The sequence below is a fragment of the Acinetobacter sp. AOR14_HL genome (assembly GCF_027855175.1).
Taxonomy (GTDB): domain Bacteria; phylum Pseudomonadota; class Gammaproteobacteria; order Pseudomonadales; family Moraxellaceae; genus Acinetobacter; species Acinetobacter calcoaceticus.
On sequence record NZ_JAKTII010000011.1, the window covers coordinates 57672 to 493938 of the forward strand.

415 protein-coding genes, 12 tRNA genes, 13 pseudogenes and 1 riboswitch (1 of these 441 running past the window's edge) are annotated in these 436267 nt (G+C 39.1%); of the genes and pseudogenes, 265 read left to right on the forward strand and 175 right to left on the reverse strand.

The features are described from left to right. The 3 genes from MKL38_RS10435 to zigA form a co-directional block, all read left to right on the forward strand. Window positions 1-1269 carry the 3' portion of an amino acid permease gene (locus MKL38_RS10435; RefSeq protein WP_004640132.1) on the forward strand. 120 nt of this gene lie to the left of the window's left edge, so the window shows 1269 of its 1389 coding nt (coding positions 121-1389); its start codon lies off the left edge, out of view; it ends in the stop codon at window positions 1267-1269. A 158-nt stretch (window positions 1270-1427) separates the two neighbouring features. Then, a complete protein-coding gene (gene zrlA / locus MKL38_RS10440; protein WP_270903219.1) occupies window positions 1428-2114 on the forward strand; it encodes a D-Ala-D-Ala carboxypeptidase ZrlA in 687 nt (228 codons plus the stop codon). Window positions 2115-2291: 177 nt separating this feature from the next. Next, entirely contained in the window at window positions 2292-3521 is a 1230-nt protein-coding gene (gene zigA / locus MKL38_RS10445; protein ID WP_270903220.1) for a zinc metallochaperone GTPase ZigA, read from the forward strand. A gap of 33 nt (window positions 3522-3554) precedes the next feature. Here the strand turns inward: zigA and MKL38_RS10450 are convergent, their stop codons facing one another. Further along, window positions 3555-4667, reverse strand: a complete 1113-nt coding sequence (locus MKL38_RS10450) for an acyltransferase family protein (RefSeq protein ID WP_270903221.1) — start codon at window positions 4665-4667, stop codon at window positions 3555-3557. Window positions 4668-5018: 351 nt separating this feature from the next. Between MKL38_RS10450 and hutC the strand changes: the two genes are divergently transcribed. From hutC to murI, 9 genes are all read left to right on the forward strand, one after another. Continuing rightward, on the forward strand, window positions 5019-5771 hold the full coding sequence (gene hutC, locus MKL38_RS10455) for a histidine utilization repressor (protein ID WP_003654221.1): 753 nt from the start codon (window positions 5019-5021) through the stop codon (window positions 5769-5771). After that, window positions 5768-6343 (forward strand): HutD/Ves family protein, encoded by a 576-nt coding sequence (locus tag MKL38_RS10460; protein WP_270903222.1) that lies wholly within the window; start codon window positions 5768-5770, stop codon window positions 6341-6343. Before hutC ends, MKL38_RS10460 begins: the two co-directional genes overlap by 4 nt. 249 nt (window positions 6344-6592) lie before the next feature. Further along, a complete protein-coding gene (gene hutU / locus MKL38_RS10465; RefSeq protein WP_004640122.1) occupies window positions 6593-8272 on the forward strand; it encodes a urocanate hydratase in 1680 nt (559 codons plus the stop codon). A gap of 87 nt (window positions 8273-8359) precedes the next feature. Next, the gene (gene hutH, locus MKL38_RS10470; RefSeq protein ID WP_199989207.1) at window positions 8360-9898 is read left to right on the forward strand and encodes a histidine ammonia-lyase; all 1539 of its coding nucleotides are present in this window, start codon (window positions 8360-8362) and stop codon (window positions 9896-9898) included. A 64-nt stretch (window positions 9899-9962) separates the two neighbouring features. Next, complete coding sequence (locus MKL38_RS10475; RefSeq protein ID WP_116762888.1) at window positions 9963-11375, forward strand: amino acid permease; 1413 nt, start codon at window positions 9963-9965, stop codon at window positions 11373-11375. 51 nt (window positions 11376-11426) lie between these two features. Then, entirely contained in the window at window positions 11427-12632 is a 1206-nt protein-coding gene (hutI, locus tag MKL38_RS10480) for an imidazolonepropionase (protein WP_270903223.1), read from the forward strand. A gap of 11 nt (window positions 12633-12643) precedes the next feature. Continuing rightward, the gene (gene hutG / locus MKL38_RS10485) at window positions 12644-13564 is read left to right on the forward strand and encodes a formimidoylglutamase (RefSeq protein ID WP_270903224.1); all 921 of its coding nucleotides are present in this window, start codon (window positions 12644-12646) and stop codon (window positions 13562-13564) included. A gap of 252 nt (window positions 13565-13816) precedes the next feature. Beyond that, entirely contained in the window at window positions 13817-15643 is a 1827-nt protein-coding gene (locus MKL38_RS10490) for a DUF885 domain-containing protein (protein WP_270903225.1), read from the forward strand. A 115-nt stretch (window positions 15644-15758) separates the two neighbouring features. After that, the gene (gene murI, locus MKL38_RS10495) at window positions 15759-16559 is read left to right on the forward strand and encodes a glutamate racemase (protein WP_270903226.1); all 801 of its coding nucleotides are present in this window, start codon (window positions 15759-15761) and stop codon (window positions 16557-16559) included. Here the strand turns inward: murI and MKL38_RS10500 are convergent. Beyond that, window positions 16546-16692, reverse strand: a pseudogene (locus MKL38_RS10500) (LysE family translocator); the annotation flags it as partial. The gene murI and the pseudogene MKL38_RS10500 sit on opposite strands and share 14 nt — an antisense overlap. 191 nt (window positions 16693-16883) lie before the next feature. On the opposite strand from MKL38_RS10500, the gene MKL38_RS10505 reads away from it, so the two are divergent. Both MKL38_RS10505 and MKL38_RS10510 read left to right on the forward strand, forming a co-directional pair. After that, on the forward strand, window positions 16884-17381 hold the full coding sequence (locus MKL38_RS10505) for a GNAT family N-acetyltransferase (protein WP_270903227.1): 498 nt from the start codon (window positions 16884-16886) through the stop codon (window positions 17379-17381). 973 nt (window positions 17382-18354) lie between these two features. Beyond that, a pseudogene (locus MKL38_RS10510) lies at window positions 18355-18649 on the forward strand (hypothetical protein). Window positions 18650-18888: 239 nt separating this feature from the next. On the opposite strand, the gene glmS reads toward MKL38_RS10510, so the two are convergent. The 8 genes from glmS to MKL38_RS10550 form a co-directional block, all read right to left on the reverse strand. Further along, the gene (glmS, locus tag MKL38_RS10515) at window positions 18889-20727 is read right to left on the reverse strand and encodes a glutamine--fructose-6-phosphate transaminase (isomerizing) (RefSeq protein ID WP_270903228.1); all 1839 of its coding nucleotides are present in this window, start codon (window positions 20725-20727) and stop codon (window positions 18889-18891) included. Between the two features lie 12 nt (window positions 20728-20739). Continuing rightward, window positions 20740-22104: a bifunctional UDP-N-acetylglucosamine diphosphorylase/glucosamine-1-phosphate N-acetyltransferase GlmU gene (gene glmU / locus MKL38_RS10520; RefSeq protein ID WP_270903229.1), complete on the reverse strand. Its 1365-nt coding sequence runs from the start codon at window positions 22102-22104 to the stop codon at window positions 20740-20742. A 15-nt stretch (window positions 22105-22119) separates the two neighbouring features. Next, window positions 22120-22635, reverse strand: coding sequence for a phosphatidylglycerophosphatase A family protein (locus tag MKL38_RS10525; protein WP_005044357.1), 516 nt, complete (start codon window positions 22633-22635; stop codon window positions 22120-22122). After that, window positions 22613-23530 (reverse strand): thiamine-phosphate kinase, encoded by a 918-nt coding sequence (gene thiL, locus MKL38_RS10530; RefSeq protein ID WP_270903230.1) that lies wholly within the window; start codon window positions 23528-23530, stop codon window positions 22613-22615. The genes MKL38_RS10525 and thiL overlap by 23 nt, the downstream gene beginning before the upstream one ends. Window positions 23531-23546: 16 nt before the next feature. Then, complete coding sequence (gene nusB, locus MKL38_RS10535; RefSeq protein WP_005037915.1) at window positions 23547-23996, reverse strand: transcription antitermination factor NusB; 450 nt, start codon at window positions 23994-23996, stop codon at window positions 23547-23549. 3 nt (window positions 23997-23999) lie between these two features. Next, the gene (gene ribH, locus MKL38_RS10540; protein ID WP_002119264.1) at window positions 24000-24470 is read right to left on the reverse strand and encodes a 6,7-dimethyl-8-ribityllumazine synthase; all 471 of its coding nucleotides are present in this window, start codon (window positions 24468-24470) and stop codon (window positions 24000-24002) included. Between the two features lie 11 nt (window positions 24471-24481). After that, on the reverse strand, window positions 24482-25603 hold the full coding sequence (gene ribBA / locus MKL38_RS10545; RefSeq protein WP_003654193.1) for a bifunctional 3,4-dihydroxy-2-butanone-4-phosphate synthase/GTP cyclohydrolase II: 1122 nt from the start codon (window positions 25601-25603) through the stop codon (window positions 24482-24484). A gap of 240 nt (window positions 25604-25843) precedes the next feature. Then, on the reverse strand, window positions 25844-27151 hold the full coding sequence (locus tag MKL38_RS10550; RefSeq protein ID WP_151827397.1) for a hypothetical protein: 1308 nt from the start codon (window positions 27149-27151) through the stop codon (window positions 25844-25846). A 59-nt stretch (window positions 27152-27210) separates the two neighbouring features. Between MKL38_RS10550 and serB the strand changes: the two genes are divergently transcribed. The 3 genes from serB (at window position 27211) to MKL38_RS10565 (ending at window position 29909) form a co-directional block, all read left to right on the forward strand. Next, a complete protein-coding gene (serB, locus tag MKL38_RS10555; RefSeq protein WP_017391083.1) occupies window positions 27211-28434 on the forward strand; it encodes a phosphoserine phosphatase SerB in 1224 nt (407 codons plus the stop codon). A 408-nt stretch (window positions 28435-28842) separates the two neighbouring features. Next, complete coding sequence (gene aciT / locus MKL38_RS10560; protein ID WP_002119105.1) at window positions 28843-29178, forward strand: ciprofloxacin tolerance protein AciT; 336 nt, start codon at window positions 28843-28845, stop codon at window positions 29176-29178. A gap of 251 nt (window positions 29179-29429) precedes the next feature. Then, window positions 29430-29909, forward strand: a complete 480-nt coding sequence (locus tag MKL38_RS10565) for a hypothetical protein (RefSeq protein WP_003654185.1) — start codon at window positions 29430-29432, stop codon at window positions 29907-29909. A 43-nt stretch (window positions 29910-29952) separates the two neighbouring features. Here the strand turns inward: MKL38_RS10565 and dtd are convergent, their stop codons facing one another. After that, on the reverse strand, window positions 29953-30396 hold the full coding sequence (gene dtd / locus MKL38_RS10570; protein ID WP_003654183.1) for a D-aminoacyl-tRNA deacylase: 444 nt from the start codon (window positions 30394-30396) through the stop codon (window positions 29953-29955). 168 nt (window positions 30397-30564) lie between these two features. Between dtd and pncB the strand changes: the two genes are divergently transcribed. From pncB to MKL38_RS10595, 5 genes are all read left to right on the forward strand, one after another. Then, entirely contained in the window at window positions 30565-31779 is a 1215-nt protein-coding gene (gene pncB / locus MKL38_RS10575; RefSeq protein WP_270903231.1) for a nicotinate phosphoribosyltransferase, read from the forward strand. Window positions 31780-31926: 147 nt separating this feature from the next. Further along, window positions 31927-32775, forward strand: a complete 849-nt coding sequence (locus MKL38_RS10580) for a sulfurtransferase (protein WP_270903417.1) — start codon at window positions 31927-31929, stop codon at window positions 32773-32775. Next, window positions 32772-33623: an archaetidylserine decarboxylase gene (gene asd / locus MKL38_RS10585; RefSeq protein ID WP_004790127.1), complete on the forward strand. Its 852-nt coding sequence runs from the start codon at window positions 32772-32774 to the stop codon at window positions 33621-33623. Before MKL38_RS10580 ends, asd begins: the two co-directional genes overlap by 4 nt. Before the next feature lie 431 nt (window positions 33624-34054). Then, complete coding sequence (locus MKL38_RS10590; protein WP_270903232.1) at window positions 34055-35275, forward strand: acetamidase/formamidase family protein; 1221 nt, start codon at window positions 34055-34057, stop codon at window positions 35273-35275. Between the two features lie 129 nt (window positions 35276-35404). Next, window positions 35405-35824, forward strand: coding sequence for a hypothetical protein (locus MKL38_RS10595; RefSeq protein WP_270903233.1), 420 nt, complete (start codon window positions 35405-35407; stop codon window positions 35822-35824). A gap of 72 nt (window positions 35825-35896) precedes the next feature. On the opposite strand, the gene MKL38_RS10600 is transcribed toward MKL38_RS10595, so the two are convergent. Further along, window positions 35897-36658, reverse strand: coding sequence for an AcfC family putative adhesin (locus tag MKL38_RS10600; RefSeq protein ID WP_270903234.1), 762 nt, complete (start codon window positions 36656-36658; stop codon window positions 35897-35899). 241 nt (window positions 36659-36899) lie between these two features. Here MKL38_RS10600 and MKL38_RS10605 point away from each other — a divergent pair, with 241 nt between their 5' ends. After that, the gene (locus MKL38_RS10605; protein WP_270903235.1) at window positions 36900-38096 is read left to right on the forward strand and encodes an alpha/beta fold hydrolase; all 1197 of its coding nucleotides are present in this window, start codon (window positions 36900-36902) and stop codon (window positions 38094-38096) included. 65 nt (window positions 38097-38161) lie between these two features. Here the strand turns inward: MKL38_RS10605 and MKL38_RS19285 are convergent. The 4 genes and pseudogenes from MKL38_RS19285 to MKL38_RS10625 all read right to left on the reverse strand — a co-directional run. Next, window positions 38162-38254 (reverse strand): annotated as a pseudogene (locus MKL38_RS19285) (hypothetical protein); the annotation flags it as partial. Window positions 38255-39166: 912 nt separating this feature from the next. Beyond that, window positions 39167-40525, reverse strand: coding sequence for a phosphate regulon sensor histidine kinase PhoR (phoR, locus tag MKL38_RS10615; RefSeq protein WP_199989226.1), 1359 nt, complete (start codon window positions 40523-40525; stop codon window positions 39167-39169). Between the two features lie 9 nt (window positions 40526-40534). Beyond that, the gene (gene phoB, locus MKL38_RS10620; protein ID WP_003654166.1) at window positions 40535-41245 is read right to left on the reverse strand and encodes a phosphate regulon transcriptional regulator PhoB; all 711 of its coding nucleotides are present in this window, start codon (window positions 41243-41245) and stop codon (window positions 40535-40537) included. A gap of 254 nt (window positions 41246-41499) precedes the next feature. Continuing rightward, window positions 41500-42171 (reverse strand): TetR/AcrR family transcriptional regulator, encoded by a 672-nt coding sequence (locus MKL38_RS10625; protein ID WP_003654165.1) that lies wholly within the window; start codon window positions 42169-42171, stop codon window positions 41500-41502. Window positions 42172-42382: 211 nt separating this feature from the next. On the opposite strand from MKL38_RS10625, the gene MKL38_RS10630 reads away from it, so the two are divergent. Further along, on the forward strand, window positions 42383-43216 hold the full coding sequence (locus MKL38_RS10630) for an SDR family NAD(P)-dependent oxidoreductase (protein ID WP_005044336.1): 834 nt from the start codon (window positions 42383-42385) through the stop codon (window positions 43214-43216). A 57-nt stretch (window positions 43217-43273) separates the two neighbouring features. Here MKL38_RS10630 and MKL38_RS10635 read toward each other — a convergent pair whose 3' ends face one another. The 5 genes from MKL38_RS10635 to MKL38_RS10655 form a co-directional block, all read right to left on the reverse strand. Continuing rightward, window positions 43274-44641: an MATE family efflux transporter gene (locus MKL38_RS10635; RefSeq protein WP_270903237.1), complete on the reverse strand. Its 1368-nt coding sequence runs from the start codon at window positions 44639-44641 to the stop codon at window positions 43274-43276. A gap of 106 nt (window positions 44642-44747) precedes the next feature. Continuing rightward, window positions 44748-45902 carry a pyridoxal phosphate-dependent aminotransferase gene (locus tag MKL38_RS10640; RefSeq protein ID WP_270903238.1) on the reverse strand — a complete coding sequence of 385 codons (1155 nt, stop codon included), beginning with the start codon at window positions 45900-45902 and terminating at the stop codon, window positions 44748-44750. 27 nt (window positions 45903-45929) lie between these two features. Further along, a complete protein-coding gene (locus MKL38_RS10645) occupies window positions 45930-47240 on the reverse strand; it encodes a DUF445 domain-containing protein (protein ID WP_270903239.1) in 1311 nt (436 codons plus the stop codon). Between the two features lie 13 nt (window positions 47241-47253). Then, window positions 47254-47817, reverse strand: coding sequence for a CC0125/CC1285 family lipoprotein (locus MKL38_RS10650; protein WP_017391071.1), 564 nt, complete (start codon window positions 47815-47817; stop codon window positions 47254-47256). A gap of 59 nt (window positions 47818-47876) precedes the next feature. After that, a complete protein-coding gene (locus MKL38_RS10655) occupies window positions 47877-48416 on the reverse strand; it encodes a DUF924 family protein (RefSeq protein WP_270903240.1) in 540 nt (179 codons plus the stop codon). Window positions 48417-48584: 168 nt separating this feature from the next. On the opposite strand from MKL38_RS10655, the gene gshA reads away from it, so the two are divergent. From gshA to MKL38_RS10705, 10 genes are all read left to right on the forward strand, one after another. Further along, entirely contained in the window at window positions 48585-50162 is a 1578-nt protein-coding gene (gshA, locus tag MKL38_RS10660) for a glutamate--cysteine ligase (protein WP_005037947.1), read from the forward strand. Window positions 50163-50178: 16 nt separating this feature from the next. After that, a complete protein-coding gene (locus MKL38_RS10665) occupies window positions 50179-50694 on the forward strand; it encodes a disulfide bond formation protein B (protein ID WP_198496681.1) in 516 nt (171 codons plus the stop codon). 166 nt (window positions 50695-50860) lie between these two features. Further along, complete coding sequence (locus MKL38_RS10670; RefSeq protein ID WP_270903241.1) at window positions 50861-54181, forward strand: type VI secretion system Vgr family protein; 3321 nt, start codon at window positions 50861-50863, stop codon at window positions 54179-54181. Next, window positions 54168-54782 (forward strand): hypothetical protein, encoded by a 615-nt coding sequence (locus MKL38_RS10675; protein ID WP_270903242.1) that lies wholly within the window; start codon window positions 54168-54170, stop codon window positions 54780-54782. The genes MKL38_RS10670 and MKL38_RS10675 overlap by 14 nt, the downstream gene beginning before the upstream one ends. A gap of 2 nt (window positions 54783-54784) precedes the next feature. Next, window positions 54785-57142, forward strand: a complete 2358-nt coding sequence (locus tag MKL38_RS10680; protein ID WP_270903243.1) for a hypothetical protein — start codon at window positions 54785-54787, stop codon at window positions 57140-57142. After that, the gene (locus tag MKL38_RS10685; protein WP_270903244.1) at window positions 57139-57819 is read left to right on the forward strand and encodes a hypothetical protein; all 681 of its coding nucleotides are present in this window, start codon (window positions 57139-57141) and stop codon (window positions 57817-57819) included. Before MKL38_RS10680 ends, MKL38_RS10685 begins: the two co-directional genes overlap by 4 nt. A 133-nt stretch (window positions 57820-57952) precedes the next feature. Then, the gene (locus tag MKL38_RS10690) at window positions 57953-58435 is read left to right on the forward strand and encodes a hypothetical protein (RefSeq protein ID WP_270903245.1); all 483 of its coding nucleotides are present in this window, start codon (window positions 57953-57955) and stop codon (window positions 58433-58435) included. 202 nt (window positions 58436-58637) lie between these two features. Then, window positions 58638-59255, forward strand: coding sequence for a hypothetical protein (locus MKL38_RS10695; protein WP_270903246.1), 618 nt, complete (start codon window positions 58638-58640; stop codon window positions 59253-59255). Window positions 59256-59390: 135 nt separating this feature from the next. Further along, the gene (locus MKL38_RS10700) at window positions 59391-60131 is read left to right on the forward strand and encodes a lysozyme inhibitor LprI family protein (protein ID WP_270903247.1); all 741 of its coding nucleotides are present in this window, start codon (window positions 59391-59393) and stop codon (window positions 60129-60131) included. A 105-nt stretch (window positions 60132-60236) separates the two neighbouring features. Beyond that, window positions 60237-60962, forward strand: a complete 726-nt coding sequence (locus MKL38_RS10705; protein ID WP_270903248.1) for an SH3 domain-containing protein — start codon at window positions 60237-60239, stop codon at window positions 60960-60962. Between the two features lie 64 nt (window positions 60963-61026). Here the strand turns inward: MKL38_RS10705 and MKL38_RS10710 are convergent, their stop codons facing one another. After that, complete coding sequence (locus MKL38_RS10710; RefSeq protein WP_003654142.1) at window positions 61027-62370, reverse strand: PGAP1-like alpha/beta domain-containing protein; 1344 nt, start codon at window positions 62368-62370, stop codon at window positions 61027-61029. Between the two features lie 211 nt (window positions 62371-62581). Here MKL38_RS10710 and MKL38_RS10715 point away from each other — a divergent pair, with 211 nt between their 5' ends. Beyond that, the gene (locus MKL38_RS10715) at window positions 62582-63163 is read left to right on the forward strand and encodes a YqiA/YcfP family alpha/beta fold hydrolase (RefSeq protein ID WP_270903249.1); all 582 of its coding nucleotides are present in this window, start codon (window positions 62582-62584) and stop codon (window positions 63161-63163) included. Between the two features lie 14 nt (window positions 63164-63177). After that, entirely contained in the window at window positions 63178-65061 is a 1884-nt protein-coding gene (gene parE, locus MKL38_RS10720; protein ID WP_270903250.1) for a DNA topoisomerase IV subunit B, read from the forward strand. Window positions 65062-65180: 119 nt separating this feature from the next. Here the strand turns inward: parE and MKL38_RS10725 are convergent, their stop codons facing one another. Together MKL38_RS10725 and alc are read right to left on the reverse strand one after the other, a co-directional pair. Continuing rightward, on the reverse strand, window positions 65181-65684 hold the full coding sequence (locus MKL38_RS10725) for an ureidoglycolate lyase (RefSeq protein ID WP_045433810.1): 504 nt from the start codon (window positions 65682-65684) through the stop codon (window positions 65181-65183). Continuing rightward, window positions 65681-66691 carry an allantoicase gene (gene alc / locus MKL38_RS10730; protein WP_270903251.1) on the reverse strand — a complete coding sequence of 337 codons (1011 nt, stop codon included), beginning with the start codon at window positions 66689-66691 and terminating at the stop codon, window positions 65681-65683. Before alc ends, MKL38_RS10725 begins: the two co-directional genes overlap by 4 nt. Window positions 66692-66890: 199 nt before the next feature. Here alc and hpxO point away from each other — a divergent pair, with 199 nt between their 5' ends. Then, window positions 66891-68048: an FAD-dependent urate hydroxylase HpxO gene (gene hpxO, locus MKL38_RS10735; RefSeq protein ID WP_270903252.1), complete on the forward strand. Its 1158-nt coding sequence runs from the start codon at window positions 66891-66893 to the stop codon at window positions 68046-68048. 53 nt (window positions 68049-68101) lie between these two features. On the opposite strand, the gene MKL38_RS10740 is transcribed toward hpxO, so the two are convergent. From MKL38_RS10740 to puuE, 5 genes are all read right to left on the reverse strand, one after another. After that, window positions 68102-68827, reverse strand: coding sequence for an outer membrane protein OmpK (locus MKL38_RS10740; RefSeq protein ID WP_004640025.1), 726 nt, complete (start codon window positions 68825-68827; stop codon window positions 68102-68104). Between the two features lie 121 nt (window positions 68828-68948). Further along, complete coding sequence (locus MKL38_RS10745) at window positions 68949-70316, reverse strand: nucleobase:cation symporter-2 family protein (RefSeq protein ID WP_270903253.1); 1368 nt, start codon at window positions 70314-70316, stop codon at window positions 68949-68951. A gap of 24 nt (window positions 70317-70340) precedes the next feature. After that, window positions 70341-70664 carry a hydroxyisourate hydrolase gene (uraH, locus tag MKL38_RS10750; protein WP_270903254.1) on the reverse strand — a complete coding sequence of 108 codons (324 nt, stop codon included), beginning with the start codon at window positions 70662-70664 and terminating at the stop codon, window positions 70341-70343. Then, window positions 70661-71164, reverse strand: coding sequence for a 2-oxo-4-hydroxy-4-carboxy-5-ureidoimidazoline decarboxylase (gene uraD / locus MKL38_RS10755; RefSeq protein ID WP_199989524.1), 504 nt, complete (start codon window positions 71162-71164; stop codon window positions 70661-70663). The genes uraH and uraD overlap by 4 nt, the downstream gene beginning before the upstream one ends. Before the next feature lie 91 nt (window positions 71165-71255). Next, entirely contained in the window at window positions 71256-72221 is a 966-nt protein-coding gene (gene puuE / locus MKL38_RS10760; RefSeq protein WP_270903255.1) for an allantoinase PuuE, read from the reverse strand. Window positions 72222-72473: 252 nt separating this feature from the next. Here puuE and MKL38_RS10765 point away from each other — a divergent pair, with 252 nt between their 5' ends. From MKL38_RS10765 to dsbD, 4 genes are all read left to right on the forward strand, one after another. Continuing rightward, window positions 72474-72824 carry an HPF/RaiA family ribosome-associated protein gene (locus MKL38_RS10765; RefSeq protein WP_004640014.1) on the forward strand — a complete coding sequence of 117 codons (351 nt, stop codon included), beginning with the start codon at window positions 72474-72476 and terminating at the stop codon, window positions 72822-72824. A 153-nt stretch (window positions 72825-72977) separates the two neighbouring features. Beyond that, the gene (locus MKL38_RS10770; RefSeq protein WP_017388947.1) at window positions 72978-73523 is read left to right on the forward strand and encodes an ankyrin repeat domain-containing protein; all 546 of its coding nucleotides are present in this window, start codon (window positions 72978-72980) and stop codon (window positions 73521-73523) included. Window positions 73524-73535: 12 nt separating this feature from the next. Next, the gene (locus MKL38_RS10775) at window positions 73536-74303 is read left to right on the forward strand and encodes a transporter (RefSeq protein ID WP_005037991.1); all 768 of its coding nucleotides are present in this window, start codon (window positions 73536-73538) and stop codon (window positions 74301-74303) included. Between the two features lie 18 nt (window positions 74304-74321). After that, window positions 74322-76142, forward strand: a complete 1821-nt coding sequence (gene dsbD / locus MKL38_RS10780; RefSeq protein WP_017391053.1) for a protein-disulfide reductase DsbD — start codon at window positions 74322-74324, stop codon at window positions 76140-76142. On the opposite strand, the gene MKL38_RS10785 is transcribed toward dsbD, so the two are convergent. Next, entirely contained in the window at window positions 76137-77330 is a 1194-nt protein-coding gene (locus tag MKL38_RS10785) for a GGDEF domain-containing protein (protein WP_231764417.1), read from the reverse strand. The genes dsbD and MKL38_RS10785 overlap by 6 nt on opposite strands. A 174-nt stretch (window positions 77331-77504) precedes the next feature. Then, a complete protein-coding gene (locus tag MKL38_RS10790; RefSeq protein ID WP_017391051.1) occupies window positions 77505-78416 on the reverse strand; it encodes an alpha/beta hydrolase in 912 nt (303 codons plus the stop codon). A 151-nt stretch (window positions 78417-78567) separates the two neighbouring features. On the opposite strand from MKL38_RS10790, the gene MKL38_RS10795 reads away from it, so the two are divergent. Continuing rightward, window positions 78568-79005, forward strand: a complete 438-nt coding sequence (locus tag MKL38_RS10795; protein ID WP_003654111.1) for a DUF2147 domain-containing protein — start codon at window positions 78568-78570, stop codon at window positions 79003-79005. 38 nt (window positions 79006-79043) lie between these two features. On the opposite strand, the gene MKL38_RS10800 is transcribed toward MKL38_RS10795, so the two are convergent. Further along, window positions 79044-79394, reverse strand: a complete 351-nt coding sequence (locus tag MKL38_RS10800) for an arsenate reductase (protein WP_132070619.1) — start codon at window positions 79392-79394, stop codon at window positions 79044-79046. 454 nt (window positions 79395-79848) lie between these two features. After that, complete coding sequence (locus MKL38_RS10805; protein ID WP_270903256.1) at window positions 79849-80673, reverse strand: exodeoxyribonuclease III; 825 nt, start codon at window positions 80671-80673, stop codon at window positions 79849-79851. 38 nt (window positions 80674-80711) lie between these two features. On the opposite strand from MKL38_RS10805, the gene pyrE reads away from it, so the two are divergent. Both pyrE and MKL38_RS10815 read left to right on the forward strand, forming a co-directional pair. After that, window positions 80712-81362 (forward strand): orotate phosphoribosyltransferase, encoded by a 651-nt coding sequence (gene pyrE, locus MKL38_RS10810; RefSeq protein ID WP_004639998.1) that lies wholly within the window; start codon window positions 80712-80714, stop codon window positions 81360-81362. Between the two features lie 338 nt (window positions 81363-81700). Next, on the forward strand, window positions 81701-82075 hold the full coding sequence (locus MKL38_RS10815) for a hypothetical protein (RefSeq protein ID WP_270903257.1): 375 nt from the start codon (window positions 81701-81703) through the stop codon (window positions 82073-82075). 168 nt (window positions 82076-82243) lie between these two features. On the opposite strand, the gene MKL38_RS10820 is transcribed toward MKL38_RS10815, so the two are convergent. The 3 genes from MKL38_RS10820 to MKL38_RS10830 all read right to left on the reverse strand — a co-directional run bounded on the left by MKL38_RS10820 (window position 82244) and on the right by MKL38_RS10830 (window position 85664). After that, window positions 82244-82744 carry a hypothetical protein gene (locus MKL38_RS10820; RefSeq protein ID WP_270903258.1) on the reverse strand — a complete coding sequence of 167 codons (501 nt, stop codon included), beginning with the start codon at window positions 82742-82744 and terminating at the stop codon, window positions 82244-82246. A 291-nt stretch (window positions 82745-83035) separates the two neighbouring features. Further along, window positions 83036-85225 (reverse strand): TonB-dependent receptor, encoded by a 2190-nt coding sequence (locus MKL38_RS10825; RefSeq protein ID WP_270903259.1) that lies wholly within the window; start codon window positions 85223-85225, stop codon window positions 83036-83038. A 226-nt stretch (window positions 85226-85451) separates the two neighbouring features. Beyond that, a complete protein-coding gene (locus MKL38_RS10830; protein WP_004639994.1) occupies window positions 85452-85664 on the reverse strand; it encodes a DUF1737 domain-containing protein in 213 nt (70 codons plus the stop codon). A gap of 160 nt (window positions 85665-85824) precedes the next feature. Here MKL38_RS10830 and gshB point away from each other — a divergent pair, with 160 nt between their 5' ends. The 8 genes from gshB to lpxC all read left to right on the forward strand — a co-directional run bounded on the left by gshB (window position 85825) and on the right by lpxC (window position 95060). Next, a complete protein-coding gene (gshB, locus tag MKL38_RS10835) occupies window positions 85825-86769 on the forward strand; it encodes a glutathione synthase (RefSeq protein ID WP_270903260.1) in 945 nt (314 codons plus the stop codon). A gap of 237 nt (window positions 86770-87006) precedes the next feature. Next, window positions 87007-88104, forward strand: coding sequence for an undecaprenyldiphospho-muramoylpentapeptide beta-N-acetylglucosaminyltransferase (gene murG / locus MKL38_RS10840; protein WP_132070613.1), 1098 nt, complete (start codon window positions 87007-87009; stop codon window positions 88102-88104). Window positions 88105-88115: 11 nt separating this feature from the next. Beyond that, window positions 88116-89564 carry a UDP-N-acetylmuramate--L-alanine ligase gene (gene murC / locus MKL38_RS10845; protein ID WP_017388956.1) on the forward strand — a complete coding sequence of 483 codons (1449 nt, stop codon included), beginning with the start codon at window positions 88116-88118 and terminating at the stop codon, window positions 89562-89564. Between the two features lie 36 nt (window positions 89565-89600). Then, window positions 89601-90527: a D-alanine--D-alanine ligase gene (locus tag MKL38_RS10850; protein ID WP_003654094.1), complete on the forward strand. Its 927-nt coding sequence runs from the start codon at window positions 89601-89603 to the stop codon at window positions 90525-90527. Between the two features lie 2 nt (window positions 90528-90529). Further along, a complete protein-coding gene (locus tag MKL38_RS10855) occupies window positions 90530-91384 on the forward strand; it encodes a cell division protein FtsQ/DivIB (RefSeq protein ID WP_005038012.1) in 855 nt (284 codons plus the stop codon). A gap of 60 nt (window positions 91385-91444) precedes the next feature. Then, window positions 91445-92707 carry a cell division protein FtsA gene (ftsA, locus tag MKL38_RS10860; protein ID WP_003654091.1) on the forward strand — a complete coding sequence of 421 codons (1263 nt, stop codon included), beginning with the start codon at window positions 91445-91447 and terminating at the stop codon, window positions 92705-92707. A 164-nt stretch (window positions 92708-92871) separates the two neighbouring features. Further along, the gene (gene ftsZ / locus MKL38_RS10865; protein ID WP_270903261.1) at window positions 92872-94047 is read left to right on the forward strand and encodes a cell division protein FtsZ; all 1176 of its coding nucleotides are present in this window, start codon (window positions 92872-92874) and stop codon (window positions 94045-94047) included. A gap of 110 nt (window positions 94048-94157) precedes the next feature. Further along, window positions 94158-95060, forward strand: coding sequence for a UDP-3-O-acyl-N-acetylglucosamine deacetylase (gene lpxC, locus MKL38_RS10870; protein ID WP_080027985.1), 903 nt, complete (start codon window positions 94158-94160; stop codon window positions 95058-95060). Window positions 95061-95157: 97 nt separating this feature from the next. Here lpxC and MKL38_RS10875 read toward each other — a convergent pair whose 3' ends face one another. After that, complete coding sequence (locus tag MKL38_RS10875) at window positions 95158-95598, reverse strand: DciA family protein (protein ID WP_003654086.1); 441 nt, start codon at window positions 95596-95598, stop codon at window positions 95158-95160. A 107-nt stretch (window positions 95599-95705) separates the two neighbouring features. Between MKL38_RS10875 and MKL38_RS10880 the strand changes: the two genes are divergently transcribed. The 5 genes from MKL38_RS10880 (at window position 95706) to MKL38_RS10900 (ending at window position 102575) form a co-directional block, all read left to right on the forward strand. Next, entirely contained in the window at window positions 95706-96398 is a 693-nt protein-coding gene (locus tag MKL38_RS10880) for a M23 family metallopeptidase (RefSeq protein ID WP_005038016.1), read from the forward strand. A gap of 250 nt (window positions 96399-96648) precedes the next feature. Beyond that, entirely contained in the window at window positions 96649-99366 is a 2718-nt protein-coding gene (gene aceE / locus MKL38_RS10885) for a pyruvate dehydrogenase (acetyl-transferring), homodimeric type (RefSeq protein WP_151744169.1), read from the forward strand. A 2-nt stretch (window positions 99367-99368) separates the two neighbouring features. Continuing rightward, complete coding sequence (locus MKL38_RS10890; protein WP_270903262.1) at window positions 99369-101342, forward strand: 2-oxo acid dehydrogenase subunit E2; 1974 nt, start codon at window positions 99369-99371, stop codon at window positions 101340-101342. Between the two features lie 149 nt (window positions 101343-101491). Beyond that, a complete protein-coding gene (locus tag MKL38_RS10895; protein ID WP_270903263.1) occupies window positions 101492-101770 on the forward strand; it encodes a hypothetical protein in 279 nt (92 codons plus the stop codon). Between the two features lie 28 nt (window positions 101771-101798). Then, window positions 101799-101984: riboswitch (yybP-ykoY riboswitch) on the forward strand. A 15-nt stretch (window positions 101985-101999) separates the two neighbouring features. Then, entirely contained in the window at window positions 102000-102575 is a 576-nt protein-coding gene (locus MKL38_RS10900; RefSeq protein WP_003654075.1) for a TMEM165/GDT1 family protein, read from the forward strand. A gap of 59 nt (window positions 102576-102634) precedes the next feature. Here the strand turns inward: MKL38_RS10900 and MKL38_RS10905 are convergent, their stop codons facing one another. Further along, window positions 102635-104800: a TonB-dependent siderophore receptor gene (locus MKL38_RS10905; RefSeq protein ID WP_270903264.1), complete on the reverse strand. Its 2166-nt coding sequence runs from the start codon at window positions 104798-104800 to the stop codon at window positions 102635-102637. A gap of 227 nt (window positions 104801-105027) precedes the next feature. Here MKL38_RS10905 and MKL38_RS10910 point away from each other — a divergent pair, with 227 nt between their 5' ends. The 5 genes from MKL38_RS10910 to recJ all read left to right on the forward strand — a co-directional run bounded on the left by MKL38_RS10910 (window position 105028) and on the right by recJ (window position 111350). Then, window positions 105028-105825, forward strand: a complete 798-nt coding sequence (locus MKL38_RS10910; RefSeq protein WP_133747331.1) for an MBL fold metallo-hydrolase — start codon at window positions 105028-105030, stop codon at window positions 105823-105825. 203 nt (window positions 105826-106028) lie between these two features. Then, complete coding sequence (guaB, locus tag MKL38_RS10915) at window positions 106029-107495, forward strand: IMP dehydrogenase (RefSeq protein WP_003654069.1); 1467 nt, start codon at window positions 106029-106031, stop codon at window positions 107493-107495. Window positions 107496-107644: 149 nt separating this feature from the next. Further along, window positions 107645-108982, forward strand: coding sequence for a phosphoglucosamine mutase (gene glmM, locus MKL38_RS10920; protein WP_003654068.1), 1338 nt, complete (start codon window positions 107645-107647; stop codon window positions 108980-108982). A 10-nt stretch (window positions 108983-108992) separates the two neighbouring features. Next, the gene (gene pdxH, locus MKL38_RS10925) at window positions 108993-109649 is read left to right on the forward strand and encodes a pyridoxamine 5'-phosphate oxidase (RefSeq protein WP_017391039.1); all 657 of its coding nucleotides are present in this window, start codon (window positions 108993-108995) and stop codon (window positions 109647-109649) included. After that, window positions 109650-111350, forward strand: a complete 1701-nt coding sequence (recJ, locus tag MKL38_RS10930) for a single-stranded-DNA-specific exonuclease RecJ (protein ID WP_132070601.1) — start codon at window positions 109650-109652, stop codon at window positions 111348-111350. A 49-nt stretch (window positions 111351-111399) separates the two neighbouring features. Here the strand turns inward: recJ and MKL38_RS10935 are convergent, their stop codons facing one another. Both MKL38_RS10935 and MKL38_RS10940 read right to left on the reverse strand, forming a co-directional pair. Then, window positions 111400-112167 (reverse strand): putative porin, encoded by a 768-nt coding sequence (locus tag MKL38_RS10935; protein ID WP_005038035.1) that lies wholly within the window; start codon window positions 112165-112167, stop codon window positions 111400-111402. 335 nt (window positions 112168-112502) lie between these two features. Continuing rightward, complete coding sequence (locus MKL38_RS10940) at window positions 112503-113360, reverse strand: putative porin (RefSeq protein WP_209831725.1); 858 nt, start codon at window positions 113358-113360, stop codon at window positions 112503-112505. Between the two features lie 207 nt (window positions 113361-113567). On the opposite strand from MKL38_RS10940, the gene prfB reads away from it, so the two are divergent. The 5 genes from prfB to MKL38_RS10965 all read left to right on the forward strand — a co-directional run bounded on the left by prfB (window position 113568) and on the right by MKL38_RS10965 (window position 118434). Beyond that, a protein-coding gene (gene prfB, locus MKL38_RS10945) for a peptide chain release factor 2 (protein WP_100222431.1) occupies window positions 113568-114663 on the forward strand; the annotation gives its coding sequence in 2 pieces (ribosomal slippage) (window positions 113568-113639 and window positions 113641-114663; 1095 coding nt in all). A gap of 221 nt (window positions 114664-114884) precedes the next feature. Beyond that, the gene (locus tag MKL38_RS10950) at window positions 114885-115187 is read left to right on the forward strand and encodes an ArsR/SmtB family transcription factor (RefSeq protein ID WP_002121891.1); all 303 of its coding nucleotides are present in this window, start codon (window positions 114885-114887) and stop codon (window positions 115185-115187) included. Between the two features lie 30 nt (window positions 115188-115217). After that, a complete protein-coding gene (locus MKL38_RS10955) occupies window positions 115218-116276 on the forward strand; it encodes an alkene reductase (RefSeq protein ID WP_080027976.1) in 1059 nt (352 codons plus the stop codon). Between the two features lie 158 nt (window positions 116277-116434). Continuing rightward, window positions 116435-117727 (forward strand): 3-deoxy-D-manno-octulosonic acid transferase, encoded by a 1293-nt coding sequence (locus MKL38_RS10960; RefSeq protein WP_270903265.1) that lies wholly within the window; start codon window positions 116435-116437, stop codon window positions 117725-117727. After that, window positions 117724-118434 (forward strand): 16S rRNA (uracil(1498)-N(3))-methyltransferase, encoded by a 711-nt coding sequence (locus MKL38_RS10965; protein WP_270903266.1) that lies wholly within the window; start codon window positions 117724-117726, stop codon window positions 118432-118434. The genes MKL38_RS10960 and MKL38_RS10965 overlap by 4 nt, the downstream gene beginning before the upstream one ends. On the opposite strand, the gene MKL38_RS10970 is transcribed toward MKL38_RS10965, so the two are convergent. Next, window positions 118431-119405, reverse strand: coding sequence for a mechanosensitive ion channel family protein (locus tag MKL38_RS10970; RefSeq protein WP_270903267.1), 975 nt, complete (start codon window positions 119403-119405; stop codon window positions 118431-118433). The genes MKL38_RS10965 and MKL38_RS10970 overlap by 4 nt on opposite strands. A 113-nt stretch (window positions 119406-119518) precedes the next feature. Next, window positions 119519-120094 (reverse strand): DUF805 domain-containing protein, encoded by a 576-nt coding sequence (locus tag MKL38_RS10975; RefSeq protein WP_017391034.1) that lies wholly within the window; start codon window positions 120092-120094, stop codon window positions 119519-119521. A gap of 294 nt (window positions 120095-120388) precedes the next feature. On the opposite strand from MKL38_RS10975, the gene acs reads away from it, so the two are divergent. Continuing rightward, window positions 120389-122338, forward strand: a complete 1950-nt coding sequence (gene acs / locus MKL38_RS10980) for an acetate--CoA ligase (protein WP_270903268.1) — start codon at window positions 120389-120391, stop codon at window positions 122336-122338. A 41-nt stretch (window positions 122339-122379) separates the two neighbouring features. On the opposite strand, the gene MKL38_RS10985 is transcribed toward acs, so the two are convergent. Next, on the reverse strand, window positions 122380-122922 hold the full coding sequence (locus MKL38_RS10985) for a cysteine hydrolase family protein (RefSeq protein ID WP_270903269.1): 543 nt from the start codon (window positions 122920-122922) through the stop codon (window positions 122380-122382). 105 nt (window positions 122923-123027) lie between these two features. On the opposite strand from MKL38_RS10985, the gene MKL38_RS10990 reads away from it, so the two are divergent. Then, window positions 123028-123441, forward strand: a complete 414-nt coding sequence (locus MKL38_RS10990) for an Lrp/AsnC family transcriptional regulator (RefSeq protein ID WP_132070587.1) — start codon at window positions 123028-123030, stop codon at window positions 123439-123441. 94 nt (window positions 123442-123535) lie between these two features. Here the strand turns inward: MKL38_RS10990 and sfnG are convergent, their stop codons facing one another. Beyond that, entirely contained in the window at window positions 123536-124648 is a 1113-nt protein-coding gene (sfnG, locus tag MKL38_RS10995; protein WP_035358286.1) for a dimethylsulfone monooxygenase SfnG, read from the reverse strand. Between the two features lie 45 nt (window positions 124649-124693). Continuing rightward, on the reverse strand, window positions 124694-125431 hold the full coding sequence (gene msuE / locus MKL38_RS11000; RefSeq protein ID WP_004639934.1) for an FMN reductase: 738 nt from the start codon (window positions 125429-125431) through the stop codon (window positions 124694-124696). A 376-nt stretch (window positions 125432-125807) separates the two neighbouring features. Here msuE and MKL38_RS11005 point away from each other — a divergent pair, with 376 nt between their 5' ends. Next, window positions 125808-126458, forward strand: a complete 651-nt coding sequence (locus MKL38_RS11005; RefSeq protein WP_003654038.1) for a response regulator — start codon at window positions 125808-125810, stop codon at window positions 126456-126458. Between the two features lie 47 nt (window positions 126459-126505). Here the strand turns inward: MKL38_RS11005 and MKL38_RS11010 are convergent, their stop codons facing one another. After that, window positions 126506-127273: a hypothetical protein gene (locus MKL38_RS11010; protein ID WP_005038058.1), complete on the reverse strand. Its 768-nt coding sequence runs from the start codon at window positions 127271-127273 to the stop codon at window positions 126506-126508. Between the two features lie 387 nt (window positions 127274-127660). After that, entirely contained in the window at window positions 127661-131158 is a 3498-nt protein-coding gene (locus MKL38_RS11015; RefSeq protein ID WP_270903418.1) for a hybrid sensor histidine kinase/response regulator, read from the reverse strand. 182 nt (window positions 131159-131340) lie between these two features. Between MKL38_RS11015 and MKL38_RS11020 the strand changes: the two genes are divergently transcribed. The 4 genes from MKL38_RS11020 to MKL38_RS11035 all read left to right on the forward strand — a co-directional run bounded on the left by MKL38_RS11020 (window position 131341) and on the right by MKL38_RS11035 (window position 136379). Then, window positions 131341-131673, forward strand: a complete 333-nt coding sequence (locus MKL38_RS11020; protein ID WP_003654032.1) for a DUF485 domain-containing protein — start codon at window positions 131341-131343, stop codon at window positions 131671-131673. Between the two features lies 1 nt (window position 131674). After that, entirely contained in the window at window positions 131675-133390 is a 1716-nt protein-coding gene (locus MKL38_RS11025) for a cation acetate symporter (RefSeq protein WP_056482207.1), read from the forward strand. A gap of 161 nt (window positions 133391-133551) precedes the next feature. Next, window positions 133552-134244, forward strand: a complete 693-nt coding sequence (locus MKL38_RS11030) for an ion channel (protein ID WP_003654029.1) — start codon at window positions 133552-133554, stop codon at window positions 134242-134244. 167 nt (window positions 134245-134411) lie between these two features. After that, entirely contained in the window at window positions 134412-136379 is a 1968-nt protein-coding gene (locus MKL38_RS11035) for a BCCT family transporter (protein WP_270903270.1), read from the forward strand. A 60-nt stretch (window positions 136380-136439) separates the two neighbouring features. Here MKL38_RS11035 and omp33-36 read toward each other — a convergent pair whose 3' ends face one another. Further along, window positions 136440-137321, reverse strand: coding sequence for a porin Omp33-36 (gene omp33-36, locus MKL38_RS11040; protein WP_045433686.1), 882 nt, complete (start codon window positions 137319-137321; stop codon window positions 136440-136442). A gap of 1008 nt (window positions 137322-138329) precedes the next feature. Here omp33-36 and MKL38_RS11045 point away from each other — a divergent pair. Then, window positions 138330-140039 carry a GGDEF domain-containing protein gene (locus tag MKL38_RS11045; protein WP_209831736.1) on the forward strand — a complete coding sequence of 570 codons (1710 nt, stop codon included), beginning with the start codon at window positions 138330-138332 and terminating at the stop codon, window positions 140037-140039. A gap of 40 nt (window positions 140040-140079) precedes the next feature. Here the strand turns inward: MKL38_RS11045 and uvrA are convergent, their stop codons facing one another. Continuing rightward, the gene (uvrA, locus tag MKL38_RS11050; RefSeq protein ID WP_270903271.1) at window positions 140080-142911 is read right to left on the reverse strand and encodes an excinuclease ABC subunit UvrA; all 2832 of its coding nucleotides are present in this window, start codon (window positions 142909-142911) and stop codon (window positions 140080-140082) included. A 295-nt stretch (window positions 142912-143206) separates the two neighbouring features. Between uvrA and MKL38_RS11055 the strand changes: the two genes are divergently transcribed. The 4 genes from MKL38_RS11055 (at window position 143207) to MKL38_RS11070 (ending at window position 145603) form a co-directional block, all read left to right on the forward strand. Next, a complete protein-coding gene (locus MKL38_RS11055; protein WP_003654020.1) occupies window positions 143207-143809 on the forward strand; it encodes a TetR/AcrR family transcriptional regulator in 603 nt (200 codons plus the stop codon). Between the two features lie 3 nt (window positions 143810-143812). Then, a complete protein-coding gene (locus tag MKL38_RS11060; protein WP_056482219.1) occupies window positions 143813-144790 on the forward strand; it encodes a zinc-binding dehydrogenase in 978 nt (325 codons plus the stop codon). Window positions 144791-144855: 65 nt separating this feature from the next. After that, on the forward strand, window positions 144856-145209 hold the full coding sequence (locus tag MKL38_RS11065) for a DUF1304 domain-containing protein (RefSeq protein WP_004639914.1): 354 nt from the start codon (window positions 144856-144858) through the stop codon (window positions 145207-145209). A 52-nt stretch (window positions 145210-145261) separates the two neighbouring features. Beyond that, window positions 145262-145603, forward strand: a complete 342-nt coding sequence (locus MKL38_RS11070) for a GlpM family protein (RefSeq protein WP_003654014.1) — start codon at window positions 145262-145264, stop codon at window positions 145601-145603. Window positions 145604-145645: 42 nt separating this feature from the next. On the opposite strand, the gene MKL38_RS11075 is transcribed toward MKL38_RS11070, so the two are convergent. The 3 genes from MKL38_RS11075 to tenA form a co-directional block, all read right to left on the reverse strand. Next, the gene (locus MKL38_RS11075; protein WP_270903272.1) at window positions 145646-146452 is read right to left on the reverse strand and encodes an SDR family NAD(P)-dependent oxidoreductase; all 807 of its coding nucleotides are present in this window, start codon (window positions 146450-146452) and stop codon (window positions 145646-145648) included. Between the two features lie 102 nt (window positions 146453-146554). Beyond that, window positions 146555-146926, reverse strand: coding sequence for a MerR family transcriptional regulator (locus tag MKL38_RS11080; protein ID WP_270903273.1), 372 nt, complete (start codon window positions 146924-146926; stop codon window positions 146555-146557). A gap of 66 nt (window positions 146927-146992) precedes the next feature. Continuing rightward, the gene (gene tenA / locus MKL38_RS11085) at window positions 146993-147667 is read right to left on the reverse strand and encodes a thiaminase II (RefSeq protein ID WP_141314707.1); all 675 of its coding nucleotides are present in this window, start codon (window positions 147665-147667) and stop codon (window positions 146993-146995) included. A gap of 263 nt (window positions 147668-147930) precedes the next feature. Here tenA and MKL38_RS11090 point away from each other — a divergent pair, with 263 nt between their 5' ends. The 3 genes from MKL38_RS11090 (at window position 147931) to ssb (ending at window position 151170) form a co-directional block, all read left to right on the forward strand. Further along, the gene (locus MKL38_RS11090; protein ID WP_003654009.1) at window positions 147931-149013 is read left to right on the forward strand and encodes a DUF475 domain-containing protein; all 1083 of its coding nucleotides are present in this window, start codon (window positions 147931-147933) and stop codon (window positions 149011-149013) included. A gap of 147 nt (window positions 149014-149160) precedes the next feature. Further along, window positions 149161-150525 carry an MFS transporter gene (locus MKL38_RS11095; protein ID WP_209831741.1) on the forward strand — a complete coding sequence of 455 codons (1365 nt, stop codon included), beginning with the start codon at window positions 149161-149163 and terminating at the stop codon, window positions 150523-150525. Between the two features lie 51 nt (window positions 150526-150576). Further along, window positions 150577-151170, forward strand: coding sequence for a single-stranded DNA-binding protein (gene ssb, locus MKL38_RS11100; protein WP_004639902.1), 594 nt, complete (start codon window positions 150577-150579; stop codon window positions 151168-151170). A 40-nt stretch (window positions 151171-151210) separates the two neighbouring features. Here the strand turns inward: ssb and MKL38_RS11105 are convergent, their stop codons facing one another. Both MKL38_RS11105 and MKL38_RS11110 read right to left on the reverse strand, forming a co-directional pair. Further along, the gene (locus MKL38_RS11105) at window positions 151211-151534 is read right to left on the reverse strand and encodes an AzlD domain-containing protein (protein ID WP_080027958.1); all 324 of its coding nucleotides are present in this window, start codon (window positions 151532-151534) and stop codon (window positions 151211-151213) included. Further along, window positions 151531-152226, reverse strand: coding sequence for an AzlC family ABC transporter permease (locus MKL38_RS11110; RefSeq protein WP_270903274.1), 696 nt, complete (start codon window positions 152224-152226; stop codon window positions 151531-151533). Before MKL38_RS11110 ends, MKL38_RS11105 begins: the two co-directional genes overlap by 4 nt. 68 nt (window positions 152227-152294) lie before the next feature. Here MKL38_RS11110 and MKL38_RS11115 point away from each other — a divergent pair, with 68 nt between their 5' ends. Together MKL38_RS11115 and MKL38_RS11120 are read left to right on the forward strand one after the other, a co-directional pair. Then, a complete protein-coding gene (locus MKL38_RS11115) occupies window positions 152295-152843 on the forward strand; it encodes a helix-turn-helix domain-containing protein (protein ID WP_005044199.1) in 549 nt (182 codons plus the stop codon). Between the two features lie 326 nt (window positions 152844-153169). Then, window positions 153170-154612, forward strand: coding sequence for an amino acid permease (locus MKL38_RS11120; RefSeq protein ID WP_045433636.1), 1443 nt, complete (start codon window positions 153170-153172; stop codon window positions 154610-154612). A 66-nt stretch (window positions 154613-154678) separates the two neighbouring features. Here the strand turns inward: MKL38_RS11120 and pdxR are convergent, their stop codons facing one another. Next, entirely contained in the window at window positions 154679-156178 is a 1500-nt protein-coding gene (pdxR, locus tag MKL38_RS11125; protein WP_270903275.1) for a MocR-like pyridoxine biosynthesis transcription factor PdxR, read from the reverse strand. 155 nt (window positions 156179-156333) lie between these two features. Here pdxR and gabT point away from each other — a divergent pair, with 155 nt between their 5' ends. Then, on the forward strand, window positions 156334-157626 hold the full coding sequence (gabT, locus tag MKL38_RS11130) for a 4-aminobutyrate--2-oxoglutarate transaminase (protein ID WP_270903276.1): 1293 nt from the start codon (window positions 156334-156336) through the stop codon (window positions 157624-157626). Beyond that, on the forward strand, window positions 157623-159071 hold the full coding sequence (locus tag MKL38_RS11135; RefSeq protein ID WP_270903277.1) for an NAD-dependent succinate-semialdehyde dehydrogenase: 1449 nt from the start codon (window positions 157623-157625) through the stop codon (window positions 159069-159071). The genes gabT and MKL38_RS11135 overlap by 4 nt, the downstream gene beginning before the upstream one ends. A 104-nt stretch (window positions 159072-159175) precedes the next feature. Here MKL38_RS11135 and MKL38_RS11140 read toward each other — a convergent pair whose 3' ends face one another. Together MKL38_RS11140 and ycaC are read right to left on the reverse strand one after the other, a co-directional pair. Then, on the reverse strand, window positions 159176-160150 hold the full coding sequence (locus MKL38_RS11140; protein WP_270903278.1) for a LysR substrate-binding domain-containing protein: 975 nt from the start codon (window positions 160148-160150) through the stop codon (window positions 159176-159178). A gap of 19 nt (window positions 160151-160169) precedes the next feature. Beyond that, complete coding sequence (ycaC, locus tag MKL38_RS11145) at window positions 160170-160796, reverse strand: isochorismate family cysteine hydrolase YcaC (protein ID WP_003653981.1); 627 nt, start codon at window positions 160794-160796, stop codon at window positions 160170-160172. 277 nt (window positions 160797-161073) lie between these two features. Between ycaC and MKL38_RS11150 the strand changes: the two genes are divergently transcribed. The 4 genes from MKL38_RS11150 to MKL38_RS11165 all read left to right on the forward strand — a co-directional run bounded on the left by MKL38_RS11150 (window position 161074) and on the right by MKL38_RS11165 (window position 164937). Beyond that, complete coding sequence (locus MKL38_RS11150) at window positions 161074-161946, forward strand: pirin family protein (RefSeq protein ID WP_270903279.1); 873 nt, start codon at window positions 161074-161076, stop codon at window positions 161944-161946. A 429-nt stretch (window positions 161947-162375) separates the two neighbouring features. Continuing rightward, entirely contained in the window at window positions 162376-163674 is a 1299-nt protein-coding gene (locus MKL38_RS11155) for an FAD-dependent oxidoreductase (protein ID WP_044425777.1), read from the forward strand. A gap of 4 nt (window positions 163675-163678) precedes the next feature. Further along, on the forward strand, window positions 163679-164506 hold the full coding sequence (locus tag MKL38_RS11160) for an SAM-dependent methyltransferase (protein ID WP_270903280.1): 828 nt from the start codon (window positions 163679-163681) through the stop codon (window positions 164504-164506). A gap of 8 nt (window positions 164507-164514) precedes the next feature. Then, entirely contained in the window at window positions 164515-164937 is a 423-nt protein-coding gene (locus MKL38_RS11165) for a GFA family protein (RefSeq protein ID WP_270903281.1), read from the forward strand. Window positions 164938-165473: 536 nt separating this feature from the next. Here MKL38_RS11165 and MKL38_RS11170 read toward each other — a convergent pair. After that, window positions 165474-165851, reverse strand: coding sequence for a hypothetical protein (locus MKL38_RS11170; RefSeq protein ID WP_270903282.1), 378 nt, complete (start codon window positions 165849-165851; stop codon window positions 165474-165476). A gap of 1358 nt (window positions 165852-167209) precedes the next feature. On the opposite strand from MKL38_RS11170, the gene MKL38_RS11175 reads away from it, so the two are divergent. The 3 genes from MKL38_RS11175 to MKL38_RS11185 are packed head-to-tail and all read left to right on the forward strand — an operon-like array spanning window position 167210 to window position 170963. Next, window positions 167210-168373, forward strand: coding sequence for a DNA methyltransferase (locus MKL38_RS11175; RefSeq protein WP_270903283.1), 1164 nt, complete (start codon window positions 167210-167212; stop codon window positions 168371-168373). Window positions 168374-168375: 2 nt separating this feature from the next. Then, window positions 168376-169860, forward strand: coding sequence for a DNA methyltransferase (locus MKL38_RS11180; protein ID WP_270903284.1), 1485 nt, complete (start codon window positions 168376-168378; stop codon window positions 169858-169860). Next, window positions 169857-170963, forward strand: coding sequence for a restriction endonuclease (locus MKL38_RS11185; protein WP_270903285.1), 1107 nt, complete (start codon window positions 169857-169859; stop codon window positions 170961-170963). Before MKL38_RS11180 ends, MKL38_RS11185 begins: the two co-directional genes overlap by 4 nt. Before the next feature lie 20 nt (window positions 170964-170983). Here the strand turns inward: MKL38_RS11185 and MKL38_RS11190 are convergent, their stop codons facing one another. The 3 genes and pseudogenes from MKL38_RS11190 to MKL38_RS11200 all read right to left on the reverse strand — a co-directional run bounded on the left by MKL38_RS11190 (window position 170984) and on the right by MKL38_RS11200 (window position 172459). Further along, window positions 170984-171328 (reverse strand): hypothetical protein, encoded by a 345-nt coding sequence (locus tag MKL38_RS11190; protein ID WP_270903286.1) that lies wholly within the window; start codon window positions 171326-171328, stop codon window positions 170984-170986. Next, window positions 171312-171842 carry a hypothetical protein gene (locus tag MKL38_RS11195; protein ID WP_270903287.1) on the reverse strand — a complete coding sequence of 177 codons (531 nt, stop codon included), beginning with the start codon at window positions 171840-171842 and terminating at the stop codon, window positions 171312-171314. Before MKL38_RS11195 ends, MKL38_RS11190 begins: the two co-directional genes overlap by 17 nt. 77 nt (window positions 171843-171919) lie before the next feature. Further along, a pseudogene (locus tag MKL38_RS11200) lies at window positions 171920-172459 on the reverse strand (hypothetical protein). Window positions 172460-172577: 118 nt separating this feature from the next. Between MKL38_RS11200 and MKL38_RS11205 the strand changes: the two are divergent. Further along, complete coding sequence (locus MKL38_RS11205) at window positions 172578-172832, forward strand: helix-turn-helix domain-containing protein (RefSeq protein WP_098729484.1); 255 nt, start codon at window positions 172578-172580, stop codon at window positions 172830-172832. Window positions 172833-172862: 30 nt separating this feature from the next. Here the strand turns inward: MKL38_RS11205 and MKL38_RS11210 are convergent, their stop codons facing one another. From MKL38_RS11210 to MKL38_RS11230, 5 genes are all read right to left on the reverse strand, one after another. After that, window positions 172863-173090 (reverse strand): helix-turn-helix transcriptional regulator, encoded by a 228-nt coding sequence (locus MKL38_RS11210; protein WP_270903288.1) that lies wholly within the window; start codon window positions 173088-173090, stop codon window positions 172863-172865. A gap of 16 nt (window positions 173091-173106) precedes the next feature. Beyond that, on the reverse strand, window positions 173107-173265 hold the full coding sequence (locus MKL38_RS11215; protein ID WP_270903289.1) for a hypothetical protein: 159 nt from the start codon (window positions 173263-173265) through the stop codon (window positions 173107-173109). A 292-nt stretch (window positions 173266-173557) separates the two neighbouring features. Further along, window positions 173558-173893, reverse strand: a complete 336-nt coding sequence (locus tag MKL38_RS11220) for a DUF6388 family protein (RefSeq protein ID WP_270903290.1) — start codon at window positions 173891-173893, stop codon at window positions 173558-173560. Window positions 173894-174416: 523 nt separating this feature from the next. Further along, a tRNA-Thr gene (locus MKL38_RS11225) sits at window positions 174417-174492 on the reverse strand. A gap of 92 nt (window positions 174493-174584) precedes the next feature. After that, window positions 174585-175499 (reverse strand): LysR family transcriptional regulator, encoded by a 915-nt coding sequence (locus MKL38_RS11230; RefSeq protein ID WP_270903291.1) that lies wholly within the window; start codon window positions 175497-175499, stop codon window positions 174585-174587. A gap of 101 nt (window positions 175500-175600) precedes the next feature. Between MKL38_RS11230 and MKL38_RS11235 the strand changes: the two genes are divergently transcribed. Both MKL38_RS11235 and MKL38_RS11240 read left to right on the forward strand, forming a co-directional pair. Next, a complete protein-coding gene (locus tag MKL38_RS11235) occupies window positions 175601-175933 on the forward strand; it encodes a nuclear transport factor 2 family protein (RefSeq protein ID WP_270903292.1) in 333 nt (110 codons plus the stop codon). Continuing rightward, entirely contained in the window at window positions 175930-176712 is a 783-nt protein-coding gene (locus tag MKL38_RS11240; RefSeq protein WP_270903293.1) for an SDR family oxidoreductase, read from the forward strand. The genes MKL38_RS11235 and MKL38_RS11240 overlap by 4 nt, the downstream gene beginning before the upstream one ends. A gap of 51 nt (window positions 176713-176763) precedes the next feature. Here MKL38_RS11240 and MKL38_RS11245 read toward each other — a convergent pair. After that, window positions 176764-177093, reverse strand: a pseudogene (locus MKL38_RS11245) (gamma-glutamylcyclotransferase family protein). A gap of 23 nt (window positions 177094-177116) precedes the next feature. Then, the gene (gene sxtP / locus MKL38_RS11250; protein ID WP_017391009.1) at window positions 177117-178361 is read right to left on the reverse strand and encodes a multidrug efflux MFS transporter SxtP; all 1245 of its coding nucleotides are present in this window, start codon (window positions 178359-178361) and stop codon (window positions 177117-177119) included. A 139-nt stretch (window positions 178362-178500) separates the two neighbouring features. On the opposite strand from sxtP, the gene sxtR reads away from it, so the two are divergent. Further along, window positions 178501-179412, forward strand: coding sequence for a multidrug efflux pump transcriptional activator SxtR (gene sxtR, locus MKL38_RS11255; protein WP_017391008.1), 912 nt, complete (start codon window positions 178501-178503; stop codon window positions 179410-179412). 11 nt (window positions 179413-179423) lie between these two features. On the opposite strand, the gene MKL38_RS11260 is transcribed toward sxtR, so the two are convergent. Continuing rightward, window positions 179424-180308 carry a DMT family transporter gene (locus tag MKL38_RS11260; RefSeq protein WP_270903294.1) on the reverse strand — a complete coding sequence of 295 codons (885 nt, stop codon included), beginning with the start codon at window positions 180306-180308 and terminating at the stop codon, window positions 179424-179426. A gap of 375 nt (window positions 180309-180683) precedes the next feature. Between MKL38_RS11260 and MKL38_RS11265 the strand changes: the two genes are divergently transcribed. The 6 genes from MKL38_RS11265 (at window position 180684) to MKL38_RS11290 (ending at window position 186030) form a co-directional block, all read left to right on the forward strand. After that, window positions 180684-181364: a hypothetical protein gene (locus MKL38_RS11265; RefSeq protein ID WP_005038137.1), complete on the forward strand. Its 681-nt coding sequence runs from the start codon at window positions 180684-180686 to the stop codon at window positions 181362-181364. Between the two features lie 15 nt (window positions 181365-181379). Then, on the forward strand, window positions 181380-182270 hold the full coding sequence (locus tag MKL38_RS11270; RefSeq protein WP_270903295.1) for a 2Fe-2S iron-sulfur cluster binding domain-containing protein: 891 nt from the start codon (window positions 181380-181382) through the stop codon (window positions 182268-182270). A gap of 14 nt (window positions 182271-182284) precedes the next feature. Beyond that, the gene (locus MKL38_RS11275) at window positions 182285-183496 is read left to right on the forward strand and encodes an ATP-grasp domain-containing protein (protein WP_270903296.1); all 1212 of its coding nucleotides are present in this window, start codon (window positions 182285-182287) and stop codon (window positions 183494-183496) included. Then, window positions 183493-184689, forward strand: a complete 1197-nt coding sequence (locus MKL38_RS11280) for an ATP-grasp domain-containing protein (RefSeq protein ID WP_270903297.1) — start codon at window positions 183493-183495, stop codon at window positions 184687-184689. Before MKL38_RS11275 ends, MKL38_RS11280 begins: the two co-directional genes overlap by 4 nt. A 182-nt stretch (window positions 184690-184871) precedes the next feature. After that, window positions 184872-185615: a hypothetical protein gene (locus MKL38_RS11285; RefSeq protein WP_270903298.1), complete on the forward strand. Its 744-nt coding sequence runs from the start codon at window positions 184872-184874 to the stop codon at window positions 185613-185615. A 22-nt stretch (window positions 185616-185637) separates the two neighbouring features. Beyond that, window positions 185638-186030, forward strand: a complete 393-nt coding sequence (locus MKL38_RS11290) for a hypothetical protein (protein ID WP_270903419.1) — start codon at window positions 185638-185640, stop codon at window positions 186028-186030. Window positions 186031-186076: 46 nt separating this feature from the next. On the opposite strand, the gene MKL38_RS11295 is transcribed toward MKL38_RS11290, so the two are convergent. From MKL38_RS11295 to MKL38_RS11305, 3 genes are all read right to left on the reverse strand, one after another. Next, window positions 186077-187078, reverse strand: coding sequence for an aldo/keto reductase (locus tag MKL38_RS11295; RefSeq protein ID WP_127493581.1), 1002 nt, complete (start codon window positions 187076-187078; stop codon window positions 186077-186079). Between the two features lie 112 nt (window positions 187079-187190). Next, window positions 187191-188093, reverse strand: a complete 903-nt coding sequence (locus MKL38_RS11300; protein ID WP_004639845.1) for a helix-turn-helix domain-containing protein — start codon at window positions 188091-188093, stop codon at window positions 187191-187193. 123 nt (window positions 188094-188216) lie between these two features. Further along, entirely contained in the window at window positions 188217-189017 is an 801-nt protein-coding gene (locus MKL38_RS11305; protein ID WP_270903299.1) for a GNAT family N-acetyltransferase, read from the reverse strand. Between the two features lie 693 nt (window positions 189018-189710). Here MKL38_RS11305 and MKL38_RS11310 point away from each other — a divergent pair. Further along, window positions 189711-190259 (forward strand): TetR/AcrR family transcriptional regulator, encoded by a 549-nt coding sequence (locus tag MKL38_RS11310; RefSeq protein WP_270903300.1) that lies wholly within the window; start codon window positions 189711-189713, stop codon window positions 190257-190259. A gap of 70 nt (window positions 190260-190329) precedes the next feature. On the opposite strand, the gene MKL38_RS11315 is transcribed toward MKL38_RS11310, so the two are convergent. From MKL38_RS11315 to MKL38_RS11325, 3 genes are all read right to left on the reverse strand, one after another. Then, a complete protein-coding gene (locus MKL38_RS11315) occupies window positions 190330-190857 on the reverse strand; it encodes a hypothetical protein (RefSeq protein WP_198078442.1) in 528 nt (175 codons plus the stop codon). A gap of 164 nt (window positions 190858-191021) precedes the next feature. Beyond that, the gene (locus MKL38_RS11320; RefSeq protein ID WP_191028810.1) at window positions 191022-191240 is read right to left on the reverse strand and encodes a DUF6500 family protein; all 219 of its coding nucleotides are present in this window, start codon (window positions 191238-191240) and stop codon (window positions 191022-191024) included. Between the two features lie 27 nt (window positions 191241-191267). Continuing rightward, window positions 191268-191603 carry a winged helix-turn-helix transcriptional regulator gene (locus MKL38_RS11325; protein ID WP_270903301.1) on the reverse strand — a complete coding sequence of 112 codons (336 nt, stop codon included), beginning with the start codon at window positions 191601-191603 and terminating at the stop codon, window positions 191268-191270. Window positions 191604-191719: 116 nt separating this feature from the next. Here MKL38_RS11325 and MKL38_RS11330 point away from each other — a divergent pair, with 116 nt between their 5' ends. The 5 genes from MKL38_RS11330 to MKL38_RS11350 all read left to right on the forward strand — a co-directional run bounded on the left by MKL38_RS11330 (window position 191720) and on the right by MKL38_RS11350 (window position 194677). After that, window positions 191720-192277 carry an NAD(P)H-dependent oxidoreductase gene (locus MKL38_RS11330; protein WP_270903302.1) on the forward strand — a complete coding sequence of 186 codons (558 nt, stop codon included), beginning with the start codon at window positions 191720-191722 and terminating at the stop codon, window positions 192275-192277. A 177-nt stretch (window positions 192278-192454) separates the two neighbouring features. Next, window positions 192455-193057: a hypothetical protein gene (locus MKL38_RS11335; RefSeq protein WP_270903303.1), complete on the forward strand. Its 603-nt coding sequence runs from the start codon at window positions 192455-192457 to the stop codon at window positions 193055-193057. 43 nt (window positions 193058-193100) lie between these two features. Further along, on the forward strand, window positions 193101-193673 hold the full coding sequence (locus MKL38_RS11340; protein WP_333724265.1) for a hypothetical protein: 573 nt from the start codon (window positions 193101-193103) through the stop codon (window positions 193671-193673). A 123-nt stretch (window positions 193674-193796) separates the two neighbouring features. Then, window positions 193797-194255 (forward strand): hypothetical protein, encoded by a 459-nt coding sequence (locus MKL38_RS11345; protein ID WP_151744122.1) that lies wholly within the window; start codon window positions 193797-193799, stop codon window positions 194253-194255. Between the two features lie 80 nt (window positions 194256-194335). After that, a complete protein-coding gene (locus tag MKL38_RS11350) occupies window positions 194336-194677 on the forward strand; it encodes a DHCW motif cupin fold protein (RefSeq protein WP_001017478.1) in 342 nt (113 codons plus the stop codon). A 63-nt stretch (window positions 194678-194740) separates the two neighbouring features. Here MKL38_RS11350 and elbB read toward each other — a convergent pair whose 3' ends face one another. From elbB to MKL38_RS11365, 3 genes are all read right to left on the reverse strand, one after another. Further along, a complete protein-coding gene (gene elbB / locus MKL38_RS11355; protein WP_270903305.1) occupies window positions 194741-195403 on the reverse strand; it encodes an isoprenoid biosynthesis glyoxalase ElbB in 663 nt (220 codons plus the stop codon). An 89-nt stretch (window positions 195404-195492) separates the two neighbouring features. Next, window positions 195493-196305 carry a helix-turn-helix transcriptional regulator gene (locus MKL38_RS11360; RefSeq protein ID WP_270903306.1) on the reverse strand — a complete coding sequence of 271 codons (813 nt, stop codon included), beginning with the start codon at window positions 196303-196305 and terminating at the stop codon, window positions 195493-195495. Between the two features lie 136 nt (window positions 196306-196441). Beyond that, a tRNA-Ser gene (locus tag MKL38_RS11365) sits at window positions 196442-196531 on the reverse strand. Window positions 196532-196649: 118 nt separating this feature from the next. Between MKL38_RS11365 and MKL38_RS11370 the strand changes: the two genes are divergently transcribed. Beyond that, the gene (locus MKL38_RS11370) at window positions 196650-198527 is read left to right on the forward strand and encodes a potassium transporter Kup (protein WP_270903307.1); all 1878 of its coding nucleotides are present in this window, start codon (window positions 196650-196652) and stop codon (window positions 198525-198527) included. A 57-nt stretch (window positions 198528-198584) separates the two neighbouring features. On the opposite strand, the gene MKL38_RS11375 is transcribed toward MKL38_RS11370, so the two are convergent. Further along, window positions 198585-199022: a hypothetical protein gene (locus tag MKL38_RS11375; RefSeq protein ID WP_209831771.1), complete on the reverse strand. Its 438-nt coding sequence runs from the start codon at window positions 199020-199022 to the stop codon at window positions 198585-198587. A 255-nt stretch (window positions 199023-199277) separates the two neighbouring features. On the opposite strand from MKL38_RS11375, the gene MKL38_RS11380 reads away from it, so the two are divergent. From MKL38_RS11380 to MKL38_RS11390, 3 genes are all read left to right on the forward strand, one after another. Then, window positions 199278-200357 carry a DNA/RNA non-specific endonuclease gene (locus tag MKL38_RS11380; protein WP_270903308.1) on the forward strand — a complete coding sequence of 360 codons (1080 nt, stop codon included), beginning with the start codon at window positions 199278-199280 and terminating at the stop codon, window positions 200355-200357. Window positions 200358-200454: 97 nt separating this feature from the next. Further along, window positions 200455-201054, forward strand: coding sequence for a LysE family translocator (locus MKL38_RS11385; protein WP_215903542.1), 600 nt, complete (start codon window positions 200455-200457; stop codon window positions 201052-201054). A gap of 45 nt (window positions 201055-201099) precedes the next feature. Then, on the forward strand, window positions 201100-201342 hold the full coding sequence (locus MKL38_RS11390; RefSeq protein ID WP_270903309.1) for a hypothetical protein: 243 nt from the start codon (window positions 201100-201102) through the stop codon (window positions 201340-201342). 10 nt (window positions 201343-201352) lie between these two features. Here MKL38_RS11390 and MKL38_RS11395 read toward each other — a convergent pair whose 3' ends face one another. From MKL38_RS11395 to MKL38_RS11405, 3 genes are all read right to left on the reverse strand, one after another. Continuing rightward, window positions 201353-201517: a hypothetical protein gene (locus MKL38_RS11395; protein ID WP_270903420.1), complete on the reverse strand. Its 165-nt coding sequence runs from the start codon at window positions 201515-201517 to the stop codon at window positions 201353-201355. A gap of 47 nt (window positions 201518-201564) precedes the next feature. Continuing rightward, window positions 201565-202254, reverse strand: coding sequence for an aquaporin Z (gene aqpZ, locus MKL38_RS11400; protein WP_270903310.1), 690 nt, complete (start codon window positions 202252-202254; stop codon window positions 201565-201567). A gap of 132 nt (window positions 202255-202386) precedes the next feature. Beyond that, window positions 202387-203391: an AraC family transcriptional regulator gene (locus MKL38_RS11405; RefSeq protein ID WP_270903311.1), complete on the reverse strand. Its 1005-nt coding sequence runs from the start codon at window positions 203389-203391 to the stop codon at window positions 202387-202389. 109 nt (window positions 203392-203500) lie between these two features. Between MKL38_RS11405 and MKL38_RS11410 the strand changes: the two genes are divergently transcribed. Beyond that, entirely contained in the window at window positions 203501-204139 is a 639-nt protein-coding gene (locus tag MKL38_RS11410) for a hypothetical protein (protein ID WP_270903312.1), read from the forward strand. 41 nt (window positions 204140-204180) lie between these two features. On the opposite strand, the gene hisF is transcribed toward MKL38_RS11410, so the two are convergent. Further along, on the reverse strand, window positions 204181-204939 hold the full coding sequence (gene hisF, locus MKL38_RS11415; protein ID WP_270903313.1) for an imidazole glycerol phosphate synthase subunit HisF: 759 nt from the start codon (window positions 204937-204939) through the stop codon (window positions 204181-204183). Window positions 204940-205051: 112 nt separating this feature from the next. Between hisF and MKL38_RS11420 the strand changes: the two genes are divergently transcribed. From MKL38_RS11420 to MKL38_RS11435, 4 genes are read left to right on the forward strand one after another with little or no spacing between them, the layout of a single operon-like run. Beyond that, window positions 205052-206002, forward strand: coding sequence for a homoserine kinase (locus tag MKL38_RS11420; RefSeq protein ID WP_270903314.1), 951 nt, complete (start codon window positions 205052-205054; stop codon window positions 206000-206002). 11 nt (window positions 206003-206013) lie between these two features. Further along, on the forward strand, window positions 206014-206643 hold the full coding sequence (locus MKL38_RS11425; protein ID WP_209831777.1) for a DUF1294 domain-containing protein: 630 nt from the start codon (window positions 206014-206016) through the stop codon (window positions 206641-206643). Between the two features lie 36 nt (window positions 206644-206679). Next, window positions 206680-207072, forward strand: a complete 393-nt coding sequence (locus MKL38_RS11430; protein WP_270903315.1) for a DUF4870 family protein — start codon at window positions 206680-206682, stop codon at window positions 207070-207072. Between the two features lie 3 nt (window positions 207073-207075). Further along, window positions 207076-207381, forward strand: coding sequence for an antibiotic biosynthesis monooxygenase family protein (locus MKL38_RS11435; protein WP_045433515.1), 306 nt, complete (start codon window positions 207076-207078; stop codon window positions 207379-207381). Between the two features lie 33 nt (window positions 207382-207414). Here MKL38_RS11435 and MKL38_RS11440 read toward each other — a convergent pair whose 3' ends face one another. Further along, window positions 207415-208317, reverse strand: a complete 903-nt coding sequence (locus tag MKL38_RS11440) for a DMT family transporter (protein ID WP_270903316.1) — start codon at window positions 208315-208317, stop codon at window positions 207415-207417. Window positions 208318-208413: 96 nt separating this feature from the next. On the opposite strand from MKL38_RS11440, the gene MKL38_RS11445 reads away from it, so the two are divergent. Next, window positions 208414-208965, forward strand: a complete 552-nt coding sequence (locus tag MKL38_RS11445; protein ID WP_270903421.1) for an XRE family transcriptional regulator — start codon at window positions 208414-208416, stop codon at window positions 208963-208965. 68 nt (window positions 208966-209033) lie between these two features. On the opposite strand, the gene hisA is transcribed toward MKL38_RS11445, so the two are convergent. The 5 genes from hisA to hisB form a co-directional block, all read right to left on the reverse strand. Then, window positions 209034-209765: a 1-(5-phosphoribosyl)-5-[(5-phosphoribosylamino)methylideneamino]imidazole-4-carboxamide isomerase gene (gene hisA, locus MKL38_RS11450; RefSeq protein ID WP_270903317.1), complete on the reverse strand. Its 732-nt coding sequence runs from the start codon at window positions 209763-209765 to the stop codon at window positions 209034-209036. A gap of 94 nt (window positions 209766-209859) precedes the next feature. Continuing rightward, window positions 209860-210501: a 3'-5' exonuclease gene (locus MKL38_RS11455; protein WP_270903318.1), complete on the reverse strand. Its 642-nt coding sequence runs from the start codon at window positions 210499-210501 to the stop codon at window positions 209860-209862. Window positions 210502-210588: 87 nt separating this feature from the next. Continuing rightward, window positions 210589-211131 (reverse strand): DUF805 domain-containing protein, encoded by a 543-nt coding sequence (locus MKL38_RS11460; RefSeq protein ID WP_231764467.1) that lies wholly within the window; start codon window positions 211129-211131, stop codon window positions 210589-210591. A gap of 151 nt (window positions 211132-211282) precedes the next feature. Beyond that, window positions 211283-211900 (reverse strand): imidazole glycerol phosphate synthase subunit HisH, encoded by a 618-nt coding sequence (hisH, locus tag MKL38_RS11465; RefSeq protein ID WP_270903319.1) that lies wholly within the window; start codon window positions 211898-211900, stop codon window positions 211283-211285. Further along, the gene (hisB, locus tag MKL38_RS11470; RefSeq protein ID WP_004639787.1) at window positions 211900-212493 is read right to left on the reverse strand and encodes an imidazoleglycerol-phosphate dehydratase HisB; all 594 of its coding nucleotides are present in this window, start codon (window positions 212491-212493) and stop codon (window positions 211900-211902) included. The genes hisH and hisB overlap by 1 nt, the downstream gene beginning before the upstream one ends. A 101-nt stretch (window positions 212494-212594) precedes the next feature. Between hisB and MKL38_RS11475 the strand changes: the two genes are divergently transcribed. The 3 genes from MKL38_RS11475 to MKL38_RS11485 all read left to right on the forward strand — a co-directional run bounded on the left by MKL38_RS11475 (window position 212595) and on the right by MKL38_RS11485 (window position 213361). Next, window positions 212595-212978, forward strand: a complete 384-nt coding sequence (locus MKL38_RS11475; RefSeq protein ID WP_003653877.1) for a GNAT family N-acetyltransferase — start codon at window positions 212595-212597, stop codon at window positions 212976-212978. Window positions 212979-213083: 105 nt separating this feature from the next. Next, window positions 213084-213159 (forward strand) — tRNA-Phe (locus MKL38_RS11480). A 126-nt stretch (window positions 213160-213285) separates the two neighbouring features. Continuing rightward, window positions 213286-213361 (forward strand) — tRNA-Phe (locus MKL38_RS11485). Between the two features lie 161 nt (window positions 213362-213522). Here MKL38_RS11485 and MKL38_RS11490 read toward each other — a convergent pair. The 5 genes and pseudogenes from MKL38_RS11490 to ompR all read right to left on the reverse strand — a co-directional run bounded on the left by MKL38_RS11490 (window position 213523) and on the right by ompR (window position 218030). Beyond that, on the reverse strand, window positions 213523-213954 hold the full coding sequence (locus MKL38_RS11490; RefSeq protein WP_004789884.1) for a GNAT family acetyltransferase: 432 nt from the start codon (window positions 213952-213954) through the stop codon (window positions 213523-213525). Window positions 213955-214084: 130 nt separating this feature from the next. Beyond that, window positions 214085-215599 carry an acetyl-CoA hydrolase/transferase family protein gene (locus tag MKL38_RS11495; RefSeq protein WP_270903320.1) on the reverse strand — a complete coding sequence of 505 codons (1515 nt, stop codon included), beginning with the start codon at window positions 215597-215599 and terminating at the stop codon, window positions 214085-214087. 35 nt (window positions 215600-215634) lie between these two features. Continuing rightward, window positions 215635-215763: pseudogene (locus MKL38_RS11500) on the reverse strand (hypothetical protein). A 27-nt stretch (window positions 215764-215790) separates the two neighbouring features. After that, on the reverse strand, window positions 215791-217248 hold the full coding sequence (locus MKL38_RS11505; RefSeq protein WP_005038215.1) for an ATP-binding protein: 1458 nt from the start codon (window positions 217246-217248) through the stop codon (window positions 215791-215793). Window positions 217249-217265: 17 nt separating this feature from the next. Further along, window positions 217266-218030 carry an osmolarity response regulator transcription factor OmpR gene (gene ompR / locus MKL38_RS11510; protein ID WP_000060753.1) on the reverse strand — a complete coding sequence of 255 codons (765 nt, stop codon included), beginning with the start codon at window positions 218028-218030 and terminating at the stop codon, window positions 217266-217268. A 668-nt stretch (window positions 218031-218698) separates the two neighbouring features. Between ompR and MKL38_RS11515 the strand changes: the two genes are divergently transcribed. Together MKL38_RS11515 and MKL38_RS11520 are read left to right on the forward strand one after the other, a co-directional pair. After that, window positions 218699-221047 carry a Tex family protein gene (locus MKL38_RS11515; RefSeq protein ID WP_270903321.1) on the forward strand — a complete coding sequence of 783 codons (2349 nt, stop codon included), beginning with the start codon at window positions 218699-218701 and terminating at the stop codon, window positions 221045-221047. 298 nt (window positions 221048-221345) lie between these two features. Then, window positions 221346-223532 (forward strand): solute carrier family 23 protein, encoded by a 2187-nt coding sequence (locus MKL38_RS11520; protein WP_270903322.1) that lies wholly within the window; start codon window positions 221346-221348, stop codon window positions 223530-223532. 67 nt (window positions 223533-223599) lie between these two features. On the opposite strand, the gene MKL38_RS11525 is transcribed toward MKL38_RS11520, so the two are convergent. Both MKL38_RS11525 and MKL38_RS11530 read right to left on the reverse strand, forming a co-directional pair. Beyond that, window positions 223600-224490, reverse strand: a complete 891-nt coding sequence (locus tag MKL38_RS11525) for an SDR family NAD(P)-dependent oxidoreductase (protein WP_198078468.1) — start codon at window positions 224488-224490, stop codon at window positions 223600-223602. Window positions 224491-224763: 273 nt separating this feature from the next. Then, a complete protein-coding gene (locus tag MKL38_RS11530) occupies window positions 224764-226041 on the reverse strand; it encodes an O-acetylhomoserine aminocarboxypropyltransferase/cysteine synthase family protein (RefSeq protein WP_270903323.1) in 1278 nt (425 codons plus the stop codon). A gap of 296 nt (window positions 226042-226337) precedes the next feature. Between MKL38_RS11530 and ettA the strand changes: the two genes are divergently transcribed. Then, window positions 226338-227999, forward strand: a complete 1662-nt coding sequence (ettA, locus tag MKL38_RS11535; protein WP_003653862.1) for an energy-dependent translational throttle protein EttA — start codon at window positions 226338-226340, stop codon at window positions 227997-227999. 179 nt (window positions 228000-228178) lie between these two features. Continuing rightward, window positions 228179-228772, forward strand: a complete 594-nt coding sequence (locus tag MKL38_RS11540; RefSeq protein WP_198078470.1) for a hypothetical protein — start codon at window positions 228179-228181, stop codon at window positions 228770-228772. A 101-nt stretch (window positions 228773-228873) separates the two neighbouring features. On the opposite strand, the gene MKL38_RS11545 is transcribed toward MKL38_RS11540, so the two are convergent. Then, on the reverse strand, window positions 228874-229566 hold the full coding sequence (locus tag MKL38_RS11545; protein ID WP_270903324.1) for a hypothetical protein: 693 nt from the start codon (window positions 229564-229566) through the stop codon (window positions 228874-228876). Between the two features lie 156 nt (window positions 229567-229722). On the opposite strand from MKL38_RS11545, the gene MKL38_RS11550 reads away from it, so the two are divergent. The 5 genes from MKL38_RS11550 (at window position 229723) to MKL38_RS11570 (ending at window position 237036) form a co-directional block, all read left to right on the forward strand. Next, window positions 229723-230121 carry a cation efflux protein, CzcI-like gene (locus MKL38_RS11550; protein WP_209831790.1) on the forward strand — a complete coding sequence of 133 codons (399 nt, stop codon included), beginning with the start codon at window positions 229723-229725 and terminating at the stop codon, window positions 230119-230121. A gap of 54 nt (window positions 230122-230175) precedes the next feature. Continuing rightward, complete coding sequence (locus MKL38_RS11555) at window positions 230176-231591, forward strand: TolC family protein (protein ID WP_270903325.1); 1416 nt, start codon at window positions 230176-230178, stop codon at window positions 231589-231591. 2 nt (window positions 231592-231593) lie between these two features. After that, the gene (locus tag MKL38_RS11560) at window positions 231594-232811 is read left to right on the forward strand and encodes an efflux RND transporter periplasmic adaptor subunit (protein ID WP_270903326.1); all 1218 of its coding nucleotides are present in this window, start codon (window positions 231594-231596) and stop codon (window positions 232809-232811) included. Continuing rightward, a complete protein-coding gene (locus tag MKL38_RS11565; protein WP_270903327.1) occupies window positions 232801-235959 on the forward strand; it encodes an efflux RND transporter permease subunit in 3159 nt (1052 codons plus the stop codon). Before MKL38_RS11560 ends, MKL38_RS11565 begins: the two co-directional genes overlap by 11 nt. Before the next feature lie 132 nt (window positions 235960-236091). Beyond that, window positions 236092-237036 carry a cation diffusion facilitator family transporter gene (locus MKL38_RS11570; protein WP_017390939.1) on the forward strand — a complete coding sequence of 315 codons (945 nt, stop codon included), beginning with the start codon at window positions 236092-236094 and terminating at the stop codon, window positions 237034-237036. A gap of 18 nt (window positions 237037-237054) precedes the next feature. On the opposite strand, the gene MKL38_RS11575 is transcribed toward MKL38_RS11570, so the two are convergent. After that, entirely contained in the window at window positions 237055-237393 is a 339-nt protein-coding gene (locus tag MKL38_RS11575; RefSeq protein WP_231762410.1) for a hypothetical protein, read from the reverse strand. Between the two features lie 274 nt (window positions 237394-237667). On the opposite strand from MKL38_RS11575, the gene MKL38_RS11580 reads away from it, so the two are divergent. Beyond that, window positions 237668-238615, forward strand: coding sequence for a hypothetical protein (locus MKL38_RS11580; RefSeq protein ID WP_045433461.1), 948 nt, complete (start codon window positions 237668-237670; stop codon window positions 238613-238615). A gap of 91 nt (window positions 238616-238706) precedes the next feature. On the opposite strand, the gene MKL38_RS11585 is transcribed toward MKL38_RS11580, so the two are convergent. The 8 genes from MKL38_RS11585 to MKL38_RS11620 form a co-directional block, all read right to left on the reverse strand. Beyond that, window positions 238707-238782, reverse strand: a tRNA-Glu gene (locus MKL38_RS11585). 30 nt (window positions 238783-238812) lie between these two features. Further along, window positions 238813-238888: transfer RNA gene (locus tag MKL38_RS11590), tRNA-Glu, on the reverse strand. A 121-nt stretch (window positions 238889-239009) separates the two neighbouring features. Next, window positions 239010-239909, reverse strand: a complete 900-nt coding sequence (locus MKL38_RS11595; protein ID WP_270903328.1) for a hypothetical protein — start codon at window positions 239907-239909, stop codon at window positions 239010-239012. 119 nt (window positions 239910-240028) lie between these two features. After that, a complete protein-coding gene (locus MKL38_RS11600; RefSeq protein ID WP_270903329.1) occupies window positions 240029-241450 on the reverse strand; it encodes an amino acid permease in 1422 nt (473 codons plus the stop codon). A gap of 129 nt (window positions 241451-241579) precedes the next feature. Beyond that, window positions 241580-241655 (reverse strand) — tRNA-Glu (locus MKL38_RS11605). Between the two features lie 25 nt (window positions 241656-241680). Further along, window positions 241681-241756, reverse strand: a tRNA-Ala gene (locus tag MKL38_RS11610). A gap of 57 nt (window positions 241757-241813) precedes the next feature. Next, window positions 241814-243322, reverse strand: coding sequence for a glutamate--tRNA ligase (gltX, locus tag MKL38_RS11615; protein WP_270903330.1), 1509 nt, complete (start codon window positions 243320-243322; stop codon window positions 241814-241816). Window positions 243323-243437: 115 nt separating this feature from the next. Continuing rightward, complete coding sequence (locus MKL38_RS11620) at window positions 243438-243737, reverse strand: hypothetical protein (RefSeq protein ID WP_004639749.1); 300 nt, start codon at window positions 243735-243737, stop codon at window positions 243438-243440. Window positions 243738-244136: 399 nt separating this feature from the next. Here MKL38_RS11620 and MKL38_RS11625 point away from each other — a divergent pair, with 399 nt between their 5' ends. Next, a complete protein-coding gene (locus MKL38_RS11625; RefSeq protein WP_270903331.1) occupies window positions 244137-245135 on the forward strand; it encodes a sulfate ABC transporter substrate-binding protein in 999 nt (332 codons plus the stop codon). A gap of 88 nt (window positions 245136-245223) precedes the next feature. On the opposite strand, the gene MKL38_RS11630 is transcribed toward MKL38_RS11625, so the two are convergent. Beyond that, the gene (locus MKL38_RS11630; protein WP_270903332.1) at window positions 245224-245823 is read right to left on the reverse strand and encodes a TetR/AcrR family transcriptional regulator; all 600 of its coding nucleotides are present in this window, start codon (window positions 245821-245823) and stop codon (window positions 245224-245226) included. Between the two features lie 122 nt (window positions 245824-245945). On the opposite strand from MKL38_RS11630, the gene MKL38_RS11635 reads away from it, so the two are divergent. The 9 genes from MKL38_RS11635 (at window position 245946) to MKL38_RS11675 (ending at window position 255159) form a co-directional block, all read left to right on the forward strand. Next, window positions 245946-246551 (forward strand): NAD(P)H-dependent oxidoreductase, encoded by a 606-nt coding sequence (locus tag MKL38_RS11635; RefSeq protein ID WP_270903333.1) that lies wholly within the window; start codon window positions 245946-245948, stop codon window positions 246549-246551. A 258-nt stretch (window positions 246552-246809) separates the two neighbouring features. Further along, complete coding sequence (rsmH, locus tag MKL38_RS11640) at window positions 246810-247733, forward strand: 16S rRNA (cytosine(1402)-N(4))-methyltransferase RsmH (RefSeq protein ID WP_005044059.1); 924 nt, start codon at window positions 246810-246812, stop codon at window positions 247731-247733. Continuing rightward, entirely contained in the window at window positions 247733-248065 is a 333-nt protein-coding gene (gene ftsL / locus MKL38_RS11645; protein ID WP_003653828.1) for a cell division protein FtsL, read from the forward strand. The genes rsmH and ftsL overlap by 1 nt, the downstream gene beginning before the upstream one ends. A gap of 11 nt (window positions 248066-248076) precedes the next feature. Beyond that, window positions 248077-249909, forward strand: a complete 1833-nt coding sequence (gene ftsI / locus MKL38_RS11650) for a penicillin-binding protein PBP3 (protein ID WP_270903334.1) — start codon at window positions 248077-248079, stop codon at window positions 249907-249909. Between the two features lie 3 nt (window positions 249910-249912). Continuing rightward, window positions 249913-251412: a UDP-N-acetylmuramoyl-L-alanyl-D-glutamate--2,6-diaminopimelate ligase gene (locus MKL38_RS11655; protein ID WP_270903335.1), complete on the forward strand. Its 1500-nt coding sequence runs from the start codon at window positions 249913-249915 to the stop codon at window positions 251410-251412. Window positions 251413-251420: 8 nt separating this feature from the next. After that, a complete protein-coding gene (locus MKL38_RS11660; protein ID WP_270903336.1) occupies window positions 251421-252821 on the forward strand; it encodes a UDP-N-acetylmuramoyl-tripeptide--D-alanyl-D-alanine ligase in 1401 nt (466 codons plus the stop codon). After that, on the forward strand, window positions 252822-253940 hold the full coding sequence (gene mraY / locus MKL38_RS11665; RefSeq protein WP_003653822.1) for a phospho-N-acetylmuramoyl-pentapeptide-transferase: 1119 nt from the start codon (window positions 252822-252824) through the stop codon (window positions 253938-253940). A gap of 59 nt (window positions 253941-253999) precedes the next feature. Beyond that, window positions 254000-254332, forward strand: a complete 333-nt coding sequence (locus MKL38_RS11670) for a DUF7709 family protein (protein WP_270903337.1) — start codon at window positions 254000-254002, stop codon at window positions 254330-254332. Window positions 254333-254334: 2 nt separating this feature from the next. After that, a complete protein-coding gene (locus MKL38_RS11675; protein WP_270903338.1) occupies window positions 254335-255159 on the forward strand; it encodes a putative RNA methyltransferase in 825 nt (274 codons plus the stop codon). A 55-nt stretch (window positions 255160-255214) separates the two neighbouring features. On the opposite strand, the gene ponA is transcribed toward MKL38_RS11675, so the two are convergent. Next, window positions 255215-257776 (reverse strand): penicillin-binding protein PBP1a, encoded by a 2562-nt coding sequence (ponA, locus tag MKL38_RS11680; protein WP_270903339.1) that lies wholly within the window; start codon window positions 257774-257776, stop codon window positions 255215-255217. A 161-nt stretch (window positions 257777-257937) separates the two neighbouring features. On the opposite strand from ponA, the gene MKL38_RS11685 reads away from it, so the two are divergent. The 17 genes from MKL38_RS11685 (at window position 257938) to MKL38_RS11765 (ending at window position 278905) form a co-directional block, all read left to right on the forward strand. Then, window positions 257938-258996, forward strand: a complete 1059-nt coding sequence (locus tag MKL38_RS11685; protein WP_005044043.1) for a pilus assembly protein PilM — start codon at window positions 257938-257940, stop codon at window positions 258994-258996. After that, window positions 258996-259637, forward strand: coding sequence for a PilN domain-containing protein (locus MKL38_RS11690; protein WP_270903340.1), 642 nt, complete (start codon window positions 258996-258998; stop codon window positions 259635-259637). The genes MKL38_RS11685 and MKL38_RS11690 overlap by 1 nt, the downstream gene beginning before the upstream one ends. Beyond that, window positions 259634-260386 (forward strand): type 4a pilus biogenesis protein PilO, encoded by a 753-nt coding sequence (locus MKL38_RS11695; protein WP_270903341.1) that lies wholly within the window; start codon window positions 259634-259636, stop codon window positions 260384-260386. The genes MKL38_RS11690 and MKL38_RS11695 overlap by 4 nt, the downstream gene beginning before the upstream one ends. Window positions 260387-260396: 10 nt before the next feature. Beyond that, the gene (locus MKL38_RS11700) at window positions 260397-260924 is read left to right on the forward strand and encodes a pilus assembly protein PilP (RefSeq protein WP_270903342.1); all 528 of its coding nucleotides are present in this window, start codon (window positions 260397-260399) and stop codon (window positions 260922-260924) included. A gap of 62 nt (window positions 260925-260986) precedes the next feature. Beyond that, on the forward strand, window positions 260987-263113 hold the full coding sequence (gene pilQ / locus MKL38_RS11705; protein ID WP_270903343.1) for a type IV pilus secretin PilQ family protein: 2127 nt from the start codon (window positions 260987-260989) through the stop codon (window positions 263111-263113). A gap of 11 nt (window positions 263114-263124) precedes the next feature. Then, complete coding sequence (gene aroK / locus MKL38_RS11710; protein WP_003653807.1) at window positions 263125-263694, forward strand: shikimate kinase AroK; 570 nt, start codon at window positions 263125-263127, stop codon at window positions 263692-263694. Between the two features lie 28 nt (window positions 263695-263722). Further along, entirely contained in the window at window positions 263723-264805 is a 1083-nt protein-coding gene (gene aroB / locus MKL38_RS11715; protein WP_270903344.1) for a 3-dehydroquinate synthase, read from the forward strand. 16 nt (window positions 264806-264821) lie between these two features. Then, window positions 264822-265703 (forward strand): hypothetical protein, encoded by an 882-nt coding sequence (locus tag MKL38_RS11720; RefSeq protein WP_270903345.1) that lies wholly within the window; start codon window positions 264822-264824, stop codon window positions 265701-265703. Window positions 265704-266164: 461 nt separating this feature from the next. Beyond that, complete coding sequence (gltB, locus tag MKL38_RS11725; protein ID WP_171058514.1) at window positions 266165-270640, forward strand: glutamate synthase large subunit; 4476 nt, start codon at window positions 266165-266167, stop codon at window positions 270638-270640. Window positions 270641-270709: 69 nt separating this feature from the next. Continuing rightward, window positions 270710-272131 (forward strand): FAD-dependent oxidoreductase, encoded by a 1422-nt coding sequence (locus MKL38_RS11730; protein WP_056482450.1) that lies wholly within the window; start codon window positions 270710-270712, stop codon window positions 272129-272131. 172 nt (window positions 272132-272303) lie between these two features. Further along, on the forward strand, window positions 272304-273191 hold the full coding sequence (locus MKL38_RS11735; protein WP_005044026.1) for a metal-dependent hydrolase: 888 nt from the start codon (window positions 272304-272306) through the stop codon (window positions 273189-273191). 128 nt (window positions 273192-273319) lie between these two features. Beyond that, window positions 273320-273910, forward strand: a complete 591-nt coding sequence (locus MKL38_RS11740; protein WP_270903346.1) for a LemA family protein — start codon at window positions 273320-273322, stop codon at window positions 273908-273910. A 24-nt stretch (window positions 273911-273934) separates the two neighbouring features. Further along, on the forward strand, window positions 273935-275014 hold the full coding sequence (locus tag MKL38_RS11745) for a TPM domain-containing protein (protein WP_270903347.1): 1080 nt from the start codon (window positions 273935-273937) through the stop codon (window positions 275012-275014). Further along, window positions 275008-275568 carry a TPM domain-containing protein gene (locus MKL38_RS11750; RefSeq protein ID WP_270903348.1) on the forward strand — a complete coding sequence of 187 codons (561 nt, stop codon included), beginning with the start codon at window positions 275008-275010 and terminating at the stop codon, window positions 275566-275568. Before MKL38_RS11745 ends, MKL38_RS11750 begins: the two co-directional genes overlap by 7 nt. A 341-nt stretch (window positions 275569-275909) precedes the next feature. Beyond that, window positions 275910-276419, forward strand: coding sequence for a pilin (locus tag MKL38_RS11755; RefSeq protein ID WP_270903349.1), 510 nt, complete (start codon window positions 275910-275912; stop codon window positions 276417-276419). A gap of 55 nt (window positions 276420-276474) precedes the next feature. Continuing rightward, window positions 276475-277185 (forward strand): TfpX/TfpZ family type IV pilin accessory protein, encoded by a 711-nt coding sequence (gene tfpZ / locus MKL38_RS11760; RefSeq protein WP_270903350.1) that lies wholly within the window; start codon window positions 276475-276477, stop codon window positions 277183-277185. A gap of 91 nt (window positions 277186-277276) precedes the next feature. Next, on the forward strand, window positions 277277-278905 hold the full coding sequence (locus MKL38_RS11765) for a PglL family O-oligosaccharyltransferase (protein ID WP_270903351.1): 1629 nt from the start codon (window positions 277277-277279) through the stop codon (window positions 278903-278905). Window positions 278906-278948: 43 nt separating this feature from the next. Here the strand turns inward: MKL38_RS11765 and bfr are convergent, their stop codons facing one another. The 7 genes and pseudogenes from bfr to gmk form a co-directional block, all read right to left on the reverse strand. After that, window positions 278949-279413 carry a heteropolymeric bacterioferritin subunit Bfr gene (gene bfr / locus MKL38_RS11770; protein ID WP_003653790.1) on the reverse strand — a complete coding sequence of 155 codons (465 nt, stop codon included), beginning with the start codon at window positions 279411-279413 and terminating at the stop codon, window positions 278949-278951. A gap of 245 nt (window positions 279414-279658) precedes the next feature. Continuing rightward, window positions 279659-279853: a bacterioferritin-associated ferredoxin gene (locus MKL38_RS11775; RefSeq protein ID WP_004639703.1), complete on the reverse strand. Its 195-nt coding sequence runs from the start codon at window positions 279851-279853 to the stop codon at window positions 279659-279661. Between the two features lie 220 nt (window positions 279854-280073). Continuing rightward, entirely contained in the window at window positions 280074-280457 is a 384-nt protein-coding gene (locus MKL38_RS11780; protein ID WP_002116996.1) for a RidA family protein, read from the reverse strand. 143 nt (window positions 280458-280600) lie between these two features. Further along, window positions 280601-282706, reverse strand: a complete 2106-nt coding sequence (locus MKL38_RS11785) for a RelA/SpoT family protein (RefSeq protein ID WP_005038306.1) — start codon at window positions 282704-282706, stop codon at window positions 280601-280603. 39 nt (window positions 282707-282745) lie between these two features. Then, window positions 282746-282835, reverse strand: a pseudogene (locus MKL38_RS11790) (hypothetical protein); the annotation flags it as partial. Between the two features lie 80 nt (window positions 282836-282915). Further along, window positions 282916-283194, reverse strand: coding sequence for a DNA-directed RNA polymerase subunit omega (gene rpoZ / locus MKL38_RS11795; protein WP_002116990.1), 279 nt, complete (start codon window positions 283192-283194; stop codon window positions 282916-282918). 72 nt (window positions 283195-283266) lie between these two features. Beyond that, on the reverse strand, window positions 283267-283896 hold the full coding sequence (gmk, locus tag MKL38_RS11800; RefSeq protein ID WP_003653783.1) for a guanylate kinase: 630 nt from the start codon (window positions 283894-283896) through the stop codon (window positions 283267-283269). A 122-nt stretch (window positions 283897-284018) separates the two neighbouring features. Between gmk and ispH the strand changes: the two genes are divergently transcribed. Next, a complete protein-coding gene (gene ispH, locus MKL38_RS11805) occupies window positions 284019-284969 on the forward strand; it encodes a 4-hydroxy-3-methylbut-2-enyl diphosphate reductase (RefSeq protein WP_151745006.1) in 951 nt (316 codons plus the stop codon). Here the strand turns inward: ispH and MKL38_RS11810 are convergent. Further along, a pseudogene (locus MKL38_RS11810) lies at window positions 284935-285235 on the reverse strand (hypothetical protein); the annotation flags it as partial. The gene ispH and the pseudogene MKL38_RS11810 sit on opposite strands and share 35 nt — an antisense overlap. Between MKL38_RS11810 and MKL38_RS11815 the strand changes: the two are divergent. The 11 genes from MKL38_RS11815 (at window position 285141) to rplS (ending at window position 294896) form a co-directional block, all read left to right on the forward strand. After that, window positions 285141-285590 (forward strand): pilus assembly FimT family protein, encoded by a 450-nt coding sequence (locus tag MKL38_RS11815; protein WP_151745007.1) that lies wholly within the window; start codon window positions 285141-285143, stop codon window positions 285588-285590. The pseudogene MKL38_RS11810 and the gene MKL38_RS11815 sit on opposite strands and share 95 nt — an antisense overlap. After that, complete coding sequence (gene pilV, locus MKL38_RS11820; protein ID WP_270903352.1) at window positions 285587-286087, forward strand: type IV pilus modification protein PilV; 501 nt, start codon at window positions 285587-285589, stop codon at window positions 286085-286087. Before MKL38_RS11815 ends, pilV begins: the two co-directional genes overlap by 4 nt. Window position 286088: 1 nt before the next feature. Next, window positions 286089-287126, forward strand: a complete 1038-nt coding sequence (locus tag MKL38_RS11825; protein WP_151745009.1) for a PilW family protein — start codon at window positions 286089-286091, stop codon at window positions 287124-287126. After that, window positions 287123-287905, forward strand: a complete 783-nt coding sequence (locus MKL38_RS11830) for a pilus assembly PilX family protein (RefSeq protein WP_270903353.1) — start codon at window positions 287123-287125, stop codon at window positions 287903-287905. Before MKL38_RS11825 ends, MKL38_RS11830 begins: the two co-directional genes overlap by 4 nt. A 16-nt stretch (window positions 287906-287921) precedes the next feature. Next, window positions 287922-291593, forward strand: coding sequence for a PilC/PilY family type IV pilus protein (locus MKL38_RS11835; protein ID WP_270903354.1), 3672 nt, complete (start codon window positions 287922-287924; stop codon window positions 291591-291593). A 13-nt stretch (window positions 291594-291606) separates the two neighbouring features. Further along, window positions 291607-292083 (forward strand): type IV pilin protein, encoded by a 477-nt coding sequence (locus MKL38_RS11840; protein ID WP_270903355.1) that lies wholly within the window; start codon window positions 291607-291609, stop codon window positions 292081-292083. After that, a complete protein-coding gene (locus MKL38_RS11845) occupies window positions 292077-292541 on the forward strand; it encodes a type IV pilin protein (RefSeq protein WP_270903356.1) in 465 nt (154 codons plus the stop codon). The genes MKL38_RS11840 and MKL38_RS11845 overlap by 7 nt, the downstream gene beginning before the upstream one ends. Before the next feature lie 147 nt (window positions 292542-292688). Continuing rightward, the gene (gene rpsP, locus MKL38_RS11850) at window positions 292689-292940 is read left to right on the forward strand and encodes a 30S ribosomal protein S16 (RefSeq protein WP_000260334.1); all 252 of its coding nucleotides are present in this window, start codon (window positions 292689-292691) and stop codon (window positions 292938-292940) included. A 21-nt stretch (window positions 292941-292961) separates the two neighbouring features. Beyond that, the gene (gene rimM, locus MKL38_RS11855; RefSeq protein ID WP_009392005.1) at window positions 292962-293510 is read left to right on the forward strand and encodes a ribosome maturation factor RimM; all 549 of its coding nucleotides are present in this window, start codon (window positions 292962-292964) and stop codon (window positions 293508-293510) included. A gap of 42 nt (window positions 293511-293552) precedes the next feature. Then, a complete protein-coding gene (gene trmD, locus MKL38_RS11860) occupies window positions 293553-294308 on the forward strand; it encodes a tRNA (guanosine(37)-N1)-methyltransferase TrmD (protein ID WP_005038328.1) in 756 nt (251 codons plus the stop codon). Window positions 294309-294527: 219 nt separating this feature from the next. Beyond that, window positions 294528-294896 carry a 50S ribosomal protein L19 gene (gene rplS, locus MKL38_RS11865; RefSeq protein WP_209831819.1) on the forward strand — a complete coding sequence of 123 codons (369 nt, stop codon included), beginning with the start codon at window positions 294528-294530 and terminating at the stop codon, window positions 294894-294896. Window positions 294897-294949: 53 nt separating this feature from the next. On the opposite strand, the gene MKL38_RS11870 is transcribed toward rplS, so the two are convergent. Next, on the reverse strand, window positions 294950-295891 hold the full coding sequence (locus tag MKL38_RS11870) for a lipase family alpha/beta hydrolase (protein WP_209831886.1): 942 nt from the start codon (window positions 295889-295891) through the stop codon (window positions 294950-294952). 115 nt (window positions 295892-296006) lie between these two features. Continuing rightward, on the reverse strand, window positions 296007-297038 hold the full coding sequence (locus tag MKL38_RS11875; RefSeq protein ID WP_270903357.1) for a lipase secretion chaperone: 1032 nt from the start codon (window positions 297036-297038) through the stop codon (window positions 296007-296009). Window positions 297039-297191: 153 nt separating this feature from the next. Between MKL38_RS11875 and truB the strand changes: the two genes are divergently transcribed. From truB to MKL38_RS11890, 3 genes are all read left to right on the forward strand, one after another. Beyond that, window positions 297192-298097, forward strand: a complete 906-nt coding sequence (gene truB / locus MKL38_RS11880) for a tRNA pseudouridine(55) synthase TruB (RefSeq protein ID WP_004639671.1) — start codon at window positions 297192-297194, stop codon at window positions 298095-298097. Window positions 298098-298116: 19 nt separating this feature from the next. Then, window positions 298117-298893, forward strand: a complete 777-nt coding sequence (locus tag MKL38_RS11885) for a sulfite exporter TauE/SafE family protein (RefSeq protein WP_270903358.1) — start codon at window positions 298117-298119, stop codon at window positions 298891-298893. A 213-nt stretch (window positions 298894-299106) separates the two neighbouring features. Further along, complete coding sequence (locus MKL38_RS11890; protein WP_003653765.1) at window positions 299107-299550, forward strand: hemerythrin domain-containing protein; 444 nt, start codon at window positions 299107-299109, stop codon at window positions 299548-299550. Window positions 299551-299557: 7 nt separating this feature from the next. Here the strand turns inward: MKL38_RS11890 and MKL38_RS11895 are convergent, their stop codons facing one another. The 3 genes from MKL38_RS11895 to serA all read right to left on the reverse strand — a co-directional run bounded on the left by MKL38_RS11895 (window position 299558) and on the right by serA (window position 302729). Next, window positions 299558-300421, reverse strand: a complete 864-nt coding sequence (locus tag MKL38_RS11895) for an EamA family transporter (protein ID WP_017390970.1) — start codon at window positions 300419-300421, stop codon at window positions 299558-299560. A gap of 92 nt (window positions 300422-300513) precedes the next feature. Next, window positions 300514-301398, reverse strand: a complete 885-nt coding sequence (locus MKL38_RS11900) for an EamA family transporter (protein ID WP_198078151.1) — start codon at window positions 301396-301398, stop codon at window positions 300514-300516. Between the two features lie 98 nt (window positions 301399-301496). Then, complete coding sequence (gene serA / locus MKL38_RS11905; protein ID WP_003653762.1) at window positions 301497-302729, reverse strand: phosphoglycerate dehydrogenase; 1233 nt, start codon at window positions 302727-302729, stop codon at window positions 301497-301499. 368 nt (window positions 302730-303097) lie between these two features. Between serA and MKL38_RS11910 the strand changes: the two genes are divergently transcribed. Beyond that, window positions 303098-304507 carry an FAD-binding oxidoreductase gene (locus MKL38_RS11910; RefSeq protein WP_270903359.1) on the forward strand — a complete coding sequence of 470 codons (1410 nt, stop codon included), beginning with the start codon at window positions 303098-303100 and terminating at the stop codon, window positions 304505-304507. 64 nt (window positions 304508-304571) lie between these two features. On the opposite strand, the gene MKL38_RS11915 is transcribed toward MKL38_RS11910, so the two are convergent. After that, window positions 304572-305360 (reverse strand): xanthine permease, encoded by a 789-nt coding sequence (locus MKL38_RS11915; protein ID WP_270903360.1) that lies wholly within the window; start codon window positions 305358-305360, stop codon window positions 304572-304574. A gap of 188 nt (window positions 305361-305548) precedes the next feature. Here MKL38_RS11915 and MKL38_RS11920 point away from each other — a divergent pair, with 188 nt between their 5' ends. Beyond that, on the forward strand, window positions 305549-305917 hold the full coding sequence (locus tag MKL38_RS11920) for a hypothetical protein (RefSeq protein ID WP_231762443.1): 369 nt from the start codon (window positions 305549-305551) through the stop codon (window positions 305915-305917). A 44-nt stretch (window positions 305918-305961) separates the two neighbouring features. Here MKL38_RS11920 and MKL38_RS11925 read toward each other — a convergent pair whose 3' ends face one another. Continuing rightward, a complete protein-coding gene (locus MKL38_RS11925; protein WP_045433311.1) occupies window positions 305962-306276 on the reverse strand; it encodes a putative quinol monooxygenase in 315 nt (104 codons plus the stop codon). Window positions 306277-306289: 13 nt separating this feature from the next. Next, on the reverse strand, window positions 306290-306877 hold the full coding sequence (locus tag MKL38_RS11930; protein WP_270903361.1) for an NAD(P)H-dependent oxidoreductase: 588 nt from the start codon (window positions 306875-306877) through the stop codon (window positions 306290-306292). A gap of 241 nt (window positions 306878-307118) precedes the next feature. Between MKL38_RS11930 and MKL38_RS11935 the strand changes: the two genes are divergently transcribed. Both MKL38_RS11935 and craA read left to right on the forward strand, forming a co-directional pair. Then, window positions 307119-307484 carry a hypothetical protein gene (locus MKL38_RS11935; protein WP_270903362.1) on the forward strand — a complete coding sequence of 122 codons (366 nt, stop codon included), beginning with the start codon at window positions 307119-307121 and terminating at the stop codon, window positions 307482-307484. 362 nt (window positions 307485-307846) lie between these two features. Beyond that, on the forward strand, window positions 307847-309076 hold the full coding sequence (gene craA, locus MKL38_RS11940; protein WP_270903363.1) for a chloramphenicol efflux MFS transporter CraA: 1230 nt from the start codon (window positions 307847-307849) through the stop codon (window positions 309074-309076). Between the two features lie 39 nt (window positions 309077-309115). Here craA and MKL38_RS11945 read toward each other — a convergent pair whose 3' ends face one another. From MKL38_RS11945 to MKL38_RS11965, 5 genes are all read right to left on the reverse strand, one after another. Then, window positions 309116-309652, reverse strand: coding sequence for a hypothetical protein (locus tag MKL38_RS11945; protein ID WP_270903364.1), 537 nt, complete (start codon window positions 309650-309652; stop codon window positions 309116-309118). Between the two features lie 25 nt (window positions 309653-309677). Beyond that, a complete protein-coding gene (gene yccS, locus MKL38_RS11950) occupies window positions 309678-311828 on the reverse strand; it encodes a YccS family putative transporter (RefSeq protein WP_198497010.1) in 2151 nt (716 codons plus the stop codon). 203 nt (window positions 311829-312031) lie between these two features. Further along, complete coding sequence (sodC, locus tag MKL38_RS11955) at window positions 312032-312607, reverse strand: superoxide dismutase [Cu-Zn] SodC (protein WP_270903365.1); 576 nt, start codon at window positions 312605-312607, stop codon at window positions 312032-312034. Between the two features lie 123 nt (window positions 312608-312730). After that, the gene (locus MKL38_RS11960; protein WP_270903366.1) at window positions 312731-313849 is read right to left on the reverse strand and encodes an AI-2E family transporter; all 1119 of its coding nucleotides are present in this window, start codon (window positions 313847-313849) and stop codon (window positions 312731-312733) included. Window positions 313850-313972: 123 nt separating this feature from the next. After that, window positions 313973-314617, reverse strand: a complete 645-nt coding sequence (locus MKL38_RS11965; RefSeq protein ID WP_270903367.1) for a ParA family protein — start codon at window positions 314615-314617, stop codon at window positions 313973-313975. 159 nt (window positions 314618-314776) lie between these two features. Between MKL38_RS11965 and MKL38_RS11970 the strand changes: the two genes are divergently transcribed. Further along, entirely contained in the window at window positions 314777-315244 is a 468-nt protein-coding gene (locus MKL38_RS11970; RefSeq protein ID WP_004639641.1) for a Holliday junction resolvase-like protein, read from the forward strand. Window positions 315245-315382: 138 nt separating this feature from the next. Continuing rightward, window positions 315383-315946: a hypothetical protein gene (locus MKL38_RS11975; protein WP_004639639.1), complete on the forward strand. Its 564-nt coding sequence runs from the start codon at window positions 315383-315385 to the stop codon at window positions 315944-315946. Between the two features lie 51 nt (window positions 315947-315997). Here MKL38_RS11975 and MKL38_RS11980 read toward each other — a convergent pair whose 3' ends face one another. Together MKL38_RS11980 and MKL38_RS11985 are read right to left on the reverse strand one after the other, a co-directional pair. Beyond that, complete coding sequence (locus MKL38_RS11980; RefSeq protein WP_270903368.1) at window positions 315998-316531, reverse strand: hypothetical protein; 534 nt, start codon at window positions 316529-316531, stop codon at window positions 315998-316000. A 26-nt stretch (window positions 316532-316557) separates the two neighbouring features. Then, window positions 316558-317346: a class I SAM-dependent methyltransferase gene (locus MKL38_RS11985; protein WP_270903369.1), complete on the reverse strand. Its 789-nt coding sequence runs from the start codon at window positions 317344-317346 to the stop codon at window positions 316558-316560. A 127-nt stretch (window positions 317347-317473) separates the two neighbouring features. Here MKL38_RS11985 and MKL38_RS11990 point away from each other — a divergent pair, with 127 nt between their 5' ends. The 8 genes from MKL38_RS11990 (at window position 317474) to astE (ending at window position 329121) form a co-directional block, all read left to right on the forward strand. Continuing rightward, the gene (locus tag MKL38_RS11990) at window positions 317474-318751 is read left to right on the forward strand and encodes a hypothetical protein (RefSeq protein WP_270903370.1); all 1278 of its coding nucleotides are present in this window, start codon (window positions 317474-317476) and stop codon (window positions 318749-318751) included. A 413-nt stretch (window positions 318752-319164) separates the two neighbouring features. Then, window positions 319165-320598, forward strand: a complete 1434-nt coding sequence (locus tag MKL38_RS11995) for an amino acid permease (RefSeq protein WP_270903371.1) — start codon at window positions 319165-319167, stop codon at window positions 320596-320598. A gap of 1031 nt (window positions 320599-321629) precedes the next feature. After that, entirely contained in the window at window positions 321630-322904 is a 1275-nt protein-coding gene (locus MKL38_RS12000; protein ID WP_005038387.1) for a Glu/Leu/Phe/Val family dehydrogenase, read from the forward strand. Between the two features lie 136 nt (window positions 322905-323040). After that, window positions 323041-324255, forward strand: coding sequence for an aspartate aminotransferase family protein (locus MKL38_RS12005; RefSeq protein WP_132070410.1), 1215 nt, complete (start codon window positions 323041-323043; stop codon window positions 324253-324255). 17 nt (window positions 324256-324272) lie between these two features. Then, window positions 324273-325304 carry an arginine N-succinyltransferase gene (gene astA, locus MKL38_RS12010; RefSeq protein ID WP_003653733.1) on the forward strand — a complete coding sequence of 344 codons (1032 nt, stop codon included), beginning with the start codon at window positions 324273-324275 and terminating at the stop codon, window positions 325302-325304. Beyond that, window positions 325304-326773, forward strand: coding sequence for a succinylglutamate-semialdehyde dehydrogenase (gene astD, locus MKL38_RS12015; protein WP_270903372.1), 1470 nt, complete (start codon window positions 325304-325306; stop codon window positions 326771-326773). The genes astA and astD overlap by 1 nt, the downstream gene beginning before the upstream one ends. Window positions 326774-326790: 17 nt before the next feature. Continuing rightward, complete coding sequence (gene astB, locus MKL38_RS12020) at window positions 326791-328134, forward strand: N-succinylarginine dihydrolase (protein WP_003653731.1); 1344 nt, start codon at window positions 326791-326793, stop codon at window positions 328132-328134. Window positions 328135-328146: 12 nt separating this feature from the next. After that, window positions 328147-329121, forward strand: a complete 975-nt coding sequence (gene astE / locus MKL38_RS12025; RefSeq protein ID WP_270903373.1) for a succinylglutamate desuccinylase — start codon at window positions 328147-328149, stop codon at window positions 329119-329121. A 62-nt stretch (window positions 329122-329183) separates the two neighbouring features. On the opposite strand, the gene MKL38_RS12030 is transcribed toward astE, so the two are convergent. Further along, a complete protein-coding gene (locus MKL38_RS12030; RefSeq protein ID WP_270903374.1) occupies window positions 329184-329981 on the reverse strand; it encodes a hypothetical protein in 798 nt (265 codons plus the stop codon). Between the two features lie 594 nt (window positions 329982-330575). Here MKL38_RS12030 and MKL38_RS12035 point away from each other — a divergent pair. Together MKL38_RS12035 and MKL38_RS12040 are read left to right on the forward strand one after the other, a co-directional pair. After that, entirely contained in the window at window positions 330576-330884 is a 309-nt protein-coding gene (locus MKL38_RS12035) for a hypothetical protein (RefSeq protein WP_081407699.1), read from the forward strand. Between the two features lie 34 nt (window positions 330885-330918). Further along, a complete protein-coding gene (locus MKL38_RS12040; RefSeq protein ID WP_270903375.1) occupies window positions 330919-332274 on the forward strand; it encodes a S8 family peptidase in 1356 nt (451 codons plus the stop codon). Between the two features lie 100 nt (window positions 332275-332374). Here the strand turns inward: MKL38_RS12040 and MKL38_RS12045 are convergent, their stop codons facing one another. Together MKL38_RS12045 and MKL38_RS12050 are read right to left on the reverse strand one after the other, a co-directional pair. Further along, the gene (locus tag MKL38_RS12045; protein ID WP_017388531.1) at window positions 332375-332806 is read right to left on the reverse strand and encodes a hypothetical protein; all 432 of its coding nucleotides are present in this window, start codon (window positions 332804-332806) and stop codon (window positions 332375-332377) included. A 99-nt stretch (window positions 332807-332905) separates the two neighbouring features. Further along, the gene (locus MKL38_RS12050) at window positions 332906-333325 is read right to left on the reverse strand and encodes a hypothetical protein (protein ID WP_003653724.1); all 420 of its coding nucleotides are present in this window, start codon (window positions 333323-333325) and stop codon (window positions 332906-332908) included. A gap of 171 nt (window positions 333326-333496) precedes the next feature. Here MKL38_RS12050 and MKL38_RS12055 point away from each other — a divergent pair, with 171 nt between their 5' ends. Beyond that, on the forward strand, window positions 333497-334393 hold the full coding sequence (locus tag MKL38_RS12055) for a LysR substrate-binding domain-containing protein (RefSeq protein WP_270903376.1): 897 nt from the start codon (window positions 333497-333499) through the stop codon (window positions 334391-334393). Between the two features lie 36 nt (window positions 334394-334429). Here MKL38_RS12055 and MKL38_RS12060 read toward each other — a convergent pair whose 3' ends face one another. Then, window positions 334430-335140 (reverse strand): aspartate/glutamate racemase family protein, encoded by a 711-nt coding sequence (locus MKL38_RS12060; protein ID WP_270903377.1) that lies wholly within the window; start codon window positions 335138-335140, stop codon window positions 334430-334432. Between the two features lie 237 nt (window positions 335141-335377). Then, on the reverse strand, window positions 335378-336244 hold the full coding sequence (locus MKL38_RS12065; RefSeq protein WP_270903378.1) for a LysR family transcriptional regulator: 867 nt from the start codon (window positions 336242-336244) through the stop codon (window positions 335378-335380). Between the two features lie 108 nt (window positions 336245-336352). On the opposite strand from MKL38_RS12065, the gene MKL38_RS12070 reads away from it, so the two are divergent. Then, window positions 336353-337264, forward strand: coding sequence for a DMT family transporter (locus MKL38_RS12070; protein WP_270903379.1), 912 nt, complete (start codon window positions 336353-336355; stop codon window positions 337262-337264). 161 nt (window positions 337265-337425) lie between these two features. On the opposite strand, the gene MKL38_RS12075 is transcribed toward MKL38_RS12070, so the two are convergent. After that, the gene (locus MKL38_RS12075; protein WP_151744443.1) at window positions 337426-337875 is read right to left on the reverse strand and encodes a hypothetical protein; all 450 of its coding nucleotides are present in this window, start codon (window positions 337873-337875) and stop codon (window positions 337426-337428) included. 281 nt (window positions 337876-338156) lie between these two features. Between MKL38_RS12075 and MKL38_RS12080 the strand changes: the two genes are divergently transcribed. Continuing rightward, on the forward strand, window positions 338157-338441 hold the full coding sequence (locus MKL38_RS12080; RefSeq protein WP_270903380.1) for a YciI family protein: 285 nt from the start codon (window positions 338157-338159) through the stop codon (window positions 338439-338441). A gap of 61 nt (window positions 338442-338502) precedes the next feature. On the opposite strand, the pseudogene MKL38_RS19290 reads toward MKL38_RS12080, so the two are convergent. From MKL38_RS19290 to MKL38_RS12105, 6 genes and pseudogenes are all read right to left on the reverse strand, one after another. Next, a pseudogene (locus MKL38_RS19290) lies at window positions 338503-338703 on the reverse strand (hypothetical protein); the annotation flags it as partial. Further along, window positions 338682-339153, reverse strand: a pseudogene (locus MKL38_RS12085) (hypothetical protein). The pseudogenes MKL38_RS12085 and MKL38_RS19290, both read right to left, overlap by 22 nt. Window positions 339154-339238: 85 nt before the next feature. Continuing rightward, window positions 339239-341308, reverse strand: a complete 2070-nt coding sequence (glyS, locus tag MKL38_RS12090) for a glycine--tRNA ligase subunit beta (protein ID WP_270903382.1) — start codon at window positions 341306-341308, stop codon at window positions 339239-339241. Then, window positions 341308-342285, reverse strand: coding sequence for a glycine--tRNA ligase subunit alpha (gene glyQ, locus MKL38_RS12095; protein ID WP_002044989.1), 978 nt, complete (start codon window positions 342283-342285; stop codon window positions 341308-341310). The genes glyS and glyQ overlap by 1 nt, the downstream gene beginning before the upstream one ends. Window positions 342286-342377: 92 nt before the next feature. Continuing rightward, window positions 342378-342836: a hypothetical protein gene (locus tag MKL38_RS12100; RefSeq protein WP_127494708.1), complete on the reverse strand. Its 459-nt coding sequence runs from the start codon at window positions 342834-342836 to the stop codon at window positions 342378-342380. 45 nt (window positions 342837-342881) lie between these two features. Next, entirely contained in the window at window positions 342882-343349 is a 468-nt protein-coding gene (locus MKL38_RS12105) for a hypothetical protein (RefSeq protein ID WP_442866688.1), read from the reverse strand. A 245-nt stretch (window positions 343350-343594) separates the two neighbouring features. Between MKL38_RS12105 and MKL38_RS12110 the strand changes: the two genes are divergently transcribed. The 4 genes from MKL38_RS12110 to MKL38_RS12125 all read left to right on the forward strand — a co-directional run bounded on the left by MKL38_RS12110 (window position 343595) and on the right by MKL38_RS12125 (window position 347416). After that, window positions 343595-344011, forward strand: coding sequence for a lysozyme inhibitor LprI family protein (locus tag MKL38_RS12110; protein ID WP_270903384.1), 417 nt, complete (start codon window positions 343595-343597; stop codon window positions 344009-344011). A gap of 109 nt (window positions 344012-344120) precedes the next feature. Next, window positions 344121-345383, forward strand: a complete 1263-nt coding sequence (locus tag MKL38_RS12115; RefSeq protein WP_270903385.1) for a putative DNA modification/repair radical SAM protein — start codon at window positions 344121-344123, stop codon at window positions 345381-345383. Window positions 345384-345385: 2 nt separating this feature from the next. After that, window positions 345386-346183, forward strand: a complete 798-nt coding sequence (locus tag MKL38_RS12120; protein ID WP_270903386.1) for a TIGR03915 family putative DNA repair protein — start codon at window positions 345386-345388, stop codon at window positions 346181-346183. 132 nt (window positions 346184-346315) lie between these two features. Further along, window positions 346316-347416, forward strand: a complete 1101-nt coding sequence (locus MKL38_RS12125; RefSeq protein ID WP_270903387.1) for an HPP family protein — start codon at window positions 346316-346318, stop codon at window positions 347414-347416. A gap of 67 nt (window positions 347417-347483) precedes the next feature. Here MKL38_RS12125 and MKL38_RS12130 read toward each other — a convergent pair whose 3' ends face one another. Continuing rightward, the gene (locus MKL38_RS12130) at window positions 347484-347738 is read right to left on the reverse strand and encodes a PspC domain-containing protein (RefSeq protein WP_004639576.1); all 255 of its coding nucleotides are present in this window, start codon (window positions 347736-347738) and stop codon (window positions 347484-347486) included. A gap of 251 nt (window positions 347739-347989) precedes the next feature. On the opposite strand from MKL38_RS12130, the gene MKL38_RS12135 reads away from it, so the two are divergent. Beyond that, window positions 347990-348637: a hypothetical protein gene (locus MKL38_RS12135; RefSeq protein ID WP_270903388.1), complete on the forward strand. Its 648-nt coding sequence runs from the start codon at window positions 347990-347992 to the stop codon at window positions 348635-348637. 74 nt (window positions 348638-348711) lie between these two features. On the opposite strand, the gene MKL38_RS12140 is transcribed toward MKL38_RS12135, so the two are convergent. Next, window positions 348712-350535 (reverse strand): acyl-CoA dehydrogenase C-terminal domain-containing protein, encoded by a 1824-nt coding sequence (locus MKL38_RS12140; protein ID WP_270903389.1) that lies wholly within the window; start codon window positions 350533-350535, stop codon window positions 348712-348714. 256 nt (window positions 350536-350791) lie between these two features. On the opposite strand from MKL38_RS12140, the gene MKL38_RS12145 reads away from it, so the two are divergent. Continuing rightward, window positions 350792-353146: a hypothetical protein gene (locus MKL38_RS12145; RefSeq protein ID WP_270903390.1), complete on the forward strand. Its 2355-nt coding sequence runs from the start codon at window positions 350792-350794 to the stop codon at window positions 353144-353146. Between the two features lie 48 nt (window positions 353147-353194). Here MKL38_RS12145 and aroE read toward each other — a convergent pair whose 3' ends face one another. The 3 genes from aroE to ribA form a co-directional block, all read right to left on the reverse strand. After that, a complete protein-coding gene (aroE, locus tag MKL38_RS12150) occupies window positions 353195-353983 on the reverse strand; it encodes a shikimate dehydrogenase (RefSeq protein ID WP_270903391.1) in 789 nt (262 codons plus the stop codon). A gap of 180 nt (window positions 353984-354163) precedes the next feature. After that, window positions 354164-355114 (reverse strand): oxygen-dependent coproporphyrinogen oxidase, encoded by a 951-nt coding sequence (gene hemF, locus MKL38_RS12155; RefSeq protein ID WP_005301171.1) that lies wholly within the window; start codon window positions 355112-355114, stop codon window positions 354164-354166. Window positions 355115-355232: 118 nt separating this feature from the next. Beyond that, the gene (ribA, locus tag MKL38_RS12160; protein ID WP_017391003.1) at window positions 355233-355844 is read right to left on the reverse strand and encodes a GTP cyclohydrolase II; all 612 of its coding nucleotides are present in this window, start codon (window positions 355842-355844) and stop codon (window positions 355233-355235) included. A 303-nt stretch (window positions 355845-356147) separates the two neighbouring features. On the opposite strand from ribA, the gene dxs reads away from it, so the two are divergent. The 9 genes from dxs (at window position 356148) to MKL38_RS12205 (ending at window position 365045) form a co-directional block, all read left to right on the forward strand. Further along, window positions 356148-358052 carry a 1-deoxy-D-xylulose-5-phosphate synthase gene (gene dxs, locus MKL38_RS12165; RefSeq protein WP_270903392.1) on the forward strand — a complete coding sequence of 635 codons (1905 nt, stop codon included), beginning with the start codon at window positions 356148-356150 and terminating at the stop codon, window positions 358050-358052. A gap of 118 nt (window positions 358053-358170) precedes the next feature. Beyond that, window positions 358171-359001 carry an inositol monophosphatase family protein gene (locus MKL38_RS12170; protein WP_005038449.1) on the forward strand — a complete coding sequence of 277 codons (831 nt, stop codon included), beginning with the start codon at window positions 358171-358173 and terminating at the stop codon, window positions 358999-359001. Between the two features lie 405 nt (window positions 359002-359406). Next, entirely contained in the window at window positions 359407-361392 is a 1986-nt protein-coding gene (locus tag MKL38_RS12175; RefSeq protein ID WP_132070377.1) for a DEAD/DEAH box helicase, read from the forward strand. A gap of 108 nt (window positions 361393-361500) precedes the next feature. Further along, on the forward strand, window positions 361501-361710 hold the full coding sequence (locus MKL38_RS12180; protein ID WP_026057109.1) for a hypothetical protein: 210 nt from the start codon (window positions 361501-361503) through the stop codon (window positions 361708-361710). 90 nt (window positions 361711-361800) lie between these two features. Further along, window positions 361801-362619 (forward strand): ABC transporter ATP-binding protein, encoded by an 819-nt coding sequence (locus MKL38_RS12185; protein ID WP_270903393.1) that lies wholly within the window; start codon window positions 361801-361803, stop codon window positions 362617-362619. Beyond that, a complete protein-coding gene (gene mlaE, locus MKL38_RS12190; protein ID WP_005038455.1) occupies window positions 362616-363395 on the forward strand; it encodes a lipid asymmetry maintenance ABC transporter permease subunit MlaE in 780 nt (259 codons plus the stop codon). Before MKL38_RS12185 ends, mlaE begins: the two co-directional genes overlap by 4 nt. Next, complete coding sequence (gene mlaD, locus MKL38_RS12195) at window positions 363395-364078, forward strand: outer membrane lipid asymmetry maintenance protein MlaD (protein WP_198078130.1); 684 nt, start codon at window positions 363395-363397, stop codon at window positions 364076-364078. Before mlaE ends, mlaD begins: the two co-directional genes overlap by 1 nt. Before the next feature lie 26 nt (window positions 364079-364104). Further along, window positions 364105-364746, forward strand: a complete 642-nt coding sequence (locus MKL38_RS12200; RefSeq protein WP_005038459.1) for an MlaC/ttg2D family ABC transporter substrate-binding protein — start codon at window positions 364105-364107, stop codon at window positions 364744-364746. A gap of 11 nt (window positions 364747-364757) precedes the next feature. Further along, window positions 364758-365045, forward strand: coding sequence for an STAS domain-containing protein (locus MKL38_RS12205; protein ID WP_017390219.1), 288 nt, complete (start codon window positions 364758-364760; stop codon window positions 365043-365045). A gap of 72 nt (window positions 365046-365117) precedes the next feature. Here MKL38_RS12205 and MKL38_RS12210 read toward each other — a convergent pair whose 3' ends face one another. Beyond that, on the reverse strand, window positions 365118-366131 hold the full coding sequence (locus MKL38_RS12210; protein ID WP_004639553.1) for a magnesium and cobalt transport protein CorA: 1014 nt from the start codon (window positions 366129-366131) through the stop codon (window positions 365118-365120). A 158-nt stretch (window positions 366132-366289) separates the two neighbouring features. On the opposite strand from MKL38_RS12210, the gene MKL38_RS12215 reads away from it, so the two are divergent. Next, window positions 366290-366871 (forward strand): TIGR00730 family Rossman fold protein, encoded by a 582-nt coding sequence (locus tag MKL38_RS12215; protein WP_005038465.1) that lies wholly within the window; start codon window positions 366290-366292, stop codon window positions 366869-366871. Between the two features lie 13 nt (window positions 366872-366884). Further along, a complete protein-coding gene (locus tag MKL38_RS12220; RefSeq protein ID WP_151744428.1) occupies window positions 366885-367283 on the forward strand; it encodes an NUDIX hydrolase in 399 nt (132 codons plus the stop codon). Between the two features lie 5 nt (window positions 367284-367288). On the opposite strand, the gene MKL38_RS12225 is transcribed toward MKL38_RS12220, so the two are convergent. Together MKL38_RS12225 and recG are read right to left on the reverse strand one after the other, a co-directional pair. Then, a complete protein-coding gene (locus MKL38_RS12225) occupies window positions 367289-367918 on the reverse strand; it encodes a ComF family protein (protein ID WP_270903394.1) in 630 nt (209 codons plus the stop codon). Continuing rightward, entirely contained in the window at window positions 367911-369956 is a 2046-nt protein-coding gene (gene recG / locus MKL38_RS12230) for an ATP-dependent DNA helicase RecG (RefSeq protein WP_270903395.1), read from the reverse strand. Before recG ends, MKL38_RS12225 begins: the two co-directional genes overlap by 8 nt. Before the next feature lie 20 nt (window positions 369957-369976). On the opposite strand from recG, the gene MKL38_RS12235 reads away from it, so the two are divergent. Further along, window positions 369977-370792 (forward strand): NAD-dependent epimerase/dehydratase family protein, encoded by an 816-nt coding sequence (locus MKL38_RS12235; RefSeq protein ID WP_270903396.1) that lies wholly within the window; start codon window positions 369977-369979, stop codon window positions 370790-370792. 79 nt (window positions 370793-370871) lie between these two features. Continuing rightward, the gene (locus tag MKL38_RS12240; RefSeq protein ID WP_270903397.1) at window positions 370872-371855 is read left to right on the forward strand and encodes a putative solute-binding protein; all 984 of its coding nucleotides are present in this window, start codon (window positions 370872-370874) and stop codon (window positions 371853-371855) included. A 46-nt stretch (window positions 371856-371901) separates the two neighbouring features. Here the strand turns inward: MKL38_RS12240 and plsB are convergent, their stop codons facing one another. Further along, window positions 371902-374466 (reverse strand): glycerol-3-phosphate 1-O-acyltransferase PlsB, encoded by a 2565-nt coding sequence (gene plsB, locus MKL38_RS12245; protein ID WP_005043879.1) that lies wholly within the window; start codon window positions 374464-374466, stop codon window positions 371902-371904. A 276-nt stretch (window positions 374467-374742) separates the two neighbouring features. Here plsB and MKL38_RS12250 point away from each other — a divergent pair, with 276 nt between their 5' ends. Beyond that, a complete protein-coding gene (locus MKL38_RS12250; protein ID WP_003653674.1) occupies window positions 374743-375615 on the forward strand; it encodes an acyl-CoA thioesterase in 873 nt (290 codons plus the stop codon). 109 nt (window positions 375616-375724) lie between these two features. Further along, complete coding sequence (locus tag MKL38_RS12255; protein ID WP_035359955.1) at window positions 375725-376990, forward strand: dicarboxylate/amino acid:cation symporter; 1266 nt, start codon at window positions 375725-375727, stop codon at window positions 376988-376990. 49 nt (window positions 376991-377039) lie between these two features. Here the strand turns inward: MKL38_RS12255 and MKL38_RS12260 are convergent, their stop codons facing one another. The 7 genes and pseudogenes from MKL38_RS12260 to MKL38_RS12285 form a co-directional block, all read right to left on the reverse strand. Next, window positions 377040-377990 (reverse strand): metal-dependent hydrolase, encoded by a 951-nt coding sequence (locus MKL38_RS12260; RefSeq protein WP_080758463.1) that lies wholly within the window; start codon window positions 377988-377990, stop codon window positions 377040-377042. Window positions 377991-378113: 123 nt separating this feature from the next. Continuing rightward, window positions 378114-378890 (reverse strand): ribosome biogenesis GTP-binding protein YihA/YsxC, encoded by a 777-nt coding sequence (yihA, locus tag MKL38_RS12265; protein ID WP_003653671.1) that lies wholly within the window; start codon window positions 378888-378890, stop codon window positions 378114-378116. 100 nt (window positions 378891-378990) lie between these two features. Next, window positions 378991-379428 (reverse strand): RrF2 family transcriptional regulator, encoded by a 438-nt coding sequence (locus MKL38_RS12270; protein ID WP_005038483.1) that lies wholly within the window; start codon window positions 379426-379428, stop codon window positions 378991-378993. Window positions 379429-379515: 87 nt separating this feature from the next. Next, the gene (locus MKL38_RS12275; protein WP_005043867.1) at window positions 379516-380280 is read right to left on the reverse strand and encodes a globin domain-containing protein; all 765 of its coding nucleotides are present in this window, start codon (window positions 380278-380280) and stop codon (window positions 379516-379518) included. A gap of 2 nt (window positions 380281-380282) precedes the next feature. Next, a pseudogene (locus MKL38_RS19295) lies at window positions 380283-380434 on the reverse strand (hypothetical protein). Continuing rightward, window positions 380424-381971 (reverse strand): helicase HerA-like domain-containing protein, encoded by a 1548-nt coding sequence (locus MKL38_RS12280; protein ID WP_056482623.1) that lies wholly within the window; start codon window positions 381969-381971, stop codon window positions 380424-380426. The pseudogene MKL38_RS19295 and the gene MKL38_RS12280 overlap by 11 nt, the downstream one beginning before the upstream one ends. Before the next feature lie 43 nt (window positions 381972-382014). Next, a complete protein-coding gene (locus tag MKL38_RS12285) occupies window positions 382015-383205 on the reverse strand; it encodes a PLP-dependent transferase (protein ID WP_270903398.1) in 1191 nt (396 codons plus the stop codon). A 168-nt stretch (window positions 383206-383373) separates the two neighbouring features. On the opposite strand from MKL38_RS12285, the gene MKL38_RS12290 reads away from it, so the two are divergent. From MKL38_RS12290 to MKL38_RS12435, 30 genes and pseudogenes are all read left to right on the forward strand, one after another. Further along, the gene (locus MKL38_RS12290; RefSeq protein ID WP_005038489.1) at window positions 383374-384102 is read left to right on the forward strand and encodes a type 1 glutamine amidotransferase; all 729 of its coding nucleotides are present in this window, start codon (window positions 383374-383376) and stop codon (window positions 384100-384102) included. Between the two features lie 252 nt (window positions 384103-384354). Beyond that, the gene (rpsJ, locus tag MKL38_RS12295) at window positions 384355-384666 is read left to right on the forward strand and encodes a 30S ribosomal protein S10 (RefSeq protein ID WP_000070912.1); all 312 of its coding nucleotides are present in this window, start codon (window positions 384355-384357) and stop codon (window positions 384664-384666) included. Window positions 384667-384724: 58 nt separating this feature from the next. After that, window positions 384725-385363, forward strand: a complete 639-nt coding sequence (rplC, locus tag MKL38_RS12300; RefSeq protein ID WP_004639526.1) for a 50S ribosomal protein L3 — start codon at window positions 384725-384727, stop codon at window positions 385361-385363. Between the two features lie 11 nt (window positions 385364-385374). Then, window positions 385375-385977 carry a 50S ribosomal protein L4 gene (gene rplD, locus MKL38_RS12305; protein WP_003653663.1) on the forward strand — a complete coding sequence of 201 codons (603 nt, stop codon included), beginning with the start codon at window positions 385375-385377 and terminating at the stop codon, window positions 385975-385977. Continuing rightward, the gene (rplW, locus tag MKL38_RS12310) at window positions 385974-386294 is read left to right on the forward strand and encodes a 50S ribosomal protein L23 (protein ID WP_003653662.1); all 321 of its coding nucleotides are present in this window, start codon (window positions 385974-385976) and stop codon (window positions 386292-386294) included. The genes rplD and rplW overlap by 4 nt, the downstream gene beginning before the upstream one ends. Window positions 386295-386305: 11 nt before the next feature. Next, complete coding sequence (rplB, locus tag MKL38_RS12315) at window positions 386306-387130, forward strand: 50S ribosomal protein L2 (RefSeq protein WP_004789629.1); 825 nt, start codon at window positions 386306-386308, stop codon at window positions 387128-387130. A gap of 13 nt (window positions 387131-387143) precedes the next feature. Continuing rightward, window positions 387144-387419, forward strand: a complete 276-nt coding sequence (gene rpsS / locus MKL38_RS12320; protein ID WP_001138119.1) for a 30S ribosomal protein S19 — start codon at window positions 387144-387146, stop codon at window positions 387417-387419. A gap of 11 nt (window positions 387420-387430) precedes the next feature. Continuing rightward, window positions 387431-387760: a 50S ribosomal protein L22 gene (gene rplV / locus MKL38_RS12325; protein ID WP_004639524.1), complete on the forward strand. Its 330-nt coding sequence runs from the start codon at window positions 387431-387433 to the stop codon at window positions 387758-387760. Between the two features lies 1 nt (window position 387761). Continuing rightward, window positions 387762-388578 (forward strand): annotated as a pseudogene (rpsC, locus tag MKL38_RS12330) (30S ribosomal protein S3). Continuing rightward, window positions 388518-388931: a 50S ribosomal protein L16 gene (gene rplP / locus MKL38_RS12335; protein WP_002049688.1), complete on the forward strand. Its 414-nt coding sequence runs from the start codon at window positions 388518-388520 to the stop codon at window positions 388929-388931. The pseudogene rpsC and the gene rplP overlap by 61 nt, the downstream one beginning before the upstream one ends. Continuing rightward, window positions 388931-389128, forward strand: coding sequence for a 50S ribosomal protein L29 (gene rpmC, locus MKL38_RS12340; RefSeq protein WP_000849928.1), 198 nt, complete (start codon window positions 388931-388933; stop codon window positions 389126-389128). Before rplP ends, rpmC begins: the two co-directional genes overlap by 1 nt. Continuing rightward, window positions 389125-389382 carry a 30S ribosomal protein S17 gene (gene rpsQ / locus MKL38_RS12345; RefSeq protein WP_001291845.1) on the forward strand — a complete coding sequence of 86 codons (258 nt, stop codon included), beginning with the start codon at window positions 389125-389127 and terminating at the stop codon, window positions 389380-389382. The genes rpmC and rpsQ overlap by 4 nt, the downstream gene beginning before the upstream one ends. 92 nt (window positions 389383-389474) lie before the next feature. Next, on the forward strand, window positions 389475-389843 hold the full coding sequence (gene rplN, locus MKL38_RS12350; protein WP_001982634.1) for a 50S ribosomal protein L14: 369 nt from the start codon (window positions 389475-389477) through the stop codon (window positions 389841-389843). Between the two features lie 9 nt (window positions 389844-389852). Then, entirely contained in the window at window positions 389853-390170 is a 318-nt protein-coding gene (gene rplX / locus MKL38_RS12355; protein ID WP_002116820.1) for a 50S ribosomal protein L24, read from the forward strand. 15 nt (window positions 390171-390185) lie between these two features. Further along, window positions 390186-390722: a 50S ribosomal protein L5 gene (gene rplE / locus MKL38_RS12360; RefSeq protein ID WP_003653658.1), complete on the forward strand. Its 537-nt coding sequence runs from the start codon at window positions 390186-390188 to the stop codon at window positions 390720-390722. A 9-nt stretch (window positions 390723-390731) separates the two neighbouring features. Beyond that, entirely contained in the window at window positions 390732-391037 is a 306-nt protein-coding gene (gene rpsN, locus MKL38_RS12365; RefSeq protein ID WP_003653657.1) for a 30S ribosomal protein S14, read from the forward strand. Window positions 391038-391048: 11 nt separating this feature from the next. Continuing rightward, entirely contained in the window at window positions 391049-391444 is a 396-nt protein-coding gene (gene rpsH / locus MKL38_RS12370) for a 30S ribosomal protein S8 (protein ID WP_003653656.1), read from the forward strand. A gap of 13 nt (window positions 391445-391457) precedes the next feature. Further along, window positions 391458-391991: a 50S ribosomal protein L6 gene (rplF, locus tag MKL38_RS12375; RefSeq protein WP_003653655.1), complete on the forward strand. Its 534-nt coding sequence runs from the start codon at window positions 391458-391460 to the stop codon at window positions 391989-391991. A gap of 14 nt (window positions 391992-392005) precedes the next feature. After that, window positions 392006-392356, forward strand: coding sequence for a 50S ribosomal protein L18 (gene rplR / locus MKL38_RS12380; protein ID WP_003653654.1), 351 nt, complete (start codon window positions 392006-392008; stop codon window positions 392354-392356). A 2-nt stretch (window positions 392357-392358) separates the two neighbouring features. After that, a complete protein-coding gene (gene rpsE / locus MKL38_RS12385) occupies window positions 392359-392856 on the forward strand; it encodes a 30S ribosomal protein S5 (protein WP_003653653.1) in 498 nt (165 codons plus the stop codon). A 6-nt stretch (window positions 392857-392862) separates the two neighbouring features. Beyond that, complete coding sequence (gene rpmD, locus MKL38_RS12390; protein WP_003653652.1) at window positions 392863-393039, forward strand: 50S ribosomal protein L30; 177 nt, start codon at window positions 392863-392865, stop codon at window positions 393037-393039. A gap of 3 nt (window positions 393040-393042) precedes the next feature. Further along, the gene (gene rplO, locus MKL38_RS12395; RefSeq protein WP_003653650.1) at window positions 393043-393483 is read left to right on the forward strand and encodes a 50S ribosomal protein L15; all 441 of its coding nucleotides are present in this window, start codon (window positions 393043-393045) and stop codon (window positions 393481-393483) included. 45 nt (window positions 393484-393528) lie between these two features. Beyond that, the gene (secY, locus tag MKL38_RS12400) at window positions 393529-394848 is read left to right on the forward strand and encodes a preprotein translocase subunit SecY (RefSeq protein ID WP_171056784.1); all 1320 of its coding nucleotides are present in this window, start codon (window positions 393529-393531) and stop codon (window positions 394846-394848) included. 20 nt (window positions 394849-394868) lie between these two features. Then, a complete protein-coding gene (gene rpmJ / locus MKL38_RS12405) occupies window positions 394869-394985 on the forward strand; it encodes a 50S ribosomal protein L36 (protein ID WP_000867907.1) in 117 nt (38 codons plus the stop codon). A gap of 105 nt (window positions 394986-395090) precedes the next feature. After that, window positions 395091-395447 carry a 30S ribosomal protein S13 gene (rpsM, locus tag MKL38_RS12410; RefSeq protein ID WP_004789609.1) on the forward strand — a complete coding sequence of 119 codons (357 nt, stop codon included), beginning with the start codon at window positions 395091-395093 and terminating at the stop codon, window positions 395445-395447. A 19-nt stretch (window positions 395448-395466) separates the two neighbouring features. After that, window positions 395467-395853: a 30S ribosomal protein S11 gene (gene rpsK / locus MKL38_RS12415; RefSeq protein WP_001040166.1), complete on the forward strand. Its 387-nt coding sequence runs from the start codon at window positions 395467-395469 to the stop codon at window positions 395851-395853. A gap of 12 nt (window positions 395854-395865) precedes the next feature. Next, window positions 395866-396492 carry a 30S ribosomal protein S4 gene (gene rpsD / locus MKL38_RS12420; protein ID WP_003653643.1) on the forward strand — a complete coding sequence of 209 codons (627 nt, stop codon included), beginning with the start codon at window positions 395866-395868 and terminating at the stop codon, window positions 396490-396492. Window positions 396493-396509: 17 nt separating this feature from the next. Continuing rightward, window positions 396510-397517, forward strand: coding sequence for a DNA-directed RNA polymerase subunit alpha (locus tag MKL38_RS12425; protein WP_003653641.1), 1008 nt, complete (start codon window positions 396510-396512; stop codon window positions 397515-397517). Between the two features lie 18 nt (window positions 397518-397535). Further along, the gene (gene rplQ, locus MKL38_RS12430) at window positions 397536-397913 is read left to right on the forward strand and encodes a 50S ribosomal protein L17 (RefSeq protein WP_002049717.1); all 378 of its coding nucleotides are present in this window, start codon (window positions 397536-397538) and stop codon (window positions 397911-397913) included. 181 nt (window positions 397914-398094) lie between these two features. Continuing rightward, a complete protein-coding gene (locus MKL38_RS12435; protein ID WP_132070366.1) occupies window positions 398095-399585 on the forward strand; it encodes a flavin-containing monooxygenase in 1491 nt (496 codons plus the stop codon). A gap of 51 nt (window positions 399586-399636) precedes the next feature. Here MKL38_RS12435 and MKL38_RS12440 read toward each other — a convergent pair whose 3' ends face one another. Next, the gene (locus tag MKL38_RS12440) at window positions 399637-400809 is read right to left on the reverse strand and encodes an acyl-CoA dehydrogenase family protein (protein ID WP_270903399.1); all 1173 of its coding nucleotides are present in this window, start codon (window positions 400807-400809) and stop codon (window positions 399637-399639) included. Window positions 400810-400998: 189 nt separating this feature from the next. Here MKL38_RS12440 and MKL38_RS12445 point away from each other — a divergent pair, with 189 nt between their 5' ends. The 5 genes from MKL38_RS12445 (at window position 400999) to MKL38_RS12465 (ending at window position 406543) form a co-directional block, all read left to right on the forward strand. After that, the gene (locus tag MKL38_RS12445; RefSeq protein WP_017388310.1) at window positions 400999-401256 is read left to right on the forward strand and encodes an FAD assembly factor SdhE; all 258 of its coding nucleotides are present in this window, start codon (window positions 400999-401001) and stop codon (window positions 401254-401256) included. 6 nt (window positions 401257-401262) lie between these two features. Further along, window positions 401263-401652: a hypothetical protein gene (locus MKL38_RS12450; RefSeq protein ID WP_270903400.1), complete on the forward strand. Its 390-nt coding sequence runs from the start codon at window positions 401263-401265 to the stop codon at window positions 401650-401652. Between the two features lie 769 nt (window positions 401653-402421). Then, window positions 402422-403510: a hypothetical protein gene (locus tag MKL38_RS12455; protein ID WP_270903401.1), complete on the forward strand. Its 1089-nt coding sequence runs from the start codon at window positions 402422-402424 to the stop codon at window positions 403508-403510. Window positions 403511-403593: 83 nt separating this feature from the next. Continuing rightward, a complete protein-coding gene (rrtA, locus tag MKL38_RS12460; protein WP_004639503.1) occupies window positions 403594-404169 on the forward strand; it encodes a rhombosortase in 576 nt (191 codons plus the stop codon). Between the two features lie 178 nt (window positions 404170-404347). Further along, window positions 404348-406543, forward strand: coding sequence for a TRAP transporter large permease subunit (locus MKL38_RS12465; RefSeq protein WP_270903402.1), 2196 nt, complete (start codon window positions 404348-404350; stop codon window positions 406541-406543). 162 nt (window positions 406544-406705) lie between these two features. On the opposite strand, the gene MKL38_RS12470 is transcribed toward MKL38_RS12465, so the two are convergent. From MKL38_RS12470 to rnr, 4 genes are all read right to left on the reverse strand, one after another. After that, window positions 406706-407113, reverse strand: a complete 408-nt coding sequence (locus MKL38_RS12470) for a hypothetical protein (protein WP_270903403.1) — start codon at window positions 407111-407113, stop codon at window positions 406706-406708. A gap of 11 nt (window positions 407114-407124) precedes the next feature. Continuing rightward, on the reverse strand, window positions 407125-407334 hold the full coding sequence (locus tag MKL38_RS12475) for a YheV family putative zinc ribbon protein (protein ID WP_004639498.1): 210 nt from the start codon (window positions 407332-407334) through the stop codon (window positions 407125-407127). A 40-nt stretch (window positions 407335-407374) separates the two neighbouring features. Continuing rightward, window positions 407375-409429 (reverse strand): M3 family metallopeptidase, encoded by a 2055-nt coding sequence (locus MKL38_RS12480; protein WP_270903404.1) that lies wholly within the window; start codon window positions 409427-409429, stop codon window positions 407375-407377. A 134-nt stretch (window positions 409430-409563) separates the two neighbouring features. Then, entirely contained in the window at window positions 409564-411981 is a 2418-nt protein-coding gene (gene rnr, locus MKL38_RS12485; protein ID WP_270903405.1) for a ribonuclease R, read from the reverse strand. Between the two features lie 261 nt (window positions 411982-412242). Here rnr and MKL38_RS12490 point away from each other — a divergent pair. The 4 genes from MKL38_RS12490 (at window position 412243) to MKL38_RS12505 (ending at window position 413236) form a co-directional block, all read left to right on the forward strand. Further along, window positions 412243-412333 (forward strand) — tRNA-Ser (locus tag MKL38_RS12490). 9 nt (window positions 412334-412342) lie between these two features. Next, window positions 412343-412419: transfer RNA gene (locus MKL38_RS12495), tRNA-Arg, on the forward strand. A 39-nt stretch (window positions 412420-412458) separates the two neighbouring features. Next, a tRNA-Arg gene (locus MKL38_RS12500) sits at window positions 412459-412535 on the forward strand. Between the two features lie 107 nt (window positions 412536-412642). Further along, complete coding sequence (locus tag MKL38_RS12505) at window positions 412643-413236, forward strand: HAD-IB family hydrolase (RefSeq protein WP_198496974.1); 594 nt, start codon at window positions 412643-412645, stop codon at window positions 413234-413236. A 69-nt stretch (window positions 413237-413305) separates the two neighbouring features. Here MKL38_RS12505 and MKL38_RS12510 read toward each other — a convergent pair whose 3' ends face one another. After that, window positions 413306-415615, reverse strand: a complete 2310-nt coding sequence (locus MKL38_RS12510; protein ID WP_270903406.1) for a beta strand repeat-containing protein — start codon at window positions 415613-415615, stop codon at window positions 413306-413308. 580 nt (window positions 415616-416195) lie between these two features. Here MKL38_RS12510 and MKL38_RS12515 point away from each other — a divergent pair. Then, window positions 416196-416272 (forward strand) — tRNA-Arg (locus MKL38_RS12515). Window positions 416273-416387: 115 nt separating this feature from the next. Here MKL38_RS12515 and MKL38_RS12520 read toward each other — a convergent pair. Then, the gene (locus tag MKL38_RS12520) at window positions 416388-417080 is read right to left on the reverse strand and encodes a nitroreductase family protein (RefSeq protein ID WP_270903407.1); all 693 of its coding nucleotides are present in this window, start codon (window positions 417078-417080) and stop codon (window positions 416388-416390) included. A 222-nt stretch (window positions 417081-417302) separates the two neighbouring features. Here MKL38_RS12520 and MKL38_RS12525 point away from each other — a divergent pair, with 222 nt between their 5' ends. Together MKL38_RS12525 and MKL38_RS12530 are read left to right on the forward strand one after the other, a co-directional pair. Further along, entirely contained in the window at window positions 417303-417800 is a 498-nt protein-coding gene (locus MKL38_RS12525) for a YcxB family protein (RefSeq protein ID WP_151744411.1), read from the forward strand. A gap of 39 nt (window positions 417801-417839) precedes the next feature. After that, window positions 417840-418481: a fumarylacetoacetate hydrolase family protein gene (locus MKL38_RS12530; RefSeq protein WP_270903408.1), complete on the forward strand. Its 642-nt coding sequence runs from the start codon at window positions 417840-417842 to the stop codon at window positions 418479-418481. A gap of 108 nt (window positions 418482-418589) precedes the next feature. Here MKL38_RS12530 and MKL38_RS12535 read toward each other — a convergent pair whose 3' ends face one another. Then, entirely contained in the window at window positions 418590-419837 is a 1248-nt protein-coding gene (locus MKL38_RS12535; RefSeq protein ID WP_045125985.1) for a YihY family inner membrane protein, read from the reverse strand. Between the two features lie 360 nt (window positions 419838-420197). On the opposite strand from MKL38_RS12535, the gene wrbA reads away from it, so the two are divergent. After that, window positions 420198-420806, forward strand: a complete 609-nt coding sequence (gene wrbA / locus MKL38_RS12540; RefSeq protein ID WP_201774416.1) for an NAD(P)H:quinone oxidoreductase — start codon at window positions 420198-420200, stop codon at window positions 420804-420806. Between the two features lie 49 nt (window positions 420807-420855). Here the strand turns inward: wrbA and MKL38_RS12545 are convergent, their stop codons facing one another. From MKL38_RS12545 to MKL38_RS12555, 3 genes are all read right to left on the reverse strand, one after another. Beyond that, on the reverse strand, window positions 420856-421431 hold the full coding sequence (locus tag MKL38_RS12545) for a xanthine phosphoribosyltransferase (RefSeq protein WP_004639480.1): 576 nt from the start codon (window positions 421429-421431) through the stop codon (window positions 420856-420858). Window positions 421432-421502: 71 nt separating this feature from the next. Beyond that, a complete protein-coding gene (locus MKL38_RS12550; protein WP_270903409.1) occupies window positions 421503-422216 on the reverse strand; it encodes a DUF3108 domain-containing protein in 714 nt (237 codons plus the stop codon). Window positions 422217-422374: 158 nt separating this feature from the next. Next, window positions 422375-423046: a hypothetical protein gene (locus MKL38_RS12555; protein ID WP_005038515.1), complete on the reverse strand. Its 672-nt coding sequence runs from the start codon at window positions 423044-423046 to the stop codon at window positions 422375-422377. A gap of 232 nt (window positions 423047-423278) precedes the next feature. Here MKL38_RS12555 and MKL38_RS12560 point away from each other — a divergent pair, with 232 nt between their 5' ends. Next, the gene (locus MKL38_RS12560; protein ID WP_270903410.1) at window positions 423279-424163 is read left to right on the forward strand and encodes an energy transducer TonB; all 885 of its coding nucleotides are present in this window, start codon (window positions 423279-423281) and stop codon (window positions 424161-424163) included. Between the two features lie 101 nt (window positions 424164-424264). Here the strand turns inward: MKL38_RS12560 and ybeY are convergent, their stop codons facing one another. From ybeY to miaB, 3 genes are read right to left on the reverse strand one after another with little or no spacing between them, the layout of a single operon-like run. After that, entirely contained in the window at window positions 424265-424747 is a 483-nt protein-coding gene (gene ybeY / locus MKL38_RS12565; protein ID WP_270903411.1) for an rRNA maturation RNase YbeY, read from the reverse strand. A 9-nt stretch (window positions 424748-424756) separates the two neighbouring features. Continuing rightward, window positions 424757-425845, reverse strand: a complete 1089-nt coding sequence (locus tag MKL38_RS12570) for a PhoH family protein (RefSeq protein WP_017388325.1) — start codon at window positions 425843-425845, stop codon at window positions 424757-424759. Between the two features lie 37 nt (window positions 425846-425882). Further along, window positions 425883-427334, reverse strand: coding sequence for a tRNA (N6-isopentenyl adenosine(37)-C2)-methylthiotransferase MiaB (gene miaB / locus MKL38_RS12575; protein WP_270903412.1), 1452 nt, complete (start codon window positions 427332-427334; stop codon window positions 425883-425885). Window positions 427335-427621: 287 nt separating this feature from the next. On the opposite strand from miaB, the gene MKL38_RS12580 reads away from it, so the two are divergent. The 4 genes from MKL38_RS12580 to MKL38_RS12595 all read left to right on the forward strand — a co-directional run bounded on the left by MKL38_RS12580 (window position 427622) and on the right by MKL38_RS12595 (window position 431904). Beyond that, a complete protein-coding gene (locus tag MKL38_RS12580) occupies window positions 427622-429565 on the forward strand; it encodes a lytic transglycosylase domain-containing protein (protein ID WP_270903413.1) in 1944 nt (647 codons plus the stop codon). A gap of 57 nt (window positions 429566-429622) precedes the next feature. Next, window positions 429623-430285, forward strand: a complete 663-nt coding sequence (locus tag MKL38_RS12585; RefSeq protein WP_209734293.1) for a ribonuclease T2 family protein — start codon at window positions 429623-429625, stop codon at window positions 430283-430285. Between the two features lie 211 nt (window positions 430286-430496). Next, complete coding sequence (locus MKL38_RS12590) at window positions 430497-431483, forward strand: malate dehydrogenase (RefSeq protein WP_003653591.1); 987 nt, start codon at window positions 430497-430499, stop codon at window positions 431481-431483. Window positions 431484-431658: 175 nt separating this feature from the next. Beyond that, window positions 431659-431904, forward strand: coding sequence for a DUF2789 family protein (locus MKL38_RS12595; protein WP_003653589.1), 246 nt, complete (start codon window positions 431659-431661; stop codon window positions 431902-431904). 58 nt (window positions 431905-431962) lie between these two features. Here the strand turns inward: MKL38_RS12595 and MKL38_RS12600 are convergent, their stop codons facing one another. Together MKL38_RS12600 and MKL38_RS12605 are read right to left on the reverse strand one after the other, a co-directional pair. Then, window positions 431963-432490 (reverse strand): hypothetical protein, encoded by a 528-nt coding sequence (locus tag MKL38_RS12600; protein ID WP_270903414.1) that lies wholly within the window; start codon window positions 432488-432490, stop codon window positions 431963-431965. A 67-nt stretch (window positions 432491-432557) separates the two neighbouring features. Beyond that, the gene (locus MKL38_RS12605; protein ID WP_270903415.1) at window positions 432558-433163 is read right to left on the reverse strand and encodes a 2OG-Fe(II) oxygenase; all 606 of its coding nucleotides are present in this window, start codon (window positions 433161-433163) and stop codon (window positions 432558-432560) included. Between the two features lie 117 nt (window positions 433164-433280). Here MKL38_RS12605 and MKL38_RS12610 point away from each other — a divergent pair, with 117 nt between their 5' ends. From MKL38_RS12610 to MKL38_RS12620, 3 genes and pseudogenes are all read left to right on the forward strand, one after another. Further along, window positions 433281-434138 (forward strand): 23S rRNA (adenine(2030)-N(6))-methyltransferase RlmJ, encoded by an 858-nt coding sequence (locus MKL38_RS12610; protein ID WP_003653584.1) that lies wholly within the window; start codon window positions 433281-433283, stop codon window positions 434136-434138. Between the two features lie 41 nt (window positions 434139-434179). Further along, on the forward strand, window positions 434180-435013 hold the full coding sequence (gene pssA, locus MKL38_RS12615; RefSeq protein WP_004639460.1) for a CDP-diacylglycerol--serine O-phosphatidyltransferase: 834 nt from the start codon (window positions 434180-434182) through the stop codon (window positions 435011-435013). A gap of 17 nt (window positions 435014-435030) precedes the next feature. Then, window positions 435031-436108 (forward strand): annotated as a pseudogene (locus MKL38_RS12620) (DUF6670 family protein). Window positions 436109-436267 lie beyond the last annotated feature (159 nt).

Genomic DNA, 436267 nt, shown 5'->3' on the forward strand with positions numbered 1-436267 from the left:
TTAGCAGGTCCATCAGTCATCCTTGGCTATGCAATTGCAGGATTTATTGCTTTTTTAATGATGCGTCAGCTTGGTGAGATGGTGGTTGAAGAGCCAGTAAGTGGGTCTTTTAGTCATTTTGCCTACAAATACTGGGGACCATTTGCTGGGTTCATGTCTGGATGGAATTACTGGGTACTGAATGTCCTCGTTTGTATGGCAGAACTAAGCGCAATTGGTCTTTATATCCAATATTGGTGGCCGCAAATTCCAACGTGGGCATCTGCTTTAACCTTCTTTGTCTTAATCAACGGCATTAATTTGCTGCATGTTAAGTTTTTTGGTGAAATGGAATTCTGGTTTTCTATTGTCAAAATCTTGGCAATTCTGGCAATGATTGGTTTTGGTTCATATTTACTAGCAACTGGTACAGCTGGTCCGCAAGCCAGTATCAGCAACCTTTGGGCACTCGGTGGCTTTTTCCCATTTGGTGTTGAAGGCTTAGTGATGGCAATGGCGGTCATTATTTTTGCTTTTGGTGGTATCGAACTTTTTGGTATTACTGCGGCTGAAGCACGTGATCCGGACAAAACCTTACCTAAAGCTGTGAATCAAATTATCTATCGTATTTTGATTTTCTATATTGCGACACTTTTGGTTTTATTCTCGCTATTCCCGTGGAATCAGATGGCTGAAGGCGGTAGCCCATTTGTGATGGTCTTTGCTTCTTTAGATAGTCAAGGCATTGCAACATTGCTGAACTTTGTGATTTTGACTGCTGCGGTTTCAGTTTATAACGGTACGAGTTATTGCAGTAGCCGTATGCTATTGGGTCTTGCACAACAAGGTAATGCACCAAAAGCATTTGCACATATTAATAAACGCGGTATTCCAACCAATGCAGTGATTCTTTCTGCTGCGGTGACTATTTTATGTGTGCTGTTAAATTACATTTTCCCTGAAAAAGCATTTGGTTTGCTTATGATGCTAGTGGTTGCAGCCATTGTGATTAACTGGGTTGTAATCTCATGGACACATTTAAAATTCCGTAAATACACGCAAAGCCAAGGTCAAACTACAAAGTTCCCAAGCTTTATGTATCCATTTAGCAACTATCTTTGCATCGTGTTTATGTTGGGCATTTTAGTTGTAATGTCTTTAACACCAGACATGCGTATTGCAGTCATGATGATTCCTGGGTGGATTCTATGTTTAATGGTAGCTTATCAATTTAAACGTCGTAAGCTGAAAGCAGAGCAACCTGTGCCTGCACTTGAAGCTGATTTGTAAGATTGATTCAACCATAAAAGGACGTATCTCATACGTCCTTTTTTTATTTTTAAAATTTAGCAACAGAAAGTAAAAGATTTTATTATTGTTATAATATAACATTTCTTGAATTTAATGATGAGCATCTTTCCCATTATTGGTGAAGATAGAGCATATTTATGAAGCGTTATTTAGGTTTACTTTTATTATCTCTCACAGCGTGTAGTACTCAAACACCCAAGCCAACGATTCCTTTTCAACCGCAGTCCAAGTTGCCTCAACCTTCAAAGATAGTCGGCAAAATAAAGCCACAACCTCAGGATTATATTGCATGGTTAGCAACAGGGGAGCATCGACAATCTGTACAGGCTTACAAGCAATTCCTGCAAAAAAATGGCCTTGCTACTTTAATTCCAGACCATGAATTATTACGCTCTGCTCGAGATTGGCAAAAATGTGGAGTTGAACCCTATGCAGTGCCTCCACGCGAGATTTGGTCCAATATCGTTCCGACACTCAGCATCTTAAAAGCATTGGTTGACGATGGGGTAATAAACGATTTTGAAGTGACATCGGTTTATCGAGCTTTATCTCTAAACCGCTGTGCTGGTGGTGCGGATGCTTCTCGACATGTCTTTAATGCAGCGCTGGATTTTCGAATTGGGCCAGAACAGCCGAGTGACTTAGACCAGTTCAATATTCAACAAAGCAAAACCAAAATTTGTCAGTTCTGGGCAACCAAAGGACAAGCACTCAAGATGGGATTGGGGGTGTATGCCTCGGGACAAATTCATATTGATAGCCAAGGTTTTCGAGCGTGGGGGCCTGATCACCACTATAAAACGTCAATGTGTCAGGGCTTTTAAAAGTAATTTTTTCAAAGACTAATTTTCTGGTGTAAAGGAAGGAGAGATAAAAAACTTGCTTAATAGTTATATTATAACATAACATTAATGTGGTTTAGAGTAGAAACACCTGCCATCTGGCCATCTTTTAATGGTTAGTCATGATTAGTTTTAAATATTATTCAAAGAGAACAAGCCATGCGAACTGCAATCGCCAACTCATTTGCCAAACTTCCTGTCACTGTTTTATCTGGTTTTTTGGGGGCAGGAAAGACCACGTTACTTAACCATATTTTAAATAATCGCGAAGGTCGCCGTATTGCCGTGATTGTGAATGATATGTCTGAGGTGAATATTGATGCGGCTTTAGTACGTGAAGGTGGGGCAGAACTCTCAAGAACAGATGAAAAGCTGGTTGAAATGAGTAATGGCTGTATTTGTTGTACGTTACGAGAAGATTTACTGGTTGAGGTGAGACGTTTAGCCGATGAAGGACGCTTTGACCAATTAGTGATTGAGTCAACAGGCATTTCAGAACCGTTGCCTGTTGCAGAAACCTTTACTTTTGAAGACGAAAATGGAAATTCTTTAAATGAGTTTGCTCGACTCGACACCATGGTTACGGTAGTTGATGCTTTTAACTTCCTTAAAGATTACAGCTCTCTGGACTCACTACAGCAACGCGGAGAGTCACTAGGCGAACAAGATGAACGAACTGTGGTGGATCTTCTTATCGATCAGATCGAGTTTTGTGATGTGATTGTGCTGAATAAAATTGACCTGATTGATCAGGCTCAGCAAGAGCAGCTCACCGCAATTTTAAAAACCTTAAACCCGCGTGCTCGAATTGAAATTGCTCAATTTGGAAAGATTGGTTTAGATAAAATTTTAAATACACAGTTATTCGATTTTGATGAAGCTGCACAAGCACCGGGATGGTTAAAAGAATTGCGTGGTGAGCATACGCCAGAGACTGAAGAGTATGGAATCAGTAGCTTTGTTTACCGTGCGCGTCGACCATTCCATCCAGAGCGTTTTTATGATTTGGTACAGGCTGAATGGCCGGGAGTCGTCCGTTCCAAAGGCTTTTTCTGGTTGGCTGCCCAACCGACATTGGCTTATTCATGGTCACAAGCAGGTGCGATGGCTCGGCACGGCTTAGCGGGTTATTGGTGGGCCGCCGTTGCAGAAGAAGACTGGCCAAGTGACTTAGACAGCATCGAACAAATTAAAAAGGTTTGGGATGCTCAAACAGGCGATGCACGTCAGGAGTTGGTTTTAATTGGTATGCAAATGGATGAGCAAGCCTTAATAGAACGCTTAGACCGTTGTTTATTAAGTGATGAAGAAATGGCTTTAGGGCCACAAGCTTGGCAGAGCTGGTCTAACCCTTTTAAGCAAGATGATGAAACTATGTTGATCGCTTAATTAAATAAGCCCCTATTTTAAAGGGGCTTATTTTTATGATTGGTCTTTAATGAAAATCTTTCGAATGTAGCTGTTAAGTGGGGTGGAATAATATTTTTCAATTACTGCGCTAATGATGAAAGTTAGAACGAGATAGGCAATTAAAAGCATAATTTTGATGCTAGAGTCAGTTTGAGCTGGAATAAAAGCAACTTTCATGAGACCCAGCACAACCAGATGAAACAAATAAGTTTCATAACTTCTTTGCCCCAACCACACCATAACTTTTGTAAACAGACTATGTGCTTGCGTTGCGGAAGGGTGTTGGAAACACAAAATCAGTAAGCCTGTGGCAAAAGCAAATAAGCTAATACCCCAAGTACTAACTTCTTTAATTGGTGCATATAAATATAGAGCGGTCATGCTCAAAATAATCAACCAAGAAAGAGGTTTTTTATAAGTCCAATTGGGTTGATATGTATGAGAAAAAATCGCTGTTAAACAACCACTGGCTATGCCATCAAAACTCGAAAAATAATGATATAAATAAGCTCCGCTTTCTTCTCCAAAATGTAGAGATCTAAAATAAGGTCCGTATAAAATCACCCCAACAAGTACAGCAATAAATACCTTATTACTACGCGTGAGTAGGCACAATAATGGAAACACAAAGTAGAAAACTTCTTCTACAGAGAGTGACCACAACACGCCCAAAGCGTAGTTTACCCAACCGAATTTGATGATCAGGATATTCATCCAGAAAGTTAAAGCTGCAAATATGGTTAAGGGATAGGAAACATCAATGCCATTGGGAGCTTGGTTTACAAAGGGTTTTAAGTCAAATGACCCAAGTAAACTTACGCCTAAAATGAGTAAAACCAGACACGGTAAAATGCGGGCTGCTCGTCGGATATAAAAATGTTTGAGGTTAATTGCGGAGAATTGTTTGTCTCTTTTTAAAGTGTGATGGGTAATTAAAAAACCCGAAATCACAAAAAACATGGTCACGCCATAATTTCCGTTTCTTGCGATTAAGGTACTAAATGCTTCACCTAAAAAATTAAAACCTAACCATGTATCTTTAAGTTTATAGGGAATATTAAAATGGTGTAAAAGAACCAAAAGGATAGAAATTCCTCGAAGAATATCTATTTTATAATTACGCATTCGATGTGCTTCCAGTTTATTAATATACTGTGTGGCAGAAGAATACTATCGATCAGTTATTTTAAATAAAATTTTTAGCATCATTTCGTAAACCTAAAAGGATCATACTTTTTTCATCTTTGAATGGGGCAAAGGCATAGCAGAAATAATTATTAAATAAATATTGATAAAACCTTTATATATTTGAATTTATCTACATAAAACTTTAAATTAGCTCTTGTTGACCTATGTTTATTTTTTAAACTTTTTAAAATCTATTTAATTCATTAATTAACATATTGTATGTGGTTGTATATACATAGCATGTCAACTAAAATATGATTTTGCCTGCTGCCTTTTTGAGTATTTGTTATGCCCAGAACATCAAAACAAGAACATGCTGAGCTTTCGATTGAAGCTGATAGTCCAGTTCCTTTATATCAACGCGTAAAACAGCTGATTTCACAAAAGATTTATGAAGGATCTTGGGCTGTAAATAAAAAAATTCCTTCTGAAAGCGAGTTGGTCAATCAACTTGGTTGTAGTCGCATGACGGTAAACCGTGCGCTACGCGAATTAACTACAGAAGGTCTATTGGTACGTATACAGGGTGTTGGTTCTTTTGTTGCTGAAGGGCAAGGCCGAACTGCGCTTTTTCAAATTAATAATATTGCTGAAGAGATTATCGCCCGTAACCATAAGCACCATGCTGAAGTTTTAATTTTAGAACAAATTTATGCAAATGCAGAGCAAAGTGTATTAATGCAGACTCGTGAAGGGCAAAAGCTGTTTCATTCAATTATTGTGCATTATGAAAATGATGTGCCCGTTCAAGTCGAAGATCGTTTGGTTGATGCAGCACTCATTCCAGATTATTTAGAACAAGACTTTAAAACCATTACTCCAAATGCATACTTAATGGCGAAAGCACCTGTGACAGAAGGCGAGCATATTGTTGAAGCCGTTTTAGCATCTCCGCAAGAGTGTAAGTGGTTAAAAATCACTAAAACTGAACCATGTTTACTCATTCGCCGTCGTACATGGTCCAATAAGCAACTCATTTCTAGTGCCCGTCTGACTTATCCTGGCAGTCGTTATTATCTCGAAGGCAAATTTACGCAATGATTGAAGTACTCAAGGCAGACCAATATACAAAAATGCTTTGGAAAAATGGTGCGGGTTACACTTTGGAAATTGCGCGAAGCCAAGGTGAAATCGAGTTTGATTGGCGAATTTCGATGGCAGATGTGACAACTTCTGGACCATTTTCCTTGTTCACAAATAAGCAGCGAATTATTACTGTACTTGATGGGCAAGGCATCGTATTACATGTCGATGATCTGCCTGCTAGGTCGTTAAAGCTGGGCGATATTTTTGCTTTCCATGGTGAAGGTCAGGTGCATAGTGAACTGGTTGACGGTGCAATTCGAGATCTAAATTTAATTTATGATCCTGCAAAATTTCATGCCCGCTTTCAGAGAGTAGATGGTACAGAAGCACAGACTTTTTTAAGCTCGGCAGACCTAATTTTTATTTTTAATAGTGGTTCTGTCGCTGAAGTAGCGATTGAAGAAAAAGCCTTTTTACTTGCTGCCCACGAGACTCTAAAAATTGAGAAAACCACTGCGATTACCTCAGTTCATTTCCCTCAAAATTGGGCAAAAAATTGTTATGTTATTGAGTTAATTCAACGTTAAAACTAAATAAGTTATTTTTTTAAAGCACATATCTAGTGAAAAGATATGTGCTTTTTTTATGCAAAATATAAAAATAAATTATTTTAATTCATTGGCTTATTAAGTTTTTTAAAAAAATATGAGCAAGCCTCTTCACGTTTTAAAATATTTGTGTAGTATATGGATGTATATACAAGTTAATACATTACTATACAAATGCAGAAACAAGAGATGTTCTGCTGATGTAAGCTCAAAGGAAGGAGTCCGCCTGTGACAACAACAACGACAACAAAATTTCGTGATGTAGAAATTCGTGCGCCACGCGGCACTGAATTGACGGCTAAAAGTTGGTTAACTGAAGCGCCATTACGTATGTTGATGAATAACCTTGATCCGGACGTTGCAGAAAACCCGAAAGAGTTGGTTGTATACGGTGGTATTGGCCGTGCAGCACGAAACTGGGAATGTTTCGACAAAATTGTAGATACTTTAAAAAATCTTGAAACTGATGAAACTTTATTAGTTCAATCAGGCAAACCAGTAGGTGTGTTTAAAACTCATAAAGATGCACCACGTGTTTTAATTGCAAACTCAAACCTTGTACCGCACTGGGCAAACTGGGAACACTTTAACGAGTTAGATGCAAAAGCTTTAGCAATGTACGGTCAAATGACAGCAGGTTCATGGATCTATATTGGTAGCCAAGGCATTGTGCAGGGTACTTACGAAACTTTCGTTGAAGCAGGCCGCCAACACTACAATGGTGATTTAAATGGTCGTTGGGTGCTTACTGCTGGTTTAGGCGGTATGGGTGGTGCTCAGCCTTTAGCTGCAACACTTGCAGGGGCTTGTTCTTTAAACATCGAATGCCAACAAGCAAGTATCGATTTCCGTTTACGTACGCGTTATGTAGACGAACAAGCAACTGATTTAGATGATGCTTTAGCACGTATTGATCGTTACACGAAAGAAGGCAAGGTCATTTCAATTGCACTTCATGGTAACGCTGCAGAGATTTTACCTGAGCTTGTGCGCCGTGGTGTACGTCCAGACATGGTGACAGACCAAACAAGTGCACACGATCCACTCAATGGTTACTTACCAGTAGGTTGGACTTGGGATGAATACCGTGAACGTGCAAAAACAGAACCAGAAGCTGTTGTAAAAGCTGCAAAACAGTCGATGGCGAAACATGTTCAAGCAATGCTCGATTTCCAAAAAATGGGTGTTCCAACATTTGACTATGGTAATAACATCCGTCAAATGGCGAAAGAAGAAGGCGTAGAAAACGCTTTTGATTTCCCTGGCTTCGTACCTGCATATATCCGTCCATTGTTCTGCCGTGGTATTGGTCCATTCCGTTGGGCAGCACTTTCTGGTGACCCAGAAGACATTTATAAAACAGATGCCAAAGTTAAAGAGTTAATTCCTGATGATGAACATTTACATCACTGGTTAGACATGGCACGTGAACGCATTAGCTTTCAAGGTTTACCAGCGCGTATTTGCTGGGTGGGTTTAGGCTTACGTGCAAAACTTGGTTTGGCATTTAACGAAATGGTTCGTAGTGGTGAATTATCTGCACCAGTTGTGATTGGACGTGACCACTTAGACTCAGGCTCAGTTGCGAGTCCAAACCGTGAAACTGAAGCAATGCAAGACGGATCAGACGCAGTATCAGACTGGCCTTTATTAAATGCATTGTTAAATACAGCAGGCGGGGCAACTTGGGTATCTCTACACCATGGTGGTGGTGTAGGTATGGGCTTCTCTCAACACTCAGGCGTTGTGATTGTGTGTGATGGTACAGATGACGCTGCTGCACGTATTGCTCGCGTACTGACCAATGACCCTGCAACAGGTGTTATGCGTCATGCCGATGCAGGTTATGAAATTGCGATTAACTGTGCGAAAGAGCAAGGCTTAAACTTGCCAATGATCACTCAATAAAAACACATGGAAAAACTAGCGGTGCTTTTTGCAATTGTGAAAAGCACCGTCTCAGCAGAATATAGTGCCAAAAATTAGGAAGCCAACATGGAATTATTGATCCAACCGGGAAAATTAACCTTAGCTGATTTACGTCAAGCTTACCTCAACCCGATTAAAGTTAAATTAGATGAAAGTGCTTCAGCTGCAATTAACGCAAGCGTGGCTTGTGTAGAACAGATTGTAAATGAAGGGCGTACAGCTTACGGCATTAACACAGGTTTTGGTTTACTTGCTTCAACCAAGATTGCTCCTGAAGATTTAGAACAATTACAGCGTTCATTGGTTCTTTCACATGCAGCAGGTGTAGGTGAGCCACTTGATGATGCAATGGTTCGTTTAATTATTCTATTGAAAGCAAATAGCTTGGCACGTGGTTTCTCAGGTATTCGCCGTAAAGTCATTGATGCGTTGTTGGCTTTAATTAATGCAGAAGTTTATCCGCATATTCCTCTTAAAGGCTCAGTAGGTGCTTCGGGTGACTTGGCACCACTTGCACATATGTCATTGATTTTGTTGGGTGAAAGTAAGGCGCGTTATAAAGGTGAATGGATACCAGCAGTTGAAGCTTTAAAAATTGCAGGCTTAGAGCCAATTTCTTTAGCAGCTAAAGAAGGCTTGGCACTTCTAAACGGTACACAAGTTTCGACCGCTTATGCTTTACGTGGTTTGTTTGAAGCTGAAGATTTATTTGCTGCTGCAACTGTATGCGGTGGTTTAAGTGTTGAAGCAATGCTGGGTTCACGTTCACCGTTTGATGCACGTATTCATGAAGTACGTGGTCAACGTGGTCAAATTGATGTGGCTGCGGCTTATCGTGACCTTTTAACAGAATCAAGTGAAATTGCACATTCACACGAAGACTGTAGCAAAGTTCAAGATCCGTATTCATTGCGTTGTCAGCCACAGGTGATGGGTGCATGTCTAACTCAAATCCGTCAGGCTGCTGAAGTTTTAGCAATTGAAGCAAACGCAGTGTCTGATAACCCTCTTGTTTTTGCAGCAGAAGGTGATGTGATTTCAGGCGGTAACTTCCATGCAGAACCTGTAGCAATGGCAGCAGATAATCTGGCATTGGCAATTGCAGAAATTGGTTCACTTTCAGAACGTCGTATTTCGATGATGATGGACCGCCACATGTCACAGCTTCCACCGTTCTTGGTTGCAAATGGCGGTGTTAACTCAGGTTTCATGATTGCTCAAGTTACAGCAGCAGCGCTTGCGAGTGATAACAAAGCGCTTGCACATCCGGCGAGTGTTGATAGTTTACCGACTTCAGCGAATCAGGAAGACCATGTTTCGATGGCACCTAACGCGGGTAAACGACTTTGGCCAATGGCCGATAACGTTCGCGGCATTCTAGCTGTTGAATGGTTAGGCGCTTGTCAGGGTTTAGATTTCCGTGAAGGCCTAAAAAGCTCGCCTAAACTTGAACAAGCCCGTAAAATCTTGCGCGCTCAAGTGCCGTACTACAGCGAAGACCGTTTCTTTGCTCCTGATATTGAACAGGCAAGTGAATTACTTTCGAGTGGTTGTCTAAACGAGTTAATTATTCCAAACCTACTCCCTAGTCTATCTGAAGTGTGATTAATAAAACGGTCACATGGAGTGGCCGAATCTAACTAAATATCCTCAAGGATTGGAGATTATAATGTCACAAAACTCCACACTACAGCGGGGATTGAACACCCGTCACATTCGTTTCTTGGCATTGGGCTCAGCAATTGGAACTGGGCTTTTCTATGGTTCGGCAACTGCCATTAAAATGGCTGGGCCTTCAGTATTACTAGCGTATATCGTTGCAGGGATTGCAATTTATATTGTTATGCGCGCACTGGGTGAAATGGCTGTCCATAATCCAGTATCCGGTTCATTTAGTCACTACGCATCACAGTACATTAGTCCACTAGCTGGTTTTACCACAGGTTGGACTTATGTGTTTGAAATGGTGATTGTTGCACTTGCCGATGTCACTGCTTTTGGTATTTATATGGGATTCTGGTATCCCGATGTGCCACGGTGGATCTGGATTTTATCGTTAATTATGTTTTTAGGCGCTATTAACTTAATTCACGTTAAAGTCTTTGGCGAGCTCGAATTCTGGTTATCCATTATCAAAGTTACTGCCATTGTTGCCATGATTCTAGGTGGTTTAGGGCTTATGTTCTATGGCTTCCAGGCTGATCATAGCAATTTCGTACCGGGCATTTCAAACCTATGGATTTATGACGGTTTTATGCCGCATGGTATTGCAGGTTTGGTGGCATGTTTATCTGTAGTGGTATTTGCCTTTGGTGGTATTGAGATTATTGGCATTACAGCGGGTGAGTCTCAAGATCCGAAAACGACTTTGCCAAAAGCAATTAATGCTGTTCCGGTTCGTATTTTACTTTTTTATGTACTCACGATTTTTGTTTTGATGTCGATTTTCCCATGGAACCAAATTGGTAGCCAAGGTAGTCCATTTGTCCAGATTTTTGAAAATTTAGGCATTAAATCAGCAGCAAATATTTTAAATATTGTCGTGATTACAGCAGCTGTTTCAGCAATTAACAGTGATGTATTCGGCGCAGGCCGTATGCTTTATGGCATGGCAAACCGTGGTCAAGCACCTCGAGTTTTCCAAAAATTATCACGTAATGGTGTGCCATGGATGACTGTTGTGGTGATGGCTGGTGTGCTATTGACGGGTGTGGTACTGAACTACCTTATTCCTGAAAATGTATTCATGATCATTGCGTCAATTGCGACTTTTGCAACCGTCTGGGTTTGGCTCATGATTTTGCTTTCGCAAGTGGCAATGCGCCGTAAATTATCTATGGCTGAAATTAAAGCACTTGATTTCCCTGTATGGGGTTGGCCATATGCACCTGCGTTCGCAATTGGTTTTATGGTGTTCATTTTAGTCATGATGGGTTATTTCCCTGATTCGCGTCCTGCAATTTATGTAGGTATAACATGGCTTGTACTCTTAACTATTGCTTATCGCATATGGGTAAAACCAGACCAGAACTTGGGCAAGAAAAGTAATCCTATCCATCAAAATGTTGAGATAGAAAGCTAACAAATGAACTGCCCAATGGTTTAACTATTGGGCAGTTTTGAGGAAAGGCTAATGAAAAAACTCTGGCAAAATTGCCATATTGCGACCATGCAAAATGGGCAATATTCCTACATTGAAGATGCTGCAATTGTTACAGAAGGGCATCTCATTCAGTGGATTGGAAAACAACAACAACTTCCTACCGACACATATTCAGAAACAGTTGATTTAAAAGGCGCTTGGGTCACCCCAGGGTTTATTGACTGTCATACGCATAGTGTATTTGGTGGCAACCGTAGTGTTGAGTTTGAAAAACGCTTGCAAGGTGTGAGCTATGCTGAAATTGCAGCAAGCGGTGGCGGTATTGCCAGTACAGTGCGTGCAACGCGTGAAGCAAGCGAAGAACAACTATTAAATTCGGCACTTAAGCGCATTCGCTGTATGCAACAAGACGGTGTAACCACCATCGAGATTAAGTCTGGTTACGGACTCAATTACGAAAATGAGCGCAAAATGCTGCGTGTCATTCGTCAAATTGGTGAAGCTTTACCGATGACGGTAAAAAGTACCTGTTTAGCCGCGCATGCTTTACCGCCAGAGTACAAAGATCAAAGCGATGCTTATATCGAGCATATCTGTACAGACATGTTGCCTAAACTGCATGCTGAAGGTTTAGTCGATGCAGTTGATGCATTCTGTGAGCATTTAGCATTTTCACCTGCTCAGGTTGAACGTGTTTTTAAAACAGCACAGTCTTTAAATTTACCCGTTAAGCTTCATGCCGAGCAGCTCTCATCACTAGGTGGTTCAAGTTTGGCAGCACGTTATCATGCTTTGTCGGCTGACCATTTAGAGTACATGACCGAAGATGATGTTAAAGCCATGGCAGAGTCGGGTACGGTTGCTGTGTTATTGCCGGGTGCTTTTTATTTGCTGCGTGAAACACAATATCCACCAGTTGAAAGTCTAATTAAACATGGTGTGCGTATTGCGCTATCGAGTGATTTAAACCCGGGCACATCTCCAGCACTTTCTTTACGTTTAATGCTCAACATGGGAAGTACGTTATTCCGTTTAACGCCTGAGCAAGCATTAGCTGGTGTCACCATTCATGCTGCACAAGCACTCGGTTTAGAGCAAACGCACGGCAGTTTAGAGCAGGGTAAAGTCGCTGACTTTGTGGCTTGGGATATTGAGCATCCATCTGAAATTGTTTACTGGCTTGGTGGAGATTTACCTAAGCGAGTAATTCAGCATGGACAAGAAGTTATTTTTTAAACGGTATCACCATGAATCACACATTTAAATGGCAAGGCCGCCATGATGGCGAAGGTGAAGCACACCAACGTATTCACCATATTATCAACAAGACCCAACACGCAGACTTTGCGCTGATTGGTTTTAGCTCTGATGAAGGCGTGAAACGTAACAAAGGTCGAGTCGGTGCTGCTGATGCGCCAGATGCAATCCGTAATCAGCTTGCCAATTTACCTATCCATCGTCCAGTCAGTATTGTCGATTTGGGTACAGTGACCTGCGAATATGACAATTTAGAGCAAGCACAAAGTGAGTTAGCTGAACAAGTCGCAAATAGCCTACAAAATGGTTTAAAACCGATTGTACTAGGTGGTGGACATGAGGTTGCATTTGGCAGTTTTAGCGGTCTGTTCCAATATATACAAGCCCACGCGCCAGATAAAAAAATAGGCATTATTAATTTCGATGCCCATTTTGATTTGCGTGAAGCAGAGCATGCCACTTCTGGAACACCTTTTTTACAAGCAGCGCGACTTTCAGAACAACATCAAAAACAATTTAATTATTTATGTATTGGGGTCGCTAACCATGCCAATACTAAAGTTTTGTTTGATACAGCCGATGCGTTGAATTGTTCATATTTACGCGACCATGAAGTTAATATTTTTAACCTGAATAACGTGCTTGCTGCGGTTGATGCTTTTATTGAAAAAGTAGACTGTTTGTACGTTACGATTGATTTAGATGTCTTCGCGGCTGCGGTTGCACCCGGAGTAAGCGCACCAGCTGTAAAAGGAATTGATTTAGCCACTTTTGAAGCAATTTTTAAGCATATTCAAGAGACTGGAAAAATCAAACTTTTAGATATTGCTGAGTGCAATCCAAAATTTGATTTAGACAATAGAACAGCAAAACTGGCTGCCTATATTGTTTATCAATATTTGTTTTCTTGAGAAAAAATTTTTAATGTAGAAATTCAAAAGTGCACTGAGATCGCTCATGTGCACTTTTTTAAGTGTCTGAACCATTAAAGTCAGCTACAGAATATAGATAGCAACTATAAATAATTTAATTAAAAAGAAAATTAATTTATAAAATCATTGAGTTAAAAAAATACTCGATTTTTACACCATTTTATATGCTGCTTGGCACGTAATTTGTTTTGTCTTTATTTTAACCTTTGTTAAATATTTCTGGATAATTAAATGAAAAACAGAACCTTACATTTTGCTTGTATCAGTGTTTTATTTTGGATGACTCATTCTTCTGATGCTGCAACCCCCGAAACTAGTACAAATACCATCGAAAAATCACAATCTAAACCAAATAGTAATGTCTCTGTTCGGGTGAAAGCTTTAAACCAGCTTTTACAAGAACAGTGGGAATATACTTTGAAAAATAGTCCTGAAACTGCAACCGTTTTAGGAGATTTACGCTACAACAATCGATGGACTGAGCTTTCAAAAAATCAGATCGAGAAAGATAAAAAAAGTACTCAAAATTTTTTAAAACGTTTTGAAGCAATTGATAGCACAGGGTTTTCAGCAACTGATCAATTAAATAAAGATCTAATGATTTATCAGTTGAAAGAAACACTTAAAAATTATGATTTGAAATTGTATGAGATGCCTTTCAATCAAATGTGGGGGTTACATTTACAATTTCCGGGATTTATTAGTTCGATTCCCTTTGATAATGCGAAGCAATATCAAGACTATATTGCTCGTTTAAAACAAATTCCTCTTATTCTTGATCAAGGTACTCAGTTAGCAAAACAAGGACAAAAAGATGGCTTGATGCCACCCAAATATTTAATTGAAAAGGTAGCAAAGCAGATTAATAGCATTGCAGCTCCCGCAGGGAAGGACAGTGTTTTTGCCTCTCCATTAAAGCAATTTCCAAAAAATATTTCGAAAGCAGAACAAGAACGTTTAAGCCGTGAAATGCTACAGGCCATAGATCAGCATGTTCGGCCTGCCTATCAAAAACTTGGCACGTTTATTCAGAAAGATTACTTACCTTATGGACGACAACACGAGGGTATATGGAGCTTGCCAAAAGGTGACGAGCTCTATCGCTTTTATGTAGAAAATAATACGACAACCTTGGAAAGCCCTGAAACTATTCATCAGCTCGGATTAAAAGAAGTTGCTCGTATTGAAGCGGAAATGCTTAAAATTGCCAAAGCACAAGGTTTCAATGACTTAAAAAGTTTCCAACAATCCTTAAAAACAAATCCAGCCGTTTTCCCAAAATCTCGTGAAGAAATTTTAGAGATTTATCGGGGGTATATTGCCCAAATGCAACCAGAGTTGCCAAAGCTCTTTGGTTTATTACCCAAAAATAAAGTCGAAGTTTTACCTGTAGAGCAATATCGAGAAAAAGAAGCGGCAGGTGCGGAGTATCACCAAGGAACACCTGATGGTTCACGACCTGGGCAAGTGTATGTGAATACAGGGGACTTCTCTGAACGTTCCAAAATATCAATGGAAGCGACCGCTTACCATGAGGCAATTCCTGGGCACCATATGCAGATTGATATTGCCCAAAACCTGCCAAATTTACCGATGTTCCGAAAGCAACCCAACCACACCGCCTATATTGAAGGATGGGCACTTTATGCAGAGCAGTTGGGTAAAGATGTTGGTTTCTATAAAGACCCGCTTTCAGACTATGGAAGACTATCGAGTGAGTTGTTCCGTGCTTGTCGTCTAGTGGTTGACACAGGGGTGCATTATAAAAAGTGGACCCGTCAGCAAATGATTGATTTTATGCGAGAACATTCTGCTTTAGATGAACCAGATATTCAGGCAGAGACAGATCGATATATTGCTATTCCTGCACAAGCATTAGCTTACAAGATGGGCCAACTAAAAATTTTAGAGCTACGAGAGCTAGCCAAACAGGAGCTTGGAGACCGTTTTGATATAAAAGCGTTCCATGACATGATCTTAAATGCAGGAACACTGCCTTTAAATATATTGGATGCCCGTATTAAAAATTGGATTAAGGAACAAAAAGCGGCAGCTTAAAATAAAATTCGGAATTTAGGTCAGGTCCTCGTTGGGCCTGATTTAAAAACAGATAGAAAACATAATATAATAATGAAAAATATAGTTTCTTTTAGAATTTAAAATTGGAAAAATAATGAACCAGAAGAATAACCCGATTGGAATGATTGATTCTGGTTTAGGTGGGCTGTCTCTATTTAAGTACATTCGGCAGGCCCTTCCGAATGAAGACATTATCTATTTTGCAGACTCAAAATATGTTCCTTATGGCGACAAAGAAAGCGACTGGATTGTTTCACGAACCACGCATTTAATTTCAAACCTAGTTGCTCAGGGTAAATGCAAAGCGATCGTGATTGCTTGTAACACCATGACGGCTGTAGCGATTGAAACAATCAGAGCGCAAATTAATGTGCCACTTATTGCAATAGAACCAGCCGTAAAACCTGCTGTGGCAATGACCATGAGCAAGCATATTGCTGTCTTGGCAACTGCAACCACGGTTAAGGGCAAAAACTTAAAAAGTTTAATTGAAACGTATGCGCAAGATATTAAAGTGTCTTTAGTACCTTGTATTGGTTTAGCCGAGAAAATTGAAACGGGTAAAGCACATACAGCGGAAGTTAAAGATTATTTAAAAAATATTTTGGCGCCGTTGGTCGAACAAAAAGTCGATACGATTATTTTAGGATGCACACACTATCCATTTGTCTCGGATACGATTCAGGAAATTGTAGGTCGTGATATTCAAATTATTGAGCCTTCGGAAGCTGTAACAGCGCAATTAATTCGGCAGCTCAATCAATATAAGTTAAGTTCTGAAAGTCCAAATGAGGGAAATCATATTATTTGGACCAGTTCAGACCCGTTGGAAGTTGCAGACGTGACTTTTTCTTTGTTAGGTACGCATTTACCTGTAGAAACTACTGGTTTTTAAAGCCAAGAAAAACGCCTAGCCCCATAAAAATGAGTCCACCCATCACGGACATAGATTTTTGGGGTTTCTCCGATTTAGTTAATTTTTAGCTAATATAATTAGCTAAAAACACACAAACAACATCAGCAGAAACAAGCGGTTTAGATGTAGTAATTGTTAGTTTCTAAATCTTGATGTGAGTTGAAGATTAGTTTTGAATGGGGTTTGCTTTATGGTCATTCTGATAGTTAAATATGAAGAAAAAATTCATTTCAATTCACTATCTATTCATGCATTAGTCTGTTCCTTAATTAAATTTAAACACATAAAAGTTTGAGATATGACATGTGTCAAAACTTAGGTGAAGTTGTAGTCCGTCATACTACAGAGAATGACTGGGAAATTTTGAAAATGATTCGCCTAGAGTCACTGCTCGATAGTCCTCATGCTTTTTCAGTGACATATGCGGATGCTTTGAAATATAGTGAGGCAGAGTGGTGTGCTCGTGCTTCTGGCCGTTCTCAATATCAATATATTCTAGCGATGCAAAGAACTCGAGCGATTGGTATTGTTGGTGGTGTAGCAGATGCAGCACTTGAATTTAATGTCATCGCTATGTGGGTCAATCCAGAGTTTCGTGGCAGTGATATTGCCAATATGCTTATTTCTGCGATCAAGGAGTTTGCCAGTTCCCAAGGGCATAATAGAGTTGTGTTAAGTGTATCTTCACATAATTTGCGAGCAGTAAATTTTTATTCTCGACATGGTTTTATAAGAGCTGATTGCGAGTCTTTGTCGTTGAATGTTGGCGATAGAAATCCAAAAATGGAATGTTTACTTTAAGTGATACCGTATGAGAGTACACAGAACTCTCATACGGTATCTGTGAACTTATTCTACAGTAACAGACTTTGCCAAGTTACGTGGCTGGTCAACATCTGTACCACGCAATACAGCAACGTGATAAGACAATAACTGAACTGGTATGCTATAAACGATTGGTGCAAGCCATTCATTGACCGATGGAACAAATACGACGTGCTGACGGTCTTTTTCTTTATTAGGAAAACATTTACCCGTAACAGCTATAGAAAAGTAAACTCTAGAAAAGATGATAAGAGGTGTATGCTTATCATCTTATGTATTTATATAAACTATTAAATTAGAATTAACGATCAATCTATTTTATTAACTAAATATATATAACTCAATTTTATATTTTAAATTTAATTAAAAGCCATAAGTATAATAAAGAGGATAATATTATTTAAATATTAATAAAATTATTATATTTAAAATTTTTTATTAAAATAAATTGACGTAATTAAAATCACCGATTATTATCTCGTTGCTGGCCTACATTGCCAGACGGTTTTGACAGACCGTACTTAGCAAATGGGTTATACTTCCTTAGTATTCCCATGTGGAACCTTTGTGCCCCCTTTTTCTCTATGGTAGGGCGGAAGGGGGACGCGTTCGCGCGTGCTGGTCGCTAAGTCTAGTCTGTCAACCCTCTTTCGTTCTACCACCATAAATTAATTCGCGGTGATCTGGTGGTAGGACTCCATTTTTAAGGAGTTGGCTATGCCACTATTCAAACTCATTTTCTCTCTTATTTAATTATTTTATTTATTTAAAATTTAGGTTTTTTGCGACCTGATTTTTTAAATTTATAAATTATTTTTATTTTAAAATTTTAATTATTTTATTTTTCTGTATTTATGGGAGGGTTAATTATTATTTAAAAAAATATTTTAATATTTGGATGAATCATATTTTTATTTTATTTAAAGATATAAATAATCATGAGAATAATATGAAACTTCATAAATTTATATTAGTTTTAAACCTTGTGATCGGTGCTTACAGTATTACAAATGATGACGCCAATGCTCAGCAGGAATTTAAAAGAATTTGCTTGTCAGGTGAACACATGCAGGCCAGTTGCAATTGTATTTGCCAACAGCTTGCACAGATGTATTCACCTCAAACCGTACAACGTTTAAAACACACCAGTTTGCAAAGTCCTGTTCTCCCACAGGACTTTGCCCCTAACTTGTTCAGCAGCATTCAACGCTGCGACAAAACTGAAATGGGTTAAGTTCGCTTAGCTCCTTTATCTCTGTGTCGCAATGATCTCTCAAACTTTAAATCAGCGCAAAAGTAAAAAGTCCGTTGTGACACAGGGTCCTAGGGGACTTCTCTATTATTAAACTCGATTTTCTTTCACGGGAAAGGGGCTGTGTGGCCGTATGAATGCAATAAAAAAGCCCGATATGCACTTACACATATCGGGCTTAATCAATCAGTTATTAAAGCAGGGGATGCCTTAATAATGATCTTTTTTAAATTACTCTACAGTTACTGACTTCGCCAAGTTACGTGGCTGGTCAACATCTGTACCACGTAATACAGCAACGTGATAAGACAACAACTGAACTGGTACGCTATAAACGATTGGAGCTAGCCATTCGTTTACTGCTGGAATATGCACAACGTGTTGACGGTCTTTTTCATTGATTCCGCTATTTTCATCAGCGAAAACAAATAACTCACCACCACGTGCTTGAACTTCTTCCATATTTGATTTTAGCTTATCAAGCATTTCATCATTTGGAGCAAGAATCACGATTGGCATTTCATTATCAACGAGTGCTAATGGACCGTGTTTTAACTCACCAGCTGCATAGCCTTCTGCATGAATATATGAAATTTCTTTGAGCTTTAATGCGCCTTCCAATGCGATTGGATAATTCGTACCACGACCTAAGAATAAGCAGTGATTTTTTTCTACGAATAATTCAGACAAACGCAAAATTTCTGGATCATGTTTAAGCGTATCAAGAATAACTTTCGGGCTGTGCCATAGCTCACGCGTAATTTCTTCAAGAATAGCAGGGCTAATACGTTGTTTCACTTGACCAATTTTCAAGATTAACAACATAAGCGCAGCGAGCTGAGTCGTGAACGCTTTAGTTGAAGCAACACCAATCTCAGGACCAGCAAGAGTCAATAAGTGATGATCAGTTTCACGAACCATTGAAGACGTAGCAACGTTACAGATAGTCAAAGTCTGAATATCGATATTGTTTGCTTTCGCACGCTTTTGAGTTTCACGTAGTGCAGCTAAAGTATCGGCTGTTTCACCTGACTGTGAAATACAAATATAAAGTGTATTTTCAACAATTACAGGGGTGCGATAGCGGAATTCACTCGCGATTTCAACTTGGCAAGGCACGCCAATCAGTTGTTCAAACCAATATTTCGCAATCATTCCTGAGTGGTAACTTGTACCACAAGCAATGATTTGTACGCTTTGAATTTTATTGAAATCTGCTTCAGAATTTTTCAAGAAATCATCACGTAAGCTATTGCCATCAAGCGCTTGAGAAATTGTTTGCTTGATTGCTTCTGGTTGCTCATAAATTTCTTTGAGCATGTAGTGCTTGTATTCACCTTTTGATGCACTGCTTACGGTTGCATCAAGCTCTCTTACTGGACGCTCAACGCGCTCGCCATTTGCGAATACTTCAATTGAAGTGCGAGTAAGACGTGCAATATCGCCTTCTTCTAGGTACATAAAGCGGTTAGTCACCGGTAAAAGTGCAAGTTGGTCTGAACTAATAAAGTTTTCACCAATACCTACACCAATGACTAAAGGTGAACCTTCACGTACAGTAATGAGTTCATCTGGGTAATCGCTGTGAATAATACCTAGCGCGTAAGCACCTTTAAGCTGTGGTACAACAGTTTCAACAGCATCTAAAAGGCTATCTGTGCTTTTTAGAGCTTCAGCAACTAAGTGTGCAACAACTTCAGTATCTGTTTGAGAAGTAAAAACATAACCTAAAGCTTGAAGGTCGTCTTTTAATTCTTGGTAGTTTTCAATGATACCGTTATGTACAACAGCGACCTTACCAGACATATGCGGGTGAGCATTGTTTTCAGTTGGTTTACCGTGTGTTGCCCAACGAGTATGCGCAATGCCGATAGCCCCTGTAAGTTGGTGTTCAGCAACTGCATCTGCAAGATTGATGACTTTACCTACACGGCGCTCACGTAAAATTTGTTGATTATTTAGTAAAGCAACACCCGCAGAATCATAACCACGGTATTCAAGACGTTTTAAACCTTCAATTAAAATCTCGGTTACACAACGCTCTGCAACGCCTCCGACGATACCACACATACTTCAATCCTCTTATTTTTTAACCTTTTGGGGACGTTGATAATTTGCTTTTGAAATTTGTTGCGCACGTTCAAAGGAGAGACTTTGTTCGGCTACATCTTTCGTAATCACAGAACCCGCACCAACTGTTGCGCCATTCCCAATGGTCACCGGAGCAACCAGCGAGCTATTAGAACCGATAAAAACGGCATCGCCAATAGTGGTTTTGTGTTTATTTGCACCGTCGTAATTACAAGTAATAGTACCTGCCCCAATATTTGATTCAACACCGATTTCTGCATCACCTAAGTATGTGAAATGGTTAGCTTTACTACCTAGTCCAATCGATGTGTTTTTAACTTCAACAAAGTTGCCGATATGCACTTCATTTGCCAATTTAGCCCCTGGGCGTAAGCGTGCAAATGGTCCAATCTGAGCATTTTCGCCTACAACTGCGCCATCAAAAACGCTATAGGCTTGAACTTTAGTACCTGCTGCAATTTTGGTGTTCTTTAAAATACAGCCAGCGCCGATTTCTACAAAATCACCAAGCTCACATTCACCTTCAATAATAACATTGATGTCAATACGAACGTCTTGTCCAACTTTTACAGAGCCACGTAAATCAAAACGTGCAGGATCAAAGAACATTACGCCTTGCTGCATGAGCTTTTTGACTTGTTCTTGCTGGAACTGGCGTTCTAAAGCTGCAAGTTGTAAGCGGTCATTAACACCTTCAACTTCAAAAGCAAGCTCTGGTTCAACAGAGGCAACTTCTAAGCCATCTGCAATTGCCATTGCAACGATGTCAGTTAGGTAATATTCACCCTGTGCATTTTCATTTGAAAGTTTAGGCAACCACTCATGAAGTTTTGCGTTGCTAACACAGTAAATGCCTGTATTAAATTCTTTAATTTGGCGTTGTGCTTCGTTTGCATCTTTATGTTCAACAATGGCTTGAATTTCGCCATCTTGGCGCACAATACGGCCATAACCTGTTGCATCATCTACAGTAAGCGTAACTAAGCCAATACCTGTCTGGGTCGATGCATCTAATAATTTTTGTAGCGTATTTGCATTAATACATGGTACATCGCCTGATAAAATCAGTGAAACACCCTCTTTAGGGAGTACAGGTAAGGTCATTTGTACGGCATGACCTGTACCAAGTTGTTCAGCTTGCTCAACCCATTGAACATTTTCTTGGGCAAATGTTTGTTGTACGCGGTCACCACCATGACCATAAATAGTAATAATATTTTTAGCTTGTAATTGTTTTGCCGTTTGAATGACATGCCCTAATAGTGGGCGACCCGCTAAAGGTTGTAATACTTTAGGAAGCTGAGAACGCATACGCGTTCCTTTACCAGCAGCAAGAATAATGACGGTAGTTGACATGTATAACTCTAATGATTAAGTCAAATGGATAATAATTAGTGTACAAAGAGCAGCCCATACACCGGCAATAATATCGTCAAGCATAATACCAAAACCACCATGCACTTGACGATCAATAACACGGATAGGCCAAGGTTTCCAAACATCGAAAATTCGAAATAATATGAAGCCGACGATCACCCACATCCAGTTCATTTGTTGTAAGTAAATGAGAGGAAGAAAGGTAATAGATTGCCCTGCAAATTCATCCCACACAATTCGACCATCATCGTGTACGTTTATAACTTTTGCAGTTTGACCACAGATATAAATCCCGACCAAGGACATGATAATCATCGCGATTAAGCTTAAGTTAAATCCAAGCGATAACCAGATCGGAACGAAGAGTAGGGCAAAGGCAGAGCCAAAAGTACCAGGGGCTTTAGGTGCGAGACCAGATCCGAAACCAACTCCACAGAAAACGATGCAGCGGTTGAACCAAGACATGTCTTTAAAATGAATCGGCGGCTTATGCAAAGTGTTGGTATCCATGAATTTGCAATGGGTAATCTGAACCCAAATGCTCAAAAGTTAGTTGTGTTTGCTCAACGATCTGTCCGATCATTGTAATCTTAATGTCTAGTTGTTTTTGCAAAAGTTTTTCATAATTTTGCGGTGTTATTGTAAAACATAATTCGTAGTCATCACCACCAGCTAGCGCATATTGCCAGCGCTGCTGTTCTGGTAGTTTTTCTAGCGTTGAATCAATCGGTAACTTTTCTAAAAGTAATCGAGCACCGACCTTTGAAGCTTTTAAAATATGGCCTAAATCTTGGGCTAATCCATCAGAAATATCAATCATGCTAGAAGCAAGACCCTTCAACTGTTGTCCTAGCTGACAACGTGGTGTTGGGTAGTCTAGTCGTTGTTGTAAGGGATGACCTAGGTGTTGTAAACCATAAGCTGCATCTCCAACTTGACCACTTACACAAATATAGTCACCGACTTTTGCGCCTGAACGTAACACAGCTTGTCCAGCTTCAATCCAACCCATTGCCGTGACAGTAATGGTGAGATGTGGACCTTGGGTCGTATCTCCACCAATGAGAGCAACACCAAATTGATTACAGCAGTCATAGATTCCCTGACTGAATCCTTCAAGCCATTCATGGTCAATGGTAGGTAAGCTTAACGCAAGTAAAATACTATGAGGTTTAGCACCCATGGCAGCAATATCTGAAAGATTGACAGCCACACTTTTCCAGCCAATTGCATGGGGAGAGGTATCAAGAGGGAAGTGACGACCAGCAACTAGCGTATCTGCACAGATCACCAATTGTTGATTTTGGGGAGGGGTGATTAAGGCTGAGTCATCTCCAATACCTAAGGTGACATCTGTGTAAGATTGTCTGTTAAAGTATTGGTCAATAATAGAAAACTCAGCCATATCAACTTCAAACCTATTAGTTTGCTTGTTGTTTTTCAGCACTACGTAGTGTTGAACTTAAACGATCTAAAACGCCATTAATGTATTTATGGCTATCTGCTCCACCAAAGTGTTTGGCGAGTTCAATGGCTTCATCAAGAACTACACGATAAGGTACTTCTAAATGATCACGTAACTCGTACGCACCTAAACGTAAGGTTGCAAGCTCTACACCATCAAGTGCACTAAGTTCACGGTCAAGTACCGGAATTAACAATGCATCAAGATCTTCGCGCTGTGCAATCACTTGCGTTAATAGTTCGTGATAGTAATTTAAGTCTACCTTGTGCATCGCATTTTCAGCACGTGTACGTGCTTCGATTTCATGTACAGGATTGTGACTCATTTGCCACTCATAAATACCTTGTACAGCAAAACGACGTGCTTTGCGTTTTGCTGCATAAGCGGCTTGCAGTGTTTGAGACATGCTTTAAATTGCCTTTAATAAATTAACCATTTCAATTGCAGTTAAAGCAGCTTCGCTACCTTTATTACCTGCTTTTGTACCTGAACGTTCGATGGCTTGCTCGATGCTATCAGTAGTTAATACACCATTGATGACAGGCAAGCTGCTTTCTAACGCGACTACACCTAAACCTTTTGCACATTCACCCGCAACGAAGTCAAAGTGTGGTGTGCTACCACGAATAACTGCGCCAAGTGCGATGATTGCATCAAACTGATTTGATGTAGCTAATTTTTTAGCAACAATCGGGAGTTCCCATGCGCCAGGAGCATGAATAACAGTAATGTTATCTTCATTTACACCATGACGTTTTAATGTGTCGATTGCACCATCCAATAAGTGTTCAACAACAAAACTGTTGAAACGACCCACTAAAATCGCATAACGACCTTCGCTTGCGAGATGTAATAAACCTTCAATACGGCGAATTGCCATAGCAACCTCGATTATTTCGTTGTGATTTGATCAGCAGTGACATATTCCACTACTTCTAAATTAAAGCCAGATAAAGCATTGAAACGTAATGGTGAGCTAAGAAGCTTCATTTTTTCAACACCTAAGTCACGCAAAATTTGAGCACCTACACCAATGGTTTGATATTGATGTGAAAGTGCTGCATTGGATTTCACCGGTTTTGGCTTATTTAAATCATCCAACGCTGGTCCCAAGTCTTGCAAATGATCTTGCCCGATCCAGACTAAAACACCGCGATCACTCGCTGCAATTGTCTGTAGTGCACGGTCTAGATTCCACGCAGGTTCACCATCAGCCTTATTTAGCTTAAGCAAATCACGAATTGGACTGAAACCGTGTACACGTACTGTTGTAACACCTTCTTTTGGCTCGCCTTTGACTAAAGCCAAATGGATGTCCGGGTTACCAATCTCACGATAACGATAGAGTTCAAATGAACCATATTCTGTTTGAATGGTTTTTTGATCCAGACGTTCAACCGTTTGCTCATTGGTCATACGGTAATGAATCAAGTCCGCAATTGTACCAATTTTTAAGCCATGCTTCTCGGCAAAAATTTCTAAATCTGCACGGCGTGCCATTGTGCCATCTTCATTGATGATTTCACAAATGACAGAAGCTGGTTCAAGACCTGCTAAGCGTGTTAAATCACAGCCCGCTTCAGTATGACCTGCACGATGTAGAACACCGCCTGGTTGTGCCATTAATGGGAAAATATGGCCTGGTTGTACAATATCACTTGGCTTTGCATGCGCTGCGACAGCAGCTTGAATTGTATGTGCACGCTCTGCTGCTGAAATACCAGTCGTAATACCTTCAGCGGCTTCGATTGATAAGGTAAAGTTTGTACTATGCTGAGCACCGTTTTGGTCAACCATCAACGGAAGGTTTAACTGCTTACAGCGCTCACGGCTTAACGTTAGGCAAACTAGACCACGTGCATGGGTAATCATGAAGTTAATATCTTCAGGACGAACATGCGTTGCTGCAATGACAAGATCACCTTCATTTTCGCGATCTTCGTCATCCATCAAGATAACCATTTTGCCTGCACGAATATCGGCGACAAGATCTTCAACACGACTCAGCGGCATTCGCTTTCACCTTTTTTTTGTCGTTAGACAATTTCTATTTAATAAATTTTGCATAGTTTACGCTGTTTAGAGAATTTTGCCTATGATTCTGATTTATCCAAATTTGCAACGAGATAGAATAGATCTAGATTTATTTATACAAATAAATCATAAGAAAATGGAATAATTTAAAATAAAAACGATGAGTTTAAATAAAAAAACCTAGCCAAAAGGCTAGGTTCTGATATGCGCCCTTACTTTTTATGAAGCTGCACTGCTTGGACTATCATTTTGTGGGATTGATTTTTTCCCCATCAAAATCTCAGTTCGGATATTTTGAGCAAGTTCAGCACATTCTGCATTCATGCCATTGATCATAAAGGCATGACGAGTCATGACATTGCTTGGATTTGGCATTGCAACAAGTTGATAGCTGTCTTGAATTGCCTTGAGTTGATCATTCTCAAGATATAAAGCAGATTCTTTCGCATGAAGATGCTGTGCTAAACGTTGAGCAGCCTCTTTCGCATCAATTTGCATCGCTTCTACAGCATTACAAGTTGCACTACGTGTTTGCAAAGCAAAGCGTTTATCTTCGCGGTAACGTTTATATAAAACGTCAGAGAGTAATTGGAATACGGTTCCAACCATAAGCAGACACTCTACAGCGTGAGTATGCGAAGTTGAAATCGCAAGTGTAGCGCCATCAGCATTAAATTCATTTACGACTTCAATGTCCGCTAACTTTAACTGGTAATGCTTAACGCACAACTCAATACTCTTGTTTAAAAAGAGCTGACAGAGTTTAAAGTACGGAACAGATACCGATTGGTTGACACTGCTTAATAACTGTTTAGGGTCATAAAACTGAATATTGAGTGCCAACATATGTTGGTCAGCTGAATCTGTAGTTTTCTCTGGTTGTGGACGAGCCGCTGGTTTACCTTTCGCTTGTTGTTGGGCTTGAGCAACCAACGTTACTGTATTTTGTTTTTCTAAAGCCAATGCTTGAGTTAACTGCTGAATTTCATGTTTCAAGCGGTTCTCTTCATTAATGCGTGCCAAATATTCGCTACGGGTAGGACGAGCAATGGCGCGATAGGCAAGCCATAATAAAACATGCAAAAACAGAGACGCTAAGATTGCCAGCCATTGAGTGCGGAGAATTTCCCCAATACTTGGCTGAATAAGCGTAATCTCGATAGAACCCACTTTCTTTTCATTTTGCAGCGCATCGCGAGCAAAAATCTCACCTTGGCGAGTTTTCGAAATTCCGCTCGTTGCTAACACTTGTTTATTGGCATCAAGAATGCGAATAGACGCAACGCTTGGATTGGTCGCATAGCGATTGGCAATCAGAGCTAAAGACACCGTATTGGCCGGTTCAAGCTCAGATAAGCTGTCTGCAACGAGCTGACTGGTCATGAGCTGACCTTGACTCGCACGGTTTTCATTGAGCTGGTGTGTCGTTGCAATCACCAATAAAAAGGTATGCAATGCAAAACTAACGATCAGTAGGCTAGCAAATAGCCCTTGTCTAGGCGCAATCAAGTTAAACTTCCAAGGCAATTATATTGAAATTCGATTATGATTCTTACAATAGTTGTCACTCAGACTAGAGTCAATTCATGCGAGAAATCATTCTTATATCCTTTTTAGGACCAGACCAACCAAACCAGTTTACCCGATTAATGCAAGTACTATCCGTACATTCATTGCAAATACTGGATGTAGGTCAGGCTGTTATTCATAATCAACTCACATTGGGCATTGTAGTCGCGTCAGATAATGAAACTGCGACCGCATTGGCAATGAAAGAAATTCTGATTTTAGCACATGATATTGGCTTAACAGTGCGCTTTAAACCAATCACAGGCGCAGAATACGATCAATGGGTAAGTGAAGGTGGTCGTACTCGTTATATCGTCACGGCTTTGGCACCTGAACTCACTGCTGCCCACTTACAAGCAGTTACACAAATTGTGTCTAGCCAAGGCTTTAACATTGAAACTGTTACCCGTTTATCAGGCCGTGTCGACTTTGAAAAGGATAGCGCATTTCCACGTCGTGCATGTGTACAGTTTGGTTTAAGTAGTGGTCCAACTTTAGACGCACAAGCCATGCGTGCAGCATGTTTACGTCTTTCGAGCGAATTAAACATTGATGTTGCTGTTCAAGAAGACAACGCTTATCGACGTAACCGTCGTTTAGTTTGCTTTGATATGGACTCAACATTAATTGAACAAGAAGTTATTGATGAGTTGGCGATTGAAGCAGGGGTAGGCGCACAAGTTGCTGAAATCACTGAAAGAGCTATGCAAGGCGAACTTGATTTCCAGCAAAGCTTCCGTGCTCGTGTTGCATTATTAAAAGGGCTGGATGCTGCTGTTTTACCTAAAATTGCAGAGCGTTTAACCATTACTGAAGGTGCAGAACGCCTCATTTCAACATTGAAGGCGCTTGGCTACAAAACAGCAATTTTATCTGGCGGATTCCAATATTTTGCTGAATATCTACAAGGTAAACTTGGTATTGATGAAGTTCATGCCAATATTTTGGATGTGCAAGACGGTTTCGTAACAGGTGAAGTGAAAGGCGCAATTGTTGATGGCGCACGTAAAGCTGAGCTATTACGCGAACTTGCGAATAAAATGGGCATTTCTTTAGAGCAAGCCATGGCGGTAGGCGATGGTGCAAACGATCTACCTATGCTTGCGATTGCGGGCCTAGGTGTTGCTTACCGTGCTAAACCTTTAGTTCGTCAAAATGCAAATCAGGCTATTTCAAGTGTTGGCTTGGATGGTGTGCTGTATTTGCTGGGCATGCATGACAAAGATTTAAACCGTGCTTAACCTATAAGGCTAAGCTTTAAGCGCTACTTCAGAGTAGCGCTTTTTTTATGCAGAATCGTCATAAAAACAAGCATGTTATGCTCAAATCGTGCACAGAAAAAAGGCAATAAAAAAATCTGAAAAAAACTTATTTTGGTCCTTAAAAACAGCATATTTTTTTGTAATGACACGCCAGAATTGATGCCATATAGGGAATCGAACTTTTTGAATTTTACAAAAATGTAATGACAAAAGAATGTTGCGACAAAGTGTGTCGCATTAAGAAATAACGGGTCTTTTTTTCTAAAAAAAAACATCCATAATGCATCCTAAGCTTCAACACAAATTATGAATTAAAGTTGTTTTTGGAATGAGGTCGGGTTTTAAGACCGAATCTTTTTAGACGTTTTCATTAAGACGGAGGTTTCTATGGTAACAGCGAATTTTGCCGCTATCGCCGGATTCAGCTTGATCGCTGTCGCGCTTGTTGCTGTTTTCTTTTCTCCTTACCGTCGTTGGCTTGGTTTTATGCTTGCAGGGATGTTCTTTTGGGGGCTATTGGAAGTGGTCCGTTTTGGAGTTCAAGTCACTTTTGAAATGCCAGTCACATATAGTTATTTAACTGCACTAAGTCTAGCGATGGTAATGGTTACATTTATTTTGTTACGTGAGGATAAACAGGCACAAAAGGCTTTGGCAAATCGCCAATATATAGAACACACGCCAGTATATGAAGATGATCAGCAGCAATGTTCTAGCCGATAATTAAATTGTTATCTAACGGTAAAGAGGTATGCACAGCATGCCTTTTTTATTTACGAAACATGATTTTTATTATACAAAGCATTTATTAAAAAATAGCCAGTTATGCTACGATACATGGGTCTGTTGACGTTTCATCTAGATTGCGTTGCCAGCTAAAAATTATCAGTTAATGCACAAAACACAGGCAATGGTATGTCCTTACTGAGTTTTGCTCTAAAGTTTTCATAAAAATACAATAGGCGTGAATGTTCATGAAACTTTCTTCTATACCTGTAGTCAAATTACCTCTCGTTGATGTCAGTACAGACCCGTTAGATTTATTGGTAGCAGGTTTAGTGCTGCGTATGAAGCAATTGGCACGTACTAGCCCTAAGTTTATTGAATTGATTCATGACCGCGCATTCCGTATTCAGATCGGTACGGATTTAGGTGTTGCACGTCAGATCATTATTAATAATGGACAGATTGACACTGTTGCAGGCGCACCTGAAAAAGCTGATTTTATCTTGCAGTTTGCAGATAGCGAACAGGGTGTAAAAACTTTGATTAAAGGTGACCCAACAGCATTCATGACAGGTATGCAAAACGGCAGCATTAAAATGGAAGGCGACTTCAGTCTATTGGTTTGGTTTAACCAAGTGGCTAGACTCATTCCACCTAAATTGCCAAAACCAGTTAAAGATAAAGTACGTCAGGCACGTGCTTTTATTAAAGAGAAAACTGGTCGTTAATCGCCAGATATAAAAAAACTCCCAAATGGGAGTTTTTTTATATCTATGCTTCGACTTCCAAGTTAAACGTAACTGGACCATCATTAATTAAATGAACCTTCATATCGGCTGCAAAAATGCCAGTTTGAACTTTTTCAAATTGTGAATGTGTATATTCAACCAGCTGTTCATATAACGCTTTGGCATCTGCTGGTGGCATGGCTGGACCAAAATCTGGACGTAAACCTTTTTGGGTTTGAGCCATCAGGGTAAATTGTGAAACAAGCAGGATTCCACCATTTGCTTGAGAGACATTCCAGCCCATTTTGCCCTGTTCGTCATCAAAGATACGATATTTCAAAATCTTATCAATAAGCTTTTGGCCAATCGCTAAAGTGTCATCTCGGCCGATGCCTAAAAAAACCAATAAACCTTGTTGGATTTCACCGGTAGTCTCACCGTCAACCACCACTTTAGCTTCAAGAACTCGTTGTATTAAAGCACGCATAGTTAAAGCAAATTTCTGCAATTGATTGAATTGGCGTAGTTTAGCAGAAATTAAATTAAATGATTTTTAAAAGGAAATTTCACGGAGCTGCAACAATGGTCTAAAAGCTCGCAATTCATTTATAAAAATATGCTTTAATGCTAAGAAGCAAGCGAATAATCACTGACTATGTCTCCAATTATCCATTCTTTACTAGATACAGACTTGTACAAATTTACGATGTTACAGGTGGTTTTGCATAAGTTTCCGCAAACTCATAGCGTCTATCATTTCCGCTGTAGAAATTTAGAAGATACTGTCTATCCACTAGTAGATATTTTGGATGATTTAAATCAGCAACTCGACTATTTATGTAGCCTTAAATATAAAGAAGACGAGCTTCAATATTTGCGTAAATTACGCTTTATCAAAAGTGACTTTGTTGATTATTTGGAACTATTTCAACTGAAAAGGCGCTTTATTCAGGCCAGCATTGATGCGGAAGGTCGTTTGGATATTCGTATTGAAGGTCCGATGGTTCAAGCCATGATGTTTGAAATTTTTGTATTGGCAATTGTAAATGAACTCTATTTTAGCCGTATTAAAAACGATGAAGTATGGGCTGAGGGTGAACGCCGTTTACAAGCCAAGCTTGAATTGGTTCAGCAATATGAAAAAACTCAAAAACCGAATGACCCGCCATTCTTAGTTTCTGATTTTGGTACACGTCGCCGTTATAGCTTCGTATGGCAAAAGCATGTTGTGGCAGCTTTTCATAAAACCGTGCCAAATGTGTTCCGTGGTACAAGTAATGTGTTACTTGCTAAAGAGTTAAACATTACGCCAATTGGGACCATGGCCCATGAATTCTTACAAGCTTTTCAGGCACTTGATGTACGACTGCGTGACTTTCAAAAAGCGGCTTTAGAGACGTGGGTTCAAGAATATCGCGGAGACTTAGGTATTGCTTTGACTGACGTTGTTGGTATGGATGCGTTCCTTCGTGATTTTGACTTGTATTTCGCGAAACTATTTGATGGCTTACGCCATGACAGTGGTGACCCATATGAGTGGGGCGATAAGGCCTATGCGCACTACCGTAAATTAAAAATTGATACCAAAACCAAAATGCTGACTTTTAGCGATGGTCTTAATTTGCCAAAAGCATGGGAATTACATCAATACTTTAAAGATCGTTTTCAGGTGAGTTTTGGTATTGGAACTAATTTGACCAATGATATGGGCCAAAAGCCGCTCAATATTGTGTTGAAATTGGTTGAATGTAATGGTCAGTCGGTTGCGAAAATTTCAGATAGCCCCGGTAAAACCATGACTGATAATGATACTTTCTTGGCTTATTTACGTCAGGTTTTTGAAATCGAAGAACTTGAAGAAGCGGTTTAAGTAAAAAGTAGTCTCACTATTTTGTATTTTTTAAAGTAAGAATGCTGATATCTGATTTTCTGCTAAAGAGTAGCAGAAAATCAGAGTTTGATAGATATATGCTTATGCTAATATGAAATTAAGCTGGTATAAAAAGAAACCATGACGATGACACTCCTGGATTTTAAACTCGATTTATTAATAGAAGCAGAAGAATTAGTGCCTTATTTAGGCAATGAATATATTCGCATTGTAGATTTGAGCCGTGCTTCTGTTTATGAGCAACTCCATATCCCGCACGCTATTCACTTACAACCTAAATGGTTAGTGTCTCAACATGAAGAAGCCACAGGTATTTTGCCAGATGAAGCGGGCTTACAAGCACTGATTGAAAAATTGAATATTTCACCTAATCATCATGTTGTGGTCTATGACGATGAAGGTGGGGCATGGGCTGGGCGTTTAATCTGGAATTTGCATTGCTTAGGGTTTACGCGCACCAGTTTAATTAATGGCGGTATCCATGCATGGTTAGGAGCAGGGTTACCAACTACAGCAGAAGTCGAAAAAGTTTCTCCTGTTGCAGATTTAATTCAGATTGATTTATCGCATGCCGCTCAGTTTCGTGTGAACTATGAAGATCTACGCAAACAAGTAGAACAAGAAAATGTTCAATTGTGGGATTGCCGGACGAGTGATGAATATAGTGGGGTCCGTTTAGCAGCGCGACGCGGTGGTCACATTCCAAATGCCCTCCATTTTGAATGGAGTACTGCACTTAATCGACAAAATCATCTAAAATTGCACCCGCTTGAACGCACGCGGCAGCGCCTTGAACAACTTGGGTTCGATTTACAGCAACCTGTAGTTGTGTACTGCCAGTCACATCACCGTTCCGGCTTGGCCTATATTTTGGCTAGGCTCTTGGGCTGGGAAGCAAAAGCCTATGATGGTGCGTGGAGTGAATGGGGCAATCGCCTCGATAGTCCTATTATTACTGGAGAATCACCGTCGTGAGTTTCACATCTCGATTAAAAAAAGAATTATTTATTAAGGCACAAAACCTTGTACCACAGCACCAATTGAGCCGTGTGGTAGGTAAAGTTGCTGCGAGTGAAAATCCAGTTGTGAAAACTGCTGTTATTCATGCATTTAAAACCAAATATGGGATTGATTTATCGATTGCTGAACAAGGCAATGCACTGAAATATAAATCTTTTAATGACTTTTTTACCCGTGCTTTAAAAGATGGCGTGCGTCTCGTTGACGAAAATGCAGATAGCATTGTGTCACCTGCTGATGGTGCTATTTCTCAGATTGGTAAAATTACTGCGGGTGAAGTATTTCAAGCAAAAGGCCAAAGCTTTTCTGTAGAGAAACTCATTGGCGACCCGCAACTTGCTCAGCCATTCCAAGAAGGTGAGTTTGCGACAGTCTATCTATCTCCACGCGATTACCACCGTGTACATATGCCGTTTGCAGGTACATTAACTGAAACTTTGTATGTACCGGGTGAGCTATTTTCGGTAAATCAGGTGACTGCTGAAAATGTACCGGGACTATTTGCCCGTAATGAACGCATGGTGTGTTTGTTTGATACTGAACTTGGCCGTATGGCTGTTGTGTTAGTGGGTGCAATGATTGTTGCTGGTATTGAAACTGTGGCGACAGGTAAAGTGAAACCTTCAGGTCGTATTGAATTACAGCATCATCAGTTAAAGCTAGAGAAAGGTGCTGAGCTTGGACGTTTTTATTTAGGTTCTACAGCGGTTATTTTATTTGAAAAAGATAAGATCGAATGGGAACAACGTTTTAAAGCTGAGTCTGTGGTTGTAATGGGCGAGCGCATGGGACATACAGTTTAGTAAACGATATCACCCCTATATGACATATAAACCCTGACTTTAATTATTCAGGGTTTATTTTTTTTGATTTAAATTATATAAATGTAAAATATATAATTATGTTGGTATTTATATTATATAGAAATATAATTGTTATTAAGTGATCTGAAATAGGACATTATAGAAGCTAGTCCAAAAATATGTGTCTGGAGAGAGCAAAGATATTAATATGATTGAAAATTAATAAATAAAAAAAGAAAGAAATATTTAAGTTAGACTTAAGTCGTAATTTTAATTTTACTTGCAGATAAGTTATTAAATCTAAAAAAATTATTTAATTTTATAAATATGAAGCGCTTTTTAGATATTGCACAGCCTTTAGCCTTGGCACAATGCTTGCTAACTATTCAGGACCTTACTGTAATTTTCATATTTTTTTAGGTTCTGAAATCATGTTAAAAGTTAAACGCCTGACAGCTTCGGTTTTATCTGTACTTTGTATTTCACTCAGCCATGCCAATGATTTTAAAGTTTTAAATCAAATTTCAAAACAGCCTACTCAACTTCAAACTGGCGAATATAAAGGCAATTATTACGTTCCATCTACTTTAAAAACCATTACATGGGGTTATTTACCGAATCGGGATGCCAAACCCGTCCTTACCGTTCCGTCGGGTAGTGTTGTGACATTTGATACGGTTTCTCATGAGGGTTTGCTTGAAGACCAAGGGCGTAATGCTGAAAAGTTCTTTCAATCGAAAGGTGTCAAATCTAATGAAATTTTGGAAGATGCAAAAATAATTACACAGTCAAATTTAAAGCATGATTTTCATAAAGATGGGCCACATATTGTGACAGGCCCTGTTGCAATTGAAGGCGCACAGCCCGGTGATATTTTGAAAGTTGAGGTACTTAAAGTTGAGCCGCGTGTACCTTACGGTGTTATTTCAAATCGACATGGTAAAGGTGCTTTAGTTGGGGAATTTCCTAAAAAAGCAAAGCAAGAAAATGCATCAGCTGAGCATCCTGAACGCTATGGAAATGTCTCAATTTTCACACCAATTGAAAAAAATGCTAAAGGTGAGTACGAAGGTGTATTAAAAACGGAATCGGGTAAATCAATACGTTTCCCGCTTTATCCTTTTATGGGAATTATGGGGGTAGCAGCCAATACTTCTGAGCCTGTTCACTCTGTACCCCCTGCAATGTATGGTGGAAATATTGATATTAATGAACTAGGTGCAGGTTCAACAGCCTATTATCCTGTTCAGGTCAAAGGCGCATTATTCTATACAGGTGATAGCCATTTCGCGCAAGGGGATGGTGAAGTAGCATTAACTGCACTCGAAGCTTCAGCACGTGCGACACTAAAATTTACCTTACTCAAAGCAGGTAAAGATAAAATACCGGGCAAAGAGTTAAAACAACCTTTAGCTGAAAATGCTGAGTTTTGGATTACACCGGGACTTGATGAAGATCTAGATGAAGCGATGAAAAAGTCTACACGTGAAGCTATTCGTTTCTTAAACCAAGAATACGGCATTGATGAAGCAACAGCATATGCGTATTTAAGTGCTGCAACTGATTTTGAAGTTTCACAAGTTGTAGATAAAACAAAGGGCATTCATGCAAAAATCAGAAAAGCTGATTTTAAAGAGTTTGAGAGTAAATAATTAAATGAACTAAGCTTGGTATTTAAAATATTAAATACCAAGTTAAATCCTATTTAAAAAACAATAAGTTTTATATATTTTATAATTGAGTATAATAAATATCATATATATTTATTAGTATAAAATCTAATGCACTCACTTTCGAATGCTCTACTTTATATTGCTGCATTATTAACATTCTGTGCAGCATTACTTCATTTTGTTTGTGTGTTCTGGGGGGCAAATGGTTTTCGGTTTTTAGGGGCGGGGAAAAGTATTGTTCAGATGGTAGAAAGAGGACATTGGTATCCCAATTTTACAGCTATAGCTGTCGGTTTAATCCTGACCATATGTTCTATTTATGCTTTTCTTGCAGCAAAGGGAATACAGGTATTACCTTTTACAAAACTTATTCTCTCGCTTGTCGCAGTGGTTTTTCTTATCCGTGGTTTTGCTTTTCCATGGTTAAAGTCAAAATTTGTGGGAAATAGTGATTTATTTTGGTATGTCAGCTCAGCTTTTTGTTTAATTCTGGGGGCTTTATATGCCGCAGGAGTATATTTAATTTGAAATGAATATATTTTAGGTTAAGTAGAATTAATAATTTTAAAAAATAAAAAGGGAGTTTAGCTCCCTTTTAAATTATTTAGTCCAACCATATTTTTTGAAAATAGTATTGCCTTGCTGAGACGATAAGAACTCTACAAAACGTTTAGCTTCAGCATCTTTTAAACTATGTTTGGTTAAGGCAACACCTGTATCACGATAGACAACTAGTTCTTTCTCTATAGGTATAATTTGTCCTATATCAGGGTTACTGATTCCCCAAATATTAAAGACTAACCAAGCATCGTAGCTACTATTTTCTTCCCAGTTTTTCTTGGCAATACCTGTGTTGGCTGCATAGGTGGCAATATTTTTTCGAAAGGATTTGGTTAATTCAATATTTCCAGTTCTACCCGCAATATCCTCCCACATACCGACTTGACCTGCGCCATGTGTAACTAAAACCTTAATGTTGGATTTAGCTAGGTCTTTAAAACCTTTAATATTTTTAGGATTTCCTTTACGTACTAAAATGGCTGCGGGGCGTAAATATAAAGGTTCCACCGAGTCTTTTATAATTTGTTCAGAAAAAGCATTTTCAAAATCAGACATCATGGCTTCTGAACCACTATATATAACATCGGCATCTAGTTTCGCTTTGTCAGACCATTGAGAAGTAGGGCCAGATGTTACATGGACTGCTATGCCCGTTTTATTGGTGAATTGTTTGGCTGCTTCTTTCATGGCAGGTGCTGGCCCACCAGGACCATACACTTGTACGTCTGCAAAGCTATGGATGGGTAGAGAACCGAGAATAAGACAAATCAGGTACGGTATAAATTTATATTGTTTTGACATTTTAATCGCTATAGTAATTAAGAAAATATCAGCATATATTTTTTATTATTTAAACGGGATTAATTTTTGCAACCATATTTATAATACATTTTTTTAAAATATATTTTAATTAGATTTTAAGTGACTGTATAAATGTAAATTATTTTGAAGTAAATATAACTATAGAAGTTTTTATGGTAATTTATATTTTATAAATTGATTATTTGAATAGATATATTGTAAATAATAGAGGAGTAATCCCTTGATTAGAAAAAGTAATTCTTTTTTAAAAATTTTATTCAGTAGCGCTTGTTTGGTGTCTGGTTCTGCTATGGCTGCTCCAATTACAGATTTGAATAAGCAAATTGTGAGCGACAAACCGGGTTCAATATTGTCGCTAGAACAGCAAGCCGTGACGAATTTATTTCCTCATGCAGAGCAGCGCTTGTTGGTAAATTATCGTAGTCGAGGTATTCAGGGCGAACCTATTGTTGCATCAGCTTTTATTTTATTACCCAGAGGAACGCCTCCAAAAAATGGCTGGCCGATACTGGCTTGGGCACATGGCACGACCGGAGTTGCCGATACTTGTGCACCTTCGGGTGATTATGTGGGTGGGCCAGTTCATTCATATCAAGAAGTTGCTTCTAAAGCTTTAGATGGCTGGCTTGCACGTGGCTATGCAGTTGTCGCACCTGATTATCAGGGTTTAGGTACATTAGGCGCGCATCCCTATATGAATGCAAAGAGCCAACTGCATTCGGTCGTCGATGCAGTACGTGCATTACACGTGCTTAAACCCAAGAGCTTTAATAAACAGTGGTTGGTGATGGGGCATAGCCAAGGTGGAGCTGCGGCAATTGCAGTGTCTGCCTATGGTCAAAAAGATGCACCTGAACTAGATTTAAAAGGGGCAATGGCTCTTGCTCCGGGTGGCTACCAATATGAAGGTATTGCAGAATATGTGCAGAGTCATCCAAACCCAGAACCTAGCGTAGCTGCTTTCTTCCCGATTGTGCTATTAGGAACACAAGCAGCAGAGCCGAGCATAGTTCCTGAGAATTTAGTCAGTCCAGAAATGAACGCGGTGCTGACCCAAGCGCGCAGCCGCTGTTTATCTGAACTTCAATCTGATTTAAAGAAATCTCCTTCTAGCATATTTCGTTCTGATGCTGATTTAAAACCTCTCTTGGCTTATCTAAAACAACAGTCGATTGAAAATATGGTACCTACCGTACCGTTAATGATTGTTCAGGGTTCTAAAGATCATTTAGTCGACCCGAGAGGGACATTTGCTTATTATCAGCAGCTATGTAAATTAAAAAAACCAGCGGTATATCAAACGATTGATGGTGGAGATCATCGTGACGCATTACGCCAGAGCAATACTTTTGCTACTCACTTTTTAAATGTAATAGAGAAAAACCAAAGTAAGTCCTATTGTTCGACTTCTAAGTAAATTGGTTTAAATGCTAAAAAAGCCGACTTTTTATGAGCCGGCTTTTTATATTTGAAGGGGTGACTTTAGGTCAGGTTATACAGTCTTTCTTTAGGGAAAACTGCATTAAAATCAGCCTTCATATTCACGTCCATTTTTGCGCCATTTTCCATCAGCACCTTTGTACCAGTCTGGGGCTACAGCTGGGCCTCGTGCTCCTGAGCCTTCTCGTGACTCATCTATATAATCAATTTTATCAATGTACACTGTATCTTCTCGGCCTTCATAAACTCTGCTGCGCAACAGTATTGTACGGTGCTTCCAATCAATACTTTTAAGTTCTCCTTGTTCGCAACGTGCATTTATTGAACCACCAAAATGTCCCCAAACCATTAAATACTTGCCCATAGGGATACGTTTTAATTGATCATCAATAGTTTCTATATAAGGTTCTTCTTCAAGCGGTTCAAGCATCTCAATTTGATCAAAAGAGATTAACCGAGTTGATTCGTCTTCTATGGATACGTGAATGATTTTTTGAGTTTGATCAACCTGAAGAATTTCCACTTTTAATGCTTCTCCATTTTTTAAACCGAGAATAAAGCAATCAGTTATTTCTGCATTATTCGATATTATTTCTACAGGGTTAATAGTCATTTAAGCCTCGCTTAATTATTATGTTGGCTGTTCTTATGGATTAAGTTTTTTGTAGCGAGTTAATAATACTAATTTTATTTAAAAATGAAAGTGATTTTTAAAACTGTTAAATAATTAGTTTAAATGGTGCTTTTTATTTTCATCATTTTTTAAATTATCAATGACATTGATTATATATATTGTATAAATTGAGTGGTTTTATTTTTTTAAAGTACAGTTAGTATATCTATTTCATAAATTCTAATCTATGAAATAGATATGAGAGAAAAAGAAGATTTATTAAATAACTTATATAGGCTGACTATAGGTTATATTTGATATTATCAATGACAAAAAATTAAAATCATGTCCATAATAATTTATATATACAAAATGGCTAAGTATCTTTCACTGCGTCTATTTAATATCCATCCTTTATGTGAAATGAATACTTTTTAAGCCATGTTATATAGTCTTTCTTTAGGAAAAACCACTGTAAAAGTTGAACCTTCATTTTCTTTAGACTGGACATCTAAATAAGCGCCATGTTGCATTAATACATGCTTCACAATGGCCAAACCTAAACCTGTACCGCCTGTTTGACGACTACGGTCGCTGTCAACACGATAGAAGCGTTCAGTCAGACGTGGTAAATGTTTCGGATTAATTCCAATGCCTGTATCTTGTACACTAAAGTAGGCATGTTCACCGTCGTCATGCCAGCCAATCGTAATCGTTCCACCTTTTGGCGTGTATTTGATGGCATTGGTAATTAAGTTACTAAACGCACTGGCGATTTCCATGTCAGAACCAATCAGGTCACAGTGACTATCAATATGTAAATTGAGTGTATGGCCATAATCGGCATTGTAGGCCTGAGCATCATCAAACAGTTGATTCATTAAACTCGGCATTTCAATAATCTGATTTTTTGCAATTTTCTTATTATTTTCTAAATTCGATAACAGTAGTAAATCATTCACCAAAGCATTCATACGTTTGGTTTGTGACTGCATTTGATCAAACGCACGTTTCCAGCGTGGACTAATATCTTCTTGATCGGTAAATGTCTCGATATAACCACTCAGTACAGTTAATGGTGTACGAAGTTCATGAGAAATATTATCTACAAAGTCTTTACGCATTTGCTCAAGGTTGTGCATACGAGTAACGTCGTAAGCCACCAATAAACGACTTTCTCCGCCAAATCGTGTGAGCTTGACCTGCACATATCGGTCATCGTCAAAACTCGACTGTAGTTTAATACCGTCGGGTGCTTGATCAATATTGTTAAAATATTCAATAAAGGTCGGCTGGCGTAAAATCGTTAATAAATTTCGACCACGGTCGAGAGGGCTGATACCCAACAAACGTTCAGCAGCAGGGTTCCACCATTCAATTTTATGTTGATCATCAATGAGAACGACAGCTTCGGCAAGTGCCACTAAAGAAGACTGAGCGCGATCAATTAAACCGACCATTTCTGCTTGAACGATTCGTTCCTGACGCTGGGCACGATAAACATTAAACAATAACGCTCCCCAAATCCCATTTAGGTTTGGAGGAACGTCATAAGGTTTATTTGCAATCCAGTCATTGACCAGATAAAGCGAACGCAACTGGAGTGTAAAAAACACCACAAAGGCGATAAAAATACAGCTCCAGAAATACCCAATACCGAAACCGACTAAACCGGCAATAATTATAAAAAATAATAAAAGCCGTAAATCTTGTTTGGCAAACGTCCATAAACTACTGTAGCGGGAAAGCTTTTGTTCACGTACCTGTTCGGGGACGGGGTAGGGTTCATACATAAATCTTGGTTAACCTGCGGCTAAATCTGCACGTGTTGAGAAGCGGTAGCCAGTTCCACGCACGGTCTGAACAAATCGGTCAACACCAAAAGGTTCTAAAACTTTACGCAAACGACGGATGTGCACATCGATAGTTCGATCTTCGATATATACATTACCGCCCCAGACCTGATCGAGCAACTGGGCACGTGTATATGCACGCTCTGGATGGGTCATAAAAAACGCAAGTAAGCGATATTCAGTTGGGCCCATATCTAAAATGCTGTCGCCAAAGCTGACACGTTGGCTCACAGGATCAAGAATTAAACCATTGGCGTCAATCATTTTTTCGCCACTTAATGCATTTGCACGACGCAGAACCGCTTTAATACGTGAAACCAGTTCACGTGTTGAGAAAGGCTTCGTCATGTAATCATCTGCGCCAGCATCAAGACCTTGTACTTTGTGGTCTTCTTCTCCGCGAGCGGTAAGCATAATTACTGGAATTTCTGCTAAGTTCTCATCGCGTTTTAAGCGGCGACATAAATCGACACCACTTACGCCTCCAGGTAACATCCAATCGAGCAAGATAAGCGCCGGACGTTGGTCGACGATAATTTGATGAGCCTGTTTGGCATCTTCTGCCTGCAAACATTGAAAGCCTGCCATGTCCAAAGAAGTATGGATCATTTCACGAATAGGAAGCTCATCATCGACAATTAAAATATAGTCATCTTTCACAGCGCAATATCCTATAGATTTAACGGTGAACCGTTTTGTAGTTATGACAGGCTTATTACAAAGATTAATTATGACAATTTCATTGCAGAAAAGTCTATAAAATTGAATTTAGCAATAATTTGTGACAAAAGTAAGGCAAAGGTGTGACCGAATGATGACATGAGAGCTTAAAGATTTTTAAAATCATTCAATAAGTTATCGCCTTCAACGCTTAACGGGTTTTGCACATTTTAGAGTGTCAAAAAACTTTAATATTATTTTGAAACCTTGGCCAATAAAGATAAGAAAACAATGCGGCACGCGGTTAAAACCTGTTCAAGAGACTGCTCAAAGCCTCCCATGACCCATCGAATTGCAATTTGAGTGACATATCCATTTAAGCCTGTTGCGATTAAAGAGAGCTCATTTTCGTTGTGTTGGATTTGCGGCATGGTCAACATAACAAAGGCCTGAATCATTCGATCAAACTGTGCAAGAGTTTCTTGAATGGTGGCCTGATTATGTAATTCTTGTACCAAAACTGCGTCAACATAGACAATGCGAGCTAATCTTGGGTCGTCTTTTAATGTCGTCAGCAGTGCCCTTAAACCAGCATCGACCATTTTTTCTGGATCTGGCGTCGCTTTAATGACAGCTTGCATCAAGTTTTGCTGTAATTCTTCAATCATTTTTAAAAAGATGGTTTGAAATAAATCTTCACTCTTCTTAAATGATTCATAAAAATAGCGTTCTGTGAGTTTTGCTTCTTGGCAGACATCTTTGACCGTCACGGAAAAAAAGCCGAGTGTTCCATAAGTCGCAATGCCAGCTTCAATCAGTTTTTCTCGGCGTGCCTCTTTACGTTCAGATAGAGATAACCCTTTGAACTGACGTTCTTTACTCACAGTTTTTGTTTTCTTTTTACTGGTTGAGTCGTTTGTCGCCATAAATAAGTCGTGTCCTAAAGAATGGTTCCTAATTTATAGGTTTTAGCCAAATATGCTCACTATGATAAAGCTCTCAGCAGAATTGTGCCATTATATCTGAAATTACAGTGTACTATATTGACAATGGATATTGTCAAAATTATATTAAAGATGTCTAAGCTGCACATGCAATGAACCGATTGTGCAAATATCGAAAAACAAAGGATGGACAATGAAAAATTTTAAAAACAAAGTCGCTGCAATTACGGGCGCAGGTTCTGGCATTGGGCAACAACTCGCAATTCTTTTGGCAAAACAAGGTTGCCATCTTTCGTTAAGTGATATTAATGAGAAGGGATTACAGCAAACCGTTGAGCTTTTAAAACCCTATAGCACGATTACTGTGACGACCAAAAAGCTTGATGTTTCTGACCGTGAAGCGGTAAAGCAGTGGGCCCAAGAAACTGTTCAAGATCATGGGTCAGTTAACCTGATTTTCAACAACGCTGGCGTCGCTCTAGGTTCAACTGTCGAAGGTGCGACCTACGAAGATTTAGAGTGGATCGTTGGGATTAACTTCTGGGGTGTGGTGTACGGAACGAAAGAGTTCTTACCGTTCATTAAGCAAACTCAAGATGGCCATATTATTAATATTTCAAGCCTATTTGGTTTAACCGCTCAACCGACTCAATCTGCTTATAACGCGACTAAATTTGCTGTTCGTGGTTTTACCGAGTCATTGCGTCAAGAGTTAGATATTGAAAAAAGTGGCGTAAGCTCTTTGTGTGTACATCCGGGTGGAATCCGCACCAATATTGCTAAATCTGCAAAAATGAGTGATAGCTTGAATAGTTTGGGCATGGACCCGACTAAATCGATTCAAAATTTTGACAAGTTATTACGTACTCCACCTGAAGAGGCGGCTCGTCAAATTTTACAAGCAGTATTAAAAAATAAACGTCGTTTATTGATTGGTAGTGATGCAAAAATTCTTGATGCATTCCAGCGTGTATTCCCAACTGGGTATCAACGTGCTTCTACCATTGTGACTAAGTTAATGAAATAATTTTAAAGTCAAAAAAAGCCATCAAATGATGGCTTTTTTTATAAGAATTGATTGGTTCTAAATAAGAACTTTAATCTTCTTTTTCTTCCAAATGAATTGATAATAGAGCCCTTGAATAATACATAAACTAACAAATGCCAAGGCATAGGCAACCCAGATTCCTTTAAGCCCCCACATTGAGCTAAACCAGTAAGCACATGGAATTTCAATAAACAAAATAGCAAAAATATTAATGAGCATTGGGACAGTCACAGTTCCACTGGCACGCATGATCGATGCAAAAATGGCACCCGCACCAAAGAATAAAATTGCCCAAAGCACAATAAATAAAAGTTGCTGGCCTAACACGACGACAGTTGGGTCGGTAATGAATAAAGCCATTAAATATTTTGAAAATAGATAGCCAAGTGCAATTAAGGTACCCGTAAATAAAAAGTTCATGCCTAAGGCAGTACGTGTCACACGAGATAACAAGTCAGATTTACCTGCACCAATTGCTTGGGCTGCAAAAATTGAAGCCGCAATTGAAATAGAGATTGCAGGGAACTGAATGTAATTGAGTACCTGATTTACCGCGCCATACGCTGCTGTGGCATGTGAGCCATAGCGGTTCACCAACCCGACAATAACCAAGCCGGCCATTGAGGTCGTAATCATTTGAATACCAGTCGGAACACCTAAACGTAAAATGATTTTGCTCAGTTCTGGATTGTGACGGATATGTTGCAGAAGCTGACGATTCGGTCTAAGCGGATGCTTTTTCTTGTTCAGATAAATCGCAAGAAAAATTAATATTGCGATATAACTAATAATTGATGCTATGGCAGGTGCAATAATCCCTAGAGCAGGGAAGCCAAAATAACCTTTAAGTAGGATTGGTGTAATAATTACGCCGATGACACTGGTTAAGGCAAGAGCCAGCAAAGGCGTGGTACTGTCACCTACACCACGTAAAATTGAAGTATAGATAATATAAACAAACAGAAGCGGGCTGCCTGCCAGCATCCACTGCACATAAGGCAAAGCGAGATGCATCACCTTGGGGTCAGTGCCTAATAGTTCTAAAATATCATGGGCAAAAAACACACCGATAATCGCGGTAATTACCCCACCAATCAGTGTCATAAACAGGGTAGAACCCACCACACTTTGGACTTTCTCTATATTTTGCGCGCCCCATGCTTGCCCTATTAAAACAGTCGTACCCGTTGAAATTCCGATAATAAAAGCGAGGAGCAAGAATAAAATAGGGAAATATACAGAAACTGCTGCAATTGCATCTACCCCCATCATTTGACCAACAAAGATGGTGTTAATAGTTCCGGACAAGTTCTGCAAAATATTGGTTGCAATCAGTGGTAGCAAGAAAACAAAAAATGTTTTCCATAGATTTTGCTGATGAATTAAAGACTGTCTTGGTGGCATGCATTCTCCATCGCCCATCTCTTTGATGAGCGGGGCAGATATCCAACTTAGCATAGTTAGAGCAAATGGCTTGTAGTGTTTTTACTATGCTAAGTGGCTAAATTTATTAACATTGATTCAGAATTTCTCCTGCTTTTTGCAATGTCTCATCATTTTTAGCAAAGCAGAAACGAATCAAACGCAAAGACTCCGGCGCTTGCTTGTAGAAAACCGAAACCGGAATAGCCACAATCTTATGTTGTTCTGCTAGAAACTGGCACATTTCAACATCGTTTAAGTCGGGTCTAATTTGACTGTAATCGAGATTTTGGAAATAAGTACCTTGAGACGGTTTTAGCAAGAAACGGCTATGGTGAATCGCCTGATTAAAATGATCTCGCTTAGTTTGGTAGAACTGTGGAAGCTCTTGAATATGTTCTGGATGTTGCTCCATATATTGCGCTAGAGCAATCTGACAAGGTGTTGTGCCACAGAAATTCGCATATTGGTAAATTTGGCGAAATAAACGCATTAACTCAGGTGAAGCGACACAGTAGCCTGTTTTCCAGCCTGTTACATGAAAGGTTTTTCCAAAAGAACCGATCACAAAGCTACGCTCTCTGAGCTCTGGAAAATGCAATGCGCTGAAGTGTTGTTGACCATCAAAGACCAAGTGTTCATAGACTTCATCAGATAAAATCACAATATTTTTATCTTGAATTAGTTCAATGAGTTCTAACCAATCCTGTTTATCCCAGATTGTACCTGTTGGATTATGGGGAGTATTCACCACAATCATTCGAGTTTTATCATTAATCAAATCTTTAACTTGTTGCCAGTTCACCTTAAAGTCGGGTGCTTCAAGAGCGATATGAATGGCTTTACCACCTGCCAATTGTACTGAAGGCCCATAACTGTCGTAACTTGGATCAAAAATAATAACTTCATCGCCCGCATTAATGCATGCCTGTATGGCACAAAAAATTGCAATGGTTGCGCCGGGAGTAATGGTAATTTGCGTGACAGGATCAAGTTGAAGTTGGTCGCGTTGCTTAAATTGTAAAGCAAGCTGTTCACGTAAAGCGAGAATACCATCGCCAGGTGGGTATTGATTATGTCCAGCCAAAGTCGCCTGAGATAAGGCTTCCAGTAAGGCTGGTGGGGCCGGAAAATCTGGAAAACCTTGTGACAGGTTAAGTGCACCTAGTCGATGTGCCATTGCCGTCATGGTGCTAAAAATCGTCACGCCTTGAGTGGCCAATTTTGACTGAAGCTGTAGCATATTGTTCTCTTATAAAAATATTTAAAGTTATAAAATTGATTCAATCACCGCCCGAATTACACCGAGTGTTAAACCAATAAATGCCCCGACTACAACGCCGTTCACACGGATCATATGTAAGTCGCCACCGACTTCGTTTTCAATTTTTCCAATCATTTCGCGCGAATCCCATTCATGAATGCGTTCGCTGACATAGCGGATGATTTTATGGCTATATTGATCTGTAAAATTCAGCGCCAGGCCTGTCATTTCTTTGTTCAACACTTCACGTACTTTGGCATTTTGAACAAGATTTTCACCCAGTTGCTGAATAGCAGCCCGAAGGTTCATTGCAATACCTGAGTCTTTTTTCATTAAATCTTCTTTAATGGCATCACATAAAATGGTGACGGCACCACTAATGAAATTTAGGACTTGAGGGCTGTCTAAAAGAGCATCTTTACCGCTGTTTAGGCGTTGGCTGGCAGGACTGTCTGGTTTTGCTAGCTCTAGCATGAGCGAGTGGGCAATGGTTTCAATTTCTTGTCGCCATGGGTGTTCAGGGTCTGCCAGCATCGATTCTACTTTTTCAACGAGTGAGTCGATGGTGCGTTGTTGAACATCAATGCCAATCCAGCTTGCACCTTTTGCAAGGGACCAGACACCCAGTGCTTTAAACATCTTTCGGGTCAATTCACGGGTTTTATCTGGGTTTTGTACCACCCACTCATGGGCGATATCGAGACCACGCTGTAAAACGTCTTGGTGGAAGTCATTTTCCAATACCGCGCGGAGCATTTCACTTGCGAGTTTATTTACTTCGGTATTACGCACCCATTGCACACTATTGTTTTGGACAAAGTTGGCAATTTGATCTTGGCTAACAAACTCAAAAATTTTCGGAACAGTTTGTTGAATAAGCTGTACCACTTGCGTATTGTTTTGTGGACTTGCTAACCATTGACCAATTGCAAGGCTTAAGTCAGTTTTTTCTAAGCTGCGTTCGACCACTTGAGGCGAAAGAAAATTTTCTTGTACAAAACGTCCCATTGATTCTGCAATGCGAGCTTTGTTGCGTGGAATAATTTCGGTGTGGTCGCGTAAAAACTTAGGAATCGGTAACTTACCAAATGGGTTCCGAAATAGAACTGTAATCGCGTACCAGTCGGCTAAACCACCGACTACACCAGCTTCTGCCCCTAACATTAAAATATGAATAAAACCTGTGTACTCTGGCAGAAAACGATCAGCCACCATCAGTGCAACCCACAGCACAACGACAATAATAAGCGCCAGAGTAGCAAAATATTTGCTACGTTTTAGACTGGGCACGTGGTGAACTTCTTCTGCCATGTTCATAAATTTATCCTATTCATTTTTGTTTTACTGGAGGCTCAGGCGGTGGCAACAGCTCTCCTGTCGGACTCAATCCATATTTTTGTCCGATTGATTTCAAGATCAAGGTTGCATCAAAAGCATCCTGAGGAGCCTGCTTCTGATCCCGATAACATTCAATAGTATACGACACTTGAACAGGATCGATATTGACCACTTGTGGGTAATCATAGAACGGATCATGCCAGAAACCTGGGTAGCGACGACCATAACCATATGGGTAAAAGCTTGGAGCTGATGGATAAACCACAGCCTGACGTGGTGGTTTCTGGCTCTGATTACTTGGATCATTTTGCACTTTAAAAAAGCGAAAACCTTTTTGTATCGTCGTTTGTGCTGATTTTACCAAAGTGATTTCTTCAGCTGCACCATAGCTCATATTCGGGTCGGCTTGAAAACTAATCCGAAAAGTTTGGGCATTTAAGGGATATGCTGAAAACTGACCAAGTTGATCAAAGGTTCTTGGTTTACTTGGCGTCGTTGCACAAGCAGTTAGAGTTAAGGCAGTGCCTAAGGCTAAACAAAGAGAGAGATATTTCATGATGAACTCCCAGCTGAGTATTAGAAAATAGATGACTCAGCATTAAAAATTAAGAAGTTTTAAAAACTACTGTTTGGTTCTAATAAAAATTCGGTTTCCTCTGGAGTGGAGGCACGTCCAAGAATCACATTGCGATGAGGATAGCGCCCAAAGCGATCGATAATCACTTTATGCTTTTTCTCAAAGCTTAAATTAATTTCATTACCGAGGCGTTGAAATAGTTTCAAGGCAAACTCATGGATCAATTTTGATTCACTATGCATAAACGGCATATATAAAAAAGAGCGTTGCTCTGGATTAAGCTGTGCATCTAATTGCAAGCTAATCGCTTCTTGTGCCAAAGCTAAAGCAAGGCTGTCGTAAGCAAAAGATTGTGGTTGATCACGATAAATGTTGCGAGAAAACTGGTCTAGTACAATAATCTCTGCCAGACGGCCTTCAGCCGTTTTTCGCCAAGACCAGAGTTCTGCTTGAGTTGCTTGTCGATGAACGTCAGAAAAATTTTCACAAATCTTTTTGTCAAAATCATCACTTTTTGCAAACCAAAGTGAACGGTGTTCAGGTGAAAACCAGAAGTTTAAAATGTCTTGATCGTTCATGATATTGACAACTCTTTAGCAATTATTCTTCAATAAAATCACAATTCTTTCGTGTCTTAAATAACAAGATTGTGATAAAAATTGCCAAACTGGAATGATGTGATTATATAAGTAACCGTATCATCTCACGATTTTGTATATAGTGATCTTTAATAAGCGAGCAAATGCATGAGTCAACCCACTACACCATCTCAATCAGTTATTCCTGCTTGGGTGGATTCGTCGCTACTACAAGGCATGTTACGTGGAATAGAGCGTGAAAGCCTACGTATGCAAAGTAATGGGTTCTTATCGCAAGAGTTACATCCAAAAGCATTAGGTTCGGCTTTAACACATCCGCAAATTACGACTGATTATTCAGAAGCATTGATGGAGTTTATTACTTCTCCAAAGCCAACCATTGGTGAAGCTTTACATGAGCTCACAGATATCCATGCAGTTGTGCATCGTCATTTAGAAAATGGTGAAAAACTTTGGCCGCTATCTATGCCATGTATGTTAGATGACAATGAAGAACGAATTCGTCTAGCGCAATATGGCACTTCTAATATTGGTCGCTTTAAAACACTATACCGTCGTGGGTTAGGAATACGTTATGGTCGTCGTATGCAGACGATTTCAGGTGTGCATTACAATTTATCTTTTCCAGATACGCTTTTTGCTGAGTTGCAAGCTCACGAAACTGACGAACAATTAAAATCATTAAGTTTGCAGGATTATCGTAGCCATCGTTATTTTGGTCTTATTCGTAACTTTATCCGTTTAACACCACTGGTTATGTTCTTGGTAGGTGCCAGTCCAACGGTATGTCGTTGTTTCTTGACCGGACATAAACATCAGTTGTTGCCTTTAATCAAAGGTTCATACTATTTACCGTATGCTACAGCTTTACGTATGGGGCGATTGGGCTATCAAAACTCAGCCCAAAAAAGCTTAGGTATTCATTACAACAATTTATGTGGCTATTTGGATGGTTTACAAAAAGCTGTTCATTCTCCTTACCCACCATTTAGCCGTTTAGGGTTAAATGATGCTGCTGGTGAGCCGTTGCAAATTAATGATCATGTTTTGCAGATCGAGAATGAATATTACAGTCTCGTACGTCCAAAACAGGTGCCTCAAGCAGGTGAGACACCGTCTCAAGCCTTGAAAAATCGAGGAGTGGGTTATGTTGAACTACGTGCTGTTGATGTAAACCCATATTCGTCAATTGGCGTTGATGAAACGACGGCTGGCTTCCTTGAAGTGTTAGCACTTTATTGCTTGTTAAGTGATAGCCCAGAGCTGTTAGGCCCTGAGCAAGATTTAATTGAAAAGAACCAGACTGAAGTGGTGAATCGTGGCCGAGCGCCGAATGCAACCATTACAGATTTAAACGGTTCTTATCACATCGAAGATTGGGCACGTTTGTATATTGCTCAAATGCAAGGTTGTGCGCAGTTACTCGATCAGACCTATGCAACAGAGCTGTATGGTTCTGCATTAGCGATCATGCAAGCAAGAATTGATGAAGTTGATGAAACTTTGTCAGCCCATGTTATTGACGATACGTTAAAGCATGGGGGAACTTGGAGTTTTGGTAGCCACATGGCCCAGTTACATGCTGAAAGTTATGAACAGCATGAGCTTAGTGTGGAAACCTTGAAACATTTTGAGCAATTGGCTGCACAATCTTTACAGCAGCAAGAACAACTTGAGCAAGATACTCAGGTCAGTTTTGACCAATATCTTGAACAATATCGATAATAAAATGAGGTTTTACATGCGATTAAGTTACCGTTTGGTGAGTGGACTACTTGTTTTAGCAAGTATTGTCGGCATGTCTTTTGCGTTGTATCTGGAACATGTAAAAGGTTTAGAGCCATGTCCGCTCTGTATTTTTCAACGTGTTGGCTTAATGGCAATGGGCCTTGTGGCACTGATTGCATTTTTGCATAACCCTGTTTCCAATGCGGTTAAACGCTTTTACGCATTTTTGGCTGGCATCGCAATTTTATGGTCAGTGGGTGTAGCAGGGCGTCATGTCTGGCTACAACATTTACCACCTGATCAAGTGCCAAGCTGTGGTCCAGGTTTAAACTATTTAGTTGATGCCTTACCAATGAAAACAGTTTTGCAAGAAGTATTGTCAGGTTCAGGTGAATGTGCAGCAATTGACTGGACCTTTTTAGGCCAGTCTTTACCAGTCTGGTCATTGGTTTATTTCATTTTGCTATTACTCGTATGTTTATGGCAATTGTTCCGTTTTTATCCAGTGTTTAAGACTGCTAAAAAGTAAGTTTAAACAGATTAAAAAAAGCTCAATATTATGTTGGGCTTTTTTTATTGTTTTAGAATTAATCAAAATATAAAAAAACGAATTGAAAAAAAGCATAATATTGTAGACAGATAGTTCTGTTTTTTATAAAGTGCAGCCGTTTATATATCCTTATGATTATAAAAAAATGTTTTTTAATATTTTTAGTGTATTGGAAAAAATAGGGTTAAGTGCACAGAAACGCGCGATTCACGTGCAATTTTCTAATGAACTACTCAATAACCAAGTTTTTTTACAGCGTATTGAAGGCCAACATCAGCTAAATGGGGGAATTGAAGCTGAGTTAATTTGCCTTTCGACGAGTGCCCAAATTGCATTAAAGCAGTTTATAGGCGTTCAGGTTGCTGTTGATCAGGTTACAGATTCTGGACAATTATTTCGAACTACAGGAATTGTGACTGAAGCCAGTTATGGCCAAAGTGATGGTGCTTTAACGCTTTATAAATTGACCTTAAAAGACGCGACAAATTTATGGCATAAACGCCGTAACAGTCGTGTTTTTATGAATAAAAGTATAGTAGAAATTACCGAAGTTCTATTCAAAGAGTGGCAAGAAAAAAGTCCACTTTTTGCGACAAGTTTAAGCCTAGACCTGAGTGGGTTAAGCCAGAGTTATGATACTCGTCCATTTATCATGCAGCATAATGAATCCGACTATGACTTTCTTACGCGTTTATGGCGAAGTGAAGGCGTGAGTTGGTTAGTTGATGAATCAGAACTTTTCGTTCCCCATTTTACTGCTCCGGTACAGGCCCAAAAGCTTAGATTAATTGATGATAATAACCAGTACCAAGCTTTAGCACGCCGTAGCATTCGCTATCACCGAAGTAGCGCGACAGAATATCAAGATAGTATTACGGGTTTTGTTGCGGTGCGGAGTCTGCAACCGACTGCTGTGCATGTGCAACGCTGGCAGCCCGATGCCTTAGCACAAGAAGAAGGCGCTGGTTCCGTCATTACTACCCATACACATTCAGACAATTTTGATTCAGCGAGTTTAAGCCTTGAGCAAGCATGGCACATGAGTCCAGCTTGGATGCAAGATTTGAAAGGTGAGGATCAGGCTACTGCTTCAACTAGTAATCAGCTAGAGAAACTGAATCAGCAGTTTAATGACATGTATGCCAGTCAGGCCAAATACTTTAAGGCTTATAGCAGTGTTCGAGATAGCCAAGTCGGCTATTGGTTTAATCTCCGAGAGCATCCTGAAGTTGATCAACATGAAGGGGTTGATCAAGAGTTCCTGATTATCGCTAAAAATTTCTACAACCAAAATAATTTACCAAAAGATCTACATCAGCAAGTTAGTCAGTTACTAACCCAAAGTCGTTGGGATAAACATGGTTATGACGATATTGAGCGTCAAGGTAATGAGCTGACCTTAATACGCCGTCAAATCAAAACGACACCTGAATATAATCCAGAACAACATCGACCAATTGCCTACCCACAAAGAGCGAAAGTCGTAGGGCCAGAGGGAGAGACCATCTATGTCGATGAATGGGGGCGCATCAAGGTACGTTTTCTGTTTACCCGTAGTGATGATCATGGACATGATGGTGGGGCAGGGAGCAATGACAACGATACCGACTCGGCTTGGGTCGATGTATTGACTCCGTGGGCGGGTGAAGGCTATGGCGCACGCTTCTTACCGCGTATTGGTGAAGTAGTGGTCATTGACTTCTTTGATGGCAATATCGATCGCCCATTTGTGACGGGACGAATCCATGAAGCGCAGCGTTCACCAACCAAGTTTGATGTGAAAGGACAGCTTCCCGATACTAAAAAACTGAGTGGTATTCGTAGTCAGGAAGTTAGTGGCAGTGGGTTTAACCAATTACGATTTGATGACACAACAGGGCAAATTAGTACCCAACTACAAAGTAGTCATGCAGCGACGCAACTGAATTTAGGTAACTTAAGCCATCCGAAAGAACAAGCGACTAGTCAAGGTCGTGGTGAAGGCTTTGAGCTTAGAACAGATGCTTGGGGAGCTGTGCGTGCGGGCAAAGGCATGCTCATTAGTACCTATGCACAAGAGCAGGCGATTGCAGATCATTTAGAGGCTGCACAAGCACAATCCTTACTTTCACAAGGTTATGAAAGCATGAAAATGCTCAGTGAAGTTGCAGCCAAGCAACAAACTGATGCTTTGAACGTGATTAACCGGTTACCCAAATTCATCCAGTCCCTTGAGCTAAAAACCACAGGGCAGGCTTTAAATAGCACGGTAAATCTATTTAAAGAAGGGATTAATAACGATCCTATTCATGCGTTAAAAGATTGTGGTGGTTTTATTGAAGATATTGGTGCACTAGGTGGCGATGCAAAAGGAGTTGTAGATGAATTTAATACTTTCTTTAGCGATGCTAAAGATTCGGTGGAAAATTTAAAAGCGTTCATCGAAAACGTTGAAGAGCATGGTGCTGACATTGTTAAAGGCAAACTCGCAAGCATTAAAGATCGAATTCATCAAAATCCATTTGAAAGTCTTAAAGAGGTCAGCAAAGTCTTAGCCAATGTCGAGACTAAAGACTTTGATTTGATGAGTGTATGCGGAACTTTTAGTAAAGGTAGCAAATTGGAAGTGACACCTTCTAAAGCGTTGAGTTCTTTGCAAGGCTTTATGGAGGGTTATACCCAAGGCTTAGAAAGCAGTTCCGATAATAAACAGCAAGAACAAGGCAAAATTTTTAGACAAGCCCTTATGTTATTAGCATCGCCAAATGGCATTGCTCTAACAACACCCGAAAATATTATTTTACAAGCCTCACAAGATATTGCTGAAAGTGCTAGCGGTTCAATTAATTTAAGCGCACAGAAAAATATTATTGGGCATGCACAAGACAAAATCAGTTTGTTCGCTGCGCAAAAAGGTTTCCGTGCTTATGCAGCAAAAGGAAAGCTCGAACTACAAGCGCAAGATGATGCTATTGAAGCGATTGCCAAGAAAGTTATCAAGCTCATTTCTACTGAAGATAAAATCGAACTTACTAGTCCAAAAGAAATTGTATTAACAGCAGGTGGGTCGCAGCTCAAAATTAATGCGGATGGCGTATTTTCAACAACAGGCGGTAAGTTTGAAAGTAAAGCTGGACAGCATTTGTTTATGGGTGGGGCAACAGTAAATGCTGAGTTGCCGAAAATGCCAGCAACAGGGATGTACAGTATGAGATTTGATTTAAGTCAAATATTTGATACTAAAATATTAAAAAATATGGAATATAAATTAATTAATCACTCTAAGAAAATCGAAGCTATATATGAGTTTGAGCAAGAAAGTAGCGCGAGAGTTTACAGCGATTCTGTTGATAATGTAGAACTCGCTTTAATACCGGGAGCTTATTTAACAGAAATTAAAGAGTTAATTCCTGAACAGGAAGCTGAATCACTAGACGGTGAAGAGATTGATGGCTGTGGGTGTGGAGAAGAGCATGAACATGATTGAAATATTTAAACGAACAACAACGCAAGTTTCTCGAATTAATATGAAAAAGACTTTTATATCAATTTCTTTATTGAGCACAATTATTTTTAGTTTTAATCTTTACGCAAATGACGATACTTTTGTAGTTTCGGCGAAATGTAAGGATGAATATAATTCTAGTTGTGACATTGTGAGAACTGTAAATGCTCAGAATGAAATAGTTATCAAAGGTGTCAAACTTTTAAATATTTCAAAAATAAATCAAAACTTATATAAAGTAAAAACATCTTGTGGGTCTCCATGTTCAGTTACGCTTTTCTATAGTCAAAATAAAGAGGATTCCACAGACGAATTTATTGCCATTGATAATAAAAATAATTGTTTGATTGAAAGTGATAGTGAAAAGAAAGTCATTTATGCAAGAAAATTGTTTACAAATAAGCCTAGAAAGATTGTTAATTTAAAAACTAAAGAATTTAATGGATTGATACAAAGATTTGATTATTATAGTTATTTTAAAAAGATGAGTTCTTTTTCACCTGATGGTAGTTTAAATTTAATAGCAAATAATGAATCAACCATATTAGCTAATAAAAAAATAGCTAATCCATGTGGAGAATAACGATGAGTTATTCTGAAGAATTTATTGATTTCATCGCAACTATAAAAGGCGAAGCAGGTATTTGTGGAGACATTTCAAAGAGAGCCGTTGCACATTGTATAATGAACAGAATAGGTTTTGGTGAATGGGCTCAACACACAAGTATAATGGGATATTTAAAAAATGATTTTGATGCTTTAACAGATGAAACTGATGCTGTTCGACAAGTTAGATTGGAAATGAAATCTAATAAAATTTCTAAATCTACTCAGCATATTATTGATTTGGTGTCACCAATTTATAATAGACAAGAAGAGGATTTTACAAATGGCATCGTGCTGTATTGGAGCCCAAAAGCACAAGCACAACTACATAAAGATAAGCCAAAAATTTATAAGTATCCACCAGCATTTGTAAACTCTGAAACGGAAAAAGTTGAAATAAAAGGTACTGAAAATGATGATATGAGTTGGCATAGATACAAAGGTACTTCACGGTTTTACTTGCAATTTGTAGATAAAAGTACTCGCCCATTAGCTAACTCTAGAGTAGATATCGGTTACAAAAAAACAAAAGTAGTGCCAACTCTTAGTAATTTATTGACAAATAGTCAAGGAAAAATTAGATCTATTTTAGTGAAAGGAGGATGGGGAGCAAGGATTACCGTTGATGGAGAACCTGTTGTTGATAATAATAAAAAGCCAGTACTATTAATTGCTAATGGTAAAAATCATTCTGCGGTTTTGGTGGTTGCAAATGGTATAAGTGGAATCAAATCCCAAACAGATATCCATACCCAACAACCGACTTCTTCGCAGAAATCGGAGCCTGTGAAAGTAGACAATAAAGCAAGTGTTGAGCAAAACTCGAAAGTAAGTAAAAGTAATGATCAGCAAAAAAATGTTAATTTTAGTATTAAGGTCATAGACAGTGAAAATAAAGCGATTCCAAATTTTTCTTATTTTCTGAAATATAAAAATGCAGAAAAGAAGCATAGTGTAGGTGCAAATGGTATTGAAAATAGCTTAACAGCATTAAGTGGCGAGGAGATTACATTTTTAATTAGTGGGCTAGACTCAAAACAAGAAATTATTCGTTTTACAGCACAAGAAGGTATGGGCGAAAAGACGATAAAGCTTAATTTACATACTTTTAATATTCTTTTCAGACATAAAGATACGAAAAAACCTATAACAAATTTGAATTTAATTCAAAAATATAGAAATCAGATAAAGCAAAAAAAGACTGATGGTAATGGAAAGATAACTGTTAGTGCAATGCCAGGATTCGAGCTGAATTATAAATTAAGAGATGAAAGGAATTTATTAACTATCAAAGTTGATAAAAATAAATCGCTTCGTATTATTGATGTTGATTCTTCAGCAATAGAACAAGCATCAAAAAATATAAAGACAGGTGCTAGAGTTGTAGAAATACCTCAATCTAAACAACCAGTTCCTTCATCAAAACATAAGCAACCAGTTGATAAGCCAATTGAAACTCATGACTCTACTTCTAAGAGAGATGAAAATACTGCGGTAAGTAAAGATGGTCATCCCAAAATGGTGGTTAATGATAGTAGAGAAGTTGAATTTACAGTTTTAACTTATGACATTAAAACTAATCAATTATTTAATGGTGGTAGTTATATTGTTGAGTATAAAGGAACAAAACGTAGTCATGTCAGTGGTGCAAATGGACTAGGTAAAAAAATTCATAAGGGAGTAATAAATGAATCTATTAGAATTATAGTTTTGGAATCCAATAAAGAGAAAATTATTTTTGATGGAAAAATTGAAAATAGTATGGCAACGATTAATTTGAAAATTCAAAAAGCAGAAGTAGCTAAGGTTGAAGGAGTAAGTGTTCTATTTAGCGGCGTGAATGAAGAGTGGAGACGAAATATTGTTTCTGAAAAAACCAAAAAAATATTAGCATTTTTAGCTAAAGAAGCGGGAATGACTAAAATACATATAACAAGCACAATTCGTACAGCTGAATCTCAAGCTAATGCAATGTATAGTCAGAATATTAGGTATACTGCGCCCGGAGAAGAAGTAAAAAGAGTCAGAGATGAATGTAAAGCCAAGAATATGACGAAGGAACAAACTATTAGTAAAATGGTAGAGAAAATTATTGAATTACAAAAACAAAATAAAAAAGTTTCCAAACATTGTGTCAGTACTGAACAATATAACAAGGTTAATGTAGTAGATATAGGATTAAATAGTAATGATTTTGGTACTAATAGTCATTTGAATGCACAAGGGAAAAAATTTAAGCAAGCCTGTAAGGATGCTAAGCTTAATGGTATCATTAGTGGCTTTATTTCTGGGGATGAACCAGGAGAAGGTGCAATGCATATAGAGATAACTCAATGAAAAATACTTTATTATTAATACTAGCCTTATTAATTTCTGGATGTTTCAATACAGCTAATACAGCTAATACAGCTAATACAGCTAATACAGCTAATACAGCTAATACAGCTAATACAGCTAATACAGCTAATACAGCTAATACAATTTATTATTCATATAAAAAATGCACTTTAAAAAATATTTGTAATGAATTTAATTATACAAAAAATCAAAACAGCTATGCATTGTTTGCTTATAAGCCTCCTGTAGATGAATTTTATATAAAAATAAAAGATAATAAATATTATGTTATATATAAAAATATCTTTTCAGAAGGTGTTGAAATGGGGTGGGCACAAATGAAAATAGTTACAAATAATGAAAATAATCTAGTTATGGAAACTAATAAAATATTTCAAACTTTAGGAAACTATAACTCAATAGGCAGTGGTGATAACTCTGATTATGTTCCCTCGAAAAACTATAGAAAAGATATGTATATAATTAATGACTTCTATGATGGCTACTCTTTCAAACAATATCAAAAATTAACTTTCATAAAGAAAAATAAGCAGCTTTTACTTGATTGTAAAAGTTATATGAAGGATTTAGATCCGAAGAATAATTATTCAGGCATGTTCTATAGCGTTTGTTCTGATAAGGAAAAAATTTATTTTAAAGAAATTCCAGAGTTATAACCTAGGTTGTTTTTTTACTATATTAATTCTTTAACTTTATACCAAAAGCGGTAAGTTTTTTACTTTTATAAATTAGAGAGACTAAGTAATTAATATGAGAATAATATTTAGTATTATATTTGGCTGTATGAGTATGTATAGTCATTGTGCTGAAAGTTTAGTTAAGCAAAACTATTTAGACTTTAACTCAGTAAACTTAAAAGACAAATCATATATCATTGGTAATAAATACTCTGATATTAATTTTTCGTCAAAAGGTATAGCAAAAGATCAAATAGGAAACTGTACAACTTTTTCAGATTTTAATAATAATATTTCATATACTCTTAATAATCAGAAGTTAGTTGAAGTATTAGTAGGAAGTGAAAATAAAAGTATATACACGTCAAAAAATATACGGAATGGTATGGTTGTTGAAAATATATACAAGAATTATAAAGATTATAAAATTAAAAAAATAAAAAGTGAGGGGGCTGGAGATTCACAAGATGATTATACTTTCATAGTGACTGATAATTTACAGAAAAATAATAGTTTAATTTTTGATGTTGTGCATGGGGAAATACAAGGAATACACTTAGGAAAAAAAGGATTTGATTTATCCGATTGTGAATAATATTGCTTACACCTAATCTTATTTAAGTAATAAGATTAGGTGTAAGATGATATAGATTATTATTAATTATATTTAACTAAAATCTTTGATATTAAATTACCTAAAAAATTGTTGAGCTCCAAGATTAAAGACCAAAGGTTTTAATGTATTTTATTTCAGCAGATGTACCTAGTGAAGGTGCTATGCACATAGAGATTATGCAATGATGAGCAGATTATTTCTTTTATTTGTAATTAGTTTTATGTATGCCTGTACAACTGAAGCGGACCAGCCTAAGTCAAGTAATACAAAACTTTATTTTTCATATCGAATCTGTGAAAAGTCAGGAAAGTGTAAGAATTTTACACCTACAAAAAAGATGGATAATTATCTCTTTAAAAGACTTGATCCTGCATATGATGAATTTTATATAAAAGATAATAATGGTAATTTTACCTTATATTATAAAAATGTTTATAGTGAAGATGTTCAAGTTGGATGGGCAGAAGCTAAAGCGGATAAAAATAATAGTAGCGAGTTGAGTTTAAATATTGATAAAGTTAACCTAGCCTTGGGTGGGATTGATTTTATAAAGAATGGATATGCAACTAAACAGGCTGAATCAAAGAATTTTAAATCGGGAATCTATTATTTAGCTGATAATTATACGGGTGCTCCATATTATCAAAAGCAAAAAATAGTTTTTAAGAAAAATGCTAAAGATTTAGTATTGGACTGTAATAGTTATTTGAATAATCCCTCTGTAAAAAATGAATCTTATGGAGTGTTTTATGGAGTATGTTCCGAGGGTGAGAAAGTATATTTTAAGCAGGTAAAATAATTTAATTTTTATTTTTAAACCTTAAATATTTTATTAAAAATAAATAACTTAGATGTGATAGTTGCTTTTAGGATTAGATACAAAAGTATAAAAATAGAAATTTGTCTTAATATTTTTTTATTGAAGGTGTGTATAGTGAGAACTAGTTTTATTAAATTTTATAATTTTTTATTGGTTTTCAATGTATGCATTTCCTCAAATGCTGCAGATTATAAACCACAAGAGTTAGACGATAAAACAATATATAGTAATAGTGAGCATGATCTGAATAGTATATATTCTGATATAAAAGGCTATATCATTGATAATAAAAATGAAGTTAAGTATCTTGTAGACACTCAACGTTCTTGGTTGAAAAATAGAAATTTAAAATGTAATTTTAATGGAAAAGAAGCAAATAATGAAAATTATAAATGTCTGAGTGATTTTAATAATTCTAAAATTAAAGATTTAAGAATATCATACCTAGACTTTGATAGTTTAGAAGGGAACTTAATAAAGCCATTCAAGTATAAAGATGGTGTTATAAAAGAGTTAGAAGTAGGTGGGTGTTATTGTAATGAAAGTGCAATTAAGATTTTAAAGAAAAAGATTTATATATATCAAGCTTGTGATAAAAAATTAAATGAAACACGTATATATAATATTGTTGGTAAGAAAAAAGATGAATTTTCTGTAGAGTATCAAATTGATGCTAACAACAATAAAGTCCCAGAGTTTAATTTGGTCTTTATCACTAATGGAAAAAATGTTTGGAATATTGTCCCTAAGATTTTTAGAAAAGAAGACTTATTAAATTTAAATTTTAAAATTGGCTATACAACTGATGCGAATTTAAAAAATAAGAAAACTGATTGTAATGATTATGAGGAGTAATTGTGAATTATTGGAACTTTGATTATATTTAATAATAGTAATATTAGCTAAAAGATAATATTACTATTTTATTGAAATATAAATTCAAAATGGAACTTATCCTAAATGATGAAACAATTTAAATTTATAATTTTTACTATTCTTATGAATGGGCCTATAGAGACTTCATGGGCTGACTTTGGATTTATTCAAGATAAGGATGGGTACGTGAATGTAAGGGAAAATTCAAGTTTAAGTTCAAAAGTTACGTCCAAATTAAATAACAATGAAATTGTTTCTTGTGTTATGGATGAAGGGATGAATAATTTTTGTTTAGTTAATGCACGTAATGGTGTAACTGGATTTGTTTATAAAAATAGAATAAATAATTTTAGTGGCTTTACTTCTATTAATCTATCTCAATATTCTAGAGAAAAGGCTGTTTATACTGATAAAAATTTAATAATAGAAGTATATGCAAGAAAAGCTATTTCAGATCCTAAACTTTATAAAATTTTTAAAAGTGAATATAAGTATTTTAATGATAAACCGTTCTTTGGTACGGATGGTCGTCTACCTGACAATAATTTTTTACAACTTGATAAAATTATTATTAAAGAAAAAGATAACAGAATAGAAATCAGTAGAACTGAGCTTGAGCAATATTTTTTCCCTAAAGATGGTATCGATGGGGGCAAGAATGAGCTTGCTGATTTTAAACTATATTACTTAAATAATAATATTTTCATTCTAAATACTTTTAATAATGGTGGTGCAGCAGCATATAATATCGTTTTAAATATAAAAAATGGAAAACTAGTTGCCAATAAAGCTTGGAAGGTTGAAATTTAAAAATATTTTCTTTCTTCTACAAAAGCTAATTAATTAGAAAAGCCCAACATAAGTTGGGCTTTTTTTACGTCTCTACAATTCCTTCTAAATCTTCGAGGGTATAGTTCGGCATATCAATAATATGAGTTTGAATACCTTCTTGTACATAATCATTCGCATGAGGATATAACCAACGAGTGATCTGTTCAGCAACGCTCGAATGATACTGAATTTCAAAATGATTTAAGCCATAAAACACGGCTTTATGCGAATCTGGAACTTTGAGCTGAAAACGTGGATTTGGATGCTCGCCTAGTGCACTTTTCACACTCACCAAGTAATCACCAATCACAGTAAGCGCTTTATTGCGTACTTTTTCAAACTCGAGTGTTCCTGCCACTAAAAAAGTATTGATATGAGAAGGCAAAGGAGCAGGGGCACGGTTATCATCCATCATGCCAATTCGGGCATCCATATATTCCCAATCGTCATCACGAACACTACCGTGGCGTAAGTCTAAAATACCGTTACTCCGAATATTAACCAGTTGACCAAGTAAACCTACAAAAGGGAACGCGCCAAGTTTATCTTGTATGGTAAAACCAAAGCGCTCCAAGACGGCGCCATGATGTGGGGAACCAATACACACCAGATTTTCAACCATATGAATCCATTGGTACATATTTTGTTTACCGTAGAACAATGCACTACGAGAAACCAGCCCACCCATACTGTGGCCAATCACATCAATGCTGGTAATTCTTGGATTATTTTTTACGAGATCTTCTAATAAGTTTGAGAAACTGCGTCCATTGGCCGAAATACGTCGACCTGTATTGTAATTTAAATACAGCATGGTGTTATGGTCACGCTGGGCTAACAGACGCTCTCCAATTCCACCATAATGGGCGTTTGACCAAGTCAGATGATTCATACACAAACCATGAACCATAATTACAATACGGCCTGCAAGCTCACCTTGCTGTATAGCTCCGTAGTGATCGTATAACACTATTGGTAGAGCGAGAGGACTATGCTGTTTAAGTAGGTAATCCCCAAAAACACCATTCAAAATTCCTACCAAAAAATGTAGGCTTGGGGTGAGTGGTTTTTCGTGAAGTGTTGGATATTTTTCAATAATGCGACGCAAACCAGGTGCTAAAAAATAACGACCATATTTTTGTAAAGCGCCATAAGAAAATTGATATGCCTTTTGTACAAATGGTCGTTTTTGAAAGTTTTTAGCGTTTTGTGTGCTAATACCAAAAGCATTTTTTAAGACTTCAATATTAATAACTTGTATTAATTCATGTACACCATTTAAGCTGGTGCTGAACAGTTGAGCTAAACCTTCTAGTACGTCTGCCTGACTCGGTGGCGTACGATCCCATTTACAATAAGTTTCATGTAGTGGTGTTAAGCTCGGCATATCTTTTCCCCATATACGTTATAACCGACGTTTTAAGCTGTACTTTTTATCAACGGCAGTAAACGTTTCCATCTTAGTAGTTTAAATAACACATTTTTTTAAAATACTGATGAATGGTTAGTTGAGTGGTTTTTCTTGTCTAACAATTGTGCTTTTCTATACAAACTGAGAACAAAATTGTGAAATTAGTCTCAATTTAGAGGGAAAATATATGAATATTATCTACCTCCATGGCTTTAATAGTAGCTCTCTTTCAATTAAAGGGCTAAGTCTTAAGCATTATTGTAGCGAATTGGGCATAAATGTGCATTTGCCAGACTTAAACAGATCTCCTGATCTAGTGGTTGAGCAAGTTTCAGAGCTGATAGAGTCTTTACAAGATGTAGCCTTAGTCGGTAGCAGCCTTGGCGGGTTTTTTGCGACATATTTTGTCGCGAAATATAATGTTCCAGCTGTACTGATTAACCCTGCTATGCAACCATGGAAACTGTTTGATGAGTTATTTCAAGTTGAAAGTATGCCCTATGTGGTGAATGATCAATGGTCAATTGACCATGTTCAGTTACGGCAGTTAGAACAACTGGAACTGAATCAACCTGAAAATGCTGACAAAATACTCGTCTTATTACAACAAGGCGACGAAATTTTGGATTATCGTCAAGCACAACGCTATTATAGTGCTGCAACGCCATCCTCATTGATTTTGACGGATGCTCATGGCAATCATGCTATGGAAGATTTTGAAGAAAAATTACCGTTAGTGATCGAATTCTTTGCGCACACCATCAAATAAGGAAAACGTACAACGTGACACAATATACGGCTCAATCGCTTGAAGTTCTTTCTGGTTTAGACCCTGTTCGTCGTCGTCCAGGGATGTATACCGATACGACTCGACCTAACCATTTAGCCCAAGAAGTTATTGATAATGCTGTTGATGAAGCATTAGCTGGTCATGCCGACAAAATATGTGTCACGGTTTATAAAGATGGTTCGTTGTCGGTTGAAGATAATGGCCGTGGTATGCCAGTCGATATTCATCCTGAATATGGCCAAAGTGGTATCGAAATCATTTTAACCAAGCTCCATGCGGGTGGTAAGTTCAGCACCGATAACTACCAGTTTTCAGGTGGTTTGCATGGTGTGGGGATTTCAGTTGTAAACGCTTTATCAACACGTGTTGAGGTCGAAGTTCAACGTCAGGGTAACCTATACCAAATGGCCTTTGAGCAAGGGGAACCAGTAGCACCTCTAGCTATCTTAGAAGGTAAAGCACCGAAACGTGCGACAGGTACAACTGTACATTTTTGGCCAGAAGCGAAATATTTTGATAGTCCGAAATTTGCTTTAAAAGCCCTTAAACATAATTTAAAAGCCAAAGCTGTTTTAGCAGCAGGCTTAAAAATTATCTATATCGATCAAATTAACGATGAAAAAATTGAATGGCAATTTGAAAATGGCCTCGTCGATTATTTGATGGATGAATTGCAAGACCGTGAAATCTTGCCAAATCCAGCTTTTGTGAGCAGTGGACAAGCCGATCGTGCGGCATGTGAATTTGCAATTTGCTGGAATGTAGAAGGTGGTGAGCAGGTTCAAGAAAGTTACGTAAACCTAATTCCAACCGCACAAGGCGGTACTCATGTGAACGGTTTACGTTCGGGGGTTACCGAAGCGTTACGTGAGTTTTGTGAACTACGTAATTTGCTACCACGTAACCTCAAACTATCCGCAGAAGATGTTTGGGATGGTGTGAACTATATTTTGTCACTCAAGTTCCAAGAACCACAGTTTTCAGGTCAAACCAAAGAGCGTCTTTCTAGTCGAGAAGCATCTAATGTTGTTTTAAATATTGCCAAAGATGCTTTTTCACTTTGGCTAAACCAACATGCTGAAATTGCCATGCAATTGGCAGAAATGGCGATTTCTAAAGCGGGTCGTCGTTTAAAAGCCGCGAAAAAGGTTGAGCGTAAAAAGATTGTTTCTGGTCCTGCTTTACCGGGTAAATTGGCTGACTGTGTGGGGCAAACTCGCGAAGACAGTGAACTCTTTATTGTGGAGGGTGACTCGGCAGGTGGTAGTGCCAAGCAAGCACGCGATAAAAACTTTCAGGCCATCATGCCAATTCGTGGAAAAATCTTAAACACATGGGAAGTTTCTTCAGATGAGGTTTTGGCTTCTCAAGAAGTTCACGATATTGCGATCGCAATTGGGGTAGACCCAGGTAGCGATGATTTATCCGAGCTACGTTATGGCAAAGTTTGTATTTTGGCCGATGCGGACTCAGATGGTTTACATATTGCCACTTTGTTATGTGCGCTATTCGTTAAACACTTTCCGACACTGGTGGAAGAAGGCCATTTGTATGTGGCGATGCCACCATTGTTCCGTATCGACATTGGTAAAGATGTCTTCTACGCCTTAGATGATGATGAACTCGAAGTCATCTTGAAAAATGTGAAAGGCAATCGTAATCCGCAAATTACCCGATTCAAAGGATTGGGTGAGATGAATGCGATTCAGCTACGTGAAACCACGATGGATCCAAACACACGCCGCTTGGTGCAGCTCGATCTTGACGATGCTCATTTTACGGCAGGTTTACTCGATAAATTACTTGCCAAAAAACGTTCAGCAGATCGTAAGCAGTGGCTTGAGCAGAAAGGTAATCTCGCCGATATCACCGTTTAAAATAGAATTAAAAAAATCCCCGCTTAATAGGCGGGGATTTTATGTAAACCTAGATTATTAGAAATCACCACAACGATTGTTGCCATTAAACTAAAATATACAGATCTGTATATTTTAGTTTAGACCGTAATTTTTATAGCGTGTGGAAATTGAAAAACATCACAATTCGCTCCGCCTCCAATTCGATCCACTACTGCAAAATCACTCGGTGCTTCAAAGGTAAGCAAAGGATGATGCCATGTACCTGCCCGATAATTTATGCTTTGTTTTCCATTTGAAACAAATGCACATAATTTTGAAATATCGGGAGTATTCTCATCCAAAGCAGGTGCCACAATAATTAAAAACTTTTGCTGTTGTAATGGAATAAATGCCTGAGAGCCTTTCGGATGACGCTCTAGCATTGAAATTTCTAAAGGTAAAACGCTGGCCTTAATATTACGAAAAATACTAATTCCTGCTTTTGCTTCACCTTCAATTTCTGTTTCAACGAGCGCGTGGTAGCGCTCGGTGTGTGCATCATTAATATGAAAAAAGTCATGCCCGTCACAACAAATGACTTCTCCGAATGGCTGAAAGCTCTCAATGGTTAAGGGCTGAATTTGGACATTATTCATGATCATGGCTGGGCAATTTTCCCCCATAAACGGACACGGCTAATACCACCATCTGGAATCATGTTGATGCGAATATGAGAGATTTTTTGATGCTGTAAAATCTCATTCACATATTCATGAATATGGTCCATTTGCATAGGTTGAGCTTCAAGTAAATAAGCCCAGAACATACTCTGTGGAATCAATTGTGCATCGGTTGCATTTTCAAGGTAAACCGCCTGAATGGATACTTGGGCAGGGAAATTACCTTTAAAGTGAGCTGTATCAATTTCAAGCTTATCAATTTTCCCGCCTTTACCTAGAGCAAGAATACACCAGTCATAACCTGGTGCTCGGCGGCGTTTGGTTTCCCATCCATCGCCCATGTTGATGCCACGGCCGGGATTAATCAAATTGCGCGGATGTCCAAAATGGGCATCGCTATAGGCAACTACACGACCACCATTTTCGAGGGCTAATAAATCGAGTGTTTGCTCGCTATCAGTCACCTGAATATGAACGTCTCCATAGACACGTAAACGGGCAATACCGCCATCTGGGAAAATATTGAGGCGTATATGAGTGAAAAGTGCATCATTATTGACCATAAAAATATGATGCTGGCTTGGGCCGAGTTCAGTATTTTCTAAAACACTCTCCCATTTTGCCCCTGTAAGGTCATCATTTGGTGCATAACAAGCTTCTAATGATGCAGATGCTGGATAATTTCCTGTGAAAAAGCTGGTATCGATATCAAGCGCACTGATTTTCCCACTTACACCAAGCTTCACAATACACCAGTCATAACCTGCGTGACGTTTACGGCGCGTTTCCCATCCATCCATCCATTTGCCGTTGTCATCGAATTTATCTTCAACAAAAACAGGTGCTTCAAATTGCAGCATACGCTTTGCTTCTGCGAAGAAATCATCTGAACACTCAATGACTTGTGCACCAATTCGGGTATCTGCCAAATTGGTTTTCATATTCAAAATTTCAGGAAGTTCAAAAGCTGGAGCGTGCAGTGTTGCCATAATGGAGTATCCGTATTTCTTGTTAAAAACATGATTTTTCATTTAAAACTGCCCTAACACTGAGCATGTTAAGATGAGTTTTACACGTAAATATATAAGCATGGTGCATGCCAGTTTTTTGGAAAAGCTAAATAATTTTTGAACGATGGCATGTTTTTAGCATAAGCACCCTATAGGTGAATATCTATAGGAGAGTGTTATGAATGTGGTGATTATTGGTGCGGGAATGGGAGGTCTAACCACTGGCATTGCATTAAAGAAATTTGGTCATCAAGTTCGTATTTATGAGCAAACAGAGAGGATTCTTCCTGTGGGTGCTGCCATTTCGCTGTGGTCGAATGGTGTGAAATGTTTAAACTATCTGGGATTAACCGAGAAAATCGCCCAACTTGGCGGACAAATGGACGACTTGGCCTATGTAGATGGTTTAACTGGAGACGTGATGACACAATTCAGTTTACTGCCATTAATTGAAGAAGTAGGGCAAAGACCTTATCCGGTTGCACGTGCAGATTTACAAAATATGCTCATGGATGAATTTGGCCGAGATCAGATTTATTTAGGAAAGAAAATGGTCAGCCTTGATGACAAGGCTGATTATGTCGAGGTTCATTTTGCTGATGGTAGCTCAACGCAGGCCGATTTAGTGATTGGAGCAGACGGTACTCACTCTCTTACACGGGCCTATGTGTTGGGCCAGCAAGTACAGCGCCGTTATGCGGGTTATGTGAATTGGAATGGTCTGGTTGAAATATCTGAAGATTTAGCTCCAGCGCAGCAATGGACAACTTATGTGGGCGAAGGTAAGCGTGCTTCTCTGATGCCGGTTGCAGATGGGAAATTCTATTTCTTTTTAGATGTGCCTTTACCAGCAGGTTTAGAAAATAATCGAGATGAATATAAAAAACTTTTAAAACAATATTTTGCTGATTGGTGTTTACCAGTACAGCAGCTCATTGAACGTTTAGACCCGCAAAAGACCAATCGGGTAGAAATACATGATATTGAGCCGTTCACCCAGTTTTATAAAGGTCGAGTGGTGATTTTAGGTGATGCTGCACACAGCACGACACCTGATATTGGACAAGGTGGCTGCCAAGCGATGGAAGATGCTATTTATTTAGCGCGTTCTTTGCAAATTAATACTTTAGGTGTCGAAGACGCTTTACGTCGCTATCAAAACAAACGTAATGAACGTGCCAATGAGTTAGTGCTTCGTGCGCGTAAACGTTGCGATGTGACCCACATGAAAGATGAAAGCGTTACTCAAGCGTGGTATGCAGAATTACGCCGTGAACAAGGTGGACATATTATGCAGGGGATTATTAGCAATATTGTGGGTAATCCACTCGATTAAAACAAAAACAGCAAGGACTTCTCCTTGCTGTTTCAAGCTTCTAAATCATAATTTTAGAAGTGGTATTTAACCAATGCACTGACGTTATTTTCGTCTCTTCCTTGAAGGCCAAATTTGTTATTCCACACTGAGTGCTCGATACCTAGGTATAGGCGTGTATCAGGAGAAATGTGTTTACCCACATTCCATTTCCATTGTGTTGTCCAGTTCAACTCGCTGGCATGGTCGCCTTCAGCAGTTGACCAGTCAAGGAAACCATCTACCAAGAAATCTTCAGATGCGATTTTAAATGGAATACCATAAACAAACGTCATTTGATAATCGTCGTCAGTGTTCTCATTATTTGCACGGTAGAAGTTTAAATTCGCATATTGGAAATATGGGATATTTAAGTCGACAGCAAAACCATAAAGGAAATTATCGAAGTTGTTGCCGTCTTCACTATTGCCTTCCCAAGTGGTACTAATTAACACATCTTTGATTGGGCCATACGCCAGTTTTTTACCTGATATTTCACCTAAGCTTAAACGTGGTGATAACTCGAAGTAAGTACTCTTGTGGTCATTTTCACCACGCATACGGTCCATAAAGAAAAATACATCAGCGTATTTAACTTTCGCTGCATATTCCAAAGTAAGGGTGGTTTCTTTGTCATCTACAACTTCATAGTTTTCACCATAAAGTCCAGTCACGCTAAAATCTTGCCAGATTGGTTTTGCCTGAACCATGGCAGTTGCAGATAACAAGGCACAAGTCGCCGCAAGTTGCTTTAATTGCATTTAAATGATCTCCCCCCAAATAAAGCACGCTAAGGATACAGTGTCTTAAGCAAAAATGAAGCCAAATTTGATCAACGGTTAAAAAAAGGCCCACCGAAGTGGGGCGCTAAAAACTAAATCTTTAATGTGTATTTCTGGTATTTATTGTTTGGCTTAAATGAGGGGTACGCGAGCTGCGAAATGTAGGTAAATGATTAAATAATAAATTCAACAAGATAGCAAAGATACAAGTTGAACTAATGCCCGAATGGAACAAAGTTTGTACCCAAATTGGGAAATGAGCATAAAATTCATGGTTAATAATTGGAATCATACCTGCCGATAAAGCGGTCGCGACAATAATTAAATTTTTCTGATCGTTATAATCTATTTTTGCCAAAGTGCGAATTCCACTTGCTGCAACCGATCCAAATAAGACCAAACCTGCACCACCAAGTACGGGCATTGGAATCGCTGCAATCAAACGACCCATAATAGGGAGTAGACCCAAAATAATCAGAATGACACCGCCTGCTGCTACTACGAAGCGGCTTTTTATACCTGTAATCGCAACCAGTCCAACATTTTGGGCAAAAGCACTTTGCATAAACGAACCAAAGATAGGCGCAAAAGCACTTGAAAACATATCCGCACGTACACCATTGGCGATACGTTTAGCATCTACTTCAGTTCCTACAATGTCTCCGACAGCAATAATATCGGCTGTGGTTTCCGTCATAATGACTAAAGTCACAATCAACATCGACAAGATTGCGCTTAACTCGAAAGTAGGTAAGCCAAATGCAAATAAGTGTGGAAATTGCAGCCATGCGCCTGGGCTCACCTGACTAAAATCACCAAAACCCATGAAGTAGGCGAGGGCAGTACCAGCAACAATAGCCAATAAAATCGATAAGCGACGAATGCTGGCTTGCGGCAACATATTTAAAACAATCACAATGCCTAAGGTCAGTAAGGCCAAAGAGATATTTTCTACGCTACCCCAGTCGGGTGCTTTATTGTTACCACCCATCATCCAGCGAACTGCGACGGGTAACAGAGATAAACCAATAATTGTGATGACGCATCCCGTTACAACAGGCGGGAAAAAACGAATAATTTTTGAAAAATAAGGCGCAAGACATAGGCCAATCAGAGATGCGGCAATGACCGCACCGTATACAGCAGGTAAGCCACCGCCCGTGGTGATAATTGCGACCATGGTTGCAACACCTGCAAAAGACACGCCCTGAACTAAAGGTAATTTTGCACCTAGATATTTGGTCCCAATTGTTTGAATCAGCGTTGCCAATCCACCGACAAATAGAGCAGCAGCGATTAACATTCCGACTTGTGCTGAGCTTAATCCAGCCGCTGTTCCAATAATAAGGGGCGGTGCAACAATGCCACCGTACATGGTAAGCACGTGCTGTAACCCGTAAGCAAAACTTTTGGATATTCCTAAATATTCATGCTCTGGAGAAATCGCATTCTTTTGCCGCCGATTCATATTTTTCTCCTCGTTATATTTGAGTTAGCTACCGCGATAAGTGGAGTAAGCAAACGGGCTAATCAGTAAGGGAATGTGGTAATGCTGATTAATGTCTTCTATAAAAAATTGAATGCAAACACGCGGGAAAAAAGTTTTGACTTTTAGTGATGAAAAATAAGGGGCGATTTCGAACTCAAGTTGATACGCCCCTTCAACTAAGGTTTTTATTCCAAAATCACTCACACGCCCATCTTGGTTCGTGGTTGCGGTCGCAATCAGCTCATGGGTTTCTGCATGAAACAACTTCACTTCTACGTGTGCAGCTGGTTTGCCTAAATTCGTATCTAAAATATGAGTGCTGATCATGCTTGTATTTCCTGAGATAGACGTAATAGAGCAATCGCTGCGAGTTGCTCATGTACAATTATTTTTTCGATAGCTAAGTCATGTTGTAAGCGTTCATGTAGCTTTTTTAAAATCTCTTCGCTACTGAGTCCTGCTGCTTTAATTAAAAAAATAAAGCCAAACTTTTGTTCATAATCGAGATTGCCTTGTAGCAGAGCTTGCTGCGTTTTTTCATCTAAAGAAATGCCAGCTTGTTCTTGATTTGAAAAATGTTGCTCTTTTGCATTGAGTTGCTTTTTTGCCTGCCGTTCACCAATTTTTGGGTGAGTTGCTAATGCTGCTTCTATCTCTTGCCATGACCACATTTGACTTAAATTTTCTGCATATTCCAAAAGAGATGCTTTTGTTGAATAGGGACGTTCTGAGATGATTTTTTCGGCCCATGTTGGAATGTGGACACAGTTTTTTAACAAAGTCTTGAGTTGTTCGGGTGGGGCTTGATTAAACTCGGCTAAAAACACTGTTATTCCTAAACTCATTGTCGTGATATAGGGTTTTAGCAATAACAGTGCCAATAGCTGTTAATCAACAGTTTAAAAATTTAAAAATCAATTATTCAGTTATGTGATTTTTATTCCAATGTTCAGCGATATCCTGACGACGGCATACCCAGACACGATCGTGCATTTGAATGTAGTCGAGAAATTTTTGTAAGGCTTTAAAACGACCCGGATGACCTAAAATACGGCAATGCATTCCAATTGACATCATTTTTGGTGCAGTTTCACCTTCTGCGTACAGCACATCAAAACTATCTTTTAAATATTGAAAAAACTGTTCTGAATTATTAAATCCACCCGGTGAACAGAACTTCATGTCGTTACATTCTAAAGTATAAGGAATAATTAAATGGGGGCGGGATGCACCCGCAGCATCGGTAAGTGTGGTCCAAAAAGGCAGGTCATCACCATAATAATCAGAGTCATATTGTATTTGTGGGAACTCTGCAAGTAACTGACGAGTATTGGGGCTGTCACGTCCGGTGTACCAACCTATCACTTTATTTTCAAACAAGTTTTCTAAAACAGATAGGGCCTGTTCCATGTGCTGTTTTTCTACTTCAATATCGGTATCTTGATAGTGAAGCCAGCGATAGCCATGAGACACTACATCATAATCAGCTTGCTTAATGGCTTCTACAATATAAGGGTTGCGGGCAAGCGCCATTGCAACTCCAAAAATGGTCATTGGAAGCTTGCGCCGTTCAAACTCACTATGAATGCGCCAAAATCCAGCACGTGAACCATATTCGTACATAGAGTCCATCGACATGTGTTTAGCAGGGTAGCTTGCAGCACCAATAATCTCTGATAAAAACTGTTCCGAACCCTCATCGCCGTGCTCAATATGTTTTTCGCCACCTTCTTCATAATTAAGCACAAATTGCACAGCAACCTTGGCATTATTAGGCCATTTAACCTGTGGAGGCTGTCCGTGATAACCGATTAAATCACGTGAATAAGGAGACTTTTGAATTTGCTCAATGAGCGCGGCACCAGATAGATAAAATTCGGTCACGATTGCTCTCCTTTTGTTCAATTTTTCATAAATATTTAAAAAATCAGCTTGCATATTTTTATAGATGGACTGATATTGAAGATATGAAGATCTTCAAAATAAATTAAAAGCAGTACGTTTAAGTCAGGAGATAACAAACCATTACACCATCAAAATGTACAATTGAAGTCAGTTCATGCATGCTTAAAACATGCCAACATAAAAAAGTTTTGCATAGAAAAGATCCACAGTAAGAAAGAGAGGATGGTATTTATGAATATAGAAATCCGCACAGATAAAAACATCCATAATAGCGAACGTTTAATTACTTATGTACGTGCAGAACTTACTCAAGAATTCCAACGTCATAGCGAACGTATTACGCATTTCTCGGTTCATTTTAGTGATGAAAATGGGGACAAAAGTGGTGATAAAGATATCCACTGTATGATTGAAGCACGTCCTTCAGGTTTGAAACCAGTTGCAGTGCACCATAAAGCAGGAAATATTGATGCTTCAATTCATGGTGCAATTGAAAAATTAAAACGTAGCCTCGAACATACTTTTGAGAAAAAAGAACACCCGAGAGGTGGGCAACCAGAATTCATTGATGATGAAGTTTAATTGAAAACGGTAAAAAGCCCTTCGGGGCTTTTTTTATATCTGATGAAAATAAAACTATTCACAACATTAGGTTTGCAATGCAATGCAATCAACCTCTAAAATCTGGAGAAGAGATTAGGCATAATAGCCCTAATATATTTTTGAGAGATGGTCATGTTAACCACCCAGCAGCAAGCTTTAATTAAAGCCATAGAAGAATTAGAACTCGCGCAAGTGCAAAAATTACTTGCTGAAGGACTTGATCCGAACTTTATTGATCCGGAACAGGGGCCACCTGTATCAATTATCTGTGACGGAATTTTTAAATGGTGGGAAAATGTATCGGAAGCTTATGAAGCAGGTACACCATTATCAAAAGAAGAAAAGCAACAAGCATTGCAAGTTTACCTCGATATTCTTGAAGCTTTGATTCAGGCCAAAGCCAATGTACATCTTTGGGATGCAGAAGAGTTTTACGGTCCATTATGGGATGCTGCAAGCTCGGCATGTGCTCCAGCTGTTCAACGTTTACTCGATGAAAAAGTTGATCCAAACTCGCGTGATGAAGAAGGACTCACCATTTTATCTTCAATCAGTCAGTTGTTCTTTGATTGTGATTTTGATGAAATAGATTGGTCAGAATCGCTTGAAGAAGAGCGCGAAACATTAGAATTATTGCGCCGTCACGGGGCAAAGATGTCAAAAGAATTAACTACTTAATTGGATATTAGAATGAAAATAGTACAAGTCTTAACTTTTGCTTTATCTACTGTTGCTGCTGGAAGTACTTTTGCAGCTGAGTTCTCGTTTGACCGCCCAGGGGCAGGAATGGGGACGGGTATTACCCCTGTAGGCAATTTGGCTTGGGAGCAAGGTTTACCAAGCGTAACTTATACTGAAGCAACTGTTGATGGTGTTAAAGAAAAGACCGTAACCTTAAATCAAGATATGTTGTTCCGTACAGGTTTAGGTCGTGACTTAGAATTACAGTTAGGATGGCAGGGTCCAGCGTGGACTCAGACTAAACGTGCTGGCAAAAAAAATGATACTTCGGGCTTTGGTGACGTAAGCATCGGTTTAAAAAAAGCGATTGATTTAAAAGATGACAGATTGTCTATGGCAGTGTTGGCTGAGGCGATCATTGCAACCGGAAATGATGAATTTACGGCACATGACGACATTTATAGTCTTACCTCTGCGGTAGCTTACCAATATAGTGATTTAGTAGGTACTTCAATTACCATGCGCTATGAAGTGCAAAATAGTGATTGGGCAGTGACAGCAGTACCAACCATTGACTATAAAATTGCAGGTAAGCTCTCAGGTTATTCAGAGTTCATTTACCGTAAAGCTGAAAGCCAAGACTATGAATATGGTCTAGGTACAGGTTTAGTTTATGCGGTAAATAATCGTACCCAGCTCGATGCAAGCATAGGCGTCGATTTAAATGGTCAAGATAAGAGCTACAACGGTGGCTTAGGCGTGTCATTCTTGTTCTAATCGAAGCAATTTAAATTTATGTTAATGAAAAAGCTTATTCATCAGGGAATTCTTTATTTTCTAGCAGTTGCTGTTTGTGTGTTTAGCCAGTTGGTTTCTGCGCAAGACAAGTTGCTGTCACCCGAACAAGCTTTTTCATTTTCGGTTGAATCTTCTGAACCGCATACTGCAAGTTTATCTTGGCAGATTCAGCCAAATTACTATCTATATCAGCATAAATTTACCGTACAACAAGGTACTCAACCTTTAGCTTTAAGGTTACCAAAAGCTATTGCTCAATATGATGAAAATTATGGGCAAAGTCAGGTTTACTACAATCAAGTTAATTTTAAAATTAAGACAAAGCCCTCAGAACACTACAGTGTGACTTGGCAGGGTTGTGCCAAAGACCGTATTTGCTACCCACCTCAAACAATTGAGTTTCAAACTGATGCCGATGGTTTGGTCGGTGTGCAAAACCAAGCAGGAACCGCACCAAAACGATTACTAGATTTAGCAAATACACAAACAGATGCTTCTTCAGAAACTCTAGAAAAAGAGCAGGGCACAGCACAGGCAGCTGATACAACTACTCCGCAAGTTGCGCAAGATCAGATTTGGTCAGCTAAACTGATCGAACACTCTCTTTGGTATGGGATTTTATTATTTTTAGGTTTAGGCATGCTGCTCGCATTTACGCCATGTTCTTTACCGATGCTTCCTATTTTAACTTCGTTGATTATTCGAGAGCATAAAGGTTTAAAAGCTTGGGTTATTGCGCTTACCTTTGTGTGTAGTATGGCATTGGTTTATGCAGGTTTAGGTTTAATCGCTTCTTCAGCAGGCTTAAATTTCCAACGCTGGTTACAACAGCCTGCTACATTAATTGCTTTTAGTTTGCTGTTTATTGTATTTGCTCTGAATCTATTTGGCTTGTTTGAGCTTCGTTTGCCGCAAACATGGTTAAATCGACTTGACCGCATTCAGTCGATGCAACAAGGCGGCACTTTGGTCGGTGCTGGAGTCATGGGTGTGGTTTCTGCGCTCTTGGTGGGTCCTTGTATGACTGCACCACTTGCTGGAACTTTATTATTTATTTCTCAAACACAAAATCAATGGCAAGGGGCTTTGCTTCTGTTTTGTCTGGGATTTGGAATGGGAATTCCCTTATTGCTCGCGAGCATATTAGGTGCAAAATTTTTACCTAAAGCTGGCGACTGGATGCATCAGATTAAAGTGATTTTTGCTTTCCTGATGTTGGGTTTAAGCCTTTATTTTATTCGTCCTTTATTAGCTGATTGGGGCATGCAAGTACTTAGTCTAGGATTAGGACTCGCTTTTATAGCCTATGCTGTTTATCAGTTTTTCTGGAAAAAAGGGCAGCTACAATGGCTCTATGCGATTTTATTGTTAATCGTTACACCTTTTGTAGCCTATAACCAATATCAACATATTCATAATCGAAATTTGCAAAGTTCTGACCATATGGCTGAGTGGCATGTTGCGGCTAGCGCGGCAGACTTCCAAAAGATTTTAGCGGCTGCTCCAGCTGATCGGGCTATTGTGATTGATGTCTATGCAGACTGGTGTGTTGCTTGCCAACCTATTGAGCACCGTATTTTAAAAGCACCCGAGGTTCAATCTGCTCTTGCGCCATATTATTTAATTAAGCTTGATTTGAGCCATTATGATCAGTCGCATGAAGCTCTACTCAAACAATGGAATATTTTAGGGCCACCGACCTATTTATTCTTAAGCCCAGAGCAAAAAGAAATTCGTGCGTTGCGTTTAACGGGTGCCTTTAGCCAGCAAGAACTTTTACAGCAACTCGCGAGTTTGGCAAAACTAAAAGAATCATAGCGTATTAATAGCCTCGGTCTGATGAAATGTACGTACCTGATTACGTCCTGAGGCTTTTACGGCATAAAGCGCTTGGTCTGCTTGTCTAATCACAAGATAAGGATCTTGTGCAAAAGCTGAACTGCTTATTCCAAAACTCGCGCTAATATGAATAGGATTATTTTGAGTGCTAAAAACTGGCAGTTCTTCTAAAGCATGGCGGCAGCGCTCAGCAATTTTTTCTGCTTGAATAATATCGGTATGGGGGAGCAATAAAATAAACTCCTCGCCACCAAATCGACCAATAATATCTTCACTACGCACGTTGTTTGACAGGCATTGGGCAATTTCAATTAAAACCTGATCGCCTTGATGATGCCCGTAAATATCATTAATTTTTTTAAAGTGATCAATATCAAGAAGTACGACCGCATAATCAAATTGTTGTTGGTGTAGTGACTCTAAATGCGTGTTTAAACTACGTCTATTTAATACGTTGGTTAATGGGTCGAGTTGGCTTAGGCGTTGAATATAAGTTTCCCGTTGGCGCCATTGGGTGAGTAATATCTCAAATAAAATAAAACATGCTAATAAAATGGGCATAATAAAAAATGCCATACTTCCTAACCAAAAGGGATTGGTTTGAGCACGTTGCATAGCAATAAGATTAAATAACGGCGCATAAGGCAAAGTACCTTTCATACTCAAATAAGTACATACGGTTAAAATAACGGTCGCAGGCACGAGGGCGCTATAAACAATTTTTCTATCAAATAATACCAAACCCACACCAATGGTGCCGACATAACCCACCATGGTTGCAGGGCTAATACTGCCAATTAAATATCCATCGTGACATAGCATGAGTGCAAAGAATTGCACGCTAATAAACGGAATAATTTTTTGTGCCCACTCATGATTTTTGTAGCGATAGCAGGGAATAATCAATGAAGCTAATAAAAACAAGGTAAATAGATTTAACCAGATTTGCGATTCAACTAAAGGTAAATGTGCCCATTGCCAGACACTTGGTGTAATTAAAATATAGCCTTTCCATAAAATCCAGCTGAAATTCATTGCACAGGCAAGTATGAGCATGAGGGCGCTTTTTTGTAATGGCGTCCAGTTAATGATGTGATTATTGTGGATGAAATCGATTATCACCTGTTTTGTTCTATGTATTGGATGAGTGATTAAACGACTTTTCATAATAAGTAAGGGCTCCTAAATATAGATGCCTCTTTGTTGGACCATCCTAAAATTGAATTATCTAAATAATTTATTTTTTAAACATAACATGATTTTCAATTTATACATGATGACTTTTTATAAAGAAAATAATGTGAAAAGTTTTATTCACTGTTCACATCATTCATAGATAAATTAAGTTTTATCGAGTTCATGGGCAAATTCAGCAATATCTGCCAAAGCTTGTTTTGCTTCATCAAACCATGCATTAAACATCTGGAAGTTATGCCACATACCTGTATAAAGTTTGAATTGAACTTTAACACCAGCATCTTCGGCTTTTTCTCTAAAACGCTTGGCATCGTCTAATAATATTTCTTTAGAACCTACTTGAACCAAAGTCGGCGGTAGGCCATGCAAGTCATCGAAAATAGGCGAAACACGTGGGTCATCTGCTGCAATCTGATTGCCAATATAATGTTGGATCCCTGTTTGCAGGGCTTCAAGCGAAAGCAGGGCATCATGTTTCTGGTTAAATCTTAATGATTCGCTTGTCAGCGTTAAATCTAAAAAAGGCGACAATAAAATCAGGCCACTCGGCATGAGCTCAGGTTGTTCTTTTAAGCGTAAACAAAGTGCTAATGCTAAATTGGCTCCGCACGAATCACCCGATAAAATAATATCTTTTGGCTGAACACCTTGTACTACTAAAGATTGATAGATGTCATATAGAGCTTCGGTTGCCTCAGGGTAGGGATGCTCTGGTGCAAGCGGATAATCCACATGAATAACTTGCATTTGGGTGCGAGCAGCCAAATCTGTCATAAAAGCATGGTGTGTTTTGACACTGCCAAGAAAAAAAGCACCGCCATGAATATGAAAAATCAGTTGAGTAGAATGATCTTGCGGTTTGATTTCCTCACCTTTAATGCCTGCCAGCCGAATTGGGCGAACAGAGACATTTTTTTGTCGTGGAAAAGCACGACACATTTGGTCTAAAACAGGACGTAAGGCAGTAGGCGGTAAATTTAGCTGACTTGGCTTGCGAATTGTTGTTTTAAGAAAAGTTTCTGTAAAGTAATATTTCCAAACATTTGATATATTCATAGAGCATCCATTTTTATGCTAGTTTCTTGTTTTCTTGTAAATTTTATTTTGCAAGATTACAAGGTTACACGAAACAGTCACATTCAAAAATTGCAATATCTTTGCGACTTCTGAATACTAAAATCTTGAAAGACCCAAGGATATTACAAAAATGAAAAAGATTGCTTTAGCTTTAGGACTCATTGGTATGGCTGCATTTGCCAATGCGGCTGATACACTCAATGGAACGGTATGGAAAACAATTGATGATCAGACCAATAAGCCAAAAGCCGTAGTTAAATTTACGGAACAGAAGGATGGAACCTTAACTGCAACCATTCAAAACATTTTGACACCGGGCGAAGAAAACGCTTGTACAAAATGTGAAGGTCCGTACAAAAACAAACCACTTAAAGGTGTCACCATTGTACATAATTTAAAAAATGTAGGTGGCAACAGTTATGAAAACGGTACGATTTTAGATCCTAAATCTGGCAAAACTTACAAATTGAAAGGTGAGTTAACAGATGGCGGTAAGAAGCTTAAATTGCGTGGCTATATCGGTGTTTCTGCACTTGGTCGTAACCAAACATGGATTCGCGCTAACTAAAAGTTTTAATAAAAAAACGAGCCAAATGGCTCGTTTTTTTATGCTTGGATATTTTGATAGGTTGCTTCATCAAAACCGACGATAAAACCTTGGGAGGTTTGTAAAACTGGTCTTTTAATTAAACTTGGTTGAGCAATAAGTGCTTCAATAAGGTTGTCTTCACTGCTTAATGCACGTGTTTGTTCTTCTTCTGATAGCTTACGCCAAGTGGTTCCTTTTTTGTTTAGAACCGTGTCTTGCCCAATTTCTTTTAACCAGATTTTTAGGGTATCTGCATCAATCCCTTGTTTTTTATAATCATGAAAATCATAGTTAAGCCCTTTAGCTTGCAAGGCATCAAATGCTTTTTTCATTGAATTACAGTTTTTGATTCCATAAATTTTTAACATTTTATCGGACCATGTCAAAAAGAGAGAGCACACAGCCTACCCCAAAAAGCATTTGAGAACTACTTTATACCGATACTTTTAAAACAAATGAAAAATTATGATTAATCGAAAGACAAATGTCATGTTATTGTCATAAGACAAGGCGATAATGAGCTTAATAAGAAGAAGTTAAAACTAAAAGAACTTAGCGCAAAAAATAAGAGATTGAAAAGAGAAAACCCGCATTTAATCATCCTGATCATGCGGGTCTCATTTCAACGTCCAATGTCACATCCTTGCAAATAAACTTATCATAAGTTTATTTTATCTTCCTACGGCGTCCTATCCTTTTGCGTCATCCTGACTGCTTCCCTGTGCCGTGGGGCTATAATGCCGTTAAAGCTGTGTAAGAAAAATACTCAAAAACGACATATGCTGTAAGCGAAAACGACAAGGTAAGTGAACAACTGTTCACTTATTCTTGAATTTTATAGTCGATGATAACGGGTGCATGGTCACTAAACCATTGATCTTTAAAGACCCATGCATTGGCTGTGCGTGCTTTCCAGTCTGGTGAGCAGGCTTGATAGTCAATACGCCACCCTACATTTTTTGCACGAGCTTGGCCTCGATTTGACCACCATGAATAAAGTTCTGCTTCTGCTCGAACAATGCGGAACGTATCAACATAGCCAAGTTCATCATAAATATGGTCGAGCCAAGCACGTTCATGCGGTAAACAGCCAGATGATTTTTGATTACCTGACCAGTTTTTAATATCAATTCGTTTATGAACAATGTTGTAGTCACCACAAATGATGACTGACTTATTTTCATCACGCCATTGCTTCAAGATTTTCGCGTATTCACCTAAAAATAAATCTTTACGTGCTTGCGCTTCTTCACCACTTGACCCTGAAGGTAAGTATAATGACGCAATATGTACCGGATGTGACAAACCTAAATCGAATTCAGCAGAAATAAAGCGACCTTGACTGTCAGCCAGTTCAAACCCTAAACCATCTTTAACAGAGACAAAGGGTAGGCGGCTATATATGGCAGTTCCTGCGTAACCTGCACGCTCTGCTGGAAAGAGATGGGTATGCCATCCTTCGGGTCTAAATTTTTCAGTCCATTGTTCATGGGTAATACGGCTTTCCTGCATGCATACGACATCGGCATCTGATTGTTCTAACCATTCAAGTAAGCCTTTCGTCACCGAAGAACGCAAGCCATTTACGTTAATGGAAACGACTCGAAGAATTTTTACATCACTTGGATACTGATCCTTTGGTATCATGCGAAAATTTAACCTCAATTGTGAATTTGGAGCACCTCATGACAACGCCTGTGTCATTTAACCCGCAAGCATTTATCGAACTCGCATTATCACGCGGTGTGCTTAAATTTGGTGAGTTTACTTTAAAATCTGGACGTGTGAGTCCTTATTTTTTTAATGCAGGCCTACTCAACGATGGTGAAGCTTTATCTCTTTTAGCACAAGGCTATGCCGATAAATTAACACAATGCCAAAATGTTGATGTTATTTTTGGACCAGCTTACAAAGGCATTCCGTTTGTAGCAGCGACTGCTGTTGCCTTGTCGCAAGTACATAACAAAAGTGTGCCATGGGGCTTTAACCGTAAAGAAGCGAAAGATCATGGTGAAGGCGGTGTTTTAGTCGGTGCTGCGGTTGAAGGTAAAAAAGTCTGGATTATTGATGACGTAATTACCGCAGGTACAGCAATTCGTGAAGTCGTAACGATTTTGAAAAATGCTGGTGCAACTATCGCTGGTGTATTAGTTGCGCTAGATCGTCAAGAACGTGGTCAAGGTGAACTTTCTGCAATTCAAGAAGTTCAAAAAGAATTAGAAATTCCTGTTCACGCACTCATTACCATGAAAGATTTAATGGATTATTTAGATGCGAAAGGCGAAAAAGAAGCGCTAGCAAATATGCAAGCTTATCGTGAAAAATACGGTATCTAAGAGTTAGGTATGGAAAAGGAGGCTGTGGCTTCCTTTTTTATAATTTAATCAAATTATTGAGTTGGTTAAATTATAGTCGTAGAGTGTGGGAAATTATAAAAAAGCTGCTCAAGTGTGCTGAATCCTAGAACGGTTTTGACTAAAATTTTAATAATTTCGTATAAGGCGTATTATGTTAATTTGACTTTGTTGCACAAACTTACCGATAAGGTCTATGACATGGAAGTGAAGTTCAAAACCGAAATGAATGAGTACCACTATAAGCCTAAAATCTCATTCAACGGCTCAACAACAGAATGCTATACTAATTTATCCGAAGCTTTACAAAAACTTATAAAATGAAAAAGATCCTAATTAGTCTACTTGCTATTTCAGCAATCAGTACAATTCAGGCGAAAGAATATCCAAACTATGCAGATGAAAAGAAATATTTACAGATGCTAGAAAAAGTTTATCCACAATTAGAAATCATTGTTCGTGGCAAATTGATATTGAATAACGCTGAAAATGATGTAAAGGCTCTGGCTGATAAAGATAAAAAAGAAGTGTGTTCTATGGCAAATGCAGTTATAAAAGCTGACAACATTATCGTAAATAACACAGTCCATGAGTCTTATGTTGAATCAACAAACTATCTCCAAAATTTTATGACTTCAGAAGGTGCTGATAATCTAAAACAAGAATTACAGTTATCAGGATTTAAGTGTGATTAAAATGAAAATTAGGTACCTACACAAAATTTAGAACAGTCCCAAGGCCCATAAATAGGGCCTTTCGATGATCTGATTAACATAAAATCTCAACTACGAAATCATTTCAAATAAGCACCACTATGTAAAATAAGGGAGTTAACTTAGACAAAATCAATATGGTTTAATCACTTAATTTTGTTCTAGTGAATGCTCATGTAACTCGAAGTAAATGATTTTTCCTGTTGCGTTATCAATCGCAACACTGACTTTCTCAGTTTCGAATTCTTTTACGTTTCGATGAGGATTTGTATTGGTATCTTTATTAGTCTTCAGTTTTTGTTTCACTTCTTTTTCGGTATCATCACTGAAAAGACCAAGGGGCAATTTATGTCCTTTATAATTTGCAAATGAAACATCTTGATCGGGGAGATATAATTTTATAGATACAATTTTCTTATTTTTTAACAGCATTTCGATGCCATTTTGAGGAAGCATTAAGCTTTGATCATAGAAATCAAGTTTAGGAAATTCTTCATTCCAAAACTGATCGGTGATCTCAGGTATTTCCTTTACTTCGAGCTGGTTCACAAACGCTTCGAAACTTTTGCTTTGTGTTGATGTCCCTAATAATTCTAAATATTTATTAGGATTTTCACTATACTTTGAAGAACTGCAACCTGTTAATATCATTAAAAAGAACCAAATGAAAAATATACGCATATTAAATTTCTTAAATCTATTTGGTTTATTTTAACTTTAAAAATATATTTTTAATAATTTCTAAAATTAATATAATACAGCATATGCGAATCACTTCTTACACTCGAAGGTCATGCCCAACTTGTCTTATTAACCTTGTTCAGTCATCACCAAAGGTGGAAAAGAAGCGCTAGCAAATATGCAAGCTTATCGCGAAAAATACGGAATCTAAAAATAAAAGGGCATACCTCTAAATAGGGGTATGCCAGTTTAATATTTTATTTAAAACTGATAATTCAAACGCAATAACACATTACGTGGTGTGCCCGGCATGCTGTCTGAGCGCCAGTATTCTTTATTGGTTAGGTTATTTACTGCAAGTGTGACATTCCAAGGTTCTGCACTATAGCCAATTGCTGCATCGACGCGATTAAAGCCTTCCATTTTTACTGCATTATTAATATTTGGATAATAAGACCCGACATAGGTTACACCCACCTCGGTATACCACTGTTCAGTTGGTAAATAACGAACAAATAAATTACCCGTATTTTTTGATGTGTTGGCTAAATAGTTGCCTTCTTGTTCAGGCTTTTGTTTGTCTTCTTTAACTTTAGCATCTGTGTAACCATAACCACCGCGAACAAAGACATTATCAAGTACACGGCCAATAAAACTAAATTCAACACCACGTGATTGATGCTGACCGGCCGTTGCCCATACTTCTGGTTCTTCATTAGGCTTTGGTTTATAGCGGATATTATTTTTACGAATATCAAAGACCGAAAATTGAGTATTTAAACGACTATCTAACCATTCGCTTTTTACCCCAACTTCGTATTGCTCGTTATATTGAGGCTCTTTATCCATTTTTGTGACATCGGTGCTTCCAGTGACTTGGTTAACACCCATTTGCCCACCGAATGGCGCAAAGCTTTTAGAGTATGAGGTGTAAAAACTATGTTCAGGAAGCGGTTGCCATACCAAACCAACATTTGGGCTAACAGTACTGTCTTTTACATTGCGACGTGCATTAGTGAGTTTGTTAGTGGTTGAAAAATCGAAGTAATCGTAGCGTAGGCCCATCATGAGTTTAAGTTGGTCATTTAGACCAATTAAATCTTGAATAAATACGCCGTAAGTTGTGCCTTCATTATAGTTGTGCTGTCTCATCACTAATGGACCATTGCCACGACTATATTCACGTTCGCCTGTGAATGGATTAACGTAGCCGTAAATAGAACCATTTTTAGCTTCATTTGCTAAGCGTGGCTCTCGTTGCTCATAGGTCCAGTCTGTACCCATCATGATTTGATGTTCAAGTTGGCCTGTTTTGAACTTACCTTTAATATCAAATGTATTCGTCGTTGTTTTATTGCTGGTTTGCTGCCAGTAGTAAATTTGGTTGATGTAGCCTTTTTTGGTCGTACATGCTTCACCTTTCAAATTTTTTCCATCTAGCCCACAATAAGTTCCAAAATAAAAGTGGTCAAAGTTCTGTTCTGCTTGTCTGTAACTCGCTGCCCAGTGAAAGTTCCAATCAGGCGCATATTGGTAATTTACGTCAGTACGCACAACTTGCAAAATATCATCAACATAATCTCCGTCTTGGGCAAATCCTGTTTTGATCGAAGTTCCCGCAGGTAAGTTATCTTGAGTTGGCCCGCGATCAGGTACACGACCTAATTTGTCATACGTATATTGTGTAGTCCAAGTAAGCGTTCCATCATCATTTTTATAAGTGAAACTTGGTGAAAACATTTCAATTTTATTTTCAATGCCAGAGCGGAAGCTCCCTGACTCACCATATTCTCCAGTCAAACGTGTTGCTAAATTGTCATTAATAACTTGGTTAATGTCAGCCGTTGTTCCGTAGTTGTCATATGAACCTGCATAAGCACCAACTGAACTTTTGGAGTCAAAATTGGCGAACTTACTCACCATATTCACAACCCCACCACCAGCGCTACGACCATATAAAACAGAAGCGGGGCCTTTTAAAATTTCAATACGCTCGATATTGGCAGTACTACGACGTACTTGACCACTTTCACGTATACCATCACGGTAAATATCGCCTGTATCAGCACCAAAACCACGAATGTTAATGCCATCACCACGCATATCGTAATTGGTAGATACCCCAGGTGTGCCTTGCAGCATAACGCTTAAATCATTTGATCCATAAATTTTATATTTCTGAACATCAATGGTATCAACGGTTTGAGGGATATCTTTTTTGTCTAAACCGTTACGTGTGACATTGGCTTTGTCATAGTCGATATAGCTTTTAATTGGGTCTAACTCACTCATCGCCTCAATTTTTATGGTGGGCATGGTCGCTGCAACTTTCGAGGATGAGTTACTAGAGTCTTCAGCGTATACACCTTGAATATTCAAGATCATTAAACTGAGTAAGCTGAGCGGGAACAAACGCTTAATTTGGGGAGATGATGTAGAAATTCTTAACATAAAATAAAATCAATTAACAAAAATAAAAGTATAAATGATAATTATAATCATTTCTTTGTTTAGAATAAAAGAACTATTGTCTTTAAAATTTATGAGATCGCTTTTCTAAGTATTTATTTTGAAAGGATGTAGTGATTGCTCAAGCTAACAAGGAGGAGTATTGATTAGCTTGAGTTATTAATTTGGATTAAGAAGATGTTTTTAGAGATGAAAGTAAATATTTAATTTAAGCATTATTTTTGAGAACATCTAAAATATCCATTTCTGGATCATAATTCTCGTCAATCGTTTTACAAATTGCTTGTCCCACAATGACATGCGTGCCATTAAAGGTCATGCTGGGTGCCTCATATAATTCCCAGCCGTGATTCAGTGCTTTAGTTACTCGTGCACAAAAAGCAGAGTCATCAGGGCCAGTTAAATAGCGATAAAGTTTCATCTTTAGCCTTTAAAAATAATATTTTATGGTCATAGTTTAACTGAATTTACTTGAGTTCTAGTTAAAGGAATAACAGATAACGATTTACTGAAATTAAGAAAAACGAGTGAAAAATCTCAGCTATACTCATGCTAATTTAAATTTTATGAAGAGCTTGAGCATGCGTGTACTTGTCGTCATGGATCCGATTGAAACCGTAAATCTTAAAAAGGATTCAACCATGGCAATGTTGTGGGCGGCGAGCCGTCGTGGACATGAATTGGGTTATGCGTTACAACAAGATTTATATATCGATCAAGGTAAGGCTTACGGTCTAATCTCGCCATTAAAAGTATTTGAAGATTACAATCATTATTACGAGTTGGGTGAAAAGAAAAAAGAATCTGTCGCGGCTTATGATGTGGTGTTGATGCGTAAAGATCCACCGTTTGATATGAACTTTGTCTATACAACTTACGTGCTTGAACAAGCTGAACGCGAAGGTTCATGGATTATCAATAAGCCTCAGTCATTGCGTGATTGCAATGAAAAGCTATTTGCAACGCAATTCCCAGAGCTGCAAGTACCTACACTTGTAACATCGCAACAAAGTTTAATTCGTGAATTTCTTAAAGAACATGGCGATGTCATTGTGAAACCACTTGATGGTATGGGCGGTACGGGAATTTTTCGTTTATACCAAGACGGTGTAAATATTGGTTCTACTTTAGAAATGCTTACAGAGCTAGGTACTCGTCCAATTATGGCTCAACGTTATATTCCTGAGATTGTAGAAGGGGATAAGCGTATTTTGATGGTAAATGGCGAGCCTATTCCTTACTGTCTAGCTCGTATTCCACAAAATGGTGAAGTGCGCGGTAACTTAGCGGCAGGTGGCTTAGGTCAAGCGCGTCCGCTCACTGAAAACGATAAACTGATTGCAGCTAAAATAGGTCCTTTCTTGCGCGAAAAAGGTTTGGTTTTTGTTGGTTTAGATGTGATTGGTAATTATGTCACTGAAATTAATGTCACCAGCCCAACATGTATTCGTGAAATTGATGCTCAATTTGGTACATCAATTGCCGATGATCTATTTGATGTATTAGAAGCTGGTCGTACGGCTTAATTATTTATTTCAGGTGATTTTCAGCGGTATTTATGGGAAATCACCTGAAAATATATGAATTAATAAAATCACAATATGAAATACGCTAGTGCTTTGTAGGCATATTTTCAAAAAAGCACATCTTTCTGTTATAAACGAGTGAAATTAGCTTTTCGTTAATGAAGCTTTAGGATTAAAATAAACGGCTACAAAAATAGATGACAATTTCCATTGTTTTTTGAGTTGAAGAATTAGACCGTGACCGATTCACAGCAAAGCAAACCCAAACATGTCATGATGATGGCTGCCGGTACAGGTGGACATGTTTTTCCAGCCCTCGCCGTAGCCAAACAACTTCAACAACAAGGTTGTCAGGTTTCATGGTTAGCCACGCCAACAGGTATGGAAAATCGTTTATTAAAAGATCAAAATATTCCAATTTATCAAATTGATATTCAAGGTGTTCGTGGGAACGGTGTGATCCGTAAACTCGCTGCGCCTTTTAAAATTTTAAAAGCGACTTTAAGCGCAATGCGCTATATGAAACAGCTTAAAGTTGATGCTGTGGCTGGATTTGGCGGTTATGTTGCGGGGCCTGGTGGTTTAGCAGCACGATTGTTAGGTATTCCAGTACTTATTCACGAGCAAAATGCGGTTGCTGGTTTTACAAATGCACAGCTAGCGCGTGTTGCTAAAGTCGTGTGTGAAGCATTTCCAAATACTTTTCCTGTTAGCGAAAAAGTTGTCACAACTGGAAATCCGGTACGTCGTGAAATCACCGATATTTTAAGCTCTAAGTGGCGTTACGATGCACGTGAGCAAGCGGGACAACCTTTAAATATTTTAATTGTTGGCGGTTCTTTAGGTGCAAAAGCGCTTAATGAACATTTACCGCCAGCGTTAAAAAAAATACAAGTTCCACTCAATATTTTTCATCAAAGTGGTCAACAACAAGTTGAAGCAACTCAGGCACTTTATGCAGATGCACCATCCAATTTAAAGGTGCAGGTTTTGCCGTTTATTGAAGATATGGCAAAGGCTTATAGTGAAGCTGATTTAATTATTTGCCGGGCTGGAGCATTAACGGTGACAGAAGTTGCAACAGCAGGTGTTGCTGCGGTTTTTGTACCACTTCCGATAGCTGTTGATGATCACCAAACTGCAAATGCCAAATTTCTGGCTGATATCGGCGCTGCAAAAATTTGCCAGCAATCGACTATGACACCAGATGTTTTAAATGAATTGTTCACTTCGCTGATGAACCGCCAATTACTTACAGAAATGGCAGTGAAAGCGCGTCAACATGCCCAACCAAATGCGACTCAGCATGTGGTTGATCTTATCCAAAAAATGTAATCGGATTTACTATGTCTCCATCAACAGCTGCGAACCAAGCAAAAAAACTGATTAAAGTGCCTGAAATGCGCCGTATCAAACACATTCATTTTGTGGGGATCGGTGGTGCTGGGATGTGTGGCATTGCAGAGGTATTGGGTAACCAAGGTTATAAAATTTCTGGTTCAGACATTAAAGCATCTAAAACTACAGAACAATTAGAGCAAAATGGCATCAAGGTTTATATCGGCCATCAAGCGGAAAATATTAAAAATGCCAATGTGCTTGTAGTTTCTACAGCGATTGATCCAGAAAATCCGGAAATTAAAGCAGCGATTGAACAACGTACTCCAATCGTACGCCGTGCAGAGATGCTAGGTGAGCTTATGCGTTACCGTCATGGTATTGCTGTAGCTGGTACGCATGGTAAAACCACAACGACTAGTCTTTTAACTACCATGTTGGCTGAAGAAAATCTTGACCCAACTTATGTTATTGGTGGTTTGCTTAATAGCACAGGTGTAAATGCTGCACTTGGTGAAAGTCGTTTCATCGTGGCTGAAGCCGATGAGTCAGATGCGTCTTTCCTTTATTTGCAACCTATGGCAGCGATTGTAACGAACATTGATGCTGACCATATGGATACCTATGAAGGTAGCTTTGATAAATTAAAAGATACGTTCGTACAGTTCCTTCATAACTTACCATTTTATGGTTTGGCTGTAGTTTGTGGTGATGACGCCAACATTCGTGAAATTATGCCGCGTGTAGGCCGTCCAGTTATTACTTATGGTTTTAATGAAGATAACGACATTCGCGCAATTGATGTTGAACAAGATGGTATGCGTTCACACTTCACGGTGTTACGTAAAGGTCGTGAGCCGTTACGTTTAACCATTAACCAACCGGGTATGCATAATATTTTGAATGCTTTGGCTGCTATTGGCGTTGCGACTGACGAAGGCGTTTCTGATGGAGCGATTAGTCGTGCTTTAGACGGATTTAGTGGTGTTGGTCGTCGTTTCCAAGTACAAGGCGAATTCGAACTTGCTGATGGTAACGTTAAGCTAGTTGATGACTATGGTCACCATCCGAAAGAAGTAGAAGCGACTATTAAAGCTGCTCGCCAGAGCCATCCGGATCGTCGTTTGGTTATGTTATTCCAGCCACACCGTTACTCTCGTACCCGCGATTGTTTTGATGACTTTATTGAAGTTCTTTCTCAAGTCGATCAATTATTATTACTGGAAGTTTATCCTGCCGGTGAGAAGCCTATTGTAGGTGCAGACAGCCGTACTTTGGCGCGTAGTATTCGTTTACGTGGACAGGTGGAGCCGATTTTGGTCGATCCGGTTGAAGGTAATTTGCAAAACATCATGCAAAATGTGTTACAACCAAATGACTTGTTATTAACGCAGGGTGCGGGTAACGTTGGAGCAATTTCAGTAGAACTTGCACAACACCATTTGTATGTGAAATAAACAAAAATATTGAATTATCGGGTTAAGGATTTAAACGTGTCAAATGCTACAAAATTCGGCAAAGTTGCCGTGCTATTTGGTGGGAAATCGGCTGAGCGTGCTGTGTCTTTAGATAGTGGTCAGGCAGTTCTGGATGCTTTATTGCGTTCAGGTGTTCAGGCTGAAGCATTTGATCCGCAAGACCGCAGTGTGACTGAACTTGTAAATTATGATCGTGCATTTATTGTATTGCATGGTCGTGGCGGTGAAGATGGCCAGATTCAAGGTGTACTTGAATGGTTAAATCTGCCTTATACAGGAACTGGCGTGCAAGGTTCTGCGATTGGCATGGATAAAGTCAAAACCAAGCAAATCTGGCAAGGTAGCGATTTACCTACAGCGCCATATCGCATTATTACTAAAGAGACAGATTTAGATGCGGTTATTGCTGAGCTAGGCTTGCCTGTCATTATCAAACCTGTACATGAAGGCTCAAGCGTGGGCATGAGTAAGGTTGAGAAAGCAGAAGACTTTGCTGCTGCAATTGAAAAAGCGACTCAGCACGATGCTGTTGTGATGGCAGAAAAATGGATCACAGGTCGTGAATTCACAATCTCGTTCTTAAATGGACAGCCTTTGCCGGTTATTCGTTTACAACCACCAGCAGACGTTGCTTTTTATGACTATGAAGCAAAATATGAACGTAATGATGTTGAGTACGGCATTCCTTGTGGTCTAAGTGAGACAGAAGAGAAAAACCTGCAAGCATTGTGCTTACGTGCTTTTCAAGCTGTTGGTGCTGAAGGCTGGGGCCGTATTGATGCGATGCAGGATGAGCAGGGTAATTTCTGGCTTTTAGAAGTAAACACTGTGCCAGGTATGACCAGCCACTCTTTAGTTCCAAAAGCTGCTCAAGCTGTTGGCTATAGTTTTGATGAATTGTGTGTTGCCATTCTTGAGCAAACATTGGAAGGTACGGCTTAAATATGGCACAACTTCCGGCTTCCATGCGCCGTAAACGTGCGGCCATCACCTCTATTCATGATAAACCGCCTACACGTAAGCAGAAGCTTGCGAATGCTGGTGGATGGGTGCTGTTGGTTATTGCTTTTGTAGTGCTGGCAGTCGGAATTTATGGGCTATATAAAGTTATTACAGATGCAAAAGTTGCAAAGCTAGAGGTTGTGGGATCGGCGTCTTCAGTTGAAACACAACAAGTGATGCAGCATGTTGCTCCAATTATAAAAGCGAATTATTTCACATCTGATTTAGAGCAGATTCGTGATAAAACATTAGAAATTTCGTGGGTAGACCGAGTTGTGGTATCTCGTGCCTGGCCCAATGGTATTCGTGTTCGTGTCATGCCTCGCCATGCCATCGCCCGTTGGGGAACAGGTCGCTTGTTAAGCGATGGAGGCGATGTATTCAGTGAGGCAGAGCCGACAATTCATCCTGAGCTTCCGTTACTACATGGTCCGGTAAGCCAGTCGAAAATGATGATGCGACGCTATAATGAGATCAATCAATTATTCCATCCCGCCAATTTGCGCCTAAAAGAGTTATATCTGACGGAGCGAATGACTTGGTTTATGCAGTTTGACACAGGTTTACGAATTATTGTTGACCAAGATCAAACAATGAATAAGTTGCAACGTTTAAGTCATCTGGCACAATCTGACTTAAAACCGGTGTGGTCGAAAATCTCAGCCATTGATTTGCGATATCGTAATGGATTATCTATTCAATGGAAGAACGCAACACCACCTAAAATTGTGAATGGTCAGTTTGTTGTAACGATTGATGACACAAGCATTGCAGGTGGAACAAAAGCAAAGCCATAATACGTGGCTTTAAAATAGGCAATTTGCCTGGTATTAAACAACAAAGAAATGGTATGAGTGATGAATGAAGCTGTTCCCTCAGTTGTTGCGATTGACATTGGGACGCATAAAGTTTCAGTTTTGATTGGAAAAATTCATGCGCCGGATAACATTCAAGTTATCGGTATGGCAACTGCTCGCAATCGTGGCATGAATAAAGGAAAAATCGTAAGCCTCGATAAAGTCATCGCTGCGATTAAAAATGCTGTTGCTGAAGCGGAAAATATGGCCGAATGTCGCATTCATAGCGCATGGGTATCGATTCCGAGTACCGAGTTGCAAAGTTTTTATGCCTCTGGCCGCACACCAGTTGCTAATCCAGCACATGTTATTACAACAAATGAAGTCGTGCGCGCGTTAGAATTGGCAAAAGCAAGTCATGTGACTTCTGATTACTATTTAGCAAGTGCAGTGCCGTTAGGCTTTGAATTGGGTGATTCTGCTGAATGGGTGCAGAATCCGATTAACATGACTGCCCATAGTATGACAGGACATTATCAGTTAATGATGATGCCTATAGCGACTATGCAAAACCTTGATCGCGCCATGAAAGGTGCAAATATCGGGGTTGAAAAAATGGTGGTATCTTGCTTGGCAACCGCCGAGGCAAGTTTGCTTAAAGATGAAAAAGAATATGGTGTTTGTCTGGTCGATGTTGGCGCAGGCATTACCAATCTTGCAGTTTATCTAGATGGACGTTTGGCTCTGGCACGTACATTGCAGCGCGGTGGTGAACACGTTACGCGTGATATTGCTGCTGTATTGCAAACCACGACAGAAGAAGCTGAACGCATTAAAATTCTGTATGGTTGTGTCGATTTAAGTGCTGTTAAGCCAGATCACATGATTCAGGTAGAAGGAATTGATGGCCCTCAAACCATTAGTCGGATTGAGTTGTCAGAAATTATTATTGCCCGTTATGAAGAGATCTTTAGCCAGATTCGTGACGAACTCGAAAACAGCGGTGCAATTCATGGTTTATACCATGGTGTAGTACTGACAGGTGATGCTTGTCAAATCGAAGGTATGGTGAGTTTGGCTCGCCGTATGTTGGGGGTATCTGCACATTTGGGTAATCCACCGTTACAGGTTTATGCTGATGATCAGCATCAAGCCGCGTTACGTCGTTCGATGTATGCAACAGCAGCTGGTTTGCTTATGTTTAGCCAAAGTGAGTTGCAAGAAGCTGTTGAAGAGCCTGAAGAGGCAAATGACCGTTCGGTATGGGAACGAATGGTAAATGGCTGGAATGCGTTTAATAGCAAGCTAAAAGCCATTTTTTAGGATGTATGGATTTATTGGTAGAATTGTTAGGAAGTTGTAAGAGAAAACCACTGTACTTGACAAGGTTTGTATTGCACAGCATTCTTAAAATTAGTTGTTTTTGAAAATCAAGGCAGTATACGGGCTGAAGTGACTGCCATAATGTATTAGGAACCCTAAAGGTCATGGCCTCATTTGAATTTATAGAAGATGAACTAAACGATGGCAACGGTCAAGCCCGTTTCACTGTATTTGGTGTAGGTGGTGGTGGCGGTAATGCCGTTCAACATATGGTGCAGTCTGATATTCAAGGTGTTAAATTCGTTTGTGCCAATACAGACAAACAAGCACTGGACTGTATGAATGCACCTTTCAAAATTCAGTTAGGCGAGCAAAGTACACGTGGTCTAGGTGCTGGCGCTAACCCTGAAGTAGGGCAAGTTGCAGCAGAAGAAAGCCGTGAAATTATTCGTCACCATCTTGAAGGTACGGATATGGTATTCGTTACCGCTGGTATGGGTGGTGGTACGGGTACAGGCGCGGCACCTGTCGTGGCTGAAGTTGCCAAAGAAATGGGTATTTTGACTGTTGGTGTTGTGACAACCCCATTTAACTTTGAAGGCCGTCGCCGTTTAAAGTCTGCTGAACGTGGTATTGAAGCGCTTGAAGCACATGTTGATTCATTGATTATTATCCCTAACCAGCGCTTACTCAGCGTATATGGCGATATTTCAATGAAAGATGCTTATAAAAAAGCTGATGATGTATTGTTAAACGCTGTACGTAGTATCTTTGACCTTGTTGTAAACCGTGGTCATATTAACCTTGACTTTGCCGATTTGAAAACTGCAATGAGTACACGTGGTTATGCCATGATGGGTGCTGGTTTAGGTCGTGGTGAAGATCGTGCACGTCAAGCTGCTGAACAGGCGATCCGTAGTCCATTGCTTGATAACGTAAATATTATTAATGCTAAAGGTGTGTTGATTAACATTACTGGCGGTGATGATATTACTTTACGCGAAACTGAAATCATTACTGATGTCGTGAACCAGATTGTTGACCTTGATGAAGGTGAAATCTTCTACGGTACTGTATTTGATCCAGATGCGCGTGATGAATTACGTGTAACAGTAATTGCAACTGGTCTAACACGTAATGCAGCAGATGCGGAACCGAGAAAACGTAATACGGTAAGTCATGCATCGGTTCAATCAGCTCAATCTGTTGATGAAGATGACGTTCCTGCAATTAATAAGCGTCAAAATGCAGACAATGAAGTGAGTAGTACTGCAAGTTCTTCTCCGCGTTCTTCTCCGATGAGCATTCAAGATTACTTGAAAAATCAGCAACGTAAGTAAAATATTATTAAATTTAAAAAAAGGCAGTGTTTAATCACTGCCTTTTTTTGTTTTTGATCAATGACTAAATATGCTAACGTATAGCGGTTTTAAAAAAGAAGTTACAAAGCATGGTGAAACAACGTACTCTCAATCGTGTGGTAAAAGCGAGTGGAATAGGTCTTCATAGCGGTCAAAAAGTGATGATCAATTTCATTCCACATACCGTGGATGGAGGTATTGTATTTCGTCGTATCGATTTAGATCCACCTGTGGAAATCCATGCGAATGCTTTGCTGATTCAAGAAGCTTTCATGTGCTCCAATTTAGTAATTGGAGATATAAAAGTTGGAACGATTGAGCATGTGATGAGCGCAATTGCAGGTTTGGGAATTGATAACCTTATTGTTGAGGTATCTGCGTCCGAAGTTCCGATTATGGATGGAAGTGCTGGCCCATTTATTTACCTGTTAATGCAAGGTGGATTGCGTGAGTTGGACGCACCGAAAAAATTTATAAGAATATTAAAACCAGTTGAAGCATTAATCGATGATAAAAAAGCAATTTTTAGCCCGCATAATGGCTTTCAGTTAAATTTTACGATTGATTTTGACCATCCAGCATTTGCTAAAGAATATCAATCTGCGACTATCGACTTTTCTACTGAAACATTTGTATATGAAGTCAGTGAAGCTCGTACTTTTGGTTTTATGAAAGATCTGGATTATCTCAAAGCAAATAACTTAGCTTTAGGTGCAAGTTTAGATAATGCGATTGGTGTAGATGACACGGGTGTTGTTAACGAAGAAGGCTTACGTTTCGCCGATGAATTTGTGAGACATAAGATTTTAGATGCAGTAGGTGATTTGTATTTGCTTGGTCATCAAATTATTGCCAAGTTTGATGGTTATAAATCGGGACATGCTTTAAATAATCAGTTGTTACGCAATGTCCAAAGTGATCCGAGTAATTATGAAATTGTAACATTTAATGACGAGAATGAATGTCCAATTCCATATGTCAGCGTGACATAAGTCATTGTCTTTACTTGGCTACGTTATAGTGTAACGTTATAAAGTGTGATTATTATCACATAATAAGAACGATTCTAATTAAGAAATAGAAAGCTCATTATTTTTTATTGCTTGCCAAACGTAGTAAAGCTTGGCTAAGCTTAGGGTCGCTCACAAAGTCGGCTGCACTACGTAACATTTCTTGTGTTTCCGGGGGAATGGGTTTAGATGGCTCGGATGAGGGTGGATTTGGAATGTTTTTATTTCTCAAGCGAACCTGAATTCTTTGTAGGTCTTTTAACCCTTCAAGTTGAGATAATTTAGATACATATTGGTTCTGTAAATAACTGAGTTGACTAATCATCGCCTGATTTTCACCAGTAATGATCAAAGAACCATTTTGATAACACACGACCTGCCATTGTTCCGGTTGGGGCAATAAGGGTTGGATAATTTTCGTAAGTCTTTGCCATTGCGCGACTTGCGTTGTTAGAAACGTAAGGTTTCCTGTTTTTATGTGTTTTCCGGATTGTTGAAAAACGTTATCGGGTTTAGACATGGGTCATTCTCGGATAGATTCTTGTCTTCATCTTAAGCGTTCATTTCAATCGATATCAAGGAAGAGATCATAAGGAACTTAAGTAAGAACAGTTTCAAGAGGTTTTTATGCACACGCGTCGTATTTTATTAGCGTTTTCACTTGCCGCTTCGGCAGCATCAGTTGCTTTTGCAGATTATCAAACAATTAACCAATCTACTGATTCAGATCGATTGGAACAACTATCAAAAACATTATCTCAAGGTTCATACACTCATCCTGATGATTTAGATCTTCCAGCGAGTGCGAAAGTTTCAGTGACCTTACGCCAAAAAACGGTTGAACTCAACAATGAGTCACTCGCTAAAAAATATGGCAATACGACAGCTAAGAACTCTTTCAATACCTCTTCTTCAAATGCTTATTCGTGGTTAGTTTCTCATCCTCTTCCTGATACTGTGCGAGTTTCTTCGAACTTTGGTGGTCGTACGATGGGTGGCCGTGCCGAACATCATGGTGGATTGGATATGGCTGCCCCAAGTGGTACGCCAATTTATGCTACAGGCCCGGGTATTGTAACCAAATCTGGTTGGGGTACTGGCTATGGTCAATATGTTGAAATTAACCATGGTAATGGCTATTTAACACGCTATGCGCATGCTTCGCGTTTAATGGTACGTGTAGGTGAGCAAGTGTCGGCAGGTGAACATATTGCCAATGTAGGTTGTACTGGTCGCTGTACTGGTCCACATTTGCACTATGAAGTAGTAAAAGATGGTCAACGTAAGAACCCAACAACTTACTTAGCGATGCTTCCTTAAAAGCATAGTGAAAAAGGTTAAGGTTATTGAATTTATGAATCTGAAATTAACTTAAACCTTTTTTAACGTAAAGATTGTATAAAAAAACGCCATTATTGGCGTTTTTTTGTTATTTTGTTTAATGCTCGGTCAATGACTATTCATTCAGAAAATAATAGGCCCCCCTCACATTCACCCATGGCAATAACTAGAGAGGGGTAAAACGTGGTAAAAATACAAAGTAGATTAAAGAACAAGGAACAGGTGAATTATGGCGTTTTACGGTGACTCCGATGCACAAGAAACCCAAGAGTGGCAAGATGCATTCGATTCAGTTTTACAACATATGGGAACTGAGCGCGCGGCATTCTTATTGGAAAAACTTTACCAACAAGCAATTGCCAAGCATGTTCCCATTCAACGTCTCAATACACCTTACTTAAATACAATTTCTGTTGAAGAACAACCTGCAATGCCAGGCGACCAAGATATGGAACGCCGTATTCGTGCATTGATTCGTTGGAATGCCTTAGCAATGGTACTTCGTGCGAATAAAACAGGTGATGATTTAGGTGGACACTTGGCGAGCTTCGCATCAAGTGCAACATTATATGACGTAGGTTTTAACCATTTCTTCCGCGCAAACAGCAATAACTTTGGCGGAGATATGATTTATTACCAAGGACACTGTGCTCCTGGTATTTATGCACGTTCATTCCTAGAAGGACGTTTAACTGAAGAACAGTTAAGTAATTTCCGTCGTGAAGTTGGCGGTAACGGTTTACCAAGCTATCCACATCCATATTTAATGCCAGACTATTGGCAATTCCCAACTGTATCAATGGGTCTTGGTCCAATCATGTCGATTTATCAAGCGCACATTCAAAAATATTTGATGAACCGTGGTTTGATCAAAGAAGAAGATCGTAAAGTCTGGGCATATCTTGGCGATGGTGAAATGGATGAGCCAGAAAGTACTGGTGCAATTTCACTTGCTGGTCGTGAAAAGCTTGATAACCTAATTTGGGTGGTTAACTGTAACTTACAGCGTCTAGATGGTCCTGTACGTGGTAACGGTAAAATCATTCAAGAATTAGAATCTTTATTCCGTGGCGCAGGCTGGCGTGTCATTAAAGTGGTATGGGGTCGTCATTGGGATCCGCTACTTGCAAAAGACAGCACAGGCGCTTTAAAAGCGGTAATGGGCGAAACAGTTGATGGTGAGTATCAGCGCTATCAAGTGAAAGGTGGTGCATATACACGTGAGAAATTCTTTGGCAAGTACCCAGAAGCTGCGGAACTTGTAAAAGATTTAAGCGATGAAGACATCGATAATCTTAACCGTGGTGGTCATGACCCGTACAAAGTTTTTGCTGCCTATGCAGAAGCAATGAAAGCTAAAGGTCAACCAACAGTTATTCTTGCGAAAACTGTTAAAGGTTACGGTTTGTCTGAAGAAATTGAAGCGGTGAACAAAACTCACCAAATCAAAAAAATGCAGATCGACTCTTTGAAATATGTACGTGACCGTTTCAACCTGCCATTTACAGATGATAAGTTAGAAGAGCTTCCATTCTACCGCCCAAGTGAAAACTCTCCAGAAATGAAGTATATGAAGGCGCGTCGTGAAGCTTTAGGTGGCTATTTACCTGCACGTCGTAAAGAGAGTGAAATTTTAGCGATTCCTGAATTATCTGTATTTGATGCAGTATTAAAAGGTTCTGCTGGCAAAGAACAATCAACTACCATGGTCATGGTTCGTTTAATTGCTTCTTTACTTAAAGAAAAAGCAATTAAAGACCGCGTAGTGCCAATCGTTCCAGATGAAGCGCGTACTTTTGGTCTAGAAGGTATGTTCCGTCAGCTTGGTATTTATGCCGCTCACGGTCAAAAATATACTCCAGAAGACCAAGAACAGTTAATGCATTACCGCGAAGCAAGTGACGGTCACATGCTTCAAGAAGGGATTAACGAAGCTGGTGCGATGAGCGCATGGGCTGCGTTGGCAACGAGTTATTCGACGAATAACTTGCCAATGATTCCAATGTACATGTACTACTCAATGTTTGGTTTCCAACGTATTGGTGACATTGCATGGGCTGCGGGTGATGCACAAGCTCAAGGTTTCTTGTTGGGTGCTACTGCTGGTCGTACCACATTGAACGGTGAAGGTTTACAGCACCAAGATGGTCATTCACATATCTTGGCGAACACGATTCCAAACTGTGTATCTTACGATCCATGTTTTGGTTATGAGTTGGCTGTAATCGTACATGATGGTTTACAACGTATGTATGTGAACCAAGAGCGTGTGTTCTATTACCTAACTGTAATGAACGAAAACTACGAGCATCCTGCAATGCCTGAAGGCGCTGAGGAAGGCATTAAACGTGGTATGTACTTGTTCGAAAAAGATGAAAAAGCAACTGTCCAATTGATGGGTTCAGGTGTAATTCTTCGTGAAGTGATCAAAGCTGCGAAAATCTTACGTGATGAATACCAAATCCATTCAAACGTTTGGAGTGTAACAAGCTTCAATGAGTTGTCGCGTGATGGTATGGCATGTGAAGAATACAACCGTTTACACCCACTTACTGAAGAAGTGAAAGAGTCTTGGGTGTCTAAACAATTACGTGGTACAGAAGGTATTGTTGTTTCAGCAACAGACCATATGCGTGCGTATAGCGAACAAATCCGTGCTTATCTTCCAGATGGTCGCCCATTTGTTGCATTAGGTACAGATGGTTATGGTCGCTCAGATACACGTGCTAACTTGCGTAGTTTCTTTGGTGTTGATGCTGCACATATTGTTGTTGCTACTTTGAAAAAATTAGCTGACGAAGGTGAAGTAGATGCACGTTTAGTTAAAGATGCAATTTCTAACTTTGAGTTAGATACTGATCGTCCAGTGGCATGGGCTCCACAAGCACATCCAGAAGTTCAAGCAGTAGCTGAATACCATGAAGCGCAAACAGGTGAGGGGAACTAAGCATGCAAATTAAGACCCCTGATATTGGCGTAGATAAAGCAGTTGTTGCTGAAATTTTGGTAAAAGTTGGTGACAGCATTGCTGAAAATGACAGCCTTGTTTTGCTTGAGTCAGATAAAGCCTCTGTTGAAGTGCCTAGCACTTCAGCAGGCGTAGTGAAAAGCATCTTGATCAAAGAAGGCGATAGCGTAACTGAAGGTACGGTATTGTTTGAACTTGAAGCTGAGGGTGCTGCACCTGTAGCTCAAGCAGAAGAAGTTGCAAAACCTGCACCAGCAGCTGAAAAAGAAGCACCTGCTACAGCTCCACAAGTTGCTGTACAACCAGCAGCTGCAACCACTAGCCAAGTGGTTGAAGTTCAAGTTCCAGATATTGGTGTTGAAAAAGCACTAGTTGGTGAAATTTTAGTAAAAGTTGGCGAGCAAATCGATGTTGAGCAAAGCATCGTTGTTGTTGAATCTGACAAAGCAACTGTAGAAGTGCCAAGCAGTGTTGCTGGTACTGTAGAAAGCATTCAAGTTAAAGAAGGCGATACAGTTAAAGAAGGTGTTGTGCTCATTAAAGTGAAAACAACATCTGCATCAAGTGCGCCAGTTGAAGCTCCTGCTTCTATAGCAGCCCCAGCGTCAGCGCCTGCACCAGTTCAACAAGAAACTGTAGCTGCGGCTGCTACTCAATCTGGTCCAGTTGATATTAACGTTCCTGATTTGGGCGTAGATAAAGCAGTTGTTGCTGAAATCTTAGTACAAGTTGGCGATAAAGTTGATGTAGACCAAAGCCTTGTTGTGGTTGAGTCTGATAAAGCAACTGTAGAAGTTCCAAGTACTGTTGCTGGTGTTGTGAAAGCGATTCACTTGCAAGCAGGCCAACAGGTTTCACAAGGTATATTACTTGCAACAATTGAAGCTGAAGGCCAAGCACCTGCTGCGGCACCAGCGGCAAAAGCAGAAGTAGCTCCAGCTCCACAGGCAGCAGCACCTAAAGCGGCAGCTCCTACTCCGACTCAGGCTGTATCTGCTCCAGTTTCTGGTAGTGATAAGTTAACGAAAGAGCAAGAAGCTGAAAACGCTAAAGTTTATGCTGGCCCTGCTGTTCGTAAGCTTGCTCGTGAACTTGGTGTGGTTTTATCACAAGTTAAAACTTCTGGTGAACATGGTCGTGTGATTAAAGAAGATATCTTTGCTTATGTGAAGACTCGTTTAACTGCACCACAAGCGGCTCCAGTAGCTGCGGCTGCACCAGCAGTTTCAGGTTTGCCAAAGCTTCCTGACTTCACTGCGTTTGGTGGAGTGGAAGAAAAAGTACTGACGCGTTTGCAGCAAGTATCAATTCCGCAATTGTCATTGAACAACTTTATTCCGCAAGTCACCCAGTTTGATTTGGCTGACATTACTGAGTTAGAAGATTGGCGTAATGAGCTAAAAGGCAACTTCAAAAAAGAAGGTATCAGCCTGACGATTATGGCATTCATTATCAAAGCGGTTGCGTATTTGCTGAAAGAAGAGCGTGAGTTCGCAGGTCATCTATCTGATGATGGTAAATCAGTGCTCTTGCGCAATGAAATCCATATGGGAATTGCGGTAGCAACACCTGATGGTTTAACTGTGCCAGTACTTCGTAACCCAGACCAAAAATCAATTAAGCAAATTGCAGTTGAATTGGGTGTGTTAGGTCAAAAAGCACGTGATAAGAAATTAACACCGAAAGACTTGCAAGGTGCGAATTTCACCATTTCAAGTTTAGGCGCAATTGGTGGTACAGCATTTACACCACTTGTAAACTGGCCGCAAGTTGCGATTTTGGGTATTTCACCTGCAACGATGCAACCGGTTTGGAATGGTAAAGACTTTGATCCACGCTTAATGTTGCCGTTGTCGTTGTCTTATGACCACCGTGTAATTAATGGTGCAGATGCTGCTCGCTTTACCAATAAACTTACGAAACTTCTTAAAGATATTCGTACTTTATTAATCTAATATTTTGAAATGAATCATTAAAACCTCGCTTCGGCGGGGTTTTTATTTTGATATTTAATTTAATTGGTTTTAGGTTAATCTAAAGATTAGATATGAATTATCGAGAGAGAGGAGAAATTTCTCGTTATTAGGTAAAGGAGAAATAATAAATGGCGGTTTTTTTAAAAATCATGGTACCAATCCTATTGATTGTATTTTTATTAATGGGGGTATGGATCAGTGTTTTACACTTTCCTTGGGAATGGATGACCTATGTTGCAATGGGGTTGGAAGTATTTGTAGCAATGCTTATTTTGCCATTTGAATTTCAGTCACAGCACATAGCAGGCATTAACAATTTGGGGTTTATTAACTTAAGTATTTGTTTAGCCTTACTATTGGGCTTAGGTCGGTTGTTAGTGTGGGCATGGATAAAATTTTTTGTTTGAAAAATAGAACTGCTCGAATATAATAAGCACATACTTCATTGGGGAGTAGCCGCTATTCATTTCTGAATGAATAGGTGATGATCAACATAATTGTTCAACAGAACATGGTCATCATAGCTTAAACGTCTCATCGTTTCCGAGTTGGCAAGACCTTTGATTTACCACTCTGCAGATATTTGGCTAGCAGGAGGGGTAGGTCATGGGCATTTATGCTAGCCAGAGAAACGACATGCAAGAATTTCTGATTTCTACCTCAATTGTTGCCCTAGCTGAAATGGGCGATAAAACTCAATTACTCGCCCTTTTACTGTCTGCACGTTTCCGTAAGCCAATCCCTATTCTCATTGCGATTCTGTTAGCAACTTTAATTAACCATGGTATCTCTGCTGTGCTTGGACAGTGGATTACGACCGTCTTGAGCCCCGAAATATTAGTTTGGGTTCTTGCGGGTGGTTTTATTGGTATGGCGTTCTGGATGCTTATTCCAGATAAGTTAGATGATGAAACAGATAGCATTAATAGATGGCAAAAATTTGGTGTTTTTGGCGCAACCTTTATCTTGTTTTTCTTAGCTGAAATTGGTGATAAAACGCAGATTGCAACAGTGGCCTTAGCTGCTCGTTACGACAGTATTTTCTGGGTTATGCTGGGTACAACTTTAGGTATGATGATTGCCAATGCACCAGCTGTATTTATTGGTAATAAATTAGCTGAACGTTTATCTATCTCGCTCATTCATAAAATTGGTGCGGCTATTTTCTTAATTGTAGGTGTCTCTACTTTAGTACAGCATTATTTCTTCTAAAACATTTAAAGCTGCCATAAAAAACGCACTCAATTCGAGTGCGTTTTTTGTCGATCGTTTTAGTAGTTAAATTTCACTGTAAAGTTAATTTGGCGTGGGTTGCCGAGCGTCACTAAATTCTCATTCAGCGCACCTGCATAGTAATCTTTATCAAATAGATTGCGGATAGCAAGTTGAGCGCCCCAATGCCCAGTGTCATAGCCAGCTTCAGTGTCAAAGACTGTATAGCCTGGAACATGAACATCTAAGCCATCGACAGTTTTATACGTTTCACCGCGGAACCCGCCGCCAACATACCAACCAAGTTTTGATGCAGGGTCAAATTTATAGCGTGCTGACAAGCTATATGCATGCTCAGGAATATTGTCGAGTCCTTTTCCTACATTACTCGTGTTTGCATCTTTACTAATTTCCGCATCAATTGTGTAGGTATATGCAGCCGTTAATTTTAAGCCTTCTAAAATTTCTGCGCTGAGTTCAGTTTCAATACCACGTGTTAACTGTTCGCCGCGTTGTACTTTATAGCCACTATTCACAGTATCAGTAACTAAAACATTTTGGCGTTTTAAATCATACCAAGCGATAGCGCCTTGAATTCGTTGATTAGGGCTTTGTAATTTCATTCCCACTTCAACCTGTTTCCCTTCTTCAGGTTTGAACGGATTGTTATTTACATCAGTACCACTGTTAGGTGTAAATGAAGTGGCATAGCTAACATAAGGAGCCACAATGTCATTAAGGGTATACATGACAGAGGCGCTACCCGTAAATGCATTGTCTGATTGTTTACTTGCATTACTTGTAACTAAACTGGTGCTTTGGGTTTGTGCCCAGTCTTGGCGTCCAGACAAGCTTAAAAGCAATTGGTCATTAAGTTGAATACGGTCACGTAAATAGAGCCCTAAATATTTGAGGCGATTAATATCACGAACATTTTGCGTCAATGTCACGTTTTGACCATAAACGGGGTTATAAATATTTAAATCGCCAATGTCATATTTATCATTGGTGTAATCACTTTTTTCCTGAAAAGCATCTACGCCAATATTAACGTCGTGTTGCATGCCATATAAATCAAACTGTTTATTTAAACGGTTATCGATGGCAAAACTTAAGTTATCAATAATTTGATGGCGGCTGTTATTTTTACGGCTAATGGTCGTGTAGTCGATTTCACCTTGTTTGTTTTTTGCCCAGAAATTTGTGCCTGTTCGAGCAAAAACAGCTGTACCATCCATTTCAGTTTTTTGTACGGCAAAATTCTGATTGAAGTTCCAGCCATTATCAAAAGCATGTTTAAACGTATAACCAGTACGGTAAACATCGGCCTCATATTTACCGAAATTAGGATCGCCAATATACAAGCTTCGGTCTATAGCGCCGTTAGGATTATCTTTTAAAGTACCAATGACAGGTAGACCTTGCTGACGAATATATTCGCGATGTTGATAGCTAGCGATGACAGAAAGGTCGGTGTTATCCCCTAAGTCAAAGTTGTAAGAAGGGGAAATATAGTAATTTTTAAAATACACATAATCTGTCGGGTCATCTTGGTCAGAGATACGACCATTTAAGCGGAAAGCACCTTTTTCACTATTATTAGGACTATAGTTTAAATCGAATGTGCCTTCTTTAAGGCTGTAACTGCCATAAGTCGTGCTAGCACGTGCAAAACTTTCTGCTTGAGGGCGTTTAGTGACTAAATTCACCATACCGCCTGGGGCAACTAAACCAAAATTAATAGATGCGGGACCTTTTAAAACTTGTACTTGATCCATACCTGATATTTCAGCTGCTACAGATGGAGTTGGTGAGCTTTGACCGACTCTTAAGCCATCTACATAAACCGAATCAGAAGATGTCTGCCCGCGAATAACGAAATCATCCCAACCACGACGACCTAGTTTTCCAGCTTCTACTCCTGCAACACCTTCAAGTGCATCTGCTAAGGTTCTTGCTTGTTTCTGATCGAGCTGTTCACGTGTTACCACCGAAACCGATTGAGCAGTTTTAAACAAGGGCGCATCTGATTTTAAGGCAGAGGTTGCTTTCGTTGCGACATACGGGGAGGTGGTTTCTTTTTGCGCCTGAATAGAAATTGTGGGTAGCACACTGGTCGAACTTTTTTGTTCTGCTGTTTCATCAGCATGACTTGCTGTCATCAAACTAAAAATAGCAACTGCTAACAATGTTTTGGAGCTTGAAAAATAAGGTGCTTGGTTCATGGGAGGCCTAGACAGCGCAAAAGACAAAAACTGATAATGAGAATTATTTTAATTTATTGTGAGTTAATTTTAAATAACATTATGATTCATTTATAAAATAAGAAAAGCAAAAGCTATTTTAAAATATTATGAGAAAAATAAAGCAATTCATTGCAAGAATTATCGAATCCCTTTATTTTAGTATGGATATAAAAATATCTAATATTTAAAGTTTTTTGGGGAATTGTATGGGGTTTGAAAAAACAACATCGCAGATATTATTTGATAATGGCGTACATAAATGTATTAGTTTTACCAGTTTGGTCAAAGGGGAAGGCATACAAGCCAATCAATTTTTAATTATTGATCATGAACGAGCTGCGGTGATCGACCCAGGTGGCGATTTGACCTATGTTCCGTTGACTATGGAACTTAATAAATATACGCGATTGAAAAATCTGGATTATGTGATGGCTTCTCATCAAGATCCAGACATTATTACTTCAATGCCGCGCTGGTTAGTCTATACCGATGCCAAAGTGGTCGCTTCTAAATTATGGGCACGATTTTTACCGCACCTAAATTCTGCATTCATGAGTGAACGCATGAAAGGGAATTGGGAAGATCGCCTTATTGAACTACCAGATCGTGGTCAAGTGATTCAATTAGGAGAATCAAAGCTTGTGGTGGTTCCAGCCCATTTTCTACATTCGGTGGGTAATTTTCAGTTCTATGATCCAGTCGCTAAAATTTTGTTTTCTGGTGATATGGGTGCCTCGATTGTTGAGGACGCTAGTCAACCTTTAACAGATTTCGATACGCATGTTATGAAAATGAAAGCTTTTCACCAACGTTATATGTGTTCAAATAAGGTCATCCGTTTATGGGTCAACATGGTCCGTCAGATGGATATTGAAATGATTGTTCCCCAGCATGGAAGCCCATTTATTGGTAAAGAAATGATTAATCAATTTTTAGATTGGATTGAAACTTTACCTTGTGGTGTCGATTTAATGTCAGAGCAAATTTTTAGTTGCCCTGCATAAATCTAAATATTATTTCTAATAATTAACCCAGATGAAGTTCTGGGTTATAAAAAGATAAGAGCTAGAAAATAGAGCTAAAAGTATAATTAAGTGGGAATTATTTAGAGTAGGCCGATATCTATTGCTGAAAAAGGCAAAGATAATATGAAAATTGCATTGAAATTTGTTTATAATAGCTCACGGAATTTACCAGTGAGATTGTTATGCTGACCATCGTTCAAGAAGCGCTAACCTTCGATGATGTCTTATTACTTCCTGCCTACTCTACTGTTCTCCCAAAAGATGTCTCTCTAAAGACACGTTTAACTCGCGGCATTCATTTAAATATCCCATTAGTTTCTGCTGCAATGGATACAGTGACTGAGTCACGTATGGCGATTGCGATGTCACAAAATGGCGGTATCGGGATTTTGCACAAAAACATGGATATTGCTGCTCAAGCTGCAGAAGTACGCCGTGTAAAGAAATTCGAAGCGGGTATGGTGAAAGACCCTATCACTGTAACGCCTGAAACTACAGTACGTGAACTGATTGCAATTACCACTGCTAATAACATTAGCGGTGTACCTGTTGTTAAAGACGGCAAGGTTGTTGGTATTGTGACAGGCCGTGATACACGTTTTGAAACCAATTTAGAACAACCAGTTAGCAACATCATGACAGGCCAAGATCGTTTGGTGACTGTACGTGAAGGTGAGTCTAAAGAAAATATTCAAGCATTATTGCAAAAACACCGTATTGAAAAAGTCTTGGTCGTTGGCGAGAGCAACGAACTTAAAGGCTTAATTACAGTGACTGACTTCCGTAAAGCTGAGAGTTATCCAAACAGTTGTAAAGATGATCTTGGTCGTTTACGTGTTGGTGCTGCGGTTGGTACAGGTGCTGATACACCAAGTCGTGTAGAAGCATTGGTTGAAGCTGGTGTTGACGTAATTGTTGTTGATACAGCACATGGTCATTCAGCTGGTGTAATTGAACGTGTACGTTGGGTGAAACAAAACTTCCCTCAAGTACAAGTAATTGGCGGAAACATCGCAACTGGTGATGCTGCATTAGCATTGTTAGATGCAGGTGCAGATGCAGTAAAAGTGGGTATTGGTCCTGGTTCTATCTGTACGACACGTATTGTGGCAGGTATTGGTATGCCACAAATTTCTGCGATTGACAGCGTTGCTAATGCATTGAAAGATCAAATTCCTTTAATTGCAGATGGCGGTATCCGCTTCTCTGGCGATATGGCAAAAGCGATCGGTGCAGGCGCAAGTACAATCATGGTTGGTTCACTTTTAGCTGGTACTGAAGAAGCGCCTGGCGAAGTTGAGTTTTTCCAAGGTCGTTACTACAAAGCATATCGTGGTATGGGTTCATTAGGTGCAATGGCGGGAGCAACAGGTTCTGCTGACCGTTATTTCCAAGACTCAAAAGCGGGTGCTGAGAAGTTAGTACCAGAAGGCATTGAAGGTCGTGTTCCATATAAAGGCCCAATGGGTAACATCGTTCATCAAATGATGGGTGGTTTACGTTCATCGATGGGTTATACAGGTTCATCTGTGATTGAAGATCTTCGCCAAAATGCGAAATTTGTGAAAATTACTTCAGCAGGTATGTCTGAGTCACATGTTCATGATGTAACGATTACTAAAGAAGCTCCAAACTATCGTGTTGGTTAGATTTTGGTAACCAAAACAATGAAGAAAGCCGTCATTACACTGACGGCTTTTTGTTTTTGGTGTAAAGTAAATCTAACGAAAAGAAATATGGCGGAATTGCCATATATGAAGTGTGCCACCGCTGAAGTGGCGTAAGAATGAGATAAGCTATGAGTTATTTTGGAACGGATGGTATTCGTGGAAAATTTGGGCAAATGCCTATTACTCCAGAGTTTGCTTTAAAACTCGGTTTTGCTGCAGGGAAGGTATTAAAACGAACGAGTCCAAAAAATAAACCGCTCGTTGTATTAGGAAAAGACACACGTTTATCTGGTTATATTTTAGAATCTGCTTTGCAGGCAGGCTTAAACGCTGCTGGCGTATATGTTCATCTACTTGGTCCATTACCAACACCAGCAATTGCACATCTTACTCGTGCTTTGCATGCACATGCAGGTATTGTTATTTCTGCATCACATAATCCATATTATGATAATGGGATTAAATTCTTCTCAAGTGAAGGCAAAAAATTACCTGATTCATTACAAGAAGAAATTAACCTTGAATTAGAAAAAGACTTATTCATTGAGGACACTGCAAACTTAGGTAAAAGTGTTCGTGTAAATGATGCAAACGGTCGTTATATCGAATTTTGTAAATCTACTTTCCCTTACCACTTTGATTTAAATAATTTAAAGATTGTGTTGGACTGTGCTCATGGTGCTGCATATAGCGTTGGCCCTTCAGTTTTCCGTGAGCTAGGTGCAAAAGTCATTGCTTTATATAATGAACCAGATGGCTTAAATATTAATGAAAGCTGTGGTTCAACACATCCTGAACACTTGCAAAAAGCAGTGGTTGAGCACCAAGCAGATTTAGGTATTGCCTTTGATGGTGATGCTGACCGGGTTGTGATGGTTGATAAGTTTGGTAACTTAATTGATGGCGACCATATCCTATATATCTTGGCGACTCAGGCGCAAAATAAGCCAGCTGGTATTGTTGGTACTGTCATGAGTAATATGGCACTTGAAGTTGCACTTGAAAAAGCAAATGTTAATTTTGTTCGTGCAAAAGTCGGTGACCGCTATGTATTACAGGCTTTAGAAGAAAATGGTTGGGTGACAGGGGGCGAACCTTCTGGTCATATTCTAACTCTAGACAAGAGTACGACTGGTGATGCCATTATCGCTGCACTTCAAGTTTTAACTGTGATGGTCGAGCAAAATAAGGCTCTTCATGAATTGGTGCAAGACTTTAAACTATTCCCACAAGTTCTTTTAAATGTACGTTTAGAACAAATGCTTGATCCATATTCTATTCCAGCATTGGTTACTGAATTTGATAAAGCAGAGGCACAGCTTAAAGGTCGTGGACGTATCTTGATTCGTAAGTCTGGAACAGAGCCTGTGATTCGTGTCATGGTTGAAGGTGATGATGAGCAAGAAGTGAATGCTTTAGCTCAGCATTTAGCAGATTCAGTTCGTTCACAAGCACAAGTCGCATAAGGTGCATGACATGAGTGATGTCATCAAAGATTTAAGTGAATTACGCTTGAGCTATGAGCAAGGCGAGTTGTATGAGGGGCAGGTTGAGTCAAACCCTCATCAGCAGTTTCTTGGTTGGTTTAACCATGCTCTAGCCGCCAATTTGCATGAACCTTATGCCATGTCGTTAGCAACAGTGGGTGCTAATGGCAGACCACATGTTCGAACAGTTTTGTTGCGCGGTGCTACAGAAGCTGGGTATGATTTTTATACTAACTATGACAGTCAGAAAGGTATAGATTTGGCAGAAAACCCATATGCTGAATTATTATTTTACTGGCCGAGTCTAGAGCGTCAGGTAAGAGTTGGTGGTCATGTAGTAAAAATTTCTGAACAGGAATCTACAGATTACTATCGGAAACGACCACGTGATAGCCAGATTGCAGCGCATATCAGTACTCCACAAAGTGGCAAAATTGAAAGCCGAGAGCTGTTACAGCAGCGCTTTCAAGACTTACAACAGCAAGTCGAAAGCCGTGAAGTGCTTGATAAGCCAGAGTTCTGGGGAGGCTATCGTCTGCAACCAGATTATTATGAATTCTGGCAAGGGCGACCAAATCGTTTACATGACCGCTTGAGTTATGAAAAAATCGACGGTCAATGGATGCTGCACCGGCTGATGCCTTAAATGACAAAAATACAAATCAAACAAAGACCTTTATTGACACGCCCTGAACAGTTTCAGGGCGTGCCGCCGTTTATTGCCGAGATTTTGGCAAGACGTGGAGTTCAATCTGAACAGGAATTAGAGCTCAAGCTTAAGAATTTACTTGCTCCAGAGCTCAAAGGTCTAGAAACCGCTGTCGCATTAATGGATCAAGCCATTGATGAGCAGAAAAAAATTGTTATTGTCGGGGACTATGATGCCGATGGAGCAACCAGCACCGCGTTAATGGTATTGGTGCTTCGCGATATGGGGGCACAAGTCGATTATTTGGTTCCCGATCGGTTTAAGTACGGTTATGGGCTTACGCCTGCAATTGCAGAGCTTGCTCATCAAACTTATCAACCAGATCTATTAATTACTGTCGATAATGGAATTTCCAGCCATGCAGGTGTAGAAACTGCTCAGGCCTTGGATATGCAGGTCATTATTACCGACCACCATTTAACAACTAAAGAAACACCTCCGGCGCAAGCAGTTGTTAACCCAAATCAGTTAGGTTGTGATTTTCCAAGTAAGGCGCTTGCCGGTGTTGGCGTTGCATTTTATGTGCTGGCAAATTTGGCAAGTTTACGTAACAAGCAAGGCAAAAGCACAAGTAAAGTCACTCAATATCTAGATCTAGTAGCTTTGGGAACTTATGCCGATGTTGCTGTATTAGATTATAACAACCGTATATTGGTGGATGCAGGTGTAAAGCGAATCCAACAACACCAATGCCGAGTTGGAATTTTAGCGCTATTGGATATTGCTGGTAGAGAGGCGAGTTCATTACGTGCACAAGATCTAGGATTTGTTATAGGCCCCCGTATTAATGCTGCTGGACGTATGGAAAGCATGCGTATTGGGATTGAATGTTTACTTGCAGAGAATATGGAAACTGCCTATCCAATTGCTCAGCAATTAAATCAACTCAATATAGAGCGGCGCCAGATAGAAGGGGAGATGAAGCAACAAGCTTTATCTGCTTTAGATAGTTTGCAACTCTCAAAAGAAGATATTCCACAAGCCCTTGTACTCTTTGAAGAGAGTTGGCATCAAGGTGTGATTGGGATTGTAGCAGGTCGTTTAAAAGAACAGTTCCATCGACCAACCATTGTTTTTGCACCAGATGAAGATGGTATCCATATTAAAGGCTCTGCGCGTTCAATTGATGGCGTGCATATTCGAGATACAATTGAACAAGTTGCTGAACAACATCCAGAATTGGTGAGCCATTTTGGTGGACATGCGGCAGCGGCTGGCTTAACGATTCGAAAAGAAAACTTTGATGCTTTTAAAACTGTTTTTACTGGCTGTGTTGCAGCCATGGAAGAATCTCTATTCCAAGCAACACTATGGACGGATGGAGAGTTACCAGCTTCTGCTTTGCAACTAGACACATTGGACTGGATAGAGCAGCTTGGACCATGGGGGCAAAAATTCCCTTTTCCTCAGTTTGAAGGGAAATTTAAGGTCGTCGATTATCGCTGGCTTAAAGAAACACATTTAAAACTTAGGTTAGCCCTAGATCAATATACTTTTGATGCGATTGCATTTAATGCAGCTGGTCGTTTTGAATTTAATCCTATGCGAGATGAAGTTCATTTAGTATATGAAATGGATCGTAATGCATTTAATGGCAATGTAAATTTACAATTGCGTATTGTGCATTTAAACCAATAAAAAAATCCGCTCATTAGAGCGGATTTTTTTATGTGCTTTTTAAGCGATATTAGAAACGGTATCCTGCACGAACACCATAAGTGTTATCGTTGTCACCGAAACCAATACGACCTTCAAGACTTACTTGTTGATTTAAGAATTTTTTAGCATTAATACCAAATTCATCTTTATCAGTTAAGTCGTTATTGTAGTAATCCACACCAAGACTTAAAGTTTTATCGATGTAGTAGTCACCACGAACTTTATATTCGTCAAGGTCACCAAACGCACCAAACGCTTCAAGGTTTACGTCATGTTGACCTACTTGAGTTACGTATTTAGCACGAACTGTTGGATCAGCGCCGTCTTTACCGTCTTTTTCGTCGTAACCTTTAACACCTAGAGCAAGTAATAAACCTGGAGCTGGTAAATAACCTACTTCAGCAGCATAAGTCGTAACTTTACTATCAATATTAGTGTTATCGATTTCACGCTCATTACGGCCTACATCACCGCTAAGGTAGAAATCTGAGTTAGGAACGTAGTATTCAACACCTACGCCATACTGAGTGTCTTTAGTACCGCTGTTATCGCCATAGTTGATAAGAGCGTTAACATTACTTGCACGGCTTAAGAAAGCTGCTTCAGCAAGTGGAGCGTTACGAGTTTGAACAGGATTAAAGTAATAAGTCCCGTCAACACCGAATTTGCTTACACTGCTGCCGTCATCTGGATCAAGATAATTGTAAGAACCACCAACTTCAGCTTGGTAAGCGTTTGCTGCGCCACTTACTGCCAGTGCAGATAAAAGAGCTGATGCAATTGCTAGTTTTTTCATGGAATCTCTCCCCTCTAAAAAGCGATTTTATAAATGTTTTGTTACAACTTTTAGTCTAGACCAAAATGCTTATGCGTCAATCTTGCTCAAGTAACCATACTGTAACTATGTGTTTTTTCTGTAAACTTGATCTATTTAAATTATTGATTATTAAATAAAAGTTAATAATGTTTTATTTTATTAAAATTGAGGAGATTTTGTGTAGATCATAAAAATTGCTGTAAAAGTACCCAATTTTGTATGAGGATGTTACTGGTTAAAATTAAAATGAACTGAAGAACGCTCAGATAAATCTATCCAAGCGTTTATATCTTTAATTAATAAATTCTTATGAATTAGAAACGGAATGTTCCATTAATACCAAAAGAATCAGCATCCTCAACAGTCGTATAAGTTAAGCCTACTGCTACTTGTGGTGTAAAGAATTTTTGTGCGCGAAGACTAAAAATTGTATCTGAATCTTCTGCTGTTGAGTCTGCAAAAGATGCTCCAATACTTAAAGTTGGATCAAGATAAAGATCTGCACCTAAACGATAAGTAGTTTCATCTCCAATATAAGTTTGGCCTTCAAAATTAGTATAAAAACCAGAAATTTGAGTTACATACTTCGCACGTAGAGTTACGGCTGTATCATCATCTTCACCAGTTACGGCTGCGGAATTTGAGAGCGAAGTAATAAAGCCATATTTAGCTGCTTGCATTGGATCAAAACTTTCAGACAAATCTGTTACACCAGCAGCCAATAATAAGCCATCGGTTGGTAGGAAACCGACCTCTACAGCATAGCCGTTACCACTATCATCAACCGAACCAAAATCATTTGCAGTGACTTCGGTTTTTGTACGGTTAAATGCTCCTGATAAATACAGTTGGGTATTTGGAATAAAGTATTCACCTGTAATGCCTACAGAACTAAATTCGAGTTTTCCAGAATCTTCATCATCTTCTAGTTTGCTATATGCATATCCTAGTCCAATATTTGAAGATTTATTTAAAAAAGCAGCTTCAGCTAAAGGGAAAGTTTTTGCTTCTACTGGATTAAAATAATATTTGCCGTTAATACCGAAGCTATTATTTTCTCCCCCATCCATATCTGTAAATTCGTACATTGTACCAACTTCAGTTTGATAGGCATTTGCATTGAAAGCACATGTAGCAGTAAGGATTGCGAATAAAATATTTGATTTTTTCATGAGAAAAACTCTAGTAATGAATATTGTAAAGTTATTAAGATTTTAAGTTGTTAATTTTAATATGTTTTTATAATATTAATCAATATTATTATATTTGTTTATCACGATTAAAATAATAAAAAACAATAAGTTTTAGTCCTTTTGTTTGAGAATGGCAAGCTATGCTAAAATAATCGACTGTTTATCTGCTTTTATGGGAACACTCGCGTGGAAATTAATCCTTATCTAAACCAATTGAAAGACTTAACTGATCGTAGCCAAACACTACGGGGGTATCTTTGACTACGATCTGAAAAAAGAACGTTTAGAAGAAGTTTTACGTGAGTTAGAAGACCCTGCGATTTGGAATGACCAAAGCCGTGCTCAGGCAATGGCGAAAGAAAAGGGCGAACTAGAAAACGTTATTAATGTGTTGGATGGCTTGTCAACACAACTTGAAGATGCAAAAGCAATGCTAGATTTGGCCGTAGAAGCCGATGATGAAAGCCTACTTGAAGATGTTCAGTCTGAGCTTGGCGCTGCAGAAGATGAACTGGCTAAACTTGAATTCCGTCGTATGTTTAGCAACCCGATGGACCCGAATCCTTGCTATGTCGAGATTCAATCAGGTTCGGGTGGTACTGAAGCGCAAGACTGGGCATCTATGCTATTACGTATGTATATGCGCTGGATCGAACGTCATGGCTTCAAAGCTGAACTCATGGAAGTATCTGATGGCGATGTGGCGGGCATTAAGTCTGCAACGATTCGTGTTGAAGGTGAATATGCCTACGGTTGGTTGCGCACTGAATCAGGTGTACACCGTCTAGTTCGTAAATCACCATTTGACAGTGGTAACCGTCGTCATACCTCATTCTCTGCGGTGTTTATTTCCCCAGAAGTTGATGACAATATTGAGATTGATATTAATCCTTCTGATGTTCGTACAGATACTTACCGTGCATCTGGTGCTGGTGGTCAGCATATTAACAAAACCGATTCGGCAGTTCGTTTGACTCACACTCCAACAGGTATTGTGGTGGCGTGTCAGAACCAACGTTCACAACATGCTAACCGTGACCATGCATGGAAACAGTTACGTGCGAAACTGTATGAGTTGGAAATGCAAAAACGTAATGAAGCGGCTCAAGCCTTAGAAGACTCGAAGTCTGATATTGGTTGGGGAAGCCAGATTCGTTCGTATGTATTAGATGATTCGCGTATTAAAGACTTACGTACTGGCGTTGAAAACTCTAATACGGGTGCTGTTCTTGATGGTGACCTTGATCGCTTTATTGAGGCGAGCTTAAAACAAGGTTTATAAGAGTCTGCTGAACTTTTAGTTTAAATACAGTTCATCTATGAATATGTAGAACTCTTGGATTTTTAGCGATTAAAACGGCAAAGCAGTTCAGCCTTCAAATGTTAATCGAAAAAATGCGATATGAATATCGGAAAAAATAGATATGAATATCGCAAAAATGCGATATTATGTTTTCGAAATGCTGAATAAAGCTTTGTTCGTTTAAAAGACGTGTTGAGCCTATGGATATTGATGCAATTAGCAAAGCCCTTTCCAATCCGCTACGTCGGCAAATTTTGCAATGGTTGAAAGAACCTGCACATTATTTACCGGTGGAAGAGTGTGGTGGTAGTTTTGAGAAGGGTGTTTGTGCAGGTCATATTGAACGATTGGGTAAAGTAGCACAGTCTACAATGTCTAATCATTTGTCTGTTTTACAACAGGCGGGGCTAATTCAGGTCCAAAAATATGGTCAATGGTCTTATTTTTCACGTAACGAAGCTTTGATTCAGCAATATATCGAACATTTAAAACAAACACTTTAATTACTATTTAAAGTGTAAGTCGAGGCGACTATGGCTGAACTCAATACTCCTTTAACGGTTGGTGATTTTGAAATTAAAAATCGATTGGTAATGGCTCCCTTAACGCGTGCGCGTAGTGGTGAAAGCCGAGTACCGAATGATTTAATGGTTGAATATTATCAACAGCGTGCAAATGCTGGTCTTATTTTGACTGAAGCAACAGTGATTGGTTCAAAAACTGTAGGTTATGCAGAAACTCCAGGATTATGGTCACAAGAGCAGGCACAGGCTTGGAATAAAATTATTGAGGCAGTTCATGCTCAAGGTTCAAAAATTGTAGCTCAACTATGGCATGTAGGCCGTATTTCGCATCCTGAACTTTTAGATGGCGATATTCCTGTTGCACCAAGTGCAATTCAACCTGCGGGTGAAGTGAGTTTATTACGTCCTAAACGTCCATATGTAACGCCACGCGCGCTTTCAATTGAAGAAATTAAGGAGGTTGTAGCTCAATATAAACATTCAGCAGAATTGGCTAAAGCAGCTGGTTTTGATGGTGTTGAGTTACACGCGGCAAATGGTTATTTAATTGACCAGTTCCTTCAAAGTAACACCAACCAACGTAATGATGAGTATGGTGGTCCAGTTGAAAACCGCGCACGTTTATTATTAGAAGTGATTGATGCGTTTATTGAAGTGTGGGGTGCTGGCCGAGTTGGTGTTCATATTGCACCGCGTGGTGATTCGCATGATATGGGTGATGAAAATCCGTTAGCGACATTTGGTTATGTGGTTGAGCAGTTGAACCAACGTAATGTTGCTTTCATTTTCTCTCGTGAATATGAAGCTGCCGACAGCATTAGTCCAAAACTTCGTGAAAAATTTAACGGTGTATGGATTGCGAATGAAAATCTAACACCAGAGTCGGCAAAACGTATTTTGCGTGATGGTGAAGCTGACGCAGTATCTTTTGGTAAAGCATATATTGCCAACCCAGATCTTTTACAGCGTTTAGAGCAAGACTTGCCTTTAAATGAACTTCAACCAACGACTTTATATGCTAAAGGCGCTGAAGGTTATACAGACTATCCAACGCTAGAAGCTTCGTAAATTTTTTGAAATGACTGTTTGCTGACCTAGTTTATTTATGAACTCAGTAAATCGCTTTTCTTGTAATGGTAGAGTTTAGGTATCGAAACTCTGCCATTTTTTCTATCTATGTTATATTTTCCCCAGTTTTTAAATTTTGACTATTTGAGGCAAACCGCTTGGCGACCCCTTTTTGGTACAACACCGCACTTCATTTATTAAAACCCTTTTACCGCTGGCGGATAAAAAAACGTGCAGAAAGCCAGGAATTATATAATCAGGAATGTCTTGAAAGATTTGGGCCGTTTGAATCTCCGAAGAATGTGAGAGCAATCTGGTTCCATGCTGTCTCGGTTGGAGAAACTAACGCTGCTCAGCCTTTAATCGAGCATTATCTTAAACTTGGACAACCTGTTTTAGTAACCAATACGACTAAAACGGGGCAGGCACGTGCCAAATCGTTATTTTTAAAAGCCCCTTATTTAGACTTGTTTCAAGCAGTTTATTTGCCTGTTGACCAGAAGCATCTTTTAAAACAATTTTTTGAGTTGTATCAGCCAAAACTTTTAGCATTGGTTGAAACAGAACTTTGGCCAAATTTAATTGATCAGGCCAAACAGCAGCATGTTCCATGTTTATTATTAAATGCACGGTTATCAGAAAAATCAGCGAAGGGTTATGGGCGAGTTACAGGTCTAACAGCAGGAATGCTGAAAAAAATTGACTGGGTGTTGGCACAAGATAATGCGACTCGACAACGTTATGTAGAACTTGGCTTAGATCAACAAAAAAGTCAGGTGGTTGGAAATATTAAGTTTGATATTCACGCCCCTGAAACATTTGTAAATCAGGCTGCAAAGCTACACCAGCTATGGTATTTGGGGCAACGGAAAGTCCTGACAATTGCCAGTACACATGCACCAGAAGAACAACAAATTTTGCAGGCACTTCAGCCTTATTTAAAGTCAGATCCAGATTTAGTTTGTATTGTTGTACCTCGACATCCTGAACGTTTCGATGAAGTATTTGAAATTTGCCAAAACTTAGATTTAATTACTCATCGTAGAAGTTTGAACCAAAGTATTCATACCAGTACACAGGTTTATCTAGCCGATAGCATGGGTGAACTTTGGTTATGGTATGCCTTAAGTCAGGTGTGTTTTGTGGGCGGTTCTTTAAATGAGCCAGGCGGTGGACATAATATTTTAGAGCCTATGGTTTTAAATGTTCCAACAGTAATTGGACCACGTTATTTTAACTTCCAAACGATTGTTGATGAATTCATTGATGAAAATGGTGTACTGATTGCCCAAGACGCCGAGCAAGTTGTAGCAATCTGGATGGCATGTTTAGCCGAGCCGGAAGCAGCAAAGCAAGTAGTTGAGCAGGCGCATAAGGTCTTACAACGTAATCAAGGCTCATTGCAAAAACATATTGGCGTAATTAACCGGTATTTGGCCGATAAACCATGAATATCGTTTTACTAGAGCCTGAAGATATTCAGTCAGACACGTGGTCAATTCACTCAAAGCGCCAATTACAGCATTTACGTGAACATCTTGATATTACGGTTGGCCAAAATCTAAAAGTTGGTATCCGTAACGGCGCACGTTATATCACGGAAATTGTTTCGATTAACGAGCAAGAAGTCTGTCTTCAGCCTATCAGTGAAGAAGCTGTACCTGCAAAAATTCCGGTTCATTTAATTGTGGCATTACCCAGACCTAAAGTTTTACGCCGTTTAATTATGGACAGTGTGACTTTAGGTGTTGAAAAAATTAGTCTGATTCATAGTTATCGGGTCGATAAAAGTTACTGGCAGACTCCCTTTTTACAGCAAATCGACAACTACGTTACTTTGGGACTTGAGCAAGCAGGGGACACGATTGTTCCTGAAATTCAAATGTATAAACGCTTTAAGCCTTTTGTTGAAGATGTCTTGCCTATCTTAATTTCAGAAGTATGCCCTGCCTATGTAGCCCATCCATATGCAGAGCAAAATATGCCAATTAATATTGATCACGCCTGTAGTGTTGTGGTCGGACCCGAAGGTGGTTTTATCCCTTATGAGGTTGATTTGCTCACAAAAAACGGCTGCCAAGCAGTGAGCTTAGGCAACCGTATTTTAAGAACTGAGACGTCTATTTCTTATATTTTAGGACGCTTATTCGCAGCTTAAGCATTTGGCTTAACAGTTTCTTCAGTTGGTTGATCACCACGATACACTTTTACTTCTTGTACCGGATATGGAATTGAGATGTTGTTTTCATCAAACGCATCTACAACCAATTCCTGAATTTCACTAATCGAAGCAGAGGTGGTTGTTTCCGTTGTGTCTACCCACCAACGAACGGTTAGATTGACAGAGAAATCTGCAAGAGCCGTTACGTTGACCGAAAATGCAGGTTGGCTAAGCACATTACGGCTGTTGTCGAGTAGTTTAAGAATGACAGCTTTTGCCTTTTGGACATCGTCTTCATAGCCAATTCCGACTACAAATTCACAGCGGCGACGTTGATAGGCAGTATTTACAGTTACTGCACTGGTGTAAACAGTCGCGTTAGGAATAACAATACGACGGCCATCGGGTGAACGTAAAAAGGTCGCACGGATTTGAATATCTTCTACAGTTCCTTCCATGTTGTTGACAATAATGTCATCGCCAATACGGAAAGGTTCGCTGAGTAAAATTAAGATGCCTGATAGTAAGTTCTGAAAGATATCTTTAAATGCGAAACCAATTGCGACGGAACCAATTCCTAGTGCACTCATTAATTGCCCTGGCGTAAACCCCGGAATCGAGATAACTAAAGCAATTAAGAAACCAAAGAATAAAATCGCTGTACTGCCTACACGGTTTAAGACCAAAACGAGGTTTTGACGCGTGTAAGAGCGGTTTTCTAATGTTTTACGAACAAAGAATTTAAATAATTTGGTCAGTAGCCAAAAAATAATAAAAACGATAATCGCAATACAAATATAAGGCACACGTTCCCAGAAGCTATCCACAATTTTATCGATTGTGGTATAGGCATCATGATACTTTTCAGTATGGGCTAAAACTGTTTGAGTGGTTTTAGTACCCGCTTCTTGCAAAAGTTCACCTGTATTTTTTGCGACATCTGTTAAGGATTTTTGTTCATCAGCCACGACAAGTCTCAATTAAAAAAAATTATGAAAGCGATTTTCGGCTTTCATCATAGTAGGAGATAAAATGTGCGCCTACTATAATGAGTTCATCTGAATAATAAAGTGTTTTTTAATTAAAAGTATTCCGTTCCTTTTTGTAAGATTTGTGTCGGTGTCTCTAGGGTATCGGTTCCTGAGAAATAATAAAAAATTCCTGCTGTTGAAATGAGGCTAATTAAAATAGCCACTAAAATAAGCCAAGCCATGAGCTTTTCTATAAATGTTGATGGTCGAACAGGGCCATATTGATTAGTGCCTGCCGTACCTGAGGCAAGCAGTAAATAAATCATAAAAAAGAATTGAACAACCGGAATAAGCAACAGCAAACCCATCCAGCCGCTCTTATTTAAATCGTGCAGACGTCGAACAACGAGAACAATATTTAAATAAATTAAAAACAGCCAAAAAGCCCAGATGACTAAAGCGCTAATGCCTGAAAGAGAGCTATAAAATTCAAAATTAAATAGATCGCTGGATAGCTGAAAACTTCCAAGAAACGAGGCCAAAATAAAGTAGCCTACTATGGTAAGCAAATAGATGAGACCATACCCACCTAAATAGCTCATACGATTAAAGCGCCCATGAATTGAAAAAGGGCTATCTTTAAAAGGAAGCTGGGGTGGGCGTGAAGAGGTTGTTTGGGCAAACATATTATTTTATTCCTGTGTTGCGTATGAGAGACAAAATAATCTTTGTTGATGATCAAAACCATCAAATCTTGAAAAAATTATAAAAGTAAAAGCTATAGACAAATGTTTTAAATCAACTTAATTTTATAAAAATGTTCACAATTTCGTATGCTTGAGTAAGCGGTTAATATATGACCAAAGTCGCATTGTTTGGACTTTGAAAGAGTCATCATACTGCAAAGGCATGCAAATAAGATCCAGTAAAATAATAGCCACAGTCTCGAGATGGGATGCACAAGATCAAGGAAGTTGCGTATGAATGAGATCTATCCAGTACCAGAGGAATTTAAAAAAACAGCTCGTACTGTTGAAGCAGACTACTTTAAACGTTATCAACACTCTATCGAGAACCCAGATGAATTCTGGGCAGAGCAAGCTAAAATTGTCGATTGGATAAAGCCATTTACCCAAGTTAAAAATACGAGTTTTGACAAAGACAATTTCAAAATTGAATGGTTTGCTGATGGTGAGTTGAATGTGTCGGCAAACTGCCTAGACAGGCATCTTAAAGAACATCCTCATAAACCTGCAATTATTTGGGAAGGTGATCATCCTTCTCGCCATAAAATCGTTTCTTATAAAGAATTACATGATGAAGTCTGCCGCTTTGCCAACGTTTTAAAGAAATATGGCATTGGTAAAGGTGATCGCGTTGTGCTCTATATGCCAATGGTCACTGAAGCTGCAATTGCCATGTTAGCGTGTGCTCGTATTGGCGCGGTTCACTGTGTGGTATTTGGTGGGTTCTCGCCAGATTCTTTGGCAAGTCGTATTGAAGACAGCCAAGCGAAACTGGTGATTACCGCAGACTCAAGTCTACGTGCCGGAAAACTATTACCACTCAAAGAAAACGTTGATTTGGCTTTAGCGTTGCCGGGTACTGAGTGTGTTGAAAACGTGATTGTGGTTTACCGTAATGCAAACCCAATTGAAATGAAGCCGGGCCGTGATTTGTGGTATCACCTTATTATTATGGAGGTTGATGCAAACTGCCCTCCAGAGCCTATGAAGGCAGAAGACCCATTATTTATTCTTTATACTTCAGGTTCGACAGGTAAACCTAAAGGGGTCTTGCATACCACAGGCGGTTATTTGGTCTATGTTACAAGTACCTTTAAAGAAGTTTTTGATTTAAAACAAGATGATGTGTACTGGTGTACAGCCGATGTAGGCTGGATTACAGGACATAGTTATCTGATCTATGGACCACTCGCAAATGGCACCACAACCTTAATGTTTGAAGGTGTGCCTCAATATCCAACATGGGCACGTCTTGGTCATGTGGTCGATAAGCATAAAGTCTCTATTTTATATACGGCTCCAACCGCGATTCGCGCCATGATGCGTGAGGGTGACACTTATGTGCGAGAAAGTAATCGTAGCAGTTTACGTTTACTCGGCTCGGTCGGTGAACCTATTAACCCTGAAGCTTGGAACTGGTACTACAATGTAGTTGGTGAAGGCCGTTGCCCAATTGTTGATACATGGTGGCAAACCGAAACTGGCGGTATTTTGATTGCGCCATTGCCAGGAGCAACAGCTTTAAAACCGGGTTCCGCAACACGTCCGTTATTTGGTATTCAACCTGCCATTGTAGATGGTGAAGGTAATGAGCTAGAAGGTATAGCAGAAGGCAATCTAGTCATTAAAGATTCATGGCCAGGCCAGATGCGTACCATTTGGGGTGACCCTGACCGCTTTATTGAGGCTTATTTCTCGACTTTTAAAAATAACTACTTTACAGGTGATGGTGCTCGCCGTGATGGAGATGGCTATTACTGGATTACAGGCCGCGTAGATGATGTCTTAAACGTTTCAGGCCACCGCCTAGGTACGGCTGAAATTGAAAGTGCTTTGGTGTCGCATGAATCAGTAGCAGAAGCTGCCGTTGTGGGAATGCCACATGATATTAAAGGGCAGGGTATTTGTACTTTTGTGACCTTGCAAGCGGGTGTGCCAGAGTCGGAAGAGCTGCGTAAAGAGTTAATTAACTGGGTACGTAAAGTACTTGGACCAGTGGCTTCGCCAGATGCACTACACTGGGCACCAGCATTACCTAAAACGCGTTCGGGTAAAATCATGCGCCGTATTTTAAGAAAGATTGCGGCAAATGAGCTGGATAGTTTAGGTGACACTTCAACTTTGGCTGAGCCTGCTGTCGTAGATCAGTTAATCGCAACGGTCTATCCTGATAAGCAAAACTAATTTTAAAAAAGCCCCATTTGGGGCTTTTTTATTAAGCTTTATTAAGAGTTTGCTAAAAAGTCAGCAGTATTTTGTACATTCGCAAATGTACTAAGCGCAGTTAAAAAAGCAGTTTGCACGTCTTCAGCTTTTACAGTTTTTCCGTCATGGCTTAAATCACGTGTTGCGGTGGCATCTGCAATTAAGATTGGTTGATAACCTAACTCCTTAGCGGCACGTGTCCCTGAGTCAATACACATATGCGTCATCATGCCTGTAATCACGAGTTGCTCAATTTGATGTGCTTTTAAAAGTTCATCTAAATTGGTTTCTAAAAAACTGTTTGGATAATGCTTTATCACAATTAATGCGTCGTTTTGAGCGTTGAGTTCAGGGTGAAGTAAAACACCGTCGGTATTTTCTTGAAAGAAGCTCGCCTGTGGTGGGTTAATATGTTGTACATAAATAATTGGAAGATTTTTCTCACTAAAATATTGTTCAAGCTGTTTTATTTTTTCTAGTGCTTGATCTGGCCCAACCAATTCCATTTTGCCATTTTTAAAATAATCATTTTGTACATCGATAATTAATAGTGCTTGTTTCATGAGATCACTCTTGTTGATATGAGATAAAACAAGATTATTCTCTGCTCGCAAAATCGGCTATAGTCAGATGAAAGCATTACCGCCAGTTTTCTTTCGCCATGAAAAATGAATATTGAATTAGACCCGATTGATCTAAAAATTATTGCATTACTCAAGCAAGATTCCCGTTTAACAAATAAAGAGATTGGGCAGCGAGTTCACCGGACAGGGCAGGCTGTAGGAGCGCGCATAGCCCAGTTGATGGATGCAGGGGTTATCAAAAATTACACCATTGCCGTGCAGTATTCACATAAACAATTTATTCATTTGCATTTAAATGAACAACGCGCATTTGAAGAAATTGAAAATTTGGTTAAGCAATATGAACAAATCGATGAATGCTTTAAAGTCATGGGCAATGCTTGCTATATGATTGTCAGCCATTTCGAGCCCTCCGCATTAAATGAATTTATCGAGAAACTTTCAATATGGTGTCGCTATTCGGTTGAAACAGTGATTCGAGAAGTTGAAAAATCTTAAAAAAATAAAGGCTCCAAGCCGAGTCTTGGAGCCAATAAGTCTTTATTTTTAATTTATTGTTTTTATTGTCTTGCGCTGCTTTTACTGAAGTTTTTTAGGCTGATTTGGCTTGAAGTTCTATCTCCTTTTCTTGTTGAAGTTCTAATTGACGCACGAGCGGTAGAACTTTTTCCCCAAAATATTCTACCTCTTCAATGAAATGTAAGAATCCAGAAAGAATCAAATCAACACCAACCTCTTTAAGCGCCACAATACGCTCTGCAATTTGTTGGGGTGTACCAATTAAATTGGTTTTAAAACCATCGTTATATTGCACTAGATCTTCAAAACTTGATTTCGCCCAGTTACCTTGTTGCTCTGGTGAGGCTGCACCTGCTTCACGTGTTGCATCGCCAAATGCATTCACCGCTTCCGTATTGGCTTTATCAATAATTTCTTGAAGTACCGCTTTTGCTTCTTCTTCGGTATCTCTGGCAATAATGAAGGCATTCACCCCAATTTTGACATGATGGTTATTGGCTTTTGCTTTAGTACGAATGTCTTCGACTTGTTTTTGAATCTCTTCTACCGTATTACCATTGGTGAAATACCAGTCAGATACACGAGAAGCCATGTCACGTGCAGCGCGGGAGCTACCACCCTGAAACACTTCAATATAAGGTTTTTGTAAAGGCTTCGGTTTAAGTGTGTAGTTTTGGAATTGGTAGTATTTACCATCGAAACTATAGTTATCAGTGGTCCAGATTCCTTTTAGAGTGCGAATGAATTCTTCAGAGCGGACGTAGCGTTGGTCATGCTCTGGCCATTCTTCACCAATCGCATCAAACTCTCCTCTAAACCAGCCACTGACCACATTAATGGCAATACGGCCTTCGGTTAGATAGTCGATTGTTGCAAGTTGCTTAGCTGCGAGTGCCGGTTTCCAAGGGCCGGGCAGAATAGCAGCAATGACCTTAAGTTTTTCAGTTTTTGCTAATAATGCATGACTGAAACTGACTGATTCATGCTGATTTTCTGCCCCATAGCCCGCCGTAAAACGAATTTGAGTGAGCGCATATTCAAAACCATTTTTTTCGGCAGCCTGTGCAAGTCGAACATTGTAGTCGTAACTCCAGTCTGTACGCTGCTCGATGTTACTTACTACAAGGCCACCGCTTACATTTGGTACCCAATAAGCAAATTTAATCGGTTGTTGTAATTGCGTCATGGTGCGCTCTCCCAAATTCGTTATTTTTATTTAGACATATTGCGGTTAGGCAACATGCGTTAATGATTTGCCAGACTTGTGATGTAAGCGAGATTCCGCTGCATCAAGATCTGGAACGGCTGCTGAAGGTAAGACTTCTTCTTGCTCAATCTGTTTATTAATCCCAAGCTCTTGGTTCGCTTGCTGAGATTTAGATTTGATGACTTCAGCACGCTTACCTTTGGCTGGTGCCCATTCTAAAATTGGTAATGCGCGAGCTACTGCTAGCGTAATACGATCTGCTAATTGCTCACTTTTAACCGTGTATTCAGGGGTAAAGTCGCGATCTGTTGCATATACGCCAATTGGTAAAGTTTGTGCTTGGAAGAAACTAAACAATGGACGAAGCTGATGCTCTAGTACAAGCGCATGTCGATCACTACCGCCAGATGCTGCTAAAAGTACAGGCACATCGACCAATGCAGTTTGCTCAACAAAATCGAAGAAATGTTTGAATAGACCCGTAAAAGAAGCACGGTAAACAGGTGTACCTACAATTAAAGCATCTGCTGCTTCAACCGCTGCAAGATCGTCTTGTACACGCTGTGGAAGTTGGTTGCGATAAAATGCACCGCCTAATAAAGGCCCAATTTCGCTTAATTTAATGAAATGAACTTTAATATCGATTGCTTCAGATAATTCATCAAGAATGGCTTGAACCAGACTTTCCGTTTTAGATGGGGTATTTAAGCCACCAGAAACAGCAACAATATTCAAAGGTTTTGGTGATGTGATACCAGTCATAATTTGGTTCCTAAGCCTAAAAAAGGTGATTGAACCTATTAATCAACAACGACGGTAAACTGTAAAATAACGAAATTGGTCAACCTTATCTGTTTTAAATATAAAAGATAAATAGTGGATTTTTATACTTTGTTTTTTTATTAAGTGGTTGTTTTTATTTTATATAATTATTGGTGATATATTTTTTATAATAAAAAGGAAGCTTATATAAAAAACAGATTAATTTTGATTAAAAGTTAAAAAACATCTGAAAATTTTTGCTGAGTTCTGCATTTATCAACATTTTGCATAAAAATGGATAAGATGAACGTATCTTTCATCTAAATAGTAGGGTTACAATAGGCCACAATTATGCTCAAGATTACTTTAATCGCTTATGAATATTTTAATCGTTGATGATCATCCTTTGTTTCGTCATGCTTTAATTCAAGCAGTACGTTATAGCCTGCCACAGGCACAAATTCATGAAACAGCTTCGGTTGATGAGTTTTATGAGCGTTTGGAAAATGGGGCAGAACCTGATCTGGTATTGCTCGATTTAAATTTACCGGGTGCTTCAGGCTTTTCTGCTTTGGTTTATGTGCGAGCACAGTATCCAGCTATTCCAATTATTGTGGTTTCTGCACATGAAGAAACTTCAATCATTCAGCGTGCGATTGCACATGGCGCGATGGGTTATATCCCTAAATCTGCGCATCCAAGTCATATTGGTGAAGCGATTCGTCAAGTCTTAGAAGGTGATATCTGGTTACCACCTAACTTGCCATCTAACCTTAATCTTGACCCTCGAGCGGCAGATGAAACTGCATTGGCAGAACGTATTCAGTCATTAACACCACAGCAGTTCCGTGTTTTGATGATGGTTGCAGAAGGCTTATTAAATAAACAGATTGCCTACGAGCTCGATGTTTCAGAAGCAACGATTAAAGCCCATGTGACAGCCATCTTTAGAAAATTGGGTGTACAAAATCGGACACAAGCTGTACTGGCAATTAGTGCATTAAATATTGAAGATAGAAAAATCTAAAAATTAAAAAAAAGACCTCAATTGAGGTCTTTTTTTTTATGTGTGAATTAAGCAAGGCAATCTTGTTTTGGGGTTAGGCTGTCGCAGTACAACGGGTTGAGTGCACATTGCAAATCATCAATTTGTTCTTGAGTTACATAGCCCTTCATTTTTAAATATTCAGCCACGCGGTCATCACGCAAGCTTAAGAACGCCGCATCATAAACACCCAAATCAACAAACAGGGCAGCTGTTTCTAGGCTGTTGAATCGATCTAGAAAAATATCATTGCCATACATTAAGAAGATATGGTCGAGTTTTGCTTTTGCATCAACATGTAGACGTTCAGCAAGTTGATCTGGATGAGTCTTAATAAAGAGTAAGTCAGAGAGTTCATCAAACTGAGTCATGTCTAACTGATTTTCTCCGAGTTTGACATGACCAAGCCAAGCTTTGAAAACGAGTACAGCACCACCGCGAAGCAGCATGCTCCAGATTTGATGACGGGTATCGTGATCTAGATTTTCACTTTCCGTAGTGAGGACTTGTAAGAAGTTTTCTTCTTGTTGACCTAATTTATCAAATAGACCCAAACCTTGTGGATGGTAAGCAGCTGGGGCAAATACATCAAAATTCAAATCATGAAAAATATTGAGCGCGAGCGGAACAGCACACTGATAAATGGTATTTAATGCTTTGATATGTGCTTCATTGAGTTTGCTGTTGGGAAAAATACTTTGCCAATCTAATTCAGGAAGTAAAGCATTGGCACTGTATTGACGATAAAACTGTTGAGATGAGAGTTGCCCTTGTGGGGATGTATCAAAAGTATTCATGGCAATTGTCCTTTGCATTAATAAGTTGGTATGGATGTTTTATAAATTGGAAATGGGCTATGAAATCTTGAAGCATATAAAATGCACATCGATTATTTATGGAACATGAAGAATGCAAGTGGAATACGACTAAAGTTGTATATGAGAGTTTTTGGTTTATTTTCTTATAAAAAATATAAGCTTATTAAATTGTAACTAGGTGTACACGTGTTCACTTACAAAAAAGGTGGGCTTTGCCATAGGAAAAGGGGCATTGGAAAGTTTGGTCAATTATTTCATGGGTAAAAGTAGGCTTTTTGAGCAGTTCTGCCTATTGGCTTAAATTAAGCCAATAATTTTTGCCAAGGATCTCTCCCAAACCAATAAAAAGTCTGGAAGAGAAAATATTTAATCTGCTGTGCTGGCAATTTTAAGCCCAGATAACCAAGCTCTTAATGAAGCAGGTTTAAGTGGTTTCTTGAGTAAAACAATATTCAGCTCTTTAAGCTGCTGAGGTAACTCGGGGTGAGAGTCAGCGGTAATTAAAGCAACTGGAATATCCTGCTGTCGATTTTGCATAATAAAATCGACGCCGAGTTGGTTGTTATTCAGGTGTTGGTCGATGAGCCAGACCTGAATATTTTCCTTTTGAATAATCTCAAGCGCTTGTTCGGGTTCAGTGGCTTTAAAGACCTGATAGCCCCATTTACCTAATAAACTACTCATACCTTCTAAAATAGTTTCATCGTTGTCCAGACATAAAATACGGTAGGCTTTGGTTTTTAAAGGTACTGTCTGCACGGTTGGGGTAATGACTTTTGGCGCTTCTACGACTGGAACTTCAATCATAAAGCATGAGCCTTTATCGAGTTGCGAGTAAACATGAACTGGATAATTCAACAAACCTGTCATACGCTGCACAATAGCCAGCCCTAAGCCTAGACCTTGCTCCCCCCAAGGTGATAGATGTCCACAGCGTTCGAATTCTTGAAACAGTTTAATTCGCTGTTCTTCCGCAATTCCTGGTCCTGTATCCCACACCCCAATACGAATATGACCCGACTGTTGCGCCGAGCGTAGAACACCCACAACCACTCGGCCTTTTGCTGTATAGCGTAAAGCATTGCTGACAAAGTTCTGAATAATACGTCGAATCCATTGTGGATCTGTGTCAATCCAGAAAGATACATCATGAACTTTCAGTGAAATATTTCGCTGAGCAGCAATCGATTTAAACTGTAGTTCAAGATCGCTGAGTAAATCATGTAGTGGATAAGGCTGTCTTTTTGGCTGTATGCTGCCGCCTTCTAAGCGGGCAATATCGAGTAGGGCAGAGAGCATACTTTCTGCACCATACAACGCACGGTCAAGTTGTTGCAAAGTTTGACGGTCTTCTTCAGTTGCAATGCTTTGTTCGAGAACGGTACTAAAGAGACGAGCCGCATGCATAGGCTGTAATAAGTCATGACTTGCCGCAGCAATAAATCGGCTTTTAGACATATTGGCCATATCAGCTTGTTCACGGGCCAGCTGTTGTTCGGTTAAAGCACCGGCAAGTTGTTGAGTTCGGTCTTTTACGCGAGCTTCGAGTATTGCTTCATTCGCACGGAAGGCGGTAATGTCGGCAAACGTAGTAACAAAGCCCCCACCTGAAATTGGGTTACCTCGCATTTGAATAACCCGACCATCTTTACGAATACGCTCAAATTCATGAGCACTTCCAACTTTCATCCAGTGCAACCGTTTGCGTACATGTTCTTCGACTGAACCAGGGCCACATTCACCACGTTCAGCGTTATAACGAATTAAATCGGCAATTGGACAGCCAACGTACACCAAGTCTTTAGGGTAACCAAACAGTTTTAAATATTGATTATTCCATGCCACCAGACACATGTTTTTATCAACTACGCTGACACCTTGGGTCATGTGGTCAATCATGGTCATGAGTAAGTTTTGGTTAAAACGTTGCCATTGCGAGGCTTGGTCCAAAATATTAGCAACTTGGCCTAAAGCCAGACCATTATTAATCATTGCTGTAGTGAGCAAAGTACGTGCAGAGGCTGCCCCAATAATGCCGGCTAGATATTGCTCGGTAAACCGCCACCACATACCATTCGCAATGCTATTTTCATTAAGTATTAAATGATTTTGTTCACAGAAATTTTCAAAGGCTTGTGTTGTTGGTTGCTCACCAGTAATTCTTTTGGCAAGTGCAAAGAGATCACCTACTTTTAAACGTGCTGCATCATGCGGTAAATAGGTTAAATCGGTAGAGGTGTGCGGTGATGGCAATGGTTTTGTTTCATAATAGAAGAAACTTTCCGCCTGAATTTGCTCTGCCACACTTGGGCGGTAGAGTTTAGAAATCCAGATATATAAAAGAATATTTAAACCAAGCGACCAAATTACGCCATGTGTGAGTGGTGCAAATGATTCAAAACCAAATAATGATTCAGGGCGTAACGCATTGATTCCCAAAGGGCCAAAAAGTAAAATACTCTGAGACGCTTCCTGATAGGCTTCTGGCAAACTACGTAAGATCGTTGGAAATAGTAAAGTATAACTCCACATTAAAAATCCAATGATGAGGCCTGCATATACGCCTTGACGACTTCCACCACGCCAGTACAAACCACCAATAAGAGCAGGGGCAAATTGAGCCACAGCACTAAAAGCCAATAAACCAAATACTGAAAGCTGGTTAATATCATTAAAGAAATGGAAGAATAAAAAGCCAAGTAGCATCACTGCAACGATACTAATGCGGCGACTAAACTTAAGAACTTTAGGGAGATGCTTATCATGGCGCGAGAGCACTTTAAAACGCCAGAGTGCAGGCATAATTAAGTCATTACTCAGCATGATAGACAAGGCAACTGACGAAACCAGTAACATACCGGTCGATGCAGAGAACCCACCTAAAAAAGCCAGTAAAGCCAGTCCTTCTTGGTTATAGCTAAGGGGTAATGACAACACGGCAACATCAGGTACAGTCAAGAACTTCGGTGCTGCATGCAACGCCCAGCTTGCGATCGGAATAATGGCTAAAATTGTTAAAATGAGATAAACCGCAAACCATTTACGCGCACCACGGATATGCTTTTCGTCACGCAGCTCGACCACTGCCACATGAAACTGACGTGGTAGGCAGATAATTGCTAAACCTGCCAATAAGGTCTGAATCCAGAATGTTTCAGGTACTCCAAATAACTGAACTTCCTGAAAGGTTTGGTTTACATCGGCTGTAACTTGGACTAGGTTCGCTGGTGTTTCAAAAATAAAAAATAAAGCGACGCAAATGAGTGCGAATAATTTTACAAAAGATTCAAATGCGACGGCGAGCATGAGACCGCCATGTTGCTCGGTATTGGCAATTTGCCTTGTACCAAAAATCATGGCCAAAATAGCCAGTACACTGGTTAAAAGCAAAACACTATTGGTGGTTGTATGGATATGAGCATTCTGTTCCATAATGACAGATGTACTTAAAGCAATCGCACGTAGCTGTAGGGCCAAATAGGGGATAATTGCGATTACGGCCAAAATGGTAACCAGTGATGCCAATACCCCACTTTTCCCGTAACGTGCAGCAATAAAGTCAGCAATTGATGAAATAGCATGGTGTTGGCGTACTCGACCTAAACGTCGCCAAATGTCATAGCCGAACCAGACAAATAAGAGTGGACCTAAGTAAATCGGTAAGAAAATCACGCCTTCGCGAACAGCGGCTCCTGTTGCGCCATAAAATGTCCATGATGAGCAGTAAACACCTAAGGTTAAGCTGAACAAGAACATGCGGCCACGTGTACTCAGACGGCTGGCATGCTTTTCACCAAAAAAAGCACAAATAAATAAGAGTGCTATATAAAGGGTGAGTACCCCAATAATCAGCCAGCTGTTCATATGACTCACATGATTAAAACCTTGTGCCTATCATACCCCAAGCAGAAACAAAGCTATAAATTGATTAAATTTTAACGACCAAAGTCTAAGTTACGAATTACACGGAATTTTGCTAACTTAAATCCTGAGAAACTACTATTAAAAAAGTGGCCAAGGCTGGGCACTGGGCAAGGAGTTTGGTTATGGATCAGAACCAAGTAGAACAGATTCTACGCAATCCAAAGTTTCAAAAGATGGTCAAGAAAAAAAGTGCATTAAGTTGGACGCTTACAGTCATCATGTTAGTGCTTTATGTGGGCTTTATGCTACTTGTGGGCTACAACAAAGAATTTTTGATGAGTTCATTTAGTGGTGGTGTTACGACATGGGGAATCCCGCTAGGTTTAGGAATTATTGTTTTATCTTTCCTACTGTGTGGTGTGTATTCCTTCATTGCAAATCACACCCTTGATCAGTTGAGTGAAGAAGCGTTGAAGGAAGTTGAAGCCATCACGCACGATAAAGGACTACACTAATATGAAATGGAATTCATTAAAGGCGAAAGTCTTGCTGACAGCAACATCGCTATATTCAACGGTAGCTATGGCAGGTCCTGACTTAGGTGAAGCTGAGCAACAGGCGACAAACTGGCATGCCATCATCATGTTCTTAATTTTTGTTGGTTTCACTTTGTTCATTACTAAGTGGGCTGCAAAACAAACTCAATCAACACAAGACTTCTATACGGCAGGTGGCGGTATCAGCGGTTTCCAGAATGGTCTGGCAATTGCGGGTGACTATATGTCTGCTGCATCTTTCCTTGGTATTTCTGCACTTGTGTTTAGTTCGGGCTTTGATGGCTTACTTTACTCGCTTGGGTTCATGGTAGGTTGGCCAATCGTTTTATTCTTAATTGCAGAACGTTTGCGTAACCTTGGTAAATATAACCTTTCAGATGTGGTTTCATTTCGTCTTGAAGAAAAACCAGTACGTACTTTAGCTGCGGTCAGTTCACTTGTTGTTGTAGCATTCTATTTGATTGCTCAAATGGTAGGTGCGGGTCAGCTCATCAAATTACTATTTGGTTTGAACTACAACATTGCTGTAGTCATCGTTGGTCTATTAATGATGGCCTATGTAATCTTTGGTGGTATGTTGGCAACGACATGGGTACAAATTATCAAAGCGGTAATGTTACTCAGTGGCGCAACCTTCATGGCATTCATGGTCATGAAAGGAGTTGGCTTTAGTTTCAGCAACATGTTTACCCAATCAATTGAAGTATTCAGTAAAGTGCATGATGTAAGCTTGACCGATGCTGCAAAAATTATGGGGCCAGGTAAACTTGCTGCAAACCCGATTGATGCCTTGTCTCTTGGTTTGGCATTAATGTTTGGTACAGCTGGTTTACCGCACATTCTTATGCGTTTCTTTACAGTAAAAGATGCAAAAGAAGCTCGTAAATCGGTTGTGGTTGCGACAGGTTTTATTGGTTACTTCTACCTTCTAACTTTCATTATTGGTTTCGGTGCGATTCTTTTCGTATCAAACAATCCGCAATTCCTTGACGTTGCAAAAATGGCAGTAACAGGCAAACTTGAGCTTGTTGGTGGTAACAATATGGCAGCCGTGCATTTAAGTGACGCTTTAGGCGGTGACTTATTCATGGGCTTCATTTCAGCAGTAGCGTTCGCAACCATTCTTGCTGTTGTTGCTGGTTTAACACTTTCAGGTGCATCTGCGATCTCTCATGACTTATACGCTAACGTATTCAAAAAAGGTCAAACGACGCCTGCTTCTGAACTTCGCATGTCAAAAATTGCGACACTTGGTTTAGCTATTTTTGCCATGATTTTAGGTATTTTGTTTGAAAAGCAAAATGTGGCGTTCATGGTAGGCTTGGCATTCTCTGTAGCTTGCTGTGCAAACTTCCCAATACTTGTTCTTTCAATGTTCTGGAAAGGTTTAACGACTCGTGGCGCAGTTATTGGTGGTGTGGTTGGTCTTGTAACAGCAGTGGTATTGATTGTGCTATCTAAAGCAGTTTGGGTAGATACTTTAAAAATCTCTGATACACCAATCAATCCATTCAATGGTCCTGCATTATTCGCAATGCCGTTGTCTTTCCTTTGCTGTTGGTTGTTCTCGGTTACCGATAACTCTGCACGTGCTAAAAAAGAGCGTGCTGCTTTCGATGCTCAATATGTTCGTTCAATGACAGGTATTGGGGCATCTGGTGCATCGGATCACTAAGTGCAATATTGCTATCTAATTCTTAAAAAAAGCCCTACGGGGCTTTTTTTATACTTATTTTTAAGGCTTAGATATTAATAAAGAACAACTTGTTTGCCTTGTTTTGTGTACAGTATGATTTGCTAGACCTCAAAAAGCATAATGAAACAAGGAAAATAATAATGCGATCTATCATCGAGTTTTGGGCAAGTTTTCGCTTACTGCCTTCCGCTTGGTTGCTGCTTGTGCAATTTATCTTACTCATTTTGGCTATGCTGACTTTTCATGATGTATTTTACCGCACCCTAACATGGGCTTTAGGAGTGCTGGCCTTACTCATTATTGCCAAGGTTATCCGTCAAACCCCAATGTTTACTTTTCTCGGGTTAACATTTGTCAGTGGGGCGATTATATCCTCGGTATTTATTTTATTGGGTTATGGCAATTTATACGTTCAGGTTTTTGCACATGGCTGTGAAGCGTTAGCCTACTTTTCAGCAGCTTATGGCTTATTTCGTTATATGTTTGCCGATCAGTATTTAACAAGAGATGAGTTGTTTGCGGCAGCAGCAGTTTTTACGCTTATTGCTTGGGGTTTTGCATTTTTATATAACATTTGTCAGCTTATTCTTCCGTCTAGCTTTCAAAATCCAAATAACGTTCACCATTTACAGACGTGGTTAGATCTATTATTTCTCAGCTTTAGCTTGCAATCGGCTACAGGTTTATCTGACTTAATGCCTCTGAGCCCACCAGCGCGCGTTTTAGCCATGCTCCAAATGTTCTGTGGAGTCATGTATTTGGCTTTAATCGTAACTCGATTAATTGCTTTACAATATATTACCCACCTCCCTAAAAAAAATTCAGATAAATAATGGAGGAGGTGTTTTAATTTATTTACACCTTTGTAACTGCAATATTCTTTAAGTTTATTTAGAGTGTTATCGGCTTTCTCTATTGAAAGCCCTAGCTTTGTTCATTCTATGAATATCTTATCGGCATTTAAGCCTGTCACTCGTCATTAAAATAACATGGAGGATTTATGCCTTCCAAACAGTCCGGTTGGTTCGCAAACGTTAATCCTAACGTATTTTTTGGTACGGTCATTATTATTGCTTTGTTTTTAGCAGTAGTGGTGATTGCTCCGAGTTCTTTTGAGCTTCTAACGCAACAATTAAAACAATGGATCACTGATTCATTTAGCTGGTTTTATGTTTTATCTGTTGCTTTCTTTCTCATCTTATTGATTTATATCGCCTGTTCATCGATTGGACGTATTAAATTAGGGCCTGACCATAGTCAGCCTGATTATAATAATGGGTCTTGGTTCGCCATGCTGTTTACAGCAGGGATGGGGATTGGTTTGATGTTCTTCGGTGTTGCTGAACCCGTCATGCATTACGTTACCCCGCCAAGCGGTGAGGCACAAACCATTGATGCAGCACAGCAAGCACTAAGAGTAACCTTTTTCCACTGGGGGTTACATGCGTGGGCGATTTACGCTGTAGTCGGACTGGCTTTAGCTTATTTTGCCTATAGACATAATTTACCTTTGAAGACCCGTTCCGCACTTTATCCTCTGATTGGAAAAAAGATTTATGGCCCATTGGGCGATAGCATTGATATTTTTGCAACGATTGGAACTGTATTTGGTGTCGCGACATCTCTTGGCTTTGGGGTAACGCAGATCAATTCTGGTTTGCATTATTTATTTGGTGTAGAGCAAAGTACTCATGTTCAAGTTCTACTCATTATTTTTGTGAGTATTCTGGCCTCTTTATCTGTATTTTTAGGTCTAGATAAAGGTGTAAAACGTTTATCAGAAATAAACTTAGTTTTAGCTGTAATTCTCTTAGTATTTATTTTTATTGCTGGCCCAAGCATTTATTTACTCCAAACCACTATTCAAAATACTGGGCAATATCTCTCTAACCTTTTTACCATGACGTTCAATTTATATGCCTATCAGCCAAATGGATGGATTGGGGGCTGGACGATCTTGTATTGGGCTTGGTGGATTTCTTGGTCGCCATTTGTTGGAATGTTCATTGCCCGCGTGTCACGTGGTCGTACCATTCGAGAATTTATTGTTGGGGTTCTGCTTATTCCAACTGGCTTTACGATTATCTGGATGGGCTTTTTAGGAAATGCTGCGTTATTTAGCATTATCCATGAGCATCAAACCACCTTAATTCAGGCGGTTCAACAAGATTCATCAGTCGCATTATTTGAATTTCTAAATCATTTACCTTTCTCTGGGGTAATGAATGTCTTGGCAACTGTTTTAGTGGTTTTATTTTTTGTGACCTCGGCAGACTCAGGTGCATTAGTCACCGACTATTTAACTGCAAAAACAGAAAACTCACCGACTTGGCAGCGTCTGTTCTGGACAGTACTTATGGCTGTACTTGCCATTATTCTGTTGTTGGTCGGTGGGTTGGCTGCGCTTCAGTCCTCAATCATTATGAGTGCATTACCATTTACTGTCGTCATGCTGTTAATGAGTTGGGGATTAATCAAAGCATTGCATCTTGATGTCACTAAAATGACTGCTATTCAGGAAGCACGAATTACACCGCGTGCTATTCATAATCCACGAAGCTGGCAACAGCGTCTAGGATTAATCATGCACTATCCTCATAGTGAAGACGAAGTAAAGCAATATATTGAAAATCAGGTAAGCCGTGCTTTTGAAAATATTAAGCATGAGTTGAAACGCCGTCATTTAGAAGTCTCAATTAGTCAGCTTGAAGATGGTATGCAGCTTAGGGTAGACCATCACAATGAAATTAATTTTATTTATAAAGTTGTTTCACGTGAAACATTGCCACCAAGTTTTCTTATGGGGCGTATAGAAGCAGAAGATGGGCAATATTTTCAGGCTGAAGTGTTTTTACGAGAAGGTGGCCAGAACTATGATGTAATGGATTGGACGCAAGAAGATTTAATTCAAGACATTATTGATCAATACGAACGTCATCTGTATTTCTTAAATATTGTACGAAGCTAATATTTAGGTATAAAAAAAGGACTCAATAGAGTCCTTTTTTTATTCGATTTCTAAATTAAATTAGAAACGGAATTTAGCATTTAAGCCATAAGTCTGAGTATCACGTGGGTTGCCATCTGTCGCATTTGCTTTAACGAAGTTAGCACCAACTGCTACTGCAGGAGTGATGAAGTATTCAGTGTGAGCACCCCAAACATGATCATAACCAGAATTAAATGCAGACACATCAGCAAAAGATGCACCAACACTTAACTTAGGAGTTACGTAAAGGTCAGTTTTCATACCATAAGCATTGTCTTCAGCAAATAAACCGAATGCTTCAAAACCAATAGCCATATTAGTACCATCGATGTTGCCAACGTATTTAGTACGAGCAGTTACAGCATCTTGTTTTTCATCAATAGCAACTGATTCACCAACTGCTTTAGCGATTCCGTATTTATTTACACCGAAAGCATCTAAAGAAATTTGATCTGCAACACTTGTATAACCAACAGCAACTAAGAAGTTAGGTAACAACATTGCACCAGCTTCTAATGCATAACGGTCACCGTTGTCATCACTTACGCCATCTTTAAAGTCATTGATAGTGTGGTTGTAAGATGCACTAGCATAAACTGGTAGGTAAGGAGTTGGAAGGTATGCTTCACCTTTAACACCGTAAGTGTGAGATTCAACGTTTACAGTGTCTTTCTCATCATATTTAATATAGTTATAAGCAACAGAAACGTTAGATGCTTGGTTTAAGAAAGCTGCTTCAGCTAAAGGACCTTTAGAAGCATCAACATTTTTTAAGTAATAAGTACCTTGAGCAGTACCAGTGAAGTTTTTATCGTTTGCAGTTGTGTCAACATATTCAGATTGACCTTGAACTTCAAATTGATAAGCATGAGCACCGGTCATGGCTAATAATACAGCAGTGGCTAAACCAAGTTTTTTCATAATCATTTCCAGCAATAACAAGAGATAAAGCTCGGGTCATTGTATTGTAACAATTTATGAAGTCAATAATGAAAAAAAGGAATGTTAAAGATATTTGACACTTATGTTAAAATTGGTGAAAAACTAATCAAATGAAAAGTAAATTGTCAACCTGATAAAAAAATGAACATTTACAAGAGGCTAATAATTATATTTCATAGGGAATTTAGAAGTAAATGTTTAAAAGTTATTACAATTGTGATTGGAAAAATAGATTATGTTAATCGGTTTTAACATTAATAAAAGTATAATATTGTTTACAATGCGAATAAAAAATCATCGTTTTCTTATCGAATTTGTAATATTTTGAGGAATAGTTAACAATATTTAGATTAGTTTAACTAAAAAATTTAACTATTTTTAATTATTATATAAGTGAATAAGATAAAATAAATCTCTATTTTAAGTTGAAAAATCGATTAAATTTTAAATTCTGATTAATTTAATCGACTTTACAAAAGTAGAGATAAGTCACATAATTCAATTGCAAAGTTCACTACCTAACGTTTTTAGGATTTAAAGTGCTTTCCCAGATACGATGTGCGTAGCACATCAGATTTTACGAGCTCAGCTTTCCCCAAGGTTGAGCTTTTTTTTATCTATAAGAAAATCTTAAAATTATAAGAAAAGTTATATGAAATTTATTGGAAAATAATAGATTAAAAAGAACCCAGCTTAAAGCTGGGCAGTGGATGCTGGGAGAAGTGCATCCAAGAGGATAACTAAATATGTTTTACTATCATTGCTAAAAATTTTTAATCTGTAAAATAGAGTTTTTTTATAAATATCATTTAATTTTTCGATCCCGTTTATTGTTTAAGCTTACTAAAATGTAGGAAACGTATAATTATTAAAAGAGAAATGAAAGGTTTATTGATGAAATTCTAGTTATTAAAATGCTAGGATGGATTTAAGCCTAATTTATATCGTAGTAAAAATGGTAGGACATTTACGGAGTACCAGCTAGAAATGTCAGGATTACGTTCAGAGCATATTAGTAATCGACTGTTCTTTTTTATGCTGGTTATTATTTTGTCCTTATTATTCATGGCGATTCCCCTCATTGTGGGAAGCTATCAGGATTATATAAAAACTAGACAAGCCTTAGCCGAAATAAAAACTTTAAGAGCTGTAGCCGATATTGCCTATAAAATTTCTAAGGAGCGTGCTCCAGCCAACAAAATGATGTCGAGCAGTCCTCATGATTTATTAAAGAATCAGCAAGAATTAAAAAAATTTCGTTTAATTGTCGATGAGCAAATTGATACAAGTATTCTTATCTTAAAACAAGCAGGTTATGTTTCATTAGCAAATGAGCTGCAAACCAACTTCAAAGAAAATCTTAGACAAGCTCGGCATGTGGTCGACTATTATGGTGAAATTCCATATGGAGCGCGAACTTCCGTCCAAATGGATAATGCCATTTTGGGGATGTTTGGAGCATGGGATAATTGTAGGGAAATACTGCAAAAACTGATGTTGCAGCTAAAAAGTAAAGATAGCCGTATTTCTAATTACTTTACGCTGATTATAGTTCTCACCGATATGCGAGATCAGGCGGGACGTATGGCATCTAATATTATTGCTCCTGTGAGCTTTAATGAAGAAATTCCAAGTAATAATCGTGCGCGTTCTCTACAAACTCAGCATCAATCTAGATATCTATGGATTTTGGTTGATACATTGCAGCCTGAACAGGCAAAGACCCCAGAGTACCGTCGGTTATATTCCCGAGTGAAATCAGAATTTATAGACAAAGGTATTCCGATTGTAGAAAAGTTATTAGAAGAAAGCCAAAAGGGGGAGCCATATTATTTAAATGGCACTCAATTGACAGAAGCAATCGTGGGTAAATTTACTACTGTGGTTGATTTACAAAGTTATATTCTTGATGAAAGTGTTGTAATTGCCACTCAAGAAAATGTAATTGCTCGAAATGGTTTTCTTTTAACTTTATTAATTTCTTTAATTTCTCTAGCCACCGCGTTACTTACGCTTAATTATGCGCAAAGAAGGGTTTTTTCTCCTTTAATAAAAGCGAGGACTTTAATTTTAGATTTGTCGCATAGTTCTGATCATTGGACAGATGAGATGAATGTAACAACAAAAGGTGAATTTTTTTCCCTATTTGAGGCGATTGATCGATTACAGCGTATGTTGCAACAACGCGATGCTTTTGAATTTCAATTAAAGAATATAGCCAATACTGATCCATTAACTGGTGTGTCCAACCGTCTCGCTTTATCTGAATATTTAAAAATTGTTGAAAGTTACCCTCAAAAATTTACGCAGACTTGTTTAATGATTATAGATATTGATCGTTTTAAACAGGTGAATGACCAATATGGGCATATTGTAGGTGATCATGTCATTGTTAATATTGCCGAGCAATTAAAGCAAAATATACGAAGTTCAGATTTAATTGTTCGTTATGGCGGAGATGAGTTTTTAATATTATTAGAGCAGATGCAATTTATAGATGCGCGACTTTTAGCAGAAAAAATTCGGATTGCGATTTCTTTACAAGAAATTGATTTGTCCGGTTCAGATGAAAAATTGCATGTCTCTGTCAGTATTGGTTTTGCGATAGGGGCGGCGAGTTGGATAGAGCTCTTAGAGAGGGCTGACCGTTCGCTATTAAGAGCCAAAGCCCGAGGGCGAAATGCAGTTGAGGGATAAAAAAAGCCGGAAATGATTTCCGGCTTTTTCATTCAATAAATTACTTCAACATCGGTTTTAAGAAACGTCCAGTATGAGAAATCTCGACCTCAGCCACTTGTTCAGGTGTGCCTTCGGCAATGATCATCCCACCGCCTGAACCACCTTCAGGGCCTAAGTCGACAACCCAGTCCGCTGTTTTAATCACATCAAGGTTATGTTCAATCACCACAATGGTATTACCCTTGTTGCGTAGCTCGTACAAAATGTCGAGTAGCTTGGCAATATCATGGAAATGTAAGCCTGTCGTCGGCTCATCCAAGATATATAAGGTTTTACCTGTATCACGTTTTGCTAACTCGCGAGCTAATTTAACGCGTTGCGCTTCACCACCTGAAAGTGTCGTTGCAGCTTGACCTAAACGAATATATCCCAGACCTACTTGCATTAAAGTATCTAAACGACGATGAATCACAGGAATTGCATTAAAGAACTCAGCCGCATCTTCAACGGTCATTTCTAATACGTCTGAAATGTTCTTGCCTTTATAACCAACTTCTAAAGTTTCACGGTTATAACGCTTGCCATGACAAGCATCACAAGGCACATACATATCAGGTAAGAAATGCATCGCGACCTTGATCATGCCATCGCCTTCACAAGCTTCACAACGTCCACCTTTCACGTTAAACGAGAAACGACCTGCGCTATAACCACGCGCTTTGGCTTCAGGTGTTTGCGCAAATAACTCACGAATAGGCGTAAATAAACCTGTATACGTAGCAGGATTGGAACGTGGGGTACGACCAATTGGACTTTGGTCAATATCAACCACTTTATCTAAATGCTGTAAGCCATCAATCGAATCAAACTTTTCTGCGGTCAGCGTGGTTGCACCATTGAGCTGTGTTGCTGCCAATGGAAGCAAAGTACGGTTAATTAGCGTCGATTTACCGGAACCTGAAACACCAGTCACACAAGTCATAATGCCGAGCGGAATTTTTAAATCGACATTTTTAAGGTTATGACCACTTGCACCAGAGAGTTTGATGAATTCATCTGGGCGTGGCGATTGGGTACGTTGCGTAGGTATCGCAATTTTTAGGCTGCCTGAAAGATATTGACCTGTAAGAGAGTCTTTATTGCTCGCAATCTCGTCATAGCTACCTTCACCGATAATGACACCGCCATGAATCCCTGCACCAGGTCCGATATCAATAATATGATCCGCAGCACGAATTGCATCTTCATCGTGTTCAACCACAAGCACGGTATTACCCAAATCACGTAAGCGAATTAAGGTTTGTAGTAGGCGGTCATTATCACGTTGATGCAGACCGATCGATGGTTCATCGAGTACATACATGACGCCCATCAAACCTGCACCAATTTGCGAAGCAAGACGAATACGCTGAGCTTCACCACCTGACAAGGTTTCTGCCGAACGAGCGAGACTGAGATAATTTAGACCGACGCTGACCAGGAAGTGTAAACGCTCGCGAATCTCTTTAAAGATTTTATCGGCGATTTCACCTTTAGCGCCTTCAAGATTGAGATCTTGATAATAGTTTTCAGCATCACCAATCGACATCTTGGTGATTTGTGCAATCGTCTTATCTTTGACCCGAACGTTGCGTGAAATTTCATTTAGACGCGAACCGTCGCAGGCATCGCAAGCGGCATTAGATAAATATTGAGCTAAATCATCTCGTACATAGTTACTTTCAGTTTCACGGTAACGACGTTCAAGGTGCGGCAAAATTCCTTCAAAAGGTTGTACGCGCGTGTGTTTGCGGCCACGTTCATCGATATAACTTAAATCGACTTTTTCTTTGCCCGTACCTTGTAAAAATTTCTTTTGAGTATCTTTATCTAACTGGTTCCAAGGCGTATCAAGTTGGAAACCAAAATGGTCGGCAACTTTTTGCAGCATCGAATAATAATATGGACGTTGACGATCCCAACCACGAATTGCACCTTCACTAATCGCAAGCTCAGGATTTGGAATGAGCTTTTCAGAGCTAAAATGACTGCGTGTACCTAAACCATCACAAACAGGGCAGGCACCAAACGGGTTATTAAATGAAAATAAACGAGGCTCAAGTTCTGCTACAGCTCGATCACATTTAGGACATGAGTGTTTTGCAGAAAAAACGCGGTCTGGGTGTTCGCCATTCATCCATGACAAAACCGCAATATCACCGCCCAAACGTAATGCTGTTTCAAATGATTCGGCAATACGGTTACCTAAATCTTCGCGTACTTTAAAACGGTCAACAACAACTTCAATGGTGTGCTTTTTCTTTTTATCGAGTTCAGGTGGCGTATCAATATCAATGATTTCGCCATCGACACGCGCACGAACAAAACCTTGTCCTTGTAGCTGTTCGAACAAGTTGCTGTATTCACCTTTACGTTCACGAACTACAGGGGCAAGCAATATCAGTGCTGTGCCTTCTTCAAGTGTTTTTACTGCATCGACCATTTCAGAAACAGTTTGTGCGACCATCGGCAAATCATGCTCAGGGCAGTAAGGTGTACCGACACGCGCATAAAGCAGGCGCAAATAGTCATAAATTTCGGTAATGGTACCCACGGTTGAACGTGGGTTATGACTGGTAGATTTTTGCTCAATCGCAATCGCTGGAGATAAACCTTCAATCGAGTCTACTTCAGGCTTTTCCATTTGCGATAAAAACTGGCGGGCATAGGCTGAAAGTGATTCGACGTAGCGGCGTTGTCCTTCGGCATAGAGGGTATCGAAGGCAAGAGAAGATTTTCCTGAACCTGATAACCCCGTAATTACCACAAATTTATCGCGTGGAATATCGAGAGACACATTTTTTAAATTATGGGTACGTGCGCCTCGAATACGGATATGACTTTGGCTCATAAAACATCTCAATTATGTATTAATGAAAATTTAGGTGTTGATTAATCAGTCTTGTGCAGTGTGACTGGTTATAAACAACAGACCCTATATATGATAACGATTTAAAATTGTTCAAGTGGTACAAAATGATTTAAAGCGACAAATTGTGACGGTTAAACGACAATCGACAAAATTTGTTTAATTAAGCAGGTTGTATTTTTAACATTCCTCTCTTTTGATTTCTACTCTTAGCAAATTTTAATGAGCAACATAATTTTACTAGACGACTGGTCTAATAGTGGAGTATTGTGTATGCATGAAACGACTAAATAAAAGTGAAACCACGCGACAACACATTTTGGATACCAGTTTTGAGCTGGTATTACACAAAGGATTTGTCGGCGTTGGTTTACAAGAAATTTTAAAAGCTTGTGACGTACCTAAAGGTTCGTTCTATCATTACTTTGCTTCGAAAGAGGCGTTTGGCTGTGCGTTGCTAGAGCAATACATGGCTGACTATAAAGTTCGTATGGAACAGCTTTGGCAGCACAGTGAACAAAGTGCCCACGCCCGTTTAATGGCGTTATGGCAGGCATGGATTGATGATCCGGTAAATGGTAGCTGGGCTGAAAACTGCCTGATTGTGAAGTTGGCGGCAGAGGTTTCTGACTTGTCAGAAGATATGCGTCAAATTCTCAATGACGGTGTGCACAAATTAACGCAACGTTTGGCTTTGCTACTCAAAGAAGGCCAACAAGAAGGATCAATTCCAAAACACATTGACCCTTTAAAAACTGCGCAAGTCATGTATCAGTTATGGTTAGGTGCCGCTTTACTCACAAAATTGTCGCAAGACAAAGCGCATCTACATCTAGCTTTAGAAACTACCCAACAACTCTTAAAACCGATAGAGGAATAAAGCATGCGAAGTATTATCCATGGTAATTTTGGCGAACCTGTAGACGTTTTAGAGCAGGCGGATATGCCAAAGCCAGAACCAAAAGCTGGTGAAGTTCGTATTAAAACAATCATGTCTCCAATCCATAACCATGATGTATGGACGGTACGTGGAAGTTATGGCTACAAGCCTACTTTACCCGCTATTGGTGGTAGTGAAGCTGTTGGTATTGTAGATGCGCTGGGTGAAGGCGTTACTCATGTACAGGTAGGGCAACGTATTGCAGTTGCAGCTGTGCATGGTAGTTGGGCTGAATACTTTATTGCACCAGCTCAAGGGCTTATTCCACTCAATAATGAAATTGATGACGAAACAGCAGCACAGCTGATTGGTATGCCAATTAGTGCCCTCATGCTGTTGGACTTTGTAAATGTTCAACCAGGTCAATGGTTAATTCAAAACACAGCGAATGGTGCAGTAGGTAAAACTGTTGCCATGATTGCGCAGGCACGTGGTTTACCCGTAATTAATTTAGTTCGTCGTACTGACGCAATTGCAGAGATGCAAGCATTAGGCATTCAACATGTTGTAGCAACCGATCAGCCTAACTGGAAAGAGCAAGTTAAACAGCTTCATGGTGACCAACCTTTAATTGCTGGTGTGGACTCGATTGGCGGAAGTGCAAGTGGTGAAATGCTTAATCTGCTCAGTGAAAATAGCTTATTGGTTTCGTTTGGAAGTATGACAGGTGAAACCATGCAAATTTCATCTGGTGATCTCATCTTTAAACAAGCAACTGTAAAAGGTTTCTGGGCGAGTGTGGTTAACAAAGAAATGCCAGCAGAACGTAAAAAAGAGCTTATTGTCGAGTTATTAACGTTAGCGACTCAGAAAAAATTAATCCTTCCTGTAGAAGGCGTTTTTAGTTTCGATGAGATTAAAACAGCTGCCCAAAGAGCAACACAAGGTGCTCGTCAAGGCAAAGTATTGTTAAAGCCGTAAAACATTAAAAGATCAGTCGAGAGACTGATCTTTTTTCATATCTTTAAAATAAAAAGGAAAATTGTATGATCGGACAAGTTTTAGTGGGTTTAATTGCAATATTACATGTCTATATTTTAGTGTTAGAGATGTTTTTGTGGGACAAGCCCTATGGCATGAAAGCCTTTGGAAATAATGCAGAAAAAGCAAAACTCACCAAAGTCATGGCACAAAACCAAGGTCTTTATAATGGCTTTTTAGCTGCTGGTTTATTCTGGGCTTTATTTGCAGATGCACCGTTTGCGACATCGATTGCTAATTTCTTTTTAGGTTGCGTGCTCATTGCGGGTATTTATGGTGGACTGACAGCCAGTAAAAAGATTATTTATATTCAGGCAGTTCCAGCACTGATTGCTTTGGTCGCTGTTAATTTTCTCTGAAAAGCGCACAATACAGCGTTTTGATATGGAAATGACCAGATAGGATAAGTGCATGTGGGCGTTATTTTTAAAATGTATGTTGGGGGCTGGGGTTGTTCTCATCATTTCGGTTTTATCGAAAAGTAAGGCATTTTATATTGCAGGTTTAGTCCCACTTTTTCCTACATTCGCTTTGATTGCTCATGTGATTGTTTATCAGCAAAAAGGAGCTGAGGCTTTACAGAAAACAGCTCTGTTTGGCCTATGGTCACTTATTCCATATGCCATTTATTTAGTGGCGGTCTATGTACTTGCAACGCGTCTGTCGATGTGGTCGTGTCTAGGTTTGGCAACACTGTGTTGGGTGGTTGCCGCGGCAGGTTTAATTTATGGCTGGCAACTATTTCAGCATTAAAAGATTAAGAGATAGCCCTTAATCTTTTAAATTGAACTAGCTTTATGACGGATCGATAACGCGGGTTCTGAGCATCCCTTCAACTAAATTGATCATCTTTTTGCGAGAAAGAATTCGAGGCAGTTGAGACGTTAAATAGTTGCTACAACCTACAACAAGAGTTGGTTTATTCTTATCTAATGCTTTAACCGTTGCAGATACAACATCCTCAACTGTAGAGCTTTTCATGCCACTCGTATCGGCATTTGCCACCTGAGTAAAATTGGTTTCCGTATTGCCCGGACAAACTGCCAGAAATTTAACGCCTGAAGATGAATATTCTCCTGCAAGTGCCTCAGTAAATTGTAATACGTAAGATTTACTTGCCCCATAAACAGCAATGTATGGGAGAGGTTGGAATGCTCCTGTAGATGAAATATTAATCATGATGCCTTTTTTGTTAGCAAGCATGTGAGGCAAGAATAAATAACATAAAGACGTTACGCTGCTGATATTCAGCGTGATCATTTCTTGATAGGTAGATACAGATTGATCTAGAAATTTAGTCCATTTTCCAAATCCTGCGTTGTTAATTAAAATTTCTACCGATAATTTTCTAGCCTGCACTTCATCAAATAATATTTGAGCTGAATTGGATTGAGCTAAATCTAAAACGATAACTTCAACATTTACGTTATATTTTTTTCTAAGTTCATCAGCTAAATCATTCAGCTTTTGTTCGGAGCGTGCAGTCAAAATTAAATGAATGCCTAAAGATGCAAGTTTTTGAGCATAGGCTTTGCCTATTCCTGAAGATGCTCCTGTAATTAATGCTGTTGAATTTTTAAATGTAGAAAGATGAGCGCTCATTTTATTTATCCGTAATAAACGAAGTCATTACGATAAACCTTTACCCTAAGGTCAGAGTCAAGCACTAATTTTGAAAGCTATTTCAAATTTTAATGGACTGTTTTAAGCCAAAATCTTATTGGTCATATAAGTTTGAATAATCTCATTCTCCAGTTGCTTTAAATCTTCTTGTAAACGCGTTAACGCTGCTTTTTGCTCAATAATTTGTTGATTCTTTTTCTGAATGAGCTGTTGTGCAACTTCTACAGGAAATCGATTATTTTTATATTTTAAAGCTGACAAATCATACAGTTCTGAAAGGCTAAATCCGACAGCTTGCGCGAGGCGAATCATCTTAACTGATTGAACATCAATCGCTTCATAAATACGATAATTTCCCTTTCTTTTTGCCACAGGTAGCAAGCCTAATTTCTCATAATGCCGAATGGCTTTAGGAGTGGCTCCAGTTAAAGATGCTAATTCGCCGATATACATATCTGTCTCGCATTTTATTGAAAATCGATCAGAGTATTGAACCATCTGACCGATTCTTTTGAAGTTTTAAATATGATCTAAACCTAACCATTGTCTTTTGTGGTAGGCGCTATCCCAAAATAACCACTCAAGTTTTGCACCCATGGTGTATGCGGCATGCATTTTCTCTAAAGTATCAGCATCACAACGTGCTGCAACTTTATCAACTGTCGCAATGACATTACGAACGGCGGTATGGAACTCTTCGCCTGCATAGGTATCAATCCATGCCTGGTAAGGATTATTTGGAATTGATTTGTTTACAATATCTTTACCGACTTCGGCATAAATCCAGAAGCAAGGTAACAGTGCCGCCAGCACAACAGGATAACTTTCAGACCAAGCAGTTGCTGTTAAAAATGAAGTGTAATGATGGCCGGCCAAAGTTAATGGCGTATTTTTAAATTCTTCTTTGGTTACACCAAAATTTTTCATGAAGTCATCATGCAAACTGCGTTCAACCACAATTGCAATTTTTGCTGCATCTGAAAATTGCATGATATCGTCAGCTTCAAAAGCCTTTGCTGCTGCTACAGCAAGCACGCGGCCATAAGCAACAAGATATTGAGCATCTTGAATCACATAATGACAAAAAGCTTCTTTATCTAAAGTACCGTTAGCAAGTTCCTGATTAAAAGGCAGGTCGAGAATTTTTTGATATAAATTTAAATTACGTTGCCAGAGTTCTTGAGAAAAAAGCATAAAATCATTCCATTTAAAATAAGACGTGCAAGGCTGGATTCTAAATCAATTTTAAAATACAAGAATAATAATGATAGATATATCGGAAGAAAATATTTAATACGATTAATAAGTTAATTAAATATTATAAATTTCTTTATTAAACAGAGAGATAAAGTAAAGGGAAGAACGGCACAAAACAACATCGTTTTGTGGTTAATTATCGATATAATAGCGACGGTTTTAAGAAAGATTAAATTTAGTTCTTGGTATAGGTCTGATCCATGAAGCATTTCCGATTTTCGATATTTTTTACGGTAGTGTGTTTAGCACTATCCGCGTATTGGGGTTTTACCCATGGACCTGAAGCTGGCGTGTCTACCATGCTTAAAGCTTTAACGATTACAGCCATTTTAGCTGTGATGGAGGTTTCTTTATCTTTTGACAATGCTGTTGTCAATGCATCGGTTCTGCGTAATTGGGATCCGTTCTGGAAAATGCTGTTTTTGACGGTGGGTATTTTAATCGCCGTTTTTGGTATGCGTTTAATTTTCCCAGTGGCGATTGTTGCCGTGACTGCGGATATGGGAATGATTGAGGTGGCTAAATTAGCACTCAACGATCCAAAAACTTATTCTGAACGTTTAATGGCCCACCACGCCGAGATTTCAGCTTTTGGTGGAACTTTCCTATTATTGGTTTTCTTAAACTTCTTCTTTGATGAGGAAAAAGAAACGCATTGGTTCAGATGGCTTGAAGCTAAACTTTCTAGCTTAGCTAGCGTACCGGCGATGTCTGTTTTTATTGCCCTAATCGCGATGTTAATTATGGCAGCCAATGTTGATGAATCGCAGCGCCTTGTTGTGACTATGGCTGGTATTTGGGGCATTGTGGTTTATATCGGTGTAGAAGTATTAAGCCATATGTTAGGCGGTGAACCTGAAATTGATGAAGATGGCAACGCCATTATGAAAGATGGATCAGGCGCTGCTTCTGGTGTAGTTAAAGCGGGTATCGGTGGCTTCTTATATCTAGAAGTATTAGATGCATCTTTTAGTTTTGACGGTGTGATAGGTGCATTTGCAATTACCAGCGATGTTGTCGTGATTATGCTTGGTCTTGCAATTGGTGCTATTTTTGTCCGTTCAATGACAGTTTATCTTGTTGAAAAAGGCACGCTAGATGCTTATGTGTTCTTAGAACATGGTGCACATTATGCAATTGGTGCTTTAGCATTCATTATGATTGCAAGTGGTACAGGCGTACATGTACCAGAAGTGGTAACAGGTTTAATTGGTGTAGCATTTATTGTTTGGGCTGTATTTGCTTCAATTCAATATAGTAAACGCCATCCACATTCGTCTTAAGCTAATTTTCAGTAAAGATGTTTAAAATAAAGAGGCTAAATGCCTCTTTATTTTTTTAAGCTGAAATCGTTAATTTAAATAAGGTGTCCCGTATTTTTAGAAACGAATCGGCTTATAATTTGCCTAGTTTGATAAACGTGTATTGATATGATGAATGCTTTGGAACGTCGCTCAACTTTTGCCTTAAGTAGTATTTTTGCACTACGCATGTTGGGTTTGTTCATGATTATTCCTGTCTTTTCTGTAGTCGGGCAGTCATATCAATATGCGACTCCAGCACTCATTGGTTTGGCTGTGGGCGTCTATGGTTTAAGTCAGGCGATTTTACAGATTCCATTTAGCTTACTTGCTGACCGTTTTAGCCGGAAACCTCTTGTGGTGCTTGGCTTGTTACTCTTTGCTATTGGCGGTGCGATTGCCGGTTTATCTGACACGATTTATGGCGTGATTATTGGCCGTGCTATAGCTGGTGCAGGGGCTGTTTCAGCAGTCGTGATGGCGCTTTTAGCAGATGTCACACGTGAAGAGCAACGTACTAAAGCCATGGCTGCCATGGGTATGAGTATTGGTTTGTCTTTTGTGGTGGCTTTTAGTCTTGGACCTTGGCTCACAAGCATTGTGGGTATTTCTGGTTTGTTCTTTGTCACGACCATTATGGGCTTAATCGCGATTTTGATGCTATTGCTTGTACCTAAAGTGACTCGTCATCATCGTAATTATCAGCAAGGTTACATGGCGCAGCTTAAGCAAGTCATTCAAATGGGTGATTTAAACCGTTTACACGTTTCGGTTTTTGCACTGCACTTACTGCTTACCGCCATGTTTATTTATGTGCCTTCACAGCTCATCGAGTTTGCACATATTCCTTTGGCCAGCCATGGTTTGGTGTATTTACCATTATTAGTCATTAGTCTGTTCTTTGCATTTCCAAGCATTATCGTGGCTGAAAAATATCGCAAAATGCGAGGAATTTTCTTAACGGCAATTACAGGAATTATTGCAGGTTTGCTGTTACTCATATTTGGTTATCAATCAAAATATGTATTACTCGCAGGCCTAGGTATTTTCTTCATTGCATTTAATGTGATGGAAGCATTATTGCCATCGTGGTTATCAAAATGTGCTCCAATCCAGTCAAAAGCAACTGCTATGGGTGTAAATGCCAGTAGTCAGTTTTTAGGTGCTTTTTTTGGTGGCACACTAGGTGGTCAATTATTGATGTTACATAATACTGCGATTGGATGGAGTGTCTTAACAGGGATTGCTATAATATGGTTGCTAATTAGTTTTGGTTTAGCTCAGCCGCGGTATTTGTCATCGATTGTGTTGCCATTGCCGCAAGTGCAACAGGTGAATGAGTGGACCACACAGCTATTGGCAATTCGTGGTATAGAAGAAGTTGTGGTGATGCCTGACCAGCAAGTTGCTTATATTAAAGTCGATAAACAGACTCTTGATGAGGCTGCGCGACGTGATTTAACGCAGTTGTTCGGTAAAGAGGTAGCCATTTAAGCATAACTCTTATAAAGTAAAACATAGAAATGTATAGGATGAAGACAGCTAATGCGTGGTGTAAATAAGGTTATTTTGGTTGGTACTTTGGGTCGTGATCCTGAAACAAAAACTTTTCCAAATGGGGGCTCGCTGACTCAATTTTCAATCGCGACAAGTGAAGCTTGGACCGATAAAACTTCAGGTGAACGTAAAGAACAAACAGAATGGCACCGTATTGTTTTGCATAACCGTTTAGGGGAAATTGCTCAGCAGTTCTTACGTAAAGGTTCTAAGGTTTATATTGAAGGTTCATTACGCACGCGTCAGTGGACTGATCAAAATGGTCAAGAGCGCTATACAACAGAAATTCGTGGCGAACAGATGCAAATGTTAGATGGTCGTCAACAAGGTGAACAAGGGTTCGCTGGCGGTAATGATTTTAATCAACCACGTTTTAACGCACCTCAACAAGGTGGTAATGGTTATCAAAATAATAATAACCAAGGTGGTGGTTATAACCAAAATAGTGGTGGCGGCTATGGCAGCAACCCAGCTGGTTTTGGTAATGGTGGCAACAGCCCGCAAGGTGGTGGTTTTGCTCCAAAAGCTCCACAGCAACCAGCTTCTGCACCAGCTGATTTAGACGACGATTTACCGTTCTAAGCAAAATTTTAAAAAAGGCGAGTTTATCTCGCCTTTTTTATTACTCAATTCCAAGCAAACGTAACAGTGCTGTACCAGCGGCTGCCAAGCAAATTACCAATAACAGCGGTACTTTTTTCCAAACCAAGAGAAGTGCTAGCCCAACGCCGAATATACGTGCGAATCCTGCAAAATCTTGGCCTTCAAAAAATGTAGTCGTCACCGCAATAGCACAAAGTAAAACAGTTGCACCATTTGAGAGTAAAACTTGGTATTTTTCGGAAAAAGTAAACTTTGCACCTAAGTGAAAACCAGCAAAACGAATACTGTAAGTACCGAGTGCAAGCAAGCCTATGCCCAAAATAATCAGTAATTGTTGATTCATTTTTTTCTACCAAATATTAAGCCAAAAAGTGAAAGCAGAATTGGAAGTCCTGAGGCCAAAAAAGGTGTGGTAATCAGTGCCAAAGTTGATCCAGCAAATGCAGCTTTTCGAGTAGATTTATTCTTTAAAGCATTAAAAGTAAGTGCAATTAAAATGGCAGGGAAAATGGCATCTAGACCAAATGTTTTTGGGTCTGGAATAGCGGTTCCAATAAAATAACCCGCAGTGACACCGAGTGGCCAACTCAGCATAATGCTGATACCACACAACCAATAAGCAGCTTTTTTAGTCTCAAAATCAGGCTGTGCCATACCAAACAAAACACTTTCATCGTTCATGATATGGGCCCCGAAATATCGAGAGAATTTACCTCTGATTAATTCATTGACCGCAATACCAAAAGGTAAATGCCGTAAATTGACGAGTAGTCCTGCAATTGCAGCAGCAATCGGGCTACCACCTACTGCTAAAAAACCAATAAAGATAAATTCAGCAGTTCCTGCGAGCACAAATATTGATAGGCAAAGCGGGATCCAGAGTGCTAAGCCATAACTTGCAGCCAGTGAACCTAAAGACATACCAACGACACTGGTCGCTAGACACACAAAGAAAATCGAGCGGGTGGTGTCTTTACTAAGTTTCTTAATGAGAGTGTATGTGGTCATGGGATGATATAACGAACGATTTTCCATTATAATGAATAAGTCTGATTGTTTTGTCAAAACGAACGATCGTTTTTTTTATAGAACGGATGTGGTGAATGTCTCAGCCAATTGAAATTATTGCCAAAGGTTTAAATCGTGAACGCCAAAGAGCGGGGCTTTCTTTGGCAGAGGTTGCTCGTCGTGCAGGCGTTGCAAAATCTACACTTTCACAATTAGAGGCAGGGCAAGGTAACCCAAGCATTGAAACCTTATGGGCACTTTGTGTTGCACTAAATATTCCTTTTGCGCGTTTGATGGAAGAGCCAAGCAATCAGGTGCAAGTGATTCGTTGTGGAGATGGCCCAACAGTGAGTTCAGAGATTGCTAATTACAAAGCGATTTTGTTGGCGACTTGCCCGCCGCATGCGCGTCGAGATGTTTATTTACTGATTGTTGAACCGGGTGAAGACCGTCTTTCAGAGCCACACCCCGTTGGTTCTGTGGAGCATATTATTGTGGTGGAAGGTAAGGCTCTGGTTGGTCTAATTGATGAGGCCGTTGAACTCAGTGTTGGAGATTACATTTGTTACCCCGCCGATCAAAAACATATATTTAGAGCTTTAGAAAAAGGTACGAAAGCTTTATTAATTTCTGAGCAAAACTAAATAATTCCAATCTAATTAAAGTAAAACTTATTCATTTTTAAAATAAAAACTAAAAACCATTTACCTACATGCAATCTAAAAAGAGCCAATTTTGCGTATAAATTTTGCAATTGGCTCTCTCTTTTATTCCAAAAATGGCTCTCGTTTCTTCAGGGCCGAAACGACAAATTAAAGCCATTGGAAGTATGCATACGGAAGCGCCGGATAAGCTCAGTGAATTTTCTGTTTTAGGAATTGGGCAAAACGGCTAAATTTTTAGGGGATATAGTTGGCTTCGGAGGATTTCCGAGATTGGCCAATATCCTCCATATATTAAGGAAAATGATATGGCAGCTCATCAAAATGGTTCTGAAGCCAATCACTCCCAAAGTTTAAAACATGGACTTAAATCACGCCACCTAACGATGATCTCAATTGCAGGGGTTATTGGTGGTTCTCTATTCGTGGGCTCAGGTAGCATTATTTACAATACGGGCCCTGTTGTTTTTCTAACCTACGCTTTGGGTGGTCTACTCGTTTGGTTCATCATGCGGATGTTAGGCGAGATGGCAGTTTTAAACCCAGACAGTGGCTCTTTCTCAACTTATGCAGACCGTGCGATTGGCCGTTGGGCAGGCTTTTCAATTGGCTGGTTGTACTGGTGTACTCTCGCAATGCTCATGGGATGGGAAGCCTATGTGGCAGGTAAAATTCTAAACAATTGGTTCCCGTTTATACCAATTTGGGCCTATATGGTCGTGGTCATTGTCGCATTGGTCGTAGTCAATTTACAAAACGTGAAAAACTATGGCGAATTTGAGTTCTGGTTTGCCCTTATCAAAGTTATCGCGATTGTTATTTTCCTTGTGATTGGTAGTTTGGCCATCATGCATTTATGGCCTTGGGGTAATCCGGCTGCTTCTGGTATTAGTAACTTAACCTCTCAAGGCTTTATGCCAAATGGAGGATCATCCGTCATTACCGCCTTGCTTGGGGTCATGTTTGCCTATATTGGTGCTGAAATTGTGACTGTAGCGGCGGCAGAATCGGCAAATCCCTCTAAAGAAATTCGTAAAGCTTCTAACTCAGTGGTTTGGCGAATTATTTTATTCTATGTGGGTTCAATGTTTGTCGCGGTATGTTTAATTCCACACAATAATGAACTTTTGAAAGATTCGACTTGGGGAACCTATAGCGTAACGTTAAGTGCACTTGGTATTCCGGGGGCTCGTCATATTGTGAATTTTGTGGTGTTGACGTCGGTGTGTAGCTGTTTTAACTCAGCACTTTACACGTGTTCGCGTATGTTGTTCTCTTTAGCTAAACGTGGTGATGCACCGAAAAGTTTTGGTTCTGTGAACAGTAAAAGCAGCCCATGGGTTGGTGTGATTGTGTCATGCTTTTTCTCTGTAATTGCCGTGATTTTAACTGCCACCAAGAGTATGGATGTGTATGACTTTTTCATGCTAACGACTGGTGCGGCAACATTGTATGTGTACCTGACCATTGCTTACTCTCAGCTTCGCATGCGTAAAAAACTAGAAGCTGAAGGTGTGAAAATTGACTTTAAAATGTGGATGTTCCCTTATCTGACTTATGTGGTGATCTTTGCAATTATTGGGGCAATTCTCACCATGCTGATTGAAGGCACATATTTCAAAGAAGTGATTTACACCACAGCATTGTTCGGCATTATTGTATTCTTTGGAATATTGTCGGAAAAACTGGGTTGGGGCAAAGACCGTAGAACAACTCATCTCACTCATACTCAAGAAGAAAAGTTAGTTTAATATTTTAGAAACCAAAAGAGCCTCTTTATGAGGCTCTTTTTTATTCAGTATGATGAGATTAAAGAATTAATTCAGGGTTGATACGCCTGCTTCACGTAAGCACTGGAGTAGCACACCAAAAGCCATCACCATGTCTTTTTCATTGACGCAGGCAAAGCCCATGAGCAAACCACGTTGCGCGTGGGCATGTGATTGCATGTAATACTGTGAAAGTGGGCGAACTTTGACACCACGTTCAAGTGCAGTGGCTGCAATCGCGACATCATCGCAAGAGTTTGGTAGTTTTAAAACCAGATGTAACCCTGCTGCTTCATCGTATTCGTGGATAAATTCAGGACCTAGATAGCGTTTAATCAGGCTCACCAAGTAATCACGCCGTTTGCCATAGAGCAGACGCATACGACGAATATGTGCTTCATAATGGCCTTCACGAATAAATTCAGCTAAAGCTTTTTGTTCGAGCAAATGCCCACCACGATAGAGTTCAGCTGCCACAATCCGTAAGGGTGAAAAGAGTAGCTTAGGCACTACCAAATAGCCAATTCTTAAAGATGGATAAATGGTTTTGCTGAACGTGCCCATGTACAGCACTGGCGCATCATTTTCTAAACCTTGTAAAGATGGATAAGGCTGACCTGAGAAACGGAATTCACTGTCGTAATCATCTTCTACAATCCAGCTATTGTGCTGGCGGGCAATCTCAATCAATTTGCGTCGGCGATCTAGACTTAAATGTGAGCCCAGTGGATATTGGTGTGAGGGCGTGACAAAAATGAGTTTAGGTGGTTTAACCGGATTTTCTTCGGGGATAATACCTTCGGCATCGACTGGCATTGGTTGAATATCAACGCCATTGATACGTAAAGTATTACGCATTCCCCAATAGCCTGGATCTTCAATCCAGATCCGGTCACCAATGTCACTGAGCGCACGTGAGACTAAATCAATCGCTTGGTGAATACCTTCGGTAATAATAATCTGGTCGGCATCGCACTGGACTGAACGGGCAACCCGTAAGTAGTCTGCCAATGCACTTCGAAGTTCAATACATCCGCCCGCATTGCTATAGATAAGGCGGTTAATGTCTGGCTCACGGCTTAATTTTGCTTGAATACGACTAAAAATATGATGTGGAAACTCGGTAACGTCCGGAGCTCCTGGTACAAATGCACCCCATTGATGTGGAGAGGCTGCTGCATAGCCTAATAAATTTGAACCGCGTTGCGATAGCGCATAAGAGTTTTGAACCTTATGAATATTAGTTTTCTTTTTTTCATTCTTTGTATTTAAAAAGCTTTCGGGTAGTTTCTCTGCAACCCATGTGCCATGGCCTGTACGTGCTTCTAAATAGCCTTCAGCTTGTAGTTGTTCGTAGGCAGTAAGAACTGTATTTCTCGAAACATGAATTTCACTGGCCAAATCCCGTGAAGCGGGCAAGCGCGTTTTTGGTTGAACCACTCCATCAATAATGGCAGCGCGTAGACAACGAAAAAGTCGCTGATGGAGTTTACCCTCGATGTCCTGTTGGAGCCGTTGTAACAAATGATCTCCAAGTAAACTACGCAATTGGCTCTCTCCTACAGTTAAAAAATGGCTCTCGTCAGTTGCCGCCAGACGAGCGAAATTACATGCATAGGCAGTTGTTGTAAAGCACCCTGAAAATTAAGCACAGGATGTAAAAACCAAAGCTGCAACTGATGATGAAAATATGAGGGAATCAAATGGATAATCAACATTCTGCACTTAACGCACGTAAACAGCAAGCAACTCCACGTGGTGTAGGCGTGATGTGTCAGTGGTATGCGGAAAAAGCTGAAAATGCCACGCTTTGGGACAAGGAAGGCAACCAATTTATCGACTTTGCTGGTGGTATCGCGGTTTTAAATACAGGCCATCGCCACCCTAAAGTGATTGCAGCGGTAACTGAACAACTCACTAAATTTACTCATACTGCCTATCAAGTTACACCTTATGAGAGCTATGTCGCTTTAGCTGAGCGTATTAATGAACGTGCGCCAATTGCGGGTCCTGCGAAGTCTGCTTTTTTCACAACAGGTGCAGAAGCTGTTGAAAATGCAGTGAAGATTGCCCGTTGTTACACTGGTCGTCACGGCATTATCACTTTTGGTAACGGTTTCCACGGTCGTTCATTCATGACGATGGCAATGACAGGTAAAACTGCGCCTTACAAACGTGATTTCGGTGTTATGCCAGCTGGTGTGTTCCACGCACGTTACCCTGTGCCTGCAAAAGGTATTTCAGTAGACGCGGCAATTGAAAGCGTTGAAGATATTTTCAGTGAAGATATTGCACCACATGATGTTGCAGCGATTGTGCTTGAGCCAGTACAAGGTGAAGGCGGCTTTCATGTTGTGCCAGCTGAGTTCTTAAAACGTTTACGCGCAATTTGTGATAAGCACGGTATTTTATTGGTAGCAGATGAAGTTCAGTCTGGTTTTGCACGTACTGGTAAATTGTTTGCAATGAACCATTACGAGACTAAAGCTGACTTGATCACGATGGCGAAAAGCTTAGGTGGTGGTTTCCCAATTTCGGGTGTAGTTGGTCGTGCAGAAGTGATGGATGCGCCAAACCCAGGTGGATTAGGCGGTACTTATGCAGGTAGTCCGATTGCGGTTGCTGCCGCGCATGCAGTGATTGATGCGATTGAAGAAGAAAACTTATGCGACCGTGCAAATGAGCTAGGCGCCGAGTTAGTTGTTGCGCTTAAAGACATTCAGCAAGCAACAGGCAATGTAGTGACTGATATTCGTGCATTAGGTTCAATGGTTGCAGTAGAACTAGAAACTGCTGAGCAAGCAAAAGTTGTACAAAACTATGCAATGGAAAACGGGTTGTTACTTCTTACTTGTGGTAAATACGGTAATGTAATTCGTTTCTTATATCCATTAACCATTCCTGCTGAGCAATTCCGTCAAGGCCTTGATATCCTGAAACAAGGTTTTGTGACACTCAAAGCAGGTAGTGCAAAAGCAATGGAGCAATCTGCATGATTCAAAACAATTTGCAGTATTTATTAAAACATCCTGATATTTCATTAGAAGCGCCTGCATCAAATGATTATATCGAGGTAAATGATGCTGCTACGGGTGAAACTTTGGCATGGGTGAAAACCTATGACCGTGCAGGGGTTGAAGCCGCAATTAACCGTTCAGCAAAAGCGCAAGCTGCTTGGAAAAAGCAAACTGCCTTGGTTCGTGCTGATGTGTTATTGGCATGGTACAACCTCATGCTTGAGCACAAAGAAAATCTGGCACAGATTTTAACTGCTGAGCAAGGTAAACCATTGGCAGAAGCTCGTGGTGAAATTGGTTATGCAGCATCATTCATCCGCTGGTTTGCCGAGCAAGCTCGCCGTGTTGATGGTGAAGTCTTAACACCGACACTACCAAACCAACGCTTGCTCGTGATTAAACAAGCGATTGGTGTCACTGCTGCAATTACGCCGTGGAATTTTCCGGCTGCCATGATTACGCGTAAAGCAGGTCCAGCTATTGCTGCGGGTTGTTCAATGTTGGTTAAGCCAGCAGAGCAAACGCCGTTAACAGCTTATGCACTTGAAGTTTTGGCATTACAAGCAGGCTTACCAACTGATGTTTTAATTAACATTAGTGGTGATGCGGCTGAAGTGGGCAAAACTTTATGCGAAAGCGATATTGTTCGTAAGCTAAGCTTTACCGGTTCAACACAAGTTGGTCGTATCTTGATGCAACAATGTGCGCCAACTATTAAAAAGCTTTCACTTGAGCTGGGTGGCAACGCGCCAGTTGTAGTATTTGACGATGCCAATCTTGAACAAGCGGTTCAGGGCATTATGGCAAGTAAATATCGTAACAGCGGTCAAACATGCGTTTGTGCAAACCGTATCTATGTTCAAGACGGTATTTACGATGCTTTAGCAGAGCGTCTGGTTGAAGCGGTGTCTATGCTTAAAGTTGGTGATGGACGCCAAGAAGGTTCAACTCAAGGGCCTTTAATTGATGAAGATGCGATTGCAAAAGTTCAGTCTCATATTGCAGATGCAACCGAGAAAGGCGCAACAATTCGTATTGGTGGTCAACGCTCGGCACTTGGTGGCACATTCTTTGAACCAACAGTTTTAACTGGCGTAACGCAAGACATGAAAGTGTCGAAAGAAGAAACATTTGGTCCACTTGCACCGCTATTCCGCTTTAAAACAGAAGATGAAGCAGTAGCAATGGCGAACGATACCGAGTTTGGTTTAGCTGCTTATTTGTTTACACAAAGCACAGCTCGTCAATGGCGAGTGGGTGAAGCACTTGAGTACGGTATGGTCGGTATTAACACGGGTGCGATTTCAAATGAAGTCGCTCCGTTTGGTGGCGTAAAACAGTCAGGTCTAGGCCGTGAGGGTTCAAAATTCGGCATTGAAGAATATGTCGAAATGAAATACCTCTGCGTAGACTTATCTGAGTAAGGAATAAAACAAGTTCGTTTTGTTCTGAACGAAAACATGCAGTTATGCTGTATGTGATGTTTCACAAAAACCGGTCATGCCCATTCATGACCGGTTTTTTCAGTTTAAGTCGACAGATATCCTTCATGGCTTTCAGGCAAACGTCGCAGTTCTTCAATCAGCGTTTCAATGAGTTTTTCAACCACAAGACGTTGGCCTTTTCTAGACACATAAACCAATTGTAGCATGCCAATATTTGACTTCCAGTCAGGCAGAATATGAATAAGTTTGCCTTTACGAATTTCAGATTCAACGGTTAAAAAGGGAAGGTCCGCGATTCCTAGGCCGTCCATAACGGCATAGTAGACACCTGCCAAGTCATTACTTTTTATTCGTGGTTGATAAGGCACATCAACCGATTCGCCATTACGGATATTGCATAAATGCCAGATATAATTTTGCTTTTGGGTTCCCAAGCTAATACTTGGAAAGTCTTCTAATTCGGAATAATGCTCAATAGTACGGCCTTGAAGTAATTCAGGCGAAGCCACTAGACAGTGGTCAGTTTTAATCACATCACGAACAATTAAATTTGAATCTTCATTCGGTTCAAAATTGGTCCGAATCGCGAGATCGATATCATCATGCAAAATATCTACTCGACGGCTTGTAAGCTCGAGTGATATTTCAACTTTAGGATAGGTTTTTAAAAACTGATTTAAAATTTTTCTAATTTGAAAATGCATCATCAAAGGTGGGCAACTCACTTTTACCAACCCTTGAGGTTCACTTTTTTGCTTTAACAAAACGTTTTCTGCACATTCAACTTGAGCAATAACTTTGCAGCATTCCTCATAAAACTCTTGACCCAAGTCGGTCACTTTAAAATGGCGGGTTGTTCTTTGAATCAGGCTGACATTAAATTTATTTTCAAGATCAATAATACGTCGGCTGAGCTTTGACTTGCTAATGTTTTCGGCTTCACTGGCCGCACTAAAGCCGCCGTGCTTTACGACCAAATAGAAATAATAAAAATCATCAAAAGAGCTTATCAATTTCAGATCAATCCATTTAAATGCAAGATTAGAATGCTTAAGCATTCTAATCTTGGTTATGTCATTATTTTTGCGATGTATTAAAGCTATAGCTGGTCATAAGGTTACGATAATCAGGAATATGATTTGAGAATAATGCACCTAAACCTTCTACATCATTACGCCAGTCACGGTGTAATTCACATGCCATACCAAACCAAGTCATAAGCTGAGCACCTGCTTTTGACATACGGTCCCAAGCAGCATCACGGGTTAATTCATTGAAAGTACCAGAAGCATCGGTAATCACAAATACTTCAAAGCCTTCTGCTAATGCAGCTAAAGCAGGGAATGCCACACAAACCTCAGTCACAACACCTGCAATAATCAGTTGTTTTTTACCTGTCGCTTTTACAGCTTTTACGAAGTCTTCATTGTCCCATGCATTGATTTGGCCAGGACGTGGAATAAAAGGCGCATCTGGAAAAAGTTCTTTTAATTCTGGAACTAAAGGACCATTTGGACCGTTTTCAAAACTTGTGGTAAGAATAGTAGGTAAATTGAAATATTTCGCAGCATCTGCAAGTGCTAATACATTGTTTTTAAATTTATCTGGATCGATATCTCGAACTAAAGAAAGTAAACCTGCTTGGTGGTCAACTAAAAGAACTGCAGCATTATCCTTGTCTAAACGCACGTAATCTTGAGCCATTTTTTATTTCCTCATGTTATCAAAATGAATGATGAAAAATTATTGAGTAGGTCATCATTGCCTAAAATTATGCTAGTTGAGTTTTATGTTGTGATTAAGTCTAAAAAATAGGATTAAGAATTTTAAAAATAGGACGATAGCCGAGACATATTCTGAAAAGGCACGATTGTCTCATAGATGAAATAATGTGTTGCTAATCCTGATCTATAAACTGCAATTATTGAGGCGTAAAATCAATCCCAGTTCAAGAAAATCCTACATATATAGGAGAGATCAGATGAAGAAATTTCTTGGTGCATATCAAAATAACCAGATGCATTGGGTGGGGGATGGTTTCCCTGTATATAACCTGTTCTCTTATGACCGTTTAGGCCAAACCCTAAGCCCATTTTTGCTACTGGATTATGCAGCGCCTTATACGTTTTCACCAACGACCGAACAGCAAGGTGTAGGCTCACATCCTCACCGCGGTTTTGAAACGGTAACGATTGCCTACCAAGGTGAAGTGACGCATAAAGACTCAAGCGGCGGTGGCGGAACCATTAAAACTGGTGATGTGCAATGGATGACTGCTGGTGCAGGCGTGTTACACGAAGAGTTCCATTCTCCTGAGTTCGCAGAGCATGGTGGTCTTTTTGAGATGGTGCAATTGTGGGTAAATTTACCTGCCAATTCAAAAATGACCCCTGGAAAATACCAGGCGATTGAAGCCAAAGATATTCCAGACATTGCACTAGACGAGCATGGTAGTCACTTGCGTGTGATTGCAGGTGAATATGCAGATGCAGAAGGTGCAGCAACTACATTTAGTCCACTAAATGTATGGGATGGCAAACTGGTTGAAGGCCAAAAACATACCCTTTATGTGCCTGAAGGTCATACGACGCTTGTTGTGGTGTTAGATGGGGCAGTTGTGGTTAATGACTCAAACCGTCTTGAAGGTAAAACCGTTGCGATTTTATCTCGTGAAGGCGTTGAGTTCACCCTAAATGCAGAAGAAGACACTAAATTTTTGGTGTTAACAGGTCAACCGCTTAATGAGCCAATTGAAGGTTATGGTCCATTTGTCATGAATACCAAAGCTGAGATTATGGAAGCGATTAATGATTTTAATCGTGGAAAATTCGGTTCACTCATGCAAGAAGGATAAATCCTCTTGATTAACCTTTAAAGCAAAGTAATAAAAAGCCCGCTATCAAGTGTGAATAGCGGGCTTTTTCGCTGTAAAGGTTCTGTTTTTATGATGGATTTCATTGTTGTTGCGGCATTGTTTTGTGTGATTGGGTTCTCATTATTGTGATCTCATGATATCCCAAAAAAAGATAGTTGTAAAACAAATGATATAAATATAGTTAAATTATCTTATTTATTTAAAAGATTTTTTTTAAATTTTCAAAGAATATAAGGTTTTATGTGCTTATTTGGTTTTGTAAGAAAATATAAAAAAAGAGATGAGTAAGAAACTAAATATTTTGTATATAAATTCATGTAAAAAATAAAAATCTGGTAGTTTTTAATACGGTGTTTTTTTAGGGTATGAGTGATAATCAAAAAAATTCTCGAAAAATGGGACATCATTTTGAATATCGCAATTATTGGCAGTGGAATGGCAGGTCTTGCGGCAGCAAGAATTCTGAAAGATGCAGGGCATACGATCACGATATTTGAAGCACTTCCTGGCCGGGGAATGGATAGCCATAGTATTGAGTTCGATGGTGGAATTATTGATGCACCACTGCGTGTTATGAATCCACATTTGTGGAAAAACACACTCAGCCTTGCTGCTCATTTAGGTATTAAAACCTTTCCGGTTCGTACTTATATGTCATGTAGCTGGTTATTTGAAGACCGTACTGAAACATGGTTAACCACATCTCGTAGCCGTATTGGTAATTTCCCGATTATCAATAACCGCAAAGGGATCCAGCAGTATGGCTGGCGTCTTGTGAAAGGGATGTTGCAATTAAAAACTGCAATCCACCAGTTTTTTAAATCTAAAAATCAAGATATTACGCTCGCTGAATTTATTAATCAGAACGATATAGAAGAAGTATTCTGGCATGGTGTGGTAATGCCAGTGCTATATACCATTTGTACTTGTAACCCAAAAACAATTGGCGACTGGCCTGCAAAAAATCTACTTGAGTTTTTACGTCACTTAACTGATGGCGACATGCTGTTACGTATGAAAGGTGGTACACCTGCATTTGTAGATAGCTTAATTAAAGATATCGACATCCATAGCGGATCAGCGATTAAGAAAGTTGAATTACAAGGCGAAAAAGTACTGGTTGAAAACAGCCAAGGTGAACAGAATTTATTTGATCGCGTGATTGTTGCAACTCCGACATCTAAGATCGATGAGTTTTTAAACCCTGAACAATTTGCTGAAGATATGAAGCTGCTGAAGCAATTCCGTTTTGAGCAAGGCGATCTTGTGATTCATACAGATGCCACAGTCATGCCACCACGCCGTAAAGACTGGTCGGTGCTTAGCTATATGATGGATCGTAAGTTTACGCGTCAGCAATTCACAGTTTGGATGAATGCAGTTGAGCCAACACTGGTTGGTAAAAATCCGGTATTCCAGACTTGGCGTCCAGTCACTGATATTGACCCTAAAAAAGTTATTTCAAAAGTGACCTTAACGCGTGCAGTAGTTGACTCGCAAACAATTGCTTTAAATAAAGAATTGCAACAACGTCATTTAGACTTAAACCGTAAAGTATTCTACTGTGGTTCATGGTCATGTGATGGCTTGCCAATTTTAGAGTCAGCAGTGACTTCTGCAATGCACATTGCTGAAATTTTAGGTGCACCTTTACCATTTGTAGGTTTAAAACCTCAGGTTGAAGTTGCTCCTGAGCTCGGTTACTAAAATTGTGAAAACAAAAGTTCGAGCAGCTCTTTCTAAACTCATTCCTCATAAATATGCAATTGATGCATCAAGCTTGGGAGATGACGAAGAGCTTGCTTGGACAAATTTGGGTTTTTGGAAAAATACCCAAAACTACCGTGAAGCTTGTTGCCAATTGGCTGACCATTTGGCACAAGCTGTCAATTTAAATTCAAAAGATCATCTATTAGATTTAGGCTGCGGACAGGGTGCAAGTTTAATGCACTGGGTACAACACTATCAGCCCAAAAGCCTTAGTGCAGTTGAACTACAATCTAAATGTGTTAATAAAATTCAAAAACTTATTCCCGAAGTAAACCAGATTTTCTGTGGTTCATTTTTAAATTTAAAACAATTTGAATTTAAACAACGCTTCGATGTGGTGTTGTGTATCGACGCGGCTTATCACAGCAATTTAAATTCATTTCTAGATTCAGTCACTCCAGTTTTAAATTCAAAAGGCCGATTAGGTTTTCATTACTTAATGAAAGCTGATTCATGTCAAAACATGACAGTCTTACAAGAACAAAAGTATCGCTATCTGCTTAAAGCAGCAGACGTGGTTTGGGACAATGTACCAAACGAGAAAATGCTAAGAAATGCCTTGGAACAACAAGGTTTTGTCGATATTCAAATTGAAGATTTATCAGAACCTGTATTACTCGGTTTTTCACAATATATTCAAAATCAACAAGACCAAAACCAAAGCCGTGGGTTGGCAAATTTTAAAATTCAAATGACTGCAAAGTTATGCCAACAACTCTACCAAAATGGATATGTACGTTATATTCAAATCACAGCAATAAAAAAATAGGATGAGCCATGTCAGCTAAATATCAAGGATCGTGTTTATGTGGAGCTGTGAGCTATCAAAGCGAAGCGGAGCCACGTTATAGCTTTAATTGCCATTGTCGAGATTGCCAGAAGGCGACGGGTTCGGCATATGCGCCAATTGCTTTTTTTCATCAATCTGAATTAACAGTGAGTGGCGAGCTTAAATATTTTGAGACTTTAGGTTCTTCTGGTCGTTCCATTAAAAGAGCGTTTTGCCCGACTTGTGGTTCTCAGCTTTTTGGCTTGCCTGAAATTGCCCCTGAAATGATTTCAATACGTGCAGGCACTTTAGATGACCCAAGTCTCTATCAGCCTAGGGCGGAAGTCTTTGTGAGCCAAGCCTATAATTGGGATACGCTCAACCCAAACCTTAAACACTTTGAAAAAATGATAGAGAAGAGCAAGAAATAAAACTTAATTAAAGAAGCCAAATATTCCTAAAACAATGATTAAAGTAAGGCTGCCAATGGCTAAAAATAATATGGTTTTTCTAAATTTTAGCTGAGGCATTTTACTTACAATAAAAATAAGGCATGCGAGTATGAGCGCTAAGGGCTGAAAAATATTTGATGGCAAAGTAAACATCTCGTTCCTTGTTGTTTTTAAATTTATTTTAGAAATAAAGTAATAAACTCATTATATCGTTTTCTTATTTAATTGACGAACAGAACTTATTTATAAATTCATATTTTTATTTCAATGATAGATAAATCAAGTTTTAAATTTAAAAGAACCATGTACGCTTTTTCTTACATTCATTCGGGAAATTTGCGTCTTTTTATGGCCTCATAAATTACCTATGATGCACTTAACGGGAACAGGAAGTTCCAAAACGTAAAACAACAACAATAAGTTTATGCATCAGGACGTGAGGTATTACAGGAAGTGTACCTAGTAACGAAATACGAAAAAAGCCCAACAGGATGTTGGGCTTTTTTCATTTTGTATTAACGAATTTCTTTTCCACCTAAGGCCGCACAATCAACAGGCGTATTCCATTTCACGGCAGTTCCTGTAAGTACAGGACGAACAATACGCCACGGCCAGAAACCAAATCTTTGGCTTTGATGATAATTAATCACCACATCTGCACCATATTTACGGGCAACAGTGGCTAATTTAGGTTTTATTTCTTCAAAACCACCATATGTTCCTTTCGCGACTTTGACTCGTTTAATAGATTTATAGTGTTCTGCTGAAGGAGTACCCTCAATTAAGCAAATTGGTGGGTTTGCAACGTTTTGAATTTGAGATGTGGTGTCTTGGGCATATGTTGTTAAAGGCAACATTAGAAATAAAGCAGATAAAATAAAACGGAGTTTCATATTTTTCCTTGTTGGTATCTTAATGAATTAAAGTTTATAAAATAGGTCTTATTAACATGACCTTATTTGGGGGCGCATTATAATCTTATCTTTTTAATATTTCTTATTTTAATCCTATATTTTTTAATAAAGTAGCAGCATCATATTTCGCTTTTAAAAGAATAAATTGGTTTTAGAAAGTTATTTTGAAGTTTAGATTTATAATAAGTGTTTATTGAATTTAAAAAACAAAGTTTTTGACAAGAGCTTTTTCTCGAAAAGATATTCTTTAAAACTATTATTAATATGTTTTGCCTAAAATTATAGCAGCGGCAAAAGAGATGGTTACTGAATTGCAGAAATACGAAAAATAATTTGAAGGGTGTAGATCAATAGATCTGTACCAGATTTTGGAAATAGCTATAATTTTTGCGTATTGCAAACCTATAGATAACAAAAAACCCCATAAATCAAATATTCATGAGGTTTAATGATGGTGCCGGCACACGGATTCGAACTGTGGACCTACTGATTACAAGTAAGAGTAACTTATTATTTTTATTGAATAAATTCAATATTGTACGGGCGTAAATTTGTAAAATATTGAATAAAATCAATGAGACCGGATTTATTTTATTATAAGTTGTTGAAAAATAAGAGTATGATCAAAAATTTATAGACTCATAGGAAAATATTCATTTTTGTAAGCCTAAGATATATAAGACCTCCATTCTGGAAAATTTGGTACAAAACCGTTGATGGACCGTAAAATTGCTACCGACTGTAAGAATAGACCGTAGAAAGATAAGAGATTTTGATAGACCGTAAATGACCGTGTTAAATCATTGAACAGCGGATATGACCGTAATCTTTTGATCATTTGTGACTGTAAGCATGTTCTAGTAGATGATGCGATGAGTGATAGAGGGGAGTGTCGGGATTTTTTTTCTTTTATATCAATTTCTCCCCCTAATTCTTGCTATTTTTCCATAATATTCAAAGGAATTTTCATATTTTCAATGCGGAAAATATTTTCCGCATTTGTATTCTCTGCTCTCCGAGAGGTCGATAGATGAGTCTCTTTGACCAGAGAATACAAATGAAAAAAGAGAAATGTTTATGAAAAACATGATATTAGTGGTAATTCATTTAAACCCTTTTGTATTTGTTAAGAAGCGAACCATATATCTGAGAACTGTTGAGCTCGTAAATTGAACTTTTTCGTCTGATAGACGTTTTTATCGTTAAGGGGATTAATAATTTTTTTAGATGAGCTTTCATGTTAGGTAATATTCTTTTTATAAATAATTAGCAGTTAATATCTGGTAGATGTTATAGAATTACTAAATTATTTCCCCCCAAATTTTTTAGTGGTCTGAGTGAGTAATTTGAAGTTGTTTGAAGATATAAATGGCAATTTAATCAATCAATTAAGTGTTGATGAACAATTGTTAAACATAGATTGGAGCTTTGCTAACCGAGAGAAAGCCCATCCTATTGAGTCTTTACATCCTTATCCAGCCAAATTTATAGGTGAACTTCCACGATCTTTAATTAGAACATTTAATAACGGGTTGCCTGTACTTGATCCTTTTGCTGGTAGCGGAACAACTTTAATGGAGGCACAACGCTTAGGATTAGAAGCAGTTGGAATTGACCTTAACCCTATTGCATGCTTAATTACGAAAGTAAAAACTTCTGCTACCCCTGAAAATTTATTAAAGCATGCAGAGGATATAGTCACTTCGGCTCAAGGACGATCTTCTGATTTGGAGTTAGATATTCCAAATATTGATCATTGGTTTAAAAAGGATATTCAAGAATCCATTGTTGTTTTATTAGACGAAATTCAAAAGTTTAAAGACAATGAAATCTTATTTGATGTTCTTCGATTATCTCTTTCTTCAATTTTAGTTAAGGTATCAAATCAAGATAGTGATACTAGATATGCTGCGGTTGAAAAAAATATAACTTCAAAAGATGTGTTTTCAAGTTTCATCAATGCTGTTAAAAAAATTCACACTGCTCTTCTTGCTAGAACTTGGAATTTAAAAGATGTACAGCTTATTCAATCGAATACTCTAGAAGTTAAGCCTGAAGATTTTAAGAAAGATGTAGGTATGGTTGTGACATCACCACCGTATCCTAATGCGTATGAATATTGGCTTTATCATAAATATAGAATGTGGTGGCTAGGATTTGATCCTTTAAAAGTTAAAGAAAAAGAGATTGGTGCTCGTGCTCATTTCTTCAAAAAAAATGCTCACACTGAAGAAAATTTTTGGCATCAGATGAATGGGACATTCGATCTTATAGATAACGTTTTAATAGACAAAGGGTACACCGCATTTGTTATAGGCAGATCTAAGATTAAAGGAAAGATTATTGATAATGCAGATATCATTCAAGATGTCGCTTCTCAACATGGCTATACAAAGACTGCTCAGATAGAGCGAGTAATTGCTTCTAAGAGTAAATCTTTCAACCCTTCATATGGCAATATCAAAACTGAAACTGTTTTGGTTTTACAGAAACAGAAATAATCATGACTGAATTAATTAAGCACTATTATAAATATTTTTCGTATGAGTTGGAATTTGCAAAGAGAGAAGCTGAAATTTTACTTTCGGATTTTGAGCTTGTAGAAACTGATAATGGATTTTTCACTAATAAAGAGGTTTCTTCAGATGTATTGAAAAGATTGGTTTATTTTTCTTCAGTAGTAAATTCTGATAAATCTGTAAGCCCCACCACTCAAGCTTTATTAGAAAACACTGCAACAAATACTAACAGGCAAGCTACAAGGTATTCTGTTCATGGCTTACATGAATATAAAGGTAAGTTTAATCCCCAAGTAGTAAAAGCCCTATTAAATATGTTTGAGGTTAGAACCGGTGATCACATTTTAGATCCATTTTGTGGTTCTGGGACATCCTTGATTGAAAGTGCTCATTTGGGGATTCATGCAAATGGTACGGATATTAATCCTCTAGCTGTATATATAGCCAATGCTAAGTTAGAAGCTCTAAAAATTGATTCACTATGCCTACGCGAAGAGTTAGAAGCAGTACTTAAGCATGTTAATGAGTGTAATTTAGTCGAAGATCCTGAAGACAAAAGAACTGAATATTTATTGTCATGGTTTGACCAAGATATTTATAAACTCTTGGAAAAATTGAAAAAGACAATTGAGGTATATGCTCTTAACTCTAAGAATATCTTACTAGTTCTTGCTAGTAATTTATTACGAGAATATTCACAGCAAGATCCAAACGATTTACGTATTAGACGTAGAAAAAGCCCATTACCAGAAACTCCTTTTTTAGAAGTATTTAAGAGATCTGTATTAACCTTTATTGAAAGAAAATCTTCTGTAATTCAATATATTGAAAAATGTCCAGAAACAAGCAAGGCAATCAATATAGATATTAGAAATGTGAAGTCGGATGATTTTTCAATTAAATTTGATGCGGCACTTACAAGTCCTCCTTATGCTACTGCTTTACCTTATATTGATACTCAACGTTTAAGTCTGGTCTGGTTAGGATTAATTCCTCCAACAGAAATTCTTCCTTTAGAATCTAGATTAATAGGTAGCCGAGAAGTACGAGGCAAAGTTGCTAAAGACCATTTATTTAATAGTTTATTATCAAATTCAGATAACCTTCCTCAATCACAAGCTGACTACTGTATAATGTTACAGAATGCACTAACAGAAGAAGATGGATTTAGACGGCAAGCAGTTCCAACTTTGTTGTACCGATATTTCGTAGGAATGAAGAAAATGTTTAGCTCAGTTCATTCTGTGATGAAACCAAATGCACCATTTGGTTTAATTATCGGTGGTAATCATACGGTCTTAAGTGGTCATAGATTTGATATTGATACTCCACAACATTTAGCAGAAATTGCTGAACATTGTGGGTGGAAGCATATAGAGTCAATTCCATTACAGACCTATCAGAGATATGGTTATCATCAAAATAATGCTATTAATACAGAGACTTTAATAATTTTAAGAAGTATATGAACGAGTTAACATTACATCCTAATGTGTATGCGACAGGGCGAAGTAAAGGACTAATACATCTTTTGGAGCGTGTTTGGGTAAAGGAACATACTCCTGGGGATGGAACTATATTTATTATCTCTGGATTTGCAAATTATAATGGAGGAGTTCGTTTTTATGAAATCTTTAAAGAACATAAAGCGAATGGTGGAAAAATCGTTGCAGTTTTTTCAGGAAGCACTTCTTCGCGTTTAACAAGTAAACAAGTAGTTGAAGAGATGCTGAACTGTGGAGCAGAAGTCCATATTGTTAATCGGAAAAGATTACTGCATGCAAAATCTTATGGAACTATGTCAAGTGCTGGTGATTCTCTTATTGTAACATCTGGAAATTTCACTGCTCCTGGTATGTCTCAAAATGTAGAGATGGCAGTGCTTTTAGATCAGGATTCTACGAAAAGTATGAATTTCTCGTGGAATGATATGTTTGATGGTATTACCAATCAAAGTTGGCAGTTTTTTAAACCTAATTTATCCAGTTTAACTGATCCAGCATGGAAGTTACTTTATGATGAAAAAGCTGGTGATATTCAATTAGATGATACAGAAGAAGTAACCATGTTACTGACCTTAAGCCATGCTGATACAGCTCGAATTAATGCTGCTCAAGGTTCTAATGCAGCTAAGGGAACACAATATTTTTGGCTGAGTAAAGATTGCTATGATTTTTTCCCACCATTAACTATTAGAAATGCTAGAGGTCATAAGGCTACTTATTCTTGTTTGATTAATATGAACTATGTAGATCTTAGTTTGATTGATACTGAGTGTAGAGTTACTTTTGAAGCCGAAAATAACTTAGATTTTCGGTTAGGTACTTCTAAACTACGTTATACTAAAATAGCCACAACTGGGGATATGGTAGCTATTTCTAGAATCGGTGAAAAAGATTATGAACTACGTGTGTTTAGAAAAGATACGACGGCTTATAGCTTATTATTTCCATATGCAGTAAATATGATTGGTCATCAGGGTAAACAGTACGGTTATATTTCTAATGCAGACTTTGCTAGAGTTATTGGTGTTTCTAAAATTGGTAAGGTTAGAGCTAGTCTTGTTTTATAGATAATTTTATTAATATAGCTTTAGATCTCTGTCAAAGAATGATTGTCGAATACGTCATTCGGAACGTAGATTAATATGCCTTCATTATCATTGAGCAATACATAAACCTCATACCAGTTCTCTTTCTTTTCGATATATTCCACTTCACCTAAGTGAAGCTTATCGCTAAAGCTAAAGGTCAGATTGGCGAGTGGTTCAGATAAATCAGATTCATCTTCACAAATAATAAACCACCCATGAAGGGTGGCTTGGTAAGGTGCATCATACTGCTGTTCTAAAGTTTGGATGTGATTGGAAATACTTTCCTTAATCGCTTCATTGTGTAGATGTGATAAATCATCTTTGGTCTTAATGCATTTCATCATCTGCTTGTTCCTCAACTTCGGATTCGATAGTTTGATTCTTAGGTTTTGGACCACGTTTGGCAGGAATCTTAGTCACTATATTCTCTTGAATATCAGTTTTACCCACTATTTCTTCAAGGCGAAGAGCCCATAATTCATATTCCTCGATCACTTCCAGTAAACGGGCTGTTTGCGGATGTAAGCGAATAACCTGTTGATCAACTAAAACTGCACCCAAGAAACTATAGTTGTTGACGGATTTTCCAATGAATAAGCCTTTCAAGGCAGTTGCATGGAATGGCTTCCCTGAGAGTAATAATTCTTTGACCGTTTTGAGGATGTCATCCACCTTGATGAGTTCAGAACTAAATCCACCCGATGATTCATTATGGCTCAAAGCAATACCAAGAGATAAATCCTCATTGTCTTGCCAAAGTTGATAATGCAATTGACCTTTAGAGCGTTCAGAAAGCTTGTTGCAAATAAAGGTTTTGATCAGGGTTTGATTCGCTTTGTCGAATACACGTTGTTGCATGTTGAAATTCCTTAGAAATAAAAAATCCCGATGACCTGTAAAGATCATCGGGACTAATAAATTGATAATGGGTTTAGTTATCTACGCTGTTCAATCTTTTGTACTTCACGTTGTACGCAAGCATTCCAAGGGGGGGAGCTTTCAACATATTGAGAGCAGTTTTTCAAAGCACCCATAGAAGCCTGTTGCATGGTGCCAAGCATTTGTCAATATGCATCAAGATCAGCAATTGAGACATCACCTGCACGTTTGGTTTGAGTCGTAGACTGACGTTGGGTAGCTTGTTCAGCTTTCCTTTGCTGTTCTAATGCTTGTTGAGCGCGAAGTTCCTGCTGCTTCAACACTAAATATTCTTCCTTAGTATCAAAGTCAGCAAAGCCAGTAATTTCTCCGTCAGCGTTGTATTTCAAAGCTCGCCAGACAGTTTTACCTTTTTCAGTTACAGGGATAATGCCATCAGGCGAACTTATGATTCGTTGAGCCATTTCCTGTTGTTGCTGAGCTTGATAAGAAACTACCAATTCATTAGCAGAATTAGCAACTTGTTGAACATCTGGATTACCAGAGAATGTAGCTACTGCAGTCAGTGCAGAGCTAATTAAATTTGAAAACCCCATCTTTATACACCTTATATTTTCTCGTTAGGAAGTGAAGACTTAGTTCTGATTTCAGGATTAGTTACATATTAAATGTATCTATATTGGGTACAAGATATATTGTATCGATAATAGGTACATGACAGCAAGTATTAATACCCCAGAAATGCAGGCTTTAACTAAGTGGTTGAAGCAAATGCGGGAAGAACAACATCTCACTATGCGTGCATTAGCTGAACGCATGGGTAAACCGCACTCGTACATTCAAAAGGTTGAACAAGGTGAGCGTCGGTTAGATGTTGTCGAGTATGTGTGGTATTGCCGTATACTTGGAGTTACCCCAGAGGAGGGGTTAGAGCAGATTAGGCAAGCGATTCCAGCATCAAGAAATTGATATGGATCATAATAACTATTAAGAAGAGACCTATTTGTTTTGCTCTTGAGGATCAAGATCAATTAAGCGAATACCCTGATGAGGGTCAATATTCAAGGCTTGGCAATAATAAATAAATTCAATGACCTCCAAGCGATAATCACCATGTTCCACATCTTCAATGTGTTGCAAAGGTTTTCCAAGCTTATGAGCTAATTGCTGTTGAGTCAGATCATTGAGTTCACGTTGCTGTTTGAGCCACTCTTTCAAAGCTTTCATTTTTATCTCCATGTACTTAGATCATAACCCCAACTACAGCATGTAGTTTGGTGAGGACATGCGTATCTTGGTCATTGCAGATACGAATAGCATGTGCAATAGATTGAATTTGTGGATGAGGAATTGATGCAAGGATGTCGGAAACATTATCAAGCTCAGGAAAGTATTTCTTCATGGTCACTCCTTGGTTAATAGACCATGTAGATAATATCTATGCAAACTCAAGGCAAATACAGAAACAGTTCTCTCTATCCATAAGAGCCAAGCGATTTTTACCCCATAAAAAGAGTGGTTATTTTAAAGAAACTCCCCACAACCATCAGGCATTCCCCCTAGATGTCCAGTCCGAAACAGAAAATGCAAGGAACCTTAAAAAATCCTCCCTAAATGCCACAATAAAAAACTTTCATTAATGAAAGCAAAAGAAAACCCCCATTAACCTACTCAAGAACAGGGGAGTAATTTGATTATAGATGGGATAAATGAGGGTTTATTGCTATGTAGTTCTGCCAATCAACACCAATAGAACTAGCAAGCTTCTGATGATGGTTTTTTAGGATTTGGTTCTTTTCATCTTCAGGTGCATCAATGAGTTGCAGGACTAAATGAATTGGCTCTATACCTAATAGGGCTGCATGTTCAACGAATTTTTGATTCATGACTTGTGAGCGAAGTGTTTCCACTGTAGTTCCTATACTCTCTGCTCTATCAACAGTAATGCTTGCAAACTCTCTTTGTAGAGTAGGATTATGTGCAAGAAAAGAAGCAACAGCTTCATTGAAATATTCCGAATAGTCTTTCATGTTAGATGCTCAATAACTAATGTTTTTTTTTGGTAATAAATGCATCATAGATGGAATGTTGCGGGAAAAAAAGATAAAGGGATTATTCGTTAATTGGTTGTAGAGGATTAGGGGGATTGTTCAGAAGGGACTAATTCATAGCATAGTTCTACAGATAGGATCATATAAAGCAAAACTCCCCAGAACTTTTAGGGGGTTAGCCTAGATGTCCTGTTTGAAACAGGAAATACAAGTAACCTTGAAAATTCCCCTAACGCTTTAAGTTTTCAATGCGTCCTGCTCTGTGCAGCGATAGCAACTATGAAAAGTTGATGTATCGACATCGCAATTCGCATGGAAAGCCAAAGAGCTGGAAACGATATGAGGAACATGTTGGATAGGGAAGTAGAGCAGGTCCAATGATCTATTTGGACCAACAGATTATCGATCAAATGGACCACAAAATAGTCCGTTGGGCCAGAATTGAGCTAAACCTACAGATAACAAAAAACCCCATAAATTAAATATTCATGAGGTTTAATGATGGTGCCGGCACACGGATTCGAACTGTGGACCTACTGATTACAAGTCAGTTGCTCTACCAACTGAGCTATGCCGGCGATGTGGAATGAATTTTACAGTTTCTTAAAAAAAATACAAGCTAAAAAATGAGCAGTTAGATGGTTTTTCACATCTGATAATGAAAGATAGTTTAAAGAATTGGATGGGAAGGAATGAGTCGTTGTTCACGTGCTAAGTCAATGAAAGCACGTAATGCGGCACTCGGGTGTTTTCCTTGTGGGTAATATAAGCATAAACCAGCATAGAGAGGCGTCCAGTCCTCCAAAACCCGTACCAGTTTACCTTGTTCGATGAGCGGAGCTACAAACCAATGCCCTGTATAGGCCAAGCCAATACCAGATAAAGCACTGTCAATGGCTAACATATAGGTGTCAATTGTGAGAGGTCCTGAAACATCAATAGTTAAAGATTCATTGTGTTGGGAAAACTCCCATTTATAAATTTTACCGCTAGGCAATCGTAGACGGATGCATTGATGTTTTAACAAATCAGAAGGTATGTGGGGGATGCCATGTGTATTTAAATAAGTTGGGGTTGCAACTACGGCCATGGATTGCTTTGGGCCTATTTCAATGGCAACCATATCTTGTGGGACGGCACTTGAGAAACGTATGCCAGCATCAAAACCTTCTTTTACAATGTCAATAAACTCTCCATCAGAAACAAGATCAACTCGTACATCTGGATAGCGACGTATATATTCAATGATTACAGAATGCAGAATTTGCCGAGACATGCCTTCTTCCGCATTGATTCTTAATGTTCCTGAGGGAGTGGCACGACGGTCTAATGTCTCTTGCACAGCAAGATCAATTTGTTCTAAAGCTGGTGTAATACGCGTTAAAAACTGTAGACCTGCTTCGGTCAGTGAAACACTACGGGTTGTCCGGTTAAATAATCGTATCCCTAAATTATGTTCTAGCTGAGCAATATTTCGGCTGAGTGCTGAAGATGACATATCTAATTCAACGGCGGCTGACCGAAAATTACGGTGGTTGGCAAGAGCGATCACAGCTTTTAGGTCAGTTAGACTTGTGTTATTCATTGTCCCGATTTATGCATTAATTCATCCCATATTATCCCTCTTATAACAAGAATATTGTGAAGCTACAATCAAAAGCATCAACTCACATAAGGCTTAGAGATATGGTTCATCAAATTTTATTGCCATCAATAATTCAATACTATTTTGAATCAGATCGGCAGACGGCAGAAGCTGTAGTTGCTTGTTTTTCAGAGCATGGTGTTGTACGCGATGAAGGTCGTGAATATGTTGGTCACAAGGCCATCTTAGGCTGGAAGCAGCAGGCTTCAACTCAATATGAATATCATGTGGAACCACTGAGCATTGATGTGCAAGATGGGCAGCATCTGGTTGTAGCACGTGTGGAGGGTAACTTCCCTGGCAGCCCGATCAATTTACATTATGCCTTCCAGCTAAACGATGAAAAAATTGAAGTATTGGAGATTACAGTATGAATTTTCCTTTACAACTCTTGGGAAAAAGGGCGTTGGTTACAGGTGGCAGCAAAGGAACTGGAGCCGCTGTTGTAAGAGCATTACATCAAGTTGGTGTGGATGTCATGACTGTTGCTCGCCATCCTGTACGGGATTTACCACAAAATGTGCATTTTATTGAAGCTGATTTAACTACAGCTAAAGGATGCAGTGATGTAGCGCAGGCTGTGCAGAAACACTGGGGGAAAATTGATATTGTTGTACATGTCTTAGGTGGTTCATCTGCCCCAGCAGGCGGATTTGCTGTATTGGGTGATGAAGAGTGGGAGCGAGAAATCAATTTAAATTTGATGCCTGCCATTCGTCTAGATCGGGCATTAATACCTCTGATGCTAGAGCAAGGTTCCGGCGTTATTATTCACGTAACATCTATTCAAAGAGAATTACCTTTACCAGAATCAACAACTGCATACGCAGCAGCAAAAGCGGCGTTATCTACATATAGTAAAAGTTTATCTAAAGAGATTTCTCCAAAGGGAATTCGTGTTGTGCGTGTGGCGCCGGGATGGATTGAAACCGAAGCTGCTGTGGCTTTGGCAGAACGTCTTGCACTTGAAGCGGAAACAAACTATGACGGTGGCAAGCAAATCATTATGAACGCTTTGGGTGGGATTCCGTTAGGACGCCCAAATAGACCGGAGGAGGTTGCAGATTTGATTACTTATTTAGTGTCTGATCGCGCTTCGGCAATTACTGGAACTGAATTTGTGATTGATGGTGGAACTGTGCCTACCGTGTAAAATATGCAAATGCGTGCGGTCTGCTTTTGTGAAGACAGCACGCTATCATATTTAGTTGGTTTTCAACACATAGATAAACGAATCAACACGTTCGCCACTATTTAAAGTAACCTGAACAGGTACTCTTTCGTATTCTTCGCCTTCAAAGTCATCAAGTAATTTCCAGTTTGCATTTAAATGTTCTGAGCTAAAACAAAACCTTGAACTTGATTAGCGGCATCATCGAGCACAATTCCCGGATAGCCTAAATCAGCACCCCAACCTTCGTTACGTAAGGTCCCATTTACCCAGCCTTCTTGCCCATTGTCCGCCAATATTTTCAAGGATATGAGCATTAGGTCGGCCTGGGCCTAATGTGCCATAAACAAATAAACTCGACATGTGAGGTTCCTTTAAATTAAAAATTAATGAGCTTTTGCGTGTGAGGTATAAACCGCTAAAAATATTCCAAGTAATGAAAGTACAACGGTTAAGCCGACTATGGCGTTCCATCCGCCATGTAACCAGAACCAGCCACCTGCCGAGCCAACAATGCTCGAACCCATATAGTAAAACAGTAAGTACAGTGAACTGGCGTGGGCTTTGGCTTGTTTGCTTTCAGCACCCACTGAGCTGCTTGTGAGTGAGTGGGTAATAAAGAAACCCGTCGTAATAAATGCAATACCGATAATAATGCCAAAAAGAGAGGTGAGTAGCGTCATGAGACTGCCCACAATCATTAAGGCAAAGCCACTCATCATCATGGTTTTTTTACCGAAGCGGTCAGCTAGGCCACCTGCTAATGAGGAAGACACCATACCGAAGCTATATGACAAGAAAATAAGGCTAATTTGCGTTTGACTCAGTGAATAAGGCGCACCGCTTAAACGGAAGGTAGCGTAGTTAAATAAGGTAACAAACACACTGGTCAGCAAGAATCCAATTGCAAACAGACGTAGCAATTTGAAATTACTTAAATGGGTACGCCACATTTGTATGTGAAAATCTAAATTCAAACCTTTTTTTTGTACGAAATTACGCGAAGCAGGAAGTAAGTTCAAAAAAGCAATTGAGCAAATAAAGCAGATTGCCCCAAGTAAGCCTAAAGCAGTGCGCCAAGAAAAATATTCAATCAAAACGCCCATGCCAACACGGCCCATCATTCCACCAAAGGCTGTACCTGCAATATATAAACCCATGGTTTTACCAAGGTGTTCAGGTGCGATTTCTTCAGCAATCCAAGCCATAGTTACAGCGGGTACTCCACCGAGTAACAGACCCTCTAGTGCTCGAGCTATCAGTAAACTGTGCCAGTTAGGCGTAAACATCGCCACAATATTAAGAATAGCTGCACACAGCATTGAGCTGAAGATCACACCACGACGGCCAATCGCTTGTGAAAAAGCGCTCGATAGTACAATTGAAATCGCTAAAAAGGCGGTCGTTAAAGACAAGGCTAAAGAGCTACTCGCAGGGCTAATCTGGAAGCTTTGGCTAAACGCTGGCAGAAGCGGCTGTACGCAATAAATCAGAGAGAAACTAGCAAAGCCTACCAAGAATAAAGCGAAACCAGCGTGCTTATAGGCTTTAGTACCTTTGTGAATCCACTCGCGAGAAAGAACAGAAGTTGCTTCAGTGCTTAAAGTGCTGGGTGTAGATGAAGAGCTCATATCATGACCATGACAGAAAAGAGGTGCAGCGCCTTTCGGCGTGCTTCATCGAGAAAATTCGATAAATTAAAATTAGCAATTTAGATGGTATTTTTCTAATATATTTAACAATAGGTCATGATATGTTTTATATATAGCGATGGAACTAAGGCATATACGCTACTTTTTAGCAGTAGCAGAAGAAAAAAACTTTACCAGAGCGGCGCATCGCTTAAACATGAGCCAGCCACCTTTAAGCATGCAAATAAGAGACTTAGAAGAAGAGTTAGGTGCAGATTTATTTATTCGTTCTCCGCATGGGGTGGAACTGACCGAAGCTGGGCTTGCCTTTTTAAATGCCATTCAGCCTGTACAGCAACGTGTAGAAGATGCAGCGAACTTAGTCAAACAAGTGGCAAATGGTGAAGTTGGCCAATTGCGATTAGGTTTTACAGGCACTTCAATGTTGAATCCTTTAATTCCTAAATGCGTTCGCTATTTTCAGCAGCAATATCCTAAAGTGAATTTAAAGCTTGAAGAAGCTAACACCTTGCTGCTCATAGACTTACTGCTTGAAGATCGTTTAGATGTCGCGATTATTCGGCCTCCAAGTCATATTCCAGAGAGCTTAATCGTTCAAGAGTTATTGGCTGAACCCTTAATTGCAGCCTTACCTTCAGAGTCTTTTAAACTAGACGAGTCATCAAAAGAAATTGATTTAGCTTCCCTGCGAGAGCTTGATTTTATTGTCTCTCCACCTTCAATTAGTGCAGGGCTTTTTGATGCGATCAGACAAGCATGCCAAAGCTGTGGCTTTGAACCTAGAATTGGGCAAAATGCACCGCAAATTGTGTCAATTTTATCGTTAGTGTCTGCAAACTTGGGGGTGTCTTTGGTTCCAGAGTCGACCAAACAATTGCAAATACAGGGTGTGGCTTATCGGTCGTTGCAAGCGCCAGTACCTACGGTGGGTTTAGCGCTTGCATATAAAAAACATGCCCCTTCACAAATGGCAATTAATTTTGCCAGTGTGGTGCAAGTGGCTTGCCATCATGCAGAGCAATATAAATGAAATTAGCCAAATTATGCTTTAGGCGCTCTATTCATTAAAAAGATGCCTGAAATAATGAAAATTGCGCCATATAAAAAAGATAAAGTCGGTTGCTCATGAATGAAGACCCAAGCCATGAGAGCCGCAAAAATTGGCTCAGAAAGCTCAGTCACTTGTACTTTTGCCGCACTCATATAAGACAAAGCTTTGGTGGTACAGAAAAAGCCTAGAATGGTTGGCAAGACTGCTAAGCCAACCAAACCTAAAATGATATCAGTATTAAAGTTTATGCTATGAAAGTTGATTAAAAAGGGAACAGCAAGATAAACACTACCAAAAAGTAATAAGTACTTGGTTAGAAATAAGCCACCATTTAATCTGAATTTTTTAATTAATACTGAAAATAAACCATATCCAATACCTGCAATAGAAGCATTGATAAGCATTAATAAACTATTTTCACCTTTCCATGAAATTACACTAATACCCGTTACAGCTAATAATGTTCCAATAATTGAATGAATATAAATACTTTCTTTTAAAACTAATCTGCCAAAAAATAAAGCTGAAATAGCTGCTGAAGCCATTAATACCACGACCACATTGGCCGCAGCACCGTGGTTGTAGGCAATGGTCTCGAAAAAGAATAGAGAGAAAATGCCTAAAAAGGCACATATCGCAATTTGAGCAAAAACACTGAGCTTGCTCGGAGTGCTACTAATGTATGCAATCTTCTGGCTAACAGGGACTTTAAATAAAAAAACACTTAAAAAGAAAAAGGCAATAATGGTTTTTAAAAAGGCAATATCTTGTGGGTTTAAACCACTATGCATGAGTAATTTACTAATCACACCAATAGAGGCATTGAGTGCAGCTGCACAGAGCGCAAATAGGGTTCCGATAATTAAATTATTCACTTTTATAATACTTCCATATATTTAGCCACAAGGATTCTACATTATTTTTTGTAATAATATAGCCCTGTTAAATTCCTTCTTTTCCATGAAGTGTAAGTTATTTAAATTTTGTTGGTGGTGAATATTAATTGGAATTAATTTTTTTTGTTTAAACAATATTGTTGCTTAATTGTTAATTAAATTTATTACTTTTATTTTTGATTAATAATACTTCCTTTAGTTAGAAAATCTAAAAAATAATATTTTGTTGACATTTTATAAAATATATTTAAACATAATATTTGCTTGTTTTAAGTTTAATTAATAATAATCTTAATTCTAGCTAAATAAGTATTTAATACTTGGATAATAATTTAAATATAACGGAGATAAAACGTGTTTTTTTCACAGGAAAGTCTGAAAAAATTAGAAAGTGCGGTTGATCAAGCTATGCATAGCGAGTTTAAAAAAGATGAAATTATGCATAAATTTCATAATGAAGACTGGTTCGATGAAAAATATTATAAACGACATATTTTAGAGTGCGTTATTCGCATTCATATGAATAATGAGTTAGATGCAAATGCTGTACGCGTTGCTGCAATCAATAATATCTCTGCTGCAAAACAGCTTTCATATTATTTATATGATGAATTTGGACACGATGAAATGTTTGGTCAAGACTTGACTAAATATGGATATTCTTCAGATCAGATTATTTCAAAAAATGCATTTCCTGAAACATGGAAACTGATGGGGTATTTAAACTTTTGTGTAGAGAAATTTGGTGCATTGCCAGCAGTCGTTTGGGACTGGTTCCTCGAATATTATGGCGACAAATTTAATAATTTTATTACGCAAAAAGCGGGTGTTCATATGGGGAATCAGGCTGTATCGGGTGCAGCTTCGCATGTTGCATTTGATGAAGCTGAAGACCATAGCGGCATGATGACAGATATGCTTTCTTCTGTAATTAAAACACAAGAAGACTTTGATCTTGCAATTAAGCATATCAATAGTTTTGTTCCGATGGTAGGAGAGTATTTTCAGGCTGTGCGTGCTGAAACCCTTTCATAGCAATGGAATTAGAATATGCCAATGGTGAATGTTCGCATTAAAGAGCATATTTTCATTGCTGATTCTGAGCAGCCTCTTATCAATGCAGTGCCTGATAGCACGGTGATGAAAGGCTGTTTAAAAGGTGTGTGCCGAGTTTGTCGATGTAAACTAAAAGGTGGAGTCGTATATGAATCGGGAAACCACGTTGCCATAGATAAAGAGTTCTTGCCTTGTATTAGCTATGCTCAGAGCGATGTTGAAATCGCACCATTGGTTAATAATTTTAGTGTGGCTCAATTAATAACTCGAAATTTTCTTTCTGAAAATATTGTTGAGCTCACATTTAAAATTAAAAGGACCTTCTTTAGTTCTAAAGCAATTGTAAATATCAAACACCCATCAGAATCTTTAATTCGAAGTTACTCTGTGGTTTCACTGGGTGTGAAAAATTATGATTTTTTTGTTTTGCACATAAAATTAAGACCAAATGGAATATTTTCTAACTTATTTCAAAAGCTAGCGATTGGTGACCAATTAGAATATAACCTGAATAATCATATAGAACCTGAATACGAGAAGGCCATATCTACGCTTAATATTGTAAGCGGTGGAAGTGGCATGGGTGCTGCACTTACTCGGGGATTGGATCTCATCCGAAAAAATCCTATTTCTAAAGTGAATATCTATGCGATTAATCGGTCAGTTTTAAGTCATTATCATCAACATTGCGTCAATGTTTTTCGAGAGCAAGTTGAAGCTGAGGTCAATATTATAAATATCCCGTTTTGTACGTGGACGAATAATGGATTTGATTTTTCAAATTATTTGGACTCTCACGAGTTAACAGTGGGTGTCGGTTCTACCCCAATAATTAATAAAATTTTAAATCAGCCTCTGTGTGAGTTGGAAAGTTTTGGTCCCTAACGGAGACTGTAACAATGACTGTAGTAGTTATAGAACCTATTTCTTCAGGCGTCACTTATTTAAATGCCGCTCAAGAATTAGGTATAGATTTATATGTTTTTTCTACTGACGAAGGAGAGTGCAGCATTGATGGAACAATGCGACAAAAAGCAAAAGAGATAATAAAAATAGATACCAGTGATTTTCATAGCCAACTCTCTAAAATTAATGAGTTAAAGACCGTAAGAGCGATATTACCGGGGGTTGAATATGCTGTACCTATGGCCGCACAACTAGGCAATTCATTTGCCAAAAACTCTCTTGAATATACAACAGCTCAAACGGTTCGAAATAAATTCAAATTTCGTGACAAGCTAACCAAGTCAGGTTTAAGCGATATTAAATATGCCTTAATTTCACAAGGTAAAGAGATCCGCTTACCTCAAGGGTTTAAGTTTCCTGCTGTAGTGAAGCCGGTTGATATGGCGGGCAGTATGTCTGTTAAAAAAGTTGCAGATTTTGAGGAGCTTTTACAAACAGTTGAAGCGATCTGGAAATCTAAACCGAATGATATTGGCTTCTATGCAAGTGGTGATTTAATTGTTGAAGAATATATCGTTGGGAAGGAATACAGTGTTGAAGGAATTGTCCATACAGATGGAAATATAACCTTCGCTTCACTGACAGAGAAGCTATTAGGTCCTGAACCTTACTTTGTCGAAATTGGGCATATTGTGGGTAATCAATATGACGGTCAATTTTCTGAACACGTTTTTGATTATGCCGCAAAAGTCATTCAAACCTTAGAATTAAACATCGGACCTTTTCACCTAGAGCTGAGAGTAACACCTCAGGGGAAAGCGATCGCAATTGAGTTAGCTGCACGTTTACCGGGTGACAATATTGTTGAGTTAATTAAACTGGCGACTAATTTTGACCTCGCACAAGCGGTATTGAGTGAATATCTCGACCTGCCATATTCACCTTCAATAGAGAAAAATATGGTCTCTGCAATTGCCTTTATTCCGCAAGGAAACCACCGTCTTTTTAAAGGTTTTAGTGGGCTAGAGCAACTGTTAGAAGCGCCTGAATGTGTACACCATCATTTCTACTACGAAGCAGACGATGAACTGGCGTGTAACCATGATTGGACCTCACGATTAGGCTACATCATCCTTCGTTCTGAAAGTGAAGATAAGATCCGTAGTTTAGTCACACATATACATGAGCAGGTGAAAGTCATATGAAACATGTATTAATCATCAATAGATATGACGATGAATTGTCTGACTTTAATAAATATATAGATCACGATGCCGTGCATGTCTCTTATATTTCATTAGTAGACACAATGCGCTATATCACCTCTTCAAACTGTTACTACATAGCGGGTTTAGAACAATTAAATGAAGAGGATGTATTAAAAGAAGCCGTAAAAATCTATGAAAAAAAGCCAATAGATTATGTTATTGCCATCTCGGAATATGATCTGGACGCTGCCGCTCGCATTCGAACTGAATTGAATATTGTGGGTGCAACGGTTGAAGACAATTTGTTGTGCCGTAACAAGAAAAAAATGAAGGATGCTTTAGCTCATTCTACTGTCCGTTACCCTAAATATGCAGAAGTGTCTTCACACCAAGACATTGAAAAGTTTCTGCAAGAAAGTGGCTCAGCGATTATTTTAAAACCTCAGGTAGGTGCGGCTTCTGAAGGTGTGATCAAAATTAGTGAGTTGCAAGATATTCCGCATTTGTCATCTTATGCTGGCTACGAAGTAGAGGAGTTTATTGAGGGAGATATCTATCACGTAGATGCGATTATTTCTGACAATAAAATGCCTTACTTTAAAGTCTCAAAATATATTAATACCTGTTTAGACTTTAGAAACGGTGCGCCATTAGGCTCAGTCACGATTGATAATTCTGAGTTTATTCAAAAAGTAGAGCGATTTACTTTAGACGTATGTAAATTCTTAAAATTAAAAGATCAGGCGATTCATCTCGAATTTATTGAGTCTAAAGGTGAGCTGGTCTTTTTAGAGGTTGGCGGGCGAGTCGGTGGAGGGGAAATTCCGTTCATTACATTACGTAATGAGTCAGTCGATTTATATGAAATGTGGATTAAGGCGGCAATGAATATTCCGCTAGAGCCAGTAAATACGAAAATCACTGGTTTTCTGATGATGCCGAATCCGTATAGTTCTGGCTTTTTATTTAATGGCATTAAAGAATTAGAGAATGAAACGATTACCTATCAGTTAATTCAAGAAAGTGGTGACCATAACAATTTTAGTTATGAAAATATTCCTGCAAAAATTCATTTCATGGGAGAGAGTCAAATACAGGTCGAAGATGCGATTAAAAATAGTATGAAAATTTTGCAAAGCGCAATTTGTCAAAATCATCATTCTAGTTTGAGTCTAAGTGAGTCTTCTTAGTTGAATTTTGGCTAAAATCTAAAAATCAAAAAGGCTTGAGCTTAAATGTTCAGGCCTTTTTATATGGCATGATAAAAGAGCCTAAGCTAACCAGCATTGTAATGGACTTTTGTTGCAGAGAATTGTGATTTGTCGAACTAGCTCATATTATATAATTAGTTAATTATTAAAGAATTTTAAAAATGATTAAATCTATTATTTCAGGGTGCGCGGTTCTGACACTTTCGGCTTTGTCGGTTACTCATGCAGAATTTTCTTTTGCACAAGAGCTACAGCAAAGCTGTAATAAAGTGAAGCAATACGCGAGCTTAGGTAAGAAAAACTACGACCAAAAACAATATAAAAAAGCCCTAGAAAATTTCCAGAATCAAGCCTCTTGGACTGCGTTTTGTAAAGCCAATGCAGATGAAACCACCGTTAAATTTACTGACCGAGATGTTGAAGTTGCCAATAACAACGTGGGTTTAGCCTATGCCAAATTGGGTCAGCCACTTTGGGCAAGATCGTGGTTTATGCTCGATGACAAATCAAAATCGAGCCAATTTAACCTTAAGCAATTACCTGCACCTAAAGCATCAAATGACTTGTCTGGTGAATATGTGCGTTACTCAGGTTTTGGTGAGTGGGACCACATCACGGTAAGCCGTGAGAAGGGGCAATATGCAATCAGCTATGCTGGTTTATATATGGGCCTTAGAAGCTTAATTTACGGCCCGAACATGGGTGAGTTTGGCACCACAATGCCGAGCAATAAAAAGCAAATCGTCTATAAAGATCAAGACTGCCGCATTCAGCTCGATTTTAAAACCAATGCGAAATTAGGAAACTTCATTCAGGTCAAACAAAGCGAAGGTAACTCGGGTTGTGGCTTTGGACACAACGTGTATGCAGATGGAACTTATTTAAAAGTTGAGTCTGGAAAATAACACTAAAAATATAGGGAATTAAATAATGAATATATTTGCACGGTTGCTATTACTTTCTACGATTGCGATTTCTTCTCAAATTTATGCAGAGCCAACGAGCGTATGCAAAGAGGTAAAATTTCAGCAAGCCGATCAAGCTTGGAGTGGACACTATTATTTAAATGGTGTGATGGAAGTCGGTTCGGAACTTTTACTTCAGCCAGACGGTAAGTTTAAATGGATGTTAGCTTATGGCGCTTTAGACCAATATGCAGAAGGCACATGGTGGAAAAATGGTAACTGTATTGGTTTAAAACCAGACTCTAAATTCAAAAAGAATTTAAGTATATTTCCTGAAAGTCTGAATATCTCTGAAAAATCGTTAGACGTAACTTGGAACGATGGACGCCAGCAAGGCAGTTATAGCAAAGACTAAATTAAAAAGTCCGACACTAAGTCGGACTTTTTTTACAGCCCATATTTTAATGATTTACCGCAGCAAGTTGCTCAGCGTTATAGCGTGCGCCCATGTTTGGATATCTCGCAATAATTGCGTCGATTTCTGCCAAATCTGCCGCTGTTAAATCAAGGTCTACAGCGCCAGCATTTTCTACAAGTCGCTCGATTTTACGCGTACCTGGAATTGGAATAATGTCTTCACCTTGCGCCAAAATCCAAGCCAAAGCCAGTTGAGCCGCTGTTGCGTTTTTGCTTTGAGCAAACTCGCTAAATGCTTGCGCTAAGCTTTGGTTATTTTTCCAGTTATCGCCCTGATAACGCGGTAACTGGCGACGGAAATCGTTTTCTTCTAGGTTGCCCACATCGAGCGTATTGGTAATTAAACCACGTGATAGCGGTGAATACGGCACAAGGCTAATGCCTAACTCGCGAATGGTTTGCAAATGGGTTTGCTCAAACTCACGGGTAAGTAGCGAATATTCATGTTGAACCGCTGCAATCGGGTGAATCGCATGTGCTTTGCGAATGGTTTCAGCCGAAGCTTCACTGAGTCCTAAGTAGCGAACTTTACCCTGTTGGACCAAGTCAGCCATGGCGCCAATCGTGTCTTCAACTGGAATATTCGGGTCAATGCGGTGTGCATAATACAGATCAATCACGTCTGTATTTAAGCGTTTTAAACTGTTTTCGACCGCAACTTTAATCCACTCTGGAGAGCCGTCGATATAAGACTCTAATGAGTTTTGTGGGTTGAGGTTATCTTCTTTATAACGAAAGCCAAATTTGGTCGCCAAGAATACTTTGTCGCGGTGTTTTTCTAAAACTTTTGAGAGCAAAACTTCATTTGCGCCGTTGCCGTACATGTCGGCGGTGTCCCAAAAGTTAATGCCGAGGTCTAAGGCTTTTTCTAGGGTTGCAATGCTTTGTGTGTCGTCTGAGGCACCATAGGCAAAGCTCATTCCCATGCAACCTAAACCAAGTGCTGATACTTTTTCGCCTGTTTGTCCTAAAGTTCTATATTTCATTTTTCATACTCTTTTTTGCAAAATCACTTGAGTAGGAAAACTATAAAATGCTTTGGCTTAAACTGACGTATAACATTCAAACCAATAATTATAAAATTCAAACAATCTGTTTTTAGGCCACACAGTCTTCACGGAACTTTTTAGGTGAAAATCCGGTATTTTTCTTAAAGAAGTTGGTGAAATACGCTGAATATTCAAAGCCTAAGCTATAGGCAATTTCGGAAATATTCCAACTGGTGTGTTGTAGCAGCGCTTTGGCTTCTTGCGTAATACGCGAGCTAATATGCTCAGACGTGGTTTTGCCTGTGGCTTCTTTTACAGCTCGGTTTAAATGGTTTACATGCACCGACAGGCCATAGGCATAGTCATTTGCCGTTTTGAGTTTAAGCTGAAAATGGGGTGAGTCTATTGGGAACTGGCGCTCTAATAATTCAAAGAACAAATGGCAAATCCGAACCGCAGCATTGCTATGTTTTTCAAACTGTTGGGTCGGTTGCATTTTCATGGCTTCATGCACAATCAGGTGCAAATAGTTTCTTAAAACGTTGTATTTATGAATGTAGTCTGAATTTATTTCAGTCATCATCTTTTTGAAAATAAATGAAATTTCATCAACTTGTTGATCATTTAAAAAATATAGCGGGTCGCCGTCGACTTTAAACAGCGGTGAGTCTTTTAAAAAGCTTTGTCTTGATTCTTGGTTTACAAACTCTTCGGTAAATAGGCAAAACCAGCCTGCCTGTTCGGGGGAATTAATTTCCCAAGCGTAGGGAACCATCGGGTTTGAAAACAGTAAAGCAGGGCGGTCTACCCGTATCCAGCGGTTGGCATAGTGAAGGTCGCCTGTGCCTAAAACCAGTGAAATTTTATAATAATCGCGGCGGCTATAAGGCGTCAGAAACGAGCAGGCATCACGTTGGAACACATTAAAATGTCCAAACGAAGTCGATGGAACCGAGTAATCGCTATCTCTGGTTAAAGAAAAGCGGCGATAAAAATCATGTATGGTTTCCATGTCTTTGCCTGCATGCGTTATTAATTTATTTAAAGTTATAAAATTCAAACTTTATTTACTGTAGCTTTTATTTATGGCGCGATCAATCGGTTCATTTAAGCAGTTTTGAAAATGAATGATTTTTTATAAATACTCTGGGTAAGCAATGTAAGAAGACTCTACACATTCGAAGCCCATTTGCCGATAAAGGGTAACCGCTGGGGTGTTATCGATGTCGACAATTAAGTGAGCAATCCGTCCAGTTGCAACGATTCGATTGACCGCGAATTGTAAGACGCGCTCGGCAAAACCTTTTCGACGATAAGCAGGGAAGGTGTATGTGCCACCAATAGAAATAAGCCGATCGGTTTCTATTCCCAAACGTACAACGGAAACGATTTGGTCGTCTGCTTCAAGCACAATAATTTTTTCTTGTTGAATCAGAGATTCCCAATCAGGTGTTTCATTCACTGAGCGCTCATCATTGTATTGATGTTGATATTCGTTAAGACGGGCAATGTCCGAGAGTTCAGCCAAGCGGCCTTGAGCTTGAGAAAATTGGCGTGAGCAAACCATGATCGATTGATCATATTCTCTTAAAATATGCCCTTTTTGTTTGATCTGGGCATTTAATAAGTCTCGCCCGATTGCGGTGGTTACAATCCGATGCGGTTGAAGCTCTAAAATTGATGTACAGAGTAATGCCCCAGATGATGCCTCTGATGGAACCCAAAAGCAGGTGCCGCCAGCAACGATGACCGCGACTCCTAAAAGTTGCTTGGAGTTCTGTGGGTGATATAACCGTAAGAGTTGCCACTCGGTATTGGTAGCTTGTGTTTGATTAAGAAAAGCCATTGCCCCAATAGAATAATTGGACCGCTCTTCAAGCCACTGAAAGATAAGTTGGTATTCTTCTGAACTGGTGGGAGGTCCCTTTATTATCATTATTGATTACTCATTTAAATGATGAACTCAATCATAATTCACTATCCTACATTTTTATTATTACCATGATATCGTTAAATTTAAATTGAATGACTGTTTAGCTTAAATATCTAATTGAATGAAAACAAAAATTATTTAACCAATTTCTGTTCAACCCTACATTGACACTCCAAAACACGCGGATTATCCTTTGCCTGCTGGCCTACATTGCCAGTCGGTTTTAGCAGACCGTCTACAAAAGGCGCACAACAATGCTGTTTTGGTTTTTGTGCGTTCTCTTAAGTCACGCCTTTATGGTGAGGCTAGGAGGGACACCTTCGGGTGTGCTGGTTTCCTTTTGTACCAGTCTGCTAACCCTTCTAGTCTTGCCACCATTATTTAGCAGTAATTGGTAAGACTCTTCTAAATCAAAAGGAGTCCGCCATATGCGTACTATTTCATCTCTCTCATTGGCAACATTTGCCAAAATCTTTAGGTCTATACCTAACTGGTCTTTAAAAAGGTTTAACCGACTCTAGGTTTTAAGCCATAGGTCATTACGACTAAAAAATCATAGCAACAATAAAACCCGAGATAGGCGAGCACACCATTTTTGTGTCGTTTTCGCATGCCTGTTTTTAGCGCTCAATTTAAGAGTGACGGCATTTCTATCTCTTTTATTTACAACAAAAAATTATTTTAAACGGTATAAAAATGCCAAATTTAGAAGCATCATTTAGAGCATTAAGCGTGCTCCACGCAGCGAAAGATTTATTTAATCAAAATGGGTTTTACATTGGGATAGATCGAATTATTGAGGAAGCCAAAATCCCCAAAGCCACTTTTTATAACTATTTTCACTCTAAAGAAAGGCTCATTCAGATGAGCTTAACTTTTCAAATAGATGCCTTAAAACATGAGGTGTTTTCAATTATTCATTCGTACCGTGAACTCATGGCATTCGATAAACTCAAGAAAATTTATCTCTTACATGCAAACTTAGATGGCTTTTATCGTTTGCCATTTAAAGCTATTTTTGAAATTGAAAAGCTTTATCCAGCGGCCTATAAACTCGTGATTGACTACCGAAATTGGTTCATTAAAGAAATTCATAAACTGCTTTTAACTGTAAAAGCGATTGCTACAGTTGAAGATGCACACATGTTTTTATTTGTGATTGATGGCGCGATGGTTCAGCTTTTGGGGACCAATAACACCGATGAAAGGGATGCATTACTCGACTATTTTTTAAGTCGGGTTTGATGGGGGAAAAGGCCTGACGGGAGTTGGGCTTTTTTAGTAAAAGATTCATCTGAAAATTGAAACTAAATGATTATTGAATGGAAAGCTTATCCATTGTTCTACATGGACGTATTAAGAAATCAGTCATCCCTTTATTCTTTAAGATTTCTTGGCGAGTATATGGATATATTTTTACGTTAAAGCCTATATCCTTACCTTTTAGAGGACATAGTACATAAATTTTATTTGGCTCAGTATTAAACTGAGGTAATTTAAAGGTTATCTCTTCTACTCTAAGGAGATTCATATTTGGTACATAACCTTTAATAATTAATATAGAAGTAGTGATATTTTGTTCTTCTGGTAATACTTGAAGCATATATTTGCTACCGAAGGTTGGTACTCTTTCAGCTACTTTTATATTGTTTATTTCAGTAATCTCAGTTTGTCCTACTTTTTTATATGTTTGTGCTGTTTCCATCCAATCTATATAAATTAGTGAAAAATCAGATTCATTTTTATTTTCATTTCCTGAATACATCTTAGTTGGTCTAAATTGAGGTTTAAAACCACACCCGCAAAGTAAAACTATTAAAAATATATAGGTTGAAAATTTCATATTTATTAATATCATAAAGTTAATATTTTATAGTTTATCAGAGATAATTAAATTATTTTATATTTAAGTTTTTCAATTTTAATATTCTATTTTTTATCGAAACTAAGATGATCTATAAGAAATTAAAGACTATCCTCTTTCTGAATAGTCTTTTCCTCTAACTTTTATTGTTCACTCAAAACCAATTGTTTAATCTTCACAGCTTTCTCGAAGTGATCTAGCTTATGCTCCATAATCCACCAATGGGCTGCTTCCATCAGTAACTCAGGGTTATCATTCTTATTTTTAAAAAAAGCATAAAAAGACAGGCCGACATTGTCTCCTTTCTTTTCAATTTTCTCGTCGCATCCCTTAATAAAAATTTCTCTTAATTCATTTCTCATATTTAGTATCACTTCAAGTCTATAAAACTAAGACGGCTTATTCTGCTCGCCCCATTGGCACATCATATCTAACAAAGGAATCAAAGACTGTCCTCTTTCTGAAAGACGGTACTCAACTTTTGGCGGAATTTGAGGATATTCTTTACGATGAATCAGTCCATCTCTTTCCAATTCTTTAAGTGTATTGCTGAGCGTTCTAAACGAAATATTGCCAATGCAGCGTTGCATCTCATTAAAACGCATAACATTTTTTTCATACAGCCAATACATAATAATCATTTTATATTTGCCATTAATCAAAGAAAGGGTGTAGCCGAAACCTGTCTCTTCTAATGGCGTATGTGATGGAATGCAATCAGTCATTTTTAAAATCTACACTATCTTTTAGTATAGTATATAACACAAATTACCGTACTTATATTTAGGAAAGCACACTTCTATAATCGATTTATAAACTTTTCGATAAGAGTGTTTTCATAATGAAAAAGACATTAGTCATTGTTACCCATCCTCACATAGACCAGTCTGTTGTAAATAAAAGATGGGTAGAGGAACTAGAAAAGCATCCCGCTCAATTTACGGTTCACCAAATTTATCAAGCCTACCCAGACGGGGTGATTGATGTTGCCAAAGAGCAAGCACTTGTCGAAGAACATGAAAATTTAGTCTTTCAATTTCCTGTGTATTGGTTTAACTGCCCACCGCTATTAAAACAATGGTTAGATGAAGTTTTGGCGTATGGTTGGGCCTATGGTTCAGAAGGCGACAAGCTCAAAAATAAAAAGTTTATGTTGGCTTTGTCTGCTGGTGGGCAAGAACAAGTTTATTCAGAAAGCGGAGAGTATCAAATTTCTTTAGAGAAGATTTTTACCCCATTTGAGCTAACAGCTTTATATGTTGGGGCAGTCTATCAACCGCTTCATGCATTTTATGGTTTAGACACAAATCCGTCAGAAGATGACGTTATTCCGACTCACCAAGACATAGACAATAATGCGATTCAGTATGTTCAGAAATTATTAGCGCTGTCTGAGTAAGTTATAGATGGGAAAGGCCTAAGCTGATTAGTTTAGGTCTTTATAAGATGAAAATATAAGAAAATTTTTCGTTAAGTAAATGAATAATATTATATAAATCTAAAAATATATTTAAAAAAATCTATAAAATTTAGGAAACTTTATTTATATTTATCATTATTTAAAATGTTTATCTTAATGAAAGTTTATTATTACATAGTACTTATATTTTTTTGTTGTTTTTTAACAGCATGTGCTGGTCCCTTAAAACTATACTCTGGGCCTCACTTACCTAAAAAAGAAGTAAGTCGGATTTATTTAGCTTCAAATCCTTCTATAACATCAGGTTTAAATATACGAATTACTCAACTTGATGAAAGAGATTTTGTTCAATATCCACCTAGTTACTTTCAAGCATATGTCACTCCTGGACCACATAAAATTAGAGCTTCTTTTATGGATAGTAAGTTAAGTAGTGCTATTGTCGTGGGAATAGTCAACGTAAAAGAAAGCCATTTTCAAGGCTATTATGATTTTAATTTTATTTCTCAAGCCAATAAATCTTATATAGCTATGTTTGACTTAGATGTGGATAAAAAAAATTGGCTAAAAAAAATGTGTATTTATGAAAGAGATTTTAATGTATCAAATACTGGCAATAAAGGGAAAATTATCACTTGTTCTGAACCGAGCATTCCTATCAACGAAGAAAGTATAAAGTTATGCAAAACTTATAGAAATTTACCTGAAAATCTTATTCGTTTTGAAAAAATTCCAGAAAATTGCACATTAATAAAATAGTGCTAAGCTATTAATCTTAAAATATTATTCGTGAATGAAAATTATGAAAAAACTACTCAGTTTAAGTGCATTAATATTAGTAACTACATTAACAGGGTGTGCAATTAATTTACCTTTTAACAACCGTCTAAACTATACGTCTGTTTCAGAATTATCAGCTCTTCCGAAAATGCAAGATACTGTTTTCATCAAATGGAATCCAGATACCTTTCCTCAACGTATTGATATTCAAGGTTCAGATGGTTTTGTAGGGGGAGGCTCTAGAACACGTATTCCTACAGGAGTAGCTCTATCAAGTCGTATTGAGGAAGCGATCGCTCAGATAGCAAAATTATCACCAAATGGAAGTCCATTAACGATTACTGTTGAAAAAGCTAGATCTGGCTTTGAATACTCAGCTGGTATGTTCAATATTACCCCAGCAATTGATGTAGCAAATGTAACTTTAGTTGCTACATTTGAATATAAGGGTCAGAAATGGACAAATACATTTAACTCTAAGTTAAACGATCCAAAAATTGGTGGTTCATCTCAAACAGGTTTGTTAGATAAAGCATGGGATGATATTGCTATACAAGTTGCTAAGGATGTTTCAAAGCATCTAGGTAATAACTAACATTTTAATTTTTATTTAAAATAAAAAAGGCCTAAATCAAAATGATTTAGGCCTTTCTGTAAATTAATTTTGATCAGACAATGTTTTTAATATGACATTTTAAAAAATTAGAAAGGAAGCCAAATGCTAAAGTCTAGAATCTTTATAGCTATAGGGCTACTTCTTGCTGGATTATGTTTGTTTGCAGCCTTTAACTCATATGAGAAAAAGGTTAATTCTGAAAAAGAAATGGCAAGTCGAACAGCTATTTCCTTTTTTAATTCACTTTCTAATGGAGACGCAGCTACAGCATATAAATATGTTTGGTCAGGCGAGGAATTAAACATTCGAAGTGCTGAAACAGCTCAGTACTATAAAGACTCAAAAGTTCTAGAAGTGCTAAAAGTTCGTTACGATTCAGCAAAAAATAGACCTGATTACTATCAACAATTTTATAAAATTATTTCAGTCCAAATAAGTATAAAAACAGTACATGCAGATATCGCTGGGAACCCCGCGGGTACCTATATTTTGTTTATAAATCTTGTGCAAATAGATCCTAAATCTAATTGGCTCGTTACTGAGTTAGGCAGTGGACCTTAAGAGGAAATATTTTTAAATCGTTTGCAAAAATCAAATTTGTCTATAAGTTGAAAATACAAGAATACGTCTTTGGAAAAATTATGAATATCGCGCCTTTTCCATTTCAAATTACAAACTGGGAAGAAATTGAAGTCACTGAATATAGCGGTGAAACTGGAAAAGCCTATTGGAAAACTCAATTTTTTGGTGAAGAAGGAAATAAAATAAGGGTAAGACTTGTTGAGTACTCGGCGAATTATTTAGCAGACCATTGGTGTGAAAAAGGGCACATATTATTTTGCTTAGAAGGCGAACTAGAAAGTAGGTTGAAGGATGGGCGAACATTCACTTTAACTTCAGGAATGAGTTATCAAGTAGGAGATAATTCAGAGCCACATCAGTCTTTTAGCCTGAATGGTGCGAAGTTACTCATAGTTGATTAGATTGATTTTATTTAGATTTAATAAAAATAGAGGGATAGAAATCTCTATCCCTCATCAAACAGCTTAATTTGCTAAAGTTGTCATCGCCTCAACCAGGCTTGTAATCCCTGTATAGATATCCTTTAAGCAAACTTGATCATCCATATAGGCAGGCGTAGTAACAAATAAATTTTGGTTATCTACTACGCTCTCTGAAGTCTGACAGACATGATGAATCGCACCAGTTTTTTCAATTTCCTTAGCAATGTTTGTGTCAGATCCTAAAGAGATATTTGGGTGTAATTTTCCAAAAGTAAGTGCCAATAGTGCAGGGGATATGCAAATTGCCCCGATCGGTTTCTTACTTTGATGAAACGCTTTTAGAATTGAGGCAACTGTAGAATGTACTCTTGCTTCTGCTCCTTTAAAGGCAAAAGTTGATAAATTTTTTGCGACGCCAAATCCACCGGGAATAATAAGTCCATCAAATTCATTTCCATCAAGTTTATCGAGTGTGGAAATTTCACCTCGGGCAATTCGTCCCGCTTCTTGTAAAATATTTCTGCTCTCACCTTCGCTTATTTCTCCACTCACATGGTCGATGACATGAAACAAAGGCTCATCGGGTGCAAAAATTTGATATTCAATATTTGCTGTGTCTAAAGCCAAGAGAGTTAAAACAGATTCTCTAATTTCAGAACCATCTAAATAACCACAACCCGATAAAATCACCGCTACTTTTTTCATCTGCTTTCTTAAGACCCTTTTTAAGTGTGCAAAAGATCTTAAGTTTTCTTCTTAAATTTTTTTATACGCAGATTTGCCATAAATTCGCCTTAAGTGAGCATTTTGGTTTTACGTAGTTCACGAGGGGTAATACCAAATAAATTTTTAAATTGTTCTGTAAATCTAGATTGAGACTGATAGCCACACTCAAATGCAATATTTCCAATGCTGGTATTGGTGGTTTGAATTAAGTGCAATCCATGCCCCAGCCTTACTCTATTACGAATGTCTTGAATGCTATTTCCTTCACTTTTAAGCTTTCTTCTTAACGTCGATGAACTCATGAAAAGTTGGGATGCTATAAATTCAGCTGTGAGTTCTGTAGATAAATGATCAGAAATTAATGCCTGAACTTTTTCACTCAAGCTTGTAGTCATATTCAGGCTAGAGATATCGGTATAACCAGAATGATAAATAAGCTCTAAAAGCTCTCTTCTTCTAAATTTAAAAACAGAAGACGGGGCAATGAGAGAAAAATCTATAAATTGAGAAAGGGCATTTTCGAGTAAGGCGTTGAGTTGGCCTTGTACAAACTTTTTAGGAGTTCCTGAAGAGGTAGGAAGGTCTTTAAAGTCATCAAAGTCGAATTCGATGAGGAGCGCGAAATATTCTTCTTGATTTGGAATATTGCGCATATCAATGCTGGCACTATTTGATAAAAATATAAAAGAACCAGTTCCACATACAATATTTTCAGTTCTGCCTAACTCTTTAACGCCACTTAAAATAGCGATGAGTAAAGGTTTCGTAATCGGAACATTTCTAATTTTTTGTTCTTTATAAGCTGAATAAATTGAAAAGGGTAAATTTAAATTGTTATGGGAGTGAATTGCTTTCTTAGCTAAAGAAGTGAGATTTTTCATTGAGTTGAAATATTTAATTTAATCTGGGGCTTAAATAAGGTGAGAAAATTATCGGCTTTTTCTGACTGTTTTTTAATATTTTGGCTAATAAAAAAGCTTAAACCCATTAGATTTAAGCCTCTTTAAATTTCAATTCTGGCGGTGAGAGAGGGATTCGAACCCTCGATACGCGCAAACGTATACACACTTTCCAGGCGTGCTCCTTAAGCCACTCGGACACCTCACCAAGGCGTGGGATAGTAACTAAAAAAACGAGTTCTGCCAAGATTTAAGATGAGCTTTACAGAAAAAAAATAATAGAGGTGATAAGATTGCGATAAAAATCATGTTGGTTTAATTACACAATGCAAAATACGGCCAAAAAAGCAACCTTGCCTGCCACGGCTTTGGCAGCTCTTGGGGTGGTCTTTGGAGATATTGGAACAAGTCCACTCTACGCCTTAAAAGAGTCCTTCCATGCAGCGCATGGGTTGGGAATTAAGCCTGAAAACGTATTAGGAATTTTATCTATTATTTTTTGGTGCTTAATGCTGATCATCAGTATTAAGTATGTCGCCATCGTCATGCGTGCAGACAATAATGGCGAAGGCGGAATCATGGCCTTACTCGCACTGAACTTACGTAAAGCCAAAATTGCCGATAACAAAAAAATCTACATGATTGCCATTGGTTTTATTGGTGCATCGCTGTTTTTTGGTGACGGTATTATTACCCCAGCCATTTCGGTACTCTCGGCAGTCGAAGGCTTGTCGATTGCAACCGATGTGTTTGACCCGTTCATCATGCCAATTGCGATTACCATTATCATCGCGTTGTTTTTGGTACAAAAACACGGTACGGCCTTTGTCGGTAAGTTTTTTGGCCCGATTACGATGGTGTGGTTTTTATCTTTAGGATTATTAGGTCTTCACAGTGTCATTCAAACACCTGTGGTTTTAGGCATGTTTAGTCCACATTGGGCGATTCAGTTTATCTATCACAATCCAGTCATGACCTTTTTCGTGATGGGTGCTGTCGTATTAACAGTCACTGGTGGTGAAGCACTTTATGCCGATATGGGACATTTCGGACCAATTCCGATTCGTCTTGCATGGTTCATTGTGGTGTTGCCATGTCTGGTTTTAAACTACGCAGGACAGGGTGCATTGTTGCTCAGAGACCCTGCGGCAATTGAAAACCCGTTCTATTTATTGGTGCCGCAGTGGGCACTTTACCCAATGATTATTATGGCGACTATGGCAACCGTAATTGCCTCTCAAGCTGTAATTTCTGGGGTGTTTTCTCTTGCACGTCAAGCGATTCAATTGGGCTATTTACCGCGTTTAAGCATTAAACATACCTCTGAGTCTGAAGAAGGCCAGATTTATGTTCCTTTCTTAAACTGGTTACTTTTAATCGCAATTATTATCTTAATTTTGATTTTCAAAAGCAGCTCAAACTTGGCAAGTGCTTATGGTCTCGCTGTAACCTTGACGATGCTATGCGATACGATTTTGGTTGCTGTGTTTATCTATTCGGCTTGGAAGTGGAGTCTGCCAAAAGTGCTACTCCTCATTATTCCATTCTTTGTTTTAGAGTCGGTATTGGTAGGTGCAACTTCACTTAAAATCTTGTCGGGCGGTTGGGTGCCATTACTGATTGGTGCGATTGCAGTGACCATTTTAATGACATGGAAACGTGGTCGTGAGCTCACTTTTGCCAAACTCGAACACGATACGTTATCACTCGATTTGTTTGTGAAAAGTATTGGCAATAGCGTGCATTGGGTTCCGGGCGATGCAGTGTTTATGACAGGTACGCCAAACGTGGTGCCACATGCCATGCTGCATAACATTAAGCACAACAAAGTGCTTCATCAGCGCAATATCTTGGTCACTGTGGTGATTGAAGATGTACCTTATGTTGAACCTGAAGAGCGTATTTCAACAGAAACCTTAGCTGAACATTTCTTCCGTATTAAGATTTTCTATGGCTTTAAAGATGAAATGAATGTACCAAAAGCTCTCATGCAAGCTTACGAGCAGTTAGGTCTTGAATATGACTTAATGCATATTAGCTTCTTTATTTCCCGTGATCGTATTGTTCATTCGGTGGGTGATGGTATGTCTCCATGGAGAGAGAAACTGTTTATCTCTATGCAGCGTAATACCAGTCCGGTGAGTGACTTCTACCAAATTCCAACCAACCGTGTGGTTGAGTTAGGTAGTCAAATCGAAATATAAAAATTTGATGTAATAAAAAAACCAAGACAAATGTCTTGGTTTTTTTTATGGCTCTGATTATTGAGCTTGAATAGGTGCATCTGCTGGTAATGCACCGTCTTTTGCCATTGGGTCTGCCGACTGAGTTGAATCTGCCGCAGGTGGTGCAGCATTCGGATCTTGTGGCGCTGGAGACGCCTGATCTTGTGCAGGTGGCACTGCATCAATTGGTGCTGGAGGTGCCATTTCACCGCCTGCTGGAGGTGCTGGTGGAACATCTGCCGGAATAGGAGCACCGGTAGGCGCTGCATTTGTTGGTGCAGCAGAAACTTGCTGTACTTGTCCGCTATTAACTAAATCGCTAATAGAACCAGGTTGACCATTTACAGTGGTCGTAACTTTTACTTTAGATAAACTTTCTAAAGTTTCTCCTGGCTGGACTGCTGGTTCAGCCAAAGCTGCCATACTACATAATCCTGTGATTACGCTAATACCAATAATCTTTGAATGGATCATTAAGTGGACTCCGATTATATTTTTATCCAAATTTGTGGAGCTAACCATGTCATAAGCAATCAGTGCTTTTCAACGAAAGATACGCAATTGGCGTAATTCAATAGCCAAAGCCTCTCATAATTCCAACAGATTGTTACGTAATGGGGAATGGAGTTACAAAAAATATGACCATGTTTTAACCATTTGAAAGATAAGAGATATACTTAAAAAAGCAGGGTTGTTAAGCTGCGTGTGGACAGTGGTATTGATAGAAACATGGCAACTAAAAAACGTAGTAAGGGTACAAACCAATTTTCGATAAGTGGACATTTTGGCAAGATTATTCTTGCTTGTATTGCGGCTGGAAGCTTTGCAATTGCTTTTGGTAGTGAAAAGATTTCGCAGTGGTTTTCACCTTTAAGTACTAACTCGACTTGTTTAAATCAGTTCTATCGTGAAGTTCCTCCTGCTTTAAATAAAGAAAGCTTAAAAAAAGACAGTTATCCGCTGTGCTTTAACGGCTTTAACGTTTTGTATTCAGGAATCTCTAAAACGCCGTTATGGTCGGCTGAGCATTTAAATGCAGAGCGTTTGAGTGTCAAAATTAAGCGTGAAGATAACTTTCATGAAGAAACTCGTGTTGATCAAAGGCATCGGGCACTGTTAAGTGACTATCGTGGTTCAGGCTATGACCGTGGGCATATGGCACCGAATGGCGATATGCCAAATAAGAGCTCACAGTCCGATAGCTTTTCGTTAAGTAATATGGTGCCGCAAGCGCCTAAAAATAACCAAGAAGTCTGGCGTAAACTTGAAGAAGCCACACGTGCTATTGCGACCAAGCAAAAACAAGATGTATATGTTGTTACTGGCCCTATTTTTGAGGGTAAACGCCTTAAAACGATTGGGCAGGGTGTAATCGTTCCAACCGCAGTTTATAAAGCGGTCTATATGCCAAAAACTGGCGCTATTGGGGCTTACTACGCACCCAACAATAACTCTCTACAAGTGAAAGTGGTGAGTGTTTGTTACCTTGAAGAGCGCTTAGGCGTTAATCTATTCCCGCAGTTAACTGAGCAGCAAAAACGTAATGTCTATCGTCTACCTTTAACAGCAACGTCGGTTAAGCCAAATCAGAAGTTAGACTATTTACATTGGGATGGTGAGAGCCAATGTGAGCAGGACTTAAACGCTGATCAAATTAAAGCGTTACAAGACCAGTTTAAAAAGCAAAAAAGTGGCTCCTCAGAAGCGATGGAAGCAAAAGTTCCAAGCATTGATGAAGAAACACGCCAAGCCATTGTGAAGCAACTGGTTGAAGCATTGGTGAACTATTTCTTGCAAATAATGAAATAAGCAGTTTTTTTGATTGTTATTGCAACACCGTAATTATTTAAAATAGAATCCATAGACAGATCTGTCTATGGATTCTATTTTAATAAGGACAATAACAATGTTTGCCTCGATGTTTCTTTTTTCATTTGCAATGTCTATTACCCCCGGTCCAGTAAATACCGTAATTTTATCGACCAGTTTAAATCATGGTTTAAAAAGATCGCTTCCCTATATTTCAGGCGCGACCATTGGTTTTACCTTACTTTTGATTTTTATGGCATTTGGGCTTCAGAGTTTATTAACTCAGTTTCCTGTTGTATTAAAAATTCTTGCGATTTGTGGAACGCTATTTGTTTGTTATATCGGTATAAAAATTATTCTCTCGGCCACCAATATTTCCATTTCAAGTGTTCCAGTAGAACAGATGATTATTCCCAATTTTAAAGATGGTTTCTTGTTACAGTGGCTCAATCCGAAAGCATGGTTGGCTTGCGTGTCTGGTATTACCATGTTCTCAAGTATTGAAAATCCGCAGTCTTTACCCATCTTTATCATTATTTATTTTTTCACTTGCTATGCATGTTTGTTCTTTTGGGGGCTATGTGGTGATAAATTTTCAGTGGTGCTTAACCATGGCAACCGTTTGAAATATTTTAATATCTTGATGGGAGCGTTTCTAATTTTATCGGCACTTTTAATTTTGATTGATTTTTTTTAAATTGGTCGTATTACACTGTGAACATATAACAACGAGACAACACTTATGTTTAAGCCATTTGAAAAGGGTACAGAGTCTTCTTCAATTGAAGATTTAACATTAGAAAATGATTTCGATTGCGTCAGCATTTATGGCAACTTGCAAATTACCAAAGACAAAGTCGGGTTAGAACAAGCAAAGGCATTACAGAGCTTTTTAAATGATGTTGTTGCGGCTTTGGAAAAAGAAGAATTGCCTGAGAAAATTGAACGTCCAGCTGAACAAGAAATTAATAATCCGTTTTTATAATTTATGCATTCTATGTGTGATGTTTAGCATAGTCATGCTGCCATACAGTCTTTAATACCAAGTTAGGTCTTATTGAGTTTGTATAGACATTTCTTACTTTTGAAAGCCCAAAAGTAAACAAAAGGCTTTGTTGATCAGAGGGTATATCCATGTACCCCTGCTCAACAGGTGACATCCATGTCACCCACCGCGATAGCATATTGAAGCTATAGATATAAAGAATTAATCCTTATCCCCAGCAACCATCTTATAAATAAGTGCACCAATCACAGCACCCAAAATCGGCGCCACCCAGAACAACCATAACTGACTTAAAGCAGCAGTTTCAGCAAAGAACGCGACACCTGTACTACGTGCAGGGTTCACAGAAGTGTTCGTGACTGGAATACTGATTAAGTGAATAAGCGTTAAGCCTAAACCAATAGCAATAGGGGCGAAGCCAGCAGGTGCACGACCATGTGTTGATCCTAAAATAATGATTAAGAAGAAAGCTGTAAGTACCACTTCAATAATGAAAGCAGAACCTAAGCCAAACTTGTTTGGTGATAAATCACCGAAACCATTTGAAGCAAAACCACCAACACCGCTAAAGCCAGCTTGACCTTGAGCAATAATGTAAAGAACAAATGCAGCAGCAGTCGCACCAACCACTTGAGCAACAATATAGGGAATCAAATCTTTAACATCGAAGCGGCCGCCGACCCAAAGGCCAACACTTACCGCGGGATTAAAATGTCCACCTGAGATATGCCCTAGAGCATAGGCACCTGTGAGTACGGTTAAACCAAAGGCAAGGGCTACACCTGCAAAGCCAATACCAAGTTCAGGGAAAGCTGCGGCTAATACTGCGCTACCACAACCACCAAAGACTAGCCAAAACGTACCTAGAAATTCAGCAAAATATTTATTCATTTTGATTACTCATTTATTTAATCTATTTTAATTAATGTGAATTACGTCACATAAATTTGAAGCATGTGACTATATGAAATTTTTGTTTTCAGTGTTGTTTTAATCAAGAAAAGATTTGTAAGTTTTGGTTGGTTATTCTTTGTCTAAAAAATGATCTCGCCATTGTTGTGGTGTTTGACTAGTCCAATGCTTAAAAGCTCTTTGAAAAGCACTTTGTTCTGAATAACAAAGCAAAAGAGCAATCTCTTGTAAGCTTAAATGCGGATCTTTTAAATACTCGGTTGCGAGCATAAAACGTACTTGCTGAACACGTTCCTGAAATGTAGTGTTCTGTTGTTGTAAGTGACGTTGAAGTTGTCGGACCGAAAGGCCTAGCTGAGCTGCAATATATTCAATTTGATATTGATCCTTTTGTAGCCCAGTCAAAATTGAGTGCTGTAAGCGTTGATCAAGTTGTGTCGAATTTGGTAATTGTTCTAAAAGCGCTTGGGCTTGTTGAACCAGTAATTGTTGTAGCGTGTGATCAGCGCTGCTCAGAGGCTTACTAATTTCAGAACTTGGAATGAGTAATTGGGTACGGGGCTGGCTAAAACGAACAGGACATTGAAAGTATTGTTCATAAACCCTAATGTTTTTAGGTGGGGCATTTAAAAAATGTACTTCATGCAAATGCACATCTTGGTGAGACATAAAAAGGCGTAAAAATTGGATCACCAGAGCAATAGCGATTTCATCAGTAAGCTGGGTGGGATGCAGTTCTGTAGCTTCCCAGCGAATAGATGCATATTGCCCATAGAGCTCAACCACTAAAGGACTTCCGTCATAAATCAGGCGGTGAAAATCATGATAGCGAATTAACGCTTCACCTAAGTTATCGCAAGAGAGCGCAAGGTAGGCAATAATTCCTAAGTGTTTGGGTTGTACATATTTTGCAATTTCTAGGCCTAATCCTGGCTTGGGGTTTAATTTATAGATGACTTCTAATAAATCACGCCAAACCACATAGTCAAAGCGTTCCAGATTTTGAATTTGTTCTAATTGTTCTGGTACTGCTAACTGATTGGCTTCGCAGTAAGCTTTTAATAGGTGTCCAAGTCCTCCATAGACCGAACCCGTATAATTTTTTAATTGTGGCATCCCTGACCACCTCTTTCTTGTCGTGATTTGTCAATGAAACCATAAATTCTGGTCAATACATAGCATATCGAATTTTATATTCTGAATAAAAAGAAAAAGGAGTAAAGCGATGTTAAAAGGGTTTATTGCTGGAATTGCGGTTGCCAACGCATTTGAATGGGTAGCTCATAAATATATTTTGCATGGGGTACATCGTGCTGGACAACCGCGCTATAGCCCTGTGCCAAAAAGCATGGAGTCACATTGGGCACATCATCGTGAAGTACGCAAACAGCAATTTCATGATGATTGTTATGTGGAAGGTGTTGGAAATTGGCGGACTAAAAATGAGTTAATTTCACTTGCTGTGGTGGCAACCGTTTCAAGCGCAATTTTCTATCCATTTTCAAAAGGGATGGCACTTGCAGCTTGGTACAGTGCTGGAAATTATTATTATATTCATCGTCGTGCACATCTGGAGCCTGAATGGGCGAAGCGTAAAATTCCGTGGCATTACGACCACCATATGAACTCTAACCAAGACGCCAACTGGTGTGTGACCAAACCTTGGTTTGACTATGTGATGGGAACACGTGTGGTGTCTTCGGCAGATTTAAAAGAACAAAATCCTTTGGGCATACGGTTACCGACAGTGATTGCTAGACCATTGTCTCAAGCTGTAGAAAAAATCTTTCCAGCAAAATGGGTCGAAAAAAAAGAAAAACCTCAACTGGTTAGTGACATAAATGCGGTAGATGGTGCTGCATAAAAAAATAAAGGGGCATATTGCCCCTTTAAATATAAATAAGCTTACAAACGCATTTCGATGCCTTGTTCAGCTAAATATTGTTTAGCTTCTGGAATGGTGAACTGACCAAAGTGGAAAATACTTGCTGCCAATACTGCATCGGCACCACCTTGTAAAATACCGTCTGCAAGATGTTGTAAGTTACCTACACCGCCTGAAGCAATCGTTGGAACTGTAACGCGGTCATTAATAGCGCGCATTAAAGCAATATCGTAACCTGCTTTAGTACCGTCAGCATCCATACTGGTAATGAGTAACTCACCCGCACCGAAGTCAGCCATTTTTACGGCCCATTCAATCGCATCGATACCGGTTGGTTTACGGCCACCGTGGGTAAAGATTTCCCATTTGTTGTCGCCAGTCTTTTTGGCATCAATCGCAACCACAATACATTGCGCGCCAAAGTGCTGTGAAGCTTCTTGAACAAATTCAGGATTAAATACGGCTGCTGAGTTAATACTCACTTTATCCGCACCTGCATTTAATAACGAACGGATATCTTCAACTTTACGTACACCACCACCCACAGTTAATGGCACAAATACAGTCTCGGCCATACGCTCAACAGTACGGTAAGTAGTATCGCGTCCATGATGTGTAGCGGTAATGTCTAAGAAAGTAATTTCATCTGCACCTTGTTCGTTATAGCGACGTGCCACTTCAACAGGGTCGCCAGCATCACGAATATCGAGGAATTGAACGCCTTTAACTACGCGTCCGTTATCAACGTCTAGGCAAGGAATAATACGTTTAGCAAGCATAGCTTTTTCCAAAAATAATCGCCGTTGGTGAAAGTTCCTACACAGGCGCTACACCTTCATGGAGGGAAGAGGTATTCTATCAAACTTCACAGATGTTTTTTGCAGGTTTTCCATGTCGGTTTATACCCCGTTGAGTTTAGATGAAGTTCGCGCCTTTGCTGCACCTTATGGATTAGAGGTGTTGGAGCTGAACCCAATTCAGGGAGGTATTCAAAACACCAATTATTTTCTGGTTGATGTAAACCGCAAACAATATGTATTGACCGTATTTGAAGAGCTAGATGCTCAAGGGGCAGGCGAGCTGATTCCTGTTCTTGAACAATTGGGGACTCATGGTGTACCCGTTGCTGTGCCGTTAAAACATAGCGGACAAGCGGTTCATGTTATTGCAGAAAAACCTGCACAAATTGCTCCACGTTTAATGGGGCACCATCCCATGCAAACTACAGTTGCACAAGTTGCCGCAATTGCAGACGCACAGGCAAAACTGCATGTCGCTTTGCAAGATTTTCCGCTTGAGCGTGAATATCGACGTGATCACCAATATTGGACAGGCGTTGCAGAACAGCTTAAACCAAGCATGACGCAAGATGACCAAAATTTACTTGAACAGGTCTATCAAGCTTTTAATACTAAAACAGCGCAGTATTCAAATCGACCAACAGGTTTTATTCATTCAGATTTGTTCCGCGACAATACCTTGTTTGAAGGCGAGCAATTACAAGGAATTTTAGATTTTTACGAGCTCAATCAAGATGAATTGCTATTTGATATTGCGATTACCATCAATGATTTTTGTACCGAATATCCAGCAGCGCATTTAAACTCAGACAAAGTGGCGGCTTACTTAGAGGCATACCAAAAAGTTCGCGCGCTTACTTCAGATGAACTTGAATGTTTAGATGTATTCTTGGCAATGGCGGCGTGCCGTTTTTGGTCGATGCGTTTGCAAGTTGCTCAAAAAAATAAAGAAGAAGGACGTACAGGCGACGACATTTTGCAAAAAGATCCGCAAGAAATGCGAGCAATGATGCAAGACCGTTTAAGTTATGTAAAAGCATAAAAGGAATAGAGATGCGAGATCAGGGGCGATTAGTCGAATGGTTCGACGAAAAAGGTTATGGCTTTATTCAGCCAGATGATGCTGAAAAAGAGCGAGTCTTTTTGCATATCAAAGATTTTGCACGCCCCGGTCCTCGGCCCATTATTGGCTGTGCACTGGAATATCTGGTTATCCTCGATGAACGTGGTCGCTTTCGTGCCCAGCAGGTAACCTATCTAAAAGCATCTCAAACTCGTAAAGCTTCAAAGCCAGCAAAAACAGAATCTGCTTTTCAAGCTAAACCATGGTCTGCCATGCAAATGGGGATCGTATTTTATTTTGTTTTAATGGGCATTATGAGCTTTATACATACTTTGCCAGCTTACACCTTGTTGTTTGTTTTAATGATGAATGTGCTGAGTTATTGGCTCTATTCACAAGACAAAGAAGCTGCACAATTGGGGAATCGCCGTGTGCCTGAACAAACATTGCATATTGTCAGCTTTCTAGGGGGCTGGCCTGCTGCATGGTGGGCACAACAAAAACTGAGACATAAAACACAAAAACAACCCTTTCGTAAGATTTATTTTTGTACCATATTCCTTCATTTACTTTTGATTTTGTGGCTAATTTCTCCCTTAAACGTATTGCGGGGCTCATAAAAGTAAATCGTTTTATTAAACTCGAGAGGTATAAAAATGAATAGTTCTATCGACCAAGATTCAAATCGTACTTTAACGCTTATTTTATATGTACTTTATATTGTTGCCATTTTTACAGGCGGCTTACTTGCGGTTATTGCTCTAATTATTAACTACGTGAAACGTTCTGATGTGCAAGGTTCAATTTTTGAGAGCCACTTTACATGGCAAATCAGAACATTCTGGTGGTATCTTGCTTGGAATATTATTGCCTTTTTGCCGTTTATTTTCTTGTTCTTTACGGGTGAAAATCCTGATCTGTTTGCAGGGGTTGCAATCTCATCGACCGTATTCTGTGTAGGCGTAATTACTGCTGCGTGGATTTGGATTGTATATCGTGCAATTCGTGGCTTGATTGCGTTAAATGATAATAGACCGATGTATCAATAAACCATGATTATCGAACATGTGCATTTGAGCATAAAGGCTGGGCAAAGTGAGGCGTTTCTTGCGGCATTCGAGCAGGCCAAACATATTGTCTATCCAATGGAAGGCTTTAATGCTGTCCAGCTGATTAGACATGCAACTGATCCTCATCATTATATTTTAATGATTTTTTGGGATGAGATTGAAAATCATACCGAAGGTTTTAGAAAGTCTGAGGCTTATCAGGAATGGAAGGCATTGCTCCATCCATTTTATGATCCAATGCCGACAGTTGAGTACTATCAACCCTGCATATTATTGAAGAAAAAATAATAGATAAAAAAAGAGAGCATTATGCTCTCTTTTTTATTCTTGAATTCTTTTGATTTTTTTGGTTGGAAGCTTAATTTTTAACTCACTCACTAAAACACCTAATACCACTAAAGCACCACCCAAAAGAGCAATGACTGGTAAACGCTCACCAGCAATTCGACCAATAATGCCCGCCCAAACGGGTTCTCCTGCATAAATAATTGCAGCACGTGAAGGGTCAACCACACGTTGAGCCCAGTTCATCACAAATTGAATGAGTGCGCTGGCTAAGCCTAATGCAACAGCAATCAGCACCAGAGGCCATGAAAATGCTGGAATCGTATGTTCACCAACCACAGGCATAATGGCAAAAGAAATTAGAGAGGCAACACCGAGTTGAATGATGGTGACACGGCGTAAATTTACTTTTCCAGCAAAATAGCTAATAAAAATAATTTCTAAAGCAATCGCAAATGCGCCCAGTACTGTTAAAAGCTGCCCAAAGCTTAATGAAATTTGCTTAAAACCATTTCCTGTCAACAAAACAAGACCAGCAAAAGCAAGGGCTGCTCCAACCCAAGTCATGATGTGTGGAGTTTTTCTAAAGATGAGCCACATTAAAAGAGGGACAAGCGGCACATAAAGTGACGTTAAAAAAGCGGATTCACTACTTGGAATGGTTTGAAGACCAATCGTCTGTGTGCCATAGCCCGCCGCAATTACAAGGCCAATCGCACTCCCTGCACCTAAATCTTTTAACGTTATGCCTTTCATACTTTTTAATGAAATAACTAATAACGTTAAGGCAGCTACAGCAAAGCGACAGCCCACAAAAAACATAGGTGACGAAAAATTCAGTGCATACTGCACAGTAAGGAATGTTCCACCCCAAATAATGGTAATTAGGATGAGAGCTAGCTGTGGGGCTTTGCTTGAGCTCAGAGAAATTGGTGACATATCTGATCAGGAGAAATTGTGCAATATACTGCACATATTGCAGTATTCCTATGTTTTGTGCAATATATTGCTCATATTTTCTTTGTTACTTATTTTATGACCCAGTCCAGCACCGTTTTACAGCACGTCGGCACAAATATTCGTTCATTAAGAGATGAGCGAGGTTTAAGCCAGCAGGATTTAGCCGATCAGGCTGGTGTGAGTAGACGGACAATCGCTGCTTTAGAAACGGGGCAAGTCAATATTAGCTTGGCTAAACTTGATGCGATTGCGGTAGTGTTGGGCGTAGATTTTAGAACGATTGTGAGTGCGCCAGAGCTCAAAGAACAAGCCTTAGTGAATGTACTAGCTTGGCAGGGAGACAAAGAAGAAAGCAGCGCAACTTTACTGGCTTCAGTTCCATCTCGGTCTCAAGTTGAGCTTTGGACATGGTCGTTGGCAGTGGGGGAATCTTATATTGCCGAAGCAGATGCGGAAGGATGGCAAGAACTAATTTATGTATTAGAAGGTGAGTTGACCATACAATTTACCGATAGCATAAAAATAATTCCTGCTGGTTCATCTTTTAGTTTTGCTAGTTCAGTGACTTATACCTATATCAATAGTGGTAAACAAGTGCTTAAATTTATTCGAAATGTAGTTTATTGATTGAAAATATATCTTTCATATCAGCAATAAAAAAGAGCCTAAACAGGCTCTTTTTTACATCTTAAAAATTAAAGACGATTTTCATCTAACAAAAGCTGAGCTTCACGAAGGCTCAGTGTGCCTTCATAAATTGCACGGCCTGTAATCGCACCTAAAATGCCTGGTTGGCCTATTAAGTTGCGAACGTCATTAAGGTTAGTTACGCCACCAGAAGCAATTACTGGTAAGCCTGAGTATTGAGCCAAGTTTACAGTTTGCTCAACGTTTACCCCTTGCATCATGCCATCACGAGCAATGTCTGTGTAAACAATGCTAGACACGCCTGCATCTGCAAAACGTTTTGCTAAATCAGTTGCTTTAACGTCAGTTACATTAGCCCAACCGTCAGTTGCAACCATGCCATTCATGGCATCAATACCAACAATGATGTGGCCTGCAAAGCGTTTACAAGCTTCTTCAACAAATTCAGGCTCTTGAACAGCTTTAGTGCCAATAATGACAAAAGTCACGCCAGCTTCTAAATAATGCTCAATTGTTTCTAAAGAGCGAATACCACCACCAATTTGAATTGGTAATTCTGGCTGAGCTTTAGCAATTGCTTCAACAATAGGTTTATGAATTGGAGTGCCTGCGAAAGCGCCATTCAAATCGACCAAATGCAAACGACGTGCGCCTTCATTTACCCAATGCTGGGCAGTTGCAACTGGATCGTCAGAGAAAACTGTATCGTCTTCCATACGCCCTTGTTTTAAACGCACACATTTACCATCTTTCAGGTCAATTGCAGGAATGATTAGCATGCTTCCGCTCCTTGCTTCATCATGATTATGAAATTTTGCACATCTTAGCAAAGTATTGATCAATCGCTAAGCCTTAGAAAAGACTTTTATAACTTTACGCTCGAAGTGCGGTTTGAATAGTTTGAGAAATGTGAGCGGGTAATAGTTTTTGTTTTCTGAGCTCTTGAAATACCAATAAAGCAGCATATGCATCGGCAGCAGCGTAACTGATTTGCTGAGAGCTAAGTGGCTTTCGTGCCCAGTTTGACGTTCCGATTTTTTTCGACTTTGCAAGATATTGCTCAAATAACAGCGCCACTGCTTTTTGTACACCCAGTTGTTGTTTAAAACCAAAATAGCTAAAGCCTTTTGCGAGGTCGACACAACCTTCGAGTTCAATCCCTTTTTTATGAAAAATATGCTTATCGTTTTTGAGGCCAAAACCGACTTTGATTTGTTTTGGGTTAGATAAAATAGGCTGTAAAAATTTTAAAGTCGATGAATTTACATGAAACAGATATGCTTTTTGTTCAGTCGCTAACTGAATAAGATGTGGACCAGTTGAGACTTCGCCCACCCGAAACGTGGGTTTTGATTCGGAATCAAATCCTAAAAAATGGGCTGCTTTTAATTCATTTTCAATATTTTTACATTGCTCGATATTTTCAATCACCACAATATTTTGGTGGGTAAGATTTTCAAAAGGAGGAAGCTGCTGAATAGAGGCTTTATCAAGAAGGGGGGAAGCTTCAGACATATTTATAGTGTAGAAAAGAATTGAGCTATTAGCTTTATATATGAATAAAGCCTAGAGAACTAGGCTTTATCAATGATTTAACAATGTTTATGGTTGGGTTGTTGAGCTAATTTTAATTTGTTGACTTTTTTCAATGTAAGTTTGATAGCTTGGGACTGCTATTGCAATAATGCCAACAATAAAGAGGATTGGAATAATGACAATATAAATCCAACCCAATATACGCTCCCAACTTGGCGTTGCCCGCGCTGGACCGTAGTCGTTAGTACCTTCATCACCTTTAGCTGCAAAAAGATAAATCATAAGGCCAATATTTACCAAGGGTACGAGTAGAAGTAGTGACAGCCAACCACTATGATTTCGATCATGTAAACGACGAATCATAAGTATAAAAGTAGAATAGAAATATGCGATATAAAAAACAAATAATAAAATGAACCCAACCGTGACAGGTACATTACTGCTGGGTTCAGCTACCAGACCAGCAGACATACCAATCACTGCAAAAGCACTAGTGAAAATAATAGCATAAAGCAGTAACCATGCTGCATAAGAGAGTCGTCCAAAACGACCACTTGCTTTAAAGGGGGAATCTTGTTGAATCGGTTGATTTTCAAAAGGTGAATTCATTTTGTTTTCCTGATCATTTGGTTTTATTTAAAAGTATAAATATTCAATATTTTATTGAATAAAATATCATTTTATAAGTGATTGGTTATTATTATAAATAAAAAAAAAGATCAGGCCATCTAGACCTGATCTTTTTCAGTTTTAAATGAGATTAAATATTCCATTCCACAAAGTTTTTAAGTAACTGCAAACCAGCAGTATGACTTTTCTCTGGGTGGAATTGAGTCGCGAATAAATTATCTTTGTGAATTGCTGTGCAGAAGTTCACGCCATAGTCACAGGTCGCAGCCACAACGCTTTCATCTTTTGGCTCGACATAATAACTATGTACAAAGTAGAAACGTGCATCTTGTTCGATGTTGTTCCACATAGGGTGGCTTGGGTCCAATTGGTGAACCTGATTCCAACCCATATGAGGCACTTTTAACCCTTCCATTTGAGGGAAGTGTTTTACTACGCCGTCAAAAATACCTAGAGCATCTACACCGCCATTTTCTTCAGAACTTTGTAGTAATGCTTGCATGCCCACACAAATCGCAAGAACTGGCTTATTAAAAGCAGCTTTACGTACGACTTCATCAATGCCTGCTTCACGCATACCTTGCATACAGTCGCGCATTGCGCCAACACCCGGGAAAACAATTTTGTCGGCTTGTGCAATTAATTTTGGTTCATTGGTCACATCGACTGTAGCGCCCACATACTCAAGTGCTTTAGCTGCTGAGTGTAGATTGCCCATGCCATAATCAAGTAACGCGATACGTGTCATTAGAGGCTACCTTTTGTCGATGCAATCGTGTTTTCTGCACGTGGATCAACTTCACATGCCATACGTAAAGCACGAGCTAGCGCTTTGAACACACTTTCAATTTGATGGTGGCTATTTTTACCTTTCAAATTATCGATGTGTAAGGTCATAAGCGCATGGTTTACGAAACCTTGGAAAAACTCAGAAAATAAATCGACATCAAACGTACCGATTCGTGCACGGGTAAATGGAATATCCATAAATAAACCCGGACGACCAGATAAATCTACAACAACACGAGACAAGGCTTCGTCTAATGGTGCATAAAAATGACCATAGCGTTTTAAACCTTTTTTATCGCCTAAAGCTTGTGCAAAAGCTTGTCCAAGCGTGATTCCACAGTCTTCTACGGTGTGGTGATCGTCAATATCGAGGTCTCCGTCACAATGAATATCGATATCAAATAAGCCATGTCGCTTGATTTGGTCAATCATATGGTCTAAAAATGGAACTCCAGTGTTTAGTGTGCCTTGACCAGTACCGTCGAGATTTAATCGAACTCGAATTTTGGTTTCATTGGTATTTCTAACCACTTCACTGATACGTTGCGTCATGGACACGTTCCTCAAAAAACGTCAAAAATGATTGGATGTAACGATAATTTCGCTGTGACGAATTCGTGACAGCATCATAGTTTGCTCAGGAGGGTTAATCAATGCCTATTACCGTACATGCTTATAGTTCTCTAGATAATTCAGAGATTCGCGATCAGCTTGAGCGACTGTATGATACAAGTCCGGAGTTTGGTGACGGGCACGATGCGATTGAACAACTTGAACAAGATTTACAACAGTATACCACGCTATACACTGCCGAATTTAACACCAAAATTATAGGGGCAATGTGGTCTTCAGGACAAGGCGAAAGCAAGGTTCTTGAATATATTGTTGTGCATCCTGCCAACCGTGGTCGTGGGGTAGCAGAGCGTTTAGTTGAAGAAGCTTGTCGTATAGAAGAGTCAAAAGGCGTGAAAATTTTTGAGCCGGGTTGTGGTGCTATTCATCGCTGTTTGGCTCATATTGGTAAATTACACCATTAAAAGTCCAGTTCGTATGTGATGGTGATTTAAAAATAATCACTTGTTACAAAAAACACGGAAGTTGCTTGACGTGATCATATAAACATTGTTTAATACGCCCACTTCGGCGTGATAGCTCAGTAGGTAGAGCAACGGATTGAAAATCCGTGTGTCCCCAGTTCGATCCTGGGTCTCGCCACCATTATATGTGTTTTCAATCCCTGATCCCATCAGGGATTTTTTTTGAGTATAAAAAATACTCATTTAAATCAAAAACTCAGGATAATAGTTGACTATTGTTCTGAGATACGGCTTAATACAGGCCATCGGCGTGATAGCTCAGTAGGTAGAGCAACGGATTGAAAATCCGTGTGTCCCCAGTTCGATCCTGGGTCTCGCCACCATATTCGAAAAAGCCTCATACATAACGTATGAGGCTTTTTTCATGCCTATTGTTTTATGTGAACAAATCATTTTCTTACTTGTGGGTAAAATGAGATTTATCCACAAGCACTGTCACTTATCCCCAAGTTCTTATTATGTCAAAGCTATAACAAGTAAGGGCCTAATCATGTGAACTATCGTTAATTAGACGTTTTCCTAAACATACCGCTTCTACTTCGTCATAGCCGAGCTGTTCATAAAAATTCAGTACATTTAGGTTATCTTTACGCACCAATAATTGTAGTTTTGGGCAGCCCCGAGCAATCAGTCGCTTTTCAAGCTGCTGAACGAGCGCTGTAGCTATTCCTAAGCGTTGTTGGTGGGGGTGAACAGCCAAATAATTAATCCAGCCTCTATGGCCGTCATAGCCGCCCATAAGCGTGCCAATGAGTTGCTCATCTTTAATGGCAACCAAAAATAAATCATCTTGTTGTGAGACTTTTCTGAAAATATCGGTTTCAGGATTATTCCAAGGACGAGTCAGGCCGCAGCTTTCCCATAAAATAACGACATCTTCCAGATCCGCATTTGTAAATTGACGAATAATAAACATATGGATTTCTACTTTTTGTTTTGATGTGCTGAAAAGATAAAATAAAAATTCGGGCTTGAGCAGTATTTTATGAATAATTTAAACAAATAAAAAAGCACCCCCATAGGAGTGCTTGAATTAAACCAGTTATTTAAGCTGATTTTGCAACTGGTGCTGCTTGAAGCATTTGACCTGTTTCTTCGAAGTTTGCATGCCAAGACAATGCTTCACGAAGTAAATGAGGCGTATGTCCCCCTTTAGCGCATGCACGATCAAAGTAATCATTTAATGCATCACGGTAAAGTGGATGTACACAATTGTCGATAATAGCGCGAGCACGTTCACGAGGTGCTAAACCGCGTAAGTCTGCTAAACCTTGCTCTGTCACTAAAATATCAACATCGTGTTCACTGTGGTCAACGTGACTCACCATTGGCACGATAGAAGAGATATCGCCGCCTTTAGCAATTGATTTAGTCACAAAGATCGCCAAGTGAGCGTTACGAGCGAAGTCACCTGAACCACCAATACCGTTCATCATTTTAGTACCGCACACGTGAGTCGAGTTCACGTTACCGTAAATATCAAACTCAAGTGCAGTATTAATGCCGATAATACCTAAACGGCGAACCAGTTCAGGGTGGTTAGAAATTTCTTGTGGACGAAGTACTAATTTGTCTTTGTAAGCTTCAATATTGCCAAAAACTTTTTCGCCACATTTTGCAGAAAGTGTAATTGAGCTGCCAGAAGCAAATTTCATTTTGCCTGCATCAATTAATTCAAAAGTACAGTCTTGTAATACTTCTGAGTACATGATGAGGTCTTCAAAGTCAGAATCTTTTAAGCCTGTTAATACAGCATTGGCAATAGAACCGATACCTGCTTGTAATGGGCCAAGGCTTTTTGGTAAGCGACCTTCAGCAACTTCTTTGTTAAAGAAAGCGATCAGGTGGTTTGCAATGCCTTGAGTTTCATCATCTGGCGGAGTTACCGTTGATGGTGAGTCATGCGTATCGTTAAATACAATACCGACAATCTTTGCAGGATCGATTTGGATTGCTGATGTACCAATGCGCTCATCCACTTTTGTTAATGGAATTGGAGTACGTGTTGGACGATAGGTGGGAATGTAGATGTCGTGCAAACCTTCAAAGCTTTCGCTTAAAGATGTGTTGATTTCAACAATTACTTTCTCGGCAAAAATAGCAAAACTTGCAGAGTTACCCACAGAAGTCGTTGGAATAATGCCGCCATCTTCAGTAATTGCAATTGCTTCAATCACTGCAACATCAGGACGTTTAAGCTGTTGGTTACGCATTTGCTCAACAGTTTCAGACAAATGTTGGTCAATAAACATAACTTCGCCATTGTTAATGGCGCGACGTAAGGTATTGTCCACTTGGAATGGCATACGACGAGATAAAACACCTGCTTCCGTGAGTTGTTTGTCTAAGTCGTTACCTAAGCTGGCACCCGTAATTAACGTGATTTTTAACGGATTTTTCTTTGCAAGTTCTACAAGTGCTTGTGGAACAGCTTTAGCTTCACCAGCACGAGTAAAACCACTCATACCTACGGTCATTCCATCTTCGATGAATTGTGCAGCTTGTTCAGCACTGATGACCTTGTCATGAAGAGAAGCTAGGCGAATACGACTTAAAGACATTGGACATCCTCAGAATTGTCAAAACATAGGGGATTTTAGCTATGAAAAATTGAAAAGTGCATAGGTGTTAGGCTAAGGTCTAATTTTGTAAATAAATGGTGGTATAAAATATATTTATAGTTTTTATTTTATTGATTTTTAATTATTTTATTTGTCTTTAAAATGAGGCTTTTAATAACTAACTGGTTAAATTAAAAGCGCTCACTCAAAGTTTGTTTTATTTTTTCTAATGGATTGATCGAGCTATTTTCTTCAGTGCTTGGTTTCGGGATAGGTAAAGAAATAATAACTTCTAAACCGCCTTGTTCACGGTTATGAATTTGAATTTCACCATGATGAATATCAACAATACGTTTGACAATCGCAAGACCAAGACCGCTTCCTTGAACTGTTCTTGCCGAGTTTCCTCTAACAAAAGGTTGCATTAACTCTTCTATTTGATCTGCTGGAATACCTTCACCATGATCGGCAACAGTAATTAAAATATGTTCATTTTCAACTTTTGCACTGAGCTCTATCGGTTCAGCACCATAGCGTTTTGCATTGTTAATCAGGTTGGCAATAAGTCGCTTTAAAGAAAGGCTACGTGCCGGAATAATTGGCACATCCTGCATTTCGAAGTGAATATCAAGTGGCTTAAACTGGATAACAAGTTCTTGCAAAAGCATATTGATATTGGTGTCTTTCAATTCTTCATCTGAGCCATCACGCATATAGGAAATGAACTGATTAAGAATCGCATCCATATCATCTACGTCATAGACCAGACCTTCACGTAAAAACTCATCAGGTAACATTTCCGCCGTTAAGCGAATACGTGTAAGAGGAGTCCTTAGATCATGTGAAATGCCGGCCAGCATAATACGTCGTTCACGCTCAGTTTGGTCAAGCGTATAAACCATGCGGTTAAAGGCTTGGTTCACCTGACGAATTTCCAGTGGACCATGATTAGTATCTAAATAGGGAGCTGTTCCAGCCTTACTATATTCATTGGCAGCATTTTGCAAACGACGTAAAGGGCGGTTCATCTGCCTAACTAAAATCAGAATAATAATAGCTGAAAGTAATGGAACACCAACGATCCAACCAACTAATAGCTCAGGGCTATAATTGGCATAGGTTTTTAAAGGTTCACGGACCCAGTTCCCGTGCATTTCAGGTGTTTGAATCCAGATGCGTGGGCTAGGCTTAAACTGGAAGTAAACCGTAACATCCTTCGTCCCAATCTCATTTGCCAGTTTTTGTTCGATCTGATTGGTAAAAAACTCAGCAATAACTTTATCGCGGACGCTTGGATATTCTTTGGGGTTGGTAACGTATTCAATACCAACGCGATTACGTAACCACGTATCAACATCAACTTCGTTGTCACGATGAAAAATTCGTATATCTGGATTGTTGACGAGTTCAAGTTCAACTGCTAAATAACGGGCGTGTTGTTGAATTTCAGGTAAATAGAGGGTGCGCCAAAAGAACCATAACGACATAAACAAGCTAAAAAATACCACCAGCAGTACCAGAATGGTGGTACGCATGGCAGCAGAGCGTGGCTTAATTTTGTCGAGAAAACGTTCCCACCGAGTTCGTTTCCGTTCAGAGTAGGTAGCGTAGTCAGTAAAGTTTTGTGGCGCGATTGGTTCTAAACTCACTCTATTTTATCTCAAGCTTATTCCGCACCATCTGGAACAAATACATAACCCACGCCCCATACAGTTTGGATATAACGTGCACGTGCAGGATTATCTTCAATTAAACGACGTAGACGAGATACTTGGACGTCAATTGAACGTTCCATTGCACCCCATTCACGACCACGAGCCAAATTCATGAGTTTGTCGCGCGTTAATGGTTCACGTGGGTGTTGTACCAATGCTTTTAATACTGCAAATTCGCCAGTCGTTAAGGTAACGATTTGTCCTTCGCGTGTCAGCGTGCGGGTAGATAAGTCTAAAGACCATGGTCCAAAGCTTACAACTTCAACTTGTTGGCTTGGAGCACCGGGAACTTCACGAACTTGGCGACGCAATACAGCACGGATACGGGCTAAAAGTTCATTTGGGTTAAATGGTTTTGGTAAATAATCGTCTGCACCAGCTTCCAGACCTGCAATACGGTCTGAATCGCTACCACGCGCTGTTAACATGATAATAGGTGTATCAATATTTGATTGGCGTAAACGACGGCAAATACTCAAACCATCTTCAACTGGCAACATAAAGTCGAGTACGATAAGTGAAAATAACTCACGTTGTAATAAACGGTCCATTTGCGAAGCATCGTGGGCAGTTTTTACAACAAAGCCTTTATCTTCCAAAAAACGTTGCAAGAGGGTACGTAAACGCACATCGTCATCGACCACTAAAATACGTTCGACACGATCCGTTTCGTTGTGTACGGTTTCAGGATGTTCAGCAGGTACAACTAAACTCATGATGTACTCCCTTTTAAAGTCATAATTTATATATTATTGGGTCGGTCAGGCTTATTGCCAGCAAGCCCTCAGTATAATGCTGATGTTCTCGTTAAGACTATGTATCAATTTGCTCAAAATTACAATTTTCAAGGTGGTTTGAAACCAAAAAACAACATCTTAAGCCCATAATTTAGCAAAGACTGATCTAAAAAAACAAATACTTAAATATTTGATAAATTTTTAATAATTAAATAGTAATAACTAATTGTTTCAAATAGGTTATTTTAGGTAAATCAACTTGGTTGTTATAAAGTTTTTAATTGTTGAAGTAAGTAGATAGTTGGGTTTGTTAAAAGATTGGACGAATAAAACGTTGTTGAATCGCTATATTTTTAGCTTTTGAGGAATGTATCAATATGATCATTTTCTCATAATTTATAATAAAATTTTGTCACTTTCATGACACAAGGCCTACGTTTATATTTTATAAAGATTAAAAAACAGAGCTCAGCCTCAACTTTTTCATACTTGAACTCCTGTTTTTATGTGCTCTAGTAGTCGTAAAAACTATAAATATTCAGAGTCAATACAAAAAAACGTTTTGAATACGCAAACAAGTGTGGATTTTATGGGCTTGGTCTTTATAATCAGTGCTTTTAAACTTTATCCTTGTGGGATCAAACACGATGACTGACTTAGTTCAGCAGTTGGCAAGTGAGCTTGCCGTACGTCCAAACCAAGTAGAAGCTGCCATCCGCTTAATTGATGAAGGTGCCAGTGTTCCATTTATTGCCCGTTACCGTAAAGAAGTAACACAAGGTTTAGATGATACGCAGTTACGCCAATTAGATACTCGTTTAGCGTATTTACGTGATTTATATGAGCGCCGTGAAAAGGTTATTCAGTCATTGCAAGAACAGAATAAATTGAGTGATGACTTGTTGGCGCGGGTGAATGCAGCCGAAACAAAAAATGCTTTAGAAGAAATTTATGCACCGTATCGCCCTAAGCGTACAAGTAAGTCTTTTAAAGCAAAAGAAGCAGGTTTAGGACCAATTGCTGAAAAAATTATTGCAGAACAAGTTGACCCAACAGAAGCATTGGCTGGATTCAGTCACGAAGACTACCCAGATGTTGAAAGTCAGTTAGATGCGATTCAGCATATTCTGATTGATGACTGGGCACAAAATATTTCACTTACTACAGAATTAAAAACAACTTTTGCAAAAACTGCGGTTTTAAAAAGTGCAGTTGCATCTGAAGAAAAGAAAGAAGTTGGTAAAAAATTCCGTGATTACTTTGAATTCTCTGAAGGTCTAAACAAATTACCTTCTCATCGTTTATTGGCGATGTTACGTGGTCGTCAAGAAAACGTATTGGGTTTGAAAGTAGATGGTGAAGATGATGCACCATTGGCGCGTATTGAAACTGAATACAACCTTGAGCAAATTCAACCTCAAGCACGTCAGGATTTCTTAAAGCAAACTGCAAAATTATTCTGGTTAGGTAAGATTCGTCCTCAAATCGAACATTCATTGCTGACAGAAAAACGTCTTACTGCCGAAGCAGAAGCAATGCAGGTATTTGCTGAAAATCTTCGTCATTTATTATTGTCAGCACCAGCTGGTAGCCGTACGACTTTGGGTGTTGACCCTGGTATTCGTACAGGTGTGAAACTTGCAGTGATCAGCGATGCAGGTGATGTACTTGCTCACAGCACGATTTATCCATTTGCTCCAAAAGAAGATAAAGAAGGCTCAATCGCTGAACTTGCACGCCTATGCCGTGAATATAATGTAGAGCTCATTGCAATTGGTAATGGTACAGCTAGCCGTGAAACAGAAGCTGTTGTTGCTGAAATGATGGCTGCGAATACTGATCTGAATTTAACACGAATCACTGTAAGTGAAGCGGGTGCATCTGTTTACTCTGCAAGTGAACTTGCGTCGGCAGAACTTCCAGAACTTGACGTTTCAATTCGTGGTGCAGTTTCTATTGCTCGCCGTTTACAAGATCCACTTGCTGAACTTGTTAAGATTGATCCGAAATCAATCGGTGTGGGCCAATATCAACACGATGTGAACCAAACTGGTTTGGCAAAAACACTTGATGCAGTGGTAGAAGACTGTGTGAATGCTGTCGGTGTTGATGTAAATACCGCTTCACCAGCAATCTTGGCTTATATCGCAGGTTTAAACAAGGCAATTGCTCAACAAATTGTTGAATACCGCAAAGAGCATGGCCGTTTTGATAACCGCCAAGCGTTGAAAAGCGTACCACGTTTAGGCGAGCGTACTTTTGAACAGGCAGCTGGTTTCTTGCGTATTCAAAATGGTTCTGAACCTTTAGATGCCTCTTCTGTTCACCCTGAAAGTTATGGTCTTGTTGAGAAAATTGTTGCAGCAAAAGCAACAACTGTTAAAGACATCATTGGTAATACCGAAATCATTCGCCAAGTAAAAGCTGATGAATTTGTTGATGACAAATTTGGTTTACCAACAATTCAAGACGTTTTAGCTGAACTTGAAAAACCGGGTCGTGACCCACGTCCAGAGTTCCGTACTGCTAAATTCCGTGAAGATATTACTGAAGTTGGTCAATTGACAGAAGGTATGCAGCTTGAAGGTGTGATCACTAATGTCACAAACTTTGGTGCCTTTGTTGATATTGGTGTACATCAGGATGGCTTAGTTCATATTTCTGAATTAGCAAATGAATTCGTATCTGATCCGCATAAAGTTGTAAAACCGGGCCAGATTGTACAAGTGCGTGTTATGCAGGTTGATGTTGAACGTAACCGCGTGAACTTAAGTATGCGTGCTGAAGGTTCTGCGCCTGTTAAAGCGCCGCGTCCACCACGTCGTGAGCAAAATACAGAACAGCGTTTTGAGCGTAAACCTCAAGCTAAGCGTCCTCAACCGCGTAAAGATCAAGCTGAACGTCCTCAGCGTAGCAAGCAAGATAAACCACAAGAACAAAAGATTGGCGGTTTAGGTGCATTGTTACTACAAGCAGGGATTAAAGGCTCTAAATAAGAGTTTTTAATTGATAAAAAGGCCTCCAATCGGAGGCTTTTTTTATGGGTTAAGAATTATTTTTTAACAGTTCTATAAAAGCAAATAAGAAAAAAATCGCAGTCGTAAAGATGAGGTGAATCTTAAGATCAACAAAACGTTGTGAAACCTACAATCAAATATACAACGTTATAGCATAACTCAACTTTAACGATATCCAGTTGTCCGACACCATCAACCAAGCCTTGAAGCAATTAATCACTTTCAGGCTGTAATAGTACAACTTTGCTTATTTCTTTATATTATAAATGGTTGTTTTATGTCGGTTTTAAACCTGAAAAATAGATTTCATTTAAAAGATCTCCTGTCCGGAGTGGTCGTATTCCTTGTGGCATTACCGCTGTGTTTGGGTATCGCTTTAGCCTCAGGAGCTCCCATTATCTCTGGCATTATTGCTGGTATTGTTGGTGGTATTATTGTTGGCTTACTGAGTGGTTCCCACATCAGTGTAGCCGGACCAGCAGCAGGACTAACTGCTGTCATCCTTGTACAGTTAGAACAATTAGGCGGCAATTATGCCGCTTTTTTATTGTGTATTATTTTCGCAGGTGTTCTACAAATTCTCTTTGGATTATTTAAGTTAGGTTTTTTTGCAAACTTTATTCCAAATAATGTCATTTTGGGTTTACTGGCGGCCATTGGTGTCATCCTGATTGCGACACAATTGCCTTATCTGTTTGGTCTTTCTGATTTTTCATGGAAACAGGTTTGGACTTCAACGCCAGATGCATTTCTTCAGCGTTTTGATGGAGGAGCTGCACTCATTGGTTTGCTCAGTTTATTCTTAATTTTAGCGTGGGATAGCAGTCCACTCAAAAAACTAGCTTTACCTTCTGCTCTGATTGCAGTTGTGTTGGCAGCGGTTTTAAATTTTATTTTGGTGAGTATTGGCTCACCCTGGGCAGTGCAAGTTGATAACCTCATTCAATTGCCGAATATATTGCAAGCACCCGAAGAAGTATTAATTTTCCCTGATTTTAGCTATTTAGCTGAGCCTATGATTTACACAGGAGCAGTTACGCTTGCTGTCGTGGCATCTTTAGAAACATTATTGAATTTGGAAGCGGCAGATAAAATCGATCCTCAAAAACGCTCTTCTCCTCCTAACCGTGAACTCTGGGCACAAGGTACAGGTAACATTATTTCGGGCTTAATTGGTGGCATGCCCGTGACCTCGGTTATTGTGCGTAGTTCGGTGAATGCAAATACAGGCGCGCGTAGTAAATGCTCTACCATTATTCATGGCGTATTATTGCTACTGGCAGTTTTGTTCTTCGTGCCATTAATGAACATGATTCCTCTGTCTGCATTGGCTGCGATCTTAATCGTGACAGGCTTTAAGCTTACTCATCCAAAACTATTTAAACAGCTTTATCAAAAAGGTTGGAAACAGTTTTTACCTTTTATTATTACCTTGGTTGCAATTTTACTGACCGATCTTTTAATGGGAATTTTAATTGGTCTGTTCACCAGTAGTGCTTTTATTCTCTATGGTAATTTTAATAAAGGTATTCGTGTTTATAGAGAGAAGCGCTTGCATGGTGTAGTGACTCGTATTGAACTTCCATCACAAGTGACCTTTCTTAATCGTTCTGCGCTTATTTCAGCATTGGAACATGTACATAAACATCAGCAACTTATTATTGATGCGACTCAATGTGATTCGATCGATCCTGATATATATCAAGTTATTCAAGATTATCAAAGTGAAACTGCCATTAAACGCCAAGTAAATCTTAAACTGGTCGGGTTCAAACAGCACTATCAAGACGTTGATGATGCGGTGCTTGATATTGATATTAGTACACATGATTTGCAACAAAAGCTGAGTCCTCAACAGGTTGTAAACTTACTTAAAGAAGGGAACGAACGTTTTGTAAAAAATGAACGTCTACAGCGAGATATTTACCGACAAATCCGAGTTACTGCAGATGAAGGGCAGCATCCGATCGCAGCAGTCCTTGGTTGTATGGACTCACGTGCTCCTACCGAAATGATTTTTGATGTGGGTATTGGTGATCTGTTCAGCTTGCGAATCGCAGGTAATATTGCTGGACAAAAAGTATTGGGTTCACTTGAATTTGCGTGTCAGGCTAAAGGCTCTAAAGTGATTGTAGTCTTAGGGCATACCGATTGCGGTGCGGTTACGAGCGCATGTCAGTTACGCTTAGAGCATAAGCAAGTGTCTGATGTGAAGGAAATGCCACATATTCAATATGTGCTTGGACCGTTAATGCATTCGGTTAATAGCGTATATGACATTATGCAGCCACGTGAATTAGGTAATGCTTTTATTAGCCAAGTGACAGCAATGAATGTTCATTACAACATCCAGTACATTATTAATAATAGCAGTGTGCTTAAAGATATGGTTGATCGAGGTGAGATCGTAGTTGTGGGTGCAATTTACGATGTAAAAACAGGGCACGTTCAGTTTCTTGACTGATAAATTCTTTAATAAAAAAGCGCCTTATTTAAGGCGCTTTTTTATTCGTTATGCGATTAACTCAAAATTACCAGTGTTCGCCTGGGAAAATTCGTGCATATGCTTTTTGTGCCCAATTCAGTTTTTCAGCTTTTTCACCTTTTGCTGCATCCGAACTTGGGAATAAGCGGAAGCCAATCGACATAAACATATTGTTGATACCCGGTGCAACCGAATAAGTCATTGAAGCTAAACGCCCTAAGTTGGTTGCCATACGTTTTGGACGTTTCACAATTGCATAAGCAATTAAGTCAGCAGCCTGCTCAGGTGAAAGTGTTGGTACATATTTATAAATTTTGGTTGGTGCAATCATTGGAGTACGAACCAACGGCATATAGATTGAAGTAATCGCGATTTTATGTGCATGAACCTCAGCTGATAGGCAGCGGCTAAATGCATCGAGAGCAGCTTTAGATGCGACATAGGCAGAGAAGCGAGTCGCATTTGCTAACACACCAATCGAGCTAATATTAATAATTTGCCCATCTTTACGTTGAATCATATGAGGCAAAATATTGAGAACTAAGCGCACTGCGCCAAAATAATTTAACTGCATCGTGCGTTCAAAGTCATGGAAACGATCATAAGACTCATGTACGGCACGGCGAATAGAGCGACCGGCGTTATTAATTAAAATATCAATGTGATCAACCGTAGCTAAAATTTCTTTAGATACTTGATCAATCGTATCCATATCGTTGAGATCACATGGGAAAATTGATGCCTTACCGCCACGACTTTCAATACCTGCTTTTACTTCTTCCAAAGTTTCTTGAGTACGGGCAACAAGTAAAACATGAGCACCAGCATCAGCAAGTTTGTTTGAAATCGTTAATCCGATTCCACTCGAGGCGCCTGTCACTAAAATGACTTTATCTTGTACCTTTTCCTGGAACAGAGCTTCTAATTTTTTATTCACAGCATTTTACCTAAGTAGGGGCAGGGACTATTTATTCCGGTATGTAATTTTTATTTTTTACAACCGTAGGTTCATCCAAATGAACTCATAAATATAGTTCTTATCTTAATAGATGTTTAAAAATTGTCTAGTCTGTAAATATATGAAATTTAACAATTTATTTAGAGTAAAAACTCTAAAATAGTATCTTAATCCATTAATTGTTTTTAGTCCTGTCATGAGCAGAAAATAAAAAAGCCTCTGTTTCCAGAGGCTTGTTAGGTAGTTTAAAAGTTATACAGCTGAAAGGGCTTGATCTAAATCGGAGATTAAGTCATCGATATGCTCAATACCAATCGAAAGACGGACCATATCTTCACTTACGCCCGCAGCTTTAAGTTCTTGTTCGTTGAGCTGGCGATGAGTTGTCGTTGCAGGGTGGCAAGCTAAACTTTTTGCATCGCCAATATTTACGAGACGAGTAAACAGTTGTAGTGCATCGATGAAGCGAGTACCGCCTTCGAGACCATCTTGCACACCAAAAGACAAAATTGCAGAAGGCTTGCCTTTTACATATTTTTGAGCCAGTTGGTGCTGTGGGTGATCTTTGAGGCCTGCATAATTCACCCATTTTACTTTTGGATGATTCTGCAAATATTCCGCAATTTTTTGAGCATTTTCAGTATGGCGTTCCATCCTTAAATTTAGAGTCTCTAGACCCTGTAAAATCAAGAACACACTTAAAGGGCTAATTGCCGCGCCTGTATTACGTAATGGAACTACGCGAGCTCGTGCAATATAAGCTGCTTCACCTAATGCTTCGACATAATTAACCCCGTGATAACTTGGGTCAGGCGTGTTCAAAACTTTAAAGCGTTCCGGATATTTACCCCAAGGGAATTTTCCGCTATCGACAATCGCACCGCCAATGCTATTGCCATGACCACCGATATATTTTGTAAGAGAATGAATGATGATATCGGCACCATATTCAAATGGTTTTAATAAAGCAGGGGTGGCAACGGTATTGTCTACAACGACTGGAACACCATATTCATGAGCAATTTTAGCAATGGCCTCTAGATCAATAATATTTCCGAGTGGGTTGCCAATCGACTCAACAAAAACAAGCTTGGTTTTATCATCAATTAAGTTACGTAAGCTTTCAGGCTTTTGGTAATCAAAAAAACGAACTTCAATTCCTTGTTTCGGTAAGGTATGGGCAAATAAGTTATAGGTTCCACCATACAATGTTGAGACCGAGGCGATATTGTCTCCCGCTTCGGTAATCGTTTGAATAGCATAGGTAATTGCGGCCATACCAGATGCTAATGCTAAAGCACCAATTCCACCTTCAAGCGCGGCAAGACGCTGTTCAAGCACAGAGGTGGTTGGGTTCATAATACGGGTATAAATATTACCTTGAACCTTTAAATCAAAGAGGTCAGCGCCGTGCTGGGTATTATCAAATGCATAAGATGTGGTTTGATAAATAGGGACTGCAACAGCTTTTGTGGTCGCCTCTGGTGAATAGCCTGCATGAATGGCTAAGGTTTCATCTTTATAAGTCATGATTACTTCATCTTCGTGAGTTAAATATTGAGCGAGTCTAGCCTAAAATTCATCTTGAAAATTGCAGAAATTCTGGTTTGTTTTCTAATTTTAGGAATAAAGATAGAAAAATATACGCTGAAACCTTGTATAAATCTTATACATAAACATTTTGCAACTTATTGAAAAAGAAAATTGTTTGATAAATCCGTACGATGGAAATCATAACTTCAAGTCAAAGAGGTTTTCAGCGTATAATACGCGCGATTATTTATCGCTTATTGCGATGTACTGGTTTTTCAATTGAGGAGTCCTGCGTGGCCCAATATATTTATACGATGAACCGAGTGTCTAAGATGGTTCCGCCAAAGCGCGAAATCTTAAAAGACATCTCTTTATCATTTTTCCCGGGTGCCAAAATTGGTGTGCTCGGTTTGAACGGTGCAGGTAAATCTACCTTGCTTCGTATTATGGCTGGCGTAGATAAAGATTTCTCTGGTGAGGCTCGTGCACAACCTGGAATTAAAATCGGCTATTTAGAGCAAGAACCACCGCTAGATCCGACTAAAGACGTTCGTGGTAACGTTGAAGATGGCGTGCGTGAAGCTTTAGATGCATTAGAACGTCTTGATCAAGTTTTTGCAGAATATGCAGATCCAGATGCAGATTTTGATGCACTTGCAAAAGAGCAGGAAAAATTAGAATCAATTATCCATGCTTGGGATGCACATAACCTAAACAACCAGCTTGAAATTGCTGCGGATGCTTTGAATCTTCCAGCTTGGGATGCAGACGTATCATTACTTTCAGGTGGTGAACGCCGTCGTGTTGCACTTTGCCGTTTATTGCTTTCTAAGCCAGATATGTTACTTCTGGACGAACCGACGAACCATTTGGATGCAGAATCTGTAACTTGGTTAGAACGTTTCTTGAAAGATTTCCCTGGCACTATCGTTGCGATTACGCATGACCGTTATTTCTTGGATAACGTGGCTGAGTGGATTCTTGAACTTGACCGTGGTATGGGTATTCCTTATCAAGGTAACTATTCTTCTTGGTTAGAACAAAAGAATGCTCGTTTAGAGCAGGAAAATAAACAAGAAGAATCTTTTGCTAAAGCATTGAAAAAAGAACTTGAATGGGTTCGTTCAAATGCGAAAGGTCAGCAAAAGAAAAACAAAGCGCGTATGGAACGTTTTGAAGAGCTTAACTCTAAAGAATTCCAACAACGTAATGAAACATCTGAAATCTATATTCCACCTGGCCCACGTTTGGGTAACAAAGTTGTGGAAGTGGAAGGCATCAGTAAATCATTTGATGGTCGCTTGTTGTACGAAAACTTAACGTTTACCGTACCTCCAACAGCGATTGTTGGTATCGTTGGTCCAAACGGTGCAGGTAAAACGACTTTATTCCGTATGATGACTGGCGAACAGCAACCTGATACAGGTACTGTGACCTTAGGTGAGTCGGTTAAAGTTGCTTATGTTGGTCAGATCCGTGACACTCTAGATAATAATAAAACTGTTTGGGAAGAAGTTTCTGGCGGTTTAGATATCTTAAAAATCGGTGATTACGAAATCGCGTCACGTGCTTATATCGGCCGTTTTAACTTTAAAGGTCAAGATCAGCAAAAACGTGTGGGTGAATTGTCTGGTGGTGAGCGTAACCGTTTACAACTTGCGAAGATCTTACAGTTAGGTGCAAACGTAATCTTACTGGATGAGCCATCAAACGACTTGGATATTGAAACTTTACGTGCACTTGAGGATGCAATTCTTGTATTCCCAGGTACGGTAATGGTGGTATCGCATGACCGTTGGTTCCTTGACCGTATCGCGACACATATCTTGTCATTTGAAAATGAACAGCCGGAATTCTACGCTGGTAACTATGCTGAATATGAAGCATATCGCCAGTCACGTTTAGGTGATGATGCTGCTCAAAAACGTACCAAATACAAAAAAATTAGCGGTTAATCTCTGTTAATTTAAAAAACCAGCCTAAGGGCTGGTTTTTTTATTTTCTATCAAAAATATTAAGGAATAAGAAATTAAAATTTCTTAAAGTGATTGAATTTATACTTATATTTTTGATTTATTAAGATTAATATTAAGTCTTAATTTATTAAAAGGTAAATATACCTTTCTGGAAAATCATGAAAAAATTTAAACTTTATACTATTGCTTTAGGGGTAGCTGTTGCTACACAACTTACTGGATGTCTTTCAGTAAAATCTTATGTTGATCCTGCTTATAAGTCTGTTACCTATTCGGATATTAAAAAACCGGCTCAACCTATTCCAGTGTTTTTAACTACTGAATTTCAAAGAAATGGAGCGGTTGTTCCAAAAGCAGGTAAAGAGCTACAATCAGCAGTTGAGCGTAGTTTAAGAGCAACAGGCGTATTTTCTCCAACAGCTCAGTCAAATGGCGAGAAGCAGGCAAAATTACATTTAACCGCGAATAATGTGGCTGATTTAGGTGAGGCTGCGGGTAAAGGGGTTTTAACTGGTCTGACTTTTGGTGCTGTTGGTAATGCGATTGCTGATAAATATGAGTTTAAATTTAACTATGTTGATGCTCAAGGTAAAGAAACATCTGAGCGTTACCCGCATATGATTTTAACAACCGTTGGAAATAAAAAAGCGCCTATTGAAAATGTGCAACCAATGTCGATCAACGAAGCATTTAATAAAGTTGTTGATGATGTTGTGATTCGTTTTTCTTCTGACTTACAAAAACAGCAATAAGCATCTAGTTTAAGTAAATAAGCTATTGGCGGATGAAATATTGTCCGTTATTTAAAAACCAGCCTAAGGGCTGGTTTTTTTGTTTTAGGAATTTCAGTGCTTTATTTATTAAAGTCACCATGTAAATCTGCCCATATTAAAGAGGGTGCAAAAACAATTACATCAAAGGTCATTGCTAAAGGGTACAAAACCTTGCGGGTTGCACGCTTGAATGGATGTTTCTTAGTTGTTTCAATTTTTTCCTGTAATTCAACCACGTATGGGGTTACTAGTTTTTGTTGAATATCTTTTAGGTCCTTAGTGTCATAAAGTTGCCCTTTGAAAAGAATATTAATATAGGGATATGGGGTATTCTCTTGAGCTTGGAGCATGGCAAAATTCTGTTTAAAACCCAAACCCTTTAACATATCTTTTTGTTTTTCATTTAGATTTCCCATACGTGTATTATAGCGAACTTGTATTACTCCGTGAAAATGATTTGGATCATCCATGGTGAGTACAAGTGGAGAGGGGATATTAAGCGTTCTTTCGGTGGCTGGAATGGTTTTAATAATTTTTAGAAACTCTGCGCTACCATCAGTCATTAAATAATTATAGTCTTGACCTATAAATACTAATCCTTGTTCCTGCTGATTTTTAACTGCCTGGCCTAGGGCAATAATTTGATCTGTTTTTAGAGTATTTGTCTGAACTTGAGTTGTTTCATCGGGCAAGGCTGATGATAGCATTGACGTTGCACAGCCAGTTAAGCCAAGGCAAATTGTTAATATAGATGCAGAAAAAAGCTTGTACATAATGATTGCTCAATAATAAGTTATTTTTGTCTCGTCTAACGTGAGATAAGTTTTAAATTAAAAGGTGGGGGTATGAATCGAGGTTTTGTAATTTTATTACATGCCTACTGCCTGTTATAGTGGCTTTGTTCAACTTTTTAGTTTAATGGTGCGCTTTTGCCACGTTCCGCAATTTTTATGTCCGTCTTGTTTAGTTTGCTTATATTCCAGAGTTTATGGAATGTGGCAGCAGCATTTTGCGCGCATGAAAATCAGGAAAAAGCATTGCATCATTTCGGGCATCATGCAGCTTTGAATGTTTATCAAACTTCACATCAAACGCATGCTGAACAGAACGATGCCGGAAACACCTCTCATAAAGCTCCCTTAAATTTGCAAGATCACCATGATCATTTGCCTTCATGTTTTCATGTTGTAATGACTGAAGTTGCAAAACAAGCTGAAGCACCTGTAGTACATGTGCAGGAACTCTCACAAATTTATCACTGGTCTAATTCTTACCAGTCACCCCATCTTACTGCTTTAAAACCTCCTCCTGTTTTAACCCCGCTATAGGTGGGGTAGCCAAAATAAGCCCACCGCATCTCTTATTTATTGCGGGGCAAAAACATGTCTTCTATTTTTTCAAATCGAGTGAGTTCTACTTATCACTTAGAGAGTAACGTTAAGATAACGTTAAAAAAAGTTTTAACCATCTCAAGTCTATCTGTTGCCATGCTATTGGCTGCACAAGTAACGATGGCTCAGTCTGAGATTCAACAAGAACGTTATATTCAAAAAGCAGCATTTACTTTTGACCAAGCCTTAGAGCAGGTACAAAAATATCAAAGTCAGCAAGGTGTTTGGCAAGCACAGCAGCAAATGGCTGAGGCTAATTTAAAGCAAAGTCGTTTATGGGCCAACCCAAGTCTTTCCATTGAGCAAACAGGTTTCCAGAGTGATCAAGAAAAAGAACTTGCGATAGGTATTTCTCAGCCTTTAGATCTTTTTGGACAACGTAAGGCTGCGCAAAACTTAGCAAAAGTGGAAATATCAAAAATTGATTTGGCTGAGCAGCGTTATCAAGCTGAACTTGGATTAATCGTTAAATATTTTTGGTCGCAAGTGGCTTTGCTTGAGCTTGAAAAGTCTCTCATTGGCGAGCAGCTATTCGTCAGCCAAGAAAATTTACAAGCATCAGAAAAGCGTTATCAGGCAGGCAGTATTGCGCAAGTTGATGTAGACCGAGTGCGTATGTCTCACTTGGAAAATCAGCGTTTATACCAACAAGTCGATTTAAAACTCCAAGTTGCGAAACAACAATTGGTGAACTTATGGGGTGGTGGTTCAAGTCAGTTTCAGCTATTCCAAAGTCCAAACCAATTATGGGCGCTGGCAGCAAATGTAGAACCAAGCCAAGATTCACAAAATAATTTATTGGAGCGCTCTTTCCAGTTAGATTCTCTTGCACAGCAAGCCAATATTCAACAGCTTAAAGCAAAAGCAAGACCACAACCTACCGTAACTTTGGGTGTTAATAACACTCGCTCTCCAGAGCAGAGTACAGATAACCAAATTCGTTTAGGTGTGGAAATTCCTTTAAATCTTTTTAATCGCCAGCAATACGGAATCAAGATTGCTCAGGCCAAACAAGAGCTGTCTCAACGTCAGGAAACCTTTTATCGACAGCAGAATCAAGCAGATATTGAGACTTTGATGTCTGAATTGAAAGGTTTACGCATCCAGTTTAAACAACTGAATGATCAGCAAGTTCCTCTTGCGGCTCAAGTCCAACAAAAAACATTACAAGGTTTCCGTTTGGGTAAGTTCGCCGTTACCGATGTTCAGCAAGCCACCATGCAATTGCAAGATGTCCGTTTACGTAAAGTCGAGCTATTAAAACAGGCTTGGCAAAATTCAATTGAAATTCAAAGTTTGCGTCTTGGGTTAGAACCAGAACAGATCATGGCGAAAGATGCCTTAATGCAACTCAATCAACGTGCTTGGCAACAAAGTCAAACATTCCCAACTCAGGCAGGAGAATAATAATGTCGACAAATTTAAAGAAAAATTCTCAATGGCTTTGGGTGGGAGTGATTGCTGCAATCACTGCAATATTAATCGGTCTGCTCGTTTTAAATTCAAAAAATAAACCTGCCTCTTCTGAAGCCTCAGAAGAGCATGAGCATGCTGAAGAAGAGGGTGAAGGACATAATAAAGAGGGTGAAAAACCATTGATGCTCACTGCTCAACAAATGCAGGAACAAAATTTAAAAATTGAACAGGCTGAATTAGGTGAAGTTGCTCAGCTTCAAACCTATCCAGCCAAGCTGGTTGTAAATACTGACCGTCAAGCCCATGTCTCACCAAGTTTTAGTGGTCGTGTCGAAGCGGTCTATGTTGAATTGGGACAACAAGTTAAAAAGGGTCAGGCTCTCGCAAACTTATTGGTTCCAGATCTAGTCGATCAACAAGCTAATTTGCAAATTGCACAGTCTAATCTTGATTTAACGCGTCAGGACTATGAACGTGAACGTAGCTTATGGTCTCAGGGAATTTCTGCTAAACAAGACTATCAAAGAGCTTATAACGCTTACCAGCAAGCACAGATACAAGTTAAAGCAGCTCGCTCACGTTTAAGTGCATTCGGCGCAGGTTCCGGTTCAGGAGGACGCTACACCTTAACAGCGCCAATTGCTGGCATGGTGAGTAATAAAGATATTGTGGTAGGTGAAAACGTACAGCTAGCAGACCAGCTTTTTATTATTAATCAACTTGATCAGTTGTGGCTGGAGTTTATTTTACCAAGCACCGCAAATATGAATGTGCAGCCAAATCAGCAAATTGAATTTAAATCGTTGCAAACTGGGAATGTATTTACTGCACAGGTTCAAAGCTTAACAACAGAGGCTGATGCTCAGACAGGGCGCTTACAAGTTCGTGCTAAGGTTTTAGCAAATAATAGTGAATTACGTCCAAACCTAATGGTTAACGTTGAGCTAAATTCAGGTTCAACGCAAAAAGTAACACGTGTAAAAGCACAAGCGATCCAGCAAGTTGAAGGTAAAGACGTTATCTTTACTCCAAAAATGGTTAAAACAGGCTTTGAGTTTGAACCTGTCACGGTACAGTTGGGGCAACGTTCTAAAGATGGTCAGTGGGTTGAAGTTGTAAAAGGTATTAATCCAAGCCAGCGCTATGTTGCAGAAGGCAGCTTCTTGCTGAAATCCGAACTGGAAAAAGGAGAGGCGGAGCATGGACATTAATAAACCCGAACTGCCCAAACCCGAAGGACTATTTGACAGAGTTATTCAGTTTGCTATTCAAAATGCTATTTGGGTCATGCTATTTGTGCTGACATGGATTGGAGTCGGAATCTGGAGTTATCAAAAGCTTCCTATTGATGCGGTTCCAGACATTACCAATGCTCAAGTCCAGATTAATACTCAAGCAAATGGATATACCGCTTTAGAGGTCGAACAGCGGATTACCTATCCTATTGAAAATGCGATGGCCGGAATTCCTAATCTGGAACAGACTCGCTCTATTTCCCGTTATGGACTTTCTCAAGTCACCATCATTTTTAAAGATGGAACAGATATTTATTGGGCAAGACAACTGATTAACCAGCGTTTACAAGAGGCGGACGGACAACTACCTGAATCAGTTGATCCAGTTATGTCTCCTGTTTCAACGGGATTAGGTGAAATTTACCAATGGGTCGTAAAAGCAAAAGCTGGTGCTAAAAAAGCTGATGGTACAGCCTATACAGCTATGGATTTACGCGAAATTCAGGATTGGATTGTACGTCCTCAATTACAGCGGGTGAAAGGCGTAGCCGAAATTAACAGTATTGGTGGCTACAATAAAACCTATATTGTTTCTCCTGATTTAAAACGTTTGCAGCAGCTGCAAATTTCAATTAATGAATTTCAAACTGCTTTGCAAGAAAATAATGAAAATCGCGGTGCAGGTTTTATTGAAGAGAATGGCGAGCAGCTCACTGTTCGTGTTCCGGGCATGCTAAGTAGTGTTGAAGATATTCAAAACATTACTGTAAGCACTAAAAATGGTTTACCAATTCGTGTGGCAGATGTGGCGAATGTCTCTATTGGGCATGATTTAAGAACAGGCGCTGCAACTTACAATGGTGAAGAAACTGTTCTTGGCATAGCCATGATGATGATGGGGGAGAACAGCCGTACCGTTGCTCAGGCGGTTGATGCCAAAATTAAGGAAATCCAATCTACCCTACCTAAAGGTGTAGAAATCGAAACGGTTTATGACCGGACGAGTTTGGTAAACAAAGCAATTGCAACAGTACAGAAGAACCTCGTAGAAGGGGCGATTCTGGTTATTGTGATTCTGTTTATTTTCTTGGGAAATTTCCGAGCAGCTTTAATTACTGCCTGTGTTATCCCACTTTCGATGTTATTTACCCTTACGGGAATGGCTGAGCAAAACATTAGTGCCAACCTGATGAGCCTAGGAGCGCTTGATTTCGGGATTATTGTAGATGGTGCGGTTGTTATTGTAGAGAACTGTATTCGACGTCTAGCAGAAGCACAGCATGCTTTACATCGACCACTTACACGTACTGAGCGATTCAAAGAAGTTTTCCTTGCAGCAAAACAGGCCCGCCGACCGCTTATTTTTGGGCAAATGATTATTTTAGTGGTCTATTTACCTATTTTTGCTTTATCTGGCGTTGAAGCCAAAATGTTCCATCCGATGGCAATGACCGTGGTTATGGCGTTATTGGGTGCCATGATTCTTTCTGTGACATTTGTACCTGCGGCAGTTGCTCTTTTTGTTACGGGTGAAGTGAAAGAAAAAGAAACACGTTGGATGCTGCTTTTAAAGCAGAAATATCGAGATATTCTCGATCAGGCTTATCAACTTAAGATTGTGGTTCTTAGTTTTGCATTAAGTATTTTAGTGCTCACAGGTGTGTTAGCGACCCAAATGGGCAGTGAATTTGCTCCCCAGTTAAGTGAAGGTGACTTCGCCTTACAGCAAATGCGTTCACCTAGCACTGGACTCGAGCAGTCTTTGCGAATGCAAGAAAATACCGAAAAGCTCATTTTGAAAAACTTTCCAGAGGTAAAGGCTGTTTTTGCGCGAACAGGGACAGCTGAGGTTGCAACTGACGTGATGCCACCTAATATCTCTGATGCAGTCATTTTACTTAAACCTCATGATCAATGGCCAAACTCTAAAGAAACGCTAGATGAACTACGTTCGCGTATGCAGGCTTTCTTGGCGACATTACCAGGCAATAACAGCGAGTTCTCTCAACCGATTGAGCTGCGTTTTAATGAGCTGATTTCAGGCATTCGTAGCGATATTGGCGTCAAGATTTTTGGCGATGATATGCAAGTGCTTAATGAGCAGGCTCAGACATTGGCCCAAAAGATACAGACTATTTCTGGTGCTACAGCGGTTAAGGTAGAACAAACGAGCGGTTTGCCTGTGTTAAGTATCGAAATTAATCGTCCTTTGGCCGCGCAATATGGATTATCTGCCAAAGCCATTCAAGATATTGTGGCGGCAAGTGTCGGTGGACAAAATGTAGGGCAGATTTTACAAGGTGATAGACGGTTCGATTTTGAAATTCGCTTAGAGGATCAGCAACGTACCATTCAAAATTTAGCCCAACTTCCGATTCAATTACCAAATGGTGGTCTAATCCAGCTTCAAGATGTGGCTAAAGTTGAACGTACCTCAGGCTTAAATCAGGTAGGACGTGAAAATGGTAAGCGCCGTGTCATTATTACCGCTAACGTAGAAGGCCGTGATTTAGGATCATTTGTTCAAGAGCTAAGAACAACGCTCGCAAAAGAACAACTACCAGCAGGGTATTGGTTGGAATATGGAGGTCAGTTTGAAAATCTAGCTTCAGCTGCAGCACGAATGAAAATTGTTGTTCCATTAGCGCTTGCTATGATTTTCATTTTACTCATGGCTGTATTCCATAACATTAAAGAAAGTCTGTTGGTGTTTAGCGGCGTTCCGTTTGCTTTGTCGGGTGGCATTATCGCGCTTTGGCTGAGGGATATTCCACTTTCAATGTCGGCGGGTGTCGGTTTTATTGCTTTATCGGGTGTTGCTGTTTTGAATGGCCTGGTGATGCTGAGTTTTATTAAAGAGCTTAGAGAAAACTTTGATATTCAAACTGCAACTTGGAATGGGGCGATCTTACGCTTAAGACCCGTTCTAATGACGGCTTGTGTTGCTTCGCTTGGTTTTATTCCAATGGCTTTGGCAACAGGAACCGGTGCAGAAGTGCAACGACCTTTGGCAACGGTTGTTATTGGTGGCATTATTTCATCTACGATATTAACTCTGGTTTTATTACCAGTCATTTATCGATGGATGAATGAAAGCAAGGCGAAAAGCGCTGAGCATTCATAATGTCATCGATTTAAGATATCTTTTTTGATTACAGAACTTGAGTCAAAAAAGTGTTTGAAAGAGGTAAAAATAATAATGCATTCATTGTTACTTTTACCTCACCATAAAGATAAATAATAAGGAGTCCGCAACATGGGTGGACAACATGATCATAGTCATGCAGTAGTGACTGAAGGTAATGCTAAAAAATTAACAATTGCCTTAGCTCTTACTACAACGTTTTTAATTGTTGAAGTCATTGCAGGTTTAATCACACAAAGTTTGGCATTGCTCTCTGACGCTGCACATATGTTTACAGATGCAGCTGCTTTGGCAATTGCTTTGGTTGCCATTCAAATTTCAAAACGTCCCGCTGATAATAAGCGTACTTTTGGCTATCAGCGCTTTGAAATTTTGGCAGCTTTATTTAATGCGCTCATGCTCTTTGTGGTGGCAGTTTATATTTTATATGAGGCCTATATCCGGTTCTCTAAGCCACCTGAAATCCAAAGTGTGGGTATGCTTATTGTGGCAACGGTTGGCTTAGTAATTAACCTCATTTCAATGAAAATTTTAATGTCGGGTGCTAACTCTAGTCTAAATGTTAAAGGTGCTTATCTAGAGGTCTTAAGCGATGCATTGGGTTCGGTAGGAGTTATCATCGCGGCAATAACGATTTATTTCACCAACTGGTACTGGATTGACACGCTTATTGCCGTACTCATCGGCTTTTGGGTATTACCAAGAACATGGATTTTGCTTAAACAGAGCATTAATATTTTGCTCGAAGGTGTGCCAGAAGAAGTGGATATTGAGAAATTACGTACAGATCTGCTTTCTTTAAATGGCGTTGAAAGTATTCATCAACTTAAAGTATGGGCTATTACGTCTAAAAATATTCATTTAACGGTGCACTTGTTTGCGCCAGAAGCAGAGCGTACAAGGCTTTATAATGAAGCAGTTGAAATGCTATCTCATGAACATGGGATTGCAGAGGTTACTTTGCAAATTGAAGATGACGAGGAGATTAACTGTCAGCACACTGCCCAGCATGCTCCCCATGAACATGCTGACGAAGCACATTCACATCAGCATTAAACTGATGTGAATAATTGATTAGATTTCCCACTCGTTATTGCAGTCACGGCATTTCCAATGTTTTTGTGACTGCATAAATGCTTGCATAGACAGTTTAAAGTCTGGTAAATCACGCCAGAACATAAAACCTGCCCCTACAGTCACAACAAAAACAACTACTGTTGCAATTTGAAGAGAGCTGCTTGCACCATTGCCAAAAATCCACATAAAAATGCTAATAATAACCAAGAGTAAAAGCATAAAAATTGCAGGAATTAAGATAGCAAGGCTTTTAGGAACAGTTGGTTTTACGCTGTTAATGCCTTGGCTTACAGGCATAATTTTAACACTTTGACATTGAGGGCAACGGTATTGCATAGGAACTCCACATTCAGTTTGAATCTATTCTAACGGAAATGTCGAAAAAGAAAAAAATTTGTAAGATATCGATGAAGTGCTTTGAGCTAGCAAAAAATTAATTTTGAATAAACAAGGAAATACAAAAAGCAGATGATTTATGCGTACACATAAAAAATAAAATAATATTGTAGAGCATGCTAATCTACAGAAAAATGAAGTGTGATTAGCACTATAAATGAGCTTAAATACTCATAAATAGGATGTGAAATAAATATAAAAAGGAGAGAGGGACTTGGGTCAACAAGATGACAATGAGTCGAAGCCTACAACAACAGCATCGGCTGTAGATAACCCAGATACCGCAAAACCGTCATTATCTCGTCGATTACTGCATAAGACATTGCAACATGCCCAAGATGCGGTCGGGTTCGCTAGTGATACGACACGTAATATTGCAGGGGTCGCGGATGCTGCATTAGATGCGCTCGACCAAGTGACCACTCACACCAGACGTGGAGTTGTCGGAATGACAAATCTGGCGGCAGGCACTGTGAGAGATATGGTGTCTGAAACCAGTGAAACTGCACGTCAAGTCGCGTTGATCATGGCACGTACATTTTTGGGGAAGAGCACCTTAACGCTGTATTTACCGGAAATGCTATTAAACAATCAAATTCGTAAGCGCATAGATCGTTCTGAAATTGATGATATTAAAATCAAGTGTGGCAATGATAGTTTCCAAGTCGAGATCGATGGGCATTACCATCGTTTCATGTATCGTTTAAGTTTAGATTTTAAAGTATTGGAATGCCGTATTGGGCAGGAAAAATTTTTGCGCCTACGTCAAATGGATGAGAGCCTCGATGTTCAGATCCGCCATGGGGGAACGCTATCAAACTGGGCTGTGCGCCGTATTGGTCGAGTTGGTTTTGAAGTCGTGAATATGTTACCGATTCCATCACTCATTAATCACTTGATTGGCGATATTCCTGGCATCCAGCGCGACGGTCACCGTATGTGGTTTATTGACCTAGAGCAAGCAGGATTTATTGATTTTATTAATAACCGTTCATGGATGGTTGAAAAGCTTCTGAGTTTGACTGATTTTAGTATTTTACCTGGCTTAAATATTTTGAGAGAAAGCCGAGAGTTGGTCCAGCAATTGGTAGATCAATTTGAAATTAGAGGACTACGGGTACAATCGGGTCGCCTTGAAGTACAAGTGGGAATTGCGAGCTAATGGAGCATATGAAAAGCTAATCATTGATTGGCTTTTTATTTTTTTAGGCAAGAAAAAAGCCACTGACGTTATGCAGTGGCTTTTTAGAATTTGGCGTCCCTACGGGGATTCGAACCCCGGTTACCGCCGTGAAAGGGCGATGTCCTAGGCCTCTAGACGATAGGGACTTATATGAGGCATACATCTGAAAAAATTACTGGCGTCCCTACGGGGATTCGAACCCCGGTTACCGCCGTGAAAGGGCGATGTCCTAGGCCTCTAGACGATAGGGACGTTTCAGAGGTGGGCGTATATTAGGTCGATTTAATAAAAGTGTCAAATAGTTTTCTGAATAAATATTAAAAAAAGCTATCAAGCGCTTAAAAATAACTCAAATTGTAGAAAATATATACATTTAGCCCTCTTTTTTCTGAAAAGGTTCAATAATTGCCTTTATCACGGAGGGGTGTTGTAAATATCCTAAAATCTCATGTGGTTGGTTAGCGAAGGTAAAAATTTTCTGATTAATAATAGGTGGATCAAAGTTATAAGGAGCCTCAGATAATGGAAATGCAGTCAGAAAATCATCTTGAGAATAAAAATTAAACCATTCACCGTCAATACATGCTGGTCTGACAATTGGACTCGGAAGCTTACTTTGAATGACGCGAAAAGATAAAGGGGAGGCTAAAGTTATAAATCGTTTAACTGAAAATTGATAAGAAGGATCGGAAAATAACCGATAAGCAATAACTGAGCCGAGAGAGTGCGCAACGACAATATAATCATCATCTTCTCGCATTTTCTTTAAAATCCGCTCATTCACTTCTTGCATAAATTCAGGATTAGATAAGTACATATAAGTTTCAATCAGAAACTGCTGTATCAAACTCTCATGCAATTTTGGAAAGTTGTTTAAAAGAACAACCAATTCTTTGAGTACTCGATCCTTTACGAGCTGAGAGGTCAGATAGAGTCGTTCTGAAAAGCTTTTTTCAGCTTGATCCGTTGATGGCGACAATAAGGGAATAAATGGGGTGTGCTCTTTCGTTGGGGGATTATTCTCATGTAAATGAATAGGTAAATAATTATTTAGAAATGTTTTAGGTAATAAAGTTGTAAGATCTAATTGATTACTTAATTCATATTTATTCATCAAATCGCCATAAAATGGCATATGAATATGAAGATCGCGTACGTTAACTTTGCAAGGCATTTGCTTTAGACCGAGCTTAAATACTTTTAACCAATGCTCTTTTAAGCGGTGTGATGTGTAATTCTGTTGATTCATCCCATGGATAAATATAATTTTCATTCTATACAAGGAATTGTTTTTAATATAAATTTTAATCTACAACGGTATGTTATATAAAACTAGTGTGTAGACAAAAAAAAGTGTAGCTTTTTGCTACACTTTCATTGAATAAGAGTGGTTTAGACTTTATTGCGGTAAAAAATAAAATAGCTGACATAACATAAAGCTGTAAAAATAAGGCAGCCTACGAAACCAGCACGCATTTCAGGGTCTGCTGCCATACTTAAACAGGTAATAAAGCAGAAAATAAAACCTAAAATCGGGACGATAGGAAATAATGGAGCAGCATATTGTAAGTCTTTAACTGTATGGCCAGATTTGTACCATTGGCGACGGAAATTAAATTGACTTAAACAAATGCTCATCCAGACAATAACCATAGTAAATGCTGCAACGCCAAGCAGATTTTTAAAAATAGTCTCTGGGGCAAATTGCTCTGATAACAAGCCTGGAATTGCTCCAAACATTGTAACAACTAGGGCAACAATAGGTGTTCCACTTTTTGAGAGTGTAGCAAATACGCTAGGTAATAATTTTTGTTCCGACAGTGACCACATCATACGTGAAGCGGCATAAAGGCCTGAGTTTGCTGCCGAAAGTAGGGCGGTAATAATTACAAACCGAATAATGTCATCCGCATATGGAATGCCAATATAATTAAATACAGTAACGAAAGGACTACTACTTACGCCCTCACCGCCTAAACCTGCAAGCTGGAAGGGAAGTAAAGCGCTAATAACAATAATTGTCCCCACAAAGAAAATAAGAAGACGCCAAATCGCCGCATTAATTGCTTTGGGTACATTTTGGGCCGGATCTTTGGTTTCACCTGCGGCTACGCCAATTAATTCGGTTCCTGAGAAAGCAAAGTTAACAATTAACATGGTAGTAAAAATAGGAATTAAACCATGTGGGAACCAGCCTTGGGCTGTAAGGTTGCTAAATAGCGGTGCAGTTTGGCTGCCATGAAAAGGAATTAAACCAAAAATTGCTAATAGGCCGAGCACAATAAAAGCAATCACGGTAATGACTTTAACAAGAGCTAGCCAAAACTCAGACTCAGCAAAAATGCGAGTTGAACTAATATTTAAGCCAAAAATAGTGATTGCAAAAACAATTGTCCAGATCCACATTGAAATATGTGGGAACCATTCCTGCATGAGTAATGCTGCGGCTGTGAATTCAGTTCCAAGCGTTGCAGTCCAGGTCAGCCAGTACATCCAAGAAATCATATAGCCTGTACTAGGACTAATATATTTTTTGGCATAGGCACCAAAAGAGCCTGAAACAGGCATGTGTACAGCAAGCTCTCCTAGGCAAAGCATGACCATATAAGCGATCGCGCCACCAAGAATATAGGCAATAATTGCGCCAATAGCTCCAGTTTGTGAAATGACTTCCCCTGAACCTAAAAATAAACCAGTTCCGATTGCCCCGCCTAGTGATAGCATAACAAGATGGCGAGTACTCATGGCTCTTTTTAAAGGTGCAGTACTGTTCTGATGCTGATGAGCATCTAGTTGATTGTCAGATGGCTGCATATTACACATTGAGAGAATTAAGAAAGACGCTATTTTAGATAAAATAGACAAATGTGCAATCTAGAAAGAGATAAAGAATAAACAGTAAGGTGACGATAGAGTCTTTTTATAATTTTATAAAGCAGAATATGGCGTCCCTACGGGGATTCGAACCCCGGTTACCGCCGTGAAAGGGCGATGTCCTAGGCCTCTAGACGATAGGGACTTGATGAGGCAAACACAAAGGAGCGTGGTGGAGTCAAGCGGGATCGAACCGCTGACCTCTACAATGCCATTGTAGCGCTCTACCAACTGAGCTATGACCCCAGTTTGTGTGAGCGCAATATTAGGTTGAATGCGCTCACACGTCAACTAAAAAATGAATTAAACTTCGCTAGTTGCTTCATTTTTCGGCAATTTTAAGCTCTCATTGAGTTTTTCCCAATTTTTAACTTCTTTCTTGCTTGGTCCACCCACAATTTCTAAAGCGCGACGTAAACGAGCGAAAGTTAAATCAGGTCCAAGGGTGACCATTGACTGCATTACAGGTGTTGAACTGGTTGAACCCGCAATTGCGATAAAGAACGCTGGCATGAAATCGCGTAATTTAATCTCCATCTGGTTCGCAAGATCCATTAGGGTTTGGCTAACAGTGTCATTATTCCAAGTGAACTGGCCTTCAAGACGCCAAATTGCAAATTGTAGACTTTGACGAACCTGTTCAGGTGTCAACTTTTTACTTTCAAACATTTCTGCTGTGATTTGTGGCATATGGTTAAAATAGAAACCAGCCCAATTCACTGCTTCTGAAAGCAAATTAATACGCGGTTGAATGGCTGCAGCAATATCTTCTAAAGTGCTTCGATCACTCTTCCAAGTTAATAAACGGTCTAACAGTTGACCAGGGGTTAAACCTTTGATCCATTGACCGTTAAGCCAATTTAATTTTTCAACATCAAAAATTGGTCCACCTAGTGATACACGTTGAATATCAAAGTTATCCATCATGTCTTGTAAGGTGAACACTTCTTTTTCGTCCGGCATTGACCAGCCCATACGGCCTAAATAGTTTAACAAGGCTTCTGGTAATACACCGATATCGCGGTAGTAGTTAATTGATGTCGGGTTCTTACGTTTAGATAATTTTGATTTATCTGGGTTACGCAACAATGGCATGTGGCAGAGCGTTGGCATTTCCCAACCAAAATATTGGTAAAGCAACTGATGCTTCGGTGCTGATGGAAGCCATTCTTCACCACGCAATACATGAGTGATTTCCATTAAATGGTCATCGACCACATTCGCTAAATGATAAGTCGGTAACCCATCATTTTTAAGAAGAACTTGCATGTCGACTTGCGCCCAAGGAATTTCAACTTCCCCGCGTAATAAGTCATTAAATTTACAAATACCTTCTTCAGGTACTTTCATACGGATGACATGTGGTTCGCCCGCTTCCAAGCGACGAGTCACTTCTTCTTGAGAAAGTTTTAACCCACGACCGTCATATTTTGGTGTTTCACCACGTGCTTGTTGTTCTGCACGCATCTGATCTAGTTCTTCAGCTGTAGCAAAACAATAAAAAGCATGACCTTTTTCAACAAGTTCTAATGCATATTGCTTATAAATTCCCATACGTTCAGATTGACGATACGGTGCATGAGGACCTCCCACATCTGGACCTTCCGACCAATTTAGACCTAACCAACGCAATGAATCCAAAATCATTTTTTCAGACTCTGGTGTAGAGCGAAGTTGGTCTGTATCTTCAATCCTTAAAATAAATTCTCCGCCATGTTGTTTCGCAAAACACATGTTAAATAAGGCGATGTAGGCGGTGCCGACATGAGGAAAACCAGTAGGGGATGGTGCAATACGAGTACGAACTTTCATAGGTAATGGGTCAAAATAAAAATTGAAACTATTATAACGAAAAAGCCCAGTATTCTGACGTTTTATTTAACATCAGACTGGGCTAAAGCTGAAACGGTGAGGGGTGTTTCAGAATTTAAGATGCATGCGGCTGGAAGATCGCCTGAACAAAACGTGAAAAACGTTCGTGTTGAGCAGCAAGAAAGTTTTGAGTGGGGGTAACGCGAATTGAATTGAGTACTTTAAGTTCATCATTTGTGGAAGGTAATACAATAGGATTACGTTTCTGTTGATCTAAAGCTTTTTCAATAAGCGAAGTCTGCTTATCTGAGCCAGTTTTGTTTGGAGTATCTTTAAGTACTGCTGCTGCAGAAAACTGTGATGCCAAACCCAGCACCAAACTTAAGCTTAACGCTTTTCCATAATGAATTTTCATTATTAATCATCCCCTCTGTTCATTACATTTCATCTATTTTTTGAGTTTAACGAAATGTAAAATTACGGTAATGCTACGATTTAAACATAAATCTTAATAAAAAAGTGGAACTGCGTCACACTTTTTACAAAAATTATCTATATTTTAATCTGGTCGACCCAAATGTAGGCCATATGTATCCTTTGCGCTTCATTATTTAACAAATTAATGTGTAGATAAAGTGAAGGCCCTCATTAAGTTGTAAGGATAATTACAAAACTTTTCAAAAATGAAATAACTTAGACATCTTAATCTATATATTTTAAAGAGATTAATAAAAAATATATTAATATAAGTAATTGATTGTAAATTATAAAATTAAAAATATAGTAAAACTAAAACCAATGATGGATTTTGTAAATGAAAAAAATATCAATAATGGCTGTAGCTGTATATTTGGGAATGGCAACAGCAGCTCAGGCTGCTACTTCTTTTTTAAACGTTTCTTATGATCCGACCCGAGAATTTTATCAAGAATATAATCAGGCTTTTGGGAAGTTATGGAAACAGCGTACGGGGCAAGATGTTGAATTTAAACAGTCGCACGGTGGATCTGGTAAACAAGCTCGGGCGGTGGCTACTGGATTAGAAGCTGATGTTGTAACGTTAGCGTTAGCGAATGATATTGATGAGATTGTGAAAGCAGGTTTTATCCAGCCGAATTGGCAAAAAGAATTTCCGAATAATTCTGCACCTTATACTTCGACTGTTGTATTCCTAGTACGAAAAGGTAATCCGAAAAATATACGTGACTGGAGTGACTTAACAAAACCGGGTGTTGAAATTATCACCCCTAATCCTAAAACAGGTGGCGCACCTCGTTGGATTTATTTGTCTGCGTGGGGTTATGCCTTAAAACAACCGGGTGGTAATGATGCCAAGGCTCGTGAGTTAGTTAAAAAACTTTATCACAATGTAAAAGTACTTGATTCGGGAGCACGAGGTTCGCTAACAACATTTGCCGAACGTGGCATTGGTGATGTTTTATTATCATGGGAAAACGAAGCTTTATTGGCAACGAAAGGACCTGATAAAGACAAATATGAAATTGTTTACCCATCAATTTCAATTTTGGCAGAGCCTTCCGTCGCAATTGTCGATAAAACCGTTGATAAAGATGGGAACCGCACTTTAGCAAAAGGCTATTTGAATTTTTTATATTCACCTTTAGGGCAAGAGCTGGCTGCTAAACATTATTTCCGACCACGTAATGCTCAAGTGGCAGCAAAATATGCAGCCCAATTCCCAAAAATTAAATTATTTACTATTAACGATGTGTTCGGTGGTTGGGCGAAAGCTCAGAAAACTCACTTTGCTAATGGAGCTGTCTTTGATCAAATTTATGATGGGAAGCAGTAATTAACTAAGTTTTTCCATGTGGCCGCTTATTTAATAATTAAGCGGCTTTTTTGAATTTTAAGATTTTCACATCTAATTTTTGATTAATTTAGAAATTACCCAATCTTTTTAATAAGGTGCTGATAAAGATATTAATGTAGTGGTCTACATCGTCTTTAAAAATCATATATTGTAAAGCTAGCCCATAACTTAATGATACAAGCTCTATAACAATAGAATCATAGTCATCAGGCTCAGCCATCTGCATTAAAGAAAAGAATTGTTTCATGATCTTGGTTACTTCTTGCTGATGAGTTTTCCAAACCTTTTGATACTCCTCGGCGAAGGTAATATCACGTGCAGCAAATAGTTGTAGTTCTATTGATATCTTCAGCCATTCATCGTTTGTAAAAAAAACCTTCAGCCACTGACGCAATGAATCAATTAGTTGCTCTGTATTTGAAGGAGCATTTGTAAATATTTCTTGTAATTGTAAATTTTCTTTAGCGAATTGAAGCTCCATCAGCTCAAGTAAAAACGCTTCTTTATTGTTGAAATTAGAGTAGAAGGCACCTTGAGTATAACCTGCTTGTTTAGAAAGATTCCTGATTGATACCGCGTTATAACCAAATTCAGAAATGAGAGCAAACCCAGCTTCAATGAGATGCTGTCGAGTTTGTATCTGTTTTTCATTGCGAGAAAGAGTCATAAGAGCCAGATCAAATAATAGTTGAGATATCACTTGTTATCTTAATTTTTATAAGATATTTTCGCTACTTATTTATTTCAGATATCACTTGATATTTGAATGTGCGACAATAAAGGCGATATATGTCTCAACTCTCTAAAAGTATTGTAGTTATTAATGGTCATCCATCCGATATCAGTTTTAATCATGCATTAGCTCACAACTATGTAGCACACGTAAAAACATTAGGTGTTCACGTAGATCTTATAGAAATTGCTAAGTTGGATTTCGAGCCTAATTTAAAATATGGTTATGAGAAACGTATGGATCTGGAACCTGATTTAATGAATGCGTTGGAAAAAATTCAAGCCGCTGATCATTTGGTGTGGTTCTTTCCTGTCTGGTGGGGAGGACTTCCAGCCATAGCTAAAGGTTTTATTGACCGACTCTTTTTACCAAATCTTGTATTTAGTTACCGAGAAAACAGCAATCGTGTTATTGGTCATTTACACTCCAAATCAGCACGACTCATTACTACTTTAGACCAGCCAGGCTGGTTTTATCGTTGGTACTATGGTGAACCAAGTACTCGTCAACTTAAAAAAGCGACTTTGCAATTTTGTGGGGTCAGCAGAGTCAAAGTTAATTATATTGGAACAGTGCGGGGAGCAAGTTCAGACCAACGGCAAAAATGGTTAAATCAAATCGGTAAATATGCCGAAAAAGATTGCCAGCTCATCTCGTCCTAAGGTAAATCCGTGAGAGTCTCTAACGGAATAAGCGTAAAGGAAAAAGAGAATTTTTTAGGTAAAGCGGTTAATAATAATTTTTATAAATTTGTATTTAGCTATAAAAAATTATTCTTGGTTTCTTATTTTGCTTAAAAAGTGCTAACAAAACGGTTTTATCTATGAAAAATTAATATTTTCCTACAAAAAGCCGTTTGGCGTTGGTCATAAACAAGGTGATAATGTGCAGTTACATTTTCACGCTATGATTTAACACCTATGTCGCATATTTCTGTCTTACTTTCCGAGACCATTGAGAGCTTATTGGCAGATCGCACAACTGGGGTGTATATCGATGCAACCTTCGGAAGAGGTGGGCATACACGTTTATTGCTTTCTAAACTTGATGAAAATGCACGAGTGTACGCATTTGATAAAGACCCTCAAGCATTGGAAGTTGCTGCTGCTTTGGCCCAAGAAGATTCAAGATTTACGATCATTCATGCCAGTTTTGCTGATATCAAAGAGAAGATGCAGGAAATTGGCGTGATGAGTGTTGATGGAATTATGGCTGATCTAGGGGTTTCATCTCCTCAACTTGATCAGGCTGAGCGTGGTTTTAGCTTTATGCAAGATGGTCCGTTGGACATGCGAATGGATAATTCTAAGGGTTTAACTGCGGCTGAGTGGTTACTTAAAATTGAAGAAGAACAATTAGCAAATATTATTTATCAATATGGTGAAGAGCGTTATAGTCGACGTATTGCTAAAGCCATTAAACTCGCTGGAAAACTAGAAACGACCGCCCAATTGGCGGAAGTTGTTAAAACTGCTCATCCAAAATGGGAAAAACATAAACATCCAGCGACACGTGCATTTCAGGCTATTCGAATTGCTATTAATAAAGAGCTAGAAGATATTGAACTGTTTTTGCCGCAAGCTGTAGACTTATTAAAACCGGAAGGACGTTTATCTGTTATTAGTTTTCATTCTCTTGAAGATCGACTGATTAAGCAGTTTATTCAAAAAGAATCTACGTTAGCAGAAGATTTCGGTTGGGGAATGCCTGAGCAGCGGGTAGATACAAGAAGATTAAAGAAAATTTCACGGGTTCGTGCGAGTGAAGAAGAAGTAAAAGCGAACCCTCGTTCACGTAGTGCATGGCTTCGGGTTGCTGAACGCTTGGAAGAAAAAGGCGCGTAATGAAAAGCAGTGATGAAATCGCAACCACAGAAAATAACGTGGTGAAAAAAGTTGTTGTGTATACAGTATTGGTGGCGCTTGTTTTTATAAGTGCCATGATGGTGGTATTTCAAGTATTTGAATATCGTCATGATTATAGAGAGCTTAGCTCTTATATGCGCGAACGTGATGATCTCAATGCTGAATGGGGGCGTTTGCTCATTGAGCAACAAACCTTTGGTGCAACAGCACAGATTGGTACGCGTGCTGTAACTCAGCTACGGATGTTTTCTCCACCGGCTGCAGAAACGGTGGTAATTTCTTTACCAATGACCTCAGAGCAAAATAAGTAAGGCCTTGCTGTATGGTAGATAAGCGAACAAAACAAACACGGAAAAAACAGCAGTCTATTTCGGAAAAACCAACTCTTGCCTTTGATATGTGGCGGTTTTATCTGCTCTGGGCAGTAGTGTTGCTCTGTTTTGTTGTTTTAATTGCACGTGCATTTTATGTACAAGTAATTAATAAGGATTTTTTACAAAACAAGGCCAATGCCAATATTTTGCGTACTGAGCGTGTAGAAGCGATGCGTGGCGTGATTAGTGACCGCCATGGGGTACCTTTGGCAATTAGTACACCGATCATGAAAATCGTAATGGATCCACGTGATTATTTCGATACGAAGCACTTATATGACCAAATTACAGAAGAATTAAAGAAAGATCCGAATAATCGTAAATTAAAAAGACAATTACCCGATAAAAATTTGAATCTTGATGAATTGGCGGATGTTGTTGGTTTAGACCGTGCTGATCTTAAAAAACAGATGAATGCACGACCACGTTCTCGTTATCTGGTTTTGAAGAAAGAAATACCACCGCAACAGGCAGACCTCATTACGAAGGGTAACTTTCAAGGGGTATATGCCGAGAAAACGTATAAGCGTTATTATCCTCAACCACAGCCAAATGCCCAGATTATTGGTTTAACCAATAGTGAAGGCCAAGGGATTGAAGGCTTGGAAATGCAGCTCAATAAACAGCTGTCAGGTGTGGATGGTGAGCAAAAAATTATTCGTGATAAGCGCGGAAACCGTTTAAAAGTTTCAGAGGTTATTCGTGAGGGTGAGCCGGGCGAAAACATCACTTTAAGTATTGACTCCCGTTTGCAGTACATTATGTACCGTGAATTAACAGCTGCTGGTGTTGCAAATAACGCTCGTTCGGCAACAGCTATTGCTGTAGATGTTAAAACTGGCGAAATTTTGGCAATGACCAGTTGGCCGTCATATAACCCAAATGACAAAAACGGTTTATCTAATAAAGATGCCATGCGTAACCGCGGTGCGATTGATATGTTCGAACCGGGTTCAACCATGAAGCCATTTACTGTCTCTGCGGCACTGGAAACTGGACAATATACGCCAAATACGATTGTAAACACTTCTCCGGGTTCAATGCGTTTAGGTTGGCATACGATTCGTGATACTCATAATTATGGTGCATTAACTGTAAGTGGCGTAATTATAAAGTCTTCAAACGTGGGTTCTGCAAAAATTGCATTGTCGCTTCCAAAAGAAAAATTGCCGAGCTTCTTTAATCGTGCTGGTTTTGGTAAACGCTCGGCTGTGAAATTTCCAGGTGAAAGCTCAGGTTTGGTGCTACCGGCAAGTAAATTAAATTCTTCCCAAATTGGTACCATGGCTTATGGTTATGGTCTAAATGCGACTATTCTCCAGTTGGCGCAAGGCTATGCAATGCTTGCAAATCATGGCGAGAAAATGCCTTTAAGCCTACATAAGTTAGATCAGGCACCTAAAGGTGAGCAAGTTCTTGCTCCAAAAATTGCCGATCAGGTTTTGCTTATGCTAGAGCAGGTGACTATGCCTGGTGGTACTGCAAAACAAGCTAATATTCCGGGTTATCGCGTGGGTGGTAAAACTGGTACGGCGCATAAACTTCGTGCAGACCGTAAAGGTTATTCAAATAATGAATACCGTGCTTTATTTGCTGGTGTAGCCCCAATTAGTGACCCGCGTTTAGCAGTTATTGTTGTGGTTGAAAACCCGCAAGGCCGTTATTACGGTGGTTTGGTTGCTGCCCCTGTTTTTGCACGCATTATGCAAGAATCATTGCGCTTAATGAACGTACCGCTTGATAAGCCCCTTGATACTCCAGAAAACCCTATTCGCAGGTAAGCTATGTCTGTTTCTTTTCAAGAAATTAATCCAGTCGAGATTGATGCACAGTGGTCTAAGCAGCCTTTTCATGGCTTTAGTTTAGACAGCCGTAAGGTTGAGTCAGGCCAAATCTTTATTGCCTTGACCAGTTATAGCCAACCTGAAAAAACGCGTATATTTGCGGAGTCAGCTTTAGCCAATGGTGCACTTGCTATCATTAGCGAGACTAAGTTGGGTTTGGAAAATGAGTGGGTATGTCCTGATGTGCGTCAACGTATGGGTGAATGGCAACAGCGTTATTTGCAGCAGATAGATCCAGTTGCACCAGCACGTATTGTTGCAGTGACAGGCACAAACGGTAAAACGACAATTTCACGTCTAATTGCTGAGTTAATTAGTTCGCAACAACAGCAATGTGCAGTGATGGGAACTACGGGTAATGGTATTTTGCCAGACTTAACACCATCAACGCATACCACACTTGATGCTTTACAATTACAAAATGCGTTACATGGCTATGCTAAACAAGGTGCAACTTTTGCATCTTTGGAAGCAAGCTCACATGGTTTGGAGCAGGGCCGTTTAAATGGTTGTGCTATTGAAATTGCCGTTTATAGCAATTTGAGCCGTGATCATCTGGATTATCATGGAACTTTAGAGGCTTATGCTGAAGCTAAGGCTCTTTTATTCCGCTTCAGCTCTTTAAAAGTGGCTGTTATTAATCTGGATGATGAATATGCTGCTCTAATGATAAATGCAGCAAAACAAAATCCTGCTCAGCCAAAGATTCTGACGTATTCGCTTACTCAAAATACAGCAGATTATTATATTAGTGACCTAAGTTACAGTTTGGCAGGGGCGACTTTTAATTTAGTCAGCCAGCAAGGTTCTTTTGCTGTTCAAAGTCCATTATTGGGACATTTCAATGTCGAAAACTTGATTGCAGCACTTATTGCTGCTGAGCAAGCAGGTTTTGATTTAGAAGCATTAGTCGCTTTTGTCCCTCAATTGATTGGTGCGCCGGGACGAATGCAGGTCATTCGTGATGGTGAGCGTTTATTTGTTGTGGATTATGCGCACACACCTGATGCTTTGATTCAGGTACTTAAAACTCTAAAACGTCATGTTTCTAATCAACTTTGGGCTGTATTCGGATGTGGTGGAGATCGGGATCGAGGCAAACGTCCACTAATGACTCAAGCCGCTTTAGACGGCGCAAATCCGATTATTTTGACTTCAGATAATCCAAGAACCGAAGACCCTGAACAAATTTTTGCTGACATGAAGCAAGGAATCGATTTTTCAGGTCATCGTATGCAGGAAATTCATGACCGCCGTGAAGCAATTAAGTTTGTTGCACAGCAGGCTCAGGCTGGTGATATTGTTGTTATTGCTGGTAAAGGCCATGAAAATTATCAAGAAATTAATGGTGTGCGTCACTGGTTTGATGATGTTGTTGAAGTTCAATCAGCGATTGCTGCGCAACACCATACTGTAGACGCTGCTTACCCTGCACAATAGGACAAATTATGCATACTTCAACCACCAGTACCGTGCCTTTGGAACCGTGGACAGCTCAGCAATTACAACAGGCAACACAGGGCTACTGGCATAAAGACCAGATCCCTCAAACTGAAATTAAACGTATTTTGACGGACTCACGTCATGCGGAAACTGGGGATGTTTTTTTAGCACTTAAGGGTGAACGTTTTGATGCGCACGACTTTGTAGCTCAGGTTGCAGCGAATGGTTGTCAAATCGCAATTGTTGAACGCCCTTTAGATGTAGATATTGCCCAACTAGTTGTTGTCGACACTCGCTTGGCTCTCGGGCAACTTGGCGCTTATCGTCGTGAGCAAAATACACAACTAAAAGTGATTGCTTTAACAGGTAGTAGCGGTAAAACCACAACCAAAGAAATGCTGGGTAGTATTTTATCGCGTTTAGCTCCGACATTAATCACCCGTGGTAATTTAAATAATGACCTCGGTGTACCCATGATGTTGCTTGAACTGAGAAAAGAACATCAGTTTGCTGTAATGGAACTAGGTGCAAGTCATCAGGGTGAAATTGATTATACTTCTAAGTTGGTGCAGCCGCATGTTGCAGGCATTTTAAATATTGGGACAGCTCATTTAGGCGAATTTGGCGGACGTGAAGGTATTTGCCGCGCAAAATCAGAAATTTATCGTCATATTTTACCAAATGGCGTTGCAATCGTTCCACAACAAGATGACTTTACGGCTGAAATTCATAAAGCTGCGCAAGCACATCGCATTTCTACATTTGGCGTAGGGGGCGATATTTATGCAACAGATATTGAGTTACTGCCTCAATCAACAAATTTTACCCTACATACGCCGCAAGGGACGAGTTCCGTTAAACTCCCTTTTGCAGGTGAGCATAATGTGCAAAATGCTACTGCGGCTGTAGCCTTTGCTTTGGCGCTTGGTATTGGACTTGAAGATATTGTCCAAGGCTTAGAGCAAGCTCAGGGTGCTAAAGGTCGTCTAAACTTTATTCAAAAATCTCCTTACTTATTTATTGATGATACTTACAACGCCAATCCAAATTCTATGCGTGCTGCTGCGCAAGTATTGTTGCAGCAACAAGGCATAAAAGTGATGGTAATGGGTGATATTGGTGAATTGGGAGATAGCAGTTGGCAAGAGCATCACGATTTAGGCCATGATCTCGCCGAACTTCCTTTAGATCATATTATTGCAGTTGGGCAGTTTGCTTCAGCCGCTCTCGAGGGTGCAGACTCTCATTCCAATAAAGTGAAAGCATTTCAGACACAAGCTGAGGCGCTTCCATTTCTAATCAATCTAATCCAAACACATCAACCCCAGTCCATGAGTTTCCTGTTTAAAGGTTCTCGCTTTACTCATATGGAAACGTTGATGGCTGATTTGATGGAGAAACTTTAAATGCTGTTATGGTTGTTTGAACAACTTGCGGGCTATCACAGTTCGTTTCAGGTCGTTCGTTATTTAACATTACGTTCTTTACTCAGTGTATTAACGTCCCTGACCATTGGTTTGGTCCTCGGACCGATCATGATTCGTAAATTACAAGCGTTAAAATACGGTCAGGCAGTAAGTTCATTTGCTCCTGAAAATCATGCTAAAAAGATGGGTACACCAACGATGGGCGGGATTTTAATTCTGCTTTCAATTGGGATTAGTACTTTACTCTGGGCTGATTTATCTAACCCTTATGTCTGGATTGTGCTTGGTGTAATGGTTGTGTTCGGTGCTGTAGGTTGGGCAGATGACTGGATTAAAATTCGCTATAAAGACAATGCAGGTTTACCTGCACGTAAGAAGTTTTTCTGGACTTCTGTTGCATCCCTTGGTGCTGGTATTGCGTTATATTTAATCGCAACTCAACAGTCCAATGCAGAACATACTGCAAATATGCTGGATTTATTGATTCCTTTCTTTAAGAATCTTTCAATTCCACTCTCAATTGTTCCTTTAGGCTTGGCATTTATTGTATTTACCTATCTGGTGATTAATGGTGCTTCTAACGCGGTTAACTTAACCGATGGTTTAGATGGCTTGGCGATCATGCCTGTTGTAATGGTAGCTACAGGCTTAGGTGTATTTGCTTACTTGTCTGGAGACATCCGTTTTGCTAACTATTTGCATATTCCATATGTGAAATATACCTCTGAGCTTGTTGTGATCTGCTCTGCGATGATTGGCGCAGGTTTAGCATTTCTTTGGTATAACGCGCACCCTGCCCAAATCTTTATGGGTGATGTTGGCGCTTTAGCTTTAGGCGCGATGCTTGGAACAATTGCTGTCATGGTACGCCAAGAAATCGTATTTGCGATTATGGGTGGTGTGTTTGTTATGGAAGCAGTATCTGTCTTCTTGCAAATTGGATCGCTGCGAATGCGTAATAAACGCGTATTCTTAATGGCGCCGTTGCATCATCACTATGAAAAGCAGGGCTGGAAAGAAACCCAAGTTGTGATTCGTTTTTGGATTATTACAATTATATTAGTAGTTTTAGGTCTAATGACTTTAAAATTGCGATAGATCTTATTTTAGTGTCAATATAAAGCCAGTTCTACTGGCTTTTTTTATTGGAGAGATGAATGACAAAAGTTGCTGGTCTAGACCAATTATCTGTAATTAATCAAAAAGTGGTTGGTGAGGGTGAGGTATTACCTCAGGTCGTACTTAAAGATGGAAGTCAGGTACAAACAGGAACTGTCGCTACAATGTTGCATAATATTGAATTATATAATGCAGGGCAAAGAGGACAGATTGAAGAGGAATTAAAGATCGCAATTCCAACTTTAGTCAAGGTTGGTCTATTTGATTTATTTCAGGTGGACGAATGGATTAACGGAACAAATGCTGGGCGTACATTTGTGGGAATGCACGCAAAGTCTTATTTACAGCAAAAAGAACAAGAGAATAATTAAAAGTGACTAAGCAAATTTTAATGTGTCCTGTGTGTCGTCAGTCTCTCAATTTAAATGAAAAAACTTGGCGATGTGGACAAGGGCATAGTTATGATGTCGCTAAACAAGGTTATGTGAACTTACATGTTGTACAACATAAACATAGTAAAAACCCTGGAGATACACCAGAGTCAGTCGATGCGAGACGAGCTTTTTTACAAGGCGGTTATTACCAGCCCTTACAACATGCTGTAGTCGATTTATTGAAACAACTCGATGTAAAAACTGTACTTGATATTGGGTGTGGTGAAGGTTACTACACTAGTGCTATGCAGCAAGTTGTTGAGCAATGTGTTGGTGTTGATATTGCAAAAAATGCGGTACAGCGCGCAGCAAAGCTTAATACTGAGGTGACTTGGGTTGTGGGAACTGGTGCGACTTTGCCTGTGCTTGATCAAAGTATGGATGCATGTACTAGTTTGTTTAGTCCAATTCCACAAGCAGAAATTGCACGTGTTTTAAAAGATGATGGGTATTTAATTGTTGTTACTCCAGCATCTGAACATTTATATGCAATGCGTGAAGCTTTATTTGAGCAGGTTAACCCTCATACACCAGAAAAGTTTGTGGAGCAGTTGCAAGATTTGTTCGAGCTCAAGCAAGAGCAAATTATTGATGCCCCTTTTGTGCTTGATCAGCAGTCCTTAAAAAATCTAATTGCTATGACGCCTTATGCTTATAAAGCTTCTCCCGAACGTCGTTTGCAGTTAGAGCAGCAGTCGCAATTAGAAGTAACGGCCTCTTTTCAAATTTATGTCTTTCAGAAGCGTAATAAAGAAGCTAGCTAATAGACTATTTTTAAAGCGCAATAAAAAAGCCATCTAACGATGGCTTTTTTATTATTTATTCAATCTGATTAATTAGATTTTCTAGTTCATCTTTTTCTCGCTTAGGCGCGGGTTCCTGCGAAGGTTTCATAGCAGGAGGTGCAGCTTTTGATGGAATAACAATTTCTTCGCCAGGTAAATCGGCAAAGTCATTGTTATTGTTGAGCTTCGGTTGCGGTGGTGCTGGACGATATAGCGGACGAGCCAATGGTGGAGCTGCACGATAGGTTTTCTTGTCGCTAACTTCTACTACCGCTTGAGTTTTGTCACGTGAAATAGGTGCTTGAGCATCTTTGTCGAGGCGAACCCAAGCTGATGGTGTACCTTCCAATGCTTGACCCATGAAGTTGATCCAGATCGGTAATGCAGCAATACCGCCGTACTCACGACGACCTAGTGTCGTCGGTTGGTCAAATCCAACCCACGTCACAGTAACTAACTTGCCGTTGAAGCCAGCAAACCATGCGTCTTTTGCATCGTTGGTTGTACCTGTTTTACCGCCTAAGTCATTACGACCAATTTTAAGCGCAGCACGGCCTGTACCATGTTCAATAACGTCTCGTAAAATATTAGCCATGTCATAGGCAGAACTTGATTTTAAAATACGCTGTGCCTGACGATATTCACTGTTCGCTTTATCAGTCTGTTTAAGATTAAGTTGCTTAGCTGCCTTTTCTTTCTGCTCTACATCTTTATTAGTAACTTCAATCACTTCATCATCTGTTGTCGTCGTTTTTTGCTCGTCATCAGTTGTGTCAGGCGCGTTAATACATGGAATACATGCATATTCTGGCTTAGCTTCATAAATCACTTTACCGTACGCATCTTCAATACGTTGAATAAAGTGCGGCTGAATGCGGTAGCCGCCATTGGCAAAAGTCGAATATCCAGTTGCCATTTGAATTGGCAAGACTTGAGGAGTACCTAAGGCAATGGTGTAGTTACGTGGAATTTGATCTTCTTGTAAACCAAAATCCATAAATAACTGGCGAGTACGTTCAATTCCGACTGTCTGTAAAAGACGTACAGATACGGTGTTACGAGATAAATACAACGCACGGCGTAATGGAATCATTCCTAAATAACGACCGTCTGAGTTTCTCGGTGTCCACTTACCAATCGTGATAGGACTATCATTCACCATACTGTACGGCGTCATACCGCGCTCTAGTGCCAATGCATAGACAAAAGGTTTAATCGTCGAACCCGGTTGGCGCCAGCCTTGCAAAGCACGGTTAAATTTCGATTGATAGAAGTTATAACCACCTACAATTGCTTCAATTGAACCATCATTCGGGTTAATCGCAATAAGTTGACCTTGAACTTTTGGAACCTGAACTAAAGACCATGCTGTTTTTGCATCATTTGGACGTAAGCGAACGATATCTTTAACTTGAACAATCTGAGATGCACGGGAAGGAGCACCACCTACACTATTCGCATTGCGATAGGGGCGGGCCCATGACATACCTGACCACTGTACAGTAACCGTTGTACCATCTTGCATTAATGCTTCAAAAGAACTGCTATTTACCTTAGTAACTTGTGCAGGGTAGGTGTTGGCATATGCTCTAAATTCACTTAATGGTTTGTCATGTGCTTCAGCACCGCGCCAGCCATGACGACGGTCATAAGCTTCAAGACCATCTTGCACAGATTTTTCAGCAATCGCTTGGCGTTTAGCATTGATGGTTGTATAGACTTTATAGCCAGAATCAATTGCTTGTTCGCCAAAATGTTTTACGAGTTCTGAACGAACCATTTCACCTGCATAAGGGTGAATATTATTTAGATCCCGATTGGGCATGTTGAGGTTGATCGGTTCAGCTACAGCTTTTTGATATTCTGCTTGAGAGATATAACCCAGCTGTAACATGCGACCTAAAATCCAGTTACGTCTTTCAAGTGCACGCTCTGGATTAACCACAGGGTTGTATTTAGAAGGCGCTTTTGGTAAACCTGCGATCATTGCCATTTGAGCAATGCTGAGTTCATTAATACTTTTGTTGTAATAAATTTTGGCTGCTGCTGCGATCCCGTAAGCATTTTTTCCTAAGAAGATTTTATTCACATAGAGACTGAGAATTTCTTCTTTGGATAAATTTTGCTCAATTTTTCGAGCCAAAAAGATCTCGGTTATTTTGCGTTTTAATGTTCTTTCTGGACTCAAATAATAGTTCTTTGCAACCTGCATAGTGATGGTTGAACCACCAGTTTGCACATCAGAACCAGTCACACTTTCACTTAAAGCACGCCCTAAACCCTTAAAACTGATCCCGCTATGTTCAAAGAAAGAAGAGTCTTCTGCTGCTAAAAATGCATGAATAAAAGCAGGAGGAATTTGTTTGTATTCAACCGGAATAGACAACTTACCACCATACTCGGCAATCAGTTGATTATCTGATGTGTAGACCTGTAGTGGTTTTAAAAGCGGAGCTTTTTTTAGTGAACTCATTTCTGGGAGCGATGGGGCGATATAGAGATACATGCCATAAAAGCCCATCGGAAGTGAGACTAAGATAATAATAATGATCAAAAAAATTGGACGCACGAAGCCCAAACTGGATAGCTTTTTCATGATAAGTAAGCTTTAATAAGATCGAATACAAACTAATTGTGGTCAGTATAGCCTTTAGACATGCGGATTGTTAGATGAGATATTGTATCCGTGTAAAAATAAAGACCTAGATTATTGGTTTGTAATTTTTTTTGGGGATAAAAAAATAATAGGACAATAGTGTGCTCAGGTTATATCGTAAACCGAATAAGGGGTTAATGGGTGTCGATATTAGTTCGACTTCTGTTAAGTTGTTAGAGCTCTCTGTTAAGAACGGTAAATATTGGGTAGAAAGCTATGCTTTGATGCCTTTACCCGAGAACAGTGTAGTTGAAAAAAATATCTTGAATCCAGAGGCAGTTGCGGAAGCTTTGGAACGGGCGATGAATTTAGCAAATCCCCAAACCAGTAACGCTGCAATTGCTGTTCCAACATCGACGGTTATTCATAAAACCATCGAAATGGATGCAGATATGAATGATGATGAACGAGAAGTTCAGATTCGATTAGATGCGGAGCAGTATATACCGTTCCCTTTGGATGAAGTGAGCCTTGATTTTGAGGTTTTACCAGATCGACTGCCTAATCCAAACCGGGTGAATGTACTTTTAGTTGCAACAAGAACAGAAAATGTTGAAACACGAGTAGAAGTGCTGGAACTGGTGGACTTAACTCCTAAGCTTGCTGATGTAGAAAGTTATGCTGTCGAGCGTGCTTTTAGTGTATTTGCTGATAGCTTGCCAATGGGTGCAAATACCATTGGTATTTTAGATATCGGCCATACCATGACCACATTATCGGTTATGCAAAATGGCAAAATCATTTATACCCGTGAACAAGTCTTTGGTGGTAAACAGCTTACTTTGGAAATTCAAAGCCGTTATGGTTTGTCTTTAGAAGAAGCGGGACGGGCTAAAAAAGAGCGCTCTTTACCAGATGATTATGATATTGAAGTCTTAGAGCCATTTCTTGATGCTGTCGTGCAGCAAGCAGCTAGATCTCTACAATTTTTCTTCTCTTCATCACAATTCAATGAAATTGACCATATTTTACTAGCAGGAGGGAATGCCAATATTCCTGGGCTTGCCAAATTGTTGCAGCAAAAGCTTGGTTACCGTGTGACCATTGCCAATCCGTTTTTACAAATGGGTTTTTCTCCTCAAGTCGACGTTCAAAAAATTGAAAATGATGCCTCATCGTTAATGGTGGCATGTGGCTTGGCTTTAAGGAGTTTTGATTAATGGCAACAATTAATTTACTCCCTTGGCGCGATGGGCTTAGGGAACAGCGCAAAAAGCAATTTATTATTTTCTGTTTTGGGGTCGTTGTTCTGGGGATCACCACTGTATTTTCTGGGTGGTTTTATTTGAATCAAAAATTAAATGATCAAGAACAAGCGAATCAACTCATCACCAGTACAAACCAGAGTCTAGATCAACAACTTAAAACCTTAAATGGTCTGCAAGAACAGCGTGACGCTATTATCGAGCGTATGAAACTTATTCAGGGATTGCAAAGTCAGCGCCCTGTTGTCGTGCGTTTGGTAGATGAATTGGTACGTGTTACTCCTGCTGCAATGTATTTGACTAAATTTAGTCGAACTGGAGATAAATTTACCATTGAAGGTAAAGCGGAAAGTCCAAATACGGTTGCGGAGTTATTACGTAATCTCGAAGCATCATCATGGTATCGCAACGCTTTTATGAACTCTTTCTTGGCGACTGAAGAGAAAAAAGATAAGACTGCGAGTTCGCTGCTTCCTCGAGTGGAAGATAGCTATGGCAGTTTTGTTGTGACTGTTGATTTGGGCGAAATGGGGGTGACTACAACAGATGATACCGCCAATACGTCTGTAAGTACGGATAAGGGGGCGGTTAAATGAGTCCGGATGAACTTCATGAGTTGTCGTTAGAACAAGCTCCATCTAAGAAAAAAAAGATCACTTTAGAAAAATTTCTTCAGCAATTTAACACACTAGATATGAACAGTTATGGTAGCTGGCCATTATCTGTGAAAATTACTTGCTGGGTTTTTATTTTCTTTGCTGTGTTGGCTTTGGGATATTTTGTTGTTATTCAGCCAAAGCTACAAGCAATTGATAATGCACAGGCACAAGAAAGTAATTTGTTGAATGAGTTTCGAGAAAAAGATTCAAAATTGCGTAACTTGCAGCAATATCAGCTTCAACTTCAAGAGATGCAAGCAAACTTTAATCAGCAGTTAGAGCAACTGCCAAAAGAAACCGAAATTCCAAGCTTGGTTGAAGATATTAACTTAACTGGGGTGAATTCTGGCCTGAAGTTTAAAAATATCCGTTTAGAAGATGAAGTGAAGCAGGAAATTTTTATTGAACAGCCTATTACGATGGAAGCAACTGGTGATTATCACGCTTTTGGTGCTTTTGTCAGTAGTATTGCGGCATTACCACGTATTGTGACAATGCATGACTTTGTTGTAGAAGCTGCACCTGTTAATAAAGATAGTAAGTCAGATATTCCTGTACTTAATTATTCTATTAAAGCAAAAACTTATCGCTATATGGGCGCCGTAGAAAATGCTGAACATCCGGAAAACAACGCTTCGGCTTCAGTAGCACCTGTTTCCTCTACTGCTAATACACAGTCGAAATAGGAGCATTACAATGAAACTTAAGCAAATTTCTTTTTCTATTTTGGCATGTTTAGTTTTAGTCGGATGTGACTCAAGAATCGACGCTGTAAATCAGCAAATGGCAGATATACGTAACCAGCCACCACAGCCGATAGATCCAGCACCTGTTTTCACACCTGTACCACAATTTAATTATGCGGCTCATCAGCTAAAGAGTCCATTTTTACCAAGCTCACTTGCTGCTGAGCTCAAAATTATGGCTGGAAAACGGGTATATCCGAATTTCTCACGTGCACCTCAACCTCTAGAAAGTTATGCATTAGAATCCTTGAACATGAAAGGAAGCATACGTAATAACCGTGGACAAGTACTGGCTCTTATCCAATCACCTGATCAGCAAATTGAGCGAGTGCAGGTGGGGAACTATATCGGGATGAATCAAGGGCGTATTACCCAGATTGGTCCAACCCAGATTGATCTGGTAGAAATTGTTCCCGATGGGCGCGAAGGCTATGTGGAGAGACCAAGAACCTTAGTGTTAATTGGACCGGCACCCTAAAATTTAGGGAATAACAAAGAAAAAGTATTTTTAAAGATTATTTAATTGGGGATGGTCAGACAATGAATCACGTATTCCGTCAGTTTTCTATGGGGGCTGTAGCCATTGCAGTTATGCAGGTTGCATCTGCACAGGTCAGCATGACCAATATTGTACCGACACAAATTGCAGGTCAGGGTACAGAAATTAGGGTTATGTTTAATGGTTTGCCGCCGCAACCACAGGCATATCAACTTGAAAATCCTTCGCGTTTGATTTTGGATTTTAATAAAGCTCAGCAGACTTTAACACAGTCAAAAGTGGCGATTGGTACTAATGAAGCGAACTCGGTCGATGTAAGTTCTGACGATCAGCGTTCACGTTTAACTGTAAATTTAAAAGAGGCGGGCGCGTTTACAACGCGCATAGAAGGCAATACATTTATTTTAAAGATTAATTCAGCTCAAGCGGCCATTAAACATTTATCAACAAATACGATCCAACCCCAGGGTGTTTCAAATGTTGGTTTTCAGCGTGGTAGCCAAGGTGAAGGGTTAATTGTTATTGATTTATTGGGAAGTAATACTCCTGTTGATGTGCAACAACAAGGTAGCAAAGTTGTAGTGAGGACACTCGGCTCTAAAATTCCCCCTCATTTAGCTAAACGTTTAAATGTGAACGATTTTGCGACCCCTGTTTCTACTATTGAGTCTTATAACGAAAAAGGCAATGGCGTTATTACGATCCAATCTACTGGTAGCTATGAATATATGGCTTATCAGGCAGAAAATAAACTCACTATTAGCTTAAAACGCCCTCAGGACAAAAATGTGAGTTCTTCATCTAAGCCATCTAATTACTCTGGTAATAAGCTTTCTCTTGATTTCCAAGATATTGAAGTTCGTAGAGTTCTACAATTACTTGCCGATTTTACTGGCATTAATATGGTGGCTGCCGATAGTGTGCAGGGCAATATTACTTTGCGATTGAAAGATGTTCCGTGGGATCAGGCACTTGATATTATTTTAAAAACTAAGAATCTAGATAAACGCAGAAATGGTAACGTTATTTGGATTGCTCCAGTCGCTGAGTTAATTAAAGCAGAAGATGATGAGGCAAAAGCTTTGGCACAAACTATTAAGTTAGCGCCGATTCAAACAGATTATATCCGCCTGAGTTATGCGAAAGCTATTGATGTGCTTAAGCTAATTGAAGATACCCGTGATGGTAAGGGGGCTGTTGCAAACCGTACTACAAATTCAGATTCTCTTGCTTTAGAGAGTTTATTGAGCTCACGTGGTAGCGCTGTTGCCGATACGCGTACTAATACTTTGATTGTAAATGACACAGCCCAAAATATTGATAAAATTCGTAAAATGATTGAGTTGCTTGATGTACAAGTCAAACAGGTCATGGTTGAGGCACGTATTGTTCGAGCATCTACTTCTTTTACCAAAGAACTTGGAGTCAAGTGGGGGATATTATCGCAAGGGATCACCAATAATAATAATTTGTTGGTTGGTGGTAGCGAAACAACCTTGTGGAATTTAAGAGAGCCTAAAAAAGATGAGACTACGGGAGGTTATACATATACGATTGAACGTCCAGACAATTTAAATGTTGATTTGGGGGTTTCTAATCCTGCGGGAAGCATTGCTTTTGGTCTCATTAGTATGTCTGACTTCATGTTAGATCTTGAACTTTCGGCGTTACAGGCTGATGGTTATGGTGAAGTGATTTCAACCCCAAAAGTCATGACAGCAGATAAACAATCTGCAAAAGTTGCTACTGGTCAGCAAGTTCCTTATCTGACTACGACTACTTCTGGTGCGGGTGCTACAGCTACTACATCCTTTAAAGATGCACTGTTAAGTTTAGATGTTACTCCGAGTATTACGCCTGATGGTAAAATTCAAATGAAATTAGATATTTCTAAGGATTCTGTGGCAGGTGAAGCCCCTAATGGTGAGTTAATTTTAAATAAAAATAATATTAATACCAATGTATTGGTGAATAACGGTGAAACGGTCATTTTAGGAGGGGTATTTGAGCAAACCACATCTAACTCACAAACCAAGGTTCCTTTCTTTGGTGATATTCCTGTACTTGGGCATTTATTCAGAAAAGATGTGAAATCTGATGATAAACAAGAGTTACTGATTTTCGTTACGCCACGAATTGTTAATGACACTTTGGTGAGAAATCATTAATATATTTTTCAATGAAAGCAATTGAAATAGGTGGCGCCTTGCCAAGCAAAGCGTTTGAAACCCTGCCAAATATTTATTTGGTAGGGCCCATGGGGGCAGGAAAAACAACCGTTGGACGTCATTTAGCCGAACTATTGGGGCGTGAATTTTTAGATAGTGATCATGAAATTGAGCGCAAAACGGGTGCTACTATTCCTTGGATTTTCGAAAAAGAAGGGGAAATTGGATTTCGTACTCGTGAAACCATTGTTTTGAATGAGTTGACTTCACGTAATGCCTTGGTATTGGCAACTGGCGGTGGTGCCATCACTCAAGCGCCAAATCGTGAGTTTCTAAAGCAGCGCGGTATTGTTGTTTACCTCTACACTCCTGTGGAACTTCAATTACAACGAACGTATCGCGATAAAAACAGACCTCTATTACAAGTTGAAAACCCTGAACAAAAATTGCGTGATTTGTTAAAAACACGTGATCCTTTATATCGTGAAGTTGCTCATTATACGATTGAAACCAATCAGGGTGCTGCTCGTGATCTTGCTCAAAAGATTTTGCAACTTATTTTGTCTAACACGCTAATATAGCCAAACTTACTTGTGGTTTTATAAACTCATGCAAACTTTACATGTTGAATTAGGCGAACGCCGTTACCCTATTTTTATTGGCAGTCAACTTGATCCTAAACAGTTGCTTGAGCCTTATATTCATGGTCAACAGGTCATGATCGTGAGTAATGAAACGGTCGCTCCTTTATATTTATCTCATTATCAAGAAGCGTTAAAAAGTTTGGGTAAAACTATAGCTACTTGTATTTTGCCTGATGGTGAAAAATATAAAGACATTCAACATTTAAATTTAATTTTTGATGCATTACTTGAAGCTGGTTTTAACCGAGACTGTACGGTTTTAGCTTTAGGCGGTGGTGTTATTGGTGATATGGCTGGCTTCGCCTCAGCATGTTTCCAGCGTGGTGTATATTTTGTTCAGGTTCCGACCACACTTCTTTCACAGGTAGATTCAAGTGTAGGTGGTAAAACTGGCATTAACCATCCACTGGGTAAGAACATGCTTGGTGCATTTCAGCAGCCTCAAGTTGTTTTAGCTGATATGGCTCAACTCGATACATTACCTGACCGTGAGTTGTCTGCTGGATTGTCAGAAGTCATTAAGTATGCCTTGTTAGGTGATGCCGATTTTCTAGTTTGGTTAGAACAAAATATGGATGGCTTGGTTGGTCGAGATGCCAATCTTTTAGCAGAAGCTGTTTATCGTTCATGTGCCCATAAAGCCCGTATTGTTGCAAATGATGAAAAAGAGCAAGGCGAGCGTGCTTTACTCAACCTAGGTCATACGTTTGGTCATGCTATAGAATCTTACCTTGGTTATGGTACTTGGTTGCATGGTGAGGCAGTTGCTACCGGCATGGTCATGGCAGCTGATTTATCACAGCGTTTAGGCTGGATTTCAAGCGATGATGTAGAGCGTACAAAAAAAATTATTCAACGCGCTAATTTGCCGATATCATGTCCAAAAATTCCATTGGATGAATTCCTTGGATATATGGCACATGATAAAAAAGTCCTTAATGGTCAATTACGTTTAGTGTTGTTAAAGCAACTTGGACAAGCAGTAATTACTAAAGACTTTGATGTTGAACTCATGAAACAAGCTATTTTGGCAAATCTACACGGATAATAAATTAAGGTAACACATGACTGTATCACGTACACTTTGGCAGAATGTTCAACAATATATCTGGTTGGTGGGTGGTATCGTCTGCTTGTTTCTGGCTTTTATTTTCTGGGTAATGACTGATAGTAAGAAGCTTGTCGAAGTTGAAAAAGCAGCCGATTCAGACGCACCAGTGCAAATTCAGCCAGAAAAAGTGGCAACAACTGCTAACTTGGGGGCTTTAGCTGATGAAGTTAGGCCTCTTGATTTAACGACTCGGACGGTTGTATCTGGTCAACATGAAGCAGAGTTCCGCGGTACAAAGTTTATTAACGAAAACAAGAAACAATGGACGCTTGAGCTGTTCCGTGCATCTGACGAAGATATTATTAAAAACTTTTTAAAGAATCGTTCAGACCGAAATAAATTTATCTACTTCCGATTAAGTGGAGAAAAGCAATCTGAACAATATGTTTTGACATATGGCGTATTTAAACGTTCTGAAGATGCAATTCAGCAGTTAACACAACTGAATCTTAATTTGCCTGAATCAATTAAGCCGCAACCTCAACAATTTTCGACTTATGTGCCACTCGTCAATGATTTGGGCGCGGATGAAATGAAAGGTGGGATTAGCCAAACTTATGAAGTGCGGTTACGCCCAGCTGCCCTGCCTAAAATTGATGAGTCTTTGCTCATGGGCGCAGGTGTAAATGGGGCTATCAGTACGCAACCTAAAGTGGCTGCTCCAGCAACGAACTCTACAACTCGGACAACTATTATTCGTCGAGATGCAGAGGGGAATGTTGTAGATGTACACCAGTCTAATTCTGCTGTTGATACTGCTAAAAAGGCTCAACAAAATCGTGCAACTGAAGTTCCTCCAAAAAATGCAACAAATGAGGGCGCAAGAGGGAACTAACGGTAAGAATAATTTGCACAAATATAGTGCAATAATAAGAAATACATATACTCTTTGATCAAGTGTGGTGCATATTTGGTCATTTATTAAAATGATAACCTGAATAAAACTGATCTATTTTTAATAAATATAAACACTTAAGTTGTAAAAGCTGTATTGGCATAGTTTTTGCTTTATTCTTGTGCTTATTAATGTACTGCTAACTATTTTGGCGCTCTAAAGAGTGAAGTCTATGCAGAGTCGTGGGGTCGAACTGCTTTAAAAGAGTGCGAAATAAGTCAAAACATTTTTCTAGCAAAAACCAGTGTACGCATTTATGGAACAGCGTATATTGGCTTATCAGCCCAAAATTTTTTTTTGCGAAACATTGAGCTAACTATCGTCCGTAGGCAATATCGCAGAAATAAGTTGTTTGTTTGACGCTCGAAAGAGCCTTATTGAAAGAAGGGTACGCTATGCACATGCCATCGCCTAATACTGTAGCTCCCGCTCAAGGTTTATATCAACCTGATGAGTTTAAGGATAACTGTGGTTTTGGACTGATTGCCCATATGAAGGGTGAATCAAGTCATCATCTTGTAGAAACCGCGATTCACAGTTTAAGTTGCATGACGCACCGTGGTGGTATTGCCGCAGATGGCAAGACGGGAGATGGGTGCGGCTTATTATTGGCGATGCCAAAGCAATTTTTTCGTGATGAAGCAAAAAAACTGAGTGATATTACACTGAGCGAAGTTTTTGCTGTGGGTACGGTATTTCTAAATATTGATCCGGCATTAGCGCAACATTCTAAAAATATTTTAAATAAAGAAATAGAAGCAGAAGGCTTACGCGTACTAGCTTGGCGCGTTGTGCCTACAAATAACGATGCACTAGGTGAAATTGCACTTCAATCTTTACCTGCTTTTGAACAGGTCATTGTGAACTGTCCAATGGGTGTAACCGAAGTTGAGTTCAACCGTAAGCTATTTTTGGCGCGTCGCCGTGCGGAACAACAATTACAAAAAGATCCGTTATTCTATGTGACTACGCTTTGTTCGACAGTGATCACCTATAAAGGCTTGATGATGCCTGCTGCGATTGCTGAGTTCTATACAGACTTGGCAGACGAACGTTTAAAATCACATATCGTCGTGTTCCATCAACGTTTCTCGACCAACACTTTACCACGTTGGCCGTTGGCTCAGCCTTTCCGTTATCTTGCTCATAATGGTGAAATTAACACCATTACAGCAAACCGTAACTGGTCATTAGCACGTACTCCTAAATTTGAAAATCCATTGTTGCCGGGCTTAACTGAACTTAACCCGATGGTGAACCGTACTGGTTCAGACTCATCAAGCTTAGATAATATGCTTGAGATATTGGTCGGCGGCGGTATGGATTTATTCCGTGCATTACGTATGCTTGTACCACCAGCTTGGCAAAACGTAGAAACTTTAGATGCGGACTTACGCGCATTCTATGAGTTCAACTCTAAGCACATGGAAGCTTGGGATGGTCCTGCGGGCTTGGTAATTCAAGATGGTCGTCATGCAATCTGTATGCTTGACCGTAATGGTTTACGTCCTGCACGTTGGGTAATTACTAAAAATGATTACATTACCTTAGCATCAGAAATTGGTGTTTGGGGCTATGAACCTGAAGACGTGGTTTCTAAAGGCCGTGTAGGTCCAGGCCAAATTTTGGTAGTTGATACCTTAACAGGCAAAGTGCTTGATACTAAAGATGTAAACACTCATCTTAAAAACATGCGTCCGTACCGTGAATGGTTGCGTGATCATGCAATTCGCTTAAAGGCTAATCCTGAACTTGAAGAACAATTAGTTGATCAAGGTTTAACTGGCGATGCTTTAAAAGCAGCTCAAAAAATGTTTATGGTGACATTTGAAGAGCGTGACCAGTTATTACGTCCAATTGCTGAAAGTGGTCAGGAAGCAGTAGGTTCTATGGGTGATGATACGCCAATGGCTGTATTGTCTCGTCAAGTACGTCATGTGACTGATTATTTCCGTCAACAATTTGCACAGGTGACTAACCCTCCAATCGATCCATTACGTGAATCGATTGTAATGTCCCTTGAGACGTGTTTAGGTCGTGAGCAAAATGTATTTGAGCAAGGTCCAGAGCACGCAGATCGAATCATTATTTCGAGCCCTGTTCTGTCTAACTCAAAAATGCAGCAAATCCGTAGTATTGATCGTGCAGGCTATGAGTCTGTTGACATCAATTTGAACTATGCTGAAGAAGAAGGTTTGCAAGCTGCGATTACACGTATTTGTGAAGAAGCGGCACAAGCAGTTCGTGATGGTAAAACTTTAATTGTTTTAACTGATAAAAATATTCGCCAAGGTTTCTTGCCTGCAAATGCAGCACTTGCAACAGGTGCGGTACACCATTACCTCATTAAAACTGGTTTACGTACTGATGCTAACATCATGGTTGAAACTGGTTTTGCACGTGATCCGCACCAATTTGCGGTATTACTTGGTTTCGGTGCAACCGCAGTTTACCCATACCTAGCATATGACGTGATCAATGATTTGATTGCTAAAGGTGAGCTTTTAGGTGATCCAATCCATGCACAAGCGAACTTCCGTAAAGGGATTGAGAAAGGCCTATTAAAAGTTCTTTCAAAAATGGGTATCTCTACAGTTGCGTCGTATCGTGGCGGTCAGCTTTTTGAAGCAGTTGGTTTGTCATCTGAAGTAGTAGATCAATGTTTCTTAGGTGTTCCAAGTCGTATTCAGGGCGCAACATTTGCTGACCTTGAAAAAGATCAGAAAAAATTAGCTGCTACAGCTTGGTCAAATCGTAAACCGATAGATCAGGGTGGTTTACTTAAATTCGTATTTGATAAAGAGTACCATGCGTTCAACCCAGACGTGATTAACTCATTACATACGGCTGTTCGCTCTGGTAAGTATGAAGACTTTAAAGTATATGCTGAGTTGGTTAACAACCGTCCGGTTGCAACCATTCGTGACTTATTCAAGTTAAAAACAACGAATTCGATTCCAGTTGACCAAGTAGAGTCAGTTGCAGATATCTTGCCTCGTTTTGACTCGGCAGGTATGTCTTTAGGTGCTCTTTCTCCAGAAGCACATGAAGCAATTGCAATCGCGATGAATACGATTGGTGGTCGTTCAAACTCTGGTGAGGGTGGTGAAGATCCTGTTCGCTACGGCACAATTCGTAACTCGAAAATCAAACAGATCGCATCTGGTCGTTTTGGTGTAACACCTGCTTACTTAACTTCTGCTGAAGTATTGCAAATTAAAGTTGCTCAAGGTGCAAAACCAGGTGAAGGCGGTCAGTTACCGGGCGGTAAAGTAAATGGCTTAATTGCACGTTTACGTTACTCTGTACCGGGTGTAACGCTGATTTCACCTCCACCACATCACGATATTTATTCAATTGAAGATTTGTCTCAGTTAATTTTTGACTTGAAACAAGTTAACCCGAAAGCAATGGTGTCAGTAAAACTGGTATCTGAACCGGGTGTGGGAACAATTGCCGCTGGTGTTGCTAAGGCATATGCAGACTTCATTACTATTTCTGGTTATGACGGTGGTACAGCAGCATCTCCACTTTCATCAATTCACCATGCGGGTTCTCCATGGGAATTAGGTCTCAGTGAGGCGCATCAAGCACTTCGCGTGAATGACTTACGTGGCAAAGTACGCGTACAAACTGATGGTGGTTTAAAAACTGGTCTTGATGTGATCAAGGCAGCAATTTTAGGCGCTGAGAGTTTTGGTTTCGGTTCAACACCAATGATTGCTTTAGGTTGTAAATATTTACGTATTTGCCACTTGAACAACTGTGCAACCGGTGTTGCAACTCAACAAGACCACTTACGTCAAGAGCACTATATTGGCGAGCCAGAAATGCTCATCAATTTCTTCCACTTTATTGCGGAAGAGACTCGTGAATGGTTGGCAGCTTTAGGTGTTTCTTCATTGAAAGACTTAATTGGTCGTGTTGATTTACTTGAAGTATTACCGGGTGAAACTGAAAAACATGCTCACCTTGATTTAAGTGCATTGTTAACGTCTCATCCATCTGCTGACGGTAAAGCACAGTACTGTGAAGTACAAGGTAATGCACCATTTGATAAAGGTGTATTGGCTGAGAAAATGGTTGAGGAAATGCTTCCTGCAATTGAATCAAGTGCAGGCGGTCAGTTCAACTTCAAAGTTGTGAACTGTGACCGTTCGATCGGTGCTCGTGTGTCAGGTGAAATTGCTCGTCGCTACGGCAACTTAGGCATGGAAGTGCATCCTGTAGTCATGAACTTAACTGGTACTGCTGGTCAATCGCTTGGTGTATGGAACGCTGGTGGTTTACACATCCGTCTTGAAGGTGATGCAAACGACTATGTGGGTAAAGGTATGGCTGGTGGTCGTATCTCAATTTTCCCACCACAAGGTTCGCCTTTCCAAACACAGAACACGGCAATTATTGGTAATACCTGTTTGTATGGTGCAACTGGCGGTAAGCTTTTTGCAGCAGGTACAGCGGGTGAGCGTTTTGCAGTTCGTAACTCTGGTGCATTTGCTGTAATTGAAGGTGCTGGTGATCACTGCTGTGAATATATGACAGGTGGTGTTGTGACTGTACTTGGTAAAGTAGGCCATAACTTTGGTGCAGGCATGACTGGTGGTTTTGCTTATGTACTTGACCTTGATAATGACTTTGTAGATTACTACAACCATGAATTGATTGATTTAAATCGTATTTCAACAGAATCTATGGAAGATCATAAAGAGTTCTTGTTGCGTATTATCGATGAGCATATCAAAGAAACAGGTAGTGCTTGGGCTTATAAAATCCGCAATGAGTTCGATTTCTACAGCCGTAAATTCTGGCTTGTGAAACCAAAGGCTGCTAATTTGCAAACGCTTTTGAAAACAACACAAGCTGATCCACAATAATTCCACGACTGCAACGACATAGGCAGGTGCGGGCAACAGTGAAATCCGCGCCTACCCACGGAGAGAGACATGGCAGAACGCCTAAATAATGACTTTCAATTTCTGGATGTAGCACGCCAAGATCCAGAGAAAAAAGATATTACTGTCCGCAAAGCAGAATTTGTGGAAATTTATAAACCTTTTACATCGGAAACTGTCGCTAATCAGACCCACCGTTGTTTAGGTTGTGGTAACCCATATTGCGAATGGAAATGTCCTGTACATAACTACATTCCAAACTGGTTAAAACTCATCGCTGAAGGCCAAATTTTCCAAGCTGCTGAGCTTTGCCATCAAACCAACACATTACCTGAGGTATGTGGTCGCGTATGTCCACAAGACCGTTTATGTGAAGGTGCTTGTACCTTAAATGATGGTTTTGGTGCAGTAACTATTGGTAATGCTGAAAAATATATTAACGACACAGCCTTCGCTTTAGGCTGGCGTCCAGATATGTCAGGTGTGAAATGGACTGACAAAAAAGTTGCAATCATTGGTGCCGGTCCGGCAGGCCTAGGTTGCGCGGATATTTTAGCTCGTGGTGGTGTTAAGCCAGTTGTATTCGATAAGCGTCCTGAAATTGGTGGCTTACTTACATTCGGTATTCCAGAATTTAAAATGGAAAAAGATGTAATGAAACGCCGTCGTGAAATTTTCACAGGTATGGGCATCGAATTCCGCTTAAATACTGAAATTGGTACAGATGTCACCATTGATGAATTACTTGCAGAATATGATGCTGTATTCATGGGTATGGGAACTTATACCTACATGAAGGGTGGCTTCCCAGGTGAAGATCTTGCAGGTGTTTATGATGCACTTGATTTCTTGATCTCTAACGTGAACCGTTGCCAAGGTTGGGAAAAAGACCCAAGTGAGTACATTAGCTTAGATGGTAAAAAAGTGATTGTACTTGGTGGTGGTGATACAGCGATGGACTGTAACCGTACTTCATTACGTCAAGGCGCTCATGATGTAACGTGTGCATACCGTCGTGATGAAAGCAACATGCCAGGATCTGCACGTGAAGTAAAAAATGCCTATGAAGAAGGTGTGAAATTCTTGTTCAATCGTCAACCGATTGAAATCGTAGGCGAAAATGGCAAAGTGACAGGCGTTAAAGTGGTGACGACTCAAATGGGTGAACCAGATAGTCGTGGCCGTCGTAGCCCTGAACCAGTTCCAGGTTCTGAAGAAGTATTACCAGCTGATGCGGTTTTACTTGCATTCGGTTTCCGCCCAAGCCCAGCTGACTGGTTTGGTAACGCGAATATTAATCTTGATGGTTCAGGCCGTGTTGTGGCAGCTGAAAAGCAAGAATTCAAATTTCAGACATCGAACCCGAAAATCTTTGCTGGTGGCGATATGGTCCGTGGTTCAGACCTTGTCGTGACTGCAATTTGGGAAGGCCGCCAAGCTGCTGAAGGAATTCTAGACTACCTCGGTGTTTAATCTAAAAAACTATTTTTAAAGTTTTTAATAAAGCCTGCTTGATGCAGGCTTTATTTTTACCGCTAGTCACTTTGATATTTTTGGCAAATACAATAAGCTTTTTAGCCCTTTTTAGCCTTTTAAGCTCACGACATACTCAAAGCTTCCTTTTTCAATACAATAGGTGTTGAATATGAACATCGCAGGTATGACGGCAGAAAAATCATATTTAAATCGTCGAAAAGCTTTGGGTATTACTGTGCGTCGCCTTGAATTTAATCCTAAGGCGATCAAGCGGCACTATTTCGCGAATTCTCCTCTTATGTCTCACTTTTTAACTGCACTATCTTCAACGTTTCCTGTAGGAGAGCAGTTTTTCGTAAATAGCGTGCGCAATGTACGTGATAAGGTTTCCGATCCACAATTACAGGCTCAAATCGCCGCTTTTATTGGGCAAGAAGCAATGCATTCTAAAGCTCATGGTGAGTTTAATGAAGCTTGGCGGCGTGATGATTATAATCTGGACAGCTTTCAAAACTGGCTAAATCAGCGTGATAAATATTTAAGAACGATTCCTCCTAAACTGCAATTGGCCCTTACCTGTGCTTTTGAGCATTTTACTGCTCTACTTGGAGGATATGTTTTACAGCACCCAGAGTTATTAAAAACGTTAGATCAAGATGCACTAAAACTTTGGGTATGGCATGCGATTGAAGAAATTGAGCACCGTTCAGTGGCGTTCGATGTCTATCAGCATGTGTATGGGGATGATCGTATTCGCCGCTTACTCATGCGTAGTGTCACTACAGGATTTGCCAGTATCGCTTTTTATGGAACAACCCGCTTATTTTGGCAAGATAAATGGAATAGCTTACCTAAAATCGGAGGTAATTTATTTGGTTTATATTTGCTGGTTAAAATGCTTGTTCAGCTCATGCCCGAATATTTCGCATATTACAAAAAAGATTTCCATCCAAGTCAAAAGGATTATGGCCGTATGGTCGATTACTGGAAAAGTTCTTTAGCAGATGAATATCGAATGGCAAGTTTTCAACAAGAAAAAGACCAACTATTAAGTTAATAAATAACCGGATTGAAAAATCCGGTTTTTAAATCAATAAAATAAAAGCAACACAATAATGCCAAAATCATCATACAATCGAGGAAAGAAGTTAAAAATATAAAGAAAAACTTGAGGATAATGTGACGATGAAAACATTGAAACAACTCGCGATCGCGACGACACTTGCCAGTACCTTATTGTTTTCAGGGTGTGGCTATAACACTTTACAAGTCAAAGATGAAGCAGTAACGGCAGCTTGGTCTGAAGTTCAAAACCAATATCAACGTCGATCAGATTTAGTACCAAACCTTGTGAATGTTGTAAAAGGCTATGCTAAGCATGAAGAACAAGTATTAACCGAGGTTACACAGGCACGTTCGAATGTTGCTGGTTTGAAGGTTGATAAAGAAGTTCTAGAAGACCCAGCTTTACTTGAAAAATACCAACAGGCTCAAAGTCAATTAACAGGGGCTTTATCTCGTCTGATTGCTGTTTCTGAAAATTATCCAGATTTAAAAGCCAATACCCAATTCCAAGAGCTACAAGTTCAACTTGAAGGAACAGAAAACCGTATTGCTGTGGCTCGTAATCGTTATATTACAACAGTGCAAGACTACAACGGATATGTACGCCAGTTCCCGCAAGTAGTGACTGCAAAAGTAATTGGTATGCATCCAAAAGCCAATTTCTCTGCCGAAGCATCTGCACAGCAGGCACCAAAAGTTTCTTTTGATTAATTTTAAGAATCAAAGGAGTGCTGCATGAGAAATAATATATTGCTTCAGCTTAAGCAAATTAAGGTATTTGTTATTACCTTAATTTTGCTCTGTTGCGGTGTTCTTTTTCAGAATGCAGCATGGAGTGAGACTAATGTTGCAACTGCTACTGATGAAACTGACACCATTGTAGCGGGCAAAATTATTCAGAAGCAGCAGGCTCAAGCTTCCGCTTCTAAAAGTGAACAGTCTGCTTCTGGCGTAGCTTCCCAAGCTCAAGTCGCCAACGATATGGCAGATGGTGAATCGATTCGTGGTTTACCAACTTTAAACCAGCCTGTTATTGATCAAGCCAATATCTTAAGCGAGGCAGAGAAGCAGCAGCTCAATCAAAAAATTCTAAGTTTATATCAACAAGGCAAAGCACAAATCGGTATTGTTATCGTTCCAACTACTGGCCAAGAAGATATTTTTGATTATGCATTACGTGTAGGTGAAAAATGGCAACTTGGTTCAGCGAAGCGTGATAATGGATTGCTCATTGCAGTTGCGGTAAATGACCGCCGTATACAAATTTTAACCGGATATGGCTTAGAGGGCGTATTACCAGATATTGTCTCGAGTCGAATTATTAGAAACCAAATCACACCCTATTTTAAACAAGCCCAATATGCGCAAGGTTTAAATGCAGGTGTTGATGAAATCGGAAGAATTCTTAATCTTGATCCAGAAGTCGCTCAGCAAGCTGCTCAAGATTTAAAAGAACGACAACACCAAGCCGCAGAAGAGCAACAAGCTAAACAAACAACCCTCACAATGGCTCTATTTATTCTTGTTGCTGGAATTGTCGGGTCATTTATTGTAGGACGACCTCTTAGCGCATCTACTGCAGGTGTTGCTGCTGCGGTAGCAGGTTTTGTAAATGGCGCGGGTCTAGTGACTAGCTTACTACTTGGCTTTGGAATCTTCTTTTTACTCATTACCTCAATTGCCCAGCTTATTTTACAGGTTATTCTGAGTGGTGCAGGCGGAGGAGGGCGTGGTGGTGGCTTCGGCGGTGGAGGCGGAGGCTATGGAGGCGGTGGAGGTCGTTTTGGCGGTGGAGGTGCATCAGGCTCATGGTAACAACATCAGAAACAACACAAATTATTACTCAGCCAAAAATTGAGGAATCTGTAGAGCCAAGCCTAAAACGTTGGTTTAAACATCTATGCTATTTTCCTGCCAGTAGCCGTTATTTTTCAAAACAAGATAAGCAGACGATTGCTGATGCGGTACAACAAGCAGAACATGGACATATTGGCGAAATACAGGTTGTAATTGAAGGCCATATTCCATGTTCACAGGCCTATAGACAAAATACCCGATTGAGAGCGCAACAATTGTTTGCAGAGTTAGGAGTCTGGGACACCGCGTTAAATAGTGGAGTACTACTTTATTTAAACTTATGTGAACGTACAGTAGAAATTATATTTGACCGCGGTATTAGAAATGCGACCAATGATCAAGTCTGGCATCAGATTTGTGATTCTATCGTGCAACAACTTAAACAAAAACAATATCAGCAAGCTGTAGTGATTGGTGTTCATCAAATTGGAGAGGTAATGTCACGTTTTTATGATGAAAATATGCCAGATCAATCCAATGAATTGGGAAATGCCCCGATTATCATTAATTAAATTATTGTCTAAAATTTCTATATCTCATAGTTTTTATTTTTTAAAGGTGATTGACAAAAAATGTCACCTATTTATTTATTTTTAAAGAGAATTTGTTCACAAAAACAAATATAAAATTTGATGAGATTGGTTTACTTTTTTTGATGTGTGATGTGTTGTAGTGAAAAGATATGTGACGATTTTTGTCAGTTATTTACAGTGATTTTATATTTAGTAAATTGAAAAAATAATATAAGTTTTTGTTTTATAAATAAAATAAAAGTTGGCATGGTTGCTGCAATATAGTTGATAGCTGAAAAAGCTTATATAAAAACATACATACAATCTTTGGGGAAAAGGCTATGAATGCACAAAAAGGTTTTACTTTAATTGAACTCATGATCGTAGTTGCGATTATTGGTATTTTGGCGGCGATTGCGATTCCTGCTTATCAGGATTACACAGTTCGTTCACAAGTAACTGAAGGTCTGAATATGGCTGGTGGCGTTAAAACAGCTGTAAATGATTATTATACAGATGTAGGTGACTGGCCTGCTGATATTAAAGCCGCTGTTTGTGGTAAAAATGCATCTACAGTATGTGCTGGCGGTACTAATACTGATTATAAAGGTAATTATGTATCACAAATGGATGTAGCTGATGGTGGCATTAATATTACTTATGGAAATAAAGCAAACTCAAGTGCATTGTCAACTAAAGTGTTGTCTCTAATTCCTGGCGTTGATGCAGCAAGAAACGTAACTTGGGTTTGTGGAAATGCTGCAAAACCTACAGGTATCACTTTGGCAGCTAAGGCTACAAATGGTACAACGATTGATGCTAAATACCTTCCTGGTTCTTGCAAGAACTAATTAATTTTAAAAGTAAAAAGCTGGATTTATTCCAGCTTTTTTATTTGGATTACATATGAGTAAACGTATTAAGTTTTTTGTATTGCATATAACTTTTTCAGTTCTAATCATTAGTTCATTGCTTTGCTGTATTTTCCTTATCTGGTATCCCTTGCCTTTGACGAAAGCCACTGGGTTAGAACATATATTACTTTTATTAATTTTTATTGATGTCATTGTTGGTCCTTTTCTAGGCTTATTAGTTTATAAAGAAGGCAAAAAAACTCTAAAATTCGACTTAATAATTATTTGTATTTTGCAAATTAGTGCATTTCTGTTTGGGAGTTACCATGTATTTAAGGGAAGGCCGGTATGGGTAGTTTTTAGTGTCGATCAATTTGAATTGATACGCGATAATGAGATTGTATCTAAACTACATAAATCTTCTTTAACAGGACCAAAATTTGTTGGTATTCAATACTCTCAAGATCCTAAATTGAAGCAAAAAGAAATGTTTAAAGAATTATTTGAAGGTGTTTCTTTAACACAAGATCCTCAAAATTATAAGGAACTTACTCAAGTGAAACTACAAATAAAAAAACGTGCCCAAAACTTAAATGAACTAGAAAAATATAATTCTAAACGGCAAGTAGAAGAAATCCTAAAAAAATATCCATCAGCTGATGCTTGGGTTCCCTTAAAAGCCAATGCTGTAGATATGGTTGTGTTGATGAATAAGAGCTCTGCTCAGGTTGTTAAAATTGTAGATTTAAGACCTTGGAAGTAAGAGATAGGATGAGGGAATACAAATAGGACTTAATTCTTATCATCCTCTTCCATGTATAATTCTTTCAAGTCTTAGCCTCTAACCTTTTACTATGCAAGTATTCTTCCTATTCCTCGCTGCAATCCTGTTAGGTTTTGCATGGTTGTCTCCATTTCACTATAGCCCTTGGGTTATGTTTTCGAGTGAAGTGAGTACTTTTGGGGCTGGATTATGTGTATTAGCCGCCCTAATTCAGCAAAATATTAAAATTCCTAGAGCACAACTATTGTTGCTGCCATTTACTTTAATTCCAATAGTGCAGTGGGGGTTTGGTTTAGTTTTTGATTTGAGCACAGCTTTATTGAGTTCATTTTACTTGCTAGGTTTTTGGTTTATGGTCTTAGCTGGTTACAACCTGTCTTTAGATCAACAAAAGCGAGATCAAATCTTTTCGGGTTTTAGCTTACTCGTAATTATTGTATCCCTTGCCACTAGTTTCATTGCAATTTGTCAATGGTTGAATATCGAGTCTCATATTCCGTATGTGCTTAAGTTGCTGGGTAATCGTCCTTACGGTAATTTTGGTCAACCTAATAATATGGCGACCTTTTTAATTATTGGATTATTAGGGTGTTTATATTTATATGAAAAGAACAAAGTAACTATCTGGTTGTTATTGCCTTCAGCGCTCATTATTTTATTTACGGTTGCATTGAGTCAGTCCAGAACTTCATGGATAGTTTTTCCATTTTTACTCACCTATTGGATGATTAAGCAGTTTAGAAAGCGAAAAAGATTTGGACTTGCTCAGGGCTTTTTATGGTGCTTAACATTTTTTTTAATTGCTGGATTCATCTTACCTTATATCACTCAATTCATCGAATTTTCTACAAATACACAGATTACTGAAACGAGTACGTTTGTTGCTCGGGCAGGTTCGGGGCATGAGCGTGTAGGTATGTGGATACAAATATTGCATGCTATAGCTCAGCAACCATGGGCTGGGTATGGGTGGAGCCAAACTAGTGTTGCTGTAGTCGATAGTATTCAATATGGAACTGTACATGTATGGTTTAATAGTGCCCATAATGTACTGCTTGATTTAATTGTCTGGAATGGTATTCCATTAGCTGCTGTAATGATTGCTTACTGTGCGTGTTGGTTCCTTTGGTTAAATCAACAGGCTAAAGAAACCATCTCAATTATAGCGATTATGATGGTGTGTGCGGTGTTCATTCATGCCATGTTCGAGTTCCCGCAGCGCTATGCTTATTTCTTGCTTACCTGTGGTTTTTTGCTTGGTATTGTTCAGGCGCAGACTCCAGTACTCAAAGGAGTTGTACTTAATAAGCAACTTTTTCGCTTAATATGGATAGTTAGTTTACTGCTTATTCTTGCGATTTTACGTGATTACAATGTCTATGTTCTGAATAGTAATTTACTTTATAAGAATAAAAAGCCAAATGCAGAGTTCATGGGAAGCAGTAAAATTTTTGTTTTAACACAGTTTGAAGAGCGTTTAAAATGGATTGAACTTAATCCAGAAACTAAATTACCCGAAGCTGATTTAGTTGAGTGGGGAAATTCAGTAAAGAATAAAGCGACTCCCTATAATTTACGTAAATATGCAAAATTGCTGGCTTATAATGGAAAACTAGAGCAAGCACAGCAGCAAATATTAATTTTAAAGCATCTCTATAAGCAAAAAATAACGCTACCAGATTTATTAAAAGAAAAGTAATAAAAAAATCCCCTTGTACTCAAGGGGATTTTTTTATTAGAAATTACATCTGACTCTGGATGTAATTTTCAATGCCAACGTTGCCGATAAGGTCAATCTGAGTATCTAACCAGTCCCAATATTCTTCTTCTTTTTCTAAAATTTCTTGAACGAGATCACGAGTTACATAATCTTGTTCTGTTTCAGCGAGTGCAACTGTTTTTTGAATCGCCTCTATATTTTCTTTCACTTTACGAATGTCACAGTGTAGGACTTCTTCGGTGTGTTGGCCGATATAAAGTTTGCCTAAATGCTGAAGGTTAGGAAGGCCTTCTAAAAACAAAATACGTTCAATAATTTTGTCTGCATGCTTCATTTGACGAATTGATTCTTTATATTCGGCAGAACCGAGCTGTTCAATTCCCCAATCATTAAACATGCGTGAATGTAAAAAGTATTGATTAATTGCAGTTAAATGATGGTACAGCACTTGGTTAAGCTGATTAATGACATCACGATTGCCTTTCATTGTAGCTACTCCAAAACAATTTCTGCCTTAATCCAATTAAGGCAATCTATAAAACCATTTTAGTGAACAATCATGGATATGGCGAGTAATTTATGGAACAGCAAATGAAAATCGCAATCAAAAACAACACAATATTAGTACAGGAGAGTTTTCTGCCAAAAAAAACCGCTTGAATGAGGAACTATTAACGTTCCGCAAAAAGCGGTGGAGGAGCTAATAAATACGGTTAAATGTTTATAATTCTTTTAAGCAGCTACGGAAATACGAGCAGCGATTTCTGATAATTCTTCACTAATAATAGCACGTGCTTCTGGTGCACAGCGTCCACAGCAAGTACCGAGATCAAGCAAGTCGCGAATTTCGCGATAGCTTTCAGCGCCATTTTCAACAGCGTCTTTAATATCTTGATCGGTAATGCCACGACACAAGCAAACGTACATGGGAGTGATCCCCAAATATAAATGCGATAATTGATATTATTGATAATTATTATCGTTTGTCAATGAAATTCATTTAAAATCTCATTTTATTATTATTGGGATTTTGGATAAAAAAATACCACCTAAGCGGAAATCTGAGTGGCGTTCAGATTTTACGCAAGGGTGGTACCTAATTTAGAGCTAAATATTTTTTAATTTCGGGTGTTTAATATTTTGTATCTTATTGATTGATAATAACAATACCATCCATCTCTACTAATGCACCTTTAGGTAGACTAGCTACACCTAATGCTGCACGGGCAGGATACGGTTGAGCAAAATATTCACCCATAATTTGGTTTACAAGTTGGAAATTTGATAAATCGGTTAGGAAAATATTAAGTTTGGCAATGTCTGCAAGTGAACCACCAGCAGCTTCACAAACCGCTTTTAAATTATCAAATACACGGCGAATTTGAGCTTCGATACCTTCTACAAGTTCCATACTGTATGGGTCTAAACCAATCTGCCCTGATAGATATAGCGTATTGTCTACTAAAATAGCTTGAGAGTATGTGCCGATAGCAGCAGGGGCATTTTCAGTATGAATCACTTGGCGGGACATTTGGTTCTCCTTGATTAAATCTCTTTCCATCATAATCGATGATAGGTTTGGACAAAAGTATCATCGATTTAATTGATTAAGTGGATTTGGAAAGTTTGATTTTGTTAAAGAAACATAAACCTGACCAATAGCTTTTGTAAAGATTAGCTTACTTTTGAAACTTCCATTTGGGGATTAGCAGCATCCAAACGTTCAATACGCGGGAAACCATAATGCATACGTAAGTCACGGATGACTTTTGCAATATGTTTACGGTTGTTGACTACAATATTAACAAAAGTTCTTTGCTCATTTGAATGAACCATCTCTACCCCAGCATTATTTTTACGACATTGATAGATCAGGTCTGATACCTGTTCATCATTCATTGCCATATCTATAGCGAGGTAGGCGGTAAAACGTACATCATCTACATCATCTGCTTTCCATTGAAGCGGCATAATATTTTCAGGATGTAGATGTTGTTCATGTAGCAAGTTATGGCAGCGGATGCGATGCACAATTAACCCACGACGTGTTAAGTGCCCCTGAATTGGGTCACCCAAAACTGGATTGCAGCAATGCGCATATTTAACGTCGATACCTTCAGTACTCTGAATAAGTCGATCTGAGTTTTCTACTTGAGGGTGTTTGTCATGAGCAAATAGGTGATTAGCCACAAGTTGAGGAAGTAAGTCACCAACCGCAATTTGTTCAAACAATGTATTCTTGTTATCGATGTGACGCCACTGCAGTAAATCTAACCAGTCAGCATCAGAGAGATCACTGATCGAACGATTGAAGAGTTTTAATGCGCGAGAAAGTGCTTGCTCACCCACAAGACGCTGTTCTTCAATTTCCTGATCTTTAAGAACATGTTGCAAAGCACGACGCGCTTTTTGCGTATTAATAAAGCTTAACCAGTCTGGATTTGGTGTTGCTAAAACATCCGTAATAACTTCGATAACCTGACCGCTAATTAATGGTGTAGATAATGGTTTAATTTCACCATCCACTTTTGCACCAACTGCATGATTACCTAAAAATAAGCTTGCTGAATAAGCAAAATCAACTACGGTAGCACCTTGTGGTAACTCATGGAGTTGGCCATGTGGTGTGTAAACCCAAATTTTTTCTTGATGTAAGTAATCTAATAAATCATTGAAGGTTGTTTTTGCACATTCTCCATCGATAAGCGTATTCAAGTTTTGCATAGAGGCCTGAATGGCTGAGCGACAAGTTTGAGGTGCATTTTCACCTAATACCACACCAAAACGGGCAGCTTTACGCATAAGCTCGGTTTGAATGGTAAGAGATAATGTGGTTTTTTCACCTTTAAGTTTAATCAATAAAGATTGATTGCCACCTGGTAATGGACGACGGATATGGTCCTGATATTGAATGACTTGAAAATTTTCTCTTAAGGCATCAACTAAGCGGTCACAGTCGGCAATTGTTTGTAAAACAATTTCAAAAGCATGGCTATGGGTAAGTTCTTGTAGATCCATCTCATTTTTAACGAAATGGCGTAATAATTCGATATTGTTATTTTTCTTTTTAATGCGGCCTTGAATATGATAGTTGTGGAGAAGTTCAGCGAGGTTTTGTTCCCAGATACTTTGATACTTACATCGCTCTGGTTTGGTTTGACGTAGTGCATTTTGCACGTTATCAAACATATCAAGATCAAGATTCTGATAACAAAGATTTTCTAGATTATCGCCCATTTCATTCATGCCGACTAATCTTGCCATTGGCACAAAGATATCAAGAGTTTCTTGAGCAATACGGGCCCGTTTATCTGGACGTAAAGCACCTAGAGTTGTCATATTATGATAGCGATCGGCTAATTTAATAATAATGACACGTGGGTCCTGTAGGGTCGCTTGCAAGATTTTTCGGAATGAGGCGGCCTTGTTATATTCTTTATCACTTGATTGGCTAAGTTTGGTTACACCGTCAACCAGCTCAGCAACTGTCAGACCGAACTTTTCAGTAATATCTTCTTTTGTATATTGAGTGTCTTCAATAACATCATGCAAAAGTGCTGCCATTAAAGTTTCAGCATCTAAACGCATGTTCGCAAGAATACAGCTGACAGCAATTGGATGCAGAATGTAGGGTTCACCACTTTTACGTGTAATGCCAGTATGCGCTAGATCGGCAAAATCACAGGCAGCAAGCACTTTCTCGACCTCACTTACCGATAAGTAAGGGTCGATAATCAATTTAAGCTGTTGCTTGGCTTGGCTGACCTCTTCGCCTGGCATAAATCACCCTTTTTCCTAATGCTGAGAAACTAAATCTATCTACTTCTTAATGAAAAGCATATTGCGGAACTTGTCAATTTTTTCATTTGAAAAAGTGTATTTTTTTTTCAATGAAAATAATTGCTTTTTTCAATATTTTTAAATTCAAGACAAAGCCAAATAAAAAACCACCGCAGAAAAACGATGGTTTTTTTATGAAACAGAATTAATTAGAAAGAAAAACCTTCTAAATTCAAGCTGTTTGTAGAAAGAGCAAGATCAAGACTAGAAGTTTGATAATCTTGTTCACGTTGTTTAAGAATTTCTTTCGTAACGTGTCCTGCCGCGATTTCGCGCAAAGAAACTACAGTCGGTTTGTCGTTATCCCATTCTACAGTTGGCTCCATGCCTTGACGTGCCAATTGACGAGCACGTTTACTTGCAACGAGCACAAGCTCAAAACGGTTGTCTACATGATCTAAACAATCTTCAACGGTGACGCGTGCCATAAAAGTTCTCGTTTTGGAATGGTGAATTTGAACAGACTAAACAGTATAAAAGGCTTTCGATCCAGACTCAAGTTATTCCTGTTTTGGTTGAGGAGTAATCAAGTCTTGAATTAATGTTTGATGACGTTTTGCTTGCTGAGATAACACTAAACGATTTGCTGTAATCACAGCTTCAAGCTCATGTAAGGCTTTATTAAAATCATCATTAATAATGATGTAATCAAAGTTCGTATAATGTTGCATATCTTCAACTGCACAGCTTAAACGATGTTCAATGACGTCAACTGAGTCAGTACCGCGATTAGATAAACGCTGACGTAAGTCGAACTGTGTTGGCGGTAAAATAAATATTTGCTTGGATTCAGGAAAAAGTTTGCGTACTTGCTCTGCACCTTGCCAATCAATTTCAAGTAGAACATCGTGCCCTTGAGCTAACTGTTGTTTTACAGTTGCTTGAGAAGTGCCATAGTAATTACCAAATACTTCAGCGTATTCGATAAAGCCTTCATGGTTTACTTGGTCTAGAAAGTCATCTTTTGTAGTGAAGTGATAGTGAACACCATCTAACTCACCAGGACGTTGACCTCGGGTAGTATGCGAGACTGAAACATGTAAATTGCTTACACGGTCAAGCAGGGCTTTCACCAAAGATGTTTTGCCTGTTCCTGATGCAGCAGAAACGACAAACAATAGACCCGACATGATATTTTTCCTGATATGATAAAATATCTTCGCTATTGTAGTGTACCGTGCGTTTAAACTGAATAGTTTTAATTGCAAATATTCAAGAGAAATTCCCCTGTTTTATTAATTTTGAGGCTGTTATGGAAATTGTGTTAGCTAATCCGCGTGGTTTTTGTGCCGGTGTTGATCGAGCCATAGCAATCGTCAATCGGGCTTTAGAATGTTTTAATCCTCCTATTTATGTACGTCATGAAGTTGTACACAATAAATTTGTGGTAGATGACTTACGTCAAAGAGGGGCCGTTTTTGTTGATGAACTAGATCAGGTTCCGGATGACTCAATTGTAATTTTTAGTGCTCACGGTGTTTCAAAAGCTGTTCAGCAAGAAGCGGAGCGCCGAGGTTTAAAAGTTTTTGATGCAACTTGTCCTTTGGTTACCAAAGTTCATATTGAAGTGACTAAATATGCACGTGAAGGTACTGAAGCAATTTTAATTGGTCATGAAGGACACCCTGAAGTTGAAGGGACAATGGGTCAATATGACAAATTGAAAGGTGGTGACATTTATCTGGTTGAAGATGAAGCTGATGTTGCAGCGCTTGCAGTAAGACATCCTGAAAAACTTGCATTTGTAACTCAAACAACTTTATCTATTGATGATACTGCTAAAGTTATTGATGCTTTGCGTGCAAAATTTCCTCATATTCAAGGGCCACGTAAAGACGATATTTGCTACGCAACTCAAAACAGACAAGATGCTGTACGTGATTTGGCCGAACAGTGTGATGTGGTATTGGTCGTAGGTTCACCTAATTCATCAAATTCAAATCGTTTACGCGAGCTTGCAGAGCGTATGGGCAAAGCAGCTTACCTTGTAGATAATGCTGATCAGTTAGAACAGTCATGGTTCAATAATACTTGCAAAATTGGTGTGACAGCGGGTGCTTCAGCGCCGGAAATTCTGATTAAGCAAGTGATTCAACGTTTACAAGACTGGGGCGCGCAAGCACCTAAAGAATTAGATGGACGTGAAGAGAACATAACCTTTAGCCTTCCTAAAGAATTACGCATTCACGTGACTCAAGCATAAAGTGTGACTTATTTAACATACTGATTTTAAAATAGTAAAACAGATAATTGTTGATATGACAGTTATCTGTTTTTTTATACCCTTTATCTGCTTTGTATTTTTTTTGTAAATATAAAAAGTAAAATTTAAATAATAAATAAAAATTTTTAAGTTTATTTGGGGTTTCTTGGGATGAGGGGAATTATTCCGCAAGACGGGTTCACCTTGGTTGAGCTCATGGTGACGATTGCGGTAATGGCTATTATTACGATGATGGCTGCGCCACTATTTGGGGATATGTTGGTTAAACAAAACTTGAATAAGAGTACGGAAGATCTGATTTCAAATATCAATCAGGCACGCATGAAAGCTGTATTAGAGCGTAGACAAATAAAAGTGCAATTAAATTCTACTTATACCGCAGATACTGACAATCAAATCAATTGGATGCCAAGTGGAAAAGCTAAATTAAGGACGGGATCTGATACTTCCATAATATTTTTGATGTCCGGTTTAGTAAAAGATGCTACTGGAGATACTACATTTGAAATTTGTAATAAAGCAGATGGGGAAAAATCAAAAATTATTAGTATTTCTAAAATGGGAATAATTCAGTCAACCACAGAAGGATCATGTTCATGAAAAATATTGAACACCAACGTGGTATGGGGATGATTGAAATTTTAGTTGCTTTGCTGATTTTAGCAATTGGTATTTTGGGCTTTATTGCTTTGCAATACAGGGCACTAGAAGCAAGTGCAGAAAGCACATCACGTGTACAAGCAATTACATTAGCGCGCGATATAGCTGAACGGATTAGGGTTAATCGTAACTCTTTAGCCGTGTATAACCAGCAACTTCAGGATGCTAGTAAACAAAAAGACTTTGTTAAAAATTGCTTTCAAGACAATTGTAGCGATACAGATTTAGCTGATTTCGATGTTGCACAGGTTGTTAAAAGCGCGTCGTCCTTTGGTATGACTATGAATATGGTTGCTTGTCCAAAAACTAACAATCGTCAATGTATTTATATTGCATGGGGCGATACGAGTGCAACGAATGGTACCAGTACGGGAGATTGTACCCAGGATACTTCATATAGCGATAATTCAACATGTGTGATTATGGAGACCTATTAAAATGATAAAAAATCAGGGTTTTACATTAATTGAACTCATACTTTCTTTAGCCTTGGGACTTATAATTAGTGCAGCCGCAATACTATTATTTCTAACAAGCCAAAAAAGTTTATCTATGCAACTCGGTGTTTCTGATGTGCAGGATAATGCTAATTTTGGTCTTAATTATTTAACTCAAGATATTCGTCTTGCCAACTTAAATAATCCCAAAGCAGTTATTAATGACCAAACTGCTTATGGTGGTGTTGTTTTAACCTCTGCAATTAATTCAGCTAAAGATGCGGCTAATGAACCTCTTAGCAATCTTTATAAAACTATTGTTGGTGTAACTGCTAATACTAATTTACTTTCACGCAGTAACGGAGATGGTGTCGGTAGCGGTAATGCTTGGACTGGCGCATCAAACGTCCAAAGTAATGGAAGTGATATTGCTAGTGACCAACTTGTTATTCAATATGTACCGCAATATATAGTTGATACAAAAGGTACGGCAACTCAAGATGATGATGAATATAAAGGTGGTCTAGATTGTGAAGGAAATAATCTGAATTTTCCCCTTGCTAATGGTCGTCAAGTTGTTGTTCAGCGTTATTTTTTACGTAAAGACGCTAAAAATAATAGTGATGAGCCTAATCAACCTTTAGCACTCGCTTGTGATGCTGGCTATTATCCATTAACGGGTAATCCAACTGCTATAACTCGTTATGGGGATGCAGGCGAAATCGTAATGAAACGTGTGGATTATTTTCGGGTTTTACTTAATGTTCAAGGGGGAGCTGGACGACGTTATATTTCAATACATGATTATTTGAATTTAACAGCTCCTCGCCCACGTATTGTTTCGGTACAAATTGGCTTATTAACTCGTTCATTGCAACCTGTGGGTGCAGAAGTAGCGATTAAAGATGATCAAAAATTTTCAGTATTGGATCAAACTATTACAGTCAAAAAGCCTGATAATTCGACAAAAAAATATGTGCGGCAAGTGATATCACAAACCATTGCTTTGCGTAATGTAATCGGGGAGCGTGGTGAATGAAACTGAAGCAGGGTGGCTCAGCTTTAGTTGTTGTACTAATTTTTTTAGTCGCAATTATGATTATTGGCACAATAGCAATTCGTAAGGGTTTGATTAATTTAAATATAGCGACTAATGGCCAAGTGCAGCAATTGATATTGCAAAATTCGGATGCTTCTTTTTTTCAGATAGAGAATTCAACTAACCTGATTCAGAGTTTAAGTGCGACAGGTCTCTTCGGTTATATCAGCAATGCAAATGACAAAAATAAAGAATTAGTCTTTTGTTATCGCGGAGATCAAAGTGACTTTTTTAATATTGGACGTGCCAGCTTAATGCAGTGGGTAGATGGAAATAGTGCACCTACTAATAATGCTTTAGGTACAGATGGATATTGTGATGCAGTTGATACAACCAATAACTGGTTTACAAGTGGTCGTAAGGCAGTCATGACTCAGGTCGCAGTTAAATTTTCGACTGTTGGGGAGGATGACCCATTTTATGCTCGAACTCGTGGTCTTGATGAAAAAGAAGGACAAGTCCAAGAGGCTAAACGAGTCAAGGTCTTTGCTGTGTCATTAATGCCAAGTTTAAGTAGTGTTAATCGTAGTGATATTAACAAGTGTCTACAACAACACATGAGTGAAGTTACGCTCCCAGATGGAACGGCAGCGCCTGATGTTACTAATAAATCAGACTTAGATAATCCTTTAAAGTCAGTAGCAGAGTGCTTAACCAGCTTAAATGTCCCATTTACTACGAATGTGACTGAATACACTATTGCACAAGATTTTAATTAATTGGGGGAAAATAATAATGGATAAGAAAGGCTTAAAGTTCTCATATCATCCAAAGATTCTAACAAGTGCGGTAACCGCTTTATGCACAGGATTGGTAGCAAGTAGCGTAAGTCAGGCCAGTGATATTGATATTTATCAAAAAGCAAAAGCTGGTGATATTACTTTAATGTTTGTATTAGATATTTCGGGTTCTATGGGGTATCCACAGCTTCAAAGTGATGCTGGTGCATGTGATATTCCAAGTAATGTTGTACAAACAGGTTACAATAGCGTGTTGTCTAGTAATGGTGTTGCAGAATATAAGCGCTATTATTGCACTGCAACTGCTCCAACTTATTATTATATGAAGTCTGGGACATCTTGGTATAGCTGTGGTAATTCAAGTTCAAAAAGTGATTGTATAACTAAGTTAAAGAGTCAGCCTTCTACCAGTGGCTTGACCTCAATGTCTTCAAACTATAATACTTATTACTATAAGGCTGGCCCAGATACTCAATATCCTGACCGTATTACTCGTGTAAAAGATGGCATGATTGATTTGCTTAACGGAAATGCTAGTAAAGGAATTTTACCTGTTTCGGATGATAAATTAATTGGTCTCACAACCTTCTCTCGTCCAACACAATTTAATAGTGCTGGTGAGCCGACCTCAGCAGACAATTTAAGAGGCCAAGTCCGTATTCTTGCTCGACGTTTGGATGCAGTGGTAAATGGTAAAACCCAAAGAAGAATATTAATAGAAGAAATTGCAAAACTTGGCGCTAGAGGTGGTACGCCTACAGCTAACGCTTATGCAGAGGCTGCGGCCTCCTTAATGGGTACGACCACTCAAGGGTTAAGTAATAGTGGTTTTGACTATGCTGGTGCAGGTGCGACCAGTGGTACAAATTATGTACGTCCCGATAGTATTATTAAACAAATGACAGGAGCTACTACACAGTGTAGTGGTCAAGGTATTTATGTTTTAACTGATGGTGATCCAAATGGAAACTCTTCAGCATCAGGATTAATGACGAAAGCTTTAAGCGGCAAAACATTTGCTTGTACAGATAGTGATACAGGTTGGAATTGTATTCAGCAGTTTTCACAATTTTTACTAAATAATGGCAGTAATCCTGTTGGATTAAAGATTAAGACTGCTGTTGTTGGCTTTGGAAGTAATTTTAATATTATTCCATCTTTTAATAGATCGCTTTCTTTAGAAGAAAACTTGGCAAATATTAATAACTCTAATGCATCAGCAAATCAAAAAGAAGCTGCGAAATGGGGTGTCAATGCAAGTGGTGGTTGGTATTCTGGTTCAAGCTCTCAAGATGTTGTAAGCAGTGTAAATGCATTCCTTGGAGATTTAGGGTCTGAGATTCCAGCTGTAACTACGGGCTCACCTACGATTCCTAAAGATAGTCTTAACCCTGCTGTATTACAAAAGCAAGCTTATTTTCCTCAGTTCCAACCTACCCCAGATAAAAACTATCAACTTTGGGCGGGTAATCTCAAAAAATATGCAGTGGTTAATGGGATTTTAAAAGACCGTGATAATAATACTTTAATTAGTACAGCAACTGCTACAAAAGGACAAATTCTTCCAAATCGTGATTTTTGGGCATATATCGATAATGACAGTACGAATGATAATTCTGACTCTAATACACCTGGAAGTAATAGTTACACCTTAAAAGGAGGTGCATGGTCACAGTTACTCCTAACAATGAATCAAACAACACAAGAAAATCGTAATCTGTTGACGAATAGAAGTGCAGATGGTTCAACGACAACAACTCTAAGACAAATTAAAAAGTCCGATTTAACAGATACGACTTACCAAACTGATGGAAAACGTGGTTATTTAATGGCGTTGCTTGGGTATCCAATGACTGTGACTCAAGCAAAGGATCCTGATGATTTAGTTCTTAATGCCACATCGTCCACAGCTTTAAGACAGATTGGTGCGTTAATGCATTCCTCACCCCTATTAATTACCAATAGTGGTCAAATTACATATACAAATGGCGCAATTGATACTCAAAATCGTGAAGACTATGTCTTATTTGGCACAACACAAGGGCTTTTACATATAGTCAAGGCTGGCAAAAATGATAGTACTTCTGTGGATAGTAGTGGCGGAAAAGAGGTATTCACCTTTGTTCCAAATGAGATGATCGAAAAACAACCCGAAGCATTTTTGAAAAACGATGCCATGAATGGAGGAGTCGATCAATTATATTATGGTATTGATGGACCTTGGGCTAGTTATACTCAGTATGTATTAGATAGTAGTCGAAAAGGATTAACTGTCGGTAAAGGTTACGGTTCTCAAGAAGGTAAGCAGATCGTATATGGCGGTTTGCGAATGGGTGGGCGTAGTTATTATGCACTCAATTTGCAAGATATGAGTAATCCAAAGTTACTGTTCCAAATATCCCCTGATGAACAAAAAACCTATTATAACGGTTCAAGTAACACTTATGCTGCACTAGATAATATGGGTCAAAGTTGGTCTAAACCTAGTATTGGTTGGGTAAATTGGAAGAAAAGTGATGGTAAAACTACTGAACGTAAACGAGTAATGTTTGTTGGCGGTGGTTATGATGAAGGCTATGAGAGTGATACCTATAACCCTAGCATTAGCAAGGGTGCAGGTGTATACATGTTTGACGCTGATAACGGTAAGCTGCTTTGGTGGGCTAGTGCTAAAGCGACTACAGCTCAAGGTGCTGAAGCTTATACTCAATCCGATAATTTAAAATATAGCGTAGTGAGCGAGATTCGTACTGAAGACCGAAATGGCGATGGTTTGATTGATCATCTTTATTTTGGTGATCTAGGTGGACAACTATTCCGTATCGATTTAGATAATACTGTGGCAACAAATGCAAGCTTTGCCAAGCCACCAAAATTGTTATTGAATTTAAATAATGGTGCGGCTAGTCCACGTTTTTATGAAATGCCTGCATTTTCAGTTTATGACTATAATGGCACAACGTTTGCTGTTGTTTCTATTGGTAGTGGTAATCGTAGTAAACCCTTAGCTCAGTATGCATCGGGCCAAGGTTATAATTATGATGCGGTATATAATATTTACGATAAAGATGTAGCAGATAGAAATTTATATAAAGCCGATTTCGTATATCAGACTCCTATCACAAATACTAATCAATTGGGGGAAATTACTAATTCAAACTGGAATACTTATGATGATGGTGCAGTCGCTTTACTTTCTGCTACCCGTGGATGGTTCTATCGATTTAAGTCAGCCAATATTCAAGATGCTAAAGTTTTTTCAACACCAATCGTATTAAATCGCCGTATGTTTGTTTCTACTTTTGATGGTGGAAAAGCAGGTATGTCTGGAGATTGTGGAGCAGGAGTAAAAGGAGAAAGCTTTTTAACTCAGTTCTGTATGCCATTTGGACAATGTAGTAAATCTCAACTGACTGAAGATAATGATAGGATGCAGTGCGCGCCAGGGTCGGATTGTTCACAAGGTGCTGGTATTCAAGATACTGCGGTGGTAGATGATGGTGGTGATGGTGGTGGTGATGGTGGTGGTGATGGTGGTGGCGAAAGTACCAATAATAAAAACTATTGTGTAAATATGGGGAATCGCGGTGTCACCACTATCGGCGGTATTATTGCCTCGAATAGTAGTAAAATGTGTTTGATACCACAGCGCTGGTATGTCCGTTAGGAAGGAATGGGTGATGAAACGTAAATTCACGTATTCTTTGGGCTTCACTCTTATTGAGCTAATGGTTGTGGTAGTGATAGTTGCTATTTTTGCAGCAGTTGCAATACCTTCATACCAAGCCTATGTTCTGAGAGCTGATGCTTCACGTGCACAACAGCAAATGCAACAAGTCGCAGTGCAACTCAATCGTCATAAATCTAGAAATTTTAATTATAAAGGTTTCTCTACAGGGGCTACAGCACCAGTAATTTTACCTGTTGGAGCAACTGGTAGCGCTATTAAATATAAAATAACGGTACGAGATGGTGACGATACAACGAAAACCTTAACGGATACTTCGGTTTTAGGGCAAAACTGGGTTATTCGTGCAGAGGCTTCCGACCCTAATAATTTTACTTTTTTATTTAGTAGTAGCGGATTACGTTGTAAGAATAAAGCCACTAGCAATGTTACTTATATAACTTGCGGTACTGGAGCTGAGCCATGGTAAATAAAATAAAAGGTTTTACCTTAATTGAGTTAATGATTACTGTGGCAATTATTACGATTTTAGCAGCGATAGCTTATCCATCTTATCAGGAACATATTCGTCGTACCAAACGTGTAGAAATGCAAGCTACTTTGCAGCAGATTGCAATGCAAATTCAACGTTACAAGATCGCAAATTTTAAAGTGATAGGAGCAACAAGTTCTGATTTAAATATTGCAACATCTTATCCAATACAAGGCACACCTCTTTATACGGTAAATTTGACTCCAGTGACCGCAGGAGCTTTAAATGCGGAAACATGGGTATTGACTGCGACACCAATTGTAAATACTTCACAGACTGGCGATGGGGATATCGTTTTAAATTATCGTGGTGAGCGTTGCTGGACAAAGGGAACCGATATTAACAGTGGTACGGCTTGTGTTCCTTCTACAACTTCGAATTGGGATGGTAAATAATTTTAAATTCAAAACTGCGGATAACTCAAAATTTAATCTTTCTTTCATGGTGAAAATCACGTAGAATGTTGCCCTCTATGAAAGGGGTTTGAAGTGCTGCCGATGGTCGGCGCAGGGATAATCCGTAAGAATTATAAGGCTTTTATCATGGTTGTTATTCGTTTAGCACGTGGCGGCGCAAAAAAACGTCCATTCTATCAAATCGTTGTGACTGATAGTCGCAATGCACGTGATGGTCGTTTCATCGAGCGTATCGGTTTCTTTAACCCGACTGCACAAGGTCAAGCAGAAAAACTTCGTTTAGATGCAGACCGTTTTGCTCACTGGGTTTCTCAAGGTGCTCAACCTTCTGAACGTGTTGCTTCTTTAGCTGCTCAAGCTAAAAAAGCTACTGCATAATTTTTTTGTAGTAGGTAACCCATGACATCAACACAGAATGTTCCCGAAGATCGTATTCAGATTGGACAGTTACGTTCAGCTTATGGATTGAATGGGTGGCTCTGGGTGTATTCAAATACAGAACCCATGAGCAATATGTTTGACTACCTGCCTTGGTACATTGAGACCAAGGCCGGTTGGCAAACAATAGATGTAAAACGTTGGAAACCACATGGCAAAGGCCTAGTTGTTGCTTTGAAGGGTGTGAGTGATCGCACTGGAGCAGAAAACTTGGTTGGCGCTAATATCTGGATTGCTAAGTCTCAACTGCCAAAAGCAGATGTAGATGAGTACTACTGGTCAGATTTAAAAGGCTTAACAGTGTTTGGTCTGGATGATGAAGAACAGGAAGTAAACTTAGGTAAAATTCATGAGTTGTTTGAAACTGGAGCTAATGATGTGATGGTGGTACATGCTACCCCAGACAGTATTGATTCAGAAGAACGCATGATTCCTTGGCATAAAGATGTAGTACAACGTGTTGATCTTGAAGCTGGTCGTATTTACGTCAATTGGGGCGTAGATTATTAATCCTTTTAGGATTAATACAGCAGGAAAATAGAGGAGTCTGTGATGTTTTTTGCAGTCATTACGCTTTTTCCTGAAATGTTTGAAGCGATTACAGCCTACGGCATCAGCGGACGTGCGGCAAAACGGGATATTGTACAAGTCACTTGTATTAATCCTCGTGATTTTGCTGAGGGAAACTATAGAAGAGTGGATGAACGTCCATTTGGTGGTGGCCCTGGGATGGTGATGATGGCTGAGCCTTTGGCGAAAGCAATTAACCATGCTAAACAGCTTGCCTCACAAGCAGGACATGTTCATGTTCCTGTAGTGTATATGTCTCCACAAGGCAAAACCTTAAATGAACAGGCAGTACAGCAGTTTGTTGATTACGACGGCTTAATTGTACTGTGTGGACGTTATGAAGGAGTGGATGAACGTTTGATCCAGCAATATGTTGATCAGGAATGGTCAATTGGTGATTATGTTTTATCTGGTGGTGAACTGCCCGCTATGGTGTTACTTGACAGTATTATTCGCCGTTTGCCGAATGTAATGTCAGATGAACAGTCAGCAGTACAAGATTCTTTTGTTGATGGTCTTTTAGATTGTCCACAATATACAAAGCCAGACCATTTTGAGGGGCTGGATGTGCCAGAAGTTTTAAAATCTGGACATCATGGCAATATCGAAAAATGGCGCTTTTTGCAGCGGTATCAACGAACTTTAGAACGTCGACCAGAGTTGGCTGAAAAAGTAGAGTTGAATAAGCAGCAGAAAAAATGGCTAAAAGATGCGCAAGGGAGTGGTGGTAATTCTTAACCGCTATTCTCAGGAACGAAAGTTCTGCAAAAATACGAGAAGCAATGCTTCGAGTTAAAGCATGATTCTATTTAATGAATAGTTTTATGTATATTCTAAGGCTCTTTATAGACATATTGTCATAAAGGGAAAGATAAACGGGTTGATATGCGTTTTAGCCTCTATCCCCAGCGGAACCTCAGACCTCTTCTGACTCCGCACATATTGGAGATTCCCACAATGAGTGGTAAACATCCTTTAGTTCAAATTATTGAAAATGCACAGTTAAAAACTGATATTCCTGCTTTTGCTCCTGGTGACACTGTTATTGTCCAAGTTAAAGTAAAAGAAGGTGAGCGTGAGCGTCTTCAAGCATTTGAAGGTGTTGTAATCGCGAAGAAAAACCGTGGTTTAAACTCTGCATTTACAGTTCGTAAAATTTCTAGCGGTGTTGGTGTTGAGCGTGTATTCCAAACTCACTCTCCAATCGTTGCTAAAATCGAAGTGAAACGTCGTGGTGACGTTCGTCGTGCTAAACTTTACTACCTCCGTGAGTTGTCTGGTAAAGCTGCACGTATTCGTGAAAAATTACCAGCTCGTAAAGCGTAAGCTTATACCGAGTAAAAAAATGCGCCTTTTGGCGCATTTTTTTTGTTTAAAAATTATAGTCCTTGAAGTTTTAATCGGTTTGCATGTTGACGGTAAACCGAGACAGGATCTGAAGCAAAAATAGAGCGTATCCCAAGCACTTGGTTCACCTCATCTAAATGATTCCAGTTGTAATCATCACGAATGGTTTTACCAAATTTGGCGCTGCATCGTGAAACAAGCCCATCATTATCACCAAACGGATCGACTACTAGACTACTGCCTGTAAGGGCAATATCAAATGGATCTAATGGATTTGTTAAAGCTTTATTTCCTGAGAAAGAATACATATAAATGCCTTTGTCTTGATATGCCCCCTCACCACAAGAAGTAGTTGGCATACCCATAGGAAATTGAACATTAAACTGAGCTGAACCTTTAGTTGATAAACTATGAGCACCTGCTAAAGAGTCGTGCGGATAGCTTGTCGGATCTAGACCTCCTGCCCAAGTAATTGCTGCTGAAAACCAGTTTACTAAGGTTGCCACGCCTGCAAGAGGAGTACCCTCGACATTCAGGATGACATCTGCCATTGGTGATCCCTTATGAGGTGCGCCAATCGTAGTGAGTGATGCTACTTTTTCTGGCATGATACCAGCCACATAGCGAATTGTTGGGCCCCCGTGGCTATGACCGATTAAATTGACCTTGGGCTTACCAGTAATGGCAATAATTTCTTCAACTTGCTGTGCAAGTTGTTCTCCACGCACTTCTGTTGAGTTAAATGGTGAGACTCTTGTTGCCCAGACATTTCCTCCATTACGAGCAAGATCAGGAAGAATTTGGTACCAATAATCGAGACCAAGCGTATCTGTTCCAACTCGGCTAAAGCCTGCCATACCATGGTTAAAAACCATTGGATATTTTGTTTGTGCGTAAGATGAATATACGAACGAGCTTTTAACTTGTTCAGCATTTGTTGCATGGGCCGCTGAAATACTCAGTCCTGAGAGCATTGCAGCGCAGAAAAACATTAACTTCCTTTTCATTTTTTACTCACTATTTTTATTTTGTATGAAAAGCAGCTTCTTACTGCTAGTGAATGTTAGCCAGTTCCCAAAAAGGAAAGGCTTAGTAATTAAATGGCAGTTCACCTCCCTGATCATGGACCGTTTCAAAAGTTCGAAGTCTTAGTTGTTCTTGTGATGAATTGAATTGTTGTTGACGTAACTGCTGAATCGCTTGGTTTTTGGCGCTATCGCTCATGTTACTTTTAATAATTTCATCTCGACTATCGAGGTAACTGGTGACCCTTTGTTGCCAAGCATTACGCTGTGTATCTAAAGTTTCTAATCTTTGAGTCGCTTCAGCTCCAACAAGTGTTGTACGCATTTGCCGAAGTTCTTCTGCTGAACCATTGCGTGCTTTAATTTGTTTGGTCAGTGTATGTAAATCATCAAGTTTGGAGAGTTCTTGTAGGTTGTGTTGCCAGTCTTCTGGAAGTTCTTCAAAACGCTCTTTAAGCTTTCGTGCTTTTTCAATTTCGCTTAAAGAAGAGTCCTCAAGTATCTGCATTCGATCTAGTGTGTAGTTCTGATAGATATCTTCGCTCGAAAAAAGCCCTTCAATTTCAGAGGCCGAAAAAAAGCGTTTTCTTATATCTTGGATCGAGTTAAAAATCTTTTGAAAATAATTTTTATCTTGTTGTTTTGCTGAAGGTGCTTGGATTTGAGCAAGCTGTTCACGATATTTTAAATAACGCGTCCATAAATCCATAATCTGTGAGCGAGCTGGCTCTAGATATTGTCCTTGAATAAATTTCCCAAAGTGAATTTTGATTTGTTCTAAATCATTTTCCCCATATTGGGTAATAAAATATTCAAAGCAGTCACGGGTTTGACTATTCACGACCAAATGTTGGGAACTATCAATTTTTAATTGGCAGTTAACTTCTGTGTCTTGCTGACTTTTACTATGGTACGCATCTTCGTTTAGCGATGAATGATCTGTATGAAGAGATGATGCTAAGTTTTGAGCTTTACTTTCACTCATCTGAGCTGATGTGTTTTTTGAGTCAGGACTTAACCAATATACACATGCAATGAGGCCCAAAATAAAAAATCCGAGCACACACCACAATACCTTCTTCTGCATCCCTTGCATAAAGATATCTTCCTTAAGTTTTAAATTGTTGTTTTTTTACTCGATTATTAATGTGCCATAAAATAAGTGAAAAGGCACCTAAATATTGTGAAAATATCTTGCCGAATTTGCTAACATGTCGGCACTTTTTTCTAGCTTTGTGTTCCAGTAAAAATGACGACAAAAAATCAAAAAATTTCTCGTCGCCATATCAGTGGTGTATTTCTATTAAATAAACCATTAGGGCTCAGTTCAAATGCGGCTTTGCAAAAAGTGCGTTGGTTATATCGCGCCCAAAAAGCAGGTCATACAGGAGCTTTAGATCCTTTGGCGACAGGGTTGCTTCCTATTTGTTTAGGAGAGGCTACCAAGTTCTCACATTATTTGCTGGACTCAACAAAGCGCTACCAAACCACTGTTCGGTTGGGGCAAACCACAACGACAGGTGATGTGGAAGGGGAGATTCTACAAGAACGCCCTGTTCCTGTTCTGAACCGAGAGCTTATTGAACAAACCCTAGAAAAATTTAGAGGTGATATTCAACAAGTTCCGCCAATGTACTCTGCTTTGAAAAAAGAAGGCAGACCGTTATATGAGCTTGCTAGAAAAGGTATCGAGATTGAGCGTGAAGCACGTCCAATCACGATTTATGCCTTGGAGCTCATTGAATTTACCGAAAATAGTATCACTCTGGATGTAACTTGTTCTAAAGGAACATACATTCGTGTATTAGGTGAAGATATTGGCGAAGCACTTGGTTGTGGTGGGCATTTAACGATGCTGAACCGGACTCAAACAGGACATTTTGAGCTTATTCCGAGTTATACCATTGAATATCTGGAAAGTCTGACAGAAGAGCAAAGAGAAGCTTTGTTACTTCCAGTTTATGCTCCAGTTGACCATTTCTTAAAAATTCAGGTTCCAGAAGGGCGTGAAAAATATTTTTGCAACGGTTTAGAAAGCAATATTGAGCATTCTGCAGAAGCAGAAGTTTTAGTTTTTTCGGAAGAGCGCTGTCTAGGTTTAGCCGAGATTACCGATAAAAAACGGTTGGTACCTAAACGTATCTTAAATTTGTAGTAGATGTAGAGTATAGAGCATGGGTATGGAATGGGATGTTATCCTGAGTTTGATCTTTTTTGCGTTTACTGCGGGAGCAATTGATGCTGCTGTGGGAGGCGGTGGACTCATCCAGATTCCCGGGATCATGAGCACTTTTCCTAACATGTCGACTGCTACGGTGATTGGTACCAATAAAGTCTCATCCATTTTTGGTACGGCATCGGCAGCTTATACATTTGCTAAAAAAGTAAAATTGCAATGGAAGCTTTTAGCAGTTATTGCCATTTGTGCTCTGATTAGCTCTTTTGCTGGAGCAGCTTGTCTATCGCTTATTCCTCAATCGGTATTACGTCCTTTCGTGTTCGTGATGTTGATTGTGATTGCCGTTTATACGCTAGTTAAAAAGAACTTCGGACAGGTTCACACTGAGCAAAAAATTACCAATAAAATGTTGATTTTAGCCGCTATAGGTAGTTTAGCGATTGGTTTTTATGACGGTATTTTTGGCCCGGGTACAGGTAGTTTCTTTATTTTCTTCTTTATCCGTTTTTTACAAGTTGATTTCTTGCATGCTTCAGCTTTGTCAAAAATCGGTAACTTTATGACGAACTTAGCTGCCTTGAGTTTCCTCATTCCGACAGGTCACGCGATTTTGCATATTGGCTTAATGATGGCAGTAGCGAATGTATTGGGTTCTATTATTGGGGTGCGTACCGCACTTAAATACGGTAGTGGTTTTGTCCGTATTATCTTTTTAATTTTAGTCAGTGTTTTAATTTGTCGTTTGGGCTATCAACTGTTTGTAACAGGCTAAATATTTCGAAAAGTATGAACTGATCAGGAGAAGAAGTTCATACTTTTTGTGTCGGCATTTAAAATCATAAATATAAAAATAATTACAGAAGTTTACTAGAAAGAAAACTGTGTAAAAAATAGTCTCATTTTAAGCTACTTAAACATTATAAATTTCAACGTATGATAAACCTTGAAATAAAAAAGATTTTTTAGCTAAAAAATGAGGAAGAGAATGAATATTTTCGAAGCATTAAGAGAAAGCCATGAAAATCAACGAAACCTTTCTGAACAATTAGTTCAGACACATGGTTTAACCGAAGAAAGAAAAGAATTATTTGATGCATTAAAAAACGAACTTTATGCTCATTCTGTTGCCGAAGACCGTTATTTATATATCCCTTTAATGTTTGATGATGTTGGTTTAGATATTACGAGACATGCTTTATCTGAGCACCATGAAATGGATGAGTTGGTCGAACAGCTCGAAAAAACAGATATGAGTAGCCCAAGCTGGTTAGCAACCGCCAAACAGTTGAGTGAAAAAGTCCATCATCATTTAAAAGAAGAAGAGCATAAATTTTTTCAACAGGCGGGAAAAATTCTTAAAGACAGTGAAAAAGAAACGCTTGGTAATAAATATTTAAAGGAATATAAAAAGTATAAAAAGCAGCAATAGTATTTAACTACGCTACTTTTTTAGTACTTCTTAAAGTAACCCCAATCGACGCTAGCATTACACAAGCTAAAGCCACCCATTGCAGCATACTGATTTCTTCGTGAAGTAATAAGAAACCCGTTAATGCTGCCAATGCTGGGGCTAAACTCGTGAGGGTACCGTAAGTTAATTTATTAAGTTGTTTGAGTGCCATCAAATCAAGAGCGTATGGAATAGCGGTCGCTAAAATAGCAATAAGTAATGCTTTACCCCAGTACTGCGTCTCAAGTAATGCGGGAGCATTATGCCAGATACCAATGGGTAATAAGGTCAGTGCAGATAATCCAATTCCGATAGTCAAAGCATGCATACCGATATTCTGGGTCACAACTTTCTGACCAAAATAAATATAGAAGGCCCAGCAAAATCCAGCACCTAGCGCACATGCAGCACCTACATAGGAAAAGTGGTGTTGCGTTGGATCTTGCCAAGGTACCATCAGTGCAATACCTAACATGGCAAGTGCGACCCAAATGTAGTCACTCTTTTGTTTAATAGAAAGTAGAGCAAGACCTAATGGTCCAATAAATTCTAAGCCAACTGCAATGCCTTGAGGTAATTTTCCAAGCGACGTATAAAATAAAATATTCATGAGACCTAAAGACGCACAGTACATCAATAAATCACGCCATTTTAAATAGGGTAAACGCGACCAGATTTTCCACGAACGGAACATGATAGCGACAATAACCGATGCAAAGCTCAGCCTTAAAATTGTAACGGTCAGAGGGTCTAATATTGCAATGAGCTGCTTAGCAAATGAAGCACTGATTTGATATGAGACCATCGACAGAATCATATAGAGCACAGCAATAATAGGAATATTCTGCATGGAAAATACCCGAGGGCCTCATCTAATATTATTTAAAATAACAATGTTCAATTATAGCGAATACCATGTTCCAACTCGCAGGTTGAGTCGATTTAACTGACTGTTTTTTCACGTTCCTGACGTGCTTTTTGGGTGGTTATAGTACAACCGACGGAAGCTGCAATAATTGTTGCGAGTGCCAGCCATTGATTCCATAACAAATATTCGCCTAAAAAGATAAAGCCAGAAAGTGCAGCAACTGCGGGTTCTAGGCTCATCAATGTTCCAAAACTTAAAGGCGTTAAATTACGTAGTGCTAGCATTTCTAAAGAGAATGGTAATGCACTGGCTAAAATTGCTAAGCCAATAAAATAAAAAAGATAGGGGAGCTCTATAACTTGGCCCATTGACCCTGAAAAAAAAGTAATTGGTAGCAATACACATGCGCCTACAGTCATTCCTAAACACACAGTGTGGTTACCTGAAATGCCAGAAGGTTTTTGACCTGCAATAATATAAAGTGCCCAGCATGCACCCGCACTAACTGCAAATAATACTCCGATCCAATCCAGACTATGAGCTTGATTGAAAGGGAAAAGTAAAATGAGGCCAATAATCGCGAAACTGACCCAGACAAAATCATATTTTTGGCGTGCGTGATATAAGGCTACACTTAAGGGACCAATAAATTCAAAAGCGACGGCAATACCAATTGGTAATCGCTCAATTGACAGATAAAAAAGTGCATTCATTCCGGCAAGAGCAAATCCATAAGCCAAGATCGCTTTCCAACGAACCTGACTAAAATTAATTCGCCAAATTTGGAAAATAAAGGCAAGAATCATTGCACCTAAACATAGGCGCATTGCGGAGACAGTGAGCACAGGAAAGTTCTGAAACAGAATTTTAGCTAAAGATGCACTGCTTTGTACGCTTAGCATGGCGAGAATGAGAAAGCCCAAAGCATGTAGCTGAGATTTCTGGTTCGAACTGGACATTTTATTATTTGATCGATTGGTATACTTTTCACATGATAATGTAAATGCCCATAAAAAAGCCACAGACAATGCTGTGGCTTTTAAATTTACAGTTCGTATTAGAACAATACGCGAACGCGAATTGTGCCTTCAACTTCATGCAACATATCTAAAGCTTCGTGAGAAGCAGAAGCGTCAACGTCCATTACAAGGTAACCAATGTCACCTTTAGTCATGAGTGATTGACCAGAAATGTTGATGCCTTGCTCAGCAAACAAGTTGTTGATTTTAGACAATACGCCCGGTACGTTTTTGTGGATGTGCAATAAACGGTGTTGGCCAGCAGTAAGTGGTAACGCGATTTCTGGGAAGTTCACCGCAGAAAGCGTCATACCCTTGTCTGAGTAAGCAACAAATTTCTCTGCAACTTCTAAACCGATGTTTGCTTGCGCTTCCATGGTTGAACCGCCAACGTGAGGAGTCAAAATCACATTGTCTAAGCCACGAAGTGGAGAAACAAACTCTTCACCATTTGCTTTTGGTTCTTTAGGGAATACGTCAACCGCTGCACCAGCAATATGACCAGACTTGATTGCATCTGCTAAATCTTCAATCACTACACATGTACCACGTGCAGCATTTAGGAAGATTGCGCCTTCTTTCATTTTTGCAAATTGTGCTTTAGTGAAGAAGTTACGTGTAGATGGAACATCAGGCACATGTAATGTAACTACATCAGCAGTCGCTAAGAGTTCGTCTAACGAACCAACTTGGCGAGCATTACCCATTGGTAATTTAGTCACTGCATCGTAATAAATCACATGCATACCTAAGCTTTCAGCAAGAACAGAAAGCTGAGAACCGATGGAACCGTAACCTACAATACCTAAAGTTTTGCCACGAGTTTCGAAAGAACCGACAGCAGACTTATCCCAACCACCACGATGACAAGCCGCCGATTTTTCAGGAACACGGCGAAGAAGAAGAATCGTTTGAGCAAGTACAAGTTCTGCAACCGAACGCGTATTTGAATACGGTGCGTTAAATACAGGAATACCACGTGCCATTGCTGCTTTAAGATCAACTTGGTTTGTTCCGATACAGAAACAGCCCACTGCGATCAATTTATTTGCAGCTTCGAAAACTTCTTCAGTCAATTGGGTACGCGAACGAATACCAATAAAGTGAGCATCTTTAACTGCTTCTTTTAGCGCTTCGCCTTCAAGAGCAGTTTTGCGATAGTCAATATTGGTGTAACCCGCAGCGTTTAAAGTATCGACTGCGTTTTGGTGAACGCCTTCTAACAAAAGGAAACGGATTTTATCTTTAGGTAGTGAAAGATGTTGGCTCATTACGGCTCCGCTACAAAGGCCAAATTTGGTGGCGGTATAATAACATAATGGGCGGTGCTATAGATATTTCGTTTGCGCCATCGTCTTATGGCAATTTTATCTATGACTAATCACTTCTATTTATGGCTTGTTGACAGTTTCAAAATGTGCTTGTCATTTTAACTTAAAAAATATTGTTGCTTTAAAGAACCATAAAAAGTCATTTATGAAGGTTAAACATGTTTTGTAGTGACAGTATCTCTATTCTGAACTTTATCGCTTGTGCGGTTACATGTAGAATATAGCTTATGGCTTTGCTCAGTTGAAAACTCTGAGAAATATTACGCCATAGTCCCACCACAGTTTACTTCTTGCTAGGTCTGCAAACGATGAATGCTCCAGTCGCTTTAACACCTGAGTTACTTACCCAATTAACGGCAATCGTCGGTGAAAACCGCATTAAAACCGATGCTGATAGTCTCGAAAACTGGGGTAAAGATCATACTAAGCATTTTAATCCGAACCCATCGGTCATCGTTTTTCCATCGACCACTGAGCAAGTTCAAGCTGTTGTGAAGCTTGCGAACCAGTTTAATATCGCAATTACCCCTTCAGGTGGCCGTACTGGTCTCTCTGCTGGTGCTGTTGCAACCAATGGTGAAATTGTCATTAGCATGGACAAAATGAACCAAATTCTTGAGTTCTTCCCAGCAGATCGTATGGTTCGAGTGCAAGCTGGTGTTGTGACTGAACAATTGCAAAATTATGCTGAAGAACAGGGTATGTATTATCCGGTGGACTTTGCGTCAGCAGGTTCTAGCCAGATTGGCGGTAATATCGGAACCAACGCTGGTGGTATTAAAGTAATTAAATACGGCATGACACGTAATTGGGTGCTTGGTTTAACCGTTGTCACTGGTAAAGGTGATATTTTACGTTTAAACAAAGGCATGGTTAAAAATGCAACTGGTTATGCATTACAGCATTTATTTATTGGTGGTGAAGGTACATTAGGTTTAGTGACTGAAGCGGAAATTAAACTTGAGCGTCAACCGCAAAACTTACAAGTTTTAGTTTTAGGTGTTCCTGATTTTGATGCAGTAATGCCTGTACTACATGCTTTCCAAAAAGATATCGATTTAACTGCATTTGAGTTCTTTGGTGAGCTTGCAATGCAAAAAGTTTTAGATCATGGACATGTACAACGTCCATTTGAAACTCAATGTCCATTCTATGTATTACTTGAGTTTGAAGCACCATATGAGCCGATTCTCGATAAAGCAATGGAAATTTTCGAGCATTGTATGGAGCAGGGTTGGGTACTTGATGGTGTAATGAGCCAGAGCCTTGACCAAGTAGAAAGCTTATGGCGTTTACGCGAAGATATTTCTGAATCAATCGCGCCGTTCACTCCATATAAAAATGATATTTCAGTATTAATTACTCACGTACCTGCATTTATTCGTGAGATTGATGCAATTGTTCAAGAGAACTATCCTGACTTTGAAATTTGCTGGTTCGGTCATATTGGTGACGGTAACTTGCACTTAAATATTTTAAAACCTGAAAACTTAACCAAAGATGAGTTCTTTGCGAAGTGTCAGGTTGTGAATAAATATGTGTTTGATACCGTTAAAAAATACGATGGTTCAATCTCTGCTGAGCATGGCGTAGGTATGACGAAAAAGCCATATTTGGAATATTCACGTTCGCCTGAAGAAATTGAATATATGAAAGCATTGAAGTTGGCATTTGACCCGAATGGTATTATGAATCCAGGCAAGTTATTTGATCTCTAATGCCTGATTAGACAAAAGAATTTTTGTTAAAAGCGTATCGAAAGATGCGCTTTTTTTTAATCTATCATTTTTTATAAGCTTTCCAACCCGTCAAAATATGATAAATCAGCGGTAAAAGACAAAGAGCAAAGAAGCTACATAGTCCAATGGCCCACACAGGCAAATTACGTGGATTACCTAAGAAAAAATAGGCAAAAATAGAATAAGACAACATTGCAAACATCGCCGTTGTAGCTAACGGAAGCGTCACTCTAAAAATTAAAGTACTAGCAAAGGTTTTATAGGGTTCCATGTTCCGATTGAGGCTATAGGCAATAATCATGAGCAATACATAACCTAAAATAAACAGCATAAATGAGGCTGCTGTAAACAGTAAAATAGTGCGCCAACTCTTTTCTTGCGCGGTGTGATCACCAGTTTCATAAACAACAGTAATATGTTCTCCCACTACCGGCATATCGCCAGAGCGGACCGAATTATCTAAAGTTAGTGTTTTGTTTTGATTATCTTTGAACTGAACCTGAGCGGTGTGCATGAGAGTTTGAGTTTTATATTTACGCCCATTGGAATCTGTACGTTCAGTATCGACCCACTCAGAGGTATAGTTCACTACAGTTGCATCGTAACTTGGCTTGGTTGCTAAACCGTATATTGCTTGTGAAACCCAATACGTAAATGGGAAAAATAAAGCGCTAATACTAAAAACAACTGCAAATAAATATGTAAATTCAAACTTACTACTTTTACGATTTTTTGCTAAACGCTTGACCCAAAATTTGGTAAGCACAAATGACCAGACCATTAAAATTGCAACGACTACCAAGAAAACTTGCCCTGCATAAGTCAGTTGCATGGATGATCCTATTTGTTAGATTGAGTAGAAATTAATTTTATCAAATCATAATCGCTAAGGTTGGGTGAACAGGATAAATTATTTGATCTTTAAGTGATTAGGCATCTTTAGAACTACATAGTTTCTACAGAGTAACCGACCAAGGCATAGCATCATAAAGCTATGCCTTTTGTTTTTTGGTGATAAAAATGCAACGTTTATTTTTAATTTCAGCTCTCTGTGCTGGACTTTTCACTGGGTGTGCGACAACCAGTAAATTAATTCCTTTTGTGGGTTCAGAAACCCCAATGCAACAAGTACTTAAATCTCAACCTGAGATTGTAAAAGAGCACAATAATACCTCAGTTCAGCAAGTGTTTAACCGTGTGGAATCACCAACTGTTTCTCGTATTACTGTCATTCAAACAGGTTTAATGGACGACTCAGTCTCTGCAATCCGAACAGAGTATTCATTTAAATTGGTTGATGAAAAGTGGCAATTGCAAAATAAGCAAAAGAGCTATCAATGCACTAGAGGGAAAGGCTCTAGAGGTTTCCAGACACAACTTTGTTCTTAAGCAAAAAAAGACGATAAATATATCGTCTTTTTTTATGGGCTAAATTATACGCCACTTTCTAAAATTTTAATTTTCACATCAATTACATCATCTTTAACTGCTGCATGATGGGCTTGCATATGAGGTGTAGCCAAATGTGCTTCAAGATGAGCAACGCTTGCCCATTTTTCTAACATCACAATCGTGTCAGGTTCTTTGGTTTGGAAACTGGCATTTGATATGTGATCAATCAAAGGCTCATAGCCATGGCAACCATCTTCCGCTAAAACAGTAGGAATGATTTTTTGAAAGGCATCCAATACATTTTGGCGATGCTGTCCACCCGATTTAGTATGAATTTCCGCAATAATAGTAAGCATGGATTTTTCCTTATTAGGCTGCTGCAAATACAGAGTTTAAGTGGGTTTTATATTCTTCAACATAACTATCAACGTCAGGCATTTTAATCACATCATTGACAATAAAAGTAGGAAGTGTGCTCATCCCCAAAAACTGATTCGCTTTATGAAATGGTAAATAAACACCATCAACACCTACGCCATGGAAAAACTGATCTGCATCATCAAATGCTTCCATCGGGGCATTCCAAGTCAATGAAAGCATATATTTTTTTTCATGAATTAAACCACCTGAACCATATTTTTTTGATGTATCGGAACGGCTACGACCATCGTTTGCGTAAAGGGAACCGTGACCCACAGTAAAGACGTCATCAATATATTTTTTTACAGTCCAAGGAGCACCCATCCACCAACCTGGCATTTGATAGATCACCACGTCAGCCCATAAGAATTTTTCAACTTCATTTTCTGCATCGTAGTTGCTATCGGCACGTGTCACTTGAACTTCATGTCCGAGTTCGGTGAGATGTGAGGTTGCCAGTGTGGTTAATGTGTCATTTAATTCACCATTTGAATGTGCAAATTGTTTGGCGCCGTTAATGACTAAAATCTTACTCATGGGAGTTACTCTAATTAAATTCCTAAATTTGAAATCTACTCTACGGAATTTACTCTTATAGAAAAATGCATGAATTGGAAAAATATTCTTGATTAAAAATCAACAATTAAATAGGAATTCGAATTGTGAAATAAATTTAGATGAATAATATCAATAACTTTAATCTTATTTTACAAAGTACTACGGAAAAAACTGTTTATGAGCTTTAGCATTAACTTTGAGTAGAGCTAAGAGATTACATATGAAAAAAATGAGTTTGCTGATTGTTTGTAGCTTAGCAGTGCTAACAGGTTGTGCTCCTGCTAAAAATTCTTCTGCTCAACTTGCTGATAGCCCGATTCAAGCAGTATTACTTGATCAACCAGATCTTCTAAATGATGCAAGTAATTTGGACATTTCACAGCAAATGAATGCTGCCGATGATCCCTCGAATGCTCAAGTCACTATTTTACAGACACATCCTAGCGAAGATGCGATAACAAAAGTTCGTACGGAATATTTATTAAAGCGAGACCAGCAAGTCTGGAAAATTGTGAATAAAAAGCAAAGTTATCAATGTACGAAAGGGCAGGAAACCCCAGATTTCCAAGTTAATCCTTGTCCTTAATGATTAATTTTTATTATAGATGTGGATAACTTTAAGGTTATTCACAATAAAAAAAGTATGGCTGTGGGTAAAAATAACATTTAAACTTCTTTATAATTGTCCGATTGCTGAACAATTCAAAAAATGCTATTGTTGCGCTCGGTAATTATGCCAACTGGTAAAAATTATCAAATCTCACGCCATATAATTTTTCTATTCTTAGACACCCTGTGAATACGGTGTTTCACATTCTAAACATGCACTCTCACGGCATATAAAAACTTAATTAAAGATTGATTGACCATACTGTCATCATCATGACTACATCCTATTTTATATGTAGTTGTAGAGACATATGGCCGCTATTTTGAAGTGTACAACTCATGAAAAATATTCAAACGACAACGTTGAACCGTACAACGTTGATGTTTCCTTTGGCCTTAGTGCTATTTGAATTTGCGGTTTATATTGGTAATGACCTGATTCAGCCAGCAATGTTGGCAATCACTGAAGATTTTGGTGTAAGCGCAACTTGGGCACCGTCTTCAATGTCATTTTACCTATTAGGTGGTGCCTCGGTTGCATGGTTACTTGGGCCTTTGTCAGATCGTCTTGGGCGTAAAAAAGTACTTTTGGCTGGTGTCTTATTTTTCGCCTTATGCTGTTTTTTAATTTTATTAACCCGACAAATAGAACACTTTCTGACATTACGCTTTTTACAAGGTATTGGTTTAAGTGTAATTTCAGCAGTGGGTTATGCTGCTATTCAAGAGAATTTTGCTGAACGTGATGCAATTAAAGTCATGGCACTCATGGCAAATATTTCATTGCTTGCACCTTTGTTGGGACCCGTACTCGGTGCTTTCTTAATTGATTATGTGTCTTGGCACTGGGGCTTTGTAGCCATCGCTGTCTTGGCATTACTCAGTTGGGTAGGTTTAAAAAAACAAATGCCAAATCAGCAGGTCAGTGTTACCAAGCAACCTTTTAGCTATCTTTTCGATGATTTTAAAAAGGTATTTAGTAATCACCGCTTTTTAGGTTTAAGCCTTGCTTTGCCTTTGGTAGGTATGCCTTTAATGCTCTGGATTGCCTTATCTCCAATTATTTTGGTAGATGAATTGAAGCTAACGAGTGTGCAATATGGTTTAGCTCAATTTCCGGTATTTCTAGGTCTAATTATCGGGAATATTGTTTTAATTAAAATTATTGATCGCTTGTCTTTAGGTGAAACGGTCATGATCGGTTTACCTATCATGCTGATTGGCACACTCATTTTAATATTAGGTGTAGTGTGGCAAACCTATTTAATTCCTTGTTTACTCACAGGCATGACATTAATTTGCTTTGGTGAAGGAATTAGTTTCTCAGTTTTGTACCGCTTTGCACTGATGTCATCTGAAGTATCAAAAGGAACTGTTGCGGCGGCAGTTTCGATGCTGCTTATGATGAGTTTCTTTGCCATGATTGAGTTGGTACGTTATCTCTATACTCAATTTCATTTGTGGGCCTTTGCATTATCTGCCTTTACATTTATTGCGCTCTGGTTTACCCAACCACGAAATGTTTTAAAGCAAGAAATGCAAGAAAGAAAGCTCCAAGGAAATGATTAAATTAAAAATACCGGAATTTATATTCCGGTATTTTTTTAACTATTCTTTTAACATTTTTTCCATTTCTTCGCGGTCTGTTTCATAGGTACAACCTAATAATGTCATCGGACTTTTTCCGGTCATTTCTGATAAGTTGAGATTATGATAAACAGTAAAGGAATCTGCTGTTGCTGGTTCTGTCTTGACGGTGCGAACACCTCTAAAAAAAGGTAATGTTTTAAAGTCTGGATGTTGAGGTATATCAAATTTTTTCGAAAGTTGATTAACATTTGCATTTCGGAAAACGGCTACTATGCCTTGACCCGCCAAAGCAACTTCATGAGTTTTAATACCAAATAATTGAATGGGCTGAGCTGTTTTATATAAATAGATGAACGGTTGCTCAGGATCATCAACTTTTTTAAAACCAAGTGCTGATAAATTTTCATCATATTCAGAAGCAAAATTGGTATAAGTTTCTTGATCTGATTGACACTCTATAATCTTTTTTAAATCATTTATTTCAAATGCATATGATGTGCTACTCAGCAATAAAAAAGTGGCAGAGAGAAATTTATATATCTTTGGAAAGTACATTTTTATCCTCAATAAAGTGTTATAGCTATTTAATTTCTTGCTCTAAAAGTTTGTCTTTAAGCATTAGCAATTCTGGTAATGTTTCTAATAATAAACTGATTTGTTTCAAGACTAATGTATATTTCTCGGAAAGTTGTTCATGAGTGGTTAGGCCTCGAATTTCTTGTAATGTTTGCTCAATATGTGTGTTGTCGGGTAGTGACTGCCCAAGTACACTTTGACTAAGAATTTGCTGGCAACGCAGTAGTAATTGTAAAACTTGTTCTTCATCAATTTTTTGTCGTTGACTGCCTAACGCTGCTACATAGCTGAGTTGACTGTGGCTATAAACCAAATAACGGAAAGCATAATGAATGAGCTCTGGATTAGGATTAGGCTCGGCACTTAAGCTTGAGATCATGTTTGATAGCTCAATTTGAGCATTATGGGCCGCACGACGAATTCGACGGTACTCTATATCTTGATTTTTGCCATATTGGTATTGCTCAACGATTACATTGAAATAGTCGAGTGTCGCCTTGCTGCTTTTCTTAATATTGTTAGGAATATTGCGAAAATTCCAATCAGGCCATATAAAACTTACTGCGAGCCATGCGATAAAACAGCCTAATAGCGTATCTATCAGGCGAGGTAAAATAATGCTGTAGCCTGCACCCTTTAAATTAAAAATTAATAGCACCATGAGGGTAGCCATAAGCGTAGCCAATGCATATTTCTTTTGCCGTAAGTAAAAAAAGCATACTCCACAAATAATTGTAATGATTAACTGGCCTTCAATACTCGGTACAAAATATAATATTGGTATTCCTAATAAAACACCGATTAATGTCCCAATTGTTCGAAGCTTAAGGCGGCTTTTAGTCGCAAAATAGGTAATCTGACAAACGAATAAACTGGTCAGTAAAATCCAGTAGCCATGCTGAGCAAAGGGTAATAATGAAATGGCATAGCCCGCGGCGAAAACGACTGCAATTCTTATCGCATGTCTGAACAATGCAGATTGAGGGGTAAGCTGTTGCCGAAGTTTCAAGATCAGATCTGAAAACCCTTGAATATCATCATCAAGTAAATTTAAGTGCTCTTGCCTTGTTTGGGTATTATTTTCAGGGAAGGGCTGTGCATATTGCAGTTGTTCAAACTGTTCATGCATTCCTTTTAAATTATCAAAAATGAGTTTTAAATTTTTAACTTCAAAATTTTGTGGATGCTGTTGTATCCAGTCCTTTAAAGAACTCTCTAGGTGATTTAATCCTGTCTGGCTTTCTTGCGAAGGCTGAGATGGTCGATTATATAAAATACATTGGGCTAAGTCCTGACAAGCTTGTGCTTGTAGGCGTAGATTTTTTTGGAAACGGAAAATAAGATCACTACGGCTAAAGTTCTGTTGAATATGTTCGTAATGTAAATAATTAGAGGTGGCTTGCTCGTGAATGTCTCGCGCAAAAAAATACAGGTTTAGCCAATAGATACTTTTATTACTCACCCGTGAAGCCTTTAGCCGAGTGAGTAGGGAACTGCGTATTTGATTCAGACTTTGAGCCACTTGTGTATTTTGTAAGGACAGTTCATATAAGAGTTGTTCTACATTCTCTTTATTGTCTGGATCAAATAAACGTGCTTTTGCCTGTAGTAGAACAGAAATTTCTTTAAAAATTTGTGAGAGTTTATCTTGTAAGGGTAGTGTAGGTTTAATAATAAAAAATAAAATAGAGGTGAAACCGTACCACAAAGCTCCATAGACAAAGTAGGTAGGCTGCTGATACCAATGAGCATATTCTCCTAAACCGAACATGCTATAGATGGAAAGCAAAATAGTGCCAAACGAAATCGTGGCATAACGTTGCCCTAAAGCCCCTAATAAAATGAAAAAAGCGCTAGAAATTGAGAGATAGAGAATAAAGAAAATTTTGTAGGGAGCGAGAAATCCAAGAATGCTACTGACTGTAAAAAATAGCAGGCAGACATAGACTAAGTTGCGTAATCGAATACTTAAACGGTCATCAAAGTCGGTTAACGCTGCTGCAATTGCCCCTAAAGTCACAGGAACAATCAGCTCGTTATGGCCTAGTGAAAGCAAACCTAAAGTTGTGCCTGTGAGTACAATCAGAATTTGCAGGCAATAAATTAAAATCGAGTTTGTCTTAAAACTATTAAATATCTGGGTCAAATAATTCACGGCTTTTGTTCTAAATTAGAGAATACGTGAGAAAGCAGTATGTAACTTTAAATTTTTATTACTTCAAAAATATTATTCTTTTTATCTACAAAAGTCAGTCACTTTTTAAGATTTTATTAGGCTTAAACCAAGCTATAACGGTCAATAAATTAACAAAATTGTGGATATCTTTTTAGATACCCACAATTTAATAAACAGATAAATTATTTAATTACGCCACATGCAATTCGTGCTCCGCCACCGCCGAGAGGCAAAGGTGAATCTGAGTAATTGTCGCCACCCGCATGAATCATGATCGCTCGGCCTTGAATATCAGCAAATTTCAATCGAGGTGCGATCACAGCAGTTGTTGCAACACCAGTATTATCGACCACTAAAGCAGGCAGATCGCCTAAATGGCCAGTCGTTGGCGTACCATGATGAGGAGCTTGATTCGGGTTATAGTGACTGCCAGCAGCTAAAGCAGCACCAGATTTTCCATCTTTCTCAGCAGGGGAACAAGAGGCATTTTCGTGAATATGGAAACCGCGAGTACCGCTAGGTAAGTCAGCTAAAGCAGGAGTAATAATTAAACCTTTGTCGCTATCTTGAAAGTTAATGGTACCTATTTTTTTACCAATACCATTTGCGGTAACTTCATTTACATCAACCACTTTCTTCGTATGCATTGTGGTTAATGCGTGAGCCGTGTCGGATACAGTTTTTGTGACTGAACTACAGCCGACTGTAAAAAAAGCTGTAAGCGCAAAGACTGCGCCAATTTTATTAAAAGTCTGCATGGTTGGATGCCCTTATAAATATATATGTCTGATTATTAGATTCAAACAAAGGAAGGCTTAGCCTACAAGTTAATTTAAATAGTCACTTTGTATCTTGAAACATTTTTAAATTAAATAAGTATGTCACTCTTTATGATTGGAGGATTCACTCTCAGAATCATAAATCATGGTCGTTTTGGGCATAGGTTCAGGTTCAATGGTTTCATGTAACCATTCACGCCAAATCGCCAGTAAAATAGCCAAAATTACAGGTCCAATAAATAATCCCACTAACCCGAAACTCGCAATACCACCTAACACACCAAACATAATTAATAGGAATGGAATTTTAGTAGCACCAGAAATAACAAGCGGGCGAATCACATTATCTGAGCTACTTACAATGAGTATACCCCATACAATTACACCAATTGCTTCCATAGTTTGTCCCTGAGAGAACAACCAAAGGCCAACGCCTAAATAGGAAATAGGTGTACCAAATGGGATTAAAGCTAATATGAAAGTAGCAATAGTAAGTACCATTGGATTTGGTACACCTGCTACGAAATAACTTAATCCAGCTAAAAAAGCTTGAGCAATGGCAGTTAAACCAACACCATAGACTACGGCACGAGTCGTTTCAGAAATCGTATCAAGATAATGGTGAATGCGAGGGCCTATGACCATTTCCAAGGCTTTACTCACCTGAGTTAAGATAAGTTGACCATCACGATAAAAGAAAAAGAGGCTAAATACGGCAAAGCCAAGTTTGACAATATTTTTACTAATTTCACCGAGCAGCACACGGCCATAACTTAAATGGCTTTGTACCCAAGCTGCAATATTTTGAATGGTACTATTAGGATCGTTATTTAACTCATTAAGTGTGCGAGAAATTTCTTTTCCAACAAAAGGAAGATCGCGAATAAAATCAGGAACGCTTAAATGACCCGAAAAAACCTGACGTTGTAAGTCAAAATATAAGTTTCGGCCTTCATGCTGCAAAATAAAAATAGCGCATGTAAAAGGTATGCCAACAACCAAAATGACCAGACTAATCATTAGAGTTGCATTTAAAGTATTACGGGTTTCTCCAAAAAAACGCTGAATTCTTAGATAAATAGGCCAAGTCATATAAGCAATGATGGCAGCCCAAAGAACAGGAACAATAAAGTATTTCAGGATATTAAATCCTAAAAAAATCAAAATAAAAAACAGCCCAAACAATAAAACGCGCTGTAAATTAGGAGCGTATGGATGCACGAACAATATTTCTCTAATTTTCTACGTAGAATAAAGTCATATTAACTGAAAAATAACCTGAGGCAAATTTTAAGGCCTGAATCTAAAAATACTCATACCCAATTTTTAGAGATCAAAATTCACTTAAAACCACTCAGCTTTGTCTTCAACTAACTTGTTTAGAACGGGTTGCCATTGATTTTGAATACTAATAAAGTTTTTTTGTGGTTTATCAAAAACACTTAAACCTTGCATAGCTAGGCTACCATAAGCACTGCGTTCAGAAATCCATGCAACAGGTTCTTGTTCAATTTTTTCAAAAAACTGTTGAATATCTTTTGAGCTTGCACTGTTCGGTTTTACACGATTAGCAAGAAGTAAAATCTGTACTTTACCTTTACGAATGCGTTTAATATCTTGTAAATGCTTTAAAAAGCGGCGAGTACTGTCTATATCAAAAAATGAAGGCTGAAGTGGAGTAATAATGGCATGAGCTTCGCTGATGAGTTGTTCAGCGTGTTCACCTGAAAGTGCACCAGGTGCATCAATAATTAAATAGTCCAGATGTTTAGGCGCATCACCAATTGATTTTTCATGACGCCAGTCTAGGCTCTGAATCGTTGCGACGGTATCAGGGCGTTGTTTTAACCACTGTAAAGCCGATTTTTGGTTATCGGAATCTGCTAATGCTACTTTATATCCTTTTTGTGCCAATGCCGTTGCCAACGTAATGGCCGTCATGGTTTTTCCGCATCCGCCCTTCTGATTTGCAATAAGTATCGTTTTCATAAATCCAATTATTTTCAGCAGCACATTTTGTTTATGTTTTATACCTTAGCATCTTTTTATGAGAAGTAGATGACCGCATTTGACAAAAGTTTAAGCTGTTTCGTTATTTTAGATATGATTAGATCTGCAATGTTGATTTGTGCTTGTTAAGGAAAGTTTATGTCTGTATGGCTTGCCATGCTAATTGGAGCGGGTATTGGTATTATTATCACTACTATTATTTTATCAAATACTCGCAATGGCCGAATTAAGGCTGAATATGAGCAATATATTGCTGAACTTGAATTGGAGCACCAACAAGCTCTGACTCAAGCACAAAAGCGAAGCGTGAATACAAGTCGTGCGGTGTTGAAAGGGAAAATGGCAGAACAATTCGCTCCCATTTTGCCAGAATTTCAGTATCTACCGAGCGATGCAAAATTCATGGGCGATCCGGTGGATTATATTATTTTTGATGGATACACCGATTTTCGAGATGGTGATGGAACGGCGGAAGACATTAATATTATTTTACTTGATGTAAAAAGCGGTGGGGCAAGGCTGACCAAAGGCCAACAGGCAATTGCACAAGCTGTGCAACAAGGTAACGTCCGTTTTGAAACTTTAAGAGTGGATTTTGAAGATTAAATTTTAATTTTGAGTGCACAAAAATAGACGAAATTAATCTGTATTGTTACTAAATTCCGATATTTTTTTCATGGCTTGCGACTACTATAAATTGAAGATCTATTTAATTTGATCTAGCAATATTCGAGGTATAAAGCGATGAAAAAACAACGTTTGATGATGGGCTTACTGGCTGCTATTGGCATGAGTTCAGCATTTGCATCGACCTCAAGTGAATATAATATTGCCAACGGTCTGAGTCCTATAGAAAAAGACCAATCCATTTCTGTGTTACAGCCTTTTCAAGGGAATTTCAGAATTTTGGGTTCAAAAGTTTATCAAAATGATGAACAAGCTAAGTTTTCACCTATTGACTATGCGGTAAGTTGGGGACTGTTTGCACAGCCTGAAATTGCACGTCATATTTCAGTAAAACAATATGACCGTTACTTAAACTGGAAAATTCCTAAATTACCTGTTCCTGCAGATCAGGCGATGCAAATGGTGTCTAACATGCACATCATTCCTGCGAACCCGCAAATCGCCCAACAGATTAAACAGGTAAAACGTGGAGATCTGGTCTATCTCAAAGGTGATCTTGTCGAAATTAAAGATAAAGATCTAGTCTGGAAATCATCGCTTACACCAACTGATACAGGTGATGGTGCTTGTGAACTATTTCGTGTGCAATCTATTCATTGGGTTGAAAAGCAAAATATATAATTTAAAAAAGCCTTCATAAATATGAAGGCTTTTTATTAAGGAATGTTGCACTTATTTCTGTTGCGATGCTTTCCAATATTTTAATTGGTTTTGTGCTTGTAAATAGTCAGCAAGATCATTGATCTGCTCATCTTTAGTCGCGTGCTTATCACTATAGTGTTTTTCTTGGTTTTCCCAATATTGATAAAGTAGACCTTGTATATAACGGCCTTGCTCAGTTTTTAAATCTAAATCTTTTAACATGGTCAGAGCAGAGCGCACATTATCAAGAGTACGCTGTTGCTCAAACTCTGTAGTGAGTGTTCCCGCTTCATGCATTTTTGCTAATTCGCTTTCCATCTCATCGCTCATTTCTGTAAAGCGGCGGTCATAATCCTCTAGTAGCGCAATATCGTGTGCATCCTCAGCAGTTGCTGGAAAAGTCTTAATAGGTCTTTCATTCAGTTTTTCTAAAACCTGATCGGTAGATGAGGTGGCAGAAGGTTGCTCCGTCTTAGCAGGCTCATCCGCTTTTTTACAAGCAGTAAGAAATAGGCTAGAGCAAAGCAAAGACATTAATATGACCTGAGGTGTTTTCTTCTTCATAACTTTCAACCAAACCTATTCACTAATTATTTAACGGGTAACGTACTTTTCTGAAAGTGATATGCATACGTAACATATGGAAAATCAATCTGATTTTGAGGACCTAATCCCGTAAAATCATAAACAATTTTTTCAAACTGTGCTTTGAGTTGTAATTGATCTTTTTCAGTCATTGCAGCAATAAAACTTGTTGAGAGTAATCGTTTGCTCACCACTTGTTCGACACTACCTCGTTGTGACTGTGTAAACGTTTGTAGGCTATCAAACACAAATAAATCCTGCTGTTCAAATACGCGTTTCCACTTTTCACTATGATAACGGGGTGTATCTCCTTCAAGTGGAAGTAGAAAATCAGCTAAAGCTTTGACCCAGTCCGTACGCTCATCGCGTTGATTCCAAACCAGCCCTAAATGTCCTTGTGGTTTTAATATCCTATACATTTCTGTTAGGGTATCTATGTTGTCAAACCAATGAAAAGATTGCGCACAAATAATGGCGTCAACTTTATGGTCTGCTACAGGAATAGAATGGCTAAAAGCCTGTAATGTTTTGATATCAGGATAAACGTGTTGAAGCTGCTGTAACATCTCGCCAATTGGCTCAACTGCAATAATATCTGCATGTGTTTGTTTTAAGTAGGGTAAGAATTTGCCAGTACCTGATCCAAGATCGATAACAGTAGAGTTTTCCTGTATTTGGAGGCAATTTTGCAGCCAACTCACTATTTCTGCGGGATAATTAGGCCTAACTTGCTGATACAGTTCAGCAGCTGAGCTGAAGCCTTTTTGAGCGGCAGGATGTAAGGATTGTGTCATATTTTGCGCTTTTTAATCTGACTGGCATCTATAAAATAAGATACTCCGCAATCATAAATTGGCAAAACACCTATTTTGTTTCATTTTTGACGTTGTATGTGGGAGCAAATTTTCTTTCGGTGTGAGCATGGATAAGCAAATTATTTTTGAAGACGAACACATTAGAGCCATTTTTTTACCAGGCGATTCTAATACATTGGTTCTCTCTTTTGGCGATTTGATTACCCGAGCGAGTGGCTTATCTATCAATGCTGAAAAGTCCCTAATTAAATACCAATACAATGTTATTGGGATAATGCCAAAACAAAAATCATGGTTTCCTCAAGCGAGCATGATTGAGCTGGCGAAAATAATTTCGCCTGTTCTTCAGGGTTTTAAAAATATTGTGGGTTATGGCGGTTCGATGGGCGGCTATGCAGCAATCAAATATTCTAATTTATTGAATATGAACCGTGTGATTGCATTTGTACCTCAATATTCAATTGATCCTGACCATGTTGAAGATCGACGCTATGCTGAGTTTTTCGATGCGGTAGCAAACAAAGACATGCAGATCCAGCTGCAAGATGTGGATGCAGCGCGTGAATACGTCATTGTTTATGACCCTTATTTCTCGATTGACCGTGAACATTACCTAAAAATAAAAGAGCTATTGCCAAGCTTACATACGATTCATTTGCCATTTACTGGTCATGAAGCATTGTCAGTATTAGCAAGTTCAAGTTTATTGCATGATTTTATTGAGCATGAATTTGATGAAATTTATTTCTATCAACAGGTTCGTAAGGTCAAAAAGCAAAGTAAATTTTATTTCCGTAATGTACTTGCACATGTTCTTTCGCATCATGATGACATGTTGTTAAAAATATTACGCCAAAATGATTTTCAGCTTGATGAGCGTTATTTTGATAACCCACTTAAACAGGCTATTACCCGTAGCCTTATGAAGGCAAAGCAGGCAACTGAGCTAGACTTTCAAAAACTGGGCATTAAGGTGCAACAAACTCAGCAAGAAGTGACTTATAAAGAAGGCTTGCAGACTAGCTTTAATTCAATTTTGGTATTCAACCTCATTAATTCAAAGTTTGAGAGTTATGCTCTAGATGTTCTGTTGGCAAATAAGTCTTATTTGATTCCAATTGTGGCTGAACACACTGGTGTAGTGCACATTGAATTAAATAATGAAACTTATTTGTTAGGGATGAATGATCGCAAAGTCATTAAATTGTTCAAGAGCAAAGAGCCTTTAACATCTGACATGAGTCCGTTTGTAATCAAAAAATATTCCGACTTTTTTGCAATTAGCTATAAACAGTTAAATTTATCTTGTGATGAACATGGGATGTGTGAATTTATAGAAGGTTCAATCAAGCCTACTGAACAACTGATCTCAATCGCCTATTAAACCTTTCTGGTGGTTAAATAAAGCTCAAGTCTAAAGATTTGGGCTTTATTTTTTGCTTAAAAAATATTTTTTCATTAATTTATTTGTATATTAAATTCAAAGTCATTATTTAAATAAATGATGTGTTTGTTTTGTGAATATCTGGCGTATTAAATACAAGCATTATAAATTAGGTGAAAAAATATCATGCTTTAAAATAAATGATATTTGCATATGTATAAAATAAATAAATGATTAGAGGTTAATTAAAATACAACTATAATTTTAAATTTTAATAAGTGTTTGTTTTTTATTTATATGTTATTTATGTGGTGATAGTTTGTTTAAAATAAGTTCACTATTCAAAGATAATTGCATATTTATTTTTTTCTCCTAAAATGATTTTTTACTAAATTGTCGTTACAGTTTTTTATATGCAATCATTAAATTATCGGAATAATGATGCATCGCAACATGGAAGTTCTGCACCTTTGAAACGAGCAATGAGTACTCGACATTTGGTGATGATCTCCCTTGGCGGTGCCATAGGTACAGGTCTTTTTTTAGGTTCTGGTGATGTAATTTCTCAAGCAGGCCCAATCGGGGCAATTATTTCTTATTTTTTGGGTGGTTTAATCGCCTACACCGTAATGCTATGTCTCGGTGAACTTGCGGTTCATGTACCTGAATCGGGTTCTTTTGGGGAATATGCCCGCCGTTATATCGGTCCTGGTACGGGCTATATGATTACTTGGCTGTACTGGTTAACTTGGACTGCCACTTTGGGGACTGAGTTTACCGCTGCGGCTTTACTGGTTCAGGAGTGGTTTCCAACTACTTCGGTTTGGGCTTGGACTTTGTGTTTTGGTGGCCTAGTTTTTATTCTGAATGTTAGTTCAACACGATTGTTTGCCGAGTCTGAATTCTGGTTGGCACTTGTCAAAGTTATCACGATCATCTGTTTTATTGGTTTAGGCTTACTGGCAATTTTTGGCTTTATTCCTTTTCAAGGACATGAAACTGCACCATTGTTTAGCAACCTGACAGCCCACGGTTGGTTTCCAAACGGTTTATTTCCAATTTTTGCAACTATGCTGATCGTTAATTTCGCATTTTCGGGTACGGAGTTAATTGGTGTGGCGGCTGGTGAGACTGAAAATCCTGCGAAGACAGTCCCAAAAGCGATTAATGCCGCCATTTGGCGTCTACTAATTTTCTTTGTTGGTACCATTGTTGTGATTACTTCGCTATTGCCATTCGAGCTTGCAGGATTGAATGCAAACGAAGTAAGTAATAGCCCTTTTGTGACCGTGTTTAATTACATTGGTATTCCTTATGCTGAAGATATTATCCGCTTTGTAATCATTACGGCTTTACTCTCAGCTGCCAATTCTGGTTTATTTGCTGCTTCACGTATGATGTGGTCACTTTCAGTAAAAAACCAATTACCAAAAATATTTTCAAAGCTTACTCCTTCAGGAACACCGATTGTTGCTATTACTGTGACGATGTTTGGTGCAATACCTGGGTTGCTTTCAGAGCAGTTTGCCCCTGAGACGATCTTTAAAAATTTATTGGGTGTTGCAGCATTTACCATGGTGGTTGTTTGGATTGCAATTTGCGTATCTCAATTTAATTTCCGTAGACAGTGGTATAAATCTGGGAAAACTGCAAAAGATTTACGTTTTGCTGCTCCTTTATTTCCTTTGACTCCAATTGTCGGTGGTCTGTTCTGTGCTGTTACTTGCATTAGTATGGTGGTTGATCCTTCGATGCAAGTCGGCTTTATCTGTTGTATTGTTTTTATTCTTTTATGTTATGCGAGCTACTTCATTTTTTATCACAGGAAAGATGGGGTACAGAGCTAAACGTTGTATGCTTTCACCAGCGTAGTCTAAAGGTCCCATTTGGGGCCTTTTTTATGGTCTGTAGGAAATTAAAAAGGATGGATTCTATATATTTTTTTTAAAAATGAATTTTTATTTTTAATCATGGAAACAAATGTTGTTTTATAAATTCACCATTTATCGGATTTTTATTAATATTTATTTATTATAAATATTTGATTAAGTCTATGTTTAGTCTTGTTATTTAATAAGGTGGTGTTTTTAGTTTTTTAGAATAGCAGGGTGGAATAGGATTAATATGGATTTAATGTGGAGAATAGATAATTTTTTGATGGTTTTTGAAAAGATTGAATTTTATAACCAATTGTTATTTATAGTTAAAAATATTTACATTTTTTATATTTATGGAGGTTTATTTTCTATAAGTTTTTTTTATTAAAGTTAGTGATTTTTTAATATTTGTTGTTTTTTTATTATAAATGTCAGTTCGATTTGATTATTTTTTCTCTTCTTATTTATTTTAAAATGTTCTAAATGAGCTTGCTCTATGCTATATTTATTGGAAGATTTTATATCTATGTTGCGGCTTAATTTTAAGCAGTATGTGTGGAAATAATTAATCTGTAGGATTATTGAACAAAGTTTATTTTAAAAAGACTAATGGAGGGATCTATCGATTAGTCAAAAAAATTTTATGGACTCATGGTTTTTGTAAATCATAGTTCTTTTTAACTCCCAAACGGTTATGTCACTTCTTTTGTATTCATATTTCAGCCGGCTGGTTTTAGTGGGTTGTGGCTAGTTTTTTGCTTTTATAAAATTCTCTTTATAAACAGCAATTTAGACAAAAGAAAACTTGTAAAAGATATCGGTATATAAAAGTAGATCGTACTTTTAGTACCAACAAATGGAATTTAAAAAATCTGATGCTTTAGAAGAGCAAAAGATTTAGTAAATAAACTAAGGCACTGTTATTTCAGGGTTTTAGTTGCTAAATAATAAAGATTACAGATTTATCAAATCTGAGTCTATGAAGGTATATAGGAAAAAAGATGTCAGATCTTTCATACGTAAACGAACACAGCGATGCTTGGCAAACTTACTTGGCACAAATTGACCGTGTTGCTCCGTACTTAGACCACTTAGCTGAGTTTATCGACACTTTAAAACGTCCAAAACGTGCACTTATTGTAGACGTGCCAATTGTAATGGACGACGGTTCTATCCAGCACTTTGAAGGCTATCGTGTACAACACAACTTGTCTCGTGGTCCTGGTAAAGGTGGTGTTCGTTACCATCCAAATGTTGATTTGAATGAAGTGATGGCGTTGTCTGCATGGATGACAATTAAAACTGCTGTTTTGAACTTGCCATTTGGTGGTGCAAAAGGTGGTATCCGTGTTGATCCGCGTAAATTATCAAATCGTGAATTAGAGCGTTTGACTCGTCGTTATACGACTGAAATCGGTCACATTATCGGGCCTCAAAAAGATATCCCTGCTCCAGACGTTGGTACAAATGCCAATATCATGGGTTGGATGATGGATACTTATTCTACGAGCCAAGGTTACACAGTAACAGGTGTTGTAACTGGTAAACCAGTTCACTTAGGTGGTTCTTTAGGTCGTGTAAAAGCGACTGGTCGTGGTGTATTTGTTACAGGTCGCGAAGTAGCTGCAAAAATCAACTTACCAATTGAAGGTGCGAAAGTCGCTATTCAAGGTTTTGGTAACGTAGGTAGTGAAGCTGCTTTCCTATTTGTTGAATCAAAAGCGAAAGTTACACACGTTCAAGACCATACAGGCACTATTTTCAATGCTGATGGTATTGATCTTGAAGCGTTACGTGATCACGTAAATGCAAATCAAGGCGGTATTGGCGGCTTCGCTGGTGCGCAATCAATTGCTGATGAAGATTTCTGGACAGCAGAAGTTGACATTATTGTTCCTGCTGCATTGGAAGGTCAAATCACTGTTGAGCGTGCTCAAAAACTTAAAGCTAAGTTGATTTTAGAAGGCGCAAACGGCCCGACTTATCCTAAAGCTGAAGATGTACTCGTTGAGCGTGGCATTGTTGTAGTACCTGACGTTGTATGTAACGCCGGCGGTGTAACTGTAAGTTACTTCGAATGGGTTCAAGACATGGCGAGCTACTTCTGGACTGAAGAAGAAATCAATGAGCGTTTAGACAAATTGATGGTTCAAGCTATGGATGACGTTTGGAACACAGCGAACAGTAACGCTTGTACTTTACGTACAGCAGCTTACATCTTGGCATGTGAGCGTATTTTAAAAGCTCGTAAAGAGCGTGGTATTTTCCCAGGCTAATCTGCGGAAATTACTTTTAGAAAAAGTGGTCTGAACAAATACAAAGGATGTTATAGGGTTTATTTGTTCAGCCCCTTTTTCTGAATTATTAAAATTCAAGTGATATCGAATATATTAAATAAATACTGAGGTAAGCATGGAACAGCCAATTTCTGTAACTCGAAGCAACTTTAACGACTGGATGGTTCCAGTTTTTGCACCGGCAAATTTCATTCCTGTACGTGGCGAAGGTTCACGTATCTGGGATCAAGAAAATAAAGAATATATCGATTTTGCAGGCGGGATTGCAGTAAACGCATTAGGTCATGCGCATCCAGTGGCAGTAAATGCTTTAACAGAACAAGCGACAAAACTTTGGCATGTAGGCAATGGTTATACAAATGAACCTGTTCTACGCCTTGCAAAACAACTCACTGAAAATACATTTGCAGACAAGGTATTCTTCTGTAACTCAGGTGCAGAAGCCAATGAAGCTGCATTGAAACTAGCTCGTAAAGTCGGTCTAGACAGCGGCGTTGCTGGTAAAAGTGGCATTGTGGCATTTAAAAATGCTTTTCATGGCCGTACGTTATTTACCGTTTCAGCAGGCGGTCAGCCTAAATATTCACAAGACTTTGCACCGCTTCCAAATGGAATTAACCATGTTGCCTTTAATGATTTAGACGCAGCAAAAGCGGTAATTAATGAGCAAACATGTGCAGTCATTGTTGAGCCGATACAAGGTGAAGGCGGCGTTATTCCGGCTGACATCGAATTTTTAAAAGGCTTACGCGCACTGTGTGATGAGTTTGGTGCCTTACTTATTTTTGATGAAGTACAAACTGGTGTAGGTCGTACAGGTTCACTTTATGCCTACATGAACACTGGTGTTATTCCAGATGTTCTTACAACTGCAAAAGCACTAGGTGGTGGTTTCCCAGTCGGTGCGATGCTAACGACAGATAAGTTTGCACCGCATTTTTCAGTCGGTACCCACGGTACGACTTACGGTGGTAACCCATTAGCAAGTGCGGTTGCAGGTGCAGTATTCGAATTTATTAATACACCTGAAGTCCTTGAGGGTGTAAAGCATCGTCATCAGTATTTCCTTGATGCCTTGAATACTTTAAATGCTGAACATCAGATTTTTGAAGAAATTCGTGGTCAAGGTTTGCTCATTGGTTGCGTATTAAAAGCTGAGTATGCAGGAAAAGCTAAAGATATTACGACTTGGGCTGGTGAGGAAGGATTACTTGCTTTAATTGCAGGTCCGGATGTTGTTCGTTTTACTCCGTCTCTCATTATTCCTGAACAAGATATTGATGAAGGGATTGCTCGTTTAAAAAGAGCATTGGCAAAATTGGCTAAATAAAAAAAAGGAAGCTAGCCATGATGATTGTCCGTCATGCCGAGTTTCGAGACCTTGAAGATATTTATAAATTAGCAGGTAAGTCGGGTGTGGGCCTGACTTCCTTGCCACAAAATATGGATACACTTTCGGCTCGAATTTCACGTACTCGCAATACTTTAAATGGCAATGTCCATAAAAGTGAACAAGGCTATTTATTTGTTCTTGAAGATACAGAAGCTCAACGTGTTATTGGTTTAAGTGCAATTGAGGTTGCTGTAGGACTCATGGAACCTTGGTACAACTTTCATGTTGGAACACAAGTACATGCTTCAAAAGCACTAAATGTTTATAAGTCATTACCGACCTTATTTTTAAGTAATGACAGAACAGGTAGCAGTGAACTCTGTACATTATTTTTAGATCCAGAGCGTCGTGAAAACCAAAACGGTAAATTCTTATCGAAAATCCGTTTTATGTTTATCGCTGCCTTTAAGCAATATTTCGAGAAAAAATTAATTGCTGAAATGCGTGGTTTCTCAGACGAAAATGGATGTTCTCCATTTTGGGATGCGATTGGTCACCATTTCTTTAATATGGATTTTTCAACTGCCGACTACTTAAGCGGAATTGGGCAAAAAGTATTTATTGCAGAGCTTATGCCACGTTTTCCGGTCTATGTAGATCTCTTGCCAAAAGATGCGCAAGAGGTGATTGGAAAAATGCATCCACAAACTTTGCCTGCCTATCATGTACTTGAGTCAGAAGGTTTACGCTATCAAGGATATGTCGATATTTTTGATGCTGGCCCAACGGTTGAAGCCAATATTGATGAATTACGCGCAGTAAAAGAAAGTCAGTTATTAAACGTCAAAATTACAAGTGAAGCTGCGGTCGGTAAGACTCAATATCTCGTTGCCAATGATAATTATCATGACTATCGCGCAATGCTGATGAAGCTTGATCTTGTTGATAACACTATAAATTTAACACATGAACAAGCTGAAAACCTCGGTGTACAAGAAGGTCATGTTGTTCGTGTGCTATCACTCAATCCAATGGAAGTATCCTGATGTCAAACTCTTTATTTATAAACGGTGTCTGGTTACAAGGCAGCGGCACAACATTTGAAAAAACAAATCCAGTTGATAACCAAACTGTCTGGTCGGGTGCTGAGGCTACTGCTGCTGATGTTGAGCAAGCTTGCCAAGCGGCGCGTACTGCATTTCCAGCATGGGCACGTTTACCTTTTGTAGAGCGTGTGGCGATTGTTGAAAAATTTGCAGCTTTGCTTGAAGAAAATAAAAAGCACTTAGCGGAAGTCATTAGCCAAGAAACTAGTAAGCCATTTTGGGAAACGTTAACTGAAGTTCAATCAATGATTGGTAAAGTTGCTATTTCAATTCGTGCTTATCACCAGCGTACTGGTGAAAGCTCAACTGAAATGGCTGATGGCGTGGCATCTTTACGCCACCGTCCACATGGTGTCCTTGCCGTTTTCGGTCCATATAACTTTCCGGGCCATTTACCAAATGGACATATTGTTCCTGCATTACTTGCAGGCAATACCGTGGTATTTAAGCCAAGTGAATTAACGCCTTGGACTGCTGAAGAAACTGTAAAACTTTGGCAGCAAGCTGGTTTGCCAAATGGTGTGATGAACTTAGTGCAAGGTGGTCGTACCACGGGTGAAGCGTTAGCTGCTTCACGTGAAATTGACGGTTTATTATTTACTGGAAGTGCGAACACAGGTTATCACCTACATAAACAAATGGCGGGTGCTCCTGAGAAAATTCTTGCGCTTGAAATGGGCGGCAATAATGCATTGATTATTGATGAAATTATCGATATTGATGCTGTGGTTAATCTCACTATTCAATCTGCCTTTGTTTCGGCGGGTCAGCGTTGTACATGTGCACGTCGCATCTTGGTAAAAAATGGTCCAGAAGGCGATGCATTTATTCAACGTTTTGTTGAGGTTGCTAAAAACTTAAAAGTTGGTCGTTGGAACGACGAACAACAACCATTTATGGGGGGTGTGATCTCGTCAGTTGCTGCAACAAACATGATGCTGGCTCAGCAAAAATTGCTTGAGCTTGGCGCAAAAAGTTTATTGCCAATGACGCGTCCGCAAGAAGACAGTTCATTACTTACCCCAGGCATTGTTGATGTAACAGGTGTGACAGATATTCCAGATGAAGAATATTTTGGTCCACTTACCACCATTCAACGTTATGACACCTTTGATGAAGCATTGAAAATTGCAAATGCAACTCGCTTTGGTTTATCTGTTGGTCTGGTTTCTCCAAAACGTGAATTATTTGATAAAGTACTTATTGAAGCGCGTGCCGGTATTGTGAACTGGAATAAGCCATTAACAGGTGCTTCAAGTGCTGCGCCATTTGGTGGTGTAGGAGCATCGGGTAACCATCGTGCGAGCGCCTTTTATGCAGCTGATTATTGTGCTTGGCCAATGGCTTCACTTGAAAGTGATAGCTTAACCTTACCAGAAAAATTATCTCCAGGGATTGTGTTGCCTTAAACACTAGGGAAAGAAAAATGAAAGGATATGAAGTAAATTTCGATGGCTTGGTGGGACCAACACATCACTACGCGGGCTTGTCGTTTGGTAATGAAGCATCGACAAAAAACCGTAATAATGCCTCTAATCCAAAATTAGCAGCCAAACAAGGCTTGCTAAAAATGAAAGCCTTAGCTGATTTGGGTATGAAGCAGGGTGTACTTGCTCCGCATGAGCGTCCACATGTTCCAATGTTGCGCCGTTTAGGTTTTACAGGAGATGACATTAGCGTTGTTGCTCAAGCAATGCGTCATTCACCTGAACTATTATCATCGCTAAGTTCGGCTTCGCCAATGTGGACTGCAAATGCGGCAACTGTTTCACCTTCGGCAGATAGCCAAGATGAACGCGTGCATTTTACCGCAGCGAACCTGAACAATAAGTTTCACCGTTCAATTGAAGCTGAAACTACAAGTCAGGTCCTACAAGCGATTTTTAAAAATGAACGTCACTTTGTACACCACGAAGCGTTGCCACAAGTGGCCTTGTTTGGTGATGAAGGCGCAGCAAATCACAATCGTTTAGGTGGTGATTATGCTAAGCGTGGAGTTCAAGTTTTTGTTTACGGTCAACAACATTTAAATAATGGTTTGCCGGGGCCAAAACGTTATCCTGCTCGTCAGACTCGTGAAGCAAGCGAAGCAATCGCGCGTTTGCATCGTTTAGATGACGCACATACAGTTTTTGTTCAACAAAATCCGGATGTGATTGATCAGGGTGTTTTTCATAATGATGTGATTGCGGTCAGCAACCAACAGGTTTTATTCCATCATCAACATGCATTTTTAAATCAAGATCAGGCTTTTGCTGAAATTCGTCAAAAAATGGCAAGCATCGGTGAAGACTTTATCTCGATTGAAGTTCCTGAAAATCGCGTTACCGTTGATGATGCAGTAGCAACATATTTATTTAATAGCCAGATTTTGACTCGTCCAGATGGTGGAATGACCATTGTTGTACCAGAAGAGTCGCGCCAGAATAAGGCAGTGTGGGGTTATTTGAACGATATGGTTCAGATGGGTACACCAATTGATGCTATTCAGGTTTATGACTTACGTGAAAGTATGCGTAATGGTGGTGGACCAGCATGTTTACGTTTACGCGTAGCTTTAAATGAAACCGAGTTAAATGCAGTAAATCCAAAAGTATTAATGAATGATCAATTGTTTGGCACACTCAATCAATGGGTAGATAAACATTATCGTGATCGTTTAGCTCAAGAAGATTTAGCTGATCCGCATTTATTGATGGAAAGCCGTATGGCACTTGATGAGCTGACCAAAATTTTAGGTTTAGGTTCAGTTTATCCTTTCCAAAAATAAGGAGGAGGTGACATGCAAGATTTTCTAGCATTAACCTTACAAGGTGAGCAGCCTACAACACGTGAAGGAAAACAAGATAATTTTTCTTGGCGTTGGTTAGGTGAGGGAATTCTTGAATGTACGCCACATGCACAGTACGACAAAGCCGTCGTACTGTCAGCTGGAGTACATGGTAATGAAACAGCACCAATTGAATTGTTGTCTCATCTTTGCACAGATTTATTTGCCGGACGCTTAAACCTTGCTGTGAGGTTGCTGTTTGTATTGGGTAACCCATATGCAATGCGTCAAGGTAAACGTTATGTGCATGACGATGTGAACCGAATGTTTTGTGGTGGGTATAAAACTCTACCTGTGACTGAAGAATCAAAGCGCGCTGAAGTTTTAGAGCAAGTTGTCACGACTTTCTTTCAAGAAAGTTCAAGCCAAGCAAAACGTTATCACTATGATTTGCACACCGCAATTCGTGCTTCTTTGTTGCCAACGTTTGCTTTATTTCCCTATCAAACACATGCTTATGATGCAGATTTGAAAGCGAGCCTTGAATCAGCTGACTTGGACGCTTTGGTTTACCACAATGCGGTCGGTAAAACCTTTACGCATTTTACCAGTGAAAATTTTAAAGCTGCGAGCGCAACTTTAGAGTTAGGCAAAGCCTTACCATTTGGACAAAATGACTTGAGCCAGTTTGCTGCAATTGATGAAGTGATTCGTCATGTGGTTTCTGAGCAAGCCTTGCCACCACGTAATAAAACAAAAATTCGGGTCTTTAAAGTATCGGACTCTTTAATTAAAAAAGACGAAGATTTTGAGATGAATTTATCGGCTGAGGCACCCAATTTCTCGACTTTTACAAAAGGTGAAATCATTGCGACTCAACCTTCTGGCAATTATGTTGTTGAGCAAGATCAAGTCTGGATTTTATTTCCAAATCCAAATGTGAAACTTGGTTTACGTGCAGGTTTGGTTTTAACTGAAACCAGTTGAACATTTGATTTTTAAGAAATAAAAAAAGGGCAATTAATTGCCCTTTTTTTATGTATAAGATATTAGTTCGTACCGAAAAGGCCTTTAACCCAAGATTTCTTTTCAGCTTTTTGTGTAGACGTTTGAGCACCAGCGTTTATATTTGCGTTTGTGTTAACTCCAACAGGGCCAACGTTAACACCAACATTTACACCAGTTTGAGCATTAATTGCCGCTGGTTGAGCTGCATTTAACTTTGCCTGAGCATCAGCTTTAGTATCAGCTACAAATTCTTTTTGCTCAGCTTGATTTTGAGCTACGCGAGTTTTTACAGCATCTACATGCGCTTGAGCATTAGCTTGTTTTTCAGCAGTAAATTCTTTTTGGTCTGCTTGTTTTTCTGTAACTTTAGTCTTTACAGCATTAAAACCTGCTTTTGTATCAGCTTTAGCCTCAACTGCTAGGTTTTTAGTGCCGTTTGCAGCTTTAGTCGCTACATTTTTAGTACCTGTTACTGCTTCGGTAGCAAAATGTTTAGTACCAGTTGCAGCTTTAGTCGCTACATTTTTAGTACCTGTCGCAGCTTCGGTAGCAAAGTGTTTTGTACCATTTGCAGCTTTAGAAGAAAGTTCAGTCACTTTTCCTGTTGTTTTTTTAGTTGCTTTAACTGTAGTGTCAGCAGCGACATGACCAGCATGCTTTGCTGTGCTACCTACAGTATGTGCAGTATTTTTGACTGTGTTCGCTACGCCACTAACAAGACCACCTGGTTGTACATTTACTTGAGCAGAAGCATCTGCATTAACGCCCGCACTTTGTGCAAAAATAGAAGCAGAAGCAAGAACACTTGCAGTAACGATAGCTGTTTTCATCATTTTCATTGCGATATCCTTCAAAGAATATACCCTTTTAGTGAGGTATTTCATAAACGCAAACGGATCATAGCTAACGCACTATGGGCTTGGGAACTCACTTCATCAAAACGTTACAACAGTGTTACGTTGAGTAAACAGACTAGGGATAAATTGTGGAGATTAATAAAAATTAATAATAAAGTGAAAAAGAATGTTTATTTGTTAGTTATTCTAATTAAGTTGGTCTAATTTTATCTTTTTATTTTTAAAAATTAAATTTCAAATTTTCTTGAAGTTTCTCTTCTTTTCAACATGTACGTATATCTCTAATTATGATTTGAGTCTCATTATTTATTAGTGGGAACGGCATAGTTATTGCTTATTATGAGAATAAGATGCTTTTTAGCACTTTTTTGAACCATCTTCTGCCAGAAATATAAATGTACAGGGCAGAACAACATTTTTGCTTATTCGGGCGTGGATATTTCTACTTCTCTTGTGGGTATATATTTCATTCATTAAATTTTTCACATGAAATATATTTTAAGAAATACCTCTTTATTTCGAATAATCAAAAATAAAAATAGATGTCTATAAACAAAAGAACAGAGATCTTAACTGATGAAAATTATTGCTTCCTTTCTTGTATTGGTCGGCTTGGTCGCCGTTGTTCTCTATTTTAAGCCCACAAGCGGTGCATCTGATGTGTTCAATTCGGTTTTACATGAATCGAATTCGTCACAACCAGACACATCATCTTTTCTTTCTAAACTTAAGGAGCCTACTCAAGCTAAAAATCTATCTTTAGATTCCACTCATCCTCAATCGGTGTCAGGTGATACCGTTCCTTTTTACAACACAAAAAGTGATCTTTCTATTCAACCGATTGATCCAGAAAAAGATCCAGCAAATGAAATAAAAGCGAAATAAGCAAATTGTTAGTTGAAAAACTACGGAGAAAATAATGCAAAGTAAAACGTTATTTCTATTAGGTCTATGTGCGATATTAAGTACAACTGCATCAGCCCTCCCTTTAGATTCTAAAGGTGCTAAGCAGCGGTTAAATCAGGCAGCAAAACAAAAAGTATTTCAGGGTAAAATCGATTTAGATGCCTTGGTAACGAATGATTCGAATGATTTAATTGTTGAATACAATATTCCTTCGGTGAGCGTGCCTTCTGGTTTAGAGCGGCGGAGTTATATCGCAACCAATAAAAAGAATATACAGGCAAGGTTTAACCGTGCTGGGGGTGTGCAAGTACTGCGGGACTACAATAATTTACCTTTAGCTTTTTATCGGATTAGTAACCGCGAAGCATTAGTCTCTTTATTAAATGACCCGAATGTTAAAGCGGTTTACCCAAATCGTATTAATCAAACCACCACCAATGAAAGCTTACCTTTAATTAACCAACCACAAGCAAACACCAATGGTTTTACGGGTGAGGGTTCTAGTGTGGCAGTGATTGATACAGGTTTAAACTATTTACACTCTGATTTTGGTTGTACGGCAGTCAATACACCATCAAGCACATGTCGGGTAGTTTATTCTTTTGATAGTGCACCAGATGATGGAGCATTAGATGATGACGGACATGGTAGTAATGTTTCAGGCATTGTGTCTAAAGTCGCAACTAAAACTAAAATTATTGGTATTGATGTCTTTAGAAAAGTAAGGTCTCAAGGTAAGTGGGTCAGTACAGCCTATGATAGTGATATTCTTGCAGGGATTAACTGGGCCGTAAACAATGCACAAACTTATAATATTAAAGCGGTTAATTTAAGTCTTGGCGTTCCTGGCGTTAAATATACTTCAGAGTGTAGTGATAGTAGTTATGGAACAGCTTTTGCCAATGCACGTGCTGCTGGTGTGGTGCCAGTTGTAGCCTCAGGTAATGATGCATTTGCAGATGGTATTTCATCTCCTGCTTGTGTTGCTGGTGCAGTGAGAGTCGGCGCTGTTTATGACAGTAATATTGGTGGTGTGTCATGGGGGAATCCAGTGAAATGTTCTGACCCAACCACAGCAGCAGACAAAGTTGCATGTTTTAGTAATGGCGGTAGTCTTGTGACTTTATTAGCACCAGGTGCAATGATTACCGCGGGTGGTTACACCATGGGCGGTACTTCTCAAGCAACACCACATGTGGCAGGCGCGATTGCTTTATTACGAGCGAATAGCGTGAGTCCAACTGAAAGTATTGATCAAACGATTAGCCGTTTAAAAATGACAGGTAAGCCAATTACAGATTCGAGAACGGGATTAGTTTTTCCGCGGATTGATTTGCTGGCAGCAACAAATGGCTTGATCGCTAACTAAATAGCTTATTTATAATTTTTAAATCAGGTCCAAGAAATTTTAAATGGCTAAAACTCGTTGCAAAAGAAAGCTTCTGCAACGAGTTTTTTATGGAAAAGCCTTAATTACACTTTGCTAAATTAGCTGCATTAAAATTATTTTGGAGTTTTTTGAAGTTATTTTGAATTTCAGGATCTTGAATATTAAAGGTCGTAGAACTCTTAGTCGTAGAATTGGTTGCTTGATTTAATATGCCTGATTCATCAGGGTATTGTAGGGTCGAAGAAGTCGCTGAAATTAGACCTTTATTATTAAACGTCCAATGTTCGGTCACATGTCCTCCACCTAAATAACCTGTAAATTCAATCATACAAGCTTGATTATCTTGTTTAATGAGCTTGGCCACATTCCCTGTCGTAGACGGATAGGCTTTAATATTGGTGTCTTGCTCTAAAACTTGAGCTTGAGAATAAGAAGAAAGGGGCGTTGATGTTGCACATGCAGTTAATGCTAAGCAGCATAGTGTTGAAAAGAGAAGTTTTTGACTATTCATAAGGCAGATTCCTAGCTCTTTATAGTGAGTGGTATTTATGTCTAGATTGATATTTGTATTTTATATTAAAGCGCGAATTTATCGCGCTATCCAAGAAATTTAGTTAACGGTAGTGCTAGATTTACTTAACTCACCTTGTTCTATTGGGATGTTTTCACCGTTTCGGCTACTGGTAATATTTTGCTTAGCTTGATCTATTTTTGTTTCAGTAAAAGCTTTTGCTGTATCCGCTTTTTGTTGAACGACTTCTGCCTTTTCAGCAGTAAATTCTTTGGTGTTTTTCCACTTTTCACTAATTTTATTTGAGGTCTTTTCAGAAGCACCTTGAATATTGTCTCCTAAATTTTGTATGCCTTTTCCTGTTTTATATAACAGTACACGCCCTAGGCTTGGATTATCACCATAAGGTTGTGTCTTAGGAGCTATTTCATTCACTTGTTGAGGTTGCGTTGTTTCAGCAAATAAGCTTGATGAAGCCAATATAGAGGTCGCAATACATAGAGTTTTTAGGGTTTTCATTTTGGATAAACCTCCCCAACCAGAATCAAAAGATGAAGTGCTGATCTTACTGATAAAAATACAGCTTGTACTGCAATGAGATAAAACCCATACGATTTGATTACGATAAATCATCATTTCAAATATAATTAAATACCGTATCTAAATTTCTAGAATGATCTGGAGCCTCAAGTGATACAAAACATTGAATTAAAATGGTTATATGATCTGATTGTTCTAGAAAAATACCGAAATTTTACAGTCGCTTCTGATATTAGAAATATTTCTCAGTCTTCGCTGAGTCGTCGTATTCAAGCCTTGGAAAATAGTCTTGGTTTTGAAGTTTTTGATCGAGAAACTTCTCCTTTACAGTTAACGGAGCAGGGTAAGCTTTTTATATTGCATGCTAGAAATTTACTGGATGATTTTGAGTTTAATATAGATCAAATTAAAGGTGATAATCATGTGCGAAGCAAAGTCACGATTGCTTCTGCACATTCTTTGGCAGGATATATTTTTCCTAAAATTTTAGGAAATTTAAAAAATTACCAAGAAAAGATTTTTCATGTTGAAGCAATCAATGTGAATGAAACCGTAGATTCTCTTAAAAATGGTCAATGTGACTTTATTGCATCTTTTTATGATGATGACTTAATGAATCCACAATTTTTGTGCCATAAGTTGTTTTCAGCAAAGCTTTATTTAGTCACGGCTCCAAATCATTTAGGTCGACCTAAATTTTCACTCGAAGATACTTCAATTCCACTTATGAACTATACCGATGACAGTTACATGGGGAAAAAGGTAAATAAATTTCTACAAGATCATCATTCGGACAAGTTTGAGACAAATTTTGTGTCTTCAATGAGTCTATTACTTAAGGATATGATCAAAGGCGGTTATGGCGTAGGGTGGTTACCCGATTACAGCATTCAAGATGAATTAAAACAAAATCAGTTGATGATCGTACCAATGAAAGAGTCAGTACTGTCTGTCGATATTTATTTATATCGCAGTAGCGCAAGGCTTAATGCGACTTCTGAAGGATTATGGAATTTTGTGAAGGCAATTGATTGGACCATTGCCTAAATTAATTATGCATAATTTGCATTAAATTTTATTTAATCATGCGGCTGATGCTGTTAATGAGTTCTGATACCACGCAATCGCATTTTTAATGAGTAAATCGGTCGCATCAATAAACAGTTCAGGATTGTCTTGGATACTGTCTTGTAAGATGAGTGGAATTTCAGTACATGCTAATAAGAATTTTATGCTTTTGTTTTGTCTATAACAATGAATAACCTCACTCATAAGTTGTTTTGATTTTTCGATATTTCCTGCTTTGTATTGATAAATACTTTGCATCACTTTGTGTTGCATCTCAACAGATGGGGTAGAGAAACGAATATTGTTTTGGATGAATTGGCTTTGGTAAAGCTGAGTGCTTATGGTGGCAGACGTCGCAAGAATACAAACTTCAGCAATTTGGCTGTCTTGAATAAAATGAACCGCAGATTCAATAATACTAATCATTTTGGTTTGGGTGCGTTGCTGTAACTGGTTAAACCAAAAGTGGGCAGTATTGCAGGGAATAATGATACAGCCGACTTGTGCCGCTTCTAAAATTTTAAGATATTCAGCCATTTTTTCGAGTGGTTTATCATCATGATTGATAATTGATTGTGTTCTATCAGGGATGTCTGGAATAGAAACCGTGATGACAGGAATATGCTCTTGATCGCAATGTGCTGGCGTATTTTTAATAATTTTATCCATGGCATCAATTGTGGCTTGCGGACCCATACCACCTAAAATTCCAATTGCTTTATTCATGCTGAATGACTCAAAAAATACGTTATGTACTTAGCATCTGCTTCTTTTGAGTGAGGTCGTTGCAAAAAACGGATGGATCATGCAGTTTATGTTTTTATAATTAATTTTTAAATAATATTAAGATTTTGTTTTATATAGATAAAATTCAAATATTTAAAATGTCGTGATGTGTTTTATGCATCATTATTTTATGTAAAGCATAGCATTGTACATAGATAATTTCATTCGAATGCACAGCTAAGCTATAAATTCTGACTTAATCAATTCTAAAAACATATCTCGAGCTTTATGGTTGCTCACATTTTTGTGCCAGAAAAACTGGTTCTGCATAAATGCAAGATGTTCAAATTTATAGCCTCGAATATTGGTTAAATTTTTATATTGCTCAAAAAGACTCTTTGGTACTAAAGACACACCGGAGCCTGCACTCACACAACCAATAATAGTGGCGTAACTGGTAATGCTGGTAATTGGAAGCGAGATATTTTTGAGCTTAAGCCATTCTTCAAGAGCAGCGCGGTAAGGGCAACCTTCAGTCCACATAAAAATTTCTTTACCAATCAAGTCTTCTTGGCAGTGGATTTCACCGAAAGATTCGGGGGCAATTAAAATAATTTCTTCTTGATAAATACTGAGCCTATTTAACGTTGGAAATTCAATACTTCCCGCGACAATCGCACCATCGAGTTTATGTTGAGAAATATCCACTAATAGCTGTTTCCATGTGCCAGTAATAATTTGAATGGAAACTTCTGGATAGCGTTGATGATATTTCGCGAGTAAGTTAGGTAAACGGGTTGTGGCAGAAGATTCAATAGCCCCAATTTTTAATGGACCAGAGGGTGGTGCATCAGGATGAATGCTTCGTTTTGCTTCATCACAAAGCGCTAAAATTTTCTGGCAATAATTAAGAAAGATTTCTCCAGATGGGGTGAGCTTTAAACTTTTCCCTTCCCGATAAAACAGAGGTGCGCCGAGTTCTTCTTCAAGTTGTTTAATGCGCGCCGTGATGTTAGATGGAACGCAGTACAACTGCAAAGATGCCTTGGCCATCGTGCCGCATTCAACCACCGTTTGAAACATTTTTAACTGAGCGATATCCATGTTTTATCATTCACTTTTAATGAATATTAGGCTCAATATAAGTTAATTTTATTCAATGATCCATGCGCATATGATGAAAGAGTTCCATTTCATTAGCGTAGATTTAACATGGCAATTTCTCTTGCTGCCGAAACACAGCCTCCGGCATTTAAGCTTTATTTGTGTATTGCTATTACCGTCTTTTGTTGGGGTTATTCACCTATTGGCGTACACAGTGCTTTGCATTCATATACACCGCAGCATATTGCCTTGCTTCGCTTTTTGATTGCATCTGTTTTCTTACTACTTTTGGTCATGAAAAAAGGCATTCAGCCGTTAAAGTGGAAAGATGTTCCGGCACTTGGTGTGTTAGGATTTTTCTCTGTGACCTTGCATCACTTACTTATAAATACGGGGCAGCAATATGTGAGTGCGGTTGCATCTAGCATTTTAAGTCAATCTATTCCGCTATTTACCTTTATAGTTTCAGCTTTGATTTTTAAAGAGCAAATCCGTTTCAAACAGTGGTTGTGTATTTTATTAGGTCTTTGCGGTGCTGTTTTAGTGGTTAGTGGTGACCGAGGCTTTGGTGTGCCGAGCCCTTACAGTTTGTTGATTATTTTGGCAGCAATTGCATGGGCGATTTACTTTAATTTATATAAAAAATTTGCCTTAAATTATGATGCTTTGAGCATGATGTGCTACATCATTTGGTTCGGAACCATTCCTTTACTGTTCTATAGCGCGCAGTTGTCTGCTGAAATTTTACATGCCACTTGGCAGGCCAATATGTCGATTCTGTTGTTGGGTATTTTTCCCAGTGCGATGGCTTATGTACTTTGGGGCTATGTACTTAAAAATATGCCATTAACGATTGCATCGAATTTTTTGTATTGCTCGCCGATTGTCGCAATGAGTTTGGCAGTTGTTTTCTTAAATGAAAAACCATCAATGATTGTGCTGTTAGGTGGTGTGATTATTGTAGGGAGTTTGGTGTGGATGAATTGGGGGAATAATTCTTTTACAAAGCTGAGTAGATAATCATGTGGTAGTTATTGAGCGCTGATTTAAAAATGAGGGTATTAATTTCATTAAAAAATAATTATTTAAATCAGCATGTCTCAATAGTTTTTAGAATTTTCTTTGATTATTTCAGCTTAAGAAAGTTGAGTCGTAGTCAGAAATTAATATTTGCAATTAAATTATTCTATTCTTTCAACTTTTTCTATATGACTAGAAGAATCATATGTAATCTCAATTACAACTTTCTCTTTGTTAAGTGCTGAGTCTGGGATTGATACCGTTTCGTCTACGGAATCGAGCGATAATTCACTCGGCATTACATTATGCAGTGTCGACACGATTGTATTCGCTATTAAGCCGTTATATAAAGCCACTCCATATGCTTTTGGTTTATTGTTGATTTTATAGGAAGTGATCGTATCTATTCTTTTATCACCAATGAGTCTACTTACTACAGGTGGATGGAATTTATTTAGAAATTCATTTCGAGACATTCCAATTACATTAATCTTTTCTATAGCAGGTGGATTTGTAGTGTCGGGTAAAGTGATCCGATGGGGATTTATAGAACAAGCCATCTGTCCAACTGATGAGATAGAAATAACAAGTAATAAAATATTCTTCTTCATTTATATAATCTTAATTAATAAAAGCTGCTAATTTATAACGATATTTTTTGAAAATATCAAATTATTATAAAGGCTTATCTGTGAAAAATACTTACACCAATAAAAGTCGTAAACAACTTAGGTAATTGAATCAATTATTGTGCTGTTAGGTAGGCGAATTATTATAGAAAGTTTTGGTGTGGATGAATTGGGGGAATCGGCGTACTATCAAATGAGCTATAGATAGGCTATCAGTAGTTTAACCCTCCTATGTCATGTGCTACTTCCTTTAAGAGAATGAAATGATTGTTGTTACCTTGAGCTATAAAAAACCATTAGCCGAAGTTGATGCTGTACTGAAAGAGCATATTGCATTTTTAGAGCATTACTATGAGCAAAAGAAATTTTTGGCATCGGGGCGTCGAGAAAATAGGGTAGGTGGAGTGATTTTAGTTTTAAGCTCTTCGATTCCAGAAGCTGAAGAAATCATGAAAAATGATCCGTTTTATATTCATGATGTGGCTGATTATGATTTTATGTGGTTTGAGCCATCGAAAAGTTTAGAAGAAATTAAAGAGTTTGTTTAATTTAAATAACTAAAATAATAAAGGGATCTATAAAAGATCCCTTTATTTAGTAATAAGCTAATTAACCCTGCAATACACTCACATCAGCCATAGCAGTAAACAAGTTACGTAACTGAGCCAATAAGCGTAAACGGTTTGCCTTCAGGTCAGCATCATCTACCATAACCATCACGCCATCAAAGAAGGTATTGTTAGGTATACAAAGTATTACAAGCTCAGCATCTTTACTTAAACCATTTCCTAAAGCTCTGGCAAAAAGAAGAACAGCACAATAGCTCCAAAAATTCCGCTTAAGATCAGCCAGTCTTTTTTACGCATATCTGCAAGGCGAATCACCGAAAGATAAACACTGCTGAAAAAAACCAAAACAAAAACCAGCAAAACTAGCGGATTATTGAAGAAGAATTTGCTGATGCCAAATAGCACGAAAATAATGGTACTAGAAATCCAATACAACAGAGCCAAAATAAATTTGTTCACTGATAAATTACGAACAGAACGATCTAAACGAGGCAGAGTTACAGCTAGCATAATCAGCCCTGCAAAACCGCCTAGAATAGAGATAATCATAAAGAACGCCGCTCATATCTGGTTTGGTCTGTATGTGAGGATATAGCTTCCATAGACCATAACCGAATGCCAGCAAAAGGGTGTGGCAAAGAACAAGGTAAGCATCTATACGATAAAACTTTTTAATTGAAGTGGGATTCATTATGATGACTGCTGATTTATTCTTAATATTAAAAAACCCCACTAATTTATAGAGGGGTTCTCATTAATTTACAACCAATTAAGGCTTAGCCTTGCAACACACTCACATCAGCGATAGCAGTAAACAGGTTACGTAACTGAGCCAATAAGCGTAAACGGTTTGCTTTCAGGTCAGCATCATCCGCCATTACCATTACACCATCAAAGAATGCATCAATCGGCGCGCGAAGTGCTGCAAGCTTAGAAAGAGCAGCGGTGTAGTCTTTTGCCGCAAGTAATGGCTCAACAACTGGAGTAACTGCTTGAAGCTCAGCAAATAATGCTTTTTCAGCATCTTCAACTAAGTTCGCTTCGACTACAGAACCTTCTGGTGCAGCTTCTTTGGCAAGAATGTTAGCAACACGTTTGTTTGCAGCAGCAAGTGCAGCAGCTTCAGGCAGAGCACGGAAGTGGTTTACAGCATTTACACGCTTGTCAAAATCAAGTGGAGATTTTGGTGCAAGCGCTTGAACGGCTTGAAGCACATCAACAGCAACGCCTTGGTCTTCATACTTAGCACGGTAACGACCTTCCAAGAATGCAACAGCATCAGCACGCGTTTTGTCGTGGTCTTTAACGATGTCGCCATAACCTTGAAGTGCGAGATTTACCAGTTCTTCAATAGTTACGTCCAATTCATTTTCAATGATTAAACGTAAGATACCAATTGCTGAACGACGAAGAGCAAACGGGTCTTTAGAACCTGTAGGCGCTTGTCCAATACCGAAAATACCAACAAGTGTATCTAAACGGTCAGCAAGGGCAATCGTTGTACCAGTCTTAGTTTTTGGTAAAACATCGCCAGCGAATTTTGGTAAATATTGCTCACCTAAAGCTTCTGAAACTTCAGTGTTTTCGCCTTCAATACGCGCGTAGTAAGTACCCGCAATACCTTGAAGTTCTGGGAACTCACCTACCAGTTCTGAAGTTAAGTCGCATTTAGCAAGTAATGCAGCTTTTTCAGCGTCCGCTGGGTTTGCACCTGTAATTGAAGATAATGCAACAGCAAGTTTTGCAATACGTGTTGATTTATCCCAAAGCGTACCAAGTTGTGCTTGGAATACCATGTTTGCTAGTTTTTCTTTACGAGATGCAAGCGGTTGCTTTTGATCTTGTAAGAAGAAGAATTCAGCATCAGACAAACGAGGACGAACAACTTTTTCATTACCTTCAATAATTTGAATCGGATCTTTAGACTCAATATTTGAAACAGTAATGAAGTAAGGCTGTAATTTACCTTCGCTATTGATCAAACAGAAATATTTCTGGTTGTCTTGCATTGTCGTAATAAGTGCTTCTTGAGGAACAGCAAGGAAGCGCTCTTCAAAATTTGCACGAAGAGCAACTGGCCATTCAACTAGGCTTGTTACTTCATCAAGTAAGTCACTTGGAACAATTGCAGTTGCATTAACTTCATCAGCTAACTTTTTCACTTGTTCTTGAATAGTTGCTTGACGTTTTTCAAAGTTTGCAACAACGTAAGCTTTTTCTAAAGCAGCTAAGTAGTCATTTGCATGCGCTAAAGTCACAGCTTCAGGTGCATGGAAACGGTGACCATAAGTCACATTACCAGCTTTATGATCTTGAATAGTCGCATCAACAATTTGGTCATCTTTAAGTAAGAGAACCCATTTTACTGGACGTACAAATTCGGTACGGCTTGCAGCAGAACGCATACGCTTAGCAATTGGTAAGTTGTCTAGCGCAGTTTGTAAAATCTGTGGAAGTAAAGCATCAAGGCTTTGACCTTTCACATCTTTTAAATAGCAAACTTTTTCAACTTTACCTGCTTGGAAAGTTGAAAGCTGATCAACAGTAATCCCTTGACCACGCATAAAGCCTTCGAGTGCTTTAGTTGGTTTACCTTCAGCATCGTAAGCCGCTTGAACAGCAGGGCCATCAAAACGTTTTTGTGTATCAGCTTGAGCAGCATCGATATCAACAATTTTAAGCGCTAAACGACGTGGAGCTGCATAAGCTTCGATAGATGCGAAATTTAAGCCAGCATCTTTTAAGCCTTTTACCGTTTCTGCCTGTAATGCATCACGTAAGTTTTTTAAGCTTTTCGGTGGAAGTTCTTCACAGCCAAGTTCGAATAAAACAGTATGTTTGCTCATTAGTTTTTCTCCGCCTTTGCTGCTTCACTTTCAGCTTGTGCTTTTAGCTGTGCCAATACTTCATCACGTAAGTGTGGTTCTGCCATTGGGAAGCCAAGTTCTGCACGTGCTTGTACATAACTTTGTGCAATCGCACGCGCCAAAGTACGTACACGTAAAATGTAGCGTTGACGCTCAGTCACAGAAATCGCGCCACGTGCGTCAAGCAAGTTAAAGGTATGAGACGCTTTAACCACTTGCTCATAAGCAGGAAGAGAAAGTTTTGCTTCAATTAAACGATTTGCTTCTGACTCATAAAAGTCAAAGAGTTCAAATAGTTTTTCAACTGGAGCGTATTCAAAGTTATAAGTCGATTGCTCAACTTCATTTTGATGGAATACGTCGCCGTAAGTCACAGTACCGAATTGGCCTTTCGTCCAAACAAGGTCATAAACCGAGTCAACACCTTGAAGGTACATTGCAAGACGTTCTAAACCGTAAGTGATTTCACCTGTTACTGGGTAACATTCAACACCACCGACTTGTTGGAAGTAAGTGAACTGAGTCACTTCCATGCCGTTAAGCCAAACTTCCCAACCTAAGCCCCAAGCCCCAAGCGTCGGAGATTCCCAGTTGTCTTCTACGAAACGAATGTCGTGAGTAAGCGTATCGATCCCGATTGCTTTTAAAGAATCAAGATAAAGCTGTTGGATGTTGTCTGGGTTTGGCTTAAGTACTACTTGGAATTGGTAGTAGTGTTGCAAACGGTTCGGGTTTTCACCATAGCGACCATCTTTGGGACGACGTGAAGGTTGAACGTATGCAGCATTCCAAGTTTCAGGCCCTAAAGCACGTAAGAATGTTGCGGTGTGGAATGTTCCAGCGCCCATTTCCATGTCGTAAGGTTGTAATACGACGCAGCCTTGTTCGGCCCAGTAGTTTTGTAGGGCAAGAATTAAACCCTGAAATGTATCAATATGCGAGATGGCGCGACTCATGTAGCATCCACGAATTTATGAGAAAAATTGCCCCTAAGTATAAGGATTTTGTAGAGGAGTGGCAAAGGCTAGTTTGGGAATTTCAGATTTGATCATTTAGCAGCTTTTTTCATACTTTTGAGTAGTAAAATCCAATAAGTGATAGCGAAAATTAAAGAAAAGAAACTGACCATAAATATGATTTCTATTGGAAGGATTTGCCATGGGGCGATAAATAAAATTGCTAAAATATTTGGAATTAAAAAGCTAAGAAAAATTGCGCTAACAAGAATAGAGAAGAAATTAAGGAAATTGAATTTCAATAAGAAGAGTTGTAAAAAATAAACGGGTATAAAAACTAATATGTAATAAATGGCTGCAATAAAGAGTAGTCCGACAGGGATGTTTAGTAGAATCTCAAAAGAAAAATCTTTATGGATGATTAAAGAACTTAAAAATATGAATAAAGCAACTATGTATAAATAGATTGGTGTCATGACTAGACAATGCCAAATTTGATCTTTATCTGGATCTAAATTTTGAATGAAGATTTTTAAAAAATTAAAAGACATTTTTGTACCAGTAATAAAGGTTTTTTAGAAGATATAAGGGAAATTTTAATCTTGAGATTTTTCTGATTTTTTTATAGTTCTGAGTAGTAAAACCCAATATGTAATAGCGAAAATTATAGAAAAATAACTAAAGAAAATGATCTTTTCTATTTGTGCGAATTCTAAGCACATTAAACTAAGAATTAACGTAGTAAGTATGATCGCACTAGTAATAATTGAGAAAAAATTTATGAAATTATACTTTTGCAAGAAAAGTTGAAATAGATAAGCAGGTATAAAAGCAAATATGTAATAAGTCATTGCAACCGCAAAGAGTAATAGTGGAAAAATCGCTGTAGTTTTTAGAATTTCTAAAGTGAATCCTTCATCTAGCATCATGGTGAAGATCCATAAAAGCCAGGCAGGTATAAATAAGTAGAGTGGGACTTTTAAAAGGCTATATAAAATTTGGTCTTGATTAGGATCTAAATTTTGAATGAAAATTTTAGAATCATTAAAGATAGCTTTTTTCATATAAATCAATATGAGTTTAATTCTTATAACTATGTATAGCATGAATAAAAGTTAATGTATTGGGAAATGAGATCATATCAAAATCTTTAACTAACATAGCCCAGCTTATAAGAGCTCCATATTCAAAAAGCAGAGCATTCATTCAATATTTATGTTCTGTTCTTTGAATTTAGACTGATAGGCAACCGTTATAGGATTTTTGTTATATTGCAGCATATTAAAAATTATAGAATTGAGAATAAATTATGTTGAAATTTTGCTGCAAACTCATTGTTTTATCCAGCCTTTTTTGTAGTCCATGGCTATATGCGCAGACCGATGCTGACGAGCAAGATGAATATAATCAATGTGTAGACCAGGCCATTAAAGAATTGCAGCTTGAAAGCATTAATAACATGGTCGTGCATAGCTGTTCTGAACAAGCTAAAAAGATTTATGGAGAAAAAATTGTTGCTCTCATTGATCAAATTCGCACACAAAGCGAAGAATATAAACAGCCAGAGCGTTATCAAGATATTTTAAAATCTCAGCGACTTTGGAAAGCTTATGTGGATCAGGAATGTAATAATGCAGGCTCATACATTGGCTCACCGATGTATTCGTATTGCCCAATGCAAGAGTATGCAGCGCGTGTAAAACAGCTTGAAGAATACGTTAATTAAGACGAATTATTTTAAACGTCACCTCATGACGCTTAGCGTACTTCACTGGATTAAATTTAAGAATGCAAAATGATATTTTTTAAACGATGCCATAAATGAGTCGTTTGATATGTCTGATCGCATTCGAGAAAAACTACAGATTCTTGCCGATGCTGCTAAGTATGATGTGTCTTGTTCATCAAGTGGCAGTGACCGTAAAAACAAAGATAAAGGTCTAGGTGATGCCAGCCATTCAGGAATTTGCCATAGCTATACCGAAGATGGCCGCTGTGTATCTCTCTTAAAAATTCTATTTAGCAACGTATGTATTTTTGACTGCGCTTATTGCGTTTCACGTCGTTCTAATGACGTTCAACGTGCAGCATTTACGGTGCAAGAGGTGGTGGACTTAACCATTAATTTTTACCGCCGTAATTATATTGAAGGCTTATTTTTAAGCTCGGGCATTTTTAAATCGGCCGACCATACAATGGAGCGTATGCTTCAAGTCGTGAAGAAGTTGCGCCTTGAAGAAAATTTTAATGGCTATATTCACCTAAAAACCATTCCGGGAGCATCGCCTGAACTGATTCATGAAGCAGGTTTATATGCTGACCGGATGAGTATTAATTTAGAGATGCCGACCGAAATTGGGTTAAAGACTTTTGCACCGGAAAAATCACATCAAGAAGTACAAAAAGATTTAGGTTTGGTTCGTGACAGACTTATTCAGCTTAAAGACGAACGTCAAATTATTAAGCATGTACCGAAATATGTACCAGCAGGGCAAACCACTCAAATGGTAGTGGGAGCACATCAAGAGTCAGACCAAGATGTTTTATTTATGGCAGATAAGCACTATAAAGAATTTAAACTCAAGCGCGTTTATTTTTCGGGCTATATCCCAATTAATACTGAAAATAATTATTTACCAGCAGTGGGTTCTGCTCCGCCGTTACTTCGAGAAAACAGACTCTATCAAAGCGATTGGCTGATGCGTTTTTACGGTTTTCAGGTCAATGAAATCGTCAATGAGAAATTCCCAAACTTAGATCTTGATGTAGACCCAAAATTAAGTTGGGCTTTAAGGCATCCTGAGCAGTTTCCAGTAGATCTAAACCGTGCAGATTATCAAATGATTTTGCGTGTACCCGGCATTGGGGTGAAATCTGCCAAGAAAATTGTTCAGGCTCGTCGCTTTGGCAAAATCCACATCGATTTACTTAAGAAACTCGGTGTGGCCTACCAACGTGCAAAATTCTTTATCCATTGTGAAGACAGTCCAAAATTTCAAAAAGAATTATCTTCAAGCTGTATCCGACAGCAGATTTTAACGCAGGGTTCATCGAAATATGTGCAGCAGCTTTCGCACCAATTAAGCCTTGGGTTTTAGCCATGTTTAATGATGAAGTGGCTTACTATTTTGATGGTTCAATGGTCGGACTGCTCAGTTGTGTGTTTCGCGCATTTCAATTCAAAGAATTACAGGTCAGACTCTGTTTAAATGATTCGGCTCAACATGGGTTATTTGCCGATAAAATTGAGGTTTCAAATAATGAGCAACATGCCGAACGTGTGTGGTCCGCGCTGCAAAAAAAGCTTTCTTCGTCTTCTTTAAGGCAATTTTATTTTGCCTATTTATCTGAGTCTTTAGATGCCTATCAGCATTTATTTAATTACTGTATTTACGTTTTTACTAGTCACTCATCGATAGAAAAAGATTATTCGTACCCAAGTGTTTTAGCAATTTCGCAGTGGACGAAAAAGGTCGGGCGAGAGAAGCATCGGATGGAAGCTTTTATTCGGTTTAAGAAAACCAAAGAGGAGCTTTTTTTAAGTTTGGTACGTCCCGATTTTAATGTTTTACCGCTCATTCAGCCGCATTTTAAACGGCGTTATCAAGACCAGCGTTGGCTCATTTATGATGAGAAACGTAAGTTCGGTCTTTATTATGATTTAAGGGAAATACATGAGGTTTCGCTTGAAGCTTCTGAGGTTGACCGTAATTTAAATAACGGAAGGAGCCAAAGCTTTCAGCTAGAGCTGGATGAACAAGAAGTTTTATATGACCAGCTTTGGAAAGATTATTTTAAGAGCGTGAACATTACGGAACGTCAGAATATAAAACTTCATGTGCAATATTTGCCGAAACGTTATTGGCGCTATTTGAATGAAAAATTGATTGAATATTAAAGTTTTAAAATAACAAAAGATAATTCAACAGGGTTTCTTATCTTTGAAAGATATAATTTAAATGCATTTTATGTGGCTTTGAGCGTATACTTTTGCCCGTTATAAATAACGGCATATCCCCAAAGGTGTACTGTGAGTGTTATACAGCGAGAATGGTTACAGATTTTAAAACCAAATTTTAAGGTTTTGCCTTTAAAAGAACGGTTGCTTTGTGGTGTTGGAGCACTGTGTGGTTTAGCAATTTCTTCCTTAATTAGCTGGTATGTTCTAGGTGGAATTAATGCCTGGTACATTGCACCCATGGGAGCTTCATCTGTTCTCTTATTTGCTGTGCCAACCAGTCCATTGGCTCAACCATGGAATGTGATTGTTGGTAACACGCTAGCCGGAATTATTGGAGTTGCCTGTGCACAGTGGATCCCTGATTTAACCACTGCTTTTAGTGTCGCAGTAGGCTTTGCCATATTCTTAATGATGACCACTGACTCTTTGCATCCACCAAGTGGTGCAGTCGCGATTACGGCTGTGTTAGGTGGTGCTGCAATTCATAAATTAGGCTTTTATTTCATTTTTTATCCGGTTCTGCTCAACTCGTTACTTTTACTCGGTTTTGCCATTTTTTTTAATAGATTAATTGGAAGACATTATCCAGTTACTGCACGTCTCAATGAGCGTAGTAAAGATCCAACACCGACTCAAAAAGTATCGATTCAACCGAAAGATATTGAATACGCTTTAGAGCACCACACTGAATTGCTAGATATTAGCCAGTACGATTTAGAAAAAATTATTTTAGATGCACAAGAACATGCCAACGAACGCATAGTCAATCAATATACCTGTCAGGATATTATGAGCCGTGATGTGATTAAGCTGCATGAAGATGATGATATTCATCAGGCACTGGATAAGTTCAAGCATATTAATCTCATGAGCTTACCGGTGGTAAATGCTGACAATCATCTAGTAGGAACTTTAGCTTTATATGAAGTTGTGGAATGGTTTAAAGGTGCAGCGGACCCAAGAAACTCTTGGCAGCATTATGTGAAACAGATTATGAGTCATAGAGTGGTGACAGTATTGCCAACACAGCCTATTCAAGATCTAGTGCCTTATTTTGTCGAAAAATCTTTTAATTATATTCCAGTGGTCGAAGAGCGGAAGTTAATCGGAATGATCAGCCGCGCAGATATGATTGCTGCTTTACAACAACAGTTAAACCGTAAAATATAATCTAAAAAAACAGAGCAAAAAAAAGCTACGGTTGATTAGGGGATGCAACCGTAGCGACCAAAATTAATTAACGTGTTTGCTCTTCATGTACAGTTCGGACGGATTGTCGATAGCCTTCAATATGTTCTGGCTGTTTTTTCGGAATGACTAACCACAAAACCAGATAAACTAAGATTCCGGGAAAGGCCGCACTCATAATTGAAATCACAACAAAAATAATGCGTAGTAAAGTTACGTTCCAACCAAAACGTTCAGCAATACCACCCATTACACCGGCGATCATGCTATGTCGGTTCGAGCGATATAAACCAGAACTGGCCATCTAATTCTCCTTAAAAATAAAAAGTTACAAGGAATTGTTTATTCTCTTGCTTAATAAAAATATGGAGACGAAATAACGGGTTTAAAGTCTTCTAAAAAGTAAAATGGTTAAAATATGTAAAGGATTGGAATGAAGGAAACTAACATCAACTAAAATGCACCTTTTCAGGGCTTAAGGGTTTATGGTAGCAATTGGCTCGTGCCTGAAATGAATATAAACATGGTTGTTGCTGTTATCTGTGAATAATGTATATGTCTTTGAAGCGGTCTAGGTTTTTAGTTAAGCATTTGGTTGTAGGGACTATGATGTGCCTGACACTTAGTGCTTGCGACATAAACCACACCAACTCAAAAGATCACTCTAGTCCAAGTTCTAGTTCTATCGATGAAGAAAATTTAATAAAAAATAGTACATCTACAAAAACATTAGATTATGTGGCAGGTCGTACTTTTTTACCTGAAGAAAATTTAGATCAAACCAAAAAATTAAGCGCAATTTCATTGCAATATGTAGGGCGATATCACACCCGAATTTCATGTGAGGATGCGTTTGCCGATTGTGAGTCTGGAGAGGCAGAGTACATTTTAAATTTATTACCCAATGGATCAGCTTATTGGAATGTTATTCATTTTGGCCGAGTGGGAAGTAAGGATGGAGCCAAAAGTACTGCTATAAATCATTTGTGTCCTGATTTAAATTGGAAAGTACATGAAAGAGAGCATGAGTTAACCATTCACTGTCCTTTATCTAATGTTAATTTTTATTTTAATGTTGATTCAAACAAAAGATTGATCGTGAATCTAGAAAAACTGTTTTATAGCGACTACGGTAAAAACCGTGAGTTTTTGGAGCAAAACTATTTTGTTCCAAAGCAAGCTTATGTTCTGACTAAAGAATAAATATTAAATTTTTACTTGAATAAAAAAGAGCGCAATATGAATTGCGCTCTTTTCATTTCACGGTTTAAAAATCATTAGTAGTCGAAGCTAAAGTGTTCAACTGGTAATGATGTTAATGTGCGAGAGGTTGTCACCATTGACTCGGCGTGACCTTGAGTACGAGGTAACATACGGTCAAAGTAGAAGTCCGCAACTTTGATTTTTGCTTTATAGAATTCAGGCGTTTCTGCACCATCACCTGCTTCAAGTTTCTCAGAAGCAATGACTGCTTGTTGCGCCCAGAAGTAAGCCATCATCACGTAACCTGAGAACATCAAGAAATCTACAGAAGCAGAAGATACGATGTCACGGTCTTTACGTGCAGCAAGCATAATACGAACTGTTAAAGTGTTCCATTGAGCACAAAGCTTAGTTAAATCCCAAGCAAAACGACGTAAGTATTTATTACGTGCGTGTGCAGCACAGAATTTTAAGATTTCAGCAGTGTAGTCACGAACCACTTTACCTTTTGAGCTAAGCAATACTTTACGACCAATCAAGTCAAGTGCTTGAATGCCTGTTGTACCTTCGTATAGCGTTGAGATGCGAGCATCACGAGCGATTTGTTCCATGCCCCATTCTTTGATGTAGCCATGACCGCCGTAAACTTGCATACCGTTGTTTGCAGCTTCCAAACCAAGTTCAGTCAAGAAACCTTTCAAAATTGGTGTGTAGAAACCAAGTTTATCATCGTAGTCTTCGTAAGCAGCTTGGTCACCACGTGTTAATGCATCTGTCATTTTGTCTGCAAGTTTTGCAGCATGATAGATCATTGAACGGCCACCTTCAGCAATTGCTTTTTGAGTCAACAACAGGCGACGTACGTCAGCATGATGAATGATGGCATCTGCAACTCTTTCAGGTTCTTTTTTACCAGAAAGTGCACGCATAGACATACGATCTTTCGCATAAGGTAATGCACCTTGGAACGATAACTCAGCGTGCGCAATACCTTGAACAGCAGTACCAATACGTGCTGTATTCATGAAGGTAAACATTGCATGTAAACCTTTGTTGACTTCACCGATTAAATAACCAGTGGCATTATCAAAGTTTAGTACAGCAGTTGCAGAAGCACGGATCCCCATTTTGTGTTCGATTGAACCACAGGTCACTGCATTACGTTCACCGATACCACTATCAGCAGTTGGGATAAACTTAGGTACGATAAATAATGAAATACCACGAGTACCAGCAGGCGCATCTGGAAGACGTGCAAGTACGATGTGAATAATATTTTCAGTTAAATCATGTTCACCGGCAGAAATGAAGATTTTTGTACCAGAGATTTTATAAGTGCCATTTGCTTGAGGTTCAGCTTTAGTTTTAACTTGTCCCAAGTCTGTACCACATTGAGGTTCGGTTAAGCACATTGTGCCGCTCCAAGTTCCTTCAACAAGTTTAGGCATATACGTTTGTTTTTGCTCATCGGTACCGAATTGCAAGATGGTATTCATACAACCCGAGCTTAGGCCAGGGTACATGGTAAATGACCAGTTTGCAGTACCCATCATTTCTGATTTGATGAGGTTTAAAGACATTGGTAGGCCTTGACCACCAAATTCTTCTGGATAAGAAAGACCTTGCCAACCACCCATAACGAACTGGTCATAAGCTTCTTTAAAGCCTTTAGGTGTGGTTACTTCGCCGTTGTCAAAATGGCAACCTTCTTCATCGCCAGACTGGTTAAGTGGCGATAATACGTTTTCACAATAATCTGCCGCACCTTCAAGAATCATATCAACGGTATCTGGATCTGCATTTTCACCATTTGATAAAGTTTTGTAGTGAGCAGGGTAATCTAATACTTCATTCATTAAGAAGCGAATATCGTGTAGCGGGGCTTTATATGCTGGCATGGCTTTAATCCTAATTTTGAATCATTGTGGGATTATCTGAATCGATGATTTGATTATTCACTCGCATGATAAAAATACAATGATAATCACATCCGAAAGAAATGTCAGAAAAGCGAATTTTGTCGAAAATAAATACACCTGAAAATACATTTTCTGCTACATTCAGGACTTATACTTTTATGTGAAAAAACAACTATTTTTTTATTTTTAGCAAGTTTTGCTAAAAAGATAAAGCGATAAGGTTTTAAAAAAGGTTATGCATTTAAAATATCTCAGTTTATGTTTATTCAGTTTGGGTTTGACCGCATGTGCGCAGCATAGCCTACGTCCATCAGTGGCATCTGCTAATTTAGATCAAAAAGTCATTCAGGGTATGAATGCAATGTATGAATACCCAAGCTATGACTACCGCGGGCATTTTAAAGTTAATGTTGATTCAAATCAGCCCAACAAAATAAGCACTGTAGAGAAGAGTGCTCAACTTGATGCTGAAGTGCAAAAAAAAGTAGATCAATATTTACGTGAACAAAAAATTAATTTGAATAAAAAACAGAAGCAGGCGCTCTATGCCGCAATTGCAAATGAGCAATCTGTTTCAGGTGTATCTGGCGAATCACGTTCAGAAAAAGTAAATGCCGTTTTAATCAATTTATTAAATGATCTCCAATTTAGTTACGATGGTTCAGTTCATTATCGTCAAAAAATGGGGTCTTTCAACCTCACTGCAAGATATGAAAAACCGACTTTGCTCGTGCAGGCAAAATTGCCAATGGTGCTTGATCTAAAGGATTATAAATTTTACGTTAATTATTTCGGATTAATGCCTTATTTGGTGAATAAAGATAATCAAAACAACTTAGCCTATGTCGATTTTTCGAAATATAAAGATCTGTTTACGAACGTCGATATGAAGAAGTTCGTTGAATATGCGAAGGCTTCTGGTGCCGTGTCTTATCGTTTGGCTGATCCGCAAAATTTACAACGTTTACCAATTACAGACGCTGACCGTAAGGCAGGAATTGTAGAAAAAATTCGTTTAAAAGATACGGTTGAGGAGTTACTGCTACAAGTCGATTTATATGGCCAAGTCAATGAAAAATACCTGCAAAAAAGTGTTTTAGGATTTGATGATCAAAAGATTGCCGAATCTATAGCAACCGAGCTTGCCGCTTCTGAAGCTAAGAAAAAGTCGGCTGGTGCCGAAGGGCAGAAAGTTTCTTCTGATGATGCAGCAGCGGTTAGCCAACAACTTTACTCACTCATTAACGCTCATTTTGGCGGTACATTGGCTTCTGAGGAAGGCGATGAAGAACAAACGAGTGCAGCTCAAGATGCAGCGGCAGCAGCAGACGAGGCTTCTGCTTCAGGCCAAGATGAGGATGCTGCTGATGTTGCGGTAGCTGATGCAGAACAAACTACCCAAGATGAAGAAGGCCCAACCCTTACAGAAGAACAATGTGTTGAATTACAGACCCTTAAAAAACAAGTAGTTTTAGGGGATATTAATTACTGTCAAATATATGGTGTTGATGTTCTTGATCAAAGCGTAGAGAGTACCCAAAAAACTCAGATCAAGTCTCGTCAAGTTGCTTTAAAACAAACTTTTGCCGCTTATGATCAGAACCAGTTTGTGAATGATGAAGCATTCAAAGCTTTATGGATAAAACATAAGGCAGAAATTGAACAAGCTTTACCAAAACAAAGAAATCCAATTACGATTGATGTTGGACTCGATGAAAAAGGCCGTGTAGTCAACGTAGATTACGATATTGCATATACACCAGCTGAATTTAACCATCGCTTTAATATTAAAGCAGACATGCAAATTCTAAATTATGGTAAAGCAACCTCAATTAATCAGCAGCAACTTAAACAAGCTAAATCAGTTGCAGAGGCAAGCAAAGGTTCTTTATTTGAAAACTTCGTAAAAGGTTTTAGTGAAAAACTTGGGCAGAGTGATGTTTCTGAACATCCAGTTGGCTCACATAGCGATGTACAAGATTTAGATTCGAATCTGGCGCTGTTGGCTAACCAAACTTATGATGCAACACGTGCCTATGACAAAACGTATAAGGCTGTGTTTATTGCAAAATTGACTGCCGAAAAACCGTCATATATTAATTATTATTCAGTTCAACAGTTGCAAGAAATTGCCGAAGTTTATGCTTATTGGTTCTCTGAAGAAGAAACCTATAATCCTCAAGGTAAGGCTTTAGAGCGTATCGAGGCATTGCAGAAAAAGCATCATCTTGAACAAGAAGATCAGTTTGATAACGATTTAGGCCGTGCTGTAGACCATATTGTGATTACAACAATGCAAGGTAAGGCAGGGCGTGAAGCATGGCAAAAATTACAGAAACAATATAAGCAGCCTGAGCAGCTTTTCTCAAAACAATATCAATTAGAATTTGAACAACAAAATGGTGCTTCTGCTGAAGAAAAACCATTGTTATCACAAACTGCTGATATTCTAGGTAAGGCTTATGTCGCTGCACGTAAACAGCAACTTACGGAAAAAACAATTCAGAATTTAAAACCTGAACATAATGAATTTATTGATTATGAGATTTTTCGAGATGTTTACCAGCAAATGGTTACGACCAAAAAATAATAAATGAAGTAAAAAAGAACCTACATCATGTAGGTTCTTTTTTTATATTTATAGAAAATCTTTTAATTCAGGTCTTACGCCATTCCAGATAGAAAAGGATTCAATGGCCTGACCCACTAACATCCCAAAACCTTCAGAAGAGGGCACATTACGTTGTTTAGCTTGCTCAAGGAAGCTAGATGGTTTGCCATATGCCATTTCATAGGCATATTTAAACTCTAAAGTTTCTGGGAGTTGTAATGCATCACCCGAGAGGCTTGCAGAAGTCGCATTAATTACAATATCAAACTTCCCTTCTAGCTCATTTAGAGAAATTGCTTGTAATTGAGCTTGCGGGACTGCTACTTTTAGGTCATCTACAAGTTGTTCGGCACGAGCTAGAGTACGGTTTGCAATCACAATCTTTTTTGCGCCAGCCTGTACCAGTGGGTAAATAACACCACGAGTTGCACCACCAGCTCCTAAAATTAAAATAGTCGTATTTTTTAGGTTCCAATCTAAAGCTTGAATCGCGGCTACTAAGCCTTGGCCATCAGTGTTATCGCCGTGCAATTTGCCATTTTCCATCCATAACGTATTAACTGCTTTTGCAATCTGAGCACGCTCGGTTAGCACATCGCACAAAGCGAAAGCCTGTTCTTTAAATGGCACAGTAACATTCATGCCATTTCCGCCATTTGCAAAGAAACTACGCATACTCGGCTCAAAACCATCAAGAGGGGCAAGGCGTTTTTGATAGTCGAGCTCAACACCTGTTTTTTGAGCGAAAGCATGATGCAATTCAGGAGAGCGTGATTGTTCGATTGGGTTGCCAATTACTGCAAACTGTTTGGTCATTCTTATATCCAAAATTTTAAAATGGCATAAAGCAGTTAAAAACGTGTGCTGAATATTCAGCAGGCCTCACTATAAGCCAAATTGGAATAAGAAAAAATATTTGAATGAGGTTTAGAAAAGTGAAAATAAAAAAGGAGATTCTCTAGGGTGGAAGCCAAAGAATCTCCAAAAAGCAAAAAATTAAGCGACTTTTTCTTTTAGATTTAACCAGTCACGTGGTTTTAGGTAATAGTCGGTTAAACGTTTCTCTGGTGAGTCTTCATCCCATTCTGGACGATACGACCAACCTGCAAGGTTAGGGAGGCTGACTAAAATAGATTCGATCCGTCCACCTGTTTGTAAGCCAAACAATGTTCCGCGGTCATAGACTAAGTTATATTCGACATATCTACCGCGACGGTAAATTTGGAACTCACGTTGAGCTTCGGTATAAGGTTGTTCACGGTGTTTTTCAAAAATTGGCAGAATGGCATTTAAATAGCCATTACCTACAGCTTGAATATATTTAAAGCAAGTTTCGAAATCCCAGCCATTGAGATCATCAAAAAATAAACCACCAACACCACGTTGTTCATCACGATGTTTTAAATAGAAATAATCATCACACCATTTTTTATGTTCAGCGTAGACATGGTCACCAAAAGGCTGGCATAGGTCATGTGCAGCTTGATGCCAATCGATAACATCTTGCTCATCTGGATAAAAAGGAGTTAAGTCAAAACCACCGCCAAACCACCAAATCGGATCTTGTCCTTCAGGTTCTGCAACGAATAAACGTACATTGGCATGAGAAGTCGGAATATTCGGATTTTTAGGGTGAATCACTAACGAAACGCCCAGTGCTTGAGCCTTAGCGCCAGCAATTTGAGGGTGTCTTTCTGTAGCGGAAGCAGGCAGTTTACTAATGTTGATGTGAGAGAACATCACACCACCTTTTTCAATCACTGTACCATTTTGCAGTACGCGTGAACGGCCACCACCACCTTCCGGACGTTCCCAATCATCAATAATAAATTCACTCGTACCGCCACCAGCTTTTTCTTGTTGTTCTAAACCAGCACATATACGGGCTTGTAAATCGAGGAGAAATTCGCGGACACGTTGAATATCTGTGGAAGTCGGATGTTGCATAATGACCCTCAAAGATGATTGAGATAGGAGATAGATACATCAAAGCACAAAACCATAAAAAAAGTAAGGGATTTTTAAGAAATGTCTCAAAAATCCCTTGCGATTGCTTTTTAAATATTTATTTTTTTAAAAAATCATCTTTTTGATAAAGATGATCCATACGTTCACGTTTGGTTTTTAAATATTGTTCATTAAAAGGGTTGCGTCCAACCGTTAATGGAACGCGGTCAACCACATTAATTCCTTGATCTTTGAGTGCCTGAATTTTCAAAGGATTGTTGGTAATTAATTTTACTTCTTTTACTGCTAAGTGATCGAGCATAATGCTACACATGTCGTAACGACGTGCATCGGCAGGTAAATTTAAAAGCAAATTTGCATCTACGGTGTCATGCCCCTGATCTTGTAAGGCATAGGCGCGAATTTTATTTGTAAGCCCAATACCACGGCCTTCTTGACGTAAATATAAAATAACGCCTTGACCTGCCTCGTTGATGAGCTTTTGAGTTGCCTGCAATTGAGGACCACAGTCGCATTTTAATGATGCAAAAGCATCACCTGTTAAACATTCTGAATGTACACGAACCAAAACAGGGCCTGTAGGTGGATTTTCTAACCCTTTAGAAAGTGCCACATGTTCTTCACCTGATACTGGATCTTGAAACACAGAAATATTGAATTCACCAAAAGCGGTCGGGAGTTTTGATGTTGCAATGAACTCTATAGGCACAGATTAACTCATCTTTTAACCGAAAACGGTTTAAAGTATAGCGTAATGCTGGGAGATTGGTCGAATTGTCATAATCATTTTGCACACTAAGGTTTTCTTTTTTGTATAAAGATGACGATAATAGTTGATAAATAGTCAGATTATTCAGGATAATCTGCCAACCATACCCATGATGTATGAGAGACTGCTTTGCATGACCTCGTTCGCAAATGTGGCTGATTGAAGGTGACTTCATTCGATTGTATGATCGACCCATTTTGACCCAGCTTAGGATTTGCCAGGCTTATAAAGGCTTTGCCACATATGTTGTATACCGAAATTCCAACTCAACGCCCTGTTACGCCATTGTTAGATGCAATTGATCATCCTCAACAATTACGTCAGCTCGAGCATAGCCAATTGGTTCAAGTGGCTGATGAGTTGCGTCAATATATTTTATATGCAGCAGGCCAGAGTGGTGGCCATTTCGGTGCTAATCTCGGCGTGGTTGAGCTGACGGTTGCGCTGCATTATTGCTTTAATACACCAAATGACCGATTAGTTTGGGATGTAGGACATCAGGCCTATCCGCACAAAGTCCTGACAGGTCGTCGTGAACAAATGACGACGATTCGTTCTAAAAATGGTTTAGCAGCATTTCCAGCTAGAGAAGAATCAGTTTTTGATACATTCGGTGTAGGGCATTCATCAACAGCAATTTCAGCTGGTTTAGGAATGTCGTTAGCACGTCGTTATCAAAACGACCCATGTGAAGTGGTTTGTATTGTAGGTGATGGTGCAATGACAGCGGGTATGGCATTTGAAGCCATGAACGATGCTGTTGCACATAATGCCGATTTAATTGTTGTGCTCAATGACAATGACATGTCAATTTCGTGTAGTACAGGTGGCTTTGCTAAACATTTGGCTGCAATTTGGGAAAAAGGCCATTTAGTTAACGTTAATGAAGATGGCGAAGCGTATATACAGCCACATCCAAAATGGACTTATAACTCTCGTTTGCATCAATCAGCAACAGATGCGGCCGATAATTTATTTAAAGCAATTGGTTTTGATTATTTTGGTCCATTTGATGGCCATGACGTAAATCAACTGGCCCAAGTATTTAATGCTCTAAAGAAGCGTAAAGGTCCACGTTTAGTACACGTCTATACTAAAAAAGGTAAAGGTTTTACTCCCGCAGAAGCAGATCCGATTACCTATCATGCAATTAGCAAAATTAATGCAACCTCAGCAGGTAAAACACCACCTAAATATTCTGATGTATTTGGTCAGTGGTTATGTGATGAGGCGGCACAAGATGAGCGTCTACTCGCGATTACACCTGCGATGTGTGAAGGCTCAGGCATGGTTCAGTTTGCTAAAGAATTTCCACAGAGATTCTTTGATGTTGCGATTGCTGAACAGCATGCTGTAACACTTGCGGCAGGAATGGCTTGTGAAGGCTTAAAACCTGTTGTTGCAATCTATTCAACGTTTTTGCAGCGTGGTTACGATCAGCTTATTCATGATGTTGCATTACAAAACCTTGATGTGACTTTCGGGATTGACCGTGCTGGTTTGGTTGGTGAAGATGGTCCAACTCATGCAGGTGCATATGATTATGCATACATGCGTACAGTTCCAAACATAGTCATCATGGCACCAAAAGATGAAAATGAATGTCGTCAGATGCTTCATACAGCCTATGTCTATAATGGACCAGTTGCGGTACGTTACCCACGTGGTGCTGGTGTAGGTGTGGAAATTCAGCAAGAGTTGACCACTATTGAATTAGGAAAAGCTGAAATCGTTGCTGAAATAAAGACTAGCTGTGAAGAGCAGATTACAATTTTGGCATTCGGTAGCAGAGTGATGGTTGCTATAGAGGCTGCTGAACAATTTGCACAAAAACATGATGTGGGCGTGCGTGTTGTAAATATGAGGTTTGTGAAACCGCTTGATGAAAAAATGATTCGTGATTTGGCTGAAAATACTCATTTATTTGTCACAGTTGAAGAGCATGCCGTTATGGGTGGTGCAGGTAGCGCTGTCAATGAGTTTATGGCGCAAGAACAAATTGTGAAACCTATCATTAATTTAGGCTTGCCAGATTTGTTCCTACAACAGGCTTCACACGGACAAATGCTACAAGACTGCGGGTTGGATGCTAAAGGTATTTTGAGCTCCATTGAGAGAGTTTGGCTTAAGCTCAATCAGGTGGTTTAGGCCTCCAATAAAATTTTTGAAACATTTTCCCCCTAAAAGCGCATATATTTGCTAAAATATCTGCGCTTTTATGCATTATTCTTTGTCAAAATCTTCAAATTTGTCTAGTGGGTGTTCAATGGAACCTATGGTGGTTATGGCTGCGCGTGCGGCTCAAACAGTTGGTCAAGAGCTTTTAAAAGCGCATCAAAATCGTCATAAACTCGATTTACAAGTTGAAGAGAAAGGCATTGATGGCCCGGTAACACGTGTAGATCGTTATTTAGAGCAATTAGCGATTGATACGTTACGTAAAAGTTATAAGAACCATAGCTTCTTAGGTGAAGAGTTTGGTTTGCAAGAAGGCAAAGGCCATGATGCAGAGTGGTGCTGGGTAATTGACCCGCTTGATGGCACACAAAACTTTATTAATGGTTTCCCTCATTTCTGTATTTCTATTGCAGTTCAACATAAAGGTGTTACTCAACACGGCGTAATCTACGATCCAGTACGTGATGAGTTATTCTCTGCTAGCCGTGGTCGCGGTGCAGTTATGAATCAACGCCGTATTCGTGTAAATGTAAAAGATAGTTTAGAAAATACATTCTTGGCAGTAGGCCATCCTTACCGTGCTAAACGTGCTGGCGAAATCGTATCTTACGCAGAGCAGCATTTCGCATCATTATTAGCTGTTACTGAAGCAGGCGCACAAATCCGTCGTGGTGGTTCAGCTGCTCTAGATTTAGCGTATGTAGCTGCAGGTCGTTTTGATGGTTTCTTTGAGCTTGGTTTAAAGCCATGGGATATTGCTGCTGGTGAGCTTATTCTTAAAGAAGCAGGCGGTGTAGTTGTTGACGCGCGTGGCGGTAATAACTCATTTGAAAATGGTCAAGTACTCGCATGTTCGCTTAAGTTGTTAAAACCTTTAATGCAAACTGTTGTTCCAGCTTGGGATAAAGCTGCAAAATAATTTAGCGTATTATAAATAAAACCCTCTTTAATCAGAGGGTTTTGTGTTTTAAGTAAAGAGTAAATTAAATTAATTCAAGAAATATAGATAAAGTTGATTAAAACACATGACTTTTAATTTATTTCTGCTATAATCCGCCAACGCACTTAAATTTCCGTTCATTACCTGAACATTCTGTTCTATTCATTGTAAGCGCACGCTGTCCATAGAGAGGACCATTTCTTGCGCCCCGATCGCTCAGCGATTCTTCAGGTTCGGCCGTAATCAAGCGTGCGTTTAGTCCACATCGTCGTTACTCGGATTGCTGCTGAATAAAAGTTTTCAGCTAATTTTGCTTTGCCGCTTTTTGCCGATGTCTATTTTGTATTTATTAAAAATGGAGCACCCACAAGGGTGAAACTCTCTATGAGCAAATCTTTTGCCGAATTTTCTTTGCATGAAACCTTACAACAAGCGCTTGAAGGTTTAGGTTTTACTACCCCGACTGCTGTGCAAGAACAAGCAATTCCTGCTGCTTTAGAAGGTAAAGACCTTCTCGTATCAAGCCAAACTGGTTCTGGTAAAACTGCAGCATTCTTACTCCCAACATTAAATGCTTTAGCTGGTCAAGAGTCTGTTGTACCGTTCAAAGACCGTATGAAAGCAGTGACTCAACCGAATATCTTGGTAATTTCACCAACTCGTGAATTGGCACAGCAAGTAAGTCAAGATGCAATTGCACTTGTACGTCACATGAAAGGTGTTCGTATTGCTGCCATTATGGGCGGTATGCCATTTGCAAAACAAATTCAACAATTAAAAGGCGCGCAAGTTGTTGTTGCAACACCTGGTCGTTTACTTGACTTGGTGAATCGTCGTCAAATTAAATTAGATCAAGTAGATGCTTTAATCGTTGATGAAGCGGACCGTATGCTTGACCTAGGTTTCTCTGAAGACTTAGAAGCAATTAGCGAATTAGCAGCTAACCGTAAACAAACATTAATGTTCTCTGCAACATTTGCTGATCGTATCATTCGTCTTGCATCATGCATGATGAAAGATCCTATGCGTATCGCAATTGAAACAGGTCATTCAACCAATACAGATATTACGCAAACATTGCATTGGACTGATGGCTTCGAACATAAGAAAAAATTACTTACACATTGGTTAAGTGATGAAAACTTAGATCAAGCTGTTGTTTTTGCTAGCACGCAAGAAGATACAGATATGTTGGCAGAAGAACTTGCTGAAGCAGGTCATTCTGTTGTTGCACTTCATGGTGCAATGCCACAAACAGTTCGTAACCGTCGTTTACGTAGTATTCGTGAAGGTCGTGCAAAAATCCTAGTTGCAACTGACGTTGCTGCTCGTGGTCTTGACGTTCCGACTATTTCTCACGTAATTAACTTCGGTCTTCCGATGAAGCATGAAGATTATGTACACCGTATTGGTCGTACTGGTCGTGCTGGTCGTACTGGTCAAGCAATTACTTTAGCGACTTATCGTGAACGCGGTAAGATTCGTGCGCTTGAAGAATATTTAGAAGCACGTTTGAGTGTTTCTGAAATTGAAGGCTTAGAGCCATCTCCACCTCCTGCTCGTTCAGGTCGTGATGGCGGTGGTCGTGGCCGTAGTGGTAATGGCGGCGGTGGTCGTGATGGTCGTCGTAGTGGCGGCGGTGGTTTTGGTGGTGGTCGTCGTTTTGAAGGCGAAAGCAACTTTAAACGCCGTGAAGGTGGTCGTGATGACCGTCCACGTCGTAGTTTCGATGATAAACCACGTGGTGAACGTCCAGCGTTCGGTGGTGAAGATCGTCCGCGTCGCGAATTCAATTCAGACCGTCCACGTCGTGAAGGTGGTTTTGAAGATCGTCCACGTCGTGAGTTCACTTCAGATCGTCCACGTCGCGAAGGTGGTTTCAATGATAAACCGCGTTTTGAATCGAATGATGACAACCGTGGTAATCGCGTAGATTATAAACCACGTCGCGAAGCTGGTTTTGGTGACCGTCCAAAACGTAGCTTTGGTGGTGAAGATCGTCCACGTCGTAGTTTTGATGATAAACCACGCGGTGAGCGTCCAGCATTTGGTGGTGAAGATCGCCCACGTCGTAGTTTCGATGACAAACCACGTGGTGAGCGTCCAGCGTTCGGCGGTGGTGATGATCGTCCAAAACGTAGCTTTGGTGGTGAAGATCGTCCGCGTCGTAGCTTCGATGATAAACCACGCGGTGAGCGTCCAGCGTTTGGCGGTGAAGATCGTCCGCGTCGTAGTTTTGATGACAAACCACGTGGTGAACGTCCAGCGTTCGGCGGTGGTGATGATCGTCCAAAACGTAGCTTTGGTGGTGAAGATCGTCCGCGTCGTAGCTTCGATGATAAACCACCGCGTCGTAAATTCGACCGCTAATCAATATTTAGTTTGAAAAAAAAGGCCAGTAAAAATACTGGCCTTTTTTATTTTTCAGTTTTGTTATAAACTAACAAAATGTGAATTGGTTCAATTTTTTATTAAATAATGCGTAAAAGTAAGCGAAAAGAAACAATAATGGCACAATTGAAGAACCTTTTGGTTCAGCATGGTTTGCCTTATCTCTTTATTGCACTCGTTTTGTGTAATGGTGTTTACTTCGCCTACGCTTTTACAAATGGAAGTTCTGTTGAGCAATTCCAAGCTTCTGAATTGACCTCTTTTTACGAACATACCTCTTCTATTTCTATAAAATAAGTTAGATTTGCTTTTGTTAAAATTACAACAAGTTTGCTAATTTTCAGTGTTATAGTATGCGTGCATAAAAGTGCAGGAACGATTGCCATTATGAATAATAAAACTCCTCTCTCGACTCAACCACTTATTGAAGTGAAAAACTTGAGTTTTAATCGAGGGGAACGCGTCATTTATGACAATATTAGTTTAAATATACGTCGAGGCCAGATTACGGCCATTATGGGACCTTCTGGTACAGGTAAAACAACTTTATTACGTCTGATTGGTGGGCAGCTTGTTCCAGATCAGGGGGAAGTTTTACTCGACACAAAAGATATTGCCAAAATGTCTCGTCAGGAACTTTTTTCCGCCCGTGCACGTATGGGAATGTTATTTCAGAGTGGAGCTTTATTTACGGATATGTCCGTTTATGAAAATGTGGCGTTTCCAATTCGAGCGCATACTAAGCTTCCTGAAAATCTCATTGCTGAACTGGTTGCGTTAAAACTTGAATCAGTGGGTCTACGTGGTTCTGAACAATTAATGCCGACAGAACTTTCAGGTGGTATGAATCGTCGTGTAGCCTTGGCTCGCGCGATTGCACTTGATCCAGATTTAATCATGTACGATGAACCTTTTGCTGGTCAAGATCCGATTGTAAAAGGTGTTTTAACACGTTTAATCCGTTCGTTAAGAGAAGCTTTGGATTTAACAACAATTATTGTTTCGCATGATGTTGCAGAAACATTATCGATTGCTGACTACATCTATGTGGTAGCTGAAGGAAAAATTCAGGGTGAGGGTACACCTGAAGATTTGCAAAAACATGCTTCTCCATTTGTACACCAATTCTTAACAGGTTCGGCAGAAGGACCAGTTGAATACCAGTTTAGTCCTCAAGCCTATTTAAATAACGAGGTTCGTCCATGAATACGATTGCCTGGTTAGGTAGACTCGTTATTGAGCGGATTCGAGGCATTGGTGCTGCGGCACATATGCTCTTGCAGATTATTTTTTCATTTCCTACCAAGGGTGGTTTTGGTCGTTTTGGTTACCAAATGCACCGCGTAGGTGTGATGTCCTTACTTATTATTACCGTTTCTGGTTTGTTTATTGGTGCGGTTCTTGGCTTGCAGATGTATAGCATTTTGGTTACTTTCGGTGCTGAGTCGATGTTGGGTACAGCGATTTCGTTAACCCTACTCCGTGAGCTTGCTTCTGTAGTTGCTGCATTGCTATTTGCAGGACGGGCCGGTTCTGCATTGACTGCCGAAATTGGTTCAATGAAGCAAAGCGAACAGCTTGCCAGTATGGAAATGATCGGGGTTGACCCTTTAAAGCAAATCGTATCACCACGTCTTTGGGCAGGTATAGTCAGTTTGCCAATGTTAACTGTGATATTTGCTGCGATTGGTATTATTGGTGGCAAGATGGTCGGTGTTGACTTTTTGGGTGCTGATGAAGGCTCCTTCTGGAGTGGTATGCAAAATACAGTGCGTTTCTGGCATGACATTTTCAATGGCACGATTATTAAAAGTATTGTTTTTGCTTTGATTTGTACATGGGTCGCTGTTTATCAAGGCTATGCCTGTGATCCGACACCAGAAGGCATTGCAACGGCAATGACTCGGACGGTTGTGTATTCTTCATTATGTGTTTTAGGTTTTGATTTCGTGTTGACTGCGGTCATGTTCGGAGGGATTTAATGAAATCACGTAGTAGTGAACTGGCCGTTGGTATCTTTGTTATCATCTTCGGTATTGCGTTGTTTTTTTTAGCGATGAAAGTCAGTGGTCTTGTTGGTACGAACTTAAGTGATAGTTATACCATGAAGGCTCAGTTTGATAACGTCAATGGTCTAAAGCCTCGTGCTAAAGTAACAATGAGTGGTGTTACAATTGGTCGTGTTGATTCGATTACGCTTGATCCGGTTACGCGTTTGGCTACCGTAACATTTGGTTTAGATGGAAAATTGACAAGTTTCAATCCTGAACAATTAAAAGAAGTTCAGAAAAATGCACTGGAAGAGTTACGTTATAGCTCAGATTATACGCAGGCTTCTCCAGCGCAACAAAAAACAATGGAACAGCAACTGACCAGTAACATGACCTCCATCACCAGTATTGATGAAGATGCTTATATAATGGTAGCAACGAATGGTTTGTTGGGTGAGAAATATTTGAAAGTTGTACCTGGTGGTGGTGTGAACTACCTAAAACGAGGTGACACGATTTCAAACACTCAAGGGACTATGGATTTAGAAGATTTAATTAGTAAATTTATTACTGGTGGTGGGGCTGGTAAAGTTGCTGCCAGTTCAGGCTCAACAGAAGCGAGTGCTCCTGCAAGCACTGATAAAGATAGTGCACAAGCCTCATTTGTTGAGTAAAAGATTATTTGAAGGAGTGGTTCCTGGTGAATACGTTGTTTAAACAAACCCTGACAGCAAGTCTTTTGTCTACCATGATTGCAGGTACAGCTTTTGCTGCGCCTTCAGAAGCACCACCTGATTTTATCAAGCGTGTTGCTGATGGTTTGATTGCTCGTTTAAAAGCTGATCATGCTAAATTGCAAGCAAACCCTGCTTTAGTGAAGGCTATCGTACGTCAGAATTTAGACCCGTATGTTGATTCACAAGCATTTACACGTATTGTAATGGGTACTTATGCGACTAATCAGTATAGTACAGCTGCACAACGTGCTCAGTTTGAAACAAACTTCCGTAATACGTTAATTGAAAATTACGGTAGTGCATTTGCTAAGTATACGAACCAAAGCTATACAATGCGTCCTTATAAAGCAACTGCGGGCAAAAACCCAGTAGTGACATTGGACTTTAATCACAATGGTGAAAAAATTCCTGTGTCTTTCCAGTTAGCTGATAAAGGTACTCAGTGGAAAATCCGTAATATCAATGTTTCTGGTATTGATTTAGGATTGCAGTTCCGTAATCAGTTTGCTGCAACAGTGAAGCGTAATGGTGGCGATTTAAATAAAGCAATTGCAACCTTCCAACCTGATGCAGATGCTGCTGTTAATCAGAATAAACAGAAATAAGTAGGTGAATAGTGGTTCAGTATCTCAACCAACAATTGGTTGTTTCGGGAAAAATTGATTTTCAAAATGCCGAACAACAGTATAAAGCTGGGTTAGATATCATTAAGAAGCAACAAAGCTTTCCTTTAGTGGTAGATTTAACACAGCTTGAGCATGGTAGTACCTTGGCATTGGCTGTTTTAGTTCAATGGCTACGTGTTACTCCGCAGAATACTGGTTTACATTTTAAAAATGTACCCGAAAAAATGCTGAAGATTATTCAAGCCTGCCATTTGCAGGAAGATCTGCATCTGATTTGATCTGTAAAATATAAAAAAGCACCTAAATATAGGTGCTTTTTTATGCTCGGAGTTAGCATTTTATTACAAAGCTTAGATCCATTTCTTCCATCGGAAGTAAATAATAGGACCAATAAAGAAGCCCATAATAATCAGTAAAACAATAAAGAAACTAGTCGTACCATGTGCAAAAGGTAGTACATCTGTATTCATACCATAGATACTGGCAATGAGCATAGGTGGAGCTAACATACTTGGTAAAATCGAGAATCGACGGATCGTGTCATTCTGCTCGGTATTAATGAATCCAGAAGTTGTATCAAGCAAGAATCGTACTTTTTGGAATAAGAAGGCATCATGTTCTACGAGTGAGCGAACATCTTCACTGAGTTCTCGAATATCTGCATCGTAAATATGACTGCCTAATGCGCGTGGACGTGATAAAAAAGTAAGTACACGTCGTAAATCAATTAAACAGAGCTGCGCTTTTCCTAGCATATCTTCTTGTTGAGCTAGGCGGGTAATCATGTCATCAAGATCTAGAATTTGTTCACGCTGGTGATTATTTAGAACTTCGGTAGAGTATTTTTCTAAATCTTTGTGGATATCTTCTAAGATATCCGCAAGTTCATCAAGCTTTGCCTCAAGAAGGCCTAATAAAATCCATGTTGGATCTTTATAGTCCATGTCATAGTCATTTCGACGGGCACGTGCACGGAAGGCACGAAAGGCAACTAATTTTTCTCCCCGCATCGTAAAGAGACGGTCTTTATGTAAGATAAATGCAACCGTTTGCACCATCGCTAAAATGTGTGAAGAGTCTTCTGCATCACCATCAACTTGATAATTTTTATTTTTCGTTAAAAAATAGGTGCTGATATGCAAAATACCGTCATCATCACGGTAAAATCGTGCTGAGGATGAAATATCTTCAAGCGACTTTAGTGTGGGTAAGTTTTGATCATAGGCATCTAAGACCCATTGTTGCTCTTCTTGCGAGGGGGCAATAAGATCAAGCCAGACTAATTCGGGATGTAGATCAAATCCACCATTGATGGTGGCATCTTCCAGACTTCCGCGTTCTGTGGCATAAAAGGCTTCAAGCATGTGTCTTTTTTCCTCACGCAGTCTGATGGAAATGGATGGGTGTATTTTAGACAAGGATTTGCCGAAAAACACTTGCTAATACGCTATTTTGCAAAAAAAAACTTTATCGATAGTTTAGTTTGTCAGCATGACAGTTCAATAAAACGGTTTTTTACACTATGAATTCAATTTGTATTTTCTGTGGTTCATCTCTTGGTTCAAACCCAATTTTCCAACAAGTTGCGCAAACTACAGGCGAGGCTATTGCAAAACAAGGTAAGACCTTGGTTTATGGTGGTGGTCGCTCAGGCTTAATGGGCGTTGTCGCTGATAGTGCCTTACGGGCAGGTGGACAAGTCATTGGAGTGATACCTCGTGCTTTGGTCGATCGTGAGTTAGCTCATCCGGGCTTAACCAAATTATATGTTGTCGAAAATATGCATGAGCGTAAGACCAAAATGGCAGATCTTTCCGATGGTTTTATTGCTTTACCTGGCGGTGCGGGTACATTGGAAGAAATCTTTGAACAATGGACGTGGGCGCAATTAGGTATTCATCAAAAGCCATGTGCTTTCTTAAATGTAGCTGGCTTTTATGAAGATTTACTTAAAATGATTCAAGGAACGGTAGATAATGGATTTAGCCAAGCACGGTTCGTTGATAAATTGATCGCATCAGACAAAATCGAAGATATTCTTCAACAATTTGAACAATATCAGGCTCCTGCTCCAAAATGGGCAAATGCTGATGTACAGCCATAAAGAGGTTAAATAGGTGAAAACAATTACGGTCGCTGCTGCAGTGATCTTGAACGAGCAAAATCAGTTATTGCTCGTAAGAAAGCGCAATACCCATGCTTTTATGCAAGTGGGTGGTAAGCTGGAGCCTAATGAGCCGCCAGAGATTACAATGCAGCGAGAAATTTTAGAAGAAGTTGGAAGTTCTTGTGTAATTGAGCAATTTCTTGGTCGTTTTGAAACAGCAGCGGCGAATGAACCTGATCATATTCTGGTCAGTCATTTATATCTGGTTCAACTCGATCAGGCTCCTAAAATTGCTGCCGAAATTGCAGAAATGAAATGGGTGGATTTAAATGATTCAGAAACTCACCTCGCACCATTAACCCGTGAAATTGTTATTCCTTGGTGTGAGCAGCATTTATCTACAGTTTAATCATCTTAGCTCGTTAAAGTTGCCGCTAAACAGGTGGCATGGATGGTTGTACATCCTAATTGCTTTAATACCTGATTAAGAGCGTAAATTGAACTTCCGGTGGTAACGACATCATCAATAATCAGAACACGGCGATAACGCCGTTTTTCTTGAGTAAATGCAATGAATTGTTGTTCGATGTTCTCAAAGCGTTCCAGTCGAGAAAGCCCTTTTTGTGAATGCTCAGCAAGGCGTTGTACTGGCTGCCAAACAGGTATTTTTAATTGCTTGCTTAAGATATTTGCGAGTAACAGTGACTGATTGAAACCACGTTCAATTAAGCGTTGATTCGAAATCGGCATAGGTACAATAGCTTGTACCTTAGGAAATTTTAATTGTTTTAAAATTTCACCTAACAAGATTTGATAATGTAATTTTTGTTCATATTTAAACTGCTGAATGATCCGATTGACTGGATATTCATAATCACAGGCCACAAGAACAGATTGATCATTACGTTGAATTATTTGTTTAAACCAAGGTAACTGTTCCCAACAGTCCTTACAGAGCGAATGTTTTTCTCGCACACCTGACTCACACAACAAGCAAGGTGAGAGTGAGTGGATAAGATGCTGCGGATTTAAGAAACTAAACATATGCGTAGCGAGGCGCTTCTGGTAACCAACGTTTTAATAGCGCATCTGCTTGCTCTGGATAATCTTTTAACACTTGCTGAGCTACATAATGAGCTTGACTCAGTAAGTGGTCATCTCGCTCTAAACGAGCAACTCTAAATCCCATATCTCCAGTTTGTTTAGTACCTAGTAATTCACCCGGCCCGCGTAACTCAAGATCTTTTTCTGCAATCACAAAGCCATCATTACTTTCTCTTAAAATAGAAAGTCTCTCTTGGCCATTTTGTGAAAGAGGTGTTTTATATAAAAGTACGCAAAAGCTGGCTTGAGCGCCTCGACCGACACGACCACGTAATTGGTGTAACTGAGAAAGTCCTAAACGTTCGGCATTTTCAATCACCATAATAGAGGAGTTGGGAACATCTACTCCAACTTCAATGACTGTCGTTGCAATAAGAAGCTGTAATTCATTATTCTTAAACGCTTGCATGACCGCTTGCTTTTCGTCGGCTTTCATTTTGCCATGCACTAAGCCAATATTGAGCTCAGGAAAGCGCTCTTTCATTTCTTGATAAGTTGCTTCTGCTGCTTGAGCATCTAAAGTTTCAGACTGTTCAACCAGTGTGCACACCCAATATGCTTGTTTTCCATCTCTGCAATTCGAAGCAATTCGTTGGAGTACTTCCTCACGACGATCAAGCGGAATGGTAACTGTTTGAATTGGGGTACGACCTGGTGGTAACTCATCAATAATTGATGTGTCTAAATCACCATAGGCACTCATTGCCAGTGTTCGTGGAATAGGGGTGGCTGTCATGACGAGTTGGTGTGGGGTGAACTGCTCAGCACCTTTATTACGTAGAGCTAAGCGCTGATCTACGCCAAAACGATGCTGTTCATCAATAATCACTAGACCTAATTTTGCAAATCCAACATTGTCTTGAAATAGGGCATGTGTACCAATAATAAGTTCAGCATGACCTTCTTTAATTTGCTGCTCTGCTTGTGCGCGAGCTTTACCTTTTTGTTTTCCAGACAACCATGCAACAGTAATGCCTAAGGGTTCAAACCAACGCTTAAAATTTAAGTAGTGCTGTTCTGCAAGAATTTCAGTAGGAGCCATTAATGCAACTTGCCAATCAGCTTCTAAAGCATGGCAAGCGGCTACAGCGGCAACCAAGGTCTTTCCAGCGCCTACATCGCCTTGCACTAATCGAAGCATTGGTTGGTTCTGCTTCAAATCATTCAAAATTTCTTTAGATACACGTTTTTGTGCATTGGTCATTTGAAATGGCAAAGCTTCTAATAGCTTTTTAGCTAATATTTTACTACTTGAGAAAGCTGGAGAAGCAATTTGGCGAATATAAGCACGTCGATTAAGTAAACTAATTTGGTGTGCAACCAACTCTTCAAAAATAAGCCGTTGTTGTGCGGGGTGTGAACCTTGAGCCAATTGGACCATATTGGCATCAACTGGAGGCTCATGAATGTAATACAAAGCCTCTTTAAGTGCATAACCATTGGTATATTGTTTAGGAAGCAACTCGGGTAAGGCATCACTATGATGCTTTAAAGCTTGTTTTACATATTCGCGTAATTTCGGTTGAGTCAGCCCATCCGTACTTGGGTAAATTGCTGTAAGCTGAGTCTTGGGTAGGGGAGTATGGTCATTAATGAGTTGAATTTCAGGATGATACATCTCAAGGCCGCGAGCACCTACACGAACTTCACCAAAAATACGTAAGCGATGACCTGATTTTATTTTGTCAGTCAGGTTTTTATAAATATGATAAAAGCGTAAGGTGACTTTACCGAATTCATCCTGAACCAAGGCTGCCATAGATTTTCGTTTTCCCGGAGGGAAATCAATTGATCTGACCTCACCTTCGAGTAAATAGCTACGCCCAACCACAAGTTGATTCATTGCAATAATCGTACTGCGATCTTCATAATCACGTGGCAGATGAAACAGTAAATCATCTGTGGTAAAAATATTTAGTTTTTCGAGCAGGGCTGCTGAAGCCGATCCAACGCCTTGTAACTGATGGACTGAAGTCATGTCCCCTCAACGAGTTTTCTATGCATATATTATTTATCGGTTATGGTAAAACATCTCAGCGTGTTGCTAAACAACTATTTGAGAAAGAACATCAAATTACCACAATCAGCCGTAGTGTAAAAACAGATAGTTACGCAACCCATCTTGTTCAAGATATCTTTAAACTCGATTTAAGTAAAATTGAACCTGTAGATGTTGTATATATTTTACTTTCCCCGACAGAAGGTACGGTTGAGGGTTATCAACATACTTATGTAGATAGTATTGAACCGATTCGAGAAGCATTAAAACTACATCCGGTCAAAAAAATAATCGTAGTCTCTTCTACGCGGGTATATGGTGAAAATGCAGGGGAGATCATTGATGATTTTAGTGAAATTCAACCAAGCGATGCACAAGGCCGTATCTTACGTAATATGGAGTTGCTTTGGCAGGAGCATTATCCAAACCAATGTGTAATTGTTCGTCCTACAGGTATTTATGGAGCTTCCGTTGCCCGTTTGAAGAAAATGGCTGAAAATAGTCAAAGCTATCCAAATATACATTATAGCAATCGAATACATATTGATGATTTAGCAAGATTTTTGGCTTTTATGGCTGATTATGAAACTCATCAAGCGAGCTATATTGTGACTAATAACCAACCATTGCCTTTGCATGAAGTTATCGTGTGGTTCCAAAAACAATTGGGATTACCAGAGTTAACTTTAGAATCAAACCAAACTTCAGGTAAAAGAATATATGCGAAACATTTGCTTCAAACAGGTTTTCAATTAGAGCATCCAATTTGCTTTAATGACTATTTATTATGTTTAAATGTTCATAGTACTAAATAAAATTTTGATTAAACTTTAAATAAGAATAGAAATACCTGATGAGGCAGCCAAATTGCCGATAAAGATAAAAAGGTTGAGAGTGAAAAAAATTTGCTTAGCTCTTATTTTGAGCTTAACAGCTGTCGCGAGTTGGGCAGATGATCAGGTGTGGTGTGCATATGATCCGATTGGCTCCCAAGGCGATATCACACGTCGTTTAAATGACATTCGATTATATGCTCAGCAATATCAAGTCAAATTTAAAGTGGTTACCTATCAAAAGGAACAACAGGCCATACAAGCATTTGACGAGGGTAAATGTTCAGGTTTAGCGGCATCTAATTTTAATACTTATCGTTATAACCAGTTTATGGGGAGCACCGCAGGTATCGGGCTTATTCCTAATAATCGTACTGCTAAAAGCTTATTACAGCTTTTGAATCATCCAACAGTCGAGAAAAGGTTAATTTCTAAGGACTATGAAGCTGTAGGGATGATTCCAATTGGCACTGCCTATATGGTCCTAAAAAATAAGAAAATCTCTAGAGTTGCTCAATTAAGAAATCAGCGTATTGGCGTGTTACCCAACAACCCACCACAGCAAGCATTGGTACGAAGTGTGGGTGGTCAGCCAGTTTATGTTGATTTATCTAATGCGATTGTTCAGTTTAAACAAGACAAAATCGATATTATTCCTGCCCCCATATATGGACTATTGCCATATAACTTACAAAAAGAATTTGGACCAGATGTCCAAGTCATTAACTTTCCTTTGGCATATTTCGGCGTCAATTTAATTATTAAACCCCAAGCTTATCCTGCTAATTTTGGCCGAAAAATTCGAGGATGGTTTGTTCAAAACAGCCAATTACTGACTAACCGTGCGACCCAGTGGGAAAACCATTTACCTGCCTATTACTGGGTAGATGTCTCTTTTTATGAAAAGCAGAGCTATGACGTTATGGTTGCAAAAATACGTAATCAGTACGTTCTTTCAGGTTATTACGATGCTTATTTTGTTCAACTTATGAAGCGTCTGCGTTGCATGGATGATCCACGCTATTTTGAATGTCCAATTCGCTAATAAAATAAAAGGCAACTTTCGTTGCCTTTTATTTTGACTAAAAATTTTAAGATTTTTTACGTTTTAAACGTCTTTTTGCTTGTTGAGAAGCCATAGCTTCAAGCGCATCTTTTAACTCTTCGTCGGTAAAGGTCGTGATGTGTTGCAACATTTGTAAGGTTACTTCATCAAGAACCAATTGTGCACCCGCAGCCATTTGACGGAAATTATCATCAAACTCGATTTGGCCTTGGTCATTGGTTCGAATGTAATTTTGCTGTGTAAGTACTTTTAAGAAGCTTTGGAATAAAGCTTTGTCGAAGAACTCTGGCGAATTAAATTCATATAGAACTGACAGGCGTTGTCCGAGTAAATGACTTAATTCTTCAACTTGTTTAGCAGAAATATTACCTGAACCACGTTGAGTAATTAGCGCAAGCGTCATGTAGTAACGCTCAAGACTTTGCTTAACAGGAGTAGCTAAAACAACAAGTTGATTATGCTCTTCCGTATTTGGTGCAGAGCTAATCAAGTTACCTTCATCGTCTTGTTGAATAAGTTTCGATTGAACCAACGCATCTGCATATTGCTCAATTTGTTCTTTAAGCTCGCTACTCTTCCATTTAAGGAATAACTCTGCCTTCAAGAATGGATACAGGGTATAGATGACATTGGTTAAATCTGAACGGCTGATTTTTCCATTGTGTTCAACAAGTGATGCAACCAATGACGGTAAAACAAAGGCGTGCAAAATGTTATTACGGAAATAGGTCAGAAGAACAGCTTGATTATCTTCAATCGCAATAATATCGCCGAGCGCATGTTGAACTCGTTTAATGAGTTTAAGCTTTAAACCATAAGCAATAATTTCTTTACCAGAAAGTGGCGTTACTTCCATACGTTGGTCATATGGGAAGTTTGATGCCAGATTGCGGTAAGCTTCAAGTTGCTTAATACAGATTTCTTCATCAAGCGTATGCTTTGGAGTTGCAAGCAAAATAATAGAAAGTAAAGAGACAGGGTTAATCACCACAGCTCGGTTAATATTTTCTAAAATTGCATGTGCAGAGCTATTAACTGCATCTGAAACTGCTTGAGGAATTGGATCGTCATTTTTCTCGATATAAACATTTTCTGCATTATGCTGCTTAAGCAGATCATCAAGAAAAACAGGCTCACCAAAGTTCACGTGGACTTTACCGAAAATACGTTCAATTTTTCGTAAGGTTTTCACAATACCAAAAATTGATTCGGCTTCTTTCGGTTTACCTTGCATTTCGCCCACGTAGGTCGAGCCTTCCATCAGTCGTTCATAACCAATATAAGTTGGTAAGAAGACGATCGGTTTAGCACGGCCACGTAAATGGCTATGAACTGTCATGGCAAGCATACCAGTCTTAGGCGGTAATAGGCGTCCTGTACGTGAGCGCCCACCTTCAATAAAGTATTCAAGAGGGGTGTTGCGTGACAAAATACTATATAAATATTCTTTAAATACCGTTGTATAAAGGCCATTTCCACGGAAAGAGCGGCGAATAAAGAATGCACCGCCTCCACGTAAAAGTTGCCCTACAAATGGTAGATTTAAGTTATCACCGGCAGCAATATACGGAACCATTAAGCCACGTTTATAAATCACATAGGATAATAATAAATAGTCAATGTGACTGCGGTGGCAAGGTGTATAAACCACTTCATAATCTTTTGCCAGTTCACGAACAGTGCTGAAGTTATGCACTTCTACGCCGTCATAAAGCTGGGTCCATAAGCGCGTTAAAGCAAGATCGGCAAAGCGTACAGCTGAGTGTGAATAATCAGATACGACTTCATTCACATAACCAATCGCACGACGTTCAGCTTCGAGCATACTAACTTTTCCGCGAATACTTTCACGGCGGATCGCTTCTTGCACATCGCGGGATTTTACAACTGACTGCATGACATTACGGCGATCCGATAAATCGGGGCCTAAGACCACTTCACGTTGACGATCTAAGTAATCATTTAACGTACTTACAATATATGTAGCTGGTGAAAGGTTTGGATAATGCTGCTGTGCATATTCAACCAGTTCACGTAGCGATTGCGGTTCATGAAATTCTAAATACGATTGGCGACCATGCAAGCCAATGTTGACCAATTGCTTAACGGTGCTTGGTGTAGCCCATGTATCTGAAAATAAGAGCTTAAACCAAGAATCTTCTTTATCTGGTGTACGGCCCCATAAAACGGTAACTGGAACAAGCTCTATATCCAGTTCAGGATTTTCTTGTAAGACTTCAATTAATTTTAGTAAGCGTGGTGGAAAAGCATGAGGAGGAGGATTCAGTAAATTATTTTCATCATTGTGCTGTAAAAATAAAACCGATGCTTTTTCCTGATGAGTGCCAACAACTAATGGGTCTAACGCAGGTTTTAAATTTAAACGACGCGTTTCTCCATCAACCACCAAAGCATTGCTTCGAGAATGGTTTTGTAAGACATAGCACACCACTTTCTGGCGGTCAGTCTTTGCTTCTGTTTCTGATACTGGTTCAGTAGGAACTTCCCCAAGAACATGTGGTGTTACCACGAGGTCAAGTAGTTTACTCGAAAGCCGACGATACATTTGACCAAACCCACTCTTGGACATAAGAACTCCTACTTCTTAAAGACAAATCCCAGCACCAAATGCGGAGGGTAATTATTTTGAGGCATTTATTGAAAAAAACAATATGCTAATAGCGTATAAATTATAATGCTTTTGGCATATTTTATCGTTAAAAATCGTATTTTTAGCTGTTATATGAGCAATGTTCGTCATAAGTTGACTGATTGTTCCATGTTCAAATAGTTTTTTATGGCACAATAGATTCTACACACCTGTCCTTTAATACGATTTTTTACCTGAAATATGAAGGTATCTCTCATGAATGCGTTAACCCAAGAACTGGTCGAGCTTCTCACTTTAGAAAAGCTAGAAGAAAATATTTACCGTGGCATGAGCCGTAATCTTGTCGGTAAACGTGTCTTTGGTGGACAGGTTTTGGGTCAGGCTTTACGTGCAGCATCTTATACAACTGATCGCCCAGCGCATTCTTTACATGCATATTTTTTGTATGGCGGCGATATTAATGCCCCGATTATCTATGAAGTAGACCGTTTACGGGATGGGAAGAGCTTTGTAAGTCGTCAAGTCCGTGCAATTCAGCATGGGCGAGTAATATTTTCAGCTATGGTTTCTTTTGCCAACCCAGAAGAAGGTTTGAACTATCAACATCAAGAACCTGAGTATCCTGCACCAGAAACGCTTAAATCTGAAAATGAACTGAAACAGGGTATTCTAAACTTTGTACCTGAAAATGTTCGTGCTAGTTTCATGCGTGAGCGTCATGTAGAAATTCGTCCAATTGATCCGGTAAACCCGTTTCAGCCGCAACCAGAAGCTCCATATAATGCGCACTATATCCGTACACATGATCGTATTCCAAAACAATTAGATGATATTGCTCTTCATCAAGCGATTGTTGCCTTTTATTCAGACTTTACTTTAATGACAACGGCTTTAAGACCGCATGGGCTGAGTTATATTTCTCCAAGTTTGCAATGTGCAAGCATTGATCATGCGATTTATTTTCATCGTCCACTGCGTGCGGATGAGTGGATGTTGTATGACATGGAAGCCACAGTGAGCGCGGCTTCTCGCGGTTTAAACTTCGGTCGTATGTGGCAAAATGGTCAGCTTGTATGCAGTACAGTACAAGAGGGTTTAATCCGTTTGCGGGAAATTGAAACGCAATAGATTCCTCGAAAAAGCCATCTAACCAGATGGCTTTTTTCTTTTTAATGGGATCGATGTGACAAAAAATTGCTCGAATGAAAAGCAAGCTCATGTCATATTGTAAATAGGTATGCCAACTGAAAAAAATAATGCTGATATGAACTTAAATACACAAATTCTGATTGCCGCCATTTTAGGTTTAGCCTTTGGTTTCCTACTCACAATGTATCCAGACACTGCTTTTGTAAAGCATAGTTTATATGGGCTTGGAATATTAAGTAGTGTTTTTATTGGGCTCCTTAAAATGCTTTTAGTGCCTTTAATTTTTAGTTCGATTGTTGTAGGTGTATCCAATCTACAGGCAGGCGGACAGTTAGGGCCAGTCTGGAAAATCACATTTTTATGCTGTTTAACTACAACCACTTTAGCCTTAATTTTAGGCATCAGTTGTGCTCATTTATTTGAGGTTGGACGTGGCATAGATATTTCTATTTTCCAGACATCTATGCAAAATTATCAAGCACCAGATAGTTTAAACCCTGCCAGTTTTTTCACTAATTTTATTCAAAATACTTTAATTAACCCATTTAAAGCGTTTAGTGACGGTAACGTTTTAGCTGTCGTAGTCTTTGCTTTATTCGTCGGTGTCGCTTTGGTGCAGGGTGGGGAACGTTTCAAAAGTATTCGTTTATTGAGTCACCAGTTCTTTGAAATGATGATGCTGCTGGTTGGCTGGGTGATGAAATTAGCACCGTTGGGTATTTTTGCTTTGTTAGCAAAGTTAATGGCAACAGAAGATATTTCGGTATTAAGTCGTTTGGCTGAGTTTGCAGTCGTTGTAACAGGCACTACTATTTTCCATGGTGCTGTTGTTTTACCACTACTGCTTTGGATTTTTGGCCGTATGAGTCCGTGGACCTTTTTTAAAGGGACTCGTACAGCACTGATTACAGCCTTTGCAACCAGTTCTAGCTCTGCCACTATGCCGCTTAGTATGAAGTGTGCGCAAGAAAACTTAGGCGTGCGCCCGCAAACAGCAGGATTTGTTATTCCATTAGGCACACAGTTAAACATGGATGGTACTGCACTATATGAAGCGGCAGCTGCATTGTTTGTGGCAAATTTAGTGGGACTAGATTTAAACCTGACACAACAAATTATCGTGTGTTTAACGGCGATGATTGCATCACTTGGTGCGCCAGGAATACCTAGCGCCGGTATGGTCACTATGATTATGGTTTTACAGTCTGTGGGTTTGCCCGCTGAAGCGATTGCAATTTTACTTCCGATTGACCGCTTATTAGATACAGTCAGAACAGTGGTAAATGTGCAGGGCGATATGATGATTAGTGTGGTTGTAGACCGTTATACGAAAGATAAAGATATCAGTGTCTAACTATCTATAGATCAAAAAAAGCAGGATTTTAAATCCTGCTTTTTTTATTTTAAGCAGCTTGAAGTTCTGCTCTTTTTGCTGCTGGAGATTGCGATAAATAGCTAACCGCATCTTCAGTGCTGCCTTCTTTGACTGGATCATACCAAGGCATGAGGTAATCAATTTGCTGGGCAATAAGCCAGAGAGGGTTAGGTAAAACCTGATTATCTTTTCGGCTGATTTTGTACCACTCTAAAGTAACCCACACTGGAAAAAATCTAGATTTGGCTGCATCTGCGAAACGTGGATCTTGTTTCATAATATGTGCAGCGCCATCTACCCATAATCCAAGTACAAGTGTGATAACAGCAAGACTCATATAGTAACGTGGAATATAACCGCCACCAAGATGACGATATAAATCAAAGGCAACCGTGCGGTGTTCAATTTCTTCTGAACCGTGCCATTTCACTAGATCCACCATTTCTGGATCTGCGCCTAGTTCTTCCCAGCGCTCGTTATATAACGCATATTTACCCAACACGCAGGTCATATGCTCAACAGTTGCAATAACTCCTAAACGGAATAAATCCCACTGTTTTTCTAAAATTTTTGGAACTTCTCTATCAAAAGGTTTATCTGCCAAAGCGATAGTAAATAGATAATTCATGATGTCCAGATTTCTCTGGATATCAATATTACGTGCGCTTAAATATTCTTTGTTTGCAGAAGTATGAGCATTGGCATGCATAGCTTCCTGACGGATAAATGCCTGTACATCCTGCTTAAGTTTTTCATCTGTAATTTGCGGTAAAACCTTATTATACAAACGGCAAAACCAGAACTCTCCAGCAGGCAAGATGTTATTAATTTCATTAATAAAATAACTTGCGAAAGGTTGATTAGGAATCCAGTCGACAGGGGTATCTTTCCAGTCAAATTTTACTTTACGTGGAAGAATTTTATAATCAATAGAAGAACCTAAAGCCTTGTTCTTCAAAAAAGATAACAATTTCATCATTTATTCCTGATTTTTAACTCGATGAAGTTATAACGAGTATAAAAAAAGCCCCTACATTTGTGTTTAGCAATAGGGGACAATTGAGTATAAATTTAATGAAGAAATTGTATCTGTGAGGATAATTTAGCTTTCAGCATCCTCATCTGTCGCTTCAGGGATTGAATCGACATCAAATTCTGGCTGTTGATCCAGTGTGAAATGTAAACGCCCTGCCATAACACTTGCTAGCTCTTCTAAGCCTATTTTGTTAAGTGAAGAGAAAAGCTGAATAGAAAAATCAAGCTTCATTTTTTTCAGCTGTTGCTTAACTTCTAGTAGAACTTTATTTGCAGGACCGCGATTAAGTTTGTCTGCTTTTGTTAATAGAATATGAACAAAGAGATGACGTGAATAAGCCCACTCTAGCATCATCATGTCGAAATGCTGTAGAGGATGGCGAATATCCATAAGTAATACTAAGCCTTGTAAGCTTTGGCGATGGATCAGATAGTTTTCTAATTCTTTTTGCCACACCCGTTTCATATCTTCGGGAACCGCTGCATAACCGTAACCTGGAAGGTCGACCAAGCGTTGATCAGGGTTACCTAGACTAAAAAAGTTAATCATCTGGGTACGGCCTGGCTTTTTAGAAGCGCGGGCAAGTTGTTTCTGATTGGTTAATGCATTAATCGCACTCGACTTACCAGCATTTGAGCGCCCTGCAAAAGCAATCTCGTAGCCGCTATCTTCAACACAAAGTGCCAATTTAGGTGCACTCATTAGAAACTCAGCTTGGCGTAACCAGTTTAGTGATTGCACAGCATAGGCTGTGATCGCCGGATCTGGTGCTTTTTCATAGCTGATCTTTTGCTTGGGTGCGAGTCTGGCTTTGGTGTCTTTCGATTTTTCACTACGACGCATAAAAAATAACTTTTTAGATGAGAGGGCTCGTGCCTAGTATAAAGGAGCTTGGTTATTCTTGCTAATTTTCAATAAATCTACTTATGAAAATCAATAGAAGTCAGATTTGTAAAAAGGCAATAGGAGATTCAGGTGGGGCAGACTTTGACTGTTGTAAAACCTCTCCAAGCGTGTATTGGTCTAGACTTTGGTAAAAGCTTTCTAAAGCTTGGTCAAGAATACCTTTTAAACCACAGTGACTGCGTAATACACAAGGTGGCGTATTGCATTCAACGATTTGATTGTCACCCTGTAATATTCGAACAATTGACCCTAAATTTGAGTTAAGTGCGTCTGGATTTAAGCGAATTCCACCGCCTTTTCCACGAATGGTAATAATCCATTCCTGCTTACCCATGAAGTGAACAACTTTAACCAGATGGTTTTGTGAAACATGCAAATCTTTCGCGATTTCTGCAATCGTGTAGGGTGCATCACTTGGGCGTGCAACATACATTAATAGTCGTAATGCATAATCGGTAAATTTATTAAGCTGCATGATCACCAAAAATGGAAGAGATTAAAAGGATGATCATCTTAGCCTGAAAGTCTAAATAAGAAAACTTTCAGGCAAGAGGTTTTTATATTAGAGCGTTAAAGGCGCTGAAACTTGAACTTGATCGCCAACTCTATAATGTTCAAGCAAGATGTTCGCTACTGAGAACTCTGTATGGTTTTCTTCAGGCTGAACTTCAAAATGATATGAGTTGTTTTCCTGAGCTTCTGTAAATTTAAAAGCTTTCGGTTGTTCAAGCTGCTCATCTGGAACTTGTACTTTAACCGAAATAAAAGCATTTGCAGGTCCGCTAAGTATGTCTTCATGGTCAGTTGCTTTTAAGGTGAAACGTTTGCCAGATTCAAGAGGATCAATTTGAGTAATTTCAAATGAACGCCATCCAGCCCATCCACCATTTAAGTTTTTAAGTTGTTCATATTTTTGTTTTTCAACGCCAATTAGAATATCTGCCAATTGTAAATAAGCCTGTTTCCACGCCTCAATCAGTTCTGATTCAAATGGCACGTTGAGTACTTCACTAATTGAATGAAGTAAGTTGTCGCCAACAATTGCATATTGGTCTGGTTGAATATCTAAGCTCACATGTTTAGTCGTAATACGCTCAACTGCTTTCGCTAAAACAGTAGGGTTCTCAATATTTTCTGCATATGCAAGAACGGCAGCTGCAAGAGCACGAGGTTGACGTAAGCTAGTTTGGTCATCCAAGTTAAAAACATTTTTTAATTCAGGATTGTTATTAAGCATACGCTTATAAAAGTATGTAGTCAGCGTAACGCCGTGTTCACGTAAAACAGGTACTGTAGATTTAACGAGTTCGATTTGTTGTGGAGTCATGGCTAGACCTTATTTATCTGGCTATATAAGATGTATTTAAAATACATCTTTAAAAAAACAATCGCAATAGATTTTTTATAAAAACCATAAAAAAATTAGGGAATATAAAATTCCCTAATTTAAAACTGATATATCGAAGAAAGTTATTTACCAAATAGTGAACCAAGCAGGCCCCTTACTAATTTTTGACCTGTACTTCCTCCTAGACTGCGTGCAGCACTTTTTGCAAAAGTACCCACAATATCTTGCGTAAGCTTGGCTCGTTCACGTGCTGCTCGTTCTTCTTCTTTTTGCTGTTCACGTGCTAATCGCTCTTGTTCCTTTGCTTGCTGCTTTGCTAAAGTTTCTTGCTCTTTTTCTTGTTGTTTAGCAAGTTCAGTATTTTGTTGCTGTTGCTCACGTTCAGCGACTTTATTTTGTAGCATTTCATAAGCGCTATCACGATCTACAGCTTGTTCATAAATACCAGCAATAATACTTTTTGAGATTAGAGTTTGACGCTCTTCTGGAGTGATTGGTGTAAAAGCAGAGTAAGGAGGCATCACCCAGCCACGTTCTACAATTTGTGGCGTACCTTGTTCATCAAGACAACTAATTAGCGCCTCACCAACAGCCAGTTCGGTAATGGCTTCATCAACTTTAAAGTTTGGATTGGCACGGAAAGTATCTGCTGCGGTTTTTACTGCTTTTTGATCTTTAGGGGTAAATGCACGTAGCGCATGTTGAATGCGATTGCCAAGCTGACCGAGAACACTTTCTGGTAAATCGAGTGGATTCTGAGTAATAAAATAGATGCCAATACCTTTAGAGCGAATTAAGCGTACAACTTGCTCGATCTTTTCTTGTAATGCTTGACTGGCATTGTCAAATAATAAGTGAGCCTCATCAAAGAAAAACACAAGTTTGGGTTTGTCCATATCGCCAACTTCTGGAAGTTGTTCAAATAACTCCGAAAGCATCCATAACAAAAAAGTGGCATATAGCTTAGGTGTATTCATGAGCTTGTCAGCAGCAAGAATATTGATATAACCATGTCCATTTGCATCGGTTTGTATAAAGTCCAGAATGTTTAAAGCCGGCTCACCAAAAAATTGTTCTCCACCTTGGTCGGCAAGAGCAAGCAAGTTACGCTGAATAGCACCTAAGCTAGCCGGAGATAAATTGCCATATTCTGCTTTAAACTCTGCTGCATGTTCACTAACGAAGGTGATCATGGCTTTTAGGTCTTTAAAGTCTACTAACAGTAGGCCCTGATCATCCGCAATTCGAAAAACTGCAGCTAATACACCTTCTTGGGTATCATTTAGATTGAGCATACGAGCCAATAAAATTGGCCCTATTTCAGAAATTGTAGTGCGAATAGGGTGGCCTTGTTGGCCGAACAGATCCCAGAAAACGACAGGGTTAGCAGCAAAAGGAACGCTATCAATCTGTAATAATTTTAGACGTTCATTAAACTTATCTGAAGCCTCACCTGATTTTGCGAGACTCGAAACATCGCCTTTGGCATCGGCAAGAAATACAGGAACGCCGATTCGAGAGAAACTTTCTGCTAGAACTTTTAAAGTAACTGTTTTACCTGTACCTGTTGCACCTGCAATCAGGCCATGGCGGTTAGCAAACTGAGAAAGTAAAACAATTTCTTTTGATGTGTCATTCAGATTTTTAGCAATAACAATCGGTGTACCCATATATTTTTATCCTTTGGTTCGAGCCACTATAATGTTGTCGTTTTTACAGTTGTTTCAGTGCATTTTCGATATCTTGAATTAAATCTTGCGGATCTTCCAGTCCTATACAGAAGCGAACTAATAAACCTTGTTGTAAATGTGTATTCTCAAGTTTTCTCATCATTTTTAAATCATAAAGCATGATCAAGCTAACTGGTCCTCCCCAGCTAAAACCGAGCTTAAATAACTCTAATGCATCACAGAAGCGACGTACTGCGGTAATGTCATAATCTGGTTTGAAAATAACACTGACTAAGCCAGCACTTTGACTATTTGTGCAGATTTCTTGCCAATATTGATTGCCTGGGGCGGTCTCATCACTTGGGTGTAGAACTTGTGCAAAGTGAGGTTGGTCTTTTAGCCATTTAAGTAAAGTTTGTGCATTGGCTGACTGTTGTTCATAGCGTAAAGACATATGAGCAAGGCTGCGTTGGACTTGAGCCGCATCGTCTCCTGAAACTGCAATGCCTAAAATGGCATGCGTACGGAAGAGACGATGATGGAGTTTATCATCACGAGTTACAATGCTACCCATTAAGATGTCACCGCCACCGCTCGGATATTTGGTTAGAGCATGGACGGTTAAGTCGACCGATAGGTGTTCATCTGAAAAATTAAAAGCATTAAACGCAAGCCCAGCTCCCCAGGTGTTATCTAGGGCTGTTAATACACCATGTTTTTTAGCTTTTTTGACTAGATTTTTAAGATCAGGGAATTCTAGAGTAACTGAACCCGCAGCCTCTAACCATAATAGTTTACTTTTTTCAGTCGGTTGAAAACTTGAAGCGTCAATAGGGTTATATACTTTAACAATAACGCCATATTGATTTTGTAGATGATTTAAATGTTCTAGATTTGGTCCATAAATGTTGTCTGGGACCCATACTTCATCATTAGTGCTTAAAAATGCTGAGTTCACAACATTAATTGCTGATAGGCCACTCGGTGCAAGCAAACAATGCAATCCACCTTCAATTTGTGCAATATTGTCGCCTAAGGTGAAGGTGGTGGGGGTACCATGCGTCCCATAGCTATAGTCGTAATCATCAGTCCAATGGCGATCAAAAAGGTGCGAAGTTGATTTAAAAATAATAGTGGATGCACGAAATAAGGGTGGTTGCACTGTTTCGATAAATTGCGGAGCCTTTCTTGGTGCGTGAATGAGGCGAGTCTGGAAGTCGTTATGCTTTTTCATAGTGCGTTGCATTTTAGATAATAAAGTTAGATTAAGAGAAATTTAAGTTCTTCGCTAGATTTACGAAGTTTTATAAGACGTTTCGTTACAGTAGACCCATAAAATAAAAACTTGGCTTTATTTTTGCAAAGACCACTACAACATTCTAACAACAATAGGTTTAAGCGCATGAAGTCGCATTTACGAGTTCACTATTTTCAACATATTGCAGGTGAGGGATTTGGAAGTTGTTACTCATTTTTAAAAGCCCATCACGCGACCATTAGCTCTACGGAGTTTTTTGCACTTCCAGTTGATCGATCACTTGAAATAGAGGCTTTGCCCAGAATCGAAGAAGTTGATTTGTTACTAGTCATGGGTGGAACGATGAGTGTAAATGATGAGGCAAATTTTCCATGGCTAAAGATAGAGAAAAGATGGTTGCGCCGTTATTTGGCAGCAGGAAAGCCTGCTATTGGTCTTTGTTTAGGGGGGCAACTGATTGCTAATGCATTGGGTGCAGCGGTGAGCCGTAATCGCTATCAGGAACTTGGCTGGTCAACGGTCCAGAGAGTTGCAAATTTACCTCAAGAAAGCTTTCCGTTACCTGAAAAGATAAATGTTATGCAGTGGCATAGTGAGACATTTGAAATACCTAAAGGCGCTATACATTTGGCGGAGAATAGAGCTTGTCGAAATCAGATGTATCAGATTGGAAAAAATGTGCTTGGTTTTCAGTTTCATCCAGAGATGACACCAGCAGCTTTAGCGCTCTTACTTGAAGATGAAGAGGAGTTGTCTATTTTTGACGGAGAATATGTTCAATCTACGCGTGAACTACAGTATTCAGAAGCACAAAAATTTGAGCAAGGTAATCAACTCCTAAATAAAGCTATTGAGTTTGTAATAAATGCCTAGATGAACTCTGAATGCTCGATCAAAGCAGGTTTTGTGGAGAAAATAGAAAAAGAGAATTGCATAAGACTTAAACAATCGTTATAATGAGCGACCCTCAATAGGAGGGGCATTTACTGCGAAGAAAGTGGTAAATGTGCATTACAGTCGTGGCATCGATCATGACCTTAGTGATTTTCACTGCCTTTGACACTTACCAATGGGTGAGATGCGTCAAGGGTGATTCTTTATATGTTTGGCTTGGAGTTTACTGGTATGTCTAACCAGAGAATTCGTATCCGTTTGAAGTCTTTTGATCATCGTTTGATTGATCAATCTGCTCAAGAGATCGTAGAAACCGCTAAGCGTACTGGCGCACAAGTTTGTGGTCCAATCCCGATGCCTACTCGCATCGAACGCTTCAACGTTCTTACTTCACCGCACGTTAACAAAGATGCGCGTGACCAGTACGAAATCCGCACCTACAAACGTTTGATCGATATCGTTCAACCTACAGATAAAACTGTTGATGCATTGATGAAATTAGATCTTGCGGCTGGTGTTGATGTTCAGATCGCTTTGGGTTAAGGCTTTCGGTTGATTAACTTTTAAGTTAATTAGGCCGCTTTTTTAGAGGTTTATGCACATGGCTATTGGTTTAGTCGGTCGCAAATGTGGTATGACTCGCATCTTTACAGATGCAGGTGTTTCTGTACCTGTTACAGTCATCGAAGTCGATCCAAACCGCATTACGCAAATCAAAACACTTGAAACTGATGGTTATCAAGCTGTTCAAGTAACTACTGGTGAACGTCGCGAATCTCGCGTAACTAACGCTCAGAAAGGTCACTTTGCGAAAGCTGGTGTTGCTGCTGGTCGTTTGGTTAAAGAGTTCCGTGTTACTGAAGCTGAGCTTGAAGGTCGTGAAGTTGGCGGTACTATTGGTGTTGATTTGTTCACAGTTGGTCAAGTTGTTGACGTAACTGGTCAATCAAAAGGTAAAGGTTTCCAAGGTGGTGTTAAGCGTTGGAACTTCCGTACCCAAGACGCTACTCACGGTAACTCAGTTTCTCACCGTGTATTAGGTTCTACAGGTCAAAACCAAACTCCTGGTCGCGTGTTCAAAGGCAAAAAAATGGCTGGTCACTTAGGTGATGAACGCGTAACAGTACAAGGTCTTGAAATCGTATCTATTGACGCTGAACGTTCTGTTTTAGTTGTTAAAGGTGCAATTCCTGGTTCAACTGGCGGTGACGTGATTGTACGTCCTACCATCAAGGCCTGAGGGGAAATACCGTGAATTTGAAAACTGTTTCCGGCTCTGCTGTTGAATTGTCTGAAGTTGCTTTCGGACGTGAATTTAACGAAGCTCTTGTACACCAAGTTGTTACTGCTTATTTAGCAGGTGGTCGTCAAGGTACTCGTGCTCAGAAGTCACGTGCAGACGTTTCTGGCGGTGGTAAAAAACCATTCCGTCAAAAAGGTACTGGTCGTGCTCGTGCGGGTTCTACTCGTAGCCCTATCTGGGTTGGTGGTGGTAAAACTTTTGCTGCTCGTCCACAAGATTGGTCTCAAAAAGTAAACCGCAAAATGTACCGCGGTGCAATGCAATGTATCTTAGCTGAACTTGTTCGCCAAGATCGTCTTGTATTAGTTGAAGAGTTTGCTATTGCAGCTCCAAAAACTAAAGAATTGCTTGCTAAGCTTGGCGATTTAAATGCCGCTCGTGCATTGATCGTTACTGAAGCTGTAGATGAGAACTTATATCTTGCAGCACGCAACCTTCCGCATGTAGATGTGGTGGATGCAACTGCAATCGATCCTGTAAGCTTGATCGCGTTTGATAAAGTTGTTATGTCTGTAGCTGCTGCTAAGAAAATTGAGGTAGAACTCGGATGAACAACGAACGTATCTATCAAGTCCTTAAAGGACCAGTCTTCTCAGAAAAGGCACAAGTTTTAGGTGATACTGTTGGCGTTCAAGTATTTAAAGTAGATATTAATGCTACTAAACTTGAAGTTAAAAAAGCAGTTGAAAAACTTTTTGGCGTAGAAGTTGTTAAAGTTAACACTACTATTACTAAAGGTAAAACTAAGCGCTTTGGTAAAACATTGGGACGTCGTTCTGATGTTAAAAAAGCATACGTCACCCTGAAAGCCGGCCAAGATGTTGAAATGGCTGACTTGGGCGATACCGCTGAAAGCGCAGCGGAATAAGGACGAAAATTATGCCGATTCAAAAATGTAAGCCAACGTCTCCAGGACGTCGCTTTGTAGAGAAAGTGGTTCATGATCACCTTCACAAAGGCGCGCCTTACTCACCGTTGGTTGAAGCAAAAAAACGTACTGGTGGTCGTAATAATAACGGTCACATTACAACTCGTCACGTTGGTGGTGGTCATAAGCAACACTATCGTATCGTTGACTTTAAGCGTAATAAAGACAGCATCCCAGCTGTTGTAGAGCGCATTGAATACGATCCTAACCGTACAGCACATATTGCTTTGTTGAAATATGCTGATGGTGAGCGTCGTTATATCATTGCACCTAAAGGCTTACGTGCTGGCGATAAAGTACAATCTGGTAACGATGCTCCAATTCGTCCAGGTAACTGCTTGCCACTTCGTAACATGCCGATCGGTTCTACACTTCATAACGTTGAACTTAAAATTGGTAAGGGTGCGCAATTAGCGCGTTCTGCTGGTGCTTCTGTTCAGTTGTTGGGTCGTGATGGTTCTTACGCAATTGTTCGTCTTCGTTCAGGCGAAATGCGTAAAATTCATGTTGAATGCCGCGCTGTAATTGGTGAAGTTTCTAACCAAGAAAACAACCTTCGTTCATTGGGTAAAGCTGGTGCTGCGCGCTGGCGTGGTGTTCGTCCTACCGTACGTGGTATGGCGATGAACCCAGTTGATCACCCGCACGGTGGTGGTGAAGGGCGTAATAAAGGTATTCAACCTGTAAGCCCATGGGGTCAAAAAGCTAAAGGGTACAAGACACGTACCAATAAGCGTACGACTAAGATGATTATTCGCGACCGTCGCGTCAAGTAAAGGAATCTGACTAATGCCTCGTTCTCTGAAAAAAGGCCCATTCGTCGATGCGCACTTGTTCGCTAAGGTTGAAGCGGCTGTTGCTAGTAACTCTCGCAAGCCGATTAAAACTTGGTCTCGTCGTTCGATGATCCTTCCAGATTTTGTTGGTTTAACAATTTCTGTTCATAATGGTCGTAATCACGTTCCAGTAATTGTTACTGAGCATATGGTTGGTCATAAACTCGGTGAATTCGCGCCAACTCGTACCTATCGTGGTCACGGTGTTGACAAGAAGTCTAAACGTTAATAGGTGTCATGATGGAAGTAACTGCTAAATTACGCGGTGCCGCTATCTCGGCACAAAAGGCACGTTTGGTTGCAGATCTTATTCGCGGCAAATCTGTTGCGCATGCTTTAAATATTTTAAACTTCAGCAATAAAAAAGCTGCTGTTTTAGTAAAAAAAGCATTGGAATCTGCGATTGCAAACGCTGAACACAATAACAGTTTAGATGTTGATGATCTTAAAGTTTCTACGATTTACGTTGATGAGGGCGTTAGCCTTAAACGTATTATGCCACGTGCTAAAGGCCGTGCAGATCGTATTACTAAGCGTACTTGTCACATCACCGTTAAGGTAGGGGTTTGATATGGGTCAGAAGGTTCATCCAATCGGTATCCGCCTAGGTGTTGTGAAACGTCATAACGCTAACTGGTATGCGAGTCCGAAACAATACGCTGAATACTTGCTTAAAGATCTTCAAGTTCGTGAGTTTTTAAATAAAAAACTTAAGAATGCGATGATCAGCAACATTCTTATCGAACGTCCATCAGGTGCTGCTAAAGTAACAATTAGCACAGCTCGTCCTGGTATCGTAATCGGTAAAAAAGGCGAAGATATTGAGAAATTACAGCGCGAACTTACTAGCATTATGGGTGTTCCTGCGCAAGTAAGTATCAACGAAATTGATCGCCCAGACTTAGATGCGCGTTTAGTTGCTGAAGCAATTGCTTCTCAATTAGAAAAGCGTGTAATGTTCCGTCGTGCTATGAAGCGTGCGGTTCAAAACACTATGCGTGCTGGTGCTAAAGGTATCAAAGTTGAAGTGTCTGGCCGTTTAGGTGGTGCAGAGATTGCTCGTACTGAATGGTATCGTGAAGGTCGTGTACCTTTGCATACATTGCGTGCAGACATTGACTATGCAACTGTGCGTGCAGAAACAACTTACGGTACGATTGGTGTTAAAGTTTGGATTTTCCGTGGCGAGATTTTAGGTGGCATGAAACAAGTCATGAACCCTGCTCCTGCTGAAGATCGTCCAGCTAAACGTGGTCGTGGTCGTGGTGAAGGTCAAGAGCGTCGTGGTCGTCGCGGTGACCGTGCTGCTGACAAGGGAGAATAATCCATGTTGCAACCTAAACGTACCAAATTCCGTAAGGTGCACAAAGGCCGTAATACTGGTCTAGCGCATCGTGGTAGTACAGTATCATTTGGTTCGATTGCAATTAAAGCAACTGAACGTGGTCGTATGACTGCGCGTCAGATTGAAGCTGCACGTCGTACTATTAGCCGCCGTATTAAGCGTGGTGGTAAAATCTTTATTCGCGTATTCCCGGATAAACCAATTACTCAAAAGCCTCTTGAAGTGCGTATGGGTAAAGGTAAGGGTAGCGTGGAATACTGGGTTTGCCAGATCCAACCAGGCAAGATCCTGTACGAAATTGAAGGTGTGAACGAAGAATTAGCGCGTGAAGCATTTGCTTTAGCTGCTGCTAAACTTCCGTTTAAAACCACTATCGTGACTCGGACGGTAATGTAATGAAAACTAAAGATTTACGTGAAAAGTCGGTAGAAGAGTTGAAAGCTTTGCTTGATGAGCAACAGCTTAACCAATTCCGTCTTCGTATGGCGAAAGCAACTGGTCAGTTGGGTAAATCGCACGAAGTGCAAGTTGCTCGTAAGACAATTGCTCGTATTAAGACACTCCTTACCGAAAAACAGGGGAACGGACAATGAGTGAAAAAACAGTCCGCACGTTAACCGGCAAAGTCGTAAGTGACAAAATGGATAAATCTATTGTTGTTCTTATTGAACGCCGCGTTCAACACCCGTTGTATGGCAAGTCAATTCGCCGTTCAACTAAGTTACACGCTCATGATGAGAATAACGTCGCTAAAATTGGTGATGTTGTGACCATTAAAGAAAGCCGCCCAATTTCTAAAACTAAAGCTTGGACTTTAGTGGAAGTAGTTGAAGCAGCTGCTGAGTAATTCGACGTTCTTGTTGCATCATCGGTCAATTTCGAGTACTCTTTGAGCCTTTCGAAATTGTGACCGGTGATGCTCGGTTTTGGAGTAGGGCAATGATTCAAACCGAAACTATGCTCGACGTAGCAGACAACAGTGGTGCTCGCCGCGTACAATGTATTAAAGTACTTGGTGGTTCACATCGTCGTTATGCTTCTGTTGGCGACATTATTAAAGTTACTGTAAAAGAAGCAATCCCACGCGCACGTGTTAAAAAAGGTGACGTGATGAATGCGGTTGTAGTTCGTACTAAATTCGGCATTCGTCGTCCAGATGGTTCTGTGATCCGTTTTGATGATAATGCTGCAGTTATCCTGAACAACAACAAAGCTCCGATTGCTACTCGTATCTTCGGACCAGTGACTCGTGAACTTCGTACTGAACAGTTCATGAAAATCATTTCATTGGCTCCTGAAGTTCTATAAGAGGCAATCATGGCTAAGATTAAAAAAGGCGATCAAGTTATTGTGATCGCAGGTAAAGAAAAAGGCAAACAGGGTACTGTATTGTCTGTTTCTGAAGACCGCGTTAAGGTTGAAGGCCTTAACTTAGTGAAGAAGCATCAAAAGCCGAATCGTGTAACTGGCGCTGAAGGCGGTATTGTTACTCAAGAAGCTTCGCTTCATATTTCAAACGTGGCAATTTTAAATGCTACAACCCAGAAGGCTGACCGTGTTGGTTACCAAGTGATTGATGGCGTGAAAACTCGCGTTTATAAATCAAATGGTGAATCAGTGGCGGTAGCGAAGTAATAGGTTGAAAAGGCGATGGCCAGACTTAAAGCACGTTACAATGATGAACTTAAAGCCAAGTTAAAAGAAGAACTTAGCGTTAAGAACGTGATGGAAATTCCACGCATCACAAAAATTACCCTAAACATGGGTGTAGGCGCAGCTGCAACTGATAAGAAATTATTAGATGGTGCTGTAGTCGACATGCAATTAATTGCTGGTCAAAAACCAGTAATTACACTTGCTCGTAAATCTATCGCAGGTTTTAAAATCCGTGATGGGTGGCCGATTGGTTGTAAAGTTACTTTACGTGGCGACCAAATGTACGAATTCTTGGATCGTTTGATCTCAATCGCAATCCCTCGTATCCGTGACTTCCGTGGTTTCTCTTCGAAATCATTTGATGGTCGTGGTAACTATTCAATGGGTTTGAAAGAGCAAATCGTTTTCCCTGAAATCGATTTCGATAAGATTGATCGTATTCGTGGTATGGATATTACTATTACTACGACTGCTCGCACCGATGACGAAGGCCGTGCGCTTATGCGTGCATTCGGCTTCCCGTTCAAATAAGAGGTCGATATGGCTAAGAAAGGTATGATTAATCGCGAATTGAAACGCGAAAAAACAGTTGCTAAATACGCTGCAAAACGTGCTGAATTAAAAGCTACGATTGCAAATGTAAACGCAACTGAAGAAGAGCGTTTCGAAGCGACGTTAAAGTTACAAGCATTGCCACGTAATGCATCTCCGGTACGTCTTCGTAACCGTTGTGGTTTAACTGGTCGTCCTCATGGTTACTTCCGTAAGTTCGGTTTAAGCCGTAACAAATTACGTGACACAGTAATGCAGGGTGATGTACCAGGCGTTGTTAAGGCAAGCTGGTAAGGAGCGACTAAATGAGTATGCAAGATACCGTTGCCGACATGCTAACACGTGTTCGTAACGCACAAATGGCTAAGAAACAAACTGTTTCTATGCCTTCTTCTAAGTTGAAAGTTGCAATTGCAAATGTTCTTCAACAAGAAGGTTATGTTTCAAATGTAGAAGTTGCTCAAGAAGAGACAAAATCTACTTTGACAATTACTTTAAAATATTTCGAAGGCAAACCAGTTATCGAAGTGGTTAAGCGCGTAAGCCGTCCAGGTCTTCGCCAATACCGCGGTAAAGATAAACTTCCAAGCGTTAAGCAAGGTTTAGGTATTGCAATTGTTTCTACAAGCAAAGGCATCATGACTGATCGCGCTGCACGTGCTGCGGGCGTTGGTGGTGAAGTTATTGCTTTTGTTTCTTAATAGGTGATTCCTCATGTCTCGTGTGGCTAAAGCCCCAGTAACTGTACCAAATGGTGTAACAGTTACTCAGAACGGCCGGCAGGTCGAAGTGAAAGGCAGCAAAGGTACGTTGTCTTTCAACCTGCATGCGCTGGTCGAGCTAAAACAGGAAGAAGGTAAACTTCAACTTGCTCCAGTTAAAGAATCGAAAGATGCTTGGATGCAAGCTGGTACTGCTCGCGCTGTATTGAATAACCTTGTAAAAGGGGTTAGTGAAGGCTTCGAACGTAAGTTGCAGCTAGTTGGTGTTGGTTATAAAGCTGCGGTTAAGGGTACTGTTGTAAACCTTAACCTTGGTTTTTCACACCCAATTGACTACGCTTTACCTGAAAGTGTAACAGCGGAAACTCCAACTGCAACTGAAATCATTTTGAAATCAGCAAACAAGCAGTTGTTAGGTCAAGTAGCGGCAGAAATCCGTGCGTATCGTTCTCCTGAACCATATAAAGGTAAAGGTGTTCGTTATTCGGATGAAGTCATTCTTCGTAAAGAAGCTAAGAAGAAATAAGGCGCGAGGTTCTTATGAACGAAAAGAAACAAACCCGTTTGCGTCGTGCGAAAAGCACACGCTTGCACATCCGTGCATTGGGTGCGACTCGTTTGTGTGTAAACCGCACTCCGCGTCACATCTATGCTCAAGTTATTTCAGCAGATGGTGGCAAAGTTTTAGCACAAGCTTCAACTTTGGATGCATCTTTACGTAGCGGTACTACAGGTAATGTAGATGCGGCTACTAAAGTAGGTGCTTTAATCGCAGAGCGCGCGAAAGCAGCTGGTGTAACTAAAGTTGCATTTGACCGTTCTGGTTTTAAATATCATGGTCGTATCAAAGCCTTGGCTGATGCTGCTCGTGAAAACGGCTTGGAGTTCTAATCATGGCTAAAGTTGAACAAAACGAAGGTCTTGTTGAAAAGCTGGTTGCCGTTGATCGTGTAGCCAAAGTTGTTAAGGGCGGTCGTATCTTCTCTTTCACAGCATTAACTGTTGTGGGTGATGGTAATGGTCGTGTTGGTTTTGGTCGTGGTAAAGCACGTGAAGTTCCAGCTGCTATTTCTAAAGCACTTGAAGCTGCACGTCGCAACATGATTACTGTAGACCTTGCAGGTACTACTTTACAACACCCTGTGAATGCTCGTCATGGTGCAAGCCGTGTATACATGCAACCTGCTTCTGAAGGTACTGGCGTAATCGCTGGTGGCGCAATGCGTGCCGTTCTAGAAGCTGCAGGCGTGCATAACGTACTTGCTAAATGTTATGGTTCTACTAATGCTGCAAACGTAGTAAACGCAACTTTCAAAGGTTTGCGTGATATGACTTCTCCTGAGAAAGTCGCTGCGAAACGTGGTAAATCAGTAGCAGAAATTCAAGGGTAATCAATCATGAAAACGATTAAAGTTACCCAGACTAAATCTTCTTCACATCGCTTGAAAAATCACAAGCTTTGCTTACAAGGTTTAGGTCTGCGTCGTATTGGTCATACTGTAGAAGTGCAAGATACGCCTTCTAACCGCGGTATGGTCAACAAAGTCTACTATATGGTTAGTGTAGAGGAATAAGCCATGACTCTGCGTTTAAATGAGCTTGCGCCTGCAGAAGGTGCAAAACGTGAAAACCGTCGTTTAGGCCGTGGTATCGGTTCTGGCGTTGGTAAGACCGGTGGCCGTGGTGTCAAAGGTCAAAAATCACGTAAAAGTGGTGGCGTTCGTCCAGGCTTTGAAGGCGGTCAAACAGCGATTTATCGTCGTTTGCCTAAATTCGGTTTCACTAGCCAAATCGCTTTAAAAACTGCTGAAGTACGTTTATCTGAGTTAAGCAAGGTTGAAGGCGACATCGTTAGCCTAGAGACTTTGAAAGCTGCGAATGTTGTTCGTCGTGACCAAATTCGTGCTCGTATCGTACTTTCTGGTGAAATCACTCGTGCATTCACTGTTCAAGGTGTTGCATTGACTAAAGGCGCTAAAGCTGCGATTGAAGCAGCTGGCGGCAAAGTCGAGGAGTAATCTCGAGTGTCTATGTCTCCTAGTTCTTCAGGTCATGTCAACATGATGAAAGGTCAGCCATTTCACGTGAAATATCGTGAAATTATTCGCCGGATGAGTTTTCTAATCGGTGCATTGCTGGTCTTTCGACTAGGAGCGCATATTCCAGTACCAGGCATTAATAATGCTGCGTTAGAAAATTTATTTCAAGCGAACCAAGGAACTATTCTTGGGCTATTCAATATGTTTTCTGGCGGTGCTTTAGAGCGAATGTCTATTCTTGCTTTAGGGATTATGCCTTACATTTCTGCATCAATTATTGTGCAGTTAATGTCTACGGTAATTCCTTCACTAGAAGCCTTGAAAAAGGAAGGTGAGCAAGGTAAGCGTAAAATTAATCAGTATACGCGTCAGGGTACATTATTGCTTGCAGTGGTTCAGGCTGTTGGTATGTGCGCAGGTTTGATTGGTCAGGGTATTACTCTGTCAGTTGGTCTTGAGTTTTATATACCAGCGGTTACGTCACTTGTCGCTGGAACTATGTTCTTAATGTGGCTAGGTGAGCAAATCACTGAAAGAGGTATTGGTAACGGTATCTCAATGATTATTTTTGCTGGTATTGTTTCTGGTTTGCCTAACTTAATTATGCAATCAGTTTCATCGGTAGATAATGGTCAGACAAGCTTAATTGGTCTTGTGATCTTTGGTCTTTTGTCTTTAGGTGTGTTGGCTGCCATTGTGTTTATTGAAAAAGCACAACGTCGTATTCCAGTAAACTATGCACAAAAGCAGCAAGGTCGTCGTATATTTACGGCACAGCAGACACATTTGCCATTGAAAATTAATATGGCTGGTGTGATTCCTGCGATTTTTGCAAGTTCTTTACTATTGTTCCCTGCGAGTCTTGGTCAATGGGTAGGAAGTGCAGATGCAAATGCTGGATTGATTAAGCGTAGCTTACAAGATTTAGCTTTAGTATTGTCGCCTGGACAGCCTTTGTATTTGGTGCTCTTTGGTGCGTTAATTATCTTTTTCTGTTACTTTTATACGGCTTTAGTATTTAGCCCTAAGGAAGTATCAGAAAATCTAAAACGCAGCGGAGCTTATGTGCCTGGTATTCGCCCAGGTGAGCAAACTGCTCGTTACTTAGATCATATTCTTAATCGTTTGACGTTTATTGGTGCGATTTATATTACGGTCATTTGTTTAATGCCAATGATTCTACAAAGTTCTTTTGGAATCCCATTCTCTTTGGGCGGTACATCATTACTAATCGTAGTTGTCGTTGTTATGGACTTTATGGCTCAGCTACAAGCGCACTTAACATCTCATCAATATGATAATCAAACATTAATGAGAAAAACGACTGCTCATCCTAAGGGATAAGCGCACTTAGAGGTTTCATCATGAAAGTACAAGCTTCTGTAAAGAAAATTTGTGGTAGCTGTAAAGTTATCCGTCGTAATGGGGTTATTCGCGTAATTTGTAGCGCAGAACCTCGTCATAAGCAGCGTCAAGGTTAATCTAATCAAGACCTGTTGATTTCAGTAGGCGAATTGGGTTAATATCCGCCCCTCAAGATTTTGTGGGGCGGTTGATTATCTCTACTGCCTTTTTGGAGAAAGTGAATGGCTCGTATTGCCGGTGTAAACATTCCGGATAACAAGCATGCTGTTATCTCCCTCACTTACATCTTTGGTGTCGGTCGCCATACTGCTAAGAATATCTTAGCTACAGTTGGTATTACTGAAACTACTAAGATCCGTGAGTTGGACGATGCTCAGCTTGATGCGATTCGTGCAGAAGTTGCTAAGGTTCCTACCGAAGGTGACTTGCGTCGCGAAATTTCCATGAACATTAAACGTTTAATGGATTTGGGTTGCTATCGCGGCCTTCGCCATCGTCGCAGCTTGCCTGTCCGTGGTCAACGCACCAAAACTAACGCACGTACCCGTAAAGGTCCGCGCAAACCGATTAAAAAGTAAGATTTCTGGAAGCTAAAAGATGGCTAAAGATACTCGCACACGCAAGAAGGTCACTCGTACCGTCTCTGAAGGTGTTGCACACATTCACGCGTCTTTTAATAACACCATTGTTACGATTACTGATCGTCAAGGTAATGCATTGGCTTGGGCCACCTCTGGTGGACAAGGCTTCCGTGGTTCACGTAAATCAACTCCGTTTGCTGCTCAGGTAGCTGCTGAAGTTGCTGGTAAAGCAGCTTTAGATTACGGTTTGAAAAATCTGGATGTCCTTGTAAAAGGTCCTGGTCCAGGTCGTGAGTCTGCGGTTCGTGCATTAGGCGCAGTGGGTTATAAAATTAACAGCATTACCGATGTGACGCCAATTCCTCACAACGGTTGCCGTCCACCTAAAAAACGTCGCGTGTAAGGAGAAACATTCATGGCTCGTTATATTGGTCCAAAATGCAAACTCTCTCGCCGCGAAGGGACAGACCTGCAACTTAAATCTGGCGTTAAACCATTTGACGTCAAAACTAAAAAAGCTAACAAAGCACCTGGTCAACATGGTCAGGCACGCGGTGGTAAGCAATCTGAGTATTCACTACAATTACGTGAAAAACAAAAAGTCCGTCGTATTTACGGTGTGTTAGAACGTCAATTTAGTAACTACTATAAAGAAGCAGCTCGTGTTAAAGGCGCAACAGGTGAGAACTTGTTGAAATTGCTTGAAAGCCGTCTTGATAACGTTGTTTATCGCATGGGTTTTGGTTCTACACGTGCAGAAGCTCGTCAGTTAGTAAGTCACCGTAGCATTACTTTGAATGGTCGTCGTGTAAACATCGCATCTATTCAAGTTAAAGCTGGTGATGTAATTGCGGTTCACGAAGGTGCTAAACAACAATTGCGTATTAAAAACGCGATTGAGTTAGCTGCACAACGTGGTATTCCAGCTTGGATGGATGTTGATCATTCTAAGCTTGAAGGTACGTTTAAAGCTGCACCAGATCGTGCTGATTTACCTGCTGAAATCAATGAAAGCTTGATTGTAGAATTGTATTCTAAATAATCCTTGAGGTAGCAATAATGACGCGTACTGCAAACGAGTTTCTAACTCCGCAAGCGATCAAGGTCGAAGCGGTTAGCGGGACCTCGGCAAAAGTGATTCTAGAACCTTTAGAGCGTGGTTTTGGCCACACTCTAGGGAATGCTTTACGTCGCATTCTATTGTCTTCTTTACCTGGCGCTGCTGTGGTTGAAGTTGAGATAGAAGGTGTCGAGCACGAGTACAGTACTTTAGAAGGCTTGCAGCAGGACATCGTCGAGCTCTTGCTGAACCTAAAAGGATTGTCTATTAAGCTGTTCGATCAAAATGAAGCATATTTAACATTAGAGAAACAAGGTCCTGGCGAAATTACTGCTGCTGACCTTCGTTTACCTCATAATGTTGAAGTGGTTAATCCAGAACATTTAATAGGTACTTTGAGTGCTTCAGGCTCATTAAAAATGCGCTTGAAGGTTGCTCAAGGTCGTGGTTATGAAACATCTGATTCTCGTTTCCCTGAAGGTGAAACACGTCCTGTTGGTCGTTTGCAATTAGATGCTTCTTATAGCCCGATTAAGCGTGTTTCTTACACCGTTGAAAATGCGCGTGTAGAACAACGTACCGATTTAGATAAACTGGTAATCGACCTCGAGACAAATGGAACGGTTGATCCTGAAGAAGCAATCCGTAAAGCGGCAACAATCTTGCAACAACAAATTGCAATTTTTGTTGATCTTCAGAAAGACCAAACTCCAGTTGCTCAAGAGCCTCGTGAAGAAGTTGACCCAATCTTGCTTCGCCCAGTAGATGATCTAGAGCTTACTGTTCGTTCTGCTAACTGTTTGAAAGCAGAAAATATTTACTACATTGGTGATCTTGTTCAACGTACTGAAGTTGAGTTGTTAAAAACTCCTAACCTTGGTAAAAAATCGTTAACAGAGATCAAAGATGTTTTGGCATCGAAAGGCTTACAACTCGGTATGCGTCTTGAAAACTGGCCACCAGCTAGTCTTCGTATGGACGACCGTTTTGCCTATCGTAGCCGTTAATTAAGTAGGACTATCACCATGCGTCATCGTAATAGTGGTGTGAAATTAGGCCGTACAAGCAGCCATCGTAAAGCGATGTTCCAAAACTTGGCTAATTCTTTATTTGAACACGAGTTGATCAAAACAACTGTGCCTAAAGCTAAAGAATTACGTCGTGTTGCTGAGCCTTTAATCACTCTAGCAAAAAACGATACTGTAGCAAATCGTCGTTTAGCATTTGCTCGTACTCGTAATGCTGCAACTGTAGGTAAATTATTTACCGTACTCGGCCCTCGTTACAAAGAACGTAACGGCGGTTATCTACGTGTTCTTAAAGCGGGCTTCCGTGCTGGTGATGCAGCACCGATGGCTTACGTTGAGCTTGTAGATCGTGAAGTGAACACTTCAGCTGAATAATTGATTTTATTCAAAAAAGACCGGTTTTATACCGGTCTTTTTTATTTCTGTTAATTAATAAAATTATAAAAATGTCCCCAAGTGACATAAAAAAACGGATAAACGGTCAAACTTGACATTGTGTATTGTCAAAATTGTGCTTTAATAAACTTATATTCTCAACAATGGGTATAAAAATAAAATGGAAAAGCAAGTTGATATTTTAATCATTGGCGCAGGTATCTCAGGAATTGGAATTGCTGCCCATTTATCCAAAAATTCTCCACAACGCCAATTTGAAATTTTAGAGCGTCGTGAATCTTTTGGTGGAACATGGGATCTTTTCCGTTATCCAGGCATTCGCTCAGACTCAGATATGTCCACATTTGGTTTTAATTTTAAACCATGGTGTAAAGCGAATGTATTAGCTGATGGTGCTTCTATTAAAGGGTATTTAGGCGAAGTAATTGATGAATATAAATTAAAAGAAAAAATTCATTTTGGTCATCGTGTACTTTCTGCTAATTATGATTCTGAATCAAAGAAATGGCAGGTTGTGATTGAAGATGGTAAGAAAAAACAACAGACTTGGATTGCTAATTTTGTTGTAGGTTGTACCGGTTATTATAATTATGATCAGGGATATGCTCCTTCTTTCCCAAATCAAGAAGCTTTTAAAGGGCAGCTTATTCACCCACAGCATTGGCCTGAGAATTTAGATTACACAGGGAAAAAAGTCGTTATTATTGGTAGTGGAGCAACTGCAATTACTTTAGTACCGGCAATGGCTAAAGGTGGCGCTGGTCATGTCACTATGTTGCAGCGTTCACCAACGTATATTGCTAGTGTACCGTCTATCGACTTCGTTTATGAAAAAACGCGTAAATTTATGTCTGAAGAAACAGCTTATAAATTTACCCGCGCACGTAATATTGGTATGCAGCGCGCTATTTATGCATTATCGCAGAAACATCCAAAGACTGTTCGTCGTTTACTCTTAAAAGCAATTGAAGTGCAGTTGAAGGGTAAGGTAGATATGAAGCATTTTACACCTTCGTATAACCCTTGGGATCAACGTTTGTGTGTGGTACCTGATGGCGATTTGTTTAAAATTTTGCGTGAAGGTAAAGCAAGCGTAGAAACTGATCAGATTGAGAAATTTACCGAAAAAGGTATTCTACTTAAATCTGGTAAACACCTTGATGCTGATATTGTTGTTTCTGCAACAGGCTTACAAGTTCAGATTATGGGTGGTGTTCAGGCGACTATTGATGGGAAAGCAATTAATTCATCTGAGCATATGCTTTATAACGGTGTGATGTTAAGTGATGTACCAAACATGGCTATGATTATTGGTTATGTAAATGCATCGTGGACCCTTAAAGTTGATATCGCTGCGGAATATATTTGTCGCTTGTTAAATTATATGGATAAAAATCACTATGATGAAGTGATTCCATCTGGTGATAAAACTGAAATGGAAGAAGATACTGTAATGGGTAAATTGTCTTCAGGTTATATTAGCCGTGCGGCACATGAACTTCCAAAACAGGGTAAGCATGCTCCATGGCAAGTGACTAATAACTATTTAGAAGATAGAAAGTCGCTGAAAAATTCAAAATTTGAAGATGGTGTTCTACATTTTCATAAACGTTCAGAAGCTAATGAGCGCAAGCCAAAATTAGTATCTTAATAGATATTAGATAAAGAAAAGGGGCATAATGCCCCTTTTCTTATGAAGGTATTAAAGTGTTCTTGAAATTAACTCTTTCATGATTTCATTGGTACCTGCATAAATTCGATTTGCTCGATGATCAATGTATGCACGCGCTATTGGATATTCAAGCATGTAACCATAGCCACCATGTAATTGAAGACACTCATCTACAATTTTTGAGAACATGTCTGAAATTTTATATTTAGCAGCTGCAGCAGCTTCCACACTCAATTTTTCTTCAAGTTGTAATTCCATACAACGATCTAAATAAGTACGGCAGAAATCTATTTCTGTTCTCAGTTCAGCAAGTTTAAAACGCGTATTTTGAAAAGCACCAATATGTTTGCCAAATGCTTTACGGTCTTTTGTGTATTGAACCGTATGTGCAAATGCCGCTTCAGCTCCTGCCTGACAAATAATAGCAACTAGCATTCGTTCCCAAGCTAACTCTTTCATAAGCATGATAAAGCCCATGCCTTCCATGCCTAAAAGATTTTCTTTAGGAACGCGAACGTTATTGAAAAACAATTCGCAGGTATCTTGGCCTTTCATTCCAATTTTATTAAGAGGCTTACCTTTGCTAAAACCAGCTCGGTCTGCTTCAACAATAATGAGTGATAAGTTCGCTGAACCTTTGTCGTTATTGCCAGTTTTACAAACCACTACGACCATGTCACATAAGTAGCCATTAGTAATGAAAATCTTTGAACCATTAATCACATAATCATCACCATCAAGAACGGCTGTGGTTCTTACTGCTTGTAAATCAGAACCAGTGCCTGGCTCAGTCATGGCAATAGCTGTGACCACTTCTCCTGTTGCCATCTTCGGTAGCCACTTTTGTTTTTGTTCTTCATTACCAAAGTTGTTTACATAATTGGCAACAATATCTGAATGCAAAGAGAAGCCCGTACTAGAGTCCATAGCATAAGCTTGTTCTTCGATTAAGATCATACTGTACAGGCGGTCTACTCCGGAACCACCATATTGTTCTGGCATTGTGGTACACAAGAGGCCTAATTCTCCAGCCTTATTCCAAAGGTCTCGATCAACATGTTGCTGTTTTTCATATTTTTCAATATTGGGAACAACTTCTTTTTCATAAAATTTACGAACTGTTTCGCGGAATGCCTCATGTTCTTCGTTAAATAGTTGTCTCGGTAACATATTTGGAATAGGACGGATAGCACCAGATTGCATTTGTATTTCTTCCTTGGTTCAGGTGTGATGTTATGAACTTAAACATACGGAAGCCTTGCTTATGTAACAATGTGATGAATGCTCAATTATGAGTACAAGATGATAAATTTGGTCAATTTGATATTTTTAGCGATCTTTGGAATGTGATCAGGTAAACTAAGCGCACTATCAACGCAGATGGGGAAATAAATGTCTGACGAAATGACCTTGGAAGAACGTAAAGTAATTTATCGAGCACGCCGCGGCTTAAAAGAAATTGACGTCTATTTTGACCCTTATGTAAAAAACTATTATCTAAAAGCGGATTCGGCAGAGAAGGCCTTATTTGCAGAGTTAGTTGAACAAGAAGATCCTGATTTACTCGATTGGTTCATGGAAGTTTCTGAACCTCCACGTACAGAGTTACGTGAATTTATTTATAAATTAAAACAGTACGTTCATGGCTAAGCTGTTTTGATAAAAGAATTGAATTTTGAGCTGAAATATAGTCGTTTCTCGATAATATTTCAGCTTTTTATTGGCTTGAGTTTAGCAATCTTACTGTATCAATTGTTATCACCCATTTGGTGGTTGATTGCTTTCATTCTTTTATCTATTAGTTTTCTATTTTTTTTCAGACAATCACAAATTTCTCAAATTGCATATTTAGACCAAAAATCGTGGTCAATTGCATACTCCTCACAAAAGATAATTTCTCGTGTGGAAATTTCTAAAATAATTGATTATCAGCTGTTTATGATTATTTATTTTGAGGAGGCACCTATAAAGGTAGCCATAATTTGGTTTGATCAACTTCCTTCGCTGCATTGGAAAAAGCTAAAAGTCTTACAGAAACTTCATTAATTGTTAGACAATTCTACATTTGTATATTTATTTAAAAACTATAAAAAACAATAATTTAATCTTTATTTTTTTGCTTGAGTTTAGGATTGTCTAATTAAAAATTAGAAAAAAGCTAAGGAAATACAATTGTCTGACAATTTCACCTATGGGTATCTAGTTGATCGGTTAAAGTACAAACACCAACGTAAAGTGTGTCGGAGGTCTCAAAATGGAGATGCCAACATGGTCGTTCTTGGTCATTGCCATCATTTTGGCAGTGGTGATCGGAAGAGCAGGAACTTTACTCAGGGAACATCTTAACAAAGTTAATTTTAACAAAGTTAAGAGACAGAGGGTGCAAGGTCGTCGATCAGTCAATTATTAAATTGCTTAGTCGATTAATTTCATCAAGTGTCTAGTTTATAACTGGGTGCGATTGTAGTAAGGAGGTCTCTCATGGAGATTTCAATGTGGATGTTTCTGTTAATTGCAGTGCTTATGGCTGTGGTAGTAGGAAGAGCAGGAACTTTACTTAAGGATTATCTAGAACAAAAATAATATAAGCCGTTAAAAGCTTATCTCAGTTAATAAGTAGCATGTGCTGAACCGTCGCAATGCTACTTTTTTTTGCCTAAAATTTCTGTTTTCTGAAAAAACTGTCAATTTTATCTACTGTGAAGTATGTCAAAGTATAAGCGCTACAATTAGAGTAATTACTCTTTTATTCAAGATATGCATCTGCTAATGTACATCTGAAAAGGAAAAAACAAATTACATAGAGGACAGGAAGATGTCTAAAGTCCAAAAAATAAGCCAAGGTTTGGCGGTAAGTTTGCTTGCAGCTTCAGTATTATCAGGTTGTTCATACGTCGTGAAAACCGGAGCAAATGTTGCTTTAGGTTTTACGGAAAAGCACGTCGTTCCACCTATTTTAGCAATGCAAGATGCTGAAATGGTTTGTAATACGGGTAGTGCATTAACACCTGCAATTATGTCTACCAAAGGTATGGGTGCAGATCCAACTCGTGTTGCTGTATTAATGTATGCCGCATCAGGTGTATGTGCGGAAAACCAAGCCTTAGAACAGGAATTACGTTATTTACGTGCATCAAAAGCAGGGCAAGTAACCGAAGCTCAAGATGCTCGTATTGCTCAGAAACGTTGGGCAGCCATTGCTGCTGAGCGTCAATATACGGGCTATAAATTGTTCGCTGACCGTTGGGAGTCTAAATATAAATATCATTTAGGTGATTCTTGTCCAACGATGCGTAGTGATACTGATCAAACTGTTTATTTACTTGGAATGATTAGTGGTCTTCAGGCTGTAACCAATGATATTAACTCTGGTGGTGCAGTCAATGTTCCAAAAGATATTGCTGCTATTGTAGAGCGCGGCATGGTTTGTCTGAATAATGAAAAATTCTGGGGCGCACCTAATGCAACACGTGCTGTTATTTGGACCTTACTGCCTGGGGCTGATGAAGGGAAACCTGACCCATATCAAACTTTAAAACAGTCAGTTCAAATTGGTGAACAAAAGGGTGTCCGCCTGTCCCATGCTTTGTATGCGGTAGCTGCCCAAGCAAGTGGTGATGATGCAAAAATCCGTGATGCATTAAGATCATATGCCGCATCTCAAGCTGATGATAAGCCTGTCAATCCGAATTTTAAGCTAATCGATAGTATGGCTGGTCTGATTGTACGTGGTATTTCTGACCGTTACTGGACTGAGCATACCGGTGTGCGTACCGGAGATGATGGTATGTCACATTTCTGGGATGATAAGAATGAAGGCGCAGCAGAGTTAGATGAATTGTTTGATGGAGGGGCCGCATCTGAAGTTCCTGCAGACTCATCTGCTCCACCAGCAGCGCAGTAAAAATATTTGAAAGGTTAACTTCTTGCGAGACTGTTGTTAAGTTTTACAATGGTAGCAAGAAGTTTAATTTCAAGGAGTGTGCCATGAAGGATCATGTACTGAATCATAAAGTGCTTTTGGTCGCAGTGTGCATTTCTGTGTCTGCCTGTCTACAGGTGTTTCCTGATACATTTATTTATTGGCGCGAAAGTTTACTCGGTGAATTCTGGCGTTTATGGACCGCACATTGGGTACACGTTGGGTGGATTCATTTCCTTTTAAATATGATGGCATTCGCCTGTTTACCGTTTATCTTCCCGCATACCAAAGCGTGGCATCTTTTAAGTCTGCTTCTGCTTTTGCCACCGTTCATTAGTCTGGTGTTCTATTTCTATTTGCCTTATATCGAAGCGTATGCAGGGCTGTCTGGTGTGTTACATGGGCTCTATACAGCAGTTGCTTTAGTTTACTTGCAATATCGTAAAGAACGGAATTTTGCTTTTCTGGTTTTAGGATTAATTATTGCAAAACTGATATGGGAAAATACTTTTGGGCAAACAGGAACGGCTCAGTTAATAGGAAGCCCAGTTTTAACTGAAGCTCATCTCTATGGCGCGATTGGTGGTGCAGTTTTTGGGGGGTGCTATTGGCTGGTACAGAGATTAAAAAAGAAATATTGACAATACGAACTGTTAAAAAAGTGATTTTAGTCATTCTTTATTAATAAAGTTTGATGCAAATTTGATCGTTGAATAAAGGGATTGGTAGAAGGGGTATGGATTTAACCCCTGACCAAGAAAATTGCATGACTCAAGTCTTTATTTTTTAAGGACTTGAGAGAACAAAATTGGAATATTTATGCAAGAATATCAAGAAAAAAGATCTGGATTAGGTCTGTTGGGTTATATCTGGAACGAATGGATCTCAACATTCGTCATTCTTACTCTGCTATTAATGACTCTAATCATTGGTACCGGGGAAATGATCCACGGACAATTATTACGTATCGGGGAACGTCTTTATGGTGACCCTGCTATAGGCATGCAATATTCATTTTTGCGTGCTGAACCTGAAAAGCCGACTTGTGATCGACATCCAAATATCGATGCCCAAGTAAAAGAACAAATGAAAGCGAATGCATCTGATGATTTCTCGAGTTTCTTTGGTGCAGCATCGGAAAGTGATGTCCGTGCATCACTACTCGCTGCGCAGCAACAATGTGATGAGAAATATCAGACATATGACAAGACAATTAAATATATCGAAGCTAACCCCGGGGTACGTACTTACCGTGCTGTCGAAACAGGTTTCTTTGGTATTTTTAAATTTGGTACAGAGAATCGTGCCATTTTACTGATTTTTATGGTTTTGATTTCTGCGATTACGGCATCGTTAAAATTCCACCATATTGGCTTACGTAATCCGGCAACAAAAATAGATTACAAAGTCTATTCCATCTTTATGGTGATTGGTAATGCCTTACTCAGTAGCTCTGTAATCAGTCAGTATCGTTCAGTCATCAATTCTGGTGTGACACCTACCTATGAAACGGTAACTATTTACTGGATATGGATGATTCTATTTGTTGTTCTGACTTTAATTAGTCTTTATCAACTATTTGTTTCACCACCAGCAAAGCGAGAAGGCGGTAATATTGGTTTAGCCTTATTAAGTGTGCCTTTATATGCTTACATGGCTTTGATTACGGGTATCGTATTTACATTCTTTATGGATTATCCAATGGGGCAAGGGATTTACCTTGGTTTATTGGTTGAGTTTTCAGGTATTTTCCTAAACCTTGCCTTGTTTATTTGGGCAGGTATGCTCCTAACTCAAACACGTGTTATGGATTTATTCCTTAACGTGCTTCGTCCATGGAATTTGGCACCAGAAACCCTAACATGGTTAATTCTAATTGCTGCTGCTGTACCAACGGCTTATACAGGCGCATCAGGTATTTTCGTTATTGCGGCAGGTGCAATTATTTATAAAGAAGTCTGGAATGCGGGTGCTCGCCGTCAATATGCTTTGGCTGTGTCTGCAATGTCAGGTTCTTTAGGGGTAGTTGTACGTCCATGTCTATTGGTCGTTTTAATTGCCATGCTTGATAGCCGTCATGTAACGTCCGATGAATTGTTTGGCCATGGTATTTATGTATTTTGGCTAACAGCATTTATTTTCTTGGGTGTGTCATTACTATTGGCTGAAGAAAAATTCCGCGTGAATTCACCAAAAGTAGCGATTCCGGGTATGTTACGTGCCTTTGTACCCGTGATCCCATACATTCTGATTACTGTTGTTGTTCTTGCGATCTATAAATATGCGCTAGACACAGGAATGAATGAATTTACTGCACCAGTAATTTTGCCATTAGTCCTGATCGCAATGATCTTGTATGACAAATTGGTGTCTACAAAAGAAGCTCCTGCAATCAATATTCATGAAGCAATTGTTCGTGAACATGAACAAAAATCACCATTCTTGCAGTCACATGATCCGCATAGTTCTCAATACCGTCTTGGTTTTGGTGGAGCACTTCGTTTTGCCACCTCAGAAACAGTCGGCCATATTGGTGCACTAATTATCTTGATGGCATTGTCTGCAAGTGTAGGTGGTTTAATTGAACGCTCTGAAGTGGTTGAATTGTTACCGACTCATTTAGGCAGTATTTATATATCACTGGCATGTATTGCACTATTGCTTGCCATTATTGGTATGTGTACTGATCCATTTGGTGCTGTAATTTTAGTTGCTGCAACCATTGCACCTGTGGCATACGAAAATGGTATTCATCCAATTCACTTCTGGATGATTGTGTTGGTTGCATTCGAATTTGGTTATGTAACGCCGCCAGTTGCCTTGAATCATCTACTCACGCGGTTGTCCGTCGGAGATGATGAAGTGAACGCTGCGGATGCGGAAGCGAAAGAGAAATATACAAGCTTCTACTACCGTTATGAGCGCTGGTTACTACCAATTATTGTCTTGTTCTCATCATTGGTATTGGTTACTTATGTACCGTATGTGTTCAAGTTATTCGATTGGTATAAATAACTTAAATTAAAGTATCTGTTATACAAAAAAGCCCTCCTAAATGGAGGGCTTTTTTAGTAGTAGAATTCAATAAATTTTGGAAAATGATGGCTAGAATTATTTTAATTAAAATAAAAAAGCTAAAGATGAATAACTTTAGCTTTTTAAGTTCCCATTGAAAAACTATTGATGCTTGAGTTGAGCTTCAAGCAATTTAACTTGTTCTTCTTTGAGTTTCGTTAATTGATCTGCATCTGCATGCTGAGCTTTTAATGAACTTTCTTGATCTTGCAACTGACGATGGATGTCATCGAGTTTAGACACTTCTTCTTTTGCTAAAGACTCTTGAGCAGGTACAGGCTGTTTAAGCACATCTTCATTCATAAGTTGTGGTGAACTTGCAGCCTCTGATGATGGATCAGTGGTTTTAACAGGCGCAGGTGTCGAAACAGGATGAGGATCAACCATTGGTGCGGCTGACTCGGTTTTTTTGAAAAACCATTGTGCAGCGAAAAAAAGCACTACGAGAATGCTTAAGCCCCCAATTAAAATCCACAATAGTTTTGAGTTTTGTTTTCTTTGTAGTGGCATCTCTAAGACCTTTAGTCAGGACGACGAGGCTTGAACTGTATTACTCCAACTTCATCAGGTACAGCAGGTGCTTCAGGCTCATCAATATGAGTCGGACGATTTTCGCTATAACCGCATTCGATACATTCAATCCATTCGTCTTCAGCGGTGGTTAGCATGACAATCCGATCTGTTGCTTCACATTTTGGACATTTAGCCCCAGCAATGAAACGTTTTTTCATCTTTATCACCCTAACCACACGATCAATTTAGGCCCATAGTTTAAGCGGTTTTGCTGTCATTCGTCCAACCTTGATGACGTAACAATGCATCAATTTTAGGTTCACGGCCACGGAAATTAACAAATGCTTCAAGAGCAGTGTCTTTTCCGCCTACAGCTAAAATCGCCTGACGGAATTCTTTACCCGTTTGAGTATTGAAAATGCCTTCATGTTCAAAACGGTCAAATGCATCGCTAGCTAACACTTCTGCCCATTTGTAAGAGTAATAACCAGCCGCATAACCACCAGCAAAAATATGGCTGAAGCTATGTTGGAAACGGTTGTATCCGACAGTAGGAACGACAGCATATTGGCTACGTATTTCATTTAAAGTCTGCTGAATTTGCTCACTGTTCAGTGCTGGTGTTTTGGTGTGAATTGTTAAATCAAACAAGGCAAATTCAAGTTGACGTAAAGTCTGCATGCCAGATTGGAAGAAGCGGGCATTTAATAAAGCATCGAGCAATTCTTGTGGTAAGGTCTGTTTACTCTCAATGTGCTCACTTAATACATCTAGACTTTCTTTATCCCAAGACCAGAACTCCATGAACTGACTTGGAAGTTCTACCGCATCCCAAGCAACACCATGAGTACCTGCAACCGAAATGTTATCTACTTCGGTAAGCATGTGATGTAGACCATGTCCAAACTCATGGAATAAGGTGATGACTTCATCATGAGTCAGTAAAGCAGGCTGATCACCTACTGGAGGTGTAAAGTTACATACCATGTAGCAAATTGGTTTTTGCAGACCGTGAATAGTTTGCATGCGTGAGCGGAAACCGTTCATCCATGCACCACCACGTTTGCCCGTACGTGCATAGATGTCAAAGAAGAATCCACCAATTACTTGGCCTTGGTCTTCTAACTCAAAATAACGTGCATCTGGGTGCCAGACGGGTGCTTGTCGCTCAATGATGTTAATACCATATAAGCGCTGCACGATCTGGAATAATCCTTGAATGACTTTAGGTGCAGGGAAGTAAGGTTTTAACGCTTCTTGAGATAAGTTGAACTGTTGTTGTTTAAGCTTTTCAGAATAATAAGTGGTATCCCAAGGTTGAAGTTCATCGACACCATCTTGTTTGGCAATATCTCGAAGTTCAGCAACTTCTTGGAGAGCAGGGGCACGTGCATGTTCGGCTAGATCCACCAAAAACTCATTTACTGTTTTTACATCTGGCGCCATCTTGCTTGCAAGAGAATATTCAGCATAATTATTGAAACCGAGTAGCTTCGCCATTTCTTGACGAAGACTCAAAATTTCTTCCATAATTTTACTGTTATCAAATTCAGCTTGCTCAGATTGATCAGAAGCACGAGTCACATACGCTCTGTAAAGCTCTTCACGTAATGCTCGATCATCTGCATAGGTCATAATGGCAAAGTAAGCAGGAAAGTCGAGTGTCGCTACTGCTTGATCTAATTCACGCTGTTTACCGTACTGTTTCAACAACTCAACATTACTTTCTGGAAGACCTTTTAGCTCAGCTTCTGTAAGGGGTTTAAAATAAGCTTGTGTTGCATCAAGTACATGATTAGAAAAATCAGAAGAAATTTGTGACAAGCGTGCAGAAATCTCTGCATAACGTTTTTTCTCTTCACCCTCTAAAGCCACACCTGAAAGTTTAAAATCACGTAATGCAAGGCGAATAGCACTTTGTTGGGCTGGACTAAGAGACGTATAGCCCTGACCATCATGGATATGTTGATACGTTTGATAGAGCGCCGTGTGTTGACCAAGCTGAGTATAGTATTCGCTCAAAGCTGGTAATAACGATTGATAGACTTCTCTGGTTTCAGCATTGTTCATCACCGCGTTTAAATGCGATAAAACACCCCATGATTCACTGAGGTTGTTTTCAAGTGTATCGACTTGTTCAAGTACGGCAAGTTGTTGAGCGGTATCGCTAGGTACAACTGTAAGCGTATTTAAAAATTCTTGACCTGCTTGAATCGCTTGTTGGATGTCTTCTTTTAAATTTTCTAATTCAATTTGATCAAAACGCGGAGTTGGTAAGGTCGCTTGTTGAAAAGTCATTGCTGTTAGCCACATTATTTTTTAAACATGGTATTAGATGTAGGTCCTGTCAGGTAGGAAATCAAGTTTAATTTGCAAAATAAGCTTTTTAAAAAGAAATAAGCTCCAAATCGGAGCTTATTTCTAGGCTGGCAACATCTATTGTTTAATTATTCAGCCTTTGATTTTGCATTCGCTTTTTTCTTTTTAGGCTTAGACTTTTTCTTTACTTTTTCTGGTTTACTTTCAGCTTTTGCAGAAGTTTTTTTACCAGGCTTTTTAGTATAAGAACTAGGCTTGGCTTTTTCTTTCTTTTTGTGAACAGGTCTTTCTCCATCAGTACTGACAGTCGGTTTGCTGAAAACTTCTTCAGTTGCTTGTGAAGATGTTTTGGTTGTGCGTGGAGCTCGGCTACGAACTACTCGTCCTGCATGTGTGACTTGTTGAAGAAGCTGGAAGTCAATTTTACGTTCTTCAAGATTTACGCCAGCAACCTGAATTTTAACTTCATCACCTAAACCAAAAACTTGACCTCTATTTTGGCCTACAAGATTTTGACTCGCTTGGTCATAAATAAAGAAGTCATCACCGAGTTGGCTAATATGAATCATGCCATCGACATATAAGTCTTTTAGTGTCACGAACAAACCAAATTCAGTTACGGCACTTACGATACCAATGAATTCCTCGCCTAAATGCTGTTGCATATAGTGACATTTCAACCAAGTCGTTACACTACGAGATGCTTCATCTGCACGGCGTTCAGTTTTAGAGAAATGTTCACCAGCATCATCTAGCGCAGCACCAGAAAGTGGAGAAGGTTTTTGTTTTAGATGAGCTTTAATGGCACGGTGTAACAATAGATCTGGGTAACGACGGATTGGCGAAGTGAAATGCGTATATGCTTCATAAGCTAAACCATAGTGCCCCGCATTTTTTGCGCCATAATAAGCTTGCATCATTGAGCGTAATAGCACGGCATGAATGCTTGGTGCATCAATACGATCTTTAGTTGCTTCGATGACTCGTTGATAATCTGCTTGAGTTGGCTGGTCAGGGAAGGGTAGACCAAGTAATTTCACAAAGTCTTTTACTTTCTGAATACGTGAAAACTCAGGAGCTTCATGTACGCGATATAACATTGGAATATCATTTTCTAATGCATATTCAGCCGCAGCTACGTTAGCAAGCAACATACATTCTTCAATCAGTTTATGAGCTTCATTACGTGTACGTGGCAAAATTTCTTTAATCCCGCCTAGCTCATCAAAAGTCATGTACGTTTCAATGGTTTCAAATTCCATTGCATGACGGTCAGCACGTAAGTTTTTCAAAATTTGATAAAGCTGGAAAAGCGTATTTAAGGATTTATGAACATCGCGATCTTTTGGAATCGCATCTGTTGCGCCTTCAAAATATTGTGCTACTTGGGTATAGGTCAAACGCGCTTTTGAGTGCATAACCGATGGATAAAACTCAAAGCCAGTTACACGGCCTGTACGAGAGAGTTTTAGGTCACAGACCATACATAAGCGGTCTACATGCGGATTCAGAGAGCACAGACCATTTGATAAGGCCTCTGGCAGCATTGGTAATACAAAGTGAGGGAAGTATACAGAAGTACCTCGTTCCTCAGCTTCTTCATTGAGGGCTGAGTCTAAGCGTACATAATGACTTACGTCGGCAATTGCCACCACAACACGGTAACCACCACCCGGACGTTTTTCTGCATAAACTGCATCGTCAAAATCGCGTGCATCTTCACCATCAATCGTAACTAATGCTAAATCTCTTAAATCAATGCGGCCTTCACGGTCTTGAGCTGATGGCTCTTTAAAGCTTTCAGCTTCTTTTAATACCTGATCTGGAAACTCATATGGCAAACCAAATTCAAGAATGGTTTGTGGAATGATAATTTCTGTATCAGCTTTATCGGCCATAGACTGAATAATATGCGCCGTTGAAAACTCTTCGCGGGTCGGATAGCTATCAATTGCAACACGTAGCATATCGCCAACATTTGCTTCAGCGTGTTTTACGAGTTCTTTTTCTAAAGGAATAGGTTGGTGCTGATTAGGACTGTTGGGTTGAATAAAATATTCGCCATCATGAACTGACAATTTACCGATCAATTGTTTGACGCGATGTTGTAAAACTTCTGTAATAAAACCCCAAGGTTTACCTTTACGGTCTACTGAAGTCTGGCGCACTCTAACTCGGTCGCCATTAAATACTAAACGTAATTCACGTTCAGGAAGTAAAAGGTCAGTTTGACCATCAATATGTGCTGTACCTAAACCTTTACTATTAATATAAACAGTTGCTTCATATGTTGGTTGATCTGCCACCAACTGAAATTTAAAACCGTCTTTCATGATTTGACCATCACGAACCATAGCACTTAAACGATGACTTAACGCTTCGATACTTTTTTGGTCATGAATATTAAAATGATCGACAAGCTCTGCATGAGATTGTGGTGTTTGCACCTGCTCCAATGTATCTAAAATAAGAGTACGGCTTGGAATAGGATTGTCATAACGTTCAGCTTCAGCTTTCGCTTCAGGGTCAGCCCAGTTTTTTGTCATGTCGTTTGGTTTCACGCTTGGCAGATAAGTTTAGCATAAGCCATGCAGACCCGAACTGCACGTTTAGGTTTGCAATAATGTGTTATGCACTACAGTATTTTGATGAAGAAATAATATCTATCTTAACAAGCGTTTGATCGAAAAAGACGAAAATAATGAGTAAATTGTTTAAAAAGTAATTCATTGAACTAAAAAACAAGAAAATTTCAGTATGATGACTTGATCAATGTGGTTTTAGTTTGTATTATGGCGGCTCGTTCCGGTGAGGTGGATGAGTGGCTGAAATCACTTCCCTGCTAAGGAAGCATACCTATTACTGGTATCGAGGGTTCGAATCCCTCTCTCACCGCCATTACTTAATGCGCTCATAGCTCAGCTGGATAGAGCACTTGGCTACGAACTAAGGGGTCGGGAGTTCGAATCTCTCTGAGCGCACCAAGTAAAATAGAACGAATCGCTGAAAGGCACACAAGTTACGCGCTCATAGCTCAGCTGGATAGAGCACTTGGCTACGAACTAAGGGGTCGGGAGTTCGAATCTCTCTGAGCGCACCAACTTGAAGAATTAACCGCTTTTATAGCGGTTTTTTTGTGCTTGTTTTTTAGTAATTTTAAAAAAATCTAAATTTATAACTTTTTAATTATATTAGAGATAATCATAAATGAATCTAGCTTTATTTGATTTTGATGGCACGATCACTCACAACGACACATTTAGCTTATTTCTTAAGTTTTCGTTGAATAGAAAAACTCAAATCGTCGGTGGTATCCGACTTGCGCCGTATATAGCGGGTTATAAACTTGGTTGGGTAACGGATAAAACTATTCGAACTAAGCTCTGTCAGGTAGGGTATGTGGGCTATGATGCGAACTCCATAAAATATATGGGACAAGAGTTTGCAAAAAAGGTGCTTCCTACATGCGTTCGTGAAAATGCTTTGGAGCGTATTCTCTGGCATAAAGAGCAAGGTGATCAGATTGTTGTTGTATCTGCATCATTAGGCGTTTATTTAGAAAGTTGGTGCCATTCTTTAGGTTTAGATGTTATATGCAATCAACTTGAAATACATAATGGTATTTTAACAGGTCATTTTATTGATGGTGATTGTGGTTATTTAGAAAAAGTAAATAGAATAAAAAATAAATATGATTTAAGCCAATATTCTACAATTTATGCCTATGGTGATACGCCTAATGATTATGCAATGTTAGAGTTAGCACATAAAAAATATTATAGATGGCAAGAGATTGATTAGTATTAATTAACATTTAAAACTATATTAAGGCAGAAAGCCACTTATAAAAGTGGCTTTCTTTTAATAATATTAAACAGTATGGAAAGAATTATCTAAGAAGTTATCAGTAAGTAATGACTGAGGTACGATAGTATGCGTTGTATTTGTTACGCTAGATACTGTAGAAGTTACTCCACCGAGTAATCCGCCACTCGTTAATCCACCAAGTAAATTAGAAATAACATCTAAACCACTTCCACCCGTAACACCGCCAGTTAAGCTACCTACGATATCTGTTACGATACCAATTGGATTGTCACCACCCACACCGCCAGTAACCCCACCAGTTAAGCCACCTAGAAGGTCAGTTACTACACCAAGAGGACTGTCACCGCCAGTAACTCCTCCAGTTAAACCACCGAGAAGATCAGTTACTACGCCAAGAGGGCTATCACCACCAACGCTACCAGTTGCGCCACCAATAGTTCCTGTCACTCCGCCAAGGATTTCTGTTAATAACCCCGTTGCAGTAGAGCCGTTGGTAATAAGTGTACCCAGAATGCCAGTCGCGGATTCAGTTGCACCTTGAATATCACCACCGACTAAATCAGATACAACTTCAAGTGCACCATTTACTGTGTCACGAGAAGTTTCGAAAGTTAATGTACCAAGGTCTGCAATTTCAGAAACAGGATGTTCTGCTTGTGGAAGAATACCGATAATTGTGTCAGCAACTGTGTCAATACCAGTGTTGATAATTTCAGTTTTTAAGCTTTCGACACCTTGAAGAATATCAATACCGCCTTGAACTACGTCAATCACCGGAGAGATTGGAGACGTTCCACCACCGATACCGCCAGTTACGCCACCGATAATGTCAGTAATCACTTCAAGTGGATTACCGTCAACACCGCCAGTTACGCCACCGATGATATCAGTGATCACTTCAAGTGGGTTACCGTCCACACCGCCAGTCACGCCGCCGATAATGTCAGTAATCACTTCAAGTGGGTTACCGTCAACACCGCCAGTTACGCCACCGATGATGTCAGTAATCACTTCAAGTGGATTACCGTCAACACCGCCAGTTACGCCACCAATAATGTCAGTAATCACTTCAAGCGGATTACCACCAACGCCACCAGTTACCCCGCCAATAATATCGGTTACTACGCCAAGAGGGCTATCACCACTGGTTACACCGCCGATAATATTATTGACAATTCCTGTTGCAGTTGTACCGTTAGTGATAAGTGTGTCGAGAATGCCAGTAGCAGATTCAGTTGCGCCTTGAATATCGCCACCGACTAAATCAGAAACAGTTTCAAGTGCGCCGTTTACTGTGTCGCGAGAAGTTTCGAAAGTTAATGTACCAAGATCTGCTAGGTCTGAAACAGGATGTTCAGTTTGTGGAAGGATGCTAATGATTGTGTCGGCAACAGTGTCGATACCTGTATTAATAATTTCAGTTTTTAAGCTTTCTACGCCCTGAAGAATATCGATACCACCTTGAACAACATCAATAACTGGAGAGATTGGGGATGTGCCACCACCGATACCACCAGTTACACCACCGATCATGTCAGTAATTACTTCAAGTGGGTTGCCGTCAACACCGCCGGTTACGCCGCCGATAATGTCGGTAATCACTTCAAGCGGGTTACCATCAATACCGCCAGTTACGCCACCAACAACATCTGTAACACTTCCAACAACACCAGTCACAATACCTGTAGCAGTCGTACCGTTGGTGATAAGCGTATCAACAATACCAGTAGCAGATTCAGTTGCACCTTGAATGTCGCCACCAACCAAATCAGAAACAGTTTCGAGAGCACCATTTACTGTGTCGCGAGAAGTTTCAAAAGTTAATGTACCAAGGTCTGCAATTTCAGAAACAGGATGTTCGGTTTGTGGAAGGATGCCGATAATAGCGTCGGCTACAGTTTCAATACCTGTGTTAATAATTTCAGTTTTGAGGCTTTCTACACCTTGAAGAATATCGATACCACCTTGTACAACATCAATAACAGGAGCGATTGGTGAGGTTCCAAGATCGATGCCACCTGTTACGCCACCAATGATATTGGTTACGGTTTCAAGAGGATTACCACCACTAATACCACCAGTTACTCCGCCAATAATATTAGTGACAGTGTCTACAGGGCTTGTAGCACCAATACTACCCGTAACAGTACCAACAGCATCGGAAACAAGGCCAGTTGTGGTTGTTGTAAGCGTATTTGTTGCTGTAGATAGAGTGTCTGAAAGTAGGCCAGAGGTTGATATGTGACCATCAACTGAAGAGCCACCAGTTACGTTAGTGTTCACCGATATAATATTACCTAAGTCTTGGGTAACTTTTGATATCGAAGAAACAAGAGTTTTTAGTAAGAACATGTTGGTCTATTTCCTATATAATTATGTATTTTTAAGTAAGTATTATTTATTGCGCTACATAATTAATGAGATTTGTATCTCAATAATTGGAATTTAGTATTGGTTAGATCTAAAAAGCTGTCAATGTGTATTTTTAGTCACACTTTTTGATATTAAATAATATTTAAAGAAATAATAATTCATTTAATTTAGACGTAAAAATAATAATAGTTTTTATATAATATTTTTTTAATTAATTATATTTTTACTTATATTTTCATTTATTTGAATCATTATATTAGATAAATTTTACTTAGGCCTATATTCTTAGAGCTTAACTAGAAATATTTTATTTCTATAATGTTGACTAAAATAGTCGCCTTTAACTTCTAGGTATATGACCAAATACTTCAAAAAGCCTATAAAACTTATTTGAAAAAAAATATTTCAAATACATCTTAGGTGAGAAAAACACCAATAATTTTAGCTACTATTTTATGTAAAATAGGGTGCTGGCTAAGAACTAGACGGTTAATGACAGAAAGATGAAAAAAGGCTTCCTAAGCTTTGAAAAATGCGTATAATGCGCAACATCAAGTACGCGCTCATAGCTCAGCTGGATAGAGCACTTGGCTACGAACTAAGGGGTCGGGAGTTCGAATCTCTCTGAGCGCACCACTTGAAGAATTAACCGCTATTATATAGCGGTTTTTTTGTGTCTGATTTTTATCATCTTTATTAAAAGCTGGTGTTCATAGAAACCAGCTTTGAAAAGAATTAAAGGTGAAAAAGATTAACCAAATGTTTTAAAACGGCTTTCATCTTCAATAAAAGCTTTTTCACCTGCTTCGCCTTCGATTGAACCAAATACTAATTGAGCTCTTAATTTCCAGTGAGTAGGAATATTAAAAGCTGCATTAATTTTCTCATCAATGATTGGATTATAGTGTTGCAATGAAGCGCCAATGCCTTGTTCAGCTAAGACGTTCCATACTGCAAATTGTGCAATTGCTGTTGAATGCTCAGACCAGATTGGAAAGTTATCGGCATATAGCTCGAATTGCTCTTGTAGACCTTTAATCACATCTTGGTCTTCAAAAAATAAAACTGTACCTGCACCTGATGCAAAACTTTGAATTTTCTGTTCAGTTCCAGTTAGGGCTTCTGCCGGAATAATAGTTTTTAATACATCTAGAACTATATTCCAGAAATTTTGGTGTGATTGGTCAACTAAAACCACAACGCGAGAAGATTGGGAGTTAAACGCCGATGGGCTATGTTTTACAGCCTCTTGAATTAGTTTTTCAATTTCAGTAGGAGAGTGTTTTAAGTTTTTTCCTATTGAATAAATGGAACGGCGTTTTTTAATTAATTCTAAAAAGCTTGGTTCATTGGAAGGATTCATCTCTTGAGTGGTTTGCGTAACCACATCTTTTAAGACTGTTGCTTTTTGATTGAAACCAAATAATTTTGCAAAAAAAGACATGAGACATTCCACTAAGAAGGTGATGCTCTTATTGTAGAAATTTTAAAAAGTGAAATAAGCCCAATAAATATGAATCTACGTTCTATATATGCAACGAAAAATATTTTTTAATCAACTGCTATGGTTACTTTTGAGCAAAACAAAAAATAGCCTTTGATTCATTTTAAAGCTGAAATGAATATGCTCTAATAGTTCCGATTTATTGAGTATCGATGCAGTGCAATGACTGAGCAAAAAACAGCTTTATCTTTACGTTACTATTTGAATTTAGAAGAGTCACAAGATGGATTTTCATTAGTGACATTTGGGAAAAAACAATTTACCCGTTTTCTAACACCTGCGATTAGTATCGCAATTATTATTTGGGGACTTTATTTAGGTTTCTCTGGGGTAGGCCGATATTATGTCGGGTTAGGTGTGTTTTTTCTGGTGATGCAAGGACTGATGCGTTATTGGCTTTTACCTATGTTGTTCAAGCGTCAATTTGTTCGTTACCAGTTTGGAAAGAGCGAGCAGGGAATCGACCTCTATCAAGATTATTTTGAGCTTTATGCCAGCGGTCGTAAACAAGTGATGCAATATTCAGATGTACAAACCTTTGCTAAAGGTAAGCTGACTTACATGCTTGAGCTAAAAAATAAAACTGTAATTATTGTGCCAAAGCGAGCATTTGCACAGGTTTCAGATCAAACGATATTTGAAAATACATTTAAGAAATAAATTATTGGACTTATTAGCCGCAACAACAAAGGAAGCCTCATGAATACACGTCCTTCAAAAATCGTTTGCGTGGGCAGAAGTTATGCCGATCATGTCAAAGAATTAAATAATGCTATGCCTGACAGACCTATATTATTTATTAAACCACCTAGTAGCTTGATTGGTTTAAATGACGGTATTTCATGGAATCCAGCTTGGGGCAGTTGTCATTTTGAGTGTGAATTAGTTTTACGTATTGACCAGCCTTTAAAAGGTGAAACTGACCCTGAAAAAGTATTAAAAGCGATTGGGGCAGTGACTTTAGGTCTTGATTTAACAATGCGTGATTTACAGAATGACCTGAAAACTAAAGGTCACCCATGGGAGCGTGCAAAAGCTTTTGATGGTGCTTGTGTTTTGGCAGACTGGGTCGATTTGAGCGAAATTACAAATTGGCAAGAAACTAAATTCACGTTCCATATTAATGATGAGTTACGTCAAGATGGGAATACTGAACTATTAATGTTTACCATTGGCGATTTATTAGTTGATATTAATCAGGTCTTTTCACTAGAACCAGGTGATGTGATTATGACAGGCTCACCTGCTGGTGTTGGGCCATTACACTCGGGTGATCAGTTGAAGATGACATTAAAGGGTGCAACACAAGATTTTGTGTGGGAAACTTTTGTAAAAGTGTAATCCCATTTACGCTCCTACATATTTTTAACCCTATTATTTTTCAATAATAGGGTTTTTTATGAGCTAAGAGTTAGAGTACAGATAATTAAATGAGAAGCTGCTGCCTACTTATTTCTCTTCAAGAATTGTGGAGAGGGGAATAGAAAGTTTTGCAGCTAGATAGTCATTAGACTCAACTAAAGCTGGACCAATTTTTTCCATCCATTCATCGTCATCATGCACATTTTGGACATCTTGGCGTAAAGGGAGTGGATATGGAAGAGCAGTAAAAAAGCTCCAGAAGTCGACTTGAGACAAATTACGAACTAAGACATATTCATCTTTATCTGTACGCTTAATCAAATTTTGCTCTTCAAGTAAAAGTACATAAGAGGGCCAGCGTCCAATTTCACCTCGGCCTAAAATTTCTAAGGCTTCTTTATCACTTACACTTTCACCTAGTTTCTGCTTTTTATAAAACAATTCAAGAATATCTAATAACATGAGCACAGGGTGTCGTTTTTGCACTTTACCCGAATGAAAAGCAGTTAAAGCAAAACTGACTTCTACTCCGAGTAAAATAATATTCCATGAGAGAAAGATCCATAACAGGAAAATAGGCACTGCGGCAAATGCACCGTAGATCAGTTCATAGCTAGTGAAGTTTGACATTACGAAGCTGAATAAGTTTTTGAGTATTTCAAAAAGTGCAGCACTTAAGCAGGCCGCTATACCGGCTGCATAAACTGGAACTGTTCGATTCGGAATAGTCCAATACAAAATAAAAAAGCCAACAATAGTCAATACAAATGAAATCATCCAGAGAATGAATGATCCATCAAGTTGATATCCTGCAAAATTATTGCTGAGAATGTTCATGGAGGCGACAGTCGAAGAAATGACGAATGCGCTTCCTAAAATAATTGGACCTAAAGAGATGATCGTCCAATAACGCATAAAGCCCATAATGCCACTACGAGTTTCTTTAACTCGCCAAATACGATTAAAGACAGTTTCAATTGATGTGAGCATTAAGACGGTTGTGACGAATAAAAACAGCACACCGATAACAGTTAAATTGCTGGATTTTTCTGTAAAAGCATTTAGCGCTTTATCAAATGCGATAGTGCTCTTAGGTAAAAAATTACTATAAATTAAATGTTGGAGCTGTTGTCTTGCAGGTTCTAACGCTTTAATTGAAGAAATAATTACTAAAAAAACCGTTAACATCGGCACAACTGCGAATAGAGTTGTGTAAGTGAGAGAGCCAGCTTGTTCGCGGCACCGATCAGCTTCAAAACGCTTAAATACATATAAAACGAATTGAAACCAGGTTTTATTATAAAAAGGAAGCTTACTTAAAAAACGTTGTAACATGCGTCGTCTATCCCGATTTTTTTAATCATCATGTTGGGCGATTAATAGCTTATCAAAGTATGAGCTTAAGAACTCAAATCATAGATTAAAGCAAAATAATAACTTATAGAATTAAAGTCGTTCTGTAAGTTTACTATGTGCTATAGAAAAAATTGTAGCCCTAATCTTTTTCAAAAAAGTTGGCTTTCTGTTGTCTGAGGATAAAATTCATCAAAGTCGATAAACCTTTTACCCAACGAATTTGAGAAATTTGCTCGTGTTACCTTTCATGCTACACAATCAATCACCTCTAGAATTTCATAAGATTGGTTTCGCCAAAAAAATAAAAAATACCGTATAGTGTTCTTTTTAACAAAATTTATGAAACCGATGCAACCTTACATTCTTGTACTCTATTACAGTAAATATGGCTCTACAAAAGAAATGGCACATTTAATTGCCAATGGTGTTGAGTCTGCGGGTATGTCAGTGAAAATTCGGACAGTGCCAAATATTGCTCCAGTCGTCACAATAGCTGAGCCAAGCATTCCGGAAGAAGGTGATATCTACTGTACGTTAGATGATCTAGCGAATTGTGCGGGTCTGGCATTAGGTTCCCCAACTCGCTTCGGTAATATGGCAAGTGAAATGAAATATTTTTGGGATCAAACGACGAGTCTTTGGCTCAATGGGGCATTACATAATAAACCTGCTTGTGTTTTTACTTCTTCTGGATCGATGCATGGTGGACAGGAGAGTACTTTACTCACGATGCTGCCGCCGTTATTTCATCACGGGATGATGATTTTGGGATTACCAAATGCAATTCCAGCTTTATCTAATACTAAAACAGGTGGAACACCGTATGGGGCAAGTCATGTAAGTGGACCCCGCCATGACCAGAATTTAAGTCAGGATGAAAAGATTTTGTGTGAAGCACAAGGTAAGCGTCTAGGTGAGGTTGTTAAGAAGCTTTCAGGGGTACTTTAAAAACAAATAAAAAAAAGAGCGGATATCCGCTCTTTTTCATTTGCACAATTTATTCTTTTACAAAGGTAACTTTGCCATCTGTAAGAGAAAGAACACGTGCTAATGACTCAACTCGGTAGCCTTTTTCAAGCAATAAATCACGACCTGATTGGAATGATTTTTCAATCACAATACCTACGCCGACAACTTCTGCATTTGCTTGGTGAATTAAATCAATTAGTCCTAATGCTGCTTGACCATTCGCCAAGAAGTCATCAATAACTAATGCTTTATCAGTTGAATGAAGGTGTTTGTTTGAAATCGCAATTGTGCTTTCAGTTTGTTTAGTAAAACTAAATACTTTAGAGCGATATAAGTCATCTTTTAACGTCAATGACTGATATTTACGAGCGAAAATTACAGGTACACCAAGTTCTAAACCTGCCATGATTGCAGGTGCAATACCTGATGCTTCAATGGTAATAATCTTGGTAATCCCTGCATCTTTAAAGCGAGCGGCAAATTCTTTACCAATCTGCTGCATGAGTACAGGATCAATTTGGTGGTTTAAGAAAGCGTCGACTTTCAAGACTTGATCAGATAGAACGATACCTTCTGTTAAGATTTTCTGTTCTAGTGCGTGCACGGGAGAATCCTCTAGACGGATGCTTTTAAAGCAAATGCGTATTTTAAAAAGCATCCGAAAAAATGCAAGCTTTAATTCGTCTTACCTGTATAACTTGTTAATAACAGGCCATAAGAAGTTTTACCATCAATATGGCTGACTTTAACTGGTAAATAGTCTAGTTTTGGGGCTAACCAAAAGACTGTACTGCGTTCCGGTTTGCTGTGTTGTAAAACGACTTTAATGGTATCGAATGTTCCATAAGATGTTTTAATTTTTTCATTGCCTTGTTTTACAAAGCGACGATTTTCAACTTCTTTTGCATCGGCAAGAGGATATGAAGTTTTAAGTGAGCCATTTTTTAAATCTTCACGAACTTGTAATTCTGCATTTAACTCGTCAAGTACACCGGCCTGCCAAGCAAATGAACGAGCTTTATCATCTTTCTTGGTAGAAATAGTTTTGCTGTTTGGATTGAAGTTAATATTCATAGTGTTGTTATGAATCAAAATTTTGCTGGTACGGCTAAAACTTTGAGATCCAATTTTACCATTAGCAAAACTAAATTTACTTGTTTCGCTTGCAGAAGCGATTCCACCTGCTTTAGCAGTGAAATTATAAGTCCAATTATTACCTTGTTGGCTTAAGGCACGTGTCGCCGAACCCATACCTTTATTATTATAAGTAAACTGATAATTTGCCTGAAATGGGCTCATGGCAAGTGCATGGCTTGAGAAACCTGCCAAAAGCAAAGTTGTTGAAATACCTGTTGCGATGCCAAATGATTTCAGAAGTTTTGTTGCCATAAGTAAATATCCTTGTACAGACTGAAAAGTCAGTGCTGATGCATCTATAACTTAAACATATTATGCCTGTTGATCATGGAGAAAAAATCAGGATTTATGCTAAATGTGTAATCTATTTGTGTTTTTTGGCAGTTAATTCATTTTTATTTATCACAGCTTTATACATCTTTTTGCTGGATTGGTGTGATTTCAGAATCTTCTAACTCATCTTCATAATCATCGTCCTGATCACGGTAAAGCAGGGCGGCTAAATTAACATTTCCAAATACGACTAACTCAGCCTCACGAACTCGTGCGTAATTTACATGCACTTTACCTAGTGTCTCGATGATACTGGCTTTTTTACCAAACCAGCGGTTGAGATCAAGAAATATGAGTTCATCACGTTCTTCTGCTACATTAAAACGTTCAAGAATCATTCCTAAAGGGTCTTTTTTCAAAATTTTATGGTAGTAAAAAACTGCGGCTTTTACGGCAATCTTCTGCCAAAAGTTTTTATATTTTGCTTCAATAATTTGTGTATTACTAATTTGTTCAAAAACTAAAAGCTGTTGTTCTTTATTAAATTCCATCTGAATTAGTTTTAAATCAACAGATAATGTCGTCTCTAGGCCTTTTACATGCATGGTTGCATATAATCTTAACCAATCATGATAAAGATCAGCATGGAGGTCGTCTAAAAATTCAACATTATTGGTGACATAACGCTGTAAAGTCGCATTCAGAAAGGTTTGTGATAGCGTAAAATCTCTTTCTTCTTCAATGAATGCTTCTGCTTTTTGGTAGACTTTTTGAAGGCGTCTGACTAATGAAGAAAATAGCGTTTGCATAAAAGAGCTTCCAGAAGATAATTTACTTAAGAACCAACACAATCTTTATTATGATAAAAAACGAGTTTTGATATTGCAGTGTAACAAATTTAATTGATACATTTTGACAAAATGAAAATGGATAAAACTCTATATTTGAAGTGAATCACATTTTTATCCAGATTTGAATATCAGTTTATATTTTATTCGGTATTAAACCGTGGGGATAAGGCATTTATATGCTTTTAAAATTATGTTGAACAAAAGAAGTCTATCGATAGAGCCTTTTTATCATTGGTGGCAAGACCGAGTCTTTATTGCTGCGACAATATTGGCAATCTTACTGCATATTTTTGTGTTGCTCATTCACTTTTCGATGCCTAGCCCATCAGAGCAATCTACTAAAGAAATTGCAATTTCAATTCGATCAAGCAATGAGCCAGTTCAGCAGGCAGACTTTTTGGCGCAAGCAGACCAGCAAGGTTCTGGTGCATTTCGAGAAGCCCACCGTACCTCTAGTGATACTCCAAATCCCATGTCTAATGATGCTTCAACTGGAGAGGCACAGTTAGAAACTTTGCAAAAGGTTCAGCAGCAAAGAGAGCTTAAATTTGAAGAAAAAGTCTTAATGACTGTTTTGAGTTGGCAAAAACAAGCTGACGCCAGTCAAAGGAAAAAAGAATTAGAACAATTACAAAGTCAATTTCAGGCAAAAGCTGCGATGGTTGCAAGTCTCGAAGCACAGTATTTACAACGCCAACAGGATTTTAGCCGCCAGCAAAAAATAAAAACAGTAGATGGAATTCAGGCGAAAAAAGATGCCTCGGCTGCTTATTTAGATAAGTTCCGTGAGAAAGTGGAGTTGTATGGTAATCGCTATTATCCAGAAGAAGCCAAAGTTCAACAGTTGAAAGGCGAAGTTCGTTTAATGGTTATTTTAAATGCACAAGGAGGGATTCGTGCAATCCGGTTGCTTGAGAGCTCAGGGCATTCTGTATTGGATGAAGCTGCAAAGTCTTCAGTACGTCGCGGCGCACCATTTGGGCATTTTGATACCAATATGAAAGATATTTCTGAATTGCGTATTGTACGTACTTGGCGTTTCGATCCAGCTCAAGCAGAATTTGAAGTGCATTAATAAAAAATGTGGATAAGTTTTGGCTTATCCACATTGATTTTAGTTCATTAAACAACATCTCACCTGAAGGCAGATTATGTTTTTCATCTAATCATTATTGATTAGATCTGTTCTTGGTAGGGATTGTCTATATTCAGTTTTGCTAGAATTTCAACTTCAAGTCCTTCCATTTCTTCAGCTTCTTCGTCACTAGTTTCGTGGTCGTAACCCAGTAAATGTAAAACACCATGTACCAATAAATGTGCAAAGTGTTCTTGAGCTGTTTTCTTTTGTTCAACCGCTTCTTGCAATACAACTGGAATACAAATGACTAAGTCACCCAGAGGAAAGGCATCGAGCATTGGTAAAACTTCTTCAGGAATATCACTTGGAAAAGATAAAACATTGGTTGGCTTATCTTTCTCTCGATATTGCAGATTAAGTTGTTGGCTTTCTGCTAAATCGACACAAGCAACGCCAATTTCGCAATCTTCGTTATAACTAACGTGGCGTAAGGTTGTTTCAATGATTTTTTTGAGTTGAGCTCGTTTGAGCTCTAACTCAGGTGATAGGAAGTCTTGTTGTAAAGTTAAACTGATTTTCAAAATGAATCCTTAAGCATCCTGATGTTGCAAGTCTGCTGCTGTATCGTTTTCAGTCATTAACGCTTCTTGACGTGCTTTGCGTTCAGCACGAGCTTCAGCATTAAGACGATGTTGTTCTCCATCCCAACCTTCATACGCTTCAACAATTTTTTGAACCAGTTGATGACGTACAACATCGCGGGAATGGAAACGGGTAATATGAATTTCGGTAATATTTTCAAGTACACGAAGTGCGTGTGCCAGACCAGATTGTTGACCTTTAGGTAAATCGACTTGAGTAATGTCACCTGTAATTACTGCACGAGAGCCGAAACCTAAACGGGTCAAGAACATTTTCATTTGTTCAGGTGTTGTGTTTTGAGCTTCATCCAGAATTACAAATGAATGGTTAAGTGTGCGACCACGCATATATGCAAGAGGCGCAACTTCAATTACTTGACGCTCAATTAACTTGGCAACTTTTTCAAAGCCAAGCATTTCGTAAAGGGCATCGTAAAGAGGGCGTAGATATGGGTCAATTTTCTGGGTTAAATCACCAGGTAAGAAACCCAGCTTTTCTCCAGCTTCTACAGCAGGACGTACAAGTAAAATCCGCTGGATTTCGTTACGTTCTAGCATATCTACGGCGGCGGCAACTGCTAAATAGGTTTTACCTGTACCAGCAGGGCCTACACCAAAAGAAATATCGCTTTGTAAAATACGTTGTACATAACGTTTTTGATTGGCACCACGTGGATTAATGCGGCCTTTTCGCGTCTGGAAATAGACATCGAGTGGCGCATCATGTTCATCCATTTCGTCACCGACCAATTCGAAATTGCGTTCAGTTTGTGAAGATTGAATGAGGAGGTGTAATAGATCGGCACTGATTTGCTGGGATAGCTCAGACTCTTCGTAGAGTCGTTGCAATAATGCTTCGGCTCTCCCAACAGCATCAATTTCACCATCTATGTGAAAAACATCTCCACGATGAGTAATTTTGACATCTAAACGTTGTTCAATTTGCTTCAGGTGCCCATTATAGGCACCCAGAATGCTCTTTAAACGTTCCATTGAAATTTCAGGAAATGTTACGGTACGTCGAATCGCTGCAGTCAAGAGAAAACCTTTCAGTAGACTTTAGAATACCTCTACATTACGCCACGTCAGGTTCAAGATTCAAGAGCTCACCGTAAACAAAATTTAAAGTTTTAATTTCAGTAATCTCGATCTCTGCAAAACGACCAACCCAAGTCGCATCACCAACGAAAGTGACCAGACGTGTATTGTCAGCAGTACCAATTAAAATATTAGGGTCTTGATCAGATACTTTTTCAATAAGTACACGTTCAATTTTACCTAACATGGCATCTGTTTTTTCAATACTAGATTGCTTAATTACTTTTTGAACTTGAGCTAAACGTTCTTTTTTAACTTGCTCTGGTGTGGTGTCTGGCAAGTCTGATGCAGGCGTACCTGGGCGTTTTGAATAAACAAAACTATACGAATGGTCGAAGTCTAAATCTTTGATAAATTGCAATGTTTCTGCGAAATTTTCATCGGTTTCACCAGGGAAGCCAATAATAAAGTCACTTGATAAATGCATATCTGGACGAATTTTGCGTAGCTTCGCAATTTTATCGATATAGACATCAATCGTGTGATTTCGCTTCATTGCTTTTAAAACATCATTCGAACCACTTTGTACCGGCAAGTGTAAATGTGACACCATTTGAGGTAAATCTTCATAACACTGAATAAGCTCATCAGAGAACTCAAGTGGGTGCGATGTTGTATAGCGTAAGCGTCCAATACCCGGAATTTCTGCAACGAGTCGTAACAATTCAGGGAAAGTACAGATGCCACCTTCAAAGGTTTCACCGCGGTAACCATTTACATTTTGTCCAAGAAGTGAAATTTCACGGACACCTTTTTCAGCAAGCCCTGCAATTTCTGCAAGTACATCATCTAAAGGTCGAGAAACTTCTTCACCGCGTGTATATGGAACTACACAGAAAGAACAGTATTTAGAACAGCCTTCCATAATAGAAACAAATGCTTTAAAGCCTTCTACACGTGGTTCTGGTAAAAAGTCGAACTTTTCAATATCTGGGAAAGAAATATCAACCAGTTTGATTTTATCTTTTTTAGGTTTTTCTACTTGAGCATTATGTTGATCAAGCATTTGCGGTAAACGGTGTAATGTTTGAGGGCCAAAAATCATGTCCACATAAGGTGCACGTTTTTGAATATTGTCGCCTTCTTGAGAGGCAACACACCCACCAACACCAATCACAAGATCAGGATTTTTGTCTTTTAATTTGCGCCAGCGCCCTAATTCACTGAATACTTTTTCCTGTGCTTTTTCACGAATAGAACACGTATTCATGAGCAGGATGTCTGCTTCGCTAGGGTTGTTCGTTAAAATGTAACCGTGAGAGTCCCCTAAAAGGTCTGCCATACGGTGACTGTCATACTCATTCATCTGACACCCTTGAGTTTCAATATAAAGTTTTTTTATTGAAACATCAGTGGTGTGCGTTGGCTGGGTAACAGTGTTTTCTGAGGCAGCTTTGGCACCATTGGGAATGAAGGTTTGAACCGTCATGCAGGCTCCTAACAGATCGATCTAAAAAAGAATAAATTTGCCCAAAATGGGTCAAACCATTCATTATAGCAGCATTTGGACTGAACCGATAACAGTAAACCTTTAGAACGTGACACCGTTTTTTTGAAGTAAATTATGTAAATTTTAATGATGTTGAATCAGAGAGTTACATAACACAACAAAAGAAAGCACGAAGACTAATTAAACTATGCTCTGAAGGTGAATAGTCAGGGTTTAACACATTTATGAGACCAAGTAGAAAGAGCTCATCAATCCATAGTCGTGTAATGAAAAATAAATATATGCATCGTAGCTGGTTAGGAGCTATGTGTTTACTTGGTTGTTCATTTACCTATGCTGCTGAAGAGCAGTTTAATGACGCATTAAACGCTGCAAATAGTGGCAATACAGCATTATTAGACCAATATCAGCTTGCTATGCAAAATGATGTATTGGGATACTATCCGGAATATTGGAAACTTAATACCAATCTAGGCTTTCAACCTTCAGCCTCGATTGTAAGTTTTGCTCAACGTTATCCTCAATCAGCAATGGCTGAGAAATTAGCCGCCGATTATGTGGAAGAAAAAGTTAAACAAGCTGACTTCGCATCTGCACAACCTTTATTATCCTATGTAACTAATCCTGATCAGGCCGAAAATTGCGCATTGGCACAGGTGAGAGCGAAAACTGGTGATGCATTAGTTTTTGCTGAATACAAAGATGTTTGGTTAGCCACCGAATCGCAACCTGAATCTTGTGTGGGTCTAGGACGCTTGATGTTATCTAGCCCATTAATGAGTCAGCAAGATAAACAACAACGTCTTTGGGTGCAGTTACGTTCTGGTTTAACAGGGCAGGCCCTTGCTACCGCACAGACTTTGGGAATGAATTTGTCGTTGGCGCAGCTTAACCAAATTCAGGCTAATCCACTCAATTATTTGTGGAGTGCGCCTAAAACCAATGATACAGACTATGCTTATTTGATTTTTGCATTAGGTCGTTTAGCTAATAATGACTTAAGCAACGCTTTTTCGAACGTACAACGTGTCGCTCAAGGTACACCAGAGAATATACAAAAGTATTTATATAGAACGGTGGCTTATATTGGTGGCACCACGGTCATGAAAAATAATTTCAATCGTGAAGTTCTTCAATATTTTGATGCAAGTTATGGTTATCCTCTAAGTTCTGAAGAAGCTGAAATTTATGCGCGTCAGGCAATTCGATTTGGTGCGTGGGAAAGTTTAATTCGTGCCATTGATGCTATGAGCGTGACACAAAAACAAGAAGACCGCTGGCAATATTGGCTTGCTCGTGCAACAGAGCAGCGCAATGACAGTAATTCAAAAAATACTGCGCAACGTATTTATAAAAAATTGGCTGAAAGTGGTGATGACTATCACAACCTTTTAGCAAAAGATCGTTTGGGTGAGCGTTATAATCATCAGCCTTACGATGATCAGCCCACTTCAAGTGATTTAAGACGCTTAGATCAGAATGTTCACTTTAATCGTGCTTTTACTTTAAGACGTATTAATGCAAATCCGACTTATACTAACCGAGAATGGAACTGGGCAGTTCGACAAGCTTATCTTCAACATGATGATGGTGTGTTATTAGCTGCGGCAAAGCGTGCCCATGATATGGGGTGGTATGATCGTGCAATTTATGCAGCAGATCGTACAACAAATAAACATAATGATACGTATCGCTATGTGACACCCCATAAGACTAATGTCGTAAGTCATAGTTACAATGCTGGAATTGATCCAGCGTGGGCTTATGGTTTAATGCGACAAGAAAGCCGATTTGTTACCTCTGCACGCTCTCACGTTGGAGCGGGTGGACTTATGCAAATTATGCCCGATACGGCAAAGTTGATTGCACGTCAAATGGGTGAAACTTATAATCCAGCGGCATTAAGTGAAATGAATACCAATATTCGATATGGAACATTTTATTTGTCGATGATTCAAGGGCAGTTAAGCAATAACCCTGTTTTAGCTACGGCAGGTTATAATGCTGGGCCTAATCGGGCAAGACGTTGGCAACCGGACTTTCAATCAATTTCGGCTGACCAATATACAGAGACAATTCCATTGTTAGAGACCAGAGACTATGTCAAGCATGTCATGACTAATGCAACACATTACGGTGTAATATTGGGGCAAGGAGCTCAATCGTTATCACAACGTATGAAAGTCATTCCAATGCGTACATCGCCTTAAGTTTAAGGTGGTTGATGATGGATCTTCTTTTAATTGGCATATTCAAGTTTTAATTAAATGAAATATAGATATTTGGAACTTCGTTCAATTTTGCAACTTGCATGGTGGCTTATCTGTGCAGGGGTAGGATTGATGAGTTCCGTTTTGCATGCCGAACCTGTTAACTTACAGGGGTATGTTATGCATGTACAAATGACACCTGCCGCATGTGCGTTAGATCCCTCTAAACAAAAACAGCGTAAATGTCTTGAAGGATATTCTTTGACAATTACGGGCCTCATGCCAGAAACAAATCAAACAGATTGTTCAACAGAAAGTTCCGCCACTCTCTCTCCATTACAATCTAAAGTCGTAGCTCGGGTCATGCCTGATAACAATGCCCGTGTGCAGCTTTGGAAAAGTGTAGGGGGGTGCGTTCCTATGAATGCAAGTCAATATTTCCGGACAGTCATTAACTTTGCTGAACGTCTAAAAATTCCAGCTAGCCTCACAAGTTCGACGAATGTTGAAATCCAGCAGTCAGCTTTAAAACAGCAATTTACTCGTCTTAATCCGACCTTGCCTCAAAATGGTATTCGTTTAAGTTGTCAGTTATCGCGTTCAGATGTTGTTCTAACTGAAGTGAAGGTGTGTTACACGGTAAAAGGCCAATATAAACAATGTGCAAATCATGTGGTATCGAATTGCCCAGGTGAAATCACGATTAAAGGTAGTTACTAAAGATGACGGTCATTTCGTAAAAAAATGCTGACCATGCATTGAATCTTTTTGTAAATATTAATTTGTATTTTCTATCAGACTTTTGGTGAAAATGAGTCGCTTTTACATGCATCTGCCACATCTTTAGAGTACAATCTTTGCCGTTTATGATGATTTAGTTAGATGGAATTCCTATTTAGCTAGATTAAGGACATTCATTGGAGACAATTACATGAAGCAACCCGTTCGTGTTGCCGTGACTGGCGCTGCAGGTCAAATTGGTTACAGCTTATTATTCCGTATCGCAAGCGGTGAAATGTTAGGTAAAGATCAACCTGTTATTTTACAATTGCTTGAAGTTCCAGTTGAAAAAGCTCAACAAGCGCTTAAAGGCGTAATGATGGAACTTGATGACTGTGCTTTCCCTTTATTGGCTGGCATGATCGGGACTGATGATCCGAAAGTTGCATTTAAAGATGCTGACTACGCTTTATTGGTAGGTTCTCGTCCACGTGGTCCTGGTATGGAACGTGCTGACTTGTTAAAAGTTAACGGTGAAATTTTCATCGGTCAAGGTCAAGCATTAAACGAAGTTGCTAGTCGTGACGTTAAAGTATTAGTTGTAGGTAACCCTGCAAACACTAACGCTTACATCGCTATGAACTCTGCTCCAGACCTTCCAGCGAAAAACTTCACTGCTATGTTGCGTCTTGACCACAACCGTGCGTTGACTCAAGTTGCTCAAAAAGCTGGTGTTGCAGTTGCTGATATCGAACACTTAACAGTTTGGGGTAACCACTCTCCAACAATGTATGCTGACTACCGTTTTGCAACTGCAAATGGCGAAAGCTTAAAAGACAAAATCAACGATGCGGCATGGAACAAAGATGTGTTCCTTCCAACTGTTGGTAAACGTGGTGCTGCGATTATCGAAGCACGTGGTTTGTCTTCTGCTGCTTCTGCTGCTAACGCTGCAATTGACCATATGCGCGACTGGGCACTTGGTACAAACGGCAAATGGGTAACTATGGGTATTCCATCTGATGGTTCTTATGGTATTCCAGAAGGCGTTATGTTCGGTTTCCCTGTAACAACTGAGAACGGCGAATACAAAATCGTTCAAGGTTTAGAAATTGATGAATTCAGCCGTGAACGTATTAACTTTACGTTAAATGAGCTTGAAGAAGAACGTGCAGCGATTGCTGACATGTTGAAATAATTTATCTTTTTGATAAGTTAAAAAAGCACTCTTTTTAGAGTGCTTTTTTATATTCAATCATTCGCAACGAAACACAAAAAACAACAAGAAAATATAAACATTATCATGCATATAAAAAGGTTTTATTGTTAGATTAGTGAATAGATGATTTAAAACAAGTTATAGGAGAATAACAATGTTTGAGCAGCAACCTACTTTAGAACTTTTATTTGATCAGCTGGGTTTAGATTCGGATGAAGCAAGTATTGAAAACTTTATCAAAACACATCAATTGCCGGCTGATCAGAAACTACATGAAGCCTCTTTTTGGTCAAAAGGCCAAAGCGATTTTTTAAAGAGTCATTGGGAAAAAGATGATGAATGGATTGTGGTTATTGATGAGCTAAATGAACAACTACATGAAGACAGTGTAAAGAGATAAATTAAAAATAAGGCCTGTTTTACATGAGATATAGAACAGGCCGATTCAAATTAAATATTTAGTGCGTTTTTGATTTTACTAAATTTTTATACCATGGTTCTTGGCGAACTGAATTAAAGACAGGATGTGCGTGAAGTAATTCTAGATCACATGTACTTGTTGATAAATATTTAGTTAACCAATGCCTGGTTAGCGCTGACTCTTCTCGCGCTGCTGATGCATAAGCCAAGAAGAAATATATATCTGCATGTTCGTAGTGGGCTAATGGCTTTAAAATTTGTTGAGTAATCAACGCAAAACGTTTTTCTTTATTTAATTCAAAATAAAGCATATAAGCCTTAGCCAACTGCAAAGATAAATTCAGATATAAACTCAATGGCATTTCTTCATATTCCATACGAGCTTGTTCAAGTAAAACAATCCCCTCTTGTAAAAAATGAAGCTGCTCTTGGCGAACATGACTTAATATGACAAGTTGCAAGCGTAAATCGGCACGCTCCAAAGCAAGTTCAGGCGTATTTTTAGTCAAATAAAGCTGATCTGTTTCACCAATTCTGTTCACAATTGTTTTACTTTCAATAGACATACGCCCTAGCCCTTCTTGATCAATAGCATTTATATCGGGTTCATTTACTAAATTTAAAGAGTAGCTTTTAAACCCAGAGAGAATTTCCGCTACGAAGCCAAGCCGTAATCGAAAGCCTTTGTTGCTTTGAAGTTAATACTTCATGCAATAAATTGCTTTGAAATATCACCAGTCGATTGGGTTCTGGGTCAACAATATGCCATTTCTCATTTTTATCTTGCAGTCGTAATTGACCACCCCAATCTTCTTGCCATTCAGCATGTAAATAATAAACGGTTGAGATAATACGATCATTTTTTTGTTGAGGATTGTCTCGGTGTAAAGCATAAAACTCACCCAAATTATAACGGGCAAAATGAGCTTCGACTTCTTTAATTCCTAAATAGAATGCTTGATTTAGACTTTGCGAAAATGAAGTTAAGGTTTCAATATGTTGTTGAGCAATAGGGAGTTGATCATTAATCCAGAGAATATGGTCACTACGAATATTGCTCACCACACCATTTTGAATACCAGCTTCTCTAAATTCATCAATATGATAGCTACACTCTTTGGCGACTTGCGCGCGATATTGATCCGAATAGGCTTGATTAATAATAGCAAAGCCATGCGTATTTAAGTCATCTAGAATTTGATCTAGATCCCATGAGTTATGAAGCAGGTGAGAGAGCATATAACCTCGAGTAGATCGTAAAAATATCAAGCTGCTCTATTTTAGATGATCACAACCTTACGAAAGAATATTTTTTTCATGTTAAACTATTTGTTGAATTGAGGAATTAAAGTCAACATGAATTACCGTCACCATTTCCATGCGGGCAACTTTGCAGATGTTATGAAGCATGTGCTTTTGCTACAGCTTCTCAACCGTTTAAATGCTAAAGATAAACCTTATCGTTATATCGATACGCATGGAGGTGCAGGAAAATATAATTTATCTCTGGCACCTTCACAAAAATCTGGAGAGTTTCTTACAGGCATTCATCGACTAGTTCAGATATCTGAAATGGAAAAGCGTCAGGCACCTGAAGCAATCCAGCAATATTTGAAGTTAGTAGAACAGTTACGTTCTGAAGAAGGTAAGGGTAGTTATCCGGGGTCACCATGGTTTGCTTTGCAAGGTATGCGTGAGATTGATAAAGCTACCGTGTTTGAAATGCAACGTGATGTTTTTGAGCAATTGCGACATAACATTTATGATAAACGTGCAGGTTTACATGAGCGTGATGCATACGAAGGCTTGCTCGGCGTTATTCCACCGAAAGAAAAACGTGGTTTGGTCATGATTGACCCGCCTTACGAATTAGAGCGTAAAGACTTTCCGCAATTAGTTGAACTTTTACAACAAGCTTATAAAAAATGGCCAACAGGTGTTTTTGCAGTTTGGTATCCAATTAAAGACCGAGCGATGATTGAGCGTTTTGAAAAGAAAATGTTCAAAACAGGTATTCGCCGTCAATTGGTTTGTGAAATCTGTGTATGGCCAGATGATACACCTGTAGGCTTAAATGGTTGTGGTCTATTGGTGATTAATCCACCTTGGCAGTTCTCTGAACAAGCCGACCAAGCCCTACAGTGGTTATTCCCGCATCTACGTATGCAAGAAATTGGTGGCCATGCTGCTGTTCGCTGGTTAGTAGGTGAATAACAGTTAACTTAAATCAATGCACATGTTTGGAATAGAAAATAATGACAAATGCGCCTAAACCAGAGCAAGATTTAACTCATAATGAACATTCATTTGATGGGATTACATTCGAAGTGGTTGAAGAAGAAGATAATCCGGAAGGACAAAAAGTGAAGCGCCGAGGAATTTATCTTTGGCCTAACTTAATTACGACAGCCGCTTTGTTGTCTGGTTTCTATTCCATCATTGCGAGTATGAATGGGGATTTCACCCAAGCTATTTATGCCATCTTTATTGCAGCTTTACTCGATGGTTTAGATGGCCGGGTTGCTCGAGCTATTGGTGCACAAAGTGCTTTTGGCGAGCAATATGACTCACTTTCAGACTTATTGGCTTTTGGTGTAGCTCCAGCAATGCTTATGTATAGTTGGAGTTTGCATGATTTAGGTCGTATTGGTTTGGCATGTTGTTTTGTTTATACAGCATGTGCAGCTTTCCGTTTAGCACGTTTTAATGTGCAAATTGGTGTAGTTGATAAGCGCTATTTTATCGGAATTGCAAGTCCATTGGCTGCCATAATCATTATTTCATTAGTGTGGGTTGCTCGCGACTATCCTTTCATTTTTGATTTACGTGATATTGCGATTAAAAGCATTAATGCTGTTCTTATGGTAGTTGTGGGATTACTCATGATCTCCAATATTAAATATTACTCTTTCAAACAAATGGACCGTAAAAGAGTTCCTTTTGTAGTTATGTTGCCAGTAGTACTGATTTTTGCAGCAATCACTTATAATATTCCAATGGGCATTTTGACCGTTTCAATAATCTATGCTCTATCTGGTTTCGTTACGACATTATTTGCACGCAAGAGTAACGAAACAATAAAAACATAAAATAGAAGAGGTTCGGTATGCCTATGTTGATGAATCAAATTAATCAATTACAGCAGCTGGGCCTTAATGCCAAAGAGGGGGTTGTCTATCAACCTTCTCGCGGCTTCTTTAAAATTGTTTATCAAGGCTTAATCCTTCCAAATCTACCGGCTCCACTGCGCTATTTTAATTACATTAGTATGGTTGGACAGCCGCGCATTCCTCTTTGCTATAACACTCACTCAATTACGACTTCGGCAATCGATACTGCAACTGTACTTGTAAGTAATAGCCAGCATAGTGTGGGACATTTAAAAACTTATTCTATTCGGCGGCAATGCCAGTTTGACTCAAAACAATATCAGTTTGATAAAACAGATTTGATTGAGTGGAAAATCCCAAAGATCCATCTTCAGCGACTAGACTCGGAAATGGGATGTGATCTTACTCTTCAGATTCCAGAAAATATCTCTAATACCTCTGCATTGCAGTGGGGAGTCTCAGACTATTGGTCAACCTTATGTTCATGTGAGGGTGAAATTTTTTATAAAGGACAAAAGTATCAAGTTGAAGGATTAGGACGCTTTAAACATGCAAGGGCTCTACATTTACCGTTTTTATCTTTATGTTTCTATACATGCCAAATTATTAATTTAAATGAAACGACTCAACTTACATTTACACAAATAAGGAATCAGTGGAATATCATCTTATGTTCAAGGTTAGATATTCAAGAATTTGGTAAGCCTGTCGAAAGCTTTACTGAAGATGTAAATTTACATATCCATCGCGTTTATCCAAAAGTTAGAACACCCAATGATAAAGAGATGTATTTGCCAAGAGAATTTTCTTGGCAGTGTAAAAAAAATGGAAAAATTATTTTTGAACTTTATGCACAAAGCCGTGGTGACTACAAGTTTGGATTGGCTGCTGGATATGTGGGAAGCTTCCAATATCAATTAAGTTGGAATGAACAATGTCTACAAGGTGAAGGTGGATATTGTGAATATATTGATTGTCGCCCACTTAGGTGGCAGGAAAAGAACCAAGACGAAAAAATATTAGATAAATTGATGCTTTTACAGCCATGTTTATATAAAAAATGACTATTTTTAGCATTTTTGATTAAAAAGTAAACTGTTGTTTCGCTAATATGAAAAAAGGGGTTGCAAGGGAAAGATAATCCTCTATAATGCACATCCATCGGCGGTGATGCAGATAGAAACTTGTTGAAAAACAGTTACTTGGAATTGAGTTGGTTGCTTTAAGTGATAA

What these genes read in the sequence shown, in the direction of transcription:
- MKL38_RS10670 (WP_270903241.1), top strand. Translation starts at nt 50,861, where the DNA reads ATGTTTTTTAATATTTTTAGTGTATTGGAAAAAATAGGGTTAAGTGCA.
- rplW (WP_003653662.1), top strand. Translation starts at nt 385,974, where the DNA reads ATGAACAACGAACGTATCTATCAAGTCCTTAAAGGACCAGTCTTCTCA.
- MKL38_RS11420 (WP_270903314.1), top strand. Translation starts at nt 205,052, where the DNA reads ATGTCGGTTTATACCCCGTTGAGTTTAGATGAAGTTCGCGCCTTTGCT.
- rpsN (WP_003653657.1), top strand. Translation starts at nt 390,732, where the DNA reads ATGGCTAAGAAAGGTATGATTAATCGCGAATTGAAACGCGAAAAAACA.
- gshB (WP_270903260.1), top strand. Translation starts at nt 85,825, where the DNA reads ATGCGTGTACTTGTCGTCATGGATCCGATTGAAACCGTAAATCTTAAA.
- pyrE (WP_004639998.1), top strand. Translation starts at nt 80,712, where the DNA reads ATGACAACGCCTGTGTCATTTAACCCGCAAGCATTTATCGAACTCGCA.
- MKL38_RS10675 (WP_270903242.1), top strand. Translation starts at nt 54,168, where the DNA reads ATGAACATGATTGAAATATTTAAACGAACAACAACGCAAGTTTCTCGA.
- ssb (WP_004639902.1), top strand. Translation starts at nt 150,577, where the DNA reads ATGCGTGGTGTAAATAAGGTTATTTTGGTTGGTACTTTGGGTCGTGAT.
- MKL38_RS11835 (WP_270903354.1), top strand. Translation starts at nt 287,922, where the DNA reads ATGGATAAGAAAGGCTTAAAGTTCTCATATCATCCAAAGATTCTAACA.
- MKL38_RS11975 (WP_004639639.1), top strand. Translation starts at nt 315,383, where the DNA reads ATGAAAAAACAACGTTTGATGATGGGCTTACTGGCTGCTATTGGCATG.
- rpsE (WP_003653653.1), top strand. Translation starts at nt 392,359, where the DNA reads ATGGCTAAAGTTGAACAAAACGAAGGTCTTGTTGAAAAGCTGGTTGCC.
- MKL38_RS11745 (WP_270903347.1), top strand. Translation starts at nt 273,935, where the DNA reads ATGAGAAATAATATATTGCTTCAGCTTAAGCAAATTAAGGTATTTGTT.
- gabT (WP_270903276.1), top strand. Translation starts at nt 156,334, where the DNA reads ATGGATAATCAACATTCTGCACTTAACGCACGTAAACAGCAAGCAACT.
- MKL38_RS10770 (WP_017388947.1), top strand. Translation starts at nt 72,978, where the DNA reads ATGTTAACCACCCAGCAGCAAGCTTTAATTAAAGCCATAGAAGAATTA.
- MKL38_RS11475 (WP_003653877.1), top strand. Translation starts at nt 212,595, where the DNA reads ATGCCTATTACCGTACATGCTTATAGTTCTCTAGATAATTCAGAGATT.
- elbB (WP_270903305.1), bottom strand. Translation starts at nt 195,403, where the DNA reads ATGAAAAAAGTAGCGGTGATTTTATCGGGTTGTGGTTATTTAGATGGT.
- hisH (WP_270903319.1), bottom strand. Translation starts at nt 211,900, where the DNA reads ATGACACGTATCGCGTTACTTGATTATGGCATGGGCAATCTACACTCA.
- MKL38_RS12035 (WP_081407699.1), top strand. Translation starts at nt 330,576, where the DNA reads ATGAAAATTATTGCTTCCTTTCTTGTATTGGTCGGCTTGGTCGCCGTT.
- MKL38_RS10655 (WP_270903240.1), bottom strand. Translation starts at nt 48,416, where the DNA reads ATGAACGATCAAGACATTTTAAACTTCTGGTTTTCACCTGAACACCGT.
- rplS (WP_209831819.1), top strand. Translation starts at nt 294,528, where the DNA reads ATGAGTGGTAAACATCCTTTAGTTCAAATTATTGAAAATGCACAGTTA.
- uvrA (WP_270903271.1), bottom strand. Translation starts at nt 142,911, where the DNA reads ATGAGCCAAAGTCATATCCGTATTCGAGGCGCACGTACCCATAATTTA.
- MKL38_RS10565 (WP_003654185.1), top strand. Translation starts at nt 29,430, where the DNA reads ATGAAACTTTCTTCTATACCTGTAGTCAAATTACCTCTCGTTGATGTC.
- zrlA (WP_270903219.1), top strand. Translation starts at nt 1,428, where the DNA reads ATGAAGCGTTATTTAGGTTTACTTTTATTATCTCTCACAGCGTGTAGT.
- MKL38_RS12060 (WP_270903377.1), bottom strand. Translation starts at nt 335,140, where the DNA reads ATGAATAAAGCAATTGGAATTTTAGGTGGTATGGGTCCGCAAGCCACA.
- MKL38_RS11410 (WP_270903312.1), top strand. Translation starts at nt 203,501, where the DNA reads ATGTTAAAAGGGTTTATTGCTGGAATTGCGGTTGCCAACGCATTTGAA.
- MKL38_RS11425 (WP_209831777.1), top strand. Translation starts at nt 206,014, where the DNA reads ATGCGAGATCAGGGGCGATTAGTCGAATGGTTCGACGAAAAAGGTTAT.
- MKL38_RS10905 (WP_270903264.1), bottom strand. Translation starts at nt 104,800, where the DNA reads ATGAACCAAGCACCTTATTTTTCAAGCTCCAAAACATTGTTAGCAGTT.
- MKL38_RS12235 (WP_270903396.1), top strand. Translation starts at nt 369,977, where the DNA reads ATGCATATATTATTTATCGGTTATGGTAAAACATCTCAGCGTGTTGCT.
- MKL38_RS11395 (WP_270903420.1), bottom strand. Translation starts at nt 201,517, where the DNA reads ATGTCACCTGTTGAGCAGGGGTACATGGATATACCCTCTGATCAACAA.
- MKL38_RS11440 (WP_270903316.1), bottom strand. Translation starts at nt 208,317, where the DNA reads ATGTCACCAATTTCTCTGAGCTCAAGCAAAGCCCCACAGCTAGCTCTC.
- serA (WP_003653762.1), bottom strand. Translation starts at nt 302,729, where the DNA reads ATGAGCCAACATCTTTCACTACCTAAAGATAAAATCCGTTTCCTTTTG.
- MKL38_RS12040 (WP_270903375.1), top strand. Translation starts at nt 330,919, where the DNA reads ATGCAAAGTAAAACGTTATTTCTATTAGGTCTATGTGCGATATTAAGT.
- MKL38_RS11930 (WP_270903361.1), bottom strand. Translation starts at nt 306,877, where the DNA reads ATGAGTAAGATTTTAGTCATTAACGGCGCCAAACAATTTGCACATTCA.
- MKL38_RS11115 (WP_005044199.1), top strand. Translation starts at nt 152,295, where the DNA reads ATGTCTCAGCCAATTGAAATTATTGCCAAAGGTTTAAATCGTGAACGC.
- MKL38_RS11635 (WP_270903333.1), top strand. Translation starts at nt 245,946, where the DNA reads ATGTCTCAACTCTCTAAAAGTATTGTAGTTATTAATGGTCATCCATCC.
- MKL38_RS11845 (WP_270903356.1), top strand. Translation starts at nt 292,077, where the DNA reads ATGGTAAATAAAATAAAAGGTTTTACCTTAATTGAGTTAATGATTACT.
- MKL38_RS10775 (WP_005037991.1), top strand. Translation starts at nt 73,536, where the DNA reads ATGAAAATAGTACAAGTCTTAACTTTTGCTTTATCTACTGTTGCTGCT.
- MKL38_RS12560 (WP_270903410.1), top strand. Translation starts at nt 423,279, where the DNA reads ATGTTGAACAAAAGAAGTCTATCGATAGAGCCTTTTTATCATTGGTGG.
- MKL38_RS11560 (WP_270903326.1), top strand. Translation starts at nt 231,594, where the DNA reads ATGTCGACAAATTTAAAGAAAAATTCTCAATGGCTTTGGGTGGGAGTG.
- MKL38_RS11755 (WP_270903349.1), top strand. Translation starts at nt 275,910, where the DNA reads ATGAATGCACAAAAAGGTTTTACTTTAATTGAACTCATGATCGTAGTT.
- sfnG (WP_035358286.1), bottom strand. Translation starts at nt 124,648, where the DNA reads ATGACGCAATTACAACAACCGATTAAATTTGCTTATTGGGTACCAAAT.
- omp33-36 (WP_045433686.1), bottom strand. Translation starts at nt 137,321, where the DNA reads ATGAAAAAACTTGGTTTAGCCACTGCTGTATTATTAGCCATGACCGGT.
- MKL38_RS11080 (WP_270903273.1), bottom strand. Translation starts at nt 146,926, where the DNA reads ATGTATATCGGCGAATTAGCATCTTTAACTGGAGCCACTCCTAAAGCC.
- MKL38_RS11105 (WP_080027958.1), bottom strand. Translation starts at nt 151,534, where the DNA reads ATGAATCAACAATTACTGATTATTTTGGGCATAGGCTTGCTTGCACTC.
- MKL38_RS10460 (WP_270903222.1), top strand. Translation starts at nt 5,768, where the DNA reads ATGATTGAAGTACTCAAGGCAGACCAATATACAAAAATGCTTTGGAAA.
- MKL38_RS12275 (WP_005043867.1), bottom strand. Translation starts at nt 380,280, where the DNA reads ATGACTCCACAACAAATCGAACTCGTTAAATCTACAGTACCTGTTTTA.
- MKL38_RS10685 (WP_270903244.1), top strand. Translation starts at nt 57,139, where the DNA reads ATGAAAAATACTTTATTATTAATACTAGCCTTATTAATTTCTGGATGT.
- recJ (WP_132070601.1), top strand. Translation starts at nt 109,650, where the DNA reads ATGACAAAAATACAAATCAAACAAAGACCTTTATTGACACGCCCTGAA.
- glyQ (WP_002044989.1), bottom strand. Translation starts at nt 342,285, where the DNA reads ATGAGTCGCGCCATCTCGCATATTGATACATTTCAGGGTTTAATTCTT.
- MKL38_RS12255 (WP_035359955.1), top strand. Translation starts at nt 375,725, where the DNA reads ATGCCAACTGAAAAAAATAATGCTGATATGAACTTAAATACACAAATT.
- MKL38_RS10815 (WP_270903257.1), top strand. Translation starts at nt 81,701, where the DNA reads ATGAAAAAGATCCTAATTAGTCTACTTGCTATTTCAGCAATCAGTACA.
- acs (WP_270903268.1), top strand. Translation starts at nt 120,389, where the DNA reads ATGAATGAGATCTATCCAGTACCAGAGGAATTTAAAAAAACAGCTCGT.
- MKL38_RS12225 (WP_270903394.1), bottom strand. Translation starts at nt 367,918, where the DNA reads ATGTTTAGTTTCTTAAATCCGCAGCATCTTATCCACTCACTCTCACCT.
- MKL38_RS11230 (WP_270903291.1), bottom strand. Translation starts at nt 175,499, where the DNA reads ATGAATAACACAAGTCTAACTGACCTAAAAGCTGTGATCGCTCTTGCC.
- MKL38_RS11110 (WP_270903274.1), bottom strand. Translation starts at nt 152,226, where the DNA reads ATGGAAAATCGTTCGTTATATCATCCCATGACCACATACACTCTCATT.
- MKL38_RS12580 (WP_270903413.1), top strand. Translation starts at nt 427,622, where the DNA reads ATGAAAAATAAATATATGCATCGTAGCTGGTTAGGAGCTATGTGTTTA.
- alc (WP_270903251.1), bottom strand. Translation starts at nt 66,691, where the DNA reads ATGGCAACACTGCACGCTCCAGCTTTTGAACTTCCTGAAATTTTGAAT.
- MKL38_RS11720 (WP_270903345.1), top strand. Translation starts at nt 264,822, where the DNA reads ATGACTGTATCACGTACACTTTGGCAGAATGTTCAACAATATATCTGG.
- MKL38_RS11575 (WP_231762410.1), bottom strand. Translation starts at nt 237,393, where the DNA reads ATGCAATACCGTTGCCCTCAATGTCAAAGTGTTAAAATTATGCCTGTA.
- MKL38_RS10450 (WP_270903221.1), bottom strand. Translation starts at nt 4,667, where the DNA reads ATGCGTAATTATAAAATAGATATTCTTCGAGGAATTTCTATCCTTTTG.
- MKL38_RS10800 (WP_132070619.1), bottom strand. Translation starts at nt 79,394, where the DNA reads ATGTTAAAAATTTATGGAATCAAAAACTGTAATTCAATGAAAAAAGCA.
- sxtP (WP_017391009.1), bottom strand. Translation starts at nt 178,361, where the DNA reads ATGAGCTCTTCATCTACACCCAGCACTTTAAGCACTGAAGCAACTTCT.
- MKL38_RS10890 (WP_270903262.1), top strand. Translation starts at nt 99,369, where the DNA reads ATGCAAATTAAGACCCCTGATATTGGCGTAGATAAAGCAGTTGTTGCT.
- MKL38_RS12115 (WP_270903385.1), top strand. Translation starts at nt 344,121, where the DNA reads ATGTCTGATCGCATTCGAGAAAAACTACAGATTCTTGCCGATGCTGCT.
- hutC (WP_003654221.1), top strand. Translation starts at nt 5,019, where the DNA reads ATGCCCAGAACATCAAAACAAGAACATGCTGAGCTTTCGATTGAAGCT.
- secY (WP_171056784.1), top strand. Translation starts at nt 393,529, where the DNA reads ATGAAAGGTCAGCCATTTCACGTGAAATATCGTGAAATTATTCGCCGG.
- MKL38_RS11350 (WP_001017478.1), top strand. Translation starts at nt 194,336, where the DNA reads ATGAATATCGCGCCTTTTCCATTTCAAATTACAAACTGGGAAGAAATT.
- rplX (WP_002116820.1), top strand. Translation starts at nt 389,853, where the DNA reads ATGGCTAAGATTAAAAAAGGCGATCAAGTTATTGTGATCGCAGGTAAA.
- MKL38_RS12100 (WP_127494708.1), bottom strand. Translation starts at nt 342,836, where the DNA reads ATGTCTTTTAATTTTTTAAAAATCTTCATTCAAAATTTAGATCCAGAT.
- MKL38_RS10790 (WP_017391051.1), bottom strand. Translation starts at nt 78,416, where the DNA reads ATGAATATATCAAATGTTTGGAAATATTACTTTACAGAAACTTTTCTT.
- MKL38_RS11660 (WP_270903336.1), top strand. Translation starts at nt 251,421, where the DNA reads ATGCATACTTCAACCACCAGTACCGTGCCTTTGGAACCGTGGACAGCT.
- MKL38_RS11095 (WP_209831741.1), top strand. Translation starts at nt 149,161, where the DNA reads ATGATGAATGCTTTGGAACGTCGCTCAACTTTTGCCTTAAGTAGTATT.
- MKL38_RS11935 (WP_270903362.1), top strand. Translation starts at nt 307,119, where the DNA reads ATGAAAAAAATGAGTTTGCTGATTGTTTGTAGCTTAGCAGTGCTAACA.
- MKL38_RS11785 (WP_005038306.1), bottom strand. Translation starts at nt 282,706, where the DNA reads ATGCCAGGCGAAGAGGTCAGCCAAGCCAAGCAACAGCTTAAATTGATT.
- MKL38_RS12605 (WP_270903415.1), bottom strand. Translation starts at nt 433,163, where the DNA reads ATGCTCTCTCACCTGCTTCATAACTCATGGGATCTAGATCAAATTCTA.
- MKL38_RS10855 (WP_005038012.1), top strand. Translation starts at nt 90,530, where the DNA reads ATGGCACAACTTCCGGCTTCCATGCGCCGTAAACGTGCGGCCATCACC.
- pncB (WP_270903231.1), top strand. Translation starts at nt 30,565, where the DNA reads ATGTCTCCAATTATCCATTCTTTACTAGATACAGACTTGTACAAATTT.
- MKL38_RS11915 (WP_270903360.1), bottom strand. Translation starts at nt 305,360, where the DNA reads ATGCAACTGACTTATGCAGGGCAAGTTTTCTTGGTAGTCGTTGCAATT.
- MKL38_RS11345 (WP_151744122.1), top strand. Translation starts at nt 193,797, where the DNA reads ATGCTAAAGTCTAGAATCTTTATAGCTATAGGGCTACTTCTTGCTGGA.
- MKL38_RS11030 (WP_003654029.1), top strand. Translation starts at nt 133,552, where the DNA reads ATGCGATCTATCATCGAGTTTTGGGCAAGTTTTCGCTTACTGCCTTCC.
- MKL38_RS11390 (WP_270903309.1), top strand. Translation starts at nt 201,100, where the DNA reads ATGTTTAAGCCATTTGAAAAGGGTACAGAGTCTTCTTCAATTGAAGAT.
- MKL38_RS11300 (WP_004639845.1), bottom strand. Translation starts at nt 188,093, where the DNA reads ATGGAAACCATACATGATTTTTATCGCCGCTTTTCTTTAACCAGAGAT.
- hutH (WP_199989207.1), top strand. Translation starts at nt 8,360, where the DNA reads ATGGAATTATTGATCCAACCGGGAAAATTAACCTTAGCTGATTTACGT.
- MKL38_RS11885 (WP_270903358.1), top strand. Translation starts at nt 298,117, where the DNA reads ATGGGTATGGAATGGGATGTTATCCTGAGTTTGATCTTTTTTGCGTTT.
- MKL38_RS12050 (WP_003653724.1), bottom strand. Translation starts at nt 333,325, where the DNA reads ATGAAAACCCTAAAAACTCTATGTATTGCGACCTCTATATTGGCTTCA.
- hemF (WP_005301171.1), bottom strand. Translation starts at nt 355,114, where the DNA reads ATGCAACATCCGACTTCCACAGATATTCAACGTGTCCGCGAATTTCTC.
- MKL38_RS10645 (WP_270903239.1), bottom strand. Translation starts at nt 47,240, where the DNA reads ATGAACATGGCAGAAGAAGTTCACCACGTGCCCAGTCTAAAACGTAGC.
- rrtA (WP_004639503.1), top strand. Translation starts at nt 403,594, where the DNA reads ATGAAGGATCATGTACTGAATCATAAAGTGCTTTTGGTCGCAGTGTGC.
- MKL38_RS12070 (WP_270903379.1), top strand. Translation starts at nt 336,353, where the DNA reads ATGGCAATTTCTCTTGCTGCCGAAACACAGCCTCCGGCATTTAAGCTT.
- MKL38_RS11070 (WP_003654014.1), top strand. Translation starts at nt 145,262, where the DNA reads ATGTGGGCGTTATTTTTAAAATGTATGTTGGGGGCTGGGGTTGTTCTC.
- hisA (WP_270903317.1), bottom strand. Translation starts at nt 209,765, where the DNA reads ATGCTAATCATTCCTGCAATTGACCTGAAAGATGGTAAATGTGTGCGT.
- MKL38_RS12120 (WP_270903386.1), top strand. Translation starts at nt 345,386, where the DNA reads ATGTTTAATGATGAAGTGGCTTACTATTTTGATGGTTCAATGGTCGGA.
- MKL38_RS11195 (WP_270903287.1), bottom strand. Translation starts at nt 171,842, where the DNA reads ATGCAACAACGTGTATTCGACAAAGCGAATCAAACCCTGATCAAAACC.
- MKL38_RS11945 (WP_270903364.1), bottom strand. Translation starts at nt 309,652, where the DNA reads ATGTACTTTCCAAAGATATATAAATTTCTCTCTGCCACTTTTTTATTG.
- mlaD (WP_198078130.1), top strand. Translation starts at nt 363,395, where the DNA reads ATGAAATCACGTAGTAGTGAACTGGCCGTTGGTATCTTTGTTATCATC.
- ftsZ (WP_270903261.1), top strand. Translation starts at nt 92,872, where the DNA reads ATGGCCTCATTTGAATTTATAGAAGATGAACTAAACGATGGCAACGGT.
- MKL38_RS11980 (WP_270903368.1), bottom strand. Translation starts at nt 316,531, where the DNA reads ATGAAGAAGAAAACACCTCAGGTCATATTAATGTCTTTGCTTTGCTCT.
- MKL38_RS11995 (WP_270903371.1), top strand. Translation starts at nt 319,165, where the DNA reads ATGCAATCATTAAATTATCGGAATAATGATGCATCGCAACATGGAAGT.
- pilV (WP_270903352.1), top strand. Translation starts at nt 285,587, where the DNA reads ATGAAAAATATTGAACACCAACGTGGTATGGGGATGATTGAAATTTTA.
- rpsJ (WP_000070912.1), top strand. Translation starts at nt 384,355, where the DNA reads ATGTCTAACCAGAGAATTCGTATCCGTTTGAAGTCTTTTGATCATCGT.
- MKL38_RS10665 (WP_198496681.1), top strand. Translation starts at nt 50,179, where the DNA reads ATGCGATTAAGTTACCGTTTGGTGAGTGGACTACTTGTTTTAGCAAGT.
- zigA (WP_270903220.1), top strand. Translation starts at nt 2,292, where the DNA reads ATGCGAACTGCAATCGCCAACTCATTTGCCAAACTTCCTGTCACTGTT.
- trmD (WP_005038328.1), top strand. Translation starts at nt 293,553, where the DNA reads ATGTTTTTTGCAGTCATTACGCTTTTTCCTGAAATGTTTGAAGCGATT.
- MKL38_RS11630 (WP_270903332.1), bottom strand. Translation starts at nt 245,823, where the DNA reads ATGACTCTTTCTCGCAATGAAAAACAGATACAAACTCGACAGCATCTC.
- MKL38_RS11840 (WP_270903355.1), top strand. Translation starts at nt 291,607, where the DNA reads ATGAAACGTAAATTCACGTATTCTTTGGGCTTCACTCTTATTGAGCTA.
- MKL38_RS11270 (WP_270903295.1), top strand. Translation starts at nt 181,380, where the DNA reads ATGCCAATGGTGAATGTTCGCATTAAAGAGCATATTTTCATTGCTGAT.
- MKL38_RS11815 (WP_151745007.1), top strand. Translation starts at nt 285,141, where the DNA reads ATGAGGGGAATTATTCCGCAAGACGGGTTCACCTTGGTTGAGCTCATG.
- MKL38_RS10965 (WP_270903266.1), top strand. Translation starts at nt 117,724, where the DNA reads ATGAATATCGTTTTACTAGAGCCTGAAGATATTCAGTCAGACACGTGG.
- MKL38_RS11925 (WP_045433311.1), bottom strand. Translation starts at nt 306,276, where the DNA reads ATGCTTACTATTATTGCGGAAATTCATACTAAATCGGGTGGACAGCAT.
- MKL38_RS10900 (WP_003654075.1), top strand. Translation starts at nt 102,000, where the DNA reads ATGCAAGAATTTCTGATTTCTACCTCAATTGTTGCCCTAGCTGAAATG.
- MKL38_RS12470 (WP_270903403.1), bottom strand. Translation starts at nt 407,113, where the DNA reads ATGCCACTACAAAGAAAACAAAACTCAAAACTATTGTGGATTTTAATT.
- MKL38_RS10990 (WP_132070587.1), top strand. Translation starts at nt 123,028, where the DNA reads ATGAATATTGAATTAGACCCGATTGATCTAAAAATTATTGCATTACTC.
- MKL38_RS11215 (WP_270903289.1), bottom strand. Translation starts at nt 173,265, where the DNA reads ATGAAGAAATACTTTCCTGAGCTTGATAATGTTTCCGACATCCTTGCA.
- dsbD (WP_017391053.1), top strand. Translation starts at nt 74,322, where the DNA reads ATGTTAATGAAAAAGCTTATTCATCAGGGAATTCTTTATTTTCTAGCA.
- hisB (WP_004639787.1), bottom strand. Translation starts at nt 212,493, where the DNA reads ATGACGCAACGTATCAGTGAAGTGGTTAGAAATACCAATGAAACCAAA.
- MKL38_RS10795 (WP_003654111.1), top strand. Translation starts at nt 78,568, where the DNA reads ATGAAAAAGATTGCTTTAGCTTTAGGACTCATTGGTATGGCTGCATTT.
- MKL38_RS10940 (WP_209831725.1), bottom strand. Translation starts at nt 113,360, where the DNA reads ATGAAAAAATCAAATATTTTATTCGCAATCCTTACTGCTACATGTGCT.
- MKL38_RS10680 (WP_270903243.1), top strand. Translation starts at nt 54,785, where the DNA reads ATGAGTTATTCTGAAGAATTTATTGATTTCATCGCAACTATAAAAGGC.
- rplO (WP_003653650.1), top strand. Translation starts at nt 393,043, where the DNA reads ATGACTCTGCGTTTAAATGAGCTTGCGCCTGCAGAAGGTGCAAAACGT.
- astB (WP_003653731.1), top strand. Translation starts at nt 326,791, where the DNA reads ATGAAAGGATATGAAGTAAATTTCGATGGCTTGGTGGGACCAACACAT.
- MKL38_RS10715 (WP_270903249.1), top strand. Translation starts at nt 62,582, where the DNA reads ATGAATATTATCTACCTCCATGGCTTTAATAGTAGCTCTCTTTCAATT.
- MKL38_RS11385 (WP_215903542.1), top strand. Translation starts at nt 200,455, where the DNA reads ATGTTTGCCTCGATGTTTCTTTTTTCATTTGCAATGTCTATTACCCCC.
- MKL38_RS10595 (WP_270903233.1), top strand. Translation starts at nt 35,405, where the DNA reads ATGCACTCACTTTCGAATGCTCTACTTTATATTGCTGCATTATTAACA.
- MKL38_RS12285 (WP_270903398.1), bottom strand. Translation starts at nt 383,205, where the DNA reads ATGAAAAAGCATAACGACTTCCAGACTCGCCTCATTCACGCACCAAGA.
- MKL38_RS12130 (WP_004639576.1), bottom strand. Translation starts at nt 347,738, where the DNA reads ATGGCCAGTTCTGGTTTATATCGCTCGAACCGACATAGCATGATCGCC.
- MKL38_RS10525 (WP_005044357.1), bottom strand. Translation starts at nt 22,635, where the DNA reads ATGGATACCAACACTTTGCATAAGCCGCCGATTCATTTTAAAGACATG.
- rplN (WP_001982634.1), top strand. Translation starts at nt 389,475, where the DNA reads ATGATTCAAACCGAAACTATGCTCGACGTAGCAGACAACAGTGGTGCT.
- MKL38_RS11890 (WP_003653765.1), top strand. Translation starts at nt 299,107, where the DNA reads ATGAATATTTTCGAAGCATTAAGAGAAAGCCATGAAAATCAACGAAAC.
- nusB (WP_005037915.1), bottom strand. Translation starts at nt 23,996, where the DNA reads ATGTCTCAAACACTGCAAGCCGCTTATGCAGCAAAACGCAAAGCACGT.
- dxs (WP_270903392.1), top strand. Translation starts at nt 356,148, where the DNA reads ATGTTGTATACCGAAATTCCAACTCAACGCCCTGTTACGCCATTGTTA.
- MKL38_RS10635 (WP_270903237.1), bottom strand. Translation starts at nt 44,641, where the DNA reads ATGCCACCAAGACAGTCTTTAATTCATCAGCAAAATCTATGGAAAACA.
- MKL38_RS12170 (WP_005038449.1), top strand. Translation starts at nt 358,171, where the DNA reads ATGGAACCTATGGTGGTTATGGCTGCGCGTGCGGCTCAAACAGTTGGT.
- MKL38_RS11205 (WP_098729484.1), top strand. Translation starts at nt 172,578, where the DNA reads ATGACAGCAAGTATTAATACCCCAGAAATGCAGGCTTTAACTAAGTGG.
- MKL38_RS12210 (WP_004639553.1), bottom strand. Translation starts at nt 366,131, where the DNA reads ATGCTTGAAGCCTTTTATGCCACAGAACGCGGAAGTCTGGAAGATGCC.
- serB (WP_017391083.1), top strand. Translation starts at nt 27,211, where the DNA reads ATGCGAGAAATCATTCTTATATCCTTTTTAGGACCAGACCAACCAAAC.
- MKL38_RS11305 (WP_270903299.1), bottom strand. Translation starts at nt 189,017, where the DNA reads ATGATAATAAAGGGACCTCCCACCAGTTCAGAAGAATACCAACTTATC.
- MKL38_RS11910 (WP_270903359.1), top strand. Translation starts at nt 303,098, where the DNA reads ATGAATGCTCCAGTCGCTTTAACACCTGAGTTACTTACCCAATTAACG.
- miaB (WP_270903412.1), bottom strand. Translation starts at nt 427,334, where the DNA reads ATGACGGTTCAAACCTTCATTCCCAATGGTGCCAAAGCTGCCTCAGAA.
- MKL38_RS11330 (WP_270903302.1), top strand. Translation starts at nt 191,720, where the DNA reads ATGAAAAAGACATTAGTCATTGTTACCCATCCTCACATAGACCAGTCT.
- wrbA (WP_201774416.1), top strand. Translation starts at nt 420,198, where the DNA reads ATGAAACCGATGCAACCTTACATTCTTGTACTCTATTACAGTAAATAT.
- MKL38_RS12445 (WP_017388310.1), top strand. Translation starts at nt 400,999, where the DNA reads ATGTCTGACGAAATGACCTTGGAAGAACGTAAAGTAATTTATCGAGCA.
- MKL38_RS10740 (WP_004640025.1), bottom strand. Translation starts at nt 68,827, where the DNA reads ATGCAATTAAAGCAACTTGCGGCGACTTGTGCCTTGTTATCTGCAACT.
- MKL38_RS11555 (WP_270903325.1), top strand. Translation starts at nt 230,176, where the DNA reads ATGTCTTCTATTTTTTCAAATCGAGTGAGTTCTACTTATCACTTAGAG.
- rplE (WP_003653658.1), top strand. Translation starts at nt 390,186, where the DNA reads ATGGCCAGACTTAAAGCACGTTACAATGATGAACTTAAAGCCAAGTTA.
- MKL38_RS11490 (WP_004789884.1), bottom strand. Translation starts at nt 213,954, where the DNA reads ATGTTTATTATTCGTCAATTTACAAATGCGGATCTGGAAGATGTCGTT.
- MKL38_RS10505 (WP_270903227.1), top strand. Translation starts at nt 16,884, where the DNA reads ATGTGTCAAAACTTAGGTGAAGTTGTAGTCCGTCATACTACAGAGAAT.
- MKL38_RS12555 (WP_005038515.1), bottom strand. Translation starts at nt 423,046, where the DNA reads ATGCAAACGCTATTTTCTTCATTAGTCAGACGCCTTCAAAAAGTCTAC.
- yihA (WP_003653671.1), bottom strand. Translation starts at nt 378,890, where the DNA reads ATGCGTCGTAGTGAAAAATCGAAAGACACCAAAGCCAGACTCGCACCC.
- aroB (WP_270903344.1), top strand. Translation starts at nt 263,723, where the DNA reads ATGCAAACTTTACATGTTGAATTAGGCGAACGCCGTTACCCTATTTTT.
- gltX (WP_270903330.1), bottom strand. Translation starts at nt 243,322, where the DNA reads ATGAAAGTTCGTACTCGTATTGCACCATCCCCTACTGGTTTTCCTCAT.
- MKL38_RS12510 (WP_270903406.1), bottom strand. Translation starts at nt 415,615, where the DNA reads ATGTTCTTACTAAAAACTCTTGTTTCTTCGATATCAAAAGTTACCCAA.
- rplF (WP_003653655.1), top strand. Translation starts at nt 391,458, where the DNA reads ATGTCTCGTGTGGCTAAAGCCCCAGTAACTGTACCAAATGGTGTAACA.
- MKL38_RS10895 (WP_270903263.1), top strand. Translation starts at nt 101,492, where the DNA reads ATGGCGGTTTTTTTAAAAATCATGGTACCAATCCTATTGATTGTATTT.
- MKL38_RS11455 (WP_270903318.1), bottom strand. Translation starts at nt 210,501, where the DNA reads ATGTCTGAAGCTTCCCCCCTTCTTGATAAAGCCTCTATTCAGCAGCTT.
- MKL38_RS11780 (WP_002116996.1), bottom strand. Translation starts at nt 280,457, where the DNA reads ATGTCCCGCCAAGTGATTCATACTGAAAATGCCCCTGCTGCTATCGGC.
- astE (WP_270903373.1), top strand. Translation starts at nt 328,147, where the DNA reads ATGCAAGATTTTCTAGCATTAACCTTACAAGGTGAGCAGCCTACAACA.
- MKL38_RS10975 (WP_017391034.1), bottom strand. Translation starts at nt 120,094, where the DNA reads ATGTTTGCCCAAACAACCTCTTCACGCCCACCCCAGCTTCCTTTTAAA.
- MKL38_RS11360 (WP_270903306.1), bottom strand. Translation starts at nt 196,305, where the DNA reads ATGAAAAATCTCACTTCTTTAGCTAAGAAAGCAATTCACTCCCATAAC.
- MKL38_RS11775 (WP_004639703.1), bottom strand. Translation starts at nt 279,853, where the DNA reads ATGTACGTTTGCTTGTGTCGTGGCATTACCGATCAAGATATTAAAGAC.
- glmS (WP_270903228.1), bottom strand. Translation starts at nt 20,727, where the DNA reads ATGTGTGGTATCGTCGGAGGCGTTGCAGAGCGTTGTGTAACCGAGATT.
- MKL38_RS11445 (WP_270903421.1), top strand. Translation starts at nt 208,414, where the DNA reads ATGACCCAGTCCAGCACCGTTTTACAGCACGTCGGCACAAATATTCGT.
- MKL38_RS11600 (WP_270903329.1), bottom strand. Translation starts at nt 241,450, where the DNA reads ATGCAGCCATCTGACAATCAACTAGATGCTCATCAGCATCAGAACAGT.
- MKL38_RS11695 (WP_270903341.1), top strand. Translation starts at nt 259,634, where the DNA reads ATGAGTCCGGATGAACTTCATGAGTTGTCGTTAGAACAAGCTCCATCT.
- MKL38_RS11325 (WP_270903301.1), bottom strand. Translation starts at nt 191,603, where the DNA reads ATGACTGATTGCATTCCATCACATACGCCATTAGAAGAGACAGGTTTC.
- MKL38_RS11515 (WP_270903321.1), top strand. Translation starts at nt 218,699, where the DNA reads ATGACTGACTTAGTTCAGCAGTTGGCAAGTGAGCTTGCCGTACGTCCA.
- MKL38_RS10590 (WP_270903232.1), top strand. Translation starts at nt 34,055, where the DNA reads ATGTTAAAAGTTAAACGCCTGACAGCTTCGGTTTTATCTGTACTTTGT.
- thiL (WP_270903230.1), bottom strand. Translation starts at nt 23,530, where the DNA reads ATGGCTGAGTTTTCTATTATTGACCAATACTTTAACAGACAATCTTAC.
- MKL38_RS12280 (WP_056482623.1), bottom strand. Translation starts at nt 381,971, where the DNA reads ATGGGTACACCGATTGTTATTGCTAAAAATCTGAATGACACATCAAAA.
- phoR (WP_199989226.1), bottom strand. Translation starts at nt 40,525, where the DNA reads ATGTATGAACCCTACCCCGTCCCCGAACAGGTACGTGAACAAAAGCTT.
- MKL38_RS12065 (WP_270903378.1), bottom strand. Translation starts at nt 336,244, where the DNA reads ATGGATATCGCTCAGTTAAAAATGTTTCAAACGGTGGTTGAATGCGGC.
- MKL38_RS10825 (WP_270903259.1), bottom strand. Translation starts at nt 85,225, where the DNA reads ATGTTAAGAATTTCTACATCATCTCCCCAAATTAAGCGTTTGTTCCCG.
- MKL38_RS11965 (WP_270903367.1), bottom strand. Translation starts at nt 314,617, where the DNA reads ATGAAAACGATACTTATTGCAAATCAGAAGGGCGGATGCGGAAAAACC.
- MKL38_RS10805 (WP_270903256.1), bottom strand. Translation starts at nt 80,673, where the DNA reads ATGATACCAAAGGATCAGTATCCAAGTGATGTAAAAATTCTTCGAGTC.
- pilQ (WP_270903343.1), top strand. Translation starts at nt 260,987, where the DNA reads ATGAATCACGTATTCCGTCAGTTTTCTATGGGGGCTGTAGCCATTGCA.
- bfr (WP_003653790.1), bottom strand. Translation starts at nt 279,413, where the DNA reads ATGAAAGGCAATCGTGATGTCATTAATCAGCTTAACCAAGTGCTGTAC.
- MKL38_RS11970 (WP_004639641.1), top strand. Translation starts at nt 314,777, where the DNA reads ATGTCTGTATGGCTTGCCATGCTAATTGGAGCGGGTATTGGTATTATT.
- ispH (WP_151745006.1), top strand. Translation starts at nt 284,019, where the DNA reads ATGGAAATTGTGTTAGCTAATCCGCGTGGTTTTTGTGCCGGTGTTGAT.
- MKL38_RS11190 (WP_270903286.1), bottom strand. Translation starts at nt 171,328, where the DNA reads ATGATGAAATGCATTAAGACCAAAGATGATTTATCACATCTACACAAT.
- MKL38_RS11870 (WP_209831886.1), bottom strand. Translation starts at nt 295,891, where the DNA reads ATGCTCTCAGGACTGAGTATTTCAGCGGCCCATGCAACAAATGCTGAA.
- MKL38_RS11740 (WP_270903346.1), top strand. Translation starts at nt 273,320, where the DNA reads ATGAAAACATTGAAACAACTCGCGATCGCGACGACACTTGCCAGTACC.
- MKL38_RS11065 (WP_004639914.1), top strand. Translation starts at nt 144,856, where the DNA reads ATGATCGGACAAGTTTTAGTGGGTTTAATTGCAATATTACATGTCTAT.
- MKL38_RS10690 (WP_270903245.1), top strand. Translation starts at nt 57,953, where the DNA reads ATGTATAGTCATTGTGCTGAAAGTTTAGTTAAGCAAAACTATTTAGAC.
- rpsK (WP_001040166.1), top strand. Translation starts at nt 395,467, where the DNA reads ATGGCTAAAGATACTCGCACACGCAAGAAGGTCACTCGTACCGTCTCT.
- MKL38_RS11210 (WP_270903288.1), bottom strand. Translation starts at nt 173,090, where the DNA reads ATGAAAGCTTTGAAAGAGTGGCTCAAACAGCAACGTGAACTCAATGAT.
- murI (WP_270903226.1), top strand. Translation starts at nt 15,759, where the DNA reads ATGAACCAGAAGAATAACCCGATTGGAATGATTGATTCTGGTTTAGGT.
- MKL38_RS11075 (WP_270903272.1), bottom strand. Translation starts at nt 146,452, where the DNA reads ATGAGCGCTCATCTTTCTACATTTAAAAATTCAACAGCATTAATTACA.
- sodC (WP_270903365.1), bottom strand. Translation starts at nt 312,607, where the DNA reads ATGCAGACTTTTAATAAAATTGGCGCAGTCTTTGCGCTTACAGCTTTT.
- MKL38_RS10580 (WP_270903417.1), top strand. Translation starts at nt 31,927, where the DNA reads ATGACACTCCTGGATTTTAAACTCGATTTATTAATAGAAGCAGAAGAA.
- MKL38_RS11460 (WP_231764467.1), bottom strand. Translation starts at nt 211,131, where the DNA reads ATGAATTCACCTTTTGAAAATCAACCGATTCAACAAGATTCCCCCTTT.
- ribBA (WP_003654193.1), bottom strand. Translation starts at nt 25,603, where the DNA reads ATGCCGCTGAGTCGTGTTGAAGATCTTGTCGCCGATATTCGTGCAGGC.
- rplV (WP_004639524.1), top strand. Translation starts at nt 387,431, where the DNA reads ATGGAAGTAACTGCTAAATTACGCGGTGCCGCTATCTCGGCACAAAAG.
- MKL38_RS11025 (WP_056482207.1), top strand. Translation starts at nt 131,675, where the DNA reads ATGAAATGGAATTCATTAAAGGCGAAAGTCTTGCTGACAGCAACATCG.
- gshA (WP_005037947.1), top strand. Translation starts at nt 48,585, where the DNA reads ATGAGTCAACCCACTACACCATCTCAATCAGTTATTCCTGCTTGGGTG.
- rsmH (WP_005044059.1), top strand. Translation starts at nt 246,810, where the DNA reads ATGTCGCATATTTCTGTCTTACTTTCCGAGACCATTGAGAGCTTATTG.
- rpsQ (WP_001291845.1), top strand. Translation starts at nt 389,125, where the DNA reads ATGAGTGAAAAAACAGTCCGCACGTTAACCGGCAAAGTCGTAAGTGAC.
- MKL38_RS10630 (WP_005044336.1), top strand. Translation starts at nt 42,383, where the DNA reads ATGAAAAATTTTAAAAACAAAGTCGCTGCAATTACGGGCGCAGGTTCT.
- MKL38_RS11985 (WP_270903369.1), bottom strand. Translation starts at nt 317,346, where the DNA reads ATGACACAATCCTTACATCCTGCCGCTCAAAAAGGCTTCAGCTCAGCT.
- rpmC (WP_000849928.1), top strand. Translation starts at nt 388,931, where the DNA reads ATGAAAACTAAAGATTTACGTGAAAAGTCGGTAGAAGAGTTGAAAGCT.
- MKL38_RS10875 (WP_003654086.1), bottom strand. Translation starts at nt 95,598, where the DNA reads ATGTCTAAACCCGATAACGTTTTTCAACAATCCGGAAAACACATAAAA.
- MKL38_RS11730 (WP_056482450.1), top strand. Translation starts at nt 270,710, where the DNA reads ATGGCAGAACGCCTAAATAATGACTTTCAATTTCTGGATGTAGCACGC.
- MKL38_RS10765 (WP_004640014.1), top strand. Translation starts at nt 72,474, where the DNA reads ATGAATATAGAAATCCGCACAGATAAAAACATCCATAATAGCGAACGT.
- ompR (WP_000060753.1), bottom strand. Translation starts at nt 218,030, where the DNA reads ATGAGTTTAGTTGTACCTGCTGAACATCCTGAAACCGTACACAACGAA.
- MKL38_RS12180 (WP_026057109.1), top strand. Translation starts at nt 361,501, where the DNA reads ATGCGTAAAAGTAAGCGAAAAGAAACAATAATGGCACAATTGAAGAAC.
- MKL38_RS10705 (WP_270903248.1), top strand. Translation starts at nt 60,237, where the DNA reads ATGATGAAACAATTTAAATTTATAATTTTTACTATTCTTATGAATGGG.
- msuE (WP_004639934.1), bottom strand. Translation starts at nt 125,431, where the DNA reads ATGACTGGTATCACATCACCAAAACCTTTGAATATTGTTGCTGTTTCT.
- MKL38_RS12505 (WP_198496974.1), top strand. Translation starts at nt 412,643, where the DNA reads ATGAATCTAGCTTTATTTGATTTTGATGGCACGATCACTCACAACGAC.
- ftsA (WP_003654091.1), top strand. Translation starts at nt 91,445, where the DNA reads ATGAATGAAGCTGTTCCCTCAGTTGTTGCGATTGACATTGGGACGCAT.
- MKL38_RS11120 (WP_045433636.1), top strand. Translation starts at nt 153,170, where the DNA reads ATGGCAGCTCATCAAAATGGTTCTGAAGCCAATCACTCCCAAAGTTTA.
- MKL38_RS12185 (WP_270903393.1), top strand. Translation starts at nt 361,801, where the DNA reads ATGAATAATAAAACTCCTCTCTCGACTCAACCACTTATTGAAGTGAAA.
- rpsM (WP_004789609.1), top strand. Translation starts at nt 395,091, where the DNA reads ATGGCTCGTATTGCCGGTGTAAACATTCCGGATAACAAGCATGCTGTT.
- craA (WP_270903363.1), top strand. Translation starts at nt 307,847, where the DNA reads ATGAAAAATATTCAAACGACAACGTTGAACCGTACAACGTTGATGTTT.
- MKL38_RS11825 (WP_151745009.1), top strand. Translation starts at nt 286,089, where the DNA reads ATGATAAAAAATCAGGGTTTTACATTAATTGAACTCATACTTTCTTTA.
- MKL38_RS12045 (WP_017388531.1), bottom strand. Translation starts at nt 332,806, where the DNA reads ATGAATAGTCAAAAACTTCTCTTTTCAACACTATGCTGCTTAGCATTA.
- MKL38_RS10625 (WP_003654165.1), bottom strand. Translation starts at nt 42,171, where the DNA reads ATGGCGACAAACGACTCAACCAGTAAAAAGAAAACAAAAACTGTGAGT.
- mlaE (WP_005038455.1), top strand. Translation starts at nt 362,616, where the DNA reads ATGAATACGATTGCCTGGTTAGGTAGACTCGTTATTGAGCGGATTCGA.
- MKL38_RS12435 (WP_132070366.1), top strand. Translation starts at nt 398,095, where the DNA reads ATGGAAAAGCAAGTTGATATTTTAATCATTGGCGCAGGTATCTCAGGA.
- MKL38_RS11285 (WP_270903298.1), top strand. Translation starts at nt 184,872, where the DNA reads ATGATTAAATCTATTATTTCAGGGTGCGCGGTTCTGACACTTTCGGCT.
- aciT (WP_002119105.1), top strand. Translation starts at nt 28,843, where the DNA reads ATGGTAACAGCGAATTTTGCCGCTATCGCCGGATTCAGCTTGATCGCT.
- aroK (WP_003653807.1), top strand. Translation starts at nt 263,125, where the DNA reads ATGAAAGCAATTGAAATAGGTGGCGCCTTGCCAAGCAAAGCGTTTGAA.
- MKL38_RS11625 (WP_270903331.1), top strand. Translation starts at nt 244,137, where the DNA reads ATGAAAAAAATATCAATAATGGCTGTAGCTGTATATTTGGGAATGGCA.
- ycaC (WP_003653981.1), bottom strand. Translation starts at nt 160,796, where the DNA reads ATGGCTCAAGATTACGTGCGTTTAGACAAGGATAATGCTGCAGTTCTT.
- MKL38_RS11170 (WP_270903282.1), bottom strand. Translation starts at nt 165,851, where the DNA reads ATGAAACTCCGTTTTATTTTATCTGCTTTATTTCTAATGTTGCCTTTA.
- rimM (WP_009392005.1), top strand. Translation starts at nt 292,962, where the DNA reads ATGACATCAACACAGAATGTTCCCGAAGATCGTATTCAGATTGGACAG.
- MKL38_RS12290 (WP_005038489.1), top strand. Translation starts at nt 383,374, where the DNA reads ATGAAGTCGCATTTACGAGTTCACTATTTTCAACATATTGCAGGTGAG.
- MKL38_RS11020 (WP_003654032.1), top strand. Translation starts at nt 131,341, where the DNA reads ATGGATCAGAACCAAGTAGAACAGATTCTACGCAATCCAAAGTTTCAA.
- MKL38_RS11335 (WP_270903303.1), top strand. Translation starts at nt 192,455, where the DNA reads ATGAAAGTTTATTATTACATAGTACTTATATTTTTTTGTTGTTTTTTA.
- MKL38_RS12595 (WP_003653589.1), top strand. Translation starts at nt 431,659, where the DNA reads ATGTTTGAGCAGCAACCTACTTTAGAACTTTTATTTGATCAGCTGGGT.
- MKL38_RS11375 (WP_209831771.1), bottom strand. Translation starts at nt 199,022, where the DNA reads ATGATCCATTCAAAGATTATTGGTATTAGCGTAATCACAGGATTATGT.
- guaB (WP_003654069.1), top strand. Translation starts at nt 106,029, where the DNA reads ATGCTGACCATCGTTCAAGAAGCGCTAACCTTCGATGATGTCTTATTA.
- ftsL (WP_003653828.1), top strand. Translation starts at nt 247,733, where the DNA reads ATGAAAAGCAGTGATGAAATCGCAACCACAGAAAATAACGTGGTGAAA.
- rpsP (WP_000260334.1), top strand. Translation starts at nt 292,689, where the DNA reads ATGGTTGTTATTCGTTTAGCACGTGGCGGCGCAAAAAAACGTCCATTC.
- truB (WP_004639671.1), top strand. Translation starts at nt 297,192, where the DNA reads ATGACGACAAAAAATCAAAAAATTTCTCGTCGCCATATCAGTGGTGTA.
- MKL38_RS12610 (WP_003653584.1), top strand. Translation starts at nt 433,281, where the DNA reads ATGAATTACCGTCACCATTTCCATGCGGGCAACTTTGCAGATGTTATG.
- MKL38_RS10710 (WP_003654142.1), bottom strand. Translation starts at nt 62,370, where the DNA reads ATGCCGAGCTTAACACCACTACATGAAACTTATTGTAAATGGGATCGT.
- MKL38_RS11275 (WP_270903296.1), top strand. Translation starts at nt 182,285, where the DNA reads ATGACTGTAGTAGTTATAGAACCTATTTCTTCAGGCGTCACTTATTTA.
- MKL38_RS10695 (WP_270903246.1), top strand. Translation starts at nt 58,638, where the DNA reads ATGATGAGCAGATTATTTCTTTTATTTGTAATTAGTTTTATGTATGCC.
- MKL38_RS11280 (WP_270903297.1), top strand. Translation starts at nt 183,493, where the DNA reads ATGAAACATGTATTAATCATCAATAGATATGACGATGAATTGTCTGAC.
- aroE (WP_270903391.1), bottom strand. Translation starts at nt 353,983, where the DNA reads ATGACCAAACAGTTTGCAGTAATTGGCAACCCAATCGAACAATCACGC.
- MKL38_RS11990 (WP_270903370.1), top strand. Translation starts at nt 317,474, where the DNA reads ATGGATAAGCAAATTATTTTTGAAGACGAACACATTAGAGCCATTTTT.
- astD (WP_270903372.1), top strand. Translation starts at nt 325,304, where the DNA reads ATGTCAAACTCTTTATTTATAAACGGTGTCTGGTTACAAGGCAGCGGC.
- MKL38_RS11380 (WP_270903308.1), top strand. Translation starts at nt 199,278, where the DNA reads ATGGCAACTAAAAAACGTAGTAAGGGTACAAACCAATTTTCGATAAGT.
- MKL38_RS11430 (WP_270903315.1), top strand. Translation starts at nt 206,680, where the DNA reads ATGAATAGTTCTATCGACCAAGATTCAAATCGTACTTTAACGCTTATT.
- ribH (WP_002119264.1), bottom strand. Translation starts at nt 24,470, where the DNA reads ATGGCAATTCGCCGTATTGAAGGTTTATTACATCTCGCAAGCGAAGGT.
- MKL38_RS12000 (WP_005038387.1), top strand. Translation starts at nt 321,630, where the DNA reads ATGTCAGATCTTTCATACGTAAACGAACACAGCGATGCTTGGCAAACT.
- MKL38_RS12520 (WP_270903407.1), bottom strand. Translation starts at nt 417,080, where the DNA reads ATGTCTTTTTTTGCAAAATTATTTGGTTTCAATCAAAAAGCAACAGTC.
- MKL38_RS11015 (WP_270903418.1), bottom strand. Translation starts at nt 131,158, where the DNA reads ATGAACAGCTGGCTGATTATTGGGGTACTCACCCTTTATATAGCACTC.
- MKL38_RS11060 (WP_056482219.1), top strand. Translation starts at nt 143,813, where the DNA reads ATGCGAAGTATTATCCATGGTAATTTTGGCGAACCTGTAGACGTTTTA.
- rpsS (WP_001138119.1), top strand. Translation starts at nt 387,144, where the DNA reads ATGCCTCGTTCTCTGAAAAAAGGCCCATTCGTCGATGCGCACTTGTTC.
- MKL38_RS11320 (WP_191028810.1), bottom strand. Translation starts at nt 191,240, where the DNA reads ATGAGAAATGAATTAAGAGAAATTTTTATTAAGGGATGCGACGAGAAA.
- MKL38_RS10830 (WP_004639994.1), bottom strand. Translation starts at nt 85,664, where the DNA reads ATGAAACTTTATCGCTATTTAACTGGCCCTGATGACTCTGCTTTTTGT.
- MKL38_RS12080 (WP_270903380.1), top strand. Translation starts at nt 338,157, where the DNA reads ATGATTGTTGTTACCTTGAGCTATAAAAAACCATTAGCCGAAGTTGAT.
- MKL38_RS11045 (WP_209831736.1), top strand. Translation starts at nt 138,330, where the DNA reads ATGTCAGGATTACGTTCAGAGCATATTAGTAATCGACTGTTCTTTTTT.
- MKL38_RS12440 (WP_270903399.1), bottom strand. Translation starts at nt 400,809, where the DNA reads ATGCAATCTGGTGCTATCCGTCCTATTCCAAATATGTTACCGAGACAA.
- MKL38_RS12590 (WP_003653591.1), top strand. Translation starts at nt 430,497, where the DNA reads ATGAAGCAACCCGTTCGTGTTGCCGTGACTGGCGCTGCAGGTCAAATT.
- MKL38_RS12005 (WP_132070410.1), top strand. Translation starts at nt 323,041, where the DNA reads ATGGAACAGCCAATTTCTGTAACTCGAAGCAACTTTAACGACTGGATG.
- MKL38_RS10880 (WP_005038016.1), top strand. Translation starts at nt 95,706, where the DNA reads ATGCACACGCGTCGTATTTTATTAGCGTTTTCACTTGCCGCTTCGGCA.
- MKL38_RS11620 (WP_004639749.1), bottom strand. Translation starts at nt 243,737, where the DNA reads ATGAAAATTCATTATGGAAAAGCGTTAAGCTTAAGTTTGGTGCTGGGT.
- MKL38_RS11005 (WP_003654038.1), top strand. Translation starts at nt 125,808, where the DNA reads ATGAATATTTTAATCGTTGATGATCATCCTTTGTTTCGTCATGCTTTA.
- rpmJ (WP_000867907.1), top strand. Translation starts at nt 394,869, where the DNA reads ATGAAAGTACAAGCTTCTGTAAAGAAAATTTGTGGTAGCTGTAAAGTT.
- tenA (WP_141314707.1), bottom strand. Translation starts at nt 147,667, where the DNA reads ATGCTTTTTTCTCAAGAACTCTGGCAACGTAATTTAAATTTATATCAA.
- pdxH (WP_017391039.1), top strand. Translation starts at nt 108,993, where the DNA reads ATGAGTGATGTCATCAAAGATTTAAGTGAATTACGCTTGAGCTATGAG.
- MKL38_RS11235 (WP_270903292.1), top strand. Translation starts at nt 175,601, where the DNA reads ATGGTTCATCAAATTTTATTGCCATCAATAATTCAATACTATTTTGAA.
- gltB (WP_171058514.1), top strand. Translation starts at nt 266,165, where the DNA reads ATGCCATCGCCTAATACTGTAGCTCCCGCTCAAGGTTTATATCAACCT.
- MKL38_RS11090 (WP_003654009.1), top strand. Translation starts at nt 147,931, where the DNA reads ATGAAGCATTTCCGATTTTCGATATTTTTTACGGTAGTGTGTTTAGCA.
- MKL38_RS12465 (WP_270903402.1), top strand. Translation starts at nt 404,348, where the DNA reads ATGCAAGAATATCAAGAAAAAAGATCTGGATTAGGTCTGTTGGGTTAT.
- lpxC (WP_080027985.1), top strand. Translation starts at nt 94,158, where the DNA reads ATGGTGAAACAACGTACTCTCAATCGTGTGGTAAAAGCGAGTGGAATA.
- MKL38_RS11670 (WP_270903337.1), top strand. Translation starts at nt 254,000, where the DNA reads ATGACAAAAGTTGCTGGTCTAGACCAATTATCTGTAATTAATCAAAAA.
- MKL38_RS11165 (WP_270903281.1), top strand. Translation starts at nt 164,515, where the DNA reads ATGTCAGCTAAATATCAAGGATCGTGTTTATGTGGAGCTGTGAGCTAT.
- MKL38_RS12455 (WP_270903401.1), top strand. Translation starts at nt 402,422, where the DNA reads ATGTCTAAAGTCCAAAAAATAAGCCAAGGTTTGGCGGTAAGTTTGCTT.
- rplP (WP_002049688.1), top strand. Translation starts at nt 388,518, where the DNA reads ATGTTGCAACCTAAACGTACCAAATTCCGTAAGGTGCACAAAGGCCGT.
- tfpZ (WP_270903350.1), top strand. Translation starts at nt 276,475, where the DNA reads ATGAGTAAACGTATTAAGTTTTTTGTATTGCATATAACTTTTTCAGTT.
- MKL38_RS11655 (WP_270903335.1), top strand. Translation starts at nt 249,913, where the DNA reads ATGTCTGTTTCTTTTCAAGAAATTAATCCAGTCGAGATTGATGCACAG.
- MKL38_RS11530 (WP_270903323.1), bottom strand. Translation starts at nt 226,041, where the DNA reads ATGACTTATAAAGATGAAACCTTAGCCATTCATGCAGGCTATTCACCA.
- rplB (WP_004789629.1), top strand. Translation starts at nt 386,306, where the DNA reads ATGCCGATTCAAAAATGTAAGCCAACGTCTCCAGGACGTCGCTTTGTA.
- astA (WP_003653733.1), top strand. Translation starts at nt 324,273, where the DNA reads ATGATGATTGTCCGTCATGCCGAGTTTCGAGACCTTGAAGATATTTAT.
- MKL38_RS11370 (WP_270903307.1), top strand. Translation starts at nt 196,650, where the DNA reads ATGCAAAATACGGCCAAAAAAGCAACCTTGCCTGCCACGGCTTTGGCA.
- pssA (WP_004639460.1), top strand. Translation starts at nt 434,180, where the DNA reads ATGACAAATGCGCCTAAACCAGAGCAAGATTTAACTCATAATGAACAT.
- MKL38_RS10935 (WP_005038035.1), bottom strand. Translation starts at nt 112,167, where the DNA reads ATGAAAAAACTAGCAATTGCATCAGCTCTTTTATCTGCACTGGCAGTA.
- MKL38_RS11055 (WP_003654020.1), top strand. Translation starts at nt 143,207, where the DNA reads ATGAAACGACTAAATAAAAGTGAAACCACGCGACAACACATTTTGGAT.
- MKL38_RS10600 (WP_270903234.1), bottom strand. Translation starts at nt 36,658, where the DNA reads ATGTCAAAACAATATAAATTTATACCGTACCTGATTTGTCTTATTCTC.
- MKL38_RS12215 (WP_005038465.1), top strand. Translation starts at nt 366,290, where the DNA reads ATGAATTCAATTTGTATTTTCTGTGGTTCATCTCTTGGTTCAAACCCA.
- MKL38_RS12250 (WP_003653674.1), top strand. Translation starts at nt 374,743, where the DNA reads ATGAATGCGTTAACCCAAGAACTGGTCGAGCTTCTCACTTTAGAAAAG.
- MKL38_RS11220 (WP_270903290.1), bottom strand. Translation starts at nt 173,893, where the DNA reads ATGAAAGACTATTCGGAATATTTCAATGAAGCTGTTGCTTCTTTTCTT.
- rpsD (WP_003653643.1), top strand. Translation starts at nt 395,866, where the DNA reads ATGGCTCGTTATATTGGTCCAAAATGCAAACTCTCTCGCCGCGAAGGG.
- MKL38_RS11520 (WP_270903322.1), top strand. Translation starts at nt 221,346, where the DNA reads ATGTCGGTTTTAAACCTGAAAAATAGATTTCATTTAAAAGATCTCCTG.
- MKL38_RS11010 (WP_005038058.1), bottom strand. Translation starts at nt 127,273, where the DNA reads ATGAATACTTTTGATACATCCCCACAAGGGCAACTCTCATCTCAACAG.
- MKL38_RS12105 (WP_442866688.1), bottom strand. Translation starts at nt 343,349, where the DNA reads ATGAAAAAAGCTATCTTTAATGATTCTAAAATTTTCATTCAAAATTTA.
- hpxO (WP_270903252.1), top strand. Translation starts at nt 66,891, where the DNA reads ATGAATGTGGTGATTATTGGTGCGGGAATGGGAGGTCTAACCACTGGC.
- MKL38_RS11895 (WP_017390970.1), bottom strand. Translation starts at nt 300,421, where the DNA reads ATGCAGAATATTCCTATTATTGCTGTGCTCTATATGATTCTGTCGATG.
- mraY (WP_003653822.1), top strand. Translation starts at nt 252,822, where the DNA reads ATGCTGTTATGGTTGTTTGAACAACTTGCGGGCTATCACAGTTCGTTT.
- MKL38_RS11435 (WP_045433515.1), top strand. Translation starts at nt 207,076, where the DNA reads ATGATTATCGAACATGTGCATTTGAGCATAAAGGCTGGGCAAAGTGAG.
- MKL38_RS12535 (WP_045125985.1), bottom strand. Translation starts at nt 419,837, where the DNA reads ATGTTACAACGTTTTTTAAGTAAGCTTCCTTTTTATAATAAAACCTGG.
- rpmD (WP_003653652.1), top strand. Translation starts at nt 392,863, where the DNA reads ATGAAAACGATTAAAGTTACCCAGACTAAATCTTCTTCACATCGCTTG.
- MKL38_RS10910 (WP_133747331.1), top strand. Translation starts at nt 105,028, where the DNA reads ATGGGGTTTGAAAAAACAACATCGCAGATATTATTTGATAATGGCGTA.
- MKL38_RS11750 (WP_270903348.1), top strand. Translation starts at nt 275,008, where the DNA reads ATGGTAACAACATCAGAAACAACACAAATTATTACTCAGCCAAAAATT.
- glmU (WP_270903229.1), bottom strand. Translation starts at nt 22,104, where the DNA reads ATGTCAACTACCGTCATTATTCTTGCTGCTGGTAAAGGAACGCGTATG.
- MKL38_RS11765 (WP_270903351.1), top strand. Translation starts at nt 277,277, where the DNA reads ATGCAAGTATTCTTCCTATTCCTCGCTGCAATCCTGTTAGGTTTTGCA.
- MKL38_RS10490 (WP_270903225.1), top strand. Translation starts at nt 13,817, where the DNA reads ATGAAAAACAGAACCTTACATTTTGCTTGTATCAGTGTTTTATTTTGG.
- MKL38_RS12135 (WP_270903388.1), top strand. Translation starts at nt 347,990, where the DNA reads ATGTCTTTGAAGCGGTCTAGGTTTTTAGTTAAGCATTTGGTTGTAGGG.
- rplC (WP_004639526.1), top strand. Translation starts at nt 384,725, where the DNA reads ATGGCTATTGGTTTAGTCGGTCGCAAATGTGGTATGACTCGCATCTTT.
- MKL38_RS12550 (WP_270903409.1), bottom strand. Translation starts at nt 422,216, where the DNA reads ATGGCAACAAAACTTCTGAAATCATTTGGCATCGCAACAGGTATTTCA.
- rpsH (WP_003653656.1), top strand. Translation starts at nt 391,049, where the DNA reads ATGAGTATGCAAGATACCGTTGCCGACATGCTAACACGTGTTCGTAAC.
- MKL38_RS11180 (WP_270903284.1), top strand. Translation starts at nt 168,376, where the DNA reads ATGACTGAATTAATTAAGCACTATTATAAATATTTTTCGTATGAGTTG.
- MKL38_RS11135 (WP_270903277.1), top strand. Translation starts at nt 157,623, where the DNA reads ATGATTCAAAACAATTTGCAGTATTTATTAAAACATCCTGATATTTCA.
- MKL38_RS11295 (WP_127493581.1), bottom strand. Translation starts at nt 187,078, where the DNA reads ATGAAATATAGAACTTTAGGACAAACAGGCGAAAAAGTATCAGCACTT.
- MKL38_RS12145 (WP_270903390.1), top strand. Translation starts at nt 350,792, where the DNA reads ATGCATTTAAAATATCTCAGTTTATGTTTATTCAGTTTGGGTTTGACC.
- hutG (WP_270903224.1), top strand. Translation starts at nt 12,644, where the DNA reads ATGAATCACACATTTAAATGGCAAGGCCGCCATGATGGCGAAGGTGAA.
- MKL38_RS11690 (WP_270903340.1), top strand. Translation starts at nt 258,996, where the DNA reads ATGGCAACAATTAATTTACTCCCTTGGCGCGATGGGCTTAGGGAACAG.
- MKL38_RS11035 (WP_270903270.1), top strand. Translation starts at nt 134,412, where the DNA reads ATGCCTTCCAAACAGTCCGGTTGGTTCGCAAACGTTAATCCTAACGTA.
- dtd (WP_003654183.1), bottom strand. Translation starts at nt 30,396, where the DNA reads ATGCGTGCTTTAATACAACGAGTTCTTGAAGCTAAAGTGGTGGTTGAC.
- MKL38_RS12425 (WP_003653641.1), top strand. Translation starts at nt 396,510, where the DNA reads ATGACGCGTACTGCAAACGAGTTTCTAACTCCGCAAGCGATCAAGGTC.
- MKL38_RS12475 (WP_004639498.1), bottom strand. Translation starts at nt 407,334, where the DNA reads ATGAAAAAACGTTTCATTGCTGGGGCTAAATGTCCAAAATGTGAAGCA.
- MKL38_RS11240 (WP_270903293.1), top strand. Translation starts at nt 175,930, where the DNA reads ATGAATTTTCCTTTACAACTCTTGGGAAAAAGGGCGTTGGTTACAGGT.
- rplR (WP_003653654.1), top strand. Translation starts at nt 392,006, where the DNA reads ATGAACGAAAAGAAACAAACCCGTTTGCGTCGTGCGAAAAGCACACGC.
- MKL38_RS10950 (WP_002121891.1), top strand. Translation starts at nt 114,885, where the DNA reads ATGGATATTGATGCAATTAGCAAAGCCCTTTCCAATCCGCTACGTCGG.
- MKL38_RS11900 (WP_198078151.1), bottom strand. Translation starts at nt 301,398, where the DNA reads ATGTCCAGTTCGAACCAGAAATCTCAGCTACATGCTTTGGGCTTTCTC.
- MKL38_RS12075 (WP_151744443.1), bottom strand. Translation starts at nt 337,875, where the DNA reads ATGAAGAAGAATATTTTATTACTTGTTATTTCTATCTCATCAGTTGGA.
- MKL38_RS12480 (WP_270903404.1), bottom strand. Translation starts at nt 409,429, where the DNA reads ATGTGGCTAACAGCAATGACTTTTCAACAAGCGACCTTACCAACTCCG.
- MKL38_RS11340 (WP_333724265.1), top strand. Translation starts at nt 193,101, where the DNA reads ATGAAAAAACTACTCAGTTTAAGTGCATTAATATTAGTAACTACATTA.
- MKL38_RS11875 (WP_270903357.1), bottom strand. Translation starts at nt 297,038, where the DNA reads ATGCAAGGGATGCAGAAGAAGGTATTGTGGTGTGTGCTCGGATTTTTT.
- MKL38_RS10725 (WP_045433810.1), bottom strand. Translation starts at nt 65,684, where the DNA reads ATGATCATGAATAATGTCCAAATTCAGCCCTTAACCATTGAGAGCTTT.
- MKL38_RS11920 (WP_231762443.1), top strand. Translation starts at nt 305,549, where the DNA reads ATGCAACGTTTATTTTTAATTTCAGCTCTCTGTGCTGGACTTTTCACT.
- aceE (WP_151744169.1), top strand. Translation starts at nt 96,649, where the DNA reads ATGGCGTTTTACGGTGACTCCGATGCACAAGAAACCCAAGAGTGGCAA.
- MKL38_RS10820 (WP_270903258.1), bottom strand. Translation starts at nt 82,744, where the DNA reads ATGATATTAACAGGTTGCAGTTCTTCAAAGTATAGTGAAAATCCTAAT.
- recG (WP_270903395.1), bottom strand. Translation starts at nt 369,956, where the DNA reads ATGACTTCAGTCCATCAGTTACAAGGCGTTGGATCGGCTTCAGCAGCC.
- MKL38_RS11150 (WP_270903279.1), top strand. Translation starts at nt 161,074, where the DNA reads ATGAAGAAATTTCTTGGTGCATATCAAAATAACCAGATGCATTGGGTG.
- MKL38_RS11570 (WP_017390939.1), top strand. Translation starts at nt 236,092, where the DNA reads ATGGGTGGACAACATGATCATAGTCATGCAGTAGTGACTGAAGGTAAT.
- MKL38_RS11595 (WP_270903328.1), bottom strand. Translation starts at nt 239,909, where the DNA reads ATGAAAATTATATTTATCCATGGGATGAATCAACAGAATTACACATCA.
- ftsI (WP_270903334.1), top strand. Translation starts at nt 248,077, where the DNA reads ATGGTAGATAAGCGAACAAAACAAACACGGAAAAAACAGCAGTCTATT.
- murC (WP_017388956.1), top strand. Translation starts at nt 88,116, where the DNA reads ATGTCTCCATCAACAGCTGCGAACCAAGCAAAAAAACTGATTAAAGTG.
- rnr (WP_270903405.1), bottom strand. Translation starts at nt 411,981, where the DNA reads ATGACAAAAAACTGGGCTGACCCTGAAGCGAAAGCTGAAGCTGAACGT.
- MKL38_RS12175 (WP_132070377.1), top strand. Translation starts at nt 359,407, where the DNA reads ATGAGCAAATCTTTTGCCGAATTTTCTTTGCATGAAACCTTACAACAA.
- MKL38_RS12525 (WP_151744411.1), top strand. Translation starts at nt 417,303, where the DNA reads ATGACTGAGCAAAAAACAGCTTTATCTTTACGTTACTATTTGAATTTA.
- MKL38_RS12270 (WP_005038483.1), bottom strand. Translation starts at nt 379,428, where the DNA reads ATGCAGCTTAATAAATTTACCGATTATGCATTACGACTATTAATGTAT.
- MKL38_RS12030 (WP_270903374.1), bottom strand. Translation starts at nt 329,981, where the DNA reads ATGAAAATGATGAAAACAGCTATCGTTACTGCAAGTGTTCTTGCTTCT.
- MKL38_RS11545 (WP_270903324.1), bottom strand. Translation starts at nt 229,566, where the DNA reads ATGTACAAGCTTTTTTCTGCATCTATATTAACAATTTGCCTTGGCTTA.
- MKL38_RS12110 (WP_270903384.1), top strand. Translation starts at nt 343,595, where the DNA reads ATGTTGAAATTTTGCTGCAAACTCATTGTTTTATCCAGCCTTTTTTGT.
- MKL38_RS11700 (WP_270903342.1), top strand. Translation starts at nt 260,397, where the DNA reads ATGAAACTTAAGCAAATTTCTTTTTCTATTTTGGCATGTTTAGTTTTA.
- MKL38_RS10745 (WP_270903253.1), bottom strand. Translation starts at nt 70,316, where the DNA reads ATGAATCGGCGGCAAAAGAATGCGATTTCTCCAGAGCATGAATATTTA.
- MKL38_RS10640 (WP_270903238.1), bottom strand. Translation starts at nt 45,902, where the DNA reads ATGCTACAGCTTCAGTCAAAATTGGCCACTCAAGGCGTGACGATTTTT.
- rpoZ (WP_002116990.1), bottom strand. Translation starts at nt 283,194, where the DNA reads ATGGCACGCGTCACCGTTGAAGATTGTTTAGATCATGTAGACAACCGT.
- MKL38_RS11140 (WP_270903278.1), bottom strand. Translation starts at nt 160,150, where the DNA reads ATGCTTAAGCATTCTAATCTTGCATTTAAATGGATTGATCTGAAATTG.
- MKL38_RS11540 (WP_198078470.1), top strand. Translation starts at nt 228,179, where the DNA reads ATGAAAAAATTTAAACTTTATACTATTGCTTTAGGGGTAGCTGTTGCT.
- MKL38_RS11565 (WP_270903327.1), top strand. Translation starts at nt 232,801, where the DNA reads ATGGACATTAATAAACCCGAACTGCCCAAACCCGAAGGACTATTTGAC.
- aqpZ (WP_270903310.1), bottom strand. Translation starts at nt 202,254, where the DNA reads ATGAATAAATATTTTGCTGAATTTCTAGGTACGTTTTGGCTAGTCTTT.
- gmk (WP_003653783.1), bottom strand. Translation starts at nt 283,896, where the DNA reads ATGTCGGGTCTATTGTTTGTCGTTTCTGCTGCATCAGGAACAGGCAAA.
- MKL38_RS10985 (WP_270903269.1), bottom strand. Translation starts at nt 122,922, where the DNA reads ATGAAACAAGCACTATTAATTATCGATGTACAAAATGATTATTTTAAA.
- MKL38_RS10955 (WP_080027976.1), top strand. Translation starts at nt 115,218, where the DNA reads ATGGCTGAACTCAATACTCCTTTAACGGTTGGTGATTTTGAAATTAAA.
- MKL38_RS10475 (WP_116762888.1), top strand. Translation starts at nt 9,963, where the DNA reads ATGTCACAAAACTCCACACTACAGCGGGGATTGAACACCCGTCACATT.
- MKL38_RS11315 (WP_198078442.1), bottom strand. Translation starts at nt 190,857, where the DNA reads ATGAAATTTTCAACCTATATATTTTTAATAGTTTTACTTTGCGGGTGT.
- ponA (WP_270903339.1), bottom strand. Translation starts at nt 257,776, where the DNA reads ATGAAAAAGCTATCCAGTTTGGGCTTCGTGCGTCCAATTTTTTTGATC.
- MKL38_RS11735 (WP_005044026.1), top strand. Translation starts at nt 272,304, where the DNA reads ATGAACATCGCAGGTATGACGGCAGAAAAATCATATTTAAATCGTCGA.
- MKL38_RS12140 (WP_270903389.1), bottom strand. Translation starts at nt 350,535, where the DNA reads ATGCCAGCATATAAAGCCCCGCTACACGATATTCGCTTCTTAATGAAT.
- MKL38_RS11185 (WP_270903285.1), top strand. Translation starts at nt 169,857, where the DNA reads ATGAACGAGTTAACATTACATCCTAATGTGTATGCGACAGGGCGAAGT.
- MKL38_RS11495 (WP_270903320.1), bottom strand. Translation starts at nt 215,599, where the DNA reads ATGTCTTTAAGTCGTATTCGCCTAGCTTCTCTTCATGACAAGGTCATC.
- MKL38_RS11830 (WP_270903353.1), top strand. Translation starts at nt 287,123, where the DNA reads ATGAAACTGAAGCAGGGTGGCTCAGCTTTAGTTGTTGTACTAATTTTT.
- MKL38_RS12600 (WP_270903414.1), bottom strand. Translation starts at nt 432,490, where the DNA reads ATGTCTATTGAAAGTAAAACAATTGTGAACAGAATTGGTGAAACAGAT.
- MKL38_RS10650 (WP_017391071.1), bottom strand. Translation starts at nt 47,817, where the DNA reads ATGAAATATCTCTCTCTTTGTTTAGCCTTAGGCACTGCCTTAACTCTA.
- uraH (WP_270903254.1), bottom strand. Translation starts at nt 70,664, where the DNA reads ATGATCAGCACTCATATTTTAGATACGAATTTAGGCAAACCAGCTGCA.
- rplQ (WP_002049717.1), top strand. Translation starts at nt 397,536, where the DNA reads ATGCGTCATCGTAATAGTGGTGTGAAATTAGGCCGTACAAGCAGCCAT.
- MKL38_RS10785 (WP_231764417.1), bottom strand. Translation starts at nt 77,330, where the DNA reads ATGAAAAGTCGTTTAATCACTCATCCAATACATAGAACAAAACAGGTG.
- glyS (WP_270903382.1), bottom strand. Translation starts at nt 341,308, where the DNA reads ATGAGCAAACATACTGTTTTATTCGAACTTGGCTGTGAAGAACTTCCA.
- MKL38_RS12530 (WP_270903408.1), top strand. Translation starts at nt 417,840, where the DNA reads ATGAATACACGTCCTTCAAAAATCGTTTGCGTGGGCAGAAGTTATGCC.
- MKL38_RS12585 (WP_209734293.1), top strand. Translation starts at nt 429,623, where the DNA reads ATGAAATATAGATATTTGGAACTTCGTTCAATTTTGCAACTTGCATGG.
- MKL38_RS11405 (WP_270903311.1), bottom strand. Translation starts at nt 203,391, where the DNA reads ATGCCACAATTAAAAAATTATACGGGTTCGGTCTATGGAGGACTTGGA.
- hutI (WP_270903223.1), top strand. Translation starts at nt 11,427, where the DNA reads ATGAAAAAACTCTGGCAAAATTGCCATATTGCGACCATGCAAAATGGG.
- hisF (WP_270903313.1), bottom strand. Translation starts at nt 204,939, where the DNA reads ATGCTTGCTAAACGTATTATTCCTTGCCTAGACGTTGATAACGGACGC.
- glmM (WP_003654068.1), top strand. Translation starts at nt 107,645, where the DNA reads ATGAGTTATTTTGGAACGGATGGTATTCGTGGAAAATTTGGGCAAATG.
- sxtR (WP_017391008.1), top strand. Translation starts at nt 178,501, where the DNA reads ATGGAACTAAGGCATATACGCTACTTTTTAGCAGTAGCAGAAGAAAAA.
- MKL38_RS11310 (WP_270903300.1), top strand. Translation starts at nt 189,711, where the DNA reads ATGCCAAATTTAGAAGCATCATTTAGAGCATTAAGCGTGCTCCACGCA.
- MKL38_RS12260 (WP_080758463.1), bottom strand. Translation starts at nt 377,990, where the DNA reads ATGATGAAATTGTTATCTTTTTTGAAGAACAAGGCTTTAGGTTCTTCT.
- plsB (WP_005043879.1), bottom strand. Translation starts at nt 374,466, where the DNA reads ATGTCCAAGAGTGGGTTTGGTCAAATGTATCGTCGGCTTTCGAGTAAA.